Genomic DNA, 450171 nt, shown 5'->3' on the forward strand with positions numbered 1-450171 from the left:
CCGGCCTCTCGCTGAGTATGGGCGCGCCCCTGCGCTTGTGCGCGGATGGAGATGTGTCGCCTTGTGACGTGTGCGCGCGGCTGCGGATGCTCTTGCGCGCCGGCCGGATGTAGCAGTTGCTAACGGTTCGAGGCGGCGGTGCGGGCCGGTCGGTCGGCGGGATTCGCTACCATGCCAGTCGAGGCGGACCGGGTGGCAGGAGGATGACGTGGCGAAGGCCAGGATGGGGCGGATAGGAGCGGCATGGGCGCTGGCACTGGCCTGCGCAGGCATCGGCGCAGGCGTGGCGCGCGCCGAGTTGCCGGTCGAGGTGGTGGTCTTCAACTACAGCCCGGACCACGAAATCGGCGAGATCAGCGTGCAGGGCCGCTATGTCGGCGGCGTGCACTGGCGCTATGGCGAAGGCGACATGAGCAGCGGCAAGAGCATGTGCTGCATCGACGTGACGCCGGGCCGCGCCGATGTGGCCTGGGAAGTGGGCTGGCCGGTGAGCCAGCCGATTCCCGACGAGGGCCTGGGCCGTTCGGCGGTGGCCGTCGTGCCCGCGGATCCGGGGCAGTCCCGTTACCTGGGTGTGCACGTGTATGCCGACGAACACGTGGAGCTCACACTGAGCCCCGACTGGCCCGCCGCGCGGCCCGATCCGGCCGCGGCCCCCGCCGATCCCGACGCGCCGTCCGAAGACGCGCCGGTACGCTGAGGCCGGGCCTGGCGCCGGCCGGTCAGGCCGTGCCGGCCGCCGCGCTCGCGGCCCGGCGCGACCGCAGTTGCGACAGCACCAGCAGCAGGCCCGCCGCGGCGATCGCGGCGCCCACCAGCGGCACCGCCGCATAACCCAGCCCCGCAGAAATTGCCGCGCCGCCGGCCGCCGCGCCCAGCGCGTTGCCGAGGTTGAAGGCGCCCACGTTCACCGACGAAGCCAGTCCGGGCGCGTGGGCCGCGGCGCGCATCACGCGCATCTGCAGCGGCGGCACCACCGCGAAGGTCGCGATCCCGAAGATCAACAACGCCACCGCGGCGCCGGCGGGCGAGCCCGCCACCCACGGGAACACCAGCATCACCAGGATCACCAGCGCCAGGAAGCCGATCAGGCTGCCGTCGAGCGAACGATCCGCCAGACGGCCGCCCGCCGTGTTGCCCAGCGTGAAGCCCACGCCGATCAGCACGAGCATGGCGGTCACGAATGCGGGCGACGCGCCGGTGATGGCGGCCAGCGTGGGCGCGATGTACGTGTAGAGCGTGAACATGGCGCCCGAACCCAGCACGGTGGTGAGCAGGGCGACCAGCACGGCGGGTTGCAACAGCACGCGCAGTTCGCGTTTGACGTCGGGGCGGCTGCCGGCCTCGCCGCGCGGCAGGGCGAACAGCAACGCGGCCATCGCCAGCAGGCCCAGGCCGGCCGTGGCCGCGAACGACATGCGCCAGCCGATGGTCTGGCCCAGCCAGGTGGCGGCAGGGACGCCGCCCACGTTGGCGATGGTCAGGCCGAGGAACATGGTCGCGACCGCGCTCGCCTGTTTGTGGCGCGGCACCACGCTGGCGGCCACCAGCGAGCCCAATCCGAAGAACGCGCCGTGGTTCAGGCTGGTGACGAGCCGGGCCAGCAGGAGGGTGGTGTAGTTGGGCGCGAAGGCCGACAGCAGGTTGCCCACCGTGAAGATCGCCATCAGCGCGATCAATGCCCTGCGCCGCGACCAGCGCGACAGCGCCAGCGTCATGAGGGGGGCGCCCAGCATCACGCCGATGGCGTAGGCGCTGATCAGCATGCCGGCGGTCGGGATGCTGACGTTCACGCCGTCGGCGATCACCGGCAGCAGGCCCATGGGGGCGAATTCGGTCGTGCCGATGCCGAAGGCGCCCACGGCCAGGGCGAGCAGCGGCAAACCGGCCTTCACCGGCGCGGCGGCGCCCGACGCGGCGGCGCCGGAGGGTTGAGTTGTGGTCATGATGGTTGCGTTCCTGTTGAGCGGCCGGGGCGAGGTGCCGCCGGGCGCGCCGTCCTCGGGACGGCATTGAGCATGGAACGCAGTGTGCGCGTTATTGCAGTGCGGAAAAAGCAGCGCCGGACGAAAAGACCTTTGCCTTGGCGTCAAGAATCAGGCGCGCCATGACCCTGATCGTCAGAGGGGGATTATTGCGGGTCAGGCAAGGACGGGGCGGTGTCGGCGGGGCCCGGGCCGAACACCACGCGCTGGAAAAAGCCCGCCAGCACGGCCTGGGTCAGGTCGGCCGACACGGCCTGCGGATCGAAGGCGTAGCTGAACTGCATCCCTTCGGACAGGGCCAGCAGGCCCAGGGCCAGCTGCTCGGGGGGCATGGTGAGCGGCGTGCCCACGCGGGCCGAAAAATGCCGCGCGAAATCGGCGATGGTGCCGCGCTGCTCGCGCTGGAACGAGAGAAACCCCAGACGGAAGGCCGGGTCGCGCGCGGCCTGCAGCTTGGCCTCCATCCACAGCAGAAAGCATTTGTTTTCGCGGTGGATCTGGCTGTAGTACGCGACCACCCGGGCTTCCATTTCGGCGCGCGAGGCCTGATCCTCGAACAGCGCGCTCATCTCGTTCATGTGCGATTCGTGATCGCGCCGCAACAACTCCAGGAACATCTCCGACTTGGAGCCGAAGTTCGAGTAGAACGCGCCCCGCGTATAGCCCGCAGCCTCGGCGATGTCCTCGACGCTGGTCGCCATATAGCCTTTGGCCAGGAACAGACCTTGTGCCGCGTCGAGCAGACGCTGGCGCGTCTGCTCCCGACTTTGCTCGCGTGTTAACCGGACTTGTGCCATCGGCCGAGTGTAGCATCGACGCCCATTTCAGATTCAGGGTTGTATTTGAATACAGGACCGAATTAGAATCCGTCCTAGATTTCGTCCGACCCCAGGCAGGTCCGTCTGGCCGCCGCCCGAAACGCGTCGAGGTACTCCGTGTTCCGATCATCTGCCCGCGCCGCCCCGCGCCGACCCCTTTCCGGAGCCGGCGCGCGCCGCGTCGGCCTGTTGCTCGTGCCGTTCTGCCTGCTGGTGCTGGCAGGGTGTGGTGCCAAGGAAGAGCCGGCCGCCGCGCCGCGGCCCGTCGTGGCCATGCCGGCCCAGCCCGACCAGGCGGCCGCCGGCCTCAGCGTGCCGGGCCGCATCGACGCGCGCGACACCACGCCCTTGTCGTTCCGCGTGGGCGGCAAGATCATCGAGCGCAAGGTGCGCCTGGGCGACACGGTCAGCGCCGGTCAGGTCGTGGCGCGGCTCGATCCGGCCGATGCCGCGAAGAACGCGGCGAGCGCGAAGTCCCAGCTCGCCGCGGCCCAGCATCAGTTCGATTTCGCGCGCCAGCAGCTCAACCGCGACCGGGCCCAGGCCCGCGAGCAGCTCATCGCCGCGAGCCAGCTCGAGCAATCGCAGAATGCCTACGCAGCGGCCTTGGCGCAGCGCGACAGCGCCGCGCAGCAGGCGGCGCTCGCGGCCGACCAGCTCGCGTACACCACGCTGAAGGCCGACCACGCGGGTGTGATCACCGCCGAACAGGCCGACACCGGGCAGAACGTCGCCGCGGGTCAGGCCGTCTACAGCCTGGCCTGGGCCGGCGAGATCGACGCCGTGGCCGACGTGCCGGAAAACGTGCTGGCCGGACTGAAGGTCGGCCAGAAGGCGCGCATCACGCTGCCTGCCGCGCCCGACGCCCGCTACGAGGCCACCGTGCGCGAACTCGCGCCGGCCGCCGACCCCCAGCGCCGCACGTTCCGGGTCAAGCTCACGGTCCATGGCGCGGAGCAGGTCCGGCTCGGCATGACCGCCAACATCGCGTTCGACGGCGCCACGGCGCAAGGCACCACCTACACCGTGCCCGCCACCGCGCTCTTTCATGATGGCCCGGCGCCCGCGGTCTGGGTGGTCAAGGCCGGCGAAGATATCCTGGAGCTGCGCCGCGTGACGGTGTTGCGCTACACCGAGCGCCACGTGGTGCTGGCCGATGGCATTGCCGAAGGCGAGCGCGTCGTGTGGCAGGGCGTGCATGCGGTGGCGGCGGGGCAGAAGGTCCGGCCGGTGCCGCCGCTGCATCCCGAGGATTTCGCCTCGTGAGCGCGCCGGCACCCGGCGCGCACGACGCGCAGCGCCACGAAGAGGGGCGCTTCAACCTATCGGCCTGGGCGTTGCGCCATCAGGCCCTCGTCGTCTTCCTGATTGCGCTCGCAACGATCTTCGGCGTGCTGTCGTACTCGCGGCTCGCGCAATCGGAGGATCCGCCGTTCACGTTCCGCGTGATGGTGATCCGCACCTTCTGGCCCGGGGCCACCGCGGAGCAGGTGCGCGAACAGGTCACCGATCGCATCGCCAAGAAGCTCCAGGAAACGCCTTACACCGACTTCATGCGCAGCTATTCGCGGCCGGGCGAGTCGCTGGTGTTCTTCACCATGAAGGATTCCGCGCCCGCCAAAGAAGTGCAGCAGGAGTGGTACCAGGTGCGCAAGAAGGTGGGCGACATCCAGGCCACGCTGCCGCGCGGCGTGCAGGGGCCCTTCTTCAACGACGAGTTCGGCGACGTCTACACCAACATCTACACGCTCGAAGGCGACGGCTTCTCGCCGGCCACGCTGCGCGACTACGCCGATGCGATGCGCACGGTGCTGCTGCGCGTGCCGGGGGTGGCCAAGGTGGACTACTTCGGCGAGCAGGAAGAACGCATCTACGTCGAGATTCCGAACGCGCAACTCACGCGGCTGGGCGTGTCGCCCGAGGTGATCGGCCGCGCCATCGATGCACAGAACGGCGTCAACTCGACCGGCACGCTCACCACCGCCGACGACCGCATCTTCGTGCGGCCGTCGGGTCAGATCCGGGACGTGCGTGCGCTGGAAGAAACCTTGATCCGCCTGAACGACACGACGGTGCGGCTGGGCGATATCGCGACCATCCGGCGCGGCTATCTCGAGCCGCCCGCCACCGAGATGCGGGCGGGCGGCAAGCCGGTGCTCGGCATCGGCATCACCATGCAGCCCAATGGCGACGTGATCAAGCTGGGTCAGGCGCTCGACGCGCAGACCCAGCAGCTGCGCGACTTCCTGCCGGCCGGGCTCACGCTCACGCAGGTATCGAGCATGCCGCACGCCGTGTCGCATTCGGTCGACGAGTTTCTGCGCTCGGTGGCCGAGGCCGTGGTGATCGTGCTGTTGGTCAGCCTGGTCTCGCTGGGCCTGCGCACCGGCATGGTGGTGGTGATCTCCATCCCCGTCGTGCTCGCCGTCACGGCGCTCTTCATGTATCTGTTCGACATCGGGCTGCACAAGGTCTCGCTCGGCACCCTGGTGCTGGCGCTGGGCCTGTTGGTCGACGACGCCATCATCGCGGTCGAGATGATGGCGGTGAAGCTCGAACAGGGCTGGAACCGCGCCCGCGCGGCCGCCTTCGCCTACACCAGCACGGCGTTCCCGATGCTGACCGGCACGCTCGTGACCGTGGCGGGCTTTCTGCCGATCGCGCTGGCCAAGTCGGGCACGGGCGAGTACACGCGGTCGATCTTTCAGGTCTCGGCCATCGCGCTCATCGCCTCGTGGTTCGCCGCCGTGGTGTTGATCCCGCTGCTGGGATATCGCCTGCTGCCCGAGCGCAAGAAAGAAGAGGGCCAGCCCGACGACCACGAGCACGACATCTACGACACGCGCTTCTACCGCCGCCTGCGCGGCTGGGTGGCGCGCTGCGTCGAGCGCCGCTACTGGGTGCTGGGTGGCACGACGCTCTTGTTCGTGGTCGCCATGGCCGCCTTCTCGCTGGTGCCGCAGCAGTTCTTCCCGAGCTCCGATCGCGCCGAGCTGCTGGTGGATGTCAGCCTGGGCGAGGGCGCGTCGTTCGATGCGACCAAGCGCCAGGTGCTGCGCCTCGAAGAGACGCTGAAAGACCGGCCCGAGATCGCGCATCTGGTGAGCTTCGTCGGCACGGGCGCGCCGCGGTTCTATCTGCCGCTCGACCAAAAGCTGCCCCAGCCGAACTTCGCGCAGTTCATCGTCACGACCCATTCCGTCGAGGACCGCGAGCAACTGGCACAGTGGCTCGCGCCGATTCTGCGCGAGCAGTATCCCGCCGTCCGGACCCGCATTTCGCGCCTGGAGAACGGCCCGCCGGTGGGCTTCCCGGTGCAGTTCCGTGTGTCGGGGGGCGATATCCCCACGGTGCGCGCGCTGGCCGAGAAGCTCGCCGACGTGGTGCGCGCCGATAGCCGCACGGCCAATGTGCAGTTCGACTGGGACGAGCCATCGGAACGCTCCGTGCGCTTCGAGGTGGACCAGAGCAAGGCGCGCGAGTTGGGTGTCACCTCGTCCGACGTGTCGGCCTTCCTGGCCATGACGCTGTCGGGCACCACGGTCACGCAATACCGCGAACGCGACAAGCTCATCAACGTCGACCTGCGCGCGCCGGCCAACGAGCGCATCGATCCCTCGCGCCTCGAAACCTTGTCGATGCCCACGCCGAATGGTCCCGTGCCGCTGGGCAGCCTGGGCCGCGCGCATTACGAGCTCGAGTACGGCGTGATCTGGGAGCGCGATCGTCAGCCCACCATCACCGTGCAGGCCGACGTGGTCGGCGGTGCGCAGGGCATCGACGTGACCCACGAACTCGACGCGCGACTCGCGGAGCTGCGCGCCGAGCTGCCGGTGGGCTATCGCATCCAGATCGGCGGTTCGGTCGAAGAAAGCGAGAAGGGCCAGCGCTCCATCATCGAGCAGATGCCGCTCATGGCGGTGGTCGTACTCACGCTGCTGATGATCCAGCTGCAGAGCTTCTCGCGCGTCATGATGGTGGTGCTCACGGCGCCGCTGGGCCTGATCGGCGTGGTCGGGGCGCTGCTGCTGTTCGGCATGCCCTTCGGCTTTGTCGCGATGCTGGGCGTGATCGCGATGTTCGGCATCATCATGCGCAATTCGGTGATTCTGGTGGATCAGATCGAGCAGGACATCTCGGCCGGACATCCCCGCGTGGACGCCATCGTGAGCGCCACGGTGCGGCGCTTCCGGCCCATCACGCTGACGGCCGCGGCCGCGGTGCTGGCCCTGATCCCGCTGTTGCGCAGCAACTTCTTCGGTCCGATGGCGACCGCGCTGATGGGCGGCATTACGAGCGCCACCGTGCTCACCGTGTTCTTTCTGCCGGCCCTTTATGCGGCCTGGTTCCGCGTGCGCAACGACGAGCGCGACGAGCCTCCGGGCGTGCCGCCGGGCGCCGACGCAGGCCACCAGCATTCCCACCAGACGCCTGCCGGCCAGACCTCGGGCGCGACGGGCAACGCATCATGATGAGCCTCACACTTTCCCACGCACGTCTGGCGCTCGCGAGTGCCGTGGCGCTGGCCCTTGCGGGCTGCGCGCTCGGTCCCGATGGCCGGGCGCCCGCCACTCCGGAGCCCGCGCACTATGGCGTCGCGCCGACGCCTGCGCAAAGCGCCAGCGCGCAGGGCGTGGCTCAGCAGTTCGAGCAGGGGGCCGTGCCGGTCGCCGACTGGTGGACGCTGTACGGCTCGCCCGAGCTCGATGCCATGGTGCGCGAAGGGCTGGCCAACAGTCCCGACCTCGCGTCCGCCGACAGGCGCCTCGCGGCCGCGCGCGAGCAGTTGCGCGCGCAGATAGGCGAGTCGATGCTGCCCACGATCGATATGGGCGGGCAGGTCGATCGGCAACGCGCGCTAACCATGCCCATGGTCGAACCGCCGACCATGCTCTACAACACCTTCGTCGGACAGATACGGGCGCAATACACGTTCGACCTGTTCGGCGCCGCGCGCTATGCCAACACGGCGCTCGCGGCGAGCGTCGATCAGCAGGCACATCGTCTCGAGGCTTCGCGCCGCGCGCTCGCCGCGAATATCGTGAGCGGTGCGATCCGGTCGGCCGCGCTGGCACGGCAGGTGGCGCTGAGCACCGAGCAGGTCGGGCTGGCGCGGCAGGTCGCGCAGGATGCCCGGCGGCGCTTCGAACTGGGCTCGGCGTCGCAGCAGGAAGCGCTCGATGCCGAGCAGAATGCAAGCGATCTGGCGGCCGCGCTGCCGGGCTTGCGCAGCCAGTGGCAGTCCACCCGTCATGCCCTCGCCGTTCTGCTCGGCCGCACGCCCGATCAGGCGCCGCCCGATCTGGATTTCACGCGGATCGTGGTGCCGGCGCGGGTGCCGGTGAGCGTGCCGTCGCAGTTGCTCGCCAACCGGCCCGACGTCCAGGCCGCGGCCGTGGCGCTCGAGGGCGCGGCTGCCGAGGTGGGCGCAGCCACCGCGCAGATGTTGCCGCGCCTGTCGCTGTCGGCCTCGATGGGCCGTGGCGGTTTCGACTGGCCCACCGCGCTGTCGGGTCCGGGCGGGGCGATCTGGAGCATCGGCGCGGGGCTGACGCAGCCGCTGTTCCATGGCGGCGCGTTGCGCGCGCAGCGCCGCGCGGCCATTGAGACCTTCGAAGGCGCGGCCGACCAGTATCGCCAGACGGTGCTGGCGGCGTTCCGCAACGTGGCCGACAGCCTCGCCGCGCTCGAGGCCGACAATGAGGCGCTCGCCGCGGCCGAAGCGGCCCGGCAGGCGTCCGAAGGCTCCTACCGCAACACCGCGCGGCGGGTCGAGCTGGGCGCCTTGCCCGGCTTTCAGGGGCGTGCCGCGCAGCAGGCTTATCTGCAGGCGCAACTGCGCGAGCTCAACTACGCGGCCGCCCGGCTGGCCGACACCGCGGCGCTGTTCCATGCCATGGGCGCGGCGCCGGCCGCGCCTGCCTCGCCCACGGGGCGCGCCGCGAGCGGGTCCTGATCGCAGGATGAAAAAGGGCGGCGCCACGGCGCCGCCCGGATGCGGGGCGCGGCCCGGAGTCGCTCCCGAGGCCGCGTCGGGGTCCAGGTTCAGTCGGACAGTTCGCGCATGACCTTGTACAGGTCGCTCTTGCCTTCGAAGCCGATGCCGGGCAGGTCGGGCATGGTGATGTGGCCGTTTTCGACGCGCACGCCGTCCGGGAATCCGCCGAAGGGCTGGAACAGATCCGGGTAGCTTTCGTTGCCGCCCAGGCCCAGGCCGGCCGCGATATTCAGCGACATCTGGTGACCGCCGTGCGGAATGCAGCGCTTGGGCGACCAGCCGTGCTGGTGCAGCATGTCCAGCGTGCGCAGATATTCCACCAGGCCGTAGCTCAGCGCGCAGTCGAACTGCAGATAGTCGCGGTCGGCGCGCATGCCGCCATATCGGATCAGATTGCGCGCGTCCTGCATCGAGAACAGATTCTCGCCGGTCGCCATCGGCTTGTCGTAGTAGTTGCGCAGCGTGGCCTGCAGCTCGTAGTCGAGCGGATCGCCGGCCTCTTCATACCAGAACAGATCGTAGGCCGAGAGCGCCTTCGCGTACTGCACCGCCGTATCGAGATCGAAGCGGCCATTGGCGTCCACCGCCAGCTTCTGGCCGTCCTGCAGCACGCTCAGGATCGAATCGATGCGGCGCAGATCCTCGTCTAGCGAGGCGCCGCCGATCTTCTTCTTCACCACCGTGTAGCCGCGGTCGATGTAGCTGCGCATCTCGTCCTTGAGCTTGCCGTGGTCTTGGCCGGGATAGTAGTAGCCGCCGGCGGCATAGACGAAGACCTTGCGATCGGGCTGGCCATTGCCGTAGCGCTCGGCCAGCAGCTGGAACAGCGGCTTGCCTTCGATCTTGGCGACCGCGTCCCAGACCGCCATGTCGATCGTGCCGATGGCCACCGAGCGTTCGCCGTGGCCGCCCGGCTTTTCGTTCGTGAACATCGCGTTCCAGACCTTGTGCGGATCCAGGTTGTTGCCGCTGGCGTCCTGCAGATCTTCGGGGCGGGCTTCCAGGATGCGCGGGATGAAGCGTTCGCGCATCAACGTGCCCTGGCCGTAGCGGCCGTTCGAGTTGAAGCCATAACCCACCACGGGTTTGCCGTCGCGGATCACATCGGTGATCACCGCCACCAGGCTCAGCGTCATTTTGCTGAAGTCGATGTAGGCGTTGCGGATGGGCGAGCTGATCGGCAAGGTGCGCTCGCGAATTTCCACGATCTTCATGGCAGGTCTCCTGGTGAGTTCGAATCGTGGCACTAGCTTAGACCTGCCCGACCTGCCTAAAATTGAACGAAATTCACTAGATTATTTACTTTGGGTGAAAAGTGCGGTGAAAACCGACCTCGCTTCCGAGCTGGACTTTTTCGTGCGCGTGGCGCGCCTGGGCAGCCTGTCGGGCGCGGCGCGCGAGCTCGACCTGAGCCCGGCCGCCGCCACCAAGCGGCTGGCGGGCATGGAAGACCGGCTGGGCGTGCGGCTGCTCAATCGCAGCACACGCAGCATCAGCCTCACCAACGAAGGCGAGACCTACCTGCGGCACGCCACCCGCATCCTGGCCGACCTGCGCGACATGGAAGAGGCGGTGACCAGCGCCGGCACCGAGCCGCGCGGCCTGCTGCGGGTGAACGCCACGCTGGGCTTCGGCCGCACCGTGATCGCGCCGCTGGTGTCCGCCTTCGGCAAACGCCATCCCAATGTGGATGTGCAGCTCGACGTGACCGACCGGCCCGTGGATCTGGTGGAGGGCGGCATCGATCTCGCGATCCGCTTCGGCAGCCTGCCCGATCGCCGGCTGCGCGCCCGCCGCATTCTGAGCAACCGCCGTCTGCTGTGCGCCTCGCCCGCCTATCTCAAGCGCCACGGCGAGCCCGCCAGCCTCGCCGATCTGGCTGCGCACCGTTGCATCATCCATCGGCAGAACGACGAAGCGCACGGCGTCTGGCGCTTCGAGCACGCGGGCACGACCGAGGCGATCAAGGTCAGTGGGGCGCTCTCGAGCAATGACGGCGACATCGTGCTGGGCTGGGCGCTCGACGGGCACGGCATCCTGATCCGATCCGAGTGGGATCTGGCCAAGTATCTGGAGAGCGGCCGTCTGCGCGTGCTGTTGCCGGACTACACCTTGCCCTCCGCTGACCTGTACGTGTATTACCCGCAACGCCGCAGCCAGACGGCGCGCGCGCGCATGTTCATCGACTTTCTGGTGGAGCACCTCGAAGGGCCGCTCAAGGCCGGCTGAGCGCCGCGCGGGGCGGGGCGTCGAGCGCCGAGCCGGCGCCGCTGTCGATCACCATGCCATCGGGCAGCTTGAAGATTGACACGGCTTCGCGCAGCTTCTCGGCCTGGTTTTCCAGCGAGCCGGCGGCGGCGGCCGCTTCTTCGACCAGCGCCGCGTTCTGTTGCGTCACGCTGTCCATCTGCGACACGGCCAGGTTCACCTGGTCGATGCCGCTGGCCTGTTCCTGCGAGGCGGCCGAGATTTCGCCCATGATGTCGGTCACGCGGCGCACCGACTCGAGAATCTCGGTCATGGTGCCGCCGGCCGCCTTCACCTGCTGCGAACCCTGCTCGACCTTGGCGGTGGAGTCTTCGATCAGACCCTTGATCTCCTTGGCCGCGCCGGCGCTGCGTTGCGCCAGGCTGCGCACTTCGGTGGCGACCACGGCAAAGCCCTTGCCCTGCTCGCCGGCACGCGCGGCTTCCACGGCGGCGTTCAGCGCCAGGATGTTGGTCTGGAACGCGATGCTGTCGATCACGCCCACGATTTCCGTGATGCGGTTCGAGCTGTCCGCGATCGCGCCCATCGTCTGCACCACGCCGGCCACGGCGGCATGGCCGCGCTCGGCGACGTTCGACGCGGTGGCCGCCATCTGGTTGGCCTGACGCGCATTCTCGGCGTTCTGCTTCACGGTCGACGACAGCTCTTCCATGCTGGAGGCGGTTTCTTCGAGCGAGGCGGCCTGTTCTTCCGTACGCGCCGACAGATCGCTGTTGCCGGCGGCGATTTCGCGCGTGCCCACGTGAATCTCGTCCACGCCATGACGCACCTTGCGCACCGTGCCGACCAGCCCGTCCTGCATGGTCTTGAGCGCGGCGAGCAGCGCGCCCACTTCATTGCGGCCGGCGTCGGGCACGCGATTGGCGAGGTTGCCCGCCGCGATGCGCTTGGCGAGTTCGCCGGCCTGTTCCAGCGGGCCCACGATGATGCGCCGGACCATGAGCGTGGTCGCGATGGCCACGGCCAGGCCGATGGCCAGCACCACCGCCAGCAGCGTGGTGAAGATCGACGAGAAGTCGTTGATCGTCTCCATCGCCGACTCACCGTTGGTGCCGGTGGTCTCGATGAAACGGCCGCGCGCCTTCAGGTAGGTATCCTGCACGCCCTGCGTGCCCTGCTTCAGATAGCCTTCCATGTCGCCGGCCTGCAGCACGTCGCCGACCCGCTTCAGGTTGGCGCTGTAGGCGTGATACGACTGCACCAGCTCGGCCACGGCCGGGCGGTCGGCTTCGGTCAGCGCGCGCTCGAAAATGGCGAAGCTCTTGTCGGCGCTGGCCACGAAGTCACGTGCCGACAGCAACGACGCGTTTTCCGAAGCCTTGCCCTGCGCCACGCGGGTGGCGTAGCGGCTGAGGTCGGTGCGGGCGGCGACGAGCGACAGCGACGCCGCATTGACCGCATTGCTCTGGACCACCGAGGTGCGATAGAGGTCGCGCACGTCGGTGCCGACGCGCGACAGCGCGAAGTAGCCCGAGCCCCCTAGCAGCAGTTGAAATCCGAAGAACACGATCACCACACCCAACAGCGTGGTCGCGATCTTCATGTCACGAAACATTCCCATGGCTTATCCCTGGCGTAAAAAAGCGCGGCCGGACAGCGAGGCGCGCACGAGTGAACAGAATCGATGCGCCCCTCGGCACGGCCCTCGCGGGGCATGGGCCTGGATCCCTGGGTGCTGACGGACGATACCTCCGGATAACGGCAGTCCGTCCGGGATCTTTAGTGCTAACCCTGATTGACAGTTTTAAGACAACGTAGGGAAAGCTGTGGCCGCGTGCGGCACGGGCGCGCGGGCGCCGGCCGCCGTCGACACGTGGGAAAGGATGATGACGGGACGCGTGCCGGACACGCGTCCCTGCAGCGCGACGATCAGGTGGCGCGCAATACCCGCACCGGCGCCGACTTGTACGCGGGCGTGCCGCTCTGCGGATCGCGATTGCCCAGGCCCACGAGCACGTTGGCCTCGGGGTAGTAGGCCGCCACGCAGCCGCGCGGGATGTCATAGGTCACGGCGGTGTAATGCGTCAGGCGCGCGGGCTCGCCGTGCATCGAGCCGTCGGCCGCCTCCAGCGTGATCAGATCGCCCTCGGCCAGGCCGCGTTCGGCCAGGTCGTCCGCGTTCATGAAGACCACGTCGCGGCGGCCGAACACGCCGCGATAGCGATCGTCGAAACCGTACAGCGTGGTGTTGTACTGGTCGTGGCTGCGCAGCGTGGTGAGCGTGAGCACGTCGGGCGCGCGCGGCGCATCTTCGCGCACGCCGCGGAACACGCGGAACTGCGCCTTTCCGCTAGGGGTGTGCCAGACCCGCTCGGTGGGGCCGAGGGGCAGGCGGAACCCGCCGGGCTCGCGCACCCGCTCGTTGTAGCGCGCGAAGGCCGGCAACACTCCTTCGATCGCATCGCGGATGCGGTCATAGTCGGCCACCATGTCTTCCCAGGCGATGCCGTGGCGCTCGCCCAGCACCGCGCGCGCCAGGCCGGCCACGATGGCGGGCTCGGAGCGCACGTGCGGCGACGGTGGGGGCAGGGCGCCGCGCGAGGCGTGCACCATCGACATCGAGTCCTCTACCGTGACCGACTGCGGGCCCGTGGCCTGCATGTCGAGTTCGGTGCGGCCCAGGCAGGGCAGCAGCAGGTTCTCGCGCGCCAGCAGCAGATGCGAGCGATTCAGCTTGGTGGCGATGTGTACGGCGCAATCGAGCTTGCGCACCGCGGCGTGCGTACGCTGCGTGTCGGGCATGGCCACCGCGAGGTTGCCGCCCAGGGCCACCAGCACGCGCGAACGGCCCTCGTACATCGCCTCGATCGACTCCACGGCATCGTGGCCCTTCTCGGCGGGCGGCACGAAGCCGAACACGCGCTCGATGCCCGCGCGCAGCGCCGCCGGCGCTTTCTCGTCGATGCCCACCGTCCGGTCGCCCTGCACGTTCGAGTGCCCCCGCAGCGGACAGATGCCGGCGCCGGGCCGGCCGAAGTTGCCGCGCAGCAGCAGCAGATTGGCGATCTGCTGCACGTTTTCGGTGCCGCGCGCATGCTGCGTCACGCCCATGCCGTAGCAGACCAGCGCCGACGGCGCGCGGCAGTACAGCGTGGCAACGTGTTCCAGGTCGGCGCGTGCGAGGCCGCTGATGGCCTCGATCGTGTCCCAGGAGGTGTCGCGCAGGTCTTCGATCAGCGCGTCCATGCCTTCGGTGTGGGTGGCCAGGAAGTCGCGGTCGAGCGTGCCGGCGCCGCCGGCGGCGCGATCCGCCTCGTCCAGGGCCAGCACGGCTTTCATCACGCCCTTGAGCGCGGCGGCGTCGCCGCCCACGTTCACCTGCAGGTAGGTGGTGGCGATGGGCGTGGCCCCCATCGTGGCCATCTCCACCGGCGACTGCGGCGAGGCGAAACGCTCGAGCGCGCGTTCCTTGAGCGGGTTGAACACGACGATGGGCACGCCGCGGCGGGCCGCTTCGCGCAGGGTCGCCATCATGCGCGGGTGATTGGTGCCCGGGTTGTGCCCCATCGAAATGATGAGGTCGGTGTGATCGAAGTCCTCGAGCGAAACCGTGCCCTTGCCGATGCCGATCGCCTGCGGCAGGCCCACGCTGGTGGCCTCGTGGCACATGTTCGAGCAGTCGGGAAAGTTGTTGGTGCCGTAGGCCCGCACGAACAATTGGTAGAGGAACGCCGCTTCGTTGGATGCGCGGCCCGAGGTGTAGAACTCGGCCATGTTCGGGTCGGGCAGGGCATTGAGCGCCGCCGCGGCGCGCGCGAAGGCCTCGTCCCATTCGATCGGCAGATAGCGATCCGACGCCGCGTCGTAGGCCATCGGATGCGTGAGGCGGCCCAGGTCTTCGAGCGCGTGATCGTTCCAGCCGAGCAGCTCCGTCACGGTGTGGCGGGCGAACACCTCGGGCGAGGCCCGCTTCTTGGTCGCTTCCCAGGTGACGGCCTTGGCGCCGTTCTCGCAGAACTCGAAGGTGGAGGTGTGCTTGGGATCGGGCCAGGCGCAGCCGGGGCAATCAAAGCCATCGGGCTGGTTGTTGCGCAACAGGATGCGCGGCCCCGACACGACGGTCATTTGCGTGCGGATGGTCTGGGCCACGGCGCGCAGGGCGTCCCAGCCGCCGGCGGGGTGGTGATAAGGGCGAATGCCCTCGGGGGTATCGTTCGACATGGCTGCGTGGCCCGGCGTGGGCCGATGGGGTGACAGTGCCGTCATTTTTACACTTGCCGCAAGCGGCTTGCGTCAAGCGCACGTTAATGGCGTGGGTATCTTTGGTATGGCGTGCCGATGCGCACGTATGGCGCGATGCCTGGTTCGGGGCGCTTGCGGGCGCCCGGCCACGCGAGTCGCTCAGCCCCGTGTCAGGACTTGCAGTCTCGGCGACGACTGCAGCGCGCTCGGCAGCAGGTACTCGCCCTGCAGCAGCGGGATCGCCAGTCTCGTGAAGGGCACGTGCAGATCGACGCCGGCCGTGCGCCAGGCCTGCCAGACCAGGGCCGTGCAGTAGGTGCCGCCCGCGTGCGCGAGCTCGAAGCCCTGGCCGCGCGCGGCGAGCGCGGCAGCCACGGCGAGCGCATGCCGCGACGCGTCGGCCTGCACCCGGTACACGGCGTGGCGTTCGGCGCGCGCCGGATCCAGATAGAAGGCCAGGTCGTCGAGCACCACGCCGTCGCCGCGGCCCGGGACTTCGCTCGGGGTGGCGTGCACCACCTGCCACGCGCCGCGCTGGCCGACCAGCATGCCCACATGGCTGAATTCGCCCGCATCGACCGCCAGCACCGCGTCGCTGATGGCGGCGGTGCCGCGGCGAAAGATGAGATCGCCCGCCTGCGCGCCGTCCGGCACGGCGGGCTCGGCGGCGCCGGCCGCCCGCGCCACCGGCGTCAGCAGGGCGCCGAGCGTCAGCGCGCCGAGCAGGCGCCGGCGGGTTGTGGACGCAACGACCGGAGGCCGGCCTACTTCAGGCGCAGCTTCCACGCGCCGTCTTCCTGCACCAGGCGGTGCGTTTCGGTCACGTCCTTGCCGTTCTTGAAGGCCAGACGGGTGCGCAGCACGGCCGTCTTGGTGGCGTCGTCGATCGTGGAGTTCAGCGTCTCGATCTTGGCGATGCCGCCGTTCTGCGTGATGCGGCGCTGCATCTCGCCCACGATCATCTGCACTTTGCCCTTGGCCTGGACCTGCTGGTCGGCCGGCACCTGCGAGAACGAAATCTGCGCGATGGCCTTTTCGACGTCGCCCTTCTCGGCGGCGCGGTACAGCGCTTCGACGGTGGCGTCGGGCTTGCCGCCGCCCGAGCATCCCGTCAGGGCCACGGCGAAGAGCGCCAGCCAAAATCCATAGAACGCACGCGACACGACTTGCATTACCTCAGCTCCCGAAGATTCACGCGATGGAAAACGCGCGCATCTTAGCAACCGCGATTTATCACCCATACGCGGCCACAGCAGCGGGAAAACACAATGGATACAGGGGTTTGCGTGGCGCGGCGTCGGGGCGGCAGACGGGTGCCGGCAGTTCTGACGCGATCATGCAAAATGTGACGACTTGATTCGCCGGCGCGGCAATGCTGTGCGGAGCGGTCGTGCGGCGCGGCCGCGCGGAGCGGTTGCGCGCGCAACCTTTGCTCAGGCCTGGAGATCGGCGCCGCTGGGGCCGTCACGCGAAATCTGGATCTCCACGCCCACGGCGGCGCAGTCGGCAAAGGCCATGGGCTTGCTGATGCGCAGACGCAGCGCCCGCACCTCGCTGAACTCGGCCAGCAGGCGCGCGGCCAGCTGCTCGATCAGCGTTTCGATCAGATTGACGTGCGCCTGCGTGCATTCCTCGACGATCGCTTCGCGCAGTTGCCGGTAATCCAGCACGCTGTGGATATCGTGGTCGTCGACGTTGCGGCTGATGTCGATGTCGAACTCGGCGTCGACGTGCAGGGGCTGGCTGGCCCGGCGCTCGTGTTCGAGGATGCCGATACGGGCATCGAGCGCGAGCCCGGAAATGAAGATACGGCGAGTCGGCATGGTGCGGTCTGGAATGGAACGATCGGGGAATTGTACGGCGGCGATGGCCGCCGCGGCACCAGCCGCCGCGGCACCAGCCGCCGCGGCATCGGCCGCCGCGGCTTCGGTCACCACGACGGCCACCAAAGCACAGGCCGCCGCGGCGGTGGCCGCCACGGCATCGGCCGCCACGGCATCGGCCGCCGCTGCCACTGACTACAATCAACCGTGGATCACACCGGCTGCGCTCGTCGCGGCCGACCTCGGACAGAGCAAATGCAGCAAGTATTCGACGCGATCATTGTCGGCGCGGGGCCGGCAGGCGCCTCGTGCGCGGTATGGCTGGCCCGTCTGGGCCTCGCACCCCTGCTGGTCGAGGCGGGCGCGCAGGTCGGCGGACTGACGCACGACAACCCGTTCGCCGACGACTGGATCGTGGCCGTTCCGGGCAAGACCGGGCAGGAAGTGGCCGCCAATATCGCCGCCAGCGTAAGCGCGGCCGACGTGCCGCTGCACCTGGCTACGCGCGCCGTCTCGGTGCGCCCGTGCAAGGCAGGCGTCGACGTCGGCCTCGAGGGCCCGGCGGGCGCGCTCAGCGTGACCGGCCGCTCGCTCGTGATTGCCTCGGGCGTGCGCGCCCGTGGCCTGCCGGGCCATGCGCCTGGCGCGCGCTGGCCGGGCGTGCTGGTCGGACCCGGCTCGCCCATCGTGGCTCAGGACTACACCGGCCTGCGGGTCGCGGTGCTGGGCGGTGGCGACAACGCCTTCGAGAATTTTGTCTACGTGCGCAACCGGGGCGCCAGCGAAGTGCGGCTCTATGCGCGCAGTGTGCGTGCGCAGCAGCAGTGGGTCACGCGCGCGGGCACCGAATGCGTGCGTATCGGCCCCTATCAGGTCGATCCCGAGGCGCGCACCGTGGATGGCCACCCGTTCGATCTCATCCTGGTGTTCTACGGCTGGGAGCCCCAGGCGGCCTTTGCCGACAGCCTGGATCTGGCACGCGACGAGCGCGGCTACATCCGCACCGATTTCGCCTCGGCCCAGACCAGCCTGCCCGATGTCTATGCCATCGGCGAGGTCTCGCACCGCATGCACCCGTGCGTGGTCACGGCCATGGCGGACGGCGTGGTGGCGGCCAAGGCGATCCAGCGCCGCTGGGAGCGGCCGGCGCGCTAGGGCGTTTGCACACGACGGCGCGCCGAAGGCATCGGACTGAAATCGTCGCTGCCGAGCCGCGGCAGCCTTCCGAGCGACAGGATCGCGTCCATCCGCCGCCTGGCGCGCTGCGGCGTCCAGCCGGCCGACTCCATCAGGAGCCGGGCGAGGTCCAGTACCTGGCCGGTCGTCATTGGGCGTTCCGGATCGCCCAGCGCGTCATGGACTTCATGCCGCAGTTCCCGACCGTCCGTGAGGATGACCGTGACCGTCGCGCCGAAATGCCGGGGATACCGCGCCGAGTATTCCGCACAGGGCACCGTGCGGACCAGGGCGCGCATGCGCGCATGCGCGGCATCGGCTATCGCGCCTTCGGCAAAGTCCCCCGCCTCGGGCGAACCCTTGTTCAAGGCGACCGCCACAGCGTGCTGCACGCTGAAGCGCGCCTCATGGGGCGTGGCGGGGCGGGCACGGTCGCAGAACGCGATCGCGTCGCCGTAGGTGTCCACGCGGATCGCGGCGATGTCGGCATCGGGCAGTGCCCGCCAGCCGTCCCGTTCTTGCCAGGCGTCGCGCAGAGCCAGCGCGGCGTCGATGGCCGGATGAGCATGGCGGCAAGCTGCCCATGGCTTGAACGTGGTTTGGTGGATTTTCCATGGACCGGCCGGGTCGGCGCCGATCCGCGCGGGGAGCGGGTCGGGGCAGGTCGCGGCGTAAAAGCCTTTTTCCCCTTCCAGGGCGTGGGCCGGTCCTCGTATGCCCGCCTGGGCCAGCAGGGCCGCCTGCACGCCGGTCTGCGAGGCGCGCGCCATGCTCCAGGGCTTGGCGTCGCTGGGATCCAGGCGGATCTGCCATAGGCCGGACGATTGCGTGACGGCCAGCGCCAGCGCGTCCGCGGTGCGGGCGGCGTCCAGGCCCAGCAGGCTGGACGCCGCTACGGCCGCGCCCGCGGCGCCGCAGGATGACGTGTTGTGCCACTGCTCGTAGTGGCGCGTGCCCACCGATTCGCCCATTCGTATCATGGCCTCGTATCCGCGCAGGATGGCCAGCAGCGTTGCCGCGCCGCTGGTGGCGGTGCGCCGGGCGACATGCAGGGCGGCGGGGATCACGACCGGGCCCGGGTGCACCAGCGCTTCACGATGGAAGTCGTCCAGCTCGTGCATGCAGCCCAGCGAGGCTTCCAGTAGCAAGCCGCTCCAGCCGTCGCCGGCACGGGGGGCAATGCGGCCCGGCGGGGCATAGCCGCGGCGCAGCGCGGCGGCCAGCGGGGTGGTCGCGCCCAGTGCCGCCGCGCCGGTCCATGCGGCCACGTGCAACGCGGCGCGTTCGCGGTCGGCGGGCGAAGCCGGCCTCAGGCAGATCCGGGCGAGTTCGCCGACCAGGCTCATGAGAGTTTCATGACTTCGCCGCTGGCGCGGGGATCGCGCGACGTCCAGCGTCCGGCCTCGACGGCGGCGATGAAGTCCAGCACGGCCCGGTTGAATGCCTCGGGTTCTTCCAGGTTCAGCGTATGGCCGGTCTTGGGCAGGATCAGCAGGCCGCTGGCGGGCAGGGTCCGCTTGAGGAACAGGGCGGGCTCCAGGGCGTGGTCGTCCTCGTCGCCGGCGATGATGAGGACAGGAGCGGCCAGCCCGGCGAGCGGGCCGGCGAGCGTATCCAGGGCGGGGCGCGCCGCCTGGACGCCGCGCAAGGTCAGCGCGGCGCCGGTGGCATCGTGGCCACACAGGGCGTCGGCGAAGGCCTGCCAGCCGCGCGGGTCCTTGTTCTGATACTGGACTCGCGCGGCGCCCGCGGCATAGGTGGGGCCATACCCTGCGCTGCCCAGCGCTTCGAAGCGTTCTGCGGCCTGCAGCGAAGCGTCGCGGAACGCGGTGTGGCCGCAGGCGAGCGCGCCGTAGCCCACGCCGGCGATGGTCAGCGAGCGGACGAGCCTGGGGTGGGCCAGGCCGAAATGCAGCGCCGCGAAGCCGCCCATGGACAGGCCGACGATATGGGCGCGGTCGATGCCGCAGGCCTCCAGCACCGACGCGAGATCCCGGACGGCGTTCTCCTGCGAGTAGGCGGCCGGATCGGCCGGCACGTCGGACGGGGGGTAGCCGCGCGCGGCATAGGCGACGCAGCGATGGCGGCGCGCGAAAGCCCGCAGCTGAGGTTCCCAGCTCCGGTGGTCGCCGGCGAACTCATGAACAAAAACGATGGGTGATCCTTGCCCGGTTTCTTCTACGTGCAGGCGACAGCCGTCATGGGCGATAGCGGTAGGCATGGTGATCAGGCGGCGGGAGAGGGGTGGGGGCGGCGCTGCTTGAACCAGTCGGCAATCTGACTGCCGGTCATGAAGTCGACCTTGGAATGGCCGGCCAGCAGGTCCAGCATTTCCTCGAAATAGCCGTAGCGATGCGGAACGCCCATCAGATGTGGATGCAGGCCCAGGGCAAGCACCTTGGGCTGCGCTTCGCATTCGCGTTCGAACAGCGCCAGCGTGCGCGTCAGCCGCAGCAGAAATTCGGGCGAGGAGTGCTTTTCGACGGCGTAAATCACCGAGTCGTTCAGCTCCAGGTTGTACGGCATCTGTATCAGCGAACCGCGCTTGACGTGCATCCAGTTGGGCAGGTCGTCCAGCACCCAGTCGCACACGTATTCGACGCCGGCGTCGGCAAGCAGGTCGGGCGTGTTCGGCGTTTCGCGCAGGCCGGGGCTGAGCCAGCCGCGGGGGCGGCGGCCGGTGAAGGCGCGCAGTTTTTCCAGGCACGCGCCGATGAGCTCGGCCTCGGCGTCCGCCTGGTTCAGAGTTTTCTGGTGCATGCCGTGCCCGATGAATTCCCATCCCGCCGCGAGCATGGCTTCGGCCGCGCGCGGGTAGGCGTCGATGACGCTGGCGTTGCAGCTGGTCGAGGCGGGCAGGCCGCGGGACTGGATTGCGGCGAGCATGCGCGGCAGCCCGGCGCGCATGCCGTATTCGGCCCAACTGAAGTTGGGCACGTCCGGCACGGTCTCGCGGCCGTGTGGCGGGGTGATGATCGTGCGCGGCATCGGCTGGTCGAACGGCCAGTGCTCGACGTTGATGACCAGGTGCACCATGATCCGGCCTTGCCCCGGCTCCGCCAGGGCGGGCGTATCGGCGGAGAATGCGTAGGGGATGCGGGGAGTCGCCATGAAGGCTCCAGAAGTCAGTGACGCATTTGCTTGAGGATTTCGCGCTTGAGCCCGTTGAACGTCTCGCCGGTGATCAGATCCAGCGAGCGCGGGCGTTCGATGGGGACCGTGATGCGGGTGGCGATTCTTCCCGGGCGGGCCGACATGACGTAGATCGTGTCGGCCAGCAAAATGGCTTCGTCGATATCGTGGGTGACGAAAACCACCGTGGTCCGCAGCTTCTGCCACACCGACAGCAGCAGCTCCTGCATGGTGAGCCGCGTTTGTGCATCCAGCGCGCCGAACGGCTCGTCCATCAGCAGCACCTTGGAGCCCAGTGTGAGCACGCGCGCGATGCCTACCCGCTGGCGCATGCCGCCAGAGAGCTGGATGGGTAGGTGGCGGGTGAACGCCGACAGGCCGGTGATGTGCAGCATCTCTTCGGCGCGCTCGGCGTATTCGGCCTTGGACAGCCCTGCGATCTTCGGGCCGAAGACGACGTTCTCCCAAACGTTCAGCCACGGAAACAGCGCGGCTTCCTGGAACACGACGCCGCGGTCCGGTCCGGGCCGCGTCACGGGTTCGTTGTCGACGGTCAGGGCGCCGGAGGTGGGCGATTCGAAGCCCGCGAACAGGTTCAGCAAGGTGGACTTGCCGCACCCGGATGGCCCCAGCAGGGCCACGAACTCGCCGGCGGGAACGTGCAGGTCGATGCCGTCCAGCGCGTGTACCGGAGTCGTGCCCGGGTAGGTCTTGCTCAGATTCGTGACGGAAATATCAGACATGGCACCCTCAATGATTCTGCAGCAGGCGCCAGACCAGAACCCGGCGTTCGATGATGACGATCAGGCGATCGCTGAGAAAACCCATCAGGCCGATGGAGACCATGTCCGCCAGCACGATGTCCATGCGGCCGACGTAGTAAGCGTCCCACAGCACATAGCCCAGGCCGGATTTCACGGCCACCATTTCAGACACGATCACCGCCGTCCACGAGATGCCCAGGCCGATGCGCAGGCCAGTGAAAATGGCCGGCATCGCCGCTGGCAGAACCACCCGGCGCAGCAACTGAGCGGGAGAGGCGCCCATCATGCGCGCCGCGCGCACCAGGTTGCGGTCGACGTCACGTGCGCCCTGCGTGGTGTTCACCACGATGGCGTAAAAGCCGCCCAGGAAAATCAGGAAGATGGAACCCATGTCGCGGATGCCGAACAGGGCAATCGAGAAAGGTAGCCACGCCGTGATCGGAATTGGCCGCAGTCCTTGTATCAGCGGGTCGAGCGTCTGGGACGCCAAGCGGCTCCAGCCGATGGCCAGACCCAGCGGAATGCCGAGCAGCATCGCCAGCGCGAAACCCTGGATCACGCGCATGGCCGAATACTGCACATTGCCCGCCCAGGTGCCCTGGTAGGGGTTGAGTCCCATCCCCGGCGGGCCGAAGATCCAGGCATACCACGCGCGGGCGACCTGGACCGGCGTCGGCACCACGCCGGCCATGTCGGGCGACTGCCCCACCAGTTGCCAAACGATCAGGATGAGGACGGGCACGGCCAGTCCGAGTCCCGCCTGGCCGATCGCGCGGCGCGAGCGGCGGATCGGCGTTGCGCATTTCAGTGTTGAAGCGTTCACCAGTATCTCCTTGGCTTGCGGGCCGGCGTGCGGCCCGCAAGCCGCGCGATCACATGACTTCCTTGAGCAGCTCGGCATCCCATACCGTGTCGATCTGCCCGCTCACGTCCTTCGGAATGACGCCCAGTTCATTGAAGGTCTTGGCCTGGCGGCGCATCTGGTCCAGGTCCAGCACGCCGCCCAGCTTGATCAGCTTGGCCGATTCCCGCGTAACGTTTAAGGGCAGTCCGGTGTATTTGGAATAGGCTTCGGCGAACGCCTCGGGATCCTTGGAGAGCTTCTCCTCGGCGTTCTTGTAGGCCCACAGGAAGCATTTCACGGCCTCGCGCTTGTCGCGCAGCGCGTCGCGCGTGGCGGCGAGCAGGCCCAGTTCGGCGCCGACTGCCTTGCTCTGGCTGTATTCCAGGTTCTTCGCGAAGAAGGCGGTGCCATCGGCGACCACCTGGGATTCGAACGGCTCCCACAACGCGACCGCGTCGACGTCGCCGCGCTGCAGCGACTGGACGAACGCGGTGCCGCCGCCCTGGATGTTGACGGCGGTGAACGTGTTGTACGGCACGCCCTTTTCGGACAGCATGGCCGCCCATTGGAACCAGACAGCCGATCCCGGCGCGATCCCGATGCGCTTGCCAGCCAGGTCTTTCCAGTCGTCCATCTTCACGCCCTTGCGTGTCACCAGGTACTTGGGCGAGGACGCGACCCCGGACAGGCCGACCAGCTTCTGGCTGCCCTGGGCGAGCGCGATCGCCAAGTCGGCGGGGCCGATGCCGGATACGTCCAACGAGCCGGACAGCAGAGCGGTGCGCGCGTCGGCATAGCGGACGAATTCGACGGGCTTGATCTCGACGTTGCAGGCCTTCAGTTCATCGGCGACGAAGATGATGGGCGAGAGATGGCCGACCTTGACGTAGCCCACCGTCAACACCTGCTTCTGCGGCGCGGGCGCGGGCCGAGGACCGACGGCGTGACTGCCCGCGGCGTAGGCGCAGAGCGCGCCGGCGAGGGTCATCCTGTAGAGCGTTTTCATGCATTTTCCCCTTGCTTGCTTGATAAACACTGCGAACGGCGCGGCGGCTCCGCGCCAGGAAGAAGCCGAGCCGGACCGCGCTCAGCTTCCGGTAAATGCAGGCGGCCGTTTCTCGAGGAAGGCTTGCTGCCCTTCCTGGTAGTCCCGGCTGATGAAGCACGCACGGACCGCCTCGTCCACGGCTTCGGCGGTCGGGGCGGACGGCTCGCCGGCCAGATGCCGCAAGGCCATTTTTGCGGCGCGCAGCGTGAGCGGTGCATTGCCCGCGACTTCGCCGATGCGCCGGGCCACGGCCTCGTCGAACGCGTCGTCCGCATACGCTTCCTGCACCAGGCCGATGCGCGCGGCCTCCTGGCCGTCGAGCGTCCTGGCCGTCATGAACAGGTCGGCAGTGCGGGCCGCGCCCAGTGTGTCGCGCATGCGCTTGAAGCCTTCCATCGCGTAGCCCAGGCCCAGCCGCCCGGCCGGCATTCGGAAGCGCGAGCCCAGCGTGCAATAGCGCAGGTCGCAGGCCAGCGCCAACGCCATGCCGCCGCCCATGCAGATGCCGCGTATCGCGGCGATCACCGGTAGCGGGCAGGCGCTCAGGGCGCGCATGGCGCCCGCCACCGCGGCGTCGTAGCGGGCGACTTGCCCGGGATCCTTTCGTTGGGAGGCGAATTCGGAAATGTCGGCCCCGGACATGAAGGCGCGGTCGCCGTCGCCCGTCAGCACGACGGCGCGCGCCCCTTCCCGGTTGCCGGCTTCCTGCAGGGCGCGCGCCAGGTCTTCCCACATCGACAGGGACATGGCGTTGTGGCGCGCGGGGTTGACGATGCGGACGCGCACGACGTTGCCGTCGAGGGCCATGTCGAGGCGGCCGGGCGCGGGGGATGTGGAGGTCAGGGTCATGGAGAAACTCCGCGTGGGCAGTCGCATCAGATTGCGCGGGCGTCGCGCAGCCGTTCGATATCCTCATCGGCGTAGCCGGCCTCGAGCAGGATTTCCTCGGTATGTTCGCCCCAGCCGGGAGCGGTGCGCGCGATGTCGGCAGGCGTGCGGGCCAGGGTGACCGGCTGGGTGATCAGCGTGCGCTCGCCGCCTTGCGCGGCGGGGCAGGTCCGGGCGGCCCCCAGGTGCCGCACCTGCGGGTCCTCGAACATTTGCGGCACGGAATAGACCGGACCGGCGGGCACGCCCGCGTCATTGAGCAGCGTCACCCAATGGTCCACGTCAGCGTTCAGGAACATGGCCTGGATTTCCCGGGTCAGCCGTTGGCGGTTGGCCACGCGCAGCTTTTCGGTCGCGAACTCTGGGTCCGACTCCCAGTCGCGCCGCTCGAGCGCGGCGCAGAAGCGCTTCCAGTTGCCTTCGCCCGCGGCGCCCAGGTTGAACATGCCGTCTTTGGCGTGGAACAGGCCCATGGGGCTGCTGGTCGGGTGATCGTTGCCTTCCTGGCAGGGGACGTCGCCGTCGTTCAGATACCGCGCCGCCTGGAAGTCCATCATGGCGATCTGCGAATGCAGCAGCGAAGCGTGGACCCACTGGCCCTGGCCGGATTGTTCGCGTTCCAGTAGCGCGGTCAGAATGCCCAGCGCCGCATACAGGCCGGTGCTGGAATCGGCAACCGCCAGGCCGGCACGCATCGGCCCCTGGCCGGGCATGCCGGTGACCGACATCAGTCCGCCCATGCCCTGGATGATCTGGTCGAAGCCCGGCCGGCCCGAGTAGGGGCCGGTCTGGCCGTATCCGGAGATGCTGGCGAGGATCAGCCGGGGGTTGAGCCGGCGCAGCGATTCATAGTCGACGCCCAGCCGGTGTTTGACGTCCGGACGCCAGTTCTCGACCACCACGTCGGCCTCCGTAGCAAGGCGCCTGAATACTTCAAGACCTTCCGGCGTTTTCAGGTTGAGGGTCAGCGAGCGTTTGTTGCGGTTCAGGTTCTGGAAGTCACCGCTCCAGCGGTCGGCCGCGAACATGGCCTCGTTGGGATCGACGCCTGGTGGAGGCTCTATCCGGATCACGTCAGCGCCGAAGTCGGCGAGCATGCGCACGCAGGTGGGGCCGGCCCGCACGCGGGAGAGGTCTAGCACGCGGAAGCGTCGCAAGGCTGGCGAGGCGGAGAGTGGTGGCATGGTCTCGGCTTCAAAGAGAAGAGGGAAGGAAAGAAGCGGCGTGCGGACGCGCCTGCTCCACGTGGCGGGCGAATGCGAGCAGGCGGGCTTCCTGTCCAGGACGGGCGATCGCCTGGATGCTGATGGGGCGCTTGCGGCCATCCAGGCCGATGGGCAGAACGATGGCGGGCAGGCCCAGGTAATTGACGAAGGACATCCAGCAGAACATGTCCAGCAGCCGGCGCGGATCGAAAGCCTCGCCGCCCGTCAGAACTTGGGACCAGTCCGGCACGCCGCGTGGCAGCGCCGGCGTCAGGAGCAGGTCGGCGCCGCGCAGCGCCTGCGCGAGGAACTGGCGGACATGGGCGCCGCGCTGGCGCTGCGCATCGAGATACCAGACGGCCGGCAGCGCCGCGCCCGCCAGCGCCACCGTGCGCGTGAGGGGAGTCAGCGGGGGCGCCTCTTCGCGCAAGGCGGCCTGGTGGGTGGCGGCGGCCTCGGCGTGCAGCAGGGTGTCCGCGAGTCGGCTCCAGGTCGGCAGGCCGGCCAGCGCGACGGTCGCTTGCGCTGTGCCGGGCGGCAATGCGTCCACCAAACGTTGAAGGGCATCGCCGACCTCGGCGTCCAGCTGCACGGCGGGATTCGGATGCTCCCAGCAGGCGGTGACGCGCCAATCGATTTTCCCGGGTGGGCTTGCCAGAGCGCCGGCGCCTTGCGGAAACAGCCGCCGCGCCTGGGCCGGGGCGACCAGGTTTTCGAGAATCAGAGCGGCATCGGCCGCATCGCGGGCGAGAATGCCCGCGGTGTCCAGACTGGGCGCCAGCGGCGCGATGCCGTGCGCGGGCAGCAAGCCTTTCGTGGGCTTGAGTCCCAGGATGCCGCAGGTGGCGGCGGGAATGCGCACCGATCCGGCGGTGTCGGTGCCCAGCGACCCATAGCACAGGCCGGCGGCCACCGCGACCGCCGAACCGCTGGATGAGCCGCCCACGGCCGCCCGCGTATCCACCGGGTTCAGGGGCAAGGGGTAGTGCGGATTCTCTCCGGTCGCGCCGCAAGCATGTTCCGCCATGGCCAGCGCGGCCAGCGGCTGGCTGCCCGCGGCGTCCAGGCGGCGGATCAGCGTCGCCGCCGTCGCGGACGGCGGGCCGGCATTCAGAGCGGGATCCGTGCCGCGGCCGGGAGCGCGGCCGCGCAGCATGAAGATGTCTTTGTGGGCCAGGCCCACGCCAGCCAGAGGCAGCGCGAGCCCGGGCAGGGACGCGGGCGGGTCGAACACCGCCGTCGCACTGTGCAGAGGATTCGCGGCGAATGCCGCGTGCTGCCGCGCCAGCGCGTCCTTCAGGCCGACATCGCCGCGCAGCAGGGCGCCGCGCAGGGCCGCGATTCCATCGGGCAGTCCAGCCGGGGTCATCGCCACGCCTCCTGTCGGCGGAGTGGGGGCGCGAGCCGCGCGAGGGTCTTGGCCGCGCCGCGCACCTGGGGCTCGGTTGCGGAGATGCCTTGCCGCGCGAGCAGCTCGCGCACGCTTAGCACCCAGGGCAGCACATCGGCTCGTGGATCCGGCGTTGGCTCGGCTTTGTCGTGGATGCCCATGCCACCCTCAGTTGGTATTATTTAAACCTTCATAAATATATTTATAGAACAAGGGATAATTTGCAGCAACACAATTTTTATACGTGGAAACCATGAAAGTCAGTGAGCGCATCCGCCTGGCCGTCGAGGACGACATCCGCGCCGGTGTCTTGAAACCCGGCGACCCGATAGACGAGCAGGCACTTGTCGCGCGCTTCGGCGTATCACGCACCCCGGTGCGCGAAGCGTTAATCCAGTTGAAAGTGCAGGGCATGCTTGAAAGCCAGCCGCGCAATGGCATGGCGGTGGCGCGGATGGACGTGCAGGAGCTGCTGGCGATCTGGGAGCTGATGGCCGAGATGGAAGGCGTATGCACGCGGATGGCCTGTCAGCGCATGTCGGACGAAGAGCGCCAGGAACTGGCGCGCATTCATCGCGATGCGGCGGGGCTGGTGGATGCCGACGACGCGGAAGGGTGGCGCGAGGCCAATCATGCGTTCCACGAAGTGCTCTATCGCGGATGCCGCAACCGTTATCTGAGGCAGGAGCTCTTGAGCCTGCGCACGCGCACGGGCGCCTACCTGCGGCACGCGTTCAGCGCGGTGGGGCGGGTGCGCGCCTCATACGAGCAACACGGCGAACTGCTCGAGGCGATCCTGGCCCACGACCCGGAACGCGCCCATCGGATGATGATGCGTCACATCAGCCTGGCCCAGGGCGCCAAGGGCCTGGCCGACTTCCTGATCAATCTGCCGCGCTCGATGGTCAAAAGCTGAGGGGCGGGCGTCTGTCGGCTCATCGCTGTCCGATCGCCCGCGCCGGCACGGCCCGCCGCCTTATCCGATCTGCGGCACGAGCGTGGCGTCCAGCGGCGCCGGCGCCGCCAGGCGCACCCGATAGGCGCGCAGCTCGTCGCGCCGGAACACATGCACCATGACGCGGTCGCCGGCTCGGTATTGCGCCAGCAGCGTGTCCAGACCCGCGGGCGCTTCTACCTTGAGGCCGTCGATGGCCACCAGCACGTCGCCCGCCGACAGGCCGCCCTTGTGCGCGGCGCCGCCCTCGAACACCGTGGCCAGCGCGAGCGCATCGCCCTGTTTGCGCGTGCGCACGTCGAGCGACGGAATGTTCAGGCCGGCCTTGAACTGCAGGGCGTAACCCTGCGCGGACAGCAGCTCGGTCAGCGGCACGTCGGCCGTGCCATAGGCGTAACGCTGGATGAAGCGGCGGGTGTCGACGCCCGTGGCTTCCTGGATCAGGGCAGGCAGGCCATCCTCGGCCAGCCCGTGCGCGCGTCCTTGGTAGAAATCGCGGCCGAATCGCTGCCACAGCAGGCGCATCGCGTCGTCGAGCGAGCGCGTGCCGCCGGACTCCTGGCGGATCAGCAGATCCAGGCCCAGCGCGACCAGCGAGCCCTTCGTGTAGTAGCTCACCAGGGCGTTCGGCGAATTCTCGTCCTGCTTGTAGTAGCGGGTCCAGGCATCGAACGAGCTCTCGGCCACCGATTGCTTGTGCCGGCCGGGGCTGCGCAGCACGCCCGAAATGGTCTTGGCCACCAGGCGCAAATAATCGGTCTGCGTGATGGCCTGGGCGCGCAGCAACAGCAGATCGTCGTAATAGGACGTGAAGCCCTCGAACACCCACAGGAGGCGGGTGAGATCGGGCGACTGCAGGTTGTACGGCACGAACGCCGCGGGCTTGATGCGCTTGACGTTCCAGGTGTGAAAGTACTCGTGGCTCACCAGTCCGAGAAACTGCCGATAGCCTTCGCCCTGGCCGGTCTGGCCCTGCACCGGCAGATCCTTGCGGGAGGTCATGAGCGCGGTGCTGGCGCGATGCTCGAGGCCACCGTATCCGTCGCCGGTCACCATGGTCATGAACACGTAGCGGTCGCTGCTGTCCAGGAACGGCGCGCGGCGCGTGCGCGGCTCGAAAAACTCGATCTGGGTCGCGCAGATTTTCTGCACGTCGTCGGCGATGCGGGCGAGGTCCAGGCGCGGTGCCACGCCGGTGAACACCAGCTCGTGTTCGGCGCCATGCGCCGTGAAGCTCACCACCTGCGGCGTACCCATCTCCACGGGATGGTCGATCAACGCGTCGTAATCGGGGGCGCGATAGCGGCCGAAGCCGTGGCGCCGGGCCGCGCCGGCCATGCCGCGCGCTTCGGGCAGGCTGGTGTAGACCTTCCAGTCCAGGCCGGCCGGCGGCACCAGGTCGAGCACGCAGGGCTGGTCGTCCTGGCCATGCACCCGCAGGAATACGCTCGTGCCATTGAAGAAGCCGTGGGTTTCGTCCAGATGCGCGCCGCGCACGGATAGGTCCCAGGCATACACCGTGTAGCTCAGCTCCAGCGCGCCGGCGGCGGGCGCCGCCTGCCAGGTGTGGTTGTCGAGCTTTTGCAGCGCCACGGGGCGGCCGCCCGCGCGGGCCGTGATCGTCTCGATCTGGCGCGAGAAATCGCGCACGAGATAGCTGCCCGGGATCCAGGCAGGCAAGGAGAAAATCTGACCATCGCCCGCGGGCGCGGCGACCGTCAGGGTAATCCGGTAGCGATGACCTGCCAGGTCATGGGGCTCGAGGCGGTAAATTACGGGTGCGTCGTTCATCCGCATATCTTATTTCATACCTTTCACCGGAGACATTCTTATGAGCGAGTCGTTTGTGCTGGTCGAGACCCGGGGGCGTGTCGGCCTGCTGACACTGAACCGGCCCAAGGCACTCAACGCCCTGAACGATCAGCTCATGGATGAGCTGGGCGCCGCGCTGCTGGCCTTCGAAAACGACGCCGACATCGGCGCCATCGTGATCACCGGCAGCGAGAAGGCCTTCGCCGCGGGCGCCGACATCGGTGCCATGAAAAGCTGGACGTACATGGACGTCTACGGCAGCGAATACATCACGCGCAACTGGGAAACCCTCAAGCGCGTGCGCAAGCCGGTCATCGCAGCGGTGGCGGGCTACGCCCTGGGCGGTGGCTGCGAGCTCGCGATGATGTGCGACATCATCATCGCCGCCGACAGTGCCCGCTTCGGCCAGCCCGAGATCAAGCTGGGCGTGATTCCCGGCGCGGGCGGCACGCAGCGCCTGCCGCGCGCGGTGGGCAAGGCCAAGGCCATGGACCTCGTGCTCACGGCCCGCATGATGAATGCCGACGAAGCCGAGCGCGCCGGCCTGGTCTCGCGCGTGGTCGCGGCCGACAAGCTGCTCGACGAAGCGCTGGACGCCGCCACCGTGATCGCGTCGATGTCGCTGCCCTCGGTCATGCTGGCCAAGGAGTGCGTCAATCGCGCCTACGAGGTGCCGCTCAACGAAGGCCTGCTGTTCGAGCGCCGCGTGTTCCATTCGCTGTTCGCCACCGAAGACCAAAAAGAGGGCATGGCCGCGTTCACCGAGAAGCGCAAGCCGGAGTTCAAGCACCGCTGAGCGCCGTGCGGCGCGCGGCTCTCAGGCGTCGCCAACGGTAGGTTTCTGTTGATTCTGGTCATGCTTGTCATGGCTGGTAGCAGTGCATTGCCCCGTTTTTCTTACCGCCGTACCGGCTCGCCGGACGGCGGTTTTTCATTCTGGCCCGCTGCCGGGAACGCGGGTTGCTAACGACTCGCCGCTTGTCCCTCCCGGGTTGCCCGTTGAAACCTTTGCATTGCACTCTGTTGCACGCGGCGCGCCTATGCTGAGTGGGCAATCTGGCAGTCGCCACCTCGTGACGCGCGTAGAAGCCTGAATGCTGCATCGCGCCCGCGCCGGCGGCTCGAACGTACCGACAACACCAACAAGGAGCTTCACATGCGTACCCGAGCAACCCCCGCCCGCCTGCGCTGGCAAGTCGTCCTGATGGCGGGAGCGTTGTCCGCCGGTCTGGCTTGCACCGCAACGGCACAAACGCCGTCGCCCCAGCCCACCCTGCGGCTGGTGTCCGAAACCCCGTATCCGGCGCAACCCGGCACTACCGCGGTCGCGAGCCCGCTGTCGGCCGAAGAGCTGCGCGATCTCGCCATCGACGCCTACGTCTATGCCTATCCGATGGTGCTCATGGAAATGACGCGCCGTCACGCCACCAATGTGCAGAGCCCGATCGCCGGCCGCGCGCCGATGAACCAGTTCGGTCACCGCACGGCGTTCCCCGATGCGAAGAGCACCGACGTGGTCTGGCCCAGCACCGACACGCTGCACTCCAGCCTCTGGTACGACGTGTCGCGCGAGCCGCTGATCGTGCGCGTGCCGGACGCCGGCAACCGCTACGTGCTGCTCAACCTGATCGACATGTGGACCGATTCGTTCGCGTCGCGCGGCACGCGCACCAACGGCAAGGGTGCGCAGACCTTCGCGATCGTCGGTCCCAATTGGCAGGGCACGCTGCCCGCCGGCGTCGACATGATCCGCAGCCCGACCTCGTGGGGCTGGGTGCTCGGCCGCGTGCAGGCCGGTGGCACCGCCGACTATCAGGCGGTCAACGAATTCCAGGCGGGCCTCGCGGCCGTGCCGCTGTCGCAGTGGGGCAAGAGCTACGGCTTCGTGTCGGGCGGTCCCGTCAATCCGGCCTGGAACGGTCAGGGCACGCCGGCCGAACAGGTCGCCGCGCTCGACGCCGCCTCGTACTTCACGCTGTTCGCCGACCTGGTTCGCTCGAACCCGCCGCATGCCAACGACTACCCGATCCTCGACCGCCTGCGTCGCGCCGGCATCGGTGGCTCGCAGCCGTTCATGTTCAATCGCCTCGACCCCGCCGTGCAGCAGGCCCTGGCCGAAGCCAAGCCGGTGGCCGGTCGCCGCATCGCCGACGCAGTCCATACGCTGGCCGATCAATCGGACAATGGCTGGGTGACCGTGCGTAGCGGCATCGGCACGTACGGCACCGACTATGTCCGTCGCGCCGCCGTGGCGTATGCCGGTCTGGGCGCCGCCACGCCGGAAGACGTGCTCTACCCCGTGACCTGGGTCGACAACAAGGGCCGCGTGCTCGAAAGCGGCAAGGACTACAAGCTGCACTTCGAGAAGGACCAGCTGCCGCCGGTCGACGCTTTCTGGTCGCTCACGCTGTACGACGCGCGCCAGGGCTTCGCCGACAACACGGCCAACCGCTACTCGCTGCGCAGCACCGACCCGCTCAAGTACAACTCCGATGGTTCGCTTGATATCTATATCCAGCGCGACTATCCGGGTGACAGCAAGGCCAGCAACTGGCTTCCGGCGCCGCGCGAAGGCAACCAGATGCTGAACCTGCGCCTGTACGCTCCGCGTGACATCGCCCTCGACGGCAAGTGGGTTCCGCCCGCCGTGGTGCGTGACTGATCAGCAGTCCAGCGCATGCCAAGACATGCGTTCTTCCAGCCCCGCCTTCATGGCGGGGTTTTTTTTGTCGTAGCGGGCGGGTTGCCGGCTTGCCGCCGAGTTGAGTTCCGTACGCCGGAAATCGACGCAAAATGGGGTCGGAAACGTTGTTGCTTGCACTCGCCACGGCCTGCTTTCCGATTTGTCGACGCTATCGTTTTCGGGATATACTCTGCGGGTTTGACGCATGCGGGATAACACGTGGCTGAATGCCGCGCCGCGGCGACCATCGCGATTTTTCGCGGTTTGGCAGACCTGAATCAACCCAGCGACCTGACTCCTGAGAGGCGGTGCAGAAAAGCGGCGCAGAAAAGCGTCGCAGAAGCACCGGCTTCCGATTTCCAGAGTTGCCGTTTTCATCGAAGTTCCCTGCGCGAGTGTCCGGCAATCAGATTGCCTGTCTTGCGTGGCCGACCCGGCGAAAACGGCCCTTCGGAAGGGGAGGAGCGCGCCGGAATTTGGGAAGCAAGCCCGGTGGATGCCGGTGTCCGGTATCTAGATAGGGGCAGGAAAGCCGAATGCAAGAGGGTTTGGTACTTACCGACGCGGACCGCGCAGCGATCAATGCGCGGGCGTGCCGGGAACTCTTGATGGCCGTCGCAGCGCAAGGTGCCATGGGTCTTGCAGCGGCAGCAATCGCGGGGATTGTTGCGGGGACGACGGCTGGCGTGTCGGCGTTGCTGGGAGCGGGGGCGTATTTCTTGCCCAATGCATTGTTTGCATTGCGCTTGCTGGTGAATGTCGTCAGGTCGGTCCGGCCGAATCCTGTTGCTTTCTTCCTGGGTGAAATGATCAAGCTCGTCATGACGGCACTGCTGTTGTGGCTGATCTGGTACCTCACGCACGAATGGCTCGTCTGGCCCGCCGTGCTGCTGGGGTTGATCCTGACACTCAAGGGATATCTCCTGCTGTTGATGTTCCGCAAGCTGTCATAGCGCAATTAACAATCGTGCATCAGCCGGGCCGCAAGGGCCGGTGCACAAGCAAACAGGGTAGGATTTCACATGGCTGCAGCCAGTGGCGCGTCGCCTCAGTCCGAGTACATTCAGCACCATTTGGTGCACCTGAATAACCTGGGCGAGAAGCAAAGCATCATCGCCCAGTTCGACGTCATCAACTATGACTCGTTGTTCTGGTCGATCCTGATGGGTCTGATCGTCATCACGTTCCTGTGGATGGCCGCGCGCCGTGCCACGGCCGGCGTGCCGGGCCGCTTCCAGGCGTTCGTCGAGATGATCGTCGACATGGTCGATGACCAGGCCAAGGGCATCGTGCACAACGCCAAGAGCCGCCTGTTCGTGGCGCCGCTCGCCCTGACCGTCTTCCTCTGGATCGTTCTGATGAACGCGCTCGACCTGCTGCCGGTCGATCTGATGCCCTCGATCTGGCGTCTGACCGGCCTGGGCGCCGAGCACGGCGATCCGATGTACTACCACCGCATTCTCCCCACCGCCGACCTGAACGTGCCCATGGGCATGGCGCTGGGCGTGCTGCTCCTGATGTTCTATTACGGCATCAAGATCAAGCACCCGGGTGGCTTCATCAAAGAATTGTTCACGGCCCCGTTCCACGCTCACGGCATTGGCGCCGTGGCACTGGCTCCGTTCAACCTGCTCCTGAACCTCATCGAGTACGCCGCCAAGTCGGTTTCGCTGGGCATGCGGTTGTTCGGCAACATGTTCGCCGGTGAACTGGTTTTCATGCTGATCGCGCTGCTGGGCGGCGCCTGGACAGGCTTCAACGCGAGCAGCATCGGTTTGGGCATTGGGCACGTGTTGGCCGGTTCGGTGTGGGCGATCTTCCACATCATGATCGTGCTGCTGCAGGCTTTCATCTTCATGATGCTGACGCTGGTGTACATCGGCCAGGCACACGAAGGGCATTGATCCCAATTTTCGGCGCGGGCCGGTGTGGCGCGTGCCGAGTCGCAAGGTTTTCTTGCATTCAAGCAGTACCTGTTTTTAACAATCCTGATTTCAGATTCTTAACCAAGGAGTTGTCATGACCAACGTCGCTTTCGTTGCTCTCGCTTGCGGTCTCATCATCGGTCTGGGCGCTATCGGCGCTTGCATCGGTATCGCACTGATGGGTGGCAAATACCTGGAAGCTTCGGCTCGTCAGCCCGAACTGATGAACGCCCTGCAGACCAAGATGTTCCTGCTGGCCGGCCTGATCGACGCGGCGTTCCTGATCGGCGTGGGTATCGCCATGCTGTTCGCCTTCGCCAACCCGTTCGTCGGTTAATGGCATTGCCCGCCGGCGAAACAGGCGGGCCGTACGCTGGCAGTGGTGCGACCGATGCGCCACTTGCCGGCCAAGTATCGAGTGCTCCGGATTGCCCGTTGTGGGTGGCCGGGGCCGTAAGGTGTTAAAGGAACGACCGTGAATCTGAACGCGACGATCTTCTTCCAGATGCTCGTGTTCTTCGTTCTGGCGTGGTTCACGATGAAATTCGTGTGGCCGCCCCTGACGAAGGCGATCGATGAGCGCCGCCAAAAAATCGCCGACGGCCTTGCCGCCGCCGAGAAAGGGAAGGCCGATCTGGCCCAGGCCCAGGCGCGTGTCAGTCTGATCGAGGCTTCTGCCAAATCCGAAACCCACGCCCGCATCGTCGACGCTGAGAAGCAAGGCGCCGCGCTGATCGAACAGGCGCGTCGCGAAGCCGAGGCTGAGCGTGCCCGTATCGTGGCCCAGGCTGCCCAGGATGCCGCCCAGGAAGTTCAGCGTGCTCGTGATGCCCTGCGCGACGAAGTCGCTGCGCTGGCCGTCAAGGGTGCCGAACAGATCCTCAAGCGCGAGGTGGATGCCCGCGCCCATGCCGAGCTGCTCACCCAGCTCAAGGCACAGCTTTAATCCAGGAACGCCATGGCTGAACTTTCCACTGTTGCCCGTCCCTACGCCGAAGCGCTCTTCGGCGCAGCGCGCGACGACAAGGCTGGTCTGGCAGTGTGGGCTGGCCTGGTCGATGAACTGGCCCAGGTCGCCGCCAATGCCGACGTGCGCGAAGCGATGACCGACCCGCGTCTGGACGACACGCGACGTGCTCAGATCTTCACCGGTCTGATCAAGTCCGATCTGCCGCAGGCCGCGCGCAACTTCATCGACCTGCTCGTCCAGAACGACCGGTTGCTGCTTTTGCCCATCATCGCCACCCAGTTCGCTGAACTGAAAAACCGTCACGAGGGCACGGCGCAGGCGGAAATCACCAGCGCATTCGAACTCAGCGACGCTCAGGTCAAAGAGCTCATCAGCGCACTCGAAGTCAAATTCGGTCTCAAGCTCAAGCCGCACGTCGCCGTCGATCAGTCGTTGATCGGCGGGGTGCGCGTGGCTGTCGGAGACCAGGTGCTCGATACTTCCGTTAAAGCCCAACTGGCCCGCTTGCGCGATACGCTAGCCGCTTAAGGCAGGCGAGACTAATAGGATTCCAGGAGTCAATATGCAACTCAATCCCTCCGAGATCAGCGAACTGCTCAAGAGCCGCATCGAGGGCCTGGGCGCTTCGACTGATGTTCGTACCCAGGGTACCGTGGTCTCCGTGACCGACGGTATCACCCGCATCCACGGCCTGTCCGACGTGATGCAGGGCGAAATGCTCGAATTTCCCAACAACGTGTTCGGTCTGGCACTGAACCTCGAACGCGACTCGGTCGGCGCCGTTATTCTGGGCGACTACACCGGCGTGTCCGAAGGCGATCAGGTCAAGACGACCGGCCGCATTCTCGAAGTGCCGGTTGGCCCCGAGCTGCGTGGCCGCGTGGTCAACACGCTGGGTGCCCCGATCGATGGCAAGGGCCCGATCAACACCAAAGAAACCGACATCATCGAAAAAGTGGCGCCTGGCGTTATCGCCCGCCGCTCGGTGTCGCAGCCGCTGCAAACCGGCGTCAAGGCTATCGACTCGATGGTGCCGATCGGCCGTGGCCAGCGCGAGCTGATCATTGGCGACCGCCAGACCGGCAAGACCGCCGTTGCCGTCGACACGATCATCAGCCAGAAGGGCAAGGGCGTCACCTGCGTGTACGTCGCTATCGGCCAGAAGGCATCGACGATCAACAACGTGGTGCGCAAGCTCGAAGAGCACGGCGCCATGGAATACACCATCGTCGTGGCCGCTTCGGCCTCCGACTCGGCCGCCATGCAATACCTGGCTGCCTACTCGGGCTGCACGATGGGCGAATACTTCCGCGATCGTGGCGAAGACGCCCTGATCGTCTATGACGACCTGACCAAGCAAGCCTGGGCCTATCGCCAGGTCTCGCTGCTGCTGCGCCGTCCGCCGGGCCGCGAAGCCTACCCGGGCGACGTGTTCTACCTGCACTCGCGTCTGCTCGAGCGTGCCGCTCGCGTCAACGAAGAGTACGTCGAGAAGTTCACCAACGGTGCCGTCAAGGGCAAGACCGGCTCGCTCACCGCGCTGCCGATCATCGAAACCCAGGCAGGCGACGTGTCGGCCTTCGTTCCGACCAACGTGATCTCGATCACCGACGGCCAGATCTTCCTCGAAACCGACCTGTTCAACGCCGGTGTCCGTCCCGCCATCAACGCCGGTATCTCGGTGTCGCGCGTGGGTGGTGCTGCTCAGACCAAGGTCGTCAAGAAGCTGTCCGGCGGTATCCGTACCGACCTGGCGCAGTACCGTGAACTCGCCGCTTTCGCCCAGTTCGCCTCCGACCTCGACGACGCCACCCGCCGTCAGCTCGAGCGCGGCAAGCGCGTGGTCGAACTGCTCAAGCAGCCGCAATACCAGCCGCTGCAAGTGTGGGAACTGGCCGTCTCGCTGTACACGGTCAACAACGGCTACCTGGATGAAGTCGACGTGGCTCAGGTCCTGTCGTTCGAGAAGTCGTTCAAGGATCACCTGAAGGCCAAGCATGCGGCCATGATCCAGCGCATCGAAGACACCAAGGAACTGTCCAAGGATGACGAGGCCGAACTGGCTGCCGCCCTCCAGGATTTCAAGAAGCACGGTGCTTTTTAAGGCAACTGTCTGACGTAGCGATGGGCGGCGACGCCCATCCTACGGTAGGGCGGGGTTAGCCCCGGCTGCACCGCCCAAGCCGACTCAACAGGAAAGCGCAATGCCCGGAATCAAGGAAATCCGAACCAAGATCAAGAGCGTGCAAAACACGCGCAAGATCACCAAGGCGATGGAAATGGTCGCCGCATCCAAGATGCGCAAAGCGCAGGAACGGATGCGCGCGGGCCGTCCGTACGCCACGAAGGTGCGCGAGATCGCTGCGCACCTGATGCAGGCCAATCCGGAATACAACCACCCTTACCTCCAAGAGCGCGAGGTCAAGTCGGTGGGCGTGGTTCTGGTGACGACCGACAAGGGTCTGTGCGGTGGCCTGAACACCAACATCAGCCGCATCACGCTGGGCCGCCTGAAGGAATTCGAACAGCGCGGCATCGCCGTGCAGACGACCGCCTTCGGCAACAAGGGTCTGTCGCTGCTCACGCGCATCGGCGCCAAGCTGGTTTCCCAGGAAGTGCATCTGGGCGACAAGCCTGACCTTCACCGTCTGCTGGGCGCGATCAAGGTGCAGCTCGACGACTACCTCGAAGGTCGCATCGATGCGCTGTACGTGGCGACCACCCGCTTCGTCAATACGATGAAGCAGGAGCCGGTGTTCCTGCGTCTGCTGCCGCTGGCCTCCGGTTTGGATGATCCGTACCAGACGGGCGTCGAGACCCTGGCCAAGACCGCCGAGGTCAAGTCGGACTACAGCTGGGACTACATCTACGAACCCGACGCCAAGAGCGTGATCGACGATCTGCTTCAGCGCTACGTCGAAGGCCTTCTGTATCAGGCCGTGGCCGAGAACATGGCTTCGGAACAGTCCGCGCGGATGGTGGCCATGAAGGCCGCCTCGGACAACGCCAAGAAGGTCATCGGTGAGCTGCAACTGGTCTACAACAAGACCCGTCAAGCCGCGATCACCAAGGAAATTTCGGAAATCGTAGGGGGCGCTGCCGCGGTGTAACCCGGCAGTATCCCGTCAAAATATCAAGGAATCGACATGAGCAACGGAACCATCGTTCAGTGCATCGGCGCCGTGGTGGACATTCAGTTCCCCCGCGATCAAATGCCCAAGATCTACGAAGCGCTCACCCTGGCTGACGAGGGTTCCTCGTTCGCCGAGAAGGGTCTGACGCTGGAAGTGCAACAGCAGCTCGGCGACGGCGTGGTGCGTACCATCGCCCTGGGTTCGAGCGACGGCCTGCGCCGTGGCATGAAGGTTACCGGCACCGGCGCCCCGATCTCGGTGCCCGTGGGTCACGGTACCCTGGGCCGCATCATGGACGTGCTGGGTCGTCCGATCGACGAAGCCGGCCCGATCGCCTGCGAAGAGCGTCGTGGCATTCACCAGGCCGCCCCGAAGTTCGACGAGCTGTCGCCCTCCGTGGAACTGCTCGAAACCGGCATCAAGGTTATCGACCTGGTCTGCCCGTTCGCCAAGGGCGGTAAGGTCGGTCTGTTCGGTGGCGCCGGCGTCGGCAAGACCGTCAACATGATGGAACTGATCAACAACATCGCCAAGCAGCACAGCGGCTTGTCGGTGTTTGCCGGCGTGGGCGAGCGTACCCGTGAAGGCAACGACTTCTACCACGAAATGGAAGAGTCGAACGTTCTGGACAAGGTCGCGATGGTGTTCGGTCAGATGAACGAACCCCCGGGCAACCGTCTGCGCGTGGCGCTGACCGGCCTGACCATGGCCGAGAAGTTCCGCGACGAAGGCCGTGACATCCTGTTCTTCGTCGACAACATCTACCGCTACACCCTGGCCGGTACCGAAGTGTCGGCACTGCTGGGCCGTATGCCGTCGGCCGTGGGCTACCAGCCCACGCTGGCCGAGGAAATGGGCGTTCTGCAAGAGCGCATCACCTCGACCAAGACCGGCTCGATCACCTCGATCCAGGCCGTGTACGTGCCCGCGGATGACTTGACCGACCCGTCGCCCGCCACGACCTTCCAGCATTTGGACTCGACCGTCGTGCTGTCGCGTGACATCGCCGCGCTGGGTATCTACCCCGCCGTGGATCCGCTCGATTCCTCGAGCCGCCAGCTCGACCCGCAAGTCGTGGGCGAAGAGCACTACGCGGTGGCCCGTGGCGTGCAGCAAACGCTGCAGCGCTACAAGGAACTGCGCGACATCATCGCGATTCTGGGCATGGACGAACTGTCGCCGGAAGACAAGCAAAGCGTGGCTCGCGCCCGTAAGATCCAGCGCTTCCTGTCGCAGCCGTTCCACGTGGCCGAAGTGTTTACCGGCTCGCCCGGCAAGTACGTGCCGCTGGCCGAAACCATCCGTGGTTTCAAGATGATCGTCGAAGGCGAGTGCGATTCGCTGCCCGAACAGGCGTTCTACATGGTCGGCACGATCGACGAGGCCTTCGAGAAGGCCAAGAAACTGCAATAAGGACCTGATATGGCTACCCTGCATGTGGATGTGGTCAGCGCAGAGGAAGCGATCTTCACCGGTGAGGCGAAGTTCGTGGTGCTGCCTGGCGAGTCGGGCGAGCTGGGCATTCTGCCCGGTCACACCCCGCTCATTTCGCGCATACGCCCCGGGACGGTCAAGATCGTCCGTGCCGACGAAGGCGAGGAAACCATCTTCGTCGCCGGGGGCATTCTGGAAGTGCAGCCGGGCAGCGTGACCGTGTTGGCCGATACGGCCATCCGTGCCGCTGACCTGGACGAAGCCCGTGCCGTGGCTGCGCGCGAAAAGGCGGAAGACGCCCTGCGCAACGCCAAGAACAAGGAAGACATCGCCGTCGTCGAAGCGGAGCTGGCCATGCTGGCAGCTCAGGCCGCCGCGGCCCGTCGCCTGCGTACCGGTCGTTCTTCGCACTGATCCTGGGCAGTACGCCGGGCACGTCCCGGCACACGACAAAGGCGGCTTCGGCCGCCTTTGTCGTTTTCGCTTCCGTTGCGCCCGCAACGATTTTGCTGCCCTGCGCCGCTACGGCGTATGTCCGAGATCGATCAGACCCCGGGCCTGCCAACCTGCGAGCGCGCGACATGCCGGGCGTCGATGCGCCAGTGGCGCCGTGTCCGGCTCGCCGCGCATGCGTAGCGCGCCTACTGCGGCAAGCGCGCATAGTCACTCCGCGCGTCACTGGCTAGGCTGGTCTCCTGCTCAATCTCATCGGAGGTGCAGCATGCGGGATCTGCGAGAGTATGCCGTCGTGATGGTGCCGGGCCACGGGAGTTGGCTCGATCAGTGGATGAGCGCCCAGGAGGGCGTGGCTACGCCCGGCGTAGCCACGCCCGACGGTTCGACGCACGGCCAGATGACGCCTCTGTCCCGCACCCGGGGCGCCGTGGCGGATCCCGGCGTGCGGTTCTTCGCCGTCACGCCCGGCGAGGCCCCTGGCGGGTCCGCGCGCTGGCTGGGCCAGGCCGCGCTCATGTTGCGCCGCTTCGATGCCTGCCTGCTACCCGTCGAGCCTGCCACGCTCTCCTGGGCGCGCACGGCCCTGGCCGGCGCCCGCGGGCAGGTCACCACCCCGATGCTCGCCCTGGTGCGCAAGCTGCGGCCCGCGGGGCTGCTCGACCTCACCGGTCTGGGCATCGCCGATTTCCTCGAGGCGCCGCTCGATCCCGACGAGCTGCGGGTCCGTACCGAAATGGTGCTGTCCCGGACGCGCCAACGCCTGCCTCTGGCGCCCGTGCAGGAGCAGGCGGCGCTGGGCGAGGGCAAGGTGGCGTGGCGCTACGACATCGCGCGCGACGCCTTCCACGACCCCTGCCCCGACGACGCCGCGGCCGCGCGCATCGCCGAGCCCTATCCCTTCGACGCGGCCGCCGTGCGCCTGCTGCGTGAGCACGCGGCGCTGCTGCGCGAGCCTCCGCCGCGCCTGCACGACCCCGCGCCCGCGCGATGGCCGCACGCACACGCCGCCGCTGCCACAGCCTCGGCCGTGTCCGCCTGGGACGAGACCGACCGCCTGATCGACACGCCGTTCGGGCGAGCCAAGGCCGAGATGGTGGGGCGGTTCGAGCGTGCCTATCTGCACCGGTGCCTGGTTCGCCACGGGGGTAACGTCACGCAGGCGGCACGCGCGTCGGCCAAGCACCGGCGGGCGTTCTGGGCGCTCATGCGCAAGCACCACATCCGCGCCGCGCCCTATCGTCTGCCCCCGGACGCCGGCGCGGACGACGACGGAATACCCGCCCCTCCGGCCTGAGGCTCGCACGGCGTGCAACCTCCATTTGCCGGCGCTGACGTGCCCAGGATGCGTGCTTTGGCGAAGCGCAAGGGACGCATCCTCCATGGGCGGTAAAATCCCTGCTTCCCTTTGCCGAGGTCAGTCGTGTCCGCTCCCCTGAAGAACGATGTGTTCCTGCGCGCCTTGATGCGCGAACCCGTGCCGTATACGCCGATCTGGCTCATGCGCCAGGCCGGCCGCTACCTGCCGGAATACAACGCCACGCGGGCGCGCGCCGGTTCGTTCATGGGCCTGGCCCAGCATCCCGATTACGCGGCCGAAGTCACGCTGCAGCCGCTCGAGCGCTATCCGCTCGATGCCGCGATCCTGTTTTCCGACATCCTGACGGTGCCGGATGCGATGGGTCTGGGCCTGTCGTTCGCGCCGGGCGAGGGCCCGCGCTTCGCCACGCCCGTGCGCACCGAAGAAGACGTCGCGCGTCTGGCCGTGCCCGATCTCGAACGCCTGCGTTATGTGTTCGACGCCGTCAGCACCATCCGGCGCGAGCTCGACAATCGCGTGCCGCTGATCGGCTTCGCCGGCAGCCCCTGGACCATCGCGTGCTACATGGTCGAGGGCAAGGGCAGCGACGACTATCGCCAGATCAAGTCCATGCTCTACGCGCGTCCCGACCTGCTGCACCGCATGCTCGAGATCAACGCGCAGGCGACCGCCAATTACCTCAACGCCCAGATCGATGCGGGCGCGCAGGCGGTGATGCTGTTTGACAGCTGGGGCGGCGTGCTGGCCGACGGGCTGTTCCAGCAGTTCTCGCTGGCCTACACGCGCAAGGTCGTCGACGCCCTCAAGCGCGAGGCCGATGGCCGCCGCGTGCCGGTGATCGTCTTCACCAAGGGCGGCGGCATGTGGCTCGAAGAAATCGCCGCATGCGGCTGCGATGCGGTCGGCGTCGACTGGACGGTCAACCTGGGCCGTGCGCGCGAGCGCGTGGCCGATCGGGTGGCGCTGCAGGGCAACCTCGACCCCATGACCTTGTTCGGCGGCGCGCAGGCCATCCGCCAGGAAGCCCGCCGCACGCTCGACGCCTTCGGCCCGGTGGGCAAGGGCGGGCACGTCTTCAACCTGGGCCATGGCATTTCCCAATTCACCCCGCCCGAGGCCGTGTCCGAGCTGGTTGACGAGGTGCATACGTACAGCCGGTCATTCCACGGTAAGTGAGTGTCCGCTAACCCCGGCATGGGCGTAAATTGAGCATGGCCCCGTATAGTTGTGCACAGCGGCGACGCCATCGGTGTTTACCCCAGAAATCTTGCTCCGGGTTTGTGTGTTTGGCGTAAGTTCATGAATTAAAAAGATAAAGCCATGGGTTCCGCTGTGCGAACGGCTTGCGTTTGCGGCAGCGCGCCATGGCGGGGATGAATTATCCGACCGTTTTCCCCAAAGTTATCCACAGGCCGCCAGGTTTTGAGCGAGTTCCCCTCGGGGTCCTCGCACCTTAGCGACCACATCCAGAATTCACTTTAAGTTTGAACGCCTCCCTGTCCCTGCTCGAACCCGATTCCGACCCGTCCGGCGACGGCGATGACGCCGCCGGCGCGACGCCGCCGGTCTGGCATCGCGTGGCGCTGGACGTGCCGCTCGACGGCCCGTTCGACTACCGCGCGGCCGAACGGATCGAGGCGGGCTCGCGGGTCATCGTGCCGTTCGGCCGGCGTACGCTGGTCGGTGTGGTCGTGGGACACCCCGAGGCGCCGGCGATCGCGCCGGCGCAGGTCAAGGCCATCGAGCAGGTGCTGCAGGATCTGCCGCCATTTCCCGAAGACTGGCTGCGCCTGGCCACCTTTGCGGCCGACTACTATCAGCGCCCGCTGGGCGAGGTCATGCTGCCGGTGCTGCCCGGGCCGCTGCGCAAGCCCACGGCCTATCAGGGCAAGCGCTCCGGGCTGGGCCCGGTGGCCCGGCTCGACGCGCGCAAAACCCGCAAGGCGCGCGACGTCTCCGAGCCCGACCAGGCACCCGCGCTCAACGACGCGCAGCGTCACGCCACCGATGCCATCACCGCGATCGAGGGATTCAAGGCCGTCCTGCTGCACGGCGTGACCGGCAGCGGCAAGACCGAGGTCTATCTGCACGCCGCGGCGCATGCGTTGGCACGCGGCCGTCAGGTCCTGCTGATGGTGCCCGAGATCAACCTCACGCCGCAGCTCGAAAACGCATTGCGCGCGCGGCTGGAATCGGTGGTGGGCCCGGATGGCGTCGCGGTGATGCACAGCGGCCTGTCCGATGGCCAGCGCGTCGAGGCCTGGGCGCGGGCGCAGCGCGGCGAGGCCCGTATGGTGCTGGGCACGCGCATGTCGATTTTCGTGCCGCTGCCCGAGCTGGGCCTCATCGTGGTCGACGAGGAACACGACACCTCCTACAAGCAACAGGAAGGCCTGCGCTATTCGGCGCGCGACCTGGCCGTGTGGCGCGCGCGTGACCGCAATGTGCCCGTGGTGCTCGGCTCGGCCACGCCCTCGCTCGAGACCTGGAATCACGCGCAGCGCGGCCGCTATCTGTTGCTGCCGCTCGCGCATCGCGCGCGTGCCGCCGAGCTGCCCAAGATGCGGCTCGTGGACACCCGCCGGCTGCAGCTCAAGCATGGTCTCTCGCCCCAGCTGATCGACGCCATCACCGAGCGCCTCGAGCGCAAGGAGCAGGCGCTCATCTTCCTGAACCGGCGCGGCTATGCCCCGGTGCTGCATTGCGCCTCGTGCGGCTGGATCACGCATTGCCCGCGCTGCTCCACCTACACGGTGCTGCACCGAGGCCAGGGGGCCGGCTATCGCCTGCATTGCCATCACTGCGGCTTTCAGGCGCCCGTGCCGCGTGCCTGTCCCGAGTGCGGCGACCAGGATCTTCAGCCGATGGGCCGCGGCACGCAGCGTATCGAAGAGCATCTCGCCGAGCTCTTTCCCGAAGCCCGCATCGCGCGGATCGACGCCGACAGCACGCGCAAGAAGGGCAGCGCGCAGGCGCTCTTTGCGTCGGTGCATGCGGGCGAGGTCGATCTGCTGGTCGGCACGCAGATGGTGGCCAAGGGGCACGATTTCGCGCGGCTGGGGCTGGTCGGGGTGCTCAATGCCGACTCGATGCTGTTCGCCCAGGACTTCCGTGCTCCCGAGCGCCTGTTCGCACAACTGATGCAGGTGGCCGGGCGCGCGGGCCGGCACACGGGAGGCGGCGAGGTGCTGATCCAGACCGGCTATCCCGAGCAGCCGGTGTATCAGGCGCTGTTGCGGCATGACTTCTCCGGCTTTGCGCGTCACGCGCTCGAGGAACGCGAAGCCACCGGCATGCCGCCGTTCGCCTACCAGGCGCTCCTGACCGCCGAAGCGCGCGAGCTCGCCCAGGCGCTGGCATTTCTGCAACAGGCGCGCGATCTGGCCGAGGGCGGCTCACTGCCCGGTGCCGACGCGATTACACTCTACGATCCGGTGCCGTTGCGGATCGTGCGCGTGGCCAACGTCGAGCGTGCGCAGTTGCTCGTCGAGAGCGCCAGCCGCCCGGCGCTGCAGGGCTTCCTGCATGCGTGGCTCTACGAGCTGCCGCCGCTGGCCTCGCAGGCGCGCGTGCGCTGGCAGCTCGAAGTCGATCCCATGGAAATCTAGCGGCGCCGTGCCGCGCCCGCTCGACCCCCCCGTTTCTTCCGCCCTGCAATGTCCCAAGATACCCCGATCGGCCATGGCCTGAACCCCGCCCAGAAAGAGGCGGTGCTGTATCTGGACGGCCCGTGTCTGGTGCTCGCGGGCGCGGGCAGCGGCAAGACGCGCGTGATCACGCAGAAGATCGCCTACCTGCTGCGCGAGTGCGGCTACATGGGCCGCAACGTGGTCGCGCTCACCTTCACCAACAAGGCCGCGCGCGAGATGGCCGAGCGCGTGAAGGATCTGGTCGACCGCAAGCTCGCCAAGGGCCTGACCATCAGCACCTTTCATGCGCTGGGCGTGCGTCTGCTGCGCGAAGAGGCCGTGCACGCCGGGCTGAAACCGCAGTTCTCCATCCTCGACGCCGACGACGCGCTGGCCATCATCCAGGAGCTGCTGGTCACGACCGACCGCAACCGGCTGCGCGAAGTGCAGGGCATCATCTCGCTCTGGAAAAACGCGCTGCTCGAGCCGGATCAGGCGGCGAACGTCGCGATCACGCCGACCGAAGTCGAAGCGGTGCAGATCTACCGCAGCTATGCGGCCACGCTGGCCGCCTATCAGGCGGTGGACTTCGACGACCTGATCCGCATTCCGGCGCTGCTGCTCGAGAACAACGAAGAGGTGCGCACGCGCTGGCAGAACCGCGTGCGCTATCTGCTGGTCGACGAATACCAGGACACCAACGTCTGTCAGTACCGGCTGGTGCAGTTGTTGACCGGCACGCGCGCGATGTTCACGGCGGTGGGCGACGACGATCAGGCCATCTATGCCTGGCGCGGCGCCACCATCGAGAACCTCGCCAAGCTCACCACCGACTACAGCAATCTCAAGCTCATCAAGCTCGAACAGAACTATCGTTCGGTGCAGCGCATCCTGCACGCGGCCAACAGCGTGATCGAGCGCAACCCCAAGCTGTTCGAGAAAAAGCTGTGGTCCGACCTCGGCTACGGCGAGCCCATCCAGGTGACCGCCATGGAGGGCGACGAGCACGAGGCCGAGTCGATCGGCATGAAGCTGTCGGCGGCGCGTTTCGAGCGCCAGTGCGAGTGGCGCGACTTCGCGATTCTGTATCGCAGTAATCATCAGTCGCGCATCCTCGAGCAGGCGCTGCGCAACCTCAAGATCCCGTACACGATCTCGGGCGGTCAGAGCTTTTTCGACAAGGCCGAGGTGCGCGACATCCTGGCCTACCTGCGCCTGGTGGCCAACGACGAAGACGATCCCGCTTTCATCCGGGCCGCCACCACGCCCAAGCGCGGCATCGGCCAGGCCACGCTGCAAGTGCTTGGCACCTATGCCGCCGGCCGGCAGATTTCGCTGCTCGCCGCCGTGGCCGAGACCGGCATCGAGTCGCTGCTCGCGCCGCGCCAGCTCGATCCCCTGCGCACCTTCGCCGAGTTCATCCGGCGCATCCAGTGGCGTGCCGGACGCGGCACCGACGGCAGCAGCACGCGCGCGGCCGAGCCCGCCGGGCCGCTGCTCGACGATCTGCTCGAGGCCATCCAGTACGAGCGCTACCTCTACGAGATGTTCGACGAGAAGCCCGCCCAGACGCGCTGGCACAACGTGCTCGAACTCACGGGCTGGCTCAAGCGCAAGGCCGACGAAGACGGCATGACGCTGTTCGAGCTGGTGCAGCATGTGGCGCTCGTGACCATGCTCGAGCGCGGCGAAGACGAAGAAGAGCCCGACGCGGTCAAGCTCTCGACGCTGCATGCTTCCAAGGGCCTGGAGTACCCGCACGTGTACCTGGCCGGCGTCGAAGAGGGGCTGCTGCCACACCTGGGCCGCGACGAAGAAGACACCGATCCCGACAGCGCCGCCAACACCCTGGCGGTGCGCATCCAGGAAGAGCGCCGCCTCATGTATGTGGGCATCACGCGCGCCCAGCGCAGCCTGCATCTGTCGTGGTGCAAGCGCCGCCGCCGTGCGCGCGAAGACCGCGTCTGCGAGCCGTCGCGCTTCATCGAAGAGATGGGCCTGGATCAGCCCGGCATCGTCGAGGACGAGCCGACCGCGGCACTCACGCCCAAGGCGCGTCTCGATATGCTCAAGGCGCTGCTCAAGAAATAACGCGGCTCAGTCGTCGTCCAGACTCAGGCTGCTGGTGGCGCGGAACATGCGTTCGAGGCGGCGGGCCTCGTTGGCCAGCGCCGCTCGCGCCTCGGGCTCGGCATCACGCCAGGCGTCGTAGGCGGCCATCAGCTCGCGCTTGATCTTCTGCTGGGCCGGCGCGTTGCCCCGGCTATGCCCCTCGCGATACATCACCAGATGCCGGGCGAAATTGGCCCGGGCCTCGCGCAACGAATAATCGGAATTGGGACCGCCCCGCACCTCGTCGGCGTCGCGGTCGCCCTGGCCGTCGTCTTCCCAGTCGCAGAGCAGGCAGATCTCGAAATCGGCGCCTTGATCCAGGGTGGGGTAGCCGCAGCAGGGGCAGTCGCAACGCAGGAACGGGTTCAACGGCATGAGCGGGGCGCGGCGGTCAGAGGTGGGTGAGGAAGAAAGCCCGCACCGCGGCGTTGAGCTGTTGGTGAAAGGCCGGCCGGTCGAAGCCGCTGGCATCGCGGCACAGGGCCGGCAGGGCGGCGAGCTGCTGCGGCGTGCAGGGCGTCAGAAAGGCATAGTGCCCTGCCTGCGTGGCCAGGTGGTAGTCGGGATTACGCGGCAAATTGCGCCGCAGCGCGGTGATGTCCGAAGGCGTCACGCCGTCGCCACCGTATTGGGAGGCCCAGATCTGCACCGGCACGTCCACCCGCGCCAGCCCGGGGCGCGAGAACAGATTCAGCGGATCCGCGAGCACGATGGCTTTGACGCGCGGATCGGCCCCCGGCAGGATCGGCCAGGCGCGCTGCGCGATCTCGCCGCAATACGGAATCCGCGCGTTGCCCTGGCAGAACGGCGCCAGCAGCGTCAGATCGGGGCGCCCGCCCGCGAGCACCAGCGCGTCGTAGCCGCCGCGCGAGTAGCCGTAGATGCCCACGTTGTAGGGGATCAGATGCCTGGCGTAGCGCCATTGCTCCGTCATGTAGTCGATCAGGCGGGTCAGGTCGCCCGGACGGCTCGCGAAGATATCCAGGTGGCCGCGGCGCGCCGTGTCGCGGGCGTTGTCGCCGCGGTGGTCGATCGCCGCGACGACGAAGCCGGCCGCGGCCAGCATCTCGGCGGTGGCGCGGTGACCCTGAAAGGTGCCGCCGCTGCCATGCGACAGAATCACCAGCGGCCACTGCTGACCGGCGGGAGGATCGCAGGCCAGCAGTCCCTGCAGCGTGCTGGCGCCCAGCGGCGTGGCGCCGGGCGTGCCTGCGCAGGGATACCAGACCGCGCCGGCGAGGGGCGGACGGGCGGCCTCCGCCGGCACCTCGATCAGACCGAAGCCGGCGGCCTGTGCGCGCGGCAGCGAGGCCAGCGCTATCAGAAGCAGCAGGAGCAGGAAAAAAGAGACGTAGGCGGCGGGCGCGCTGCGCGCCGCGGGATGAGCAGAATGAGACCCGGGCATGAGGTAACGGACTGGCAAGCCAGCCCAGAGCGTAACGGACACCCGCCCCTGCGCAATCGCCCGATTAAGCCCGCATCCGGCCCCGTCCCCGTTGTATCGGGCCGCAACCGGCCCGTTTACGTTGTAATCCCGGTTTACAGCGTGCGCGGCACGCCAGTAGCATGGGCCAGCGCGACGGCGCGAACACGCCGGCAGTGGATTTTCCGAGGAGGTTCAGCGGTGGATACGGAGCAATTGAGTCATCCGCATGCGCGGGTGCATGTGACGTCCGAAGGCGTGGCCACGATATGCATCACGGGGGCGGGCAGCCTGAATGTGCTCGGTTCGGCCGTGATCGCAGACCTGACCCGGGCCTTCAACGGCCTGGCCGCGGCCGAGGCCGTGCGCGTGGTCGTGCTGCGCGGCGACGGAGAACGCGCCTTCGTCGCGGGCGCCGATATCGCCGAGATGGCCGAGCTCGATAACACCCGTGCCCAGCATTTCATTGCCGGGCTGGCCGAGCTCTGCGATACGGTGCGGTTCTTTCCGGTGCCGGTCATCGCGCGCCTCGGCGGCCACTGCCTCGGCGCGGGCCTCGAACTGGCCGCGTCCTGCGATCTGCGCATCGCGGCGGACTCGGCGCGTTTCGCCATGCCCGAAGTGGCGGTGGGCATTCCGTCGGTGGTGCACGCCGCGCTCCTGCCCGCCCTGATCGGCGGCTCGCGTGCACAGTGGCTGCTGCTCACGGGCGAGGCCATCGATGCCGACACCGCACGCGAGTGGGGCCTGGTCCATCAGGTGGTATCGGCCGACAACCTCGACCTCGCCGTGCAGGCGCTCGCCGCCCGTCTGGCGGGCTTCGGACCGCAGGCCCTGCAGCAGCAGAAGCGGCTGCTGCGCCGCTGGGAGCGGATGAGCGTCGAAGAGGCCATCGCCGACAGCGTGCCCGAATTCGGCGCGGCCTTCGACACGGGCGAACCGCAGCAACACATGCGCGCGTTTCTGGCGCGCAAGCGCCAGGGCTGAGGTCCCCGCAGGGCAGGGCGGCTGTGCGGATCGCCACCGCGAGCCCGCCGCCATGGCGAGCGGCCTGCCTTCCGTCAGGATCGCGAGGCCACACTCACCGGCGCCGCCAGCGTCAATATCTCCTTCAGATGCCGCAGCTCTTCGGTGGGGCTGCGGCCGAACATGCGCTTGAATTCGCGGCTGAATTGCGAAGGGCTTTCGTAGCCGACCTGCACCGAGGCGCTGGCGGCCGTGACGCCGTTGCGGATCATCAGCAGGCGCGCGTTGTGCAGGCGGATCGCCTTGATGTACTGCAGCGGCGAGCTCTGCGTGACGGCCTTGAAGTGCACGTGAAACGCCGCGACGCTGAGGCTGGCCTCGCGCGCGAGCGTGGCCACGTCGAGCGCCTGACCGTAGTGCGTGTGGATCTTGCGCAGCACCTTGGCGATGCGGCCGAAGTTGCCGCCTTGTTGCAGGGCCGCCCGCAGCGCGCCGCCCTGTTCGCCGGTTAGCACCCTGAACACGATCTCGCGGATGATGGCGGGCCCGAGCAGGCGTGCCTCGATCGGAGAATTCAGCGCTTCGAGCAGCCGCAGCGTGGCGTCGCTCAGTTTGTCGTCGATGGGCGTGGCGTACAGACTCAGCGGCCGCGCATCGAGCTGGGAGTAGAGCGTGTCCACCTCCATCGCGACTTCGGCGGTGGTGGTGGGATCGATGCGCAGCGCCACGCCCAGCATGGGCTCGGCTTCGCTCGCCTCGGTCTGGGTGGTGAAAGGCAGCGGCACCGCCATCACGAGGTAGTGGTCCGCGTCGTACACGTACAGATTGCCGCCATGCACGCCGCGTTTGCGTCCTTGCAGCACGATGACGATGCTGGGCTCGTAGAGCGCCTGGGTGGTGTCGAGCGGACGGTTGGACCGCATCAGGGTCACGCCGTCGAGCCAGGTTTGCGTGTAACCCTCGGCGGGGGCGAGTTGCTTCACCAACTCGATCATGCGGGCGGATCGCGCGGACATCGTGGCTCCTGCGAGAGAGGTGCCGCCTGCTGCGCGGCAATAGAAACAGTCTAGCAGCGAGCCGGTTTTATGCGCATCCCGCCACGTTCCAAATAGAAATGGGCAAGGATGGCAGACGTTCCGGTCTTAGCCTGCGCCCCGCCTCTCCCTACCATGGAAGCCATGCCGTACCCGTGTGGACACGCACCCGGCGCCGGCCCCTTCCATCACTGAGAGGACTCTGCAATGAACGCACTCCAAAACGCTTCTCCCAAGGTCATCCTCATCACCGGCGCCAGCAGTGGCATCGGCGAAACCACGGCCCGCGTGCTGGCGGCACAGGGCCACAAGCTGGTGCTCGGCGCGCGCCGCACCGACCGCCTCGAAGCCCTGGCGCAAACGCTGCGCGCCGAAGGCGGACAGGTGGACTTCCAGGCGCTGGACGTGACGTCGCGCCAGAGCTTCGACGACTTCGCGCAGTACGCGCTCGGCCTGCACGGCCGCATCGACGTCATCGTGAACAACGCCGGCGTGATGCCGCTCTCGCGCGTGGCCGCGCTCAAGGTCGATGAGTGGGACCGCATGATCGACGTGAACATCCGCGGCGTACTGTACGGCGTCGCGGCCGTGCTGCCCACGCTGCAGGCGCAGGGCGGCGGTCAGATCATCAACATTTCGTCGATCGGCGGACTGGAGGTCGTGCCGACCGCGGCGGTGTACTGCGCCACCAAGTACGCGGTGCGCGCGATTTCCGACGGGCTGCGCAAAGAAAACGACAAGATCCGGGTGACCTGCGTCTACCCCGGCGTGGTCGAGTCGGAGCTGGCGCACACCATCACCGACGCCGAAGCCGCGCGCGCGATGGAAACCTACCGCGAGATCGCGCTCAAGCCGGAGGCCATCGCCGCCGCCATCGCGCACGTGATCAACCAGCCCGAAGACGTCGACACGAGCGAGATCGTCGTGCGCCCCACGGTCAGCGTCTGATCGTTGCGCGCGCAACATCCCGGACCCACCTTTTCAGGAGCACCCATCATGAAACCATCGATTCAATCGCTGTTGCTCGCGATGACCCTGGCCGCGCCGGCGGGCGCGGGCGCGTCCACCACCGAGCACGCCCGCGCCACGAAGAACGCGGCGCTGGTGGAGCAGGCCTTCGACAACTGGCAGCAAGGCAAGGGCAGCGTCTTCGACCTGTTGGCGGAAGATGTGCAATGGACCGTCGCCGGCAACAGCCCCGTGTCCGGTGTGTATCGGTCGCGCGAGCGCTTCCTCGCCGACGCCGTGCAGCCGATCACCGACCGCCTGGCGACGCCCATCACGCCGGACGTGAAGCAGATCGTCGCGCAGGGCGATCAGGTCGTGGTGATCTGGGATGGCGTGGCCACCGCCAAGAGCGGCGCGCGCTACGAAAACAGCTATGCCTGGCACATGACGCTGTCCGACGGGCGGATCACCAACGTCGACGCGTTTCTGGATACCTGGCGGCTGGTGCAGTTGATGGAGTAGCGCGGGGCGCCGCCGTCGGGCGCGGGCACCGGAGCCGCGTGCCCCGCCGCGCGCGGCGGCTTGGGACAGCGCCGGACCGTCGGCCGCGTCGATGCGCGGCGGTCGACGGCCCTGAGCGCGTCAGTGTTCCGTGTTCGGGAACAGCTCCGACAGGCCGGCCCAGTCCGGATCCTGGAACACGCGGATCTCGAGCGGGTATTCGGGATGGCCGGCGAGGCCGAGGTTGAAGCGCGACATGAAGGCGTCGACATCGCGCGCGTAGTAGCGCCATTCCTTCTTGCCGTTGCCGGTGATGCAGCCGGTCAGGTAGCCGACGTCCTGATCCTGAAGCGACTCGTCGATCGCGTCCTCGAACTGGATCGTCTGCTGGTTGTCCTCGTCCTGCGGCATGCCGACGTCGTTGGCGGTGTACGACCACGAGACGATGATGAGCTTGTCGAAGACGTGGCGGTCGGCCTCGTCGGGCAGCGCGGAGCGGCTGCGCACGATGAGCGGTTGACCGTCGAGCTGGCCTTCGGCCATGGACCAGTCGTCTTCCTTGAAAATATCGGGCATGAGGTAAAAATTCTCCAGAGGGGACAGCGTGGGGTCCATTCTACGAGACGCGCGCGACACGCCGCGCCACGTCCCTGCTCGGGCCGGACGCGATTGCGCCGTCAGTGCATGCCCCGCGCCGCGAGCGCCGCCCCGCTCAATGCCCCGCGTGCAGATCCGGATTGAGCGTGCCCCAGGCGGCAGTGCGCACGATGGCCTCCACCACGCCGGTCTGGGAGTTGCGCCGGAACAGCAGGCCGTGCTGGCCCGACAGCGACACGGCCTTCACCACCATGCCTTCCGGCATGAGCACGCGGGTGCCGGCGGTGATGTAGGTGCCGGCCTCGACCACGCAGTCGTCGCCGAGCGCGATGCCGACGCCGGAGTTCGCACCCAGCAGGCAGCGTTTGCCGATCGAGACGATCTGCTTGCCGCCGCCCGACATGGTGCCCATGATCGAGGCGCCGCCGCCGATGTCGCTGCCGTCGTCGACCACCACGCCCGCGCTGATGCGGCCTTCGACCATCGAGGCGCCCAGCGTGCCGGCATTGAAGTTGCAGAAGCCTTCGTGCAGCACGGTGGTGCCGGGCGAGAGATAGGCGCCCAGCCGCACACGGCCCGCGTCGGCGATGCGCACGCCCGGCGGGACCACGTAATCGGTGAGGCGCGGGATCTTGTCGATGCCGTAGATGTCGAGCATCTGGCGCGCGCCGCGCAGATGCCAGCGCAGCGCGTCGACCTGTTCCACCTTGCAGGGGCCGGCCGATGTCCAGGCCGCGTTGTTCAGCACCGCGAAGAGCCCATCGAGGTTGAGCTCATGCGGACGCAACAGACGATGGCTCAGCAGATGCAGACGCAGATACACATCATGCGGGTCGCGCGGCGGCTCGGCGCAATTCGCGATGTGGGTGCGGACGGCCACCACGTCGACATCGCGGCGCGCGTCCGGGCCCAGCGCGGCCAGGGCCGCCTCGCCGAGTTCGGCGCGCGCTTCGTTGTCGTGCAGGCGGGTGGTGGCGGACAGGCCCGCCGCCTCGTCGAGCAGGCGCGGGGCGGGATACCAGGTGTCGAGCACCGTGCCGTCGCGTGCGATCGTGGCGATGCCGCAGGCGACGGCGCCGACGGCGCGCGGTTCGGGGCGGGGATGGGCGGGGGCGCTCATGGCGGGCTCCGGCAAGAAAAAAGGGCATGGCCTGCGCCATGCCCCGGGTGGCGTTTACGCCAGGTCGCGCAACAGCAGGTGCCAGAAGCGCGCGCGCATTTCCAGCGTCGACACGAGGATGTATTCGTTGAGCGTGTGGGCGCCGTCGCCGTCCGCACCCAGGCCGTCCAGCGTGGGCACGCCGAGCGCCGAGGTGAAGTTGGCGTCGCTGCCGCCGCCCGTCATGGGTGCGTCTTCGAGCGGGAAGCCGGCTTCGGCCGCGTAGCCCTGCACCAGCGCCAGCAACGCGGCCGACTCGGGCGTCTTTTCCATGGGCGGGCGGTTCAGTTCGACATCGATGTCGAGTTCCACGTCCGGGCCCACGGCGCACAGCTCGCGCATGCGGCGCAGCACGTCCTGCGCGGCGCCCATGTCGGGCACGCGGAAGTCGACCACGCAGCGGCACAGCGCCGGCACGGTGTTGGTGGTGGTGCCACCGGCGATCGTGCCCACGCTGACCGTGACGCCGCGGTCGTAGTCGGTCATGGCTTCCAGCGCCAGCACCTGATGCGCCATTTCGCGAATCGCGCTGCGGCCCTTCTCGTGCTGCATGCCGGCGTGCGCCGGGCGGCCCTTCACGCCCAGGCGCAGCATGCCGGTGCCCTTGCGGGCGGTCACGCACTTGCCGCCGTTGGGGCGCGCGGGCTCGCACACCAGCCCGTACTTGGCCTGCTTGGCGTAGTGCTCGATGTACTCGCGCGACGCATGGCTGCCGGTTTCTTCGTCGGGCACCATCAGGAAATCGATCGGCAGGCGGGTGCCGTCCTTGCCGGCCAGGCCCGTCATGCCGGCGAGCGCGAGCACGATGCCCGACTTCATGTCGTAGGTGCCCGGGCCGTACAGGCGGTCGCCGTCGATGCGCACCGGATTGTCGTTGAGCGTGCCCACCGGATGCACGGTGTCCAGGTGACCCAGGATCAGGATGCCGGGACGCGTGTCGCCCGGCTCGCGGGTCGTGGCGATCACCATCGGGCCGGCCTGTTCACCGAGCGGCTTGACCTCCACCCGCATGCCCACGGCACGCGCCTTCTCGGCGGCCAGGTGGGCCATGGCGGCGACGCGTTCGGGCATGTGCGAAGGCGATTCGCACTGGACCCAGGTGATGATGTCGGAGACGAGCTGATCGGTGTTCGGAAGCGAGGACATGGTGTGCGATGCTCAGGGTAAGTAAAGGGATGCGTGAATCAGGCGACCTTCTGGCCGGCCAGCTGGGCCAGCGTGGCGGCGTCGGGCAAAGACCCGTCGAACCACAGGCTGGCGGCCACGGCCGACATGGCGCGACCATCGTGGCCGATACCGGGCACGGTCACGAGCTGCCAGTTGAACGGCACGCCGCGGCGCTCGGCTTCGCGCTTGCCGGCCTCGAAGTAGTTCTGGGCGCGGGCGTAGCGGTGCGGGCCCTGGCGCAGGGCTTCCGGTTCGCTCGGCAGGTGCGGGTCGGTGGTGTCGATGTCCTGGTCGCCCGCCAGAATGGTCATGGGATAGGCCAGCAGGCGCTCCACATGGGCGTCGGTCAGGCCGACCTTGCCCATGCCTTCGGGATAGGGCAGGTCGAGCGTGGGCAGCGTGTACCAGCCGGGGTTGCCGGCGGTCACGGCGGCGAAGGGCTCGTGCGACTGGCTGCTCATCAGACGGTGCACGAATTGCCCGCCGGCCGAATGGCCGAACAGATACACGGGCTTGGCCAGCGACACTTCAGAGGCGCGCAGATCGTTCAGCACGCGTCCCACCAGGGCATAGGTCCAGCCGTCGATGTGGCGCGGGTTGCCCGAGGGCGTGAAGACGCGGCCGTTGTTGTAGCTTTCGACGCCGGGCCAGATCTCGTCGGAGAAGGTCAGGGCGATGATCAGCAGACGGTGCTTGTCGGCGGCGGGAATCCAGAAATCGCGGTATTCGTCGCCGTTGCGCAGCACGCCGTGCTGCACGATCACCACCGGATCCTCGGGCTGGTAGCCGTAGGGCATGTAGGTGTTGAGCGTGAACGGACGATCGGCGTTGCGGTCTTCGTCGATGTACGGAAAGCTGTTGCGACCCGCATGGCCCAGTTCGATGGCGATGCGTTCGGCGTTGGTGAGTTCGACAGGCTTCATGATCAGGCGGGGGCGTCGTTGAGGTGACAGGCCGAAATATGGCCAGAAGCAATGGTCTTGAGTTCGGGTACTTCTTCGCGGCAGCGCGGCATCGCATGCGGGCAGCGCGGATGGAAGGTGCAGCCCGAGGGCGGGTTCAGCGGCGACGGGATTTCGCCCTTGATCGGCGTGAACTGCCGGCCGCGTCGCTCCACATCGGGCACTTCGGCCATCAGGGCCTGGGTGTACGGATGATTGGGCCGCGCGAAGATCTCGGTGGCGCTGGCCTGTTCGACGATGCGGCCGAGATACATGATGGCCACGCGATCCGAGATGTGGCGCACCACGCCCAGATCGTGGCTGATGAACAGATAGGTGAAGCCGTGCTGCTCGCGCAGGTCCATGAACAGGTTGATGACCTGCGCCTGGATCGACACGTCGAGCGCGGCGACGGGCTCGTCGCACACCAGGAACTTCGGCGCGACCATCAGCGCGCGGGCGATGCCGATGCGCTGGCGCTGGCCGCCCGAGATCTGATGCGGGAAGCGATCGCGGTATTCGCGGTCCAGGCCCACTTCGGCAAGCGCGCGATCGACGCGCGCCCCGATCTCGGCCTTGGGCGCGAGCTTGTGCACCTTGAGCGACTCGCCCAGGATCTGACGCAGGCGCTGCCGCGGATTGAGCGAGGCCTGCGGATCCTGGAAGATCATCTGCACGCCCAGCGTGTAGGCGAGCTTGTCGGCGCCGCGCAGGCTGTCGACCGGGCGGCCCTGGTACAGCAGCTCGCCCTCGGTCTGGTGATGCAGGCCGGCCACGACGCGGCCCAGCGTCGATTTGCCGCAGCCGGATTCACCGACCAGGCCCACGACTTCGCCGCGCGCGAGCGAGAGCGACACGCCGTTGACCGCGTGCACGGTGCGCTTGTCGATCGGCTTGCCGGCCAGCGCCAGAATGCGCTGCGCCACGTCGGGACGATTCTCGAAGCGCTTGTGGACGTTGCGCAGTTCGATGACGGGAGTTTCAGCTTGGGTCATGCGGATACGGTCTCGCTGGCGATGGGCACGTAGCAGCGATAGCTGCGCGCGCCTTCGGTGGTCACGGCCGGCGCCTTCTCGGTACAGCGCGGGATCACATTGGGGCAGCGCGGCCGGAACGCACAGCCCGAGGGGCGCGCGGACAGGCTGGGCGCCATGCCGTTGATCTGATGCAGGCGCTCACCGGGCAGGGAGCGGGCGGGCATCGAATCGAGCAGGCCGCGCGTGTAGGGATGGCGCGGGCTGGTGAGGATCTGTTCGACCGGGCCCACCTCGACGATGCGCCCGGCATACATCACGGCCACGCGGTCGGCGAGCTCGGCCACCACGCCCAGATCATGGGTGATCCAGATCAGCGCGGTGTTGTGCTCGCGACAGATGTTCTGCATGCGATACAGAATCTGCCCCTGGATCGTCACGTCGAGCGCGGTGGTGGGCTCGTCGCAGATGATGAGGTCGGGGCGGTTGAGCATCGCGATCGCGATGGCCACGCGCTGGCGCATGCCGCCCGAAAACTCATGCGGAAAACTGTGCAGGCGCTTTTCGGGCGAGGGGATGCCGACCATCTCCAGCGCCTCGCGGCAGCGCTCGAGTGCGTCCGCCTTCGAGACCTTGGCATGGGTCTGGATCGCCTCGATCATCTGCTCGCTGATCCGCAGCACGGGGTTCAGCGTCATCAGCGGATCCTGGAAGATCATCGAGATGCGATCGCCGCGCAGCTGGCGCATGCGCTCTTCGCTCGCGCCGCGCAGGTCTTCACCCTTGAATCGAATCTCGCCTTCGACCACTTCGCCCGGCGGGTCGATCAGGCCCAGCAACGAAAAGCCGGTGACCGACTTGCCCGAGCCGGATTCGCCGACCAGGCCCACGATCTCGCCGCGGCGCACGGTCAGGTCCACGCCATCGACGGCCGGCCAGGCGCCGGCTTCGGTATGAAATGCGGTGCGCAGGCCGCGCACGTCCAGAAGAATGTCGCTCATGCTCGTCGCGGATCCAGGGCTTCGCGCAGGCGGTCGCCCACGATGTTGATGGTGAGGATGAGGAGCAGCAGCGCCAGACCCGGGAACATGCTGATCCAGTAATCGCCCGAGAGCAGGTACTGGAAGCCGTTGGCGATCAACAGGCCGAGCGACGGCTCGGTGATGGGCACGCCCACGCCCAGGAACGACAGCGTGGCTTCGAGCGCGATGGCGGTGGCGATCTGGATGGTGGCGAACACCATGACCGGGCCCATGCAGTTGGGCAGCAGATGCACCAGCATCACGCGCCAGGCCGGGTAACCGAGGTTGGCGGCGGCCTCCACATATTCCTTGCGGCGTTCCTGCAGCGCGCGGCCGCGCATGATGCGCGCGTAATGCGCCCATTGCACGACCACCAGCGCCAGAATCACCTTGTCGACGCCGCGGCCCATCATGGCCAGCAGCACCAGCGCCACCAGGATGGTCGGGAAGCCGAGGATGAAGTCGACCAGACGCATCAGGATGGCATCGACCACGCCGCCGACGTAGGCGGCCAGCAGGCCCACCAGGCTGCCGATGGCGGTGGCGAGCACCACGGCCGACAGACCCACCATGAGGCTGATGCGCAGGCCATACAGAATCGCGCTCAGCATGTCGCGGCCCTGGTCATCGGTGCCGAGCCAGTAGAAGCCGCCGTCCATCATGGGCGAGCGGGGCGGCAGGCGGCCGTCGAGCAGGTTGAGGTTGGCGAGGTCGTACGGATTCTGCGGCGCGAAGTACGGCGCCACCATCACGAAGACGATGAGAACCAGCAGGGCCAGCACCGAGCCGCGCACCGTCGGGCGCGCGTGCAGCTTCTTGAGGATCTGGGCGCGCCGCGGCGTCTGCTCCAGCGGCGGCATGGTCCGGGTGCGACCGGGATTGGAATTGGACATGTCGATGGCCTTAATGAGCGGGGGCGACGAGTTGCACGCGCGGATCGAGCGCCGCGTACAGGATGTCGACGATCAGGTTGATCACCACGAAGATCAGCGTGACCAGCATCACGTAGGCCACCACCACCGGGCGGTCGAGCTGGTAGACGCTGTCGATGAGCAGCTTGCCCATGCCGGGCCAGGCGAACACGGTTTCGGTGATGGTCGAGTAGGCGATGAGCGTGCCGAACTCCATGCCGATCACGGTGACCACGGGGATCAGGATGTTGCGCAGGATGTGGCGGCGCACGATGCGGCCCGGCTTGATGCCCTTGGCCCGCGCGAACTTCACGTAGTCCTGCGACTGCGCCTCGGCCACGCCGGTGGCCGTCATGCGCAGCACCAGCGCGATGTTGGCGAGCGCCAGGTTCACCGCGGGCATCATCACATGCGACCAGCCGTCGAGCGTGAAGATCGACAGCGGCACGCCCAGCACGGTCACGGTGTCGCCGCGGCCCGACGAGGGCAGCCAGCCGAGCCACACCGAGAACATCAGGATGAGCATCATGCCCTGCCAGAAGTTCGGCAGCGAGAAGCCCAGGATCGAGGTGCCCATGATGCCGCGCCCGAGCGGACGGTCGCGGTGCAGGCCGGCCACCAGACCCAGCGGGATGCCGATCACACAGGTGAGCGTGATCGCCACCACCACCAGCTCGAACGTCGCGGGGATGCGTTGCACGATCAGCTGGATGGCGGGGATGCCGTGGACGAACGACGTGCCCAGATCGCCATGCAGCGCGCGCCACAGGAAGCCGGTGTACTGCTGCCACACCGGCAGGTCCAGGCCGAGGCGCGCGATCATGGCCTGGCGCGCTTCTTCGCTGGCTTCGGGGCTGACGAGCAGCTCGATCGGATCGCCCACGGCATACACCGCGAGAAAGACCACCAGCGATACCGCCAGCAGCACGAACAGGCTTTGAATCAGCCTGCGCAAGATAAACAAGGCCACGTTATGGATTCCTAGGTGGTCTCAAAAAGGCGCCGGCTCGCGAGCCGGACACCACGAATGCAGTGCGTGCGCATGACGGGCTCAGGCGATTTCCTGGGCCAGGCGCACCACGGTCACGCCGGGGCGCAGATTGGTGAGCGACGGCATGATCAGCACGCAGCGGTCATAGGGAGTGACGACCGGCTCGCCCTCGGACCAGCCGATCACGGTGCCGGCCTGCTCCAGGCATTCCAGGCCCTTCCAGGGCTGGGCGAAGCGGAAGTCGGGGCTGCGCGCCGCGATGGCGTGCGTCACGCGCAGCGCCTGCTGGCGCGGGGCGTCGGGTTGCAGCCAGCCGGCCGGGATATCGGCGGCATCGACGCAACCCGAGGCGGGCAGGAAGCGCGCGAGTTGATCCAGCGCCACGCCGTGCGCGGCCGGGTCGCCATGAAAACCGCATTCGATCAGCAGCGACCGCGTTTGCGGATCGCCGTCGACCGCGAAGCGGCCATGGTCGCGCAGCCGCACGCCCGCGGCGTGGCCGGCATCCGCCACGATGTACGCGGGGTTGCCCAGGGCCAGGGCGAGCTCGATGTTGCGCGGCGCCAGACCCGTGAGCTGCAGCGGCACGTCGGCATTGCTCATCGAATGAAAGTCGAGCAGCCAGTCGGCCTGGGCCACCCAGGGCGCGAGCGCGCGGGCGCGCTGCACATCGGGGGTGGCGGAGTCGTCCGCCAGGCGGGCCTCGCTCCACACGCGGTTCATGTCTTCTTCGACGAAGCGCGAGCCCGCGTATTTTTCCGGGTCGAAACGATCGAAGGCGGCGAGATTACAGAAAGCCAGGGTGAGCTTGCCGCGGCGCGGACGCAGTCCGGCGGCGAGCAAATCTTTCAGGGCCCAGGCGCCGCACAGTTCGTTGCCGTGCACCAGGGCGGTGAGCAGGACGTGGCGGCCGGGCACGCCCGAATCGAAGTGCCACACGCCTTCGGTCCCGGTGTTGCCGGCGCGTTCGAGACGCAAATCCGGACAGGGAAGCAGGAAGGGGCGAGGCGTGGGGGACTGAGCGGCAGACATGAAAACTCCGGCAAGGCCCGGCGATTGTATCGGGGATACAGAATCGACGTTCCAAAAGGCAAGGGCGCCGCCTCGGCGGCGGCGCCCTTCGCGCGGGTAGCGCGAGGCCACCCGGTGATGCTGATTACTTCTTGTCGGCCGGCTTGACCGACATGGCCAGCGTGTACTGATCGCGGCGGCCTTCGTACACCAGACCCTTCTTGAAGGCCCAGATGGTGCTCTCGAAGTGCAGCGGGATCAGCGGCACGTTGTCCAGCGCGATCTGCGTGGCCTGCTGCAGCAGCTTCTCACGCTTCGCGGGGTCCACGGTCACGATGGCCTGCTGGTAGACCTTGTCGAAGTCGGCGTTGCTGAAGCCGCCGTAGTTGCTGGTGCCCAGGCCCTTGGGCGAGTCGAGCGAGGCGACCCACAGCTGGAACAGACCCGAGGCTTCGCCCACTTCCGACGGCCAGCCACCCATGGAGAAGCTGAACTCGCGCTTGGCGCGCTTGGGGAAGTAGATCGAGGCCGTCATGGCGTCGACGTTGGCCTTGATGCCCACGCGCGACAGGTACTGTGCCACGGCCTGCGCCACCTGGCCGTCGTTGATGTAACGGTCGTTGGTGGTGGAGATCGTCAGCTCGAAGCCGTTGGGATAGCCGGCTTCGGCCAGCAGCTTCTTCGCGCCTTCCGGATCGAACTTGAGCTCGGGGGCGTTGGGCAGGCCGCCGAACATGCCGTCAGGCATATATTGGTTGGCCTGGGTGGCGACGCCGTCCATGATGCGGGCCACGATGGTCTTGCGATCGATGGCCATCGAGATGGCCTTGCGCACGCGCAGATCCTGCAGCGGATTCTTGCCGTCGGCCGCCTTCACGAAGGGGCTCGGCACGCGCGCCACGTCGGGCTGGAAGAAAACCAGACGGGTGGAGGGCGTGGCGACATAGGCGAACTGCGCGTTGCCCTTGATGCGGGGCAGGTCGCGCGCGGCCGGGTTTTCGACCACGTCGAAGTCACCCGAGAGCAGGCCGGTCAGGCGCGGGCCGGCGTTGGGCACGGGCACGAAGCGCACGTCCTTCCAGGCCGGCTTTTCGCCCCAGTAGTTGTCGTTGCGGGTCAGCTCGATGCCGGTGCCCTTGACGTACGACTTCAGCAGGTACGGGCCGGTGCCGATGGCGTCCTTGCCGTTGTTGAAGTCGGCCACGGTGGGCCACTTGCCGGTCACGCCGCAACCTTGTTTCGGGTCGAAGTGCAGCTTGCCGTGTTCGACGATGCCGTTCCAGATGATGGGCAGGCTGCGGGCGAACTCGGCCGGCAGCAGCGGCAGCGGCTCGGCCGTCTTGATGATCACGGTGTGGGCATCCGGCGTTTGCACGTCGACGATGCGCTTGGTCGTGTCCATGTACGACTGCGAGATGTTGGTCTCGTTGTTCAGCGTGCGGCAGATCGTGAACAGCACGTCTTCGGACGTGAACGGCTTGCCGTTCGAGAACTTCACGTCGTCGCGCAGCTTGAATTCCCAGGTCAGGTCGTCCAGCGTCTTCCACGACGTGGCCAGCGAGGGCTTGAGCTTCATGTCGGGATCGCGGCCCACCAGCGAATCGTAGACGTGCGCCGCGAAGGCGTCGTTCTGCGTCATCTTGTGATAGTGGGGATCGGCCGAGGTCGGCTCGGACGAGAGGGCGATCTTGATCGACTGAGCCAGCGCCGGGCCGGCGGGCACGGTGGCGATGCCGACGCCCGCGGCCAGCAGGGCCAGGGTGGTGCGCAACTTCATGGGGACACTCCGGGTATACGAGCCCGGGATTATCAATACCCCGTTTACGCATTGTCAACGGAGGACACGTCACTCATACATTTCCCTGTGGCCGCTCTCATAGGAGAGAATCGGGGCCATATCAGGGGAATCCCCGAGAGCCGGAGGTGAAATCGGTGACATAAGGGGAGGGCGGCATGAGGCCGCGGGGGAGGGAGGGGCGTCGCACCCGGCGTGAGCCGGGCGCGTCGCAGGCGGCGCCGAAAAGAGAGGAGAGGGCGGCGCCGCTACCAGCCGGGTGAGGTGTGTTGCGGCAGACCTGGCTGCGGCTGGGTACCACCCCCGAGGCGTCGCGCGAACGTGCGGCGCGGGCGGCCTCGGGGTCTTGCTTCTACTGCGACGGCGGCGCGTTGCGCGCGGCCTCTACGACAGACGACGTCTTGCTGCTCAACAACCGCGGGTACGGCTACGTCAACTTGCTCGGACTGCAGACTACAACTGCGGGAACTGCGGACTACAACTGCGGTGCTGCCACTTCAACTGCGGTGCTGCCACTTCAACTGCTGGGACTGCCAACTACAACTGCGGTACTGCCACTTCAACTGCGGGAACTGCCAACTGCAACTGCTGAGCCGCCACTCAAACGGCTCGGGCACTGCCACTCAACGTCTTTCACGCGCCGCCGGAGAGGTGCGACGCGTGAGGCGGCCCGCGGATGCTGCTTGCGGTGGCCGCCGTACTGCTCCCGCCGGGGCGGGTACTGCCTGGAAATCAGATCCAGCGAATTACCACTGCGAACCGCTGTAGTGGGCGCTTTGGGCGCGAGCACGATTCATCGAATCGTTGACTTCGGCCACGAAATCGGAGAACTGAGCGATAACGCGCGAAATCTTGCTGCCGGCGGTCTTCAGAGCGGCAACAGGGTGGGCATTGGGCTGCGATTCCATGGCGCCGCGAAGCAGGTCGCGCTCGAGGGAATCGGTCAGGCGGGCATTTTGGTTCAGGCTAAGGTCGGTCATGGTGTGCTCCAGTGATGTGTCGTCTCGGTAGAAACCATTATAGGGATTACCCTAGGACCATAGCAACAAGATTCTAGGGTTTTCCCTAGGAATGTTGTAAATACCCATTTCTCCCTATGAGCGGGGGCGAAAAAAAGCCCGGATGACCGGGCTTTGGGGGGCTTCAGTGGCCGTTTCTGATGGCTCGCGCGGCGTCGGCGAGTTCGCCGGCCGTCAGGCCGATCGGCCCGATGCCTGCCGCGGCCAGCGCGTCGGCCGCCGCCCCGTGCAGCCAGACCGCCGCAGGGACCGCGATCTCGGGCGGCATGCGCTGGGCCAGCAGCGCGCCCAGCATCCCGGCCAGCACATCGCCGGTGCCGGCCGTGGCCAGGCCGGGGTTGCCGGTGGGATTGATCCGGCACGTGGTGCCACCGGGGGCGCAGATGAGGGTGCCGGCACCCTTGAGCACGATCCAGGCCGGGTAACGGGCGGCGAGGGCGATGGCGGCGGCGGGCCGGTCGGCCTGCACCTCGTGCGTCTCGCAGCCCAGCAGGCGGGCCGCCTCGGCGGGATGCGGCGTCAGCACCACCGGCCCCGCGCCCCAGTCCGGCGCCAGCCCGCCACGGGCCAGCCCACGATGGGCCAGCAAATTCAACGCATCGGCGTCCAGGACGAGCGGGGCGTCGCCGCGCTGGGCGAACAGGCGCGCGAGGATCTGTTCGGCGGCGGGGCTCTGGCCGATGCCGCAGCCGGCCGTCCAGGCGGAGATCGGCACGGCCCCCGTCAGCAGATCCTCGGCCGTGCGCAGCATCAGCTCGGGCTGCAGCGGATCGCAGGGCCAGGGCAGCGCTTCGTCGAGCAGACCGATCAAGACCTTGCCCGCGCCCAGGCGCAGGGCGGCGCGTCCCGCCAGCAACGCTGCCCCGGCCATGCCGGGCGCGCCGCCGACGATGGCGAGCGTGCCATACGTGCCCTTGTGGCCCGCCGGATCGCGCGCCGCGAACAGTTCGGGGAAATCGGCGCGGCCGAGCGGCCGGGGCGGTTCGGGGGGCGTGGACGTCGGTGTCTGCGGCATGGGCGGTAAGCGGGGCGGGTCGGGTGCTATCCACTATAGTGCCCAAAAAACACCGCGGCCCGCCGGCCGCTTCATCGTGCGGGACGACTGCCGTCCCGCTGGAGAGACGCGATGTCAGAGAATCACCCCGCTTCGTCCGCCGCCGAGGGCGACCTCAGCCCCGAGGGCGACCTCAGCCATTACGCCCGCTATCAGGCGCTCAAGTTCCGCCGTCACCCGCACGGGGTGCTCGAGCTCATCATGGGCGCCAAGGATGCGTCGGGCAAGCTGTCCACGGCCGATCACCGCATGCATCGCGAGCTGGCCGATGTCTGGCGCGATATCGACACCGATGCGCAGACGCGCGCCGTGGTCATCCGGGGCGAGGGCAAGGGCTTCTCGGGCGGGGGCGACCTCGGCCTGGTGCAGGAGATGGCCGACGACTTCGACGTGCGGGCACGGGTGTGGCGCGAGGCGCGCGACCTGGTCTACAACGTGATCAACTGCGGCAAGCCGGTGGTCTCGGCCATGCACGGCGCGGCCGTGGGCGCCGGCCTCGTGGCGGGTCTGCTCGCCGACATCTCGATCGCCACGCCCGACGCGCGCATCATCGATGGCCATACCCGCCTGGGCGTGGCCGCCGGCGATCATGCCGCCATCGTGTGGCCGCTGCTGTGCGGCATGGCCAAGGCCAAGTACTACCTGCTTTTGTGCGAGACGGTCAGCGGCGCCGAGGCCGAACGCATCGGCCTGGTCTCGCTGTGCGTCGAAGAAGAGCAGCTGCTGCCGCGCGCGTTCGAGATCGCGACCCGTCTTGCGACCGGGTCGCAGACGGCGATCCGCTGGACCAAATACGCGTTGAACAATTGGCTGCGTCAGGCGGGCCCCACGTTCGACACCTCGCTCGCCCTCGAATTCATGGGCTTCGCCGGTCCGGACGTGCGCGAGGGCGTGAAGTCGCTGCGGGAGAAGCGTCCGCCCGCCTTCGATACCGACGCGCCTTTTTGAGCGATCAGCCTTTGCGCGCCGCGAAGAAGCGCGCGAAGGCGGCCTGCGCCTCGTCGCTGCGCAGGCGGGCGCGAAACTGCTTCGCCTCTTCGTCGAGCGTGGCGTGCAGCTGGGGGCGCAGCGCGCGCTTGAGCAGCGCCTTCGACACACGCAGCGCCTCGTGCGGCTGCGCGGCCAGCAGTTGCGCGGTTTCGCGGGCGCGAGCCAGCGCGCCGCCCGCCGGCACCACGGCGTTGGCCAGCCCGTGTTCGTGCGCCGCCTGCGCGCCGAACTTCTCGCCCAGCAGCAGCCACTCGGTGGCCTGGCGCACGCCCGCGATCTGCGGCAGCAGCAGGCTGGAGCCGCCCTCGGGGCACAGGCCCAGCGCGGCGAACGGCAGCCGCAACACGGCGCCCTCGGCCACATAGACGAAATCGCAGTGCTGCAGCAGCGTGACCCCCACGCCGACCGCGTTGCCCTCGACCGCCGCGATGACCGGCGTGTCGAGGTCGATCAGCGCGCGCAGGAATCGCAGCGCCGGGCTGTCGCCCTCGGGCCGGTCGGCCTGGAAGTCGCGCAGATCGTTGCCGGCCGTGAAGTGGCCTCCCGCGCCGGTCAGGATCACGGCTGCGACGCCGGGGTCGGCCGCCGCATCCGTCAGACCCTGCGTGAGGGCATCGTAAGCGGCGCGATCGAGCGCATTGCGGGCCTCGGGCCGGTTGATGGTGAGGGTCAGGATGGCGCCGTCGCGCGCCTGCAGGACCGGCGCGCTCATGCGAACGTGCGCGCGGCGAGGGTCGCGCGGGCGGCGTCGAATTCGCGGCGCAGGTTCGCCACGATATCGGCCGCGGGCTCGACGCTGCCGATGCCGCCCACGCCCTGGCCGGCGCCCCAGATGTCCTTCCAGGGTTTGGCGCGGCCGCTGCCGAAATTCGATGCGCCGGGCTCGGGCTGCGGCAGATTGGCCGGATCGAGGCCGGCATTGACGATGCTGGCCTTCAGGTAGTTGCCCGGAATGCCCGTGAAAAACGGGGTGTAGAGAATGTCGGAGGCGCTGGCCTGCACGATGGCATTCTTGTAGTCGTCGGAGGCATTGGCCTCGGCGCTCGCGATGAAGCGCGTGCCCATGTAGGCGAAGTCGGCGCCCAGCGCGAGCGCGCCCAGCACGTCCGCGCCCGAGGTGATGGCGCCGGAGAGGATCAGCGGGCCGTCGTAGAAGCGCCGCACTTCGGACACCAGCGCAAAGGGGCTGAGCGTGCCCGCGTGCCCACCGGCGCCCGCGCACACGAGGATGAGCCCGTCGACGCCCGCTTCGAGCGCCTTCTCGGCGTGGCGCAGCGTGGTCACGTCGTGGAAGACCTTGCCCCCCCAGGCGTGGATGCCCGCAACCAGATCACCCGGCGCGCGCAGGCTGGTGATGATGAACGGCACCTTGTGGCGTGCGCATTCGGCCAGGTCGTGCTCGAGCCGGTCGTTGGACTGGTGGATGATCTGGTTGACCGCATACGGCGCCACCGTGGCGCCGGGATGGGCGGCGCGGTGCCCGGCCAGGCCTTCTTCGACTTCCGCCAGCCAATCGGCCAGCAGCGTCTGGGGGCGGGCGTTGAGCGCCGGGAACGAGCCCATGATGCCGCTCGTGCTCTGCGCGATCACGAGTTTGGGATTGGACACGATGAACATCGGTGACGCGATCACCGGCAGGCTCATGCGGCCATAGAGGTCGCTGACCAGGGCGTGAGGAACAGTCTCGGCGCGGGCATTCATGACGTTGCGGTACCTGTGCGTGATTGAGGGCTGCGGGGACATGCGCGGTCGCGGCGTGCGCGAGGCGCGCCTGCGTTCATCCAGAAAGCGTCGAAGAAAAATACCGTGCCTTCGACCGCTTGTCTGCGGAAAACAAGTCTGCCTATAATTACCTACCGGTCGTCCGGTAATTAACTCGATTATTTAACGGCAAGCCATCGCGGCCTGTCAATGCGGGCCTGCCATGGTGGGCCGGCGCCGCCCCATCCGCCCATGACCGCTGCTCCTCCCGCCGAAGCTCCCAAGCGCGCCCGCGCCGGCCGGCCGCCCACCCTGCCTGCCGCGCGCGAGCGCATCCTGGCCGAGGCCGCGCGTCTGTTCGCGCAGAGCGGCTACGAGAACAGCTCGATCGCGGATCTGGCGAGCGCCCTGGGCGTGTCCAAGGCCGCGATCTATCACTACTACCCGACCAAGCAGGACATCTACGACGCGATCATCCTCGAGGTGCTGGCGGGCCTGGGGGCCGCGGTCGACGCGGCGGTGGCCGAGGCGGGTGACGCCGATCCCGCCGGACAGCTGCGCGCCTTCATGCTGGCGCACGCCGGTTACTTCGAAAGCCACCACCCCGAGTTCGTGACGATGCTGGTGGGCTATTCCGGCATGGCCTTGCCCGAGCAGGCCGACGCGGCGCGCATGCGCGACACCTACGAGCAGCGCCTGCGCGCCATTCTCGAGGCCGGCGTGGCGCGCGGCGTGTTCCGTGCGCAGGAAGTGGCCGCCACCGGGCGCGCGGTGCTCTCGATGCTCAATTGGATGGTGCGCTGGTACAAGCCCGGCCAGCGCGACAGCGCGCGCACCATCGCACAAGGTTATTTCGATCTGTTGACCCGGGGTCTGATGGCCGCGTGACGCGCGCCTCGCCCGTACCCTCTGCAAAGGCAAGCTCATGGCTCTGGACCAAGAAACCCTCACCCTGCTGATCGACGCCGTGCGCCGCTTCGTGACCGAGCGCCTGGTGCCGGCCGAAGACGAACTCGCGAACTCGGGCGCCGTGCCCGAGGACATCGTGCGCGAGATGCGCGACCTGGGGCTGTTCGGCCTGTCGATCTCGCCCGACTACGGCGGTCTCGGCCTCACCATGGAAGAAGAAGTCCGCGTGGTGTTCGAGCTCGGCCAGACCTCGCCGGCGTTCCGCTCGCTCGCGGGCACCAACATCGGCATCGGCTCGCAATCGATCGTGCTGGCCGGCACCGATGCCCAGCGCGCGGAGTACCTGCCGCGGCTGGCGAGCGGCGAGCTGATCGGTTCGTTCGCGCTCACCGAGCCCGACGCCGGCTCCGACGCGATGTCGTTGCGCACCACGGCCCAGCGCGACGGCGACGACTACATCATCAACGGCACCAAGCGCTACATCACCAACGCACCCATCGCGGGCCTGTTCTCGGTGATGGCGCGCACGGCGCCCGAGCGTCGCGCCGATTCGATCTCTTGCTTCCTGGTGCCGGTGGGCACGCCCGGCATCACGCTGGGCAAGCCAGACAAGAAAATGGGGCAGGCCGGCGCGCTCACCTGCGACGTCGTGTTCGACAATTGCCGCGTGCCGGCCAGCGCGCTGCTCGGCGGGCAGGAAGGCACGGGTTTCCGCACGTCGATGCGGGTGCTCGACAAGGGGCGGCTGCACATCGCCGCGCTGTGCGTGGGCATCGCCGAACGCCTGCTGCGGGACGCCGTGCGCTACGCGCTCGAGCGCAAGCAGTTCGGCCAGCCGATCGCCGAGTTCCAGCTGGTGCAGGCCATGATCGCCGATAGCCAGGCCGAGCTGTACGCGGCGCGCTGCATGGTGCTGGACGCCGCGCGCCTGCGCGACCGCGGCGAGAACACCACCATGCAGGCCGCGTGCTGCAAGATGTACGCCACCGAGATGGTCGGCCGGGTGGCCGACCGCGCGGTGCAGATCCATGGGGGCGCCGGCTACATCTCCGAATACGCGGTCGAACGGTTCTATCGCGACGTGCGCCTGTTCCGCCTGTTCGAGGGCACGACGCAGATCCAGCAACTCGTGATCGCCCGCGAGGCGCTCAAAGCCTACGCCTGACCCGGCCGCCATGATGTGCGTTGGCTGCACATTCTCGTGCACAAAACGGAACACATCCCGGCGCCTCCGGGGCTAAGATGCCTGATTCTCGATGTCTACCGCACACCCGACCATGTCGCAACGTCCCGCTCCCCTGACTGGCATTCGCGTGCTCGACCTGACCCGCGTTCTCGCGGGGCCCTGGTGCACGCAAAACCTCGCCGACCTTGGCGCCGAGGTGATCAAGATCGAACGCCCGGGCGCGGGCGACGATACCCGGGCCTGGGGCCCGCCCTATCTCAAGAACGAGTCGGGCGAGAACACCTCCGAGGCCGCCTATTACCTCTCGGCCAACCGCAACAAGCTCTCGGTCGCGCTCGACATCGCATCCGAGCGCGGCGCGGCCCTGGTGCGCGAGCTCGCCTTGAAGTCCGACATCCTGGTCGAGAACTTCAAGGTCGGCGGGCTGCGCAAGTACGGCCTCGACTACGACAGCCTCAAGGAAGTGAACCCGCGCCTGATCTACTGCTCGATCACAGGGTTTGGCCAGACGGGGCCCTACGCCAGCCGTCCGGGCTATGACTTCATGATTCAGGGCATGGGCGGGCTGATGAGCATCACCGGCGAACGCGACGATCTGCCGGGCGGCGGTCCGCAGAAGGCCGGCGTGGCCGTGGCCGATCTCATGACCGGCATGTATTCCACGGTGGGCATCCTGGCCGCGCTGCACGAGCGCAACCGCAGCGGCCTGGGTCAGCATATCGACATGGCCCTGCTCGATTGCCAGGTCGCCATGCTGGCCAACCAGAACCTCAATTTCATGACCTCCGGCGTCGCGCCCAAGCGCGCCGGCAACGCCCACCAGAACCTCGTGCCCTATCAGGTCTTCGCGGCCGCCGATGGTCACCTGATCGTGGCGGTGGGCAACGACAGCCAGTTCCGCAACTATTGCCGCGTGATCGGCCTGCCCGAGCTGGCCGACGATCCGCGCTTCGCCATCAATCCGCAGCGCGTGCGCAATCGCGCCGAGCTGGTGCCGATTCTGGTCGAACGCATGGCCACCGGCGCGCGCGACACCTGGCTCATCGAGCTCGAGAAAGCCGGCGTGCCGGCCGGCCCGATCAATACGCTCGACCAGGTGTATGAAGATCCTCACGTGCTGGCGCGCCAGATGAAGCGCGAGCTGCCGCATCCGCTGGGCGGCACGGTGCCGGTGGCGGCCAGCCCGCTCAAGCTTTCCGGCAGCCCGGTGCAGTATCACCGTGCGCCGCCCGTGCTGGGCGAGCACACCCGCGAGGTGTTGAGCGGCATGCTGGGCCTGTCCGACGACGAGATCGACGCCCTGGCGCGCAACGCCGGCTGACCGCGACGGCATACCCATAAAACAGGAGTAGAGACGATGGCAGAGATTCAAACCGTGGGCGTGGTGGGCGCCGGCGCCATGGGCCGGGGCATCGCGCAGATCGCGGCGCAGGCCGGCATTACCGTGCGCCTGTACGACACCAGCGCGCAGGCCGTGGAGGCCGCGCGCACGGCGCTCGCAGATACCTGGGCCAAGCTTGCCGCCAAGGGCAAGCTCACGGCCGAGCAGGTCGAGGCCGCCCAGGCTCATGTCGTCGCGGCGGCCGACCTGAACGCGCTGGCCGATTGCCAGCTCGTGATCGAAGCCATCGTCGAGCGCCTCGATGTGAAGCGCGAGCTCTTCGGTCAGCTCGAAGGCATCGTCGCGCCCGATTGCATCCTGGCGTCCAACACCTCCTCGCTGTCGATCACCGCCATCGCGGCCGGCTGCAAGACGCCGCAACGCGTGGCGGGCTACCACTTCTTCAATCCGGTGGCGCTCATGAAGGTGGTCGAGGTGATCGACGGCCTGCGCACCGACCCCGCCGTCGGCGACGCGCTGATGGTGCTCGCGCGCCGTATGGGTCACACGCCGGTGCGCGCCAAGGATATGCCCGGCTTCATCGTGAATCACGCGGGCCGCGGCATGAACACCGAAGGCCTGCGCGTGGCGCAGGAGGGCGTGGCCTCGTTCGCTCAGGTGGATGCCATCATGCGCGAGCAGGCGGGCTTCCGGATGGGGCCCTTCGAGCTGCTCGATCTCACCGCGCTCGACGTCTCGCATCCGGTGATGGAATCGATCTATCGCCAGTTCTTCGACGAGCCGCGCTTCAAGCCCTCGCCCATCACCACCGTGCGGTTTGCCGGTGGCCTGATCGGCAAGAAGGCCGGCGAAGGCTTCTACGTCTATCGCGACGGCCAGAAGCAGGTGCCCGACGAGCCGCACGTGCCGGCCCTGCCGGCGGATCTGATCGTGTGGGTGAGCCCGGCGCATGCCGAGGGCCATGCCCGCGCCCGCGCGCAGCTGCAGGCCATGGGCGTGCGTCTGCAAGAGGGCGCCAAGCCCGGTGACGCCGCGCTGATCGTCGTCACGCCTTACGGTGAAGACGTCTCCACCTGCGTGGCGGAGCAGGGGCTCGATGGTGCGCGCACGGTCGGCATCGACACGCTGCACACCTTCGATCCGAACCGCCGCCGTACCGTGATGGTGTCGCCCGCGACGCTGCCGGCCTGGCGCGATGCCGCGCATGCCGTGTTCGCGCAGGACGGCGCGCCCGTGAGCGTGATCGACGACTCGCCGGGCTTCGTGGCCCAGCGTATCGTGGCCTGCATCGTGAACATCGCCGCCGACATCGCGCAGCAACGCATCGCCACCGCCGACGACATCGACCGTGCCGTCACGCTGGGTCTGGGCTATCCCAAGGGTCCGCTGGCCATGGGCGACGCCCTCGGCGCCGCGCGCATTCTGGAGATCCTGCGCAATGTGCAGCGCGTGACCGGCGATCCGCGCTATCGCCCCAGCCTGTGGCTGCAACGCCGCGTACAGCTTGGTCTTTCGTTGCTGACCGAACACGCGGCCTGAAGCCGGGTGAGCCCGGCTGGCCGATGCCGGCCGGACTGATAAACAAAACGCCAGGCGATGCCTGGCGTTTTGCATGGTGCGTCAGGGTCCGGGGCGATGCCGGCGGCCGACGCGCGTGCCCGCGGTGGGCGGGCGCGCAGCGAGCGAGTGATCCGCTACTTGGCGGCGCTCACCATGTATTCGACCGCGGCGCGCAGGTCTTCGTCGGAGGCGTTCATCGCGCCACCCTTGGGCGGCATCGCGCCCTTGCCGGTTTTCACGACCTTGAGCATTTCGTCCATGCCGGTGGCGATGTACGGTGCCCAGGCTGCCTTGTCGCCGAAACGGGGCGCATTGGCCACGCCGGTGCCGTGACAGGCGAAACAGGTGCTCTTGTAGAGCTTTTCGCCCGCGGCGTTGGCCGTGGCGGTGTTGGCGGGTGCTGCGGCGGCCGGTGCTGCGGCGGCCGGAGCAGCCGGTGCCTGGGCCGGGGCTTCGGCTTGAGCCGGTGCGGGGGCGGCGGCGGACGGGGTGGCCTGGGCCGCAGCAGCGGGGGCCGCGGCTGGGGCCGCCGCAGCCGGGGCTGCCCCAGCGGGTGCCGCCGGCGCAGCCGCCGTCGCGCCGTCCTGGCCTTCCTGCTTGGGTTCGGACGGCTCGGGCAGCTTGCCGCCGGACTGGTTGGCCATGTAGACCACGGCGCGGGCGACTTCGTAGTCGGACAGGGCGGGGTTGCCGCCCTTGGCCGGCATCGCGCCCTTGCCGTGTATGGCCACGTTCAGCATCGCTTCGAAGCCGGTCTTGATGAAGGGCGCCCAGGCGTTGGCATCGCCCATCTTCGGCGCGTTTGCCACGCCGGCGGCGTGGCAGGCCATACAGACGGATTGATAGACCTGCTCGCCGGTCTTGAACACGCGCGGCGCATTCGCATCGACCAGCTCGAACCCGGCGACGGGCGCGATACGGCGGGCAATGGCTTCTTCGGTGAGGGTGCCCGATCCAGCGCCGACCTTGGTGCCGGACGTCACCATGCTGACCAGCAGAAAGATGATGACGATGGGGATGATGAACGCCAGAACGACGGTGACAGCCAGTTGTTTGGGCGTTTTGATGGGCGAGTTGTGTTCTTCGGTATGTTCCTGCTCGTTGCTCATGACCAAATCCTGCTAATCGGGTACAGGGGCGCCTTGCGGCGGCAACAGACGTGCGACAACCAGATTCGACAACAACACTACGAGTGAGAGGCTCCGACGCTCTGCGTGGCGTCTCGATCCACAACGCAGGCGGCCGATGAACTGGCCCGCCTGAAAGTAAACGCTGGATTATATAACGTCATATCGGGGGCATAACATGCATGCCCGGGCATTCCCCGAGTCGTCCGCCGGCATGCCGCAGGCACGGCGGGCAAAAGCAGGTACAATACCGCCTCTCCGTGCCCGTAGTTCAATGGATAGAATGAGAGTTTCCGAAGCTCTTGATACAGGTTCGATTCCTGTCGGGCGCGCCAGATTGCAGGATCGAGGCGCCGCGTGATGATCACGCATCAGGTGGCCTCGGCCATGCGGCAGTCAGCGCCACCGCGCTGCCGCAAATAAAAAGACGCCCAGGGCGTCTTTTTTTTCGTCTGCGCTACGATGCCGCAATCGCAACGCGGGGAGTCGTGGCATGACGCAGCAGGGCCGTCGACGCGGGGTCGCCCCTCGCAGGACCATTCATTCGGGCGTGGCGGCCATGGCGCTCGCCCTGGCCTGCATCGCCGGTGCGAGTGCGGCCCAGCCGGCGCAACCGGGCGCGCGCACGTCGCAGGGCTCGGGCCCGAACCGGACAGATCCCGCACCCGCCGCCCAGACTCCCACGCTGCTCGCACGCGCCCAGCGGCTCCTGGACGCAGCCGATCGCAGCAGTCCGCTGATGGATCGCTGGAGCGAAGCGCGCATCGGCGCGGCCGTGGAGCCGGCGTTGCGCGCGACACTCGCGGCGCGCGGGTGTGCGCTGGCGGGGGATCCCGAGCGTTATTTCGCGCCGGCGTACCGCGCTTACTACGACACGCTGCACGCAGGGTTCGTGAAGCAGGCGCGCGCGGACCGGGCGTCGCCGCATCAGCGCGCCGCGATGGCGCCGCTGGCCTGGGCCGTGGACCGGCTCGATGCCGCGCAATATCAGGAAACGCTGGATTGGTTCGTCTCCGCCCGGACGCGCAGCGCCCGTCAGTACTACGACCTCTTCACCGCCATCGGCGACATGCAGCGCGGCGCGCTGGACCCGGCGACGGGCGAGCCTGCGTATGCGCTGTTGTTCGACTTCAAGGAGGCAGTGGACGCGGGCGGCCTGACGCGCGTCGTGGCCGAAGCGATCGGCAGGCTCGATGCGGCGCAGGCTGAGGTCTTTCTGTCGGTGGATCGCGGCGCGGCGGCGTCGGATCGGCGGCGCGCGCAATGGGCGGAGCTGCTGCGCGGCTTTGCCCGCAATGGCGCGAAGCTCTCGGGCGAGCTGTTCAACCACACCCTGACGCCGGCCGAACGCGAGGCCATGCTGGCGTTCAACCACGGGCGCTACACCGAGGCCCTGGCCGTGGGCGCCACCGCGCTGCACGCCTGGCGGCTGCGCGCCGGGGCGGGACAGGCGCCCGCGGACGACAAGGAGCGGCTGGGCCGGGAGATCGACCGCTATTTCGGTAAGCCGATCGGTCAGTACGCGGCCGATCCGGCGACCGACCCCGAGGCCTGGCTGCGCTCGCAGTCCGTGCAGTATCTCGACGCGCACCGGGCCGCCCTGTGTCCGCGCTGAGCGTGCCGCACGCGTCGCCGGCCCGCCAGACAGCGCGTAGCGACCACGCGCCTCGATGAAAAACGGGCCGCTTGTCGCGGCCCGTATGCTTTATTTCTGCGGCGTGTAGCGCAGCTCTTCGAAGGTGTATCCCTGGTCGCTCGCGGCCTTGAGCGCGAGGTCGAGCTGGTCCTTCGGCAATTGCGGCGAGCGCGACAGGATCCACAGGTATTTGCGGTTGGGCGCGCCGACCACGGCCCAACGATATTCCGGGTCGAGACCGATCACCCAGTAGTCGCCCTTGAACGGCTTGAAGAACGACACTTCGAGCTTGGTGTTGTTGCTGCCGGGCACGACCGTCGCAATGCCGTTGGCCGAATCGATGCTGCCGTCCTTGGTGCGGCAGCGGTTCGTGACGGACACGGTCTGATCCGGGTTGAGCGCGTACTCCGCGGTCGTGTCGCCCACGCATTTGCGCTGGAAGAACATCGGGAAGTTGGCGATTTCGTACCACTTGCCCACATACCGCGAGATGTCCAGCGACGGCACGGTCTGGACGGGCGGTTGGGCGGCGACGGCGGCCGCGCCCAGCGTGGCGCCCAGCACGACCACACAGGCACGCGCACACAGGCGCGCGGATCGAACAACATTGCTCAGCATAAGGTCGTCTCCTAAAGGGGGCGGCGCCCGGTCGACCGGAGCGGACGGGGCAGGCCGCGGCTGCTGGCGCGCGGACTGATGTGCGGCGTCGCAGCATCGTTCAAGGATACCGCGAAGCCGTGACGCAGGGCGGGGAGGGCGCGGCCGGCGAGGCGCGGCCGGCGAGGTGCGGCCGGCCAGGCGCGGCCGGCGAGGTGCGGCCGGCTAGGCGCGGCCGGCTAGGCGCGGCCGGCTAGGCGCGGCTGGCGAGGCGCGGCCGGCTAGGCGCGGCCGGCCAGGCGCGGCCGGCCAGGCATGGCCGACGAGGCGCGGGCGCGGCGACGCGCCCGCCCTCCCGGCATCCTCAGCCCGCGTCGCGCGCCGGCAGCGGGTTCTTCAGCGCGGCGTGATACTGCGCCACGTACTCGTCGAAATCGACCGTGTCCGAGGCCTCGAGGCGCTGCTGTTCCGCGATCGACTCGCTGGCCGTGCGGGCATAGACGGCGGCCTGCTCGGGGGCGAGCGGTTGCGCGCGCAACGCGTCGGCGTGCGCGCGGCTCTGCGCCAGCGTGTAGTCGTGGAACGACTGCTTGCTCGCGCGCAGCGCGGCCAGCAGGCGTGCCGACGGCGTGAGGTCGGGATTCGCCAGCTTGGCGCGCTGGGCCTCGAGGGCGCGCGCGTAGGCATCGCCGCCGAGTGCCTGGTCATACAGCGCGGCGTAGGGCGCGATGGCGTCGAGCAGCTCCGCGCCCCATTGTTGCAGCGAGATCGACTGGCAGTCCCGGTCGAGCATGAGGCCGGGTTTGCGGCCCTCTTTCACGACCACCGAGAAGTTGTCGGCGCTGCGCTGACAGAAGCCGTTTTCGGTGAAGTACGGGCTGTCGGAAACGGTGCAATAGAGCAGGAAGGCGTCGACGAAGCGCGCCGTGTCGGCGGCCAGTCCCGCGGGCTCGTACGGGTCGATGTCGAGGCAGCGCACTTCGACGTACTGCACGCCGCGCTCGGCCAGCGCCGTGATCGGGCGTTCGCAGCGGCCCGTCGCGCGTTTGGGACGAATGCTCGAGTAGTACTCGTTTTCGATCTGCAGGACGTTGGTGTTGAGCTGAATCCACTCGCCCTCGCGCTTCGTGCCGAGAGCCTCGTACGCGGGCCACGGCTGCGTCACGGCGCCATAGATGCGGGCGAGGAACGTGTTCAGGTCGTTGTAGCAGGGCTTGAGCTGCGACTGCGCCTTGTTCTGGTAGCCGAGATCGCTCATGCGCAGGCTGGTGGCGTAGGGCAGATACAGCGTGTCGGCGTCGAGCGACTCGAGCCCGTGCGCGTCGCCACGCAGAAATGCGCGCGACAGCGCCGGCGCCGCGCCGAACAGATACATCAGCAGCCACGAATACCGCGTGAAGTTGCGGATCAGGCCGATGTAGCCGCTGGAGCGGCTCTGCTGCACCGAGCTCGCCTGCGGATCGAGCAGGGACCAGATGGCGTCGGGCAGCGAGAAGTTGTAGTGCACGCCCGCGATGCATTGCATGGTCTTGCCGTAGCGCTCGGCCAGGCCGCGGCGATAGACGTGCTTGAGCATGCCGGTGTTGGACGTGCCGTACCAGGCGATCGGGATGTCGGCCTCGGGCGGCAGATGCGCCGGCATGGACTGATTCCAGATCACTTCGTCTTTGAGCTCGCCATAGACGAAGCGGTGGGTGTCGGTCAGCTCGGTCAGCAGGGTGTCGACGTTGGCATGGGTGCCGGTGATCAGCTCGAGCAGGGCTTCCGAGTAGTCGGTCGTGACGTGCTCGTTGGTCAGGGCCGAGCCCAGGGCCGCCGGATGGGGCGTTCGGGCCAGGTCGCCCTGGAGGTCCACACGCAGGCCTTCCTTCTCGACGCCGCGCAGTGTCTGCGCGAGGAGGGCGGTATTGGCCTGCAGGCGGGCCAGTCGGGTTGCGGCGGTATCAGTCACGGATTGTTCTTGTGTGCGTAAGGTCGAGGCGGGATTTTACGGGGAGCCGACGAGCTCCGTCAGGCTTGCCCCGGGGGCCGGCAGGGGATTTGGATCCAGTGTGCCCCCAAAATGCCCGTCGAGCCAGCGATGCAGGTCGGCGTAGACCGGGCCGGCGATGGCGGGCGTCTCATTGAAGAGTTCGTGCCAGGCAGTGTCGTACCAGCGCAACCGCAGCAGTCCGGCGGGCGCGCGCTGGGCGAACAGGCGGCTGCCCTCGGGCGCCACGATGCGGTCGTCGCCCGCCACCAGCAGCAGCGTGGGATGGCAGAGCATGGCCGCTTCGGCGAGCACTTCGCCACCGGCCTGGTCGATGAAACGCGCCAGCCGGCCGGTAATGCACCGGTGCACCAGCGGATCGGCCTTGAAGGCCGCCACGACCTGCCTGTCGTGCGAGACCCGCGCAGGGGTCAGCCCGTAAGGGACCCGCCGGTCGGGATGGCGCTCGGCCAGCCATTGCAGGGCGCGCCGGGTCCAGCCGGGCACCCGCACCATGAAGGGCGGGCTGGCCAGCACCAGACCCCCGACGCGGGCGCGGTGCCGCAGCGCGAGCCGCAAAGCCACCAGCGCGCCCAGGCTATGGCCCAGCACCACGGGCGGGCGGCCCAGTTCTTCGGTCCAGGCGCTGATACAGGTGGCGGCGTCCTCCACCAGGTCTTCCTGTTGCCGCAGGCTGGCCGGCGGCCCCCCGGACTGGCCGTGACCGCGATGGTCGTGGGCCGCCACGCGCCAGCCCCGCCGTGTCAGATCCCGGGCCAGGTGCTCATAGCGGCCCATATGCTCGGAGAGCCCGTGCAGCAGGTAGATCCCGCCCTCGCGCGGCGCGGGGCCGGCGGCGGGCCAGCGATAACAGGCGAGGCGGGTGCCGTCGGCTGCGAGGGTGTAGGAATTCGGCGACACTGTGCGGACCTGTCTGTCGAAACGGCACGAGGCCGGACAACGATGATTTCACTGCGGTTTCGTTTCATGCTCAAGAATGCCGGCGGCGCGCTGGCCGGCATCGCATTGCTGCTGGCGCTCGCGGGCTGCAGCCCGAGTTACAACTGGCGCGAGCTGCTGCTGGCCGATGGCCGCATTCAGGCGGCGTTTCCGGCCAAGGTGCAGGCCGAGACGCGCGACCTCGATGCGCAAGGCACGAGCCTGCGTTTCACCCTCACGTCGGCGCGCGTCGGCGATGGCGTGTTCGCGGTGGGCCATGCGCCGCTGCCCCCCGGCCTGCCGGCGCGCACGCGCGAACAGCTGGCCGAGGGCGTCCAGCGTTCGTTGTATGCCCGCATCGGCGCGGCCCCGCCCGCGGCCTGGCCCGCGCCGGGCACCGTGCTGCACGCACGCTCGGCCGAAGGCGAGCCGGCACGCTGGATGTACGCCCGGGTCTGGGTGGACGATGGCCTGCTGGTGCAGGCGGTGGCGGTGGGCACCGTGGCCGGCTTGCCCGAAGCCGAGGCGCGAACGTTCCTGGCGTCGATCAAGCGGCTGCCGTTATGATGCCGGCTTCTGGGCAGGCAGCGGTACCGGCGGGGTCAGCAGACCCAGTTGCTGGGCCCGCGCCACGGCGGCGCAGCGATTGCGGCTGCCGAGCTTTTCGCGCGCGTTGGTCAGGTGAAACTCGACCGTACGTGGCCGGATGCCCAGACGCACGCCGATGGCGTTGCTCGGATAACCGGCAGCAGCCCAACGCAGACATTCGATCTCGCGCGGCGTAAGGAGGAGGGTCATGAACCGGTGCCTTGCCCGACGAGGCGGAGCGGTCGGAGCGCGCATTTGAACAGGTGCCCCGGCGCCCGCCGCGCGCCCATTCGCCGTGGCAAAAGCACGTTGATTACCTCATTCCTTTTTACGTAGAGCGCTGTTCCATGTTTGCCATCGCGCAGTTTTATCTGTCCGCCATCGTCATGCTGGCGCCGCTGCTGACGTGCGTGGGCATCGGGGTGTTCTGGGGCAAGCGCGACTACCCGTTCGGCGGCGCCTTCGTGACCATGCTGGTCACGTCCGTCACGACGCCGGCGCTCGTTTTCCACACCTTCGTCACCACCGAGCTCGATGACCGCGCGCTGGCCGACATCGCGATGGCGTCGCTGCTGGCGCTGTTCCTGTGCGCGGCCATCTGCGCGATCTTGCTGAAGGTGCTGAAACTGCCCGTGCGTAAGCTGCTGCCCACGGCCTTCATGCCCAATGCCGGCAACCTCGGCCTGCCCGTGTCCCAGCTCGCCTTCGGTGACGTGGGCCTGTCGGCCGCGGTCGCCTTCTTTGCCGTCAACTCGTTCGTCATGCATACGCTGGGCGTGCGCCTGCTGCCCGGCGCGAGCACCAGCGGCGGCTGGCGCAGCCCCGTGCTGATCGCGGCCGTGGCCGCGGTCGCGCTGCGCGTCGCCGGCATCCCGGTGCCCGGCTGGGTGATCGAGACGGCCAGCATGCTGGGCGCCGTCACGGTGCCGCTGATGCTGCTGAGCCTGGGGCACGCGCTGGCCTTGATTCCGTCGAGCGGCCTGCGCACCGGCGCGGTGGTCGGCATGATGCGCCTGCTGGTCGGGATCGGCGCCGGCTGGGCGGCCGTCTGGATGTTGGGCCTGACGGCGCCGCTGGCGGGCGCGCTCGCCCTGCAGATGGCCATGCCCTGCGCGGTCGTGAGCTATATGTACGCGCGGCGCTACACCGACATGGGCGACACCGCCGCCGGCGCGGTGCTGATCTCCACCGTGGTGTTTCTCGTGCTCGCGCCCGCGCTGCTCTGGTTCACCCGCCATTGACCCGCCTGCGCACACCTCGCCACACTCATGTGCCGCGAGAGTGCTAGAATTCCTCCTCATTGTCGGCGCCGATTTGCCTGATCCGCTTGCGGGCGCCTTTTATAAATCCAGCTAAAGAGGTCTGTGATGACCAGCCCAGCTTCCCCCGTGGCGACCGTCGCGCACCCCGCGTCGGCCTCGCTGCCCGTCACCCCGCCGCATGCCACCGCCCCGCAAGGCGCCGTAGGCTCCGCCGGCGTGGTATCTCCCGTCTTCCTGCGTTTCGACGAGCCTCTGGCCCTGGCCAGCGGGCAGTCCCTGGCCGGCTACGAAGTCGCCGTCGAGACCTACGGCACGCTCAACGCCGAGCGCACCAATGCCGTGCTCGTGTGCCATGCGCTCAACGCCTCGCACCACGTGGCGGGCATCGCCGCCGATGATCCCAAGGACATCGGCTGGTGGGACAACATGGTGGGCCCCGGCAAGCCGGTCGACACCAATGTGTTCTTCGTCATCGGCGTGAACAACATCGGCTCGTGCTTCGGCTCGACCGGCCCCGCCAGCATCAATCCCGCCACGGGTCAGCCGTGGGGCGCCGCCTTTCCGGTGCTCACGGTCGAAGACTGGGTGCTGGCGCAGGCCCGGGTCGCCGATCATTTCGGCATCGAGCGCTTCGCCGCGGTAATGGGCGGTTCGCTGGGCGGCATGCAGGCGCTCTCGTGGGCCGTGACCTGCCCCGAGCGCGTGGCGCATTGCGTGGTGGTGGCCAGCACCCCGCGCCTGTCGGCCCAGAACATCGGCTTCAACGAAGTGGCGCGACGCGCCATCATCACCGATCCGGATTTCCACGGCGGCGACTACTACGCGCACAACACCGTGCCGCGGCGCGGTCTGTCGGTGGCCCGCATGATCGGCCACATCACGTACCTGTCCGACGACGACATGGCCGAGAAATTCGGCCGCACGCAACGTTCGCCGGCCGAGAACGGCGCCTACCGTTACGGCTACGACGTGGAGTTCGAGGTCGAGTCGTACCTGCGCTACCAGGGCGAGAAATTCTCGCGCTACTTCGATGCCAACACCTACCTGCTGATCACGCGCGCGCTCGACTACTTCGATCCCGCGCGCGAGACCGGCGGCGATCTGGCCCGGGCGCTCGCGCCGGCCACGGCCGACTTCCTGCTGGTGTCGTTTTCCACCGACTGGCGGTTTCCGCCGGAGCGCTCGCGCGAGATCGTGCGGGCGCTGCTCAAGAACAACAGCCCGGTCACCTACGCCGAGATCGACGCGCCTCACGGCCACGATGCGTTCCTGCTCGAAGACGCGCGCTATCACGCGGTGGTGCGCGGCTACTACGAACGCATCGCGCTCGCGCTCGGCCTGACCGGCGCGGCCCAGACCCAAGGATTGCCCGCATGACGACCCAGCCTCGAACGGGCGTGACGCCGAGCCTTCGTCCCGATCTGGCGCGCATCGCCAGCTGGATCGAGCCCAAGAGCCGCGCGCTCGACCTGGGCTGCGGCGACGGCGCGCTGCTCGCGTACTTGCGCGACGTGCGCCAGGTGCAGGGCGCCGGCGTCGAGATCGATGATCATCACGTGATCGAATGCGTGCGCCGCGGCGTGCAGGTCATTCAGCAGAACCTCGAAGACGGCCTGGCGCTGTTCGACGACAAGCAGTTCGAGACCGTGGTGCTGTCGCAGACGCTGCAATCGATGCACCGAACCGAGCACATCCTGCGCGAGATGGCGCGGGTGTCGCGCTATGGCATCGTGTCGTTTCCCAATTTCGGCTACTGGCCGCACGGCTGGTCCATCCTGCGCGGCCGCATGCCGGTGACCGGGCAGATGCCCTACGCCTGGTACAACACGCCCAACATCCATCTGTGCACGTTGCGCGACTTCGAGGATCTGGCGCGTTCGCTGAACCTGCGCATCCTGGAACGCGCCACGTTCAACGAAGACCGCGAGGTCCGGGTGCTGCCGAGCTGGCGCAGCACGCTGGCGGTGTATCGCTTCGCCGCGCCCTGACGGCAAAGCCGCCCGGGTTGGTAATATGCCGGTAGTTGTTGCAGGCCGGCGCGCGAGGCGAGCCGGCGCCATCGAAGGAGCGCGCCATCGCCGATCTTATTGAGGCCACCCGGGTCTATCGCAATCGCCGTGTGGCGCCGCTGCTGGCGCTCGGGTTCGCCAGCGGCCTGCCGCTCGCGCTGACCAGCGGCACCCTCCAGGCCTGGGCCACGGTCGACGGCGTCTCGCTGCAACAGATCGGCATGCTGACCCTGGTCAACACGGCCTATACCCTCAAGTTTCTGTGGGCGCCGCTGGTCGACCGCTACGTGCCGCCGCTGCTCGGCCGCCGCCGGGGCTGGATGCTGGTCACGCAGTTGCTGCTGGCCATCTGCATCATGATCATGGGCCTGATGTCGCCCTCGCAGGCGCTGCTGCCGCTGGCGCTGCTGTCGGTGCTCGTGGCGTTTCTGTCGGCCACCCAAGACATCGCCTTCGACGCGTACTGTACCGACGTCCTGCATAAATCGGAGCGAGGGGCGGGCGCCGCGGTCAAGGTGCTGGGGTATCGCGTCGCCATGCTGGTCTCGGGCGGCCTGGCCCTGATCCTGGCGGACCATCTGCTGGGCTGGGGCAATACCTACATCCTGATGGGCCTGCTGATGCTGCTGTGCGTGCTGGCCACGCTGAGCGCGCCCGAGCCCGAGAAGCCCGCCGCCACGCCGCGCAGCCTGCGCCTCGCCGTGGTCGAGCCCTTTCGTGAGTTCTTCACCCGCCGCGGCGCGTACACGCTGCTGCTGCTCATCGTGCTGTACAAGCTCGGCGACGCCTTCGCGGGGGCGCTGTCCACCACCTTTCTGATACGCGGCGCGGGCTTCAGCGCGACCGAGGTCGGCACAGTGAACAAGGTGCTGGGCCTGATCGCCACCATCGTGGGCGCGCTGGCGGGCGGCGCCATCATGACGCGCTGGGGGCTGTATCGCTCCCTCATGGCCTTCGGGCTGCTGCAGGCCGTGTCCAATCTCGGCTACTGGCTGATCGCCATCAGCCCGAAAAGCCTGGTGATCATGAGCGCCGCGGTGGGCATCGAAAACCTCTGCGGCGGGCTCGGCACGGCGGCGTTCGTGGCCTTGCTGATGGCCCTGTGCCGACAGGAGTTTTCGGCCACGCAGTTCGCGCTGCTCTCCGCCTTGTCGGCGGTGGGTCGCACCTATCTGGCCGGCCCGCTCACGCCTGTACTGGTGGGCTTTCTGGGCTGGCCGGGCTTCTTCATGGTCACGGTGCTGATCGCCGTGCCCGGCTTGATTCTGCTGTGGTTGCGCAGGCGCGATATCGACGCGCTCGAGAGCGAAGCGGCCAACGCTTCCTGACCTTGCGCTGACTGTCGCACCGATGCAACTTTCGTGGTTTTCCTGACGTGTTCGGTCCGACCCCCGGTGATATGGTAGCGCCCTGCGTTACCCGCGCATCCGGTCTCGGAGAGGGATCGGTATAACGACACAGCGGCCGCCACCCATGCGTCCGCACGGAGGAGAAGACCCACATGAAGCGAATCGCATCCGCGCTCGCGCTTGCCGGCCTGTGCGCCACGGCCGCCCACGCCGCCGAAACCAGCGTCACGCTCTACGGTATCGCCGACGTCAGCCTGCGCTATCTCAGCACCGGCAGCGGCACCAACACCGACAACAGCCGCGTCAGCCTGGCCAACGGCGCCATCTCCAACAGCCGCTTCGGTCTGCGCGGCGTCGAGGACATCGGCAACGGCAATTCCGTGTTCTTCCGCCTCGAAGGCGGCTTCAACATCCAGGACGGCCAACGGTCCGATCCCAACTCGTTCTTCAATCGCCACGCCTATGTCGGCGTCGATGGCAACGAGTGGGGTGCGATCTCGCTGGGCCGCCAGGACACCCCGATCTTCACGATCCTGGCCGATCAATACGATCCGCTGACCGTGGGCAACTACGACCAGAATTCCTGGCTGCCGGTGGCGATGTCGCGTGCACGCAGCTCGAACTCGGTGCGCTACCGCAACAACAAGCTGGCCGGTTTCGACGTCATCCTGTCGTACGCGTTCTCGGACAGCTTCGAAGACCACAAGCTGGGCCGCCAGTACGGTGGCACGCTGTCGTACACCACCGGCCCGCTGTCGGTGGGCGGCGGCTATCAGCTCACCAACTCCGCCGGCAACTCCGATTACGAACAGCGCGTCTGGAACCTCAACGCCAGCTACAACTTCGAGCCGGTCAAGGTGTTCGCGGGCTACTTCAATGGCCGCGACGAAACGGGCTGGGTCAATGCCGTGATGGGCAGCCCGGTTCCGAACGCCGGTGTCCAGCGCAAGGACCAGGGCTACTTCGCGGGCGCGACGTGGCAGGCCACGCCGCGCTGGGCGATCACCGGCGCGGGCTACTACGACCGCAGCGAAAACGTCCAGGTCGACGGCGACAAGGGCAAGCGCTACGCCTTCGTGGCCGTGGCCGAATACGCGCTGTCCAAGCGCACGCAGGTCTACGGCACCGTCGACTACAACAAGGTCAAGGACGCCGCCAGCCTCGAGATCGCGCGCAGCAGCCAGGTGGGTGCGGGCGTGGGCATTCGCCACATCTTCTGAGCACAGGTCGTCCCGGCGCCAGCCGCGCCGGGACGGCTCGGAACAACGGCCGCGCTGCCTGGCAGCGCGGCCGTTTTCGTTGGGTCGTGACTGTGTGCGCCGCTGCCGCGGGCCGCGGGCTCGGGCCGTGGGCTCGGTCGTGGGCTCGGGCCCAGGGGCCGTGCCGCAGGCCCGGTGCCGGTGCGTTCAGCCGCGGGCCGGACCGCTCTGGCGCACCACCAGCACGTCGCAGGTCAGCGCCTCGATCAGCTTCTCGGCGACGCTGCCCAGGGCGGTGCGCAGAATGCCGCTCAGGCCATGCGTGCCGGTCACCACGAGGTCGCAGCGGCGCTGGAAGACGAACGGCGAGAGCTGCGCTTCGGGTTGGCCGGCTTCCAGCACCACGTCGGGCCGGGGCAGGCCGGCCAGCTCGGGCGTGTCGCGCAGAAAGGCCTCGGCCTTGAGCTCGGCTTCCTTGTGGCAATGCACGGCGATGTCGTCCTGACTCATCGTGTCGGCCTTGCCGGGCACCGCGAAGGCATGGAACAGCGTCAGGCGCGCGCCCGGCGCCACGGCCAGCGCGGCGCGCAGGGCCTGACGCGAGCCTTCGGAAAAGTCGGTGGCGATCACCACGTCCTGATACGGCCGGCGCGGCCGCGCCTTGACCACCAGCACGGGCTGGCGGGCCACCCGCGCGAGGCGCTCGACGGTGTTGCCCAGCAGCAGACGGCCCAGCGTGGTTTCGCGGGCGATGCCCGTCACGATGAGCTGGCAGCCGAAGTGAGCGGCGGTATCGAGGATCACGTCGACCGAATGGCCGCGCGCCACCACGGCCTCGGTGGGCACGGCGGCGTCGGCCAGGTCTTCGGCGAGGCGCTGCTCGGCCAGCATTTTGTGGTCGGGGGCCAGGCGGCGCCAGGCCGGGGCCGCCAGCGCCGTGGCGGGCGGCGGCTCCATCACGTGCAGCGCCACGAGGCGGCTGTCGTGCTGGCGCGCCAGCATCAAGGAACGGTCGAGAGCGCGATCGCTGCGCGCGCTGAGGTCGGTGGCAAGCAAGAGGGGCCCGAGAGTGCTCATGGTGTGTTCTCCTTGTGGCGCGCCTCGCTCCGGGTAGAAGGGGCGCGATCGTCCCATTCTCGGACCAACGGGCGTGCGCCGCCTTGACACGCATCAAGACCACCGACTCACCTAGAATACGGACTTTCGTCGCCAGCCCCTGCTGACTCCCATGCCCGCCGAAGCCTCGACCCTGCTGCTGCACTCGCTCTACCTGGTGGCCATCGTGGCCGAAGCCATGACGGCCGCGTTGGCGGCCGGCCGGCGCGACATGGACTGGTTCGGCGTGTGCGTGATCGCCTGCGTGACGGCGCTCGGCGGCGGATCGCTGCGCGACGTGCTGCTGGGGCACTACCCGCTCACCTGGGTGGCGCATCCCGAGTATCTGGGCATGACCGCGGGCGCGGCCATGCTGACTGCGCTGTGCGCGCGCGTGCTGCGGCATCTGCGCAGCCTCTTTCTGCTGCTGGACGCGCTGGGCCTGGTGGCATTCACCGTGATCGGCTGCAAGGTGGCGCAGCAGATGGGGCTCTCGCTGCCCATCATTCTGGTGAGCGGCATGATCACCGGCTGCGCGGGCGGGGTGCTGCGCGACGTGCTGTGCAACGATATTCCGCTGCTGTTCCGGCGCGAGCTGTACGCCAGCGTGTCGCTGCTCACCGGGCTGGTGTATATCGGCCTGGACTTCATGCTGGGCCTCACAAGTCTGGCCGTGCCGGTGGCGCTCACGGTGGGACTGGCGCTGCGTCTGCTGGCCCTGCGCTTCAACTGGCAGATGCCGAAGTTCGTCTACCGCGACGACTGGCATTGAGGGGGTAGTGCAACGGGCGCCGTGCAACCGCGGAGTGCAAAGGCGGAGTGCGACGGCGGAGTGCAACGGCCGAGTGCGACGGGCGCCTCGCCATGCAAAACGCCAGCGCGATGCGCTGGCGTTTTTGTTTGAAGCCTGACGGGGCGACGCGTCTACGCGCTGCCCGTGCCGATCAGTACAGACCCTGCAGGCGCATGGCGTCGGCGACCTTCACGAAGCCGGCGATGTTGGCGCCGTCGAGGTAATTCACGTAGCCCTCGGAAGCATGGCCGTGGCGCACGCAGTTCTCGTGGATGTCGCGCATGATGGCGTGCAGGCGGGTATCGACTTCGTCGCGCGTCCAGCCCAGGCGGGCCGAGTTTTGCGCCATTTCGAGACCCGAGACCGCCACGCCGCCGGCGTTGCTGGCCTTGCCCGGTGCGTACAGCACGCGCGCGTCGATGAAGGCATGCGCGGCCGCCAGCGTCGCCGGCATGTTGGCGCCTTCGGCGACGCACTTCACGCCGTTCTTGATCAGCGTGGCGGCGTCGTCGCGGTCGAGTTCGTTCTGCGTGGCGCAGGGCAGGGCCACGTCCACCGGCACATGCCACGGGTTCTTGCCGGGCACGAAGGTCAGGCCGAACTTCTTGGCGTAGTCTTCGATGCGGCCGCGCAGCTCGTTCTTCACGTGCATCAGCGCGCTCAGCTTTTCCTGCGTGAAGCCGGCCTCGTCCACCACGGTGCCGCTCGAGTCCGAGGCGGTGACGACGCGCGCACCCAGCGCCATGGCCTTCTCGATGGCGTACTGCGCCACGTTGCCCGAGCCGGAGACCGACACCCGCAGCCCGTCGAACGACGAGTTCACCCGGCGCAGCATTTCTTCGGCGAAGTACACCGTGCCGTAGCCGGTGGCCTCGGGGCGGATCAGGCTGCCGCCGAAGCTCAGGCCCTTGCCCGTGAACACGGCGGCCGAGGAGTTCGACAGCTTCTTCATCATGCCGGCCATGAAGCCCACTTCACGCGCGCCCACGCCCATGTCGCCGGCCGGCACGTCGGTGTCGGGACCGAGGTGGCGGTACAGCTCGATCATCAGGGCCTGGCAGAAGCGCATCACTTCGGCGTCGGACTTGCCCTTGGGGTCGAAGTCCGAACCGCCCTTGCCGCCGCCCATGGGCAGCGTCGTCAGCGCGTTCTTGAACGTCTGTTCGAAGCCCAGGAACTTCAGCACCGAGAGGTTCACGGTGGGGTGAAAGCGCATGCCGCCCTTGAAGGGGCCGATGGCGGAGCTGTGCTGGACGCGGAAGGCGCGGTTGACGCGGGCGCGGCCCTGGTCGTCGGTCCAGCACACGCGGAACTGGATCACGCGCTCGGGTTCGACCAGACGCTCGAGGATCGCCTGCTCGGCATACTGCGGATTCTTCTCGAGGAACGGCCAGAGGCTTTGCATGACCTCTTCCACCGCCTGCATGAATTCGGGTTGGTGCGGATCGCGGGCGGCCACGCCCTTCAAGAAGTCATCCATGCCCTGCAGTTTCACGTCGTCCTCCAGATGCCGCGGCGAGGGCGGCAATGTTCCTGATTGGTGCACAAAAGAACCAAAATGGTGCGAATGAGATGCATCGCACTGATTTGGTGCGCGGGGATTGTGTAGGAAAAGACAGGCGATCGCAAAGGTTCGTTCCTGGGCGCGAGCGCGGGCCCGAGGCGGGCAATAAATAGGGACGTATATGGCGGCGGGCGGAGCGACGCGGCGCCGGAATCGCGGCCGGGACCGGGCCGTTTCATAGGTGGATTAGATGCGTCACCTATTTTCTGTGATGCTTCGGCGGGGCCGGTATGGATGCCTGGTGCCGCACGCCCGCCGTTAGTCCACGGAAACAGGGACGGGCGAAAAAATATTTTCCGCCATATGCGTCCCCGTTATTTTTTACAGCTTCACGTCGTAGTCGATCGTGAGCGGTGCGTGGTCCGAAAAGCGCTCGTCCTTGTAGATCGCCGCCGTCTTGGCGCGGGCTGCGATGCCCGGCGTGGCGATCTGATAGTCGATACGCCAGCCTACGTTCTTGGCCCAGGCCTGGCCGCGATTACTCCACCAGGTGTACTGGTCCGGGCGCTCGTCGATCTGACGGAACACGTCCACGAAACCGCGCCTGTCGAACACCTCGCTGAGCCAGGCGCGCTCTTCAGGCAGGAAGCCCGAGTTCTTGAGATTGCCCTTCCAGTTCTTCAGGTCGATCTCTTTGTGGGCGATGTTCCAGTCGCCGCACACCACGAACTCGCGCCCGGTCTTGCGGTGTTCGTCCATCAGGCCTTCGAGCCAGGGCGCGAAGGTGTCGAGGAAGCGGTATTTCGCCTGCTGGCGCTCGTCACCGCTGGAGCCGGAGGGCAGGTAGGCGCTGATGACACTGAGATCCTTCCAGTCGGCGCGGATGATGCGGCCTTCGAGGTCGAACTCTTCACACTCGAAGCCGTTGACCACGCGCTCGGCGGGATTGCGCAGGTAGATGCCCACACCGCTGTAGCCCTTCTTCTGCGCATGATGGAAGTGGCCGGTGTAGCCGGGCGGGTGGCGCAGCTCGTCGGTCAGGTCGGCGTCGGCGACCTTGATTTCCTGCAGGCACAGGATGTCGGCGGCGTGGCTTTCCATCCACGGTTGCAGGCCCTTGCGGAAGGCCGAGCGGATGCCGTTGAGGTTGAGCGAGGTGATACGCAGCAAAGCAGGACTCCTGAAATTTCCGGGGGGCTGAACGTGTACCGGCCGGCCCTTCGGGGGACGCCGGCACGCGCACGGTCGCGTCAGGCCAGCACTGTAACCGACGCGGCGGCCCGGGGGCGCGTGCCCGGGGCGAGGCCATTGCCGACCACGGTGTCCCGACGCGTGGCGGCCATGCGCCGCGATGCGGCCTGTCTGCGGCGGCCAGGCGAAAAGTGCGCGGATCGCGGATAATGGCGGGGTTTCGTCACCCCTCTGCCAGGAATCCCCCGCATGTCCGCCGCCGCCTCCACCGCCCTTCAATTCGTTCGATTCGCGCTCGACGAGAGCGTGCTGCGATTCGGCAGCTTCAAGGTCAAGTCGGGGCGCACCAGCCCGTACTTCTTCAATGCCGGCCTGTTCAACACCGGCCGCTCGGTGGGCCAGCTGGCGCAGTTCTATGCGCAGGCACTGCTCGAGTCGGGCGTCGAGTTCGACATGCTGTTCGGGCCGGCCTACAAGGGCATCCCGCTGGCCACCGCGACCTCGGTGGCGCTGGCCGCGCATCCGCAGGCTCAGGGCCGCGATTTTCCGTTTGCCTATAACCGCAAAGAAGCCAAGGATCACGGCGAAGGCGGCACGCTGGTCGGCGCGCCGCTCGCGGGTCGTGTCGTCATCATCGACGACGTGATCACCGCCGGCACCTCGGTACGCGAGTCGGTCGAGATCATCCGCGCCGCGGGGGCGCAGCCGGCCGCCGTGCTGATCGCCATGGACCGCATGGAGCGCGCCGGCGCCGACGACGCGCTCTCGCCGCACTCCGCCGTGCAGGACGTCGCGCGCACCTACGGCATCCCCGTGGTGAGCATCGCCTCGCTGGCCGACATCATGGCGCTGCTCCAGGACGACGCGCAATTCGCGCAGCATCGCGACGCGGTGCAGGCCTATCGCGACAAATACGGCGTCTGATCGACGCCGGCGTCCGTGGCTGCGGCCACTGACCCACGAAAAAAAAAGGCCGCCGGCCCGGCAACGGGCGGCGGCCTCTTCACGTCGGCGCGGCGCGAGGCGCCGGCCGTCGTCGTCAGGCGTCGAGCTTTTGCTTGAGCAGATCGTTGACCTGCTGCGGGTTGGCCTTGCCGCGGGCTGCCTTCATGATCTGGCCCACGAGCGAGTTGAACGCCTTCTGCTTGCCCGCTCGGTACTCGGCCACGATGGCCGGATTGGCCGCCAGGACCTCGTCGATCATGCCGCCGATCGCGCCCGTGTCGCTGATCTGCTTCCAGCCGTTGGCCTCGATGATCGCGTCGGGATCGCCGCCGTTTTCGCCGGCCCACATCTTGGCGAAAACATCACGGGCGATCTTGTTCGAGATCGTGCCGTCGACGATGCGGTTGATCAGCAGCGCCAGCGCGGGCGCCTGCACCGGCGCGTCGGCGAGGTCTTTTTCTTCGCGGTTGAGCGTGGCCGACACCTCGCCCATGATCCAGTTGGCCGCGAGCTTGGCCTGACCGGCCGGCAGCGCGCGGGCCACCGCTTCGAAGTACGCGGCGAGATCGCGGCTCGTGCTGAGCTGCGCCGCATCGTAGGCGGGCAGACCGAAGTCGGCCTCGAAGCGCGCGCGCAGCGCGGCGGGCAGCTCGGGCATGGTGGCGCGCACCTGCTCGATCCAGTCGGCGCCGATCACGAGCGGGGGCAGGTCGGGATCCGGGAAGTAGCGGTAGTCGTGCGCGTCTTCCTTGCTGCGCATGCTGCGGGTTTCGTCGGCATCCGCGTCGTACAGACGGGTTTCCTGGACGACGGTGCCGCCGTCTTCGATCAGATCGATCTGGCGGCGCGCCTCGAACAGAATGGCGCGCTCCAGGAAGCGGAACGAGTTGACGTTCTTGATCTCGGTGCGGGTGCCGAACTCGGCCTGGCCGACCGGGCGCACGGACACGTTGGCGTCGCAGCGGAACGAGCCTTCCTGCATGTTGCCGTCGCAGATGCCGAGCCAGACGACCAGGCTGTGCAGCGCGCGGGCATAGGCCACGGCTTCGGCGGCCGAACGCATGACCGGCTCGGTCACGATCTCGAGCAGCGGCGTGCCGGCGCGGTTCAGGTCCACGCCGCTGGCCGGGCGGCCATCGGGCAGGGACAGCTCATCGTGCAGCGACTTGCCGGCGTCTTCTTCGAGGTGAGCGCGGGTCAGCTCGACCGTGTGCTCCTGTTCGCCCACGAAGAACGAGATCGAGCCGCCCTGGACCACCGGCAGCTCGTACTGGCTGATCTGGTAGCCCTTGGGCAGGTCGGGGTAGAAGTAATTCTTGCGGGCGAAGACCGAGCGCGGTGCGATGGTCGCGCCCACGGCCAGGCCGAAGCGGATCGCGCGCTCGGCGGCGCCGCGGTTCATCACGGGCAGGCTGCCGGGCAGGGCCAGGTCGACGACGTTGGCCTGCGTGTTGGGCGCCGCGCCGAAGCGGGTGCTGCTGCCGGAGAAGATCTTGGAGTCGGTGGAAAGCTGGGCGTGGGTTTCCAGGCCGATGACGATTTCCCAGTTCATGTCAGGCGTCCTGCGTTGCCGGCGTGCGTTGATGCCAGTCGGTCACTTGTTGATAGCGGTCGGCGAGGGCGAGCAAACGGCCTTCGTCGAAGTAGTTGCCGATGATCTGCAGACCCACCGGACGGCGGCCGTCGGCGCCGAAGCCGCAGGGCACGGACATCGCGGGCAGGCCCGCGAGGCTCACGCCCAGCGTGTAGATGTCGGCCAGCCAGTCGGCGGTCGGATCGTCGCGGTTGTCGCCGATGTTCTTGGCCACGGTCGGGGTGACCGGGCCCATGATCACGTCGCACTGGCCGGCGAAGGCGCGCTGGAAATCCTGCGCGATCATGCGGCGCAGGCGCTGTGCCTGCAGGTAGTAGGCGTCGTAATAGCCGTGCGACAGCACGTAGGCGCCGATCAGGATGCGGCGCTTGACCTCGGCGCCGAAACCCTCGGCGCGCGAGCGGCTGATCATGACCTCGAGCTTGTTGTCGATGGTCTTGCCGCCGCCATAGCTCACGCTGTCGAGATTGGTGGTGCGATGGCCGTAGCGCACGCCGTCGTAGCGGGCCAGGTTGCTCGAGGCTTCGGCCGGCGCGATCACGTAGTAGGCGGGGATGGCGAGCTCGGTGCGCGGCAGCGAGATCGACACGCGCTCGGCGCCGAGCTGTTCGAACTGTGCCAGCGCGGCGTCGACCGCGGCGGCGACGTCGGGCGCCAGGCCGGCGCCGAAATATTCGGCGGGCACGCCGATGCGCAGGCCCTTCAGCGGCTGGCTGCCGGCGGCGTCATAGCCTTGGGCCGCACGGTCGAACGCGGCGCGCACGCGGCCGGGGGCGTTGGTCTCGCCGTCGCAGGTTTCGAGGCTGGTGGCGTCGCGCGGATCGAAGCCGCTCATGGGATCGAGCAACTCGACCAGATCGCGGGCGCTGGGGGCCAGCGGACCCGCCTGGTCCAGGCTGGAGCCGAACGCCACCATGCCGAAGCGCGACACGGTGCCGTAGGTGGGCTTGATGCCGCTCACGCCGCACAGGGCGGCGGGCTGGCGCACCGAACCGCCGGTGTCGGTGCCGGTGGTGGCGGCGACGAGACGTGCGGCCACGGCCGCGGCGGAGCCGCCCGACGAACCGCCCGGCACGGCCTGCGTATCCCACGGATTGCGGACCACGCCGTAGGCGGAGTTTTCGTTGCCCGAACCCATGGCGAACTCGTCGCAATTGAGCTTGCCCAGCGAGACGGCACCGGCCGCCTCCAGGCGCTCGACCACCGTGGCGTCGAACGGGCTGACGTAGCCCTCGAGCATGCGGCTGCCGGCGGTGGTACGCCACTGGCGCGTGACGAACGCGTCTTTGTGGGCGATGGGGATGCCGGCGAGCGGGCCGGCCGTGCCCTGAGCCAGGGCGGCATCGGCCGCGCGGGCCTGGGCCAGCGTGAGCTCGGTGTCGATGTGCAGGAACGCGTTGAGCGGCGCGGCCGCTTCGGCGGCCGCCAGCGCGCTCTGGGCCAGTTCGACGGCGCTCACCTTGCGCGCGGCCAGCGCGGCGCGCTGGGCGGCGATGTCGCCGATCTCGGTATGCAATGCGGGTTTAGCCATGACTTACTCGATAACCTTGGGTACCAGGAACAGCCCGTCGGCCTCGGCCGGGGCGTTGGCCAGCAGTTCGGCGCGGCGCTCGGCCGTGGCCGGTTCGGTGGGGGCGTCGTCGCGCAGGCGCAGGACGATGTCTTCGTGCGCCGACAGCGGGTGGGCGAGCGGCTCCACGCCGGTGGTGTCGACGGCCTGCAGCTTCTCGATCAGGTCCAGGATGCCATTGAGCTCGGCCTGAGCCGTGTCCTGCTGTTCGGGGGTCAATTCGATGCGGGCCAGCCGGGCAATGCGGGCCACGTCTTGTGCGGTGAGCGCCATGGAAAGAAGACCAAAATGAAGGGGGGTGTGACGGAATGGCGGAGCTGGCAGTATGCACAGGGCCAACCCGTTACAAAGCTTGAATAGCCTGCATTTAAGCGCTATTTCCGGTGAAATTATAAGTTATGATTCACGGTTTAATCGCTGCAGTCAGGCGGACCCAATACCGAACCGAGGCCAGAACTCGCGTTTGTGCCCCCGGGTTGCCGCGCCGCGTGGCGTCACCTCTAATACCTGAATCTAGCTGAGCTCCCATGTTCGGATTCCTCCGTAGTTATTTTTCCAGCGATATGGCGATCGACCTCGGTACCGCCAACACGCTGATTTACGTCCGGGGCAAGGGCATCGTGCTGGACGAACCTTCGGTGGTCGCCATTCGTCACGAAGGCGGCCCCAACGGCAAGAAAATCATCCAGGCCGTGGGCCAGGAAGCCAAGCAGATGCTGGGCCGCGTGCCGGGCAACATCGAAGCCATCCGCCCCATGAAAGACGGCGTCATCGCCGACTTCACGGTCACCGAGCAGATGCTCAAGCAGTTCATCCGCATGGTGCACCCCCGCAACATGCTCGCGCCCAGCCCGCGCATCATCGTGTGCGTGCCCTGCGGTTCGACCCAGGTCGAGCGCCGCGCGATTCGTGAGTCGGCGCTCGGCGCCGGCGCGTCGCACGTCTACCTCATCGAAGAGCCCATGGCCGCCGCGATCGGCGCCGGCCTGGCGGTGTCCGATGCCAGCGGCTCGATGGTCGTCGACATCGGCGGCGGCACCACCGAAGTGGCCGTGATTTCGCTGGGCGGCATGGTTTACAAGGGCTCCGTGCGCGTCGGCGGTGACAAGTTCGACGAAGCCATCGTCAACTACATCCGCCGCAACTATGGCATGCTGATCGGCGAACCCACCGCCGAACTCATCAAGAAGGAAATCGGCTCGGCCTTCCCGGGCTCCGAAGTCCGCGAGATCGAGGTCAAGGGCCGCAATCTGGCCGAAGGCGTGCCGCGCAGCTTCACGGTGTCGTCCAACGAGATCCTCGAGTCCCTGACCGATCCGCTCAACCAGATCGTCTCGGCCGTCAAGATCGCGCTCGAACAGACCCCGCCCGAACTCGGCGCCGACATCACCGACAAGGGCATCGCCCTGACCGGCGGTGGCGCACTGTTGCGCGATCTGGATCGCCTGCTCCAGGAAGAAACCGGTCTGCCCGTCGTGGTGGCCGACGATCCCCTGACCTGCGTGGTGCGTGGTTGCGGCGAAGCGCTCGAGCACCTTGAAAAGCTCGGCGCCATTTTCATCAACGACTAAGCCCGTGCGGCTGACCGGATGCCGCCTTTGCGGCGGCACCGGACAGCATGGCAGCACCGGGCCGCACTGCCCGGGCTGAGTATTTCATGCAACGACAAGGGACGACCCCACCGCTATTTCGCCGCGGCCCGCCGGCCGAGGTGAGGCTGGCCGTCCTGGTCCTGATGGCGCTCGTCCTGATGGGCGTGGATTCGCAACTGCGCATCCTCGAACCGGTACGCCGCGCCGTCTCCGTGGCCCTCTATCCGTTCCAGCGTGCCGTCATGGCGCCGCGCGACCTCGTCCAGCAGGTCGACGAATGGGTCAATGCGGCCAACATGATCCGCAGCGAAAACGAAGCGTTGCAGCGCCAGCGCATCGAGCTGGCCCAGGTCGCCACGCATGCCGTGCAGCTGGCCGCCGAGAATTCCCAATTGCGCCGCCTGCTCGGTGTCACCGACAACATCACCCAGTCGGCGGTGGTCGTCGAGGTGCTCTACGAGCCGCCCAATGCATTTCATCAGCGTCTGGTGTTCAATAAGGGCAGCAACGCCGGTCTGCAGCCTGGCATGCCCGTGATCGACGAAGGCGGCGTGGTCGGGCAGATCGTGCGCACCACGCCCATGACGGCCGAGGCCGCGCTGGTCACCGACGAGCGCGTCTCGATCCCGGTGCAGGTGCTGCGCAACGGGCTGCGTCTGATTGCCTTCGGCAGTAACACCCCCGGCGTCATCGAGGTTCGCTATCTTGCGGCCAACGCCGACATCAAGGCCGGCGATACCATCGTCACCAGCGGCGTGGGCGGGCTGTTCCCGGCCGGCCTGCCGGTGGCCAAGGTCGCGTCGGTCGAGCGCGATACCGCGTCCGGCTTTGCCCGCGCGTTGTCCGAGCCGCTGGCTCATCCCGAGCGCTATCGCCACTTCCTGGTTCTGCAGGTCGACGTGGCGCGCGCTGAACTGAATCGACAGGAGGCCGACGGTGGCGGAAAGTAAGCACGACGCCAGCCGGGGCCGCCGCGCCCTGGGCATGCCCAGCAACGTCGAGCCCGAGCGCCTCGCGCATGCCGCGCATGGCGCCTTCGTGTGGGGCACGCTGTTGCTGGTCTGGCTGGCCTCGCTCCTGCCCTGGCGCCAGTGGGCGGGTGCGCCCGACGTGCTGGCCCTCGTCATCGCCTTCTGGTGCGCCCACGAGCCGCGCCGCGTGGGCATGGTGGCGGCGTTCATCTTCGGGCTGCTGCTCGACGTGCACGATGCCGGTCTGCTCGGCGGCCATGCCCTCTCGTACACCCTCGTGGCGTACGGCGCCTTCGCGCTGCACCGCCGGCTCCAGCGTTTCGATCTCTGGAGCCAGGCCATGCACATGCTGCCCGTGTTCTTCGTGGCCCAACTGGTCAGCCAGCTCATCATGGCCTGGCTGGCCGGCGCCTGGCCGGGCTGGCAATGGGCCCTCGGCGCTCTCCTGACCGCGGCCATCTGGCCGCTCGGTGGCTGGGTGCTGCACCTGCCCCAACGACGTTACGACGACGTCGAGTCTTCCGCCGTCTGAGGCGTCTCGCATGTTCGAGTTCAAGAAGACCGGCCAGCAGCAGAAGCAACGCTTCAAGCTGCGCGCCTGGGTGGGCGGGCTCTTTGCCCTGGTCTGCTTCGGCCTTCTGATCTCGCGCTTCTGGTTCCTGCAGGTCGAGCGCTTCGAAGGCTATTCCGAACGCGCCGACCGCAACCGCATCGCCGTCCAGCCGATTCCGCCGCGCCGTGGCGAAATCCTCGACCGCAACGGCGTGGTGCTCGCGCGCAACTACCGCACCTACACCATCGAGGTCGTGCCGGCCAACATCGGCAGTTCGATCGACGACCTGTTCTCGCGCCTGACGCCGGTGCTGTACGTGTCGCCGGCCGATCAGCGCCGCTTCAAGCGGCGCGTGCAGGAGTCCAGCCGCTACGCGAGCCTCGTGCTGCGCAACAACCTCAACGAGACCGAGGCCGCCTGGTTCTCGGCGCACGCGTTCGAGTTTCCGGGCGTTGAGCTGCGCGCGCGCTGGGTGCGCGAGTATCCGCAGGGCGAGGCCGCCGCGCACGTCGTGGGCTTCATCGGCCGCATCGCCGACGGCGACCAGGAAGAGCTCGAGCGCACCGGCCGCGCGGGCAACTATCGCGGTACCGATGTCATCGGCAAGAAGGGCATCGAAAAAACCTGGGAAGAAACGCTGCACGGGCGCACCGGTCTGGAAGAGGTCGAGGTGACGGCCACCGGGCGGCCCGTGCGCACCTTGCGCCGCATCGATCCGGTGCCGGGTTCCGACATCATGCTGTCGATCGACCTGAACCTGCAGCGCATCGCCGAGAAAGCCTTCGAAGGCCGGCGTGGCGCGCTGGTCGCCATCGATCCCGACACGGGCGAAGTGCTGGCCTTCGTGTCGCAGCCCTCGTTCGACCCCAACCTGTTCGTCGACGGTATCGATGTCGAAAACTGGCGCCGGCTCAACGAATCGCCCGACCATCCGCTGATCAACCGGCCGCTGTACGGCACCTATCCGATCGGCTCGACCTACAAGCCCTTCGTGGCGCTCGCCGCGCTCGAGCTCAACAAGCGCCGCGCCACCGATCGCTTCCCGGATCCCGGCTACTACGAGTTCGGCGGCCAGCGCTTCCGCAATGCCGCCGGTGCGGTGTTCGGCATGACCGACATGCACAAGGCCATCGTGGTTTCTTCCGATACCTACTTCTATTCGCTGGGCCCCGAGATCGGGGTCAACGCGCTGCACGATTTCTCCAAGCAATTCGGATTCGGCCAGATCACCGGCATCGATCTCGAAGGCGAGAAGGCGGGTGTGCTGCCCTCCACCGACTGGAAGCGCCGTGCCTACAAGGATCGCGAGCGCCAGCGCTGGTATGCCGGCGAAACCATCTCGGTGGCGGTGGGCCAGGGCTATAACTCGTTCACGCTGCTGCAGCTGGCGCAGGCGACCTCCACGCTGGCCAACAACGGCCTGTACCGCAGGCCGCATCTGGTGCACGCGGTGCGTGACGCCCGCTCGCTGATGATCACGGCCACGCCGTCGGCGCCGGACTACCGCATTCCGCTCAAGCAGGCCAACGTCGATGTCATCAAGCACGCCATGGCCGACGTGATCCGGTCGGGCACCGCGCGCCGCGCCTTCGCCAACGCGCCCTATCAGGCCGCCGGCAAGACCGGCACGGCGCAGGTGTTCAGCCTGCGCGGGGGCCAGTACCGGGCCAACGCGATCGACGAACGCCTGCGCGATCACGCGCTGTTCATGGGATTCGCGCCCGCGGAGCATCCCCGCATCGCGGTGTCGCTGATCGTCGAGAACGCCGGCTGGGGTGCGAGCGCGGCCGCGCCGGTGGCGCGCACGGTGATGGACTACTGGCTCAGCACCGAGCGTGAAGACAAGATCGAGCGTGGCGCCAAGGCCGCGGCGGTCGCGGAGAACGCGCAATGAAGCGCATCGGGCTCATCCTGCTGCGCGTGTTCACCGCGTTCGACTGGCCGCTGCTGTTCGTGCTGGTGCTGTTCGCCGCGCTCGGTCTCACGGTGATGCATTCCGCCGTGGGCGGCACCGATTGGCGCTTCGCCGAGCAGTCGCGCAATTTCACGATCGCCTTCGTGGCCATGTGGGCCATGGCCCTGGTGCCACCCCAGACCCTCATGAAGCTGGCCTTGCCGTTCTATGCGGTCGGGGTGGTGCTGCTGCTCGGCGTCGAGTTCGCCGGCGAAACCAGCAAGGGCGCGACGCGCTGGCTCAACCTGGGCGTGACGCGCATCCAGCCTTCCGAGATGATGAAGATCGCCGTGCCCATGATGCTGGCCTGGTACTTCCAGCGGCACGAAGGGCAGGTGCGCATCCGCGACTTCTTCGTGGCGGCCGCGATGCTCATCGTGCCGTTCGGCCTGATCGTGCTGCAGCCCGATCTGGGCACGGCGCTGCTGGTGTTTGGCGCCGGTTTCTTCGTGATCTACTTCGCCGGCCTGTCCTTCAAGCTGCTGGTGCCGGTGATGGTGGCCGGCATCGTCGGATTGGGCACGCTGGTCTACTACGAAGACCAGCTCTGCGAGCCGGACGTCGACTGGGTCGTGCTGCACGAATACCAGAAGCACCGGGTCTGCACGCTGCTCAACCCCAGCTCCGATCCCTTGGGCAAGGGCTTTCACACGATCCAGTCGATGATCGCGGTGGGCTCGGGCGGGCTGTACGGCAAGGGCTACATGCAGGGCACGCAGACCCACCTCGACTTCATTCCGGAGCGCACCACCGACTTCATCTTCGCGGTCTACGCCGAAGAGTTCGGCCTGTACGGCGGGGTGGCGCTGCTCGTGCTCTACGGCCTGCTGATGGCGCGCGGCCTGGCCATCGCCTCGCGCAGCGCGACCCAGTTCGGGCGCTTATTGGCGGGGTCGGTCACGATGATGATGTTCATCTATGTGTTCGTGAACGTCGGGATGGTGACCGGCATTCTGCCGGTGGTGGGCGTGCCCTTGCCCTTCATGAGTTATGGCGGCACGGCCCTGCTCACCATGGGGATCGCCTGCGGCATTCTCATGAGTATCAGCCGGCACCGCGCGCGCAAGACCTGACGTCCCGGGTCCCCGCAAAAGCAACGGCGCCCGAGGGCGCCGTTGTGCTTTCTTCACGTGCGTGACGCGGACTACTCGGCGTAGACGCTGGGCGGTGCCACGCCCAGGGTGTCGCCCAGCTTCAGCATCGTGTCCCAGATGGCGGGTGCGAAGGTCAGCGCATCGCGGTTCAGCTCGCGATTGTGGGCCTCGTACTCGCCCGGGTACTGCACCCGGTCGACGCCCGGCTGGGGCGGGCAGGCCTGCAGGTAGTCGATGAACGCGCCGACCTCCTGCGTGCGCCAGTCGGCGTCGAAATCGACCTGCGGATCGAGCAGGATGGCGAACATGTTGTTGGTCGCCACGCCATTGCGCGGATGCTCCGGCTGGATCGTGCCGCCACCCGACAGCACGCCGGCCAGCAGCTCGGCCACGAGGCCGAGCGCATAACCCTTGTGACCGCCGAAGGGCAGCAGCGCGCCGGGGGGATCGGTGAACAGCGCGCCCGGATCCGTGGTGGGATTGCCCTGCGCATCGATCAGCGCGCCGGCGGGCGCCGGCTGGCCGTTGGTCGCCAGCACGCGGGCCTTGTTGACCGCGATGGAGCTGGTGGCCATGTCGACCAGGATCGGCGGCCGGCCGCCCGGCAGCGGGCCGGCGAAGCACAGCGGATTGGTCGTGAGGCAGGCGCGCGCGCCGCCGAACGGCGCCACGGTGGGCGACCGATTGATCACGTTGGTGAAGGCCAGCAGGATCTGGCCGGCCGCGGCGACCATCTCGCCGTAGTAGCCCATGCGCCCCAGGTGGTGCGTGTTGCGCAGGGTCAGGATGCACTGGCCATGCTCGGCCGTGCGCGCGATGGCCTGCTGGATGGCGGTCTTGCCCACGTGCTGGCCGAAGCCGCTGTTGCCCTCGAAGGCGAGCAGCGTGCCGCGGTCGTTGACGAGCTCGGCCCGGCCGTCGGCGCGCACGAAGCCTTCGCGCAGCACCCGTTCGTAGTTCGGCAGGATCGACAGGCCGTGGCTGGTGTAGCCCACCCGGTCGGACTCGACGAGGTGTTCGGCGACGTCGCGGGCGATGTCGGCGGGCACCCCCTGGGCGGCCAGCAGACGCTCGCCGTAGGCGATGGCTTCGTTGATGGCGATTTTCATGATGACTCCTTACATCCAGCCCAGCCAGCGCCAGTAGGTGGCACCGAACACCAGCATCAGCAGATAGCCGACGATGGTGATGATGATGCCGACGCGGGCGAACTGTTTGGCGGTGAAGGTTTCGGTACCCAGGCAGACCATGTTCTGCGGTGCGTTGATGGGCAGGATGAAACCGTAGCTCACCACGAAGCCCAGCAGCATGGTCATGCCCAGCCGGTTGAATTCACCCGGCAGCGTGGCCAGCACCGAGATCAGGATCGGCAGCATGGCCGAGGTGAGCGCGGTGGCGCTGGCGAAGCCCAGATGGATCACGATCAGGAAGGCCGACAGGATGGCGAAGATCGCGAGCGGGCCGAGGTGATCCAGGCCGGTGTGCGTCACGACCTGATTGCCCATCCATTGACCGGCCTGGGTGGTGAGCAGGGCGGTGCCCAGGCTGATACCCACGCCGAACACGATCACGGTGCCCCACGGAATGCGGCTTTGCACGTCCTTCCATGTCATCACGCCGAAGCGCGGCAGCAGCAGCAGCACGAGGCCGAAGTAGGTGGTCGAGGTGGTGTCGAAGTTGTGCAGCGACTTCTCGGTGGCCCACAGCATCAGCAGCATGAGCGACACGCCGAGCAGGCGCTTCTGCGGACCGGTCATGGGACCGAGCGCGTCGAGTTCGGCCTGCACCGCTTCCTTGCCGCCGGCGATGTTGTCGGCTTCGGGGGGCAGCAGCTTGAGCACGATGAAGACGAGCACGACCGACATGATGACCGACCACGGCGCGCCGGCGATCAGCCATTCGGCCCACGACACGCGGTCACCGAGCATCTTCTCCATGAAGCCCTTGGTCAGCAGGTTCTGGGCGGCGGCGGTCTGGATGCCGACGTTCCAGATGCTGGTGGCCTGGGCCACGATGATCATGATGCCGGCGGCGATGTTGGAACGCTTGTCGACGCCGAACGCGGCGATCACGCCCATCATGATGGGCACGACGGCGGCGCTGCGCGCGGTGGCGCTCGGCACGACCAGGCTCAGCACGATGGTGACGGCGATCGCGCCGATCATGATCCGCGTGGTGCTGGTGCCGATGCGCGAGAGCGTGACCAGCGCGATGCGTCGGTCCAGCCCCGTGAAGGTCATGGCGGCCGCGATGAACAGCGCGCCGGTGACCAGCGCGAGCGCCGAGTTCGAGAACCCGGTCAGCGCCATGCTGATGGCCGCCGAGGTGCCGTAAAGCACCTCGGGATTCTTGATGGTGGGCGCGGTGCCCAGCAGGAAGGCCATCAAGGTGGTGATCATGATGGCACTGGCTTCGTACGACACCGCCTCGGTGATCCACACGACCACCGCGAACGCCAGGATGGCGATCATGCGATGACCCGCGGGCGGCAGGTCGGCGGGCATGGGCAGCATCAATACGATGATGAGCGCCAGCAGGCCGGCCACAAGGCCTATCGGTATCTTCTTCTTGGGGACTTGTGGGGCAGGGACAGCGGCTTGCGCAGTCATATCCATCTCCGATCTAGGTCAATCGACGTCAGAAGACGGTGCCAGCCACGTAAGAAATGCTGTACTAGCAACGTCAGAACACGGGACTAGCTTGGCAGTACTAAGGAAAACCCGCATTGATGCAGGTCAAGGGCGAGCGGAACCGGCTATTGAAGGGCCGGATCAGGTGCGATTATGCTGGCCGGTTCGCCCGGACCGCAAGCCCAATGACACGCGGCCGGTCCGGCTTATCGGGCCGTCACCGCGCCGCGACGCCTTCAACATGCGTGCAGGATCGGCCGGGATGATGGCAGGAAAGCGTGACGCGGTGACGACGCCATCGCGCTCATCCCAGCGCCAGCCGCAACTGGTCGTCGAGCATGGCGGTGGGCGTGACGCGCCAGCCGCTCTGCGCATAACGCAGCCAGCGGCCCAGCACGAGATGCGTGAGCAGGCTGGCGTGCGCCGCCACATTGGCGTCTTCGGGCAGGCCGCCGTCGGTCACCGCATTGCGCAGGCACTGCTTGAAGGTGGCCTCGATGCGGTCGTTGATGTGGTTGATGCGGTCCTGCAGCCGGTTGTCTTCGGTGACGAGGGCGTCGCCGGTGAGCACGCGCGTCATGCCGCGGTTGCGTTCCGAGAAGGCCAGCAGCATCGATACCGTCTTGCGCGCCTGGCCCAGCCCCTGCGGCTCGGCCGCGCTGATCTGATTCACCAGGGTGAACAGCGTGGTCTCGATGAACTCGATCAAGCCCTCGAACATCTGCGCCTTGCTGGCGAAATGACGGTAGAGCGCGGCCTCCGACACCTGCATGCGCGCGGCGAGCGCGGCCGTGGTGATGCGGGCGGCATGCGGCTGCTCCAGCATTTCGGCCAGCGTTTGCAGGATCTGGGTTTTTCTCTCGCCGGGTTTCGCCATGGGACGGGCTGGGTATGCGGGACGGACGGGGTAGGGGACGCGGGGTCAGCCGCGCAGCGGCCGGCGGCGCAGCAGCAGGTCTGTAACCGAGTTTACCCGCAAGTCGACGTACGAAGGTCGTGACCTGTGCCCGCGGGCGAACGGCGTGCCGGGATGGTACACATGCACCGTGCGCAGACCGATCCGGCGCGCGCTGCGCAGATTGTCGAGCGTGTCTTCGACCAGCACCGTCTGGCGCGGCGTGGCGCCTTCGCGCGCCAGCACGTAGCGCAGCAGCGCCGCCGAGGGCTTGGGACGAAACTCGCCGTGCAGGCGCATCTCTTCGATGCCCCAGAGGCTGTCGAAGTAGCGCAGGATGCCCATGTGGCGCAGCACCGCGCGGGCGTAATCGAGCGGCGCGTTGGTGAGCAGCACCTTGCGTCCGGGCAGGGCGCGCAGCATGGCGGGCAGCCCTTTCTCGGCGCGCACCAGCGTGGTTACGTCGAAATCATGGCTGTCGCGCAGAAACGCGTGCGGGTCGACACCATGGTGGCGCACCAGGCCGATCATGGTCGCGCCGTAGCGCTGCCAATAGAGCTTGCGCAGCCGGTTGGCTTCGTCGGCCTCGACGCCCAGCGCCGTCATGACCGCGCGGGTCATGCCCGCGTCGATCTGCGGGAAGATGGCGTGCGAGGTGTCGTGCAGCGTGTTGTCGAGATCGAACAGCCAGAGCCGGCCACCGTGCCCGGGGCCGGCGCCGCCGGCCTCGGACACGCGGCGGCCGCGGCGTATGCGCGCCGCGGGCCGCAGCAGAAGGCGCCGTAACGCCATCAGTGCGAGCTGATCATCGTGCCGACGCCCTGGTCGGTCAGGATCTCCAACAGCAGGCAGTGCGGCACGCGGCCGTCGACGATGTGGACCGAGTTGACGCCGTTTTTCGCGGCATCCAGCGCCGAGGAGATCTTGGGCAGCATGCCGCCCGAGATCGTGCCGTCGGCGAACAGCTCGTCGATGGTCTGGGCCGACAGGCTGCGCAGCAGCTTGCCGCTCTTGTCGAGTACGCCCGGGGTGTTGGTCATCATGAGCAGCTTTTCGGCGCCCAGCACCTCGGCCATCTTGCCGGCGACCACGTCGGCGTTGATGTTGTAGGCGGTGCCGTCTTCGCCGTAGCCGATCGGGGAGATCACGGGAATGAACTGGTCATCCTGCAGGGCCTTGACCACGGCGGGCTCGACCTGGGTGATGTCGCCCACGAAGCCGATGTCGATCGGCTCGTTGGGGTTGTCCTTGTTGTCCATCAGCTTCTTGCGGGCCTGGATGAGCATGCCGTCCTTGCCGGTCAGGCCCACGGCCTTGCCGCCGACTTCGTTGATCATCATCACGATGTCTTGCTGGACCTGGCCGCCCAGCACCCACTCGACCACTTCCATGGTCTCGGCATCGGTGACCCGCATGCCCTGGATGAAGGTGCCTTGCTTGCCGATACGGCGCAGGGCGTCATCGATCTGCGGACCGCCGCCGTGCACCACGACCGGATTCAGACCCACCAGCTTCAGCAGCACGACGTCGTGCGCGAAGCTGCGCTGCAATCGTTCTTCCGTCATGGCATTGCCACCGTATTTCACCAGGATCGTCTTGCCGTGAAATCGTCGGATATACGGCAGGGCTTCCGAAAGGACGGCGGCTTTGACAGCAGGAGACATTACGGCGGCAGGGTCGGGGGTGTCGGTCATGGCAGTGATATATACGAGCCGAAAAAAAGGTGGAAAAAATGCCTGCGCCCATGTCTGGACAGGCATGGTGGCAAGCATACGGCAGATTGTAATCGCCTCGGCTGTCATATGCCGTAAACCCATGTCCTTATGCCCGACAAAAGGCGGGCATTCAGGTAAATTGGGGTCGTTTTTGCAACGGCCGGCCATGGGGCGGACACTTCCGGACCCCGTCGGCGCGGGCCGCGACCCCCGTATTTCACGACACATCAACGAGGCAAATCATGCGTTTCTCCTTCATCCGGTCGGCCCTGGTGGCATCGGCCCTGGTCCTGGCCACGGGCGCGGCGCACGCCGAAAAGCTCACGATCGGCGCCACCCAGGTGCCCCATGCGGAGATCCTCGAAGTGGTCAAGCCCGTGCTGGCCAAAGAAGGCGTGGAGCTCGACATCAAGGTGTTCACCGACTACGTGCAGCCCAACCTGCAACTGGCCGACAAGCAGCTCGACGCCAATTTCTTCCAGCATCAGCCCTACCTCGACACCTTCAACAAGGATCGCAAGACCAACCTGGTCTCGGCCGGCCTGGTCCACGTCGAGCCGTTCGGCGCCTATTCCAAGAAGATCAAGCGCATCGCCGATCTGAAGGACGGCGCCACGATCGCGATCCCCAACGACCCGTCCAACAGCGGCCGCGCGCTGGTGCTGCTGCAAAAGCAGGGCCTGCTCAAGCTGAAGGATCCGGCCAACATCGTCGCCACGCCGATCGACATCGTCGAAAACCCCAAGAAGCTCAAGTTCCGCGAACTCGAGGCCGCCATGCTGCCGCGCTCGCTCGATGACGTGGACGTCGCGCTGATCAACACCAACTACGCGCTGGAAGCCGGTCTGGTGCCCACCCGCGACGCGCTCTTCATCGAAGGCGCGGACTCGCCCTACGCCAACCTGGTCGCCGTGCGCCAGGAAGACAAGGACGCGCCCAAGATCAAGAAGCTCGTGAACGCGCTGCACAGCGAGACCGTGAAGAAGTTCATCCAGGAAAAGTACAAGGGCGCCGTGGTTCCGGCGTTCTGAGCGGCGGCGGCCGGATCGGCCGCTCCACGAAAAAGCCCTCGGCGCCGTGTGGCACCGAGGGCTTTTTTTACGACCCGGCGAGCGGGCAGTGGCAGAGCGGTCAGCCCGCCGCCAGCGCCTTTTCGACCGTGGCGTGGAACTCGGCCACGTCGTATTCGCCGAGGTAGCGCTTGATGATGCGGCCTTCCTTGTCGATCAGGAACGCGGTGGGCGTGAGGCGGATGTCGCCGAAGGCCTTGGCGATCTCGCCCTGCGCGTCGATCACGACCGGGAACGGCAGCTTGCGCTGCTGCACGAAGTTGGCGACATAGTTGGGCGGGTCGTACTGCATGGCCACGCCGATTGCTTCGTAGCCCTTGGGCGCGTATTCGTTGTAGGCCGAGATCGCCTCCGGCATCTGCTTGACGCAGGTGACGCAACTGGTGGCCCAGAACTTGACCAGCACCACCTTGCCGCGCAGGTCCTGCGTGGTGAAGCGCTTGCCTTCGAGCGTGGTGAAGGTCACGTCGGGCGCGGGCGCGGCGGGGCGCCAGACGAACCAGGCGCCGATGCCGGCCGCCACCAGGACGACGAGCGAGAGGATGACTTTTTTCATTTGATGGGCATTGCCTGTACGCCGGAATCGCCGGCCGGAGCCGCGTTTTCCGTGGGAGCCGGGGTGCCGCCCGTGGTCGACTCGATCGGGGCCTTGCCGTCTTTGGACGACCCGGAGCCCGACAGGCGAATGGCTTCATCGCGGCTGATGATCTCGAACAGTTTTACCACTTTCGTCACACCGCCGACGTCGGCGGCCGCGTTGGCGGCGTACTCGCTCTCGGCCTGGGTGACCTTGCCCATCAGGTAAACGACGCCCTTGTCGGTCGTGACCGCGATCGTGCCGGACGGGACGAACTTGGTATTGATCAGGGCGGTTTTGACCTTGGACGTGATCCAGGTGTCGTTGGAGCGGGTGGTGAACGATGCCGCCGGGCCGACCGTGAGCTGGTTGCTCACGCTGCGCACCTTTTGCACACCCTGGGCGATCGTGCCTGCCTCGGCGCGGGCAGCATCGGTCGGGACGTCGCCGGTGAGCAGCATCTGGCCGTTGTAGACCATGGCGTTGACGCGGGCACCCTCGCCGAGCTTCTGGCTGATCTGGGTTTCGGCGCGGAACGTGGCGTTCTGGTCGTCGAGCTGGGTGCCCGAGGAGCGGCGGTCGGTGGCGACGACGGCCGTGGTGGCGGCGGCGCCGCCCACGACCAGCGGGGCGCAGGCCGACAGACCCGCCACGGCGGCGGCGAGCACGGCGGCCGCGAGCAGGGGGCGTACGGCGGTTCGGGAGGAAGGCATCATCATTCGGTGTCTCCGAGGAGTAGGGCGTCGATACCGTCGCACAGGGCGTGCAGCAACAGGATGTGGACCTCCTGGATGCGCATCGTTCGGTCGTGCGGGACACATAGATGGACGTCGTGCGGCGTAATGAGTTCCCCCATGACGCCGCCGCCCTTGCCGGTCAGGGCGATCACGTGCATTTCGCGATCGCGGGCGGCTTCCATGGCGCGCACGACGTTGGGCGAGTTGCCGCTGGTGGAAATGGCCACCAGGACGTCGCCCGGCTGGCCCAGCGCACTGACCTGGCGTTCGTAGATTTCGTCGAAGCCGTAGTCGTTGCCGACCGCGGTCAGGATCGAGGTGTCGGTATTGAGGGCGATGCCGGCCAGCGGCAGGCGGTCGCGCTCGAAACGGCCGACCAGCTCGGCGATGAAATGCTGCGCATCGGCGGCCGAGCCGCCATTGCCGCAGGCCAGGATCCGGCCGTTGTTGGCCAGAGCGGCGAAAAGCAGGTCCACCGCCGTGGCCAGCGTGGGGGCCAGGGTGTGCATGCTCTGTTCGTGCAGAGCGATTGCATCGCGGAAATGCGACGTCATGCGCAAGGTCATATCCATGGCGCGGATTATCTCACGCGGTAAGCCTCTGTTTCTGTCCACGCGTAACCGGAGTCGCGGCGGGCGTAAAGTCTGTGAGCGGCCGTGCGCGGCCGTTTCAGGGGCGCGTCAGTCCAATTCGGCGGGCAGCCGCACATCGCGCAGCCACTCCGCCTGCCCCTCCTGCACCAGCACGGCATCGAGCCGCACCGGCGGGTCCTGGCCGGGCCAGTGGCGGGCGCGCCAGATCGGCAGCCAGTGCCGGGCGGTGCGAACGATGCTGGCCAGCTTGGCGGGCGTGAGGCTGCCGGCCGCGACGCCGGGCGGACCCCGGCGCGAGCGCACCTCGACCAGCACCACCGTGGCGCCGTCGCGCATGACGAGGTCGATCTCGCCCCGGCGGCCACGGACGTTGCGGGCCACCAGCTGGAGACCGTGCGCCTGCAGCCAGGCCAGCGCGCGATCCTCCATGGCGCGTCCGGTCAGATGGGCGGTCCGTGCCACCGGCCGTGCCCGGCGCGCACGCTTGCGCGGGCCGCGTTCGCGGATCTCGCGGGCGAGCGCAAAGGGAGCGTTATCGGACGGATCCGGGGATGGGGCCGCCGCCGAGGGCGGATCGTGGGGAGCGCGCATGGCGGCTACACTGGCATGGTTTTTCATCGCAGTCGAAGCCCCCATGAATCCGGATGTCACACCCGCAGGCGATGCCTGGAACCGCGTAGCCGAACGCGTCGCGGCCCAGCATTGGCCGCCCGGCACGCTTTACGTGGTCGCCACCCCGATCGGCAACCTCGGCGACCTCGGGCTGCGCGCCTGGCAGGCGCTGGCCCGCGCCGATGTGATCGCGGCCGAGGACACGCGCGCCACCCGCACCTTGCTCGATGCCTGGGGCGTGGGCACGCCGCTCATGGCCGCGCATCGTCACAACGAGGCACAGGCGGCCCAGGCCATCTGCGAGCGTCTCGCGCAAGGCCAGCGCGTGGCCCTGGTGTCCGATGCCGGCGCGCCCGCCGTCAGCGACCCCGGCGCCCGCGTGGTCCGCACCGTGCGCGCGGCGGGCCACCCCGTCGTCCCGGTGCCCGGCCCGAGCGCCGTCATCACCGCGCTGATGGGCAGTGGTGTCACGTCCGACGAAAATCCCGCATTCGCGTTCGCCGGTTTCGCGCCGCCCAAGGCGGTGGCGCGGCAGCGCTGGCTGCGCCAGTGGTGCGCCTTGCCCGCGCCGGTGCTGATGTTCGAATCGCCGCATCGGTTGGCCGCCACGCTGGCGGACCTGCTCGAGGTCTGCGGGCCGGCGCGCGAGGTCACCGTGGCGCGCGAGCTGACCAAGCGCTTCGAAGAGATCGCCACCTTGCCGCTCGGCGAGGCCGCCGCGTGGCTGGCCGCCGATTCGCATCGTGGGCAGGGTGAGTTCGTGCTCATCGTGCATGCCGAAGCGCGCACGGAGGCCGACGATGCGCTGGCCGATCCCGCCACCGACACATTGCTCGACGCCTTGCTCGAAACCGTCTCGGTGCGCGATGCCGCGCGCGTGGCCGCGCGCGTCACCGGACTGCCGCGCGATGCCCTGTATCAGCGCGCCCTGGCGCGCAAGGAAGACGCAGAATGACCGCACCGCTGCCCTTGTTGCGGGTGGAAGATCCCGCTGCCCAACCCGCCACCCTCGACATCGACAGCCCGCTCGGACCGATGCGCCTCGCCGCCAGCGACGCGGGTCTGTGTGGGGTGTGGTTCGTCGACCAAAGCGATGCCGCCGCCATCGGCCGGGCCGAGCACAGCGCCGCCGAGGCGAGTGTGCTGGCGCGCACCCGCGAGCAACTGGCCGAGTGGTACGCCGGCGAGCGCCAGGCTTTCGACCTGCCGCTGGCCCCGGTCGGCACGCCGTTTCAACGTCTGGTCTGGGAAGGGCTGCTGAGCCTGCCCTTCGGCACGACCACCACCTACGGCGATCTGGCGCACCGCATCGGGCGTCCGCGTTCGGTGCGTCCGCTGGCGCTGGCGTTGGGTCGCAACCCCATCTCCATCATCGTGCCCTGCCATCGCGTGATCGGCTGGAATACCGCGCTCACCGGCTTCGGCGGTGGCCTCAAGCGCAAGCGCGCGCTCCTGATCCACGAGGGCAACCGCTATCCGGGCCATGCTGCCCGCACGCGCCGCATCTGCGATGGCCAGCAGGAGCTGGCGCTGGTCGAGTCGGCCGCCAGTCTGGCGTGGGCGACCTATCTGCAGGCCGAAAACGAACCGGCTCCGCGCGCCGCGGGCTCGGATACGCCACGGCGCTGAAGCTGGCGCCTGCGAGGCGCCGCGGGTGATTCACGCGATGATGAATCGCCGCCCCGTTCAGGGCGCGGCGAGGCTGGGCATGATGCCCGTGCGGTCGGAGACGCGCTGCACGGCCGACAGGGCCGCGTCGCGGTCGCTGTAGGGGCCCATGCGCACGCGATACATGTTGTTGGCCTGCTCGACGATGGCCGGGGGCGCGCCCTCGGCCGCGAGCAGTCCATTGACGCGCGCCACCAGCGTGTGCGCGTTGGCGGGCTGCGAGAAGGCGCCGAGCTGCAGGTAGATGCCGCCCGCCTGCGCCGCGGGCGGAGCGCTGCTCACCGGTTGTGCCGACAGCGGCGTGGCGGCCAGCGCGCTGCCGCCGCCCAGATCGACCGGCGAGGACACGATGGTGCCGGTCGCGCTGTCCGGGCGCGGTGCCGGCGCGGGGGCGCCGCCCTGGGCCATCAGGGTGCGGATCTCGTCGGGCAGAATGCGTTCGACCGTCACCGCGCCGCTGCCCGGCCCGATGATGCCGAGCTTGTACGCCGCCACATACGACAGATCCATGATGCGGTTGTCGTGGAACGGGCCCCGGTCGTTCACGCGCACGATCACCGTGCGGCCGTTGAGTTTGCTGGTCACGCGCGCATAGCTCGGCAGTGGCATCGTGGGATGCGCGGCCGTCATGGCGTACATGTCGTAGCTCTCGCCGATCGAGGTGGAGTTGCCGTGAAACTTCTTGCCGTACCAGGAGGCCACGCCCTGCTGGCGGAAGGGCTTCTCGGTGGTGTCGGGCACATAGCGCTTGCCGAAGACCACATAAGGCCGGTTCGCACCACTGGCGAGCGGCTCGATGCGCGGCTGCGCGTCGGGAATCGCTTCGATGTCGGCGGGCGGACTCGAGCCCGGGCCGTCATCCTTGTAGTAGCCGCCGCCGCGTTTCTTGCCGGGCGAGGAACAGCCGGCCACGGCGATGGCCAGCATGAGGATCGTCAGCAGGGTGAGCGGGCGGGGCAGCGTCATGCGGAAACGGAGAGGGTCAGGCGGATTCGTCGGGCAGCTGGGTGCGGTGGCGCACCAGCAGCGGTTCGTGATCGGAGAAGCGCTGCGCCAGTTGTTCGACCACATACACGGAGCGATGCTGGCCGCCCGTGCAGCCGATCGCGATCGTGAGGTAGTTGCGCGTGTCGGCCGTGTACTGCGGCAACCAGCGGCGCAGAAACGCGGCGATGTCGTCGATCATCGCGCCCACGATATCGAAACTCGCGAGCCAGTCGGCCACCGGCTGATCGCGGCCGGTGAGCGGGCGCAGGTTGCGATCGTAGTAGGGGTTGGGCAGGCAGCGCACGTCGAACATCAGGTCGGCGTCGCTCGGCACGCCGCGCTTGAACGCGAACGACTCGAACGTGAGCACGAGCGGCGGGCGGTCGGCCTGGATCAGGTCGCGAATCCAGCTGCGCAACTGCCCCGGCGTGAGGTCCGAGGTGTCGATCACGTGTTCCTGGTCGCGCAGCGGTGCCAGCAGCTCGCGCTCGGTGGCGATACTCTCGACCAGCGAGGGCGTCTTGCCGTTGCGCGTGAGGCGATCGGTGAGCGGATGGCGCCGGCGCGACTCGGAATAGCGTTGTGTGAGGGTGTCGGTGCTGGCGTCGAGAAAGACCACCGAGAGGTCGGTGCCCATCGAGCGCAGCGCGGTGATCACGTCGGGCAGCTCGGCCAGCTCGCCGGGCGACCGTACGTCGATGGCGACGGCGACGCGTTCGAGACCGTCGTCGCGGGCGTTGGCGACGAACTCGGTGAGAAAGCGCACGGGCAGGTTATCGACGCAGGTAAAGCCGCCGTCTTCGAGCATGCGTAGCGCGACGGACTTGCCGGACCCAGAAATGCCGGTAATAAGGACGACTCTCAACATGGCAGTGATTGTGGCATGGAATGGTGCATCCCGCCCGGGGGACGGATAAAGGCTTACACTGCTGCATCTGTCCGTCTGTCCGATAAGGACACGCCGCCGCAGTGCACCGACGTCTACCCACCCGCCCGCGCGCCCCGCGCCGTCGAGATCAGACCCGATGTCAGCCTTTACGATGTTAGCCGTCAAATCCCTCCGCCATATTGCAGTTGCCCTGACGTTGTACGTCTGTGGCGCCGGTGCCGCGCATGCACAGAACCCGGGCAGCACGCTCGAGCCCAATACGATGGGCGCCCGGCTCGCGGCCTGTACCGCCTGCCATGGCGCGCAGGGCCGTGCGGGCCCCGACGGCTACTACCCTCGCATCGCCGGCAAGCCCGCCGAGTACCTGTTTCATCAGCTCCTGAGCTTTCGCGATGGCCAGCGCCAGTACCGGCCCATGACCCATCTGCTCACCGGTCTGCCCGACGCATATTTGCGTGAAATGGCCGAATACTTCGCATCGCGCCACGTGCCCTATCCGCCGCCCGCCCAGCCGCGCGCCGACGCGGCCGCGCTGGAGCGCGGTCGTGCCCTGGTGTTCGACGGCGACCGCAGCCGGCGCCTGCCGGCCTGTGCCGCCTGTCACGGCGCCGATCTGTCCGGCGTGGCGCCCGCCATCCCCGGTCTGCTGGGCCTGCCGCGCGACTATCTGGTCGCGCAGATCGGTGGCTGGCAGCAGGGCCTGCGGCAGGCCTCGGCGCCGGATTGCATGGCCGACGTGGCGCGTCAGCTGAGTCCGGAGGACGTGGCCGCGGTGTCGGCCTGGCTCGCGGCGCAGCCGGTGCCGCCGTTCTACGTGGCGCAGCCCTCCGGCACGCTCAAGCTGCCAACGGCCTGCGGCAGCCAGACGCGCAGTGCCGTCGGAGGCACGCGATGAGGCTCGTGTTGAAGTGGCTGGGCCGGTTCATCGTGGGGCTGGGGGCGCTGTGCATCCTGCTTGCCCTCACGCTGTATTTCTTCGGCACGCGTGAGGACGCGGGCCCCGCGCCGGTGGCCGTGAGCGACCCGCAGGCGCAGATCCTGCGGGGCCGCGACATCGCGCGGCTGGCCAACTGCGCGGCCTGCCATACCGTCTCGGGCGGCCAGGCCTATGCGGGCGGCACGCCGATTCCCACGAAATTCGGCACGCTGTACGGTCCCAACATCACCCCTGACCGCGAGACGGGCATCGGCGCCTGGAGCGCCGACGATTTCTGGCGCGCGCTGCACAACGGCAAGGGGCGCGACGGCGAGCTGCTGTATCCGGCGTTCCCGTATCCGCAGTACACGCGCATGACGCGCGCGGACGCCGACGCGCTGTATGCCTATCTGCGCAGCCTGCCCGCCGTGCGGCAGCAGAACCGCGCGCACGCGCTCGAGTGGCCGTACAACCGCCGCGCCTTGCTCGAATTCTGGCGCGTGCTCTATTTCAGCCCCGGCGTGCACGAAGACGACGCCGGCCAGACGGCGCAATGGAATCGCGGCCGTTATCTGGTGGAGGGGCCGGGCCACTGCGCGGCCTGCCATGCGCCGCGCAACAGCCTGGGCGCCACGGTGGACGCCGCGCGTCTGCCGGGCGGCATGATCGACGGGCTGGGCTGGTATGCGCCGCCGCTCAATGCCAATCAGGATGCGGGCCTGGGCCGCTGGAGCGCGGCGGACGTGGCCGTGCTGCTGAAGTCGGGCCGCACGCCGCACTCGGTGGCCAACGGCCCGATGGCGGAAGTGATCACGGGCAGCACGCAATACCTCTCGGATGCCGACGCGCTCGCGATCGGCACCTATCTCAAGACCCTGCCGGCGACCGACACGCCGCGCGCTGGCGCCGCCGCCAGCGCCGGCATCATGACCCAAGGCTCGAAGCTGTACACGCAGCACTGCGCGCAATGTCATCAGGCCGACGGCCGCGGGCGCGACTCGGCGTGGCCCGCGCTGGCGGGCAATCCGTCGGTCACGGCGCCCAACGCGATCAATGCGATCCGCGTGGTGCTGGACGGCGGCTTCGGACCCGCCACGCAGATGGAGCCGCGGCCGCACGGCATGCCGCCGTTCGGTCAGATGCTGAGCGATAACGACGTCGCCGCGGTGGTGTCGTATGTGCGAGGCAGCTGGGGCAACGCGGCCAGCGCGGTGACGGCGCCCGAAGTGCGGCGCGCGCGCGACGCCGCGTCGCGCTGACGCTCGGCGTTGAGGCGTCGCGCCGACGCGTGATGCGGACGCGCGGAGAACAGAAAGGGCGCAGAGACGGGGCGGCGCCGGCAGCGCCGTGCCCCCCGTAGGGCTGGGCTTTACTTGCTGCTTTGCAGGATCGCCATCGCCTGGCGTTCCATGAATTCGCCTAGCGTGTCGATGCCGCGCAGCTTGAGGATGGTGTTGCGCACGGCGGCTTCGACCAGCACGGCGAGGTTGCGGCCGGCCGCGACCTGCAGCATCACCTTGCGCACCGGCAGGCCCAGCATGTCCTGCGTGATGTCCTGCAGCGGCAGGCGTTCGAACTTGTCCTGCGCGCTGGCGCGCACGAGATGCACGATGAGCTTGAGCCGCATCTTGCGGCGTACCGAGGTCTCGCCGAAGATCGTGCGGATGTCGAGCAGGCCCAGGCCGCGTACCTCGAGGAGGTTTTGCAGCAGCTGCGGGCAGTGACCCTCGATCATGTTGGGCGCGGTGCGCGAAAACTCGACCGCGTCGTCGGCCACCAGGCCGTGGCCGCGCGAAATCAGTTCGAGCGCGAGCTCGCTCTTGCCCAGGCCGGATTCGCCGGTGATGAGCACACCCAGTCCCAGCACGTCGAGAAACACGCCATGCACGGTGGTGGTGGGCGCGAGCTTCTTGCCGAGATAGATGCGCAGCAGGTCGATCAGCTGCGCCGCGGCCACCGGCGTGGAGAGCAGCGGCACCTGATGCTGGTCGCATTGATCGATCAGATCCTGCGGCGCGTTCAGGCCGTCGGCGAGCAGGATCGCCGGCACGCCGCCGATCAGCAGCTCGTCCATGTGGTGCATGCGGCGGCGCAGGTCGAAGCGCGTGTAATACGCGAGCTCTTCCTGGCCGAACACCTGGATGCGAGAGGGGTGGATCAGGTTGAGGTGGCCGACCAGATCGGCGGCCGCCATCCCGTCATCGGGAATCGAGCGGTCGGCCGCGCCGTGTCCCGCGACCCAGTTGAAAGGGATTTTGTCGGCGTTGTCGTCGACCAGTTCCTGCACGGTAAGCATGGCAGCGCTCCGCGTTGCTCAGAGTTGGCCGGTCGTGAGCATGCGGTGCACGACCGCCGGATCGGTTTCGGTGGCCAGGGCTTCACGCAACGCCTTGTTCGACATCAGCTGCGCCAGTTCGGCGAGGATGTCCAAGTGCTGTTGGGTGGCGGCCTCGGGCACCAGCAGACAGAGCAACATCGATACGGGCTGACCATCGGGGGCGTCGAAGGGAATGGGCTGCGCCAGACGGACAAAAGCCGCCAACGCCTGCTCCAGGCCCTTGACCCGGCCGTGCGGTACAGCGACACCCTGGCCCAGCGCGGTCGACCCGAGCCGTTCGCGTGCGAACAGACTGTCGAACACGACCGAGCGAGCGAGACCGTGATGGTTTTCGAAGAGCAGACCGGCCTGTTCGAACGCCCGTTTTTTGCTGGTGGCCAGCATATCGAGCACGACGTTGCCGGCGGGCAAAATGCGCGACAAGTGATTCATGCGGATCATTATAGGGGTTTATGACGCAGTGCAAAAAAACAAAAGTTGCGCCGGTTCGCCATCAAGGAGGCAAAGCATAGACCGAGCGGGCGGTTTGGGAAAGCCAAGGCCGCGCGCCACAAGGGCAGCAGTGCGATTGGATGGGGTGGGGACAGATGGGGCGGAGGGCCGATGCCCGGCAAGACGGATCCTGGGGCATCGGTGTCCGGGGAGCTTCAAGAGCTCATGGTGACGAGGGTGTGACGCTCGCGAGTGTTGATAAAGCGCGGGACTGCGGGATTACTGCGCGCTGAGCGCAGCGACTTGTCGCTTTACCGACTCGGTGGCGTGGCTTTGCACCTTGTCTTTGTGCTTGAGGACCTGGCGGTCGATCTTATCGGAGAGAAGGTCGATTGCCGCGTAGAGGTTTTCGTCGACTGCCTCGCAGTGGATGTCTTTACCGCGCAGGCGCATCGTGATTTCGGCTTTGTGCCGCAGGGGCTCCACCGAGAGCATGACCTGGGTATCGATGACGTGATCGAAATGCCGCAGCACTCGCGCCAGTTTGTTCATGACATATTCCCGGATGGCCGGGGTGACGTCGAGATGACGACCGCAGATGCTCAGGTTCATAGTGTGCTCTCCTTCGAAAAGAGAAGTAGGAAAGGTTGCGCAACGGGTGCGCGATGTGGGCGTTAGGGGTTCTCCTTCTGTTGGTTGATAGGCTTGCCGTTAGTACTAGTGTATAGACTCCAACCGCGAAAACAAGTTGATCCAGCGCATAAAAATGTCCGTTTCGTGAATGAAAGCCTAGGGCTTTCCCTGAGGTGTTTTCGCATGACGGGAAGCCCTGCCATGCACGCACGAAACCCCATAAAAATAGGAGTCGGAGCGCCTTCGCGGGGTTCCCGCGCAGTGCGCAACAGTCGGTGTCAGAGCTTTGCCGTAACAGGAAGACGCAGGACGATCGTCGCGTGTGGCACTGCCGCATGGCGCGCCGCCCGCCCAAGAAAAAACCGCGCCTCGGCGCGGTTTTTTTCGATGCGGCATTGCGCCATCACGAGCGGCACATCACATGCGGAAATGCTCGCCCAGATAGACACGGCGCACGGCGGGATCGCCCACGATTTCGTCGGGGTGGCCATCGGTCAGCACCTTGCCTTCGCTGATGATGTAGGCGCGATCGCAGATGCCGAGCGTCTCGCGCACGTTGTGGTCGGTGATGAGCACGCCGATGCCGCGGCTCTTGAGGAAGCGCACGATGCGCTGGATCTCGATCACGGCGATCGGGTCCACGCCGGCGAAGGGCTCGTCGAGCAGAATGAAGCGCGGGCTCGTGGCCAGCGCACGCGCGATTTCGACGCGGCGGCGCTCGCCGCCCGAAAGCGAGATCGCGGTGTTGCTGCGGATGTGGCCGATCTGCAGCTCGTCGAGCAGGGACTCCATGCCCTCTTTGATGGCCGACTGCGTGAGGGCCTTGCCGTTGGCATCCACCTGCAATTCGAGCACGGCGCGGATGTTCTGCTCGACCGTGAGGCGGCGGAACACGGAGGCGTCCTGGGGCAGATAAGACAGACCCATGCGCGCGCGCTTGTGAATCGGCATCGCGGTGATCGTGTTGCCGTCGATCTCGATGCGGCCGGCGTCGGCGGGCACCAGGCCCACGATCATGTAGAAGCTCGTGGTCTTGCCCGCGCCGTTGGGGCCCAGCAGGCCGACCACCTCGCCGCTCTTGACCGACAACGAGACGTCCTGCACGACGGTACGGCCGTTGTAGGTCTTGCGCAGGCCCGTGGCCGTGAGGTTGCCGGAGGGCGGAGTGGTGGACTTGCCCGAGGCAGCAGTCGGCTTGAGGGGGGAGTTCATCGTGGCGTCAAGGGGATCGCGGGTGTTCAGCGGGTGGTTTTGGCGGCGGCCGGCTTGCCCTTCTGGGCGCGGCACTCGGCGATGGCCGCATCGCTCTTGGCGCGCGGCGGCGCGAACGAGCGCACGCGTCCACCCGGGGCCGAGGAGTTCGGGCCGCCCATGGCCTGGTAGGTGCCGGACTTCTCGTTATAGCGCACGCGTTCGCCACGGATGGTGTCGAAGGGTTTGCCACAGATGAAGCGCGTGACCACGGCCTGGCCGATCAGATCGAACTCGCTGGTGCTGCTGTTGTATTCGGCGCGCAGGCCTTCGCCCTCGAGCACCTCGAAGGTCTCGGGGCGTTCCTGGCGAATGCGCACGAGTTTGCCCTTGTTGGCCGTGGCCACGCCGAACTGCGTGCCCTTGGCGTCTTCGCGGACTTCGAGTTTGTCGCTGTGCAGCGTCATGAGGCCGCGGGTGAGCGCGACGTTGCCGGTGAAGGTGCTCTCGCGCTTGATGTCGTCGTAATGCAGCGTGTCGGACAGGATGAGCGTGTCCGGCTCCTCCGCCGCGCCACCGCCTTGCTGCGCGTTTTGCGCGGCGGCGGGCGCACACGTCGCGACGGCCAGCAGCAGTCCGGCGAGCAGGCGCGAGGGCGAAAAGGAGCGGATCCGAAGTTCGGTCATGGTGTTCACGGTTTTGAGTTGGCGGGCGTGTCGCCGGGCGGGGGCTTACGGCCTTCCGAGCCAGCGATCTCGACATCGGTGGACGCCGAGACCCGCAATTGCCGGGTGGTGTTGTTGTAATGCATGCCAGTGCCGTTCATGCGCGAGGCGCCCTTGTGCACTTGTGCCGGCAGATCCGTGTATACCACGTCGTCGTCCGGCACGATGATGAGTTGTTGGCTGCGTACGTCGAGCGCGTCGTTCTTGGCGTCGGGCAGGCGTTTCACGTGCGCGTCGCCGTTCATGATGATGCGCTTGCCGCCCGCTTCCATGACGGCGGTCTTGGCCACGCCGATGGTCACGGGGTTGCCGATCTGCTGTCCGACCGCGCGCGGCTCGGTCACGTGATACGAGTCGTCGTCGGGAAAATGCTCGACGTAGGTGCCCTCGAGCCGGTTGATCGGGTTGCCGCCGGGATCGGTGCGCAGCATGACGAAGTCGCGCGCCCACGAGTCTTTTTCGTGGGTGATGCGGCGCGGCGGGTCGATCGGAATGGCCCGCTGGGCGTAGTCGGCCGCCCACCAGGTGCCGGCGACGAGCAGCAGCAGCAGGGACAGCGCGATCAGGGACGGGAAGCGTTCTTTCATGGCTGGCGGGCGCGGCGCGGGCCGCGCGGTGTCATTGGATGGCGCCCGGACCGAGCAGGGCAGGCCCGGCCAGGAAATGGCCGAGTCGGCCCTGCGCGGCCAGCAGCAGGTCGCAGCACTCACGCACGGCGCCGCTGCCGCCGGGTTGGGTGGCGACCCAATGCGCGGCCTGGGCAATGTAGCCGGGCGCGCTCGGCACGCTGGCCGCGAAGCCGGCGCGATGCATGGCGGCCAGGTCGATGATGTCATCGCCCATGTAGCCGACCTGATTCAGTTGGACGCCATGGCGCTGCGCAAGTTCAGTCAGGGCGGTGGCCTTGTCACGCACGCCCTGCTGCACATCGGCGATGCCCAGCTCGGCGGCGCGGCGGTCGACGATCGGTCCGGAGCGGCCCGTGATCAGCGCCACCTTGAGGCCGCCTTCCATCAGCAGACGCAGGCCGTGGCCATCCAGCGCATGGAAGCGCTTGAACATCTCGCCGTTCTCGCCGTAGTAGAGACTCCCGTCGGTCAGCACGCCATCGACGTCGAACACCATCAGGCGAACGGCGGCGGCGCGCTCGCGCACGGCCGCGGTCACGCGGGCAAGGACCAGAGCTTCGGCGGGGTGGGGAATGCTGGAAGGAGGCGTCATGTTCATACCACTTTTGCGGCCATCAGATCATGCATGTGCAAGGCTCCGACCAGGCGGCCATCGGCGTCGATGACCAACATCTGGTTGAGCCGGCGGTCGTCCATCAGCTTGGCCGCCTGAACGGCCAGGGCGTCGGGGGAAATGGTGCGGGGTTGGCGGGTCATGCCCTGGGCCACGGTCAGGCCCCGGATGTCGCCCTCGCGCTCGATCAAGCGGCGCAGGTCGCCGTCGGTGAAGATGCCGACGGGATGGCCGGTGGCGTCGAGCACGGCGGTCATGCCCATGCCCTTGGCCGAGATTTCTTCGAGCGCGCGGAACAGCGGCGCGTCGGACGCGACGGTGGGCAGGGCGGCGCCGCTGCGCATCACGTCACGCACGTGCGTGAGCAGGCGGCGGCCGAGCGCGCCGCCCGGATGCGAACGGGCGAAGTCTTCGGGCCCGAAACCGCGGGCTTCGAGGCAGGCCACGGCCAGCGCGTCGCCCAGCGCCAGCGCGGTGGTGGTGCTGGCGCTGGGGGCGAGGTTGAGCGGACAGGCTTCCTGGGCCACGCTGGCGTCGAGGTGCACGTCGGCCAGGCGGGCGAGCTCCGAGCTCGGGTTGCCCGTGATGGCGATCAGCCCGGCGCCCATGCGGCGCACGACGGGCAGGATGGTGAGCAGCTCTTCGCCCGAGCCGGAATACGAGATCGCGATCAGCAGATCGTCCTGCGTGATCATGCCCAGGTCGCCATGGACGGCCTCGGCCGCGTGCATGAAGAACGCCGGCGTCCCGGTGGAGGCCAGCGTGGCGGCGATCTTGCGGCCGATGTGGCCGGTCTTGCCGATGCCGCTGACGACCACGCGGCCCCGGCAGGCGAGCAGCATGTCGACGACTTGCGTGAAGCTGGCGTCCAGGCGCGCGGACAGATCCTGGATGGCGCGGGCCTCGGTCTGCAGGGTCCGGCGCGCGGAGTCGAGCGCGCCGGCGGAAGTGGGGACATGATCAGTCATGGCGCGATTTTAGCCGCAGTGTCCGCCCGGGCGCCGCCCCGTCTTGCCGGAGGTTGCCGGTGGCGGGTCGCTATGGCATTCTGGCGGCGATTTTGCGGCCAGCATATGGCCATTTTCGTCCTTTTTCCTTCCGCGCCCCGGCTCACGCGCTGAGTCCACGGCGCACCCCTCCAGGCTTTCCTCATGTCTACCTTTCCCGCGCCGGTGCTCGGCACCCCCCTGTCTCCTTCCGCCACCCGCGTCATGCTGCTGGGCTCGGGCGAACTGGGCAAGGAAGTGATCATTGCCCTGCAACGTCTGGGCGTCGAAGTGATCGCGGTGGACCGCTACGCCGATGCGCCGGGCCATCAGGTGGCGCACCGTGCGCACGTCGTGTCCATGACGGACGCGCAGGCGCTGCGCAAGGTGATCGAGCAGGAGCAGCCGCACGTGATCGTGCCCGAGATCGAGGCCATCGCGACCGACCTGCTCGTGGAGCTGGAGGCGGCCGGTCAGGTCCGCGTGACGCCCACCGCGCGCGCCGCGCAGCTCACCATGAACCGCGAAGGCATCCGCCGGCTCGCCGCCGAGACGCTCGGCCTGGCCACGTCGCCGTACAAGTTCGTCGACACCGAGGCCGAGCTGCGCGCCGCGATCGATGGCGGCATCGGCTATCCCTGCGTGATCAAGCCCGTCATGTCCTCGTCGGGCAAGGGCCAGTCGGTGATCCGCGACGAGGCGGGCGTGGCCCAGGCCTGGCGCTACGCCCAGGAAGGCGGGCGCGTCGGCGGTGGCCGCGCCATCGTCGAGGGCTTCATCAAGTTCGACTACGAAATCACGCTGCTGACCGTGCGCGCGCGGGGCGCCGACGGCACGATCGAAACGCGCTTCTGCGAGCCGATCGGGCACAAGCAGGTCGACGGCGATTACGTCGAGAGCTGGCAGCCGCATCCGATGTCGCCGACCGCGCTCGAGCGTTCGCGCGAGATCGCGCTGGCGGTCACGAGCGAGCTGGGTGGCCTGGGCATTTTCGGCGTGGAGCTGTTCGTGGCCGGCGACGAGGTGTGGTTCTCCGAGGTCAGTCCGCGTCCGCACGATACCGGCATGGTCACCATGATCACGCAGGCGCAGAACGAATTCGAGCTGCACGCCCGCGCCCTGCTCGGCCTGCCCGTGGACACCTCGCTGCGCCAGCCGGGCGCCAGCAGCGTCATCTACGGCGGCCTGGACGACCGTGGCGTGAGCTTCCATGGCGTGGCGCAGGCCCTGGCCGAACCGGGCACCGACGTGCGCCTGTTCGGCAAGCCCGAGGCCTTCACCAAGCGCCGCATGGGCGTGGGCCTGGCCACGGCCGGGACGGTGGACGAGGCGCGCGCCAAGGCGTTGCGCGTGTCGGGCGCGGTCAGCGTGCAGGCTTCCAAGAAATAAGTGACGTAGAAACAACACTCAATGTGTTGCAGACCGGCCGGTAGGGCGGTGCTGTAACAAACCAGCGGTCGTTTAACGGGCCGGCTTGTTCCAGATCAAAGGAGCAAGCCGGCCCGTCGTCATTCTGACGCACCGAGCGGCGACAATTTCTTTGCGCGGGCACCAGGAAAGCCCACAGGAATGTGGGGGTTTGTTGCGTTTTCTTCCAGTACCTTCGATAATTTCAGGAATCTCTGAATTCAACGTAACAAGACGCTGCCGTGCCGCTTTCTCCGCAAATTGAACGTTTTGTCCTGCACTTCGGCGAAATGGGTAGCCGCTGGGGCGTGAACCGCACCGTCGGCCAGATCTACGCCCTGCTGTTTCTGTCGCCCGATCCCCTGCACGCCGACCACATCGCCGAGTCCCTCAGCTTTTCGCGCTCGAACGTCAGCCTGGGCCTGAAAGAGTTGCAGTCGTGGCGGCTCGTGAAGCTGGTGCACCAGGTCGGGGATCGCCGCGACTACTTCGAAACGCCGAAAGACGTCTGGGAGATCTTCCGGATCCTGATGGAAGAGAAGCGCAAGCGCGAGATCGATCCCACGATGACGCTGCTGCGCGACACGCTGCTGGCCCCGCCCGCCGATAACAACGAAGCCTATGCGCAGGAGCGCATGGGCGAAATGCTCGAACTTATCGAACTGTCGACCGGCTGGTTCGATGAGGTGCACCACCTGCCCCCTCAAACCCTGCAGAACCTGATGAAGCTCGGGTCAAGGGTGCAGCGCGTGCTTGATTTTGCCGGGAAGCTGCGCGGCAAGGACTGACATGCCGTTCGTATTCGGGAAGATTGCTATGAAGTTGTATCCAAGAACCGTAACATGGCCGCCGAGCGCGCCGGAGGGCCATGTCGGCTCCTTCGCGGTCGTCTCGTCCGTCTGGGAGCGTATTCATGATTGACCTCGATGTCGTCAATCTGTCGCGGTTTCAGTTCGCCGCCACAGCGCTTTACCACTTCCTGTTCGTTCCGCTCACGCTCGGCCTGTCGTTCATGCTGGCCATCATGGAGAGCGTGTATGTCATGACCGGACGCGCCATCTGGAAAAAGATGACGATGTTCTGGGGCACGCTGTTCGGCATCAACTTCGCCCTCGGCGTCGCGACCGGCGTGGTCATGGAATTCCAGTTCGGCATGAACTGGTCGTACTACAGCCACTACGTGGGCGACATCTTCGGCGCGCCGCTCGCGCTCGAAGGCCTGATGGCGTTCTTCCTCGAAGCCACGTTCGTGGGCCTGTTCTTCTTCGGCTGGAACCGCATGTCGAAGATCAGCCATCTGGTCGTGACCTGGCTGGTGGCACTCGGCACCAACCTGTCGGCCCTGTGGATCCTGATCGCCAACGGCTGGATGCAGAACCCGGTCGGCGCGATTTTCAATCCCGACACCATGCGCATGGAAATGACCGACTTCACGGCGGTCATCCTGAACCCCGTGGCGCAGGCGAAGTTCGTGCACACGGTCAGCGCCGGCTACACCACGGGCGCCATGTTCGTGATGGCCATCAGCGCCTGGTATCTGCTGCGCGGCCGCCACATCGATCTCGCCAAGCGTTCGATGGCCGTGGCGGCGAGCTTCGGCCTGGCCGGCGCGCTGTCGGTCGTGGTGCTGGGTGACGAAAGCGGTTACCTCACGACCGAACACCAGAAGATGAAGATCGCGGCCATGGAAGCCATGTGGCACACCGAGCCCGCGCCCGCCAGCTTCAATCTGTTCGCCATTCCGAACCAGGCCGAGCGCAAGAACGACTTCGCCATCGAGATCCCGTACGTGATGGGTCTCATCGGCACGCGTTCGCTGACCACGCCGATGCTGGGCATCGACGACCTGGTGCGGCGCGCCGAGCAGCGCATCCGCGAAGGCATCACGGCCGACGCCGCGCTGCAGCGCATCCGCGCCAATCCGAAGGATGTCGAAGCGCGTCTGCTGTTCGACAAGACCTGGCAGGACCTGGGCTACGCGCTGCTGGTCAAGCGCTATCAGCCGGATCTGTCGAAGGCCACCGAGGAAGACATCAAGCGCGCGGCGATCGACACGATCCCGACCGTGGCGCCGCTGTTCTGGACCTTCCGCATCATGGTGGCCATCGGTATCTACCTGATCGCGTTCTTCGCCATCGCGTTCTACCTGTCGTCGCGCGGCCGTCTCGCTTCGTGTCCGCGTTTCCTGAAGGTGGCGGTGTGGAGTCTGCCGCTGCCCTGGATCGCAATCGAATGCGGCTGGTTCGTGGCCGAGTATGGCCGTCAGCCGTGGGTGATCGAGGGCGTGCTGCCCACGTACTACGCAGCTTCCGGTCTGACCCTCGTGGATCTGGCCGTGAGCCTGAGCATCTTCCTGGTGCTCTACACGATCCTGCTGATCGTGGGCGTGAAGGTGATGCTGCATGCCATCAAGGCAGGCCCGAAGTCCGACAGCCCGCTGCCCTCCACCCATCCTAGTGCGGACGCGGTGCACGCCGCCGATGCCGCCTGAGCCAGGAGCATAAAGATGGATAGCTTGATTCCGCTCGATCTGGAAACGCTGCGCGTGATCTGGTGGGTGCTGCTCGGCGCTCTCCTGATCGGCTTCGCCGTCATGGACGGCTTCGACCTGGGCGTGGCCGCGCTGCTGCCCGTGGTCGCCAAGACCGACGCCGAGCGTCGTGTCGTCATCAACGTCGTCGGCCCGGTCTGGGAAGGCAACCAGGTGTGGCTCATCACGGCGGGTGGCGCGATCTTCGCCGCCTGGCCGCTGCTGTATGCCGCGTCGTTCTCCGGGTTCTACCTGGCGATGATGCTGGTGCTGGTCGCACTCATCCTGCGTCCGGTGGCGTTCAAGTACCGCAGCAAGATGGAAGCCACGCGCTGGCGCAACAGCTGGGACTACGTGCTGTGCTTCTGCGGCGTCGTCGCCTCGCTCGTGTTCGGCGTCGCGATGGGCAACATCATTCTCGGCGTGCCGCACGGCTTCGATCCGGCCTCGCTGCGCCCGATGTATGCGGGGCATTTCTTCCAGCTCTTCATGCCCTTCGCGCTGCTGGCCGGCGTGCTGAGCGTGGTGATGTTGGGCATGCATGGCGCTGTGCTGCTCGCGTGGCGCACGGGCGACCCCGTGTCGGGCCGCGCGCGCAAGTGGGGCCAGCTGCTGGCGCTGCTGACGGCGCTGCTGTTCGCGGCCGGTGGCTTCTGGGTGGCCCAGTTGAACGGCCACGTCATCACCAGCACCATCGACCCCAATGCCCTGGTGAGCCCGCTCGCCAAGACGGTCGAGTTGCGTGAAGGCGGCTGGCTCAGCAACTTCGCCCGCTGGCCGCTGATGTGGATCGCGCCGGTGCTGGGCGTGGGCGGCGCGCTGCTGACCCTCGTGCTGCTGACGCTGCGTGCCAACGTGCTGTCGTTCCTCGCCTCGTCGTTGTCGATCACCGGTGTGATCCTGACCGTGGGCTTCGCGCTGTTTCCCTTCATCATGCCGTCGTCGAGCAACCCCTCGGCCGGCCTGACGATCTGGGACGCGTCCTCGAGTCAGCTGACCCTGTGGATCATGGTGATCGCAACCGCGATCTTCCTGCCGATCATCACGGTGTACACCGCCTGGGTGTATCGCGTGATGCGCGGGAAGGTGACGATCGAAAGCGTCACCGGCACCCCCAACTCGTACTGATAAGGAGCCCGGTCATGTGGTATTTCTCGTGGATTCTCGGCCTGGGCCTGGCCTGCGCCTTCGCCATCCTCAACGCGATGTGGTTCGAGCTGCGTGAAGGGCACGAGCACGATCCGTTCAAGAAGCCGGTCGAAGAGTGAACAGTCCTTCCGGCATCGAGCACGACCCCGGCGCCACGCTGCTGAAGCTACCGCGCGAGCAATCGCGCTGGATGATGACGCGCACGCGGCTGGCCCGGGTACCGCTGGCGCTTGCCGCCGGCGCGCCGCTGGTCTCCGGCGTCCTGCTGGTCTGGCAGGCGTGGCTGCTGGCGGGTGTGCTCGATCGCGCCATCGTGGGCGGCGCGTCGCGCGCCGAGCTCGCGCCGGCGATCGCCGGCATCGTGCTGCTCGTGTTGGCGCGCGCCTGCCTGGCCTGGCTGGGCGAGCGCGCCGGCGCGCATGCGGCCGAACGCATCAAACACCGTCTGCGCCTCGCGCTGTTCGGTCACCTGCTGGCGCAGGGCCCGCAATGGTCGCGCACGCGGCCGTCGGGCGAGCTGGCCAGCGCCGTGGTCGATCAGGTCGAGGCGTTCGACGGTTTCTTCTCCAAGTATCTTCCCGCCATGGGCGCGGCCGCCGTGCTGCCCGTGGCGTTCGCCGTGGTCGTGCTGCCGATGGACATCGTGTCCGGGCTGCTGCTGCTCGTGACCGCGCCGCTCATTCCGGTGTTCATGGCCCTGGTGGGTTGGGGCGCCGAAGCCGCGAGCCGGCGTCACATGCAGGCGCTCGCGCGGCTCTCGGGCTTCTTTGCCGACCGGTTGCGCGGTCTGGCCACGCTCAAGCTGTTCGGGCGCGCGCAGGCCGAGGCCGACAGCGTGGTGGCGGCGAGCGAAGGCGTGCGACGCCGCACGCTCGCGGTGCTGCGCATCGCATTTCTGTCGTCCGCCGTGCTGGAGTTCTTCGCCGCGTTGGGCGTGGCGGGCGTGGCCGTGTATATCGGCCTGACCTATCTCGGCTATCTCGATGTGCGCAGCGTTCCACTCACGCTGTCCGCGGGCTTCTTCTGCCTGCTGATGGCGCCCGAGGTCTACGCGCCGCTGCGCCAGTTCGCGGCCCACTATCACGACCGCGGCGCCGCGCGCGCGGCGGTCACGCAACTGGCTCAGGTGTTTGACGGCCTGCCCGAAGACGGCGCGGCGCCGGTGCGCGCCGGCCGCGAGGCGGGCACGGGGGCGCTGAGCGTGCGCACGCGCGGCCTCGAAGTCTTGGCCGAGGGGCGGCCCGCACCGGTGCTGGCCGGCCTCGAACTCGATCTGCCCGCCGGTGCGCACGTCGCGCTGATGGGCGCGAGCGGCGCGGGCAAGACCACCTTGCTGGACGCGCTCGCGGGGCTGCGCACGGCGGGCGGACACATCGTGCTGGGCGACGTGCCGCTGGTGGACTGGAACGAACACCGCCTGCACGAACGCGTGGCCGTGATCGGTCAGCGTCCGTACCTGATGGCCGGCACGCTGGCCGACAACATTCGTCTGGCCCGCCCGGACGCGAGCGATGCGCAGGTGACCGATGCGGCGCGACGCGCGGGCGTGATGGCGTTCGCCGAGACCCTGCCGCAGGGTCTCGACACGGCGCTGGCGAGCCGTGGTCATGGCCTGTCGGGCGGCCAGGCGCAGCGCGTCGCGCTGGCGCGGCTGTTTCTGCGCGAACCCGATCTGATCCTGCTCGATGAGCCCACCGCGCATCTCGATGCCGAGACGCAGGCGCAGGTGCTGGATGCGGTGCTCGATTTCGCGCGCGGCCGCACCCTGATCCTGTCGACCCATTCCGAGGCCGTCGCACGCCGTCTGCCGCGCGTCTGGCGCCTGCGTGACGGGCGCGTGGAGGTGTCGGCATGAAGCGCCGTTCGCTGCTCTGGCAGGTGTATGGGCGCCGCAAGCGCGGCTTGGCCCTGACGCTCTTCCTGTCTCTGCTCACGCTGGCCGCCGGGGTGGCGCTGCTGGGCGTGTCGGGCTGGTTCCTGACCGCCGCGGCCATGGCCGGGGCCGGTGCCATGTTCAATCTGTTCGTGCCCTCGTCGCTGGTGCGCGGGCTGTCGTTCGTGCGGATCTGCTCGCGCTATGCCGAACGCCTGGCCGGCCACGCCACCACCTTGCGGCTGCTGGCCGATCTGCGCGGCACCGTGTTCGGTGCGCTGGTGCGCCTCACGCCGAGGCAGCTCGCGCGTTACCGCGCGGGCGATCTGGTCGCGCGGCTCACCGGCGACGTCGACGCGCTCGATACGGTGTTCCTGTTCGTGCTCGCGCCGGTTGCCACCGCGGTGGTGGGCGGCGCGATCGTGTGCGCCGTGCTGGGCTACTGGATTCCGTCGGCCGGCCTGCTGCTGGCCGCCGCGTTGTTGATCGCCTGCGTGCTGGTGCCGTGGTGGCTCGCGCGCGCCGCGCGCCAGGCCGGCAGCCAGGCCCAGGCCGAGGCGGCGGCGCTGCGCAGCGCGGTGATCGACGCGGTCGAAGGGCACGGCGACATCGCCGCGCACAACGCGCAGGCACGGGTCTGCGCGCAGTTCGACGCGGCGTGCTCGGGCCTCGCGCAGGCACGTGGCGTGCAGGCGCGCGTGGCCGCCCGCGGCCTCTGGCTGGTGCAGGCCTGCGCCGGTCTGTCGATGGTGGGCGTGCTGTGGTTCGGCATTCCGGCCGTGGCCGCCGGTACGCTGTCCGGTCCGTTGATGGCTGGTCTGGTGCTGGCGACGCTCGGGGTGTTCGAGGTGGCCGGTCCCATCATGCGCGGCGTGGCGCGGCTGGGCGGCGCGCGCGCCGCGGCCGGACGCATCGCCGCCATCGTGGAGGCCGATCCCGATATGCGCGATCCGCTCGAGCCCAGGCGCCTGCCGGAACAGGGTGTGCTCGCGATGCGCGATGTGTCGTTCGCCTATCCGGCCCGCGAAGGTCAGGGCGAGCCCGCGTCGTTGCTGCATGACGTGTCATTGACGGTCGAACCGGGCGCGCGCGTGGCCATCGTCGGGCCGAGCGGCGCCGGCAAATCCACGCTGCTCGCCCTGCTGCTGCGCGTGGAGGATCCGCGCGCGGGCGCGGTGACGTACGGCGGCGTGCCCTTGCGCGATGTCGAACAGGCGCAGGTGCATCGCCGCATCGCGCTGCTCTCGCAGGACGCGCCGGTGTTCATCGGCACGCTGCGCACCAATCTGCTGATCGGCGATCCCGCGGCCTCCGACGAGCGCCTGTTCGATGCGCTCGACCGCGCGCGTCTCGGTGACTTCGTACGCGGACTGCCGCAAGGCCTGGGCACCTGGGTCGGCGAGGGCGGGGCGGGCCTGTCGGCCGGGCAGGCGCGGCGCCTGTGCCTGGCGCGTGCGCTGCTGTCGCCCGCGACCGTGCTGCTGCTCGACGAGCCGACCGCGGGGCTCGACGCGCCCACCGAGGCCGCGTTCCTGGCGGATCTGGCCCGCGCCACCGAAGGCCGGGCCGTCGTGCTCGCCACGCACGCCACGCTGCCCGCCGGCGCGGTGGATCGTGTCTATGCGATGCGCGAGGGCGGGCTGACGCTCGAGGCGGACAAGTTGCTGGCTTAAGCGGGTGGCCCCGGTTATAGTGCGCCTTGCTCGATATCTTGCGGGACGTACAGTATGCAGACCGAATCCGCCGAATTCATCCGGCGCACCATCCGCAGCGTCCCCGACTGGCCCGCCGCCGGCGTGACGTTTCGCGACATCACGCCCGTGCTCCAGGATCCGCGCACCTTCCGTGTGCTGATCGACCTCTTCGTCTATCGCTACATGCGTCAGCGCCTCGACCTCGTCGCGGGCGTGGATGCGCGCGGCTTCATTCTGGGCAGCGTGCTGGCCTACGAGCTCAATCTGGGCTTCGTGCCCGTGCGCAAAAAGGGCAAGCTGCCGTTTCGCACGGTGGCCGAAGAGTATTCGCTCGAGTACGGCAACGCCAGCGTCGAAATGCACACCGATGCGGTGCGCACCGGTCAGCGCGTGCTGCTGATCGACGATCTGGTGGCCACGGGCGGCACCATGGTGGCGGCGATCAAGCTGCTGCAGCGCCTGGGCGCCAACGTGGTCGAAGCGGCCGCGGTGATCGACCTGCCGCACCTGGGCGGTTCCGGCCAGATCAAGGCCACCGGCACGCCGCTCTTCACGGTGTGCGCGTTCAACGAAAACGAGTAATTGGGTCGGGTCGGGCCGCGCAGGCCGGGCCGCGCTAGGCCGCTTCGGCTTCGTTCAGCCTGGGCTGGATGAAATCGAGGAACGCCCGCGTCTTGGCCGGAATGCGGCGCGACGGCAGGAGCGCGAACAGCGGCATCGGCGTGAGGCTCCATTCGGGCAGCACGCGCACCAGCCCGCTTTGCGCGATCGCGCGCTCCATCGCATCGAACACCAGCAGCGGCGTGATGCCCATGCCGTGGCTGGCCAGGCGGCCCAGCATCCCGACGTTGTTGGCCGCGAGGCGGCCCGTCACCTGCACGCGCTCGACCTTCTCGCCCGAGTGCAGCACCCAATACGAAAACGCTTCGCTCATGGCCGGACGCAGGCACTCATGGTGGCCTAGGTCCGCCGGCGTGCGCGGCGCGCCGTGCAGCTCCAGGTATTGCGGCGAGGCGTAGAGCTGCTGCGTCATCAACACGATCTGTTTGGCCACCAGGCTCGAGTCCGGCTGCTGGCCGAAGCGCAGCACCAGATCGAACGGATTGCTGATCGGATCGATCGGGCGCAGGCTCAGGTCGAAATCGCACTCGATGTCGGGATACTGCTGGCGGAACTCGCGGATCACGATGGGCAGGAACAGCTGCGCCAGGCTGGTCGGCATCGAGATGCGCAGCCGGCCCTTGGGCTGCGCCGCCATGTCCTGCAACTGCTCGTGCGCAACCCGCGCTTCTTCGACGATGTGGCGGCAGCGCTCGAAATACACCGCGCCCGCTTCGGTCAGATCGATGCGACGCGTGCTGCGGTTGAGCAGCTTCATGCCGATATTGCGCTCCAGCTCGCTCACGCGGCGCGACAGGGTGGAAGTGGGGATGTTCAGCGCTTCGGCGGCATGGCTGAAGTTCTTGCGCTTGGCCACTTCGACGAAAAGCGCAATGTCGTTGAGCTGGATATCCATATGTCTGTCTCTGGTCGTGCGTGGGCTACCCTGCCGGGCCGCCCCGGCGCGGGCCGCCCCTGCGCGGGCCGCCGGCATGGGCCGCCCATGATACGGGGAATGCGCCGCACGGCGGGGCGATGAGGACGGGCGCGCCCAGATGGCCGCGCGCGACGATGCCCTGGGCTACATCATATTTGGTTGGTACTGACAATTTTCTGATTTATTTTCCCATCAGTGGAATGATGTTAACCAAAATCAGGGTTTTTACCAGGGTGCTGCAGCGGGATACTGCCTCGCACGTCGTGACCCGGTGCGCCGAGGGGCGCAGGGCACGAGGAACAAGATGGAGAAGACCTATGAAGAACAAGCTCGCCGCCGCCACGCTGGCCGTCATGGCACTCGCCGGCCTATCCGCCGCCCACGCCGAGGGCAAGTCCCGCGAGCAGGTGCAGACCGAACTGCGCGACGCCAAGGCGGCCGGTCAGGTCACGTCCGGTGAACTCGACTACCCGCCTGCTGCAGCAAGTGTCACGCAGGATGCGCGTGCGGCCGGCACGACCGGCGTGAGCACCGGTGATCGCACCGCGCCCGCGGGGGCCCCGGCGACGCGCGGCGGCAAGACGCGCGACGAGGTTCGTGCGGAATTACAACAGGCCAAGGCCGCCGGCAAGGTCACCTTCGGCGAGCTCGACTACCCGCCCGCCGACGACTGAGCGGGGATTGAAAAGGCGCCTTTCGGGGCGCCTTTTCTCTATGGCGGGGCGCCCGGCTGCGCGGTTCCATGAGTGGTGCCGGTTTCTTGGTTTGCAGCTTATCTTTCCAATTATGGAAAGGTGTTCTCAGATTTCGGCGTTACTCCTCGTCATATCCGCGCCCACACTGCGGTCTGTGCGTGCTGGTGCCGATGCGGCGGCCCCGGCGCCTTCCACGGCGCGGCACGCGAGCCTGTCAAGTTATCCGCATTGGGAAACGAATCATGAAAAAGACGCTATTGGGCGTGGCGCTGCTGGCTGGCTTCGCCGGCGCGGCCCAGGCCGCCGACTCGGTCACGCTGTATGGCCTGATCGACGCCGGTATGGGTTACGAGCAAGTGAAGTTCCGGGGCGACAAGCAAAGTCGCGTGGGCGCGGTGCAGGGCGTGAGCAGCGGCTCGCGTTTCGGCATGCGTGGCACGGAAGATCTGGGCGACGGCCTGCGCGCCGTGTTCACCCTGGAAGCCGGCTTCGGCCCGCTGAACGGTAGTTCGCTGCAGGGTGGCCGTCTGTTCGGCCGCCAGGCCACCGTCGGTCTGGACAGCGACACCTGGGGCCGCCTCGAATTCGGTCGTCAGACCAACATGGCCAGCAAGCTGATGGGCCAGATCGATCCGTTCTCGATCAGCTACAACAACGCCAACATCGGCACCACGTTCAGCGCCGCGAACACCATGCGCCTGGACAACATGGTCCTGTATCAAACCCCGAACCTGAGCGGCTTCAAGTTCGGCGTGGGCTATTCGTTCAGTGCCGACGACACGCTGCAGGATGGCAGCACCGGTTTCCAGACCAACGACAACAACCGTGAAATCACCGCCGGCCTGCAATACGCCAACGGCCCGGTGAACCTCGCGCTGATGTATGACCGCCTGAACCCGAGCAATACGCGCGTCGGCGCCGACGGTTCGAGCATCCAGTCGTACGCGCTGGGTGGCACGTACGACTTCGAAGTGGTCAAGCTCGCGGCCGCGGTCGGCCAGACCCGTGATGGCTGGTTTATCGGCCAGAACATGGGCACCACGCCGGACGGCATGCAGCGTCTGGGCACCTTCAAGCTGGCTGACGGCTTCCGCGCCAACTCGTACATGATCGGCGCGACCGTGCCGCTGGGCCGCCACGCCGTGTTCGGTTCGTGGCAGCGTGCCGAGCCCAACAGCGACAAGCTCACGGGTGATGACGCCACGTTCAACGTGTACAGCCTCGGCTACACCTACGACCTGTCCAAGCGCACCAACCTGTACGCGTACGCCTCCTACGGCGACAACTACGCGTTCCAGCACGATGCGCGCGACACGGCGGTTGCGGTCGGTATGCGTCACCGGTTCTAAGCGCCAGCCGCGCCCGGCCCACACCGCTGGATTCGCGGGTTATCTCCGTAACCCGCTTGAGTGACATCGAACCCCCCCCCAGTCTTGTCCCGGGCGCGACCGACGTGCAGAAAGAGCAGGGCCTCCGCAAGGAGGCCCTCTCGTTTTTCTGGGTGGCGCCGGCCGCCCGATCGCGGCCGTCCGACCGCGGCCCGTCCGTTCAGAGGAACAGGCGGTAGGCCGGATTGTCGGTTTCGTTCCAGTGCGGATAACCGAGTTCGGAAATGAACTGCTTGAACTGCTTCTTATCGGACGAAGGCACCTGGATGCCGATCAGGATGCGGCCGTAGTCGGCGCCCTGATTGCGGTAATGGAACAGGCTGATGTTCCATTCGGGATTCATGGCATTCAGGAAGCGCATCAGTGCGCCGGGGCGTTCCGGAAACTCGAAGCGGTACAGCAGCTCGGCGCCCGCCAGCGACGAACGTCCGCCCACCATGTGCCGCAGGTGGGTTTTGGCCATTTCGTCGTGCGTCAGGTCCAGCGTATCGAAGCCCGCGCGGCGAAAGTGCGCCGCGATGCGCGCCGGTTCGGCCGGCGAGGCGACCTGCAGGCCGACGAACACGTGCGCCTTGTCGGCATCCGAAATGCGATAGTTGAACTCGGTCACGCTGCGATCGCCCACCAGTTCGCAGAACTTGCGGAAGCTGCCGCGCTGCTCGGGCATCGTCACGGCGAACACCGCCTCGCGCATTTCGCCGACCTCGGCGCGTTCGGACACGAAGCGCAGACGGTCGAAGTTCATGTTGGCGCCGCAGGCCACGGCGATCAGATTCTTGCCCTTGAGCTTGTTTTCGGCGGCGTATTGCTTGGCGCCGGCCACCGCGAGCGCGCCCGCGGGTTCGAGCACGCTGCGGGTTTCCTGGAACACGTCCTTGATCGCGGCGCAGATGGCATCGGTGTTGACGATGACGAAGTCGTCGACGTACTGGCGAGCCAGACGGAAGGTCTCGGCCCCGACCAGCTTGACGGCGGTGCCGTCGGAAAACAGGCCCACGTCGTTGAGCTGCACGCGGCGGCCGGCGCGCACGCTGCGCGCCATGGCATCCGAGTCTTCGGTCTGCACGCCGATGATCTTGATCTCGGGGCGCAGCTGCTTCACATAGGCAGCCACGCCGGCGATGAGACCGCCGCCGCCCACCGCCACGAAGATCGCGTCGATCGGGCCGGGGTGCTGGCGCAGGATTTCCATCCCGATCGTGCCCTGGCCGGCGATCACGTCGGGATCGTCGAAGGGATGCACGAAGGTGAGCTTTTCTTTTTTCTCGAGCGTCTGGGCGTGCTGGAAGGCGTCGGTGAAGCTCTCGCCCGCGAGCACGACCTCGCCGCCCAGACGGCGCACGGCGTCGATCTTGACCTGGGGGCTGGTGGTGGGCATCACGATCACGGCGCGGCAGCCCAGCCGCGTGGCCGACAGCGCCACGCCCTGGGCGTGATTGCCGGCCGAGGCCGCGATCACGCCGCGGTCGCGTGCGGCGGGGGCGAGGTTCGCCATCTTGTTATAGGCGCCGCGCAGTTTGAAGCTGAACACCGCCTGCGTATCTTCGCGCTTGAGCCAGACCTGGTTGCCGATGCGTTGCGACAGCAGCGGCGCTGCCTCCAGCGGCGATTCAACCGCGACGTCATAGACTTTGGAGGTAAGAATGCGCTTGAGATAGTCGGTAGACATGGAACGGCAGGCTGCGTAAAAAATGAGCGTCGGGCAGGTTAACACAGCGGGTACACTGCCTCGCATCATGGAAGAAACCCTGTTGTCGGCCGTGCACGGCATGCTCGGATGGCTCGCGCTGCCCACGGTCGGGCTGGGCGCCGTGTTCCTTATCTGCCTGGTGTCGGCGACCCTGCTCCCGCTCGGCTCCGAGGCGGTGGTGTTCGGCTATCTGAAGCTGCAGCCCGATATGTTCTGGGCCACCGTGCTGGTGGCGACGCTGGGCAACACGCTGGGCGGGGTGATCAGCTACGGCATGGGGTGGTGGGCCCATCGGGCGCTGGAGCGCTGGCGCGAGAAACATCCTCACCCGCATCCCGGCCCCGCCGACCGCGACGCGGCCGCGCGCTCGGGCGTCACGCTCGACAGCCCCGACAGCCCGGCCTCGCCCGGATCGGCGCATCCGTCCGCGCCCACCTCCCGCTTCGGCGCCACCGCCAACCGCTGGAATGTGCGGGCGCACGCGTGGCTGCATCGCCTCGGTCCGCCCGCGCTGCTGTTGTCATGGCTGCCCGCGGTGGGCGACCCGCTCTGTGCCGTGGCGGGCTGGCTGCGATTGGCTTTCTGGCCGTCGGTGCTCTATATCGCCCTCGGCAAGTTCTTGCGCTATGTGATTTTGACCGCGGGGCTGCTCTGGGTGTTGTGACCGGCGCGGCCCCGTGTTTTATTATGCTGCGTTGTCATGCTGCGACGCAGCAATTCTCCCATCATGATCGCCTCTGACAGTGGCCTTAAAACCCTGTCCGGGCAGCGTCCTTTGTCAGGTGCCTGGCCCGCGCCTGCTGCGATGCCGTAAAATGGTTTTTTAAGGGCCCTCTCCGCTGCTCTCATGAATGCCCCCCTCGCCAGCCAAATTCTGACCGCGGCGATTCCGCCCGCACCCGGCGCGCGCCTGCGCGAAATCCCGTACAACTACACGTCGTTTTCTGATCGCGAGATCGTGGCGCGGCTGCTGGGCGACGACGCCTGGCAACTGCTGGCCGATCTGCGCGGCGAGCGCCGCACGGGCCGATCCGCGCGCATGCTCTACGAGGTGCTGGGTGACATCTGGGTGGTGCGGCGCAATCCGTATCTGCAGGATGACCTGCTCGACAATCCCAAGCGCCGCAAGCTGCTGATCGAAGCGCTGCATCACCGCCTGGGTGAGATCGACAAGCGGCGCGAGCCCGGCGCGGCCGCCGACGACGGCCACGATCCGCTGCGCGACACCAAGGTGGTCGAACTGCTGGCGCGCGCGCGCCGTGCGATCGCCGCGTTCGAGGGCGAGTTCGACCAGACCGCGACGCTGCGCAAGCAGGCGCAGCGCGTGCTGGGCCGCATCACCGCCAAGGACAACATCAAGTTCGATGGCCTGTCGCGCGTCTCGCACGTGACCGACGCCACCGACTGGCGCGTCGAGTATCCCTTCGTGGTGCTCACCCCCGATTCCGAAGACGAGATCGCCGCGCTGGTGCGCGCCTGTATCGAATTGGGCCTGACGATCGTTCCGCGTGGCGGCGGCACCGGCTACACCGGCGGCGCGATTCCGCTCACCTGGAAGTCGGCCGTCATCAACACCGAGAAATTCGAAGCGCTCGGCGAGGTCGAATCCTGTCTGCTGCCCGGGCTCACGGAGCCCGTGGCGGTGATCCGCGCCGGCGCCGGCGTGGTCACCAAGCGCGTGTCCGAAGCTGCCGAACGCGCGGGCTATGTGTTCGCCGTGGATCCCACCTCGGCCGAGGCCTCCTGTGTGGGCGGCAACATCGCCATGAACGCCGGCGGCAAGAAGGCCGTGCTGTGGGGCACCGCGCTCGACAACCTGGCCTGGTGGCGCATGGTCGACCCCGATGGCAACTGGCTCGAGGTCACCCGCCTGGCCCACAACATGGGCAAGATCCACGACGTCGACGTGGCCCGCTTCGAGCTGAAATGGTTCGACGGCAATGGCAAGCCGGGCGAGCGCCTGCTCAAGACCGAGACGCTCGAGATCGCCGGCCGCGTGTTCCGCAAAGAGGGCCTGGGCAAAGACGTCACCGACAAATTCCTCGCGGGTCTGCCGGGCATCCAGAAAGAAGGCTGCGATGGCCTGATCACCGCGGCGCGCTGGGTGCTGCACCGCATGCCCAAGCACACCCGTACGGTCTGTATGGAGTTCTTCGGCCAGGCGCGCGACGCGATTCCGTCGATCGTCGAGGTCAAGGACTACCTCGACGGCGAAGGCCGCAAGCTGGGCGCGATCCTGGCCGGCCTGGAGCATCTCGACGAACGCTATCTGCGCGCGGTGGGCTATGCCACCAAGAGCAAGCGCGGCGTGTTGCCCAAGATGGTGCTGATCGGCGACATCGTCGGTGACGACGACAACGCGGTGGCCGTGGCCGCCAGCGAAGTGGTCCGTCTGGCCAACACCCGCCATGGCGAAGGCTTCGTGGCCGTCAGCGCCGAGGCGCGCAAGAAGTTCTGGCTCGACCGTTCGCGCACCGCCGCGATCGCGCGCCACACCAACGCCTTCAAGATCAACGAAGACGTGGTGATCCCGCTCAACCGCATGGGCGAGTACACCGACCACATCGAACGCATCAATATCGAGCTGTCCACGCGCAACAAGCTGCGTCTGGTCGACGCCCTCGATCAGTATCTGTCGGGTCCGTTGCCGGTGGGCAAGGCCGAAGACGCCGAAGACGCCGAGATCACGCGCGCCGAAGTGCTCGCCGACCGCACGCGCCAGGCGCTCGAGCTGCTCGCCTCCACGCGCAAGCGCTGGCAGTGGCTGCTCGACAACCTCGATCTGCCGCTCTCGGCCGTGTTGCCCGAGCTGCAGTCTCTGGGTCTGTCGCAGCACGACGTGGTGCTGGCCGAGCGGCTGCAGCGCCAGCCCGCCGCGCGCCTGTTCGACGTGGTGCAGGACCGCACCGTGCGCGTGTCCTGGAAGGTCGAGCTGCTGCCCGGTCTGGCCGGTCTGTTCTCGGGCGCGGCCGGTCAGGAAATCATGGACGAGGTGCGCGAGACGCACGCCCGTGTCCTGAAGAGCCGTGTGTTTGTCGCGTTGCACATGCACGCGGGCGACGGCAACGTCCACACCAACATCCCGGTCAATTCCGACGACTACGGCATGCTGCAAGAGGCCCATCAGGCGGTCGAGCGCATCATGCAGATCGCGCGCGACCTCGATGGCGTGATCTCCGGCGAGCACGGGATCGGCCTCACCAAGTACGAGTTCCTCACCGAGGCCGAGCTGGCGCCGTTCCAGGCCTACAAGCGCCGCGTCGATCCCAACAACCACTTCAACGCGGGCAAGCTGATGCCCGGCGCCGACCTGCGTCACGCCTGGACGCCCAGCTTCAACCTGATGGGCCACGAGTCGCTCATCATGCAGCAGAGCGACATCGGTGCGATCTCCGAGTCGGTGAAGAACTGTCTGCGCTGCGGCAAGTGCAAGCCGGTCTGCTCGACCCACGTGCCGCGCGCCAACCTGCTGTACTCGCCGCGCAACAAGATTCTCGCCACCTCGCTGCTGGTGGAGGCCTTCCTTTATGAAGAGCAGACGCGCCGCGGCGTGAGCCTCAAGCACTGGGAAGAATTCGAGGACGTGGCCGACCACTGCACGGTCTGCCACAAGTGCTACACGCCCTGTCCGGTCGATATCGATTTCGGCGACGTGTCGATGAACATGCGCGCGCTGCTGCGCCGCATGGGCCGCAAGTCGTTCAACCCCGGCACCGCGGCCGCGATGTTCTTCCTGAACGCCAAGGATCCGGCCACCATCAACGCCACGCGCAAGGCGATGGTCGGCGTGGGCTACAAGGTGCAGCGCGCCGCGCACGACCTGCTGTCGGGTCTGGCGCGCAAGCAGACGGCCCATCCGCCCGCCACGGTGGGCAAGGCGCCGCTGCGCGAGCAGGTGGTTCACTTCGTCAACAAGAAGATGCCCGGCGGGCTGCCCAAGCAGACGGCGCGCAAGCTGCTCGACATCGAAGACGCCAACTACGTACCGATCATCCGCGATCCCAAGAGCACCTCGGCCGATACCGAAGCGGTGTTCTACTTCCCGGGTTGCGGATCGGAGCGGCTGTTCTCGCAGGTGGGCCTGGCGACGCAGGCGATGCTCTGGCATGCCGGCGTCCAGACCGTGCTGCCGCCGGGCTACCTCTGTTGCGGCTATCCGCAGCGCGGCAACGGCATGACCGACAAGGCCGAGCAGATCATCACCGACAACCGCGTGCTGTTCCATCGGGTGGCCAACACGCTCAACTACCTCGACATCAAGACCGTCGTGGTGAGCTGCGGCACCTGCTACGACCAGCTCTCGGGCTATGAATTCGAGAAGATCTTCCCGGGCTGCCGCCTGATCGACATTCACGAATATCTGCTCGAGAAGGGCATCAAGCTCGACGGCGTGAAGGGTACGCGCTACGTCTATCACGACCCGTGCCACACCCCGATGAAGCTGCAGGATCCCATGAAGACCGTGAAGTCGCTGGTGGGCGATAGCGCGATCAAGAGCGATCGCTGCTGCGGCGAATCGGGCACGCTGGCGGTCACGCGCCCCGACGTCTCGACGCAGGTGCGCTTCCGCAAGCAGGAAGAGCTGCTGAAGGGGCAGACGGCGCAGCGCGCCGACGGCTTCGATGGCGACATCAAGGTGCTGACCTCCTGCCCGTCGTGCCTGCAGGGCCTGTCGCGCTACGAGGGCGACACCGCCATGGACGCCGACTACATCGTGGTCGAGATGGCCAAGCACATCCTCGGCGATGGCTGGATGGAGGAGTACGTGCGCCGCGCCAACGCGGGCGGCATCGAGCGCGTGCTGGTCTGACGCGTCGACGTACCCCACAAACAGGACGGCCACGGCCGTCCTGTTTGTTTTTGGGGCGGCCACGAGGCCGTGCCCGCCGCGCCGCCGCGACGGCGCCGCGAACCCCGCGCGCGGATTTCTTGTTGCACTTCAGTGCGGTCGTGATCGGCCCGCGTGAGTGTCGGGCGCTCATCTCGCGGCGCCGATGTTGGTAACTTGCCGCGAATCTTTACTGTTGCAATTGACCCGGCTCTCTGGGGCCGAGAAGAATTCGTACTGTTTCACATTAAGTCAGCTCTGTCCCTTTGTGTTTCAATGTTTATCTAGTATCTTCTTAATATTTAGAAGATCCGCCGCGGTCTGCAAAGGGATTTACTTTGGACGTGAAAGCGCCGGCCACGATTCCGTACTTTCTCAAGGAACAGATTCGTGAGCTGATAGTCGACGGTACGTTTCGGCCTGGACAGCCCCTGCGCGAGCAGGAGCTGGAGCAGCGTTTCGGCACGAGCCGCAGCCCGATCCGCGAGGCGCTCCGGCTGCTCGAGCTGAGCGGGCTGGTGGTGCATCTGCAGCGCAAGGGCTTTCGCATCCGCCGCTATACCGAAGACGAGATCCGCGACATCTTCCTGCTGCGTGCCGAGCTCGCTTCCTACAGCATCGCCCAGCTCGCGGGTCAGCCCGACCTGGTGCGCCTGCTGCGCGCCCTCAAAGACCACGACGCCGTGCTCGCGCGCACGCATGCCGCCCGTGACGTAGTCGGCTACATCAACGCGCTGCGCGCCTTCTATCTCGCGTGCGCCCGCTACACCGACAACGTGCCGCTGGCCGACACGCTCGATCGTCTCACCGAGCAGGTCGAACCGCTGCGCTTCAACCTTCTGCGGCATCAACTGGCGGATATCGCTTACGACACCTATCACTCGGGGATCGCCGAGGCGCTCGGTCAGGGCGAGCTGAACCGCGCGGCACAGGTCGCGCGCGACCGCGTGCAGGAGATGCTGGGGCAGGTGTTGCACGCCTACGCCCAGGTCGTGGTCGACGTGGCCGACGACGAGGCCGAGGAACGCCTGCGCGCGTATTGAGCGCCCGGCGCGCGATCCGCTGCAACGAAAAAACGGCCGCTCCAGCGGCCGTTTTTTATCGGGGGCTCGGCGTGGCGTTCAGCGGCGTTTGCCCGGCGCGCGCACGGTGATGCCCGCCTGCTCGAGCGCGGCCCGGATGGCCGTGGCGAAGGCCAGCGCATCGGGCTGGTCGCCATGCAGGCACAGCGTGTCGGGCTCGAGCGGCACACGCTTGCCGTTGAGCGAGGTGACGGCGCGCTGCTGCACCATGTGCAGCACCTGGGCCACGGCCTGATCCACATCGGTGATCATGGCGCCCGCCTGAGTACGCGGCGTGAGCGAACCGTCGTCCTGGTACGAGCGGTCGGCGAACACTTCCTGGGCCAGTTGCAGCCCCGCGCCCTGTGCCGCGTCGACCCACTGGCTGCCCGCCAGACCATACAGCACCAGCTCGGCATCCACATCGCGCACGGCGGTGCAGATCGCCCGGGCCAGCGCGCCGTCTTTGGCGGCCATGTTGTAGAGGGCGCCGTGCGCCTTTACGTGATGCAGACGCGCGCCTTGCGACGCGGCAACGCCGGCCAGCGCGCCGACCTGCACCACCACCATGTCGTAGGCCTCCTGCGGCGAGATCTGCATGGGACGGCGGCCGAAGCCGACCAGATCGGGCAGCGAAGGATGCGCGCCGAGCGCGACGCCGTGCTCGAGCGCCGCCGCCACCGTGCGGCGCATCGTGGCGGGGTCGCCACCGTGATACCCACAGGCAATATTGGCCGACGACACGAAGGGCAGAATCGCCGCGTCGTTGCCCATGGTCCAGGCGCCGTAGCTTTCGCCCATGTCGCAATTGAGGTCGAGAGTGATGCTCATGCGGACTCCCCGGTGTGCTGTGTGTGGTGGGCCAGCTGCGCGCGCATCGGGGCGAGCGACTCGGCCAAGGTATGGAATGCCCGCGCGCGCGCCGCGTCGAGCGACTGGGCCTGCGCGAGCTCGATCGGACTGAACTGCAGCGATTGGCCGGGCGCGCACTGCGCCAGCACGGGCAGGTCGACCGCCGCGATCTGCGCGAGCTTGGGATAGCCGCCGGTGGTCTGGCGGTCGGCCATCAGCACGATGGCCTGTCCGCCCGCGGGCACCTGCACCGTGCCGAAGCTGGTGGCCTCGGAGAGGATCTGGCGCGGCGTCGTCATGACCAGCGTGGGGCCGTCGAGCCGGTAGCCCATGCGGTCGGACTGCGGGCTGATGCGATAGCTGCCGGTGCTGAAGGCGTGGCGCGACGCTTCGTTGAATTCGTCCCAGTGCAAGCCGGGCAGGAACCGCACGCTGGGCCGCTGCAGCGCGCGCAGCGTGGCCGGCAGGTAGATGCGCAGGTCCCAGAGCTCGCGCGCGAGCGCGTCGATGCGCGGCGTGTCGTCGATGAGCGTGCGCTTGAAGGCGATCTGATCGCCGCGCCGCAGCGCGCGACCCTCGAGGCCACCAAAGCCGCTGCGCAAATAGGTGCTGTAGCTGCCCATCACCGGCGTGAGCGCGAATCCGCCATGCACGGCGAGGTAGGCGCGGGCGCCGACCTGCGGTGCGCCGAAGGCCAGCGTGGCGCCCGCGCGCACCACCAGCGGGCGCGAGAGCGGCAGCGGCTCGCCATCGAGCGTGGCGCTCAGGTCAGCGCCGCTCAGGGCGATACAGGCCGGTGCGTCGAAGCGCAGGGTCGGGCCCATCAGCGTGATCTCGAGCGTGGCTTCGTCGGCTTCGTTGCCGGCCAGCGTGTTGGCCAGGCGGTGCGACCGCGCATCCATGGCGCCGGCCGCCGGAATGCCCTGATGCTGATAGCCCGCGCGCCCTTCATCCTGGAAGGTGGAGAGCAGGCCGGGCTTTTGAACGGTGATGCTCATGGCGTTTCCTGGGCGCGCAGGCGATCGAACTCGGCCTCGTCGATGGCCACGAAGCGGATGCGGTCGCCGGGCTGCAGCAGGGCGGCCGGATCGCGCGCCGGATCGAACATCGTGAGCGGGGTGGCGCCGATGATGTTCCAGCCACCCGGGAGGCGATTGGGATAAATGACGGACTGACGATTCGCGATGGCGACCGAGCCGATCGGCACCACCGCGCGCGGCGTGTCCCGGCGGCCGATGCCCAGGCGCTCGTCGTGCACGCCGATGTAGGCATGGCCGGGCGCGAAGCCGAGCATGTAGACCATGGCGCCCGGCTGGGTATGCAGATCGATGACGGCCTGCGGCGAAATGCCTGCGGCCCGCGCGACGTCGTCGAGGTCGGGGCCGTGCTCGCCGCCGTAGCAGACGGGAATGCTCACCTCGCGGCTGGCCCGTTCGGCCACCACGATGCCGTCCTGAAGACGGGCCTCGATGAGGGTGCGCAGTGACGCGAAGGTGGGGCCACTGCCGTCGGGCAGCGGGCGGTAATGCACGGCCACCTTGGTGAACGACGGCACGACGTCGGTGACGCCGGGCCAGGCGGCGTCGCGCAATGCCTGAGCGAGGCCCAGGCATTGCTGGCCGACGGCCTCGCTGATCGTATCGCCCAGCTGGATCACCAGGCAGCGATCACCCTGCGGCAGGATCTGCCACGCGGTTTCGGCCGGGGAGGAGGGGTTTGAAGACTCTGGCAACGGCGAAACCTGCGTGGCAATGAGGCGTTATTTGGCAAACAGCGATTCTATGTTCTTGAAGGCCTTGAATTCCAGTGCGTTACCGGATTGATCCAGGAAGAACATCGTGGCCTGTTCGCCGACTTCGCCCTTGAAGCGGACATAGGGCTCGATGACGAACTCGGTGCCGGCGTCGGTCAGCTTCTTGGCCATGGCTTCCCATTGTTCCATCGACAGGACCACGCCGAAGTGGCGCACGGGCACGTTGTGCGAGTCTACGGCATTGGTGGCGTTGGCGCCGCATTCGGAGGGAGCCAGGTGAGCCACGATCTGGTGGCCGTAGAAGTTGAAGTCGATCCACTCGGGGGAGCTGCGCCCCTCGCTACAGCCCAGCAGGTCGCCGTAGAACTGACGGGCTTCGGCCAGATCGCGGACCGGGAAGGCAAGGTGGAACGGGGGTATGGCGGTTTGGGCGGTCATGGCGGCTCCAAAAGCGGGTTGAGCAGCGAATTGCTGCGATGTCGTTAGTTTACTGATTGGTTTTTTGATAGAAAAACGATTAATTTCTGGCCTGAGCATCGAAATTATTGAGACTCGGGCGACATGATCCGCGAACTCCGCACTTTCCTGGCCGTTGCGCGCGACGGCACCTTCACCGGCGCCGGGCGGCAGCTGGGCCTGACCCAGTCGGCGGTGAGCGCGCAGATGCGCAGGCTCGAAGATCAGCTGGGCGTGACGCTCTTCGAACGCACCGGCAAGTCGGCCGTGCTCAATGCCCATGGGCGCGAGATGGTGCCGCAGGCCGAAGAGATGCTGGCCCTGGCCGAGCGCATGGCCAGCGATGTGGGCGCGGCCCGCGTGAGCGGGTTGCTGCGCATCGGCGCGATCGCCTCGGTGCAGCAGGATCTGCTGGTGCGCGCGCTGGCCTCGTTTCGCGCCGCCTATCCCGAGGTGCGGGTGCGGCTGGTGCCCGGCGTCTCGCTCAATCTGCTCGGTCAGGTGGACTCGGGCGAGGTGGACCTCGCCGTGCTGATCCGCCCGCCGTTTTCCCTGCCGCCGGAACTGGGCTGGCGCAGCCTGGTGCGCGAGCCGGTGCTGCTGGCCGTGCCGCAGGCCTGTCCCGAGGCGCCGTGGCGCGAGCTGATCACGCAGCAGCCCTTCCTGCGCTACGACCGTTCATCGTTCGGCGGGCGGGTGGTGGATCTGTTTCTCAAGCGTCATCGCCTGGCCGTGCGCGACGCGATCGAGCTCGACGAGATCGACGCGCTCGCCAATCTGGTGCGAGCGGGGCTGGGGGTCGCGCTGCTGCCGCACGCGCGTCATCTGAACCTGCGCGGCATGCGGCTGCTGCCGCTGGGCGATGCGACGCTGGAGCGCGAGATCGGGGTGATCGGCCGCTTGCCGATGGAGCGTTCGCCGCTGGCGGCGAAGATGGTGGCTTGCCTGGAAGAGGCCGCGCGGCCATAGGTACGCGCGGCGCCTCGACCGCCAGGGCGCGAGGCGCCCTGGCCGCCGGCCTCAGATGCGGTCGCAGCGGACCGTGATGGGATGGCTGCGCAGGGCGCTCAGCACGGTGTCGCTGACCTGGCCGTCGACGTCGGTGATGACGTAGCCGATCTGGCCGCGCGTCTGCAGGGTCTGGCTCAGGATGTTGAGCCCCTGCTCGGCCAGCAGGTTGTCGAGCGTGCCGAGCGCGCCCGGCGCGTTGCGGTGCACGTGCAGGATGCGCGTGGAGCCGGCCGGTTCGAGGTAGGGCAGCTCGGGGAAGTTGACCGCCGTCTTGGTCGTGCCGGCCTGGATGTAGCGCACCAGCTTCTCGGCCACTTCGCGGCCGATGTTTTCCTGGGACTCCTGCGTGCTGCCGCCGATGTGCGGCGTGAGGATCACGTTGGGCAGGCCGATGAGCGGGCTTGCCAGCGGTTCGCCCGCGCCCTTGGGCTCGGTGGGGAACACGTCGAGCGCGGCGCCTGCCAGATGCCCGCTGGTGAGCGCGCCGTGCAGCGCGTCGATGTCGACCACCGTGCCGCGCGAGGCGTTGATCAGGATCGCGCCACGCTTCATGAGCGTGAGCGTCTCGGCGTTGATGATGTTCTCGGTGCTCTTGCCGCCGGGCACGTGCAACGTGACCACGTCGGACTGCTCCAGCAACTCGGCCAGCGACGCGGCCGCGCGGGCGTTGCCCAGCGGCAGCTTGGCTTCGACGTCGTGATAGACGACGCGCATGCCGATCGCTTCGGCCAGCGTGCTGATCTGCGAGCCGATGTTGCCGTAGCCCACGATGCCGAGGGTCTTGCCGCGCGCCTCGAAGGCGCCGGCGGCGGTCTTGTCCCAGTAGCCCTCATGCACGCGGGCGTTCTTTTCGGGGATGCGGCGCAGCAGCAGGATCGCCTCGCCCAGCACCAGCTCGGCCACCGAACGGGTATTGGAGAACGGTGCGTTGAACACGGGCACGCCGCGCTTCATGGCGCTGTCGACGTCGACCTGGTTGGTCCCGATGCAGAAGCAGCCCACCACGCGCACGTCGGGATTGGCGGCAAACAGCTCGGCATCCAGGTGAGTGCGAGAACGGATCCCCACCACTTCGGCACCGGCGAGGGCGGCACGCAGCTCCGAGGGAGGCAGGGCGGCGCCGTAGGTGGCGATGTCGGTGTAGCCGGCGGCCTCGAAGACGGCGCGGGCGCTGGGATGGATGTTCTCGAACAGGACGATACGGGCCATGGAGTTACTCGTGTCGGCGGGGCGAACCCCGGGTTGGGGAAAAACCGAATGGCGGATCGATGAAGATCCGCCCCGGCCTTTCATTGTGACGCAGAGCCGACCGTCCGGGGCCTATGCCCATTTGGGCCTTGTGGAGAATCGTTCTCGATTGGGCACCGGCCAGCGGTGCTGGCCAGCCCTCACGGGGCATGCCGGGGCCGCTCGGGCCGCGCCAGGCAGGCCGGGCCGCGCAGGCCTGGCCGCGCAAGCGTCAGGTCATGACCCGCAGCACGCGCCATACCCGGGAAGCGTCAGCGCGCGGGCCTCACCGCGCCCATGCTCAGCGAAAGCTTCAGCTCGCGGCCCGCACCGCGCGCCACACGCGGGCGCTGCCGTCGCGCTGCACCAGCAGCACGTCGTAATCGTCGCGCCGGTCGCCATACACCTCGCCGTCCATCCCGGGCGAGCCGACGGGCATGCCCGGCACCGCGAGGCCGGAACCGGCCGGGCGCTGCGCGAGCAGGGTGGCGATGTCCTCGGCGGGCACGTGACCTTCGAGGCCGTAGCCGTCGATCAGCGCGGTGTGGCAGGAGCCATACCGGGGGTCGATGCCGACGCGTGCGCGCACCCGCGCCGTGTCGTTCACCTCGTGAACCTTCACGTGATAGCCGGCCTGTTCCAGGTGGGTGACCCAGTCGCCGCAGCAGCCGCAGGACGGCGTTTTCCAGACATCGACATGGCGGGGGGCGGCTTGCGCGCGCAATGCCAGCGGCGTGAGCGCGAGGGCGCCCACGGCGCCGAGGAGCAGACGGCGGCGCGCGCCGTGCGAAGAAAGCGGGAGAGACATGGTGTCGTCCTGTGAAGGGCGCGCGGGGCGCGGGCGTGCGGCGCTGCGCAGGGTCGGTATCAGCGTACCCTGACTTCGCCGCGCATGCCGGCCGGATAGTGGCCGGGCTCGAGGCAGGCAAAGCTCACGGTGCCGGCGTCGGTAAAGCGCCAGAGCAGCTCGCCCGTTTCGCCGCCGTCCAGCGACAGGGCGTTCGCGGTGTGTTCGTGCGTCATGCCGGGACGCGCCAGCATGGCGTCGTAGTGGGCGGCCAGGGTCTGGGCATTACCCAGCACGAGCTCGTGACGCAGCATGCCGCGGTTGCGCAGCGCGATGCGCACGGTCTCGCCGGCGCGCACGTCGAACGCCGCCGGCGTGAAGCGCATGTCGTCGCCCATATCGACCTCGATCGTGCGCGTGACCGCGCCCGCCTGTCCCGGCACACCCGTTCCGTCTTCGGCGGGGGCGGGATGCACGGGGTCGTGCGCACGGTCGTGCGCGGCGCCGTGCGTGTGCGGCGCGCCGGGCGCGGCGTGCAGCGGCAGGGCGGTCGTGGCCAGCAGCAGCGCGGCCAGCGGCAAACGGAGTGAATGCAAAAGAGAGGGCATGAGCGCGTCGGCGAGGAGGGGGATCCCTGCACTGTAGGGCCCGCCCGGTGACCCCTGCCTGACGCCCACATTACTTTTCGGTAATGTGCGCCGCGGGCAGCGCCAGGCCGATTTCGGTGGCGCCGTCGCCGCTGCGGGCGTGCACGGTGCCGCCATGCATGCGTGCGATCGCCCGCACGATCGCCAGCCCGAGCCCGTGGCCCGGCACGCGTTCCGGCCCGGCCGCGGGCGGCGGTCCGCCTCGGAAAAAGCGGTCGAACAGCCGCGGCAGCTCGGCCGCCGGGATGGGCATGCCGGGGTTGCGCACCGTGATGTCGATCGCGCCGCCTGCTGCGTCCGGTGCCGGCGTGCAGACGATCACGATCTCGCCGCCGGCCGGTGTGGCGCGGACCGCGTTGGCCACCAGATTGGCCAGCGCGCGGCGCAGCAGGCGGGCGTTGGCCTGTGCCGTGGCACGGCCCTCGATACGCAGACGCAGGCCACGGTCTTCCAGATCGGCTTCGTAGAATTCCGCGACGCGCCGCGCCTCCTGTTCGATCGGCACGAGGCCGAGCTCCGCGGCGCGTTCACCGCCGTCGGCCCGCGCCAGAAAAAGCATGTCGTTGACGAGCGAGCTGAGGTTCTCGAGCTCTTCGAGATGCGAGGCCAGCGTGTCGCGCAGTTCGTGCGGCGAGCGCTCGGAGGCCAGCGTCACCTGGGTGCCGTTGATCAGCGTGGCGAGCGGCGTGCGCAACTCGTGCGCGACGTCGGCATTGAAGCCTTCCATCTGCTGATAGGCGGACTGCAGGCGTTCGAGGGTGTGATTGAACGCGGCCACCAGATCGGCCAGCTCGCGATCGATGCCCGCGACGGGCAGCCGCTCGTGCGGCTGATCGGCGCGGATCGCCGCAGCCAGGCGCGACAGCCGGCCCACCGGTGCGAGCGTGCGCCGCACCGCCCAGGCCGCCAGCGCCACGGTGGCACCGACCCACAGGGCGCAGATGAGCGCGACCACGGAGCCATACGCGACCAGGAATTGCCCGCCCGCGCGGGTGCTGACGGCCACCGTCAGGCGCGCGCCGGGGCGCTCGTGGGCGTCGAGCGGCACCTGCACGCCGCGCAGCACCTGGCCGTCGGGGGCTTCGATCTCGATTTCGTCGCCCCGCAGCGCGCGCAGCCGCGGCGCGGCCGGACCATAGAGCACCTGATCGCCGTCGGTCAGCCAGATCGCGAGGTTGCCGTGGCCGGTGCGCATGTTGTCCAGCGTCGCGTCCAGGCTATGTCGATCGTGCGAGCCGGGCGTCATGCCGACCAGATGCGCGATCAGCTCGGCCTTGCCGCGCGCCTCGGTCACTTCCTGCTGCCGCATTTCGCGCTCGAGCGCCCACAGCAGCGTCATGCCGGCCACGGCCGACAGGGCGAGGGAGATGGCGCCCAGCCAGAGGATCAGGCGCGTCTGCATGGACGGCGCGCGGTGCGCGCGCACGGGCCCGGCACTCATGCGCGCGATTCCAGGACATAGCCCATGCCCCGCACCGTGTGCAGCAGGCGCTGTGCGTAGGGATCATCGAGCTTGCCCCGCAGCCGCCGCACCGCGACCTCGATCACGTTCGTGTCGCTGTCGAAGTTCATGTCCCAGACCTGCTCTGCCAGCGTGGCGCGCGACAGCACCTGGCCCTGCCGGCGCAGCAGTAGGCTGAGCAGGGAGAATTCTTTGGCCGTGAGGTCGAGGCGCTGGCCGCCGCGCTGCGCCTTGCGGCTGACGAGGTCGAGTTCGAGGTCGGCCAGGCGCAACACCGTGGGCTCCTGGCTGCGGCCGCGCCGGCCCAGCGCATGCACGCGGGCGAGCAACTCGGAAAACGCGAAAGGCTTGACCAGATAATCGTCGGCGCCGCCCTCGAGGCCGCGCACGCGGTCTTCGATCTTGTCGCGCGCGGTGAGCATCAGGACCGGCGTGTCGGCGCGCCGGGCCCGCATCTCCGCCAGCACACCGAACCCATCGATGCCAGGCAGATTCACATCCAGCACGACAAGGTCGTAATCGCCCTCGATCGCCAGATGACGGCCATCGACGCCGTCACGGGCCAGGTCGACCACGTGGCTTTGTTCGGACAGGCCTTTATGCAGGTAGTCGGCGAGCTTGAGCTCGTCTTCGATCACGAGGATGCGCATGATGCCGGTGAGAGCAGGAAAGACACAGGCCGCATTATGCCGCCGGGGCAGCGTGGCCTGTGTCCTGCCATCACGCGAATCAGTCGGACAGCTCCGCGCCCGCGATGCGCTCGGGAGGGAACTGCAGCGAGAAGAGGCTGCCCTTGCCGGGCTCGCTCTCGATCAGCAGCTCGGCGTCGTGCCGCATGGCGATGTGCTTGGTGATGGCCAGGCCCAGGCCGGTGCCGCCCACGGCCCGCGAGCGGCCGCGGTCGACGCGGTAGAAGCGCTCGGTCAGGCGCGGGATGTGGCGCGCCGGGATGCCGATGCCGGTGTCCTGCACGCTGTAGCGCGCGCCGCCGTCGGGGGTGCCGGCCCAGTGGACCGTGATCGTGCCCTCGTCGGGCGTATAGCGCACGGCGTTGGTCAGCAGATTCGAGAAGGCCGAGGCCAGCTCCGAGGCATTGCCGAGCACGTCGAGCGTCTCGTCGATGTGCCACTGGAACACATGCCGTCCGCCGGACAGCGCCTCGACCTGCTGACGCGCGGTCTGCAGCAGCGAGGCGGTGTTCACGGCCACCGGATCCGAGCCGGGCGAGGATTCGAGCGTGGAGAGCGTCAGCAGGTCTTCGACGATGGCCTGCATGCGCTGCGCCTGCTCGAGCATCATGCCGAGATACTGTTCGCGCTGCTCGGGGCCGATGGCCTCGGACGGCATGTCGCGCAGGGTTTCGAGAAAGCCCGCCAGCACGGTGAGCGGCGTGCGCAGCTCGTGCGAGACGTTCGCCACGAAGTCGCGCCGGGTGGTTTCGAGCCGTTCGATCTGCGTGACGTCGCGCGAGATCAGCAGGCGCTGATTGCGTGCATACGCGGCCAGCTGCATCATCATGACGCGCTCCTGGCCGTTGAGCGTGAGCCGCACCAGCAGGGGCTCGGGCCAGTCACCGCGATGGGCGTAGGCCACGAACTCGGGCGCGCGCAGCAGATTGAACAGGTTGTGGCCCCGATCGGCCGGCAGCCGCAGCCCGAGATGGCGGCGCGCCATCCGGTTGGCCCAGTCGATCTGGAAGTCTTCGTTCAGTGTCACCACGCCGTCGGGCAGGGCCTGCGCGGCCGCCAGCATGCTTTGCATGGTGTCGCGCATTTCCTGGATCTCGCGCGAGCGGCGGCGCGTGTAGCGGTAGAGCGGCGCGAGGATGTCGTCCCAGGGGCCGACCGACGCGGGCGGCGCCGTGTCGGGATTGTGCGCCCAGTGCGACACCAGCTGCAGGCGCCAGCTGCGCCAGACCAGCATCACCAGCAGGGCCGCCGAAAACACCATCCAGCCCGCGGGGGAGCCGATGGCCCAGTTCGCGAACAGGGCCACGACCGCCCAGAACGCGGCCAGTATGAGAGTGCGTAGCCAGATCATCGTGAGCGGATTTTTACCGCGCCGGGACCTGTGCCGTAAACCGGTACCCGCTGCCGCGCACCGTCTCGACGTGCGCATCGTGGCCGCTGGGTTCCAGGGCCTTGCGCAGGCGGCGGATGTGGACGTCCACCGTGCGCTCTTCGACGAACACGTGGTCGCCCCAGACCTGATCGAGCAGTTGCGAACGCGAGAACACGCGTTCCGGGTGCGTCATGAAGAAGTGCAGCAGGCGGAACTCGGTGGGGCCGATCTGCAGCGACTGGCTGTTGCCGGCCAGGCGGTGCGTGACCGGATCCAGGCGCAGGCCCGCGACGTCGATGATGTCGTCGGTCAGCTGCGGCGCGCGGCGGCGCAGCACGGCCTTGATGCGGGCCATCAGCTCCTTGGGGGAGAACGGCTTGGTGATGTAATCGTCGGCCCCGGCTTCGAGGCCGTCGACCTTGTCCTGCTCCGCGCCCTTGGCGGTCAGCATGATGACCGGCACGCTGCGGGTGCGCTCTTCGTCGCGCAGCTTGCGGGCCAGCGACAGGCCCGACATGCCGGGCAGCATCCAGTCGAGCAGGATCAGATCGGGCAGTTCGGCGCGGATGAGCGTCTGGGCCTGCTCTGCGTCAAAGGCCCGGAGAACCTTGTGACCGGCAAACGAAAGATTGACGGCGATAAGTTCCTGGATGGCGGGTTCGTCTTCGACGACAAGTATGGTGCTGGACATGGTGTTACACATCAGTCGGGCGCAGGCGCTGCGCGAACATTGCGATAGTATGGCCGCAATATTTCAGGTATGTGACGGATCCTTCAGGCCGCGCCTCTGCCATTCGCGTAAGGATGCCGGTCCGATCGGCTACCATTGGGTGATACCCGAGATCCGACTATGCAAAACCCCCATTCCTCTTCCGATACCGGCGACGCCGGCCAGTCCACCCACTTCGGCTTCCAGTCCGTGCCGGAGGCCGACAAGGCCCGCAAGGTCGCCGAAGTGTTCCACTCGGTCGCCGCCAAATACGACGTCATGAACGACCTGATGTCGGGTGGCCTGCATCGCATCTGGAAAGCGTTCACGATCAGCCGCGCGGCCATCCGCCCCGGCATGAAGGTGCTGGACATCGCCGGCGGTACCGGCGATCTGGCCCGTGCGTTCGCCAAGCGCGCCGGCGCCACCGGCGAAGTGTGGCTGACCGATATCAACGACTCCATGCTGCGCGTGGGCCGCGACCGTCTCACGGATGGCGGCATGATCCTGCCCACCGCCGTCTGCGACGCCGAGAAGCTGCCGTTCCCGGATGGCTATTTCGACCGCGTGAGCGTGGCCTTCGGCCTGCGCAACATGACCCACAAGGACCGTGCGCTGGCCGAGATGACGCGGGTGCTCAAGCCCGGCGGCAAGCTGCTGGTACTGGAGTTCTCGCGGGTGGCCAAGCCGCTCGCGCCGGCCTACGACTGGTATTCCTTCAACATCCTGCCCTGGCTCGGCAAGAAGGTCGCCAACGACGAGGCCAGCTACCGCTATCTGGCCGAATCGATCCGCATGCATCCCGACCAGGACACCCTGGCCGACATGATGCGCACCGCTGGCCTGGATCGGGTCCAGTACTTCAACCTGACGGCCGGCGTCGCCGCCCTCCACGAAGGGGTCCGTCTGGGCTGAGCGCTCCCCCCGGGGAACTTGTGGCGGACTGCCTTGTCCGTTATGCTTAGACCATTCAGATTTCTGTAAGAAAAGGTCAGGTTACCTTCACGCCGGCAGGGCACCCCGCCCGGCGCGCGCAGTCCCCGACCCTTACACCACAGAATCACTAATGTGTGCCCCGGCCACAGGCCGGGCGCGCTGCGCTCCTGCGGGGGAGCGCTCATGCTTGTATACGAGGAGCATATTGCGATGTCCCGAATCGGTTTTTCCCGGGGTCTCTCCCGAACTCTCGCCGCGGCGCTGATCGCCGTGTCGGGCGCCGTGCTGATCACGGCTTCCTTCGACGCTGAAGCCCGCCGTGCAGGCGGTGGCAGCAGCGCCGGCCGTCAATCGAGCAACGTGACCACGCAACGCCAGGCCACCACGCCTCCGGCCACGCCGGGCGCGGGCACCACCGCGGGCGGCACCGCCGCCACCGCCGGTACCGCCGCCGCGGGCACCGCTGCCGCCGGCGCCGCCGCGCGCAGCGGCGCGTCGCGCTGGCTGGGTCCCATCGCCGGCATCGCCGCCGGTCTGGGTATCGCCGCGCTGCTGTCGCACATGGGCCTGTCGGGCGCCTTCCTCGAGTTCCTGAGCAGCGCGCTGCTGATCGCACTCGTCGTGTTCGCCGTGATCTTCCTGGTTCGCCGTCTGCGTGGCGGTGGCCAGCGTCCGGCCATGCAAGGCGCCTACGGCAACAACAACGCCAACGGCAACAACAACGGCCAGGGCAACCAGCCGATGTGGCGTGAGGCGCTCAAGCCCACGCAGCCGGCTCCGGCCGCCCAGCCGGCCGCCGCGCCGGTGGCTGCCGCCGCCGCTGCACCGGCCGCTGCCGCGCTGCCCAAGGCAGGCGAGGATGGCAACTGGTTCATCCCGGGCGACTTCGATACGCCGCGCTTCCTGCAACAGGCCAAAGAACAGTTCGTTCGCATCCAGGGCATCTGGGACAGCGGCAACGTCGAAAGCCTGCGCGACCTGCTGACCGATGACCTGATCATCGAACTCAAGCCGCAGCTCGAGGCCCGTGCCGGCGACGCCAACAAGACCGAAGTCGTGCTGCTCAACGCCGAGCTGCTGGGCATCGAGACCGTCTCCGACGGCCACCTGGCCAGCGTGCGCTTCTCGGGCATGCTGCGCGAAGAGGCCGGCGCCGAAGCCTTCCGCTTCGAAGAGGTCTGGAACCTGTTCAAGCCCGCGAACGGCGGCTGGCTCCTGGCCGGCATCCAGCAGATCCCGGTGGAATACGCGAGCTGATCGCGCCTTCCGGCGCCGGCCCCGGCCGGCGCCCGGTCCACCTCGATGCTTTACCCCTGAACCGGTCTTGTGGCGCATGCCCTGGGCCGGTTCGCTCGTTAGGGAGAGGGCCGCGATTAGCGCGGCGTATTAAACCGGTAAACTGCCTAAGTTCATACCGGACCTCCCTGGCCGCTTGCGCGGCCGCATGATTCCCGATGCTGCCTTTGCCCGCGCCCTTTTCCGTCCTGCCCCCGCCATCGCGATTCGTCGTGCGCCTGCTCAACGCGCTGCTTGCGCGCGAGCCGTGGGCGAGCGCGCGTCTCGTGCGTCACGCCGGCAAGACCGTGCGTTTCGCGCTGGGCAATTTCTCGCTGTCGCTCACCATCACGAGCGATGGGCAGGTGGACGTGGCCGATCCTGCGGTCGTGGCCGACGTCACGCTGTCGGGCGTGCCCGAGCGCCTGAGCCTGGCGAGCCTGCTGCCCGGCGTGCGCCCGGCTGGCACGCGGCCCGACGTGGCCGAGCTCACGCACATTTCCGGTGACGCCGCGCTGGCGCAGGTCGTGGCCGACCTGGCGCGCGATCTGCGTTGGGACGTCGAAGACGAGCTCGCGCAGCGCATCGGCGACGTGCCCGCGGCGCGCCTGCTGGGCGGTGCCCGCGCGCTTAACGACTTCGTGCGTGGCGCCGCGCTGCGCCTGGCACAGAACATCTCCGAATACCTGGCCGAAGAGCGCGCCGTGCTGACCAGCCGGCCCGCCCTGGCGCAGTGGCGCCTCGACCTCGATCAGCTCGGCACCGACACCGATGCGCTGGCCCGCCGGCTGAGCGCGCTCGATGCCCGCCTGGGCCGTCAGGCCGCGGTGAGGGGCGCGCGATGATGACTCTCCTGCGTCTGCTGCGCATCATCGTCGTCTCGCTGCGCTATGGGCTCGACGAGCTGGTGCTGTCGAGCATCAACCATCCCGTGGCCACGCTGCTGTTGCGCGTGATGCGCTTCGGCACGCGGCCGCGTACGCCGCGCGGCGTGCGCCTGCGCCGCGCGCTCGAGTCGCTGGGCCCGATCTTCGTCAAGTTCGGTCAGGTGCTCTCGACCCGGCGCGATCTGATTCCGGCCGACATCGCCAACGAGCTTGCGCTGCTGCAGGACCGCGTGCCGCCGTTTCCGTCGGCGCAGGCCGCCGCCATGATCGAGGCGGCGCTCGGCGCGCCGCCCGCGCAGCTGTTCGCCCAGTTCGACGTCGATCCGGTGGCCTCGGCCTCGATCGCGCAGGTGCACTTCGCCGTGCTGCACGATGGCCGCGAAGTGGCCGTCAAAGTGCTGCGGCCCGGCATGCTGGCCGTGATCGAACAGGACATGTCGCTGTTGCGCATCGTGGCGCGCGTGATCGAGCGCCTGGGCGACGACGGCCGCCGGCTCAAGCCGCGCGAAGTGGTTGCCGAGTTCGACAAGTACCTGCACGACGAGCTGGATCTGGTGCGCGAGGCCTCGAATTGCAGCCAGTTGCGCCGCAACTTCGGTCCCGAATCGGGCCGCGGCGACATGCTGATCGTGCCCGAGGTGATCTGGGAGTTCACGGCGAGCACCGTCTTCACGATGGAGCGCATGTACGGCATTCCGGTGGGGCAGGTGGATCGCCTGCGCGCCGCCGGCATCGACATCGCCACGCTGGCCCGCAGTGGCGTCGAGATTTTCTTCACCCAGGTGTTCACCGACGGCTTTTTCCATGCCGACATGCACCCGGGCAACATCTATGTGTCCGATAAGCCCGAGACGCTGGGGCGCTACATCGCGCTCGATTTCGGCATCGTGGGCTCGCTGTCGGAGTTCGACAAAAATTATCTGGCGCAGAACTTCCTCGCTTTCTTCCATCGCGACTATCGCCGTGTGGCGCAGTTGCACATCGAGTCGGGCTGGGTGCCGCCCGACACGCGCGAAGAAGAGCTCGAGGGCGCCGTGCGCGCGGTGTGCGAGCCGTACTTCGATCGGCCGCTTTCCGAGATTTCGCTGGGGCAGGTGCTGCTGCGCCTGTTCCAGACTTCGCGCCGCTTCAACGTCGAGATCCAGCCGCAGCTGGTGCTGCTGCAAAAAACCCTGCTCAACGTCGAAGGCCTGGGGCGGCAGCTCGATCCCAACCTCGATCTCTGGAAGACCGCCAAACCCTATCTCGAGCGCTGGATGCGCCAGCGCATGGGGTTCGATGGTCTGAAGAAGGCGATGTCCAAGGAAGCGGTGCAGTGGGCGCAGATGCTGCCCGCGATGCCGCGCCTGGTTCATGATTACCTCAGCCGTCCCGTCGTTGCGCCGCAACTGCTCGACGAGCTGAACAAACTGCGGCGCGCCCAGGAACACAGCAACCGTGTCCTGATCGCGCTCACGGCGGTGGTGGCGCTGGGCATAGTGGTTGCTTTCTGGGCACTGACGCGATGAGCGCGGCCTGTCACGGAAACGTCACCGAATTGTCATCACAGCTTCGCCTGCACCGGCGATAACTCACTCCTATGAGGTGTACCGGCATCATGCTCACAAGGCATGACGTCCGCAGCACCCATTTTTTGACCCACAAGCCCCTCAAGCGGGAAATTTCAAGGGCTAAATCATGCTTTATCCTGAACTCTTCAAGACCATGGAAGCCGTGCGCTGGAATATGGCGACCGACATTCCCTGGGACGACTTCGACCGCAGCAAGCTGACGGAGGAGCAGGCCCAGACCATCAAGATGAACGCCATTACCGAATGGGCGGCGTTGCCAGCGACCGAGATGTTCCTGCGCGACAATCGGGCCGACAGCGACTTCTGCGCGTTCATGTCAGTGTGGTTCTTCGAAGAGCAGAAGCATTCGCTGGTATTGATGGAGTATCTGCGTCGCTTCCGTCCCGACCTCATGCCGACCGAAGAAGAGCTGCACAAGGTGCGCTTCGAGTTCGATCCGGCGCCCGAGCTCGAGACGCTGATGCTGCACTTCTGCGGCGAGGTGCGCCTGAACCACTGGTACCGTTGCGCCGCCGACTGGCACACCGAGCCGGTGATCAAGGCGATCTACAAGACCGTGGCCCAGGACGAGGCCCGCCATGCCGGCGCCTATCTGCAGTACATGCGCCGCGCGCTGCACGACCGCGGCGAAACGGTGAGCGGCGATGCCCGTCACGCGTTCGCCAAGATCGGCGTGCTGATGGCGTCGGCCAGCCGCAGCGCCCAGGCGATGCACCCGACCAATCTGCACGTCAACAAAGACCTGTTCCCCAACGACACCGTTCAGTCGCGTCTGCCCGAACCGGGCTGGCTGGAGCATTGGCTGGACACGCAGATCCGCTTCGACGGTCTGTGGGAGCAGAAGGTCGCCACGCGCATCCTGCACATCCTGTCCAAGCTGCTCGACAGCAACTTCGCCTCGGTCAAGGATCTGAACCGCTACCGCAAGGAAGTCGCCGCGCGCCTGCGCCCGGCCACGCCCGGCGGTTCGGTGCTGGTCGGCGTCTGAGTGCGTTGATCGCGGGATAGCCGCGGGCCGCGTCCCGCGGCTATTCGAAGCGGCGGACAGGCCGCGTACAATCGCCGCATGACGACGACCGCCCGCTTCGAATCCAAGATCCTCAGCCGCGAAGACCTCGTGGCCGCCGTGGCCTCGGGCCGCCTGCCGCGGCCGCTGGTGTTCACCAACGGGGTGTTCGACATCCTGCATCGTGGCCACGTCACCTATCTCGACGCGGCCGCGCAGCTGGGCGCCACGCTGGTGGTGGCCGTCAATACCGACGCGTCGGTGCGCCGGCTGGGCAAGGGCGCCGAGCGCCCGCTCAACGCCGAGGGCGACCGCGCGGCCCTGCTGGCCGCGCTGGCCTGCGTCGACGCCGTCACCACCTTCGCCGAAGACACGCCCACCGAGCTGATCGGCGAGCTGCGGCCCGATATCATCGTCAAGGGCGGCGACTACGACATGGAAACCCTGCCCGAAACCGCCCTGGTCAAGACCTGGGGTGGCCGGGCGGTGGCGATTCCGTTCGAGTTTCAGCGCTCCACGACGACGCTGGTGCGCAAAATCCAGGCGGGCTGAGGCAGGGCCCGGGTCAGCCAGGCCGCCGCGCGCTGGCGGGGTCTGAGGGCCTCAGCGCGGCAGCCGCAGCAGACGGTTGACGGCGTCGAGGTCGGACTCGGCCAGGATGCCGCTCACGGCCTTCAGGCGCAGCCCGTCGAGCAGGGTGTTGTAACGCACCACCGCGAGGTCGCGTTGCGTGGCGTAGAGCTGCTGCTGGGCGTTGAGCACGTCCAGGTTGATGCGCACGCCCAGCTCGTAGCCCGTCTGGTTGGCATCGAGCGATGCGCGGCTGGAGCGCTCGCCGGCCTCGAGCGCACGCACGCGCGCCAGACCGGTCATCACCCCATTGAAGTACAGCCGCGACGCGGTCACAGCCTGGCGCCGTGCCGTCTCGAAATCGTGGCGCGCTTTTTGTTCGAGCTGGACGCGTTCTGTTACCTGAGAGGAGATACCGCCGCCGGCGTAAAGCGGGATCGACAGGGTCACGCCGACGCTGCTGTCGATGGGGCGGCCGGACCCCGAGCGCTGCAGCGAGCCATCGGTAGCGCTGCCGCTGCTGGCGTACATGTTGAGCGTGGGGTAATGGCCGCTCTTGGCGATCTCGGTATTGCGCGCCGCGATGCGGGTGGACAGTTGCGCGCGCAACACCTCGAGGCCGGCCGCTTCGGCCTGGGTCGACCAGTCGGCCAGCCGCGCCGGCTGCGGCGCGGGCAGCGCGACCCCATGCGGCAGTTCGGCCAGCGCGCCCGGCGCGCTGCCCATGATCTTGGCCAGCTCGTCGCGCAGCGTCATCACCTCGTTCTGCAGACGCAGCTCTTCGGCCGACAGCAGGTCGTGGCGCGCCTGGGCTTCGTAGGTATCGATGATGGTGGCGTTGCCGAGCTCGAAGCCGCGTTGGGCCGCGGCGAGCTGTTCGGCCACGGCGGCCTTCTCGGCTTCGGTGGCGGTGAGGGTTTCCTGGGCCGCCAGGATGCCGAAATAGGCGCCCGCGACGCGCAGGATCAGGTCCTGGAAAGCCTGCTGCAGCTGCACCTCGGCGTCGGCCACCACCAGCTTGGATTGCTCGAAGCGCTGCCAGCGGTTCCAGTCGAACAGGGGCTGCGTGAGCACCAGGTCCCAGGTGCCTCGGCCACGCCCCTGGTCATAGGCCAGGCCGCGCGTGCTGCGGCTTTCGTTGTAGGCGCCGGAGGTTTCGCCGGTGATGTACGGCAGCAGCTCGGCGCGTGCCTGCGGCAGCTTTTCGGAATTGGCCCGGTACTCGGCGCGCGCGGCCGCATAGAGCGGGTCGCGCGCCAGCGCCTCGCGCCAGACCTGCATCAGATCCTGCGCGCAGGCCGACACGCCGGCCGTTGCGGCGCAGAACCCGATCAGTACTGCTGCAACGTGCCGGGCGCGCATCGCGTCAGAATTTGAAGTGCGATACGGTCGCGCCGCGCAGCGGCTTGATCACGGTCTCGAAGAGCTGGACGGTTTCGAAGCTTGCCGCCGTGGTGCGGGTGATGCGACAGGCGGTCTGGATCGGGGCATCGCCCACGATCACGACCAGACGGCCGCCCACGCGCAGCTGATACTTGAGCGCATCGGGCACGGTGGGCACGGAGCCGGTGACCAGGATGGCGTCGTATTCGGTGGAGCCCCAGCCGTTGCGGCCGTCGCCCGTCTCGACCTTGACGTCGGTGACGTTGTTCATCTGCAGATTGGTCTGCGCGAACGCGACCAGACGCGGATCGATCTCGACGGTCGTGACTTGCTGGGCCAGATGGGCCAGCAGGGCCGCCTGATAGCCCGATCCGGTACCGATTTCGAGCACGCAGTCGGTGGGCTGCAGCTGCAGCTCCTGGGCCAGACGTGCCTCGAGCTTCGGCGTCAGCATGGTCTGGCGCGTATTGACGGCGTTGATCTCGAGCGGAATCTCGAGGTCGGAGAAGGCGATCGAGCGCAGGGCCGGCGGCACGAACAGCTCACGGCGCACGGCGAACAGGGCGTCGAGGACGCGCGTATCGAGTACGTCCCAGGGGCGGATCTGCTGTTCCACCATGTTGAAGCGGGCTTGTTCTACGTCGGGCAGGGTCGAAGCGTTCATGACGGCAAAAGAGAATCGGACAAAGGGATTAGCGTCCCATTGTAGCGGCTACTACCCTTCATGGGCATGAAGCCGGGCCGCGGCGCGGCCGGGGCCGCGCGCGGAGCGTGTACCGGCCCGCGCGCCGGGGCGCACGGGCCGGGGGGAATCACCACCAACCGTGGAAATGATGGACCGGGCCGTGGCCCTCGCCCACCTGCAGGCGCTCCGCGTGGCGGATGGCCTCGGTGAGATAGGCCTTGGCGCGGCGGGCGGCCTCGGGCACCTCGTCGACCTGCGGCAGCAGGGCGGCCAGCGCCGCCGACAGCGTGCAGCCGGTACCGTGGGTATTGACGGTGTCGATGCGGTGGCCCGGCAGCTCGATCATGCGGTCGCCGTCGTGCAGCAGGTCGATGGTCTCGGAGCCGGGCAGATGCCCGCCCTTGACCAGCACCCAGCGATGGCCCGAATGCGCCATGCGGTTGCGCAGGCGCTCGGCCACCCGTCGCATTTCCTTGACGGTTTCGACGGGCCGCTCTTCGAGCAGCACGCCGGCCTCGGGCAGGTTGGGCGTGAGCAGCGTGGCCTGCGGCAGCAGCGACTCGCGCATCGCGCCCACGGCGCTGCGTTCGAGCAGGTGGTCGCCGCTCTTGGCCACCATGACGGGGTCGACCACGACGTGCGGCGGCGTCCAGCGCGCGAGCTTTTCGGCGACCACCCGGATCACGGGCTCCTGGCCCACCATGCCGATCTTCACGGCATCGATGCGCACATCGGCGAACAGGGTATCGATCTGCTCGCCCACGAAGGCGGGCGGGACCGGCGCGATGCCGCTCACGCCGCGCGTGTTCTGGGCGGTGAGGGCGGCAATCACGGCGCAGCCGTAGGCGCCAAGGGCGCTCATGGCCTTGACGTCGGCCAGCACGCCGGCGCCGCCGGAAGGATCGACGCCCGCGATGCTCAGGGCGTTGGGAATGCGACGCGGGGCGTTCATTGCTTGGCGGCGATCAGGCCTTCAGTGGGCGAGCTGGGCGCGCCGCTATACAGCTTGCGCGGCACGCGGCCGGCGCGGAAGGCCTCGCGGCCCGCCTCGACGCCCTTTTTCATGGCGCTGGCCATCAGCACCGGATCCTGGGCGCCGGCGATCGCGGTGTTCATGAGAACGGCGTCGCAGCCGAGCTCCATCGCGATGGCGGCATCCGAGGCGGTGCCCACGCCCGCGTCGACCACCACCGGCACCTTGGTCTGGTCGATGATGAGGCGCAGGTTCCAGGGGTTGAGAATGCCCATTCCCGAGCCGATCAGCGAGGCGAGCGGCATGATGGCGACCACGCCCATGTCTTCGAGCATGCGGGCCTGGATGGGATCGTCGGTGCAATACACCATGACCTTGAAGCCGTCGTCGATCAGGGTCTTGGCGGCCTTGAGGGTCTCGGGCATGTTGGGGAACAGCGTGTGCGGATCGCCCAGGACCTCGAGCTTGACCAGGTCGTGGCCGTCGAGCAGTTCGCGCGCCAGGCGCAGCGTGCGCACGGCGTCGTCGGCCGTGTAGCAGCCGGCGGTGTTGGGCAGCAGCGTGAAGCGCGAGGGCGGCACGTAGTCGAGCAGGCTGGGCTCGCCGGGGTTCTGGCCGATGTTGGTGCGGCGGATGGCGACCGTGACGATATCGCAGCCGGAGGCGTCGAGCGCGGCGCGCGTCTGTTCGAAATCCTTGTACTTGCCGGTGCCGACCAACAGGCGCGACGCGTATTCGCGGCCGGCGATGGTGAGGGTATCTTGAGTGCTCATGGCGATGCTAGGCAGATGCGGCGGGACGGCCCCGGAGGACAGCGCCGCGCGTGAATGAAGCGATGCAGGTATCCATCATAAAGCACCGGGCCTGCGGCGGCCCGGAAGAGCCGGCTCGCGGCGCGGGTATCCGGTGGGGGCCGCGGGCTACGGACGCACGCGGTCGAGCATCTCGCACAGGGCGGCGCTCAGGTCGACCAGACGCGGACCGGGGCGGTACAGCGCGTCGGCGTCGAGCGCGTACACATGGCCGGCCAGCGCGGCCGGCAGGCGGGTGTCGTGCCAGCGGCGGCGCAGGGTCTCGGCCTCGGCGGCCGACTGCACGCCCGCGATCACCGCATCCGGACGGGCCGCCAGCACGCTTTCGAGCGATACCTGCGGTGCGACCACCGGCGCCTGACCGAACACATTGACCCCGCCGCAAAGCGTGAGCGCATCGCTCACGATGCTGCTGTCGTTCAGGGTGTAGAGCGGGTCGGTGCCAGCCTGCACGAACACGCGCACCTTCGGCTTGCCGGCATAGGCCGCGCGCAGGCCCGCCAGCCTGGCACGCAGGCGCGCGGCTTCGGCGTCGGCCGTGGCCGTGGTGCCGAACAGCCGGCCATAGCGTTCGATCGAGCTCGGGATGTCGTCGAGCCGCTGCGGATCGGAATAGAAGATCGGCGTGCCCAGCTTGCCGGCGATGCCGGTCAGGCCGGCCGCGGTGGCGGGCTGCCAGCCGAGGATCAGGTCGGGGTTAAGGCGGACCACGCGTTCCGGATCGGGCTGCATGGCATCGCCGATGCCCGGCAGCGCGCGCGCGGCGGGCGGGTAGTCGCTGGCGCGTACCGTGCCGGCCAGATAGGCGCCCGCGCCGGCGGCATAGACCAGCTCGGTCGCGTGCGGTGTCAGGGTGATGGCGCGGCGCGCGGGCGCGGCCAGCGTGACCTGGCGCCCGAGATCGTCTCGAACCTGGATCGGTGGCGTCGCTGCCGGCGCGTGGGCCGGCGCCGTTGCGACCTGCACCTGGAACTGCGGCGTCGTCGCCGATGCCTGAGCCCACACGGGGATGAGGCCCGGCATCAGCGCCGCGGCCAGCGCGCCGGCCCGCAGTGCGGCCCTGGCCGGCGCCCTGTCCGGCGCCCGTGCCCACGCCATGCGCGGTACGGGCCGGGGATGGCCGGGAGCGTGGACGGGGGCGGTGCGCCAGGGCGCGCGGGGGGCATTCATCGTGGAGCTCACGTCCTGCCGATACAGCCGGCGTCGAAACGCCGACTATATCGGATCAGGCGCCTCAGTAACGCAGGGTGAGCGAGGCGTAGAAGTTGCGGCCCGGGGCGGGGTAGAGGTTGTAGCGTGCCTCGGAACCGAGCATGGCGAAGTCAGCGTTGCCGCCGCGGATGCCGTACGTGGCGTACTGACGATCGAAGATGTTGTTCACGCCCACGGCGGCTTCGACGTTGCGGGTGAACTTGTACGCGAGCTTGGTGTTGAACAACACGTACGCATCGAGCTGCTTGCCGAACTGATTGGCCTGGTCGTTGTCCATGCGCGACTTGCCCACGTATTGCGCCGAGACGTTCCACAGGAACGCGTCGGTGGGGCGCCAGGTGACGCCGGCGTTGGCCAGCCACTTGGGTGCCAGGGGCACGTCCTTGCCGGCCAGATCCACGCCCGCGTAGTTGCCGGAGCGGAACTCGGCTTCCATCCAGGTGACGTTGGCATCGAGCGTCAGGCTGCTCGACAGCGCGTGATGACCTTCGAGCTCGATGCCCTGGCGGCGGGTCGGGTCGAGGTTGGTGTTGGCGCCCGTGCCCGGGCCCCACATGCCGTCGGCCAGCGGGTTGTACTGGATCTCGTTGGTCAGGTCATAGCGGAACCACGACAGGCGCGCGCTGCTGCGCTCGGACTGCCAGGTCACGCCGAGTTCCTTGTCCGTCGAGGTCTGCGGCGAGAGCGGCGATTGCACCGACAGCAGTTCGTCGGCGTTGGGCAGGCGGAAGCTGCGGCCGATCTTGCCGTAGACGCCGAAGCCGCGGCTGAGGTCCTGGCGCACGCCCAGTTGCCAGGCGGTCAGGTGGTTGCCCCGGTCGGAGGGCGTGCCGGCGTCGCCCGACAGCGCCGACAGATCGTCGGAGGCGTATTGACGGCGCACGCCGGCGGTCACGTAGGTGCTGTCGGTGGCGCGGACCTGGCCTTCGGCGAACAGGCCGTACTGATGCTGGCGCGATTGCCACTTGGCCTGCTCGAACGCGTAGTAGGCGTCCTGGGTCGAGGTGGTCTTGGCTTCCAGCGCATCGGCGCCCACGATCAGGCTGTGGCCGCCGTCGAACGGCAGGCGGTAGCGCAGGCTCAGGTTGTTTTCTTCGAGCTTCTGGTCGCGCAGCGTGTCGCCGAAGCCGTCGAACGAACGGCCGTTCAGCTTCTTCTCGCGGCTGGAGGCGTCGGCGTACAGGGTGCCGGGGCCGATGTCCTGCACGATCTGGGTGCCGAAGATCGTGGAGGTGCTCTTGACGTAATCGATGTCGTTCTTCGAGCCGCGCGGATCGTCCTGGTATTCGTTCAGGCCGGTGAACGGATCGATCGCGCGCGCGCCGGGCAGGTCCAGGCGCTGCGTGGTGGTGCGGGCGTAGAGGCGGATCGAGCCGTTGTCGTGGCGGAAGGTCAGGCCGCCGCCGCCGCCTTCGCGGCGTTCGCCGCTGTGGTCGCGGTAGCCATCGGTGTGCAGCGATTGCACGAACGCGTCGACGCCGACCTTTTCATTGTTGAGCGCGGCCGAGGCGTCGTATTGGCGCAGGCCGTAGCTGCCGAACGTGGCCGTGGCGCTGGCCGTGACGGGTTCTTTGTTGAACGGGCCGCGCGTGATGATGTTGATCACGCCGCCCGTGGTGCCGCCACCGTACTGCACGGAACCGCTGCCGCGCACGATTTCCACGCGTTCGACCTGGCCGAGCGGGATCACGCCGAGATTCGGCGCGGAGAGGTCGTTGGTGTTTTGCTTGACGCCATCGATCAGGATCAGCGTGTTGCTGAAGCCGGTGATGCCGAAGCCGCGCAGGTCGACGATGGCGTTGTCGTTCGAGCTGGTCGTGTTGACCAGATGAATGCCGGCCTGGGTCGACAGCAGATCCTGCATCGTGCGGGCGCTGCTGGCGGCGATGTCCTGGGCCGTGATCACCGAAATGGAGACGGGCAGGGTGCGGCCATCGGTGGGCACGCGCTGCGCGGTCACGGTGACGGTGTCGAGTTCGGAGGGGGCGGGGTTGCCGGCCTGCTGGGCGCTGGCCAGCGCGGGAGCGGTGCACAGCAGGGCGCCGGCGTAACGCCGGATAGAGCGGGATTTCATCAACTAGACCTCGATGCGACCCGCGACCCCGCAGGTCATACCAATGGGAGAACGCTGATGGCGCGGCGGGCGCGCACGGGCAGGCGTTCTGACGAGCGAACAGGCCGGTATCGGGCTGCCACGCGTGAGACGCGTGGGGACCGTTGCGGGGGCAGCACAGGCTGGGCGTGGCGGGGCGCGAGCTGTCGTGACGACAGGCGCGTCCGGCCCGGAGGCCTTCCTGTTTCCCGTTTATCTTTCGCACGCGGCGGGCAAGTGTTGTGCGCTTGCCCGTTCAGTGCGCCGAAAGCACCCGTTCGGGGCCGAAACTGTATCACCGGCGGGCGCGAGATGACCGGTTTTGTTACGATCCAGGACTGATTTCAAGGGGTTTTCCCCTTTTCGCCACACACCAGGATCTCTTCGTGCCTTATCCCAGCCTGCCCTACCCGCCCGAGGCCTTCACTCACGGTGCCGAGTTCGCTCGTCTGCTGGAGCGGCGCATCCTGATCCTGGACGGCGCGATGGGCACGATGATCCAGCGCTACAAGCTGACCGAGTCCGATTTCCGTGGCGAGCGCTTTGCCGAGCACCACAAGGATCTCAAGGGCGACAACGAGCTGCTCTCGCTGGTGCGGCCCGACGTGATCAGCGAGATCCACCGTCAGTATCTGGCGGCCGGCGCCGACGTGATCGAGACCAATACCTTCGGTGCGACCTCGATCGCCCAGGGCGACTACGATCTTCCGGAGCTGGCCTACGAACTGAACCTGGCGTCGGCCAGGCTGGCGCGCGAGGCCTGTGACGCCTACAGCACGCCCGAGCGGCCGCGTTTCGTGGCCGGGGCGCTGGGCCCGCAGCCCAAGACCGCCTCGATCTCGCCCGACGTCAACGACCCGGGCGCGCGCAACGTCACCTTCGAAGAGCTGCGCGTCGCGTATGTCGAGCAGCTCAATGGTCTGCTCGATGGCGGCATCGACGTCGTCCTGATCGAAACCATCTTCGACACGCTCAACGCCAAGGCGGCCATCTTCGCGGTCGAAGAGGTGTTCGAGGCGCGCGGCGTGCGCCTGCCGGTGATGATCTCCGGGACCGTCACCGATGCCTCGGGCCGCATTCTGTCGGGCCAGACCGTCGAGGCATTCTGGAACTCGGTGCGGCACGCACGTCCGGTCACGATCGGCCTGAACTGCGCGCTGGGCGCGGCGCTCATGCGCCCGTATGTGGCCGAGCTCGCCAAGATCTGCGACACCTATCTGTGCGTGTACCCCAACGCCGGCCTGCCCAATCCCATGGCCGAGACCGGCTTCGACGAGACGCCCGCCGACACCTCGGCGCTGCTCGAAGAGTTCGCGCGCTCGGGCCTGGTCAACATGGCGGGCGGTTGCTGTGGCACCACCCCCGATCACATCAAGGCCATCGCCGACAAGGTGCTGAGCCTGACGCCCCGCGTGGTGCCCGAGGTGCCGGTCAAGACCCGCCTGTCGGGCCTGGAACCGCTCAACTTCGACGAAGACTCCCTCTATGTGAACGTGGGCGAGCGCACCAACGTCACCGGCAGCAAGATGTTCGCGCGGCTGATCCGCGAAGAGAAGTACGACGAGGCGCTCGCCGTCGCGCGCCAGCAGGTCGAAAACGGCGCGCAGATCATCGACATCAACATGGACGAGGCCATGCTGGATTCGGTGGCCTGCATGCACCGCTTCCTCAACCTCATCGCCTCCGAACCGGACATCGCACGCGTGCCGGTGATGATCGACAGCTCGAAGTGGGAAGTGATCGAGACCGGCCTGCGCTGCGTGCAGGGCAAGCCCGTGGTGAACTCGATCTCCATGAAGGAAGGCGAGGCGCCGTTCCGCGAACACGCCCGCCTGTGCCGCCGCTACGGCGCCGCCGTGGTCGTGATGGCCTTCGACGAGCAGGGTCAGGCCGACACGCTCGAGCGTCGCAAGGAAATCTGCGCCCGCGCCTATCGCATCCTGGTCGAGGAAGAGGGCTTCCCGCCCGAAGACATCATCTTCGATCCCAACGTGTTCGCGGTGGCCACCGGGATCGACGAGCACAACCACTACGCGGTCGACTTCATCGAAGGCACGCGCTGGATCCGCGACAACCTGCCCCATGCCCGCATTTCGGGCGGCGTGTCGAACGTGAGCTTCTCGTTCCGCGGCAACGAGCCGATGCGCGAAGCCATCCACACGGTGTTCCTCTACTACGCCATCAAGGAAGGCATGACGATGGGCATCGTCAATGCCGGCCAGCTCGGCGTGTACTCCGACCTGGCGCCGACGCTGCGCGATCTGGTCGAAGACGTGGTGCTCGACCGCGCCGAGCCGGTCGGCAAGACCGACCCGGCCGATGAGCGCACGCCCACCGAGCGTCTGGTGCAATTCGCCGACACGGTGAAGGGCTCGGGCGCGAAGAAAGAAGAAGACCTGGCCTGGCGCAACCAGCCGGTCCAGCAGCGCCTCTCGCATGCCCTGGTGCACGGCATCACGACCTTCATCGTCGAAGACACCGAAGAGGTGCGGCAGGAAATCGCCGCGCGTGGCGGACGTCCGATCGAGGTGATCGAAGGCCCGCTGATGGACGGCATGAACGTCGTGGGGGATCTGTTCGGCGAGGGCAAGATGTTCCTGCCGCAGGTGGTGAAGTCGGCGCGCGTCATGAAGCAGGCCGTGGCCCACCTGATCCCGTTCATCGAAGAAGAGAAGCGCCAGATCGCGGCGGCGGGCGGCGACGTCCGCGCCAAGGGCAAGATCGTCATCGCCACCGTCAAGGGCGATGTGCACGACATCGGCAAGAACATCGTGTCGGTGGTGCTTCAGTGCAATAACTTCGAGGTGGTCAACATGGGCGTGATGGTGCCCTGCGCGCAGATCCTCGAGACCGCCAAGAAAGAAAATTGCGACATCATCGGCCTGTCGGGCCTGATCACGCCCAGTCTCGAAGAGATGGCCTACGTGGCCTCCGAGATGCAGCGCGACGAGTATTTCCGTTCGCGCCGCATGCCGCTCATGATCGGCGGGGCCACCACCAGCCGCGTGCACACCGCGGTCAAGATCGCGCCCAACTACGAAGGCCCGGTGATCTACGTGCCCGACGCCAGCCGTTCGGTGGGCGTGGCTACCAACCTGATGTCGGATCAGGCGCAAACCTATCTCGACGAGCTGGCACAGGAGTACGAAGACGTGCGCCGCCGCCACGCCAACCGCAAGGCCACGCCGCTCGTGTCGATCCAGGAAGCGCGCGCCGCCCGTCCGCAGATCGATTGGGACGCCTACACGCCGCCGCGCCCGAAGTTCATCGGCCGCCGCACCTTCAAGAGCTACGACCTCGCCGAGATCGCGCGTTACGTCGATTGGGGTCCGTTCTTCCAGACCTGGAGCCTGTTCGGGCCGTTCCCGGCCATCCTCGACGACAAGGTCGTGGGCGAGCAGGCGCGCAAGGTCTACGCCGACGGCCAGGCCATGATGAAGCGCATCATCGAAGGCCGCTGGCTGACGGCCAACGGCGTGGTGGGCTTCTATCCCGCCAACCGGGTCAACGACGAAGACATCGAAATCTATCGCGACGAGACGCGCAGCGAGGTGCTGTTCACCTATCGCAATCTGCGCCAGCAGGGCGTCAAGCGCGAGGGCGTCACCAACAAATGCCTGGCCGATTACATCGCGCCGAAGGAGAGCGGCAAGCTCGACTATGTGGGCATGTTCGCAGTGACCGCGGGTCTGGGCATCGAGAAGAAAGAGGCCGAGTTCGAAGCCGCGCTCGATGACTACTCGAGCATCATGCTGAAGTCCCTGGCCGACCGTCTGGCCGAGGCCTTCGCCGAATGCCTGCACGCCCGCGTGCGGCGCGACCTGTGGGGCTACGTGCCCGACGAGGAACTCGACAACGAGGCCATGATCGCCGAGAAGTACGTCGGCATCCGGCCCGCGCCCGGCTATCCGGCCTGCCCCGAACACGTGGTCAAGAGCGACATGTTCGAGGTGCTCGACGGCAACGAAATCGGCATGCAGCTCACCGACAGCTACGCGATGTACCCCGCGTCCAGCGTCTCGGGCTTCTATTTCAGTCATCCCGATTCGCAGTACTTCAACGTGGGCACGATCGGCGAAGATCAGCTCAAGGACTACGCCGAGCGTAGCGGCCGGTCGCTCGAAGATCTGCGCCGCACGCTGGCGCCCAACCTCGGCTGAGCCTGCGGGTCGTGAAAGAAACAGGGAGGCGCGAGCCTCCCTTTTTTCATGCCGGCTTCACGGCCACCAGGGTGAGCGAGTCGCTCGCGAACGAGCCGTCGGGCTGAATGTCGAAATGCTGCCGTACCGGCGCGGGCGCGATCGCGAGCATGTCGCGCAGCGCCTGCACGAGCGGCGCGGGCGTGCGCATGCGCGTCACCCACGATTCGAACTCGAGCGCCAGGCGCCGCGGCGTGAAGCTCTGCACGACGAAGCCGGCGTCGGCCAGCAGCGTGAGCCACTCGGCCTGCGAATAGTCGCGCACGTGCGAGGTGTCGCGCAGCACTTCGATCGTCTGCAGCCAGGTGTCGAGCAGCGCCTGTCCCGGCGAGGCGATGTCGGCGAACACGGCCGTGCCGCCCGGCTTGAGCACGCGCCAGGCCTCGCGCAGGCCCAGGCCCGGATCCTCCCAGTGATGCGCCGAATAGCGGCTCATCACGAGATCGAACGCGCCGTCGGCGAAGGGCAGATGCTCCGCCTTGCCGCGACAGGTCTCCAGCTGCGTCAGGCCGCGCTTGGCGGCCTCGGCGGCCACCACGTCGAGCATGGACTGCGACAGATCGTAGGCGGTCACGTGCGCGACGTGCGGCGCGACATGGAAGCTCACGTGGCCGCCGCCACAGCCCAGGTCCAGCACGCGGGCGTCGGGGTGCGCGCGCGCGATGTCCGCCATCTGCAGCAGGTCCGCGCCCTGCGCATGCACGGCACTGGTGAGGTAGGCGTGGGCCTGAGGACTGAACTGCCGCTCGACGGCGGCGTCGTGGGTGGGGCGCGTCATGGTGATCCTTCGGTAAGTGACAGCGCGTAAGATAGGGGGATCACAGTACCCGTACAAGCCCATTGCCCATCCTGGTATGAACAGTGCCACCCACCTTGCTACCGACGGCTCGACGCTGCGGCGCCAAAACCTCGGCGAATTCGTGCGCAGTGCGCGCTCCCGCATCACCCCGCAGATGGCCGGCCTGCCCGCCGGCAGCCGGCGCCGCACGCCCGGGCTGCGCCGCGAGGAGGTCGCGCAGCTCTCCGGCATCAGCGTGACCTGGTACACCTGGATCGAGCAAGGCCGCGAGGTGTCGGTCTCGCCCGCGGTCTGGTCGCGCATCGGCAATGTGCTGCAGCTCGGCCGCGCCGAGCGGGCCTATCTGTTCGAGTTGGCCGAATCGGCCGATCCCCAGCATCCGCGCGACGAGGCGGGCGGCCCGGCCGGCCTGCCGCTGCAGGTCTGCGTGGATGCCATCGAGGCGCCGGCCTACGTGCTCGATCGTGCCTGGAATGTCCTGGCCTGCAACGCGGCCCTATCCGAGTTGTTCGATCACTGGCCGCGCCGCGATGGCGCGCCCAACCTGCTGCGCTACATCTTTCTGGATCCGGCGGCGCGCACCCTGGTGGTCGACTGGGAGCAGCGCGCGCGCCGCGTGGTGGCCGAGTTCCGTGCCGACGCGGGGGCGCACCTCGACGAGCCGGACGTGCTGGCCCTGCTCGACGCGCTCAATCGCGCCAGCCCCGTGTTTCATCATTGGTGGACCCGTCACGCCGTGGTCGAACGCGAAGGCGGCGTGCGCGAATTCGAACACCCGCGCCGCGGCCGCCTGCAGTTCCAGCAGATCACCTTCCGCCTCGCCACGCATCCCGAGCTCAAGCTGGTGATGTTGCTCGACGAGCCGCGCGACCCGGCGTCTACCTGAGCACGAACGCGCTGTCGGGCTCCATCAGCCCGGCGGCCACCAGGCCATCGAGCAGCTTGCGCACCGGCGCGGGCAGGGCCTGATCCGCCAGGTCGGCGGCGGCCACCCACTGCTGCGGTTGCGCGCTCTCGCGCAGTGACGCGCCCTCGACCTCGATCAGCCACGGCCGCACGTGCAGCTTGAAATGAGTGAAGGTGTGCGAGAAGGCCGCCAGGGCGGTCCGGCTTTTCACGCGCAGGCCCAACGCCTGCGCGGCCGCGCCCGGGTCGGCATCGGCCTCGCATTCGGGCAGCGTCCAGAGTCCGCCCCAGATGCCCGGCGACGGCCGCTGCGCCAGCAGGACCCGGCCGGCGTCCAGCAGCACCAGCATGGCCGTCTCGCGCTCCGGCACGGCCTTGCGGGTCTTGGGGGTGGGCAGTTCGAGCTGGCGGCCCTGGGCGCGCGCCGTACAGGTCTCGGCCACCGGACAGCGCCCGCAGTCGGGCTTGCCGCGCGTACAGAGCGTGGCGCCGAGATCCATCAGGCCCTGCGTATAGGCCGTCATGTCGAGCGCGGGCGCGGCCTCCACCTGCGCACGCGCCAGCGCCCACAGCCGCTGCTCGACCTCGCGCCGCGTCGGATCGCCTTCCACACCGAAATGCCGCGCGAATACGCGTTTGACGTTGCCGTCCATGATGGGCGAGCGCTCGCCGTAAGCGAAGGCGGCGATGGCCGCGGCGGTGGACGGGCCGATGCCCGGCAGCGTGGCGATGCGTTCGGCGTCGGGCGGGAATTGCCCGCCCCATTGCGCCACGATCTCCTGCGCGCAGCGATGCAGATTGCGCGCGCGGGCGTAGTAGCCCAGCCCGGCCCAGAACGGCATGACCTCTTCCTGGCTGGCGGCGGCCAGGGCCCGCACATCGGGAAAGCGTGCCAGAAAGCGCTCGTAGTACGGAATCACGGTGGCGACCTGAGTCTGCTGCAGCATGATTTCGGAGAGCCAGATCCGATAGGGATCGCGCGTGTTCTGCCACGGCAGGGCGTGGCGTCCGTGCGCGGCTTGCCAGGAGGTGATGCGTAGGGCGAATGGCATGGGCGAATTATCGCACTGCCCTATTGCGGGGACGGATTGGCGGCATGTAAAAGAGAGACATAACAACAAGGCGGTTAAGTCCGACCTCGGCGCCGGCGCCCCAAAAGGGCGACTCCGTGACACCTGGGCTGGATAGTCTCTTACAACGGAGTAGACGATGAATGCCCCTCTTTCGCCCGCGCAACGCGCGGCGCTCGAATCCGTCCACCTGGACGACAAGTTCACCCTCGAACAAGGCCGCGCCTGGATGAGCGGCATCCACGCTCTGGTGCGCCTGCCCATGATGCAGCGCGTGCGCGATGCGCGGGCCGGGCTCAACACCGCCGGCTTCATTTCGGGCTATCGCGGGTCGCCGCTCGGCGGGGTGGACCAGAACATGTGGAAGGCTGCGAAGTACCTCAAGCAGCATCACATCGAATTCCAGCCCGGCATCAACGAAGACCTCGCCGCCACCGCCGTCTGGGGCTCGCAGCAGGTGAACCTGTTCCCCGGAGCCAAGTACGACGGCGTGTTCGGCATGTGGTACGGCAAGGGGCCGGGCGTGGACCGCTGCGGCGATGTGTTCAAGCACGCCAATGCCGCGGGCACCTCGCGCCATGGCGGCGTGCTGGTGGTGGCGGGCGACGATCACCCGGCCAAGTCGTCCACGCTGCCGCACCAGAGCGACCACATCCTCAAGGCCTGCATGATCCCGGCGCTGTTCCCGTCGAGCGTGCAGGAGGTGCTCGATTACGGCATTCATGGCTGGGCCATGAGCCGCTACGCGGGCGTGTGGGTCGGCCTGAAGACGATCACGGATATCGTCGAGGTGTCGGCCTCGGTCGAGGTCGATGCGGAGCGCGTCTCCATCGTGCTGCCCGAGGATTTCCAGCTGCCGCCGGATGGGCTGAACATCCGCCTGCCCGACACGCCGCTCGCCCAGGAGGCGCGGCTGCTCGATTACAAGCTCTATGCCGCGCTCGCATATGCGCGGGCCAATGGCCTGAACCGCGAGCTGTGGCAGGTGCCCCAGGACCGCGCCCGCTTCGGCATCATGACCTCCGGCAAGGCCTATCTCGACACGCGCCAGGCGCTGCTCGACCTCGGGCTGACCGAATCGGTCTGTCAGCGCATCGGCCTGCGCCTGTTCAAGGTCGGCATGGTCTGGCCGCTCGAGGCCACCGGCATGACCCGCTTCGCCGAGGGGCTGGACGAGATCCTGGTGGTCGAAGAGAAGCGCCAGGTGCTCGAGTATCAGCTCAAGGAAGAGCTCTTCAGCTGGATCGGATCGGGCAAGAAGATCCCGCGCGTGGTCGGCAAGTTCGACGACAAGGACGGCGGCGAGTGGTCGGTGCCGCAGGGCAACTGGCTGCTGCCCGCGCATTATGAGTTCTCGCCCGCCATGGTCGCCAAGGCCGTCGGCGCGCGGCTGCTGCGCTTCGAGTTGCCCGCCGACGTGCGGGCCGGGATCGAGGCCCGCCTCGCCTTCATCGAAGGCCGCGAGCAGGCGCTCGCCAAGCCGCGCGTGGTGGTCGACCGCAAGCCCTGGTTCTGTTCGGGCTGCCCTCACAACACCTCGACGCGTCTGCCCGAGGGCTCGCGTGGCATGGCCGGCATCGGCTGTCACTACATGGTGACCTGGATGGGCCGCAACACCCAGGTGTTCACCCAGATGGGCGGCGAGGGCGTGCCCTGGATCGGCCAGGCGCCGTTCACCGAAGAAAAGCATGTGTTCGCCAACCTCGGCGACGGCACCTACTACCACTCGGGCCTGCTCGCGATCCGCGCCGCGGTGGCGGCCAAGGCGCCCATCACCTACAAGATCCTGTTCAACGATGCCGTCGCCATGACCGGCGGGCAGCCGGTGGACGGCCCGATCAGCGTGCCGATGATCACGCAGCAGGTCGCCGCCGAAGGCATCGACAAGATCATCATCGTCACCGACGAGCCCGAGAAGTACGACAAGGTGCAGGGCCTGGCGCCCGGCGTCCCCGTGCACCATCGCGACAAGCTCGACGAGGTCATGCGCGAGCTGCGCGCCTATGCGGGTGTCTCGGTGCTCATCTACGACCAGACCTGCGCCACCGAGAAGCGCCGCCGGCGCAAGCGCAACGCCTATCCCGACCCGGCGCGCCGGGTGGTCATCAACGAGCGCGTCTGCGAGGGCTGTGGCGATTGCTCCGAGAAGTCGCACTGCCTGTCGGTGGAGCCGCTCGAGACCGAGTTCGGGCGCAAGCGCGCCATCAATCAGTCCAGCTGCAATAAAGATTTTTCCTGCCTGAAGGGTTTCTGCCCGAGCTTCGTGACGGTGGAGGGCGGCAAGCTGCGCAAGCCCAAGGCCCTCGCGCAGCAGGACGGCATCGCGGCCGGCCTGCCCGAGCCCACGCCTGCGCCCATCGCGGGCCACTACGGGGTGTTCATCGCCGGCGTGGGTGGCACCGGCGTGGTCACGATCGGGCAGTTGCTCGGCATGGCCGCGCACCTGGAAGGCAAGGGCTGTTCGGTGCTCGATATGGCCGGCCTCGCGCAGAAGGGTGGGGCGGTGTATTCGCACGTGGTGCTGGCGCCCACGCCGGGCGAGCTGCTCAACACCCGCGTGGCGATGGGCGAGGCGGATCTGGTGCTTGCCGGCGACCTCGTGGTGGGCACGAGCGCGGACGCGGTCGCGCGGATGCGCGCCGGACGCACGCGCATGCTGCTCAACAGCGACGTGGCGCCGACGGCCGCCTTCGTCCACAACCCCGACTGGACGCTGCCGGGCTCCGACCTGCAGCGCGATCTGGCGCAGGCCTGTGGTCCCGAGAACGTCGCCAGCATCGACGCCGCGGCGCTCGCCGTGGGCCTGCTCGGCGACGCCATTTATGCCAACCCGCTCATGATGGGCTATGCCTACCAGAAGGGCTGGCTGCCGCTCGGTGAAGCCGCGCTGCTGCGGGCGATCGAGCTCAACGGTCAGCAGGTGCCCAACAACCTCACGGCATTCGCGTGGGGCCGTCGGGCCGCGCAGGACCTGGCAAGCGTGCAAAGCCTGCTCGGCGTGGCGGCGCAACCCGCCGCGCACGAGCCGCAAATCGTCGAGGTCAAGCGCGGCGAGCGCCCGGCGGTGGTCGACTTCAAGCGGCCCGCCACCGAGCTCGATCAGCTCGTGGCGCGCCGGCGCGAGGTCCTGGTGGCCTACCAGAACGAAGCCTACGCCAGGCAATACACCGATCTGGTGGAGCGCGTGCGCGTGGCCGAGCATCAGGCCACCGGCACCACCCGCCTGGCCGAAGCCGTGGCGCGCTACTACTTCAAGCTCATGGCCTACAAGGACGAGTACGAGGTGGCGCGGCTCTACAGCGACGGCGAGTTTCTCAAGCGCATCGCGGCGCAGTTCGAGGGCGACTGGAAGCTCAATTTCCATCTCGCTCCGCCGCTGACCGCCGGCCGCGACGGCGACGGTCATCTCAAGAAGCGAGCCTATGGCCCGGCGATGCTCAAGGTATTCGGCGTGCTGGCCCGGCTGCGCGGCTTGCGCGGTACCGCGTTCGACGTGTTCGGCTACACGGCCGAACGCCGCGCCGAGCGCGCGCTCATCGCGCAATACCGCGAGCAGATCGGCGCGATCCTGGGCAAGCTCAACCGCGGCAACCTCGAACAGGCGGTGGCGCTCGCCAGCCTGCCCGAAGAGATCCGCGGCTATGGCCACATCAAGGAGGCGGCGATGGCGCGTGCCGCGGTCAAGCGCGAGGCGCTGATGCAGCAGTTCAGCGCCTCGGTCGTCGGCATCGGCGGCGCACGCGCTGCGTGAGGCGGCGGCCGGCGAGGTGCGGCCGGCGAGGTGCGGCCGGCCAGGTGCGGCCGGCTAGGTGCGACCGGCATGGGCGTGGCCTGAGCAGGGCACGCCCGGTGCCGGTCCGGTCGTGACAGGCTCGGTCGTTGCAAAAAGGCCACCCGCGAGGGTGGCCTTTCTGTTGCTCAGGCGCTCTCGGTCGGGCGCCGGCGCACCGGGCGGTTGAACATCTCGACCTTCATCTTGCCGGGCTGCGTGAAACGCTCCACGCGCGGGGCCGAGCGGCTCTCGGCCTGGATTTCCTTGGCGGCCTCCTGCTCGCGGCGGGCGATGACTTCTTCCGCCTTTGCATGGTGGGGCGCCATCTTGCGCACCATTACGCGGCCGTCGCGCGGGAAGTAATGGATGCGGCGGGCGTGGATGTCGCCCAGATCCTGGGCGCGTACCGGAATGCCTTCGGTCTTGAGATAGCTCAGCACGAATTGCGCATTGCGTTCGCCGATGTTCATCTGCTGCATCGCGCTCAGCACGGCGCCGCCGCCGAACACCTTGGCCTCGAGCCGTTCGCGCACCGCGCCGGCCTTGAGCAGCTCGTTGATCAGAACTTCCATCGCGAACGCGCCGTAGCGCATGGTGGCGGAAGCGGGCGACGAAGCATCACCTTCGGGCAGCATGAAGTGGTTCATGCCGCCGATGCCGTTGTGGGGGTCGCGTACACAGGCGGCCACGCAAGAGCCCAGCACCGTCGAGATCATGATGTCCTCGCCGGACGTGACGTAATACTCGTTCGGCAGCACTTTGACGGCTGGAGAACTGAACGCACTATCGAAATAGTGGCGCGTGGCGCGCGCGTCGGTTCGGGAGGACATACTTTCCTGGGGGCGCTCGCACACCTCGCGGTGTGGAGTCAAAATTTCTTAAAAGATTTCAAATTGTGATTATTCAACGCAAGATTCGGTAATACAAGTGAATCTTGCGCGAGAGTTCACGGAATCGACGGCAACGCAGGCGGAATCAATCGCGATCTAATGTGTCCCCAGATATAATCGTGCCCCGGCATTGTGCCTTGTCGACACTCTACCCGGGGCCCTTGGCGGGCGTTCTGTGGATTAACGCACTTAAAAGCGCGTACTGCGGGTCACTGACCACCGGGCCGATAGGGCGCCGAGCGCGCCGGCGCCCAGAACGGCGGCCAGCAGAATGCCCGCGCTGGGCAGGTGCAGCGCGAATTCGGCGCCGTAGCTGCGCGCCAGACCGAGCACCGCGTGGTTGAGCGGCACCAGGGCGCCCGCCGCCGCGCCGACGGCGATCAGTGCCGCCAGGGCGCCCGTGAGCGCGCCCTGATACAGGAAGGGGCGGCGCACGAACGACTCGGTCGCGCCCACCAGGCGCGCCACCGCGATCTCCTCGCGCTGCGTGAGCGCCTGCATTCGCACCGTGTTGAACACGGTGGCCAGCACGACCACGGCCACGCACACCGCCAGGAATCCCAGGCCGATGCGGGCGAAGCGCAGGATGGCCTCGAGACGCTGCACCCAGGCACTGTCGAGCTGCACCTGATCCACGTTGTCCCATTGCCGCCATTGCGTGGCGAGACGGTCGGCCCGCGCGGCGAGGTCATCGCCGGGCGCCAGCGTGATCACGACCGCGTCAGGCAGCGGATTGCCGGGCAGCACGGCCAGCGCCTGTTCCCAGGCGGGGTTCTGGCGCAGATTGGCGAGCGCCTGATCGCGCGGAACCACGCGCACCGCGCCCGCCTCGTTGCCGAAGTCGGTGCGCACGCGGTTGGCCACCGTGTCGGCACTGCCCGCGGGGGCGTTCTGTTTCAGGTAGATGGTGAGCTCTGGCGTGACCGAGATCTGCCGTGCCACGGGTTGCACCGACACCAGGATGGCGCTGCCCAGCAGGGGCAGTGCCAGCGCCAGGGCCATCACGAGCAGGTTGGCGAGCGACGAGAACGGCTGCTTGGCCAGACGGCGCAGCGTGATCGACAGGGCGTAGCGATGTTGACGCAGCCAGGACTTCATTCGGCCGCTCCGGTGGGGTTGTGCGAGTCGCTGAACTTGCCGTGGTCGATACGCAACATGCGATTGGCGAACCGGCTCATCAATTGTTGGTCGTGCGACGCGATCAGTGTGGTGACGCCGACACGGTTGAAGTCGCGGAAGACGTTCATGATGCGCTGGGCGTTGTCGTCATCGAGGTTGGCCGTCGGCTCGTCGGCGATCAGGATGGCCGGCCGATTCACGATGGCGCGCGCGATGGCGAGCCGCTGTTGCTCGCCGCCCGACAGCTCGACCGGGTTGAGTTCTTCCTTGCCCGCCAGCCCGACCTTGTCGAGCGCGGCGCGGGCCCGCGCGGCGGCGGCAGTGGGCGCCTGTCCTAAGACAGCGAGCGGCAGCATCACATTGGCCAGGGCCGTGCGGTCGTAAAGCAGGTGGGTGTCCTGCAGAATCACGCCCACCGCCCGCCGCAGATACGGGCGCGCCCGGGCGGGCAGGCGGTCGAGACGCTGGCCGTTGACCTGGATCGAGCCGCGCGACGGCGGCTCGAGGCCGCCGATCAGCTTGAGCAGCGTGGATTTACCCGCGCCCGACGGACCGGAGACGAAAATGAATTCGCCGGGCTGCACCTGGAAGTTGATATCGGCCAGGATGTTGCGGCCGCGTCCGTAGGATTTGAAGACGTGCTGGAATTCAATCATGGCGACGTGGGAGTTGAAGCTGCAATAGTAACGCCCGCCGTTGCTTTTCCGCACTGCGACATTCAAGCAGGCATGTCAAGACGGTACGAATGCGAGTTTCCGCCAATTGTGGGACGTTAGGGGGCGATACGCGACTGTTCGGTGCACTTTGTCCCTTTATTAGGGATGGGTATAGGAAGGGATTGCCCCAATGTCCCCTAATTTCCACAGCCGCTACGATCCGCCCAAGCATCTCAACCCATACCTGGGGTCGAGCAGCGCTGTGGTCCTAAACAGGAGATCAACAATGAAAGTTCTGAAGCTCGCGGCTGTCGGTGCCGCGCTGTTCGCCGCGTCGACGGCTGCACATGCCGGTGCCACCTTCGACAACGTCAAGAAGAAGGGCTTCGTCCAGTGTGGCGTGTCGACCGGTATCGCCGGCTTCTCGATCGCCGACAGCAAAGGCGAATGGCAAGGTATCGACGTCGAAATGTGCCGCGCGGTCGCGGCGACGATGTTCGGTGATGCCAAGAAGATCAAGGTCACGCCGCTGAATACGCAGCAGCGTTTCACCGCCCTGCAATCGGGCGAAGTGGACGTGCTGACCCGCAACACCACCGTCACCCTGACGCGTGACACCACCCTGGGCCTGATCGGCGCCGGCGTCAACTACTACGACAGCCAGGGCGTGATGGTCAAAAAGGACCTGGGCGTGAAGAGCGCCAAGGAACTCGGCGGCGCCACCGTCTGCGTGCAGCCGGGCACCACCACCGAACTGAACCTGGCCGACTGGTTCCGTGCCAACAAGATCGATTTCAAGCCGGTCGTGATCGACAAGTTCGACGAAATCGTGCGTGCGTTCTCCGCCGGTCGTTGCGACGCGTTCACCACCGACAAGTCGCAGCTCGCCTCCGTGCGTACCACGCTCGAGAACCCCGACAACTACGTGATCCTGCCGGAAGACTTCTCCAAGGAACCGCTGGGCCCGATGGTTCGCCAGGGCGACGAGCAATGGTTCAACGTCGTGCGCTGGAGCCTGAACGCGATGCTCGAGGCCGAGGAATACGGCATCACCTCGAAGAACGTCGACGAAATGACCAAGAGCTCCAACCCCAACATTCAGCGCATCCTCGGCGTGACGCCGGGCATGGGCAAGAACCTGGGTGTGGACGACAAGTGGGCGTACAACATCATCAAGCAGATCGGCAACTACGGCGAAAGCTTCGAACGCACGCTCGGCAAGGGCGGCCCGATGAAGCTGGAGCGCGGTCTGAACGCCTCCTACAAGCAGGGCGGCATCATGTACGGCTGGCCGGTGCGCTAAGTTCGGCTTCTTCCGCTGGCGCCTGATGGCGCCGGCCCCGCCGCGGTCCTGTCAGACCGCGGCGTGGGAAGCAGCAGTGACGGCGGGCCTGGCCCGCCGTTTGTAGTCTGACATCGGTAGATTTATTCATGACGACACAACAGAAAAACGCCCCGCTTCCGGCACCGCGACGTCGTCTCTCCTGGAATGATCCTGGCGTGCGCGCCGTGGTCTATCAGGTCGTCGCGCTGGTGGCTGTGGCGCTGGTCGCGTGGTTCCTGGTATCGAACACCCTGCATAACCTGTCTGTGCGAAACATCGCCACCGGGTTCGGGTTCCTGGACCGCGAGGCTGGCTTTGCGATCGGCGAAACTGCCGTCGCCTACCAACCCTCCGACACGTATGGGCGCGCCATCTGGGTGGGTCTGCTCAACACGCTGCGCGTGGCGGTGATCGGCATCGTGCTCGCCACGATTCTCGGCACCCTCATCGGTATCGGCCGTCTCTCGAAGAACTTCCTGGTTTCGCGCCTGACCTCGATGTACGTCGAAGTCATGCGCAACGTGCCGCTGCTGCTGCAGCTGTTCTTCTGGTACGCCCTGATCACGGAAAACATGCCCGGCCCGCGCCAGGCGCACAATCCGTTGCCCGGCGTGTTCATCTCCAACCGCGGCCTCAAGGTGCCGGGCATCGAGGGCAATTCGCTCGACTGGATGCTCGGCGGTCTTGCGCTCGCCATCGTCGGCATCATCGTGCTGGGTCACTGGGCTCGCAAGAACCAGGAACGCACCGGCCGCATGTTCCCGCTCGGCCGTGCCGCGCTGGGCCTGTTGATCGGCCTGCCGATCCTGGGCTGGCTCGTGAGCGGCGCGTCGCTGTCGCTCGACATGCCGGCGCTCAAGGGCTTCAACTTCCAGGGCGGCCTGACGCTCTCGCCTGAATTCGCCGCGCTGCTGGCGGGTCTGGTGATCTACACCTCGGCCTTCGTGGCCGAAGTGGTGCGCTCGGGCATCCAGGCGGTGAATCAGGGCCAGTGGGAGGCGTCCGAGTCGCTCGGTCTGCGCCGCTCGCAGGTGCTGCGCCTGGTGGTGCTGCCGCAGGCGCTGCGCGTGATCATCCCCCCGATGACCAGCCAGTATCTCAACCTCACCAAGAACAGCTCGCTCGCGGTGGCGATCGGCTATCCGGACATCGTGTCTGTGGTCAACACGACACTGAACCAGACCGGCCAGGCGATCGAGGGCATCCTGATCATCATGGGCGCGTACCTCACGGTCAGCCTGTCGATCTCGATCTTCATGAACTGGTACAACAAGCGCATCGCGCTGGTGGAGCGTTGATATGAGCAGCACTACGCAAACCACGCCGAGCCAGGGCCTGCCGCCGCCGTCCAATCAGGTCGGGGCCTGGCCGTGGATCAAGACGCGCCTGTTCTCCTCGCCGCTGTCGATCCTCGCGACGGTGCTGCTGGCCTGGCTGCTCCTGATGGCCGTGCCGGCCGTCATCGAGTGGGCCTTCATCCAGGCCAACTTCACGGCCACGACGGCCCAGGAATGCCGCGCGAGCGCGGGCGCCTGCTGGGCGTTCATCCGTGAAAAGCACCGCCTGATCCTGTTCGGCACGTATCCGTACGACGAGCAATGGCGTCCGCTGATCGCGACCATCATCCTGATCGCCGTGATCATCATGAGCGGCATGCGCCGCTTCTGGAACCTGGCCCTGCCCGTGATCTGGGTGGTCGGCCTGACGGCGGTCGCGGTCCTGATGTGGGGCGGCGTCTTCGGCCTGACCTACGTCGAGAACGCACGCTGGGGCGGTCTGCCCCTGACCCTGATCCTGGCCACGTTCGGCATCGCGTTCGCGTTCCCGATCGGCGTGCTGCTGGCCCTGGGCCGGCGCTCGCGCATGCCCGCGATCAAGGCCCTGTGCGTCGTGTACATCGAGCTGATCCGTGGCGTGCCGCTGATCAGCCTGCTGTTCATGTCCTCGGTGATGCTGCCGTTGTTCCTGCCCGAAGGCTTCTCGATCGACAAGCTGTTGCGGGCACAGATCGCCATCATCATGTTCGCGGCGGCTTATATCGCCGAGACCGTGCGTGGCGGCCTGCAGGCCATTCCCAAGGGCCAGTACGAAGGCGCCGACTCGCTCGGTCTCTCGTATTGGCAATCCATGCGCAAGGTCGTCCTGCCGCAGGCGCTGAAGGTGGTGATTCCGCCGCTGGTGAGCATCTTCATCGCCCTGTTCAAGGACACTTCGCTCGTTGTCATCATCGGCATCTTCGACCTGACGCTCGCGGCCAAGGCCGCACTGTCGGACGCCGCGTGGCGCGGATTCGGAATCGAGGCGTATGTCTTCATCGCGCTCATCTATTTCGTGTTCTGCTACTCGATGTCCAAATACAGCCAGCGCCTCGAAAAGCGCCTGGCGACAGGTCATAAACGATAGAACCCAGTCCGCGACTCACATTGCATCGGGTCGCGGGCATTTTTCGGGAGTAAAGGCGTGACGGATGCCATTATTCGCTTGCAGGACGTGAACAAGTGGTACGGCCAGTTCCACGTGCTGCGCAACATCAATCTGGACGTGGCGCAGGGTGAACGGATCGTGATTTGCGGACCTTCGGGTTCCGGCAAATCCACCATGATCCGCTGCATCAACCGGCTCGAAGAGCACCAGCAAGGGCAGATCATTGTCGACGGCACCGAGCTCACCAACGATCTGAAGCAGATCGAGACGATCCGCAAGGACGTGGGCATGGTGTTCCAGCACTTCAATCTGTTCCCGCACCTGACCGTGCTGGAAAACCTGACGCTGGGCCCGACCTGGGTGCTCAAGAAGCCCAAGGCCGAAGCCGAAGCCACGGCCATGAAGTATCTGGAGCGCGTGCGCATTCCGGATCAGGCCAACAAGTATCCGGGCCAGCTCTCGGGCGGCCAGCAGCAGCGCGTGGCGATCGCCCGCTCGCTGTGCATGCACCCCAAGATCATGCTGTTCGATGAGCCGACCTCGGCCCTCGATCCGGAAATGGTCAAGGAAGTGCTGGACGTGATGGTGACCCTGGCCCAGGAAAGCGGCATGACCATGCTGTGCGTGACCCACGAAATGGGCTTCGCGCGCAAGGTGGCCAACCGCGTGATCTTCATGGACCGCGGCGAGATCATCGAGCAGAACACGCCCGACGAGTTCTTCGATAATCCGCAGAACGAGCGCACCAAGCTGTTCCTGAGCCAGATCCTGCACTGAGCAGACTGGCCCGCTCCCGGCCTTTGGCCGGGCAGGGCGGCGCGGTTCCCGGCAACGCCGCGGACCCGCGCCGCTTTTTATTTGCGGCGCTCGCGCTTGTGGGGCAAAGGGCAGAGGACGGGGCAGCCCGGCCGGGTTTTCACCGATTGGGTAACAGAGCGGTGGGGTATGCTACGTGCCGCACAGAAGTACAGACCTCCGGAGACTCACAAAAATGAAGCCCATTTCCGTCGTATCCACCACGCGCCGCGCGCTCGTGGGTGGCGCGCTGGCCCTGGCCGCGCTCGTATCCGTATCCGCCCCGGCCTACGCGGCCGACGACTACCCGAACAAGCCGCTGCGCTTCGTCGTGCCCTATCCCCCCGGTGGTCCGCTGGACACCATGGCCCGTCTGCTGGCCGAAAAGGTGCGCGCTTCGCTGGGCCAGCCCGTCATCGTGGAAAACCGCGGCGGCGCGGGTGGCAACATCGGCGCCGATCTGGCGGCCAAGGCGCAGCCCGACGGCTACACGCTGGTGATGGGCGCGGTCGCCACGCACGCGATCAACCCGTTCCTGTTCGCCAACCTGCCCTACGACCCGGTCAAGGACTTCGCGCCCGTCACCATCGTGGCCTCGGTGCCGAACGTGCTCGTGATGAACAACGACTTCGCCACGAAGAACAACATCAAGAGCGTGGCCGACCTGATCGAATACGCCAAGGCCAACCCGGGCCGCCTGAACTACGGCTCCGGTGGCAACGGCAGCGCGGGCCATCTGGCCGGCGAGCTGCTCAAGGCCCGTGCCGGCATCTCGGTCGAGCACATTCCCTACCAGGGCGCCGCCCCGGCCCAGCTCGCGCTGCTGTCGGGTCAATCCGACTTCATGTTCGACAACCTCGCGTCGTCCGCGCCTCTCATCAAGGACGGCAAGGTCAAGGCGCTGGCGGTCACGACCGCGAAGCGCTCGTCGCTGCTGTCGGACGTGCCCACGATCGAAGAAGCCGGCGTGAAGGGCTTCGACCTCGGCACCTGGTTCGGCGTGTTCACGACCGGCGGCACGCCCGCGCCGGTGGTGGAGAAGCTGAACAAGGCCTACGTCGACGCGCTGCGCCAGCCCGACGTGCGCCAGCGCCTGCTCACCATGGGTTCGGAAGCCGAGCCGATGACCTCGGCCGAGTTCAGCAACTTCGTGAAGACCGAGAAGGACAAGTACCAGGAAATCGTGAAGATCTCGGGCGCCAGCCTGAACTGATCGGGTTCTTTTCGGGGGGCGTCGTGCCAGACCTGCGGGTCCGGGGCGGCGCCCCTTGTCCATCATGACCTACATGTTCATCAAGATGGCGCACGGCGCCGCGCTGGCCGTCTGGCTCGGCGGACTGTTGCTGCTTTCCACGGTGCTGTCGTTTCCGGCCGCGCGAGCCGAGGGCGAGGCCCCCGGGCGCTTCCTGGAAGGGCTGGCGCGCTGGAATCTGCGCGTCACGGTGCCCGCCATGGTGCTGACCTGGATGCTCGGCATCACGCTCGCGCTGATGGTCGGCTGGTTCGGCCACCGCTGGCTGGACGTCAAGCTCGCCATCGTGGCGATGCTGACCCTGCTGCAGGCGCTGCAGACGCTGTGGCTGGCGCGGCTGCTGCGACCGGCGCCGATCATGCCGCCCGCCTGGGCGGCGCTGGGCGCCGTGCTGGTGTTTCTGGGCGCCAGCGGCGCCATCCTGCTGGCGCTCGCCAAGCCGTTCTATTGATGTGACGGGGGCGGGCCGGGCCGCGTAGGCCGCGTAGGCCGGGCCGGGCCGCGTAGGCCGCGTAGGCCGGGTCGGGCCGCGCAGGCCGGGCCGCGCAGGCCGCGCGCCGGCCAGGTGCCTGGCGCCGTCAGCCGCGCGGCGCGTCCGACGCCCACCCCTTGGAGAGCGCCACCGCCTGGCGCCAGCGCGCCATGCGGGCTTCGCGCAGCTCGGCGGGCCAGCTCGGCTCGAAGGTGCGTTCGGCTTCCCACTGCCCGGCGAACTCGTCGAGCGATTTCCAGAACCCCACGGCCAGACCCGCGAGCCCGGCCGCGCCGCGCGCGGTGGACTCGGCCACGCGCGGGCGCACCACCGGTACGCCGAGCAGGTCGGCCTGCATCTGCATCAACAGGTCGTTGCGCGAGGCGCCACCGTCCACGCGCAACTCCGACAGCGCGATGCCGCTGTCGGCGTTCATGCAGGTGAGCAGCTCCGCGCTTTGCAGCGCGATCGATTCGAGCGTGGCGCGCGCGATATGGGCGCGCGTGGTGCCGCGCGTCAGGCCGATCAGCGTGCCGCGCGCGTAAGGGTCCCAGTAGGGGGCGCCGAGACCGGCGAAAGCCGGCACCATGAACACGTCATCGGTGTCGGCCACGCTCGCGGCCAGCGGCTCGACGTCTTCGGAGTGCTGGATGATGCCCAGGCCGTCGCGCAGCCACTGCACCGCCGCACCCGCCTGAAATACACCGCCCTCGAGCATGTAGGTGGAGCGCCAGTCGGCGCCGCCGTCGGTCAGGCCCCAGCCCACCGTGGACAGCAGGTTGTTGGCCGAACGGACCGGTTCGCCGCCCACATTCATCAGCATGAAGCAGCCGGTGCCGTAGGTGTTCTTGGCCATGCCCGGCTTGAAGCACGCCTGGCCGAAGGTGGCGGCCTGCTGATCGCCCGCCACGCCGGCGATGGGAATGGCGCCGCCGAGCAGCTCGGGCAGCGACCGTCCCACCTCGCCGCTGCTCGGCGCGATGGTGGGCAGGATGCCGCGCGGGATGTTCAGCAGCTCGAGGATCTCGTCGCTCCAGTCCTGGCGGCGGATGTCGTAGAGCATGGTGCGCGAGGCGTTGCTCGGGTCGGTGCTATGCACCGCGCCGCCGGTCAGTTGCCAGATCAGCCAGGTGTCGATCGTGCCGAAGGCGAGTTCGCCGCGCTCGGCCATCTGGCGTGCCTTGGGCACGTGATCGAGCAGCCAGGCAAGCTTGGTGCCCGAAAAATACGCGTCGACCACCAGGCCGGTGCGCTCCTGCAGAAACTCGCCGTGACCATCGGCCTGCAATTGCTCGCACAGCGGCGCGGTGCGGCGGTCCTGCCAGACGATCGCGCGGGCGAGCGGGCGGCCGGTGGCGCGCTCCCAGATGAGGGTGGTTTCGCGCTGGTTGGTGATGCCGATCGCGGCGATGTCGGCCGCGCTCGCGCCGGCGTTGCGCAGCGCCTCGCGGGCGACGTCGAGCTGGCTGTGCCAGATTTCGGTGGCGTCGTGTTCGACCCAGCCCGGACGTGGATAATGCTGGCGAAACTCGCGCTGGCCCAGGCCGCGCACGGTGCCGGCGCGGTCGAACACGATGGCGCGGGAGCTGGTGGTGCCCTGGTCGAGGGCGAGCACGAATTCAGTCGTCATTGCGTGAAGCCTTGGCGGAGTTGAGTTGGTCGCCCGCGCCCGGCGCAAGCCGGCGGAACGAGAGCATCGAAGCCGTGCACAGCAGGCCGATCACCACGAACGCCACGACCACGTCGCCGATGGCCAGGGTGCTGGCGCCGCGCACGGTCATGCTGACGTTGATCGCGACGGCCGCCACGCCCACCCCGAGGCTGATGCCCAGTTGCTGGGCCATGGCCGCGAAGCTGCTCGCGCTGCTCATTTTTTCGGGCGGAATGTCGGCATAGGTTAGCGTATTTACCGCGGTGAACTGCAGCGAGCGGAAGAAGCCGCCGACCAGCAGCACGGCGATCATCAGCCACACCGGCGTGTTGGGCGTGAAGGCGCCGTTGAACACGATGAAGACGCCGGTCAGCACGGCGTTGACCGTGAGCACGCGGCGAAAGCCGTAGTAGGTGACGATGCGCGCGGCCACGAATTTCATGAGCAGCGCGCCGGCGGCGCTGGCGAAGGTGATCATCCCCGCTTCGAACGGCGACAGGCCGAATCCCACCTGCAACAGCATGGCCAGCAGGAAGGGCACGGCGCCGACCGCGAAGCGGCACAGATTGCCGCCCAGCGCCGAGATCGCGAAGGTGGGAATGCGCAGCAGCGACAGGTCGATGATCGGATGCGCCACCCGGCGCGAGTGCCATACGTAAAGCACGCCGCACAGCAGCCCGCCGCCCAGCAGCGCGCCCAGGGTGAGCGGCGAGACCAGGCCGTGACCGAGCGCCTCGAAGCCGCTCACCAGCGCGGCCAGCGCGATGCCGCTGAGAAGAAAGCCGATGAAGTCGAGCCGGTGCGTGTCTTTCTCGCGCACGTCCTGCACGTAGCGCAACACCAGCGCGATGCCCAGGATGCCGATCGGAATGTTGATCAGGAAGATCCAGTGCCACGACATGTAGGTCACCATGAAGCCGCCCAGGGGCGGTCCGATGACCGGGCCGAGCAGCGCCGGGATCGAGAGAAACGACATGGCCCGCAGCAGGTCTTCCTTGGGCACCGTGCGCAGCAGGATGATGCGTCCCACCGGGACCATCATCGCGCCCGCCATGCCCTGCACGATGCGGGCCGCCACCAGTTCGGTCAGGTCGCGCGACAGGGCACAGGCGATGGAGCTGAACGTGAACAGCGCGATCGCCGCGATGAACACCCGCCGCGCGCCGAAGCGGTCGGCCGCCCAGCCGCTGATCGGCACGAACACCGCCACGGCCAGCAGGTACGAAGTGATCGCCACGTTCAGGCGCACCGGCGTCGAATTGAGCGCCGCCGCCATCGCCGGCAGGGCGGTCGCCACGACGGTGGAGTCCAGCATCTGCATGAACAGCGCACAGCCGACGATGAATGGAATCATCCTGGCCGCCCGGGCGGCCTCCGGGTCTCGGGGACGGGAGGGCAGGGCGGCGGAAGATGGGTCGGCGGGCATGTGGCGGGGTGCTAGCGGGTTTGCCGTGTGGCGGCATGCAGGCGGGGCGGCGGGCCCCGGGGCAGAGCTGACGATTGTAACGCCGGGCAGCTGACGCCGAGGCGTCGTCCGAACCCTGCGGGGCGGGGGGCGGCGGCCTGGTCCCGCCGGCTACAGTAAACTATGATGCATTCCCCCACTAACCCTCTGGTCATAGCGGTTGCACCATGGCGAAGAATTACGAATCCGAAATCACCCAATTCCTCAAAGAGTACAAGGCCGCTCATCCTGACGTCGAACAGCGTCAGCGCGAGGGCCGTGGCCGTCTCTGGGACAAGCCCCAGGACACCGAGCTGCTCGAGGGTTTCCGTGCCGGCCGCGTGCCGCAACGGCCCTACGTCTACGCGGCCGACTGAGTCACGGCGCCGGTAACGCGAGCACGGCTACATGTCTCATCCGAACGGCTCCATTTCCGGCGACGATCTGGCCGCGCTGGTGCAACCGCAGGTCGACACCACGCCCGATACCATCGATAGCGTGGCGTTCGCGCGCCTGTACGGCGAGCCGTTGTTCCAGCTGCCCAACGATCTCTACATCCCGCCGGATGCGCTCGAGATCTTTCTCGAGGCGTTCGAAGGGCCGCTCGACCTGCTGCTCTACCTGATCCGCAAACAGAACTTCAACGTGCTGGACATCCCGATGGCGGATGTCACGCGTCAGTACCTGTCGTACGTGGATCAGATCCGGGTGCACAACCTCGAGCTCGCCGCCGAGTATCTGCTCATGGCGGCCATGCTGATCGAAATCAAGTCGCGCATGTTGCTGCCGGTGCGCAAGTCGGATACCGGCGAAGAGCCCGAGGATCCGCGTGCCGAGCTGGTGCGCCGCCTGCTCGAATACGAGCAGATGAAGCTCGCGGCCCAGCGCCTCGACAAAATCCCGCAGATCGGCCGCGACTTTCATGGTTCCCAGGCCGTGGCCGAGATCAGCGTCGAGCGGGCGTTGCCCGACGTGAGCGTCGATGATCTGCGGGCCGCCTGGGCCGACATCATGAAGCGGGCCAAGCTCAACCAGCACCACCACATCACGCGTGAGCAGTTGTCGGTGCGTGACCACATGACCCATATCCTGAGGCGCCTGAACGACGTGCGCTTCATGGAGTTCGGCGAGCTCTTCCTGGAGCGCATCCGCGAAGGCGCGCCGACGGCCGTGGTGGTCGTGCATTTCATCGCCATGCTCGAACTGGCCCGCGAATCTCTGCTCGAGATCACGCAGGCCGAACCCTACGCGCCGATCTACGTGCGCCTGGCCTACACCAGCGTGGCCGCCGCCGCCTGACGGCAGCCCCGGCCGGCCCGCCGCACCGGGTCAGCCACGGCGGCTGCCGCATCCGGCCCGTGTCCCGCTGCTGACGCCCGTTGTCAGAAACCGGAGAGTTTCCTTGAAAGTCGTACACACCATTCAAGACCTGCGCGACCACCTGCGCGGGCAAAACCGCGTGGCCTTCGTGCCGACCATGGGCAACCTCCACGAGGGGCACCTGGCACTCATGAAACTGGCGCGGCAGCACGGCGATCCGGTCGTCACCAGCATCTTCGTCAACCGCCTGCAGTTCGGTCCCAACGAGGATTTCGATCGCTACCCGCGCACGCTGCAGGCCGACGTCGAGAAAATGGACCGCGACCGCGACGTGTACATGGTCTTCGCGCCCGACGAGCGCGAGATGTACCCCGAGCCGCAAAGCTACCGCGTGCAGCCGCCCGACGATCTGGGCGACATTCTCGAAGGCGAGTTCCGTCCGGGCTTTTTTGCCGGCGTGTGCACGGTCGTGCTCAAGCTGTTTTCGTGCGTGCAGCCGCGCGTCGCCGTCTTTGGCAAAAAGGATTATCAGCAGCTCATGATCGTGCGCAGCATGGTGCGCCAGTTCCAGCTGCCGCTGGAGATCATCGCCCACGAAACGGTGCGCGCGCCCGATGGCCTCGCGCTGTCGTCGCGCAATCGTTACCTGACGGCGCAGGAGCGCAGCGAAGCGCCCGAGCTTTACGCCACCCTTTCGCACGTGCGCCAGCAGGTGCTGGATGGCGGCCGCGACGTGCCCGCGCTCGAGGCGGCCGCGCGCGAACGCCTCGCGGCGCGTGGCTGGCAGGTCGATTACGTGGCGGTGCGCCGCCAGCGCGACCTGAAGGCGCCCGAGCGGGCCGAGATGGAAGCCGGCGAGCCGCTGGTGGTGCTCGCCGCCGCCAAGCTGGGCGCCACCCGCCTGATCGACAACCTCGAAGTCTGAGCGCTGCCGGGCCGGCCTCGGCCGCCCGGATCATCGCGTCACACCTGTCAGTTGCCGCAGTTCCGCGGGCGCGTGCTCATTGCGCACACTCTCTGCAATCGCTCATTGCAGAGAGACGCCATGTGGAACATCCCGCCCGCAGCCCCGACGCTCTCGCCGGCCCCGGCCCCGGCCGCCGCCGCCGCCCCGCCTCGTCATATCGCGCTTGCCCTGCCCACGCCGCGGCCCCTGCGCGATGGCGCCGGCATGTCGCCGCAGGCTCCGCCGGGCCCATTGCGGGAGCCCCCCGCCTGCTACGCGCCGCTCACCCCGCGCGAACGCCAGGTGCTGGTTTATCTCAGTGCGGGCCAGTCCAACAAAGTGATCGCCATCGATCTGGGGATCTCCATGCGCACGGCCGAGGCGCACCGCGCGCGCATCCTGCGCAAGATGGGGGTGCGCACCGCGCAGCAGCTCGGCTGCCTCACGTGTCCCTATCGTTTGGGCGTACTGCCCGGATCGGCTGATGCCGCTCCCATGAAAACGGGCCCCGCTCAGGGGGCCCGTTGATCGGCGTGTGCGCGCCGCGGAGGGGTGAACCCGCCGGCGCGGGGCTCAGCGCCGCATTAACCCGGGCACTGGGTCTCGGCCTGCTTGAGCTCGGCGATCGGGTCGAGGTCGGGCTGGCGCGTGAGGGTGTACGCGAGATTGGGGGTGTGGCCGTTGACCGAGCGCACGCGCAGCGTGTTGTAGAGCGGCATGCTCAGGTCGGCGCGCATATTGCCGGCGCCGTCGAGCAGCAGCACGCGCGGCGGGCGTTCCTGGGTGGCATCCCAGCAGCCTTGCTCGTACGACGGCGCGGTCTTGCCGGGCGTGTTTTCGAGGTAGGTGAGGCGTGCGCGCCAGCGGCCGTTGGGCGCCAGCGTGAGCGTGACGCGCTGGGCTTCGCAATTGAGCGCGGTCGCGAAGCAGGGCAGGGTGCCCTGGAAGGTCTGTGCCTGCGGGATCAGCTCGGCATTGGCCGAACGCGGCGTGCCGGCTGCCACGGCGGCGCCACCGCCGCCCGAGCCCTCGCCCTGCGGGATGGCCTGGCCGTCTTCGGCGACCGGGCCGTTGGCCGGGTTCTGCTGTTGTTGTTGCGGATTGGGCTGGCGCGGCTTGAGCTCGATCTGCAGCTGCGACGGCGCGTGCACGACCGTGCGGTAGCCGGCGGCCTGGCCCTGGTACTGGGCGTCGGTGATGGTGCTTTCACCGGGCGGGTTGTAATAGCCTTCGGTGCGCTGTTGGGCGCAGCCCGCCAGAACGGCGATGGCGGCGAGGGCGGCATACGGGGCCAGCGTGCGGCCGGTAGAGCGATGGGCGGGAGGCTGGGCAGGCATGGCGCACGTCCGGAAGGTTCTTGGTCTGTCGCTAATTCTACGCATATCTGCGCATATCCGATACGCTGGCCCGGCCGGCGCCGCGCCGCCGGCCGGGCCCCGCGTTTGATGATTTTTGCGCCTGACGGAATAATGCCGCGTGGGGTCTGCGCCGGGTGGCGCAACAACCCACCCACTGGACGATCCGATGATCTGGCATGAGCTGCAATGGAATCCGGTCTGGGCTGCCGCGCTGGCTGCATTGCTGGGCCTGGCCGTCGGCGGGATCCTGACCCTGGTGGTGTACCGCCTGCCGGTGGCGCTGCGGCGCGCATGGCGCGGCGGGCTGGCGACGCCGCGCCCGCTGCGCGGCGAGCGGCTGCGTGCCTGGCCGCTGGCCGGGTGGTGGCTCGCGCGCGCCGGGCATATCGGCCGGCGCGCCCGGGCCGGGCGCCAGGGCTTCGGCCCGGGCTGGGCGCTGCCCCTCATGGAGTGTGCGTGCGCGGCGCTATTTGTCGCCTGCCTGTGGCGCTTCGGCGTGAGCCTGGCCGCCCTGGCCGCGATGGCCCTGTGTGCGGCGCTGCTCACGCTGGCCTGGATCGACCTGCGCGTGGGCCTGCTGCCAGACGTGCTCACGCTGCCGCTGGCCTGGGCCGGGCTGCTCGTGAATCTGCACCACGGCTTCGTGCCGCTGCCACAGGCCGTGCTCGGCGCCGTCGCGGGGTACCTGTTCCTCTGGCTGGTGTTTCACGTGTTTCGCCTGTGCACCGGTCGCGACGGCATGGGTTATGGTGATTTCAAATTGAGTGCGGCGCTGGGGGCCTGGCTCGGCCTGGGCGCGTTGCCCGGCGTGCTGCTGGTGGCGTCGCTTTCTGGGGTGCTGGTGGGCTGGATGCTGCGCCGGGCCGGCCGGGTCGAACCCGGTCAGCCGCTGCCTTTCGCGCCTTTTCTTGCCGGCGCGGGCCTGCTGGAGCTGTTCATGCACGACCGCGGCCTGCCGCTGATAGGCTGAGTTTTTTCTTTTGGATGCACTTGATATGTACAGCATCGGTTTGACGGGGGGGATCGGCTCGGGCAAGACCCGCGTGGCGGACCTGCTCGCCGAATGGGGCGCCGCCGTCATCGACACCGACGACATCTCGCGCGGCCTCACCGCGGCGGGCGGCGGCGCGATGGCCGCGATCGTGGCCGGCTTTGGCCCGGTGGCCGCCGACCCGTCCGGCGCACTGGACCGCGCCTGGATGCGCGAGCTGGTGTTCCGCGACCCCGAGGCCCGCGGCCGTCTCGAGGCCATCCTGCATCCGCTCATTACCGCGGCCACCGTGCGCGCCTCGGAAGCCGCCGCCGGCGCGCCCTACCAGGTCTTCGTGGTGCCGCTGCTGGTCGAGTCCGGGCGCTGGCGCGAGCGGGTCGACCGCATCTGCGTGGTCGACTGCGATCCCGATACCCAGGTCGAGCGGGTGGGGCGGCGCAGCGGGCTGACGCCGGAGGCCATCCGTCGTATCATGGCGGTGCAAGTGCCGCGCGCCACCCGGCTCGCCGCCGCCGATGATGTCATCGTCAACGACGGCGCGACCACCCCGCTTCAGCTGATGGAACGGGCGCGCGCGCTGCATGACCGCTGGCTCGAGCTGGCGGGCGCCAAGGACCGGGCCGTGCACGTCGGGCAACAGGCACCGCGACCCTGAGCATCTGGCTTGCGGGCCCCGTGTCCGCACGCCGCCCTACAAGACTCATCGTTAGCGTCAATAGGCTCAGATCAGCGTGATTCTTTTTGAATATCCCTTCAACGAGCGTATTCGCGCTTATCTGCGGCTGGAGTATCTGTTCGACAGATTGGCGTTCTTCGCTGGCGAGGGAGACGCGCGGATGCACCAGATCGCCGTCGCCACGTTGTTCGACATTCTCGAGGCCGGCGAACGCACCGACATGAAGAGCGCCGTGCTCCAGGATCTGGAGCGCCAGCGCACCAGCCTGGTCGCGCTGCGCGACCACCCCGGCGTGGCCCAGGATGCGCTCGAGATCATGCTCTCCGACATGGAGCGCGTGGTCGGGGCACTGCAGGCCCAGGGCAAGACCGGCCAATCCCTGCGCGAAAACGAATGGCTCGTGAGCCTGCGCGGCCGTCTGGCCGTGCCGGGCGGCGCCACGCAGGTCGACATGCCGTCGTATCACGCTTGGCAGCACAAACCGGAGGCCGCGCGCCGTGCCGACCTCCAGGCCTGGATCGCACCGCTGATGCCGCTGGCCGAGGGCCTCGCCATGGCCTTGCGGCTGCTGCGCGAATCGGGACGCCGCGCCGACATCGCCGCCGAACAGGGCGCCTACCAGCAGATGCTGGCCGGCAAGACCTTCCAGCTGCTGCGCGTCTGGGTGGATCCGGAGCAAGGCGTGTTTCCGGAAATCAGCGCCAACAAGTACATGGTCTGGATCCGCTTTTCCGTCCAGGATGGCGGCGTCAAGCCGCAACAGGTGGGTCGCGACGTGCCGTTCCAGATGTCGCTGTGCACCGCCTGAGCGCCTTCCTCTTCCTTCCCCTTTTGCACAATCCCGTCCGGCGGCGCGCGTCGCGCCTCGCCACCCGCGCCTGTACGCGCTAGGCCCGGACCGGGCGCGCGGCTTGCCTCGGGGGGCGCACGCTCGGCCTTCCGGGTCGGCTGCGCGCGCCCGTTTCTGGCCGGCCGCACCCCGGCTCGTACGGCCGCACTCAGGTCAGGCCGCGCGTGTCCTTCTCCGGCGCGGCGGCGCCCGGCGCGGCGCCTCGTCCAGCCCGCTCATCGTGAGGGCGCGACGCGGCCACACCCCGGGAATGCCGCCTGCTAAGGCCCGCCGGATCGCCCAGGGCGGCCCGATCGGCTGACAACCTGTTGCGGGCGATTTCATTTCACCGCGATCGCCCGCTATTTTTCATCTCTCTGGGGGACAATAGGCGATTCTTATTGTGCCCTCGCGTCCGGAAGCCTCATGTCTGAACTCTCGCCCGCCCCGTCGTCGTCCCGCAGGAAGCGCATCATCGGGATCGTCGTCGTGCTGCTGCTGGTCGCGCTGGCCGCCTGGCTGATCTGGCGACCGGCCGCCGACGAGACCCAGCGAGGCCGCCGCGGCGCCATGTCGGGTGGGCCGGCGGGCATGATGAACATGGCCGTGCCGGTCAAGGTGAGCGCGGCGCGTTCGCAGGATTTCGACATCGTGCTGCGGGCGCTGGGCACCGTAACGGCCTACAACACCGTCACCGTGCGCAGCCGCGTCGAGGGCGAGCTGGTCAAAGTGAATTTCCAGGAAGGCCAGTTCGTGAACGAAGGCGAGGTGCTGGCCCAGGTCGACCCGCGGCCCTACGAAGTGGCGCTCGCCCAGGCGCAGGGCACCCAGATGCAGAACCGCGCGCAGCTCGAAAACGCCCGGCGCGATCTCACGCGCTACCAGACGCTCTTCAAGCAGGATTCGATCGCGCGCCAGCAGCTCGACACGCAGGCCGCGCTGGTGCGCCAATACGAGGGCACGGTCAAGAGCGATCAGGCCGCGGTGGACAACGCCAAGCTGCAGTTGGCCTACTCCCGCATCACCGCGCCGATCTCCGGTCGCCTGGGCCTGCGTCAGGTCGATCAGGGCAACCTGATCTCCAGTGGCGACACGAATGGTCTGGTGGTCATCACCCAGACCGATCCCATCGCCGTGATCTTCACCCTGCCCGAGACCCAGCTGCCGGATGTGCTGGCGCAGCTGCGCGAGGGGCGCAAGCTGCAGGTCCAGGCCTACGATCGCGCCGACACCCGCATGATCGCCACGGGCGAACTCGAGACGGTGGACAACCAGATCGACGTCGCGACCGGCACCGTCAAGCTGAAAGCGCGCTTCGCCAATGCCGGGCAGACGCTGTTCCCCAATCAATTCGTCAACATCCGTCTGCTGGTCGAACGCCGCGCCAACGTGACCGCGATCCCGACGGTCGCCGTGCAGCAGGGGTCGGTCGGCTCGTTCGTCTTCCTGGTGCAGGCCGACAAGACCGCGGCCGTGCGGCCGGTCAAGCTGGGCACCATCGACCAGGGCTGGGTCGCCGTCAACGAAGGCCTGGCGCCGGGCGATCAGGTCGTGATCGAAGGCACCGACCGCCTGCGCACCGGCAGCAAGGTCGATGTGGTGGCGGGCGCCGACGCCAACGTCCCGGCCCTGCCGGGCGCATCGCTCGGCGCGGGCGCGCCGGCCGGCACCAATCCGTCCACGATCAAGCGGCCCGCCGGCGCGGGCAGGTAGACCGTCGTGAACCCATCGCGCCTGTTTATCCTGCGGCCGGTGGCCACCACCCTGGCGATGGTGGCCATTCTGATCGCCGGTCTGATCGCCTACCGCCTGTTGCCCGTCTCGGCCCTGCCCGAGGTCGACTATCCCACCATCCAGGTCGTCACGCTCTATCCCGGCGCGAGCCCGGACGTGATGACCTCCCTGGTGACCTCGCCGCTCGAACGGCAGTTCGGGCAGATGCCCGGGCTCAACCAGATGTCGTCGTCCAGCTCGGGCGGCGCTTCGGTCATCACCATGCAGTTCAGCCTGGACCTCTCGCTCGACGTGGCCGAGCAGCAGGTCCAGGCGGCGATCAACGCCGCATCCAATCTGCTGCCCAGCGATCTGCCGGTGCCGCCGACCTATAACAAGGTGAACCCGGCCGACGCGGCCGTGCTGACGCTCGCCATCACCTCGCCCACGATGCCCCTGCCGCAGGTGCGCGATCTGGTCGACACCCGGATGGCGCAGAAGCTCTCGCAGATCCCGGGCGTGGGCCTGGTCAGCGTGGCGGGCGGGCAGCGGCCCGCCGTGCGGGTGCAGGTCAATCCGAAGGCGCTGGCCTCGGCCGGCCTGGCGCTGTCCGATCTGCGCACGGCCGTGGTCGGCGCCAACGTCAATCAGCCCAAGGGCAACCTCGACGGGCCGTTGCGCTCGACCACGATCGACGCCAACAGCCAGCTCAAGACGCCCACCGATTACAACGACCTCATCATCGCCTATCGCAACAACGCACCGCTGCGGCTGTCGGACGTGGCGCGGGCGGTCGAGGGCGCCGAGGACACGCGGCAGGCGGCCTGGGCCGGCGACAAGCCCGCCATCCTGCTCAACATCCAGCGTCAGCCCGGTGCCAACGTGATCGACGTGGTCGATCGCATCTACACGCTGATCCCGCAGCTGCGCTCGGCGATGCCGGCCACGCTGGACCTGACGGTGGTATCCGACCGCACCCAGACCATCCGTGACTCGATCAAGAGCGTGCAGCACGAGATGCTGCTTGCGGTCGGCCTCGTGGTGCTGGTGACCTTCGTGTTTCTGCGCAGCGCCACGGCCACGTTCATCCCGAGCGTGGTGGTGCCGCTGTCGCTGATCGGCACCTTCGGGATCATGTATCTCGCGGGGTTTTCGCTCAACAACCTCACCTTGATGGCCCTGACCATCGCCACCGGCTTCGTGGTCGACGACGCCATCGTGATGATCGAGAACATCGCGCGGCATATCGAGGAGGGCGAGAGCCCGTTGCACGCGGCGCTCAAGGGCGCCGCGCAGATCGGCTTCACGCTGATCTCGCTCACGCTGTCGCTGATCGCGGTGCTGATACCGCTGCTCTTCATGACCGAGGTCGTGGGTCGGCTGTTCCGCGAGTTTGCCGTCACGCTCGCGGTGGCGATCATGATCTCGCTGCTGATCTCGCTCACGCTCACGCCGATGATGTGCGCCCGTCTGCTCAAGCCCGAATCGCAGATGCAGTATGGCCGCTTCCATCGGACCACCGGCGCCTTCATCGACCGCGTGATCGCCCGCTACGACGCGATGCTGAAGGTGGTGCTCAACCACCAGGTGGCGACGCTGCTGGTGGCCGTGGCCACCTTCGCGATCACGGTGCTGCTGTACATCATGATCCCCAAGGGCTTCTTCCCGCAGCAGGACACCGGGCTGCTGCAGGCCATCACGCAGGGGCCGCAATCCACCTCGTTCGCGGCAATGTCGCAACGCCAGCAGCAGGCCGCCGCCCGCATCATGCAGGATCCCGCCGTGGCGGCGGTGTCGTCGTTCATCGGGGTCGACGGCAGCAATGCCACGCTGAACGCCGGCCGCATGCAGATCGCGCTCAAGCCGCAAGGCGAGCGGGACGGGCTGGCCGTGGTCACGCGGCGGCTGCAGGACGCCGTGCATGGCCTGAACAACGGCATCACCTTGTACGTGCAGCCGGTGCAGGATCTCACCATCGAAGATCGCGTGGCGCGCACGCAGTATCAGATGACGCTCTCCAACCCCGATCTCTCGGTGTTGAGCGAATGGGCGCCCAAGCTGGTCGAGAAGCTGCGCACCGTGCCCTTGCTGGCCGATGTGACGCACGACCTCCAGGACGAGGGCCTGCAGACCTGGGTGCAGATCGATCGCGACGCGGCCTCGCGGCTGGGCATCACGGCGGCCACCATCGACGAGGCGCTCTACGACGCCTTCGGCCAGCGGTTGATCACGACCATCTTCACGCAGTCGAATCAATACCGCGTGGTGCTCGAGGTGGAGCCGCAGTTCCGCGCGTCGGCCGCCGCGCTGGATCAGATCCGCGTGCCGACCTCTTCGGGCGGGCAGGTGCCGCTGTCGTCGGTCGCGCACGTGACCGAAGGCCGGACGGTGCTGGCGGTCAACCGGCTCAATCAATTTCCGATGACCACGCTGTCGTTCAATCTGGCGCCCGGCGCGTCGCTGTCCGATGCCGTGCAGGCCATCGTGGCCGCCGAGCACGAGATCGGCATGCCGGACGGCGTGGAGACGCGCTTTCAGGGCGCGGCGCTGGCGTTCCAGAGTTCGCTGTCGAGCACGCTATGGCTGATCCTGGCGGCCATCGTCACGATGTACATCGTGCTGGGCGTGCTCTACGAGAGCTATATCCATCCGATCACGATTCTGTCGACTTTGCCGTCCGCCGGCGTGGGGGCCTTGCTCGCCCTCATGCTCAGCGGCACCGACCTCGACATGATCGGCATCATCGGCATCATCCTGCTGATCGGCATCGTGAAGAAAAACGCGATCATGATGATCGACTTCGCCCTCGATGCCGAGCGCAAGCGCGGGCTGGCGCCGCGTGAGGCGATCCACGAGGCGGCGCTGCTGCGCTTCCGCCCCATCCTCATGACCACGCTCGCGGCGCTGTTCGGTGCGTTGCCGCTGATGCTGTCGACGGGCACCGGCGCCGAGCTGCGCCAGCCGCTGGGTCTGGTCATGGTCGGCGGCCTGCTGGTGAGTCAGGTGCTCACGCTCTTCACCACGCCGGTGATCTATCTGATGTTCGATCGCATGGCGCAACGCTGGCGCGGCGGCCAACCCGAGCGCGCGACGCGCGAACCGGCGCGGCCATGAACCTCTCGGCGCCCTTCATCGTCCGGCCGGTCGCCACCACGCTGCTGTGCCTGGGGCTGGTGCTGGCGGGCATCCTGGCGTTTCGCCTGCTGCCGGTGGCGCCGCTGCCGCAGGTGGATATCCCGACGATTTCGGTGAGCGCGAGCCTGCCGGGGGCGAGCCCGGAGACGATGGCCTCGAGCGTGGCCACGCCGCTCGAGCGTTCGCTGGGCAGCATCGCGGGCGTGACCGAAATGACGTCGCGCAGTTCGCAGGGCTCGACCCGCATCACGCTGCAGTTCGATCTGTCGCGCGATATCGACGGCGCCGCCCGCGACGTACAGGCCGCGATCAACGCGGCGCGTTCGCTGCTGCCGACCAGCCTGCGCAGCAACCCGACCTATCACAAGGCGAACCCCTCGGCCGCGCCCATCATGACTCTGGCGATGACCTCCGAGACGCTCACCCAGGGGCAGCTCTACGATCTGGCCTCGACCATCGTGGCGCAGAAGCTCGCGCAGATCAAAGGCGTGGGCGAGGTGACGGTGGGCGGCAGCTCGCTGCCGGCGGTGCGCGTGAGCCTGATTCCTGGCGCGCTCGCCAACCGCGGGGTGGCGCTCGACGAGGTCCGGCAGGCCCTGTCCAGCGCCAATGCCAACCGGCCCAAGGGCTTTCTGGAAAACGACGAGTATCACTGGCAGATCATGGCCAGCGACCAGCTCAACAAGGCCGAAGACTACCGCCCGCTGATCGTCGCGTGGCGTGATGGCGCGGCCGTGCGGCTGTCGGACGTGGCCACGGTCGAAGATTCGGTCGAGGATCTCTTCCAGACCGGCTTCTACAACGATCGCAACGCCATCATTCTGATCGTGCGGCGCCAGGCCGATGCCAACATCATCGAGACGGTCGACGAGGTGTATGCCCAGTTGCCGCAGCTCAGCGCGTTTCTGCCCGGCGACGTGAACATGGTGGTGGCGCAGGATCGCACGCCCAGCATCCGCGCCTCGCTGCACGAGGCCGAGCTGACCCTCGCGATCGCCGTCGGGCTGGTGGTGCTGGTCGTGCTGCTGTTCCTGCGGCGCTGGCGCGCGGCCATCATCCCGTCGGTGGCCGTGCCGGTGTCGCTGGTCGGCACCTTCTGCATCATGCATCTGTGCGGCTACACCCTGAACACGATTTCGCTGATGGCGCTGATCGTGGCCACCGGTTTCGTGGTCGACGACGCCATCGTGGTCCTCGAGAACATCATGCGCCACATCGAGCGGGGCATGAGCCCGATGCGGGCCGCGCTGCGGGGCTCGCGCGAGGTGGGCTTCACGGTGCTCTCCATGAGCCTGTCGCTGGTCGCGGTGTTCATCCCCATCCTGCTGATGGGCGGCATCATCGGGCGGCTGTTCCGCGAATTCGCCGTGACGCTGTCGGCGGCCATCCTGGTGTCGCTGGTGGTGTCGCTGACGCTCACGCCGATGATGTGCGCGCGGCTGCTGCGCGCCGAGCCCAAGCCGGGCCCCGAGCCAGACGCCGCGGCCGACGCGCCGCCGCGCCGATCGCGCTGGCGCGCCACGCGTGACGCCATCGGGCGCGGCTTCACCCGATTCTTCGACGGCATGGGCGCCGGTTATGCCCGCTCGCTGTCGTGGGCGCTCGCGCACGGCCGGCTGATGTTGCTGATCCTGGCCGGCACGATCGCGCTGAACGTCTACCTCTACGGCGCCGTGCCCAAGGGCTTCCTGCCGCAGCAGGACACCGGGCAGCTGCTGGGATTCTTCCGCGTCGACCAGGGCACCTCGTTTTCGGCCACCGTGCCGAAGCTCGAGTATTTCCGCAAAGTGATCCAGGCCGATCCGGCGGTGCAGAGCATCACGGCCTATGCCGGCGGGCGCGGCGGCAGCAACACCAGCTTTCTGCAGATCCAGCTCAAACCCCTGGCCGAGCGCGGCGTGAGCGCCGACACGGTGATCAATCGCCTGCGCGGCCGGCTGATGCGCGAGCCCGGCGCGCAGCTGTTCCTGGTGGCGCAGCAGGACATCCGCATCGGCGGCCGCCAAAGCACGGGCTCGTACGACTACACGCTGATGTCGGGCGACCTGCAGTTGCTGCGGACCTGGATGCCACGCGTGCAGCGCGCCATGAGCGAGCTGCCCGAGCTCGTCGACGTGGACGCCGATGTCGAGGACAAGGGCCGGCAGATCAACCTCGTGATCGATCGCGAGGCCGCGACGCGGCTGGGCATCGACATGTCGGCGATCGCGGCAGTGCTGAACAACTCGTACAGCCAGCGCCAGGTGTCGGTGATGTACGGCCCGCTGAATCAGTATCACGTGGTGATGGGCGTCGATCAGCGCTTCGCCGAAGACGCCGACTCGCTCAAGCAGCTCAATGTGGTGACGGCCGACGGCAGCCGCGTGCCGCTGTCGTCGTTCGCGCGCCTCGAGGTCGGCAATGCGCCGCTGTCGGTGAGCCATCAGGGGCTGTTCGTGGCCGATACGATTTCGTTCGGCACGGCGCCGGGCGTGTCGCTCGAGCAGGCCACGGCCGCGATCGACGCCGCGGTGGCCCGCATCGGCCTGCCGTCCGACCAGATCCAGGCGGGCTTCCAGGGCACGGCGGCCGAGCTTCAAAAAACGCTCGCGCGCCAACCCTGGCTGATTCTGGCGGCGCTGGTGGCGATGTATATCGTGCTGGGCATGCTGTACGAGAGCTTCGTGCACCCGCTCACGATTCTGTCGACGCTGCCCTCGGCCGGCATCGGCGCGCTGCTGGCGCTGATGCTGCTCAATACCGAGTTCACCCTGATCGCCCTGATCGGCGTGTTTCTTCTGATCGGCATCGTGAAGAAGAACGCCATCATCATGGTGGACTTCGCGCTCGACGCCGAGCGGCGCGAGGCCATGGCGCCGCGCGACGCGATCTACCAGGCCTGCCTCACGCGGTTTCGCCCGATCATGATGACCACGCTGGCGGCCATCTTCGGTGCGTTGCCGCTGATGCTCGCCACCGGCGCGGGCGTGGAAATGCGCCGGCCGCTGGGCATCACCATCGTGGGCGGTCTGGTACTGTCCCAGATCCTTACGCTCTACACCACGCCGGTGGTGTATCTCTATCTCGATCGTCTTCGTCTCTGGGCCGCCCGCCGCCGCGCCGGCACGGCCACTGTCCCGACCCCGCATCCATGACCCGACTTCACGCTTTCGCTTCCGTCCTCACGCCGCGCCTCGCGCCGCTGGCTTTGTGCGCGCTTCTGGCCGGTTGTGCGGTGGGCCCGGATTACCAGCGCCCGGCGATCGACGTGGGCACGGGTTTCAAAGAAGGCGAGGGCGTGGTGCCGGGCTGGAAGCCGGCGCAACCCGCCGATCAGGCCGATCGCGGACAGTGGTGGCGCGTGTATGGCGATGCCACGCTCGACGGCCTGATGGCCGACCTCGCGGCGTCCAACCAGAGCATCGTGCAGGCCGAGGCCAACTTCCGCCAGGCGCAGGCGCTGGTCGGCACGGCCCGCGCCAACTTCTTTCCCATCGTGGGCGCCAATGCCGGCGCCACGCGCTCGGGCAGCGGCGCGGGTTCGCAGTCGACCAGTGTCGGCTCCAATGTGGCGAACCAGTATTCGCTGAGCGGCAGCGTCAGCTGGGAACTCGACGTGTGGGGCCGCATCCGGCGCGAGGTCGAGGCGAGCCGCGCAACCGCGGCCGCCAGCGGCGCCGACCTTGCCGCCACGCGGCTGAGCGCGCAATCGGCATTGGTACAGAACTATCTCCAGCTGCGCATCCTGGACGAACAGAAGCGCCTGCTCGACGCGACCGTCGCGGCCTATGAGCGCTCGCTGCAGCTCACGCGCAACCGTTATGAGGCGGGTGTGGTGGGCAAGGCCGACGTGGCCGTCGCCGAGACGCAGCTCGAAAATACGCGCGCCCAGTCGATCGATCTGGACTGGCAGCGCGGGCAGTTCGAACACGCCATCGCCGTGCTCGTGGGCCTGGCGCCGTCGCGCTTTGCGTTGCCGCCCGCCCCGTTCACGCAGCAGTTGCCCGAAATTCCGGTGGCGCTGCCCGCCACGCTGCTCGAACGCCGTCCCGACGTGGCAGCCGCCGAGCGCCGCGCGGCCGCCGCCAACGCGCAGATCGGCGTGGCCGTGTCGGCGTGGTTTCCGGAGCTGACGCTGTCGGCCTCGGGCGGTTTCCGCAGCGGCCAGTTCGCCGACCTGCTGACGGCGCCCGCGCGCTTCTGGTCGCTCGGCCCCGCACTGGCCATGACGATCTTCGACGGCGGCGCGCGCGAATCGCAGATCGCGGCCGCCCGCGCCGGCTACGATGCCCAGGCGGCCGCCTATCGGCAGAGCGTGCTGGTGGCGCTGCGCGAGGTCGAAGACTATCTGGTGCAGTTGCGTGTGATGGCGCAGGAGCAGGAGGTGCAGCGTCGCGCGCTCACGTCGGCGCGCGAATCCCTGCGGCTCACGCGCAATCAATACGAGGCCGGGCTGGTCGACTATCTGAGCGTGGCCGTGGTCGAGGCCACCGCGCTCAATGCCGAGCGCAATGCTCTGTCGCTGCTGGGCAACCGGCTCAACGCCAGCGTGCAGCTGATCGCCGCGCTGGGCGGCGGTTGGGAAGGTCTGCCGGAGGCCGACCGCTCGCCGCTGCCCACGCAGCCGGCGCCGCCGGTCGGCGCCGGGGCGCCGACACCGCCGACACCGACACCCGCCGCCGCGCCGCGTTAAGGCGTTGCGGCGGCCGATGCCGCGGCGGCCGATGCCGCGGCGGCCGACGCCGCGGCGGCCGTCGCGCGGCTGCTCCGTGCGGCTGCCTGGCGCGGCACCGGCACCGACGTCATTGCGCCGGCGCCAAGCGTCAGATCAGCCCGCGGATCCCCGCGATGCCATGTGCGCCATGCTGCTGCGCGTCGCGCAGCGTGGCGGCGCCTTGGCCGCCCAGCGCATAGACCGGCAGCCCCGCGTCGCGATTGTGCTGCACGAATCCGTCCCAGCCGATCGCCGGCTGACCGGGATGGCTAGCGGTGGGCAGTACGGGGCCCAGCACGGCGAAATCCGCGCCGAGGGTGCGCGCATGCACCACCTCGGCATTGTCGTGCGCGGAGACGCCGACGAGCGCGCCGTCGCCGAGCGCCGGGCGTTCGGGCAGTGCCGCCGCATCGGCGGCGCGCAGATGCACGCCGTCGGCCTCGATCCACCAGGCCCGCGGATGCACGCTATTGACCAGGACGCGCGCGCCGGCCGCGCGGCAACGCTTGAGCGTGAGCTGAAGCGCCGCGTGCAGCGACGCCGCGTCGGCGCCTTCGGGCCAGCCGGGCTCGCGCCACTGCACGAGCTTGAGGCCGTCCGCGAGCGCGCGGTCCAGGCGTTCGAGCCAGGCCGGCAGCGCCTCGGGCGTGCCGATGGCGCTGATGCCGTAACGGGTGGGTAGCTGGAGCCAGCGCAGCGGCGGCAGCGTGGCCGGAAGCAGGTCGCCGACCTCGCCCGCGTGGGCCGGATCGACCCAGCGCAGGCTTTGGTTCTCGAGACCCGTCGGCTCGCCCTCCCAGCCCGTGACGTGGCAGAAGGCCAGGCGCACGGTGGTGTGGGGATAGGCGTGCACGTAGGTCACCCACGGCCGCGCCTCGGTCACGCGGATGCCCAGCTCTTCCTGCAACTCACGCGCGAGCGCCTGCAGCACGGTTTCGCCGGGCTCGAGCTTGCCGCCGGGGAGTTCCCACCAGCCCGACCACGGTTTGCCCTCGGGCCGCTGGCCGAGCAGCAACTGGCCGTCGGGCCGCAGGATCAGGCCCGCGGCGACATCGATGATCTTGTCAGACATGGCGGGCCGCCCAGTCACGCGCGAACTGATAGGCTACGCGGCCCGAACGCGAGCCGCGCTCGAGCGCCCACTGCAGGGCCTCGGTGCGGCTGGCTTCGATCTGCTCCGACGGGCAGCCGAGCTCGCGCAGCCAGTGATAGACGATGTCGAGGTAGTCGTCCTGGCGGAACGGATGGAACGACAGCCACAGCCCGAAGCGCTCGGACAGCGAGATCTTTTCTTCGACGGTCTCGCCGGGATGGATCTCGCCATCGGCCTGGTGGCGGGCCTGGAGGTTTTCGCTCATGTACTCCGGCATGAGATGACGCCGGTTGGAGGTGGCGTAGATCAGCACGTTGTCGCCGGAGGCCGACACCGAGCCGTCGAGCACCGACTTCAGGGCCTTGTAGCCGGCTTCTCCTTCCTCGAACGACAGGTCGTCGCAGAACACGATGTAGCGTTCGGCGCGCGGCGCGACCAGCTCGACGATATCGGGCAGGTCGCCGAGGTCGGCCTTGTCGACCTCGATCAGGCGCAGGCCGGCGTCGCCGTGCTCGGCCAGCATGGCCTTGACCAGCGAGCTCTTGCCGGTGCCGCGCGCGCCGGTCATCAGCACGTTGTTGGCGGGCTTGCCGGCGAGGAACTGGCGCGTGTTGCGTTCGATGATCTCTTTCTGGCGCTCGATGTGTTGCAGATCGCCGGTCTGGATGCGCGAGACATGGCGCACGGCATCGAGCCAGCCGCGCGCGCCGCGCTTGCGCCAGCGGTACGCATGGGCGGACCAGTCGATCTCGGGCGGGGCGGCGGGAAGCCAGGCCTCGAGCTGGGCGAGCACGCGCTCGGCGCGGGCCAGCAATTGGGTGAAGTCGGATGTGCTCACTGCGGAATTCCTGGTGGGGCGGCTCGAAGGGCACGCCGGCGGTTACGGACGGTCGTCCGCGCGGCCACGCAGGGGATGGGGTGGCAGGCGGACGGAACGCGCCGGCGGGGTACTGCGACGCGCTGCAAGCAGGGCCGGCGGGGGAGCCACGGATGGCTGGCTCTCCCGCCGGGGCGCGCCCTCACGACGGGCGCGGCATTCAGGGCCCCGGAGGGCGGCGATCAGGAACGGTAGTCGGCGTTGATGCTGACGTACTCGTGCGAGAAGTCGCAGGTGTAGACGGTCTCGGTGTGCTTGCCGCGGCCCAGCGAGATGCGCACCGCGATCTCGGCCTGCTTCATGACACGTTGGCCGTCGGCCTCCTGGTAGTCGGGATTGCGGCCACCGTCGAGCGCCACCAGCACGTCGTCGAGCCACAGGCGGATCTTGCTGACGTCGAGGTCGTCGATGCCGGCGTAGCCGATGGCGGCGAGGATGCGGCCCAGGTTGGGGTCGGAGGCGAAGAAGGCGGTCTTGACGAGCGGCGAGTGGGCCACGGCGTAAGCGACCTTGAGGGCCTCTTCGGCGTTGCCGGCGTCTTCGACGCGGATCGTCATGAACTTGGTGGCGCCTTCGGCGTCACGCACGATCTTCTGGGCCAGGTCGGTGGCGGCTTCGGCCAGCGCGGCGCGCAGCGCCGGGTAGTTGGCGTCGGATTCGCTCTCGACGGTCAGGCCGCTGGCCCCAGTGGCCATCACGATGAACGAGTCGTTGGTGGAGGTGTCGCCGTCGACCGTGATGCGGTTGAACGAGACATCGGCGATCTCGAGCGCCAGCTTGGACAGCAGCGGCTGGGCGATGCCGGCGTCGGTGGCCAGGTAGCTCAGCATGGTGGCCATGTTGGGGCGGATCATGCCGGCGCCCTTGCTGATGCCGGTGAGCGTGATGGTCTTGCCGCCGATCTCGACGCGGCGCGAGTAGATCTTGGGCAGCGTGTCGGTGGTCATGATGCCGTGCGCGGCATTGAACCATTCATTGGTGCCGAGCTTGGCGATCGCGCCCGGCAGGCCGGCCACCAGGCGGTCGAGCGGCAGCGGCTCGAGAATCACGCCGGTGGAGAAGGGCAGCACTTCGGCGGCCGACACGCCCAGCAGCTTGGCCAGCTCGGCGCAGGTGGCGCGGGCGTTGGCCAGGCCGGGCTCGCCCGTGCCGGCGTTGGCATTGCCGGTGTTGATGACCAGCGCGCGGATCGGGCCGCCGGCCGCGAGGTGGGCCTGGCAGACCTGCACCGGCGCGGCGCAGAAGCGGTTGCGGGTGAAGACGCCGGCCACGGTGGTGCCGGGCGCGAGGCGGAAAACGGTGAGGTCGCGGCGGTTGGCCTTGCGGATACCGGCCTCGGTGACGCCGATTTCAACGCCGGCAACGGGGTGGATGTCGGACTCGGAAGGAATCTGAAGATTAACGGCCATGTATCGTCTCGATGGGCTGGGCGATGAAAAAGCCGCGCCAGGGGCTGCGGCGGAGAATCTGTCTATTATCCCACCGCTGGCGCGACGGGCGTATGGCAGGGCAGGGTCAGGGGCCCAGGCGCACCGACGCGACGTCGAGAACGCCCGCCTCGCGGTTGGACAGGACGGCGCGCACCTCGCCGCCGGCGGCCTGCAGGACCGATTTGCCGGACGGAATGTCGGTGCCACCGGCGCGGCGCGCGCTGCGGCCGCGCGAGGGCGAGAAGAGCAGGTCGCCGGGCTGGGCGCCGGGCACCTTGGGGCCGGCGCTGGCCACCCGCGTGCCGGCGGGATAGGTGACCTCGCCCAGCGTGGCCTCGCCCGCCAGCAGCCCTTCGAACGACAGGCGGCGGCGCTCCGGCGAGAGCCGCAGCTCGACCTTCAGGAGGGGCAATTGATCCACGCCGACCGCCTCGCTGCCATCCGTGCGCACCAGCCAGCCGGGCTCGTTGGCGCGGCTGGCGAGCCAGGCGCCGGCCGGCAGCGGTTTGGCCTCGACCTGGTTGCCGGCCGCGAGGTGGCAGCTCGCAAAGCGCGGCTGGCCATCCTGGATGCGGAACTCGAGCGGGTGGGTGTCCATGCAGGTCCAGCCTTCGATGCGCTGGTCGGTTGCGGTGGTGAGCGACCAGGTGTGGGCCGCGCCGGGCGCGGCGCCCTGATAGCGAGTCAGCGTGATGGCATCGACGCCCGCGACGCGCGTGGGCGCGGGAAAGCGCGCCGAAATGAAGGTGTCGGGCTGCCCCGCGGTGCCGAGCCGCAGCTCGGTGCCGGCCGGCATGCGCACGCCGGCCAGCTCGGTGGCGGCGTCGAGCGTGAGGCGGCGCGCCGCCTCGGCGCGCGATTCGCGCTGCGCCTGCATCCACGCGCTGATGTGCTGGACCGGAAATACGCCGCCCGCCAGCGCCAGCAGCGCCATGAGCGTGGGGCCGAGGCGGCGGTGCTCGGCCAGCCAGAGGCGGCTGTCGGGATTGCGGACGAGCGACACGCACCACGTCAGCAGGGTGCTCAGGCAGATCAGCGAGATCGCCATGGCGACGTAGTGATTACCGCCAGGAATCGAGATGGGAACCATGGCGGATATTATGCGCCAATCGCGGCCCGGCACGCCGGCCCGCGAGGCGCGGCGTCACTCCGATTCGGCGCGGTGCGCCACCACCTGCAGCTTGAGCTCGCCCAGCGCCTTGAAGAGCGCATTGCGGCTCGCCTCGGGCAGGTCGCCGAACATGCCCTTGACCCACGACTCGTGGGCGCGCGCCATCTTGGAGAAGGCCTTCTTGCCCTGCGGGGTGAGCTTGAGCAGCGAGCTGCGGCGGTCGGACTCCACCTTGGTGCGCACCACCAGCCCTTCTTTTTCGAGCTGGTCGGTGATGCCGGTGATGTTGCCGTTCGTGACCATCATGTGGCGCGAGAGCTCGCCCATCTTCATGCCCTTGGGCGCGCGCTGCAGCTGCGCCATGAGGTCGAAGCGGGGCAGCGTGGTGTCGAATTCGGTGCGCAGGCGGCTGCGAATCTCGGATTCGATCAGGTTGCAGCAGGTGAGCATGCGCAACCACAGGCGCAGCGCGTGATGATCGTCGGGCGCGGCCCGCGTTTCCAGGTCGGGAGTATCGATCATGAAGATTGGTCTCGTTGCTGCGTGGAGGATGAGTCGGGAGGCGTGAGCCCCATCTGGGACAGCAGCGCGCGCGTGTAAGGCGCCGCGGGATCGTTGAGGCTCAACACGATATCGAAATGATTGGTGCCCGGCATGGGCACGTAGCTGCCCGCGAATCCGGCCGCCTGCCACGCCTCGAGGTAGGCGTGACTCTGGCGCTTGAACTCGTCGGTCTCGCTCTCGCCGTAGGTGACCAGCAGGGGGCAGCCGCCGGCGCGCGGCAGATGCAGCAGCGGGCTGTTGCGCTCGGCGTCGGCCGGGCTCAGATGCATCCATTCGTTGATATGGGTGTGCACGAGCGGACGCAGATCGAACAGGCCCGACATGGGCGCGGCGCCGCGCAGCACGGTCGGGGGCACGCCGTAGGCCGCGTGCCAGCCCTCGGCCAGCAGGGCGCCCACCAGATGGCCGCCCGCCGAGCTGCCGCAGGCATGCAGGCGAGCGGGGTCGCCGCCCAGGCGGCCGATATGGCGGTGCACCCACGCCAGCGCGCGGCGGTTCTGGTCGACGATGCGATCGAGGGTGACGGCGGGCGCGAGCGAATAATTCACGGCCACCACGATGGCGCCGGCCTGCGTGAAGAGCGGCGCCATGCTGCTCGAATCGCTCTTGGAAAGCAGGCGCCAGTAGCCGCCATGGATGAACAGCAGCACGGGCGCGCGGGCCGTCATCGTGGCGGGCAGGAAGATGTCGAGTGTCTCGTCGGGATGCTCGCCGTAGGCCACGTCGAGCTCGCAGCGCAGGGTCTCGCGCGCGATGCGGCTGTCGTCGGCGTAGCGCTTGAGTATCGGGTGGATGTCGGGTACTGTCGCGCGAGCGTTGTACTGCACATCCAGTGCCGCGCGGTCGTATTCGCGATACAGGGGGCGGGCGGAATCGGCCATGGCTTTCCGTGTAAACCGGTTTATTGGGATAAACCCTTTGGGGCAAACCCTAGACTTGTTTTGCTGAATACTTTAAACCTAAACTATGGCGCACGCCAGTTTCTTTTGTCCCGCGCGCATTGCCGGCGCGGTGGACAAGGTCAGGCCGGATCGCGGGGTTCCTCGAGGGCTCGCCGGCCGTTCTCCTTCGATGCTGGCGCGGGAAGCATCCATCTCCAAAAAAGGCCGTAATAAAAACCTGCCGCGCCCTGCGCAAGGAGCTCCACCATGCGTTTGATTCCTTCCCTCCTGGTTGCCGCGGCGTTGCTGCCCGGCGTGGCCAGCGCCGATGCCATCAAAGTGGGCATTGCCAACGACATCTCCGGTCCGTTCGCCGCGCTGGGCGCCGAAGCCCGCGACGGGTTCAACCTCGCCATCAAACAACTGGGCGGCAAGCTCGGCGGCCAGGAAGCCGAGTTCATCCAGACCGACATGGGCGGCAACCCCGACCAGGCCCGTCAGCTGGTCACGCGTTATATCCAGCGCGAAAAGATCGATTTCTTCACCGGCCCCATCGGCTCGAACGTGGCGCTGGCCGTCGGCCCGGCCCTGTTCGCGGCCAAGGTGCCGTTCCTGTCCAATAACCCCGGCCCCAGCCAGTATGCGGGCGCCCAGTGCAATAAGTTCTGGTTCGGCCTGTCTTATCAGAACGACGCCTTCCACGAAGCGGCCGGCAAGGTCGCGGCCGATCGCGGCTTCAAGAAGGTCTTCATCCTGGCCCCCGACTATCCGGCCGGCAAGGACGCACTCACCGGCTTCAAGCGCGGCTACAAAACGCCCGTCACCGAAGAGCTCTACACCAAGCTGGGCCAGATCGACTACGCCGCCGAGCTGGCGCAGATCCGCGCCGCCAAGCCCGACGCCGTCTACATCTTCCTGCCGGGCGGCATGGGCATCAACTTCGTCAAGCAGTTCGTCGCGGCCGGCCTGAACAAAGGCACCGCGCTCGTGGGCCCCGGTTTTTCGGCCGACGAAGACGTGATCCAGGCCGTGGGCGAGCCCATGATCGGCATGTACAACACCGCGCAGTGGGCGCACGACCTCGACGTGCCGCAGAACAAGCAGTTCGTCGAAGCGTTCCGCAAGGAATACAACAACCGCTACCCCTCGGTGTATGCCGCCCAGGCCTACGACGTGATCATGGCGATCGACGCCGCGGTCAAGCAGAGCGGCGGCAAGGCCAGCGATCGCGACGCTATCGTCGCCGCGCTTGCCAAGGCCGACTTCTCCTCGGTGCGCGGTCCGTTCACCTACGGCAAGAACCACTACCCGATCCAGCCCTACTACGTGCGCGTGGTCGACAAGGACGCCAACGGCAAGATCACCAACAAGCTGGTCGGCAAGGTGTTCGACAAGTACCAGGACGTGTACGTAGGCGAGTGCAAGCTGTGATGTCCGGCGCGCGCCGCTAGGGCGCGCACGGACGATCGCGCCGCCCGCCACGCGGGACGGGCGGCGCATCGACACGACACGCGGGCGCATCGACCGCCCGTGGCTTCGGGGGAAGTTTCATGACGTTCACGCTGGTCATCGAGCAACTGCTCAATGGACTGCAATTCGGCCTGATGTTGTTCCTGATCGCCGCCGGGCTCACGCTCGTCTTCGGCATCATGGACATCATGAATCTGGCCCACGGATCGCTCTACATGGCGGGCGCGTATGTCGCGGCCGAGACCATGCAGCGCACCGGATCCTTCGTGGCGGCCGTGCTGGTCGCCGCCATCGCCACCGGCCTGGTGGGCGCGATACTCGAATTGGTGCTGATCCGCCGCCTGGCGCTGCGGGATCACCTGGCGCAGGTGCTGGGCAGCTACGCCATCATCCTGATCGCCAACGACGTGATCAAGATGATCTGGGGCCCCGCCCCGATGATGCTGAACATGCCGTCCGAGCTGGCCGGCCCGGTGCGGCTGTTGCCCGACCTGCTTTATCCGGCCTATCGCCTGATGATCATCGTGTTCGGCCTGATGGCGGCCGCGGGCCTCTACTGGTTCGTCACGCGGACCCGCGCCGGCGTGCTGGTGCGCGCGGGCGCCTCCAATCGCCAGATGGCCACGCTCATGGGCGTGCGCGTGCCGATTCTGTTCCTCGGCGTGTTCGTGCTGGGTGCCATGCTGGCGGCCGTGGCGGGCGCCTTGCTCGGGCCGGTCACCGCGGTGCAGATCGGCATGGGCGAAGAAATCCTGATCCTGGTGCTGGTCTGCATCGTGATCGGCGGGATCGGCTCGATACGCGGCGCCTTCGTGGGCGCCTTGCTGGTCGGGATGGTCGACACCGCCGGCCGCGCGTTTCTGCCGATGCTGCTGCGTCAGGTGTTCTCGCCGGCGGTGGCGTCCAGCGTGGGCCCCACGCTGGCGGCCATCCTGATTTATGTGTTGATGGCCGGGATCCTCGTATTCCGTCCGTCGGGTCTGTTTCCGGCGCGCGGGTGAAGCATGCGTAGATCTCTGTACTGGACTCTCGCCCTGCTGGTGGCGCTCGCGGTGTTTCCGCTGGTGGCGCCGGCGCTGGGCCTCGATTTCTATATCTCGTTCGTGCGGCGCGTGCTCATCTACGCGCTGGCGGCGACCAGCCTGAACCTGATCCTGGGCTATGGCGGCATGGTGGCGCTGGGGCATGCGGCGTTCTTCGGCGCCGGCGCCTATGCCGTGGGCATCCTGCAGTCGATGGGCGTCAACAGCGCGCTGATCGTCTGGCCCGCGGCCATGCTGCTGGCCGGCGTGCTGGCCTGGATCACCGGCGCCATCTCGCTGCGCACGCGGGGCGTCTACTTCATCATGATCACGCTGGCCTTCGCCCAGATGGTCTATTACATCTTCATCTCGTTGCGCCAGTACGGCGGCGAAGACGGCCTGAACCTGTCCGGCTACTCGCAACTGCCGCTGCTCGATCTCTCCAGCGACGTCACGTTCTACTACGTGGTGCTGGTGCTGTTCGCGCTGCTGCTGTTCGTGTTCAACCGGCTGGTCGACGCGCGCTACGGCGCCGCGCTGCAGGGCATCCGCGAAAACGAATCGCGCATGGAGTCGCTGGGCTATCCGGTCTACCGCATGAAGCTCACGGCCTTCGTGATCAGCGGCGCGGTCGCGGGCCTGGCGGGTGCGCTGCTGGCCAATCACAACCTCTTCATCTCGCCCAGCCTCATGCACTGGACCCAATCGGCCAATCTGCTGATCATGGTGCTGGTGGGTGGCATCGGCCTGCGCTATGGCGGCGTGGCCGGCGCGGCCGTGATGCTGACGCTCGAAGAGGTGCTGCGGCTCTGGACCGAATACTGGCACCTGCCCCTGGGCCTGCTGTTGCTCGGCGTGGTGCTGGGTGCGCCGCGCGGCCTGGCCGGCCTGGTCGGCCCCTGGTTCGCCGGCCGTGCGCCGGTGGCCGGCGCCTCTCAACCCGCTAGGAGAGCGTGATGACGACTTCCCCCGCCACGCCTGCCCTGCGGGCCACCGGGCTGGTGCGCCGCTTCGGCGCGCTGCTGGCCACGGATCAGGTGTCGCTGGAGCTCGCGCCCGGTGAGATCCATGCGCTGATCGGCCCCAATGGCGCCGGCAAATCCACGCTGATTCACTTGTTGTCCGGCACGCTCGAAGCCGATGCCGGCACGCTGCATCTGGGCTCGACCGACGTGTCCGCCATGACCGCGCACGAGCGCGTCGAGGCCGGACTGTCGCGCTCGTATCAGATCACGAACATCTTCCGCACCTTCAGCGTGCTCGATAACCTCCTGCTCGCGGTGCAGGCGCATGCCGGCAGCAGCTTCCGCTTCTGGCGGCCGCGCGCCTCCGAGACGGCGCTGCACGACGCGGCACACGAGCTCGCGCGTGAATGCTGCATCGATGCCGCGCTGTTCGACCGTCCGGCCGGCACGCTGCCGCACGGCGAGCAGCGCAAGCTCGAGTTCGCGCTGGCGCTCGCCGCGCGGCCGAGCGTGCTGTTGCTCGACGAGCCGATGGCCGGCATGGGCCCCGACGAAACGCTGCGGCTCACCGAGCTCATCGAAAGCATGCGCGGCCGCGCCGCCATGCTGCTGGTCGAGCACGACATGCAGGCGGTGTTCCGCCTGGCCGACCGCATTTCCGTGCTGGTCTATGGCCGCGTGATCGCCACCGGCACCCCGGACGAGATCCGGACCAATCCCGACGTGCGCCAGGCCTACCTCGGCGATGATGAAACGGAGGCCGTATGCTGAAGATCCAGGCCGCCGAGAGCGGCTACGGCGCCAGCCAGGTGTTGTTCGGCGTCGACCTCGAGATCGGCGCGGGCCAGGTCGTGACGCTGCTCGGGCGCAACGGCATGGGCAAGACCACGCTGCTGCGCACCCTGTTCGGCCAGCTGCCGCTGCGAGCCGGCGACATTCATTTTGGCGGGCAGAAGCTCAACGGCTGGCAGCCCGACCGCATCGCGCGGGCCGGCATCGCGCTGGTGCCCGAAGGGCGGCAGTGCTTCCCCAATCTGAGCGTGCGCGAGCACCTCACCGCGTTCGTCGCCGCCCGCAATCCCGATATCCGCGAGCCCTGGACACCCGAACGCGTGTTCGAGCTGTTTCCGCGCCTGGGCGAACGGGCGCGCAACATGGGCAACCAGCTGTCGGGCGGCGAGCAGCAGATGCTTGCCATCGGACGCGCGCTGGTGACCAATCCGCGCCTGCTCATTCTCGACGAGGCCACCGAGGGCCTGGCGCCGCGCATCCGCGAGGAAATCTGGGCCTGCCTGGGCCGGCTGCGCGCTGCGGGCCAGACCATTCTGGTGATCGACAAGTATGTGGAGCGGCTGCTCAAGCTGGCCGACCGGCACGTGATTCTCGAACGCGGCAAGGTGGTCTGGACCGGCGACTCGGCCGCGCTCGACGCGGACCGCTCGCTGTGGGAGCGTTATCTCGGGGTGTGAGTCCTGACCCGGGCGCGATCGCCCACAAGCTGTCCCTGTTTGTCCCGCCGGCCCGGCGCGGCAGTCCGAGCGCCCCGGTGCCTCGGGCGGCCGCGCCGGGCCGGTGTCATTCGGGCCCGCGCTGCACGCGCCGCGGGCCGGGCGAGACCCCGATTCAGAGGCGCGCGGCGGGGCGGGGCGACGCTGCGCGGCCACCGGGTGGATACCCGTCTTGCGCCCCGTTCGCACCGGGTATATATTTCAAGCCTAAAATATCAAAGGTTCAAAATCAACGGCGGTCGATCGAGGCGTGCCGCCGCTGCCACGGAGCTGTACACATGAAGATAGTCTGCCAAGGCGGTGGCCCCGCCGGCCTGTACTTCGGCCTGTTGATGAAGCTGCAGAATCCGGCCAACGAGGTCACGGTGGTCGAACGCAATCGGCCCTACGACACGTTCGGCTGGGGTGTGGTGTTCTCCGATGCCACGATGGAAAACCTGCGCGAAGCCGACCCCGTGTCGGCGCGCACCATCGGCGATGCGTTCAATCACTGGGACGACATCGACATTCATTTCAAGGGCCGCACGATACGCACCGGCGGCCACGGCTTCATCGGCATCGGGCGCAAGCACCTGCTGAACATCCTTCAGGCGCGCTGCGAGGAAGTCGGCGTGAAGCTGGTGTTCGAAACCTTCGTGCAGGACGATCAGGCCCTGGCGCGCGAATACGACGCCGACCTGGTGATCGCCGCCGACGGCCTGAACAGCGTGGTCCGCACGCGCTACGCCGACACCTTCAAGCCCGATATCGACACGCGTCGCTGCCGCTTCGTGTGGCTGGGCACGACCAAGGTGTTCGACGCGTTCACCTTCGCCTTCGTGCAGACCGAGCACGGCTGGTTCCAGGCCCACGCCTATCGCTTCGAAGACGGCCTGTCGACGTTCATCGTCGAGACGCCCGAAGAAACCTGGCAGGCGGCCGGCATCGAGCAGATGAGCCAGGAAGACGCCATCGCCTACTGCGAGAAGCTCTTCGCGCCCTGGCTCGACGGCCATCGCCTCATGAGCAACGCATCTCACCTGCGCGGCTCGGCCATCTGGATCCGCTTCCCGCGCGTGATCTGCAACGGCTGGGTCCACTGGAATCATCTCGACACCCCGCGTGGCGAACGCGACGTGCCGGTGGTGCTGATGGGCGATGCGGCGCATACCGCGCACTTCTCGATCGGCTCGGGCACCAAGCTCGCGCTCGAAGACAGCATCGAGCTGGCCCGCTGCCTGCAGGCCCAGCCCGATCTGCGCGCCGCGCTCAAGCATTACGAAGAGGTGCGCAGCGTCGAGGTGCTCAAGATTCAGAACGCCGCGCGCAATTCCACCGAGTGGTTCGAGAATGTCGAGCGCTACGCCGACCTCGAGCCGGAGCAATTCGCCTACTCGCTGCTCACGCGCTCGCAGCGCATCTCGCACGAGAACCTGCGCCTGCGTGATCCGGCCTGGGTCGAGAGCTACGAACGCTGGATCGCGGCGCATGCCGGCGAGCCCGCGCCGGCCAAGCCCGGCCGCGCACCGCTGCCCATGTTCACGCCCTATCAGGCGCGCGGTGTGCGCCTGCCCAACCGTGTCGTGGTCTCGCCGATGGCGATGTACTCGTGCGTGGACGGCGTGCCGGGCGACTTTCATCTGGTGCACCTGGGCGCGCGTGCGCTCGGCGGCGCGGGTCTGGTGATGGTCGAAATGACCTGCCCCTCGCCCGACGCCCGCATCACCCCGGGCTGCCCCGGCCTCTGGACGGACGAGCAGGGCGCCGCGTTCAAGCGCATCGTCGACTTCGTGCATGCCAACAGCCCCGCGAAGATCGGCATGCAGCTGGGTCACGCCGGCCGCAAGGGCTCGACCCAGGTCGGCTGGCAGCGCATGGACTATCCCTTGCCCGAGGGCAACTGGCCGCTGGTGTCGGCCTCGCCCCTGCCGTATCTGCCGGGCGTGTCCCAGACCCCCGCGGCGCTCGACCGTGCCGGCATGGATCGGATCCGCGACGAGTTCGTGGCCGCGGCCCGCCGCGCCGCCGATGCCGGCTTCGACTGGCTCGAGCTGCATTGCGCCCACGGCTATCTGCTGTCGAGCTTCATCTCGCCGATCGCCAACCAGCGTACCGACGAATATGGCGGCAGCCTCGAGAACCGCCTGCGCTATCCGCTCGAGGTGTTCCGCGCGGTGCGCGCGGTCTGGCCCGAGGACAAGCCCATGTCGGTGCGGATCTCCGCCCACGACTGGGTCGAGGGCGGGATCGACGCCGACGCGGCGGTCGAGATCGCGCGTGCCTTCAAGGCGGCCGGCGCCGACATGATCGACTGCTCGTCGGGTCAGGTGAGCCCGGACCAGCGCCCGGTGTATGGCCGCATGTACCAGACCCCGTTCGCCGACCGCGTGCGCAACGAAGCAGGCATTCCCACGATCGCCGTGGGCGCCATCTTCGAGGCCGACCACGCCAACGGCATCATCGCCTCCGGCCGCGCCGACCTGTGCGCGCTGGCCCGGCCGCATCTTGCCGATGCTTCGTGGACGCTGCGCGAGGCCGCGCGCGTGGGCTACCCCGACACGCAGTGGCCGCAGCAATACGTGGCTGGCAAGCGCCAGCTCGAGACCAACTTCGAACGTGCCGCCTCGCTGGCGCAACAGGAGTCCAAATGAGCGCGGCCCTTCCTCTCGACGGCCTTCATGCGCTGGTAACCGGCGGCGCGCGTGGCATCGGTCTGGCCTGCGCCCGTGCGCTGCTGGCACAGGGCGCCCGGGTCACGCTGCTCGGCCGCGACGAGCAGTCGCTCGTTAAAGCGGTGCAGACGCTGGGCGGCGAGGGCGTGGGTGGCGTGAGCGCCGACATCACCTCGGCCGAATCGGTCAAGGCGGCGTTCGCCGCGGCCGAGCAGGCGCGGGGCCCCGTCGACATCCTGGTGAACAACGCCGGCCAGGCCGAGAGCGAGCGCTTCGACCGCACCGATACCGCGCTGTGGCAGCGCATGCTCGACGTCAATCTCACCGGCACCTTTCATTGCACGCAAGCGGCGCTGCCCGCGATGCTGAAGCGCAACCAAGGCCGCATCATCAACGTGGCCAGCACCGCCGGGCTGATCGGCTACGCCTATGTCGCCGCCTACTGCGCCGCCAAGCACGGCGTGATCGGTCTCACGCGTGCGCTGGCGCTCGAAGTGGCACGCAAGGGCGTCACCGTGAATGCCGTGTGCCCGGGCTACACCGAGACCGACATCGTTCGCGACGCCGTGGCCAATATCGTCGGCAAGACAGGGCTGGACGAGGAGGGCGCGCGTGCCAAGCTGGCCGAGCGCAATCCGCAGGGCCGCCTCGTCACGCCCGAGCAGGTCGCGGCCACCGTGGCATGGCTCGCGCTGCCCGGCAGCGGCGCCGTCAATGGCCAGGCCATCTCGGTGGACGGCGGCGAGGTCATGCCGGGTTGAATTTCGTGGCGCGCCATGCGCGCGCCGCAACCAGACAGGAGACATCATGAGCGCTAACGAAGAACACACGATGAAGCATCACAAGCGGCCTTTCGCCACTTATGCGCCGCGCACGTTCCTGTGGGACGTGAGCGCCGACGGCAAGGTCGCCACCATCACGCTCAACCGCCCCGAACGCAAGAACCCGCTCACGTTCGATTCGTACGCCGAGCTGCGCGACCTGTTCCGCGGCCTGGTCTACGCCACCGACATCAAGGTGATCGTGGTGACCGGCTCGGGCGGCAACTTCTGCTCGGGCGGCGATGTGCACGAGATCATCGGGCCGCTCACGCGCATGACCATGCCGGAGCTGCTCGACTTCACCCGCATGACGGGCGACCTCGTCAAGGCCATGCGCGCCTGCCCGCAACCCATCATCGCGGCGGTCGATGGCGTGTGCGCCGGCGCGGGCGCGATGGTGGCCCTGGCCTCGGATCTGCGCGTTGGCACGCCCGCCGCGCGCACGGCGTTCCTCTTCACGCGCGTGGGCCTGGCCGGCGCCGATATGGGCGCGTGCACGCTGCTGCCGCGCATGATCGGCCAGGGGCGGGCGAGCGAGCTGCTGTACACCGGCCGCGCCATGCGCGCCGACGAAGGGCTGGCCTGGGGCTTTTTCAACAGCCTGCACGAGCCCGAGGCGCTGGCCGGCGCCGCGGCCGAGCTCGCGGCCCAGCTCGCCGCCGGACCGACCTTCGCCCACGGCGTGACCAAGAAATTGCTGCACCAGGAATGGAACATGGGCGTGGACGAGGCCATCGAGGCCGAGGCCGAGGCACAGGCCATCTGCATGCAGACGCGCGACTTCCGCCGCGCCTACGACGCGTTCGTGGCGAAGCAGAAGCCCGTGTTCGAAGGAGACTGAACCATGATGCGCGATAGCAGCTGGCTGGATTGGCCGTTCTTCGAAGACCATCACCGCACGCTCGCCCACTCGCTGGATGCCTGGTGCGACGAAAACCTCGGCCACGTCGACCATCACGACGCCGATGCCGCCTGCCGCAAGCTGGTGGCGGCGCTCGGCAAGGCGGGCTGGCTGCGCTATTGCGTGCCGGCCGGGCCGGACGGCGCCTGGGGCGGCAGCCTGCCGCAGGTGGATTCGCGCGCCGTGTGCATCCTGCGCGAAACGCTCGCGCGGCACGAAGGTCTGGCCGACTTCGCGCTGGCCATGCAGGGCCTGGGCAGCGGCGCGATCTCGTTGATGGGCTCCGACGCGCTGCGCGCCCGCTACCTGCCGCGCGTGGCGCGCGGCGAGGCCATCGCGGCCTTCGCGTTGTCCGAGCCGGATGCCGGTTCGGACGTGGCCGCCATGAGCTGCGCCGCCCGGCTCGACGGCGACAGCTACGTGCTCCATGGCGCCAAGACCTGGATCTCCAACGCCGGCATCGCCGACTTCTACGTGGTGTTCGCCCGCACCGGCGAGGCGCCGGGCGCACGCGGGATCAGCGCCTTCGTGGTCGATGCCGATACGCCGGGCTTCAGCGTGAGCGAGCGCATCGACCTGATCGCCCCGCATCCGCTGGGCACCCTGACGTTCGACGAATGCCGCGTACCGGTAGCGAACCGTCTGGGCGATGCCGGGCAAGGTTTCAAGCTGGCCATGATGACGCTGGATATCTTCCGCGCGTCCGTGGCCGCCGCCGCGCTGGGCTTTGCCCGGCGCGCGCTCGACGAGGGCCTGGCGCGCGCCAAGAGCCGCAAGATGTTCGGCCAGACCCTGGCCGACCTGCAGCTCACGCAGGCCGCGCTGGGTGACATGGCCACGGCGATCGATTCGTCGGCGCTGCTGACGTATCGCGCCGCCTGGATGCGTGACGTGCGCGGCGAGCGCACGACGCGCGAGGCGGCCATGGCCAAGATGACGGCGACCGAGTCGGCCCAGCAAGTCATTGATCGCGCGCTGCAGATGTTCGGCGGCGCGGGCGTGGTGAGTGGCATGGCGGTGGAGAAGATGTACCGAGAAATCAGAGCGCTGCGTATCTACGAAGGCGCCACCGAAGTGCAGAAACTGATCATTGCCCGGGAGCTGTTGAAGTCCTGAATCCAGGACGTGCGTCCCACGGGCAAGACACCATACCGATAGCGACAAGGGGAAATCCATGGAAGTATCCGCGCACACCGACACCTTCGCCCGCGACAACCTGCCGCCGGAAGACCTCTGGCCCGAGTTGTTGCTCGACGGGCCGGACGTGGCCTATCCGGCCCGGCTCAATTGCGCCGTCGAACTCGTCGATCGTCATGTGGCCGAGGGCCGCGGCGAACGTATCGCGCTGCGCTGGCGCGAGGGCGAAGGCCAGCGCACCATGAGCTACGCCGAGCTGCAGGCGCTGACCAATCAGGTCGCGCAGGTGCTGATCCAGGACATGGGGCTGGTGCCGGGCAACCGCCTGCTGCTGCGTGGCCCCAACAACGCGATGATGGCGGCCGCCTGGCTGGGCGCCATCAAGGCCGGGCTGGTCACGGTGCCCACCATGCCGCTTCTGCGCGCCAAAGAGCTCAAGCAGGTGATCGACAAGGCGCAGGTCCAGGCGATGCTGTGCGACGTGCGGCTGGCCGACGAGGCGCTCGCCTGCATGCGCCAGGGTGGCGACTACTACTGCCCCGACCTCAAGCAGATCAAGATGTTCAACGACGCGGGCAGCGACTCGCTCGATACACTTGCCGCGAGCAAGCCGGCCCAGTTTCAGGCTTGCGACACCGCGGCCGACGACGTCTGCCTGATCGCGTTCACGAGCGGCACCACCGGTGCGCCCAAAGGCTGCATGCATTTTCATCGCGACGTGCTCGCGATGTGCGATCTCTTTCCGCGCCACGTCATCCGGCCCGCGGCCGACGACATCTTCTGCGGCACGCCGCCCCTGGCCTTCACGTTCGGCCTGGGCGGCCTGCTGTGCTTCCCGCTGCGGGTGGGCGCCAGCACGGTGCTGGCCGAGAAGCTCAGCCCCGAATCGCTGCTGCAGCTGATCCAGGATTTCCGCGCGACCATCTGCTTCACGGCGCCCACGTTCTATCGTCAGATGGCGCCGCTGGTGCCGCGCTTCGATATCGGCTCGCTGCAAAAGACCGTGTCGGCCGGCGAAGCGCTGCCGGATGCCACGCGCCAGCTCTGGAAAGAGGCCTCGGGCATCGAGATGATCGACGGCATCGGCGGTACCGAGATGATTCACGTGTTCGTGTCCAGCCCGCCCGAGGCCGTGCGCCGTGGCGCGATCGGCAAGGTGGTGCCGGGCTACGTGGCCATGGTGGTCGACGAAGACATGCAACCGGTGCCGGCCGGCACCACGGGGCGTCTGGCGATCAAGGGTCCCACCGGCTGCCGCTACCTGGCCGACGAGCGCCAGCGCCGCTTCGTGCAGAACGGCTGGAACCTCCCCGGCGACACCTTCATGCAGGACGCCGACGGTTATCTGTACTATCAGGCCCGCAACGACGACATGATCATTTCGGCCGGCTACAACATCGCCGGCCCCGAGGTCGAGGACGCGCTGCTGCGCCACGAGGCCGTGGCCGAATGCGGGGTGGTGGGCATGCCCGACGACGAGCGTGGCCAGCTGGTGGCCGCCTACGTGGTGCTCAAGCCGGGCTTCGACGGCACGCCCGAGCTCTCCACGGCCTTGCAGACCTACGTGAAGAACAACATCGCGCCCTACAAGTATCCGCGCGTGATCAATTTCGTGACCGCGCTGCCGCGCACCGAAACCGGCAAGCTGCAGCGTTTCGCGCTGCGCAAGCAGGCCGCCGGAGACAAGTGATGGGTACGCCGTTCGAAGCGGAGATCGAGGTCCGGTTCCGGCATTGCGACCCGGCCGGCATCGTGTTCTACCCGCGCTATTTCGAGATGATCAACGACTTCGTCGAGCACTGGTTCGACCGGGGCATGGATCTGCCGTTCCATACGCTGCACGTCGAGCGCCATATCGGCACGCCGCTGGCGTCGGTGCAATGCGACTTCTCGGCGCCCAGCCGCTGGCACGAGCGCCTGCGCCAGGTGCTCACGGTGCGCCGCATCGGTGGCGCCTCGTTTCGCGCCGATGTGCGCTTCGAGGGCCAGGACGGTCAGCTGCGGCTGGCGGCCAGCCTGACGATCGTGACGGTCGATCTGCGCACCATGAAAGCCACGCCGCTGCCCGACGACCTGCGTGCCCGCATGCAGGCGTTCGTGGTCGACGATACCCCGGCGTCCGCGCCCTGAGATTCGATTCGCAATACCCAATAGACCGATAAGAGGATGAGGCTATGAAAATTCTGCAACCGCCCGATTGGCTCGCGCCGCGCGGCTATTCCAACGGCATGATGACCGAGATGCAGGTGGGTTCGCGCCTGCTGTTCGTGGGCGGCCAGATCGGCTGGAACGGTCAGCAGCAGTTCGAGACCGATGATTTCGCGCTGCAGGTGCGCCAGACGCTGGCGAACATCGTGGCCATCCTGGCCGAGGGTGGCGCCACGCCGGCCCACATCGTGCGCATGACCTGGTACGTGAAGAACAAGCAGGAGTATGTGGCGGCCTATCCCGAGATCGGCAAGCACTATCGCGAGCTGATCGGCCGGCACTTCCCGGCCATGACCGCGGTCGAGGTCGCCGACCTCGTCGAAGACCGCGCCAAGGTCGAGATCGAGGTGACGGCGGTGGTGACGCCGGCCTGACGCCGCGCGGTATCAGTTTGCCCGTGCCCGGCGCCGCAGGGTGGCGCTGGGCAGTTCGCCGTGGCGCTCGCGGTAATACTCCGAGAAGCGCCCCAGATGGCCGAAGCCGACCGCCAACGCGGCGTCGGTCACGCCGTGCGCGCCACTCAGAAGATGGTCGCGCGCGCTGTCCAGGCGCAACGTGCGCAGCGCCGACATCGGCGTCGTGCCGCGATGCGCGTGAAACAGCCGTGCCAGCTGGCTGGCGCTGACGCCCGCGTGGCGGGCGATGTCGGCCGCACAGATCGGCGCGGCCAGATGCGCGTGCATGTAAGCCTCGGCCTGGGCCAGGTGACGTGGCACCGCGTGCGCGCCATCGCGCCAGGTATTGGGCTGGTGCCAGAGCAGGTGCAGTACCAGCATCTCCTGCATTCGTAGTGTCCAGATGTCGGCGGGCACCGCGCCCACCGGCGCGGCCTGTGCCAGCAGCGGCAGGGTATGCAGCAGTCCCGCCACCAGCGCCCGCCAAGTGGACCCCGTCGGCGTGTCGAGCGCCAGCGACGGCGCGAAGTCGAGCGGCCGCCGCGCCGCGGCGCCGAAAGCCTGCTGGCCGACCTGGTCGAGCAGGCCGCGCGGAATCTTGAGCATCAGCTGTTCGCAGCCGCTTTCCCAGTGCAGGGCCAGCGGGCGGTCGGGTGCGATCACCGCCGCCCGCCGCGTACAGGTCTCGACGATGTCGGCGCCGCACTGGACGCGGGCCCGTCCGACGAGCGGCACCTGCACCAGCATGAAATCGCGCAGGCGGCCGGGATCGATCCGGACCTCCGGGCCATAACGCAGGGTACAGATCGTGAGCGCACCCACCTGCGCGCGCGACAGCCGCGCGTCCACCGGCCCGGCCTGCCAGCTCAGGTGGTGATCCTTGAGCGCCTCGGAGACGCGGTTGCGGGTCTCGTCGCGCTCGCGCGAGCGGAACACCCGCCGGGCCACCAGCGGGGCCAGTTCACTGCGCGACCATCCTTGCATGCTGTTCTCCCCGGCTGTCCGGACGCGGCAAAGTCGATCGACTGTAGAGCAGGCTCCGGACGAACGGAATTAGGTGAATCGCGGATAAGGCTGGCGTAAAACGGATAGAGCGTTGTCCCGGCCCGGCGTATCGTGGGTGTCGAGCCTGTGCCGTGAGAGCCGGGCCGCCATTGCGAACTCAAGGGGAACACGCATGAACCTCGGCAATACATCCGTTGGTGTCGCCGCTGCGCGCCTGCGCGCTCGGGTCTGGTTGGCGGCGGCCTCCGCCGCCGTGTGCTGTACCGTCGCGGCCGCGCCGGCCAAGGAGGTGAAGGTCGGGCTGGTCACGACGCTGTCCGGTCCGGGCGCCGCGCTCGGCAACGAAATCCGCGACGGCTTCAATCTGGCGTTGCAGCACACCGGCGGCCAGCTGGGCGGCCTGCCGGCGCAGGTGCTCGTGGCCGACGACCAGCAAAAGGCCGATGCCGGCCGCCAGGCCGTCGAACGCCTGCTCAAGCGCGACAAGGTCGACATCATGACCGGCATGGTGTTCTCCAACGTGCTGCTGCCCGTCATGCCCGCCATTCTGCAGGCCGACACCATCTATCTCAGCACCAATACCGGCCCCGAGAACTACGCGGGTGCGGGCTGCCATCCCAACTTCTTCGCCGTGGCCTGGCAAAACGAAGACATTCCCGCGGCCATGGGCAAGTACGCCACCGACAAGGGCTACAAGCGGGTGGCGCTGATCGCGCCCGACTATCCCGGCGGCCGCGAGTCGCTCAAGGGCTTCAAGCGGCTCTACAAGGGCGGCGTGGCCGACGAGGTCTATACCCAGATGGGCCAGCTCGACTATGGCGTCGAGATCTCGCAGCTGCGTGCCAGTCAGCCCGACGCCGTGTTCTTCTTCCTGCCCGGCGGCATGGGGGTGAACTTCATCAAGCAGTTCCACAGCGCCGGGCTGACCGGCCGGATCGCGTTGCTGGCCCCGGGCTTTTCGGGCGACCAGGACACCATCGCCGCGGTGGGCGCGCCGATCGAGGGATTGTTCAACACCGCGCAGTGGGCAGCCGATCTCGACAACGCGGCGAATCAGCGCTTCGTGACCGATTTCAAGGCGAAGTACGGCCGCACGCCTTCGCTCTACGCCTCGCAAGGCTACGACGCCGCCATGCTGCTCGACAGCGCGGTGCGCCACACCAAGGGCGATCTTTCCACGCCCGCGCTGCGTGCGGCGCTCAAGCGGGCCGACTTCACGTCGGTGCGCGGCAGCTTCGCCTTCAACCAGAACCAATACCCCATCCAGGATTACTACCTGCGGCAGGTGGTCAAGCAGCCCGACGGCACGCTGACCAACCGGCGCGTCGCGACCGTGCTCACGCAGTACCAGGACCCGTTCGCCGCCGCCTGCAAGATGCAATGACCCCGGCCGCGTCCTCCGGACGCGTGCCGCACAAGGAGACCCCATGACTTCCACCGTACAGACCCGCAACGTGCGCATCGAGGCGCAGGACGGCGGCACTTTCGACGCCTACCTCGCCGTCCCGGCGTCGGGTTCGGGCCCCGGCCTGGTGCTCTGCCAGGAGATCTTCGGCGTCAACGACTTCATGCGCCGCACCGCGCAGCTGCTGGCCGAAGAGGGCTACGTGGTGCTGGTGCCCGACCTGTTCTGGCGCCAGCAGCCCGGCATCCAGCTCACCGACGGCCCCTCCGACATGCCCAAGGCGTTCGCGCTGTATCAGGGCTTCGACGAAAACCTGGGCGTGGCCGACATCGGCGCCACGGTCGCCAGGCTGCGCACGCTGCCCGAATGCGAGGGCGGCGTGGGCGCCCTGGGCTATTGCCTGGGCGGCAAGCTCGCCTATCTGGCGGCCTGCCGCACCGATGTCGACGTGGCCGTGGGTTACTACGGCGTGGGCATCGAAAACAGCCTCGACGAAATCCAGAACCTGCGCGGCAGCCTGGTGCTGCATATCGCCGAGCAGGACGGCTTCTGTCCGCCGCCCGCGCGCGCGCAGATCCTCGAAGCGCTGTCGGGGCGCAAGGGCGTCGAGCTCTACGTCTATCCGGGCGTGGACCACGCCTTCGCGCGTACCGGCGGCGATCACTACGACAAGCCGTCGGCGCTGATGGCGCACCAGCGCAGCATCGCCGCGCTCAAGCGCGCCATCGGCCCGCATTACGACTTCTCCTATCTGTGGGACAAGCACTGCGAATACGAATTCGGCACGCGCGATGTCGCGGCCACGATGGCCACGATGGTGGCCGAACCCTACGTCAATCACATTCCCACCATGACGGGCGGCGTGGGCCACAAGGAGCTGTCGCGCTTCTACCAGCACCACTTCGTCAACAACAATCCGCCCGACACCCGGCTGATTCCGTTGTCGCGCACCGTGGGCGCCACGCAGATCGTCGACGAGATGCTGTTCTGCTTCACGCACACCACCGAGATCGACTGGATGCTGCCCGGCGTGGCGCCCACCGGTAAAGCCGTGGAAGTGCCGCTCATCGCGATCGTGAAATTCCGCGGCGACAAGCTCTATCACGAGCACATCTACTGGGACCAGGCCAGCGTGCTGGTGCAGATCGGCCTGCTCGATCCGGAGGGCCTGCCGGTGGCGGGCGTCGAGACCGCGCGCAAGCTGCTCGACGAAACACTGCCCTCCAACACGCTGATGGCGCGCTGGCAGGACAGCGCCCGTCACGGCTGAACCCGATGGGGCGCCGGTGCGCGCCGCATCGCTGCAGACTCGCGGGGCGCCGGCCGGCGCCCCTTGCTGGAGATAGACCATGGCTTATACCGAAGCGCAGTTGGCCGCGCTGGTGCGCGGCGACAGCGTCCACAAAACCGTCTACACCGATCCCGAGATCTATGCCCTGGAGATGCGCCGCATCTACGGCCGCGCCTGGATCTACGTGGGCCACGAAAGCCAGGTGCCCGGCACCGGCGATTACCATACGACGCGGCTGGGCGACCAGGACGTGATGATGGTGCGCGCCGCCGATGGCCGCGTGCATGTGCTGTACAACCGCTGTCCGCACAAGGGCGCCAAGGTGGTGGCCGATGGCGATGGTTGCGCCGGCAAGTTCTTTCGCTGCCCGTATCACGCCTGGACCTTCAAGCTCGATGGTTCGCATCTGGGCGTGCCGCTCAAGCAGGGCCTCGAAGACACCAACTACGATCCCAAGAGCCCCGAGTTTTCGATGCGGCGCGTGGCGCGGGTTCAGAGTTATCGCGGCTTCGTGTTCGCCAGCCAGAGCGCCGACGGTCCCGAGCTCGAGGCGTTCCTGGGCGGCGTGCGCTCGTCGATCGACAACCTCTGCGATCGCTCGCCCACGGGCGAGGTCGAAGTGGCCGGCGGCATCTTCCGCGTGATGCAGCGCTCCAACTGGAAGGTGTTCTACGAAAACCTGCACGACACCATGCATGCCCGCGTCACGCACGAGTCGTCGTTTCAGGCGGCGCGCGACGAGGCCCAGGAGCTCGGCGAAATGCCGTTCGAGCTGCACATCATGGACGGCAATGGCGAGCCCTACGAGTTCTGGGAAAAGCTGGAGCTGCGCGCCTACCCCAACGGCCACGGCTACATGGAAGGCATTTTCAATCCGGGCGCGGCCGAACGCGATCCGGTGTCGCGCGCGCATTTCGAGGTGCTCACGCAGGCCTACGGTGAAGATCGCGCCCGCGAGATCCTGGGCATGAATCGCCACAACACCGTGATCTATGGCAGCGGATCGCCGCACACGGTGTTCCAGCAGTTTCGCGTGATCCGCCCGGTGGCCGTCGATCGCACGCTGATCGAGATCCAGACCTTCCGCTGCAAGGGCGCGCCCGACAGCGTGTTCCGCCGCGCGATGCTGTATGCGAACGTGATCAATTCTCCCTCGTCGAACGTCATGCCCGACGACATCGAACTCTACAGCCGCTGCCAGGAAGGCAACGCCACGCAGGGGGGAGAGTGGGTCAGCATGCATCGCTATCACGGCACCGATCGCAGCGATGAACAAGGCCTGGTGTCCACCAACGGCACCAGCGAACTGCCGATGCGCAATCAATTCCAGGCCTGGCGCGACTACATGACGCAGCCCGTGGCGGTGCCCGTCGCGATGCCGCAGAAGGAGCAAGCATGCTGCTAGAAATCGACTTCGACGTCGGCACCGCCGACCTGGCGCCGGCGCAGGTGCCGGCCGACACTTATCACGCGCTGTGCCAGTTCCTGTACCGCGAGGCGCGGCTGCTGGACATGCGGCAATACGACGCGTGGCAGTCGCTCTGGACCGACGACGGCATGTACTGGATGCCGCATCACGCCGACCAGGCCAGCCCCTACGATCACGTCTCGCTGTTCTGGGAAGACAAGATGCTGCGCGACGTGCGTATCCGCCGTCTGCAGCACCCGCGCAACTGGTCGCAGCAGCCGCCGACGCGCTGCGCCCGCATCGTCGGCAACATCACCGTCGACGGCGTCGATCAGGGCGGCAACCTGGTCGTGCGTTCGGCGTTCCAGCTGACCGAGTGGCGCAAACGCCAGCCGCGCCAGCTCGCGGGCCACTACACCCACAAGCTCGCGGCAGAGGGCGATGGCTGGCGCATCCGCATGAAGCGCGTGGATCTCGTCACCTGCGACGACGTGCACGACGCCTTCGAGGTCTACGTGTGAACGCGCGGCCCGACACGGCGGTGCTGGCGCTGCACTACCAGAACGACGTGCTGCATCCGGACGGTCGCATCCGCCTCGGCGTGGCGGGCGACGACGTGCTGCGCGGCCGGCTGGTGCGCGCGGCCTGGGATCTGCTCGGCGGGGCGCGGGCGCTCGACCTGACCGTCGTGCACGTGCGCGTGGCGTTCCAGCCGGGCTACGCCGATCTGATCCAGAATTGCACGATCTTTCGCAACGTGGCGGCCAGCGGCGCCGTGATCGATGGCGAGTGGGGCAGCGACTTCTATGCCGGCCTCGCGCCCGATCCGGGCCGTCCGCAGGAGCACGCGCTGCGCCACACGCGCATCAGTGCGTTCTACGGCACGGACCTCGACGAGCTGCTGCGCGCGCATGACGTGCGGCGCCTGATCGTGGGCGGCGTGGCCACCCACTCCGTGGTCGAGGGCACGGTGCGCCATGCCTCGGACATGGGCTATGAAGTCATGGTGGCCGAAGACGCCTGCGCGGCCGCCGATCCGGCCGCGCACGCGGCCGCGCTCGCCAGCATGAAGCTGATCGCCCGCATCGGCACCGTCGCCAGTGCGCTGCAATGGGCCACGCACGCTCTCAAGGAACCCGCATGAACGCTAACAGGATGGGGCCCGACCTCTCGGGCAAGACCGCGATCGTGACCGGCAGTACGCAGGGCCTGGGCGCCGATATCGCGCGTGGGCTGGTCGCGGCGGGCGCCAGCGTGATGCTGGTCGGACGCAGCCGCGAGGCGGGGGAAGCGCTGGCGCGCGAGCTGGGCGAACGCGCCCGCTTCAGCGCTACGGATATCGGCCATGACGATCAGATCCAGGACTGCATCGCGCGCACGCGCGAGGCGTTCGGCGGGCTCGATATCCTCGTCAACAACGCGTGCCAGTATGCGGACCAGGGCCTGGCGTCGAGCCGGGAGCAATGGCATGCCACGCTCGATACCAATCTGATTTCGGCGGCGATGTTCACGCAGTTCGCCGCGCCCGTGTTGCCGCGCGGCGGCGTCGTGATCAACATGGGCAGCACCGGCGGCAAGTTCGGCGCCGCGGGCCGCGCGATCTATCCGGCGTCCAAGGCGGCGCTGCTGCAGATCACGCGCAACTTCGCGGTCGAGCTGGCGCCGGCGGGCATCCGTGTGCTGGCGGTCTCGCCGGCCTGGACCTGGTCGCCCTCGGTCGAGGGTCTGGCGCAGGGTGATCGCGCCGTCGCCGACGCCGTGGGCGCGCATTTCCACCCGCTCGGCCGGGTGGGCGGCGGCGAAGAAATCGCGGCGGTGGTGTGTTTTGCGTGTTCGCCGGCGGCCTCCTGGATGACCGGCGTGGACCTGCCGGTCGACGGCGGTTTTTCCGTTCTGGGCCCGGACCAGGGGATCTCGCCGCGCGCCTGGTTCGCGCGGCTGGCACAAGACAGCCGTTGAACCGTTGAACTGTTGCGCCGTGCAACGGGCGCCGTGCAACCAGCGCCGTGCAACGGCCACCCCGATGCGCCGCGCGGCGCGGGCCCTGGTGCGGCAGGGCCCACGCCGCTCAGCGCGTGCCGGCGGCCTTGATGACGAGCTGGCCTTCTTCGAGCATGGCCTTGCCGCCTACCGTGTCTTCGAACACTTCCTGCACCTTGTTACCGATCTGCAGGTGCACGCCGCCGTGATAGCGGCGCGACGCCACGATGAACGCCGTCAGGAGCGGCTGCAGGTCCTTCTGCAGACGCTGTTCGTCCAGGTCGACCTGCGCCAGTTCGCCGGTGATGCGATTGTGCGTGGCGCGGGCCCGATCGCTCATGCCGTTCACGTTCTTGGCCGGGTTGTTGTGCAAGAAGACGATGAGCTTCTCGAGCTTGGCCTTTTCTTCGGTCAGGCCGGCGCGGCGGGCTTCGAGCGCGGCGCGGCGTGCCTCGGCGTGCGGGTGCAGGCCGACGCAGATCTGCGTCGGAACGGACGCCATCGAGCCCAGGCTGCCCGCGCTCACCGACTTGGTGGCATGGGCTTCGCCGCCCACGATCACGCCCATCTGCGAGCCCGGCGCGCCCACCGTGACGCTCTCGCCGGCATACACCCGGCTCGCGCGGATCTCGCGCTCGGCGGCGATGTTCTTGTCGGCGTTGACGTGGGCGTTCTCGATGAAGCGCGCCTTGACCGAGCCGCCGGCCGTGATCTGCGCCGTGCGGATGCTGGCGCCGGGCGTGGCGGCCGCGCCGCGCGCGTCCTTCACGATCTCGGCCAGGCCGATGATGCCGCCGTTCACGCTGACGTTGCCGCCCGCATGCACGAGGGCGGCTTCGATGGTGCCGTTGACCACCACATCGCCGGACACGCGGACTTCCATGCCGGAGGTGATGTCGCCGCGCACGCGCAGCGTGCCGTCGAAATTGATGTTGCCGGTGTTGAGATCGACCGCGTCGACCTCGACCAGCGAGTTGACCAGCACGCCCTGCGGCACCACCATCGGCGAGCCGGCATTGGCGGCGCGCAGCAGGTTGGGGTCTTCTTCGTCGAGCGCGACGCCGGTGAGGTTCGGCGCGAACGGTGTGTCGGCCATCTGCGGCGGCTCGACCGCTTCGCCCATGACGTTCAGGCCGGGCTTGCCCTGGACCGGCGGAATGCGGCGCATCAGCGGCGTGCCCGGCGCGACCAGCGTCAGGTTGCCGAGCTCGCGGTAATCGATCGGCGCGTTCTCGTCGTCTTCCTGTTCGCGGGTCTTGAGCGCGTCGAGCAGGCTTTCGAACCGCACCGGGGTGCCGGGCGTGAAGGGCGTGCCCTGCGCGACGACCGCGGTGGCGCGGGTGCCCAGCGCGAGGGCCTGGCGGATCGAGGCCTCGTGCACGCCGTAGACGATGCCGTGCTCGAGCAGCGCGGCCAGCACGTCCGCCTCGGCGATGACGTGGCCGCCCTTCGCGGGTGTCACCACCATCAGCACCGACATGTGATCGGGGGAGATTTCGAGCTCGAAGCGGCCGTGCTGAACCTCGCCGATCTTGCCCTGCACGGGTTCGGTCGCGGTGCGGCAGGATTCGATGAAGCTGATGGCGCTGAGCTGGTCCAGCACGTCGGCGTTCCAGCCCTGGTCCTGGACCGCCTGGGTCAAGGTCTCGAGCGTGGGAATGGACACCACGTCGCGGTCACCCGGTTCAAACACGGCCGACAGCACATGCGTCGTTTCGTCCAACTCAAGCCGGAATGCAGTATCGACAGGCATTTCTTCCCTCCGGGCACCGCCATCCTTGCTCCGGGACGGGGCGCCTACATATCGTTTTGTATCGGTCGCGCTAGGCAGCCGGGACTAGCACAGTGCGCACTCAGTTGCTAGAGTAATAACTCGAAATATCGAGACATATTAAGCGATATTCAAGCGTGTAGGCGAACGGAGTTGTAAGGGCCGGAGGGGCTATCTCACTGATTTTTGAGATAAAACAGGTCACACGCGTGTCGTGCGCCGGGCTCACCCCGGCGAGTGCGGGGATCTGCCCTGCAATCCCCTGCTTCTGCGAGGATTGCGTCGTGAACATCGCGGCCTTCGTGCGAGGGCCGCGATGTTCACGTTCGTGCGGGGATCAGCCCTTCATGCGGGTAAACACCGACTCCGCGCGATCGAGGGTGGCGTCGATCACGCTGTCATCGTGGGTGGCCGACACGAAGCCGGCTTCGAAGGCCGACGGCGCGAAGTGCACGCCCGCGTCGAGCATGGCATGGAAGAAGGTCTTGAAGGCCTGGGTGTCGCAGGCCGAGACCTGCGCGAAGGTGCCGGGCACCTCGTTGCTGAAATACAGACCGAACATGCCGCCGATCGCGTCGGCCGAGAAGGCCAGTCCGGCGGCGCGGGCGCGCTCCTGCAGGCCGTTGGCCAGGCGCTGCGTCTGGGTGGCCAGGCGTTCGTAGAAGCCCGGCTGGCCGATCAGGCGCATCGTGGCCAGGCCCGCGGCCACGGCCACGGGATTGCCGGACAGCGTGCCGGCCTGGTAGACGCCACCCAGCGGCGCGATGTGCGCCATCAGGTCGGCGCGGCCGCCGAAGGCGCCGACCGGCATGCCGCCGCCGATCACCTTGGCCAGCGTCGTCAGATCGGGCGTGATGCCGGTCAGGCCTTGCACGCCTTGCGGGCCGACGCGGAAGCCGGTCATGACCTCATCGAAAATCAGCACGGCGCCGTGGCGCGTGCACAGTTCGCGCAGGCCTTCCAGGAAGCCCGGGGCCGGCTTGATCAGATTCATGTTGCCCGCCACCGGCTCGACGATCACGCAGGCGATGTCGGTGCCGTGTTCGGCGAAGGCGGTCTGCACCGCCGGCAGGTTGTTGTAGTCGAGCGTGAGCGTGTGCGAGACGAACTCGGGCGGCACGCCGGCCGAGCTGGGGTTGCCGAAGGTCAGCAGACCCGAGCCGGCCTTCACCAGCAGGCTGTCGGAGTGGCCGTGGTAGCAGCCCTCGAACTTCACGATTTTGTTGCGGCCGGTGGCGCCACGCGCCAGCCGGATCGCGGTCATGGTGGCCTCGGTGCCCGAGCTCACCAGACGCACCTGTTCGAGCGAGGGCAGGCGCTGGATCAGCAGCTCGGCGAGTTCGATCTCGGCCTCGGTGGGCGCGCCGAACGACAGGCCGTGCACGGCGGCGTCTTGGACCGCGCGCACCACTTCCGGGTGGGCATGGCCCAGGATGGCGGGGCCCCACGAGCCGACGTAGTCGATGTATTGCGTGCCCTCGGCGTCCCAGATGTAGGGGCCCTGCGCGCGCGCGATGAAACGCGGCGTGCCACCCACGGAACGGAAGGCGCGCACGGGCGAGTTGACGCCACCAGGAATGCTGCGGCTGGCGCGTTCGAACAATTCGGCGTTACGGGACATGGTATGCGGTCTTAAAGTCAGGGTTGGGGGCGGGCCGGCGCGCCGCGCTGGACGCTGGCGCAGGCCGCGGCGCAGGCGCGCGCGGCGGCCCGGATATCGGGCATCTCGAACAGGCCGGTGATCACGGCGATGGCGTCGGCGCCGGCCTGGGCCACGAGCGGCGCGTTCTGGGCGGTGATGCCGCCAATGGCGACCACGGCGGGGCGCGGCGCGGGGCAGGTGTCGGCCAGCGCCGCCGCTTCGGTGAGCAGCGAGAGCGGGGCCTGAACGGCCTGCGGCTTGGTGGACGAGGCGAACACCGCTCCGAAGGCGATGTAATCCGCGCCCTGGGCGAGCAGGTCGCGCGCCCGGTCGAGGTCGTTGTAGCAGGAGACGCCCAGCAGCAGGTCGGGCCCGACTTCGCGGCGCACCCCGGCGAGCGCGTCGTCGTCGCGGCCCAGATGCGCGCCGTCGGCGCCGACCTCGAGCGCGAGGCGCCAGTCGTCGTTGATCATCAGCACGACGCCGAGCTCACGGCACAGCGGCACGAGGGCGCGCGCCTGGGCGGCGCGCTCGTCGGCGGTGGCGTTTTTGCGGCGCAGCTGCAGGGAGCGCATGCCCCCTTCGGCGGCGTGGCGTACGGCGGTCAGCAGGCGGGCGGTATCGGCCCAGTCGGGCGTGACCCCATACAGGCCGGCTGGAAAGCGCAGGGGTTTCATTGCAGGGTGGCTCCGGCGTCGACGTGGCGGCGCGGCACGCGCCGGCCCATGCCGGGCAGGAAACTTGCGGCGAGCACCTGGTCGGCGTGCTGCAGCGCCTGTTCGACGGCCTGAGGCATCTCGAGCCCCTGCGCCAGCAGCGCGGCCGCGGCGGCGGCCGTCACGCCGCCGGTGTCGGCATTGCGGTCGGGCGCGGCCTGCCAGGGCAGGTTGCTGGTCTGGCCGCCGGGGCCCACGAGCAGGTTGGTGTAGTGGCCCGGCCGGGTCGGATGGCCGAGCACCAGCGCCCATTGGGCGCCGCCGGCCAGCAGGGCATGGCCCGGCGTGGGCGAACCCGAAGTGTCGATGCTGCCATCGGACTGCCATTGCGCCAGGCGCATGTGCTCGACCACGACCAGGTCGGTCTGGGGCAGCACGAGCTCGAACGTGGCGGCGAGCAGGTCGTCGGCGTCATCCTGTTCGACGGCGTCTTCGGGCAGCAGCGCGCGCGGGCCGAGGTGCAGGACCAGCGGTACCTGGCTGTAGTCGGCCGCGATCTGGGCCGCCACGCTGGCGCCTTCGGCGGTGTAGAGCCCGCCGACCTTGATCGCCTGCACCTGCATGTCTTCGAGCAGGCAGCGCGCCTGGTCGTCGAGCAGCTCGGGCGAGACGGGATGGATTTCTTCGATGCCGGCGGTATCCTGGACGGTCAGGGCCGTCGCGGCGGCCAGGGCATGACAGCCCAGCCGGGCGCAGGTGACGGCGTCGGCCGGCAGCCCGTCGGTGCCAGTGGGATCGAACGGGCCGAACACGAGTACGAGAGGGGGGGCAAGAGGGGCCAATTGAACCTGAACAGCGCGCATCGTGATGGCGAACTTCCCGATTTGCGTTGCATCAGGAAAGAACCCCATCGGGTTTCGGTAAGATATGCCCATTCTAATGGATGCTTTCCGCGAATTGCCCGCTCCGGGGCAGCGCGGCGCAAGGCAAGAGAGAACTATGCGTACTTGGATGTGTCTTATCTGTGGCTGGGTTTACGACGAGGAGGCAGGCTTGCCCGACGAGGGAATCGCTCCCGGCACCCGTTGGGAAGACGTACCGCCGAACTGGGTCTGTCCCGAGTGCGGCGCACGCAAGGAAGATTTCGAACTGATGGAAATCTGAGCCCGTAGCGGCTCAAGGCAGGCCGCCCTCGGGGCGGCCTCGTGCCCCCGGCGGGTGCCCGCTCAGATTGCCCTTGCAAGGGGTTTGCCATGACCGAACACACTCGCACCGACGACGCCGACGACGCACCTGCGTTGGCGGCCGATTTCTCCAATCAGTTCCTGCTCGCCATGCCCGGCATGGTCGAGGGCGCCCTGGCGGGCACCGTGATTTTCGTCTGCGAGCACACGCCTCGCGGCGCGCTCGGGCTCGTCATCAACCGGCCCACCGATCTCACGCTGGCGCTGCTCTTCGAACGCATCGATCTCAAGCTCGAGATCGGACCAGTCGACGATCCCGTCTTCTTCGGCGGACCCGTCCAGACCGACCGCGGCTTCGTGCTGCATGCGCCGGCGGGCGAATACACGTCCAGCATCCGGCTGGGCGAGCTCGCGCTCACCACCTCGCGCGACGTGCTGCAGGCCGTGGCCGACGGCAACGGGCCGAGCCGCATGCTGGTCACGCTCGGCTATGCCGGGTGGGGCGCGGGCCAGCTCGAGAGCGAGATGGCACAAAACGCCTGGCTCAACGTCGATGCCGAAGCCCACATCATCTTCGATACGCCTGCCGAAGAACGCTATCCCGCCGCGCTCAAGCTGCTGGGCATCGATCCGGTGATGCTGGCCGGTGAAGCCGGACATGCGTGAGGAAACCCTGCTCGCGTTCGATTTCGGCGAAAAGAAAATCGGCATCGCGATCGGCAACACGCTCACCCGGCACGCTCGCCCGCTCGAGATCATCATGTCCGAGCGGCGCGATGCGCGCTTCGGCCGCATCGAACAGTTGCTCCAGGAGTGGCAGCCGCAGCGCGTCATCGTGGGCCTCGCGCTCGATACCGATGGCGGCGATCAGCCGGCCACGCTGCGCTGCCGGCGATTCGCCAACCAGTTGCACGGCCGCTTCGGCCTCGACGTGACGCTGGTCGACGAGCGCGGCTCGAGCATGGAGGCCCAGCGCCTGCTGGGCAGCCACGCGGCCGACGATGCGATGGCCGCTGCCGTGATCCTGCAGCGCTACCTCGACGCGCTGCCGCAGGTCTGATGTTCAATCCCCAGCTCGACCGGCAGGGCGCGCTCGTGCATCTGCTCACGACCGAAGGCCTGCCGCGGCGCCTGCTCGAGCCGCTGCTCGATGGCGCGGCAAGTCATGCGCGCGATGCCGCCGTGGCGCCCCGCGCGCCGGCGGGGGCGGTCTCGATGCTGTTCGATGCGCCGGATCCCTTCTGGGAGCAGGCGTGTGCGGCCGCCGCCGAGCTGACGGGCCGTGCCTGCGTGGCGCCCGGCGTGCCGTGCCTGCCGCGCGGGGCCGCACTGCCGCGCTGGCTCGGCGAGCTGCGCGCGCGTGGCGTGACCACGTTGGTGCTGCGGCACGGCAGCAGCGGCGCCGCGCACCTGGCCGCGCGTCATGCGCCGGCGGGCCTGCGCGTCATCAATGCCGGCGATGGTCTGCATGCCCAGCCGCTTGCCGCGTTGGCCGACCTGATGGCCATCCGCGACGCGCTGGGCGGCTTTACCGAACTCACCGTGACGCTGCTCGGCGATCTGGCCCATGCGCCCGCCGCGCGCTCGCTCATTCATGCCCTCACCACGCTGGGTGCGCCGCAATTGCGCGCCGTGGCGCCTGCCGCCCTGTTGCCGGACGGTCTGGCCGAGCTGGGCGTGCACGGCTGGCCCGACCTCGATTCCGGGCTGGCCGGCGCCGATGTCGTGGTCGTGCTGCCGCTCGCGCCCGAAAGCGTGGCGCAGGGCCGCGTCGGCAGCGCGGCCGCGTATGCGGCCGATTGGCGCCTGGACGGTGCGCGTCTGGCGGCGACGCGTCCGGATGTCGTGGTCCTGCATGCCGGCGTCGATGCCGCAGCGGTTGCCGCAGCCGCGCTCGAGCTCGACGCGGCCGCCGTGCAGCGGGCCCGTCCGGCCATGGCCAGTCGCGCGGTTCACGCGCGGGCGGTCGTGGCGGCAGTGTTCGATCAGATCGCGGAGCTCCGATGACAGCCCCGGCCAGTCTGCGTATCGACAACGCCCGCCTGCTCGACCCCGCCAGCGGCCGCGATGCCATCGGCTCGCTGCGCGTGGTCGATGGCCGCATCGCGGCGCTCGGCGAGCTGACGCCCGGCCCGAACGCCGAGCGCGTGGTCGATGCGCGGGGCAGGGCGCTGCTGCCCGGTTTGATCGATCTCTCGGTGCGCCTGCCCGACGACAGTGCCGCCTCTCGCGCGGTGCTGCAGGCGGCCCTGCGCGCCGGCGTGACCTCGCTGGTCCTGCCGGCGTGGCACGGCGCCACCGCGCTGACCGATGCGGCCACGCTGCCTGCCGCGCGCGCGTTCGGCGCGCCCGGCCTGCCGCGCGTGTTTGCCTGTGGCCTGCTTCACGACGGCGAGTCGCGCCGGGCCGATCCCGCCGCGCTGGCCCGCGCCGGTGCGCTGTCGGGGGCGCTCGACCCCGCGCTGCCGCGCGATGCGCGCGTGCTGCGCTGGCTCATGCAGGACGCGGCGCAGGCCGGCCTGCCGCTGTGGGTACGTCCGCACGACCCGCGCTTCGGCGCGGGTGTAGTGGCCGCCGGCGCCTATGCCACGCGGCTCGGCCTGCCCGGCGTGCCGCTGGCCGCCGAAACCCAGGCGGTGCAACTGCTGCTCGCGCTGCAACGCGAAACCGGCGCGAGGCTGCATCTGACGCGTCTGTCGAGCGAGGCCGCCGTGACGCTGGTGCGGCAGGCGCGCGCTGACGGCCTGTCCGTCACGTGCGACGTGTCGATCCAGCATCTGCACCTCACCGAGCTCGATATCGGTTTCTACGACGCCCATTGTCATCTGCGGCCGCCGCTGCGCGGTCAGCGCGACCGGGCGGCACTGGCTCAGGGCCTGGCCGACGGCACCATCGCCGCGCTCTGCTCGGATCATGCCGTGCTCGGTCCGGACGACAAGATCGCGCCCTTTGCCGAGACCGCCCCGGGGGCGGCGGGCGTGGGGCTGTTGTTTTCGCTGGCCTGCAAATGGGCGCTGGACAGCCGCTTGCCGCTCTCGCGGGCGCTCGCCTGCGTCACCAGCGGTCCGGCCGCGGTGGCCGGTCTGGCGGCCGGGCGCCTGCAGGTCGGCGCGCCCGCGGATCTGTGCCTGGCCGACCTCGACGCGGAGTGGTTCGCCAGTCCGGACGCGCTGGGCGCCGTGAACGCCGCGACACCGTTCGCGGGTATGATGCTGCCCGGTCGAGTCTGCGCTGCCTGGGTGGGCGGTGATCCGGCCTGGGAGAGTTCGTTTTGAAGCTTTTGCGTTTCGTGTTCCGGGTGGCCCTGGTGCTGCCGTGGATCCTGTTCGGCCTGTTCTGCGTGAGTGTGGTCTACCGCGTCCTGAACGGCCGGCAGCGCGCCGCGCTCAACCGTTTCTGGTCGCGCGTGCTGTTGCGCATGTGCGGCGTGCACGTCACCACCACCGGCGAGCCGCGCCTGACGGGTTCGGTGCTGTGGGTCGCCAACCACGTCTCCTGGATCGACATCTTCGTCGTCAACGCCGTGCGCGCCACGTCGTTCGTCGCCAAGGCCGAAATCCGCGGCTGGCCCGTCATCGGCTGGCTCGCCGCCGGCGCCGGCACCCTGTTCATCGAACGCACCCAGCGTCACGCCGTGCATGCCATGGGCGAATCGATTCAGTCCTGTTTCGACCGGGGCGAGGCCGTCGGCCTGTTTCCGGAAGGCACCACGACCGAGGGCCTGGATCTGCGGCCCTTCCATGCCAGCCTGTTCGAACCGGCGCGCGCCGCCGACGTGGCCGTGCAGCCCGTGGTGCTGCGCTTCATGCACCACGGTCAGCGCAGCGGGTTCGCCGCGTTCGTGGGCGAAGAAAGCCTGGTCGCGAACCTCTGGCGCGTGCTGGGCGCGACGGGTGTGGCGGTCGAGGTAGCCTTTCTGCCCGTGCTCGCCACGCATCATGCCGACGGCACGCCCTTCACGCGGCTGGAGCTGTCCCGCGCCGCGCGCGAGGCCATCCTCGCCCGGCTCTGAACACGACGCCCGGCACCATGAAAAACGCGGCCCGAATGAACTGACCCCCGAAAGTTGGATATTGATCCAACCTTCGGGGGTTTTTACATGGCGAAGTACAACGAGCAGTTCAAGTTAAAGGTGGTTCGGGAGTGTTTGAAGGGCACTGAGAGTGGTCGTTCGGTGGCGGCGCGCCACGAACTGCAACATTCGCTGGTCCGAGGATGGGTCGAGAGCTATCGCGTACATGGCTTAGCAGGTCTACGCCGGCAGTCAGGGGCTTATAGCGCAGCCTTCAAGCAGTCGGTGTTGCGCAAGATCCGCGACCAAGGACTATCGGACATCCAGGCCGCGACACTGCTGGGGATCCGCAGTTCAGGTCATATTGCGAAGTGGCGTACCCAGTATGATGCTGGGGGTATAGAGGCGTTGGCGCGCAAGCGTCCAGGAGCAAGCATGCCCCACAAATACCCCCCAGAGCCCGTGTCCAAGGACATGACCAAGGAAGAGCTTCTCGAAGAAGTTGCGAACCTGCGAGCGGAGTTGGACTACCTAAAAAAGCTCGATGCCTTGATCGAAGCGGAAAAGACCAAAGCGCTCGTTGGAAAGCGCAAGTGGTCCAAGGATTGAGGCATAAGCATCCGCTGGAACGACTGCTGCGTGTGGCCGAGCTGTCACGCAGCACGTTCTATTACCACCTGAAGGTGCTGGACGCCGCAGATCCGTACGCTGAGCTAAAGCAACGTATCGGCGCGATCTTCGCGCGTCATAAAGGCCGCTATGGCTACCGCCGTATCACGGCGGTTTTGCGTCAGGCGGGTGATCTGGTGAACCACAAAACGGTGCAGAAACTAATGCAGGCATTGGGCTTAAAGTCGCTTGTGCGCGCCAAGAAGTACCGGTCATACCGAGGCCAGTCACATCACGTGGCGACCAATGTGTTGGCGCGTGACTTCGAGGCCGCGCGTCCTCACGAGAAATGGGTCACCGACGTGACCGAATTTAACGTGCGCGGAGAGAAGTTGTACCTGTCGCCGGTGATGGACCTGTACAACGGCGAGATCGTGGCTTACGAGACCAGCCGACGACCGGTGTTCACGCTCGTGAGCAACATGCTGAAAAAGGCGCTGGCTCGGCTACGCCCGACGGACCGTCCTGTCCTGCACTCCGACCAAGGTTGGCAGTACCAGCAACCCACCTACCGGCACATGCTCGCAGCCCGGTCAGTAACGCAAAGCATGTCGCGTAAAGGAAACTGCCTGGACAATGCGGCCATGGAGAGCTTCTTCGGTACGTTGAAGGCTGAGTTCTTCCACCTCAACCGCTTCGAAGGTATCGAGCAGTTGCAGGCCGGCATCAGGCAGTACATCCGTTACTACAATCACGACCGCATCAAGCTCAAGCTAAAAGGCCTGAGCCCGGTGCAATACCGAGCTCAGGCCTTCGGGCTTTAGCTTCTGACCATCCAACTTCTGGGGGTCAGTTCAGAAGCCGCGTTTTTTTTCGTGCCGGCGTGCGCCGTGTCATTCGGATCCGGGCGCCTGCGATTGGGCACAGCGGATCTGCACCAGCTTGCGATCGTGCAGGCGCATGCCGGTAAGCGAGCCACCCCAGACGCAGCCGGTGTCGAGGCAGAGCAGGTGCGGACGCACCAGCAGGCCCAGCGTCGACCAGTGGCCGAATACGATCGTCACGTCGCGCGTGGCACGGTTGGGCACGTCGAACCAGGGCACCAGGCCGGCAGGCCAGGCGCCGGGCGCCACCTTGGTCGCGAACTCCATGTGCCCGTTGGGCGTGCACAGACGAATCCGGGTCAGTGCATTGATGATGACCCGCAGCCGCTTGCCGCCCTTGTGATCTTCTTTCCAGTTGGCCGGCTCGTTGCCATACATCTTCTGCAGGGCCTTCTGCCAGTTGGGGCCGCGCAGCGCGCGCTGGACCTCGTCGGCCAGCTCCAGCACCTTTTCCACGTCCCATTTGGCCAGCACGCCGGCGTGCACCATCAGGTGGCCATGTTCGAAGTGGGCGAGCGGACGGTGGCGCAGCCAGTCGATCAGGTCGCCGGCGTCGGGCGCGCGCAGGATGTCGTCGAGCGTGTCGGATTTGGACGGCTTGCGCACACCGGCGGCCGCCGCGAGCAGATGCAGGTCGTGGTTGCCCAGCACCGACACGGCGCGGTCGCCCAAGCCGATGATGCGGCGCAGGGTCGCGAGCGATTGCGGGCCGCGGTTGACCAGGTCACCCGCGAACCAGAAACGCGCGTCGGGGTCGGCCGCCACCTCGGGGTGAGCCAGCAATTGATCCAGCGAGGCGCAGCAGCCCTGCACATCGCCGATCATCCAGATGCTGCCAGTCATACCGGAACTTTTCTCCAGGGCCAGCGGCGCTCGGCGAGGCGAGAGATCGCATGGCGGTATTCCATCATGGTGAGGGCGCCCAGCGCGAGCGCGAGCGCGGCCAGATTGGGGCCGAGCGCCGTGAGCCAGGGCGGCCAACGGTTGAGCATGCCCACGTTGAGGGCGAGCTGATTGACCATGAAGAAGGCCACGCCCAGCAGGATGCCGATGAAGACCTTGGCGCCGACCCCGCCGCGGCGGGTCTGCATGAAGCCGATGGGCGCGGCGATCGTGATCATCACCAGCAGCGTGAAGGGGTAGACGAACTTGCGCCACAGCGCCACGACCTGGCGGTCGGCCTGTAGCTGGTTGTTGTGCAGATAGTCGATGTAATCGATCAGGGTCACGAGCGACATGCGCTCGGGCGTGAGCACCCGCGCCAACAGGCGCTCGCCGCTCAGCGTGGTGTCGAGTCGCAGCTCGGGCACCTTGACCACCTGGGCGGGCTTGCGCTCGGGCGGCTTGCCGTTGGCCAGCGCCTGCGCCGCCTCGTCGTCGATGCGCGTCTCGGTCACGTCAGTGAGGATCAGGTCGCCGTCCTGGAAGCGGCCGCTGGCGGCCTGCGCCAGCCCCTGCAGTTCGAGGTTGGGCTTGAGCTCGAACAGCATGACGTCCCGGACCTGGCCGTCGCCCAGCAGGGTCTTGATGTTGATGACGCGCGTGCCGCCGGTGCCGGTGGGCTCCTTGAACCAATAACCGCTGTTCAGGCGTCCGCCGCCGGTCTTGCCGCGCAGGGTGAGGTCCGCCTCGCCGCTCTTGATCTCGGCGATCGGCGTGACGAACTCGGAGAGCAGGGTGGCGCCGACCATGAGCGGGATCGTGATGAGCCACAGCATGCGCATGAGCCGCATGCCGCTCACGCCGGAGACGCGCAGGATCACGAGCTCGTTGCGCTGCGCCAGGCCGGCCAGGGCCAGGATGGCGCCGATCAGCAGGCCGATGGGCAGGAGGTCGTAGAGGCGCGTCGGCAAGGCGAGACCCTGCATGTAGAACAGCGCCCACATGCTGAATTTTTCACCGACGTTGTCGAGGTCGTCGACCAGCGCGAAGAACGTGAAAAGGCCCAGCAGGGCCAGAAGGACCACTGCGCAGGAGCGATAGATCTCGCGGGCCAGGTAACGGCGGGCAGTACGCATGAATCGAGGAACCGGTGGGACGCGCTTTCTTGGTGACGCGTAAAACGAGACAGCTTAACAAATATGGGACCTGAGCGGCCGTTTGCGGCGTCAGGGAATCTCGACCATGCGCATGCGCCGTTGCAGGGTGGCGGTGCGCGAATTGAGATAGCCGGTGCTGCGGTGCCGGTCGTAGTAACGCGGGTTGGGCAGCATGGCCGCCAGCCGCGCCGACTGGGCCGAGCCCAGCCGGGCCGCGCTGGTGCCGTAATAGTGCTGGGCGGCCGCCTCGGCGCCGAACACCCCGACGCCCCATTCGGCCACGTTGAGGTAGAGCTCGAGGATCCGCTCCTTGGGCATCACGCGTTCGATCATGAAGGTGAGAATCAGCTCCTGGCCCTTGCGCACATAGCTGCGCGAGCTCGACAGAAACAGATTCTTGGCCAGCTGCTGGGTGATGGTCGAGCCGCCGCGCATGCGCTGACCGCCGCGCTCTTCCTGGCGCTGGTTGTACTCCCAGGCCTTGCGGATGGCCTCCCACTCCACGCCTTCGTGCTCGGTGAAGTTGGCATCCTCGGAGGCGATCACGGCCTGCTTGAGCGAGCGGTTGATCTTGTCGTAGGGCACCCAGGTGTACTTGAGCTCGGCCTTGGGATCGGTCTCGCGCAGGCGCGAGAGCTCCTGGCGCATCATGGCCGAGCTGCCGGGTTCGCGATGCGCGTACCAGACCACCATGCAGAAGAGCCAGAGCTGATACAGGATGAAGAGGCAGGCCAGCGCCATGATGAGCGCGCCCGACACCTTCAACCAGTTCAGTTTGCCGCGGCTGCGCGACGACGAGCGGGCGGCCGCCATCCTGCTCAGGCCTCCTGAGCCAGCAGCTCGGCGCGCAGCCGTGTAAGCACCGGCGCCGGATCGGGCCGCACGCCGTGCCACAGGAAGAAGCTCTCGGCGGCCTGGCCCACCAGCATGCCCAGGCCATCGGCCGTGCGCGCTGCGCCTTCGGCCGTGGCCTGGCGCATGAAGGCGGTGGGCAGCGCGGCATACATCATGTCGTAGGCGATGGCATCCGCGGCGTAAAGCCCGGGCGGCAGGTCGGGCGTGGTGCCCGCCAGCCCGCTGGCCGTGGCGTTGATGACCACGTTCCAGCCGCCTTCGATGCCGGCCTCGGCCAGGGTGCCCGCTCCCAGCTGCGCGGCGGACGGTGTGCCGCTGGCGTTCCAGTCGGCGATCAGATCGTGCGCGCGTTCGACCGTGCGGTTGACCACGCGGATGCGCTCGCAGCCAGCCTGCACCAGCGGATGGAGCACGCCGCGCGCCGCGCCGCCCGCGCCGACCAGCAGCACCCGCGCGCCGGCCAGGCGCACGCCCAGGCGCAGCAGGTCGCTCACCAGGCCCACGCCGTCGGTGTTGCAGCCATGTACCTGTCCGTCGCGCCACCACAGCGTGTTGACCGCGCCGGCCAGCCGCGCGCGCTCGCTCAGGCGTCCGGCGGCCAGCGCGTAGGCCTCCTGCTTGAACGGCACGGTGACGTTCAGGCCCGCGCCGCCTTGCGCCACGAAGGCCTCGACGGTGGCCGCGAAGCCGTCCACGGGGGCCAGCAGGCGGTCGTAGCGCATGGCCACGCCGGTTTGTTCGGCGAACAGCGCATGGATCTGCGGCGAGCGGCTGTGGCTGATGGGATTGCCCACCACGGCGTAGAGCGGAATCGCGGTCTCCTGGGTCATGGGGCGGAGGTTTCCAGTGTGTCGTTGACGAAATGCCAGGTGCGCGTGATCACGAGTTCATCGGTTTCACGCGCGAGATCGGGCGGCAGCGGGGCGAACGGCGCGGCCATCTGCACGATGCGTCGCGCGGCCTGGTTGAGCACGGCGTGTTCCGAGGGCTGATCGATCTCGAAGCCGGCCAGCGTGCCGTCGGCGCGCACCGTCACCGTGATGCGTAGCGTGCCGTAGATTTTGCCGCGCGCCTGTTCCGGGTATTGCTGCGTGCCCACGGTCTCGATGCGTGTGCGCCAGGCGTCGAGGTAGGCGGCATAGGGCGAGGCCTGTGCCGACGGCGCCACGAAGCTGCGGCGCGGCTGCGCGTTGTAGGCCTGCACGCGGGCGGCGAGCGCGGCCACCTGGGCGTTCTGCACCAGGCCGGGCTGGTCATGCGAGGCGTCGCCCGCGACCGACGAATCGGTCCAGGGATGCACGGCCGTGCGCTCGGCGGCGCCCCGTTCGCGCGCCTGCAGCTGCGTGAGCAGGCGCAGTTGTTCGGCTTCGAGCTGCGCCTGGCGCTGCCGCATGGCTTCGAGCACGATGGTGTCGGGCGACTCGCCGGTCCGGGGCAGGGGCGTGGTGGCGACGCCGCTGGCGGCATTGCCGCCGCCGTCGATGTTGGTCTGGGCGATCACCTGGGCACGCACCGGCGCGCTGTCGGTGTTGGCGTTGACCAGCGTCACCTCGAGGCTCGCGGGCACGGACGGCCGCGACGCGGCGGCGCCGAAGCGCCACGCGAGCAGTCCCGCGTGCACCAGCAGCGAGATGGCGATGCCGACGAGCAGGTAGTGCTGGGCGGGAGCACCCAGCCAATGCCAGAAACGCGCCGGCGGCGAGGATGGGGAGTGTGGGGAGTGCACGCGACCGATTTTAGCCCGGTCGCGTGCGTCTGGTGAGGGCAGCGTCAGGCCTCGACGGTGCCGACATAGCGGCAGTCGAGTTCGAGCGAGAGCTCGTCCATGCCCAGAATGTCGATCTGCACCGCGGTGCCGCGTTCGAGTTCGGGCAGGCCCCCCACGCGCGTCACGAGCGGGGCGTCCGCCAGGCGTACGAGGTCTTCGCGCAGCACGTGGGCGACGCTGCGCGTCACGTTGTGCTGCTTGAGCCAGCGCAGCACCCAGTAGCGCTCCATCGCGCTCTGGAACTCGGCCCAGGCCGTGTATTGCGCATCGAACGCGCCGATGATGGCGAACAGATCCGCATCCTTGGGCTTGAACGGGGCCACCAGCCGCGCGGACACGCCGTGCTCCACGGCCGCGATCAGTTGCCACTGATTCACGAGGTCGACGTAGCGGCGCAGCGGCGAGGTGCTCCAGGCGTACTGCGGCACGCCGATGGCTTCGTGCGGCAGGGCCTGAGTGCTCATGCGCACGCGGCCGGCCTGCTGCGAGCGATAGATGCCCGGCACGCCATGCTGGTGCAGCAGGCCGCCCCAGGTGTTGTTGGCCAGGATCATGTATTCGGCCACCATGCGGTCCAGCGGCGCATTGCGCTGGCGCGGCACGAGGCGCACGACCGTGTCGGGATCGTCCGGGTTGCCGTCGAGGTAGAAGCTGTACTCGACGCGCGAGTTGTTCTCGGGCTTGCCGCGCACGGCCTCGCGCTGGGCGGTGAGGTGCTGCGCCAGGCGCCACAGCGGACGCAGCCAATGGCCGTAAGGCAGCACCGCGTCCGGGTCGTTGAGCGCGGCCTCGGTGACCTCGGCGTCCAGCATGTTGTGGCGCAGGTTCTCGCGCACCACGATGCGTTCCAGACGCGTGTCGGTCTCGAGGATTTCGCCGGTCGCGAGATCCGCCGTCACGTAGAGCGACAGGGCCGGCACCTCCCGGCCCGCATCCAGCGAGAAGTGCTGGATCACGCTGTCGGGCTGCATCGGGATCTTGTCGCCCGGCATGTAGACGGTGGACAGGCGCGCGCGGGCGAGCTTGTCGAGTTCGCTGTCACGCGTCACCGACAGGCCGGGAGCGGCCACGTGGATGCCGATGCGCACCCGGTCGCCCTCGAGCGGGGTCACGGACAGGGCATCGTCGATTTCGGTGGTCGTGATGTCGTCGACCGAATAGATCTCGGCATCGGCGAGCGGCAGGTCGCGCCCGATCGGCGGAATTTCCACGTCCGGGAAACCCACGCCGCGCGGGAAATTGACGGCCAGGAAGCGGCGCTTGTGCAGCGCCAGCGGATGCGGCCAGGCGCCCAGCTCGAGCAGCAGGCGGTCGGGGCTCTTCTGCAGACGTGCGCAGGCGGCCTCGAGCGCCTTCCATTGCATGGTGTTCTTGTCGGGGCGCACCACGAGGCTCTCGGCGACCTGCGCGATCTCCTCGGGCAGGCGGCCCGCGGCCATGTCGTCGACCCAGGCCTGCTGCTGCTCGGCCTGGCGCTGCTTCTTGTCGAGCGCGGCCAGCGCGGCGGCCAGGATGTCGGGCGGGGCCGGACGGTACTGGCCGCGGCCGCGGCGATGGAAGTAGGCGGGGGCGCCGTGCAGGCGCATCAGGATGGCGGCCTGTTCGACGGGGCTGGGCGCGTGGCCGAAGTAATCGGCCGCCAGGGCGGGCGAGTCGAACTCCTCCTGCGGCGCGCATTCCCAGAGGAACTGCAGGTCGATCTCTTCGGCCATGGCCTGGGCCTGGCTCATCAGCGCGGCCGGCTCCGGCTTGGCGAACGTGAACAGGGTGTTGTTGCGCTTGATCTTGCTGCGCTTGCCCGATTCGGACTCAACCTGCAGGCTGGCGTCGGTCTCCGACAGGATGTTGCCGGCCTTGAAACTGCCGTCGTCTTCGTAAAACACGTACATATTGAGGGGTCCATCGGGCGGGAGCACCGCACGCTGTCTTTGGGGTCGGATCGTTATCTGTGGGGGTTGGCCAGCGCGAAATCAAGCACTTCGTCGATGTGCTCGGCAAAGTCCGAGAGGCCATGGTCGCTGCCCGGGATGATGCGTTGGCGGCAGCCCTGGAAACGGTCGCGCATCTCGCGCCAGTCCAGCACTTCATCGCCGGTCGCGGCGACCAGGAAATAGCGTTCGGGGCGGGTGATCGCCGCGACGTCCAGCGCCTTCAGCTCGTCCACGTACTCGGGGAGAAACACGAACGGCGCGTCCGAATGATACATGCGGTGCTCGCCCACCTGCGTCGCCAGGTCGCGCGCGGCGTGGACGGCGGGGTTCAGCAGCACCGCCTTGCACCCGAGGCGCTCGGCGGCCCAGGTGGCGTAATAACCGCCCAATGACGAGCCGATCACCGTCAGGTCGGAAGCCTCGCACCCGGCGTCCAGCCATTGCCGGGCAAGGTGGTCGATCAGGCGGGCCGCCTGTGCCGGACTGGCCGGCAGTTGCGGGCTCGCCCACGCCGCCTCGAGGCCGCGGGCCTGCAGGGCCTCTGCCATCAGCCGCGACTTGAACGAGTCGGGCGATGAGCGGAAACCATGCAGGTACAGGATGCGGTCGCGGGCCATGGTGTCGTGGGGTGGCTATATAGAGAGTAGGGGCTCAGGCGGCGGCGCGTGCGCGCAGCGCGTCGAGCAGCTTGCCATGCACCCCGCCGAATCCGCCGTTGCTCATGACCAGGATATTGTCGCCGGGGCGTGCCGCGGCGGTCACCGCGCGCACCAGCGCGTCGAGGTCGTCATGGCTGGTGGCGCGCTCGCCCAGCGGCGCGAGCACCTCGGCCGGATTCCAGCCCAATGCATGCTTGCCTTCGTGCGCGCCGAAGCAGAAGACCAGATCGGCCTGTTTGAGCGCATCGGGCAGGCGCGCCGCCATCGTGCCGAGCCTCATGGTGTTGGAGCGCGGCTCGAGCACGGCCAGGATCCGGGCCTCGCCCACCTGCCTGCGCAGGCCGGCGATGGTGGTGTCGATGGCGGTGGGGTGGTGCGCGAAATCGTCGTACACGCGCACGCCATCGACCGTGCCGCGCAGTTCCATGCGGCGCTTCACGCCGCCGAAGCGCGACAGCGCCTCGATGCCCGCGGCCGCTTCCACGCCCACATGCTCGGCCGCGGCCAGCGCGGCCAGCGCGTTCATGCGGTTGTGCTCGCCGCTCAAGGTCCAGCGCACCGTCCCGGCCGGCACGCCGGCCCGTCGCACCTCGAAAGCGCCGTCGGCATCCGCCGGACCCGCGCTCCAGCCTGCATCCGCGCCGAAGTACACGGTTTCGGACCAGCAACCGCGCGCAATCACGCGTTCCAGCGCCGGCGAGCCGGCGGGCAGCACGATCCGGCCCGCGCCAGGAATGGTGCGCACGAGGTGATGGAACTGCGTTTCGATCGCGGCGAGATCCGGGAAGATATCGGCATGATCGAATTCGAGGTTGTTGAGTACGGCGGTTCGCGGGCGGTAGTGCACGAACTTGGAGCGCTTGTCGAAGAACGCCGTATCGTATTCATCGGCCTCGATCACGAACGGGCGCACCGAGGGATCGAAACGCGCCGACACCTTGAGATCGTTGGCGACGCCGCCGATCAGGAAATTGGGATTCAATCCGGCGTGCTCGAGAATCCAGGCCAGCATCGAGCTCGTGGTGGTCTTGCCGTGCGTACCCGCCACGGCCAGCACATGCCCGCCGGGCAGGACGTTCTCGCCCAGCCACTGCGGTCCGGACACGTAGCGCGCACCCGAATTCAGGATGGCTTCCATCAGGGGGTTGCCCCGGCTCACGACATTGCCGATCACGAACAGGTCGGGCTGCAGCGCCAGCTGGTCGGCGCCGAAGCCCTCGATCAGCTCGATGCCCTGTTCGGCCAGCTGAGTGCTCATCGGCGGGTAGACGCCCGCGTCGCAGCCGGTGACCTTGTGCCCGGCCGCGCGTGCGATCAGCGCCAGGCCACCCATGAACGTGCCGCAAATACCAAGAATGTGCAGATGCATACTGAATCTCCTGGCTGCATTGTAGAGGCATGTCGCGGGCAAGCCGGGGCTCGGCACGGGCGCCATCAGCGGCTATGATCGCAGCATGAACCGCCGACTCTTTCTGTCTACCGCCGCCGTCGCCATCGTGGGTGCGGGCGTGGCCACCTATTTCATTGGCCGCAAGGCCGACACGCCGTCATCGGGCGCTGGCGCGAGCGCGGGTGCCCAATCGGGTCAGGCCGCCGGCGCGCAGCCCACCGCCGCCGATCTGCTCGCCATGTCGCTGCCCGACGTGGCCGGCCAGACGCAGGCGCTGTCGCAGTGGCGCGGCAAGCCGATGGTGATCAATTTCTGGGCAACGTGGTGCGCCCCGTGCGTGCGCGAGATGCCCGAGCTCGAAGCCTTGAGCAAAAAGTACCCAGGGGTGCAGCTGGTCGGGATCGGCGTCGATAATGTCGACAACATCCGCAAATTCCAGGAGAAAGTGGTGGTCAGCTATCCGCTGCTCGTCATGGGCATGAGCGCCATCGACACACTGCGTCAGCTGGGCAATCCGTCCGGTGGGCTGCCATTTACGCTGGTTTTGAACGCAGATGGCAGCATTAGCGAGAAAATCCTGGGCGAAATCGATCCGGCCAAGCTCGACGCTTCGATAGCGCGCGTAGTGGCTTGATTCAATTGGACAAATAACCGGAATTGGCGTAAAAAGTCGCCTTATCGATTGTTTTGCCAGCATATGGCAAGCTCATGGCACAACGCATACTGGTATTGCATGGCCCCAATCTGAATCTGCTCGGGACTCGCGAACCTCATATCTACGGCAGCCTCACGCTGGTGCAGATCAACGAGGGGCTCGAAGCCCTGGCGGCGCAATTGGGCGTGACCCTGGCGGCGTGGCAAAGCAATCACGAAGGGGCGCTGGTGGACCGCATTCAGGCGGCCGCCCAGGACGGCACCGACTTCATCATCATCAACGCGGCGGCTTACACGCATACCAGTGTGGCGGTGCGCGACGCGTTGGCCGGGGTGGCGATCCCATTTATTGAAGTACATTTGTCCAACCTGTACAAGCGCGAGCCGTTCCGGCATCACTCGTACCTGTCCGACCTGGCCATCGGCCTGATCTCCGGACTTGGCGCGGATGGCTATGAGGCAGCCCTGCGCTACGCGGCGCGGCACTGACTCTCACCCGGATCAAGATTCACATCCTAAATATACGGCGCGACCCGCGATAGACACGGGCGCCGTCAAACTCAATCGGGAAGCAGCTTCTATGGACCTCCGAAAACTCAAGACCCTGATCGACCTGGTGGCTGAATCGGGCATTGCCGAGCTCGAAATCACCGAAGGCGAAGGCAAGGTTCGCATCGTCAAGTTCTCCCAGGCCCTTCAGCCGGTCGCCTACCAGGCTCCCGAAGCGCCCGCCGTCGTCGCCACGCCGGCCGCCGCGCCTGCCGCCGCCGAGCCCGCCGCTCCGGTGATCCAGGGCCACGTGGTCAAGGCCCCGATGGTCGGCACGTTCTACCGCTCGCCCAATCCGGGCGCCGCACCGTTCATCGAAGTCGGCCAATCCGTCAAGGAAGGCGATCCGCTGTGCATCATCGAAGCGATGAAGCTGCTCAACGAGATCGAAGCCGACAAGTCCGGTGTGATCAAAGAAATCCTGGTCGAAAACGGCGAGCCCGTCGAGTACGGTCAACCGCTGTTCGTCATTGGCTGATAGCGCAAAATGTTTGAAAAAATCCTGATCGCCAATCGCGGCGAGATCGCTCTGCGCATCCAGCGCGCCTGCCGCGAGCTGGGTATCAAGACCGTGGTGGTGCACTCCGAAGCCGATCGCGACGCCAAGTACGTCCGTCTGGCCGACGAGTCCGTCTGCATCGGACCGGCGCCGTCGCGCGAGAGCTACCTGAACATGCCGGCCATCATCTCGGCCGCCGAAGTGACGGACTCCGAGGCGATCCACCCGGGTTACGGTTTTCTTTCCGAAAACGCCGACTTCGCCGACCGCGTCGAGAAGAGCGGCTTCGTGTTCATCGGCCCGCGCCCCGACACCATTCGCCTGATGGGCGACAAGGTCAGCGCCAAGCACGCCATGATCGAAGCCGGTGTGCCGGTGGTGCCCGGTTCTGAAGGCGCGCTGCCCGATGATCCCCAGGAAATCGTGCGCATCGCGCGCGAGGTGGGCTACCCGGTCATCATCAAGGCCGCCGGTGGCGGTGGTGGCCGCGGCATGCGCGTGGTCTACACCGAAGCCGCGCTGCTGAACGCCGTCACGATGACGCGTTCCGAGGCGGGCGCCGCGTTCAACAACCCTGAAGTCTATATGGAGAAGTTCCTCGAGAACCCCCGCCATGTGGAGATTCAGGTGCTGGCCGATGGCGGCCGCAACGCCGTCTGGCTGGGCGAGCGCGACTGCTCGATGCAGCGCCGCCACCAGAAGGTCATCGAAGAAGCGCCGGCGCCGGGCATCGCCCGTCGTCTGATCGAGCGCATCGGTGATCGTTGCGCCGACGCCTGCCGCAAGATGGGCTACCGCGGTGCCGGCACGTTCGAGTTCCTGTACGAAAACGGAGAGTTCTATTTCATCGAAATGAACACCCGTATTCAGGTCGAGCACCCGGTCACCGAACTGATCACGGGCATCGATCTGGTTCAGCAGCAGATCCTGATCGCCGCCGGCGAAAAGTTCACGCTGCGCCAGCGCGACATCCAGTTCAAGGGTCACGCGATCGAGTGCCGCATCAACGCCGAAGATCCGTTCCGTTTCGTGCCCAGCCCCGGCCGCATCACCAACTGGCACGTCGCCGGTGGTCCGGGCGTGCGTATCGATTCGCACGTGTTCAATGGCTATTTCGTGCCGCCCAACTACGATTCGATGATCGCCAAGGTCATCACGTATGGCGACACGCGTGACCAGGCCCTGGCGCGCATGCGCACGGCCCTGTCCGAAATGGTCGTCGAGGGAATTCAGACCAACATCCCGCTGCATCGCGAGCTGTTGACGGATGCCCGCTTCATCGAAGGCGGCACCAGCATCCACTACCTCGAACACAAGTTGGCTCAGCGTCCCTGACCAGCCTGAATCGGGGGGCCTCTGGCCCCCCGTTTTTTGCTTCGCTATATTAGGTGGGTCGCCCCGCAAGGGCGCTCCACCCATGGAACTCATCACATGCGTGAACTCGTCCTTCATTGCCGCGAGGCGCAGGCCGAAGCGCTGTCCGATGCGCTGCTCGAGGCCGGCGTGCTCTCCGTCTCCGTCGAAGACGCCGATTTCGGTACCGAAGAAGAGCGCCCCTTGTTCGGCGAGCCGGGCACCGAGCCGGAAGTCCAGGCCTGGGACCACAACCGCGTCGTGGCGCTGCTGCCCGATGGCGCCGACCCCGCTCAGTTGCTGGCGCAAGCCGCCGTCGAGGCCGGGCTGGATCCCGCGCTCTTCGAGGGCTGGACGCTGCGCGACGTGCCCGACGCCGACTGGGTGCGCCTGACGCAATCCCAGTTCGGCCCCATCCAGATTTCCGAGCGGCTGTGGATCGTGCCCAGCTGGCATCGCGACGATCCGGGCGTGGCCGAGGCCATCGCCGCCACGCCCGAGGCCTCGATCCATATCGAGCTCGACCCCGGTCTCGCCTTCGGCACCGGCAGCCATCCCACGACCCATCTCTGCCTGGCCTGGCTCGAAGCCGAGCTGCCCCAGGGCGCGAACGTGCTCGACTACGGTTGCGGTTCGGGCATCCTGGCCATCGCCGCGCGCAAGCTCGGCGCCGGCGAGACGCTGGCGGTCGACATCGATCCGCAGGCCGTGCAGGCTTCCGAAGACAACGCCCGCACCAATCAGGTCGAACTCACCGCGATGCTGCCCGAGGGCTTGTCCGACGGCACCTTTGACGTGGTGGTCGCCAATATTCTTTCCAACCCGCTCAAGGTGCTCGCGCCGATGCTGGCCGGACGCGTGGCGCCCGGCGGGGCACTGGTGTTGTCGGGCGTGCTCGAGCGTCAGGCCGAAGAAGTGGCCGCCGCGTATGCGCCCTGGATCGCCCTGTCGGTCTGGCGCGCGCGCGACGGCTGGGTCTGCCTGAGCGGCCGCAAGGCCTGACGACGAGGCGGGGCAGCACATGGCCTTGGTGACACGTTGTCCGCATTGCGGCGCCTCCTTCAAGGTCGTGGCTGACCAACTGCGGATCCGCAATGGGCTGGTGCGCTGCGGCGCCTGCCAGACCGTTTTCGACGGCCGCGCCTGCCTGGTGCAACCGGCCGAGCCGGTGGTGCCCACGCTGACGCAGCCCGCCGATGCGGCGCCGCCCACGCCCGCGGCGCCGTCGTTCGCCCCGGCCGCGAGTCCGCGCGCCACCGAGCCGGCGCCGGCCGCCGTATCGCCCGCCGAACCCGTTTATTCCCATGCCGCGGCGCCCACGCCGGTGGCGCCGCAGCCGCTGCCCCCGGTGCCGCCGGCCGTCCTGCGCGGTCGCGCGGACATGCGCCGCGACACGGTCGAGCCGCAAGCGGACGACGCGTTCGAAGACGACGAGGCCGACGCGCCCGCGGCGTCGCCCGCGCCGTATGTGTCGATGCCCCTGGCGGCCGACGCCCTGATGCGGGCCGAACGCGACGAGCGCGAGCCTCGCCTCGGCGCCGCCGCCGTGCCACCCTGGGACGACGAGCCCTCGCTGAGCGACGACGCGCCGGCCGTGATCCGCGGCCCGCGCCGGGCTGGCGCCGGGCGCGATGAACCGCGTCTGGGCGATGCGCCGCGCGAACCGGGTCTGTCGGCCGATGGCGGCCGCGCGCGGCTGACGCCCGTTTATTCCGACTCGGCTGCGCTCGGCCGGGCTGCCACCAGCCGCGCCGCTGCGCGTGCCGAGCCCGTTGCCGCCACCGCCGAGGCCGAGCTCGACGACGACGATCTCGATGCGCATGCCGCCGAGCCCGTGCTCGGCGAGGCCCGCACGCGTTATTCGAGCAGCACCGACAGTGGCCGTACGCCGCCCGAATTCCTCGACGACGATCGCGTGGAATCGCGCCGCGCGGGCCGGCGCATCTGGGGGCTGTTGTGCCTGCTCGGCGTCATCGCCTTGCTGCTGCAATTGCTCTACGTCTATCGCACGCCCATCGCGACCGGCGTACCGGCGCTGCGTCCGGTGCTCGAGCTCGCCTGCAAGCCGCTCGATTGCACGGTGGGCTACGCGCGGCGCATCGAGCGCATCGCGATCTCCGCGTCGTCGCTGCAGCCGCCCAGCGGCGCGGCCGGCGCGTCCGAAGACGGCCGCAGCCGCCTGGTGCTCAACGTGACGCTGCGCAACCGCTTCGACAAACCGCAGCCCTGGCCCGCGCTCGTGCTGCAGCTCACGGACATGTCGGATACGGTGGTGGCGCGCAAGGTGTTGTTGCCGCGCGATTACCTCGCGCCGCAACAGGCGGGCGGGCCTTTCGCGGCCGCCGGCGAAGCGCAGATCTCGGTGCCCGTGGAGGTCACGGGGCTGCAGGTCAACGGCTATCAGCTCGACAAATTCTTCCCCTGATTCACACTTAAGGATCCAGCATGACGGCCCCTGTTTTGATTTGCGGTTCGATGGCGTTCGACATGATCGCCGTGTTCGAAGGCCACTTCAAAGAACACATCCTGCCCAACCGCATTCAGTCGCTGAGCGTGTCGTTCCTGGTGCCGACCATGCGCAAGGAGTACGGCGGATGCGCGGGCAACATCGCCTACAACCTCAAGCTGCTGGGCGGCCAGCCGCTGCCCGTGGCCACCGTGGGGGAAGATGCCGGCGAATACTTCGAACGGCTGGCCGCGCAACAGATCGACAGCACCTACGTGCGCACCGTGCCGGGCACGCTGACCGCGCAGTGCTTCATCACCACCGACCTCGACGACAACCAGATCGCCGCCTTCCACCCCGGCGCGATGTCGTTCTCGTCGCAAAACGACCTGTCGCAGGCGCAGGCCGAATGGGCCATCGTCGCGCCCGACTCGAAAGAAGGCATGTTCGCGCACGCCGAGGCACTGAACGCGCGCGGCATCCCGTTCATCTTCGATCTGGGCCAGGCCATGCCCCTCTTCAACAGCGAAGACATCGAGCGCATGCTCGGCCTCGCGCAGGCCATGACGGTCAACGATTACGAAGCCGGCGTGGTCGAAGAGCGCACCGGCCGCAGCATGCAGGACATCGCCAAGACGCTAAAGGCCGTGGTCATCACGCGCGGCGCGCAGGGCGCCACGCTGATCACCGAAGGCCAGAGCATCGAGATCGAGCCGGTCACGGCCGACGAAGTGGTCGACCCGACGGGTTGCGGCGATGCCCACCGTGGCGGCCTGCTTTACGGTCTGACCTCGGGCTGGAGCTGGGCCGACAGCTGCCGTCTGGGCAACCTGATGGGCGCGATCAAGATCGCCTCGCGCGGTCCGCAGAATCACGCGCCCAGCCGCGCCGACATCGACGCGCGTCTGCACGCGGTCTACGGTCTGCGTCTCGGCTGATCGCATGCCGCGCGCGCGAGGCGAGCGCCGGGCACGCGGGCTGCGAGGCGTGTCGAACCTCACGGTGCGACGCGGCGCATGCGAGCGGGAACCTCCCGCCTGCATGTCGCCTCTAATGATGAGATAGCCCCGACAGGGCCGCTACGCAGGGCGCCGTACCGTGTGGTTACACACTGGCCCACCTTGGTTTCACCCTGTTTCCCGGCAGGAAGTTTCCGGCGTTGGGCCGGGAGTATCATCCAATTAGTGTCGTAGTGTTCCGATCGAGGAGTCTTCATGAACAATACCCTTACCCCCTCTGCTTCGGTTCCGCGCGCCGGCCGCTGGCTGGCAGTCGCTGCCGTCGTCACCTCGGTGGCGGTGCTTTCGGGCTGCGCGAATCCCAGTGCCTCCGCCAATACCTATTCGTATGGCCAGGCGCAGCGTGAGCAGATCGTGCGTACCGGTACCGTCACGGGCGTGCGCCCGATCACCATCCAGAACGACAAGTCCAGCGGCGGCGGCATGCTCGCCGGTGGCGCGCTGGGTGGCGTCGCGGGCAATGCAATCGGTGGCGGCACCGGCCGTACCATTGCCACCGTCGGTGGTGTGATCCTGGGTGCGCTCGCCGGCAATGCCGTCGAAAACCAGGTCGGCCGCAGCTCGGGCTATGAAATCACCGTGCGCCTCGACAACGGCGAAACCCGTGTCGTGGCTCAGGAAGCCGACGTGCCGGTCAGTGTGGGCCAGCGCGTGCAGGTCGTCAGCGGCGCGGGCCCCACGCGCGTCACGCCGCTCTGATGGCAGGCTGAATTACCGTTTTTTCGGGCATCGCGCGCAGTCGGATGGGCCCCACTGCGGAGTTGGTTTAGCGCCAGCTCCATGCGAGCAAACCCGCGTCCTTCTGGACGCGGGTTTTTTCATGGCCGCGAAGCCGAGATCAGAACGGGCCGATCGCCATGGCGCGATAGCTGAGATTGGTGACGACCATCATCAGCACCTGCGCGAGGATGAGCACGACCAGCGGCGAGAAGTCGATGGCGGTGCGGGGCAGGACGCGGCGTACCGGGTCCAGCAGCGGCGCGGTCAGCATCTGCAGCAGGCCCATCAACGGCGAGGCGGGGTTCACCCACGACAGCACGGCCTGGATCAGCGTGAGCCACACGATCAGGTTGAGCGCCCACTTGAGCACCTGAAGCACGGCCACCAGCAGCAGCGTGGGAAACAGCGCGCCGATCAGTTGCAGCGGCAGCGTGATCAGAAGGCTGAGAACGAGAAACAGGATGGCGGCAAGCCAGGCCGCGAAGAGGCTCGCCCATTCGATGCTGTTGCCGGAAGGAATCACGCGGCGCAGCGGCAGCACGAGCCAGTTGGTGCCCTGATAGACAGCCCGCGCCAACGGATTGAAGGGCGGCATGCGCACGGCATGGATCCAGGCCCGCAGCACCAGACCGGCGCCGAACAGGGTGAACAGGATGTCGATCAGGAAATTCAGGATTTGCGCGAGCATGGACTCTCTACCGGACTGGGCAAGCGAACATTTTCGCATGCATCAATGTAAAAAGCCGCCTGGCGAGGCCAGGCGGCTGAAGTACTGCTAGCGCGTAGACGCGTCCGTATTACGGACGGCCACCCGTGGGGAAGGGCCACGACGCGGCGGGGTTCAGCGCGGTCTTGGCACCCGGGGCAGCAGCCGTGGAGGGCGGCGTTGCGGGCTTCTTCGGGGCAGCCTTCTTGGCAGCAGGCTTCTTTGCAGCAGCCTTCTTGGCAGCCGGCTTCTTCGCAGCGACAGCCTTCTTGGCAGCAGCAGGCGCCTTCTTGGCAGCAGCAGCCTTCTTGGCCGGAGCCTTCTTGGCGACCGCCTTCTTGGCTACGGCCTTTTTGGCAGGCGCCTTTTTGGCGACGGCTTTCTTGGCAACGGCCTTCTTGGCGACAGCCTTCTTGGCTACGGCCTTCTTGGCGGGCGCCTTCTTGGCGACGGCCTTCTTGGCGACAGCCTTCTTGGCAACAGCCTTCTTGGCTACGGCTTTCTTGGCTGCCGGCTTCTTGGCGGCGACCTTCTTGGCGGCCGGTTTCTTGGCGGCTACCTTCTTGGCTGCCGGCTTCTTGGCGGCGACCTTCTTCACTGCCGGCTTCTTGGCAGCGACCTTCTTCACAGCGACTTTCTTGGCTGCGGCTTTCTTGGCCGGAGCGGCCTTCTTCACCACCGCCTTCTTGGCTGCGGGTTTCTTAACCGCCTTCTTGGCGGCTTTCTTGGCAGTTGCCATGGTCATGCTCCTTAGGTTCAGGGGTCCCAGAACTTAAACCCGCGTCATCACCCGCCAACAAGGCGGACAACACCCGGGCTATTCATCGGCGCATGCCACTGTCCCTGACAGGCGACAGCACTTCAGCTTGCGCTAATGAATTCAGCACAGCCATTTGATATGGCCCTCGCCTCGTGCGCGAGCCATCTCAAATGGCGACGGTAGGCACATGCCTACCGCTACGTCCTACGTGTCCGAACACTGACCGGGGCATCCCATGCTCGCCGTTCGACTGGCCAACAGCCAGCGAGCGGCGAGTACAGAGAGGTCTTATTCCCAGCTCAGCGTACCGCCGGTCTGGTATTCGATCACGCGAGTCTCGAAAAAGTTGCGTTCCTTCTTCAGGTCGATCATTTCCGCCATCCACGGGAAGGGATTTTCTTCCTGGGGGAACAGCGGTTCGATGCCGATCTGCTGGCAACGACGATTGGCGATGAAGCGCAGGTAAGACTTGAACATCGGTGCGTTCAGGCCCAACACGCCGCGCGGCATCGTGTCTTCGGCGTAAGCGTATTCGAGTTCGACCGCTTTTTGGAAGAGTTCACGAATTTCTTCGCGGAACTCCGGCGTCCAAAGGTGCGGGTTCTCGAGCTTCACGGTGTTGATCAGGTCGATGCCGAAGTTGCAGTGCATGGACTCATCACGAAGGATGTACATGTATTGCTCGGCGGCGCCGGTCATCTTGTTCTGGCGGCCCAGCGCGAGGATCTGCGTGAAGCCCACATAGAAGAACAGGCCTTCCATCAGGCACGCGAACACGATGAGCGACTTGAGGAGCGTCTGGTCCGCTTCGGGCGTGCCCGTGCGGAAATCCGGATCGGCAATCGCCTCGATGAACGGGATCAGGAACTCGTCCTTGGCGCGGATCGAGGGGACCTCGTTGTAGGCGTTGAAGATCTCGGCTTCGTCCAGGTCGAGACTTTCGACGATGTATTGATAAGCGTGGGTGTGGATCGCTTCCTCGAATGCCTGGCGCAGCAGGAACTGGCGGCATTCGGGCGCCGTGATGTGGCGATAGGTGCCCAGCACGATGTTGTTGGCCGCGAGCGAGTCGGCGGTCACGAAGAAACCCAGGTTGCGCTTGACGATGCGGCGCTCGTCCTCGGTGAGCCCGTTGGGGTTCTTCCAGAGGGCGATGTCGCGCGACATGTTGATTTCTTGCGGCATCCAGTGGTTCGCGCACGTGGCCAGGTATTTTTCCCAGGCCCACTTGTACTTGAACGGAACCAGCTGGTTGACGTCGGTTTCGCCGTTGATGATGCGCTTGTCGGCGACCCGCACGCGACCGGCGGTGGCGCCGCTGGTCGAGAGCGAAGCGGCGTGCGACGGCGCGGACGGGGTCGGCAGCGCCGAATCACCGAACACCCCCGTCGCGGCGCGCACGGAGTCGTCTCCGGACGCGCCCTTACCCGCGCCGGAAGACTCCGGCGATTTCGCGGGTTGCGTGGCGAGGTTGTCGTTGTCCCAATTAAGCATGATCGAATTCTCCGGTGGCGGTTACTGGCAGGCCTCGCACTCTTCGAAGCCGGGATCACCCGGTCGCATAGTGCACGCCGCCCCGACGATTTCGGGTTCAGGCAAAACAGGTGCTGCTGCTGCGGATGCCGCGGCGCTGTGGCCGCTGGCGCTGACGGCGTTGAGTTCGCCGCCGCGGCCCGTGGACTTCTCGGCGCTGGTGGCACCCATCGTGCGGAGGTAGTAGGTGGTCTTGAGACCACGCTGCCACGCCAGCTTGTAGGTGTCATCGAGCTTCTTGCCCGACGCGCCTGCCATATAGATGTTCAGCGACTGCGCTTGATCGATCCACTTCTGGCGACGCGACGCGCACTCGACCAGCCAGCTCGGTTCGACTTCGAACGCGGTGGCGTAGAGTTCGCGGAGTTCGGAAGGTACGCGATCGATACGGGACAGGCTGCCGTCGAAGTACTTGAGGTCGGCGACCATGACTTCGTCCCAGAGACCGAGTTTCTTCAGGTCACGCACGAGGTAATCGTTAACGACCGTGAACTCGCCGGAGAGATTCGATTTGACGTACAAGTTCTGGAAGGTGGGTTCGATGCACGCAGATACACCAATGATATTGGAAATCGTCGCGGTTGGGGCAATAGCGACACTGTTCGAGTTGCGCATGCCGTGTTCTTTGATGCGCGCACGCAACGCATCCCAATCAAGCGTGCTCGACTCATCGACTTCAACGAAGCCACCGCGTGCATCACGCAGCATCTTCAACGTGTCTTGCGGCAGGATGCCACGCGACCACAGCGAACCATCGTAGGACTTGTAGCGGCCGCGTTCTTGCGCGAGTTCGCTCGATGCCCAGTACGCGTGATAGCACACGGCTTCCATCGAACGATCCGCGAATTCGATCGCGTCTTGCGATGCGTACGGCACGCGCATCATGTGCAGGCAATCCTGGAAGCCCATGATGCCCATGCCGACCGGACGATGCAGATCGTTGGAGTTGCGCGCCTTCTCGACAGCGTAGTAGTTGATGTCGATGACGTTGTCGAGCATGCGCATCGCGATGCTCACGGTGCGCTTGATCTTGTCGTGATCGAGTTCGAAACCGCCATTGGCCGAAGGCTTCATGTGCGCGACCAGGTTCACGGAACCCAGGTTGCACACCGCGATTTCCTTCTCGTTGGTGTTCAGCGTGATCTCGGTGCAGAGGTTCGAGCTGTGCACCACGCCCACGTGCTGTTGCGGCGAGCGGATGTTGCAAGGATCCTTGAACGTGATCCACGGGTGGCCGGTTTCGAACAGCATCGACAGCATCTTGCGCCACAGCGACAGCGCCGGCATCTTCTTGAAGAGCTTGAGTTCGCCGCTGGCGACGCGGGCTTCGTAGCCCACGTAGGCCGCTTCGAATTCGGCACCGTACTTGTCGTGCAGGTCGGGGCAGTCGGACGGCGAGAACAGCGTCCACTCACCGCCTTCCATGACGCGCTTCATGAACAGGTCGGGAATCCAGTTCGCCGTGTTCATGTCGTGCGTGCGGCGGCGTTCGTCGCCGGTGTTCTTGCGCAGCTCCAGGAATTCTTCGATGTCCAGGTGCCACGTCTCGAGGTACGTGCAGACCGCGCCCTTGCGCTTGCCGCCCTGGTTCACCGCCACGGCGGTGTCGTTGACGACCTTCAGGAACGGCACGACGCCTTGGCTTTCGCCGTTGGTGCCCTTGATGTGGCTGCGCAGTGCGCGCACCGGGGTCCAGTCGTTGCCCAGGCCGCCGGCGTACTTGGCCAGCAGCGCGTTTTCCTTGATGGCGTCGTAGATGCCTTCGAGGTCGTCGGAGACGGTGGTCAGGTAGCACGACGACAGTTGCGAATGCAGCGTGCCGGAGTTGAACAGCGTCGGGGTCGAGCTCATGAAGTCGAACGACGACAGGATTTCGTAGAACTCGATGGCGCGGGCTTCGCGGTCGGCTTCACGCAGCGCCAGGCCCATGGCCACGCGCATGAAGAACACCTGCGGCAGCTCGATGCGCGTGCCGCGGATGTGCAGGAAGTAGCGGTCGTACAGCGTCTGCAGGCCGAGGTAGCCGAATTGCAGATCGCGCTCGGCCTTCAGGGCGCCGGCGATGCGGACCAGATCGAACTTGGCCAGCTCGGGCGACAGCAGGCCGCCTTCGATGCCGCGGGTGATGAAGGTCGGGAAGTACTCGGCGTAGCGGGAGGCCATGTCGGCCTGCGACACTTCTTCGCCCAGCACTTCGGTACGGACCGTGTGCAGCAGCAGACGGGCGGTGACCTGGCTGTAGGCCGGGTCTTTTTCGACCAGCGCGCGCGCCGACAGAATGGCCGACTTGAACACTTCGTCGATCGGCACGCCGTCGTACAGGTTCTTGACCGTTTCCTTCAGGATGGTCTCGGTGTCGATGAATTCGGTCAGGCCGACGCCGGCGGCTTCGATGGTGGCGCGCAGGGCGGACAGATCGAGCGGGCGGCGGGCACCGTTGTCGGTGACGTACAGCACGTGTTCCTGGGCGGCCGGTGCGGACTTGTCGAGCACTTCGGCGGCGGCGGCGCGCTCTTGCGAACGCTTTTCGCGGTAGAGCACGTAGGCGCGCGCGACGTCGTGTTCGCCCGAGCGCATCAGGGCCAGTTCGACCTGATCCTGCACGTCTTCAATATGGAAGGTGCCGCCACCGGGGCGGTTGCGCACCAGGGCGTTGACGGCCTGGCTGGTTAGTTGCTCGACGAGCTCGCGCACGCGAGCCGAGGCAGCGCCCTGGCCGCCGTTGACGGCCAGAAAGGCCTTGGTCATGGCGATGGCGATCTTGCCGGGTTCGAAGCCCACCACCGAGCCGTTGCGGCGGATGATGTTGTAGCTGGCGAACTGGCCGGTCGGGGTGCCCGGTTGGGCGTCGTTGGATTCGGGCGGCACGGCGGAGGGCCGAGTCACAGAGGCGATCGTAGTCTGCATGGAAGCTCCTGTGGGAATGCGAAAAGAATGGATAAGACATGGCCAGTGCCATGCCAGGGTGCTGATGAATTCGGTATGCGGGGACGCAATGCTGGACGGAAAAAGTTCGACGCGGGGTCGTGGGTCCAGCTAGGAATGACCACTATATGTAGTGTACCACCCCGCGCGCCGCACTAATTCTAGTGAGGGAGGGGGTTCGCTACAAGACACTCGCGTGACGGGGACCCGATATAGTTGTTACGAAATGCACAGGGCGCGCCCTCACTGGCGCGCCCCGGTTAGTGACCGCTCAGAATGGCTATTTATGCGCTTCTGCGCACCGGGATGGCGACAAACCCAGGCGTTTCAAAGCTCGTCAGGAGGCGCGCACATTCTTCACGATATCGGACGATGGCGGCTTCCTTGACGTGTCCGTATCCACGGACCGATTCAGCAAGGGCAGCGATTGTAGCCGCTTCGCCGATCTTGTCCGCGGTCAGGCCGTCGACCAGGCGCTGGACCAGCGCGCGGTACTCGTCGATCAGCTGGCGTTCGGTGCGGCGCTCGGCGGTGCGGCCGAACGGATCGGCCCAGGTGCCCCGCAGCCGCTTGCCGTGCGCCAGCCAGCGCAGGACCGTGCGGGTGCGCGGACCCAGGGCCATCTTGCGCGGCACGCCGGTGTGCGGATCCTTGCGCGCCAGCAGCGGCGGTGCCATATGGAAGCGCAGCGTGTAGTCGCCCTCGAACTGGGCATCGAGCTGCGCCTGGAAGGCGGGGTCGGAGTACAGCCGGGCGACCTCGTATTCGTCTTTGTAGGCCATGAACTTATAGAGTCCGCGGGCGACCGCCAGCGCCAGACGCGGGCTGCGCGCCTCGGGCGCGAGTTCGCGCTCGCGTGCCGCGACGGCGTCGACCACCTCGCGGTAGGCGCGGGCGTAGGCGGCATTCTGGTAGGCGGTCAGGTCGCGTTCGCGGCGCGCCACCACCTGGGCCAGGGTCTCGGGCACCTGCAGCTTGATGACCTGGGCCTTGGGCGCGAGCATGCCGGCCAGCGCCTCGGGCTCGTGCGCGGCCAGGCGGCCGGCATTGAAGGCCGCGCGGTTCGACGCCACGGCCACGCCATTGAGCTCGATCGCGCGGTCGAGCGCGGCGTGCGAAAGCGGGACATCGCCGCGCTGCCAGGCGTAACCCAGCATGAAGATATTGGAGAGGATGCTGTCGCCGAACAGCGCCAGCGCCGCGGCGTGCGCGTCGATGGCGGCCGTCTGCTCGCGGCCGGCGGCGTGCTCGATCTTGGCCAGCAGCGCCGGGGCGTTGAGCGGTGCATCCGGGTTGCGCGTGAAATCGGACACCGGCGCGACATAGGTATTGACCGTGACGCGGGTGCGGCCGTGCGCCAGCGCGCCGAGCGAGTCGGGGGCGGTGGCGGCGAGCGGGTCGCACAGGATGGCGGCGTCGGCCTGCTGCCAGTCCAGCCGCACCGGGCCGGGCGCGGCGTGCGCCGGCGCGAGCCGCAGGTGGCTCACGACCGTGCCGCCCTTCTGGGCCAGGCCGGTCAGGTCGAGCACGCTGGCCGACAGCCCCTGCAGATGCGCGGCCATCGACACCAGCGCACCGATCGTGATGACGCCGGTGCCGCCCATGCCCGCCACCAGCAGGCGATAAGGAGCGTCGAGTTCGGGCACCAGCGGCAACGGCAGCGCCGCGATCCGCGCGGCCAGGCGATCCATGTCGGGTTTGGGGGCGGCGCTCTTCTTGAGCGACCCGCCCATCACCGACACGAAGCTCGGGCAGAAACCCTCGGCGCAGGAGAAGTCTTTATTGCAACTGGATTGGTCGATCGCGCGTTTGCGGCCGTAGGGCGTTTCGAGCGGCACCACCGACAGGCAGTTGGATTGCACGCCGCAGTCGCCGCAGCCTTCGCAGACCGCGGCATTGATCAGCATGCGGCGCGCCGGGTCGGGGAACTGGCCCTTCTTGCGGCGACGACGCTTCTCGGCCGCGCAGGTCTGGTCGTGAATCAGCACGGTCACGCCGGGCGTGGCGCGCAATTCGCGCTGCAGGGCGTCGAGTTCGCGGCGATGGTGCACGGGCACGCCGGCGAGGTCCACGCCGCGATACTTCTCGGGTTCGTCGCTGGTGACGACGATGCGGGCGACGTTCTCGCCGCGCAGTTGCTGGCAGATCTGCGGCACCGAAATCGGACCGTCGACCGGTTGGCCGCCGGTCATCGCGACCGCATCGTTGAAGAGGATCTTGTAGGTGATATTGGTGCCCGCCGCCACCGCCTGGCGGATCGCCAGGTATCCGGAGTGGTAGTAGGTGCCTTCGCCCATGTTCTGGAACACATGCGGCGTGTCGATGTAGCGCGACAGGCCGATCCAGTCCACGCCTTCACCGCCCATCTGGGTCAGGCCGCCGGTGTCGCGCTCCATCCAGGCGGCCATGTAATGGCAGCCAACGCCCGAGAGCGCCTGACTGCCCTTGGGCACCTTGGTGGACGTGCTGTGCGGACAGCCCGAGCAGAAGTAGGGGCGGCGGCGCATGCCGTCGGCTTCGTTGGCCAGCGGCTGCGGACAGGCGAAGGCCTCGCCGTCGACGTTGGCATGCAGGCCGAGCGTGCGGCCGAGCCACGACGCCAGCGGCGCGGCCAGCTGCGACGGGCGCAACTGGCCGGCGGTGGTGATCAGGGTTTCGCCATCGAGGCCGGTCTTGCCGCACACCGTGGGCCGGTCCGGCAGGTTGAACAGCATGTCCTTGATCTGCGGCTCCATGACGCCGGCTTTTTCTTCGATGACCAGGATATGGGTCAGGCCCTGGGCGAAGGCGAGCAGACGCTCGCGATCCATGGGCCAGACCAGGCCGGGTTTGTAGACGCGCACCGGCGACTGCGCCGCGTGCACGTCGATGCCCAGGCGCGCCAGCGCCTCGAGCGTGTCGAGCGTGACCTTGCCCGCGGTGACGATGCCCACGCGCGCCTGCGGCGCGGGCGCGATCAGGCGGTCCAGGCTGTGGGAGCGGGCGAATGCGCGCACGGCGGCGAGGCGGCGGTGCATGCGGGTTTCGATGGCGAGCGACAGGAAGTCGCGCGCGTTGTACTCGCGCTCGGCGGCTTCGCCATCGTCGGGCATGTCGAAGCGCGCCGGGGGCGCGCTCACATACGACTGCCCGGTTTCGACGGATTCGGAGGTGGCCTTGAGCGCGACCCAGCTGCCGCTGTAGCGCGACAGGGCCCAGCCCCACAAGGCAAAGGTCTCGTACTCGTCGATCGAGGCCGGGTGAACGATCGGGATCTGCCAGCCGATCAGCGAGGTCTCGCTGGCATGCGGAATCGAGGACGAGACCGCGGTGTGATCGTCGCCCACGACCAGCAGCACGCCGCCGTGGCGCGAGGCGCCGGCCGCGTTGCCGTGATGCAGGGCATCTCCGGCGCGGTCCACGCCCGGGCCCTTGCCGTACCAGAGCGCGAAGACGCCATCGACCTTGCGGTCTTCGCGCATGCCGGCCTGCTGCGTGCCCATCACCGCCGTGGCGGCGAGGTCTTCGTTGATGCCGGGCATGAAGGTGACGTCATGGGCGTCGAGCGCCTTCTGTGCCTTCCACATGGCCATGTCGACGCCACCCAGCGGCGAGCCGCGATAGCCGGAAACGAAGCCCGCGGTGTTGAGCCCGCGCGCGCGGTCGGCGCGGCGCTGCGCCAGCACCATGCGCACGATCGCCTGGGTGCCGGTGAGAAAGATGCGGCCGCGCTCGCGTACGAGGTTGTCCGAAAGTTGATAGTCGCTGTCGAGAGAGGGTTCGACTGCCGGGGTGCCGTCCATGCTGCGCGCTCCTTGGGCTTTTAGTCATGATAGGTGCGCAAGCCTCGGCGTTTATTGCGTTATCGGATCGTGGATTCCCTATAATTTGAAATGAACGTTTCGTTCCGGGCGCGTATCTGGCTGAACGCCGTCTGCATATATATAAGAGGAGACATCATGGACAAGACCGACCTGGGCATTCTGCGGGCCCTGCAGGACGACGGGCGCGCCTCGGCGCAGCAGCTGTCGGAATCGGTGGGCCTGTCGGCCGCACCGGTGTGGCGCAGGGTTAAGGCCCTCGAGGCCAACGGGGTGATCCAGGGCTACGGCGCGCAGATCGATCGCAGCAAGGTGGGGCTGGGCGCCTGCATGTTCGTGCAGATCAGCCTGGAGCGGCACGCCGCCACCAACGTCGAGAACTTTGAACGGACAGTGCGCGACGCGCCCGAGGTCGTCGACTGCTACGCGGTCACGGGCGACTCGGATTACCTGCTGCGCATCCTGGTCGAGAACACCGATGCGTACGACCGATTCATGCATCGCTTTCTGTTCAACCTGCCGGGCATCCGCCAGACGCGCACGATCGTCGCGCTGCGCGAGATCAAACACGAGGTGAAGCTGCCGCTCTGAGCTCGCGAACGCCTGCCACGATCGGCACGCGCAGCTCGAAAAATGCTGTCACCAAACTGACGGGGGCGGTTCGAAAACCGTGTAACCATGCGGGTTCCGAGCCGATTTACAACACTCTGCGCCGCGCCGATGCACCGCCTGCAGAAGCGCATTGATTTGTCTCACGCCGCTATTTAGAGTGCGTGCATGCCGCGCATGTGCATTCGAAAAATGCGTGCGGCAGATCGTGCAGGGGTGGTCCCGAGGAAGTCATGATTCGTTCGTATCTGTCGTGGACCCGCGCCGTGGGCGTGGGGCTGGTCATTGGTGTGGCGCTGGCAGGCTGCGTCACCAAAAAACAATCCGGGGCCGCCGCGGTCCCCGCCGAGCCGGCGCCTCCCCGGAAGGTCGCGTGCACACCCGCCGCCGCCAACAGTCCGTTGGTCGGCACGTGGTATTCGGTGTCGCGCCCGCGCGGCTTCGCCGGCGACTTTCAATCGCTTACCGTCCTGTCTGCCGATGGGACGATGAGTTACGAAACGCAGCTCAAGGTGGGCAAGCGCACGCGCCCGGCGCTGCGCGAAACGGGCTGCTGGACGCACGACAACGGCGTCTACACGCTGCAGACCACGCAATCGAACGGCGAGCCGGTCGATGCCGATGATCCGATCTATCGCAACGCCTACCGCGTCGAGTCCGTCGACCGTTCCAAGCTGGCGCTGCGCGAGATGAAGTCCAACGGCCAGTCGATCACGGCCAAGCGGATGCAGCCCGGCTATCGCATGCCTTATTGAGGCAGTCGTCAAACGCAGGCGCCGGGTGTAAGGTGGCGGGCTTGTCGTCCGTCCCCTTCCTTACGCCTTCGCCATGACCACCGCGTATTCAGAGTCGCGCGCCATCGCGCTGCTCGCCCTGGCCGCCTTCGTCAGCGCCAGCGCCTTCCGCATTTGTGATCCCATGCTGCCCCAGCTGGCGGCCGACTTCGGCACGTCCACGGGCCAGGCGGCGCATGCCGTGACCGCCTTCGCGGTGGCGTATGGCGTGCTGCAGATGTTCTTCGGTCCGGTGGGCGACCGGTTCGGCAAGTACCGGGTGATCTCGATCGCGACCTACGCGTGCGCGCTGGGCAGCCTGGGCGCCGTGTTCGCGCAAAGCCTCGACTGGCTGGTGCTGTGCCGCGCGCTCTCCGGCGCCGCCGGGGCCGGCATCGTGCCGCTCTCGATGGCCTGGATCGGCGACAACGTGCCGTACGAACGGCGTCAGGCGACGCTGGCGCGCTTCCTGACGGGCACCATCCTCGGCATGGCGGCGGGCCAGCTCGCGGGCGGGCTGTTCGCCGACACCATCGGCTGGCGCGCGGCGTTCGCCACGCTGGTGCTGGGCTATCTGGTGGTGGGGCTGCTGCTCACGCGTGAGGTCGGGCGTCAGCGCGCCGCGGGCATCGCCATCGTGCAGGCGCCCGCCGTGCAGGGCTTCGTCGCGCAGGCGCGCACGGTGCTGCAGGTGCGATGGGCGCGGGTGGTGCTCTTCACGGTGTTTTGCGAGGGCTTGCTGGTGTTCGGCGCGCTGGCCTTCGCACCCGCCTATCTGCATGATCGCTTCGGCATCTCGCTGACCGCGGCGGGCGCGCTCGTTGCTGTGTACGCCTTCGGCGGGCTGGCCTACACCGTGGTGGCGGGCCGTCTGGTCAAGCGCCTGGGCGAACGCGGCATGGTCGTGGCGGGTGGGCTGGTGCTGTGCATCGCGTTCCTCGCATACTGGCTCGGGCCCGTCTGGGCCTTCGGCCTCGTGGCGAGCGTGCTGGCCGGCTTCGGCTATTACCTGTTGCACGCCACGCTGCAGACCAACGCCACGCAAATGGTGCCGAGCGCTCGCGGCACGGCCGTGGCATGGTTCGCGTCGTGCCTGTTCATGGGACAGGCGGCCGGCGTGGCGGTGGGCGGGCTTGTGATCGATGCGGCGGGCGCGGGCGTGCTGTTCGCCGCCGCGGCCGTGCTGCTGCCGCTGTTGAGCGCGGGATTCGCCCGCGCGCTGTTCCAGCGGCATCGCGCGGCGGTGCAGGCGGCCTGAACGCGGGGGCGGCGCGCCCCTCGCACCAAACAAAAAAGCCAGGGCATGCCCTGGCTTTTTCGTGGCCGCAACGCGCGCTCAGGCGGGCAGGTTGGCCAGGCGTTCGAGCACCTTGTCCTTGCCCAGCAACGCCAGCACGGCGTCGACGGCCGGCGTCTGCGGGCGGCCGAACACGGCCACGCGCAGCGGGATCGCCAGCTGCGGCATCTTGATGCCGCGTTCGGCCAGCACCTGCTTGATGAGGGCCGACACGCCCTCGCGGGTCCAGTCGGCGCTCGCGGCGGCCTGGGCGAATGCCGCCAGGGCCTCGCGCGCCGCGGGCGTGAGGTGCTGCGCGGCGAGCTCGGCATTGGCCGGCACGAATTCGCCGCAGAACAGCATGGCGTCGTCGGCCAGCTGCTCGAGCGTTTCGGCGCGGTCCTTGAGCAGGCCCATCACGGCGGCCAGGTCGGCGGCGGCCGGGTTGCCACCCCGACGCTCGACACGCGGCGCGACGCGGCGGGCGAGTTCGGCGCTGTCCATCTCTTTGATGTAGTGCGCATTGACCCAGTTGAGCTTCTTGGGATCCCACTGCGAGGCGGACTTGGTGAGGTGGTCGGTGTCGAACCACTCGACCAGCTGCTCGCGCGAGAACAGTTCGTCGTCGCCATGGCTCCAGCCCAGGCGCGCCAGGTAATTGACCATGGCCTCGGGCAGATAGCCCTGGGCGTCGTAGTCCATCACGTTGACCGCGCCGTGGCGCTTGGACAGCTTCTGGCCATCCGGGCCCAGGATCATGGGCACGTGGCCGTACTGCGGCAGCTCGGCGCCCAGCGCCTTGAGGATGTTGATCTGACGCGGCGTGTTGTTGACGTGATCGTCGCCGCGCAGCACGTGGGTGATGCCCATGTCCCAGTCGTCGACGACCACGCAGAAGTTGTAGGTGGGCGTGCCGTCCGGGCGCGCGATGATCAGGTCGTCGAGCTCGGTGTTGTCGAAGCTGATCGTGCCCTTGACCATGTCATCCCAGCTGGTGGCGCCGGTCTGGGGGTTCTTGAAGCGGATCACGGGCTTGCGGTCGGCGGGCACCGGCGGCAGGGTCTTGCCGGGCTCGGGGCGCCAGGTGCCGTCGTAGCGCGGCTTGTCGCCACGGGCGCGCGCGGCTTCGCGCATGGCCTCGACTTCTTCGGGCGAGCTGTAGCAGTGGTACACGGTGCCCGCTTCCAGCATGCCGGCCAGGACTTCGCGGTAGCGATCCATGCGCTTCATCTGATAGAACGGGCCTTCGTCGGGCTGCATGCCGAGCCAGTCCATGCTGTCCAGGATGGCCTGCACGGCGGCGTCGGTGGAGCGCTCGACATCGGTGTCTTCGATGCGCAGCACGAACACGCCCTTGTGGTGGCGGGCGAAGGCCCACGAGAACAGGGCGGTCCGCGCGCCGCCCAGGTGCAGGAAGCCGGTGGGCGAGGGGGCGAAGCGGGTGCGTACGGGTTTCGAGGCTTGGGAAGTCATAGGCGGACCTTGGCGCGGCGGTGAACGGCGCGCTCCTTGGAAAATAGCGCGCCGTGGCCGGCTCGCCGTGTCGAGTTATTGTTACGATGAACGCCATTTTAGATGAGTGTCCAGACCGCGATGCTGCGCCATGCCCTCGCCCCGATGTTCGAGCCGCGATCCTTGTTGATCGTGGCCGACCGCAGCCTGCCGGCCGCCTCGGTGTTGCCGGCGGAGCTGCGCGCCCGCACGACCCTCGTCGACACCGACTGCGGCGAGGCGCCGCTGCTGCCCGAAGCCTGCGCCGGCCTGGCGCCGGGCGAACGGCCCGACCTGGCGCTGGTGTGCGTGTCGCCCGCCGTGCTGCCCGAAACGCTGCGCCGCCTGGGCGCGCTCGCGCCGCGCGCGCTGATCCTGTTGCCGCACGAGCTGCCCGACCCGTACCCGCGAGGCACGCAGGCGCTGTGCCGCAGCTGGGCCGAGGCGCATCAGTGCGAGCTGCTCGGACCGAGATCGTTCGGTGCGCAACGCCCGCACGCGGGGCTCAACCTGAGCCAGCACCCCACGCTCGCGCGGGCCGGCCGGGTCGCGCTGGTCGCGCAGTCGCGCTCGATCATGGCCGCCGTGATGGACTGGGCCGAAGATGTGCACATCGGATTTTCCACGGCCGTGTCGCTGGGCGACGAGGCCGTGGTGGGCCTGTCGCAGGTGCTCGATTTCCTGGCCAGTGATCCGCGCACCGACAGCATCGTGCTTTATCTCGAAGACGTGGGCCCGGCGCGCGAGTTCATGAGCGCGCTGCGCGCGGCCGCCAGCGTCAAGCCCGTGATCGTGCTCAAGGCCGGACGCGCCGACGACGATGGCGCCGACGCGGTGTTCGATGCCGCGCTGCGCCGTGCCGGCGCGGTGCGCGTGCGCTACTTCGTGCAGCTGTTCTCGGCGGTCAAGGTGCTCGGCTATGCGCGCCGGCCGCGCGGGCGGCGCGTGGCGCTGCTGTCCAACGGCAGCGGCCCGCCGCAACTGGCGCTCGATCTGATCGGGCCGGATGCCGCGGTGATGCGCGCCGAGCTCGCGCCGGCCACCCGCCGCGAACTGGCCGCGATGCTCGAGCCGGACGCCGCCACCGACAATCCGGTCATCACCTACACGCCGCTGAATCCCGAGCGCATGCAGTCGCTGCTCGACAGCCTGCTGGCCGACAACGCGGTCGACGGCGTGCTGGTGCTGCTCGCGCCCGATGCGCTGGCCGATATGCCGGCCGTGGCGCGCCAGCTCGCCCAGATCGCGCCCAAGGCGCGCAAGCCGGTGGTCACCTGTTTCATGGGCGATGCGGGCATGCGGCCGTTGCGCCGCATGCTGGACGATGCCGGCACGCCGGCCTTCCGCACGCCCGAGTCGGCCGCCGATGCCTTCGGCGTGCTGGCCACGCATTTCTACAACCAGCAATTGCTGTTGCAGACGCAGCCGCCCGAGCCGCCGAGCCTGGTGCCCGACGTGGCGGCGGCGCGCGACATCGTCGCGCAGGCGCGCGCGCAGGGTCTGCGCGAGCTGTCGCCGGCGGATTGCCGCACGCTGCTGGATCTGTTCTATGTACCGCTGCGCGCCGGTCCGCTCGACGTGCGGCCGGTCGAGACCGAATCGCGACCGATGGCGATCCGCGTGCGGCGCGATCCCAACTTCGGGCCGGTGATCCGGTTCGGCGCGGGTGGCCCCGACGCAATCCTGAGCGCCGACCGCGGCATGGACCTGCCGCCGCTCAACGGCTATCTGGCGCGTCAGATGATCGAGCGCAGCCGCCTCTGGCGTCGCGTGCTGGCGCCGCAGGTGAGCAACGCCGCGGCCGACGCCCTGCAGCATGCGCTGGTGCAGGTATCGGAGCTCGTGTCGGAGCTACCCGATATCGAGTCGCTCGATATCGATCCGCTGCACGCCGGCGAGAGCCAGCTGCGCGCGGGCGGACTGAAGATCACGCTCACCGCCGAGCCCGCCTGCGAATCGCCGCAGGTGAGCGGCTATCCGCATATGGCCATCCATCCGTATCCGGCCCGGCTGGTGCAGGTGCGCCGCTTCGACGACGGCACGCCGTGGGTGATCCGGCCGATCCGGCCCGAAGACGGCGAACCACTGCAGGAATTCATTCGCGGCCTGTCGGAACGCTCGCGCTACATGCGCTTCGTGTCGATGATGCGCGAGCTCACTCCCAGGATGGTGTCGCGCTATACGCAGGTCGACTACCACCGCGAGCTCGCGCTGGTGGCCGCCACGCAGGTGCCCAATCCGGCCAATCGCGGTCATCCGCGCGAGGTGATCATCGGTTTCGCGCATTACCTGCGCAATCCGGACGGCCGCGGCGCGGAGTACGCGCTCGTGATCGGCGACGACTGGCAACGCCGCAAGCTCGGCGGGCAATTGATGTCGGCGCTGATCGAGGCCGCGCGCGAGCAGGGGCTGGAATACATCGACGGCCTGGTGCTGTCGACCAACCGCCCCATGCTCACGCTGATGACGCGGCTGGGCTTCACGAACGACGCGGATCCGGAAGATCCCACGATGCGCCGCGTGTGGCTGGACCTCGACCCGCCCGCGGGCGAGCCGGGGCGGGCCACCGATCCCGTCTGACCGGGCGATACGACCCGCGTCAGACGGCCGACACCTCGCCGCCCGCGCCTCTGCGTGCGTTCAGCACCGGCGGCGTCGTCACGATGGACGTGAGCGCGGGGTCGGCGGGCTTGAGCGCGCCGATGTCGGGGCGCGGGCGTTGCAGCCCCTCGATGCCGGCGAAGGCCTGTTCCATGCCTTGCGCCGCCGCCAGCACCTCGCGATCGCCCCGAAACCGCCCGACCATCTGCAGCCCGAACGGCATGCCGTTCTGGTCGCGGCCGCAAGGCAGCGTCAGCGCGGGATGGGTGGTGAGGGTGATGACGTAGGTGAGGGCCAGCCAGCGATAGTAGTTTTCCTGGCGCTTGCCGTTGATGGTGTCGGCGTAGAGCTGCGTCCAGGGGAACGGCGAGACGGGCGTGGTCGGCGACAGGATCAGGTCGTAGTCGTCGTAGACGCGCTGAAAGCGCTTGATGAGCCGGGTCTGCTCGGCCTGCGCCCAGGCGCAGTCCATGAGGCTCATGGCCGCGCCCATTTCGAAGTTGGCGCGCGGATTCGGGCCGAGGCTGGCCGGATCCTTTTCGTAGGCGTCGCGCATGCCCGCCACGAAGGCCTCGGCGCGCAGGATGTCGAAGCAACGGTGCGCATCGCCGAAGTCGATATCGATCGGATCGCAGGCCGCGAAGAGATGGCGCATGCCCGCGATCTTGGCGCGGAACGTCGCGCGGATGCCGTCGTCGACGTCGCACAGGCCGAAGTCTTCGGTGTAGGCCACGCGCAGGCGGCCCAGGTCGGCCGTGCCGGGATTCAGAAACTGCAGCGGATCGAGCGGATAGCTGAGCGGATCGCCCGCATCGGGACCGGCGCTCGCGGCCATCTGCAGGCACGCGTCGGCAACGGTGCGGCCCATCGGGCCGACCACCGAGATCGGCGTCCAGCCCAGCGGCTTGCGCACGCTGGGCACTACGCCCGGCGACGGGCGGAATCCCACCACGCCGCACTTCGCCGCCGGAATGCGGAGCGAGCCGCCCGTGTCCGAACCCGTGCACACGGGCAGCAGATCGCTGGCCAGCGCGGCCGCGGACCCGCCGGAGGAGCCGCCGGCGTTGAGGTTGGGATTGAAGGGATTGCCGGTCGCGCCCCACACGGTATTGCGCGAGTTGGCGCCCGCGCCCATGTCGGGCACGTTGGTCTTGGCCGCCACGATGGCGCCCGCGCGGCGCAGGCGCGCCACCAGCGCCACGTCTTCGGTGGGCACGTGATCGCGATAGATCGCCGAGCCGAAGGTCGTGAGCAGGCCGGCCGTGGGCTCGAGGTCCTTCACGCCCATGGGCAAGCCGTGCAGCAGGCCGAGCGCCTCGCCGGCCATGACCGCGCGCTCGGCGGCGCGCGCCTCTTCGCGAGCCCGGTCGAACGCGGTGGCCGTGATGGCATTGATGAACGGATTGACGGCTTCGATGCGTGCGATGCACGCCTCGAGCAATTCCACCGGCGAAAGCTGCCGTGCGCCGATCAGGCGCCGCAGTTCCACGGCCGTCAGGGAAACCAGCGAATCGTCCAGGCTCATGTCCTGCTTCCTTCAATCGAGTTTGATATTGGCGCGCTGCGCGAGGTCACGCATGATCGGCAGCTCTTTCTGGATGAGCGCCTCGCCGTCGGCCGCGCTGGCGTAGGCCGCTTCGAAGCCCTGCGCCTCGAGGCTCTTGCGCACATCGGGCGATGCCAGGGTGGCCTTGAGCGCGCCTTCCAGGCGGGCCTTCACGTCGGCGGGCAGGCCGCGCGGGGCGGTCAGCATGAGCCAGGTGTCCATGTTCACCGTGGGATAGCCCTGCTCGGCGAACGTGGGCACGTCGGGCAGGAAGGCCGAACGCTGGGGCGCGGACACGGCGATCACGCGCACCTTGTCCTGTTTGCTCTGGGGCAGCGCGGCCGCCACGGTGTCGACCGAGAACGGAATCTGGCCGCCGATCAGGTCGGTCATGGCAGGCGAACTGCCCTTGTAGGGCACATGCGTCATTTTAATGCCGGCCGCCGCGAGGTAGGCCTCGCCCACGAAGTGCGCGGTGGTGCCCGCGCCGAACGAACCGTAGGCCGGTTGATCCGCGCCGCGTCCCTTCACGTAGGCTTCCAGTTCTTTCAGGTTCTTGACCGGGACCTTGGGGTTGGCCAGCAGGGCCAGGCCGGTGCGGCCCAGAATGCCGATGGGCTCGAAGCTCTTCACCGGGTCGTAGGGCAGCTTGCTCTGAATGGCGGGGTTGACCGTGAACGTGGTGCCCGAGCTGATGAGCAGCGTGTAGCCGTCGGGGGCCGCCTTGGCGACGAAGCCGGCGCCGATGGCCGTGCCCGCGCCCGCGCGGTTTTCCACCACGATGGTCTGACCGATTTCCTGACCGAGCTTCTGCGCGACCACGCGGCCGAGCACATCGGTGGCGCCGCCCGGCGGAAACGGCACGACGAGCGTGATGGGGCGCGTGGGGTAGGTGTTCTGGGCGCTCGCGGGTGCGGCGGCGGCCAGCGCGCCGGCGAGGGCGGCGCCGAGCGCGATCAAGGCAGTTTTCATTGTCATACTCATTGGGGGTGGTGGAGGGGGGGCGCGTCTGTCGGCGCCTGGTTGCCGGCCACGAGCGAATGCCCGCGGCTCAGGAATCGCTCATATTCTTCGGCGGGCACGAACAGGCCGCCGGTGGTCCAGGCCAGATGGGTGGCGCGGCTCAGGTGCGGCTGCAGCCCCCGCGCCTGCAGCCAGGCCTGACCGGCGGGGCTGCCCAGCAGCAGGCCCGGGCCGGAGAAACCCGCGGCGGCGGACGGCTCGATACGCAGGCCCGTGCTGTCGTGCAGGCGGGCGAGGTCGGCGTGCAACGCGTCGTCCGTCACGGTGTAGACGCCCGCGAGCGTCCCGCCGACGGCCGTGTAGGCCAGCTCCGACGCCCGCGGCACGGCGAGGCCGTCGGCGTCGGTGAGATTGTTCAAGCCGATGTCGTACACGGACGGCGGTACCGGCAGGCCGGGCAGCTGGCCTTCACCGGACATCATGCGCAGCAGGAAGCAGGGCGATTGCACGGGCTCGGCGAAGAAGCAGTGCACGTGTTCGCCATAAAGCAGCGACAGGCCGTACGCGATGCCGCCCGGCGCGCCGCCCACGCCGCAGGGCAGGTAGACAAAGAGCGGATGCTCCGCATCCACGCGGATATCGGCCTGCGCGATCTGGTCGCGCAGGTACAGCGCGGCCGCCGCGTAACCCAGAAACAGCGACGCCGAGCGTTCGTCGTCGACGAAGTAGCCGTGAGGATCGGCCTCCACCTGGCGGCGGCCCGCGGCCACCGCTTTTTCATAGTCGCCCTCGTGCTCGACGACTTCGACGCCACGCGCGCGCAGCCGCGCCTTTTTCCAGGCCTTGGCGTCGGCCGACATGTGCACCGCGGCGCGAAAGCCCAGCGCCGACGCGATCACGCCGATCGACAGTCCGAGGTTGCCGGTCGACCCGACCGCCACCTGATAGCGGCCGAAGCACGCACGGGCCTCGGGCGTCGCAAGCTTGCGGTAGTCGTCGCCGGGCTGGATCAAGCCCTGTTCGAGCGCGAGGCGTTCCGCGAACTCGAGCACCTCGTGAATACCGCCGCGTGCCTTGATCGAGCCCGCCACGGGCAGGACATGATCGGCCTTGATCCACAGGCGTCCCGCGGTGGGCGGCAGCTCGAGCGCCGCCTGCATCGCGCTCGCGTCGAGCAGCGGCGACTCGATGACGCCCTGCGTGGCCGTCAGCTCGGGAAACAGCTGAGCCAGCAAGGGGGCGTAGCGGGTGAAGCGTGCCTGGGCCGCCTGCACATCGGCCAGGCTGAACGCAGCGGCGTGAGCCGACGGCGTGTCGGAACGCGTCCACAGTACGGGCCGGGCCGCGCGCAGCGTCTGCAGCCATTCAGGAGAGAGCGAAGAAGAGGACACGTTCATAGGTATGACAAAGCGGTGACACCGGTGATGCGCACATGCTAGGCGTGACGCTCGCGTTGCAGCAATATGAATGCTTAGAATGGTGCTTTGCGTTTCCCGCAAACCTCGGGTGAACCCTATGGACCCGCAAATCCTGCAAGAAATGGCGATGCGCTACTTCCTCGAAGTGGTGCGCTGCGGCTCGGTCAGCGCGGCCGCCGAGCGCCTGGACGTGGCGCCGTCGGCGGTCAGCCGGCAGATCGCCCGGCTCGAGCGCGCGCTCGGCACCCTGTTGTTCGAGCGGCGCGCGCGCGGCATGGCGCTCAATGCGGCCGGCGAGCTGCTGGCCGCCCATGCCAAGCGGGCGCAACACGACATCGATCGGATCACCGGCGAGATCATGAGCCTGCGCGGCCTGCGTCAGGGCCTGGTGCGCATCGTCTGCACGGAAGGTTTCGCGCATGACTTCGTGCCCGTCGCGATCGCGACGTTTCGCCAGCGCTATGCCGGCATCCGGTTCACCCTGGATATCTGTTCGCAAGGCGAGGTGCCGCTGCGGGTGCGCGATGGCGCGGCCGACATCGGCATCACGCTGAGCCTGACCTCCCATCGCGACGTGAGGGTGGAGCTGCGCATGCCCGCGCCGGTGCGCGCGGTGGTGGCCGCGGATCACGTGCTGGCGCGCCAGCCGGAGCTGTCGCTCGCGCAGTTGATGGCCTATCCGCTGGCATTGCCCGACACGGAGTCGACGCTGCGCCAACTGATCGACATCAGCTGCAGCCGTCAGCAACTGCATTGCGAGCCGGTGTTTTCGAGCCGCAGTGTGGATGCGCTGGTCGCGTTCGCGGGGGCGGGCGGCGGCGTGGCTTTCTGTGGCGAGCTGGCGGCCCGGAACCGCCTGCGCGGCAAGGAAGTGGTGGCGGTGCCGCTGCGCGATCGCGAGATGAACGAGCGCCACTTCGAGGTTCAGACGCTGGCTGGACGCGTGTTGCCGGACGCGGCCAAGGCGTTCATCGCGAGTCTGCGCGAGGGCCTGAGCGACGCCGAGTTGGCGGCGTGGGACGCCGCCGGCTGACCTAGGCGCGCCGCGCGGGCGCGCCACGCTCGAAATACCACTGCGCGGCGTGATGCACGTGGCGCGATGCCAGCATGCTCGCGAGTTCTGGGTCGCCCGCCTTCACGGCACCGAGGATGCCCGCGTGCTCCTGCCAGATCTGGGTGGCGCGCGCGCTGTGATTGCGCGAGAACAGCAGCGCGGTGCGGTCACGCAGCGAGCGCATCAGGTCCTGCAGCACCGCATTGCTGCTCGCGCCGCCCAGCAGGTCGTGAAAGCGCCGGTTCTGCTCGAGCAGCGCCGGCATGTCGCCGCATTCGATGGCCGCCTGACCCGCGCGGATGGCGCTGTCGAGCGCCGCCATCTGCGGCGCGTCGCGGCGCTCGGCCGCGAGCCGGGCGTTGAGTGCTTCGAGCGTGGCGCGGACTTCGACGATGTCGTGCGCGTGCTCGCGCGACAGGCTCGTCACCGATGCGCCGCGACGCGGTTCGATGCGCACCAACCCTGCCGACGCGAGCGCCCGCAGGGCCTCACGCACCGGGATGCGCGAAACCCCCATCTCCAGCGCGATATCGCCTTCGACGAGCCGCTCGCCCTGCTGGTAGTGCCCGGTCAGGATGCGGCGGCGCAACGTGTCCTGCACGAGCGCGAACAAAGGGGCGTGCTGGCTGCCTGGAGTCATGGACGGGGAGCGGGGGTGGCGAGGAGTTTTCAACGTATATCGTATTCAATCTCTCGTCAATCGGGAAACTCCTGCTCCTGGGGTTTGTCTGCGTGTCTGCCAATAAACCTATAAAAAACAACGCGTTATACGAAATTCCACGGTTTTCTGGACAAACCATAGAACACGCGACTTTTTGTCTAGAACGAATATAGTATACGAATCGCCACGCACCTCGCCGTCCAGAGCGGGGGTGGCGTCCGATGCGACAAACAGCCGATCCATTCGGCGTACAAGGGGAAGTTCATGAATCAGGAAGTCGTCATTACCGCGGCGCACTGGATGTATTTGCTCGGTGTACTGGTCATCGTCGTCACGATGATCTTCCGGGCCAACGTCGTCGTGCCGTCGCTGGTCGCCACCATGCTCGTGGGCATGGCGTTCGCGGGGGGCAGCGTGGTGGCCGGCGTGACCGCCGTGTTCAACGCCAGCTTCACCGCGGCCAAGGAGCTGTTCAACATCTTTCTGGTCATCGCGTTCATGACCGCGCTGCTCAACTCGCTCAAGACGCTCGGGTCGGATGTGCGCATGGTGCAGCCGTTTCGAGCGGTGATGACCAACGGCCACATCGCGTTCGTGGTGCTGGCGCTGGCCACTTACCTGATCTCGTTGTTCTTCTGGCCCACGCCGGCGGTGCCCCTGGTGGCCGCGATCCTGCTGCCCGCCGCCATCGCGGCAGGCCTGCCGCCGTTGGGCGCCGCGTGTGCGATCGCGATCGCCGGGCAGGGCATGGCGCTGTCGTCCGACTACGTGATCGGCGTGGCGCCGGGGATCAGTGCCAAGGCCGCCAACGTGGCCGTCGCGCTGGTGGCGGAACGCACGCTGGTGCTGTCGCTGGTGACCGGCTTGCTGGCGCTGGCCCTCGCCTACCTGGCGATGCGGCGCGAGATCGTGGCGCCTTCCGAGCGCCTGCTGGCGGCCTGGCAGCGCAAGGCCGTGGCCGTGCCGGAGTCGGTCGAAGAGGCAGGCACGATGGATAAAGAGTCCCTGGCCGAAGCGGTCGAGTACGGGCCGGGGCCCGTCGCGGTGCCGGACACGGCGTGGTCACGCGTGTTCGCCATCGTGACGCCGCTCGCCTTCCTCGCCATCGTGCTGGTGATGGTGGCGCCGCGCCTCTTTCCCAATCTGCCGCCGCTGCGCGGCGGCGAGGCGGCCGCGCTCGTGGGCGGTACGGCGGCCTTGCTGATGGTGGCCGCGACGGCGGCCGGCGTCGCCGGGCGCGACTTCCTCAACACCGCGGCGGATCACGTGACCGACGGTTTCGTGTTCGCGTTCAAGGCCATGGGCTCGGTGCTGCCGATCGCCGGCTTCTTCTTTCTGGGTGCGCCGGATCAGGCCGCCAATATCCTGGGCGCGGCGCCGGGGCAGGCGCCCAATCTGCTGTTCGATCTGCTGCAGGCCTCGCAGGGCTTCATTCCGGACAACGCCTTCGTCGTCGGCTTCGGCGTGCTGCTGGTCGGCATCATCACCGGCATCGATGGCTCGGGCTTTTCGGGCCTGCCGCTCACCGGCGCGCTGTCCGGCGCGCTGGGCGCGACCTCGGGCGTGGACGCGGCCACGCTCGCCGCGATCGGACAGATGGGGGCAATCTGGACCGGCGGCGGCACGCTCGTGGCGTGGTCCTCGCTGATCGCGGTGGCCGGCTTTGCGCGCGTGTCCGTGCTCGATCTCGTGCGGCGCCTGTTCGTGCCGGTCGTCATCGGGCTGATCACATCCACGGTGGTCGCGATCAGTTTTCTGACCTGACCGCGATCCCGGGCGTCGACCTAGACGCCCAGGTAGCGCGCCAGCGCCTCGGGTCGGCGGGCGAACGCGGCACTCTCGCCGCCTTCGACCAGCCGGCCTTTTTCCATCACGACGCAGCGATCGGTGTGATCGAGCACGGCGCGAAAATTCCGGTCGACGATCAGGGTCGAGATGCCGGTGGCACGGATCTGCGCGATGATGCGCCAGATCTCGGCCACCACCAGCGGCGCGAGGCCTTCCGTCGCTTCGTCCAGCACCAGCAGCTCGGGATTGGTCATCAGGGCGCGGCCGATGGCCAGCATCTGCTGCTCGCCACCCGAGAGCTGCTGGCCACCGTGCTGCAGCCGCTCGGACAGGCGCGGAAACGTGGCGAGCACGCGTTCGTAGTCCCACCCCGCGCGCGCGCCCCGGCCGCGGCGCGCGGCCACCAGGAGGTTCTCGCGCACGCTCAGGTTCGGAAAGATGCCGCGGCCCTCGGGCACATAGGCGATGCCGAGCCGCGCGATCGCGTGGGGCTGGGCGCGCGTGCAATCGCGCCCGTCCACATGCACGCTGCCCTGGGTCGGACGCACCAGACCCAACAGCGTGCGGATCAGGGTGGTCTTGCCCATGCCGTTACGTCCGATGAGACCGATGGCCTCGCCGGGCGCGATCTCCAGATCGACGCCGCGCAGCACATGGCTCGCGCCGTAATGCGTATGGAGTTCCCGGGTCTGCACCAGCGCGGCGGTCATGCGTGTTCTCCCAGATAGGCGGTCTGCACGTCGGCGTTGGCGCGGACGGCGGCGGGCGTGCCGCTGGCGAGCGTGCTGCCATTGACCATCACGGTGATCGTGTCGGCCACGCGGAACACCGCGTCCATGTCGTGCTCGACCAGCAGGATCGCGTGATCGCGCCGCAGTTCGTCCAGCAGCGCCAGAATGCGCTCCGTTTCTTCGGGGCCCATGCCGGCGAGGGGTTCGTCGAGCAGCAGCACGGTCGGGCCGCCGGCCAGGCACATGGCGATCTCGAGCTGACGCTTGTGGCCGTGGGGCAGCGCGCCCGCCAGGCTGTTCGCCTGACCGGCCAGCCCCGTCCGGTCCAGCGCGACGTGCGCGCGTTCGGCGCTGGACGTGCAGGCCTGCGCGTCGGCCAGCCAATGCCAGAAGCGCTGGTGGCGGGCCTGCGCGGCAAGCCGGCAGTTCTCGTAGACCGACAGGGTGGGGAAGATCGTGGAGCGTTGATAGGTGCGGCCCAGACCGGCGCGGGCGCGGCGCGGTTGCGGCCAGGCGCTCACATCCACCTCGGACAGCGTGACGCGGCCGCTGGTGGGCGCCAGCTCGCCCGACAGAATATTGATCAGGGTGGACTTGCCCGCGCCGTTGGTGCCGATCACCGCGTGCACGGCGCCGCGCGCGAGCGTGAGTGACACGGCATCCACCGCGAGCAGTCCGCCGAAGCGGCGGGTGATGGCATGGGCCGAGAGCAGGGCGTCAGGCATGGGAGTCTCCGGAAACGGACAGCGGCTGCGCCTTGTCGTCCGCGCTGGTCCGCGCGGCGGCGGCCGGGGGCGGGGCGGCCGGTGGCGTCCGCCGCTGCACCAGGCCGATGAGACCATCGGGCAACCAGGCGACCAGCGCGATGATGGCCAGGCCCAGCGACAGGTGCCAGTGGCGCGCGTAGTCGCCGAAGATCTCCTGCGACTGGAACAGCTCCTGCAGCAGCACCAGGGCCGCGGCGCCCAGCACCGCGCCGCCCTGGCGTGACAACCCGCCGAGAATCACCATCAGGAGCACCAGCCCGGATTGTTCCCAGGCCAACAGCTCGGGCGTGACGAAGCCGTCCTTGAGCGCATACAGAAAGCCCGCGAGTCCGGCGAGGGTGCCGGCCAGCACGTAGGCCGCGAGCTTGTAGGGGTAGGTGGAATAGCCGGCGGCGCGCATGCGCTGCTCGTTGGTGCGGATGCCGGCGAGCGCCGCGCCGAACGGCGATCGGCGGATCAGGGCCAGCAGCACCCAGGTGATGCACAGACAGGCCAGCACGAAGAAGTAGAACGTGTTGCCGTCGGCGAGGTCGAACGGCAGCCACCCCGCGAGCCGGAGCTCGGGCCTGAAATAGAGATAGATGCCGTCGCTGCCGCCGCCCAGCTTGGTGTCGTGCATCACGTAATACGCCATCTGCGCGAAGGCGAGCGTGACCATGATGAAGTAGATGCCGCGGGTGCGCAGCACCAGGGCGCCGGTCACGAGGGCATACAGCCCGGCGATCATCAGTGCGGCCGGCAGCAGCAGCCAGAGCGAGCCCGCTTCGGACGACGGCGCCAGCAGCGCGGCGGCGTAGGCGCCCAGGCCGAAGAAGGCGGCGTGTCCGAGGCTGACCAGGCCCACGCCGCCCACCAGCAGCTGCAGGCTGAGCGCGAACAGGCCGTAGATCATGATCTTCATGGCCAGGCCGGTGTAGTAGTCGCTGCCGGTGAACGCAAAGGCGGCCAGCGCCAGCACGGTGGCGAGCGGCAACAGGTGGCGGGAGAGGGTGCTTATCGACATCATCGGCTCCAGCCGTCAACCGTGCTTGAACAGGCCCTCGGGCCGGTACAGCAGGATCGCCGCCATCAACACATAGACCAGCACGCCCGCGGCGGCCGGAAAGAAAACCTGGCCGTAGGTCTCGACCGCCGCGACCAGCATCGCGGCGAAGAACGTGCCGCGTACCGAGCCGATGCCGCCGATCACCACCACCACGAAACAGATGATCAGGACGCCGTGGCCCATGCCGGGATAGACCGACGACATCGGCGCGGCCAGCGCGCCCGCCAACGCGGCCAGCGCCACGCCGCCGGCGAACACCCAGCGATAGAGCCGGTTGATGTCGATGCCGAGCGAACCGATCATCTCGCGATTGCTGGCGCCGGCGCGCACCATCATGCCGACCCGCGTACGCGTGATGATCCAGTAGAGCAGGCCGCAGACGGCCAGCGCGGCCCCGGCCACGAAGAGGCGATAGACCGGATAAGTCATCACATCGCCCAGCGGCACGGTGCCGGCCAGCCAGGCCGGCATCGGCACGCCGTGCACGTCGTTGCCCACCAGCATGCTGCGCAGTTCCTCGAACACCAGGATCAGGCCGTAGGTCATCAACACCTGCTGCAGATGGTCCCGGCGATACAGGAACGAGAAGAACAGCGCCTCCAGCACGTAACCCAGCACCACCGCGGCCAGCACGCACACGAGCAGCGTGACGAAGAAGCCGCCGCCCAGCGTGCGCTCGACCAGCGGGCCGAGCGCGAACGCCATGTAGGCGCCGATCATGTAGAAGCTGCCATGGGCCAGGTTGATGATGCCCATGATGCCGAAGATCAGCGTCAGCCCGCTCGCGACCAGGAACAGCAACAGGCCGTATTGCAGGGCATTGAGCGTGTGGATCAGGAAGATGCCGGAGTCCATGGCGCTGCCCCGTGCCTTACAGCTTGCAGCCGCGCGCGGGATCCGCGAGCTTCTGCACCGCGACGCGCTGCACCTTGTTCTCCATGCCGTCGACCTTGCGCAGATAGATGTCCTGCACAGGATTGCCGGCCGGCGACAGCGTGAACGCGCCGCGGGGGCTGTCGATCGTGGCGGCGCGCATCGCATTGCGGAAATCGGCCTTCTTGCCGATATCGCCCTTCACCGCGCCCAGCCCCGCCTGCATCAGCTGCGCCGCGTCGTAGCCCTGCACGGCATAGACATCCGGCTGCAGCTTGTAGGCCTTGTCATAGGCCGCGCGGAAGGCGTTGTCGCGCGGCGTGTTCAGGCCGTCCGCATAGTGCAGCGTGGTCAGCAGGCCCTGCGCGGACGCACCCTGCGCCTGCAGCGTGCCATCGGTCAGGAAGCCCGACCCGTACAGCGGGATGGTCTTGCCCAGCCCGGCCGCGTGGTAATCCTGCACGAATTTCACCGCGCCGCCGCCCGCGAAGAAGGTGAACACCATGTCGGGCTTGGCCGCCGCGATCTCGGTCAGCACGGACTGGAACTCGACGTTGGGGAAGGGCACCGTCAGATCCTTGACGACCTTGCCGCCGGCCTTCTCGAAGCCTTCGCGAAAGCCCTTGACCGCCTCTTCGCCCGCCGCGTATTTCCAGGTCACCGTGATGGCCGTCTTGCGGCCTTCGGCGGCCGCAACCGGGCCCATGGCATAGGCGGGCTGCCAGTTGGTGAACGAGGTGCGGAAGATGCCGGGGCCGCACATCGGCCCGGTGATCGCGTCGGCGCCGGCATTCGCCACGATGAGCGTGGTGTCGCTGTCCTTGGCCGCCTTGGCCAGCGCCATCGCCACGCCCGAGTGCACCGTGCCGACCACCACATCGACCTGGTCGCGCTTGATCAGGCGGTTGGCGTTTTCCGAGGCCTTGGCCGGGTTCGATTCGTCGTCCACCTTGAAGTATTCGACTTCGCGGCCGCCGAGCTTGCCGCCCTGTTCCTGTACGTAGAGTTTGAAGCCGTTCTCGATGGCGGTGCCGAGCGCCGCATAGGTGCCGCTGTAAGGCAGCATGAAGCCCACTTTGATTTTGTCGGCCGCGTGGGCGGGAGAGGCGAGCAGCAACAGGGCGCCGGTGCCGGCAAGCAGCGCAGCGCGATTCAGGATCGGGGTCATGGCGGATGTCTCCTGTGGTTGTTATCGGCCGCGTGTGAGGGGTGGCCGGCGTGTCGGCGGACTGTCGACGAAAGACTTCGGGATCAACGAGGGGCGGCTACAGCGACGCTTCTTCGAGCTGCCGCAGGCGAAAGCGCTGGATCTTGCCGGTCGCGGTCTTGGGCAGCTCTTCGGTGAAATTGATTTGGCGCGGGTACTTGAAGGGCGCGAGATGCTGCTTCACGTACTGCTGCAGCGCCGCGCCGGTATCCTCGTCCGGCGCGTAGCCCGGCCGCAGCACCACGTAGGCCTTGGTCTTGACCAGCCCGTCGTGGTCCGGCACGCCGATCACGGCCGCCTCGAGCACCGCCTCGTGCTGGATCAGCACGTTCTCGACCTCGACGGGCGACACATACTGGCCGCTGACCTTGATCATGTCGTCGCTGCGGCCGGCATAGGTGTAGTAGCCGTCGGCGTCGCACACGTATTTGTCGCCGCTCTTGAGCCAGTCGCCCAGAAAGCACTGGCGCGTCTTGTCGCGGTTGTTCCAGTACATCAGTGCCGCGCTCGGCCCCTTGATGTAGAGATCGCCGATGGCGCCGATCGCCACGGGCTGGCCCGCGTCGTCGCGCAGCTGCACCTCGTAGCCGGGCACCGGCTTGCCGGTGGTGCCGTAGCGAAACTGGTCGGCCTGGTTCGACAGAAAGATGTGCAGCATTTCGGTGGAACCGATGCCGTCCAGGATCCGGCAGCCGAAATGACGCGTGAAGCGCTCGCCGATGTCGCGCGGCAGCGCCTCGCCGGCAGAGGTACAGACGCGCAGCGCGACCTGGCCCCGGTCCGGCAGATCGGTGGCCGCCAGCATGCTGGCGTACAGCGTCGGCACGCCATAGAAAATCGAGGGCCGATGCGTGACGAGGCGTTGGAATACCGCCTGCGGCGTGGGCCGCTCGGCCATTAGCACCGTGGTGGCGCCGACCGACAGCGGAAACGTCAGCCCGTTGCCCAGCCCGTAGGCGAAAAACAGCTTGGCGGCCGAGAACACCACGTCGTCCTCGCGGATGCCTAGCACGGGCTTGGCGTAGAGCTCGGCGGTATGCCACAGGTTGCCGTGCGTATGCACCACGCCCTTGGGCTTGCCGGTCGACCCGGACGAATAAAGCCAGAACGCGATCTCGTCGGCCAGCGTGCGGGTCGCGGGCGCGATCGGCGCGTCGGCCAGCAGGGTCTCGAACGCCAGATCGCCGGGCTGCCCCGTTGCCGTGGGCTGCGACACGATGGTGTGTTCGATGTCGCCCGGCCCCTGCGCGAGCGCCTGGCGCAGCGTCGGCAGCAGTGCGCCGGACACGACCAGCGCGCGTGCGCGGCAATGCGTGGCGATATAGGCGTAGTCGTCGGGCGTGAGCAGCGTGTTCACCGCGACCGGCACCACGCCGGCATGCAAGGCCCCGAGAAACGCGACCGGCCAGTCCACCGTGTCGTGCATGACGAGCAGCACGCGCTCTTCGCGGCGCAGGCCCAGCTGGCGCAGCGCACCGGCGAAGCGGGCCACGCGCTCGGCCAGTTCGCCGTAGCTGAGCTGACGATGGTCGTCTATATAGGCGGTCTTGGCCGCGCGCGGCGCGTTCAGCGCCGCCAGGTAGCTGGCGTAGTTCAGCTCGGTCGGGCAGTCATGCATGGTTGTCTCCTCGAGGGGCCGGGTCCGGGCCGTCGTGCGGCTCTGAAGGACTCCGGTTGGCGCGTGTCGATAGGCGGCCAAGATGCGGTGCGTTCAGGGCGGACGCGCGCGGGCGAATGAGGTCATGGCGGGTGTCATGCGGCGGCGCCGCCCCCCCGCGATGCCGCCCAGACAGGCCTCGAACAGACGGGCATACCACTCGCTTTGCGGGCCCAGGTCGCGATTCAGGCGGGCCTGGAGCTGCGCGTCCAGCGGGGCCGGGCCGATCTGGTCCGTGGCTTCCCGGACCAGGCTATGGAACTGTTCAGGCGTACTCATGGCAGCGTCCTTTACACTAACGACCCCGCGTCTTCCGGATGCAAAACAGTGCGTGTTTTTGCCGGGCGCCGCGGGCGTTTTCAGCCGAACTTCATGCAGGTGATGGAAAAATAGTGCTTTAAAAAGCGAGCGTCAAGCACTATAGTTCATGTCACCTTGCGTTTAAGGGTTATTGCGGAGCATCTATCCCATGGAGCAAGCGCTCGAATCTGCGCCGACCGAACCGCGGCGCGAGGCGTTCCTGATCGCCCTGGGCGAGCGGGTGCGGCGCCTGCGCGCCATCCGCGGCATGACGCGCAAAAGCCTGGCCCAGAGCACCGGGGTATCCGAGCGCCATCTGGCCAATCTCGAACACGGGGTGGGCAATGCCTCGATCCTCGTGCTGCTGCAAATCGCGCGCGCCTTCAATTGCGCGCTGGCCGAGCTGGTGGGCGACGTCACCACCGAGTCGCCCGAGTGGCTGTTGATCCGCGAACTGCTCAGCGGCCGCAGCGAATCCGACCTGCAGCGCGCGCGCGAGGTGCTGACCCAGCTCTTCGGCGTGGGCGCGGGCGCGCAGCGTCCCAATCGTTACCAGCGCATCGCGCTGATCGGCCTGCGTGGCGCCGGCAAGTCCACGCTGGGCCAGATGCTGGCCGACGATCTCGGCTATCCGTTCATCGAGCTCAACAAGGAGATCGAGCGGGTGGCGGGCTGCAGCATCCTCGAGATCCACAATCTGTACGGCCCCAATGCCTACCGCCGCTACGAGCGGCGCGCGCTCGAAGAGGCGGTGCAGATCTACCCCGAGATGGTGCTGGCCACGCCCGGCGGCCTGGTGTCGGAGCCGGCCACGCTCAACCTGCTGCTCACGCACTGCTATACGGTCTGGCTGCGCGCCACCCCTGAAGAGCACATGGGGCGGGTCATGGCGCAGGGCGACTTCCGGCCGATGTCCGGCAACAACGAAGCCATGGCCGACCTGAAGCGGATCCTGGCCGGGCGCGAGGCCTTCTATGCCAAGGCCGATCTCACCTGGGTGACCAGCGAGCTGAGCCTGCCCGAGAGCTTTGCCGGGCTGCGCACGCAGGTGCGCAAGGCCTGCGGCCTGCCTCTGTAAAAAACTGCATTTTTGTGCACGTCGTGCTTGACGTGCCTACTCTCGCGCACTATTCTGCATTTTAATTCATCACATGCAGTATTGTGCCTCTGTGATGAGACACAGGCACCGAGAGAGGCCGTAGGAGACAAGCATGAGTTCTGTTGCACCTGCAGTGGATTTCCGCACCGATCCGAGCCGCTACCGCCATTGGCGGCTCAGTTGCGAGGGCAGCGTCGCCACCCTGGCGATGGACGTGGCCGAGGACGCAGGCTTGCGCCCCGGCTACAAGCTCAAGCTCAATTCCTACGACCTCGGCGTCGACATCGAACTGCACGACGCCCTGCAGCGCATCCGCTTCGAGCATCCCGAAGTGCGCACGGTCGTGGTGACCAGCATGAAAGACCGCGTGTTCTGTTCGGGCGCCAACATCTTCATGCTGGGCCTGTCGTCGCATGCCTGGAAGGTGAACTTCTGCAAGTTCACCAACGAGACCCGCAATGGCATGGAGGACGCCAGCCAGTACAGCGGCCTGAAATTCATCGCCGCGCTCAATGGCGCGTGCGCGGGCGGCGGCTACGAGCTGGCGCTGGCCTGCGACGAAATTCTGCTGGTCGACGACCGGTCATCGGCCGTCGCGCTGCCCGAAGTGCCGCTGCTGGGCGTGCTGCCGGGCACCGGCGGACTCACCCGCGTGACCGACAAGCGCCGCGTGCGGCACGATCACGCCGACATCTTCTGCACCCTGGTGGAAGGCGTGCGCGGCCAGCGCGCCAAGGACTGGCGTCTGGTCGACGACGTGGTCAAACCCGCGCAGTTCCAGGAGGCCGTGCAGGCGCGTGCCCGGGCGCTGGCCGAGACCAGCGATCGCCCGGGCGGCCAGGGCGTGGCGCTCACGCCGCTTGCCCGCGAGGCCGACGCCCAAGGGCTGCGCTATCGCCATGTGGACGTGGCGATCGATCGCGAGGCGCGCCAGGCCACCTGGACGATATGCGCGCCGCAGGCGCCGGTGGCCGATGAGATCGGCGCCATCGTCGAGGCCGGCGCGGACTGGTGGCCGCTGGCGCTGGCGCGCGAGCTCGACGATGCGATTCTCTATATGCGCACCAATGAGCTCGACATCGGCACCTGGGTGCTCAAGACCGAAGGCGATCCCGCCCAGGTACTGGCCGCCGACGCGGTGCTCGAACGCCATGCCGGCCACTGGTTCGTGCGCGAGACCACCGGCATGTTGCGCCGGACCTTCGCACGCCTGGATGTCACCTCCCGCACGCTGTTCGCGTTCATCGAGCCGGGCTCGTGTTTCGTGGGCACGCTGCTCGAGCTGGCGCTGTCGGCCGATCGCATCTACATGCGCGACGACGAAGAGGCCGACGCGCCCGCGCGCATCACGCTCAACGAGCGCAATTTCGGCGCCTACCCGATGGTCACCGGCCAGAGCCGGCTGCAGCGCCGATTCTACGAAGAGGCCGCGGCACTCGAGCCGCTGCGCGGCGCGGCCGGCCGGGCGCTGGATGCGCGCGAGGCGCTGGCGCTGGGGCTCGTCACCTACGCACCCGACGAGCTGGATTGGGACGACGAGATCCGCCTCGCGCTCGAAGAGCGCCGGGCGCTGTCGCCCGACGCGCTCACGGGCATGGAGGCCAATCTGCGCTTCGGCGGCAAGGAGAACATGGCGACGCGCATCTTCGGGCGTCTGACCGCGTGGCAGAACTGGATTTTCAATCGTCCCAACGCGGTGGGCGAGAAGGGTGCGCTCAAGCTGTACGGCAAGGGCGAGCAGGCCAATTTCGACTGGAACCGGGTCTGAGCGCGACGCGTTCGGCGTCAGCGTTCCCCCATCGGAGAGAGACATGAGCGGCATCAACTACACCGACAAGATCCCCAACAACGTCAACCTGTCGAGCGACCGCACGCTGCAACGTGCCCTCGAGCATTGGCAGCCCAACTACCTGCAATGGTGGCGCGACATGGGGCCCGACGGCTCGCACCAGCACGACGTGTATCTGCGCACCGCGGTGAGCGTCGAGCCCGATGGCTGGGCGCATTTCGACCACGTGAAGATGCCCGACTATCGGTGGGGCATCTTCCTGGCCCCGCTGGACGGGCAGCGCAAGATTCACTTCGGCGAGAACATCGGCCGCGACGTCTGGCAGGACGTGCCGGGCGAGCACCGCGCCAACCTGCGCCGCATCATCGTCACGCAGGGCGACACCGAACCGGCCTCGATCGAGCAGCAGCGTCACCTCGGTCTGACCGCGCCGTCGCAATACGACCTGCGCAACCTGTTCCAGATCAATGTGGAGGAGGGGCGCCATCTCTGGGCCATGGTGTATCTGCTGCATCGCTACTTCGGCCGGGACGGCCGCGAAGAGGCGGACGCGCTCCTGCAGCGCTCCTCGGGCGATGCCGACAATCCGCGCATTCTCGGCGCCTTCAACGAGAAGACGCCGGATTGGCTGGCCTTCTACATGTTCACGTACTTCACGGATCGCGACGGCAAGTTCCAGCTGTGCGCGCTGGCCGAGTCGAGCTTCGATCCGCTGGCCCGCACGACCAAGTTCATGCTGACCGAGGAGGCCCACCATATGTTCGTGGGCGAGTCGGGCGTGTCGCGCGTGATCCAGCGCACCTGCGAGGTAATGAACCAGCTCAAGACCGACGACCCGGCCGCCATCCGTGCCGCCGGTGTGATCGATCTGGACACCATCCAGCGCTATCTCAACTTCCACTACAGCGTCACGATCGATCTGTTCGGCGCCGATCAGTCTTCCAACGCCGCGATCTTCTACAGCTCGGGCCTGAAGGGCCGTTACGAAGAAGGCAAGCGCGGCGACGACCATCAGCTCAAGAACGACACCTATCGCGTGCTGACGGTGACCGACGGCCGGCTGCGCGAGATCGAGGTGCCGATGCTCAATACGCTCAATGAGGTGCTGCGCGACGACTTCATCCGCGACTCGATGGCGGGCGTGGGACGCTGGAACAAGGTGATCGAGAAAAACGGCATCGGCTTCCGTCTGAGCGTGCCGCACAAGGCGTTCAACCGCCAGATCGGCACGCTGGCCGGTATTCGCGTGTCGCCCGAGGGCGAGGTGCTGACCGAAGCGCAGTGGCAGGCCAACCGCGATAAGTGGCTCGCCTCGCCCGAAGACAAGGCCTTCGTGGCCTCGTTGATGGGCCGCGTGGTCGATACCGGCAAGTTCGCCAACTGGATCGCGCCGCCCGTCATGGGCGTGAATCGCCAGCCGGTGAACTTCGAGTACGTGCGCTTCAACTGATTCCGGATGCCATCATGAATGCGCCCTTGTCGAGCGAGCTCCTGAAGCAGCATCTCATCGACCCCGAGATCTGCATCCGTTGCAATACCTGCGAAGAGACCTGTCCGATCGACGCGATCACGCACGACGGCCGCAACTACGTGGTCAATGCCGAGGTGTGCAACGGCTGCATGGCGTGCGTGCCGCCGTGTCCGACCGGCTCGATCGACAACTGGCGGCTGGTGGCGCGGGGCGAGGCATACACGCTGGACGAGCAATTCTCCTGGGATGAGCTGCCCGCCGAGAAGCCGCTGGCGGAAGGCGCGGCGGCCGTCGCCGCGGCGGCCGATGCCGCGGCGGTCGATACCGCGGCGGCCGACGCCGCGGCGCCCGGCGAGGTAGGCACGCCGGCCTTGCCCGCGTCGGGCGCGCACGTACCGCCCTGGTCCGCCGCGCACCCCTACGTCAATCTCTACACGCACAAGAAGCCCGTGACGGCCACGGTGGTGGGCAACTATCGCGTCACCGATGCCGACACCGACAGCGACATCCATCACATCGTGCTCGATTTCGGCGCCTTGCCCTTTCCGGTGCTCGAAGGGCAGTCGATCGGTGTGTTGCCGCCCGGCACCGACGCGCAGGGGCGCGCGCACCATGCGCGCCAGTACTCGCTCGCCAGTCCGCGCAACGGCGAGCGTCCGGGCTACAACAATCTCTCGATCACCGTGAAGCGCGTGACCGAGACCCACGACGGCGCCGCCGTGCAGGGTGTCTGTTCCAACTATCTTTGTGATCTGGCCAAGGGCGACAGCGTCAGCGTGATCGGGCCATTCGGCAACACCTTCCTGATGCCGAACCATCCGCGCGCCAATCTGATGATGATCTGCACCGGCACCGGCGCGGCGCCCATGCGCGCCATGACCGAAAACAGCCGCCGCCGTATCGCAGAGGGCCAGCTGGGCGAATTGATGCTGTTCTTCGGTGCGCGCACCGAACGCGAACTGCCGTATTTCGGGCCGCTCATGAAGCTGCCGCGCGACTTCATCGATATCAATCTGGCGCTCTCGCGCGAGCCGGGCCAGCCGCGCCGCTATGTGCAGGACGTGATGCGGGAGCGCGCCGCCGACGTGCTGCGGCTGCTCGTGCAGGGCGATACCTTCGTGTACGTGTGCGGCCTCAAGGGAATGGAGGCGGGCGTGCTGGCGGCGCTGGCCGACATCGCGAGCGAGGCCGGCCACGACTGGGCCGGCCTGTCCGATCGGCTGCGCCGCGAAGGGCGCCTGCACCTCGAGACCTACTGACGCGGCTCAGGCCGTCTTGCGCTGCTGCGCCGCCGGTCGCAGCCGCGCGGCCGCTTCGTCCACGGTGAGCACGTCGCCGAAAAACAGGATCCAGCCCTGGAGGGCGTGCTCGTGCTCCTCTGGCGTGACCGCGGCGAGCCCGTCGTCGATCATGACCGTGCGGAAGTCCCGCATCATCGCATCGCGCGCGGTCGACTCGCAGCACACGTTGGTGACCGTGCCGGTGATGAACAGCGTGTCGATGCCACGGCCGCGCAGGAGCGGTTCGAGCTCGGACGATCCGGGTGCGAGCGCACTGTAAAAGCGCTTGGTCACGCGCAGGTCGCCAGGCCGGGCGTCCATCTCGGGGTGGAGTGCGTAGCCCGGCGCGTCGCGCTTGAGCGTGTCGAGACGCCGGCGGCTGCGCTCGGGCGTCAGCATCACGCCGTGGTGATGCGCCCAGAAGGTGTCCGCGTTATCCGATGCCGTCTGCACCCACACGACCGTGCCGCCGGCGTCGCGCAGGCTCGCGCACAGGCGGTTGATCGGCGCGATGATGTCGCGCGCCGGCGCGCACTCGCCCTGGAAGCCGGGCTCGGTGAAGTAGCGCTGCATATCGATCACCACCACCGCCGTGCGGGCGGCGTCGAAGTGATCGTACGGATGCAGACGGCCCTGGCGGGCGATGACGCGGTCCTGGACCCACTGAGGAAATTCCATCTTCGTCTCCTTGTCAGGCGTAGCGCCGCATCACGGCGGCTTCGACGCGATAGATCACCAGATACATCAGGCTCGAGATCACCGCGAGCAGCGTGATCGCCGTCATCACGATGTTGAGCTTGAAGATCTGGCTGCCGTTCATGATGAGAAAGCCCAGGCCAGAGTCGGCCGACTGGAATTCACCGACGATCACGCCGACCAGGGCCAGGCCGATGTTCATCTTCACGGCGGCGATCAGGGTGGGCACGCTGCCCGGCAGGACGACCTTGGTCAGGATCTGCCAGCGCGACGCCCCGAAGGTGTGGGCGAGCTTGATCTTGTTGGCGTCGATCCCGCGAAAGCCCGCATAGACCACCATGATGGTCACGAACACCGCAATCGCCACGGCCATGCCGTACACGGCGTAATCCGAACCCAGCCAGAGATAGAAGATGGGCACGAACGCGATCTTGGGCATGGCGTTGGCCACGACCAGGAACGGGTCCAGCACCTTGTAGGCGAAGTCCGACCACCACAGCAGGGCCGCGCAGGCGATCCCCAGCGCCATCGACAGGCCGAAGCCGACCAGCGTGGCCGACAGCGTGGTCAGGATGTGGTGGAACAGATTGCCGTTGCGCCACAGCTCGATGAAGGTCGGCCAGAGCGCGCTGGGATAGCTCGTCAGCAGCGGGTTGAGCACATGCATGCGCGGCAGGATCTCCCAGAGCGCGAAGAACAGCACCAGCAGCGCCAGCTGGGCGAGCCGGATGTGATGCTTGCGGCGCTGGCTGCTGCGCAGATAGGCCTGGTATTGCGGGCTGGGCGCGGCGACCGGGCGCAGCGCGACGGCGGGAGCATTCATGGTTCAGCCCTCCACGTGAACGTCCAGCTCCTTCCAGAGCTGATCGAAGTAGGCGTTGAATTCCGGCCGCGTGCGCGCCTGGAACGGCGTGGGACGCGGTTGCGCGTAATTGATGCGGTGCTGGCTCTTGATGCGCCCGGGCCGGCGCGACAGCACGATCACCCGATCCGTCATCGCGATGGCTTCGCCGATGTCGTGCGTGACCAGCACCACCGTCTTGCCCTCGCGTCGCAGAATGTCCACCACCTCGTCGGAGATCGCGATGCGGGTCTGCGAATCCAGCGCGGAAAACGGCTCGTCGAGCAGGATCACGTCCGGCTCGGTCACCAGGGTGCGCGCGAGCGCGGCCCGTTGACGCATGCCGCCCGACAGCTGGCGCGGCGTGTGCGTAAGAAACGCGCCGAGCCCGCATTTCTCGAGCAGATGCACCGCCCGCGCCTCGCTGCGGGCATCGCGCCGGCCCTGGATCTCCGCGCCGAGCATCACGTTGTCGAGGATGCTGCGCCACTCGAAGAGATAGTCCTGCTGCAGCATGTAGCCGATGCGCGGCGACGGTTTGGTGACCGGCACCCCGTCCACCAGCACGCTGCCGGACGTGGGCGAGATCAGGCCCGCCATGAGCGAGAGCAGTGTGCTCTTGCCGCATCCGCTCTGACCGATCAGGCTGACGAACTCGCCCGCGGCCAGCTCGAACGAGACGTTGTCCAGCGCCTGCGTCTCGCCCTCGGGGGTGAAGTAGCTCAGGCACACGTCGCGGATCTCGATCTTCGCCGTGGCGGCCGCCGCAGACGGCGCGAGGGTATGCACGACCGCGCTCATGGCTGCGCCTTTTTCGCGAAGTCGGCCACCACCACGTCTTCGTACTTCACGCGGGCGTTTTCCTTCATCACGGCGCTCGCGACCAGCATGTCCTGCAGCTGGTTCATGGCCTGCGCCGTGACGAGCGGCGTGGTCTTCCAGATCTGGTATTTCTTGTAGCGCTCGATCGCGTCGATGATCCCTGCCTGGTCCATGCCCGGAAAGAAACTCGATATCTGCGGTGCCAGCGTGGCGGCCGGCGTGGCCTGTACGTATTTTTCGGCGCGCGCCACCACGTCGGTCCAGGCCTGGATCACCTTGGGGTTGTCGCGGATGTATTTGTCGGTGGCGGTGAAGACCGTGTAGTCGACCTGACCGACTTCATGCCCGATCGAGGCCACGATGTGGCCTTTGCCGTTGCGCACCAGCTCGCCGGCTTCGGGTTCCAGGAAGATGCCGTACTCGCCCTGGCCGGCCATCCAGGCGCCGGCGCGCGCCGGAATGCCAATGTTGTTGAGCAGCTTCACGTCTTTCTGTGGATCGATGCCATGCTTGCGCAAGGCTGTTTCGAGAAACACGATGGGGTTGGAGCCCGGACGAAAGCCGATGATCTCTTTGCCTTTGAGCATGCTCCAGTCGAATTTGTCGACCGGTTTGCGCGCCAGCAGAAAGAAGCCGTCGGTGGCCGTGAGGCCGGCGAAGATCCGCGGTTTGACCGGCGATTCGCTGTTCTGCACATAGATGGATGCCTCGGGCCCGATGAGCACGATGTCGGCGCTGCCCGACAGCAGGGCGGTCATGCCCTTGTCGGTGCCCTGCGAGGTCTTCATGGACACGTCCAGCCCCGCCTCCTTGAAATAGCCCTGCGACAGCGCGACGTACTTCGGCACATACAGGATCGAGCGCACCACTTCTTCGTAGCGCACCTTGACCGGAGGATTCAGCGCCTCGGCGGCCATCACGGCGGACGCGGAACAGAGCAGGGCGGCGGCGCTCAGCCAGCGGCCAATCGAAGCGGATGGGAAAGTCTTCACGGCGAACTCCGGGCATGCGCGGGCCGGCCGCCTGCCCGGCTGCGCCGGCGGTGAGCGGACCGCGGAATCGAGGGAAAGGAGTGAGGCGTCGTACAGCGGTGCAGCGACAGCAGGACCAGCGGTAAAGCGCAAAGACATGGGCGGCGGCGTGAGCCGGGATGGCCTTGGGGGGCCCCGCCTGCCCGAACGCGTCCGGAGGCGGGCGCGGGGCATGGATTGAATACTATATTCAGCGATCGCGCCGAACAAGACGGGCAGACCTAGCGTTTTCCTGTAGAAAGCGCGTTTTTACGGCCTTGTGGGATACCCGCTTGTATACAAGCGGACGGATGAGCGGTTGATGCCGGGATGCGGCGCTTCGTTGCCGGAGCGGGCGAGGTCGGGCCGCGCCAGACCGGGCCGCGCCAGACCGGGCAGCGTTTGGCCTGACCGCACCAGGCCCCGGCCGCGCTGCGGGACCACGTAGCGCGGGCCGCGGTGTCGCGCGCCCTCAGCGGGTCTGTTCGCGCAGGAACTCGCCGATGGCGGTGATCTCTTCGAGGCAGACCGAATGCGGCATCGGGTAGGTGTGCCAGCGCACGTCGTAGCCCAGAGCTTCGAGCCGGGCGCGCGAGGCCTCGGCGCGGGCGATGTTGACGACCGGATCGTGCAGGCCATGGGCCATGAAGATCGGCGTGTCACGATTGGCCTCGTGGCGTTCCGCCTCGGCCAGGTCGATCAGGGGCAGATATCCCGACAGGGCGATCATGCCGCCCAGCTTTTCGCCCAGGCGCAGCCCCGTGTGCAGCGTCATGGCGCAGCCTTGCGAAAAGCCTGCCAGGAAGATGCGCGAGGTCGGAATGCCACGGGCGTTCTCGCGTGCGATGAGCGCCCGCACCGCCGCTTCGGAGGCGCGGATGCCATTCGCGTCTTCCTGGCGCACCAGATCGAGCACCAGGATGTCGTACCACGAACGCATCGCCATGCCGCCGTTGATGGTCACGGGCTGCACCGGTGCGTTGGGAAACACGAAGCGCACGGGCGGCGTGGCGCCCAACCGCAGTTCCGGCACGACCGGCACGAAGTCGTTGGCGTCCGCGCCCAGCCCATGCAGCCAGATCACGGCATGGGTGGGGTTGGGCCCGGTTTCGAGTTCGATGCAGTCCAGCAGGTCGGCGGTATCGGTCATGTCGGTGCGGCTTGGATTCAAGGAAGAAGGGTCAGGCGAGCAGGGCCTTGAGCGCCTGGAACAGCGCGCGATACTGCTTGCGCTGGGGTTCCTGGCCCGGATTGAGCGCGGCGTTCTGCTGCGATTCTTTGCGCGCGGCACGGATCACGGCGCGCAACTGCTGCACGTCGGCGCTCGGGTGCGTCTGCAGCAAGGTGGTGAGCGCTTCGTCGTCGGCCAGCAGGCGGTCGCGCAGGCCTTCGAGCCGGTGCATCGCGGCGGTTTCTTCGCGCGAGCCGTTTTCCCAGACGTCGAGCTGGTGGCGTATTTCGTCGACCGGCGCGATGCGCAGCAGCTTGCCCACGAAGTGGGTCTGGCGGCGCAAGCCTTCGCGGCTGGTGGTGCGCTGGGCCTCGCGAATGGCCTCGTAGAGGCGCTCTTCGAGCGGCAACTGGCGCAGCTGACCCGGCGACAGGTCGATGAGCTGCTTGCCCAGGTCGACCAGGGCGAGCAGGTCACGTTTGACCTGGGATTTACTGGGGCGGTCGTAGCCGTTGTCGTCGAACTCGGCGTCGTCGCCGGAATCCTGGTGTGGAAAACTCATTGGAACACTGCAAAAAGACGGACTTGGCTATGATAACCGTCTCTGCAAATTGGACAGCAATGGTCACTTCCTCTTCTTCCCTGCCCATCGCCGCGAATCACGCGCGATTTTCCGAACTGGTCGAGAGCGCGCTGGCGCACGCGCGCAAGGCGGGCGCAAGCGATGCCGTGGCCGAAGTGTCCGAGAGCCTGGGTCTGTCCGTGTCGGTGCGCAAAAACGACATCGAAACCGTCGAACAGACGCGTGATCGTTCGCTGGACATCACCGTCTACGCCGGCCAGAGCCGCGGTTCGGCCTCAACCTCCGACTTCTCCGACGAGGCCGTGCGTCAGACCGTCGAGGCCGCCTGGCACATCGCGCGCCATACCGCGGCCGACAGCGCCGCCGGTCTGCCCGACGCCGACATGCTGGCCACCGAATTCCCCGACCTGCGTCTGCATCATGGCTGGTCCGTGACCACCGCCGAGGCCGCCGAGCTGGCGCTGCGCGCCGAGCGCGCCGCCCGCGACGTGGATCCGCGCATCACCAACACCGATGGCGCCAGCGTGGGCACCTACGAAGGCCAGTTCGTGATGGGCAACACCCGTGGCTTCATGGGCGGCTATCCCTATTCGCGCCACAGCCTGTCGGTGGCGCCGATCGCGGGCCGCACCAACAACATGCAGCGCGACTACTGGTACACGTCCGAGCGCGATGCGGCCCGCATGGCCTCGCCCGAGGCCGTCGGCCGCTACGCCGCCGAGCGCACGCTGGCCCGTCTGTCGGCGCGCCGCATTCCCACCGGCAAGGTGCCGGTGCTGTTCGAGGCGCCGCTGGCGCTCGGCCTGCTCGGTGCCTTCACCCAGGCGACCAGTGGCGGCGCGCTCTATCGCAAGGCCAGCTTCCTGCTCGACTCGCTCGGCAAGCCGATCTTTCCCGACCACATCGATGTGCTCGAAGATCCGCACGTGGCGGGCGCCATGGGCAGCTCGCCGTTCGACGACGAAGGCGTGCGCACCCAGGCGCGCCGCGTGGTCGATGGCGGCACGCTCGAAGGCTACTTCCTGTCCAGCTACACCGCGCGCAAGCTCGGCATGGCCACCACCGGCAACGCCGGCGGCTCGCACAACCTGAGCCTGGTATCGCGCAAGACCCGCCGCGGCGACAACTTCGAAGCCATGCTCAAGAAGATGGGCACCGGGCTGCTCGTCACCGAGCTCATCGGTCAGGGCGTCAATTACGTCACCGGCGGCTACTCGCGCGGCGCGTTCGGCTATTGGGTCGAAAACGGCAAGATCCAGCATGCCGTCGAAGAAGTCACGATCGCGGGCAATCTGGCCGAGATGTTCAGCCAGATCGTCGCCGTGGGCGCCGATACCATTTCGCGCGGCACCAAGACGTCCGGCTCGATCCTCATCGAGCAGATGTCGGTCGCGGGCGCCTGAGCGCGACTGTCGCGAGGCCTGGCGCAGGCGTCCGGTTTCTCGGGCTGAGCCCTGCGCCTGGCAACGGCGATGGCCGGCGGCCCCAGCCGCCGCAACCCTCTCCAGGGCATGTGGCCCGCCGGGCCGCATGGCAGCTCGATTTTCCGCAGCGCAACACGCCCCGGTGCGGCTCGCCAGCCGGGGCGCTCGCGCGACAGCGTGTAATATCGCCCAGTAATTAAAAGTAAACCCCATACGTAAACCCCTCGAGTTCCACAGGAGGAGCCGTCACATGCAACGTCGTTCGTTCTTGAAGAAGGCCGGTCTCGGCGCAGTCGCCGGGAGCGCGGCCGTCGCCGCACCCGTTTTCGCCCAGGAAATGCCCGCCCTCAACTGGCGCCTGGCTTCCAGTTTCTCGCGCAGCCTGGACACGCTCTATGGCACCGGAGAAATCTTCTGCAAGTACGTCAATGAAGCGACGGGCGGCAAGTTCAACATCCGTCAGTTCCCGGGCGGCGAAATCGTCCCCGCGCTGCAGGTGTTCGACGCCGTGTCGAACAACACCATCGAGTGCGGCCACACGGTCTCGTACTACTACTACGGCAAGGATCCGGCGCTTTGCTTCGACTCCGCCGTGCCGTTCGGTCTGAACGCGCGCCAGATGAACGCCTGGATGTTCGATGGCGATGGCATGAAGCTCACGCGTGAGATGTTCAAGCCGCACAAGATCGTCAACCTGCCGATGGGCAACACCGGCGTGCAGATGGGCGGCTGGTATCGCAAGGAAATCAAAACCGTCGAAGACCTGAAGGGTCTGAAGATGCGCACCGCGGGCTTTGCCGGCGAAGTGCTGTCGCGCATGGGCGTGATTCCCCAGCAGATCGCCGGTGGCGATATCTACCCCTCGCTCGAGAAGGGCACGCTGGACGCCGTCGAGTTCGTGGGTCCGTACGACGACGAGAAGCTCGGCTTCAACAAGGTCGCCAAGTACTACTACTACCCGGGCTGGTGGGAAGGCGGTCCGCAGGTCTCGCTGTACCTGAACGAAGGCGCCTGGGGCTCGCTGCCCAAGAATTACCAGGCGATCGTCGAGGCCGCCAGCCGCGTGGCCCACGTGGCCATGACCTCGCGCTACGACGCCCTGAACGCCGCCGCGCTGCGCCGCCTGATCGCCGGCGGCGCCGAGCTGCGTGCGTTCCCGCGCGCCGTGATGGATGCGTCGTTCGCGGCCGCCGAGACCGTCTACGGCGAGTTTTCGGCCAAGGATCCCAAGTTCAAGGCCCTCTACGACAACTACATGGGCTTCCGCGACGAGCTGCTGCCCTGGTTCCGTCTGGCCGAAGGCTCCTACGACCAGTATCTGGGCGTGGCGCTGGCCGCCCGCCGCAAGTAAGGCGGCGTCTCCCGGCGCAGGCGCGCGTTCCCGGCGGGATTCCTCGGGGCACGCGCCGCCCGCCGGCGCGGCGGTCGGGGTTTTGTGGCCCGCCCGCAACGCCGTGCCCGGTGGATCCTCCCGACGCACTATGCAACCCCGGCCTCGCGCCGGGGTTTGCACATTTTTTGAGCAATCATGCTATGATCGTCGGCTTCCCTTAGTTTGACTTCCTACACGGGCGGGTAATAACGCTTAGGCGGGGGGCAAAAGTACCGCGCAAGACACACCCTTCTTCAGATGGGGCCTTGCCGGATTTGGGAAGACATCCCAGGCAAATCGTTGCCGGGAAAACTTTTAAGGAACCATCATGAAGACCTTTGTGGCCAAGCCGCATGAAGTCAAGCGTGACTGGTTTGTGATCGACGCCAAGGGCAAGGTCCTCGGTCGTGTGGCCAGCGAAGTCGCACACCGTCTGCGTGGCAAGCACAAACCTGAATTCACGCCGCACGTTGATACCGGCGATTACATCGTCATCATCAACGCATCCGATATCGTCGTGACCGGTACGAAGGCGAAGGACAAGAAGTACTTCCGCCACACCACGTACCCGGGCGGTATCCGCGAAACGAACTTCGAGAAAATGCAAGAGCGTTTTCCCGGTCGTGCGATCCAGAAGGCCGTCAAGGGCATGCTGCCCAAGGGTCCGCTGGGCTACGCCATGATCAAGAAACTCAAGGTGTACGCCGGTGCCGAGCATCCGCACACCGCCCAGCAGCCGAAGCCGCTGGATTTCTAAGGAAACGCCATGATCGGTAACTGGAACTACGGAACCGGCCGTCGCAAGACCTCGGTGGCTCGTGTTTTCGTCAAGAAGGGCACTGGCAAGATCATCGTCAACGGCAAGCCCGTCGACGAGTTCTTCGCTCGTGAAACCGGCCGCATGGTCGTGCGTCAACCGCTGGAACTCACCGGCCTGACCGAGTCGTTCGACATCAAAGTCAACGTCCACGGCGGCGGCGAAACCGGCCAGGCTGGCGCGATTCGTCACGGCATCACCCGTGCGCTGATCGACTACGACGCGACGCTCAAGCCCGCGCTGTCGCAAGCCGGCTTCGTGACCCGTGATGCGCGTGAAGTCGAACGTAAGAAGGTCGGCTTCCGCAAGGCACGTCGGCGCAAGCAGTTCAGCAAGCGCTAATGTCCCCCAAAAAGGCCGCGAAAGCGGCCTTTTTGTTTATGGCCCGCGCGCAGCAAACCAATGCCCGGCGCGGAGAAACCCGCCCGCCGCCGGGCCGCCCCAAGGCGGGCGAGTGTATGGACCGGACAGATAGGTAACAGGTGTACGAGGACATGGGTGACACTTTTCCGGACTAGATGCCCGGGAGAGTTCCATGCCTTGGAGTGCTGTTACCGTGAGCGATCAGAAGACGGAGTTTGTGGCGTTAGCCACACAGCTCGGCGCCAACGTGAGCGAGTTATGCCGACGTTTCGGCATCAGTCTCAAGACCGGATATAAGTGGCTGGGCCGCTACGAAGAGCGGGGGTCAGCCGGACTGGAGCCCTTATCGAGGCGCCCTAGGCGTACGCCTGGGCGCACATCTGAGGCGCTTGAGGCGCTGGTGCTCGAGGTCCGGCAGCGTCATCCCGCCTGGGGCGGCCGCAAGATCGCTCACGTATTGCTGCGCGATCAAGGGGTGATGCTGGCACCCAGCACTGTCACGGAGGTACTTCGCCGTCATGGCCGCTTGGCAGATACGTCTTCTGGTGCAGGACGACCCTGGCAGCGGTTCGAGCATGAGGCGCCCAACGACCTATGGCAGATGGACTTCAAGGGTCACTTTGCCACTGATCGGCAGCGATGCCATCCGCTCACGGTCATCGACGATCACTCCCGCTACAACATCGTTTTGCAGGCCATGGCTGCCGAGCGCTTCGAGCCCGTTCAGGCTGCGCTGGTGCAAGCGTTCTCCCGCTACGGTCTGCCCAGGCGCATCAACACCGACAACGGCACGCCCTGGGCGGCCTCAGGCATGGACACGCTGACGCGGCTGGCCGTCTGGTTCATCAGGCTCGGCATTGATCTCTCACACAACAGACCGGCGCATCCGCAGAGCAATGGCAAGGACGAACGGTTCCATCGCACCTTCAAGGCGGAAGTGCTAGGCACCCGGCGCTTCCGTGACCTTGACGATGCCCAGCGTCAGTTCGATCCCTGGCGCTGGATCTACAACCACGAACGCCCGCACCAGGCACTGGATATGCAAACGCCTGCGCAACGATACCGACCCAGCCCGCGCACGATGCCGCGCGTTCTGCCGCCCGTCGTTTATGCCCCGGACACCCTGGTACGCAAGGTGCAATATGGTGGCTGGGTCGATCTGCAGGGCAGGCAGCTGCGCCTATCGGTCGGCCTGCGCGGCCAGTACGTCGCCTTCAGGCCAAGGGCGCAAGCAGACGGCACGTTCGATATCTTCTTCTGCCATCACTGCCTCGGGCAGATCGATTTAAGGACCGTAAAGTAACCTGGTCAACCTGTTACCCATGTCCCCGCACACCTGTCACCCATGTCCCCGGTCCATACAGCGAGCCCCCTTGGGGGGCAGCAAGCCGAAGGCGCGGCGTGGGGGCATCCGCCCGCCGCCGGGCCGCCCCAAGGCGGGCGAGCCCCCTTTTGGGGCAGCAAGCCGAAGGCGCGGCGTGGGGGCATCCGCCCGCCGCCGGGCCGCCCGAAGGCGGGCGAGCCCCCTTGGGGGCAGCAAGCCGAAGGCGCGGCGTGGGGGCATCCGCCCGCCGCCGGGCCGCCCCAAGGCGGGCGAGCCCCCTTGGGGGGCAGCAAGCCGAAGGCGCGGCGTGGGGGCATCTGCCTCTCGGGAACCTCGCGCTACACGCACGGTCGGATACGGATCGACGACATAAAGGTGGTCACCGCCGCCAGCGTCCGTTTCCTGAGCGATACAATCGTTCTACGTTTTACGGAACCTCACCATGGCCCAAGCTTCGAACTCCCGCATCAAGGTCGGCATCGTCGGCGGCACCGGTTACACCGGCGTCGAGCTGCTGCGCCTCCTGTCGCAACACCCCAACGTGGAATTGACCGCCATCACGTCCCGCAAGGAAGACGGGTTGCCGGTGGCCGACATGTATCCGAACCTGCGCGGCCGCGTGAATCTGGCCTTCTCGGCGCCCGAGAAAGCCACGCTGACCGACTGTGACGTGGTCTTCTTCGCCACGCCGCACGGCGTCGCGATGGCCCAGGCCCAGGAACTCACCGCGGCTGGCACGCGCGTGATCGATCTGGCCGCCGATTTCCGCCTGCAGGACACCGCGGTGTTCGAGCGTTGGTACAAGATGCCGCACAGCTGCCCCGATATCCTGGCGCAGCAGTCCGCCTACGGCCTGGTCGAGCTCAACCGCGAGGCCATCTCGCGCGCCAAGGTCATCGGCAATCCCGGTTGCTACCCCACCACCGTGCTGCTGGGCCTCGCCCCGCTGGTCGAGGGCGGCAAGAAGCTGGTCGACACCCAGACGCTGATCGCCGACTGCAAGTCGGGCGTGTCGGGCGCCGGCCGCAAGGCCGAAGTCGGCTCGCTCTTCTCCGAAGCCAGCGACAACTTCAAGGCCTACGGCGTGGCCGGTCACCGCCATCACCCCGAGATCGTCGAGCAGCTCGAGAAGCTGGCCGGCGGCAAGGTGGGTCTGACCTTCGTGCCTCACCTCGTGCCGATGATCCGTGGCATGTTCTCCACGATCTACGCGCGCATCCTGCCGGAAGCCCGCGACACCGATTTCCAGGCCCTGTTCGAGGCGCGTTACGCCGACGAGCGTTTTGTCGACGTCATGCCCGCGGGCAGCCAGCCCGAGACGCGTTCCGTGCGTGCCTCCAATAACCTGCGCATCGCGGTGCAGCGTCCGGGCAACGGCGACCAGCTGATCGTGCTCGTGGTCCAGGACAACCTGGTCAAGGGCGCCGCCGGCCAGGCCGTCCAGAACATGAACCTGATGTTCGGCCTGTCCGAATCGCTGGGGCTGGACCAGGTTGCCATTCTTCCCTGACCCAGGCCGTCGGGCGGGCCTCAGGGCCCGTCCTGCGCCCGTGCAGCACCATGTCTGATCCCGCAGCTCCCGTGCCTCCCGCGCCCGCCTCTGGTGGGCGCCTGGGGCGCTGGCTGGCGGCCGGCCTGGTCGTTGCCTCGGCGCTCGCGATCGGCGCCATGGTCGGCTATCGCTACGGTGCCGCGCAACCGCTGCCCGAGGGCACGGTCGTGCTCACCCAGACCCAGCTGGCGGCGCACGAGCAGGCACTCACCCAGCGCGAGACCGAGCTGCGCTTTTTGCGGGCGCAGCTCGACACCGCCGATGGCGAAATCGCCGTCGAACGTGCTGCGCGCCTGGAGCTCGAGACCCAGCTGCGGCAGGCCCAGGCCGACGTCGGTCGTGGTCGTGACCAGCTGGCCTTTTATGAACAATTGCTGCCGCCCGGGCCGGCCGGCTCGCTCGATATCCGTGGCGCCGAGTTCGTGCGCGAGGGGGCGGGCCTGCGCTACCGGGTGCTGATGATGCGCAGTGGCCGCAGCGAGACCCCGTTCCAGGGCGAGCTGCGCTTCGAGGCCGCCGGTCTGCTCGACGGCGCGACGGTCAGCGTGTCGCTGGCGCCGCTGCAGGTCGCGGCCAGCGAAAACACCACGGTGCCCTCCGTGCCGGTCAATGGCGGCGCGGCCATCGTATCGCCCGCCGCCACGGCGGCCTCCGGATCGGAAGGGGCGCCCGCGAAGCCGCCCGCCGACAAGGCGGCTGCCGCTGCCGCCGCGGACGCATCCGCGCCGCTGGCGTCCGCCGCGACGGGTGCCGCACCGTCGGCCACCGTGCCGGCGCTGACCGGCAATGGTCTGTCCCCCGAAGCGGCCGCTGCCGTCGCCAAGGCCTCGGACGGCCCGTTCGATCTGCATTTCGACCAGTATCAACGCAGTCAGGGCGTGTTGGCGGTGCCGCCCGGATTTGTCCCCGAAGCCATTACCGTCAGCGTGCTGGAAAACGGCACCGTACGCGCCACCCGCACCGTCAAGCTCGAATTTTGAATCCGCTTGACGGCTGCGCTATAGTGAATCATCTGCGCGGGGATTCCCGCCTTCCGTATATGGCCCCGTTGCGGCCAGGAGTGTAATCATGAACGCTGTCACCGAAACCGTCGACCTGCAAGAAGCACCGCCGACGCCGCTGGTCTTTACCGACTCTGCAGCCGCCAAGGTCAAAGACCTGCTGCTCGAAGAAGGCAACCCCGATCTCAAACTGCGCGTGTTCGTGCAGGGCGGCGGCTGTTCGGGCTTCCAGTACGGCTTCACGTTCGACGAAGTCGTCAACGAAGACGACACCGTCCTCGACAAGGAAGGCGTGCAGCTGCTGGTCGATCCGATGAGCTTCCAATATCTGGTGGGCGCCGAGATCGACTACAAAGAAGACATCGAAGGCGCGCAGTTCGTGATTCGCAACCCGAACGCCACCACCACCTGCGGCTGCGGTTCGTCGTTCTCGGTCTGAGCACGCATCGCCCCAGCAAAAAGGCCTCCCTCGGGAGGCCTTTTTCATGCCTGCATGGAAATTCTGCAGTGTGATCGGAGGAGGGCGCGCCGGTTCGTCCTGCGTGCCTGAGTGCCGGCGATTTGGTTGCGTGCGCAACGATTGCGCGTACGTTTACGGCTGCGTATGCGGCTGCGTGTGCGTATGCGTGTGCTTGTGCTTGTGCGTGTGCGAGTCGTGAGAAGTGCGAGAGCAGGTGCGTGGCCGCGTGCCTTGCGTGGCCGTGCGCGCGGCTCAGCGCGGATAGAGCGCGCCCAGCACGCGCGCGGCGCGAGCGCCGGTCACTTCGGGCACGGCGGCGGGCAGCCGGTCCACGTGCATGCGCGCCAGCCAGGCAAACGCCATGGCCTCGACCCACTGTGCCGGCACGCCCGCCGTGTCGGTGGCCGCCACGGGCAGGCGCAGTACCGAGGCCAGCTCCTGCATCAGGCCGCCATTGCGCGCGCCGCCACCACACACGAGCACGTCCTGCACCGCCACGCCCTGCACGGCGATGGCGTCGGCGACCGTGCGCGCCGTCAGTCGCTGCAGCGTGGCCTGAACGTCTTCGGGGCGCAGCGGCGTGCCGCGATAACTGGCGAGCCGGGTTTCGATCCAGCGCAGGCCGAACAGATCGCGGCCGGTGGATTTGGGGGCGGGCAACGCGAACCAGGGTTCGCTGTCGATGAAGTGCGCGAGCAGCGGTTCGGACACCCGGCCGAGCGCGGCCCAGCGGCCGTCGGCGTCGTAGGGCAGGCCGGTGTGCTGCAGACACCAGGCGTCGAGCAGCACGTTGGCGGGGCCCGTGTCGAAGCCGCGCGGGGCGCGCCCCGGTTCGAGCAACGTGACGTTGGCGATGCCGCCGAGATTGAGCACCGCGCGCGGCTGCGCGCCACCGAACATTGCCGCATGAAACGGCGGCACCAGCGGCGCGCCCTGGCCGCCCGCGGCCACGTCGCGGCTGCGGAAATCGGCCACCACGTCGATACCGCTGAGCTCCGCGAGCAGGGCGGGGGCGTTGAGCTGGATGGTGTAGCCCAGCTCGGGCCGGTGCCGCACGGTCTGGCCATGCGCGCCGATCGCCGTCACGTCGGCCGGTGCCAGCGCGGCCGACAGCAGCAGATCGTGGCAGACCTGCGCATAGACGCGCGCCAGTTCGTTGGCGGCCAGGCTGGCCTGAGCCAGCTCGTCGGGTCCGCTGGTGTTGAGCGCCATCAGGGCGCTGCGCAATGCATCGCCCAGCGGCGCGCTCGCGGTCGCCAGCATCACCGGCGTACAGAGGCCCGGCGTGGCGACGCCCGGCGTGGCGACGCCCGGCGCCGCACCCGCGCCCGGCGGATCGAGCCGCAGCAGCACGCCGTCGACACCATCCATGCTGGTGCCGGACATCAGGCCGATGAAAAAACGGCCCGGCAGTTTGCTGCGCGGGCCGTTGGTATGTTTGCTCATGAGCGTACGGCTCAGCGGGCGGCCACGCTGGTGGTCGCTTCGGGAAGCGTGGTCTGGATCTGGGTCAGCAGCTGGATCTGCTGCTTGTAGGGCTCTACGGCCTTGGCGAAGGCGCGGGCCTCGGAAGGCTCCAGCGTGCGCGCCACCGGCAGATCGACCGACAGCGGATCGATCGGCTGGTTGTCGACGCGGAATTCGTAGTGCAGGTGCGGACCGGTGGCCCAGCCCGTCGAGCCCACGTAGCCGAGCAGTTCGCCCTGGGCGATCTTGTCGCCCTTCTTCAGGCCCGGCGCGATGCGGCTCTGGTGCGCGTAGAGCGTGGAGAACTTGCCGTGGTGCTTCACGATCACGACGTTGCCGTAGCCGTTCTGCCAGCCGGCGAAATCGACGGTGCCATCGGCCGTGCTGTGGATCGGCGTGCCGGTCGGGGCGGCGTAGTCGACGCCCTTGTGGCCGGTCCAGGTGCGATGGATCGGATGCATGCGCATGCCGAAGGTCGAGCTGATCCGGGTGAACTTGAGGGCGGTGCGCAGGAACGCGCCGCGCAGGCTCGTGCCGTCGAAGTCGTAGTAGGAGCCCGACTTGTTGTCGGCGCTGAACCAGACGGCGCTGTAGGTCTTGCCGCCGTTGATGAACTCGACCGCCAGCAGGCGGCCCGCGCCGGCGTAGCGGCCATCATGCGAACGCGTTTCGTAGACCACGCGGAACTGGTCGCCCTGGCGCAGATCGCGCAGGAAGTCGATCTTGGCGCTCAGGATGTCGGCCATCTGTAGCGTGATCGAATCCGGGATGCCGGCGGCGTCGGTGGCGCCAAACAGCGACGAACGGATCGTGCCCACGGCCACGCGGGTCTGGAGTTCGGTGTTTTCGGTGAGCTCTTCGGCCTTGAAGCCCGTGCCGGCCGGCTCGACCTGCAGCATCTTGGTGTAGACCTGGCCGCCGGTTTCGTTGCCGGGGGTGTGGATGTAGCGCAGCCACACCAGCTTGCCGTCGGTATCGGTGGCGGCCTGCACGGCACGGCCCGGGTACAGCTTGTAGATGCTGCGCGCGCTGGCGTCGTGCGTGAGGAAGGCCTGCAGACCGTTTTCGCTGATCTCGAGACGCTGCAGCACGGCGGCGAGGGTGTCGCCGGAGCGGATGCGGGTTTCGCTGATGTAGGGGGCGTCGACGGCCGGGGTTTCGCTGATCTGGACCTGGCTCGATTCGAGCGGCAGTTCGCTGTTGATCAGGCGCATCGGCGGCAGGCTGGCGTGATCGGGCTGCTGCACCATGCCGAGCGCGGCGGCGCCAGCAAACAGGCCCAATGCAGAGACGACGAGGGTGCGTCGCACAAGGGCGGCGCCGCGGGAGGAAGGTTCAGCGCGAGAGGCGAACAGGGTGGCAACTTTACGTCGGAAGCTGCTCACCAGGCTGTTGGGGCCACGATTCATCGTGATTCAGACCTTGAGGTGGCGTCGAGTGCAAGTTACGGTTGCACGCGGCCTCCCCCTGACGGCCTGCGGGCCGGAGGCAGGAATACGCCGCGCGGCGCATCTTGGTACAAACGGCAATAGGTGACAGATGATCGACGGGATGGGGGCCACCCTGCCGATCCAGGCGACAACGGCCACGAACATGACAGTTGCGTATGATTAGGGCAGTATCCTAGCCGATTCAGCTAGAATTTTCGACTAATTTCCTCACTTTTTACACCTTTTGTGCCGCGCGCCGACCCGGCACAACCGGCTGGAACCATCATGTCGCACCCCGAAGCCCCCATCACTCCCGAAGTCGAAGCCGATCTGCGCATTGCGCGCCGTGGTTGCGACGAGCTCCTGGTCGAATCCGAGTTTGCCAAGAAGCTCGCCCGCAGCCGCGCGACCGGGGTGCCGCTGCGCATCAAGCTGGGCCTGGACCCGACGGCGCCCGACATCCATCTCGGCCACACCGTCGTGCTCAACAAGATGCGCCAGCTCCAGGATCTCGGTCACGAGGTGATCTTCCTGATCGGCGATTTCACCTCGACCATCGGCGATCCGAGCGGCCGCAACACCACCCGTCCGCCGCTCACGCGCGAGCAGATCGAGCACAACGCCAAGACCTACTACGCGCAGGCCAGCATGGTGCTGGATCCGGCCCGCACCGAGATCCGCTACAACTCCGAATGGTGCGACCCGCTCGGTGCGCGCGGCATGATCCAGCTGGCCTCGCGCTACACCGTGGCGCGCATGATGGAGCGTGAAGACTTCACCAAGCGCTTCAAGGGTGGCGTGTCGATCGCGGTGCACGAGTTCCTGTACCCGCTGCTGCAGGGCTACGATTCGGTGGCGCTCAAGTCCGACCTGGAGCTCGGCGGCACCGACCAGAAGTTCAACCTGCTGGTCGGACGCGAGCTGCAAAAGGAATACGGCCAGGAGCCGCAGTGCATCCTGACCATGCCGCTGCTGGTGGGCACCGACGGCGTCGAGAAGATGTCCAAGTCCAAGGGCAACTACATCGGCATCTCCGAGTCGCCCGATTCGATGTTCGGCAAGCTGATGTCGATTTCCGACACGCTGATGTGGCGCTACTTCGAGTTGCTGTCGTTCCGCTCGCTCGAAGACATCGCCGCGCTCAAGGCCGAGATCGACGGCGGCCGCAATCCGCGCGACGCCAAGGTGGCACTGGCCCAGGAAATCATCACCCGCTTCCATTCCGCCGCGGCGGCCGAGGGCGCGCTGGCGTCGTTCGAAGCGCGCTTCCGTGACGGCGCGATCCCCGACGACATTCCCGAGGTCAACGTGGCCGGCGCGCCGATGGGCATTCTGCGCGTGCTGCGCGAGGCCGGTCTGGTGGCGTCGAGCTCCGAAGCCCAGCGCAATGTCGAGCAGGGCGGCGTGCGCGTGAACGGCGATCGCGTCGAAGACAAATCGTTGCAATTGGCCGCCGGCACCTATGTCGTGCAGGTGGGCAAACGCAAGTTCGCGCGTGTTACCTTGGCAGGGTAGGAATTCTTCGCATTTCTCCAGGAGTACGCCATGAAACTTGCGAGCTTGTCTTTCTCCGATAACGAGTCGATTCCCGAGCGCTACGCCTTCGGCAAGATCGATGCGCAATCGCACGTCGCTCTGGCCGACAACTACAACCCGCAGTTTTCCTGGGACGATGTGCCGCAGGGCACGCAGTCGTTCGCGCTGATCTGCCACGATCCCGATGTGCCGACCAAGCCGGACGACGTGAACCAGGAAGGCCGCACCGTGCCGGCCACCCTGCCGCGCGCCGACTTCTTCCATTGGGTGCTGATCGATCTGTCGCCGGAGATGCGCGAGATCGATGAGGGCGCGTTCTCGAGCGGCATTTCGCCGCGCGGCAAGGGCGGCCCGCTGGCGCCGCTCGACGCCCGCCAGGGCCTGAACGACTACACCGGCTGGTTCGCGGCCGACCACGACATGAGCGGCGAGTATTTCGGCTACGACGGCCCGTGCCCGCCCTGGAACGACGAGATCGTCCATTGCTACGTGTTCACGCTGTACGCGCTGGATGTCCCGTCGCTCAAGCTGCAGGGTTCGTTCACGGGCGCCGACGCGCTCAAGGCGATTCAGGGCCATGTGCTGGCGCAGGCGCATCTCACCGGCACCTACACGCTGAACCCCGAGCTGGCCCCGCGCCAGATCGGCGCCACCACGGCGTCGTGATCGTTTCGGCGGGGCGCCGCGCGCGCCCCGCGCCTCCCGGCCGCCGCACGGCGCGGCTTTTCGGGGCTCTGCATGAGGCGCTCTCATGCTGTCATGAAAAAACTTCTCTTAGCGCGCAGATGACGGCGCGTTGGTTACATATACCGCGATCTTGTCCACACACGGGTGGCGCGGCACGGGTATACCCGGTCGGCGCGGGGTACACTAACGCTCATTGCTTAACCCCCGCATTCTTCACCGTTCCAGGAACCTCCCATGTTTGACCGCAAGCTCACCCTCGACAAGGTGGATCCCGACCTCTGGGCCGCGATTCAGAAAGAAGACGTCCGCCAGGAGCAGCACATCGAGCTGATCGCCTCGGAAAACTACGCCAGCCCGGCCGTGATGCAGGCCCAGGGTACGCAGCTCACCAACAAGTACGCCGAAGGTTATCCGGGCAAGCGCTACTACGGTGGTTGCGAGTACGTGGACGTCGTCGAGCAGCTCGCGATCGATCGCCTGAAGGAACTCTTCGGTGCCGAGGCCGCCAACGTGCAGCCCAACTCCGGCTCGCAGGCCAACCAGGGCGTGTACATGGCCGTCCTGAAGCCGGGCGACACCGTGCTGGGCATGAGCCTGGCCGAGGGGGGCCACCTCACGCACGGCGCATCGGTCAATGCCTCGGGCAAGCTCTACAACTTCCTGCCCTACGGCCTCGACGAAAACGAAGTGCTGAACTACGCGCAGGTCGAGCAGCTGGCCAAGGAACACAAGCCCAAGCTGATCGTGGCGGGTGCCTCGGCCTACGCCCTGCACATCGACTTCGAACGCATGGGCCGCATCGCCCGTGAAAACGGCGCGCTGTTCATGGTCGACATCGCGCACTACGCCGGTCTGGTCGCCGGTGGCCAATATCCCAACCCGGTCCCGCACGCCGACTTCGTCACCTCGACCACGCACAAGTCGCTGCGCGGCCCGCGTGGCGGCGTCATCATGATGAAGGCCGAGTTCGAGAAGGCCGTCAATTCGGCCATCTTCCCGGGTATCCAGGGCGGTCCGCTGATGCACGTCATCGCCGGCAAGGCCGTGGCCTTCAAGGAAGCGCTGTCGCCCGAGTTCAAGGACTACGCCGCTCAGGTCGTGAAGAACGCCAAGGTGCTGGCCGACACGCTGGTCAAGCGGGGTCTGCGCATCGTGTCGGGCAAGACCGAAAGCCACGTGATGCTGGTCGACCTGCGTCCCAAGGGCATCACCGGCAAGGAAGCCGAAGCGGTGCTGGGCGAAGCCCACATCACGGTCAACAAGAACGCCATCCCGAACGATCCGGAAAAGCCTTTCGTGACCAGCGGCATCCGCCTGGGCACGCCGGCCATGACCACCCGTGGCTTCAAGGAAGCCGAGGCGGAAGCCACGGCCAACCTGATCGCCGACGTGCTGGACAATCCGCGCGACGAGGCCAACATCGCCGCCGTGCGCGCGCGCGTCAACGAGCTGACCGCGCGTCTGCCCGTCTACAGCAAGTAAGCACCGGCATGGGCGGGCCTGGCTCCCCATGACAGACAGGCCCCGGCATGCCGGGGCCTGTTCATTTGCCTCATCCATTTTTTTCCGGGTGGCCGGGGCGCTGCTTTATTACAATATGCGGAACACAGGTACGGGGGAGAGCTGATGAAGTGTCCTTTCTGCGGCAACGCCGATACGCAGGTGGTCGACAGCCGCGTATCGGAAGAGGGCGACACCATACGTCGCCGGCGCCGCTGCCTGTCCTGTGACAAGCGCTTCACCACCTACGAACGCGTCGAACTGGCCATGCCTTCCGTGGTCAAGCGCGACGGCAACCGCACCGAATACGATGCGCGCAAGCTGCGCGGCAGCCTCTCGCTGGCGCTGCGCAAGCGTCCGGTCAGCACCGAAGAGCTCGACGGCGCCGTCACCCGCATCGAAGAAACCCTGCTCGCCAGCGGGGTCCGCGAGATCCCGAGCGAGAAGATCGGCGAGCTGGTCATGAACGAGCTCAAGCGGCTCGACAAGGTCGCCTACGTGCGATTCGCGTCGGTCTACAAGAGCTTTGAAGACATCGGCGAGTTCGTCGAGGCCATTCGCGAGATGCAGGGCCCGCGGCCGCCGAACAAGCTCCGCAAGGACTGAGCGCGCAGCGCCGCAACAACTGAGCGCTCAGTGCCGCAAGGGCGGCATCGCCGGGTCCGCCGCGTCGGCCAGGGCCTCGGTGCGCAGCGCGCCCGGCGGCGCCGACTCGTAGCGGCGCCACACGCGGCGCAGGTGGTGGGCCGAACTGAATCCCGCCTGTTGCGCCACCCGCTCCATGCCGTGCCGCGTCTGGCTCAGCAGCGTGCGCGCCAGCGCCAGCCTGACCCGATAAAGATAGTCCATGGGCGTGCAGCCCGCGTGCTCGGCGAAGAGCCGCGCCAGGTGGCGCGCGCTGGTATGAGCCTGCCGCGCCAGCGTCGTCGCGGTCCAGTCGGCGGCCGGATTGCGCAGCACGGCATCCTGCACGCGATGTACGCCGGGATGCAGGTGATTGCGGTGATCCAGCCACGGCGAGATCGCGGGGTCGTCGCCCGCGCGTCGCAGATAAACCACCATGTCGCGCGCCACAGCGCTCGCCACGCGCGGATCCGTCACGCGCGCGACCAGATGCAGCGCGAGGTCGATGCCGGCGGTGATGCCGGCGCTGGTCCAGATCGGGCCGTCCTGTACGAAGATGCGGTTTTCGAGCACGCGGGCGCTGGGTTCCATCGCGCTCAGGCTCGCCACGCAGCTGTGATGCGTGGTGCAGGCGCGATCGCGCAGCAGTCCGGCGGCCGCGGCGACCAGCGCGCCCGCGCATACGGTGACGAGTTCGAATCCATCCGCCGGCATGCGCACGCGCAGCCAGTCGAGCACGGCCCGCGTGGCCGGCGCCTCCAGATCGTAGGCGCGGTCGACCACGCCGCTCAGGACCACCAGGGCATTGGCGGGCAGGCTTTGCGGCAAGGGCTGCAGCCCCGACAGGTTGAGCCCCGGCAGGCCGGTGCCGAGCTCGGGCGTGGGGGCGCAGTAGTGCACCTCGAAGCTGCCGGGCACGAGCTTGTTGGCGACGCGCAGCGCCTCCGCCGGCCCGGCGAGGTCGAGCAGAACGATGCCCTCGAGCACGATGAAGATCACCGGCACGGGGCTCGGCATCAACGGCTCCCGGCCTCGGCGGCCGACACGACGGCGGCGAAGCGCCCTTCGAGCACGAGCGCCGTGTGGTCGCGCAGCGCCGCGGCCGAATAGACCCGGCCGTCGCGCGCGGTCATGGGAAACGTCAGCGTCGCGTCGAGGGCGTAGCGCACCTTGAGGCCCGAGTCGCTCGCATGGCGCGCCGTGGTCTCGCAGCATTGCTCGGTGCGGATGCCCGTGATGATGACTTCCTGGATGCCGGCTTCGGTCAGCCATTGCGACAGCGGCGTGCCCTGCGCGTCGAGGGCGTACAGCGCCGAGTGCACCGTTTTGTGAAATACCGGGGCGTCGGGCACCCGCAGGCCGTCGAGCGTGCGCACGTGGCCGCTGGCGGGGTCGAACGGGCCCGGCGTGCCGCCGCCTTTCTGCACATGGAAGATTTGCACGATGGCGTGGCCGTGGCGCTCGGCGGCGTCGATGAGCGACTGCGTGGCGGCCAGGAACGCCGGCACTTCGGTGTCGTCCCAATACGGACGCGTGCGGAACGATTCCTGGATGTCGATGAGCAACAGAGCGGTGGTGGGCATGAGTGGTCCGGAGAGAGAGGGTTTGCGGGCAAACCGGGGTGATGTGGACGCCATTATGAGCCGCGGGCGGCCGTCTGGGCAGGCGCCGGGCGGACCGGGGGCGGACCAAAACAGACATGCGGGAAGGCCAGGATCCGGCACCGTCAGCGCGCCGTCAGGGCGGTGTCAGCTTGACGCCGCTTCCGGCTGCGCACCGGCATACAATCCGGGGGACATGATCATCGCAACGAACCCCGACGTGGACGTCTCCCGGCCGCAAGATTCGACCTATATGCGCCACGCGCTCGCGCTGGCGCGCGCCGTGCTCTACACCACGTCGCCCAACCCCCGGGTGGGCTGCGTGATCGTGCGAGACGGGCGGGTGATCGGCGAAGGCGCCACCCAGCCCCCGGGCGGTCCGCATGCCGAGGTGATGGCCTTGCGTGCGGCGGCGGCCGCCGGCGAGACCGTCGCGGGCGCCACCGTCTACGTCACCCTCGAACCCTGCTCGCACCATGGCCGCACGCCGCCCTGCGTCGACGCGCTGGTGGCCGCGGCGCCGGCTCGCGTGGTGGTCGCCATGGGCGATCCGAATCCGCGCGTCAACGGCGCAGGCTACGCGCGGCTGCGCGCCGCCGGCATCGAGGTCTGCACGGGGGTGGGCGAGGCCGAGGCGCTCGAGCTCAACGCCGGCTTCGTTGCGCGCATGAGCCGCGGCACGCCGTGGGCCTGGATGAAGATGGCCGCCTCGCTGGACGGCCGCAGCGCGCTGCACAACGGCATTTCGCAATGGATCACGGGCGACGCGGCCCGGGCCGACGGACATCACTGGCGGGCCCGCGCCGATCTGGTTCTGACCGGCATGGGCACCGTCACGAAAGACGATCCGCTGCTCAACGTGCGCGCGGTCGAGACCGCCCGCCCGCCGCGCAAGGCCGTGGTCGACGCCACCCTGTCGATCTCGCCGCAGGCCAGGCTCTTCGACGGCACCGAGGTGCTGATTTTCACGGCGGCCCCCGCGCCCGGCCGCGCGGCGGCGCTCGCCGACCGCAATGCACGCGTGATCGCGCTGCCCGACGCGCGCGGCGAGCGGGTCGACCTGGCCGCGATGATGCGTTGGCTGGGGCAGAACGAATTCAACGAGGTGCACGTCGAGGCGGGCGCGGGCCTGTCGGGCGCGCTGCTGACGGCAGGCTGCATCGACGAGCTGCTGGTGTATCTGGCGCCGGTGCTGCTCGGCGACGCGGCCGGCATGGTCCGCCTGCCGCTGCTCGAGCATCTCGAGGCCGCGCGCCGCTATGTATTTACCGACATGACTCGCGTGGGCGCCGACGTGCGCCTGCGCGCCACGAGCGATGCGCACTGGCAGCAACTGCTGGCCAGCGTGCGCGGCGTCGGCCAGGCCGGCGCCCAACCCTGATACGAAGACGAAAGAGCGCGCTTGCGCTCGATGCGACATGGCGCTTCGGCGCCGAAGGAGTAGAGATATGTTTACCGGTCTGGTGGCGGCAGTGGGCCGCATCGTCAAGGTGGAGCCGCTCGCGCAGGGCGATGACGCGGCCGGCGTGCGCCTCGATATCGAGTCGGAGAGCCTGGGCCTGCAGGACGTGAGCATCGGCGATTCGATCGCCGTGGAGGGCGCCTGCATGACCGTGGTCGCGCTGCAGGGCACGCAGTTCCAGGTGGACGTGTCGCGCGAGAGCCTGAACCGCACGGTGGGCCTGGCGACGGTGGGCGAGGTCAATCTCGAAAAGTCGCTGCGCATCGGCGACCAGATCGGCGGCCATCTGGTGTCGGGCCACGTCGACGGCCTGGGCGAGGTGCTGCGGTTTTCGGATGTGGGCGAGTCGCGTGAACTCGTGATCCGTGTGCCCAAGACGCTGGCCCGCTTCCTTGCCTACAAAGGCTCGATCGTGGTCAACGGCATCAGCCTCACCGTCAACAGCGTGCTCGACGATAGCGATGGCTGCGACATCAGCATCAACATCATTCCGCATACCCAGGAAGTGACCACGCTGCGCAACGTGAAGGCCGGCGACAAGGTCAATCTCGAGGTGGACATGATCGCCCGTTACGTGGAGCGCATGCTGTCGGTCAGCGGCGTGGCCTCGGGCGGCGCCGTGGCCGCCTGGCTCTGAAGATTTCGCTCGACCCCGCGACGGAGTAAGAGTCATGAGAGGCGAAGCCCTGATCTTCGTGGCCGCGAGCCTGGTGCTGCTGACCCTCAGCCGCCTGGCATTGGCGGCATGGCAATGGGCGCGTGTGCGCGATGCCGGCGGGCTCTGGCCCCTGCTGCGAGGTGGCGTGCGCATCGACGCGCACATGATCGGCGTGCTGGCCGCATGGCCGCTCGTGTTGGGCCCCTGGCTCGGTGAGTATCAGTGGGCGGCCGACATTACCGCCGGGTGGTTCATCCTCTGCTGGATCCTGCTGGCCCTGCTGGAGGTCTCGACGCCGCCGTTCATCCAGGAATACGACACGCGTCCCAACCGGCTGTTCGTCGAATACCTCAAGCATCCGCGCGAAGTGTCCAACATGGTGTGGCGCGGCTACAAGACGGCGCTGCTCGGGGGCACGGCCGTGCTCGTGCTGGCCAGCGTCGCGGGCTGCGTGCTGTTCGTCAACCCGACCGCCGACCCCGCGCTGCTGTGGTGGCAACAGATTCTTTACAGCGTGGTGATGCTGGCGCTGGTGATCCTGGCGATCCGCGGCACGCTGGGCCACCGGCCCATCAATCCTTCGTCGGTGGCCTATTGCTCCGACGGCATGGTCAACACGCTGGCGCTCAACTCGCTCTACAACGTGGTGTATGCGATCTACAGCATGAAGAACGAGCGCGGCGGCTCGAGCATGTACGGCAAGATGCCGAGCGCGGCGTTCAACGAGCTGGTGATGCAACAGGCGGGCCTGCCCTGGCCGCCCGCCGACGCCGAACTGCCCAGCCTGCATCGCCAGGCCCCCGTGCAGCGTGCCAGCCGTCCCAAGAAGCTGGTGATCATTCTCGAAGAGAGCCTGGGCGCGCAATACAGCGCGGCGCTCGGCGGCATGGGGCTCACGCCGGAGCTCGACGCGCTGATGGCGCAGGGCTGGGCCTTCACCCGGGCCTACGCCACCGGCACGCGCTCCGTGCGCGGCCTGGAGGCCGTGACGACCGGCTTCCCGCCCACGCCGATGCAGGCGGTGCTGAAGCTGCCGCGCGCGCAACGCGGCTTTTTCACGATCGCCGAGATGCTGGGTCGGCAGGGCTATCACTCGCGCTTCATCTACGGCGGTGAGTCGCACTTCGACAATATGAAGGCCTTCTTCCTCGGCAACGGTTTCGACCGGATCGTGGATCGGTCCGATTTCACCGATCCCGCGTTCTGCGGCACCTGGGGTGCGAGCGACGAAGACATGTTCGCGCAGCTCGATCGTCTGCTGCGCGAGGATGCCGACGAGCCGACGTTCACGCTGGCCTTTTCGGTGTCCAACCACACCCCCTGGGAATACCCTGCCGGCCGCATCGAGGTCGACGGGAATCCGGCCACCGAACACAACAGCGTGCGATACGCCGACTGGGCGCTCGGCCGCTTTTTCGAGCAGGCGCGCGAGGCGCCTTATTGGAACGACACCGTATTCCTGGTGGTGGCCGATCACGATTCGCGCGTGTTCGGCGCCACGCTCGTGCCGGTGCGGCATTTCCATATTCCCGCGCTCATCCTCGGTGGCGGCATCGCGCCGCGCCGCGATGACCGCATCATCAGCCAGATCGATCTGCCGCCCACGCTGCTCTCGCTCATCGGTGTGGAGGGCGAGCATCCCATGATTGGTCACGATCTTGCGAGCAGTTCGCCCGATCGCGCGATCATGCAGTACGACAACACCTATGGGTATCTGCGCGGCGACGATCTGCTGGTCATGACACCCAATCGCCCGCCGGTTCAATTCCGCTATGCGGCGCCGGAGCAATACACGCCGGTGGATCTCGACGCGGCGCTCGCGCGTGTGGCGCTGGCGCATGCGCTGTGGCCGGACTGGTGCTATCGCGAAGGCCGCTATCGGCTCGCGAGCACAGCCCCCTCCGTTTGAGCGAGGGCATTCTCATCAACCTGTACGACATCGAACGCGCCGCCAGGCGCGTTTTGCATGACGGCGCGAGGCAACGCGCGCGGCTGGCGGGCAGGCTTGTGTACAAGGCGGTGCACCGGGAACGCCGCATGCTAGTTGAGAAGCAGCGAGAGTGCCGCTCATGTTTCATGTATCCGCAACACCGTTTGCGCGCATGCACGGTGCTGAGAAAGGAGGCTCGCGCGAGTGAAGGACTTATGAATAAAGGGTATGTACTCATGGCTGTCAGCACTCGTGGTGTTGCGCTGCCAACCCCTTTATTCAGGGGTTCCGCCGGTAAATTCGCCGCAGCCCGGAACTTGTGGCGCATGAACGGGGCCTAATCTCTGAAGGGGTCTTTCATCTCTGTCTATTGTGTGTGGCGAAAGTGCTACGACTACATAATGTGGTGGAGGCTCATTCGCAAGAATGACTAGCTTGGCTGGTATAGGAAGCACACAATGGACTCAACCGTATCCGATTATTTTGGATACGGCACCCGTAGGAGGGTCGGCCGTGCAAAGCATCCTCGAAGGCTTCAAGTCCCAGTACGCGCGGGAGCAGGAATCAGAACTTTCCCTTGAGGAATATCTGGACCTGGCCAAGCGTGATCCCATGGTCTATGCCAGTCCTGCCGAGCGCATGCTCGCGGCCATAGGCGAACCCGAACTCATCGACACGCGTAACGATCCGAGACTCTCGCGATTGTTCTCGAACCGCGTGATACGCCGCTACCCGGCGTTCAAAGAGTTCTACGGCATGGAAGAGGTGATCGATCAGATCGTCGCCTTCTTCAAGCATGCCGCTCAGGGGCTCGAAGAACGCAAGCAGATTCTTTATCTGTTGGGGCCCGTGGGGGGCGGCAAGTCCTCCATCGCCGAACGTCTCAAGGTCTTGATGGAGCGTTATCCCATCTATGCCCTCAAGGGATCGCCGGTCAACGAATCGCCGCTCGGCCTGTTCCATCCCGAGCGCTTCGGCGACGAACTCGAACGTGACTACGGCATTCCCAAACGCTATCTGAGCGGCATCATGTCGCCGTGGGCGGTCAAGCGGCTCAAGGAATTCGACGGCGATCTTTCGAAGTTCCGTGTCGTGCGGCTCAACCCCTCGGTGCTGCGTCAGATCGCGATCGCCAAGACCGAGCCGGGCGACGAAAACAACCAGGACATCTCGTCTCTGGTCGGCAAGGTCGACATCCGCAAGCTCGATCGCTATTCCCAGGACGATCCCGACGCCTACAGCTACTCGGGCGGCCTGTGCCTGGCCAATCAGGGGCTGCTCGAGTTCGTCGAGATGTTCAAGGCGCCGATCAAGATGCTGCATCCGCTGCTGACGGCGACCCAGGAAGGCAACTTCAAGGGCACCGAAGGCTTCTCGGCGATCCCGTTCAACGGCGCGATTCTCGCGCACTCGAACGAGTCGGAATGGCAGACCTTCCGCAACAACAAGCACAACGAGGCCTTCCTCGATCGGATCTATATCGTCAAGGTGCCGTACTGCCTCCAGACCTCCGAGGAAGTGAAGATCTACGAGAAGCTGCTGCGCCACAGCTCGCTCTCGGCCTCGCCCTGCGCACCGGGCACGCTCGACATGATGTCGCAGTTCTCGGTGCTCACCCGGCTCAAGGATCCCGAGAACTCCAGCGTCTATTCCAAGATGCGGGTCTACGACGGCGAAAGCCTGAAAGACGTCGATCCGAAGGCGAAGGCGCTGCAGGAGTACAAGGATTACGCCGGCACCGATGAAGGCATGAACGGGGTGTCGACGCGCTTCGCGTACAAGATCCTGTCCAGCGTGTTCAACCACGACCAGACCGAAGTCGCGGCCAACCCGGTGCACCTGATGTATGTGCTCGAGCAGCGCATCGCCCGCGAAGACTTCCCCGAAGAAACGCGCCGGCGCTATCTCGACTTCATCAAGGGCTATCTGGCGCCGCGCTACGCGGAGTTCATCGGCAAGGAGATTCAGACGGCGTATCTCGAGTCGTATTCCGAGTACGGCCAGAACATCTTCGACCGCTATGTGACCTTCGCCGACTGCTGGATCCAGGACGAGGAATTCCGAGATCCCGAAACCGGGGAGAGCTTCGACCGCGGCGCGCTCAACGACGAACTCGAGAAGATCGAGAAGCCGGCGGGCATCGCCAATCCGAAGGACTTCCGCAACGAGATCGTGAATTTCGTGCTGCGCGCCCGCGCCAACAACGGCGGCCGCAATCCTAACTGGACCAGCTACGAAAAGCTGCGCGAAGTCATCGAGAAGAAGATGTTCTCGAATACCGAGGACCTGTTGCCGGTGATCTCGTTCAACGCCAAGGCATCGGCGGAGGACAAGAGCAAGCATCAGAGCTTTGTCGATCGCATGGTCGACAAGGGCTACACCGAGAAGCAGGTTCGCCTGTTGTGCGAGTGGTACCTTAGGGTGAGGAAGTCATCCTGAGCGAGGTGAACCATGAATTCGCTCATCGATCGTCGTCTCAATGGCCGCAACAAGAGCGCCGTCAACCGCGAGCGCTTCTTGCGGCGCTACAAGGAACAGATCCGCAAAGCCGTACAGGATCTGGTCCGTGAGCGTTCCATCGCCGACATGGACCAGGGCGGGGAGATCAACCTTCCCGCCCGGGACATCTCGGAACCGCATTTCCGCCACGGGCAGGGCGGTGACCGCGAAATGGTGCACCCGGGCAACCGGGAGTTCGCCAAGGGCGACACCATCGACCGGCCCCAGGGCGGCGAGGGCGGTGGCGGCTCGGAGCCGGGCGAGGGGGAGTCGGTGGATCAGTTCACCTTCAGCCTCTCGCGCGCCGAGTTTCTGCATCTCTTTTTCGAAGACCTCGAACTGCCGCACCTGGTGCGCACGCAGCTGGGCGATGTGTCCCAGAAGCGCTGGCAACGGGCCGGCTACACCACCACGGGCTCGCCCAGCACGCTGAGCGTCAACCGCACCCTGCGCGCCTCGCTGTCACGGCGTGTCGCACTCGGGCTGCACGCGCGCAGCGAGCTGGAGCAGGCCGAGGCCGAGTTGGCCGAGGCGTTGGAGGAGGGCGCCGACGAGGTGCGTCTGCAAGCCCTGCAGCTGCGCGTGGACGAAGCGCGGGGGCGTTCGGCCCGCGTGCCGTTCCTCGACGAGATCGACCTGCGCTACCGCAACCGCGTGCCGGTGGCGGTGCCGGTGGCACGCGCGGTCATGTTCTGCCTGATGGACGTGTCCGGCTCCATGGACGAAGGCAAGAAAGACCTCGCCAAGCGTTTCTTCACGCTGCTGTACCTCTTTCTCTCGCGCAAGTACGAGCGTGTCGAGGTGGTCTTCATCCGCCACACCGACAACGCCGAAGAGGTCGACGAGCACACGTTCTTCTACGATCCCAAGAGCGGTGGCACGATCGTGTTGTCGGCGCTCGAGCTGATGCATGAGATCGTGCAGGAGCGCTACTCGCCATCTGCCTGGAACGTCTACGCGGCGCAGGCCAGCGACGGCGATTCGTTCGGCGCCGACGCGGGCAAGAGCGCACGCTTTCTGGCCGAAAAGCTGCTGCCCGCCACGCGCTACTTCGCTTACATCGAAGTGCCCGACTCGCAGGAGGCGCGCAAGAGCAGCCTGTGGGCCGAGTACGAGCAGGAGACCGCGCCGCACTTCGCGATGCGCCGCATCTGCGAACGCGGGGAGATCTTCCCGGTGTTTCATGACCTGTTCAAGAAGGAGGTCGCATGAACGCCATCGCGGGTTCGCGCGCCGAGCTGGAGGCGGTCCGGCGTGCCCGGCCCATCTCCGAGGGATCCGAATGGACCTTCGAGCTGATCCAGCAATACGACGAGGTCATCGCCGCCACGGCGCGCGAGTACGGTCTCGACACCTACCCCAACCAGATCGAGGTGATCACTTCCGAGCAGATGCTCGACGCCTACGCCTCGGCGGGCCTGCCCATCGGCTATCCGCACTGGTCGTACGGCAAGGAGTTCATCCGCAACGAGCAGTACTACCGCAAGGGCATGCAGGGGCTGGCCTACGAGATCGTGATCAATTCGAACCCGTGCATCTCGTATCTCATGGAAGAAAACTCCATGGCGATGCAGGCGCTGGTGATCGCGCATGCCTGCTACGGGCACAATTCCTTCTTCAAAAACAACTACCTCTTCCGGCAGTGGACCGACGCCGACGGCGTGCTGGACTATCTCGTGTTCGCGCGCCGCTTCGTGATGGAGTGCGAAGAGCGCCACGGCATCGAGGCGGTCGAGGCCATCCTGGACTCCTGCCACGCCTTGCAGATGCATGGGGTCGACCGCTACAAGCGTCCCGCGCCGATCTCGTACCGTGAAGAGGCGCAGCGTCAGGCCGAGCGCGAAGAACATGCACGTCGCCAGTTCAACGACCTGTGGCGCACCGTGCCCAAAATGCCCGCCGCGCCCGAGGCCGAGAAGCGCAGCGTGTTCCCGCCAGAGCCCGAAGAAAACATCCTGTACTTCATCGAGAAGTACTCGCCCACGCTCGAGCCCTGGCAAAAGGAGCTGGTGCGCATCGTGCGCAAGGTGGGGCAGTATTTTTACCCGCAGACGCAGACCAAGGTGATGAACGAGGGCTGGGCCACGTTCTGGCACTACACCCTGCTCAACCGCCTGCATCAGCGCGGCCAGGTCAACGATGGCTTCATGATGGAGGTGCTGGCCAGCCACACCAATGTCGTGAGCCAGCGCGGCTTCGACGAACGCGGCTACGGCGGCATCAACCCGTACGCGCTCGGCTACGCCATGATGACCGACATCCGCCGCATGTGCGAAAACCCCACCGACGAAGACCGCCGCTGGTTCCCCGACATCGTCGGCACCGACTGGGTCAAGACGCTGGACTTCGCCATGCGCAACTTCAAGGACGAGTCCTTCATCTCGCAGTACCTCTCGCCCAAGCTGATCCGCGAGTTCCGCTTCTTCGCCGTGGCCGACCACCAGTCCAATCCCAAGCTCGAGATCGCGGCGATCCACGACGACGAAGGCTACCGCCACGTGCGCCGCCTGCTGGCCGCGCAACACAACCGCGACAACCAGGTGCCCGACATCCAGGTGGTGCGCTACTTCCGCGAGTCCGACCGCTCGCTGGTCCTGCGCCACACCCAGAGCCGCGGCCGTCCGCTCGACAGCGGCGAGGCCGACCAGGTGATGAAGCACCTGGGCCGGCTGTGGGGCTTCCGCGTGCGGCTCGAAGAGGCTGCGACCGACGGCACCGTGCTTTCGTATCGGCAGATCGAGCCCTAGCGCAGCTGCCCGCTGGCACGGCGCAGAGCAGGACGGGGCGCAGCCACCGGACTCCCGGGTGGTGCGTCCCTTTTTCATGCGCGGCGTGGCGGTCGCGCCATCGGCCCTCCCCACAGTCGCGGCGATTCTGCTAGAATCGCGGATTCGCGTTTTCGGTAGTTCCTTTGCGCCCGTGGTTTGACCCGGCGCAAGAGCCACGAAAGCCGATTCCAAATCAGGACAGGTGGCCGAGCGGTTGAAGGCGCACGCCTGGAAAGCGTGTATACGTCAAAAGCGTATCGGGGGTTCGAATCCCCCTCTGTCCGCCAGAACAATCAGGGCGCAAGCCCTGAACAAAAACCCCGCGGGAGCGATGCTCCTCGCGGGGTTTTTGTTTTCCGTCTGCGCTTAGCGAACGTGCGAGCGGCTCTCGTGCGCCCGCCGTACGACGCGATCTCCCCCTCGAGGTCCGGCAGCGCGGCGCCCGGCGAGTGCGGCCGCACACCCGCCACTCGCCGCCCGTTGGGGCGGTCACGCTCTCCCCGGAACGCGGCTGTGTCGTCCCCGCTACCGCTGCGCACCCAATACTCGGACGAGAGATGCGTCCCCGAAGCGGCAACTGCCTTGACGCTCGTATGGCCAGCCTTCTATAACTGCATCGTAACTAAATAATCAACCGGTTGATTATTTATCAACAATGAAGCAGGAGACAGAAGTGAAAGCCATCGACCTCAACCATTTCACTTTGCGCACCCCGAAGCTGGAAGAAACCCGCCGTTTTTTCGAGGAGGTGGTAGGCCTGCGGGTCGGCAACCGCCCCGATTTCAAGTTTCCCGGCTACTGGATGTATTCGGCGGCCGGTTTGCCGGTGCTCCATATGATGGCGCGCGATACCGGCGACGCCGAACTGGTGCGCTACCTTGGCGACCGCGGCCAGACTTCCGGCAGCGGCGTGGTCGATCACATTTCGTTCAACTGCGAGGGCCTGCCCGGATTCGAGGAGCGTCTGAAGAAGGCCGGCTACCCGTACCAGCCGCGCACGGTACCGGGCGAGGGGCTGCACCAGGTGTTCGTCGTCGATCCGAACGGCATCACGTTCGAATTCATGTTCAAGCAAAGCGAACAGGCCAGCTGGATCGCCGACGACGCGGGCGTCGCCATCGGGAGTGCCCGGTGAGTCTTTTCTTGACGGTGACCCTGAACGGGCTGACCGTGGCGGCCCTGTATTTTCTGGTGGCAGTCGGCTTCACGCTGATCTTCGGCCTGATGCGCTCGGTCAACCTGGCGCACGGTTCGCTCTACCTGCTGGGGGGCTACCTCGGCTACCAGGTCGGCGAGTGGAGCGGCAGCTGGTACCTGGCGGTGTTGGCCGGGGCCTTGATCGTCGCCGTGCTCGGCATGGCGATGCATCTCTTCTTTCTGGACTGGATGCAGGGCGAGGACCTGCGCCAGGCACTGGTCAGCATCGGCCTGTCGGTCGTCATCGCCGACCTGCTGCTCGCCAGGTTCGGCAGCCTGACCTTGCAGTTCCAGCCGCCCGAGTTCCTGCAGCACAGCGTCGAACTGCCGCTGATCGGCGCTTATCCGCTGCTGCGTCTGAATCTGCTGCTGGTGGCGCTAGCCATCGGCATCTTGCTCTGGCTGGGCCTGCACCGGACGCGCTTCGGGGTGGCCATCCGGGCCGGCGTCGACGACCGCGAGATGCTCTCTGCGCTCGGCATCAACACCTCGCGCCTGTTCGTGCTCGTGTTCGCCGTCGGGGCCGCGCTGGCCGGCCTGTCGGGCGTGCTCGGCGGCACGGTGCTCTCGGTATCGCCCGGCGAGGATGCGCGCTACCTGCTCTCGTCGCTGGTCGTCACCATCGTCGGCGGCATGGGCAGCATCGTCGGTGCGGCGGTCGGTGCGGTGCTGGTCGGGCTGGTCGAGCAGTGGGGTCTGGCCTACCTGCCGACTTACGCCTACATGCTGATCTATGTCTTGATGACCGGGGTGCTCGCCTTGCGGCCGGCCGGCCTGTTCGGAAGGAAAGCCTGATGTCCACGCCGCTCGAAACCCGCCTGATCCGCTACGACCTGGCGCTGCTCTGCTGGGCCGTGCTCTATCCGTTTCTCATGCCGGATTTCTGGGTGCTCAACATCGGTGCGCCCAGCCTCTTCTTCGGCCTGGTCGCCCTGTCGCTGAGCTTTCTTGCCGGTTACGGCGGCATGGTCTCGCTCGCCCAGATGACGGTGGCCGGCGTCGCCGGCTACGCGCTCGCGCTGACCAGCGTCAATGCCGAGGCGATGGGAGTGCCGCTGCCCTGGCCCCTGGCCGTCGCCTTCGCCGTACTCGTCGCGGTGCTGTTCTCGATCTTCGTCGGCTTTCTCGCGGCGCGCACCGAAGGCATCTATCTGTTGATGATCACGCTCGCCATCGGCATGGGCTTTTTCTTCCTTGTCCAGCAGAACGACACCGTGTTCAACGCCTTCAATGGCCTGCAAGGGGTGGCGGTGCCGCAGTTGTTCGAGCGGCCGATCCGCAGCGAGGCGCAATTGTTTTACTTCATCTGCCTCGGTGTCGCAGCGACGTTCTATGCCGGTATCCGCTACCTCGTCGCGACACCGGCCGGGCTGGCCTTGCAAGCGGTGCGCGACGATCCGCGCAAGGCGGCGGCGCTCGGCTATTCGGTGCTGGCGATCAAGGTGGCCGCGTTTGCCGCGGCCGGCGTGCCGGCGGCGCTCGGGGGTGTGTTGATGGTTTGGTACAACCAGCGCATTTCGCCGGGCTCGGTCGATCTCGGCGGCATCACCGCCATCCTCATCATGGCCGTGGTCGGCGGCCTGCGCCACCCGGCCGGTGCCTTCATCGGGGCCGTGCTCTACGTCCTGCTTCAGAACTTCGCCGGAACGATCGTTGGCGCCGATCGTTTCAACCTGCTGATCGGCTCGATATTCCTCGCGATCGTCCTGTTTTCTCCGGACGGTCTGCTCGGCATCGCGCGCCGTCTGCAGGCGGCGATGCAACGCCGTCGCGCCGCTTGACCCGGCTGCGTCGGCCGACCGAGCCACGCAGCCGCTACGGTACCTACAAAAATCATGGAGACCTTGAAATGAAAAAACTGCAACCTACCCGGCTGGCCGGCGCCATTGCCGCCGTTGGCCTGGTGCTGGCAGGCGGTGTCGCACAGGCCCAGCAGACGCTGAAAATCGGCACCCTGCTCGTTCTCGAGGGGCCGCTCGCCGCGCTCGGTCAGGATGGGAGTCGCGGCATCGACCTGGCGCTCGAAGAATTCAAGAACGGCATTGCCGGCAAGAAGATCGAGGTCATCCGCGAATCGACCAACGCCAAGGGCGATGTCGCCGTGACCAAGGCGCGCAAGCTGCTCGACCAGGACAAGGTCGACCTGATCGTCGGGCCCTTGTCGGGCGGCGAAGGGTTGGCCATCAAAGAGCTGGCCAAGACCATCCCGGCCAAGACGTTCGTGAACGGCACCGCAGCGGCGCAGGAAACGACGTTGCGCGACCCCGCCCCGAACTTCTTCAGCTTCAGCACGGACGGGGCGCAGCGCGTTGCCGGCCTGGGCAACTACGTCTACGACGAGAAAAAGTATCGCAATGTCGCCGTCGTGGCCGAGGACTACGGCTTCCCTTATGCCCAGGTCGCCGGTTTTGTCACCGAGTTCTGCCGCAAGGGCGGCAAGGTGCCGAGCCGCTTCTGGGTTCCGCTAGGCACGAAGGATTACAGCACGGTGATCGCCCGCATTCCCAAGGATGTCGACGCCGTGTTCGTCGTGCTCGGCGGGGCCGACGCGGTCAATTTCCTCAGCCAGTACTACCAGGCCGGCGGCAAGGCGCCGCTGATCGGCGGCTCGATCACCGTCGACTCGATCGTCCTGAACAGCCGCGGGCCGTTCCAGCAGCGCGTCGTCGGCATTCCGTCGGCCAGTTCCAGCGCCGACGAGAACGAGGATCCAAAGTGGAAGGAATTCGTACGCCGCTATCGCGCCAAGTTTCCCGATGCGCTGTCGGCGCCGTCGAGCATGGCGCACGGCTACTACATCAGCATGAAGGCGGCGCTGCTCGCTCTGGAACAGGCAGGCGGCGACGTCTCCGGCAACCAGGACAAGCTGAAGGCGGCGCTGCGCCAACTCAAGTTCGAAACGCCGACCGGCATCTACAGCCTCGACCAGAACCGTCAGGTGATCGCCGATGCCTTCGTCACCGAAGTCGCCCGGCGTCCTGATGGCAGCCTCTACAACAAGGTGGTCAAGGTCAGTCCGCAGGTGAACCAGACGCTGGGCGTGCCGCGCGAGGAATTCCTCGCCGCCGGTCCGGCTTCGCGCGACAACCCGGTCTGCAAGTGAGCGGCGCGGCATGAGCGTGCTGGCACTGCATGTCGACGCGGTCGAACGCCGCTTTGGCGCCTTGCGCGCCATCGCCGGCGTCGACCTGCGGATCGCCCCAGGGGAGCGTCGCGTTTTGCTCGGTACCAACGGTGCCGGCAAGACCACGCTGTTCAATATCATCGCGGGCGATTTTCCGCCCAGCGCCGGGCGCATCGTGTTCCACGGCAAAGATGTCACCGCGCTGCCCGCGCATCGCCGGGCGCGCCTGGGCATTGCCCGCACCTACCAGACCTCGTCGCTGTTCAAGGGCATCAGCATCGAACAGAACCTGAGCGTCGCCTGGCGCGGCAGCCGGCCCGGCCGTTTCGGCGTGCTGCGGCCAGGTCGTCTCGACGAGGGCGCGCGCAAGGTGCGCGAGGTGCTGGCGGCGGTCGGTCTGGAACACAGTGAGCACCGTCCTGTGGCCGAGCTGTCGCACGGCGAGCAGCGTCAGCTGGAGTTGGGCATGGCGCTGATGCAAACGCCTCGCCTGCTGCTGCTCGACGAGCCGGCGGCCGGGCTGAGTCCGGCCGAACGGCCGCTGCTGCTGGAACTGATCCGCAACCTGTCGCGTGACATCACGCTGATCATGATCGAGCACGACATGAACGTTGCCTTGCAGATCGCCGACGAAGTGACGGTGATGAAGGACGGCGAAATCGTCGCTTCCGGCAAGCCGGACGAAATCCGCGTCAATCCTCTGGTGCGCAAGATTTATCTGGGAGAGGGCTGATGGAAACTCTGCTCAAGCTCCATAACGTCACTGCGTGGCTGGGCGGCATGCCGATTCTGCACGGCATCGATTTCAGCATCGGCAACGAGGCGCTTGCCATCGTCGGGCGCAACGGCGTCGGCAAGACCACGCTGTGCAAATCGCTGATGGGCATGGTCGACCGTATCGAAGGGTCGATCCATTTCGAAGGCAGCGAGGTGGCCGGGGTGCAGCCTTTCGAGATGGCGCGCCTGGGCGTGGCGTTGGTGCCCCAGGGGCGGCGGGTTTTTCCGTCGCTCTCGGTGCACGAGCATTTCACGCTGACCGCCGGCATCCGGCCCGGCGCGTGGACGGTGGAGCGGGTGTACGACACCTTTCCCCGCCTCGCCGAGCGCCGGCGCAATCGCGGCAACCAGTTGTCGGGCGGCGAACAGCAGATGCTGGCGATTGGCCGCGCACTGCTGCTCAACCCCAGCCTGCTGGTTCTCGACGAACCGTCGGAAGGCCTGTCGCCGCTGGTCGTGGAGCACTTGCAGGGGGTGTTGCGCCGGCTGGTGGACGAAGAGGGGATGTCGCTGCTCGTCGTCGAACAGAATTTCCGGCTTGCCGTCGCACTGTCGGAACGCATGCTGGTGATGGAGTCGGGCGAGATCGTGCTTGATCTGCCGTCGTGCCAATTCGCAGCCGATGCCGAGTTGCAGGAACGCTACCTCGGGGTCGGTCACTGAGCTCGCCCATGTTGGAAAGAAAGACGATGTCGATGAAACGCATCCGGGCCCATCCGGCCTTGCTGCGCGAACTGTACAAGGCGCTGGCCTGAGGCCGGTGGTCATTTCATTAAGGAACTCACCATGAATCCGAATCGCCGATACTTTCTCGCCGCGTCCGCCGGCATCCTGGCCGCCGGTGCCTCAGGTATCGCTCGCGCGGCAATGGCCGGCCGCAAGCTGGTCGTCGGCCAGATCGCGCTGTCCTTCCATGCCGCCAGCGGCTCCATCGCCCGCCAGTTGCTGGCGTTGCAGGGCATCGAGACCGAGGTCAAGGAAGCGCCGCACGAAAAGATGTTCGAAATGCTCGGCAAGGGCGAGGTCGACATGCTCGCCTCGGCCTGGCTGCCCGGCAGCCACGGCGGCTATCTGGCGCCGATGGTCTCGGAAGTCGAGAAGCTGACCGTGCTGTACGAGCCGTACACGCTGTGGGGGGTGCCGGATTATGTGCCGGCCGGTGAAGTGTCCGCCGTTGCCGATCTGAAAAAGCCGGAAGTCGTGGCCCGGATGACCAAGGTGATCCAAGGCATCGGGCCAGGCGCGGGGATCAGCCGCTTCTCGCGCGAGATCGTCAAGGAGTACGGCCTCGACACCCTCGGCTATGAGTTCCGCAACGGCACGCAGGCCGGTATGGAGCGGGCCTTCGAGAGCGCTGTCGCCGAAAAACGCTGGGTGGTCGTGCCGCTCTGGCAGCCCCAGCATTTGCACCATACCTACAAGATCCGCGAACTGGCCGAGCCGAAAGGTCTGTTGCGCGGCAAGGATCAGGCGACGCTGCTCATCCGCAACGATGCCCGCCACCTGCTGCCGGCCGACGCACTGGCCAGCCTGCGCCGGGTGACGCTGGGTAACGCCGCGATGACCGAGCTCGACTACCTGATCAACGTCCGCAAGCTCAGTCCGATGGCTGCGGCAGCCGATTGGATGAAGCGCAATCCAGCCATCGTCGCTCGCTGGAGAGCCTGAAAAAACAACGAGAACAAGGAGGCAGACGATGTACCCCGAGAATCATCCCGAAACCCGCCTCGCGGCGATGGGCCACCGCTTGCAGCCCGCCCGCGCCGGGGTCGGTGCGTACGTGCCCTGGGTTCGCACCGGCAATCTGGTCCACACCTCGTTCCAGTTTCCCTGGCGCGAGGGCAAGCTGGCCTACACCGGCCGCGTCGGCGCCGAAGTGAGCACGGAGCAGGCGGTCGATGCAGCGCGCCTGGCGGCGCTGGCCGGGCTGGCGCAGCTGAAGGAAGCCGCGGGCGGAGACCTGGCCCGGGTGCGGCTGGTCCGTCTCGACGGCCATGTCGGTTGCACCATGGAGTTCAAGGACATCCCGCATGTCCTCAATGGCGCCTCCGAACTGCTCACTCAGGTGCTGGGCGTGGCGCATTGCCGCACCGCGCTCGGCCATATGGTGATGCCGCTCGATTCGCCGGTAATGCTCGGGTTCCTCGCCGAAATCGACGACGCCCCGACGTAATGACGGTGCCCTGCCTACCCGCATTCGCGGGGGGCAGGACGCCGTGGCATGGCAATGTTGTCAGTTAGAATCAAGTTCTCCGAACGCTCTGACACCGTCGCAACCGATGGTTGATTTGCCCATGTCCGCCCTCATGCCTCACGTCGAGCCCCGTGCCGGCGAAACCGCGCCAGAGAAACCCGGCCCCAATGCCATCATCGGCTCCTTCGACAAGGGGCTGAATATTTTCGAGTTCCTGATCGATTCCGATGAACCGATCCGCATTGTCGACGTGGCGCGTGAGTTCGGTATCGACAAGAGTTCGGCCCTGCGTTTTCTCAATACGCTGGAACGCCATGGCCTCGCGCAGAAGAACCCGCTGGACAAGACCTACACGGTCGGCGCGCGCATTGAGTACTGGGCCAAGAGTCTGCGCCAGCCGAAGGCCCTGGTCGACATCGCCCGGCCCTACCTGCGCAGACTTTCGGAATTGACGGGCCAGACCTCGCACCTGGCGATCATCGAGGGCGACCGGGCCATTCTGCTCGAAGTCATGCCCAGTGACAGCATCGTTTCCGTGCGTCAGGCCGCCGGCGACTGGGAGCCGCTCTACTGCACCGCGGTCGGCAAGGCCATCCTGGCGCATATGTCGCCCGCCGACCAGGAAAGGCTCATCGCCCAGATGCATTTTCGCCGCCTGACGGAGACGACGATCACCTCGGCAAAGCAGTTGCGCCGCGAACTCGATCGAGTGCTCGATGAGGGGGTTGCGTTCGACGACGGGGAAAGTAACCCGCACGTCTCCTGCATTGCGGCGCCCTTGCTCGATCGCCATGGGGTCCCGCTGGCCTCGGTCGGGATTTCCATGGTCACCTCGCTGCATGAAGGCGGACCGCGCCAGCAGGTGCCGATGCTAGCCGCGGTGCGGCGCATCGCCGACGAAATCACCGCTTCCTTGCTCTAGGAATAGACGCCGCTTCAGTCGAGACTGGGTAATCGCCCGGCCGCGCGTGGCATCGGCATAGATCCACGACGGGAAAGATGCCCCCGGTCGCGCCACCGCGTGGCGACATGGACAGATGCATCCGTCGCGTCACCGCGCGGCGACAGCGAAAGATGCATTCGTCGCGTCACCGCACGGCGACAGCGAAAGATGCCTCCGACGCGTCACCGCACGGCGACAGGGCGCGGCGAACTCGCGGGCAGAGACCGATAAGCGGTTTCGGGTGATAAAGTCGTCGGTCGTCCCACCGCCGGGCTGCGTCCCGGTCGTCCCACCGCCGGGCTGCGCCCGCGTGCCACAGGAGTTTGCCAATGCGCCGTCTTCTCGTTCGCTCCCTGCTTGTTGCCAGCCTCGCTGCCGCATCCCTCGGCACCGCCCAGGCGGTGCAACTGAGCGCCGAATGCAAGAGCCCGCAGGGCACGTTTTTCCACGTGCCCGCGGGCAAGTCAGAGCCTGTGCAGAAGAAGGCGGGCTACAAGAACAGCACCTGGACGCTGGTGTGGGACAGCGCGCGGCCCGAGCAGGGCATCATCCGCCACACGTCCACCGACGCCGGCGAGCCGCCCGGCGAACAGCTCGCGGATGTCATCGATGGCCGTCCTGCCCTGATCACGTTCCTGGTGCCCGATGGGCCCGAGATCATGGTGTATTCGCTCTATCCCACCAAGGGTCTTCTACTGGCCTCGCTGCACGGGCCGTCCAACGCGACGGCCGACGCGACCGGGGGTACGTTCACCGCGCGCTGCAAGGTGAGCAATAGCCGGTGAGACCATCTGCCGTGTGAGGGGCTTCAGAACGACTCTGCTACGCGAGTGACAACTCAATGAATCTGTGTAGCCAGGAGGCTGCTGAAGTCCGCTGCGCTAAAACTCACGGTCTTCCCGGTGTAGTAGTTTGCTCGCTCGAACTGCTTGGCGCCGACGGACCGCTGGCTTTCCACCGTGGCCAGAACGAAGCCGGGTAAGCCTTCTTGCTGGTAGCGCATGTGAACAATCTCGGCTTCCAGCAAGCGCTGAATTCCGGTGGCAGCTATGACGATAAGGGGAGGCGAGCTTGATATCACGTGGTCCGCTTTGAAGTCTCCTGCAATCGGCAAGATGACGTCATTCTCGTAAGAGAAGCCGAGCGTGGCTGCGGCCGCTTCGACGGCCTCAGCCACTCTTTTTTTGAAGTCACTCTCCTTGCGTGGCTGGCGGGCTGTCGCGAGGGCGTATAGGCTTTGTGCAGCTTCCGCTACTCGGAAGATATAGGCGGGGATCAGGCGCTCGTCGGAAGCGTGCGCGCGAAGGACTTCGTCCTCGTCTATTGAGACCGGGGAGTACGTTGGCAGATCTGCCAGCCAGCGTTGCACCGCTTCGAGTTCGACGTCACCATCCGCCATGGATGCATAGAGAGAGGACTCGCCGTTCTCGTCGACGGTGAAGCCATGCTCATTCGCACGTACTCGAACCACGATGTGATCTCCGCTGCCGGAGTACTGAAGCGGCGTGACGACGCGCTGCACGCCACCTTCATCGGCGTGCACTTCAAATAAGGCGCAAATGGCCTGCTTGATAGTTCGGGTCAATTCCATAGCCGAGCAGACTGTCCGTCGTGCGGGTTATCAATTGTAATGCCGCAGATGCGGCAGAAGATTTCAATCAATGCCAGCCTGTCTGCCGCCTTCGCGGAATCCAGGCGGCGCGTCTTGACCTTGAGCTCTGTGCAGCCATGCAGCATACGGTTGGTGTAGTCGGCGTCGGATCCGCAGGGCGTCACGCAGTGAAAACCCTTGTGGCTGGGATGCCAGTGGAACTCAAGCAGCGTTCGAAAATTGCCGCCAGAAAGGAGCTCGATCAGGTAGGCATAGAACGATCGATCCGTCAGAATCGCGCCATCGCGCCAGATAAAAAGCACGCGATGCGATTCGGACACCGTGATCATGTTGGTGCCCTGCGCTCGAGGGCGGCCCAGCCGACGATACTGGCCGGGTAATGTGTGCTTTCTTAGCGGCGAGAACGAGGGAAGGTCGGAAAGGACTTTCGGCGTCTTTTTGTGCTGCTGAAGTGTTCTTCGATCCATATGGAGCTTTGCCTTGATGAATGTTGAAGCTTCGCTGCACTCAGTGGACGTGCGTGGCTAAAGGCCAAGCCTTTTCACCTGATTGCTTGGGGCAGTAAGGGCGGCGCGCGGAACGCCTCGCACATAAGTATCATGCGATTTTTAGAGGGGCAAGGGCGTGGCGAGCGAGCTGGCGTCCGGTTTCTTCACTTCAGCGATTCCGGCCGCTCGTTCCCGGTTTTCACATCAGATCTCAACGAACGCGTCACGCCAGCTACCCGCGTTGCTTGAGGTTCGCTCCAGTACTTATTGCCGCGGGCCGATGGCCCGCAGCAAGCTCACTTCAAACTTAGAAACTGCCGAACATCGTTCCGAGCGTGATCACCAGCGCCAGTGCCGGCAGCGGGATCATGATGGTGACGGCCGCGATGTCGAGGTACGACTGGCGATGATTCAGTTTGCAGATCGCCAGCAGCGTGATGATGGCGCCGCAGTGGGGCAGGGTGTCCATGCCGCCCGCCGCCATGACGGCCACGCGGTGCAGCAGCTCGGGGCTGATGCCGGCGGCTTCGGCCATGCGGAGGTAGTCGGCGCCGAGTGTCTGCAGCGCGATGCTCAGGCCGCCGGAGGACGAGCCCGTGATGCCGGCCAGCACGTTCATCGCGACCGCCTCGGAAATCAGCGGGTTGGTCGGCGAGATGTTCAGCACGGCGTCGCGGATGATGGCGAAGCCCGCGAGGCTGGCGATGACGGCGCCGTAGCCGACCTCGGAGGCGGTGTTGAAGAGCGGCAGCATGAAGCCGAACACGCCCTTGTTCACGGTGCCCTTGAGGTCTTCCCATTTGCCCAGGCGCATCAGCACGAGCGTGAGGCAGGCGACGGCCAGCGCGATGATCAGCGACCAGAGGCCGGTGGTCTTTTGCGGATCGACATTCTGGAAGCGCTCGCCCAGGAAAGCGAAGTCCATGCCGGGGAAAATCACGTAGGTGAAGAGTGCGTTCACGCCGACCACGAGCAGCAGCGGCAGCAGCGCCAGCGGCACCGGCATGACCGACCAGCGGCCCTGTTCGGCGGGCTGATCGGGATTGGTCTGCTCGTCGGCCTCGCCGTGTTCGCCGAAGCCTTCGCCCGCCGCGTGGGCTTTGACCGCGCGGCTTTGCAGCCACCACAGGCCGCCGCCGAACATGACGAGTGCGCCGATCAGGCCCAGGCCCGGGGCCGCGAAGACGTTGGTGTTGAAGTAGGGGATGGGGATGGCGTTCTGGATCGACGGCGTGCCGGGCAGCGCGGTCATGGTGAACGTGAAGGCGCCCAGCGCGATGGTGCCGGGAATCAGGCGCTTGGGCAGGTCGGCGGCCTTGAACAGGCTGACGGCCACCGGATAGAGCGCGAAGGCCACGACGAACAGCGACACGCCGCCGTAGGTGAGCAGGCCGCAGGCCACCACCACCGAGAGGATCGCGCGGCGCGGGCCGAGGCTGTTGACGATCCACCTTGCGAGCGTGTTGGCCGCGCCGGAGTCCGCCATCAGCTGGCCGAACAGCGCGCCGAGCAGGAAGATCGGCAGGAACTGCAGCACATAACCGCTCAGCGCGGTCATGAAGGTGGAGGTGTAGATGGGAAGCAGGAAACTGCTATCGCCCGAGAGCACCACCGCTATCGCGCCCATGATCGGTGCGAGCAGCAGCACCGTGACACCGCGATAAGCGAAATACATCAATAGCGCCAATGAAATGACGATGGCCAACATACCCATCCCGCGATCCTCCGGTTGACGTTAAAACGGACATCATCGCAGGAAGAGGCGGCTGTGCGCTACCTTGTTGGCGCCGGGTTGAGACGGATCAGTGAATTCGCGCGGCGGCCAGGGCGGCGAACTGCGTTATCGTGATGGGCTCTCTCCCTCAACGCGAGCCGCTCATGTCCGCACAACCGTTGCCTCCGCCTCTCGAAGTCCTGCCCCGCGACATCTCCGCCTATCGCCAGGGCAACACCGGGATCGATTACGTGCATCGTTTCGAGTCCGGCAAGCCGGGCCCGCACGTGCTGATCAATGCCCTCACGCATGGCAACGAGATCTGCGGCATGGTGGCGGCGACGCATCTGCTCGATACCGGGGTGCGCCCGAAGATCGGGACACTGACCGTGAGCTTTGCGCATGTGGAAGCGTACGAGGCGTTCGACGCCGAGCGCCCCTACGAGAATCGGCAGCTGGTGCACAACCTGAACCGCATCTGGACCACCGAGATGCTCGACGGGTCGGAAGACAGCCCCGAGCTGCGCCGTGCGCGCGAGCTGCGTCCGGTGATCGATGCGGCCGACTGTGTGCTCGATATTCATTCCACGAGCGCGCCGGTGCGGCCGTTCTGGGTGTATTACGACTCGCCGCGCAATGCCGCGCTGGCGGCCGCGGTGGGCGCGCCCGACGTGCATCTGCTGATGCCGAATGGCAAGGGCCCGGGCTCGCCCCTGATCGGCTACGGCCGTCATGGCGGCGATGCGGTGAACAGCCTGGGGTCGTTGGTGGTGGAGTGCGGTCAGCACTTCGCGCGCTCGGCGGCCGAGTTGGCCACCGACACGACGCTGCGCTTCCTGGCGCATTTCGGCCTGATCGATGCGCAACAGGCCGCGCCCATCACGCCGAAGCGATTCCAGCTGCTGCAGGTGCATGTGGTGAAGTCGGATGACTTCCACTTCGCGCGACCGGTGATCGGCTTCGAGACGTTCGCCAAGGACGAGCTCATCGCCGTGAACGGCGACGAAGAGATCCGGGCGCTGTGCGACGACTGCACGATCTTCATGCCGGCGCGCGTACCGATCGTTGGACGCGAAGCGGTCTACTTGACCGTGCCGGTGTGAGGCGGCCGGCGAGGTGTGGCCGGCCAGGTGCGGCCGGCGAGGTGTGGCCGGCGAGGCGCGACCAATCAGGTGCGGCCGGCCAGGCGCGGCCGGCTAGGCGCGGCCGGCGAAATGCGGCCGGCCTGACCTGCCACCCTTGCCCGGCCACTACCGCTTTCAGTCGACCCGCACGCCCGGCGGCAGATTGGCGCGCACCAGCCTGCCCGCGATGGATTCGCGCATCGGGATGTCGGGAAACGGCTCACCGGGCCCGAACCACTGCGCGTCCGCGATCTCGTCTTCCTGGACTCGGATGTCGCCGCCCGCATACTCGGCCGTGAACGCAATCATGAGCGAGTGCGGGAAAGGCCAGGACTGGCTGCCGAAGTAGCGCAGGTCGCGCACCTTCAGGCCGACTTCTTCCTCGACCTCGCGGTGCACGGCGTCTTCGATGCTCTCGCCGGGCTCGACGAAGCCGGCGAGCGCGGTGTAGCGCGCCTGCGCATAGCGGGCGTGGCGGGCCAGCAGCAGCGCATCGCCGCGCTTGATCAGCACCATCATCGCCGGCGAAATGCGCGGGTATGCATGCAGGCCGCAAGACGGGCACGTCAGGCACAGCTCGTGGCCCGCCTGTTGCATGGGCGTGGCGCAGACGCCGCAGAATCGATGCGTGCGCACCCACTCTGCGATCTGAAAGGCGCGGCCGGCGAGCGGACCGTGCTCGCCCAGCTCGGAGAGCAGCGCGCGCAGCTTGCGAAACGCGTAGCCGGCGGGCGCTTCGGCGTCACGGGCGATGTGGGTGGTGCGCTGGTGCGGGTCGCGGCCGAACCAGATCGTTTGCATGCTCTCGACGCGCACGCCGAGCCCTTCACAGACGGTGGCGTCGGGCAGTTCGATGCCGTCCTCGCGCACCAGCAGCTCGTCGCCGCGGAAAATGAAATTCACGACAGGATCCTCGTGGTTGCGCCCGCCTTGAACGCGGGCGCTCAGCTTGTGCGAGCTAGTGTATTCCTCGATGCTGACTCCTGCTCGAACGCGGCGGCTCGCCACAACGCAAAACGGCCCGCTTCCGCGGGCCGCAGCACTTCCCGGCACGAGGCCGCGACGTGTTTACTGGATCTTGATGTTGCGCTCTTTCACCAGCACCGCCCACTGCGCGGTTTCCTTGGCGAGGTGATCACGCAGCTCGACGGGGCTGCCGCCGATGGGCTCCGCGCCGATCGAGGCCATCGCGTCCTTCACCTTGGGGTCGGACAGCGCCTTGCGCATCGAGCTGTTCAGGCGCTCCACGATCTCCGGCGGGGTGCCGGCGGGCGCGAAGGCGGCGAACCAGGGCATCAGCTCGTAGCCGGGCACGCCGGCTTCGGCCATGGTGGGCACGTCGGGCAGGGCGGACGAGCGCTTGGCGGTGGTCACGGCCAGCGCGCGCAGCTTGCCGGCCTGGATGTGCGGCTTGGCCGAGGTGATGCTGTCGAACATGTAGTCGACCTGACCGCCGAGCAGGTCGGCGACGGCGGGACCGCTGCCCTTGTACGGCACATGCAGCAGGTCGACCTGGGCCAGCGAGACGAAGAGTTCGCCCGCCAGGTGGATCGAGGTGCCCACGCCGGCCGAGGCGTAGGTGTAGTGGCCCGGCTTGGCCTTGGCTTGCGCGATAACGTCCTGCACGCTCTTGGCGGTGCTGCGCTCGGCGTTGGCGACCAGTACGTTGGGCACGACGGCCAGCAGCGAGATCGGCGCGAAGTCCTTCTGCGGGTCGTAATTCATGTCGCGATAGAGCGCGGGGTTCACGGCCATGCCGTTGGCCGCGATCATGATCGTGTAGCCATCGGGGGCCGAGCGCGCGACCGTGGCCGCGCCGATGTTGCCGCCCGCGCCCGCGCGGTTTTCCACGACGAACGAGGTGCCGAGTTCACGGCCCATGGCTTCGCCCAGCGTGCGGGCAATGCTGTCCATGGCGCCGCCCGGCGGGAACGGCACGACCCATTTGATGGGACGATCCGGGTAGCCGGCGGCCTGCGCGGCCAGCGGCGCGGCGAGCGCGGCGCCGCACAGCGCGAGGCCGGTGGCCAGGCGCGCGAGGGATTGTTTGATCTGCATGGTTTGTCTCCTGTGTTTATTGTGGCCCGCGCCGCGGCGTGCGCGCTGCCACCGTGACCGCTGCGTGGGCGTTCAGTCTTTGCGGCGATAGAACGCCAGTTTGTCTTCGTCCAGCACGATGCCCAGACCCGGGCCCGGCGGCAGGTGCATTTCGAAATCGGTGAAGGTCGGCGGCGTCGCGACGATGTCGTCTTTCAGCAGCAGCGGACCGAACAATTCGGTGCCCCAGGCCATCGTCGGCAGGGCGCAAAAGGCGTGAGCCGAGGCGATGGATCCCACCGACCCCTCGAGCATGGTGCCGCCGTAGAGCGCCATGCCGGCGGCATCGCCCACCGCGGCCACGCGCATGACGCCGGTCAGGCCGCCGGACTTGGCGATCTTCAGCGCCAGCACGTCGGCCGCGCCCAGACGGGCGAGCTCGAGCGCGTCTTCGGGCGTGCACACGGCTTCGTCGGCCATGATGGGCACCACGAAGCGGGCCGCCAGGCGCGCCATGCCGGCGCGGTTGTCGCGGGCGATGGGTTGTTCGATCAGGTCGACGCCGGCCTCTTCAAGCTTTGCGATCGCGCCGGCGGCGTCGGCCTCGTTCCAGGCCTGATTCACGTCCACGGTCACGCGGGCCCGATCGCCCAGCGCGCGCTTGATTTCGGCCACGTGCCGCACATCGTCGGCGACCGCGCGGCGGCCGACCTTGAGTTTGAAGGTGTTGTGCCGGCGCGCCTCGAGCAGGGCGTGCGCCTCGTCGATGTCGCGCGCGGTGTCGCCGCTGGCGAGCGTCCACAGCACCGGCAGCGAACGGCGTACGGCGCCACCCAGCAGCGTGCTCACCGGCACGCCGAGACGCTTGCCCTGCGCGTCGAGCAGGGCTGTTTCGAGGGCGGACTTGGCGCAGCGATTGCCGCGCGCGATCTTGTCGAGCCGGCGCATCGCGCCGTTCACGTTGGTGGCATCCTCGCCGATCAGCGCCGGCGCCAGATACGTGTCGATCGCCAGCTTCATGCCTTCGGGGCTTTCTTCGCCGTAGGCCAGGCCGCCGATGGTGGTGGCTTCGCCGATGCCTTCGATGCCGTCGCTGGTGCGCACCCGCACGATCACCATCGTCTGGCGCTGCATCACGGCCATGGCGAGCTGGTGCGCGCGGATGGTGGGCAGGTCGACCAGCAGGGTCTCGACGGAATCTAGGGTGATGGCAGTCATACCTGAAACGATGAAAAGTGGACGAAAACCAGTATCCCCATGCCCAGCGTGGCCGTCCAAGACTATATTGGTCTCCATCCATACCTTTAAGGTATCCATCCATGGAACTTCGTCATCTGCGTTATTTCCAGGCCGTGGCGCGCGAGGGCAGCTTCACGCGCGCGGCCGCCACGCTGCACATCGCGCAGCCGCCCCTGTCGCGCCAGATCCGCCAGCTCGAAGAAGAACTCGGCGTCGTGCTCTTCGAGCGCGCGCCTCGCGCGCTGCGCCTCACGGAGGCGGGCCGCTATTTCTATGAACAATCGCTGCAGCTGACCGCGCGCCTGGACGACGTGGTGGCCGGCACGCGCCGGCTGGGGGCGCAGGCCACGCGCTGGTTCGGGATCGGTTTTGTGCCGTCGTCGCTGTACGGCTTCGTGCCCGAGCTGATCCGGCAGGTGCGTCAGGCCGATTCGCGGGTCGAGGTCGGCCTCACCGAAATGACCTCGTTGCCGCAGATCGAAGCCCTCAAGCGCGGGCACATCGACCTCGGCATCGGCCGCATTGCGTTCGACGACCCCGCCATCGAGCGGCGGGTGCTGATGAACGAGCCGCTGGTGGCGGCGCTGCCGATGTCGCACCGGCTGGCAAGCCGCCAGCGCGTGACGGTGGCTGCCTTGGCGGCCGAGCCCTTCGTGCTCTATCCGGCCCGGCCGCGGCCCAACTATGCCGATCATGTGCTGGGCCTGTTCCGCGAGGCGGGGCACGCGCCGCAGGTGGTGCAGGAGGCCAACGAATTGCAGACCGCGTTGGGGCTGGTGGCGGCGGCGATCGGCGTGACCGTCGTGCCGGCCTCGGTGCAGCGCGCTCATCGCGCCGACGTGCGCTATGTGCCCATCGCGGCGGCGGATTTCACCTCGCCGGTGATCGTGAGCTACCGCAAGGACGACAGCTCGGCCTTCCTGATGCGCGTGGTGGCCACGGCCGAGCGGCTGGCGCGAGGCGAATGACGCTCTGCTAGCATACGTGGCACCCGGCAGGGCGGGCCGATCGGCCCACCGCTGTCGCTTCACACAGACGCGCCGGGCATCCAGAGGTGGCAAAACCGTACGCGGCCAGCGCAGCCGCGCGGGACAACGAAGCGCCGGAACGCCGGAACGCCGGCCAGGCCTTGGGGAGTGTGGCATGTCTGCGGTCGACGATGAGTCGGGTAGAAATGTAGTGGCAGTGGGGCTGTGCGTTGTGCTCGCAACGAGCGGCGTGCTGCTGGGCCTGGGAGGCCTCAAGCTGCTCATGCAGGGCGGCTCCGTCTATTTCCTCTGTACCGGCGTGGCCTGTGTGGCCGCGGCCCTGATGCTCTGGTTCGGTCATGCGGGATGCCTCGGCGTCTATGCCTCGATGCTGGCCTGGACGCTCGGCTGGTCGCTCTGGCAGGTCGGTCTGGATTTCTGGGCGCTCGCCGGCCGCCTGGGCCTGCTGTTCGCGCTCGGCATGGCGTTCTGGCTGCCTCCCGTCATGCGCTGGCTGGCGCCCGCGCCCCGCGTCGATCGCGCGGCGCGGCTGGTCACGATGGGGTTTGCCGTGTCGCTCGCGGGCATCGTGGTGGCCGGGGTGCTGCGCGGCAAGCCGGCCTACGAGTCGGGCCCGCAAGCCGTGCCGGCCCTGCGCGCCGACCTGCGCGACGAAGCGGGCGCGCCGCCGACCTCGCCCGACTGGCCGTACTACGGCAACGACGCCGGCGGCACGCACTACAGCTCGTTGGCGCAGATCCGCCCCGACAACGTGGCCGGGCTGCGCGTTGCCTGGACCTACCGCACCGGCGAATGGCCCGCCGCCGACAACGAGCCGCGCCGGCTCGAGGTCACGCCGCTCAAGGTCGGCGACTCCCTCTATCTCTGTTCGGCGCGCGGTGCGCTGATCGCGCTCGATATCCGGACCGGACGCGAACGCTGGCGTCATGATCCGCACGCTGACGTGGCCGCGGCGAACGCCGCGCCGGTCGCTGATGTGTCGGGCGCCGTGGCCTGTCGTGGCGTGGCGCATCACGTCTTGCCCCGGATGGCGCCCGACGCGGTGTGCGCCGCGCGCATCTATGGCGTCACGCCCGATGCCCGTCTGCTGGCTGTCGATGCGCGCACCGGCGCACCCTGTCCGGACTTCGGCCGCGCGGGCCAGGTGGACATGCGCGACGGCGCGTCTTCGCATCGCAGCTATCACGCGACCTCGGTGCCGCAGGTGGTGCGCGGCCGCGTCGTGCTGGGCGGCTGGCTGAGCGACGGCCAGTCGGTGGGCGAGCCGGGCGGGCGCATGCGGGCCTACGACGCGCGCACGGGCGCGCTGGTCTGGTCGGTGGATCCGGACGAGGCCGGTCCGGGCCCGCGGCCTTCCGAGCCGAACGCCTGGGCTCCCATTAGCGCCGACGAAGCGCTCGGCATGATTTATGTGCCCACCGGCAACGTGCCCGCCGATGCGGGGCTGCCGCAGGGCGCGCAGCCCCGGCGCTACGGCACGGTGCTGGCGCTCGACGCCGACACCGGGCAGCCGCGCTGGACCTTCCAGGCCCGGCGTCATGCGCTGTGGGATTACGACGTCGCCTCGCAACCCGTGCTCACCGACTGGCCCGGCGCGCCGGGGCAGGGCCGTATTCCGGCGCTGGTGCAGGTCAGCAAGCGCGGCCAGGTGTTCGTGCTCGACCGACGCACGGGCGAGCCGTTGCCCGTGCCGGCGCTGGACATGGGCGCACAGACGGAGGGGCCGCTGCGAGAATCCGACATGTGGGGGCTCACGCCGTTCGACCACCTCTGGTGCCGGCTGCGCCTGCGTCAGGCCGCCGCCCTGCAGACCGCGCGCGTCAGCGACGCGCCGCATCTGGATCTGCCGGCCGCGATCGGCGGCGTCAACTGGGGTGGCGTCGCGCTCGATCCGCATCGCGGCGTGCTGGTGCTGAACTGGGCCCGCCTGCCGCTCTACGATCCGCCCGCCGAAGCGAGTTCGGCGTCCAGCGCCACCACGCAGGCGGCGGGTCCGTTTTTGTCGCCGCTCGGGGCGCCCTGTGCCGCCCCGCCGTATGGGCATCTGACGGCGGTGGACCTCAGGCAGGGCCGGGTGCTGTGGCAGGCCCGGCTCGGATCGGCATACGACAGCGTTCCGCTGGGTCTGCGTTCGTTTCTGCCGATACCGCTTGCCACCCGCACCGCCGGGGGCGCGTTGATCACCGGCACCGGACTGGTGTTCACCGTGGCCGCGCAGGAGCAGGCGTTGCGGGCGGTGGATGTGCGCACGGGCGATGTGCTGTGGCAGGACCGTCTTCCGGCGGGCGGACAGGCCGCGCCGATGGCCTACCAGGACGCCGATGGCCGCGCCTACGTCGTCATCGCCGCGGGCGGCCATCCGGCTGCCAGGACGCGGCCGGGCGACTATCTCATCGCGTACGCGCTGCCCTGACTCACCCAGCGGACGCCGATACATTGATTTCCACCCCTGGCCGGCGTTCTGAAATATTATTTAACTTATCTGTTTCAGTATTTAACACTGACGCTGGCGGCGGGGGCTCGCCTCGACTCGCCGGTGAGATGCGCGCAACACAGCGCGCGGTATGACCCAGGGGAGGGCATCATGCAGAACGAACATCCCGGCGCCCAGGAGCAATCGGATCGGAGTGCGCAACAGCCGCAAGAGACGGCAGGGCGGGGCGAAGCCGGCGCGGATCGGCTAGTGCAGGCACTGCAGGCGTCTCGATCCGTCGCGATCGGCTTGCGCAGCCTGCTGAGCATTCTTCAAGAGGATCTGTCGCGGAGCTTTTATGCGCCGGAGCCCGGCAGGCCGCTCGATGTGGCGAGAGCCGACGCGCTGTTCGAGCTGGCCGGCGTCTCGCTCGACCTGCTCAACGACAAACTCGAACACGTGGCCGATTCGCTGGCCGCCAGCGCGCGACGACTGTCCGCCGACCCTCAGCAACCACAGGAATCGATATAAGCCGCCAGCAGAATTTCGATCTGACGCTTTTGCTGGGGTTTTAGGCGCGAATATCGAGCGAAATCAATATTGCGGAAGGGCCAGCGCGAATCGGCGGCGGTCGATTGCGGGTATTGCGGCACGGGGGCGGGATGGGGCGCGGACGCGTCTCCCTCGCCCAGCCAGACGGGCGACACGTTCAGCACCTGCGCCAGTTTGAGCAAAGCCGTGCCCGACGGATGCATCCGCTGGCCGCTTTCGTAATTGCCGATGGCGCTGGGCGTGAGGCCACTGATTTCGGCCAGTTCTTTTTGAGTCCAGCCGCGATGTGCCCTGGCGTCGCGGAGACGATCGCTAAACGTACTCACCCTGATTATTAAACTGTCCGGCCATGTTCGGTTAGTGATTAAAACATATGAAATCTGCGCGATCCATATCGGAAAAGGTGCGAGCGAAAAGGGTTTACCCGCAGCCTGTGATCGCGGGTTTTACTTGATGCTTGAATTAAGTCGGGAAAATCCTAGGCCGTCTGCATACACGACTGTGTTTAACTCATGAAACACGATCGTGTTCAGGGCGGTATGTCGTTCGACCGCCTGTTGGGCCGCGAATGTTCTGCAGGCGGAGTCGCCATGAGTACGCTTACGCCGTCCGTTTTGTTGTGCGCCGAAGGGGCGGGCCCGCACCGCCTCGGTATCTGGCTGTCCCGCTCGGGCTTCGAGGTGCGGGAGTGCAATGACGTCGCCGCGCTGTTTGCGGTGCATGCGGCCCATCGCTGCGCCTTCGTCGTGCTCGCCGCGCCTCATGCCGACGTGCTGATCGCTGCTGCCCGCCTGCGCACCTTGCATCCCGGCCTGGGCATCGTCGCCATGACGCGCGCCGTGCCGCCCGAGATGCGGGTGCAGTTGCTGCTGTGCGGGGTGGACGCCTGCGTCGATCGGGAGACCAGCGAACGCGAAGTCGCGGCGGTCCTGCACGCGCTGGCGCGGCGCTGGACCAGCCCGCTGGCCGACGCCTTCGGCCGGGCGGTGGGCAATGTCGTCGACGAGCAGAGCACGACGCCGAGGCCCGGCGTCCCGCCCGTGGGCAACACCTGGCGCTTGCAGGACGACGGTTGGGTGCTGGTGAGTCCGAGCAACTGCCGTCTCGCCCTGAGCGGAAGCGAACGCGCGCTGGTCGGCGCCTTGATGCAGGCGCCCACGCAGCGCCTGAGCCGCCACGAGCTGATGGATGCCGTCGACGTGCGGCCGGGCCGCAGCGGTGCCACGCGGCTGCGCTACGTCGACGTGCTGGTGTGCCGCCTGCGGCGCAAGGCGGCGGGGCACGATCTGCGTCTGCCCATCCGCGCCGTGCACGGCTGGGGCTATATGTTCAGTGCGGCGGCCTAGGCGCCGCCGCTCCGCGAGCCTCCTAGAACCTTAAGGCCGATGCTTCGCCGGGCCGCTGTCCGGCTCGAAATCCTCGCCGGGCTCGGGGGCGCGCGAGGTGTCCAGCATGTCGTCTTCGCCCGCCGGTACGCCCGGGTCGCCGGGCTCGTTCATCACCCGGCCTTCGCGCGGCATGCCGGCCACCGTGGGCGGCGACTCCGGCATCGGCATCTTGCCGGTCCCTTTCACCGGATCGGCGGCGCGGGGCGCGGCGGGGGCCGCGGCGTCGGGCGGCACAGAGGCGTGAATCGTTTTCGTCATGATGCGGCTCCTGGAATTGCGGCGTGGCGCAGGGGCGCCAAGCCCGTCACCTTCATCCTAGGAGTCCGCGCGGCCCGTCGCAGTGACCAGGTGTGAAAAGCTGCAAGCCCACGCGTACAGGCCCTGCCCCCCACCTATAATGGGGACGCCGCCCGGACCCCATTCATCGTGACCGACACCTTCGAACGCAACGTTACCGCCGAGCTCGTCGCCGTGCTGATCGCCGTGACGGCGGGCGAGCCGCGCGTGCTCACGACCGATGGCGGACAGGCGCTGCCGGCGGGGCCCTTCGAGTTGAGCCACCGTTCGTTGCAGGCCGGCATGCGCGATTGGGTCGAGACGCAGACCCATCATCCGCTCGGCTATGTCGAGCAGCTCTACACGTTCGCCGACCGCGACCGTTCCGATGCGGTGGGTGCGCGCGTCATCTCGGTCAGCTATCTCGGCCTCACGCGCGAAGCGGGCGAAACCGGCGTCGCGCAGGTGGGCTGGCAGGACTGGTACCGCTACTTTCCCTGGGAAGATCATCGGGCCGGCGCGCCCGCGATGCTCGCGGAGCATATCGAGCCCGCGCTCAACGCCTGGATCGCGCAGGCCGGCGACGCCACCGTGGCCGCGCAGCGGCGTCAGCGCGTGAACCTGACCTTCGGACTGGACGGTGCGTCCTGGAACGAAGACATGCTGCTGCAGCGCTACGAACTGCTGTTCGAGGCCGGGCTCGTGCCCGAGGCGCAGCGCCGCGGCCAAACCGCGCCCACGCTGCCGGGGCAGGCCATGCATCACGACCACCGGCGCATCCTCGCCACCGGCATGGCCCGGCTGCGTGCCAAGATCAAGTATCGGCCGGTGGTGTTCGAACTCATGCCGCCCGAGTTCACGCTGCTGCAGCTCCAGCTCGCCGTCGAGGCGCTGGCGGGGCGGGGCCTGCACAAGCAGAATTTCCGCCGGCTCATCGAACAGCAGGATCTGGTCGAAGAGACCGGCGGCATGGCCACCGGCACGGCCGGGCGGCCGGCCAAGCTGTTCCGCTTTCGCCGGGATGTGCTGGCCGAGCGCGCGATCGCCGGCAGCAAGCTGCCGCTCGCCCGGCAGGTCTAGCCCGGGGGCGGGTCCGTCGGGGCTATGCCCGACATGCTGCGCCGCGGCTTGACAACGCTTTATGCTCAGGAATAGCATAATTTATCGATCCGGCCAGACGCCTTTTTTTTACGCCCACAAATACTCAAAATGAGCATAAAAACCGAAGTGCCCGCCTTCTCCTCCCGCATCACGCAGGTGCCGCCCTTGCCGAGCGTAATGCTCGAGCCCCTGGTCCGTGCCACCCTGCTCGAAGACCTCGGACGCGCGGGAGACATCACCACCGATGCCATCGTGCCGGCCGAGTCGCGCGGCCGGACCCGTCTGGTGGCGCGGCAGGCCGGAGTGCTCGCCGGGCTCGACCTGGCGCGCCTGGCGTTCCGCCTGGTCGATCCCGAGATCGGCTTTCGGGCGCTGCTGGCGGACGGGGCGCGTCTCGAGGCGGGCAGCGAGATTGCCGTGATCGAAGGGCCCGCCCGCGGCATGCTCACGGCCGAGCGCACCGCGCTCAACTTCCTCGGGCATCTGAGCGGCGTGGCGACCGCGACCGCGTCGATCGCCGACGCGATTGCGCAGTACCGGTGCAAAGTCACCTGCACGCGCAAGACGCTGCCGGGTCTGCGCGCGGTGCAGAAGTACGCCGTGCGCGTGGGCGGCGGCAGCAATCACCGCTATGGGCTCGACGACGCGGTGCTGATCAAGGACAACCACGTGGCCCTGGCCGGCGGCGTACGCGAGGCCGTCGAACGTGCCCGCGCCGCGGTCGGCCACATGGTCAAGATCGAGCTCGAGGTCGACACGCTGGCGCAGCTCGAAGAGGCGCTGGCGCTGGGCGTCGACGTCGTCTTGCTCGACAACATGGATCCGCCGACCCTGCGTGATGCCGTCGCCATGGTCGACGGCCGCGCCATCACCGAGGCCTCCGGGCGCATCACGCCCGAGACGGCGCCGGCCATCGCGGCCACGGGCGTCGATCTGATGGCCGTGGGCTGGCTCACGCACAGCGCGCGCGTGCTGGACATCGGTCTGGACAGCTGAGGCGCCGCACCTACGCGGACAGCTCGTAGCCAGCAAGCCTGCCGGCCCGCGAGCGTCCGCCCTGAACGATCATGAAAACGAAATCGATCCTCGCCATGGCCATGCTGGGCCTCGCGCTGGGCGTGGCGGTCTGGAGCGCGCGTGGCGCGGCGACCTCCGCGGCGCGCGCCGCGGTCTATCCCGACCATCCGATCACCATCGTCGTCACCTTTCCGCCGGGCGGGGGCACGGATCTGCTTGCCCGCAAGATCGGCGCCGCGCTGGCCGAAGACATCGGCCAGCCCGTGGTCGTGGAAAACCGGCCGGGCGCCAGCGGCAATATCGGCGCGCGCGCCGTGGCCCAGGCCGCGCCGGATGGCTACACGCTATTGATGGTGAACAGCTCGTTCGCCATCACGCCGGGCGTGTTCAGCAAGCTGGATTTTTCGCCCGAGCAGGATTTCGCCGCCGTGATCAACGTGGCCTTCGTGCCCTCGGTAATCGTGACGCGTGCGGACGCCGGTTTTACCGACCTGCCCGCCGTGCTGGCGCGCGATCCGGCCGGCAAGACCGTGCCTTACGCATCGTGCGGCAATGGCACGCCCCAGCATCTGGCGGGCGAAATGCTGCGTCTGCGCAGCGGCGCGCCGTTGCAACAGGTGCCGTACAAGGGCTGCGGCCCCGCGCTGACCGATGTGCTGTCGGGCCATGTGCCGCTGGGTATCGTCACGGCGTCGAGCGCGGTGCCTTTCATCGAGAGCGGCCGCCTGCGCGCACTGGCGGTGAGCTCCGCCGAGCGCTCGCTGCTGCTGCCCGAGGTCCCGGCGGTGGCCGAGTTCGACATGGCGGGCTACGAGCTCAACCAGTGGCACGGCCTGCTCGCGCCGGCCGGCACACCGCCCGAGGTGATCGACAGACTGAACGCCGCGGTGGCCGCGATCATGGCCCGGCCGGGCCTGCGCAACCACCTGCTGGATCTGGGCTTTGCGCCCACCGCGTCGAGCGCGGCCGAGTTCGATCGGCTGGTGCGCGCCGACATCGCGCGCTTCACCGCGCTCACGCAATCGCTCGGCCTGCGAGTCGACTGACAACGCAACGGGCCGCCCGAAGGCGGCCCGCGCGGATGCGATGTAGCCCGGCTCGGCGGTACGTCGAATCGGTCGGCAGCGCCTCAGACGGCCGCGGCCTGCGCCTCGAGCGTGGCCTTCAGCTCCGGCGCCAGCTTGAGTTGGCGCGCCAGCTCGTCGAGGTAGGCGCGTTCCATGAAGCTCTCTTCGTCGACCACGAGCACGCTGGCGAGATACATCTCGGCCGCCATCTCCGGGGTCTGCGCGGCACGCGCGACGACGGACGGGTCGACCGGGCGGGCCAGCTCGGCCTCGAGCCAACCGCGGTCGGCGTCGTTGCCCGACAGCCGGGTGAGCTCCTGTTCGAGCAACTGGCGCTCGTCGGGGCCGATGTGGCCGTCGGCCTTGGCCGCGCCGATCATGGCGGTGAGGATGGCGCTGGCATGCTGTTCGACCTGCGCCGGCGGAAGGCGATCGATCGTTTGCGGCTGCGGCAGGGCGGCCGGCGCGGCGGCCGTGCCTTGCGGCGGCGTGCCGCCGGCCTGATTGCGCTGCCATTGGTCGTAAGCGCGATAGGCGAGCACACCGACGGCGGCCACGCCGCCGTACATCGCGAGCTTGCCGCCGACCTTGCGGGCCTTTTTGCTGCCCATCAACAGGCCGAGCGCACCGGCGCCCAACGCGCCGCCGCCCAGTCCCTTGAGGAAAGACGACGAGTCGCCGCCCTTTGTGGCGGCATTGGCGCGGCCAGCGGCGCCTTGCACCAGGCTCTGGCCGGACTGCAGTAGTTGATCGAGCAATTGACGAGCGCTCAAGATGCGACTCCAGTAACAGTGACAAGCTATGAGACCCGGCGGTGGCGCGGAAGTTCAGTGTGGCGTCAGCTTCGGCAAATGGGGGACGCCGTGATACAAGACGGTATTCCGGCGCGGCCGGCCCACAGCATAGGAGCTTTTCATGACGATCACCCTGCACGCCAATGCCCCGGGCACGCTGCGCTACACGGCGACGGCCGAAGGTCATGCGCTGCCGGTGGGCATGCCCGCCCCGCAGGGCGAGGGTCCGGACCCGCACGATTACTTCGACACGGCGCTGGGCGGCTGCAAGGCGCTCACGCTGATGGTCTACGCGCAGCGCAAGCAGATTCCGCTGGAATCCGTGGACGTGGAAGTGGTGCGGGATGCCAGCGACGAACGGCGTGGCATCTATCGCCTAACGACGCAGCTGCGCCTGAACGGGAATCTGACCGAGGCGCAGCGCGACGAGTTGCTGGCGGTGTCGGAGAAGTGCCCGATCCACAAGCTCATGACGGCCGTGGACGTGCAACTGTCGACGATTCTGAAACCCTGATCAGATCCGGGCGGCCGCGCCGGGACGGGGCGGCGGCGCGAGGCGATGAACGGCGTCGAGCACGTCGTTGAGTTCGGCGGGCTTGCGCAGATGCGCGGCATGGCCGCGGCAGGCGGCCTCGACCTCGTGTTCGGGGCGGCCGCTGAGCACCAGCACCGGCGTCTCGTTGAGATAGGCGTTGTCGCGCATGGCGGTGATCAGCGCGCCACCGTCCATCCCCGGCATGTTGAAGTCGGTGATCACCAGGTCGGGCCGCAATTCCAGCATCTGCTGCAGGGCGGTCAGGCCATCGGTATGGGTATGAACGTCGTAGCCCTCTTCGGCCAGGAATTCGCTCAACATGTCGACGATCACGTGCTGGTCGTCGACGACAAGGATTTTCGTCATGATTCGGTCTGCCACGCGCCGCGCGGCATCAGGAGGTTCGAGTCGTCGCGCAGGATGCGCCGGCGGAATCGGGCCGGGAAGGTGCGGTAGCAAGCGCAATGCCTGATGGACGAGGTGCGGTCGGGGTCGCCGCAGCGGTTTGCGCGGCTCACGGACCAACACGGCAGCGGCATGCTAGGCGATGCCGGCAACCTGAGTATGAAGGAATTGTATCGCTTTGATACTCCGGTCGCTTTGCATCCACGCCCTTTCCGGTGACGTAAGGGTATGAACGCTGCGGGCCGCGTAAGTTCGATGGGATGAAAAAATGGGCCCGCGAGGGCCCATCGGACGAGCAGTGCAGGGCAGGCGTCGGGGCACCGACCCTGCCGAGGCGGGCGATCAGCCGCGGGTGCCCGTGCCCGGCACGCGCAGTTGCGAGCCCAGCTTCAGGTTGTTGCCTTTGAGGTTGTTCAGCGCGCGCAGCGCGTCGACCGTCGTGCCGTAACGCTTGGCCAGCGCGAACAGCGTGTCGCCGCTGCCGACCTTGTGCGTGCGCACATTCGCGCGGGCGTTGTTCGGACGCGCGGGCGGCGCGGCTTTGGCGCGGCTGGCCGGCGTGCGCGAGGCGGGCGCGGTATCTTTGGTGCCCACGCCGTCGAGCGAACCCACCGGCGTGCCCAGCGAAGCCAGCTGCACGCCGCCGCCGGTGTTGCCCGCGGCGCCCGCCGGCACCAGCAGCGTCTGGCCGCTGGCGACCTTCTGGCGCGACGGCACGTCGTTGATGTCGCGCAGGCGCGCCTCGGACACGTTGTAGCGCTTGGCGATCGCGGCGTAGCTTTCGCCGCGGCGCGAGGCGTAGGTGGTCCAGGTGCTCAGATCGCCTTTGTAGTTGCGCAGATTGGCGTTGAAGGTTTCGACCCGGTTGGCCGGCAGCAGCAGGGTGGGTTGGTGCTCGCCGCGGATCAGGGGGCGGTTGAACGAGGGATTGAGCGCCTTGAATTCGTCGAGCGGCATCTCGGCCAGCTTGGCCGCGACCTCCACGTCGATGTCGCTCTTCTTTTGCACCGTGACGAAGTACGGCGCGTTGTCGACCTTCGGCAGCACGACGGCGTAGCGCTTGGGGTCGGCGATGATGTTCTTGATGGCCTGCAGCTTGGGCACGTAGTTGCGGGTCTCGTCGGGCATCGACAGGCTGAGATAGTCGGTCGGGATGCCGGCGGCCTCGTTCTTGGCCATCGCGCGTTGCACCGAGCCTTCGCCCCAGTTGTACGAGGCCAGTGCCAGGTACCAGTCGCCCTGCATTTCGAACAGCTTCTCGAGGTAGTCGAGCGCCGCATAGGTGGAGGCGATCGGATCGCGGCGTTCGTCGCGCCACCAGTCCTGCTTCAGGTTGAAGTAGGTGCCGGTGGTCGGCACGAACTGCCACAGGCCCGAGGCTTGCGAGCGCGACAGCGCGGTGGGGTTGTAGGCGCTCTCGACGAACGGCAGCAGCGCCAGCTCGGTCGGCAGGCCGCGACGATTGACCTCGTCGACGATGAAATACAGATACTTGCCCGAGCGCTCGGCCATGCGCTGCACGGCTTCAGGGTGCGACGCGTAGTAGTCGGTCCATTGCTGCGACAGCTCGGTATTCAGATTGGGCACCGCGAAGCCGCGGCGGATGCGGTCCCAGGCGTCGCTGGGCGGACTGGTCAGGTCGACGGTGCGGGAAGTGTCTTTGGCGATATACCGACTCGAGGATCCTTGGGCCTGGGGCTTGCTCTGGGGAGTACCGGCACAACCGGCCAGGGCCACGACGAGGATGGGAAGCAGGAATCGGATAAAGCTCATTGTCGGATCACTTGAAGTTGTTTTTCCATTCACGCAGCGAGGCGAAAACGTCCACGGGGCTGGACAAAGCACGTCCGGCCCAGGCGGCAGCGGCCTTGGCGACATCCACTTCTTGGATGCGCAGAAACGGATTGGTGGCCCGCTCCTGGCCTATCCAGGAAGGCAGGGTAGGGACACCTTCTGCGCGTAATTGCTGGGCCCGCTCATACCACTGTTGCAGGGTGCGGTTGGCCGGTTCAACGGCGAGCGCCCAGCGCAAGTTGGCTAGAGTGTACTCGTGTGCACAGAAAACCGATGTATCTTCCGGTAAAGTCCCCAATTTTCGCAGAGAATCGGTCATCTGTGCCGGCGTGCCCTCGAAGAGCCGCCCGCAGCCGCCCGCGAACAGCGTGTCGCCACAGAAAAGCACCGGCCGCCCCGCGGCCTTGCCGGCGTAGGCGATGTGGCCGGCGGTGTGACCCGGCACGTCGAGCACGCTGAGCGACAGCCCGACGTCGGGCAGCTCGACCGAGTCGCCTTCGCCTAGCGGCACATCGCAGTGCGGCAGCACCTCGAGCGCGGGCCCGCACACGCGCGCGCCCGTGGCCGCGACCAGTTCGGTCACGCCGCCCACATGGTCGGCATGGTGATGCGTGAGTAGAATGGCGCGCAAAGTCAGGCCTTGCTCGTGCAGAAGACGTTGCACCGGTTCGGCCTGGCCCGGATCGACGACCACCACGGACGTGTCGCGCACGACAGCCCATATATAGTTGTCATTGAAGGCCGGCAAGGGCAGGATGCGGACACCGCCGTCGGCGGCGCCCGTGAAGTCGGGCTGAGCGTTCATAGCGTGAGGATGTGGAATGTGGCTGAGGTAACGTCGCCGATTGTAGAACTCGCTGAATGGTTCGATACCGCCCCGGGGCAATATGCCCTTGCCTGGGAGCGCGAGCGATACGACGAACTGGTGGCGGACGTGTTCGGCTACCACGCCTGGCAGGTCGGCCTGCCGGGGCTGGATCTGCTGCGCGCCAACCGGATGCCCTTCAAAGGCTGGGTCGGTACCGAAACGGTCGAAGGCGAATGGCAGCAGGCCAGCGTCATTGCCGCGCCGGATGCGCTGCCGTTCGAGTCGCAGAGCGTCGATCTGCTGCTGCTGCCGCACACCTTCGAATGCACCGACGCGCCGCATCTGGTGCTGCGCGAAGTCGAGCGCGTGCTGGTGCCCGAAGGCCGGGTCATCGTGTCGGGCTTCAATCCCTGGAGCCTGTGGGGTGCCCGCAATGCCATCCCCGGCATGGAAGACTGGCTGCCGTCCTCGCGCCAGGACCAGATGTCCGTGCCGCGTCTCAAGGATTGGCTCAAGCTGCTTTCGTTCGACATCGACAGCAGCCATTACGGCTGCTTCGTGCCCGCCTGCCGCACCGACCAGTGGCTCAAGCGCTGGCATTTCCTGGAGCGCCAGGGGGCGCGCTGGTGGAAGATGGGCGGCGCCGTCTACGTCGTGTCGGCGGTCAAGCGCGTGGCCGGCATGCGCGTCATCGGCCCGGCCTGGAAGAAAAAAGGCAAGGCCGCAGCCGCGGCCACGGTGGCCGTGAACCGCAGCGCCCACGCCGACGAATAACCCGTGCCGCCCGCGGGCGGCACTTTTCTAGAAGTGACATGCAAGAACAAACGACCTCTCTCGACACCGTGGAAATGTGGACCGATGGCGCCTGCAAGGGCAATCCGGGTCCGGGCGGATGGGGAGTGCTGATGAAAGCGGGCGGCCACCAGAAGACCATGCATGGCGGGATGGCCAACACCACCAACAACCGCATGGAGCTGCTGGCTGTGATCGAGGGCCTGCGCGCGCTCAAGCGCGCCTGCACCGTGGTGATCCACACCGATTCGCAGTACGTCATGAAGGGCATGACCGAGTGGCTGCCCAACTGGAAGCGGCGCGGCTGGATCACGGCCGACAAAAAGCCCGTGAAGAACGCCGAACTCTGGCAGCAGCTCGACGAGCAGGTGGCCCGCCACCGGGTGTCCTGGCGCTGGGTGCGCGGCCATAACGGCGACCCCGGCAACGAGGCCGCCGATGCGCTGGCCAACCAGGGCGTGGCGAGCGTGGGGCGCGTGTAGCACGCACTGCCCGCGCGGGCGCCCTGCGGGATATCCCCAGGCGGCCCTGCGAGCGGGATTGTTCCTGGATGTAAATTCAGGTGCTAAAGTCCAAGGTTCCCTGATCATTCAGCTCGCCTTTTCGGACGCGGGCGCTCGTCGTTCGCGCATGAAAAAAGCTGCATTGTTCGCCGTGCTGGCCGTTGGCGTGGCCGTTGGCGCGGGACTCGGTTGGGCCGTGCCGCGCTGGCTGGCGCCGGGCGCCACGCCGGCCGCCGGAGCGCCGGCCGCCGGAACGCCGGCCGCCACCTCGGCGCCTGCCGACCCCGCCGTGGTCAAGATCGCCCCGGTCCGGGTGCAGACCACCCAGGTCCAGGAAGTGCCGTTCGCGCGGGGCATCGCCGCCGTGGGCAGCCTGCGCTCCGACGAATCCGTGATCCTGCGGCCCGAGGTCGCCGGCCGCATCCAGCACATCGATTTCGGCGAAGGCCAGTCCGTGAAGGCGGGGCAGGTGCTGATCCGCCTCGACGACTCGATACCGCGCGCCGAACTGCAGCAGGCTCAGGCCAATCTCGCGCTGGCGCAAAGCCAATACAAACGTTCGGTCGACCTGCAGGGGCGCGGCTTCGTGAGCCAGCAGGCGCGCGATGAGGCGAGCAGCACGCTCAAGGTGCAGCAGGCGGCCACCGTGCTGGCACAGGCCCGGCTCGACAAGATGACCATCCGGGCCCCGTTCGCGGGCATGGTCGGCCTGCGCGACGTGTCGGTCGGCGATTACGTGAACCAGGGGCAGGACCTCGCGCCGCTCGAGGCGATCGATCCGCTCAAGGTGGATTTCCGGGTGCCCGAGATGTACCTGAGCAAGGTCGGCACAGGCCAGACCCTGGCCGTGCGGCTCGACGCGATGCCGGGCCAGGAGCGCGAAGGCAAAGTCTATGCGGTGAGCCCGCTGGTCGACGCGGGCGGGCGCTCGATCCTGCTGCGGGCCACCGTCGCCAATCCCGATCACACGCTGCGCCCCGGCATGTTTGCCCGCGTGCAGCTGCAGTTCGCGCAGGATCGCGCCCTGGTGGTGCCCGAGGCCGCGCTGTCGCCCTCGGGTCAGACGCAGTATGTGTTTCGCGTGCGCGAGGGCAAGGCGCAACGCGTGCAGGTCACGGTGGGCGAGCGGCGCGAGGGCCGCGCCGAGCTGCTCACCGGCGTGGCGCCCGGCGATGAAGTCGTGGTGGCGGGCTTTCAGCGCCTGACCGACGGCGCGCCCGTCACCATCGTGGCCGACGCCCGCTGAGCGCCCGATCATGAGGATCTCCGAAATCTGCATCCGCCGGCCGGTGTTCGCGTCGGTCCTCTCGCTGATCATCGTGCTCATCGGCCTGATCTCGTATTCCCGCCTGACGGTGCGCGAGTATCCGCGGATCGACGAGCCCATCGTGTCGGTCGATACGACCTACAAGGGGGCGTCACCGGAGGTGATCGAGTCGCAGGTCACCAAGCCCCTCGAAGACCAGCTCGCCGGCATCGAGGGCGTGGACGTGATGACCTCGCGCAGCCGCTCCGAGCGCAGTCTCATCAATATCAAGTTCAACCTGTCGCGCGATCCCGACGCCGCGGCCGCCGAGGTGCGCGACAAGGTGTCGCGCGCGCGGCGGTTTTTGCCGGACGAGATCGACGAGCCCATCATCGGCAAGGTGGAGGCGGATTCTCAGCCCATCATCTTCATCGCGGTGGAGTCGGGCAATTACTCGGCGATCCAGACCTCCGATTACATCAATCGCTACATCAAGACCCGGCTATCGGTGTTGCCGGGCGCGGCGGAGGTGCGCGTGTTCGGCGAACGCCTGCCGTCGATGCGGATCTACGTCGACCGCGACAAGCTGGCCGCCTACAACCTGACGGTGCAGGACGTCGAGGCGGCCGTGCGCAGTCAGAACGTCGAGATTCCGGCGGGGCGGATCGAGTCGCGCGCACGCGAATTCTCCGTGGTCTCGTCCACCGACCTGCAGACGCCGCGCCAGTTCGAAAACGTGATCGTGTCCAATGTAAAGGGCTACCCGGTGCGCATCAGCGACGTGGCCACGGTGCAGATCGACGCCGCCACCGACCGGGTGCTGTCGCGCTTTAACGGCAAGCCCGCGATCAACATCGGCATCACGCGCCAGGCCACGGCCAACCCGCTCGAGCTGTCCGCGGCGGCGCGGGTCGAGGTCGAGCATCTGAACGAAAGCCTGCCCGCCGGCATGAGGCTGTCGATCGCCTACGACTCGTCGGTGTTCATCGAGCGCTCGATCGACTCGGTGTTCAAGACGATTCTCGAAGCCATCGTGCTCGTGGTGCTGGTGATTTTCTTTTTCCTGCGCAGCGTGCGCGCCAGCCTGATTCCGATCGTGACCATCCCGGTGTCGCTGATCGGGGCCTGCGGCCTGATGTATCTGTTCGGCTTCTCGATCAACACGCTCACGCTGCTCGCGATGGTGCTGGCCATCGGCCTGGTGGTCGACGATGCGATCGTGGTACTCGAGAATATTTTCCGCCACATCGAAGACGGCATGCCGCGCATGCAGGCGGCGATCCAGGGCACCCGCGAAATCGGCTTCGCCGTGGTGGCGATGACGCTGACGCTGGTCACCGTCTATGCGCCGCTCGCCTTCGCCACCGGCCGCACCGGACGCCTCTTCATCGAATTCGCGCTGGCGCTCGCCGGCGCCGTGCTGGTGTCCGGCTTCGTGGCCCTCACGCTCACGCCCATGATGTGCGCGGTGCTGCTCAAACACGAAACCCGTCATGGCCGGCTCTACAACCTGATCGAATCGTGGCTCGAGGGCCTGGGCCGGGCCTACCGCCGCGGCCTGGGCGCCGCGCTGCGCCACCGGATCGTGGTGATCGTGCTGGGCCTGATCGTGGCGGGCGCGAGCGGCGTGCTGTTCAAGGTCGTGAAAAGCGAACTCGCGCCGATCGAGGATCGCGGCGTGATCTTCGGCATCGTGAGCGCGCCCGAGGGCGCCACGCTCAATTACACGCTCGAGAGCATGCTCGGCATCGAAGGCTTCTACGCGGATATCCCCGAAGCCCTGGCGCGGCAGACGACCGTGGGCTTTCCCACCGTGACGGATGGCACCGCCATTCTGCGCCTCAAGCCCTGGGAGGAGCGCGAGCGCCGCCAGCAGGACATCGCGCGCGAGCTGCAACCCAAGTTCAACTCGCTGCCGGGCGTGCGGGCCTTCCCGACCAACCCGCCTTCGCTGGGCCAGTCGGCGCGCTCCAAGCCGGTGGAATTCATCATCATGAGCCAGGCCTCGTATCCCGAGCTGGCCAAGCTGGTCGCCACCTTCACGGATGCCCTGCGCAACTATCCCGGCCTGCAGAATATCGACACCGACCTGCGCCTGAACACGCCCGAGCTGCGCGTGCAGGTGGATCGGGACAAGATGGCGGACGTGGGCGCCAACGTCGACGTGGTGGGCCGCACGCTCGAGACCATGCTGGGCGGCCGGCAGGTCACCCGCTACAAGGATCAGGGCGAGCAGTACGACGTGATCGTGCAGGTGCTGCCGCGCGACCGGGCCACGCCCACCGATATTTCGGGCATCTATGTCCGGGCCCGCGACGGCAGCATGGTGCAGTTGGACAACCTGCTGCAGGTCAAGGAAAGCGTGTCGCCGCAGTCGCTCAACCACTTCAACCGCCTGCGTGCGGTGAAGGTGGACGCCGCGGTGGCGCCCGGCTATGCGCTGGGCGAGGTCCTCGAGCACATGAATCAGGTCGCGCGCGAGGTGCTGCCGCGCACGATCGTGACCGACCTCGACGGCCAGTCGCGCGAGTTCCGGGACTCGTCGGGCAGCATTTACCTGATCTTCGCCATGGCGCTGGCCTTCATTTATCTGGTGCTGGCCGCGCAGTTCGAGAGCTGGCGCAACCCGTTCATCATCATGCTGTCGGTGCCGCTCTCCATGACCGGCGCGCTGCTGGCGTTGTGGGGTACCGGGGGCACGCTGTCGATTTACAGCCAGATCGGGCTCATCACGCTCGTCGGCCTGATCACCAAGCACGGCATCCTGATCGTCGAATTCGCCAACCAGCTGCGCGAGCAGGGCATGGGCATCGTCGAGGCGGTGACCGAGGCCAGCGTGCTGCGCCTGCGGCCCATCCTGATGACGACCGGCGCCATGGTGCTGGGGACCGTGCCGCTGGCGCTGGCCACCGGCGCGGGCGCCGAATCGCGCCAGCAGATCGGCTGGGTTCTGGTGGGCGGGCTGAGCCTGGGTACACTACTCACTTTGTTCGTGGTGCCGGTCGCCTATTCGATGATCGCCACCCGCTCGCCGCACAGGCAGGGCGCGCCGGCGTCCGGCACGGGTGCCGAGGCCGATCCGGCCCGGCCCGCGCACGGAGACGACTGAGCGGCGCCGGCCCCTTCACCGAGTTAGTCATCGTCATGCGCCAGATCATTTTCGACACTGAAACCACCGGACTGGACCCCGCCCAGGGTCACCGCATCATCGAGATCGGTTGCGTCGAGATCGTCAATCGCACGACGACCGGCAACACGCTGCATCTCTACCTTAATCCGGATCGCGACAGCGACCCCGAGGCGCTCGCGGTGCACGGCCTGACTACCGAGTTCCTGGCCGACAAGCCGCGCTTCGCCGAAGTGGTCGATCAGTTCCTGGCCTTCATCGACGGCGCCGAGCTGATCGCGCATAACGCCTCGTTCGACGTGAAGTTCTTCAATGCCGAGCTCGATCGGGTCGGCCGCGGACCGCTGAGCGCCCATTGCGGCACGATCACCGATTCGCTGCTGCACGCCCGCTCGCTGTTCCCGGGCAAGCGCAACTCGCTCGATGCCCTGTGCGACCGCTTCGGCATTTCGAACGCCCACCGCACGCTGCACGGCGCCTTGCTCGACTCGCAGCTGCTGGGCGAGGTGTGGCTCGCCATGACACGCGGCCAGGATGCGCTGCTGATCGATGTCGAAGAAGACGCCGGCGGCCTGTCCACCGGCCAGGCGCTGGGCCGCTTCGACGCGTCCGGGCTGCCGGTGATCGTCGCCACCGCCGAAGAGCTGGCCGAACACGAAAGCTATCTGTTGGCCCTCGACAAATCGGTGGGCGGGGCGTGCAACTGGCGCAAGCTCGAGCCGCTGCCCGAGGCGCAGCAGAGCCAGGCGGCCTGAGATAGGCCGGGGATCGCGGGCCGGGTGGCAAGCCGTCCCGATCCTGAGCTGGCGCGACTGGCGAGGTGCGGCCGGCTAGGTGCGGCCGGCGAGGTGCGGCCGGCGAGGTGCGGCCGGCGAGGTGCGGCCGGCGAGCTGCGGCCATCTCCGATAGAAATTTCAGACCGTCGCACCGCTTGCCCTTGCACACCGCCAAAAATTCGTGCTATAGTCTTGCTTCTTTACCGGGTGGTTAGCTCAGTGGTAGAGCACTGCCTTCACACGGCAGGGGTCACAAGTTCGAAACTTGTACCACCCACCAGATTCCGTTTGTGCTCCCGGTAGCGCAAACCGTAAAAAGCCCCAAGCCTGCGCTTGGGGCTTTTTGCTTTCCGGCTTCCGCTTTCCGGCCGCCACTTTTCGCCTTCCACCTTTCGCCTTCCACCTTTCGCCTTCCACCTTTCGCCTTCCACCTTTCGCCTTCCACCTTTCGCCTTCCACTTTCCGGCTGCCATTTTCCGGCTGCCATTTTCCGGCTGTCACTCAGGCGCCACCCGGACCGGCGCGCCGCACATCGCCGCGACCCGTCATAGGCCTCGCGCCAGCCGCCGCCAGCACCCCGCGCCCGTCCACCTGTTGCATGGTGCTTCCGCGCCGCCCGGCCCGCGCCCGAGTGCCGGCCCGGGGACGCGGGCGCCGGCGCTTGGCAAAACCACGTCACATCCTGCCAGCAAGTCGTAGCCCTTGGTTGCGGGCTTCTCGTGTATGGTCGTTCTGGCCCCGGATTCGGCCGGCTTTTGCCCCGAGATGGGCGCCCGGTTTCCGTCTCGTTCGCCGTCACCTCGGCGTGCCCGGGTCGCGCACCGCAAGACCTTGACCCTGCGCAACGCGCTGGCTGCCCCACGGGCGGCGGGATGTGCTCGCGCAGATAAGATGAATCAACCGGCCCCTGGCGCCCCGCGCCGGACGCGGCCTGCCCGGGAGCGGAATCGCGCGAGGCGCCAGGGGAAGGCGCCCGTCGCGTACGGGGTCGTGCTCTCGCACGTGGAGATCGAAGTGAAGAAGTCGCTGGTAGGGGGAGGGGCCGTCATCCTGGTGGCGGCGGCCGTGGCACTGGCGTTCTGGGTCAATCGGGATCGGGGTGACGACCTTCCTTCGTGGATCGCCGGGGCCAATGGACGCCTCGAGGCGACCCGCATCGACATCGCCACGAAGTACGCCGGCCGGCTCGAGGCCCTGGATGCGCGCGAAGGCGACGTCGTCGCCGCCGGCGACGTGATCGGCCGCATGGACAGCACCGAAGTGCGCACGCAGCTGGCCGCGGCCCAGGCCGCGCGGGCCCGTGCCGAGTCGGCGGTGGCCCGGGCCGCCGCGGAAACGGAAGCACGCGGTGTACGCGCCAGCCTCGCCCAGATCGAACTCAAACATACCCAGGGCCTGCGCGGCGACGATCTCGTGTCGCCCGTCGAGCTCTCGCGCCGGCGCCTGCAGGCGCAAGGCGAGGCGGCGGCGGTGAGCGCCGCCGAGGCCGCCACCGGCGAGGCGCGCGCCGCGCAGGCAGAGGCCCAGGCCCAGATCGCGCGTGTCGAATCCGTGCTGGCCGACATGGCGCTGCGCGCGCCGGTCGCGGGTCGGGTCGAATATCGCATCGTCGAGACCGGCGCCGTGCTGCCCGCGGGCGGCCGCGTGCTCACCCTGCTCGATACCTCCGATGTATCGATGACCGTCTTCCTGCCTTCCCGGGTCTCGGGCCGGCTGAAGCTGGGGCAGGAAGCCCGCATCGTGATGGATGGCATGGACGATGTGGTGTTCCCGGCCACCGTCACCTTCGTCGCCGGCGAGGCGCAGTTCACGCCCAAATACGTCGAGACGCGCAGCGAGCGCGACAAGCTGATGTATCGCGTGAAGCTGCGGATTCCCGAGGACGTGGCGCGCAGACACGCGCCGCTGCTCAAGGCGGGCATGACCGGCAACGGCTACGTCAATGTGGATCACGAAGGCGACTGGCCGCGCCGGCTCGAAGCGCGCCTGCCGCGGGAGTAAGGGATGCGCGCCGACGGCACGGCCGCCATCGAGATCGCGGGGGTATCGCACCGCTACGGCAAGACCGTCGCGCTCGACGACGTCTCGCTGACGCTGCCCGCCGGACGCACGATCGGCCTGATCGGCCCCGATGGCGTGGGCAAGTCCACGCTCCTGTCGCTCATCGCGGGCGTGAAGCGTCTGCAGACCGGCCGCGTCGAGGTGCTCGGCGGCGATGTGGCGCGGCGCACGTTCCGGCGCGACCTGTCCGCGCGGCTGGCCTTCATGCCGCAGGGCTTGGGCCGCAATCTCTATCCCACGCTCTCCGTACAGGAAAACGTCGACTTCTTTGCCCGGCTCTATGGCCTGTCGCAGCAGCAGCGCGACGCGCGCATCGAGCGGCTGTTCCGCGCCACGGGCCTCGCGCCGTTCACGGACCGTCCCGCCGGAAAGCTCTCGGGCGGCATGAAGCAAAAGCTCAGCCTCTGCTGCGCGCTGGTGCACAACCCCGAGCTGCTGGTGCTGGACGAACCCACCACCGGCGTGGATCCGCTATCGCGCCGGCAGTTCTGGGCACTGGTCGACGCGCTGCGCGCCGAAATGCCCGGCATGACCGTCGTCGTGGCAACGGCCTACATGGAAGAAGCGCAGCGCTTCGATCACCTCGTTGCGCTCGACGCGGGCCGCGTGCTGGTGAGCGATGCCACCCACGAGGTGATGACACGGGCCGGCACCGGCACGCTGGAAGAGGCCTATATCGCGCTGCTGCCGTCCGGTCGTCGGGGGGAGGGGGGCGAACTCGTGATTCCGCCCCGGCCGGCGGCGGACGGACCGCCCGCCATCGAGGCGCACGACCTCACCCGGCGCTTCGGCGATTTCGTGGCGGTGGACAGCGTGAGCTTTCGCATCGAGCGCGGCGAGATCTTCGGCTTCCTCGGCTCGAACGGTTGCGGCAAGACCACGACCATGAAGATGCTCACGGGGCTGCTTGACGCATCGTCGGGCACGGCCGAACTGCTGGGGCATCCGATCGACGCGAGCGACATGGCGACCCGCATGCGGGTGGGCTATATGTCCCAATCGTTTTCGCTCTATGAAGAGCTCACCGTTCGCAAGAACCTAGATCTGCACGCGCGGCTCTATCGCATGGAGGGCAGGCGCGCGCGCGAGGCCGTGGCCGATGCGCTCACGCGCTTCGAGCTGGCCGACGTGGCCGATGCGCGGCCCGCGAGCCTCTCGCTGGGCATGCGCCAACGCCTGCAGCTCGCGGCGGCCTGCCTGCACGCGCCCGAAGTGCTGATTCTCGACGAGCCCACCTCGGGCGTGGACCCCGCGGCGCGCGATATGTTCTGGCGCCACCTGGTCCGGCTCTCGCGTGAGCAGCGCGTGACCATCTTCGTGTCCACGCACTTCATGAACGAAGCGCAGCGCTGCGACCGGATCTCGTTCATGCATCGCGGCCGCGTGCTCGCGGTCGGGACGCCGGACGAGCTGCGGCAGCATCAACGCAGCGATACGCTCGAGGATGCCTTCATCAGCTACCTCGAGCAGGAAGATCCCGAACAAAAGACCAATACCGCCACGCCGCGCGACGCCGGCGAACTGGCGCAGCAGGACGTCGACATCGCGGCGCGCGGCGCGCGCGCCTGGTTGCGTCGCACCTGGGCCTTCGCGCTGCGCGAGGCCATCGAGCTGCTGCGCGATCGCATGCGGCTCGCTTTCGCCATCTTCGGCCCGGTGGTCTTGCTGTGCATCGCGGCGTGGAGCGTGTCGTTCGATGTCGAGAACATCCGCTATGCCGCGCTCGACCGCGACCAGACACGCGAAAGCCGGGATCTGCTGGCGCATTTTTCAGGCTCGCGCTATTTCCACGAGCAGCCCCCCGTGCACAGCACGGCCGACATGGAACAGCGCCTGCGCGGGGCCGAGGCCAAGCTGGTGATCGATATCCCGCCCGGCTACGGCCGCGATCTGCTGGCCGGCAGGCAGCCCGAGGTCGGGTTCTATATCGACGGGGCGCAGCCCTTCACCGCGGAGAACATTCGCGGCTACGTCACCGGCATCATGCTGGCCTATGCGCGCGACCGCGTGGCCGAAGACCCGCGCGCGAACGCGGGGCTGCAGATACCGGCACAGGTGGCGCAGCGCTTCACCTTCAATCAGGAGTTCCGCAGCATCTACGCCGTCACGCCGGGCATGCTGATGCTGGCGATGATCCTGATCCCCACGATGCTGACGGCATTGGGCGTCGTGCGCGAGAAGGAGATGGGCTCGATCACCAACCTGTACGCGTCGCCGGCCAGCGTGGGACAGTATCTGCTCGGCAAGCAGCTGCCCTATGTGGCGCTGGCGATGCTGAGCTACCTGACGCTGGTGTTCCTGAGCATCGTATTGCTCGGCGTGCCGTTGCGCGGCTCCTTTCTCAGCCTGTCGTTCGGCGCCTTGCTGTTCGTGCTGGCGGCCACCGCGCTGGGCCTGCTGATGTCCACGTTCGTGCGCTCGCAGGTCGCGGCCATTTTCGGCACGGCCATTCTGTGCCTGATTCCTTCGGTGAACTTCTCGGGCCTGCTGTACCCGGTGTCCACCTTGGCCGGCAGCAGCTACTGGGTGGGCGTGGGGTTTCCGTCGTCGTGGTTCCAGCTGATCAGTCTGGGCGCATTCACCAAGGGGCTGGACTGGCGCAGCTTCGGCCCGATGTATGCCGCGCTCGCCGCCTTCGCCCTGGTGTACCTCGGCATCGCGCGCCTGCTGCTGCGCAAGCAGGAGGCCTGAGATGGGGCGCTGGCTGCTCAATGTGATCCGGCTTTGCGGCAAGGAGCTCTACAGCCTGGGCCGCGACGTGACGCTGCTGGTGCTGATCGCCTACGCCTTCTCGGCCGCCATCTACTCGGTGGCCGAAGGGGTCAAGGCCGAGGTCTCCAACGCCTCGGTCGCGATTCTCGACAGCGATCATTCCGAGCTGTCGCTGCGGCTGCGCGATGCGATCCAGCCGCCCTATTTCAAGACGCCGGAGGACATCGAGCGCGCGGACATCGACGCCGCGCTCGAACGCGGCCGCTATATCTTCGTGATCGAGTTTCCGCCCAATTTCGAGCGGGATGTGCTGGCCGGCCGCGCGCCGACCGTTCAGGTCCTGATCGACGCCACCGCGATGACGCAGGCGGGCCTGGGTGCGGTCTACCTCGACGAAATCTTCGCGCGCGAGGTGCTGGACTTCCTGCGGGTGCGGGGCCTGTCGGCGCAGCTGCCGGTGGTACCGGTGAGCCGCACGCTGTTCAATCCCAACGGCCAATCGGCCTGGTTCACGTCGGTCATGCAGATCGTGACCAACGTGACGGTGCTGGCCATCATTCTGGTGGGGGCGGCCGTGATCCGCGAGCGCGAGCATGGCACGATCGAGCATCTGCTCGTGATGCCGGTGCGCGCCAGCGAGATCGCCATGGCCAAGATCCTGGCCAACGGCGCGGTGATCCTGCTGGCCGGCATGCTGTCGCTGCGCTGGGTGGTGCATCTGGGCCTCGACATCCCGCTGGCCGGGTCGCCCTGGCTGTTCATGGCCGGCCTGGCCCTGTATCTGTTTGCCGTGACGGCGCTGGGCATGTTGCTCGCGACGATGGCGCCCACCATGCCGCAGTTCGGCCTGCTGTCGGTGCCGGTCTATGTCGTGGCCTACCTGCTGTCCGGCGCGGCCACGCCCGTTGAAAGCATGCCGGCCCTGATGCAGCAGATCGTGCCCATCCTGCCCACCACGCAGTTCGTCCAGATGGCCCAGGCCATTCTTTATCGCGGCGCCGGCTTCGACGTCGTCTGGCCGCAGTTTGCCGCCATTGCCGTGTGTGGCGCGCTGTTCCTCGCGCTGGCGCTGGGGCGCTTTCGCTCCATGCTGGCCCGCCAAGGTTGACGCTGATGACTGACTTTCCGCTTGCCGATTCCCGTTCCCGCTGCTGGCGCCGCCTGCCCTCGATACTGGCCCTCGCCGGGGCACTGTCGGCCTGCTCCACCATCGAGGTCGACGTGCCCGCGGCGCGCACGGCGCCTGCCGCCTTCGATCAAATGCCCGCCGGGCAGACGGACGCGGCGCAACTGGACCAATGGTGGCTGACGTGGCGCGATCCCGTGCTGACGCAGCTGATCGAGGAAGGTCTGGCCGAGAACGCCGACATCCGCATCGCGCAGGCCCGGGTGCGGGAGGCGCGCGGCATGGCCGGGGTGGTCGACTCGGCGCTGTATCCGACCCTGGCGGCGAGCGGCATGGCACAACGCGGCAAGGTCGAGGTTCGTGATCCCGCGCCGCTGCCGCAGGACACCAGCATGGTCAAATCCTATCTGGGCGGCTTCACGGCCAGCTGGGAGGTCGATGTGTTCGGCGGGCGCCGCAGCGATTCCGCGGCCGCCCAGGCGGCGGCCCAGGCGCGGCAGCAGGCCCTGTACGGGGCGCGCATGACCGTGGCCGGCGACATCGCCCGCAACTATCACGAGGCCCGCGGTCTGGCGCGGCGGCTGGCCGTGCTCGACCGCAGCATCTCGGCCACCGAGCGCCTGCAGCGCTACGCGCGGGGCCGCTACGACGCCGGCCAGGCCACGCGCTACGAGCTCGACCGCGCCGTGGCGCAGGCCGACGCGTTGCGCGCGCAACGACCCCTGCTCACGAGCGAATACGACATCCGGTTGCGCCGCCTCGCGGTGCTGACGGGTCAGCCGCCGCAGGCGCGCGCGCCGTTGCCGCCGGAGCCGGCGGGCGCCGCACTGCCCACGCCGCCCGCCGGCATGGTGCCCTCCGACGTGCTGGCGCGCCGCCCGGATGTGCGGGGGCAGGCCGATATGGTCAATGTGTACGCCGCGCGGCTGGGCAGCGCCAAGGCCGATCTGTTGCCGCGCTTCTTCCTCAATTTCATGCTGCAGGACGGTCGGGTCGATTTCAGCAGCACCGGCGCCCTGCAGGGCACCGCCGGCCTGCTCGGCGTGGGCGTGAGCCTGCCGATCTTTACGGCCGGGCGGATCCGGTCCAATATCGCAGCATCCGACGCGCGCCTGCAGGAAGCGCTGGCGCGCTACGATCGCAGCATTCTCGACGCGCTCGAAGACGTCGATAATGCCTACGGCATGCGTCATGGACTGGACCAGCGCGAGCAGCTGCTCCTCACCGCCAGCGAGTCGGCCGCGCACAATGCCCGTCAGGCGGGGCGTCTGTACGATGCCGGCCGCCAGACGCTGCAGGATGTGCTCGATGCGCAGCTCGATGCGCTCAGGCGCGAAGACGAACTGGCCCAGGTGCGCATGGCGCGGGCCAATGTGACGGTACGGTTGTTCCAGGCGTTGGGAGGCGGCTGGACGGCCGATGCCGCTGATGCGGCGCCGGCTCGGGCACGGGACGCGGCGGCGCCGGTTACTACGGGAGAATAACGAGATGCATCCGAACACCAATACCATGCTGATCATCGTGTGCGTTGCCGTCGCCATGATGCTGGCGGGCTTCGGCCTGCGCGACCGCAACCTCGGTCTGCTGCTCATGGGAATCGGCCTGATCGTCGCCGTGGGCACGGTGGCCTACAAGGCGTACATCACCTTCAGCTCGTTCTACTGAATCCCCGGCTCGCGTCCGCGAGCCCGCGCAGCGCCTCAGTCGAGCGCGCGCGACATATACACCGCGCCATCGCCATACTGCGCCAGCTTCGCGCGCAGCGCGCTCGACTGCGCTTCGGGCGCGTACCCCCGGCGCTGCCAGTACGTCACGGCGGGGGCCAGCGAGACCAGCGCCGCGCGGCGCAGTCCCGCCCGGCGCGCGCCGTGCGCGCTGTCATCCAGCAGGGCGGCCGCCACGCCCAGGCCCTGGGCGGCGGGGGCGACGGCGCAATCATGGACGAACCACGTGGTGGCGGGCGAGGGCAGGGCGTCGAGCGGCTGATTGAGCGCCGCCGGCAGACCCGCATCCCAGGGATACGCGATCAGATAGCCGAGCAGCGCGCCGCCCCGTTCGGCCACGCGGCATGTGTGCGGGGCGAGCGCCAGCCGGTTGGCGAAGAAGCTCGCCTCTTCGAGCAGGTCGGCCGGGTAGACGGCGGCCTGAACGTCCAGGATGGCGTGGATATCGCCGGCCTGCATGGCACGGACAAGGTAGGGGGCGGGCATTCGAGGTAAGGCTTGCGGCGGACCCCCGATTTTAGCTGGCCGTCAGCTGGCGGGCGTGAAAGGCGGGATTGCGGGTGGCGGGCGCGGTTTGATGAAAATTCAACGGGGCGCCTTTCATACTTCGCCACACGTCCTCACCTGGCATGCCCATCATGCAGCACGACCCGCAAATTGCCCCCCCGCTTTCCCTGGCCCGCGCCCCGCGCCTGGCCGCCGTCGAACGCACGCATCCCGCCGGCCCGCGTCTGGACGCCCGGCTCAGCGTGGTCGTGCCGTGCCTGAATGAATGCGCCAACCTGCGCGTGCTGCTGCCGGCCTTGCGCGCGCGCCTCGATGGTCTGTCGCAGGAGTGGGAAGTCATCGTGGTCGATGACGGCAGCACCGACGACACGCCGTTGCTCATGCAGGAATGGGTTCAGGTCGACGGCTATCGTTATCTGCAACTCTCGCGCAACTTCGGCAAAGAAGCCGCGCTGAGCGCCGGCCTCGAGGCCGCGGATGGAGACGCCGTGATCTGCCTCGACGCCGACATGCAGCATCCCGTCGCGCTGGTGGACGAGATGTTGCGGCGCTGGCGCGCGGGCGCCGATATGGTCTACGCGGTGCGCAAGAATCGCGAAGACGAGGGCTGGTTCAAGCGGGTCGGGACGCGGCTGTTCTACCGCATGCTCAGTGGCGCCGGGCATCCCGAGGTGCCCGCGGGCGCGGGGGATTTCCGCCTGATGGATCGCCGGGTGGTCGAGGCGCTGGTTGCCCTGCCGGAGCGCACCCGCTTCATGAAGGGCCTGTACGCCTGGGTCGGTTTCCGATCCGAAGCCTTGCCCTACACGCCCGCGCCGCGCGCGCACGGCACGAGCCATTACCGTCCGCTGCGCCTGATCGGTCTCGCGTTCGACGGGCTCACGGCATTCACCACTTGGCCGTTGCGGGCGGTGAGCATGGTGGGCCTCGCCTTCGCCGCGCTGGCGCTCGCCTACGCCGCCTGGCTGGTTCTGGACTATGTGCACAGCGGCAACGCCGTCTCGGGCTGGACCACCATCGTCACCGCCCTGTTCTTCTTTGCCGGGGTCAACCTGATCTCGCTGGGCGTGGTCGGTGAGTACGTGTCCCGCATCTTCGACGAGGTGAAGGGGCGGCCCCTGTATGTCACGCGGCAGCGCCGCGGCCGCGCCAAGCGCGCCAGCCGGATGTCCGCGCGATGAGCACGCTCGCCTTGCATGCCGCGCGCGCCCGGCCACGCGAACTGCCGGGCTGGGCGGTGCTGGGCCTGGCCTGGCTCTGGCTGGTCCTGCTGAGCGGTGCGCGCCTGCTCACGCTGCCGGACGAAGGGCGTTATGTCGGCGTGGCGTGGGAAATGCTGCGCAGCCATTCGTGGCTGGTGCCGCGCCTGGACGGCATGCCGTACTTCCACAAGCCGCCGCTGTTCTACTGGCTCACGCAGGGCAGCCTGGCCATGTTCGGGCTGCACGAATGGGCCGCGCGGCTGCCGTCCCTCATCGCCGCGTGGGGTTTGAGCGCGGGCGTATATGGTTTCGTGCGCAACTATCGGGGCGGGCGCGACGCGGCCACCGCCGTGCTCGTGCTGGTGAGCCTGCCGCTGTTCTACGGCGGCGCTCAGTTCGCCAACCTGGACATGCTGGTGGCGAGCCTGATCGGCCTGACGGTGCTGGCCGGCGCGCATGCCGTGCTGCGCGCGGCGCAGGGCGCGGATTCGCGGCGGGGCGCGTTGGCGGCGGCAGGATTCGCCGCGCTTGCGGTATTGGCCAAGGGCCTGATCGGCCTGGTGCTGCCGGGCATGATCCTGGCGCTGTGGCTGCTGCTGCGGCGCGATGTGCGCGGCCTGCGCGCACTGCTCTGGTGGCCCGCGGTCGGGCTGTTCCTGGCAGTGGCGTTGCCGTGGTTCGTGGTCATGCAGCTGCGCTACCCCGACTTCTTTCACTACTTTTTCATCTATCAGCAGTTCGAGCGCTTTGCCGCAGCGGGTTTCAACAACGTTCAACCGGTGTGGTTCTACCTGCCGGTGCTGGCCGGCCTGGCGCTGCCGTGGTCGCTGTGGGCGGGCGGCATGTTGCGCCGTGCCTTCTGGCGCGAGACCGACGGCCTGCGCCTGCGCGCGCTCTACCTCGCGTGGCTGGGCGTGGTGCTGGTGTTCTTCTCCATTCCGCAGTCCAAGCTGGTGGGCTATGTGCTGCCCGCGCTGGCGCCCCTCGCGCTGCTGCTGACGGAGGTGATCCAGGCCGCGGGCGGATCGGCCGTGCCGCGGGTGCGGCGCCTCGTTCTGGCGTCGGCGCTGGGCGCCGCCGCGATCTGCGCGATCGCGGTGGGCGTGGCCGCGTCCAATCCGCGGGACAGTCTCGCCGACATGGCGCGCGAGGTGCGCGCCCAGGCCAGCCCGGGCGACACGCATGTGGTGTTGCACAGCTTCCCGTTCGATCTGGGCTTTTACACCGGCGCGACGCAGCCGCCCTGGGTCGTCGAAGACTGGACGAGCCCCGAGATCGTGCGGCGCGACAACTGGCGCAAGGAGCTGTACGACGCGGCGCGCTTCGAGCCCGAGGCCGGCGAGCGCACGCTGATCGATGCCGCGGCGCTCACGCGCCGCCTGTGCGCCGCGCCGGCGGGCCAGCGATTCTGGCTCTGGGGCCGCGATACCGACCAGACCGCCTATCCGGTGCTGCAAGGCCTGGCACCGGCCGCGGTGCAGGAGCGGCGCCAGGTCTGGCGCATCGATACGGGGCCCGCGTTCAGCGCGGCGGTGTGTGGGCAAACGCCCACAGGCGGCTCGCCACGAACGTGAGGAAAGCCAGCACGATCAGGATCAGGGCCAGCAGCAGGTCGTAGCGCAACGGGGTGGCATGCAGCAGCCAGGCATATGACAGTTCGTTGACGACGAAGCCCGTGGCTGAAATGAGAAAGAAACGACGCGCTGCTATGGTCCAGCCGCGGGCCTGGTGGCGGAAAGTGAGACGGTAATGCCCGGTGAACGACACCACGAAGGCGATCAGCCAGCCGATGAAATTGGCGAGCAGGGGTGGGGCGCCCGCGCCTTCGACGCAAGCCACGGCGATGAGCCAGTGGGTGGCGGCGGCGGCACAGCCCACGAACACGAACCAACCAATCTGGCGCAGCAAGACACGCATGGTGATGTGATGGATATCCAGTCGGACACGGAATTCTACGGACGGCGCGTCGCCGTCTGCGGCGATGATTTTGGCATGGATGCCGCGATCGATGACGCATTGTTTGCGCTGATCGATCAGCGCCGCGTGAGCGCCGTCAGTTGCCTGACGCAGGGCCGCTCGTTCGCCGCCAGCGCGGGCGCGCTGGCGCATCGCGATGCCGACATCGGCCTGCATCTGAACCTGACCGAATCGTTGAACGGTGAGCCCATGCCCGCCTTGTCCGCGCTGATCGTGCAGGCCTGGCGCGGCCATCTCGACGCACGCTGGATCGAAGACCAGATCACGCGCCAGCTCGACGCTTTCGAGGATCGCTTCGGGCGCGGGCCGGATCATGTCGATGGCCATCAGCACGTGCACCAGTTGCCGGGCGTGCTGCAACCGCTGCTCGTGCAGCTGCGTCAGCGCTACGGCGCGCGCCGGCCCTGGCTGCGCAATACCGCGCCCGGCCTGCTCGCGGGACTGCCGTTCGCGGCGGGCCTGAAGGCGCGCTTCATCGCTCGCCTGGGCGCACGCGAGCTGCGTGCCGCCGCGCAGGCCGAGGGCTGGCGCACCAACCGGCATTTTCTGGGCGTGTACGACTTCGGCGCCGGCGCGCGCGGCTACGCGGCGCTGGTGCACCAGTGGCTCTTCAATGCGACCGACGGCGACCTGCTGATGTGTCATCCCGCGCTGCCCGGTCTGCGGCACACGGCGCATGCGGCCCAGCGTGCGGCGGAATTCCAGGTGCTGGGCGACGCCGCGCTCGGCGAATGGATGGCGGCCAACGGGATCTCGATCGAGCGCTATTCCAGGATGGGTGCGCTGCGGCCGGTGGCGGAATCGGTTACCGTTGCGGCTGTCGCGCCCGCCGGTCGGTTCCGGCACCTCGTCAGCCGTACATGATTCACCCCTCCGAACCGTCTATCCCTTCCGCCAGCCAGCCTGTCCGCAAATCCCTCAAAGAGCGCTTTCTGCACGCGTTTTTCTTCGAGGTGATCGCCATCGGCCTGAGTGCGCCCGTGGCCGCGTGGGCCATGGACAAGCCGGTCTTCGACATGGGCGTGCTCACCGCCGTGATCGCGCTGATCGCGCTCTTCTGGAACATGCTTTACAACGCCGGCTTCGAGCGGATCGAACGCCGCTTCGGCCTCGCGCGCACGCTCGCCGTGCGGGTGCTGCACGCGTGCGGCTTCGAAGTGGGGCTGGTGCTGATCGTGGTGCCGCTCGCGGCGTGGTGGCTCGCCATCGGCTGGTGGGCCGCCTTCATGCTGGACCTGGGCTTTCTGATGTTCTATCTGCCCTACGCCTTCTTCTACAACCTCGCGTACGACAAGCTGCGTGCGCGCTGGTGGGGCCGCGCCCCGGCCTTGCAGCAGGCCTGAGTCCGCTCAGCCCCGGCCCGCGGCGCTGGCCGCCGGGGCCGCGCGCCACGCGCGGCTGGCGTCTTCCACGAAACCCCGCACCGCATCCTCATACTGCGCGCCGCTGCGCACCGCGCCCGAATGCGACACGCCGTCGATCTTCACCAGCCTGCGCAGGCCCGGTTCGACCATGACGGCGGCGGCATAGAGCTCGTCGCTCATGGTGTGCGGGACGACGCGGTCGGCCGTGCCATGCACCAGGAGCAGCGGCGTGGTCAGCGTGGCGAGTTTGCCGAGCGAATCGAACGGCTGCGTGACCAGCAGGCTCGCGCCCGGGATGCCGCCATACTTCATGGTGGCCATCATGGCGGCCACGCTGGTAAAGCTCGATTCCACGATCAGACCCGCGAAATCGGGCAGATCGGGGCGGTGCGCCAGATCGATGGCGATGGCGCCGCCCAGGCTGTGGCCGTAGACGAACCGCCGTGCGGGATCGGGCTGGCGCCGCGCCAGCTCGCGCAGGGCCACGGCCGAATCCTGAAACGCCGATTCTTCGGAAGGCAGACGGGGGCTCGAATCGCCGAAGCCGCGATAGTCGATGGCCAGCACCGAGTAGCCCATGCGCGTCCAGCCTTCCATGCGGAAGGCGCTGCCGTTCAGATTCCAGCGTGCGCCGTGCAGGTACAGCACCGTGGGCGCGTCGGGCAGCGGACTCTGCCAGTACCAGGCGCGAATCGCTTCGCCGTCGGCCACGGGCAGGTCGAAGACCTCCGTGCCGCTCGGTGGCTCGCGCCACCAGCGTTGCTGGTCATGCTCGGGGGCGAAGATCGCGCTGCGCTGCCAGGCGTCGAGCTCGGAGCAGCCCACCACGCCGGCGGCGATCATCAGGCCGGCGCCGGCGAGGCGACGGGTGGTTCGGTTAAAAAATGCCATGCTGCGTCAGACCGGATCGGGGTGTGTCGGGTTCCCCAAGGCTAACCCAGTCATCCGGCCGGTCGGAATGCCGCTTTTGGGGGGCAGAACGCCGCGGATGACACCGCTCGGGCGCCGGCGCGGCGCCTGGCCGCCGCCCGGACCGGCGCGCTCACGCGCCGAGCAGTTCGTGCGCCACGGGATACAGCGACGCGACCAGCAGCAGCGCCATCACCCAGTTGAAGGCGCGCACGGCGCCGGGCCGGTGCAGCAGGCGGCGCAGCGCCACGCCGAAGACGACCCACACCCCGATGCTCGGCAGGTTGACGATCCCGCACACCACGGCCGCGATCATCAGGTTCGCGAAGAAGCCCTGTTGCGGCGTGTAGGTCGCGATCACGCCGATCGCCATCACCCAGGCCTTGGGGTTGATCCATTGAAACAGCGCCGCCTGCATGAACGTGAACGGCTTGCCGCGCTGCGCCCCGTCTTCCATCGGGCCCGAGCGCGCGATCCGCCAGGCCAGATACAGCAGGTAGGCCGCGCCGCCGTACTTGAGCGCGGTGTAGAGCCATGGCGCGCGCGTGAACAAGGCACCCAGGCCCAGCCCCACCACCACCATCAGCAGGACGAAGCCCAGCGACACGCCGAGCATGTGCGGAATGCTGCGGCGAAAGCCGAAGGTCAGGCCGGACGAGGCCAGCATGACGTTGTTGGGCCCCGGGGTGATCGAGGCCACCAGCGCGAAGGCGGCAAGCGGGCCCAGCAGCGGGAGCGAAAGCATCGGGATCGAATCGAACATGATGACCTCAGCGACGCGCCACCAGAGCCCGGCGGCCACCCGCGATCACGGCGATGACCGCCACCGCGAACACGAAGGTCTCCGCGGGCACGGCCTCGCCGAAAAACAGCGCGGCGGCGAGCACGGTCAGGAACGGCTGCAGCAGCTGCACCTGGCCGACGCGGGCGATGCCGCCGATGGCCAGGCCGCGATACCAGGCGAAAAAGCCCAGGAACATCGAGCCCAGCGCCAGGTAGGCGAAGGCGCCCAGCGTGGCCGCGCCGGGAACAGGCGTGTGCGCGGCCATCCACAAGACCGGGCCGGCGAGCACCGGCGCGCTGACCGCCAGCGCCCAGCAGATCGTGCGCCAGCCGCCGAGCGTGCGCGCGGCGCGGGCGCCTTCGGCGTAGCCCATGCCGCCCAGCACCACGGCCAGCAACAGCCAGCCGTCACCCAGCTGGAACGCACCGCCGCCCTGGCGCAGGGCGTACACCACCACCAGCGCCGCGCCGAGCAGTGCCCACACCCAAAATCCGCGCGACGGCCGCTCGCCGCTGCGCCAGGCGGCGAACGCCGCGGTCGACAGCGGCAGCAGTCCGTTGAACACCGCGCCGTGCGAGGACGAGACGCTGGTCATGGCCAGCGTCGATGCCAGCGGCCAGCCGACCACGATGCCGGCCGCGGCCAATATCACGCCCGACCACTCGGCGCCGCGTGGCGCGCGGCTGCGGGTGAGCACCAGCAGCAAGACGGCGGGGAGGGCGGCGGCCAGCGCCCGGCCCAGTCCGACCAGCAGCGGCGACATCTCCGCGACGGCCACGCGCGTCATGGGCAGGGTGAGCGAAAAGACGAGCACCCCGAGGAGGCCATAGGCATAGCCTTCCCAACGGGGCGGGTCGGCGGGGGAGATCGTGGACGAGGCGTAGGTAGCGGATCGCATGAAAGCACCGGAGAAAGTCGGGCGGCCCTTGCCAGCCTCGACACTGCCTGTCACTCTACGCACAGTTGGCGGTACAGTACCGATACACTTCATCGGTTCACTTTAAGACTGGCCCGGTCCGTTTACCAATACAGTTGTCATGCTCAGCCCATCCGAAACCCTGTCCCCGCAAGCCTGGCAGCCCGTGCGCGAGGCCGACCAGACCCTCGTCGCGCAACTCGCCGACGATCTGGCGCGCCGCATCGACGAGCAGGGGCTGCGCCCCGGCACGCGGCTCCCGTCGATCCGCCGCATGGCGGAGCAGGCGCAGGTCAGCCGCTTCACCGTGGTCGAGGCCTACGACCGGCTCGTGGCGCGCGGTCTGGTGCAGTCCCGTCGCGGCGCGGGCTTTTTCGTCAGGGCGCGGGGCGGCCAGCTGACGGCCGCCCCTGCGCCTGCCGCCGCCGACATGGCGCCGCCGGCCCGGGTCGACGTCATCTGGCTGTTGCGCAACATGTTCCGCGACAGCGCGCCGGGGGCGCCGGGCGGCGCGGGCCTTCTGCCTTCCGAATGGCTGGATCCGGAGCTGGTGGCGGGCGCCATCCGCGCGGTCGGGCGTTCGGCACGCGGCAATCTGCTGTCGTACGGCCGGCCGCAGGGCTACGCGCCGCTGCGCCAGCAGTTGGCCGCAATGTTGCAGGGCGAGGGGGTGCCGGCGCATCCCGAACACAATCTTCTGACCGTCAACGGCGTGACGCACGGCCTCGATCTGATCGCGCGCCATCTGGTGCGCCCGGGCGACACCGTGCTGGTCGAAGACCCGGCCTGGTTCGTGATCTTCGGCCGGCTGTCGGCGTTCGGCGCGCGCGTGATCGGCGTGCCGCGCGGCCCCGATGGCCCCGATCTGGCGCTGCTCGACCGCATGGCTGCCGAACACAAGCCGCGGCTCTTCATCATCAACGCCGCCGTCCACAACCCCACCGGCCATACGTTGTCGGCCGGTGCCGCCTACGACATTCTGAGGCTGGCCGAGCGGCACGATTTCATGGTCGTCGAAGACGACACCTATGCCGAGCTGCATCCGGGCGGCGCCATGAAGCTCGCGGCACTGGACCGGCTGCGCCGCGTGATCCTGGTGGGCGGATTTTCCAAGACGCTGGCGGCGAGCCTGCGCGTGGGCTATGTGGCCGCGCACGCCGACATCCTCGAGCAACTCACGCATCTCAAGATGCTGGCCGGGCTCACCTCGCCGGAGCTGGGCGAACGCGTGGTGCATCGCGTCTTGGTCGAAGGCCAGTACCGGCGTCATGTCGAGCGGGTGCGGGCGCGGGTGGACGATGCGCGGCGGCGCTGCAGCCGGGCGCTGGCCGATCTCGGCATGACCGTGCCGTTCGAGGCGCAGGCCGGCATGTTCGTGTGGGCCGATTGCGGCCGGGACTCGGAGGCGGTCGCGCGTGCGGCGGCCGATCGCGGCATGCTGCTCGCGCCGGGCACGCTGTTTTCGCCGAGTCAGGCGCCCTCGACCATGCTGCGGTTCTCGGTCCCGATGATCGAGAATCCCAAGTCGTTCGAGATGCTGGCCGAGCTGATGCGCGGCGATGGCGGGACGGGGGTGTCGGCACGCGGCACGAACTGAATATACTTCGAGGGTTGCGCGCCACTCCGGCGCCCGCTCGAAGGAAAAGCCATGTCCGCTCCCATCCGACCCCTCACCGAAAATTTCGCCGTCGCGCCGCAGCTCGGTCCTGACGATATGGCCGATGTGGCCGCGGCCGGCTACAAGAGCGTCATCATCAACCGTCCGGATTTCGAAGGCGGTCCCGATCAGCCCACCGCCGCCGACGTCACGCGCGCCGCGCAGGCCGCCGGCCTGCAGATCGAGTATCAGCCCGTGATCGGCAGCGCCATGACCGCCGCCGACGTGGCCCGCTTCGCCGAGTTGCTCAAGACGCTGCCGGGTCCCGTCCTGGCGTACTGCCGCACCGGCACGCGTTGCACCAACCTGTTCGTCGCCGCGCAACAGCAGGGTTGATACCCATCAACACACCTACCTTGGTACAGGTTGCCGGGCCCGCTTTTTCCGGTAGCATGTAACTTCCAACAAGACAGGAGCTGGCAGCATCATGTTCAAGAAGATCCTGATTCCGACCGACGGTTCCCCGCTCTCCGCGCAGGCCGCCAATGCAGGCATCACGTTCGCGCGCTCCGTAGGCGCCGAGGTGGTGGCGCTGTATGTCACCCAACCCTTCGCCGCCACGATCGGCTTCGACGGCATGGCCGCCGCCTACGCCATCACCGACGAAGACTACGAGAAGGCCTCTTCCGAGCAGGCCGACAAGTATCTCAAGCAGATCGTCGATCGCGCCGCCACCGCGGGCGTGAATTGCGAATCGCGCGCCGTCTCCAATTTCAACGTCGCCGATGGCATCGTCCAGGCCGCCTCCGAGGCAGGCTGCGACCTCGTCTTCATCGGCAGCCACGGTCGCAGCGGCCTGTCGCGTCTGCTGCTCGGCAGCGTCACGGCCAAGGTGCTGTCGCTGGCCACCACGGCCGTGCTGGTCTACCGCGTCAAGGAAGACAAGAAGTAAGTCCCGGTCCTGCCGGAACCGCGCCGGGTCATGCCGCGCGCAGGTCGCCTTGCAGCCCCCGCCGCGCTCACGCGCCGCGGGGGTTTGTTTTTTCGTGGCCATCCCCATCTGGAGAGTCTGCGCTGCAAGACCACCGTCTAAACCAAGGTTTTATGGCGCCCGTCAGGGCTCCGTACTATGCTTGATCAGCAGGCGCAACGGCGGTAGCGGCGGCCAAAAGCCGACGTCACCTCCCTCAATGCCACGACAACCCAGAGGCCACCATGACTCGCAGGACGCCCATCGAGCTCTATCGCAACATCGGTATCAGTGCCCACATCGATGCGGGCAAGACGACCACCACCGAACGCATCCTCTTCTACACCGGCATCACCCACAAGCTGGGTGAGGTGCACGAAGGCGCGGCCACGATGGACTGGATGGAGCAGGAGCAGGAACGCGGCATCACCATCACGTCGGCCGCGACCACGGCGTTCTGGCGCGGCATGGCCGGCAACTATCCCGAACACCGCATCAATATCATCGACACCCCGGGCCACGTCGACTTCACGATCGAAGTCGAACGCTCGATGCGCGTGCTCGACGGCGCCGTCATGGTCTACGACTCGGTCGGCGGCGTGCAGCCGCAATCCGAAACCGTCTGGCGCCAGGCCAACAAATACGGCGTGCCGCGCATCGCGTTCGTCAACAAGATGGACCGCATCGGCGCCGACTTCCTGCGCGTGCAGCGCCAGATCGTCGAGCGCCTCAAGGGCGACGCCGTGCCGGTGCAACTGCCCGTGGGCGCCGAAGACCACTTCGAAGGTGTGATCGACCTCATCAAGATGAAAGCCATCATCTGGGACGAGGCCAGCCAGGGCACGCGCTTCGAGTACCGCGACATTCCGGCCGAGCTGCTGCCGCAGGCGGAGCAATGGCGCGAAAAAATGGTCGAGAAGGCCGCCGAGGCCAACGAAACGCTGCTCGAAAAATACCTGTCGGGCGAGGCACTCACCGAAGACGAGATCAAGGCCGGCCTGCGCGCGCGCACGGTCGCCAACGAGATCGTTCCGATGCTGTGCGGCAGTGCCTTCAAGAACAAGGGCGTGCAGGCCATGCTCGATGCCGTGATCGATTTTCTGCCGTCGCCGATCGACGTGCCCGCCATCAAGGGGCACGACGACCACGACAAGGAGATCGAGCGTCACCCGGCCGACAACGAGCCGTTCTCCGCGCTCGCCTTCAAGATCATGACCGACCCGTTCGTGGGTCAGCTCGTCTTCTTCCGCGTGTATTCGGGCGTGGTGAAGTCCGGCGACTCCGTGCTCAATCCGCTCAAGGGCAAGAAAGAGCGGCTGGGCCGCATCCTGCAGATGCACGCCAATGAGCGGCGCGAGATCAGCGAGGTCTACGCGGGCGATATCGCCGCGGCCGTGGGCCTCAAGGACATCACGACCGGCGATACGCTCTCCGATCCGCAAAAGCTCATCATCCTCGAACGCATGACCTTCCCCGAGCCCGTGATCTCGCAGGCCGTCGAGCCCAAGACCAAGGTCGACCAGGAGAAGATGAGCACCGCGCTCAATCGTCTCGCGCAAGAGGATCCGTCGTTCCGCGTCCGCACCGACGAAGAATCCGGCCAGACCATCATCTCGGGCATGGGCGAGCTCCACCTCGAGATTCTGGTCGACCGCATGAAGCGCGAGTTCGGCGTCGAGGCCACGGTCGGCAAACCGCAAGTGGCTTACCGCGAGACCATCCGCAAGAAGGTCGACGACGTCGAAGGCAAGTTCGTCAAGCAGTCGGGGGGCCGGGGCCAGTACGGTCACGTCGTGCTCACGCTCGAGCCCAACGAAGCGGGCGCCGGCTATCAGTTCGTCGACTCGATCAAGGGCGGCGTGGTGCCGCGCGAGTTCATTCCGGCCGTCGACAAAGGCATCCAGGAAACGCTCAACTCCGGCGTGCTGGCGGGCTATCCGGTGGTCGACGTGAAGGCCACGCTCACCTTCGGCTCGTATCACGACGTCGACTCCAACGAAAACGCCTTCCGCATGGCGGGCTCGATGGCGTTCAAGGAGGGGATGCGTCGCGCCAGCCCGGTGCTGCTCGAGCCCATGATGAAGGTCGAGGTCGAAACGCCCGAAGACTTCACCGGCAACGTGATGGGCGATCTGTCGTCGCGCCGGGGCATCGTGCAGGGCATGGACGACATCGCGGGGGGCGGCGGCAAGCTCGTGCGCGCCGAGGTGCCGTTGGCCGAAATGTTCGGCTACTCCACCTCGTTGCGCTCGCTCACGCAGGGCCGGGCGACCTACTCGATGGAGTTCAAGCACTACGCCGAGGCACCGCGTCAGGTGGCCGAGCAGGTGATGGCGGCGCGCGGCACCAAGAGCTGAGCTGACGCCTCTCAGGCAGCCGCGGCTGCCTCGACCTGGCCGCGTGGGCGCTTGCGCCCCGCGGCCAGTTTCACGCCGGCCAGGATCAAACCGAAGCCGAGCGCGTGATAGCCCTGCAATTGCTCGCCCAGCACGGGCCAGGCCAGCATGGCCGCGTAGGCCGGCACCAGAAACATCGACAGACCGGCGGTGGCCGGGCCGGCGCGTCGCACCAGTTTGCCGTACACCACATACGCGCCCAGGCTGGGCACCAGGGCCAGGAACAGCAGCGTGCCATACAGGCGGGGATCGCCGAAAGGCACCCCCGCGCCCGTGCCCACGACCGCCTCCACCAATGCAAACGGCGCGAGCGCCACGACGCCGCCGGCCATCATCGCGGCCAGCCGCAGGCTGTCGGGCATGGCGGGCACGCGCGCGCGCTTGAGCAGCACCGTGTAGCAGGCCCAGCCCGTGGCGGCGAACAGCACCCAGAGGTCGCCGGCGCCGAAGGCCAGCGCTTGCAGCACGGCGGCGTCGCCGCGCGTCAGGACGGCCAGCACGCCGCCCAGGGCCAGCAACAGGCCCGCCGCCCGCGAGGGCGCGAGCGGCTGGCGCCACAGCAGCGTTTCGAGCAGCACCACCAGCAGCGGGCTGCACGAGAAGATCAGGGCGATGTTGGTGGCGCTGGTCGACTGCGCGCCGATGTATTGCGGCGCGACCGCCACGCCCATGCCCAGCAGGGCCAGCGGCAGCAGCGCGGGCCAGGCCTCGCGCAACAGATGGCCATGACGCCGCAGTGCCGGCCAGACGAACGGCGCCAGCAACAGCAACGCGGTGAGCCAGCGCCCGCAGGCCAGAAACACCGGCGGCAGGCCGATATCGTGGGCCCAGCGTGCGGCCACCATGTTCGAGGCGAACAGGGCCGGGGCGGAGACGAGCATCAGCAGGGTGACCAGCGGCGCGCCGGCGCGACTGCCGGGCGAAGAAGACGGATGGGATGCAGCGTGGGACATGAAACAGCCGCGCGGATCACGCGCGTCGAATGCCGGAAACGCCGGCGCGACGGGCTCGCGGGGTGGTGCGGGCAGGGGGCCGGGCAGTGCGGACCGGATACGGGCCGCATCAGGACAGTTTACGGACCGTGCCCCGAAATGTGCTTCCGATTTGTCCGGGGATTCCCCGGAAGCGGAGAATTTTCCGCTGTATATTCCCGGTTAAGGAAAAGATATTTTTCGGGTGATCCATGGGTGCTCGTCTCGACGATACCGACCGCAAGATTCTGCGCGCCCTGCGCGCCGACGGCCGGCTGACCAACATCAAATTGGCGGAACAGGTGGGCCTGTCGCCCACGCCGTGCTGGAACCGGGTGCGCGCCCTGGAAGAGGCGGGGGTGATCGAGGGCTACACGGCCCTGCTCAATCAGAAAGCCCTGGGCCTGCCCGACACGGTGATGATCGAAGTCACGCTCGAGCACCACGACGACGACACGCTGGAACGCTTCGGCGCGCAGATCGCCGAGCTGCCCGAAGTGGTGGAGGCCTTTCTGGTGACCGGCGACTACGACTACCTGATCAAGGTGGCGGTGGCCGGCACCGAGGGCTATGAGCAATTTCTGCGCAAGCGGCTCTACAAGCTGCCCGGGGTGCGGCACAGCCGTTCGACCTTCGTATTGCGGCGCCTGAAGCAGACGGCGTCGGTCGCGCCCTGATCACTGGCGCGGCGGCCGCGCCTCGGCGATCACGCTCTTTTCGTTGTTGGCCGCGATGTGTTTTTCCCAGCGATGGATCACCGCCAGCACGAACAGCGCGATGAGCGTGCTCACCACCGCAGTGGCCTCGCGGCCCATGCCGGCCGCCACACCGACCGCGGCCGTGAGCCAGATGCTGGCCGAGGTGGTCAGCCCGTGAATCTCGCGTTCGCCCGAGAGCTTGATGATGGCGCCCGCGCCCAGGAAGCCGATGCCGGCGATCACGCCCTGCAGCACCCGGCTCAAGTCGGCCACTTCCATGCCATTCTGGACCGGCACCAGCACGAACAGCGCGGCGCCGAGCGCCACCAGCATGTGGGTCCGCAGGCCGGCCGGCTTGCCGCTGCGTTCGCGTTCATAACCGATCATGCCGCCCAGAATCGTGGCCACCAGTAAGCGCAGAATCACGCGTGTCGCCTCGCCCACGTCGGGGATATCCGCAAACTCGCCACGCACGGTAAACCAGATTTCCTGCCACACGGATTCCATCGAGTACTCCAGCCGATCCGCGCCTTGCGCGGACACTTCGTTTCAGGTTGATTCGAGCATAACCGTAGTCATGCGGCGCGGCTATCATAGGCCGACAGCGCAGACCGCCCATGCGGGCATCGTACGGACCCACGGAGTTCCAAGAGATGATGGATTACCTGCTTTCGCTCGCTCAATCCCCCGCCGCCTGGGCCGCTCTGGCCACCCTGATCGCCATGGAAGTCGTGCTCGGCATCGACAACCTGATCTTCATTTCCATCCTCACCAACAAGCTTCCGCCCGAGCAGCGCAGCCGTGGCCGCCGCATCGGCATTGGCGCGGCACTGATCCTGCGCCTCGCACTGCTGGGCACCGTGGCGTTCATCGTGCGCCTGAACACGCCGGTGTTCGAGCTGTTCGGCCAGGGCTTTTCGTGGCGCGACATCATTCTGATCGCGGGCGGCCTGTTCCTGGTCTGGAAGGCTACCCGCGAAATTCATCATCACGTCGACCCCACGCCCAGTGGCGACGTGTACGACAGCTCGCGCCAGACCATCGGCTTCGGCGCCGCGATCGGGCAGATTCTGATGCTGGACCTGGTGTTCTCCGTCGACAGCATCATCACGGCGGTCGGCATGACGCCGCACATTCCGATCATGGTGATCGCCGTGGTCGTGGCCGTGGCGGTGATGCTGCTGGCGGCCGATCCGCTCGCGAAGTTCATCGAGCGCAACCCCACCATCGTGATGTTGGCGCTCGCCTTCCTGCTGATGATCGGCATGGTGCTGGTGGCCGAGGGCTGCGGCGCGCACGTGCCCAAGGGCTACATCTACGCGGCGATGGCGTTCTCGGCGCTGGTCGAGGGCCTCAACATGCTGGCGCGCCGCGCGCGCCAGCGCCGCGGCGGTGCCGCGCACTGAGTCCAGCCGCGGGTCAGGCGCCCAGAAAATCCAGGATCGCCTGATTGAAGGCGCGGGGGTTGCCCAGGTTCATGCCATGCGATGAACCGGTGATCGCCACGCGCTGCGCCTGCGGCATCAGCGCCTGCAGGCGTTCGATGAAGGCGGGATAGGGCGGCGGGCTCAGCGCGCCGCCGATCAGCAGCGTGGGCAGCCCGAGCGCCGCGAGCGCGTCGAGGTCCAGCGGGGCGGGCGGTTCCACCGCCTGGCCCAGCAGCGTCGCTGCGTTGTCGCGCACCATGTCCTTGAACCACGGCACCATGCGGCGCCAGGTGTCGGGCCCCGTCACGGTATCGATGAAGAGCGCCAGCCCGGTGTCCGCGTCGCCGGCGCGTATGTGCTCGAGCGCGCGCTGACGGAAATCGCCCCGCTCATCTTCGCCGGGCAGCGACAGCCCGGGGTCGGCAAGGATCAGGCTGCGCACCAGGTCCGGGCGGGCAAGCGCCACATCGATTGCGATGCGGCCGCCACGGGAATGCCCCACGAGATGGGCGGGCTCGCCGGCCACCGTTTCGATCAGGGCGATCACGTCGGCCGTGTGCTGGGCGATCGAGAAGTCCGCGCCCTCGCCATCCCACGCTTCCGGCCAATAGTGCCGCAGCGAGGGCGCCAACACGCGGAACTGCCGCCCGAGCGGCCCCAGCTGCGGCTTCCAGTAGCGGCAGTCGCACAAGGATCCGTGGATCAGCACCATCGGCGCGCCCAGGGCGGTGCCCGTGGACTCGGTGTAGGTGAGCGGATAACCGTCGAGCGCGACGGTCTGGAGGTCGAGTTGAGGTTCGGAACGCATGGGTCGGTCTTGCCAGCAAGCCTGGGATTCTAGCGCCGCGATACACTTTGCGCAGTCAACAGGTCCCGAGGAGACGATTGCGATGGATGTGCCCGATCTGGAATCCCTGCCCGAGTCGGCCCGCCGTGTGGCGCGCTTGCTGCAAGAGCTTGGACACGACCGGCCCGTGGTGATGCTGCCCCAGACGGGCAAAACCTCCGCGGAGGCCGCCGCCGGCCTGGGCTGCGAAGTGGCGCAGATCGCCAAATCGATCATCTTCCGCCGCCTCTCCGACAACGCGCCGGTGCTTGTCGTGGCCAGCGGCATCAACCGGGTCGACGAGGCCAAGGTCGCCGCGCTGGTGGGCGCGCTGGGCAAGGCCGATGCGCGCTTCGTGCGCGAGGCCACCGGCTATGCCATCGGCGGCGTATGCCCGATCGGCCATGCCACCAAGCCCGTGATGTTGCTCGACACCGATCTGTTCCGTTACGACAGCCTGTGGGCCGCGGCCGGCCATCCGAACGCGGTGTTCAACCTCACGCCGGATCAGCTGGCCCGCATGACCGGCGCGTCTCGAGCCGACGTGGCGCAACGCGCCTGAGCTGCCGCATCGCCAGCTCGCCTCGCACCCGCCGCGCGTCGGCAGAGCCCCCGCTCAGTGCAGCCCGGTGCTCAGCCCATCGACCAGCACGTGCGGCCGTCCCGACGAGCAGTGCTCCACGCGCGCGGCGATGCCGTACACGTCGGCCAGCCCCGGCGCGGTGATCACCGCCTCGGGCGCGCCGCTCGCATGCAGGGCGCCCGCCCGGATCATCCACGCATGATCCGCGTGCTGCAGGGCCGCGTTCAGGTCATGCAGCGCCGCCACGGTGATGAGGCCGTGTTCGCGCGTTTCCTGGCGCAGCAGCGTCATCACGTGAAACTGGTAGTTCGGGTCGAGCGCCGAGAGCGGCTCGTCGAGCAGCAGCACGCGCGGCCGGCGGATCAACGCCTGTGCCAGACCCACCAGCTGCTTCTGTCCGCCCGACAGTTCATCGAGAAAGCGCAGGGCGAGATGCGCGATGCCCAGCCGTTCCAGCAAGGCCGTGATGGCCGTCAGGGCGGGCGGGCCCTCGGCCGGCGGATGCGCGCGGGCGGCGGCCAGCACCGACTCGATCACGCGCAGGTGCACGTCGGCCGGCAGGCCCTGCGGCAGATACACCAACCGTTGTGAGCGCGCGCCCGCGTCCAGCACGGTCAGATCCTGATCTCCCAGCAGCACCGCGCCGCCGCGCGGCGGCACCAGTCCCGCCATGGCCTTCAGCAGCGTGGATTTGCCGCTGCCGTTCGGGCCGAGCAGCGCGGTCAGCGAACCCGGCGCGAGCGGGCCGGCATCCAGGCCCGCGATGATGTCGGGCGCGCGGCCGTAGCCGGCCCGAAGCGCGCGCAACTGCAGCGTGGCGTTCATAGCGAGGCCTGCCGGCGCAGCAACACCGCCATGAAAAACGGCACGCCGACCAGCGCGGTCAGGATGCCGACGGGCACGATCACGCCGTCGAGCAGGTTCTTCGACAACAGGGATGCGGCGGACAGGATCAGCGCGCCGGTCAGCGCGCTGCCCGGCAGGAAATATCGGTGGTCTTCGCCGAACAGGCGTCGCGCGATGTGCGGCGCGACCAGCCCGATGAAGCCGATGGTGCCGACAAACGCCACGGCCAGGCCGGACAGCACGCTCACCCGCGCGATGGCGCCGAGCCGCACGCGGCGCACGTCCACGCCGAAGCTGGCGGCGCGCTCTTCACCGAGGCGCAAGGCCGTCAGTCGCCAGGCTTGCGACAGGGCGAACGGCAGGGCCGCCGCCAGCGCCACGGCCATCAGCGCCACGGTGCCCCAGTTGGCGCGCGTCATGCTGCCCAGCGTCCAGAACACCAGATTCTGCAAGGCCTGCGCGCTCGCCACGAACTGGATCAGCGAGGTCAGGGCATTGAAGCTGAAGACGAGCGCGACACCGAACAGCACGATGGCGGCGGTACCAATGCCGCGCCGCCGGGCCACGGCGTCGAGCAGCAGGCCGCAGAGCGCGGCGAACAGGAAAGCATTGACCGGCACCAGCCAGTCCAGCGGCAGCCCCGGCACGCCGGTCTGCAGCACGATGGCGAGCGAGGCGCCCAGCGCGGCCGCCGACGACACGCCGAGCGTGTAGGGGCTGGCGAGCGGATTGTTCAGGATGGTCTGCATCTCGGCGCCGGCCAGGCCGAGCGCCGCACCGACCAGCGCGGCCATGGCGGCTTGCGGCAGGCGGATGTCCCAGACGATCACCCGCGTGCTGGCATCGGCCGCATCGGGGGATAGCAGGGCGGTGAACAGATCGGAGAGGGTGAGGCCGGACGGCCCGAGAAGAATGTCGGCGGCCAGACAGGCCAGCGCGACGGCCAGCAGCACGAGGGCGTGCAGCCGGCGCCGGCCGGCGAGGCCGCGATAGGCGGCGGCCGTTGGATCGGCCGCCGTCGACTCGTCGGCGCGCGCCGGCGGAACTGGCATTACTGCAGCAGTTGCAGGCGGCTCTTGGCCGTGTTGGCGGCCGGCGCGGTGGGGTAGTCACGCACGATGCGTTGCAACGTGGTCTTGGCGCCCGCGCGGTTGTTCATCTCGATCTGGCTGCCGGCGATCACGAGCAGCGCATCGGGCGCGCGCGGATTGTCGGGCGAGTTCTGGATCAGGGTGTTGAGCTGCTCGATCGCGCCCTTGAAGTCTTTCATGGCGTAGCGGCTGCTACCCAGATAGAACTGCGCGGTCGGGGCGAGCGGGCTCTTGGGATAGAGCGCGACGAACGCGGCGAGCGATTCGGCGGCGTCCTTGTATTGCGCCTTGCGGAACAGGTCGATGGCGCCGTCGTAGGCGGCCTGTTCCTGCGGGTCGGCGGCATTCACGCCGGGCGGATTGCCCGCGTGTTGCTGCTGGCCTTGCGCGCCGCCCGAGTTGGGCTGCTGACGCGAGACGAGTTCGAGTTGGTCGCGCAGTTGCGCGATTTCCTGCTGCAGCGATTGGATCTGGTCGGCCAGTTGCAGGCGCGCACGCTGGTTTTGTTCGTTCTGTTGCTGCACCTGTTGGCGCAGTTCGAGGATGGCCCGGCGGGCTTCATCGTCGGCGAAGGCATGGGCGGGGGCCGCCAGGCCGGCACAAGCGAGGCTTGCGCTCAGGACCAGGGATCGCATGGACAGGACTCGATCTCGCATAAAAATTCCAGGTCTTGAAAAGCAGAACGTCGGGACGGCCGGTTGACCGTCCCGACGCAGGGTGGGGCACTTACAGTCGCGAGGACTTAGCGCTGATACGAGATATCAGCGCGGCGGTTTTCCGCGAAGTCAGCTTCAGACGAGCCGCTCGCCTTGGGCTTTTCTTTGCCGAAGGAGATCGTTTCGATCTGATTGTCGGTTACGCCGAGCAGCGTCATCATGCGACGGACAGCATCGGCACGACGCTGGCCCAGGGCCAGGTTGTATTCCGCGCCACCGCGTTCGTCGGTGTTGCCTTCGATCTTGATGCGCTGTTGCGGATGCGAAGCCAGGTAACGGGCGTGGGTTTCGACCAGGCCGCGGTATTGGTCCGACACCGTGTAGCTGTCGAAGTCAAAGTACACCGAGCGCTGTTGCGCCAGGATGCTTTGGGGGTTGAAGGGATCCAGGATCTGGCCGGAGGCCGACGAGCCCTGGCCGGAGCCGCTGCCCTGACCAGCTTTGTCGTCGAGAGGGACGGAGCTGCAAGCGGCCAGCGTGGCAGCAAGAGCAGCGATGGTCAGGCTTTTGGCAATGCGCGACTTCATGATAGTTCCTTTCTAAAGAGAGTCACACGTGTTATCGGGTAAATGGGCCCCACGTTGGTTCACGTATTTCCCCATTCAGGACTGACAGAGTCTGCCGCACGCGGCCATCGCTCGAGACTCCTGCAAGAACGCTACGTCCATTTTGGATGGTGGCGTAGAGGACCTGCATTCCATTCGGGGCGAAACTCGGCGACTGATCGTCACGACCATCGGTCAGCAGGTTTTCGGTCCCGGAGGACAGGTTCAGCGAGGCGATCCGAAACGCGCCGTCTCGTCTTGCAACGTACAGCAGCGTCGATCCATCGGGGGAAATTCGGGGTGAAATGTTGTAACCACCGTTAAATGTGAGGCGGCGTGCGTCGCCACCATCCAGGCCGGTTTGATAGATTTGCGGCCCGCCACTGCGGTCACTGGTAAAGATAATGGAACGGCCGTCAGGCGTAAAGTTCGGCTCGGTGTCAATCCCGGGAGAACGTGTAATACGGCGCATATTTGAGCCACCTGCCGCATTGACGATGTAAATTTGCGACAGCCCGTCACGCGTCAGGGCCACGGCGAGCTGGCTGCCGTCGGGCGACCACGCGGGTGCGCTGTTGTTGCCCTTGAAGTTGGCGACCGGCACGCGCGCGCTGGTGGCGAGCGTGTGCGAGTACACCACCGGCTTGCCCGACTCGAAGCTCACGTAGGCGAGCTTGCTGCCATCGGGCGACCAGGACGGCGAAATGATGGGTTCGCGCGAGCGCAGCGCGACTTGCGGATTCTGACCGTCGGCGTCGGCAACCTGCAGCTCGTACGTGCTGCCTTGCTTGAGCACGTAAGCGATGCGGGTCGAGAACACGCCGCGCACACCGGTGATCTTTTCGTAGATGCGGTCGGCGATCTGGTGCGCCACGCGGCGCAGCTCTTGTTCGGTGCCGGAGAACGCGACGCCGTCGAGCTGGCCCTTCTTGACCGTATCGCCGAGGCGATAGCGGACGTCGTAACGGCCGTCGGCCGTGCGGGTGATCGTGCCATAGGCGATGAAGTCAGCGCCACGGCCACGCCAGTCGTCGTAGGCGAGCTGCGAATCGACATTCAGGTTGGCGCCGGCGGCGTTGATCAGGCGGAACTGGCCCGTGCGGGTCAGGTCGGCGCGAATCACTTCGGCCAGCGCGCGGCCTCGGGTGTCATCGCCGGCGAAGTCGGCGATGGCTACGGGGTACTGAGTGGCTCCGGTGCCGGAAATGTCCACGCGCAATTGTGCGTGGGCCGGATGCCAGGCCAGCATGGCGGCGACAAGCAGCACCAATGCGAGGCCATACGATCGCAAGATCCCCGGCAGGGTGCGTCGGGATGCGGGTGTCATGGTCGGCGATCTCCTGTCAATCATACATACGGTATACAACGTCGATGATGGGCTCGTAGCGGCCCGTCGAAGGCTTGGGGAACGGATTGCATCGGCGGATGCCGGTCTCGACCGCGCGGTCGAAGCCGGTATTGCCCGATGAGGACGTGAGCGTCACGCCCTTGACCGATCCATCATTACTCAACTGTACCCGGTATTGGGCGGTCGGATTGGACGATCCGGCACGCGGCGGGGTCGGATATGCCACGCCCGGCTGCACGCAGGCACGCACCTTGGCGCCGTAGCCGTCGTCGCGACCACCACCCGCCTGGTTGCGATCCGCCGTGCCACCCGGGATGCCGGCGGCGCCCAGGGCATCGTTGCGGAACGCGTCGCGCAGTGCCTTGTCGGCGGCAGCCTTCTTGGCGGCTTCTTCCTTGGCCTTTTTCTCGGCGGCGGTCTTTTCGGCGGCCGCCTTCTCAGCGGCGGCCTTCTTGGCAGCCTCTTCCTTGACCTTCTTCTCGGCAGCCGCCTTCTCGGCAGCGGCCTTTTCGGCGGCTTCCTTCTTCTCGGCGGCTTCCTTCTTGGCGGCCTCTTCCTTCGCCTTCTGTTCGGCGGCGGCCTTTTCGGCAGCGTCCTTCTTGGCCTGCTCTTCCTTGGCCTTCTTCTCGGCGGCCGCTTTCTCGGCGGCAGCCTTCTCGGCCGCGGCCTTTTCGGCAGCCTTGCGCTCCTGCTCGATGCGCTGCTTTTCCTTCAGCTCGGCGGCCTTGCGCTCTTCTTCGAGACGCTGCTTTTCCTTGGCGGCCTCGGCGGCTTCACGCGCCTTTTCCTCTTCCTCGCGCTTCTTGCGTTGGGCTTCGAGCGCGATTTCGGGATCCGGCGTCTCCTTGGGCTGCTGCGTCTGTTGCGGCGGCGGAGGAGGCGGAGGGGGCGGAGGCGGCGGCGCGGGATCCGGTTCGGGCGGAGGCGTGGGCGTCGGGTCCGGCTTGGGCTCGGGCGTGGGGTCTTCCTTGGGCGGCGGGGGCGACACCGGCGAATTGCCGTCCGCCCACAGCTCGACCTGCACCGGGCCCGGATTCTCCGAACGCCAGTTCACGCCGAAAATCAGCGCGATCAGGAGCAGGACGTGCACCCCCACCGCGAGGCCGAGGGCCTTGCGGTTGTCCTGCTTTTCGGGCGTGGCAGGGGCGGTGTCGTCGTGCTTGAAAAGAGGTGGCGTCATGAGCGTCGCAAAGGCTGGCGCGGCGGCCGATTAACGTTTCTGGGCGGGTTTCGCCTGGCTTTGAGCTGCGCCGCCCTGGTCGACCAGCAGGCCCAGCTTGGTGATGCCGCTGGAACGCAGTTCGTCCATGACCTTGACCACCTGTTCGTAGGGCACCTTGCCGTCGGCGGCGATCACCACCGGCGTATCGGCCGTGATGCGCGACTGCACTTCGGAGACCAGCGCCGTGGACGCGATCTCGGTCGGCGTGGCGCCCGGCTCGCGCATGCGCACCGAGATCTTGCCGGCCTCGTCGATCTGCACCTCGAGCGGCGTGGCGGGCACGTCGGACGCCTGCCCCACCGAAGGCAGCTGAATCAGACCGGGGGTGATCAGCGGCGCGGTCACCATGAAGATCACGAGCAGAACCAGCATCACGTCGATATAGGGAACGACGTTGATGTCGGCCTTCATGCGGCGGCTCGAACGGCCGCCCGAGCGTACCGAGGGCATCAGCGCACCTGCCGTTGCAGAATATTCAGGAATTCGTCGACGAAGCTATCGAAGCGGATCGACAGACGGTCGATGTCGTTGGTGAAGCGGTTGTAGGCCACCACCGCGGGGATGGCGGCGAACAGGCCGATGGCGGTCGCGATCAGCGCTTCGGCAATACCGGGCGCGACGGAAGCCAGCGTGGCCTGCTGCATGTTCGACAGGCCGATGAAGGCGTGCATGATGCCCCAGACCGTGCCGAGCAGACCGATGTACGGGCTGACCGAGCCGGCCGAGGCCAGGAAGTTCAGGTGCGATTCCAGGGAATCCATCTCGCGCTGGTAGGCGGCGCGCATGGCACGGCGCGGGCCGTCCAGCATGTCGCCAGCGCCACCGCCGCGGCGGGCCTTCAGGAATTCGGTCATGCCGGCATCGAAGATGCGGGCGAGGGCGCCCTGTTCGTCGCGGCGCGAGGCGACCGCCTGTTGCAGCATGGCCAGATCGCCACCCGACCAGAAATCGTCTTCGAAGCGGCGGGTCTGCTGATGCGCACGCTTGATGGCCATGCGCTTCGCAAAGATGTAGGTCCAGGACAGGATGGAAATGCCCAGAAGCATCAACATGATGAGCTGTACCGGCACGCTAGCGTGCGAGATCAGCGAAAGCAACGACATGTCGTTGGTGACTTGCATGGTTATCCCTGAAGAAATTCCAGTTTTGCACGTAGCGCGGGCGGCAACTCGGCCGGGCGCATGCGAGCCGAGTCGACGCAACACACTTGGATTTGCCCTTCGGCCAGCAGTTCCCCGTCTCGCGAGGCGCGCTGCGCGAAGTTTATCGAAGCTCCGCCCAAACGTGTAACACGACTGGTGATTGTCAGTAAGTCATCAAGACGGGCGGGCTTGCGGTACGCCATGTCCAGGTTGGTCACGACGAACAGCCGCCCCTCGTCGCGCGCCAGGTTGGATTGCTCCACGCCGAGCTCGCGCAGCCATTCGGTGCGCGCGCGTTCGAAGAACTTCAGGTAGTTGGCGTAGAAAACCACCCCGCCGGCGTCGGTGTCTTCGTAGTAGACACGGATGCGCAGGGTGGATTCGGCGGGCGTCGAAGAACTCACGATGGATGAAGACGGCGTAGTAACCCGGGCCAGAGTGGCCCGGGGGCGCAGTCTACAGCGTTTCGAGCTTGTCCAGTACAGTTTGCAGCGCGCTTTCTGCAGGAATCTTCGCGGCCTCGCTTTCGCGGCGTGCCTGCACCTCGATCACGCCGTCGTTCAGGCCGCGTTCGCCCACGGTGATCCGCAGCGGCACGCCGATCAATTCCCATTCGGCGAACATCACGCCCGGGCGCGCATCGCGGTCATCGAGAATGACGTCCACGCCCCGTGCCTTGAGCGACCCGTAGAGCTCGGTGGCCTTGTTACGAACAGTTTCGCTTTTGCCCCAGCCCACCGGGCAGATCACGACCTCGAAGGGGGCGATCGCGCGCGGCCAGATGATGCCGCGGGCGTCGTGGTTCTGCTCGATGGCGGCACCCACGATGCGGGTCACGCCGATGCCGTAGCAGCCCATCTGCATGATCGCCGGCTTGCCGGTCTCATCCAGGAAGGTGGCCTTGAGCGCCTGGGAGTACTTGGTGCCCAGGAAGAACACATGACCCACTTCGATGCCGCGCTGGATGGCGAGGTGGCCCTTGCCGTCGGGCGAGGGGTCGCCTTCCACGACGTTGCGCAGATCCGTCACCAATTCGGCCTCGGGCAGGTCACGGCCCCAGTTGACGCCACGGATGTGGAAGTCTTCGCGGTTGGCGCCGCAGACGAAGTCAGCCATGTTGGCAACGGTGCGGTCGACCACCAGGCGCACCGGGCGCACGGTGTTCAGCGGGCCGAGATAGCCCGGCTTGCAACCGAAATGCTCGACGATCTCGGCTTCGGTGGCGAAGCGGTAACCCGCCAGACCGGGCACCTTGGACGCCTTGATCTCGTTGAGTTCGTGGTCGCCGCGCAGCAGCAGCAGCCACACCTGGACCGGCTTGCCTTCCTCTTCGGTGGCCAGCACGATCGATTTGACCGTCTGGGCCAGCGGCATGCCCAGCAGCTTGGCCACGTCTTCGCACTTGGCCGCGCCCGGGGTGGGCACGTCGGCCAGCGGCTCGCCGGGGGCGGCGCGTTGCGGCAGCCGGTTGGGCGCTTCGGCCAGCTCGATGTTGGCGGCGTAATCGGACTCGGGGTTGTAGACGATCAGGTCTTCGCCGGTGTCGGCGATCACCTGGAATTCATGGCTGCGCGTGCCGCCGATCGAACCGGTATCCGCCGCCACGGCGCGGAATTCCAGGCCCAGGCGGTTGAAGATACGCATGTACGCGTCGTACATGATGTCGTAGCTGCGCTGGGCGCCGGCCTCGTCGCGATCGAACGAGTAGGCGTCTTTCATGGTGAATTCACGGCCGCGCATCAGGCCGAAGCGCGGACGGCGCTCGTCGCGGAATTTGGTCTGGATGTGATAGAAGTTGATCGGGAGCTGGCGGTAGCTCTGGATCTCGTTGCGCGCGATGTCGGTGATCACCTCTTCGGAGGTCGGCTGCAGCACGAAGTCGCGCTGGTGGCGATCCTTGATGCGCAGCAGCTCGGCGCCGTACTGCTCCCAGCGGCCCGACTCCATCCAGAGCTCGGCCGGCTGCACCACCGGCATCAGCAATTCGATGGCGCCGGCGTCGTTCATCTCGGAACGGACGATGTGCTCGATCTTGCGGATCACCTTCAGGCCCAGGGGCATGTAGGAGTAGATCCCGCCCGCGAGTTTGCGGATCATGCCCGCCCGGGTCATCAGCTGATGACTGGCGACTTCCGCCTCGGCGGGGGCTTCTCTGAGGGTGTTGAGATGGTAGTTGGATGCGCGCATGTTTAAAGGTGGCAGCAGATACGTATAATCAACTGTAATTGTATTGAATTCGGTGGGGGTGGCCCATGCTTGACCGCGAAGGCTACCGCCCCAATGTCGGCATCATTCTCGTCAATGGCAAAAACGAGGTCTTTTGGGGGAAGCGAATCCGGGAACATGCCTGGCAATTCCCGCAGGGCGGCATCAAGTACGGCGAAAGCCCGGTGCAAGCCATGTATCGCGAACTCCATGAAGAGGTGGGCCTGAAGCCCGAGCATGTCCGCATTTTGGGGCGTACACGTGATTGGCTACGTTACAACGTGCCGGATCACTTCGTCCGGCGTGAGTGGCGCGGCCACTATAAAGGACAAAAACAGATTTGGTTCCTGTTGCGGCTCGTGGGCCGTGACAGCGATGTGTGCCTGCGCTCGACGCAGCATCCGGAGTTCGATGCCTGGCGCTGGAGCCAGTATTGGGTGCCGCTCGATGCCGTGATCGAGTTCAAGCGCGAGGTTTATACCCAGGCTTTGAACGAGTTGGCGGCCATTCTTTTCCGCCGCCATCACGAGACCCGGTACCTGCGCCAGCGTGTGCATGGTCCGCGGACCTCGACGGACAATCAGCCAGCTGAAACAGACGGTCATGCGCATATTGCTGGTTGAAGACGAACGCGACATGGCGTCGTGGTTGATGCGTGCGCTCGCGCAAAGCGGGTTCCTGCCCGACCACGCGCCCGACGCGCGCACGGCCGAAGGCCTGATGGCGGGCAACGAATACGACGCGATCGTCATGGATCTGCGCCTGCCCGACAAACACGGGCTGGTGTTGCTGCGCGAGATGCGCAACCGCGACGACCGCACCCCGGTGCTGCTCCTGACGGCGCAGGGCGCCTTGCAGGATCGCGTTCGCGGGCTCAATCTGGGCGCCGACGATTTCCTGACCAAGCCCTTCGCGCTCGAAGAACTCGAGGCACGCCTGACCGCCCTGGTGCGGCGCAGCCGGGGCCGTCAGCATCCCCGCTTGCAGTGCGGATCGCTGTCCTACGACGGCGAGAGCCGCGCGTTCACGCTCGACGGCTCGCTGCTGTTCCTGACGCCGCGTGAACACGCGGCGCTGGCCGCATTGCTCACGCGCAGCGGCTACCCGGTCGACAAGACCCAGCTCTTCGGCAAGGTCTTTACGCACGATAGCGAAGCCAATCCCGATGCGATCGAGGTCGTTCTGCACCGCCTGCGCAAGAAGCTCGCGGGCAGCGACGTGCGGATCGTGACGGTGCGCGGGCTCGGCTACATGCTGGAAAGCGCGGTCAGTGAGCCCGCCAAGGAAGAGTAGCCCCGACACCGGGGACGACGCCGCCGACGCTGGCCCGGGCACCCTCCGGACGGCGTTCGCGCAGCGCTGGCGCATGCCGCTGGTGGGGATTCGCGCGCTGCTGATTTCGCTGCTGTTGCCGGGCGTCGTCATGCTGCTCGTCATCGACAGCTGGAACGACTACCGCACGCTCTCCACCATCACCAACGAAGCGTACGACTCCGCATTGCTCGAGCCCGCCCGCGTGCTCGAAAGCAGCCTGGAGTTCCTGCCCGATGGCGAGCTGCAGGTTGCCACGCCGCTCTACGCCCAGGTGATGCTCGAGTCGCGTGCCGGGCTGCGCAAGTACTACCGCATCGAAGAAATCGATCCGCCCTGGCCTGAAGGCAGCAAGACCGGGCCGGCCGCGGAGGGCCGCTCGCTGGCCGGCATGCCCGAGATGCCGCGGCCGCCGGTCTGGCCGGTCGGCAACGGCAACCCGATCTTCTACGACGCCGTCTATCGCAATGATCCCGTGCGGGCCGTCGCCGTGTTGCGCGATCTCTATTACCGCGGCACGCATCGTCAGGTGCTGGTGGTGGTGGCCGAAAGCATCGGCAAGCGGGTGGCCGCCGAAGCCAGCGCACAGCGCCAGGAAGTGCTGCGCGACGCCCGCATGCTCGCCCTCGTGGCGTTGCTGGTCTGGTGGGGCGTGAACTGGGCATTGCGTCCGCTGGTGCGACTGCGCAACGACATCCGCTCGCGCTCGCCCGACGATCTCACGCCTCTCGATGCCGCGCGCGTACCGAGCGAGGTCGCGCCCCTCGTCGAAGCGGTCAACCACCACATCGCCCGCCATCGCCGCGTGATCGACGAGCAATCGCAGTTTCTCGCCGATGCCTCGCATCAGTTGCGCACGCCGCTGGCCATCATGCTGACCCAGGCGCAATATGCGCTGCGCGAACGCGATCCCACGCGCGCCCAGGAGGGGCTGCGCGCCATCGTCGATCAGCTCGGCCGCACGCGCCGGCTCACCGAACAGTTGCTCTCGCTCGCGCACGCCAGCCAGGCCGACCCCACGCCACGCCAACAGCTCGATTTCAATGAGCTCGCACGCAACGTGGTGCTGCAGTATCTGCCGCTGGCCCACGAAAAGCGGCAGGATCTCGGCTGGGTCGATGTGCGCGGTGACGATGCCGGTCCCGACACCGATGGCGATGCCATCGTGCCGGTCCTGGGCAGCGAGGCGGAGCTGCACGAGGTGATGTCCAACCTCGTGCACAACGCCATCAATTACGCGCCCGTGGGCGCGCGCATCACCGTGTCGGTGGTGCGCGTCGAAGGCCGCGCCGAGTTCGTCGTGTCCGATGACGGCCCCGGCATCGCGCCGGTATTGCGCAGCCGCGCCTTTGCGCGCTTCGACCGCATCGACGCCGAGCGCGGCAGCAGCACGTCGGGTTCGGGACTGGGCCTCGCCATCGCCCGCGCCTTCGCGCGCCGCAACGATGGCGACATCGAATTGCGTGACGGCGAACCCAACAATCAGGGCGGCACCGGCCTCGCCGCCGTCTTCTGGATCCCCTTGCTCAGTGATAACCCTGGGATTCAGGAGGCCGACAGCGCAAAGAAAGCTGTTTAGCAGCTTCGCTTCGTATTCTCCTCGCGTGTCCCCGCAACGGGACGACGGCATCCGCATTCCAGGGTGCCGTGTTACGAGCCGCGCATCCGCGCGCGAGGAGCAAGTGTGGAGCTTTCAAACTACAAGAAGGACTACTACGGGGGCGCGCTGATGGTGTTGATCGGCGCATCGGCCGTATACGCCGGTACCGACTATCACCTGGGCACGTTGTCGCACATGGGGCCGGGATTCTTTCCCGCGGCCATCGGCACGCTGCTGGCACTGGTCGGCCTGATGATCGCCGCGTCGGCGCGTTCGCGCGGCAATGCCGATGCCGTCAGCGAAAAGGGTCTGCCTGTCGAGGGCGGCCACGGTCATGCGTTTCCCGATCTGCGCGGCGGCGCCTGCATTCTGCTGGGCATCCTGGCGTTTCTGCTGCTGGGCGAGTGGGGCGGTCTGCTGCCCGCGACCTTCGCCATCGTCTTCATCTCCGCCCTGGGCGACCGCACCAACACGATCAAGCAGGCCCTGCTGCTGGCCTCGTCCATGTGCGTGATCGCGATCGTCGTGTTCTGGTGGGCGCTGCAACTGCAGCTGCCGCTCTTTCGTTGGGGTTGATGCACCATGATCGCTCAATCATTGCAAGACCTCTGGTACGGCTTCGGTGTTGCCTTTCAATGGCACAACCTGATGTGGTCGTTCTTCGGCGTGCTGGTGGGTAACCTCATCGGCGTGCTGCCCGGCATGGGGGCGCTGTCCGCCATCTCGATCCTGCTGCCGCTCACCTACGTGATGCAGCCGGTGCCGGCGATCCTGATGCTGGCCGGCATCTTCTACGGTTCGCAATACGGCGGCGCCATCGGCGCGATTCTGCTGAATCTGCCGTCGCATCCGCCGCATGCCGTGACCTGCCTGGATGGTTATCCACTCACTAAACAGGGCAGGGGAGGAACGGCGCTCGGCATCACGATGATCTGCTCGTTCTTCGCCGCATCGGTGGGCATCATCGTCATGATCTTCGCTTCGCCCCTGCTGGTGGAGATCGCCTTCAAGTTCGGCCCCACCGAAATCTTCTCGATCATGCTGCTCGGTCTGCTGGCCGGCGCGACCATGTCGCGCGGCTCGCCGCTCAAGGGCGTCGCCATGACGCTGTTCGGCCTGATGTGCGGCGTGGTGGGTACCGACGTGAACACGGGCACGATCCGCTTCTCGTTCGGCTTGATCGACTTGTCCGATGGACTCGAACTCGTTGCGATCTCGATGGGCCTGTTCGGCGTCGCCGACTTCCTGATGAGCGTCAATCGCATGGCCACCATCAGCACGGGCGCCAAGCTGCGCGTGCGCGACATGCGTCCGAGCCGTCAGGAGATGAAGGAGGCCTTCATGCCTATGGTGCGTGGCACCCTGGTCGGCACGGTCTTCGGCGCCATGCCGGGCACGGGCCCGACCATCACCACGTTCATCGCCTACGCGCTCGAACGCAAGGTGTCGCGGACGCCCGAGAAGTTCGGTACCGGCATGATCGCGGGCGTCGCCTCGCCTGAAGCGTCGTCGCACTCCAAGACGCAGGTCGACTTCATCCCGACGATGAGCCTGGGCATCCCGGGCGATGCGGTGATGGCGCTGATCCTCGGCGCGCTGCTGATTCAGGGCATCCAGCCGGGTCCGCAGCTCATCACCGAGCATCCGGACATCTTCTGGGGTTTGATCGCGAGCTTCTGGGTCGGCAACGTGCTGCTCATGGTGCTCAACGTGCCGCTCATCGGCGTGTGGGTCAAGCTGCTGCAGGTGCCTTACCGCTTCCTGTTCCCGTCCGCGCTGTTCTTCATCGCGGTGGGCGTGTTCAGTACGCAAAACAGCCTGTTCCAGATCTGGGAAGTGCTCGCGTTCGGCGTGATCGGCGCACTGCTCATGTTCCTCGACTTCTCGGTCGCCCCGATCCTGCTCGGCTTCGTGCTCGGACCGATGGTCGAAGAAAACTTCCGCCGGGCCTTGCTGCTGTCGCGCGGCAACCTGAGCGTGTTCGTCGAGCGTCCCATCAGCGCCTGGTTCATCGCGGCGAGTGCGCTGCTGATCCTCGCGCAGATCTGGGCGTTCATGCGGCGTAATCGCGATAAGGCGCCGGTGGCCGCGAACGCGGGCACCTGAGCCGCAAGCGCATCTCACGCTGCGGCACCACAAGGCCAGCTCGATCGAGCTGGCCTTTTTTTCATCAACGCGAGATGGGTTTCATGCCCAGCTGCTGATAGCGCGGCGGCAGGCGCTCGAACAGGAAGTCCACGAAGGTGCGCACCGCCGGGATCATGCCGCGCCGCGACGGATAGATGCAGTGCACGATGCCTTCCGGCGACTGCCAATCGGGCAGCACCGTGACGAGTTCGCCGCGGCGAATCTCGGCCTGCGTTGCGATCGACGGCAGCAGCGCGATGCCGCGCCCGCGCACCGCGGCTTCGGTAAGCACGATGAAGTCGTTGCAGCAGAGTTGCGGCTGCAGCGCCACGTCGATCGATTCGCCCCGGCCGTTGCGCAGTGCCCAGTGCACTTCGCTCTGCGGATCATCGAAGCTGAGCGTGGCATGTGAGCTCAGATCCTGCGGCGTGTCGGGCGTGCCGTGGCGCTGCAGATACGCAGGGCTCGCCACCAGGGTGCCACTCGCGATGCCGAGCTGACGCACGACCAGTTCGGCGTCGGTGTCCAGCCGCGTGCGCACGCGCAGCGCGAGATCCACCCCTTCGTTGATGAGATCGACGCGCCGGTTCGTGACCATCAGCTGCACCGACACCGCGGGCCAGGCATCCATGAACTCGGGCAGCAGCGGCGCGAGCAGTTGCTGCGCAATCGACACCGGGCAGCTCACCAGCACCGGCCCGGCGGGTTCGGTCTGCAACTGGCGCATCGCCTCTTCGGCCGCACGCGCGGACACCGCCATCTCGCGGCAATAGTGCAGGTAGCGTTCGCCCGCGGTCGTGAGGCGCAGGCGTCGGGTCGTGCGTTGCAGCAGCCGCACGCCCAGTCGCTCTTCCAGTTGCGAGATGCGGCGCGAGAGGCGCGACTTCGGAATGTCGAGCGCGCGCGCGGCGGCGCTGAAACCACCCTGGTCCACCACCTGGGCGAAGTAGAAGAGATCGTTGAGATCGTGCATCTCTATTGTTCTACCTATAGAACTTTTAGTTCATCTTAACCGGGTTTATGGATCTAATGAAGCGATCTACAGTGTGGCCATGGTTAGCGCGGCAAGAGGCCGCCACTACGGAGATTCCACATGAAAACCCTTGTCGTCCTGTCCTCGATCCTTGGTGATCGTTCCAATTCCCGCCACTTGGCCGATCATCTGATCGCGCGCACCAAGGCGAATGACCCCACCGGTACGATCACCGTCCGGGATCTGGCCACCCACCCGGTGCCGTACTTCGATGGCGATACCGTCGGTGCCCTGTTCTCGCCGGCCGAATCGCGCACGCCCGCCCAGCAGGACATCGTGGCGCTGAGCGATGCGCTGATCGCCGAGCTGCAGGCCGCCGATCGCGTCGTGTTCGCCCTGCCGGTCTACAACTTCAATATGCCGGCCCAGTTCAAGAGCTATCTCGACCACTTGGCGCGGGCTGGCGTCACGTTCCGTTATACGCCGGAAGGAGTGCCCGAGGGGCTGGTCAAGGGTAAGCAGGTCGTCGTGCTGATCGCCCGGGGCGGCAAGGCCGAGGGCACGCCCGGCGACACGATGACGCCGTATCTCACGCAGATGTTCGCCTTCCTCGGAATGACGGACGTGACCTACGTGGCCGCCGAAGGCCTGGCGATGGGCGAACTCGCGGCGGCGGAAGGCATGGCGCTCGCGCGTGGCCGCATCGACGAGCTGGTTGCGCCGGTCGAGGCCGCGCTCGCGGCTTGATTTCGCCCCGCCCGCAGAAGTGAAAAGCCCGGTCGGGATGGCTCCCGGCCGGGCTTTGCGCTCTGGCAGACCCGCGCTCAGTCGCGCAGGCGCTTGATCAGGCTGGACGTGTCCCAGCGGCCGCCGCCCAGCTTCTGCACGTCGCCATAGAACTGATCGACGAGCGCGGTCAACGGCACGCGGGCGCCATTGTTGCGGGCCTCGGCCAGCACCAGGCCCAGGTCCTTGCGCATCCAGTCGACGGCAAAACCGAAGTCGAATTTGTCGTCGACCATCGTGCCGCCGCGGTTTTCCATCTGCCAGCTCTGTGCCGCGCCCTTGCTGATGACGTCGAGCACGAGTTTCATGTCGAGGCCGGCCTGCTGGCCGAAGGCCACGGCTTCCGAGAGGCCCTGGACGATGCCGGCGATGCAGATCTGATTGACCATCTTGGCCAGCTGGCCCGCGCCCGGGGCGCCCACGAGCGTCACGGCACGGCCGAATGCCTGTGCCACGGGCTTGATGGTGTCGAAGACCTCGGCCTCGCCACCGCACATCACGGTGAGCACGCCGTTCACGGCGCCTGCCTGGCCGCCGGAGACGGGGGCGTCGATGAATTGCAGACCGAGTTCGCGGGCCTTTGCGTAAAGCTCGCGGGCCACGTCGGCGGAGGCGGTCGTGTGATCGACGAAGATGGCGCCTTGCTTCATGCCGGCGAAAGCGCCGTCCTCGCCCAGCACCACGCTGCGCAGGTCATCGTCGTTGCCCACGCAGGCGAACACGATATCGGCATCGGCCGCGGCTTCGCGCGGCGTGGCGGCGCTGTGGCCGCCGAACTCGGCAACCCAGGCCTGGGCCTTGGCCGCCGAACGGTTGTAGACCGTCACGGTGTGGCCGGCGCGTGCCAGATGGCCCGCCATGGGCAGACCCATGACGCCCATGCCCAGGAAAGCGACGCGGCGGGGCGTCACGTTGTCGTAGCTCTTGGTACCGATGCTTGCCATGCGGAGGACTCCGGTAAGGGGTGCGAAACAGGCGACTACCTTACCGCAATCGATAGCGCGCCGCGAGTCCGTTGCGCCGGTTTTTGCGGGCTCATGAGGTGCGCTTTTTCCATGTCGTGCGTCGCGGCGGCGCAATAAAAAACCGGCCCCGCGTAGGGGGCCGGTTTTCGAGGGGCGCGAGGCCGGCGCGAGCCGGCTTCAGGCTTACTCTTCTTCGACGAAGGTTTCCTGGCGCTTCTTGCGGATCGCGGGGAGAGCGACCAGCACGATCAGGAACAGGGCCACGGCCAGCAGCGATGCCGACAGCGGACGCGTCACGAAGGTACCGAAGTCGCCACGCGACAGCAGCAGGGCGCGACGGAAGTTTTCTTCCATCATGGGACCCAGAACCAGACCCAGCAGCAGCGGTGCGCCTTCGCACTTCAGCTTCGACCACACATAACCCACCACACCGAAGGCGGCAGTCATGAATACGTCGAAGGTGTTGTAGTTCAGCGAATACACACCGATCGTGCAGAACACCAGAATGGCCGGGAACAGGATGCGGTAGGGCACCTTGAGCAGCTTGACCCACAGGCCGATCAGCGGCAGGTTCAGCACCACCAGCATCAGGTTACCGATCCACATGGAGGCGATCAGACCCCAGAACAGCTCCGGGTGGCTGGTCATGACCTGCGGGCCGGGCTGAATGTTGTGGATGGTCATTGCACCCACCATCAGCGCCATCACGGCGTTGCCCGGGATACCCAGGGTCAGCAGCGGGATGAACGAGGTCTGGGCTGCGGCGTTGTTCGCCGATTCCGGACCCGCCAGGCCGGCCGGGTGGCCCTTGCCGAAGCGCTCGGGGTTCTTCGAGATCTTCTTCTCGAGGGTGTACGAGGCGAACGACGACAGCACGGCGCCACCGCCCGGCAGGATGCCCAGGGCCGAACCCAGGGCCGTACCACGCAGCACGGCGGGGGCGGCTTCCTTGAATTCCTGCTTGTTGGGATACAGCGAGCCGATCTTGTCGGTGATGTCGACGCGGTTTTCCTTCTGCTCGAGGTTGGTCATGATTTCGGCGAAGCCGAACACGCCCATGGCCACGATGGCGAAGTCGATGCCGTCCTGCAGTTCGGGGATGCCGAAGTCGAAGCGGGCGACGCCCGAGTTCACGTCGGTACCGACCATGCCGAGCAGCAGACCCAGGATGATCATGGCGATTGCCTTGGGCAGCGAGCCCGAGGCCAGCACCACGGCACCCACCAGACCCAGCACCATCAGCGAGAAGTATTCGGCGGGGCCGAACTTGAACGCCAATTGAGCCAGTTCCGGGGCCACCCAGGCCAGCAGCAGCGTGGCCACGCAACCTGCGAAGAACGAACCCAGAGCCGCGATGGCCAGGGCCGCGCCGGCGCGGCCGTTGCGGGCCATCTGGTGACCATCGAGCACGGTCACCACCGCGGATGTCTCACCGGGTAGCGCCACCAGAATGGCCGTGGTGGAACCGCCGTATTGCGCGCCGTAGTAAATACCGGCAAGCATGATCAGGCCGGCCACCGGAGGCAGCACGTACGTGATCGGCAGCAGCATGGCGATGGTCGGCACGGGGCCGATGCCAGGCAGCACGCCGATCAGGGTGCCCAGGATGCAGCCCAGCAGGGCGTATGCGAGGTTCTCCGGCGTGAACGCGACGCCGAAGCCCATCATGAGGTTGTCAAACAATTCCATGTGGCTCTCCTTAATTGCCCAAGAACGACGGCCACAGCGGGAAGATCAGGCCCAGACCCTTGATGAAGGCCAGGTACGAGAACACCACCAGGAAAATGCCGTTGGCAACGGCCACTTTGAGGCTGAACTCATGGCTGGCCAGGCTGCTGGTCACCACGAGCACGAACACCGAGATGTAGATGCCGAGGGGTTTGAGGATCAGGGCGTACAGGACGACCGAACCCACCACGAGAAAGACGATGCGCCAGTCGAAACGATCCACATGCGTTTCAGTGGCTTTCTTGGCCAGGGAGCCGATCAGAACGATCGCGCCCAGCAATGCCAGGACGAGTCCCAGCCAGAAGGGAAAGTATCCCGGGCCCATGCGGGCGGCAGTACCCATTTGGTAGCTGCTTGCCTGCCAGGCGAATCCCAGTCCAAGGGCGATGAACATCACCCCCGACCAGAAGTCCTGCCGATTGCGTAGCTGCATGATTGGTTGGCTCCTGTTTTACAGCATGTAGATAAGGCTCAAGCCCGGCGAGTGTGTTGGTCTCTGGCGACGGGCGCAAAAAAGGCACTTAAGGGTGCCATTTGTTGTTTTTGAAAGCTCTGAACGCCTCTTTTGAAAGCGGAAAAGGCTTTTTTGAAGGCCGAATACTAATTGAGGGCAAGCGCAAAACAAACCCTGGAGCCAGCGCCTGAGCTCGGGGTTTTCCCTAGAAATTCGCCTGTATAGGGGATCATCCTGCCCTCAGATGTAACGCCGGGCGCGGAATGAAGGTGTTTTGAAAGCAGAATGAAAGCTTTAAGAAAGGATGGTGAAAGTGGGCCGTTGCAGCCCGGGGGCATCCTGCTTTCACCGTGGGGGTGAAAGCCATCTGGCAATTCGCTTTCAGGTTCTACCGAATATTGCCGTGTTTCTCAGCTTGCGTGAAGAGGCCCGGACACGTTCCGGATGGTTTACGATAGCGCCCATGTTGCATGACCTCGACCAACTCGCCGCCCGTATCGGGCAAATGGTGCAGCGCACCCGGCAGCTTCATGCCGAACGCGATGCGTTGCGTATCCGCTTGAATGAGAGCGAAGCCGAGCATCGCGCGCTACAAGCCCGCTATGCCGAACGCGAAGCCGAACTTCTCGCTTTGTCGTCGCGTGCGCGCGAACACGACTCCGCCGCCGATCTGCTGCGTGCCGAAGCGCAGCGCGCCGAAGCGGCGCTGCGTGAAGAGCTGGCGCGCGAATCCGCCGACCGGCATGCGCTCGAAGCGCGCGCTTCGGCGCGCGAAGCCGAGCTGCAGGGCAACCTGTTCGCGCGTGACAACGATCTTCAGCGCCTGCGTCTGGCCGCTTCGTCGGCGCGTGAGCGCATCGACGCAGTGCTCGCCCGCCTGCCGGGCGCCGCCGCCGAGGAGCAGCACTGATGGAACGTCTCGATATCAGCCTGCTGGGCCGTGATTATTCGCTCGCCTGCTCCGCCGAAGAAAAGCCCGTGCTGCTGGCCGCCGTGCGTCACGTCGACCAACTCATGCAGCGCATCCAGGGCACCGGCAAGGTTTCCAGCAACGAACGCATCGCCGTGATGACTGCGCTGCAGATCGCCGGTGAGTTGCTTGCCATGAAGGCGCCGGATGGTCCGCTGGGCGGTTTGGCGGTCGGCGACTTCAAGCGTAGAATCGAGGAAATGAACACGATGCTCGACGATGCGTTGTCGGGACAGGAAAAGCTGATCTGACCGATCGTTTTTCCTTCGGGTTCAGGGCGCGGTGCGCAGTCTGGCTTGCAGGCCAGGCGGCAAGCGGCGCCCAGGTTGCCTGAGGCTGGTTTTCAGGCACCACCCGCAGACTTCCTGGCAGGGAAGCTCTCTGGCGCTACCGCTACGGCGGCCCAGGCTTTCCTGCCTTCCCGGTTGTCCCTGCGGTGCTCGTGACTTGGCCATACATTCTCTGAACCTATGTCTTATGGCATATTGGTTGCGGGAGTGTAGAGCTGGCGTGATTGTCTCTCGCAGACGAACCCAAGGCTCTACGGAACGCGACCACCTTGAACCTCAGGGTTCGAGATGCCGGCCTAGACGGCACCCGCGGGGCATCTTCTCCCGCAGGCCTGCTTCCACGCAGGTCTGCGGTCCCCACGCAGCACGCACGCCGCTTCATCCCTCCTGCGGCCGTGCCCGCGCCCGCCCACATCCCTTTCAGTCCCTTTCTGAATCCGGCGTTTTCGTCGCCTGGGTCGTGCGTACACACGCGTGCTTACACCTCATTTCACTGTTGCGCGCGCGTGCGCGCGAGACCTGATAGCGTTCTGCTTGCGTGTGGGTGCCGGTTGCCCGCCGCCGCGTTCCGGGCCAGGCCCACGCGCATCGTCCGGCGGTTTATCAGAAAAGGTTGTTGCGATGACCCATTACTCGCGTTCCGCTCATTCCTCCGCTCCCGTGCTGAAGCGCCTTGCAGCCGCTTGCGGCGCCGCGCTCGCCCTGGCTTGCGTGTCCGCCGTTCAGGCCCAGACCGCCGCGCCGGCCCCGGCCGAGGCGCAGACGTCCACGTCGACCAGCCGTTCGCCCGAGCTCAATCTGCAGGCCGGCGCCTCCACCGAGGTGGCGCAGGATACGGTGCGCATCACCCTCGCGGTCGAACTCGAGGCGGCCGACCAGTCCACCGCCGGCAAGCGCCTGTCCGCCGCGCTCGACGAAGTCGTCAAGCGCGCCAAGGACACCAAGGGTGTCGAAGTCCGTTCGGGTGGCTACAACGTCTGGCCCAACTCGAGCAGCAAGGGCAAGATCACCAACTGGCGTGGCCAGGGTCAGGTGATTCTCGAGTCCAAGGATTTCGATGCGGCATCGGATCTGGCAGCCAAACTCGGCGACAAGACCGCGATCGCGAATATTCAGTTCCTGTTGTCGCGCGAAGCGCGTGAAGCCGAGGAGCGCAAGCTTCTTACCCAGGCTGCCAATGCGTTCCGCGAACGCGCGCTGGCCGCGGCCAATGCCTTTGGTTTTTCGGGCTATCGCATTGCCAAGCTCGATCTGAGCGGCGGCGGCGAAGTGTCGATGCCGCGCCAGATGGGTGCGCAGATGATGATGAAAGACAGCGCAGCTGCCGCCGGCGTTCCGCTGGAAGCCGGCGAGGTCACGGTCAGTGTGACGGTGAGCGGGACGATCGCTTTGCAGTAATCGCAAAAAGCACGGCGCCGGCGATGAACATGGGCAGGGACAGCCACTGTCCCATGCTCATGCCGCCGGCGAGCAGGCCCAGGAAGTTATCCGGCTCGCGCGTGAATTCCACCAGGAAGCGGAAGCCGCCATATCCCATCAGGAACAGCGCGCTCACCTGGCCGGTGGGGCGGGGCTTGCTCGAGAACCACCACAGGATCGCGAACAGCACCAGGCCTTCGAGGCCGAGCTCGTACAGCTGCGAAGGATGGCGCGGGAGCCCGTCGCCCGATCCCGGGAACACCATGGCCCAAGGCACGTCGGTGGGGCGTCCCCACAGTTCACCGTTGATGAAATTGCCCAGCCGGCCCGCGCCCAGGCCCAGCGGGATCAGCGGCGCAATGAAGTCGGCCACCGTGAAAAACGAGGTTTTGTGCTTGCGCGCGAACAGCAGCATCACGACGATCACGCCGATCAGGCCGCCATGAAACGCCATGCCGCCCTGCCAGAGATAGAAAATCTCGATCGGGTTGCTCAGGTAGTAACCCGGCTTGTAGAACAGCACGTAGCCCAGACGGCCGCCCACCACCACGCCCAGCACGCTATAGAAGATCAGGTCTTCGAGGCCGCGCGCGGTCATCATGCCGCCCTTGCCCTGCGCGATGCGATAGCGGCCCAGGCCATACACCAACGCGAACGCCAGCAGATACATCAGGCCATACCAGTGGATCGCAAGCGGTCCGATCTGTATGGCGACGGGGTCGAATTGGGGGTACTGAAGCATGTTGCGCCCGGCAGAGGAAGATGGTCGATAATAACCGGCGAATGATTCGATTGCGCGCGGGCTCGCCGTGCGCAGCGCCGGTCCAGGAGACAAGACCATGCCGAACAACGAACGTTCCCGCCACATCACGGAAGGCGTCGCCCGTGCGCCCAATCGCGCCATGTATTACGGCCTGGGCTACCGGGAGGCCGATTTCGCCAATCCGATGATCGGCGTGGCCAACGGCCATTCCACCATCACGCCCTGTAATAGCGGTTTGCAGCGTCTCGCCGACGCCGCGATCGACGCGGTGCGCGCCGCGCGGGCCAATCCCCAGGTTTTCGGCACACCCACCATCTCGGACGGCATGTCGATGGGCACCGAGGGCATGAAGTATTCGCTCGTGTCGCGCGAGGTCATCGCCGACTGCATCGAAACCGCGGTGCAGGGGCAGTGGATGGATGGCGTGGTCGTCATCGGCGGATGCGACAAGAACATGCCCGGTGGCATGATCGCGCTCGCCCGCAGCAACGTGCCAGGAATCTACGTCTACGGCGGCACGATCAAACCCGGCCGGCACAAAGGGCAGGACCTGACCATCGTGTCCGTGTTCGAGGCCGTGGGCGAGTACACCATGGGCCGCATGGACGAAGCCGAGTTCAAGCAGATCGAGCAGTGCGCGATCCCCGGGTCGGGTTCCTGCGGGGGCATGTACACGGCCAACACCATGAGTTCGGCGTTCGAGGCGATGGGCATGAGCCTGCCGTACTCGAGCACCATGGCCAACGTGGACGACGAAAAAGTCGTGTCGGCAGCCGAGTCGGCCCGCGTCCTGGTCGATGCGGTACGCGCGGGCCGCAAGCCACGCGACATCATCACCCGCGAATCCATCGAAAACGCCGTCGCCGTGATCATGGCCACCGGGGGCTCCACCAATGCGGTGCTGCACTTCCTGGCGATCGCGCATGCGGCCGAGGTGCCCTGGACCATCGACGATTTCGAGCGCATGCGCCGCAGGGTCCCGGTGATCTGCGACCTCAAGCCTTCCGGCCGCTATGTCGCCACGGATCTGCATCGCGCCGGCGGCATCCCGCAAGTCATGAAGCTCCTGCTGAATGCAGGCCTGCTGCACGGTGAGTGCATGACGATCTCCGGCCAGACCATCGCCGAGGTGCTCGCCGACGTCCCCGACCAGCCCGACGCCGCGCAGGACGTGATTCACCCCATCGACAAGGCGCTGTACCCGCAAGGGCATCTGGCCATTCTCAAGGGCAATCTGTCGCCCGAAGGCTGCGTTGCCAAGATCACGGGCCTGAAGAATCCGGTCATCACCGGCCCGGCGCGTGTCTTCGATTCCGAAGATGCGGCGATGGCCGCCATCATGGCCCGCGAGATCCGGCGCGGCGACGTGGTGGTGATCCGCTACGAAGGTCCCAAGGGCGGGCCCGGTATGCGCGAGATGCTGGCGCCCACCTCGGCGCTGATCGGTCAGGGGCTCGGCGAGACGGTCGGGCTCATCACCGACGGCAGGTTCTCCGGCGGCACGTGGGGCATGGTGGTCGGGCACGTCGCGCCCGAGGCCTATGTGGGCGGTCCGATCGCCCTGATACGCGAAGGCGATTCGGTTACCATCGATGCCCATCAGCTGCTGCTGCAGCTGAACATCAGCGACGAGGAAATGGCGGCTCGTCGCCGCGACTGGACGCAACCCAGTCCGCGATATACCCGAGGTGTGCTGGCCAAGTTCGGTCATCTCGCCAGCTCCGCCAGTCGTGGGGCAGTTACCGATGCATTTGAATCGTAGTTTGTGGGTGCTGGGCGCGAGCGTCGTGTTCGCGGTCAGCGCTCAGGCGCAGACCACCGGCCTCGATCTGGCCAAGAGCAAGGCCTGTATGGCCTGTCACCAGGTCGAGAGCAAGCGGGTGGGCCCGCCGCTCAAGAGCGTGGCCGAGCGCTATGCCGGTCAGGCCGAATCCGTGGAATATCTGGCCAACAAAATTCGTCATGGCGGGCGCGGTGCCTGGGGTGCCGTGCCGATGCCGGCGCAATCGCAAGTCAGCGCCGATGAGGCGCATCAACTGGCGGAGTGGATTCTCACGCTGTCGCCCGCCAAGCCTTGATCTAGAGAGGAATCATCATGTCGCAATCGACGGAAGTCGCAGTACTGGGCGGTGGCTGCTTCTGGTGTGTGGAAGCTGTATTCAAGGATCTGCGTGGCGTCGTCAGCGTGCTGCCCGGTTATGCCGGTGGTCATGTCGACAATCCCACCTACGAGCAGGTCTGCAACAAAGACACCGGTCATATCGAAGTCGCGCGTGTCGAGTTCGATCCGGCCGAGCTGAGTTTCAGCGACCTGCTGCGCGTGTTCTTCGCCACGCACGATCCCACCACGCCGGGCCGCCAGGGCAACGACGTCGGTCCGCAATACGAATCGGCCATTTTCTGGCAGGACGAAACGCAACGCGATCAGGCGCAGGCCATCATCGACGAGGTCAACGCGGCCCGGATCTACGATGCGCCGATCGTCACCAAGTTGCTGCCGCCGGCGCATTTCTGGCAGGCCGAGGATTACCACCGCGATTACTTCGCGCTGCATCCCGACCAGGGCTATTGCCAATTCGTCATCGCGCCCAAGGTCGCCAAGTTCCGCAAGCAGTTCCACGATCGGCTGTCGCGCTGAGGGGCACGCCGCGCATCGGGCGCGGTGCAGGCCGCGCGCGCTCGGCATCGCCGGTCCAAAAAAATAGCCCGTGGCGTGAGCCGCGGGCTATTTTCATTTCGGGCCGGTAGCGATCACTCGACCGTTTTCACGACGCCGCGGCGCATCTGATCGAGTTCGATCGACTCGAACAGCGCCTTGAAGTTGCCTTCGCCGAAGCCGTCGTTACCCTTGCGCTGGATGATCTCGAAAAAGATCGGGCCGATCTGATTCTCGGTGAAGATCTGCAGCAGCAGTCCGCCGCCGGGGGCGCCGTCGAGCAGAATGCGATTCTTCTGCAGGCGGGCGACGTCCTCGCCGTGTTGCGGCAGACGGCGATCGAGCAGCTCGTAGTACGTTTCGGGCGTGTCCAGGAAGACCACGCCGGTCTTGCGCAGCGCTTCGATCGTGGCGTAGATGTCGTCCGTGGCCATGGCGATGTGCTGAATGCCTTCGCCGCGGTACAGGTCCAGATACTCCTGAATCTGACCCTTCTCTTCGGTGCCTTCCTCGTTGATCGGAATGCGGATGTTGCCGCAAGGCGAGGTCATGGCCTTGGATTTGACGCCCGTCACCTTGCCTTCGATGTCGAAGTAACGCACTTCGCGGAAGTTGAACAGGCGCTCGTAGAATTCCGCCCACTCGGCCATGCGGCCCTTGTGAACGTTATGGGTCAGGTGATCCACCAGCGTGAGGCCGGCGCCCACGTGGTTCAGGTCTTCCTGCGCGTGTTCGTGATCCAGCGGTTCGAAGTCCACGTCATAGATGCTGATATCACCGATGCCACCGTGGCCGGTCTTGCCGCGCCAGCGGTCCACCAGATAGATCAACGAATCGCCGATGCCCTTGATGGCCGGGATGTTCAGCTCCATCGGACCGCTGTGCGAGTCGAAGCCCCAGGCGCCCAGTTCGAGCGCGCGCTTGTAGGCGGCAGCGGCGTCGTCGACGCGAAAGCCGATTGCACAGATCGACGGGCCATGCAGACGCGCAAAGCGTTGCGCGAACGAGTCCGGCTCGGCATTGATCAGAAAGTTGACGCCGCCCTGGCGGTACAGCGTCACATCCTTGTGGCGATGCTTGGCGATCGCCTTGAATCCCAGCAGCTCGAAAACCTTGCGCAGCGCGGCGGGATCGGGGGCGGTGTATTCGATGAATTCGAAACCCGAGGTGCCCATGGGATTGTCCCAGGGCTGGAATTGGCTGCTCATGCTGCCTCCCTTGTTGTGTTGTGTGGTGCTCGAAATGTCTGAGCGAACGCAAATTGTAGGCAGTCACCCCGGGCAGATGATTGCAAAGATGCCCCTGTGCGGCGGGTTGTCGGCAATATAATTGCCGGAATAATCGAAAGTGGAGACACTAATGCTCGAAATCGACCTCGACCGGACAGATCGGCGCATTCTGGCCGAATTGCAGCGCGACGGCAGGCTCAGCAATCAGGAGCTCGCCGAGCGCGTATCGCTGTCGCCCAGCCCCTGCCTGCGGCGGGTGCGACGTCTGGAAGAGCAGGGCTTCATCAAGCGCTATGTGGCGTTGGTGGATGCGGAGCGCGTCGGTCTGGGGCTGCTGGCTTACGTCACCATCAAGCTGAACAAGCACGTGGGCGGCAGCCACGCGCCCATGAGCGATTTCGCCCGCGACGTGCAGCTGTGGCCGGAAGTCGTGGAGTGCTACGCCATGTCCGGCGACATGGACTACCTGCTGCGCATCCAGGTGCGCGACCTGGCGCATTTCTCGCGCTTCGCCATGGACACGCTCATGCAGCACCCCGCCGTCGTGGACATGAAATCCTTCTTCGCCCTGCAACAGATCAAAGAGACGACCGAGCTCCGGGTCTGAGCGGCCTCGCCGCGGCCGGGCGGGGCGAGCCGCCGGCTGCTTTACTGGGGGCGCACGACAAGCGGCGGGATCAGGGCGGCACCGGGCTCCGCTCCGGCGCTCTCCGTCTACAGGTTGCGCAGTTCTTCTCTGCACGGGCCTGCCTATATATAGGGTGCACGGTGTGGTGCGCGGTGCCGCTTTTGCGTCCTCCCTATATATAGATGCTGCACTTTCGATGTGGCACGCGCTGACCCGCTGCCGTACTCGGACCCGCGGCCACACTTGAGCCTGCGGCCGCACTGACCTGCTGCTGCGCCCTGACCTGCTGCTCCACCCGAACCCGCTGCTCACTCGGACCTGCTGCTCACCCAAACCTGCTGCTCGCCCGAACCTGCTGCTCACCCAAACCTGCTGCTCGCCCGAACCTGCTGTTGCACCCGGACCCCTCGGCTCGCTGATCTTCAGCTTCCGTCCGCGCAGCCCTTCGGCTTTCTCTGTAAACCCTTAGCTTCCTCTATATAGAGTAGAGACAGCTACCGCCATTGCTCCAGGCGGCCCCGAGGGAACGGGTGGGGGTGCCGAAAATATTTTTGCGAAGCTAAATCGGCTTGTCCGGACGAGGATCACGGCAAATTTGCCGGGCGGATGGCCCGCTTTCTCAGGCCAAGTCCTTGATCGCAAAAGGTATTGTCCCCAATTGCCGGTCCGAGGGCAGCGGGGGCGGGCAGGGCGAAGCGCCTGGCGGGGGCGAAAACTTTACGGGTTTCCCATGACTTCGTTTTGACAAGCCAAAAAACCGTGCTATAGTTCGCCCCCTTCGCTGCTCACACAACAGTGTGAACAACGAAGCCGAAGCGGCAAGTGCTGTTTCGCCGGCCTCAAAGCGGTTGCCACCTGAGTGGGACGCGAGGCGCGAAACAGGGCTTTCAGCGCAGGAACGGAAGCTTGCTTCCGAGGTTGTCCGAAAGGGCTTACCGAATTCCAGCGTTGCACGGTGAGCTGCAAATTGTGCGATGTAAGTTGCACGATCTGCAAAAACTGTGTTATAGTTTCGGACTTGGCAGTTGTCAAAACGTTAGGGTTAACCCTGATGTTCTGAGAAAGGCCAAAGCAGAAGGCAAGCGATGTCGGCAACGACGCAGCGAGCCGGAAGCGAGTGAGGTGGTTGGTAAGTGAGTCAGCGACGTGATGAATAAATAAATTCAAAACTGAGTTGACAAACGAAAAAAACTTCTTCATAATCTCGTTTCTCTGCTGCTGACACAGCAAACGACGCGAAGCGAAAGCGGCGCAGCGAGGCGAGTCAGTAAGTGGGCAAGAATTTAGCAGTACCGCTCTTTAACAACTAAACAGCCGATAAGTGTGGGCACTTGATGCGAGTGCGCAGTCGGTCAGATTTCGGTCTGGCAGACAAAGCAAAAGTATCAAAGTGCTCACAATATGAAGTAAGGTTTTTTAAACCTCACTTCCTTTGAGAGCAAGCGAAGTCGCTGTCTTCGGATAGCGGCGCAAAACAGAGATTAAACTGAAGAGTTTGATCCTGGCTCAGATTGAACGCTGGCGGGATGCTTTACACATGCAAGTCGAACGGCAGCACGGACTTCGGTCTGGTGGCGAGTGGCGAACGGGTGAGTAATGTATCGGAACGTGCCTAGTAGCGGGGGATAACTACGCGAAAGCGTAGCTAATACCGCATACGCCCTTCGGGGGAAAGCGGGGGACCTTCGGGCCTCGCACTATTAGAGCGGCCGATATCGGATTAGCTAGTTGGTGGGGTAATGGCTCACCAAGGCGACGATCCGTAGCTGGTTTGAGAGGACGACCAGCCACACTGGGACTGAGACACGGCCCAGACTCCTACGGGAGGCAGCAGTGGGGAATTTTGGACAATGGGGGAAACCCTGATCCAGCCATCCCGCGTGTGCGATGAAGGCCTTCGGGTTGTAAAGCACTTTTGGCAGGAAAGAAACGGCACGGGATAATACCCCGTGCAACTGACGGTACCTGCAGAATAAGCACCGGCTAACTACGTGCCAGCAGCCGCGGTAATACGTAGGGTGCAAGCGTTAATCGGAATTACTGGGCGTAAAGCGTGCGCAGGCGGTTCGGAAAGAAAGATGTGAAATCCCAGAGCTTAACTTTGGAACTGCATTTTTAACTACCGAGCTAGAGTGTGTCAGAGGGAGGTGGAATTCCGCGTGTAGCAGTGAAATGCGTAGATATGCGGAGGAACACCGATGGCGAAGGCAGCCTCCTGGGATAACACTGACGCTCATGCACGAAAGCGTGGGGAGCAAACAGGATTAGATACCCTGGTAGTCCACGCCCTAAACGATGTCAACTAGCTGTTGGGGCCTTCGGGCCTTGGTAGCGCAGCTAACGCGTGAAGTTGACCGCCTGGGGAGTACGGTCGCAAGATTAAAACTCAAAGGAATTGACGGGGACCCGCACAAGCGGTGGATGATGTGGATTAATTCGATGCAACGCGAAAAACCTTACCTACCCTTGACATGTCTGGAATCCCGAAGAGATTTGGGAGTGCTCGCAAGAGAACCGGAACACAGGTGCTGCATGGCTGTCGTCAGCTCGTGTCGTGAGATGTTGGGTTAAGTCCCGCAACGAGCGCAACCCTTGTCATTAGTTGCTACGAAAGGGCACTCTAATGAGACTGCCGGTGACAAACCGGAGGAAGGTGGGGATGACGTCAAGTCCTCATGGCCCTTATGGGTAGGGCTTCACACGTCATACAATGGTCGGGACAGAGGGTCGCCAACCCGCGAGGGGGAGCCAATCCCAGAAACCCGATCGTAGTCCGGATCGCAGTCTGCAACTCGACTGCGTGAAGTCGGAATCGCTAGTAATCGCGGATCAGCATGTCGCGGTGAATACGTTCCCGGGTCTTGTACACACCGCCCGTCACACCATGGGAGTGGGTTTTACCAGAAGTAGTTAGCCTAACCGTAAGGAGGGCGATTACCACGGTAGGATTCATGACTGGGGTGAAGTCGTAACAAGGTAGCCGTATCGGAAGGTGCGGCTGGATCACCTCCTTTAAGAGCTTAGCGCTCGTAGCAAGTGTCCACGCTTATCGGTTGTTGAAATATAGCTGCTGTGGATCGTACAGATCCGAGAGAAAGAGTCTGGGGTCTGTAGCTCAGTCGGTTAGAGCACCGTCTTGATAAGGCGGGGGTCGTTGGTTCGAATCCAACCAGACCCACCAAGTTATTCCGAGTGATCGGGGTATGGGGGTGTAGCTCAGCTGGGAGAGCGCCTGCTTTGCAAGCAGGATGTCATCGGTTCGATCCCGTTCACCTCCACCACTGCCTGGCTTAGCCGGGTGTTGGTAGAAATCTAGACAGCAAGAGTTCAACGATTAGCGCTGCGAGTCAGTGTTAATCGTTGGGTTTAGGCCTGACAGCTATATTTGTTCTTTAACAATTTGGAAGAAGCACAACGTAAAGTGTTCATCAAGTAATCGGCGCAAGCCTGATGAAGATGGATACGGGTTGTGATTGCATGATTTTGTTCCAAAGTCTCAAGCTCGATGCGCACGCAAGTGTGTGTTGAGAAAAGCTTTGATAGAACGGCACAAACGCGAAATGTCAACAAGCGTCCTATAAGACTTCAGTGTTATAGGATCAAGCGACTAAGTGCACATGGTGGATGCCTTGGCGATCACAGGCGATGAAGGACGTGGTAGCCTGCGAAAAGCTACGGGGAGCTGGCAAACAAGCTTTGATCCGTAGATATCCGAATGGGGAAACCCACCGCGCAAGCGGTATCCCTGACTGAATACATAGGTCAGTGGAAGCGAACCGGGTGAACTGAAACATCTCAGTAGCTCGAGGAAAAGAAATCAACCGAGATTCCGAAAGTAGTGGCGAGCGAAATCGGAAGAGCCTTCACGTTTTAGCTAACAGCATAGTCGAACAGTCTGGAAAGTCTGGCCGTAGCAGGTGATAGCCCTGTAGACGAAATGTTGATAGTGGAACTAAGCGTGAGATAAGTAGGGCGGGACACGTGAAATCCTGTTTGAAGATGGGGGGACCATCCTCCAAGGCTAAATACTCGTGATCGACCGATAGTGAACCAGTACCGTGAGGGAAAGGCGAAAAGAACCCCGGAAGGGGAGTGAAATAGATCCTGAAACCGTGTGCATACAAACAGTCGGAGCCTCCTTGTGGGGTGACGGCGTACCTTTTGTATAATGGGTCAGCGACTTACATTCAGTGGCAAGCTTAACCGGATAGGGAAGGCGTAGCGAAAGCGAGTCCGAATAGGGCGTTCAGTCGCTGGGTGTAGACCCGAAACCAGATGATCTACCCATGGCCAGGTTGAAGGCACGGTAACACGTGCTGGAGGACCGAACCCACTAGTGTTGAAAAACTAGGGGATGAGCTGTGGATAGGGGTGAAAGGCTAAACAAATCTGGAAATAGCTGGTTCTCTCCGAAAACTATTTAGGTAGTGCCTCAAGTATTACTGCAGGGGGTAGAGCACTGTTATGGCTAGGGGGTCATGGCGACTTACCAAACCATGGCAAACTCCGAATACCTGCAAGTACAGCTTGGGAGACAGAGCACCGGGTGCTAACGTCCGGACTCAAGAGGGAAACAACCCAGACCGCCAGCTAAGGTCCCAAATTATCGCTAAGTGGGAAACGAAGTGGGAAGGCATAGACAGTCAGGAGGTTGGCTTAGAAGCAGCCACCCTTTAAAGAAAGCGTAATAGCTCACTGATCGAGTCGTCCTGCGCGGAAGATGTAACGGGGCTAAGCGATAAACCGAAGCTGCGGGTGTATATCTTTAGATATACGCGGTAGGAGAGCGTTCTGTAAGCCTGCGAAGGTGGCTTGTGAAGGCTGCTGGAGGTATCAGAAGTGCGAATGCTGACATGAGTAGCGATAAAGGGGGTGAAAAGCCCCCTCGCCGTAAGTCCAAGGTTTCCTGCGCAACGTTCATCGGCGCAGGGTGAGTCGGCCCCTAAGGCGAGGCAGAGATGCGTAGCTGATGGGAAGCTGGTTAATATTCCAGCACCGTCGTATAGTGCGATGGGGGGACGGATCGCGGAAGATCATCAGGGTGTTGGATGTCCCTGTTGCTGCATTGAAGATGGCGCTTAGGCAAATCCGGGCGCGTAAATCAAGGGTGTGGCTCGAGCGAGCATGTCTCGCGAAGTGATTAGAAGTGGTTCCAAGAAAAGCCTCTAAGCTTCAGCTATACGAGACCGTACCGCAAACCGACACAGGTGGACGGGATGAATATTCCAAGGCGCTTGAGAGAACTCGGGAGAAGGAACTCGGCAAATTGATACCGTAACTTCGGGAGAAGGTATACCCCGGTAGTGTGATGCGCCTGCGCGCTGAGCATGATGGGGTCGCAGAGAATCGGTGGCTGCGACTGTTTATTAAAAACACAGCACTCTGCAAAGACGAAAGTCGACGTATAGGGTGTGACGCCTGCCCGGTGCCGGAAGGTTAAGTGATGGGGTGCAAGCTCTTGATCGAAGCCCCGGTAAACGGCGGCCGTAACTATAACGGTCCTAAGGTAGCGAAATTCCTTGTCGGGTAAGTTCCGACCTGCACGAATGGCGTAACGATGGCCACACTGTCTCCTCCCGAGACTCAGCGAAGTTGAAGTGTTTGTGATGATGCAATCTACCCGCGGCTAGACGGAAAGACCCCATGAACCTTTACTGTAGCTTTGCATTGGACTGTGAACCGGTCTGTGTAGGATAGGTGGGAGGCTTTGAAGCGAGGTCGCTAGATCTCGTGGAGCCAACCTTGAAATACCACCCTGGTTTGTTTGCGGTTCTAACCTTGGTCCGTTATCCGGATCGGGGACAGTGCATGGTGGGCAGTTTGACTGGGGCGGTCTCCTCCCAAAGCGTAACGGAGGAGTTCGAAGGTACGCTAGGTACGGTCGGAAATCGTGCTGATAGTGCAATGGCATAAGCGTGCTTGACTGTGAGACTGACAAGTCGAACAGGTGCGAAAGCAGGACATAGTGATCCGGTGGTTCTGAATGGAAGGGCCATCGCTCAACGGATAAAAGGTACTCTGGGGATAACAGGCTGATACCGCCCAAGAGTTCATATCGACGGCGGTGTTTGGCACCTCGATGTCGGCTCATCTCATCCTGGGGCTGTAGCCGGTCCCAAGGGTATGGCTGTTCGCCATTTAAAGAGGTACGTGAGCTGGGTTTAAAACGTCGTGAGACAGTTTGGTCCCTATCTGCCGTGGGCGTTGGATACTTGACGGAGCCTGCTCCTAGTACGAGAGGACCGGAGTGGACGTACCTCTGGTGTACCGGTTGTCATGCCAATGGCATTGCCGGGTAGCTAAGTACGGAAGAGATAACCGCTGAAGGCATCTAAGCGGGAAACTCGTCTGAAGATAAGGTATCCCTGGGGGCTTGACCCCCCTGAAGAGTCGTTCAAGACCAGGACGTTGATAGGTCGGGTGTGGAAGCGCAGTAATGCGTTAAGCTAACCGATACTAATTGCTCGTGAGGCTTGATCCTATAACTCTCAAGTCTTAATTAACCGTGTAGAGCGCAACTAACCCTTGCCCCTCGCACGTGACGCTGGCCGACATCGTGCCAGTGCCGTTCAAACACAATCAACGCAACCCATACACACAATACGTGCTCTCGATGACCAGTCCCCGCCCGGCGCATACCGCCCGGCCCGACTGCGACACGAGCGCGGTGCTTCTTCCAGATTCAAGTGCTTGACCCTCGCGTCAACCGCTTACCGGTTACGCCTGACGACCATAGCAAGGTGGCCCCACTCCTTCCCATCCCGAACAGGACCGTGAAACGCCTTCGCGCCGATGATAGTGAACATTCGTTTGTGAAAGTAGGTCATCGTCAGGCTTTTATTGCTCAAAACCCCACTGGCTCACGCCAGTGGGGTTTTGTCTTTGGGGCGACGCTTTACGTCATGCGCTGCGCGACCAGCTCTTGAGATCGGCCGGACGACGGCCCTCGCTCATGTCGGCTCGCTGAGCTGCAAGGACCAGGCTCAGGCTCGTTTCAAGGGCACGGTGGGCCTCATCGTGCGGTGGTGACAGTGAGGACGTGTGAAGCGCCTGGCCGCGCGGTTGCGTCGGCATCGGCGCGGGTCCCGCCGGTGGGATCGGGGCCCCTTCGGGACCGCCGTTTCGTGCCCCTGGCAAGTGCGCGTTCCCTATTAACAACGGGCCTGATCCGACATGCCCGGCGCCCCGGTTGTGCTCTTATTGTGCGGTAAGATTGACTGAACTTATTCGATGGAGCAGTTATCGTGAGCGATTCCCAGATCCCCCCGCCGATTAGCACCGGCTCGACCGGCCCGGACCTGCGTACGCTGACCCACATTGCCTACGGCCTGTTCGCCGTCGGCTATCTGACGAGCGGATTTCTGTGGGTGGCCACCATCGCCGCCGTGGTGTTGATGTACGTGAAGCGCTCGGATACCGCGGGTACCCTGTACGCGCAGCACTTCGACTGGCTGCTGCGCACCTTCTGGTGGTCGCTGCTGTGGCTCGCCATTTCCGCCATCCTCACCTTGATCGCGATCGGCTGGATCGGCGTCGTGATCACCGTGGCCTGGGTCGCCTATCGCGTCATTCGCGGATGGCTGGCGCTCCATTCAGGCACCGTGCCGTCGACCTGGCACTGATGTCACGGCCTCGGACGAGGCAACGACAGACGCAAAACCGGCCTCAGGGCCGGTTTTGTCTTTTGGGCGGTGTGACGCACATGAGGGCCCTGGCAAGCCACGCACGGGGATGCCATGCTCAGCGTCGTCCGGAGCAAACCACGCAGGACATGCAGCGCGCAAGCCGGACTGCGGTGGTGCCTCGAACTCGTCGTGGGCGCGTCGGTCCGTAGCGGTTCGGAAAGAAAGTTTGTTGCGCGCGCAGCGAAGTCCGATGCGACGATCATGACGTGGCATCGCGGATGTGTATGTACCGCGGGAACGAAAGTTGCCCATGCACTACCGCGCGCGGCCACGTCCGAGCACACGCGTCTGGACAGGTCGGGATCCGGTCTGGAGGCGTGCTGATGGGGAATGCGGGGGATGTGGCTGCGCGCGCTCTGGGCGGCTGCGGAGTGGTCCGCAGCGAAACGTACGGATGAGGCGTACGTTTCGCGCTACGCCGCCAGGACTGGAGCGGCGAGCGTGTCGGGGTAGGGACGTACGAGGTACGCCCTAACCTGGATCACTTGAGGTGGGCGTTGACCAGCTTGGTCAGTTCGAACATCGTGACCTGATCCTTGCCGAAAATCGGGCGCAGCTTGGCATCAGCGTTGATGTTGCGCTTGTTGCTTGCGTCTTGCAGGTTGTGAGCCTTGATGTAGTCCCAGATCTTTTTGGTGACCTCGGTGCGCGGCACGGCTTCCGAACCGATGACGGCAGCGAGCTCGGCGCTGGGGGTCAGGGGCTTCATGAACGCGGCGTTCGGTTTGCGCGGAGTCGCGGTTTTGGAGGGTGTGGCCATAATGCGGCGCTCCTTCTCTGAGATTGTTGGAAAAATGTGTCCTGCGGGCCGCAGCATAACGTGTCTCTACAGTAAAGACAAAGGCATTTATCCTCTGTAGCAACTAAAATCAGGCCTCGAACTCCGCCTATCGCACCCAGTGTAACCTGCCCATGTACGCACGCTCAGCACTTGAATCCATACGGCTTTTTCATGACGAACTGACGGCATTGCGCCGTGACCTCCATGCCCATCCGGAGCTGGGCTTCGAAGAGGTACGTACCTCCGGCATCGTGGCCGGGCAGCTCGAGGCGCTGGGCATCGAGGTGCACCGTGGGATCGGCAAGACCGGCGTGGTGGGCGTGATTCGTGGCCGTGGCACCAGCAGCGGCCGCATGATCGGACTACGCGCCGACATGGACGCGCTGCCGATGGCAGAAGACAACGACTTCAGCCATAAGTCGACCAAGCCCGGACTGATGCACGGTTGCGGTCATGACGGCCACACCGCGATTCTGGTGGGCGCGGCGCGCTATCTGGCCAAGACGCGCAACTTCGATGGCACGGCCGTGTTGATCTTCCAGCCCGCCGAAGAAGGACGCGGCGGCGCCAAGGCCATGATCGACGACGGCCTGTTCGACACCTATCCCTGCGACGCGATCTATGCCCTGCACAACTGGCCCGGTCTGCGTCCCGGGACCGTGGGCGTGAATCCCGGACCGATGATGGCCGCGGCCGACCGGTTCGAAATCACGATCCAGGGGCGCGGCGGCCATGGCGCGCATCCCTACCAGACCATCGATCCCGTCACGGTCGCGGGCCATCTGATCACGGCACTGCAGACGATCGTGTCGCGCAATGTGAATCCGCTCGACTCCGCCGTGCTGTCGATCGGTTCGTTGCAGGCCGGCCATCCGGGCGCGATGAGCGTGATCCCGCGAGAGGCCAGGATGGTGGGCACCGTGCGCACCTTCCGCAAGTCCGTGCAGGAGATGGTCGAGACTCGCATGCGCGAGTTGGCGACCGCGATTTCGCAGGCCTTCGGCGCGACGGCCGAGGTCAATTACGAACGCATCTACCCGGCGACGCTCAACACGCCGCAGCACGCGGTGCTGGTGGCGGACATCGCCACGGAGATGGTCGGCAAGGAAAACGTGGTGCGCGATCTCACCCCGTCGATGGGCTCCGAGGATTTTTCCTTTATGCTGCAACAACGGCCGGGCGCCTATTTCCGCCTGGGCCAGGGCGGTGCGGAGTCCGGCTGCGTGCTGCACAACTCGCATTTCGATTTCAATGACGCGGTGATTCCGCTGGGCAGCGCGATGTTCGCCGCGCTGGCCGAGCGCGGCATGCCGCTGGCCGAGTAACGGCCCCTTTACTCATGTCCATTCAGCAAATGACTCAACTCACGATCACCCGTCCCGACGACTGGCACCTGCATCTGCGCGACGGTGCCGCCCTGGAGGCCGTGGTCGGCGATACGGCGCGTCAGTTTTCGCGCGCCATCATCATGCCCAACCTGAAGCCGCCGGTCACGACGACCGAGCAGGCGCTGGCCTATCGTGCGCGCATCGATGCCGCGCTGCTCAAGGCGGGCGGCGATCCCAAGGCGTTCACGCCGCTGATGACGCTCTATCTCACCGACAACACGCCTGCCGCCGAGATCGAGCGCGCGCATGCGTCGGGTCAGGTTTATGCCGTCAAGCTGTATCCCGCGGGCGCCACCACCAATTCCGACGCGGGCGTCACCGATCTGCTCGGCAAGTGCGCGCCGGCGCTGGCCGCGCTCGAGAAGTGCGGCATGCCGCTGCTGGTGCATGGCGAAGTGACCGATCCCGGCATCGACGTGTTCGATCGCGAGGCGGTGTTCATCGACCGCGTGATGATCCCGCTGCGTCGCGCGTTCCCGGCCCTGAAGGTGGTGTTCGAACACATCACCACCAAGGATGGCGCCGAGTACGTGCGCGATGCCGAGGGCCCCATCGCCGCCACGATCACGCCGCAGCACATGCTCTATAACCGCAACGCGATTTTCCAGGGCGGCGTGCGTCCGCACTGGTACTGTCTGCCGATCCTGAAGCGCGAAACGCACCGGGTGGCGCTGGTCGAAGCCGCCACGGGCGGCAGCCCGCGTTTCTTCCTGGGTACCGACAGCGCACCGCATGCGCGTGGCCTCAAAGAACACGCGTGCGGCTGTGCCGGCTGCTACACCGCGCTGCACGCGATGGAGCTCTACGCGACGGCGTTCGATCAGGTGGGTCGCATCGATCGCCTCGAGGGCTTCGCCAGCTTCCATGGCCCGGACTTCTACGGCCTGCCGCGCAACACCGGCACGCTGACGCTGGTGCGCGACAGCTTCGCGATTCCGGAGGCGCTGCCGTTCGGCGACACGTCGCTCGTGCCGCTGGCCGCCGGCGAGACCTTGCCCTGGCGCGTCGCGGTCTGACGCTTGCCCCGCAATGAAAAACGGCCTGCGCGTTTGCGCAGGCCGTTTTTTTTGCATGGCGCTTGCGCGCGGGCTCAGGCGCCCGCGGCGTTCTTCGCTTCCAAGGCTTCCCAACGAGCGAACTTTTCTTCGAGCTCGCTCTCGATCCGCTTCAATGCCGCGTTGACCTCATCGACCTCCTGCGGCGCCTCGCGATACAGGCTGCCATCGGCGAGCTTGCCGGCCAGCGTGGCCTGTTCCGCTTCGAGGGCGGCGATGGCGTCGGGCAGGGCCTCGAGCTCACGGAGCTCCCAGCTGTTGATCTTGGCCGTGCGCGCGGGCTTGGGCTTTGCCGGGGCGGGCGCTTTGGGGGCCGCGGGCGCGGCCTTCGGCGCCTCGACAGGCTCGGGGCGCTGGGCCACCCACTCGTCGTAGCCGCCGACGTAGTCGCGCCAGCGGCCATCGCCTTCGGCCGCGATGGTTTGCGTGACGACGTTGTTGAGGAAGGCCCGATCGTGGCTCACGAGCAGGACGGTGCCGCTGTATTCCTGCAGCAGTTCTTCGAGCAGCTCGAGCGTCTCGATGTCGAGGTCGTTGGTGGGTTCGTCGAGCACCAGCACGTTGGCCGGGCGCGCAAACAGCCTGGCCAGCAGCAGGCGGGCGCGTTCGCCGCCCGACAGGCTCTTGACCGGCGAGCCGGCGCGGGCGGGCGAGAACAGGAAGTCGCCGAGATAGGTCATCACGTGCTTGCGCGTGCCGCCGATCTCGATCCATTCGCTGCCCGGATTGATGATGTCGACCAGGGAGGCTTCTTCGTCGAGCTGGGCCCGCATCTGGTCGAAATAGGCGACTTCGACGTTGGTGCCCATGCGCACGCTGCCGCTGTCGGGCTCGAGCTGGCCCAGGATCAGCTTGAGCAGGGTGGTCTTGCCGGCGCCGTTGGCACCGATGATGCCGATGCGGTCGCCGCGCAGAATGGTGGTCGAGTAGTCGCGCACCACCGTGCGGTCGCCGAACGTCTTGCTCACGTCGTTGAGCTCGGCGACCATCTTGCCGGAGCGTTGGCCTTCGGCCAGCGCCAGATTGACGTCGCCGACGCGCTCCCGGCGTTCGGCGCGCTCGACGCGCAGTCGCTCGAGGCGGCGCACCCGGCCTTCGTTGCGGGTGCGGCGGGCTTCCACGCCCTTGCGGATCCAGACCTCTTCCTGCGCCAGCAGCTTGTCGAAGCGGGCCTGCTCGAGGCGCTCGGACTCCAGCCACTGCGCCTTGCGCTCCTGCCACTGACTGAAATTGCCGGGGAAGCTGAGCAGGCGCCCGCGATCGAGTTCGACGATGCGGGTGGCGATGGCGTCGAGAAAGCGACGATCGTGGGTGATGATGATGGCCGCGCCTTTCCAGTTGCGCAGCAGGCTCTCGAGCCAGGCGATGCCCTCGAAGTCGAGGTGGTTGGTGGGCTCATCGAGCAGCAGCAGGTCGGGTTCGTCGACGAGGGCGCGCGCCAGCGCGACGCGCTTGCGGGTGCCGCCCGACAGGCCGGCGATCAAGGCGTCGGCCGGAAGCCCCAGCTTTTCGAGGGCGGCGCGCACGCGCGAGGGGCGCTGCCAGTCTTCGGGGTGCAGATCCGGGGCACAGACGGCGTCGTAGACGGTGAGCGTGTCGTCGAGCTGGGGTTCTTGTTCGACCGTGACCACGCGCAGGCCCGACATGCGGGCGATGTCGCCGTCGTCGGGCTGGTTGCGGCCATCGAGCAGGCGCAGGAGCGAAGACTTGCCGGCGCCGTTGCGGCCGATCAGGCCGATACGCTCGCCCTCCTGGATGGAGAAGTCGGCGTGGTCCAGCAGCGGGTGGTGACCGAAGGCCAGTTGGACGTCGGTAAGCGAGATCAGGGTGTTGAGAGCCATGTAGCGCAACGCTTGGAGAATGACCCGTATTGTCGCAGGAACCGGGGCCCGCACGGGCGCGTCCGCCATTTAGTCTAAAATGCGCCGGCGAGGTGGGTCGGGCAATCGCGGTGGCGCAAGCCATCGAGGAAGGTCTGGACTCCACAGGGCGGGATAGCGGCTAACGGCCGTCCGGCGAACTGGCGGCTTGTCCGTCAGCGAAGCCGAGGAACAGGGCCACAGAGACGAGTCTGCGGAGCGGGCGCGAAAGCGCACCGGCACGGCCATCTCCGTGCTGAGCCGTCCGGCAACGGGCGGCGGCGTCGCAGGGTGAAACGCGGCAACCTCTATCCGGAGCAACATCAAATAGGCATGCGTACGGTCTTCGGACCGGGAAGGGCGGCTCCGTCCGAGCATGCGGGTAGGTGGCATGAGCGCGTCAGCAATGGCGCGCCTAGAGGAATGATTGCCCGCCGGGGTCACCCGGCGTACAAAATCCGGCCTATAGACCCACCTCGCAACTCCCCCCAGATCCGGAAATTTCTTTGCACCGTCCTGGCGCAGTCGCCCCGACACGCGCGAATTTCCAGACATTGACGGCATTGCCCCCCGAGAGGGGCGCTTCAAATGCCGCAGATTCTTCACGCAGGACTTTGAGATGTAGCTGCAAGCTGCTGATTTCACAGCATCTTTTGATGCGGCCCATTTTTACAATTTGGCCTAAGTCCTTGTTGTGATTGAAAAAATTGCAACCTCCAGCTTGACCCGTCTATGCCGTTCCCGTAGAGTGGGAAATAGTAGGAAATTGTGCAATTAAGTGGGGCAAAACGGGTGTTTCAAGGAAGCAGTGCGCTCACAATGGATGCGAAGGGACGGATCTCGATTCCGACCCGGCATCGTGACGCCCTGGTTTCCCAGGCTGAAGGCCGCCTGACACTCACCCGCCACCCCGACGGCTGTCTGCTGGTGTATCCGCGCAATGAGTGGGAAAAGAAGCGCGAGCAGATTGCCGCCTTTCCCATGACGGCTCGGGGCCTGCAACGGCTGTTGCTGGGCAACGCCCAGGACGTGGAGATCGACGGTTCCGGCCGGGTTCTGATCGCGCCCGAACTGCGCAACGCTTCCGGTATGACGCGCGACGTGATGCTGCTCGGTATGGGCACGCACTTCGAGCTCTGGGATGCCGCTTCCCTGGCCCGCCGCGAGGCGGAGGACCTGGCACAGGGAATGCCGGACGTGTTGAACCAGTTTTCGTTCTGAAACCGCTATGGAATTCGAGCATCGGCCCGTCCTGCTGGAGCCGACGGTGGACGCCTTGTTGCAGCCAGATTTTGGCGGCAAGGGAGCGAGCCGCCAGCGTGCACCCGCCGACACCGCGACCGACGCGCGCGCCGAGCGCGGCGTCTTCGTGGATGGCACGTTCGGTCGGGGCGGTCACAGCCGCGAGCTCTTGAGCCGGCTGGGTGCGCAGGCCCGTCTGTTTGTTTTCGACAAGGATCCTCAGGCGATCGCGGTGGCGCAAGCGCTGGCCGCCGCGGATGCCCGGGTGACAGTGGTGCATGGGGGCTTTGCCACCATGACCGAGGAATTGACGGCGCGCGGCATCGACAAGGTCGATGGCGTGATGCTGGATCTGGGCGTGTCATCGCCCCAGATTGATGATGCCGAGCGTGGCTTTTCGTTTATGCGAGACGGCCCGCTCGACATGCGTATGGATACGAGCCGCGGCCCCACGGTCGCGGAGTGGCTGGCAGAAGCCAGTGTGGACGAGTTGCGGGAGGTCATCGCAGATTATGGCGAAGAACGGTTTGCTTTTCAGGTTGCAAAGGCGATTGCTGCTCGCCGCGCAACACGGCCGCTGCGCACCACGCTCGAGCTTGCCGAGTGCGTCGCCAGCGCCGTCCGCACGCGCGAAAAGGGGCAGCATCCGGCCACACGCACCTTTCAGGCTCTACGGATTTACATCAATCGGGAGCTCGAAGAGCTCGCGCGCGCCCTCGCGTCAGCTCTAGAGCTGCTCGCGCCTGGGGGGAGGTTGGCGGTGATCAGTTTCCACTCGCTGGAAGACCGCATGGTCAAGCAATGCATCGCGGCGGCCGCCCGGCCGGGCGCGGTGCATGCTCGTCTGCCCCTGCGCGAAAGCGAAATGCCCCAACCCGTGGTGCGCTCGCTGGGCAAGGTCGTGGCTTCCGATGAAGAGGTCGCTGGCAACGCGCGTTCGCGTTCCGCCATTCTCCGTGCCGCCGAACGCACCACCACGCCGCTGTCGGGCGACGGCGGCGCCGCCTTCGTGAACGCCATGAAGGTCCCCGGCGAGCCTGCCGCTGGCCGGGGGAGGCGCCGCTGATGGGCCGAGCCAGCCTGATCGTCGCCGCGCTGCTGATGCTGTCCGCCATTTCCCTGGTGACCAGCCGCTATCAGTCGCGCCAGCTCTTCATCGAGCTGGGACGGGGTCAGGCCGAGGCGCGTGATCTCGACACCAACTGGCGTCGGCTTCAACTCGAGCGCGCCGAGCTGGCACGCAATGCCCGCGTGGATCATGCCGCGCGCGAAGAACTCAAGATGATCCCGATCGTGCCCGATCGCACGATCTATATGAATCAACCCCAGTCGGCGGCCGGAGGCGCGCAATGAAGCGTGTGCCGTTCTTCGACAACCCCGTGCTGCGCGGGCAATTGCCCATGTGGCGCGCCCGGCTCGTGCTGATTCTGCTGTTCTGCGGATTCGTCGTGCTCGCGGGGCGCGCGCTGTTTCTGCAGGGCATCTCGACCGAGTTCCTGCAGCAGCAGGGCGAGCGGCGCTACGAGCGCACGCTGACGCTGTCGGCCACGCGCGGCAAGATCCTCGATCGCAACAACGTCGTGCTGGCATCGAGCGTGCCGGCGCGCGCCATCTGGGCGATTCCCGAAGACGCCCGCCAGGCCAGCCCCGAACAGCTGAACGTGCTGTCCAAGCTGCTCGACACGCCGATTTCCGAGCTGCGCCGCCGTCTGGCCGACGAAGACCGCAACTTCGTCTACCTGAAGCGTCAGGTGCCGATGGAAGTTGCGGAAAAGATCAAGCAGCTTGCGATGCCGGGCGTGCATCAGCAGCCCGAGTCGCGCCGCTATTACCCCGAGGGCGAGGTCACGGCGCACATCGTCGGCTTCAACAACGTGGAAGACAAGGGGCAGGAGGGCGTCGAGCTCACCTTCAATCAGCAGTTGGAAGGCCGCCCGGGCACCCGCCGCGTCATCAAGGATCGCCTCGGTCGCGTGATCGAAGACGTGCAGGCCGTGACGCTGCCGGTGGATGGCCGCGATCTGCGTCTGTCGATCGACACGCGCCTGCAGTATCTGGTTTTCAAGGAGCTGCAGGTCGCGCTCGACAAGCACCAGGCCCGCGCGGCCACGGCCGTCGTGCTGGACGTGCACACGGGCGAGATCCTGGCGCTGGCCAGCCTGCCTTCATTCGATCCGAACAATCGCGAAACTTTCCAGATGGCGTCGCTGCGCAATCAGGCCATCACGGACACGTTCGAGCCCGGTTCGATCATGAAGCCGTTCACGGCCGCGCTGGCGCTGGATCTGGGCCGCATCACCACCAACACGCAGTTCGAAACCGGCAATGGCCGATTCCAGTATCAGGGCTCGACGATCAGCGACGTGAGCCGTAACGGCACGCTCGACGTGGCCGGCGTGCTGCGCAAGTCGAGCAACATCGGCATGACCATGATCTCCGAGAAGCTGCAGGCCAAGGAGATGTGGGATCGCTTCACCGAGCTCGGCCTGGGCCAGGCGCCCCAGCTGGGTTTCCCGGGCGCGGCGCCGGGACGTCTGCGTCCCTGGGACCGCTGGCGCCTGATCGAGAAAGCCACGATGGCGTACGGCTACGGGCTGTCCGTCTCGCTGCTGCAGGTGGCGCGCGCCTATACCGTGTTTGCGCGCGACGGCGACATGGTGTCGCTCACCCTGGTGCGGCGCGATAGCGATCCCACCAGCGTCAAGATCTACAACCCCAAGACCGCCGCCATGGTGCGCGCGATGCTGGAAGCGGCCGCCGGCCCGGATGGGGCCAAGGCCGCTCAGGTCCAGGGCTACCGCGTCGCCGGCAAGAGCGGCACCGCGCGCAAGATCGTCGACGGCAAGTACAGCACCCAGCGTTATCGCAGTTCGTTCGTCGGCTTCGCGCCGGTTTCCAATCCCAAGATCATCGTGGCCGTGTCGATTGATGAGCCCAAGGTGGGCGGTTATTACGGTGGCGCGATCGCGGCACCGGTGTTCTCCAGCATTACCGGCGGCAGCCTGCGTCTGATGGGCGTGCAGCCCGACGCGCCGTTCGAGTCCACCATCGTGGCCGGCGTGCCGGAAGGGGGCGCGCGATGAGTCAGCCGTTCAACGCGCTGGTGCGCGTCCTGGCCGAGCCCGGCGCGGCCGAGCCGCACGTGACCTGGCTGCGCGAGCGTGCCGTCGGCACGGCGCACCTGCGTCTGGATTCGCGCGACGTTGCAGCAGGCGACGTGTTCGTCGCCTGCGCCGGACTCGCCAGCGATGGCCGTCTCTATATTGAACAGGCCCTGGCGGCAGGCGCCGCCGCGGTCCTGTGCGAAGCCGAAGGCGCGCCCGAGCGGGCCGCCGATGACCGGGTCCGTCCGGTGGCGAACCTGCGCGGAATGCTCGGCGAGCTGGGCGACCTCTGGTACGGCCAGCCCTCGGCCAAGCTGACCGTGGTGGCCGTGACCGGCACCAATGGCAAGACCTCGTGCGTGCATTGGCTCGCGCAGGCGCTGACCCGCATGGGCCGGCCCTGCGGCAGCATCGGCACGCTCGGCGCATTGCTCCCCGGCGGTGAATCGCTGGGCGGGCATCTGACCACGCCCGACGTGCTGAGCCTGCACCGCCTGCTGGCCGCGATGCTCGCGTCCGGGGCGCAGGCCGTGGCGATGGAGGCCTCCTCGATCGGTATCGAGCAGGGCCGCATGGACAACGTGCGTCTGTCCGCCGCCGGCTTCACCAATCTGACCCGCGACCATCTCGATTACCACGGGACGATGGAGCGCTACGAACAGGCCAAGGCCGCGTTGTTCCGCTGGCCGGGTCTGCGCGCCGCCGTCGTCAATGTCGACGATGCAGCGGGCCAGCGCATGCTGGCCAGTCTGCCCGCCACCCTGCGCGTGGGCTATTCCGTGCAGGATGTGCCGGCGGATCTGCTCGCGCGTGATCTGCAGGCCACGTCGCACGGACAAGTCTTTACGCTGGTCACGCCCGAGGGCGAGGCGCAGATCGTCACGCGTCTGCTGGGCAAGCACAACATCTCCAATCTGCTGCTGGTCGCCGGCATGCTGCTCAAGCTGGGCTGGCCGCTGTCGCAGGTCGCTCGCGAGCTGGCTGCCGCCACCCCGGTGGACGGTCGTCTGCAGGCCGTGCCCACTCCGGCGTTGCCGCAGATGTCGCCGGCCACGTCCGGCCCGCTGGTGGTCGTGGACTACGCGCACACCCCGGACGCGCTCGCCCGCGCGCTTGCCGCGCTGCGGCCGCTGGCCCAGGCGCGCGGCGGTTCGCTGACCTGCCTGTTCGGTTGCGGTGGCGATCGCGACGCCGGCAAACGCCCCGAGATGGGCCGCATCGCCGCCGACCTCGCCGACCGTCTCGTCGTCACCAGCGACAATCCCCGCAGCGAGGCGCCGCAGGCCATCATCGATCAGGTGCTGGCCGGCGTGCCGCGCGCGACGCGCGCGGTGGCGCAGGTGGACCGCGCGCGCGCCATCCTCCAGACCGTGTGGGCCGCCCATGCGGACGACGTGGTGCTGCTGGCCGGCAAAGGCCATGAAACCTATCAGGAAATCGCGGGCCGCAAGCTCACGTTCGACGATCGTGAATGGGCGCGCGCCGCGTTGCTGCTGCCGCATGTGGCGGGCGTGAGCACCGATACGCGCAGCGTCGGCGCCAACGAGTTGTTCGTGGCGCTGGTGGGCGAGAGTTTCGACGGCCACGATTACCTGGCGCAGGCTCAGGCCGGCGGCGCATGCGCCGCCATCGTCGCGCATCCTGTGGCGGGCAGCTCGCTCACGCAGCTGGTGCTCGGCGATACCAAGCTCGCACTCGGCCGCATCGGCGCCGCGTGGCGCGCGCGTTTCAAGTTGCCCGTGATCGCCGTGACCGGCAGCAACGGCAAGACGACGACCAAGGAAATGATCGCCGGCATGCTGGCCGACTGGCAGGGCGAAGACGCCCGCCTCGCGACCGCCGGCAATTTCAACAACGAAATCGGTGTGCCGCTCACGCTGCTACGTCTGCGCGCCCGCCATCGCGCCGCGGTGTTCGAGCTCGGCATGAACCATCCGGGCGAAATCGCTTATCTGTCGGAGATGGCGGCGGCCACGGTGGCGCTGGTCACCAACGCGCAGCGCGAGCACCAGGAATTCATGGTCACGGTCGAAGCCGTGGCCCGCGAAAACGGCGCGGTGATCAGCGCGCTGCCGCCGGACGGCATCGCGGTGTTTCCGGGCGACGAGCCCTACACCGGCATCTGGGAAGCGCTCGCCGGCTCGCGCCGCATGCTTCGCTTCGGCCTGCAGCCGGGGCTGGACGTGTACGCCGAGCAGATCGAGGCGGATCCCGATTTCACGCGCTGCCAGGTGATCACGCCGCTGGGCCAGGCCCAACTGGTGCTGCCGTTGCCCGGCCTGCACAACCTGCGCAATGCGCTGGCGGCCATCGCCTGCGCGCTCGCCGCGGGCGCGCCGCTCACGAGCGCGCTGCGGGCGCTCGAAGGTTTTGAAGCGGTCAAAGGCCGCATGCAGCGCAAGAAATTGAGTGACGGAACGCTGCTGATCGACGACACCTACAATGCGAACCCCGACTCGGTTCGCGCCGCCATCGACGTGCTGGCGCGCCTGCCCGGTCCCCGTGCCCTCGTGCTCGGCGACATGGGCGAAGTGGGGGACAACGGGCCTGCCATGCATAGCGAGGTGGGCGCATATGCGCGCGATCACGGGATCGACGCGTTGATCACGCTGGGTGACGCCAGCCGGACGGCCGCGGCCGAGTTCGGTACGGCGGCGCACGCCTGCGCATCGGTAGACGAAGTCATCGCCGCACTGCGCGGCGCACGCCCGTCCAGCGTATTGGTAAAAGGTTCGCGCTTTATGCGCATGGAGCGGGTTGTGAAGGTTTTGAGTACCGAAGGCGGCCAGGGGCCGCAGGGCCAGGGAGGCGAGCATGCTGCTTGAGATCGCCCGCTGGCTTTCCGATGATGTGCGCGCCATTGGCGTGTTCGAATACATCACCTTGCGCGCCGTGCTGGCGTGCGCGACAGCCTTGCTGATCGGTCTCGTGGCCGGTCCCAAGGTGATTCGCAAGCTCACCGAAATGAAGATCGGCCAGGCCGTGCGCGCCTATGGCCCGGAATCGCACCTGGTCAAGAACGGCACGCCCACGATGGGCGGTGCGCTGATCCTGATCTCGATCGCCATCAGCACGCTGCTGTGGGCGGATTGGACCAACCGCTTCGTCTGGGTGGTGCTGCTGGTCACGTTCGGCTTCGGCTGGATCGGCTGGATGGACGACTACCGCAAGGTGGTCCATCGCGATCCCGAGGGCATGCCGGCGCGTCAGAAATTTTTCTGGCAGGCCACGATCGGTCTGATCGCGGCGGTCTACCTGGCTTTCGCCGTGTCGGCGCCCGCCAACACCGAGCTGTGGCCGCTGTTCAAGGCCTGGGTGGCGAGCGGCTTCACGATGCCGTTGCCGACCCGCGCCGACTTGATCGTGCCGTTCTTCAAATCGGTCAGCTATCCGCTGGGCGTGCTGGGCTTCGTCGCGCTCACCTGGGCGGTGATCGTGGGCACCAGCAATGCCGTGAACCTGACCGACGGCCTCGACGGCCTCGCGATCATGCCGACCGTCATGGTGGGCAGCGCGCTGGGCATCTTCGCCTACGTGGTGGGCCGCGTCGATTACTCCAAATACCTGCTGTTCCCGTATATCCCGGGGGCGGCCGAACTCATGGTGCTATGTGCGGCGATCGGGGGCGCGGGACTCGCGTTCCTCTGGTTCAACGCCTATCCCGCGCAGGTGTTCATGGGCGATGTCGGCGCGCTGGCGCTGGGCGGCGCGCTCGGCACCATCGCCGTGATCGTGCGTCAGGAGATCGTGCTTTTCATCATGGGTGGCGTGTTCGTGGTCGAAACGCTCTCCGTGATGATGCAGGTGACATGGTTCAAGTACACGAAGCGCAGATACGGCCAGGGCAGGCGGATATTCCGCATGGCGCCGCTGCACCACCATTTCGAGGTGGGCGGCTGGAAGGAAACCCAGGTCGTGGTGCGTTTCTGGATCATCAGCATGATGCTCGTGCTGATCGGTCTGTCCACTCTGAAGTTGCGTTGATCAAAACATGAATATGGAAGTGATGCCGCCCGTCGCAGCACCGCTCGTCCTGATCCTCGGATTGGGAGAGACCGGTGCGGCCAGCGCGCGCTGGTGCGCCCGTCAGGGTGCACGGCTGCGCGTGGCCGACACGCGCGCCGAACCCGGCGGGCTGGCGGCACTGCGCGAGGCCCTCGCCGACGCGCAGGTCGAGTACCACCTGGGTTGCGCCGACGCGTTCCCGCCCGAGCTGCTCGATGGCGTGGATCAGCTCGTGCTGAGCCCGGGCCTGGCGCCGGGCGCGGAGCCCACCGCCGGCCTGCTGGCCCTTGCCGCCGAGCGTGGCATCGAGGTGGTGGGCGAGATCGAATTGTTCGCCCGTGCGCTGGCACAGCTTGCCGAGTCGCACGACTATCGGCCGCGCCTGCTGGCCGTCACGGGTACCAATGGCAAGACTACGGTCACGGCGCTCACGCGCCAGCTGATCGAGTCCGCCGGGCTGAGCGTGGTGGCCGCGGGCAATATCAGCCCGGCGGCACTGACCGCTCTGGCCGATGCGCTCGACGCCGACGCGTTGCCGCAGGTCTGGGTGCTCGAGCTGTCGAGCTTCCAGCTCGACACGACGCGCTCGCTGCGCGCCGACGCGGCGGTGGTGCTCAACGTGACGCAGGATCACCTGGACTGGCACGGCAGCATGCAGGCCTACGCGGATGCCAAGGCCCGTTTGCTGAAGATGACGCGCGTCGCCATCGTCAATCGCGACGACCCGCTGACCGTCGCCATGGTGTCCGGGCTGAACGCGCTCGACGTGCGCAGCTTCGGTCGCGGCTTGCCGGCGCTGGTCGGCGACATGGGCCTCGAGCCCGGCGATGGCATGGCCTGGCTGGTGGCGTGCGAGCCGACCGATTTCGACGAGCCCGCGCCGCCCGTGCGGCGCAAGAAAGATGCTCCCCCGCCGACGCGCCATGCCGGCCGTGTCAGCCGTCTGATGCCGGCCGATGCCCTGCGCATTCGCGGCGTGCACAACGCCCTGAACGCATTGGCCGCCATGCAGCTCGCGCGTGCGCTGGACCTCGGCTGGGGCCCGATGCTGCGCGCGCTGCGCGACTATGCCGGCGAGCCGGGCCGGGTGTCGTTCGTGCGCACCGTGGCGGGCGTCGACTACATCAATGACACCAAGGGCACCAACGTGGGCGCGACCGTCGCCGCGCTGGAAGGCCTCGGTCAGACCGTCGTGTTGATCGCCGGCGGCCAGGGCAAGGGCCAGGATTTTTCGCCGCTCGTGCCGATGGTCAAGCGCCATGCGCGCGGCGTCGTGCTGATCGGTACCGATGGCCCGGCCATCGGCGAGGTGCTGGCGTCCACCGGCGTGCCCTGCGTGGCCGCGGCCGACATGGCCGACGCGGTACGGCGCGCCGCCGAGCTGGCTCAGGAGGGCGATGCCGTGCTGCTGTCGCCGGCCTGCGCCAGCCTCGATATGTTCCGCAACTATCCGCACCGCGGGCAGGTCTTCGTCGAAGAGGTCGAAGAGCTCGCGCGCGACCGGGGCGAGGTGCTATGAGCCTGTTCGCCGAACTCACCGCCAGCGTCAATGCCGTGCGCCCCGGGCGCACCCGCATGCGCAATTTCGACCTGCCGCTCGTGGTGGCCGCGTCGACTTTGCTGCTGCTCGGCCTGCTGATGGTGTATTCGGCGTCGATCGCGCTGGCCGACGGCCCGCGCTACGCCTCGTACGGTCGCTATTACTTCGTGGTACGCCACGGGCTCTTCCTCACGACCGGCCTGGTCGCGGCCGCGATCGCGCTCGCTCTGCCGCTGCGCGTGTGGCAGCGCCTCGCCGTGCCGCTCTTCATGTTCGCGCTGTTCCTGCTGCTCGCCGTGCTCGTGCCGGGCATCGGCCGCGAGGTCAACGGCGCGCACCGCTGGATTCCGCTGGGCCCGGTCAATTTCCAGCCCTCCGAGCTGATGAAGCTGGCCGCCGTGCTCTACGCCGCCGACTACACCGTACGCAAGCAGGAGTACATGCAGGCCTTCGCGCGCGGCTTCCTGCCCATGGCCTGCGCGCTGGGGGCGGTCGGCATGTTGCTGCTGCTCGAGCCCGACCTCGGCGCCTTCATGGTGATCGTGGCGATTGCGATCGGGATCCTGTTCCTGGGCGGCATCAACGGCAAGTACTTCAGCAGCCTGCTGGCCGTGCTCATGGGCACCTTCCTCATGCTGATCTGGCTGTCGCCGTGGCGCCGCGCGCGTCTGTTCGCGTACCTGGATCCCTGGAACGAAGAGAACGCCTACGGCAGTGCCTATCAGTTATCGCATTCGCTCATCGCGCTGGGCCGCGGAGAGTGGTTCGGCGTGGGCCTGGGTGCCAGCGTCGAGAAGCTTCATTACCTGCCCGAGGCGCACACCGACTTCCTGATGGCGGTCGTGGGCGAGGAACTCGGATTCGCCGGCGTGATGCTCGTCATCGTGCTGTTCGCGGTCATCGTGCAGCGCGGCTTCGATATCGGCCGCCAGGCGATCGCCATGGAACGCACCTTCTCGGGCCTCGTCGCGCATGGCGTGGTGATGTGGTTCGGCGTGCAGGCGTTCATCAATATGGGCGTGTGCCTGGGCCTGCTGCCCACCAAGGGCCTCACGCTGCCGCTCATGAGCTATGGCGGCTCCGGCATCGTCATGAATCTGTGCGCGCTCGCGATCCTGATCCGCGTCGACATCGAAAACCGCGTCCTGATGCGGGGAGGGCGAGTATGACCGCGCCCACGATCCTCATCATGGCCGGTGGGACCGGCGGTCACATCATGCCGGGCCTCGCCGTGGCCGAAGTGCTGCGCGCGCGCGGCTGGCGCGTGCTGTGGCTGGGCAATCCCGACAAGATGGAAGGGCGTCTGGTGCCGCCGCGCGGCATCGACCTCGTTCCGCTGCATTTCCAGGGCGTGCGCGGCAAAGGGGCGGGCACGCTCATCAAGCTGCCGCTGACGCTGCTGCGCGCGCTGTCCGAAGCGTGGGGCCGGCTGTCCGCGGTGCGTCCCGACGTGGTGCTGGGCATGGGCGGCTATGTCGCCTTCCCGGGCGGCGCCGTTGCCGCGCTGCGCCGCATTCCGGTCGTGGTGCACGAACAGAACGCCGTCGCCGGCACGGCCAATCGCTGGCTCGCGCGCATGGCGCGTCGCGTGCTCTCCGGCTTCCCCGGCGTGCTGCCGGCGGCCGAGTGCGTGGGCAATCCGGTGCGCGCCGACCTGGCCGCGCTGCCGGCACCGGCCGAGCGCTATGCGGGCCGCACGGGTCCGCTGCGCCTGCTCGTGGTGGGCGGCAGCCTCGGCGCCCAGGCGCTGAACACGGTGCTGCCGCAAGCTCTGGCGCGTCTGCCCGCCGACGTGCGGCCGCAGGTCGTGCATCAGGCCGGCGAACAGCACTTCCAGGCCCTGCGTGCCGCCTATGACCAGGCGGGCGTGCAGGCCGAATGCGTTCCTTTCATCGAAGACATGGCCGGCGCCATGGGGGCGGCCGACCTGCTGGTCTGCCGCGCGGGCGCCATGACCGTGTCCGAGGTGGCGGCGGCGGGCGTCGCGGCGCTGTTCGTGCCGTTCCCGCACGCCATCGATGATCATCAAACCGCGAATGCGCGCTTCCTCAGCGACGATCAGGCGGCCTGGCTGCAACCGCAGCCGGACCTGACCGCGCAGTGGCTGGCCGACTGGCTGGCCGCGCGCACGCGCACCGAACTACAAACCGTGGCTGGCCGGGCCCGTGCGCATGCGCGAGTGCAGGCCGCCCAGGATATCGCCGACGCGTGCGTTGCCGCAGCGGGGCGTTCAACATGAAACACCGTATTCAACATATTCATTTCGTCGGCGTCGGCGGCTCGGGCATGAGCGGCATCGCCGAGGTGCTGCTCAATCTGGGTTACACCGTGAGCGGTTCCGACCTCAACGAGTCGACGGTCACGCGCCGTCTGGCCGGTCTCGGCCTGCGCGTGGCGATCGGCCATGCCGCCGAGAACGTCGCCGGCGCGGACGCGATCGTCACGTCCACCGCGGTCGCGGGCGACAACCCGGAAGTGATCGCGGCACGTGCCGCGCGCATTCCCGTGGTGCCGCGCGCCGTGATGCTGGCCGAACTGATGCGCCTGAAGCGCGGCATCGCCGTGGCCGGCACCCATGGCAAGACCACCACGACCAGCCTGGTCGCGAGCGTGCTCGCCGCCGGGGGGCTGGACCCCACCTTCGTGATCGGCGGCCGCCTGAATTCGGCCGGCGCCAACGCGCAGCTGGGTCAGGGCGAGTTCATCGTGGTCGAGGCCGACGAGTCGGACGCCTCCTTCCTGAATCTGCTGCCGGTGATGGCCGTCGTGACCAACATCGACGCCGATCACATGGACACCTACGGTCACGATGTCGCGCGCCTCAAGAGCGCGTTCATCGAGTTCACCCAGCGCCTGCCGTTCTACGGCAGCGCCGTGCTGTGCGTGGACGACGCCAACGTGCGCGAGATCATGCCCTTCGTGTCGCGTCCGATCACGACCTACGGCCTGTCGCCCGAAGCGCAGGTGCGCGGCGAAGACGTCGTGGCCGACGGCACCCGCATGCGCTTCAGCGTGCGCCGCCGTGACCGCGACATCGAACTGCCCACGCTGCAGGTCGAGTTGAACCTGCCCGGTCTGCACAATGTGCGCAACGCGCTGGCCGCGATCGCCGTGGCGTCCGAGCTGGGCGTGTCCGACGACGCGATCCAGCAGGCGCTCGCCGCCTTCAAGGGCGTCGGCCGCCGCTTTACCCAATACGGCGATCTGCCCGTGTCGCAGGCCCAGGGCGGCGGCACCTACACGCTCATCGACGACTACGGTCATCACCCGGTCGAGATGGCCGCGACGCTGGCCGCGGCCCGTGGCGCCTGGCCCGACCGTCGCATCGTGCTGGCCTTCCAGCCGCACCGCTATACCCGTACGCGCGACTGCTTCGAAGACTTCGTGCGCGTGCTCGGCACCGCCGACGCCGTGCTGCTCACCGAGGTCTACGCCGCGGGCGAAGCGCCGCTGGTGGCCGCCGATGGCCGCGCGCTGTCGCGTGCGCTGCGCGTGGCGGGCAAGGTCGAGCCCGTGTTCGTCGAAGACGTGGCCGAGCTGCCGCAAGCCGTGCGCGATTTCGTGCGCGACGGCGACGTGGTGGTGGTGATGGGAGCCGGTTCGATCAGCCGCATCCCGGCCCAATTGGGAGAACAGGCATGAGCGCACAGTTCGGCAAGGTAGGCGTTCTGTATGGCGGTCGTTCCGCCGAACGCGAAGTCTCGATCATGTCCGGCACCGGCGTGCACGAAGCGCTGCGCAGCCAGGGCGTCGACGCGCATCTGTTCGACACCGGCACGCGCACCCTGGCCGAACTGGCCGACGCGCGTTTCGATCGGGTCTTCATCGCGCTGCACGGTCGCTACGGCGAAGACGGCTCGCTGCAGGGCGCGCTCGAACTGCTGGGCATTCCGTACACCGGAAGCGGCCCGATGGCCTCGGCGCTCGCGATGGACAAGATCATGACCAAGCGGATCTGGCTGCAGCACGGCCTGCCCACGCCGCAGTTCGAGTCGCTCGATGCCGACAGCGAACTGCGCCTGGTGCCCGATCGCCTCGGCCTGCCCCTGATCCTGAAGCCGCCGCATGAGGGGTCGACGGTCGGCATCACGAAGGTGTCCGGCTATTCCGACATGAAAGAAGCCTACGCGGCAGCCGCGCGTTTCGACGAGACGGTGCTGGCCGAGCAGTTCATCACTGGCCGCGAGCTCACCGTGGCGCTCATGGGCAAGGGCCGCAATGCGCGGGCGCTGCCCATCATCGAAATCGTGGCGCCCCAGGGCAACTACGACTACGAGCACAAGTACTTCTCCGACGAGACCCAGTACTTCTGCCCGGCCGACCTGCCGAAATCGCTGGCCGACGAGATCGCCAACATCTCGGTGGCGGCCTACCGCGCGCTCGATTGCGAGGGCTGGGCCCGCGCCGACGTGCTGCTGGACCGCCAGAATCGACCCTGGCTGATCGAAATGAATACCTCGCCCGGCATGACCGGGCACTCGCTGGTGCCCATGGCGGCGCGCGCGGTGGGCATGTCCTACCCCGAGCTGTGCATGGCCATCCTGGCCGAGGCGTCCTGCAAATTGCAGGCCCCGGCGCGTAACGCCTGACCGGAACGACTTGTGTGGAACGACGCTCGCACCATCAACCTGATCGCCAACACGCTCGCCGTGCTGGCGGTAGCCGCCATGCTGGTGGCCGGGGTGGTGTGGGTCGCGCAGCGACCATATTTCAAACTCACGGCCATCGAGCTCGAGGCGATGCCCGAGTCCGAGCTGCACTACGTCTCGACGGGCGCGGTGCGGGCGGCCATTGCGGGCCGCTTCACGGGCAATTTCTTCACCGTGGACCTGGACGAGGCGCGCGAGGTGTTCGAGTCGGTGCCGTGGGTGCGGCATGCCACCGTGCGCCGCATCTGGCCCAATACCTTGCGCGTGCGCATCGAAGAGCAGCTGCCCCTGGCGCTGTGGAACGAGAACCAGATGATCAACACCTGGGGCGAAGCGTTCACGGCCAACACGGGCGAGCTGGACGACGACATGGTGCTGCCGCAGTTCGCGGGACCCGAGGGTGCCGAGGCGCTCGTGGTGCAGCGCTACGCGGAACTGGCGCGCTGGTTCGCGCCGCTCGATCTGCAGGTGCGCGAGCTGGAACTGAGCCCGCGCTACGCCTGGCGTGCGATCCTGTCGAACGGCATGGCGCTGGACCTGGGCCGCGATCCGGGCGCCGACGCGCCGGATCCGCACGGTCTGCCCGGCGCCTTGCCCTTCGCCGCCCGTATTCAACGCTTTGTGCAGAGCTGGCCCGCCGTGGCCAGCCGGCTGGAAGGCCGCACGGTCACCCAGGCCGATCTGCGATACCCCAATGGTTTTGCCCTGGCGCTGGCTCCGCTGCCGCCAGAGACCAAATCGAATTCCAAAACCAAACCTGTCAAGAAACCATAACGCCATGACCCGTGACATCAAGGACCTTATCGTCGCCCTCGATATCGGCACCAGCAAGGTGGTGGCTGTGGTGGCCGAAATTCTGCCCGAGGGACGCTTCGAAGTGCTCGGGTTGGGGCAGCACGAGTCGCGCGGCATGCGCAAGGGCGTGGTCGTCAATATCGAGACCACGGTCAACTCCATCCAGCGCGCGCTCGAAGAAGCCGAGCTGATGGCCGACTGCAAAATCCGCGACGTCTATACCGGCATCGCCGGCAGCCACATCCGCAGCTTCAATTCGAGCGGGATGGTGGCCGTCAAGGACAAGGAAGTCACCGCCACCGACGTCGCACGCGTGATCGAGACCGCCAAGGCCGTCAACATCCCGACCGATCAGCAGGTGCTGCATGTGCTGACGCAGGAGTTCATCGTCGACGGCCAGGAAGATATCCGCGAGCCCATCGGGATGAGCGGCCTGCGCCTCGAAGTGCGCGTACACATCGTGACCGGCGCCGTGAGCGCGGCCCAGAACATCGTGAAGTGCGTGCGTCGCTGCGGCCTCGAAGTGCAGGATCTGATCCTGCAGCCGCTCGCCTCCAGCCTCGCCTGCCTGACGGCCGACGAGAAAGAGCTGGGCGTGGTGCTGGTCGATATCGGCGGTGGCACCACCGACGTCGCCATCTTCACGGGCGGCGCGATCCGCCACACCGCGGTGATTCCGATCGCCGGCGACCAGATCACCAACGACATCGCGGCGATGCTGCGCACGCCGACGCCGGATGCCGAAGAAATCAAGCTGCGCTATGGCGTGGCCAAGCAGGTCATTGCGCGTCCCGACGAGGCCGTCGAGGTCCCGGGGCTGGGCGACCGCGGCCCGCGTCAGGTCAAGCGGCAAGCCCTGGGCGCCGTGATCGAACCGCGCGTCGAAGAATTGTTCACGCTGGTGCAGCAGGTGGTGCGCGACTCCGGCTACGAAGATCTGCTGGCGTCGGGCGTCGTGCTCACCGGCGGATCGGCGCAACTGCCGGGCATGGTCGAGCTGGCCGAAGACGTGTTCCTGAAACCGGTGCGCGTGGCCGTGCCCGAGTACGAGGGCAGCCTCGCCGACGTGATGCGCAATCCGCGTTTCTCGACCGTGATGGGCCTGCTTCAGGAAGCCCGCATGCAGCGCGTGCGTGGCCGCAAGGTCGCCGCGCAGACCGGCAATCTGAAGAGCCTGTTTGCCCGCATGAAGGAATGGTTCATGAATTGAATGAGGGGCAGGGAGCCGCGGGGGTTCCTGGTCCTCGGTGTTCACCGGCAGTTTGCGGTGAAGGCCGAAAGCGAGGGGAGGAGACGTTTCAAAACCGGTGCGGGCAACCGCCGGCCTCGTTTTTGAAGCGACTCACATAAAGATAGGTTGTAGGGGAATTTTGTTATTCGCAAATCCGGACTTGTGAGGGAGTCATCATGATGAACTTTGAGATGCTTGAGACCAACGCCAAAGGGACCATAATCAAGGTCGTTGGTGTGGGTGGTGCGGGCGGCAATGCCGTGGCGCACATGATTCGCAGTGGTGTGAGCGGCGTGGATTTCATCTGCGCCAATACCGACGCGCAGGCGCTTGCCGCCACCAACGCGCCGGTGCAGATCCGTCTGGGCCGTACCGGTCTGGGCGCGGGTGCCAAGCCCGAGCAGGGCCGCGCCGCGGCCGAAACCGCTCGTGAAGAAATCCGTGCCGCCCTTAACGGCGCGCACATGGTTTTCATCACGGCCGGCATGGGCGGTGGCACGGGTACGGGCGCGGGTCCGGTCGTGGCCGAAGTGGCCAAGGAACTGGGCATCCTGACCGTGGGTGTCGTGACCAAGCCCTTCACCTTCGAGGGCAACAAGCGCCTGAAGATGGCTGAAGACGGCATCAGCGAACTGGGCAAGCACGTCCATTCGCTCATCGTCGTGCTCAACGAAAATCTCTATGAGCTGATGGACGAGGATGCCACCCAGGAAGACTGCTTCAAGTCTGCCGACGACATCCTGCACAACGCTTGCGCCGGTATCGCCGAAATCATTAACGTCGAAGGCAACGTCAACGTCGACTTCGAAGACGTGAAGACGATCATGGGCGAGCAGGGTCAGGCCATGATGGGCACGGCGACCGCCAGTGGCGCCGACCGCGCTCGCGTGGCGGCCGAGAAGGCCATCGCATGCCCGCTGCTCGAAGGCGTGGACCTGAACGGCGCGCGTGGTGTGCTGGTCAACATCACGTCGGCCCGTACGCTGAAGATGCGCGAAACGCGCGAAATCATGGAAACGATCCGCAGCTACGCTTCGGAAGACGCGACCGTGATCTTCGGCACCGCCTACGACGAAACGATGGGTGAAAACCTGCGCGTGACCGTGGTGGCAACCGGCCTTGGCCGCGCCGTCGCTCGTCCGCAACTGGTGCAGACCCCGGCAGAAGAACTGCGCACCGGCACCGACAACCTGCCCCTGGGCGGGATGGTGGCTGCGCAGCAGGGCGACTACCGCAATCTGGACATGCCGTCGGTGATGCGCAACCCGCGCAGCCAGGCGTCGGCCCAGGTGCGTGCCCTGGAAAGCTCGGGCATGGATCACTTCGACATTCCGGCTTTCCTGCGCAAGCAAGCCGACTGACGTGGTCCGCGGGCCGGAAGGCTCCGTTACTCCCTCAGCGTCCATCCTTCGCTGCCCCGGCGAAGGATGGACGTGCGAGCGGTAAGTGCATGAAATGCAGTGCAACAAATATCGGGGATATCTATGGCGGCCATAGCGACAGCCGCATGGCGTCATTGTGCCGCGAAGGTTACAATGGCATGGTTCTGCCGGCTTGCGCACGCAAGTTGCCGGCTTCATGTTTAGAAAAAACAAGATCATGTTCCGACAGCGCAGCATTCAGAATCTCGTCCGCACGACAGGCGTCGGCGTCCACTCCGGACGGCGGGTCGAGCTCACGCTGCGTCCTGCGGAAGCCAACACGGGCATCGTGTTCCACCGTGTCGATCTGCCCGAGGTCGTCGACCTCCCGGCGCAGGCCACGGGCGTGGGCGATACCCGCATGGCATCGGTGCTTCAGCAGGGCAACGTGCGTGTGTCCACCGTCGAACATCTGATGTCGGCGCTTGCCGGCCTGGGTATCGACAATCTCCACGTCGACCTCACCGCCGAAGAAGTGCCCATCATGGACGGCAGCGCGGCGACCTTCGTGTACCTGCTGCGCTCGGCCGGTATCGTCGAGCAGAACGCGCCCAAGCATTTCATCCGCGTCCTCAAGCCCATCGAGGTGCGCGAGGGCGAAGGCCGCAACGAGAAGTGGGCCCGCCTGGAGCCGCACGAAGGTTTCGCGCTCGCCTTCTCGATCGACTTCCGCCACCCCGCCATCGATTCCACCGCCAATTTCGCGGAGATCGATTTCGCCACCCATTCGTACGTGCGCGAGATCGCGCGTGCCCGCACCTTCGGCTTCGTCAACGAAGTCGAGGCACTGCGTTCGATGGGCCTGGCGCGCGGCGGCAGCCTCGACAACGCGATCGTGATGGACGAGTACCGCGTGCTCAACAGCGACGGCCTGCGCTACGACGACGAATTCGTGAAGCACAAGATTCTCGACGCCATCGGCGATCTGTATCTGCTGGGCAAGCCGCTGGTCGCGCGCTACGTCGCGTGCAAGTCGGGCCATGCGCTCAACAATCACCTGGCGCGCGCGCTGCTCGAGCAGCAAGAGTCCTGGGAGCTCGTCACGTACGAGTCGCAGGCGGCCGCGCCGCAGGCCTTCCGTCACGAATGGAAGCTGGCCTGAGTCCGATCTATCGCGTCGCCTGATCTATCAACGGGGCCTTCGATCGAAGGCCCCGATGCTTTTGGCCGCGCCCGAATGGGCTGCCCGGGGCCGGGCATGGCCGGATGAAATCGGCTGAAATGCCTTCAGTCTTTGCCGTGATGGCGCAGCAGACGCGCGACCGCGTCGGCCAGCGGACCGGGGCGCAGCCCCTCGCGCAGGTCGCTGAAGGCCTTGAGCGCGGTGTCGCCCAGGGGCTGGGCTTCTTTCGGGGGACGGGGTGCTTTTTGCCCCGGGCGCGGCATACCGGCTTGAATCCGAACGCTAATTTCAGTAAGGTTCCAGCCTTGCGTGGATAAGGTCTGGGCAATTCGCGGCGCCATCTGGCGCAATTTCGCGGCGTAGACCGGGCCCGGCACAGCCAGCATCAATTTCTGGCTTTCGAATTTGGCCACCACGCACACTGCGCCCAGCGCGGGCGGCAGCACGGCTGCCACCGCCTGTTGAATCTGCAGATGCGCCCGCGCCGTGGCGAGCACGCCCGCGCCGCGCATGTCATGACCCAGCCAACCGAGGGCCGTCTGTTCTCTCGACTTGCGGGTCGAGGAACGAGTTCGGTGTGGAGCAGGTCTATTCATGCCGCTCAATAATAGGATGCAAACCTTGAAGATCGTGATTATGCATGCCCGCGCAGGGCAGGACCGGCATCTCACCGTCAGCGGTGCGCGCCTGGCCCTGTTCGCGGGTGTCGCCCTGATGGCGGCAGCCGCGATCGGCGCGATCATGCAGCGCGTGTTGATGCCGGCGTTTGCCGGCGCCACGCCGTATTCGGTCGACTGGCCCAGCTATGCACGCTCGATGAATCCGGACCGCGAGGCCGATTTCATGCGCGAAAACGTCAACATGCTCGCCTCGAAGGTCGGCGTGTTGCAGGCCAAGCTGACCAGTATCGACGGCCTCGGCCGCCGTGTCGCGCAGATCGCTGGTATCGACTATACCGATGTCGCACCGGGCAGTCACCCCGACATGATGCCCGCCGAGGCGACCCACGTGATGGACGATCTGTTTACGGATCGCCAGCCGCCGTCGCCCGAGTCCGCCGAAGCGCTGGGCCGTCAGCTCGACGAGATCCAGGTGCGCATGTCGCGCCAGGCCGACAACCTGAAGCTGCTCGACGCCGCGCTGACGCGACGCTCGGCCGATCAGGCGCGCGTGCCGACGGCCATGCCCATCACCGACTACCCCTATCTCAGCTCCAGCTACGGCTGGCGCCGCAACCCGGTGACGGGTCGCTATGCCATGCACGAAGGCCTGGACTTCGCCGCCCCGCCGGGCACGGCCATTCTGGCCGCCTCCGGGGGCGTGGTGCTGTCGGCCAAGCGCGAGACCGGCTACGGCAACATGGTCGAGATCGATCATGGCAATGGTCTGATCACGCGCTACGCGCACGCCTCGCGGCTGCTGGTGAAGGCCGGCGATCTGGTCGAACGCGGCCAGGAAGTGGCCCAGGTGGGATCGTCGGGCCGCTCTACCGGCCCGCACCTGCATTTCGAAGTGCGGCTGGCAGGTCAGCCTCTCGACCCGCGCCTCTTTCTGGGGCCCCAACAAACCGCGCCGTCCGTCGTGGCGCAAGCCCAGGCTGGCAAGCCCGTCTCCGAGCCTCGCGCTCCCTGATTTCTCCCTCTGGTGCGCATCGCCCGGCCTGGCCGGGTCCCGCCTCGCGCACGGTCTGTCCCCTCTGCCTCATTGTTGCGCTCCAGGTGCGTTAAACTGGATCGTTTCCCAGCGGAACCAACCGCTCAACCCGTCATAAGAAATGTACGGGGCGCTGCTGCCGCGTCGCGCGCCGCACCGTCTCGCCGCCCAAGACACGCATGGTTTCTCTGCTCAAAAAACTCATTGGCAGCCGTAACGACCGGCTGCTCAAGCAGTATCGCAAGCTGGTCAGCCAGATCAATGGGCTGGAGCCGCAGATCGCGGCGCTCTCCGACGAACAACTGTCGGCCAAGACCCAGGAATTCCGGGATCGTCATGCCAAGGGCCAGTCGCTCGACGACCTGCTGCCCGAAGCCTTCGCGGTCGTGCGCGAAGCGGGCAAGCGCGTGTTCGGCATGCGTCACTTCGACGTGCAGATGCTGGGCGGTATCGCGCTGCATAACGGCAAAATCGCCGAAATGCGCACGGGCGAAGGCAAGACGCTGATGGCGACGCTGCCGGTCTACCTGAACGCGGTCGCCGGCCGGGGCGTGCACGTCGTGACGGTCAACGATTACCTGGCCCGCCGCGACGCCGAATGGATGGGGCGCCTGTACCGCTTCCTCGGCATGAGCACCGGCGTGGTGGTGCCGCAGCAGCCTAACGACGAGAAGATCGCCGCCTACGCTGCCGACATCACCTACGGCACGAACAACGAATTCGGCTTCGACTACCTCCGCGACAACATGGAGTACCGGATCGAAGACCGCCGGCAGCGCGCGCTCGCCTACGCCATCGTCGACGAAGTGGACTCGATCCTGATCGACGAGGCCCGCACGCCGCTGATCATTTCCGGGCAGGCCGAAGACCATACCGAGCTGTACGTGCGCATGAACGCCGTGCCGCCGCTGCTCACGCGCATGGCCTCCGAGCCCAAGCCGCAGGAGCCCGAACCCGAAGGCGATTACTGGGTCGACGAAAAGAGCCAGCAGGTCTATCTGTCGGAAGCCGGTCACGAACACGCCGAGCAGATCCTGGCCCGCGTGGGCCTGCTGCCCGAAGGCGAGTCGCTGTACGACCCGCGTCACATTCAGCTGATGCACCACCTGATGGTGGCGCTGCGCGCCAACACCCTGTTCTTCCGCGACCAGCAATACGTGGTCCAGGATGGCGAGGTGGTGATCGTCGACGAATTCACCGGCCGACTGATGGTGGGTCGCCGCTGGTCCGATGGCCTGCATCAGGCGGTCGAGGCCAAGGAAGGCGTCAAGATCCAGCACGAAAACCAGACGCTGGCATCGATCACGTTCCAGAACTACTTCCGCATGTACGACAAGCTGTCGGGCATGACCGGCACGGCCGACACGGAAGCGTACGAATTCCAGGAAATCTATCAGCTTGAGACGGTCCTCATTCCGACCAACAAGCCGATGCAGCGCAAAGACCAGAACGATCAGGTCTTCAAGACGCACCAGGAAAAATTCAACGCGATCATCAACGACATCCGCGACTGCCACGAACGGGGTCAGCCGGTGCTCGTGGGCACGACCAGCATCGAGAACTCCGAGCTGCTGTCGAACATGCTGCGTCAAGCCAAGCTGCCGCACGAAGTGCTCAACGCCAAGCAGCATGCCCGCGAAGCCGAGATCGTGGCCGAGGCCGGCAAGCCCGGTCACATCACGATCGCGACCAACATGGCCGGCCGCGGTACCGACATCGTGCTCGGGGGCAGCGTCGACAAGCAGATCGATCTGATCCGCGCCGATGAGTCCGTGCCGCAGGCCGAGCGCGAAGCGCGCATCGAGCGCGTGCGCACCGAATGGAAGCCGCTGAACGAGCAGGTCAAGGCCGCGGGCGGTCTGCGCATCATCGGTACCGAACGCCACGAATCGCGCCGTATCGATAACCAGCTGCGTGGTCGTGCCGGCCGCCAGGGCGATCCGGGTTCGTCGCGCTTCTATCTGTCGCTCGAAGATTCGCTGATGCGCATCTTCGCTGGCGAACGGGTGCGCGCCATCATGGAGCGCCTGAAGCTGCCCGAAGGCGAGCCCATCGAAGCGGGTATGGTCACGCGTTCGATCGAGACCGCCCAGCGCAAGGTCGAAGGCCGCAACTTCGATATCCGCAAGCAGCTGCTCGAATACGACGACGTCGCAAACGACCAGCGCAAGGTGCTGTACTCGCAGCGCAACGAAGTGCTCGAGGCCGCCAACATCGGCGGCTCGGTCGAGAACCTGCTCGCTGCTGCCGTCACCGAACAGTTCCGCAATTTCGTGCCGGCCGAGTCGGTCGAAGAACAGTGGGACCTGGCCGGTCTGCAACAGGCCCTCGCCGGCGATTGGCAGCTTCAACTGCCGCTGGTCGAGATGGCCGAGAACGAGCCCAATCTCACCGACGACGAGCTCCTCGAGCGCGTGCTCACCGCGGCACGCGACGCCTATCACGCGAAGATCGCGCTGGTCGGCGCCGAGTCGTGGGCGCAGTTCGAGCGTTCGATCATGCTGCAGTCGATCGACACGCACTGGCGCGAACATCTGTCGGCGCTGGACTACCTGCGTCAGGGTATCCATCTGCGCGGCTACGCCCAGAAGAACCCCAAGCAGGAATACAAGCGCGAAGCCTTCGAGCTGTTCTCCGGCATGCTGGACCGCATCCGCGACGACGTCGTGCGCGTGCTGCTGACCGTGCGGGTGCAGTCGCCCGAGCAGGTCGAACAGGCCGAAGCCGAGGCCGCCCAGTCGCACGTCCAGAATGTGCAGTACCACCACTCGGACTACGACGAGGCATTGGCGCAGGACGAGTCCACGGCGGAAGGGCAACAGCCCGCGCGCAACGCGCTGCCCAAGGTCGGCCGCAACGATCCTTGCCCGTGCGGCAGCGGCAAGAAGTACAAGCAGTGCCACGGCAAGCTGAGCTGAACGGAGCATGACCATGCTGCACGCGGTGGGACGGACGGAATTCGATCATGCGGTCGTGATGGTGCGTGACCGGCTCGATGAGCTGGCGCCGCACTACGAGCGTCAGGGCTTCACCCTGACCGAGAAGGCGGTGCACAACCTCGGTTCGTGCAACCGGCTGATCGTGCTCGACAGCACCTATGTCGAATTGCTGGGCTGGCCCGCCGGTGCGCCGCCGGCGCGCAAGGAAATCGCCGACTCGCCCTTCGGACTCGAGGCGCTGGTGTTCCGCACCAACGACGCGCAGGCCACCTACGAACGCCTGCTCGCGGCCGGGTTCGCCGTCAATCCGGTCCAGGATCTGAGCCGTCCGGCACGGGTCCAGGGCCGCGAAATGGAAGCCCGTTTCCATACCGTGCGCTTCGCCGAGCAGCCAATTCCGGGCATCCGCATGTATTTCTGCCGTCACCTGACGCCGGAATGCGTGTGGGCGCCCGAAGTGATGGATCACGCCAACGGCGCCCGTCGCATCGTGCAGATCTCGGCACGCGCGGCCGACGCCCGCGCGGTGGCCGAGCGTCTGGCGCTGGTGACCGACGTGCCGGCCGAACAGGCTGCCGGAGGCTGGGATCTGGCGCTGGGCAACCTGCGTCTGCATGTGGCACAGGACGATGCCGCCACCTCGCCGCGGCTCGACACGCTCACGCTCGAGAATCGCGACGGTGCGCGTTACGTGCTCGACACCGGTCTCTGATCCGTTTACTGCTTCACCCAACAAAAACGCGGCCTCGGCCGCGTTTTTGTTGGGTGTCATCACCGCTCAGTTCTGGGCCTGATAGGGGCCCAGGTAATCCAGCTTGCCCAGCGGCACGCCCTGGTTGCGCAGGATGCCGTAGGCCGTGGTGACGTGGAAATAGAAATTCGGCAGCGCGAACGAAAGCACGTACGAGGCGGCGCTGAAGCTGGGTTTGAAGTCCTTGAAACCCAGCGTCACGGTGCGCGAATCGGCGTCGCGCAGCGCCTCGGTCGGCACGCTCTCCAGCCACGCGATGGTGTTGGCGATTCGCGCCTGCAGGGCGTCGAGCGTCGTCTCGTTGTCTTCGAATCGCGGCGCCTCGATGCCGCTCAGGCGTTGCGCGCCGAGCTTGGCGGTATCGCTGGCGCGCTGGATCTGGCCGGCGAGCGGGTACATGTCGGGCGCCAGGCGGGCCTGCACCAGCTCGTTGGGATCCTGGTGCTGGGCCCGGGCGTGGGCCGCCGCCTTGTCGAGCAGCGTGGAAAGCACGCTGAGGC

General features: G+C 67.1%; 403 protein-coding genes, 5 tRNA genes, 3 rRNA genes, 2 other RNA genes and 1 riboswitch (1 of these 414 running past the window's edge). Of the genes, 234 read left to right on the forward strand and 179 right to left on the reverse strand.

What is annotated here, in order from left to right; genetic code table 11:
* Window positions 1-208 precede the first annotated feature (208 nt).
* Complete coding sequence (locus CEK29_RS01125) at window positions 209-700, forward strand: hypothetical protein (protein WP_141218284.1); 492 nt, start codon at window positions 209-211, stop codon at window positions 698-700.
* Between the two features lie 22 nt (window positions 701-722).
* On the opposite strand, the gene CEK29_RS01130 is transcribed toward CEK29_RS01125, so the two are convergent.
* Complete coding sequence (locus CEK29_RS01130) at window positions 723-1946, reverse strand: MFS transporter (protein WP_094857123.1); 1224 nt, start codon at window positions 1944-1946, stop codon at window positions 723-725.
* Between the two features lie 185 nt (window positions 1947-2131).
* Window positions 2132-2782 (reverse strand): TetR/AcrR family transcriptional regulator, encoded by a 651-nt coding sequence (locus CEK29_RS01135; protein ID WP_094798382.1) that lies wholly within the window; start codon window positions 2780-2782, stop codon window positions 2132-2134.
* Between the two features lie 138 nt (window positions 2783-2920).
* Here CEK29_RS01135 and CEK29_RS01140 point away from each other — a divergent pair, with 138 nt between their 5' ends.
* The 3 genes from CEK29_RS01140 to CEK29_RS01150 are packed head-to-tail and all read left to right on the forward strand — an operon-like array spanning window position 2921 to window position 8759.
* Window positions 2921-4069 (forward strand): efflux RND transporter periplasmic adaptor subunit, encoded by a 1149-nt coding sequence (locus tag CEK29_RS01140; protein ID WP_432759217.1) that lies wholly within the window; start codon window positions 2921-2923, stop codon window positions 4067-4069.
* Complete coding sequence (locus CEK29_RS01145; RefSeq protein ID WP_094857124.1) at window positions 4066-7275, forward strand: efflux RND transporter permease subunit; 3210 nt, start codon at window positions 4066-4068, stop codon at window positions 7273-7275. Before CEK29_RS01140 ends, CEK29_RS01145 begins: the two co-directional genes overlap by 4 nt.
* On the forward strand, window positions 7272-8759 hold the full coding sequence (locus tag CEK29_RS01150) for an efflux transporter outer membrane subunit (protein ID WP_094857125.1): 1488 nt from the start codon (window positions 7272-7274) through the stop codon (window positions 8757-8759). The genes CEK29_RS01145 and CEK29_RS01150 overlap by 4 nt, the downstream gene beginning before the upstream one ends.
* A gap of 89 nt (window positions 8760-8848) precedes the next feature.
* On the opposite strand, the gene CEK29_RS01155 is transcribed toward CEK29_RS01150, so the two are convergent.
* Window positions 8849-10015, reverse strand: coding sequence for a mandelate racemase/muconate lactonizing enzyme family protein (locus tag CEK29_RS01155; protein WP_094798385.1), 1167 nt, complete (start codon window positions 10013-10015; stop codon window positions 8849-8851).
* A gap of 106 nt (window positions 10016-10121) precedes the next feature.
* Here CEK29_RS01155 and CEK29_RS01160 point away from each other — a divergent pair, with 106 nt between their 5' ends.
* Window positions 10122-11030, forward strand: coding sequence for a LysR substrate-binding domain-containing protein (locus CEK29_RS01160; protein WP_094857126.1), 909 nt, complete (start codon window positions 10122-10124; stop codon window positions 11028-11030).
* Here the strand turns inward: CEK29_RS01160 and CEK29_RS01165 are convergent.
* The 5 genes from CEK29_RS01165 to folB all read right to left on the reverse strand — a co-directional run bounded on the left by CEK29_RS01165 (window position 11017) and on the right by folB (window position 17074).
* A complete protein-coding gene (locus CEK29_RS01165; protein WP_094798387.1) occupies window positions 11017-12624 on the reverse strand; it encodes a methyl-accepting chemotaxis protein in 1608 nt (535 codons plus the stop codon). The two genes, CEK29_RS01160 and CEK29_RS01165, sit on opposite strands and share 14 nt — an antisense overlap.
* A gap of 314 nt (window positions 12625-12938) precedes the next feature.
* The gene (locus tag CEK29_RS01170) at window positions 12939-15230 is read right to left on the reverse strand and encodes an FdhF/YdeP family oxidoreductase (RefSeq protein ID WP_094857127.1); all 2292 of its coding nucleotides are present in this window, start codon (window positions 15228-15230) and stop codon (window positions 12939-12941) included.
* A 180-nt stretch (window positions 15231-15410) separates the two neighbouring features.
* Window positions 15411-16037: a YiiX/YebB-like N1pC/P60 family cysteine hydrolase gene (locus tag CEK29_RS01175; RefSeq protein ID WP_255176036.1), complete on the reverse strand. Its 627-nt coding sequence runs from the start codon at window positions 16035-16037 to the stop codon at window positions 15411-15413.
* Window positions 16016-16423: a DUF4878 domain-containing protein gene (locus CEK29_RS01180; RefSeq protein WP_176456814.1), complete on the reverse strand. Its 408-nt coding sequence runs from the start codon at window positions 16421-16423 to the stop codon at window positions 16016-16018. Before CEK29_RS01180 ends, CEK29_RS01175 begins: the two co-directional genes overlap by 22 nt.
* A gap of 261 nt (window positions 16424-16684) precedes the next feature.
* Window positions 16685-17074, reverse strand: coding sequence for a dihydroneopterin aldolase (gene folB / locus CEK29_RS01185; RefSeq protein ID WP_094857320.1), 390 nt, complete (start codon window positions 17072-17074; stop codon window positions 16685-16687).
* Between the two features lie 255 nt (window positions 17075-17329).
* Here folB and CEK29_RS01190 point away from each other — a divergent pair, with 255 nt between their 5' ends.
* Window positions 17330-18229, forward strand: a complete 900-nt coding sequence (locus CEK29_RS01190) for an NAD(P)/FAD-dependent oxidoreductase (protein WP_094857129.1) — start codon at window positions 17330-17332, stop codon at window positions 18227-18229.
* Here CEK29_RS01190 and CEK29_RS01195 read toward each other — a convergent pair.
* From CEK29_RS01195 to CEK29_RS01235, 9 genes are all read right to left on the reverse strand, one after another.
* Window positions 18226-19596, reverse strand: coding sequence for an MmgE/PrpD family protein (locus tag CEK29_RS01195; RefSeq protein ID WP_094857130.1), 1371 nt, complete (start codon window positions 19594-19596; stop codon window positions 18226-18228). The genes CEK29_RS01190 and CEK29_RS01195 overlap by 4 nt on opposite strands.
* Window positions 19593-20471, reverse strand: coding sequence for an alpha/beta fold hydrolase (locus CEK29_RS01200; RefSeq protein WP_094857131.1), 879 nt, complete (start codon window positions 20469-20471; stop codon window positions 19593-19595). Before CEK29_RS01200 ends, CEK29_RS01195 begins: the two co-directional genes overlap by 4 nt.
* A 5-nt stretch (window positions 20472-20476) precedes the next feature.
* A complete protein-coding gene (locus tag CEK29_RS01205; protein WP_094857132.1) occupies window positions 20477-21361 on the reverse strand; it encodes a polysaccharide deacetylase family protein in 885 nt (294 codons plus the stop codon).
* Window positions 21362-21375: 14 nt separating this feature from the next.
* Complete coding sequence (locus tag CEK29_RS01210) at window positions 21376-22125, reverse strand: ABC transporter ATP-binding protein (RefSeq protein ID WP_094857133.1); 750 nt, start codon at window positions 22123-22125, stop codon at window positions 21376-21378.
* Between the two features lie 7 nt (window positions 22126-22132).
* Window positions 22133-22969, reverse strand: a complete 837-nt coding sequence (locus CEK29_RS01215) for an ABC transporter permease (protein WP_255176037.1) — start codon at window positions 22967-22969, stop codon at window positions 22133-22135.
* Between the two features lie 49 nt (window positions 22970-23018).
* Window positions 23019-23996, reverse strand: coding sequence for an ABC transporter substrate-binding protein (locus CEK29_RS01220; RefSeq protein ID WP_094857135.1), 978 nt, complete (start codon window positions 23994-23996; stop codon window positions 23019-23021).
* A gap of 81 nt (window positions 23997-24077) precedes the next feature.
* Window positions 24078-24887 (reverse strand): enoyl-CoA hydratase, encoded by an 810-nt coding sequence (locus CEK29_RS01225; RefSeq protein WP_094857136.1) that lies wholly within the window; start codon window positions 24885-24887, stop codon window positions 24078-24080.
* Between the two features lie 26 nt (window positions 24888-24913).
* Complete coding sequence (locus CEK29_RS01230; protein WP_094857137.1) at window positions 24914-26110, reverse strand: CaiB/BaiF CoA transferase family protein; 1197 nt, start codon at window positions 26108-26110, stop codon at window positions 24914-24916.
* A 10-nt stretch (window positions 26111-26120) separates the two neighbouring features.
* On the reverse strand, window positions 26121-27500 hold the full coding sequence (locus CEK29_RS01235) for an amidase (RefSeq protein ID WP_094857138.1): 1380 nt from the start codon (window positions 27498-27500) through the stop codon (window positions 26121-26123).
* A 274-nt stretch (window positions 27501-27774) separates the two neighbouring features.
* On the opposite strand from CEK29_RS01235, the gene CEK29_RS01240 reads away from it, so the two are divergent.
* Entirely contained in the window at window positions 27775-28437 is a 663-nt protein-coding gene (locus tag CEK29_RS01240; protein ID WP_094857139.1) for a GntR family transcriptional regulator, read from the forward strand.
* Between the two features lie 60 nt (window positions 28438-28497).
* Here the strand turns inward: CEK29_RS01240 and CEK29_RS01245 are convergent, their stop codons facing one another.
* Complete coding sequence (locus CEK29_RS01245) at window positions 28498-30273, reverse strand: M61 family metallopeptidase (RefSeq protein WP_094857140.1); 1776 nt, start codon at window positions 30271-30273, stop codon at window positions 28498-28500.
* Window positions 30274-30307: 34 nt separating this feature from the next.
* Here CEK29_RS01245 and CEK29_RS01250 point away from each other — a divergent pair, with 34 nt between their 5' ends.
* The gene (locus CEK29_RS01250) at window positions 30308-31084 is read left to right on the forward strand and encodes an enoyl-CoA hydratase (protein WP_094798392.1); all 777 of its coding nucleotides are present in this window, start codon (window positions 30308-30310) and stop codon (window positions 31082-31084) included.
* A gap of 360 nt (window positions 31085-31444) precedes the next feature.
* The gene (locus CEK29_RS01255) at window positions 31445-32950 is read left to right on the forward strand and encodes a DUF1254 domain-containing protein (protein WP_094798393.1); all 1506 of its coding nucleotides are present in this window, start codon (window positions 31445-31447) and stop codon (window positions 32948-32950) included.
* Here the strand turns inward: CEK29_RS01255 and CEK29_RS23385 are convergent, their stop codons facing one another.
* On the reverse strand, window positions 32951-33349 hold the full coding sequence (locus CEK29_RS23385; protein WP_141218285.1) for a hypothetical protein: 399 nt from the start codon (window positions 33347-33349) through the stop codon (window positions 32951-32953).
* A 158-nt stretch (window positions 33350-33507) separates the two neighbouring features.
* On the opposite strand from CEK29_RS23385, the gene CEK29_RS01260 reads away from it, so the two are divergent.
* From CEK29_RS01260 to CEK29_RS01320, 13 genes are all read left to right on the forward strand, one after another.
* On the forward strand, window positions 33508-33924 hold the full coding sequence (locus CEK29_RS01260) for an ATP synthase subunit I (protein ID WP_094798394.1): 417 nt from the start codon (window positions 33508-33510) through the stop codon (window positions 33922-33924).
* 69 nt (window positions 33925-33993) lie between these two features.
* Window positions 33994-34875: a F0F1 ATP synthase subunit A gene (gene atpB, locus CEK29_RS01265; protein ID WP_094798395.1), complete on the forward strand. Its 882-nt coding sequence runs from the start codon at window positions 33994-33996 to the stop codon at window positions 34873-34875.
* Between the two features lie 115 nt (window positions 34876-34990).
* On the forward strand, window positions 34991-35233 hold the full coding sequence (gene atpE, locus CEK29_RS01270) for a F0F1 ATP synthase subunit C (RefSeq protein ID WP_003815363.1): 243 nt from the start codon (window positions 34991-34993) through the stop codon (window positions 35231-35233).
* Window positions 35234-35371: 138 nt separating this feature from the next.
* Complete coding sequence (locus CEK29_RS01275; protein ID WP_094798396.1) at window positions 35372-35842, forward strand: F0F1 ATP synthase subunit B; 471 nt, start codon at window positions 35372-35374, stop codon at window positions 35840-35842.
* Between the two features lie 12 nt (window positions 35843-35854).
* Window positions 35855-36394 (forward strand): F0F1 ATP synthase subunit delta, encoded by a 540-nt coding sequence (locus CEK29_RS01280; RefSeq protein ID WP_094798397.1) that lies wholly within the window; start codon window positions 35855-35857, stop codon window positions 36392-36394.
* 34 nt (window positions 36395-36428) lie between these two features.
* A complete protein-coding gene (gene atpA / locus CEK29_RS01285) occupies window positions 36429-37970 on the forward strand; it encodes a F0F1 ATP synthase subunit alpha (RefSeq protein ID WP_094798398.1) in 1542 nt (513 codons plus the stop codon).
* A gap of 100 nt (window positions 37971-38070) precedes the next feature.
* Window positions 38071-38976, forward strand: coding sequence for a F0F1 ATP synthase subunit gamma (gene atpG / locus CEK29_RS01290; RefSeq protein ID WP_094798399.1), 906 nt, complete (start codon window positions 38071-38073; stop codon window positions 38974-38976).
* A gap of 36 nt (window positions 38977-39012) precedes the next feature.
* A complete protein-coding gene (atpD, locus tag CEK29_RS01295; RefSeq protein ID WP_094798400.1) occupies window positions 39013-40413 on the forward strand; it encodes a F0F1 ATP synthase subunit beta in 1401 nt (466 codons plus the stop codon).
* Window positions 40414-40422: 9 nt separating this feature from the next.
* Complete coding sequence (locus CEK29_RS01300; RefSeq protein WP_094798401.1) at window positions 40423-40848, forward strand: F0F1 ATP synthase subunit epsilon; 426 nt, start codon at window positions 40423-40425, stop codon at window positions 40846-40848.
* 307 nt (window positions 40849-41155) lie between these two features.
* Entirely contained in the window at window positions 41156-42184 is a 1029-nt protein-coding gene (locus tag CEK29_RS23770; RefSeq protein ID WP_176456815.1) for a hypothetical protein, read from the forward strand.
* A 126-nt stretch (window positions 42185-42310) separates the two neighbouring features.
* Complete coding sequence (gene hemE / locus CEK29_RS01310; RefSeq protein WP_094798403.1) at window positions 42311-43384, forward strand: uroporphyrinogen decarboxylase; 1074 nt, start codon at window positions 42311-42313, stop codon at window positions 43382-43384.
* A gap of 401 nt (window positions 43385-43785) precedes the next feature.
* Window positions 43786-45816, forward strand: a complete 2031-nt coding sequence (locus CEK29_RS01315; RefSeq protein ID WP_255176063.1) for a primosomal protein N' — start codon at window positions 43786-43788, stop codon at window positions 45814-45816.
* Window positions 45817-45864: 48 nt separating this feature from the next.
* Complete coding sequence (locus CEK29_RS01320) at window positions 45865-47928, forward strand: UvrD-helicase domain-containing protein (protein ID WP_094857141.1); 2064 nt, start codon at window positions 45865-45867, stop codon at window positions 47926-47928.
* A 6-nt stretch (window positions 47929-47934) separates the two neighbouring features.
* On the opposite strand, the gene CEK29_RS01325 is transcribed toward CEK29_RS01320, so the two are convergent.
* A complete protein-coding gene (locus tag CEK29_RS01325; protein ID WP_094857142.1) occupies window positions 47935-48324 on the reverse strand; it encodes a CPCC family cysteine-rich protein in 390 nt (129 codons plus the stop codon).
* A gap of 16 nt (window positions 48325-48340) precedes the next feature.
* Entirely contained in the window at window positions 48341-49354 is a 1014-nt protein-coding gene (locus CEK29_RS01330; RefSeq protein WP_094857143.1) for an alpha/beta hydrolase family protein, read from the reverse strand.
* A gap of 234 nt (window positions 49355-49588) precedes the next feature.
* On the opposite strand from CEK29_RS01330, the gene CEK29_RS01335 reads away from it, so the two are divergent.
* Window positions 49589-50359, forward strand: a complete 771-nt coding sequence (locus CEK29_RS01335) for an enoyl-CoA hydratase (protein ID WP_255176038.1) — start codon at window positions 49589-49591, stop codon at window positions 50357-50359.
* Window positions 50360-50433: 74 nt separating this feature from the next.
* On the opposite strand, the gene CEK29_RS01340 is transcribed toward CEK29_RS01335, so the two are convergent.
* Window positions 50434-51354 carry an AraC family transcriptional regulator gene (locus CEK29_RS01340; RefSeq protein WP_217903853.1) on the reverse strand — a complete coding sequence of 307 codons (921 nt, stop codon included), beginning with the start codon at window positions 51352-51354 and terminating at the stop codon, window positions 50434-50436.
* A gap of 225 nt (window positions 51355-51579) precedes the next feature.
* Between CEK29_RS01340 and CEK29_RS01345 the strand changes: the two genes are divergently transcribed.
* Entirely contained in the window at window positions 51580-52320 is a 741-nt protein-coding gene (locus CEK29_RS01345; RefSeq protein ID WP_094857144.1) for an SDR family oxidoreductase, read from the forward strand.
* 48 nt (window positions 52321-52368) lie between these two features.
* Window positions 52369-52842 carry a nuclear transport factor 2 family protein gene (locus CEK29_RS01350; RefSeq protein WP_094798408.1) on the forward strand — a complete coding sequence of 158 codons (474 nt, stop codon included), beginning with the start codon at window positions 52369-52371 and terminating at the stop codon, window positions 52840-52842.
* Between the two features lie 120 nt (window positions 52843-52962).
* On the opposite strand, the gene CEK29_RS01355 is transcribed toward CEK29_RS01350, so the two are convergent.
* The 12 genes from CEK29_RS01355 to CEK29_RS01410 all read right to left on the reverse strand — a co-directional run bounded on the left by CEK29_RS01355 (window position 52963) and on the right by CEK29_RS01410 (window position 65423).
* The gene (locus CEK29_RS01355) at window positions 52963-53397 is read right to left on the reverse strand and encodes a DUF695 domain-containing protein (protein ID WP_094798731.1); all 435 of its coding nucleotides are present in this window, start codon (window positions 53395-53397) and stop codon (window positions 52963-52965) included.
* A gap of 136 nt (window positions 53398-53533) precedes the next feature.
* Window positions 53534-54538 (reverse strand): 2,3,4,5-tetrahydropyridine-2,6-dicarboxylate N-succinyltransferase, encoded by a 1005-nt coding sequence (gene dapD / locus CEK29_RS01360; protein WP_094798409.1) that lies wholly within the window; start codon window positions 54536-54538, stop codon window positions 53534-53536.
* A 54-nt stretch (window positions 54539-54592) separates the two neighbouring features.
* On the reverse strand, window positions 54593-55723 hold the full coding sequence (locus CEK29_RS01365; RefSeq protein ID WP_094798410.1) for a M20 family metallopeptidase: 1131 nt from the start codon (window positions 55721-55723) through the stop codon (window positions 54593-54595).
* Between the two features lie 38 nt (window positions 55724-55761).
* On the reverse strand, window positions 55762-56667 hold the full coding sequence (locus CEK29_RS01370; RefSeq protein WP_094798411.1) for an alpha/beta hydrolase: 906 nt from the start codon (window positions 56665-56667) through the stop codon (window positions 55762-55764).
* A 2-nt stretch (window positions 56668-56669) separates the two neighbouring features.
* The gene (locus tag CEK29_RS01375; protein ID WP_094798412.1) at window positions 56670-57680 is read right to left on the reverse strand and encodes an ABC transporter ATP-binding protein; all 1011 of its coding nucleotides are present in this window, start codon (window positions 57678-57680) and stop codon (window positions 56670-56672) included.
* A complete protein-coding gene (locus CEK29_RS01380) occupies window positions 57677-58660 on the reverse strand; it encodes an ABC transporter ATP-binding protein (protein ID WP_094798413.1) in 984 nt (327 codons plus the stop codon). The genes CEK29_RS01375 and CEK29_RS01380 overlap by 4 nt, the downstream gene beginning before the upstream one ends.
* Window positions 58657-59574 (reverse strand): ABC transporter permease, encoded by a 918-nt coding sequence (locus tag CEK29_RS01385; RefSeq protein ID WP_094798414.1) that lies wholly within the window; start codon window positions 59572-59574, stop codon window positions 58657-58659. The genes CEK29_RS01380 and CEK29_RS01385 overlap by 4 nt, the downstream gene beginning before the upstream one ends.
* Before the next feature lie 10 nt (window positions 59575-59584).
* Complete coding sequence (locus CEK29_RS01390) at window positions 59585-60562, reverse strand: ABC transporter permease (RefSeq protein WP_094798415.1); 978 nt, start codon at window positions 60560-60562, stop codon at window positions 59585-59587.
* Window positions 60563-60643: 81 nt separating this feature from the next.
* Window positions 60644-61615 (reverse strand): succinylglutamate desuccinylase/aspartoacylase domain-containing protein, encoded by a 972-nt coding sequence (locus CEK29_RS01395; protein WP_094857145.1) that lies wholly within the window; start codon window positions 61613-61615, stop codon window positions 60644-60646.
* A 124-nt stretch (window positions 61616-61739) separates the two neighbouring features.
* A complete protein-coding gene (locus CEK29_RS01400; RefSeq protein ID WP_094857146.1) occupies window positions 61740-63371 on the reverse strand; it encodes an ABC transporter substrate-binding protein in 1632 nt (543 codons plus the stop codon).
* A 764-nt stretch (window positions 63372-64135) separates the two neighbouring features.
* Window positions 64136-64369, reverse strand: coding sequence for a hypothetical protein (locus CEK29_RS01405; protein WP_094798418.1), 234 nt, complete (start codon window positions 64367-64369; stop codon window positions 64136-64138).
* Between the two features lie 163 nt (window positions 64370-64532).
* Window positions 64533-65423, reverse strand: coding sequence for an NAD(P)H-hydrate dehydratase (locus tag CEK29_RS01410; protein WP_094857147.1), 891 nt, complete (start codon window positions 65421-65423; stop codon window positions 64533-64535).
* A 111-nt stretch (window positions 65424-65534) separates the two neighbouring features.
* Between CEK29_RS01410 and CEK29_RS01415 the strand changes: the two genes are divergently transcribed.
* On the forward strand, window positions 65535-66410 hold the full coding sequence (locus CEK29_RS01415; protein WP_094798420.1) for an enoyl-CoA hydratase/isomerase family protein: 876 nt from the start codon (window positions 65535-65537) through the stop codon (window positions 66408-66410).
* A gap of 4 nt (window positions 66411-66414) precedes the next feature.
* On the opposite strand, the gene CEK29_RS01420 is transcribed toward CEK29_RS01415, so the two are convergent.
* Window positions 66415-67164: an enoyl-CoA hydratase-related protein gene (locus tag CEK29_RS01420; protein ID WP_094857148.1), complete on the reverse strand. Its 750-nt coding sequence runs from the start codon at window positions 67162-67164 to the stop codon at window positions 66415-66417.
* On the reverse strand, window positions 67161-68153 hold the full coding sequence (locus CEK29_RS01425) for an NAD(P)H-dependent flavin oxidoreductase (protein ID WP_094857149.1): 993 nt from the start codon (window positions 68151-68153) through the stop codon (window positions 67161-67163). The genes CEK29_RS01420 and CEK29_RS01425 overlap by 4 nt, the downstream gene beginning before the upstream one ends.
* 252 nt (window positions 68154-68405) lie before the next feature.
* On the opposite strand from CEK29_RS01425, the gene CEK29_RS01430 reads away from it, so the two are divergent.
* The 4 genes from CEK29_RS01430 to CEK29_RS01445 all read left to right on the forward strand — a co-directional run bounded on the left by CEK29_RS01430 (window position 68406) and on the right by CEK29_RS01445 (window position 73129).
* Window positions 68406-69041, forward strand: coding sequence for a TetR/AcrR family transcriptional regulator (locus tag CEK29_RS01430; RefSeq protein WP_094857150.1), 636 nt, complete (start codon window positions 68406-68408; stop codon window positions 69039-69041).
* A 37-nt stretch (window positions 69042-69078) separates the two neighbouring features.
* Entirely contained in the window at window positions 69079-70227 is a 1149-nt protein-coding gene (locus CEK29_RS01435; protein WP_094798424.1) for an acyl-CoA dehydrogenase family protein, read from the forward strand.
* Window positions 70228-70339: 112 nt separating this feature from the next.
* The gene (locus CEK29_RS01440) at window positions 70340-71569 is read left to right on the forward strand and encodes a CaiB/BaiF CoA transferase family protein (RefSeq protein ID WP_094798425.1); all 1230 of its coding nucleotides are present in this window, start codon (window positions 70340-70342) and stop codon (window positions 71567-71569) included.
* A gap of 36 nt (window positions 71570-71605) precedes the next feature.
* A complete protein-coding gene (locus tag CEK29_RS01445) occupies window positions 71606-73129 on the forward strand; it encodes a 3-hydroxyacyl-CoA dehydrogenase (protein ID WP_094857151.1) in 1524 nt (507 codons plus the stop codon).
* Window positions 73130-73284: 155 nt separating this feature from the next.
* On the opposite strand, the gene CEK29_RS01450 is transcribed toward CEK29_RS01445, so the two are convergent.
* Window positions 73285-74259 carry a c-type cytochrome gene (locus tag CEK29_RS01450; RefSeq protein WP_094857152.1) on the reverse strand — a complete coding sequence of 325 codons (975 nt, stop codon included), beginning with the start codon at window positions 74257-74259 and terminating at the stop codon, window positions 73285-73287.
* A gap of 278 nt (window positions 74260-74537) precedes the next feature.
* On the opposite strand from CEK29_RS01450, the gene CEK29_RS01455 reads away from it, so the two are divergent.
* Window positions 74538-74612 (forward strand) — tRNA-Arg (locus tag CEK29_RS01455).
* A 158-nt stretch (window positions 74613-74770) separates the two neighbouring features.
* A complete protein-coding gene (locus CEK29_RS01460; protein ID WP_141218286.1) occupies window positions 74771-75892 on the forward strand; it encodes a hypothetical protein in 1122 nt (373 codons plus the stop codon).
* A 90-nt stretch (window positions 75893-75982) separates the two neighbouring features.
* Here CEK29_RS01460 and CEK29_RS01465 read toward each other — a convergent pair whose 3' ends face one another.
* The 3 genes from CEK29_RS01465 to CEK29_RS01475 form a co-directional block, all read right to left on the reverse strand.
* Window positions 75983-76531, reverse strand: coding sequence for a lipocalin family protein (locus CEK29_RS01465; protein ID WP_094857154.1), 549 nt, complete (start codon window positions 76529-76531; stop codon window positions 75983-75985).
* Window positions 76532-76874: 343 nt separating this feature from the next.
* Window positions 76875-78461: a glutamate--cysteine ligase gene (gene gshA, locus CEK29_RS01470; RefSeq protein ID WP_094798430.1), complete on the reverse strand. Its 1587-nt coding sequence runs from the start codon at window positions 78459-78461 to the stop codon at window positions 76875-76877.
* A gap of 36 nt (window positions 78462-78497) precedes the next feature.
* The gene (locus CEK29_RS01475; protein WP_094857155.1) at window positions 78498-79400 is read right to left on the reverse strand and encodes an alpha/beta hydrolase; all 903 of its coding nucleotides are present in this window, start codon (window positions 79398-79400) and stop codon (window positions 78498-78500) included.
* 66 nt (window positions 79401-79466) lie between these two features.
* Here CEK29_RS01475 and CEK29_RS01480 point away from each other — a divergent pair, with 66 nt between their 5' ends.
* Window positions 79467-79985: a hypothetical protein gene (locus tag CEK29_RS01480; RefSeq protein ID WP_255176039.1), complete on the forward strand. Its 519-nt coding sequence runs from the start codon at window positions 79467-79469 to the stop codon at window positions 79983-79985.
* Here the strand turns inward: CEK29_RS01480 and CEK29_RS01485 are convergent.
* The gene (locus CEK29_RS01485) at window positions 79980-80216 is read right to left on the reverse strand and encodes a response regulator transcription factor (protein WP_094798433.1); all 237 of its coding nucleotides are present in this window, start codon (window positions 80214-80216) and stop codon (window positions 79980-79982) included. The genes CEK29_RS01480 and CEK29_RS01485 overlap by 6 nt on opposite strands.
* Window positions 80217-80353: 137 nt before the next feature.
* On the opposite strand from CEK29_RS01485, the gene CEK29_RS01490 reads away from it, so the two are divergent.
* The 5 genes from CEK29_RS01490 (at window position 80354) to CEK29_RS01510 (ending at window position 85846) form a co-directional block, all read left to right on the forward strand.
* The gene (locus CEK29_RS01490; protein WP_094798434.1) at window positions 80354-81247 is read left to right on the forward strand and encodes an AEC family transporter; all 894 of its coding nucleotides are present in this window, start codon (window positions 80354-80356) and stop codon (window positions 81245-81247) included.
* 55 nt (window positions 81248-81302) lie between these two features.
* Window positions 81303-81383: riboswitch (SAM riboswitch) on the forward strand.
* Complete coding sequence (gene metX / locus CEK29_RS01495; protein WP_094798435.1) at window positions 81374-82645, forward strand: homoserine O-succinyltransferase MetX; 1272 nt, start codon at window positions 81374-81376, stop codon at window positions 82643-82645. Its footprint overlaps the riboswitch before it by 10 nt.
* Window positions 82642-83256, forward strand: a complete 615-nt coding sequence (gene metW / locus CEK29_RS01500; RefSeq protein ID WP_094798436.1) for a methionine biosynthesis protein MetW — start codon at window positions 82642-82644, stop codon at window positions 83254-83256. The genes metX and metW overlap by 4 nt, the downstream gene beginning before the upstream one ends.
* Before the next feature lie 98 nt (window positions 83257-83354).
* Entirely contained in the window at window positions 83355-84605 is a 1251-nt protein-coding gene (locus CEK29_RS01505) for a muropeptide transporter (protein ID WP_094798732.1), read from the forward strand.
* A 173-nt stretch (window positions 84606-84778) separates the two neighbouring features.
* A complete protein-coding gene (locus tag CEK29_RS01510; protein WP_094857157.1) occupies window positions 84779-85846 on the forward strand; it encodes a porin in 1068 nt (355 codons plus the stop codon).
* 186 nt (window positions 85847-86032) lie between these two features.
* On the opposite strand, the gene CEK29_RS01515 is transcribed toward CEK29_RS01510, so the two are convergent.
* Window positions 86033-86902 (reverse strand): universal stress protein, encoded by an 870-nt coding sequence (locus tag CEK29_RS01515; RefSeq protein ID WP_094798438.1) that lies wholly within the window; start codon window positions 86900-86902, stop codon window positions 86033-86035.
* 151 nt (window positions 86903-87053) lie between these two features.
* Here CEK29_RS01515 and CEK29_RS01520 point away from each other — a divergent pair, with 151 nt between their 5' ends.
* Window positions 87054-87692: a trimeric intracellular cation channel family protein gene (locus CEK29_RS01520; protein WP_094798439.1), complete on the forward strand. Its 639-nt coding sequence runs from the start codon at window positions 87054-87056 to the stop codon at window positions 87690-87692.
* Window positions 87693-87864: 172 nt separating this feature from the next.
* Here the strand turns inward: CEK29_RS01520 and gdhA are convergent, their stop codons facing one another.
* Window positions 87865-89208 carry an NADP-specific glutamate dehydrogenase gene (gdhA, locus tag CEK29_RS01525; protein WP_249278927.1) on the reverse strand — a complete coding sequence of 448 codons (1344 nt, stop codon included), beginning with the start codon at window positions 89206-89208 and terminating at the stop codon, window positions 87865-87867.
* A gap of 390 nt (window positions 89209-89598) precedes the next feature.
* Entirely contained in the window at window positions 89599-90387 is a 789-nt protein-coding gene (locus tag CEK29_RS01530) for an exodeoxyribonuclease III (protein ID WP_094798440.1), read from the reverse strand.
* A 270-nt stretch (window positions 90388-90657) separates the two neighbouring features.
* Here CEK29_RS01530 and pyrE point away from each other — a divergent pair, with 270 nt between their 5' ends.
* A complete protein-coding gene (pyrE, locus tag CEK29_RS01535; RefSeq protein ID WP_094798441.1) occupies window positions 90658-91332 on the forward strand; it encodes an orotate phosphoribosyltransferase in 675 nt (224 codons plus the stop codon).
* A 115-nt stretch (window positions 91333-91447) separates the two neighbouring features.
* Here the strand turns inward: pyrE and gatB are convergent, their stop codons facing one another.
* From gatB to gatC, 3 genes are read right to left on the reverse strand one after another with little or no spacing between them, the layout of a single operon-like run.
* Window positions 91448-92905 (reverse strand): Asp-tRNA(Asn)/Glu-tRNA(Gln) amidotransferase subunit GatB, encoded by a 1458-nt coding sequence (gene gatB / locus CEK29_RS01540; protein WP_094798442.1) that lies wholly within the window; start codon window positions 92903-92905, stop codon window positions 91448-91450.
* Between the two features lies 1 nt (window position 92906).
* Window positions 92907-94478, reverse strand: a complete 1572-nt coding sequence (gene gatA, locus CEK29_RS01545) for an Asp-tRNA(Asn)/Glu-tRNA(Gln) amidotransferase subunit GatA (RefSeq protein ID WP_094798443.1) — start codon at window positions 94476-94478, stop codon at window positions 92907-92909.
* 3 nt (window positions 94479-94481) lie between these two features.
* The gene (gene gatC, locus CEK29_RS01550) at window positions 94482-94790 is read right to left on the reverse strand and encodes an Asp-tRNA(Asn)/Glu-tRNA(Gln) amidotransferase subunit GatC (RefSeq protein WP_094798444.1); all 309 of its coding nucleotides are present in this window, start codon (window positions 94788-94790) and stop codon (window positions 94482-94484) included.
* 254 nt (window positions 94791-95044) lie between these two features.
* Here gatC and CEK29_RS01555 point away from each other — a divergent pair, with 254 nt between their 5' ends.
* The 5 genes from CEK29_RS01555 to rodA all read left to right on the forward strand — a co-directional run bounded on the left by CEK29_RS01555 (window position 95045) and on the right by rodA (window position 100660).
* Window positions 95045-96088, forward strand: a complete 1044-nt coding sequence (locus CEK29_RS01555; RefSeq protein ID WP_094798445.1) for a rod shape-determining protein — start codon at window positions 95045-95047, stop codon at window positions 96086-96088.
* 86 nt (window positions 96089-96174) lie between these two features.
* Window positions 96175-97059, forward strand: coding sequence for a rod shape-determining protein MreC (mreC, locus tag CEK29_RS01560; protein WP_094798446.1), 885 nt, complete (start codon window positions 96175-96177; stop codon window positions 97057-97059).
* Between the two features lie 34 nt (window positions 97060-97093).
* Window positions 97094-97612, forward strand: coding sequence for a rod shape-determining protein MreD (gene mreD, locus CEK29_RS01565; RefSeq protein ID WP_094798734.1), 519 nt, complete (start codon window positions 97094-97096; stop codon window positions 97610-97612).
* Between the two features lie 10 nt (window positions 97613-97622).
* Window positions 97623-99527, forward strand: coding sequence for a penicillin-binding protein 2 (gene mrdA / locus CEK29_RS01570; RefSeq protein ID WP_094798447.1), 1905 nt, complete (start codon window positions 97623-97625; stop codon window positions 99525-99527).
* On the forward strand, window positions 99524-100660 hold the full coding sequence (rodA, locus tag CEK29_RS01575) for a rod shape-determining protein RodA (protein ID WP_094798448.1): 1137 nt from the start codon (window positions 99524-99526) through the stop codon (window positions 100658-100660). The genes mrdA and rodA overlap by 4 nt, the downstream gene beginning before the upstream one ends.
* 71 nt (window positions 100661-100731) lie before the next feature.
* On the opposite strand, the gene CEK29_RS01580 is transcribed toward rodA, so the two are convergent.
* From CEK29_RS01580 to argB, 5 genes are all read right to left on the reverse strand, one after another.
* Complete coding sequence (locus CEK29_RS01580) at window positions 100732-101790, reverse strand: Ldh family oxidoreductase (protein WP_094798449.1); 1059 nt, start codon at window positions 101788-101790, stop codon at window positions 100732-100734.
* A gap of 9 nt (window positions 101791-101799) precedes the next feature.
* Window positions 101800-103290 (reverse strand): DASS family sodium-coupled anion symporter, encoded by a 1491-nt coding sequence (locus tag CEK29_RS01585; RefSeq protein WP_094798450.1) that lies wholly within the window; start codon window positions 103288-103290, stop codon window positions 101800-101802.
* 325 nt (window positions 103291-103615) lie between these two features.
* Window positions 103616-104188, reverse strand: a complete 573-nt coding sequence (gene slmA / locus CEK29_RS01590) for a nucleoid occlusion factor SlmA (protein ID WP_094798451.1) — start codon at window positions 104186-104188, stop codon at window positions 103616-103618.
* 45 nt (window positions 104189-104233) lie between these two features.
* Window positions 104234-104998, reverse strand: coding sequence for a pyrimidine 5'-nucleotidase (locus CEK29_RS01595; protein WP_170948364.1), 765 nt, complete (start codon window positions 104996-104998; stop codon window positions 104234-104236).
* Entirely contained in the window at window positions 104998-105900 is a 903-nt protein-coding gene (argB, locus tag CEK29_RS01600; protein ID WP_094798453.1) for an acetylglutamate kinase, read from the reverse strand. The genes CEK29_RS01595 and argB overlap by 1 nt, the downstream gene beginning before the upstream one ends.
* Window positions 105901-106163: 263 nt before the next feature.
* Here argB and CEK29_RS01605 point away from each other — a divergent pair, with 263 nt between their 5' ends.
* Window positions 106164-106952: a MetQ/NlpA family ABC transporter substrate-binding protein gene (locus CEK29_RS01605; protein WP_094798454.1), complete on the forward strand. Its 789-nt coding sequence runs from the start codon at window positions 106164-106166 to the stop codon at window positions 106950-106952.
* A 100-nt stretch (window positions 106953-107052) separates the two neighbouring features.
* Here CEK29_RS01605 and CEK29_RS01610 read toward each other — a convergent pair whose 3' ends face one another.
* From CEK29_RS01610 to CEK29_RS01625, 4 genes are all read right to left on the reverse strand, one after another.
* A complete protein-coding gene (locus tag CEK29_RS01610) occupies window positions 107053-107547 on the reverse strand; it encodes a peroxiredoxin family protein (protein WP_094798455.1) in 495 nt (164 codons plus the stop codon).
* Window positions 107544-108284, reverse strand: coding sequence for a BON domain-containing protein (locus tag CEK29_RS01615; protein WP_094798735.1), 741 nt, complete (start codon window positions 108282-108284; stop codon window positions 107544-107546). The genes CEK29_RS01610 and CEK29_RS01615 overlap by 4 nt, the downstream gene beginning before the upstream one ends.
* Window positions 108284-108877, reverse strand: coding sequence for a phosphoheptose isomerase (locus CEK29_RS01620; RefSeq protein WP_170948365.1), 594 nt, complete (start codon window positions 108875-108877; stop codon window positions 108284-108286). The genes CEK29_RS01615 and CEK29_RS01620 overlap by 1 nt, the downstream gene beginning before the upstream one ends.
* A 108-nt stretch (window positions 108878-108985) precedes the next feature.
* Window positions 108986-109489 (reverse strand): YraN family protein, encoded by a 504-nt coding sequence (locus CEK29_RS01625; RefSeq protein ID WP_094857158.1) that lies wholly within the window; start codon window positions 109487-109489, stop codon window positions 108986-108988.
* Window positions 109490-109532: 43 nt separating this feature from the next.
* Here CEK29_RS01625 and rsmI point away from each other — a divergent pair, with 43 nt between their 5' ends.
* Window positions 109533-110465: a 16S rRNA (cytidine(1402)-2'-O)-methyltransferase gene (rsmI, locus tag CEK29_RS01630; RefSeq protein WP_094857159.1), complete on the forward strand. Its 933-nt coding sequence runs from the start codon at window positions 109533-109535 to the stop codon at window positions 110463-110465.
* Entirely contained in the window at window positions 110462-111139 is a 678-nt protein-coding gene (locus tag CEK29_RS01635) for a methylated-DNA--[protein]-cysteine S-methyltransferase (RefSeq protein WP_176456816.1), read from the forward strand. Before rsmI ends, CEK29_RS01635 begins: the two co-directional genes overlap by 4 nt.
* Before the next feature lie 57 nt (window positions 111140-111196).
* Here the strand turns inward: CEK29_RS01635 and CEK29_RS01640 are convergent, their stop codons facing one another.
* Together CEK29_RS01640 and rapZ are read right to left on the reverse strand one after the other, a co-directional pair.
* Window positions 111197-112144, reverse strand: coding sequence for a septal ring lytic transglycosylase RlpA family protein (locus tag CEK29_RS01640; protein ID WP_094798458.1), 948 nt, complete (start codon window positions 112142-112144; stop codon window positions 111197-111199).
* Window positions 112145-112160: 16 nt separating this feature from the next.
* Window positions 112161-113033 carry an RNase adapter RapZ gene (gene rapZ / locus CEK29_RS01645; protein ID WP_094798459.1) on the reverse strand — a complete coding sequence of 291 codons (873 nt, stop codon included), beginning with the start codon at window positions 113031-113033 and terminating at the stop codon, window positions 112161-112163.
* 172 nt (window positions 113034-113205) lie between these two features.
* On the opposite strand from rapZ, the gene CEK29_RS01650 reads away from it, so the two are divergent.
* Together CEK29_RS01650 and CEK29_RS01655 are read left to right on the forward strand one after the other, a co-directional pair.
* The gene (locus CEK29_RS01650; RefSeq protein ID WP_094798460.1) at window positions 113206-113949 is read left to right on the forward strand and encodes a c-type cytochrome; all 744 of its coding nucleotides are present in this window, start codon (window positions 113206-113208) and stop codon (window positions 113947-113949) included.
* A gap of 8 nt (window positions 113950-113957) precedes the next feature.
* On the forward strand, window positions 113958-115229 hold the full coding sequence (locus tag CEK29_RS01655) for a cytochrome c (protein ID WP_440588297.1): 1272 nt from the start codon (window positions 113958-113960) through the stop codon (window positions 115227-115229).
* 110 nt (window positions 115230-115339) lie between these two features.
* Here CEK29_RS01655 and hprK read toward each other — a convergent pair whose 3' ends face one another.
* The 8 genes from hprK to CEK29_RS01695 form a co-directional block, all read right to left on the reverse strand.
* Window positions 115340-116266 carry an HPr(Ser) kinase/phosphatase gene (hprK, locus tag CEK29_RS01660; RefSeq protein ID WP_094798462.1) on the reverse strand — a complete coding sequence of 309 codons (927 nt, stop codon included), beginning with the start codon at window positions 116264-116266 and terminating at the stop codon, window positions 115340-115342.
* A gap of 18 nt (window positions 116267-116284) precedes the next feature.
* Window positions 116285-116740, reverse strand: coding sequence for a PTS sugar transporter subunit IIA (locus CEK29_RS01665; protein WP_170948368.1), 456 nt, complete (start codon window positions 116738-116740; stop codon window positions 116285-116287).
* A 279-nt stretch (window positions 116741-117019) separates the two neighbouring features.
* On the reverse strand, window positions 117020-117352 hold the full coding sequence (gene hpf, locus CEK29_RS01670; protein ID WP_094798464.1) for a ribosome hibernation-promoting factor, HPF/YfiA family: 333 nt from the start codon (window positions 117350-117352) through the stop codon (window positions 117020-117022).
* A 438-nt stretch (window positions 117353-117790) separates the two neighbouring features.
* Window positions 117791-118585 (reverse strand): LPS export ABC transporter ATP-binding protein, encoded by a 795-nt coding sequence (gene lptB, locus CEK29_RS01675; protein ID WP_094798738.1) that lies wholly within the window; start codon window positions 118583-118585, stop codon window positions 117791-117793.
* 26 nt (window positions 118586-118611) lie between these two features.
* Window positions 118612-119250: a lipopolysaccharide transport periplasmic protein LptA gene (lptA, locus tag CEK29_RS01680; protein ID WP_094798739.1), complete on the reverse strand. Its 639-nt coding sequence runs from the start codon at window positions 119248-119250 to the stop codon at window positions 118612-118614.
* Window positions 119251-119255: 5 nt separating this feature from the next.
* The gene (lptC, locus tag CEK29_RS01685; RefSeq protein WP_094798465.1) at window positions 119256-119876 is read right to left on the reverse strand and encodes an LPS export ABC transporter periplasmic protein LptC; all 621 of its coding nucleotides are present in this window, start codon (window positions 119874-119876) and stop codon (window positions 119256-119258) included.
* Between the two features lie 31 nt (window positions 119877-119907).
* Window positions 119908-120516, reverse strand: a complete 609-nt coding sequence (locus tag CEK29_RS01690) for a KdsC family phosphatase (protein ID WP_432759218.1) — start codon at window positions 120514-120516, stop codon at window positions 119908-119910.
* Complete coding sequence (locus tag CEK29_RS01695; RefSeq protein WP_094857161.1) at window positions 120513-121499, reverse strand: KpsF/GutQ family sugar-phosphate isomerase; 987 nt, start codon at window positions 121497-121499, stop codon at window positions 120513-120515. Before CEK29_RS01695 ends, CEK29_RS01690 begins: the two co-directional genes overlap by 4 nt.
* Before the next feature lie 183 nt (window positions 121500-121682).
* Here CEK29_RS01695 and purT point away from each other — a divergent pair, with 183 nt between their 5' ends.
* The 8 genes from purT (at window position 121683) to CEK29_RS01735 (ending at window position 130752) form a co-directional block, all read left to right on the forward strand.
* On the forward strand, window positions 121683-122906 hold the full coding sequence (gene purT, locus CEK29_RS01700) for a formate-dependent phosphoribosylglycinamide formyltransferase (protein ID WP_094798467.1): 1224 nt from the start codon (window positions 121683-121685) through the stop codon (window positions 122904-122906).
* Window positions 122907-123166: 260 nt separating this feature from the next.
* Window positions 123167-123712, forward strand: a complete 546-nt coding sequence (locus CEK29_RS01705) for a GbsR/MarR family transcriptional regulator (RefSeq protein WP_094798468.1) — start codon at window positions 123167-123169, stop codon at window positions 123710-123712.
* 125 nt (window positions 123713-123837) lie between these two features.
* Entirely contained in the window at window positions 123838-125415 is a 1578-nt protein-coding gene (locus CEK29_RS01710) for a cytochrome ubiquinol oxidase subunit I (RefSeq protein WP_176456817.1), read from the forward strand.
* Between the two features lie 15 nt (window positions 125416-125430).
* Complete coding sequence (cydB, locus tag CEK29_RS01715; protein ID WP_094798470.1) at window positions 125431-126582, forward strand: cytochrome d ubiquinol oxidase subunit II; 1152 nt, start codon at window positions 125431-125433, stop codon at window positions 126580-126582.
* Window positions 126583-126596: 14 nt separating this feature from the next.
* Window positions 126597-126722 (forward strand): cytochrome bd-I oxidase subunit CydX, encoded by a 126-nt coding sequence (gene cydX, locus CEK29_RS01720; protein ID WP_094798471.1) that lies wholly within the window; start codon window positions 126597-126599, stop codon window positions 126720-126722.
* Window positions 126719-128458, forward strand: coding sequence for a thiol reductant ABC exporter subunit CydD (gene cydD / locus CEK29_RS01725; protein WP_094857163.1), 1740 nt, complete (start codon window positions 126719-126721; stop codon window positions 128456-128458). The genes cydX and cydD overlap by 4 nt, the downstream gene beginning before the upstream one ends.
* Window positions 128455-130149 carry a thiol reductant ABC exporter subunit CydC gene (gene cydC, locus CEK29_RS01730; protein WP_094857164.1) on the forward strand — a complete coding sequence of 565 codons (1695 nt, stop codon included), beginning with the start codon at window positions 128455-128457 and terminating at the stop codon, window positions 130147-130149. Before cydD ends, cydC begins: the two co-directional genes overlap by 4 nt.
* A gap of 54 nt (window positions 130150-130203) precedes the next feature.
* Window positions 130204-130752, forward strand: a complete 549-nt coding sequence (locus tag CEK29_RS01735) for an adenine phosphoribosyltransferase (protein ID WP_094798474.1) — start codon at window positions 130204-130206, stop codon at window positions 130750-130752.
* Window positions 130753-130786: 34 nt separating this feature from the next.
* Here the strand turns inward: CEK29_RS01735 and CEK29_RS01740 are convergent, their stop codons facing one another.
* Window positions 130787-131686, reverse strand: a complete 900-nt coding sequence (locus CEK29_RS01740; protein ID WP_094798475.1) for a LysR family transcriptional regulator — start codon at window positions 131684-131686, stop codon at window positions 130787-130789.
* 338 nt (window positions 131687-132024) lie between these two features.
* On the opposite strand from CEK29_RS01740, the gene CEK29_RS01745 reads away from it, so the two are divergent.
* The gene (locus tag CEK29_RS01745; protein ID WP_094857165.1) at window positions 132025-132381 is read left to right on the forward strand and encodes a DUF4148 domain-containing protein; all 357 of its coding nucleotides are present in this window, start codon (window positions 132025-132027) and stop codon (window positions 132379-132381) included.
* Between the two features lie 263 nt (window positions 132382-132644).
* Window positions 132645-133751, forward strand: coding sequence for a porin (locus tag CEK29_RS01750; RefSeq protein ID WP_094798477.1), 1107 nt, complete (start codon window positions 132645-132647; stop codon window positions 133749-133751).
* Window positions 133752-133950: 199 nt separating this feature from the next.
* On the opposite strand, the gene ilvA is transcribed toward CEK29_RS01750, so the two are convergent.
* Entirely contained in the window at window positions 133951-135459 is a 1509-nt protein-coding gene (ilvA, locus tag CEK29_RS01755; RefSeq protein ID WP_094857166.1) for a threonine ammonia-lyase, biosynthetic, read from the reverse strand.
* A gap of 67 nt (window positions 135460-135526) precedes the next feature.
* On the opposite strand from ilvA, the gene CEK29_RS01760 reads away from it, so the two are divergent.
* The 3 genes from CEK29_RS01760 (at window position 135527) to CEK29_RS01770 (ending at window position 141351) form a co-directional block, all read left to right on the forward strand.
* Window positions 135527-136144, forward strand: a complete 618-nt coding sequence (locus tag CEK29_RS01760; RefSeq protein WP_094857167.1) for a YqaA family protein — start codon at window positions 135527-135529, stop codon at window positions 136142-136144.
* Between the two features lie 183 nt (window positions 136145-136327).
* Window positions 136328-140290, forward strand: coding sequence for a DUF3683 domain-containing protein (locus CEK29_RS01765; RefSeq protein ID WP_094857168.1), 3963 nt, complete (start codon window positions 136328-136330; stop codon window positions 140288-140290).
* Between the two features lie 362 nt (window positions 140291-140652).
* The gene (locus tag CEK29_RS01770) at window positions 140653-141351 is read left to right on the forward strand and encodes a GntR family transcriptional regulator (protein WP_440588298.1); all 699 of its coding nucleotides are present in this window, start codon (window positions 140653-140655) and stop codon (window positions 141349-141351) included.
* A gap of 78 nt (window positions 141352-141429) precedes the next feature.
* On the opposite strand, the gene CEK29_RS01775 is transcribed toward CEK29_RS01770, so the two are convergent.
* From CEK29_RS01775 to CEK29_RS01790, 4 genes are read right to left on the reverse strand one after another with little or no spacing between them, the layout of a single operon-like run.
* On the reverse strand, window positions 141430-142200 hold the full coding sequence (locus CEK29_RS01775) for a LamB/YcsF family protein (protein ID WP_094798482.1): 771 nt from the start codon (window positions 142198-142200) through the stop codon (window positions 141430-141432).
* Window positions 142197-143219 (reverse strand): biotin-dependent carboxyltransferase family protein, encoded by a 1023-nt coding sequence (locus CEK29_RS01780; protein ID WP_094857170.1) that lies wholly within the window; start codon window positions 143217-143219, stop codon window positions 142197-142199. The genes CEK29_RS01775 and CEK29_RS01780 overlap by 4 nt, the downstream gene beginning before the upstream one ends.
* Window positions 143216-143953 carry a 5-oxoprolinase subunit PxpB gene (pxpB, locus tag CEK29_RS01785; RefSeq protein ID WP_094857171.1) on the reverse strand — a complete coding sequence of 246 codons (738 nt, stop codon included), beginning with the start codon at window positions 143951-143953 and terminating at the stop codon, window positions 143216-143218. The genes CEK29_RS01780 and pxpB overlap by 4 nt, the downstream gene beginning before the upstream one ends.
* A gap of 27 nt (window positions 143954-143980) precedes the next feature.
* Window positions 143981-144412, reverse strand: coding sequence for a VOC family protein (locus CEK29_RS01790; protein ID WP_094798485.1), 432 nt, complete (start codon window positions 144410-144412; stop codon window positions 143981-143983).
* Between the two features lie 123 nt (window positions 144413-144535).
* On the opposite strand from CEK29_RS01790, the gene CEK29_RS01795 reads away from it, so the two are divergent.
* Complete coding sequence (locus CEK29_RS01795; RefSeq protein ID WP_094857172.1) at window positions 144536-145399, forward strand: LysR family transcriptional regulator; 864 nt, start codon at window positions 144536-144538, stop codon at window positions 145397-145399.
* A 51-nt stretch (window positions 145400-145450) separates the two neighbouring features.
* On the opposite strand, the gene serA is transcribed toward CEK29_RS01795, so the two are convergent.
* The 7 genes from serA to phoB all read right to left on the reverse strand — a co-directional run bounded on the left by serA (window position 145451) and on the right by phoB (window position 152316).
* Window positions 145451-146650, reverse strand: coding sequence for a phosphoglycerate dehydrogenase (gene serA, locus CEK29_RS01800; RefSeq protein ID WP_094798487.1), 1200 nt, complete (start codon window positions 146648-146650; stop codon window positions 145451-145453).
* A 331-nt stretch (window positions 146651-146981) separates the two neighbouring features.
* Complete coding sequence (locus tag CEK29_RS01805; RefSeq protein WP_094857173.1) at window positions 146982-147476, reverse strand: DUF411 domain-containing protein; 495 nt, start codon at window positions 147474-147476, stop codon at window positions 146982-146984.
* 59 nt (window positions 147477-147535) lie between these two features.
* Entirely contained in the window at window positions 147536-148063 is a 528-nt protein-coding gene (locus CEK29_RS01810; protein ID WP_094857174.1) for a cupredoxin domain-containing protein, read from the reverse strand.
* A 70-nt stretch (window positions 148064-148133) separates the two neighbouring features.
* Window positions 148134-149543, reverse strand: coding sequence for a heavy metal sensor histidine kinase (locus CEK29_RS01815; protein WP_255176040.1), 1410 nt, complete (start codon window positions 149541-149543; stop codon window positions 148134-148136).
* Complete coding sequence (locus CEK29_RS01820) at window positions 149540-150214, reverse strand: heavy metal response regulator transcription factor (RefSeq protein WP_094798490.1); 675 nt, start codon at window positions 150212-150214, stop codon at window positions 149540-149542. The genes CEK29_RS01815 and CEK29_RS01820 overlap by 4 nt, the downstream gene beginning before the upstream one ends.
* Before the next feature lie 79 nt (window positions 150215-150293).
* The gene (phoR, locus tag CEK29_RS01825) at window positions 150294-151604 is read right to left on the reverse strand and encodes a phosphate regulon sensor histidine kinase PhoR (protein ID WP_094798491.1); all 1311 of its coding nucleotides are present in this window, start codon (window positions 151602-151604) and stop codon (window positions 150294-150296) included.
* 13 nt (window positions 151605-151617) lie between these two features.
* Window positions 151618-152316, reverse strand: a complete 699-nt coding sequence (gene phoB / locus CEK29_RS01830) for a phosphate regulon transcriptional regulator PhoB (protein WP_094798492.1) — start codon at window positions 152314-152316, stop codon at window positions 151618-151620.
* A 159-nt stretch (window positions 152317-152475) separates the two neighbouring features.
* Between phoB and ubiE the strand changes: the two genes are divergently transcribed.
* From ubiE to rfaE2, 6 genes are all read left to right on the forward strand, one after another.
* A complete protein-coding gene (ubiE, locus tag CEK29_RS01835; RefSeq protein ID WP_094857175.1) occupies window positions 152476-153249 on the forward strand; it encodes a bifunctional demethylmenaquinone methyltransferase/2-methoxy-6-polyprenyl-1,4-benzoquinol methylase UbiE in 774 nt (257 codons plus the stop codon).
* A gap of 231 nt (window positions 153250-153480) precedes the next feature.
* Window positions 153481-154527: a Tim44 domain-containing protein gene (locus CEK29_RS01840; RefSeq protein ID WP_094857176.1), complete on the forward strand. Its 1047-nt coding sequence runs from the start codon at window positions 153481-153483 to the stop codon at window positions 154525-154527.
* Window positions 154528-154724: 197 nt separating this feature from the next.
* Complete coding sequence (locus CEK29_RS01845; protein ID WP_094798495.1) at window positions 154725-155390, forward strand: ubiquinone biosynthesis accessory factor UbiJ; 666 nt, start codon at window positions 154725-154727, stop codon at window positions 155388-155390.
* Window positions 155387-156940 carry a ubiquinone biosynthesis regulatory protein kinase UbiB gene (gene ubiB, locus CEK29_RS01850; RefSeq protein WP_094798496.1) on the forward strand — a complete coding sequence of 518 codons (1554 nt, stop codon included), beginning with the start codon at window positions 155387-155389 and terminating at the stop codon, window positions 156938-156940. The genes CEK29_RS01845 and ubiB overlap by 4 nt, the downstream gene beginning before the upstream one ends.
* A gap of 169 nt (window positions 156941-157109) precedes the next feature.
* Entirely contained in the window at window positions 157110-157991 is an 882-nt protein-coding gene (locus CEK29_RS01855; RefSeq protein ID WP_094798497.1) for a ferritin, read from the forward strand.
* A gap of 78 nt (window positions 157992-158069) precedes the next feature.
* Window positions 158070-158561, forward strand: coding sequence for a D-glycero-beta-D-manno-heptose 1-phosphate adenylyltransferase (gene rfaE2, locus CEK29_RS01860; protein WP_094798498.1), 492 nt, complete (start codon window positions 158070-158072; stop codon window positions 158559-158561).
* 51 nt (window positions 158562-158612) lie between these two features.
* On the opposite strand, the gene CEK29_RS01865 is transcribed toward rfaE2, so the two are convergent.
* The 6 genes from CEK29_RS01865 to CEK29_RS01890 form a co-directional block, all read right to left on the reverse strand.
* Window positions 158613-159941 (reverse strand): TolC family outer membrane protein, encoded by a 1329-nt coding sequence (locus tag CEK29_RS01865; protein ID WP_094798499.1) that lies wholly within the window; start codon window positions 159939-159941, stop codon window positions 158613-158615.
* A 4-nt stretch (window positions 159942-159945) separates the two neighbouring features.
* Window positions 159946-160626, reverse strand: coding sequence for a protein-L-isoaspartate O-methyltransferase family protein (locus CEK29_RS01870; protein WP_094798500.1), 681 nt, complete (start codon window positions 160624-160626; stop codon window positions 159946-159948).
* A 148-nt stretch (window positions 160627-160774) separates the two neighbouring features.
* The gene (gene thiD, locus CEK29_RS01875; protein WP_094798501.1) at window positions 160775-161599 is read right to left on the reverse strand and encodes a bifunctional hydroxymethylpyrimidine kinase/phosphomethylpyrimidine kinase; all 825 of its coding nucleotides are present in this window, start codon (window positions 161597-161599) and stop codon (window positions 160775-160777) included.
* Window positions 161596-162393, reverse strand: coding sequence for a thiazole synthase (locus CEK29_RS01880; RefSeq protein ID WP_094798502.1), 798 nt, complete (start codon window positions 162391-162393; stop codon window positions 161596-161598). Before CEK29_RS01880 ends, thiD (CEK29_RS01875) begins: the two co-directional genes overlap by 4 nt.
* 147 nt (window positions 162394-162540) lie before the next feature.
* Complete coding sequence (locus CEK29_RS01885; protein WP_255176041.1) at window positions 162541-163602, reverse strand: cobalamin-binding protein; 1062 nt, start codon at window positions 163600-163602, stop codon at window positions 162541-162543.
* Between the two features lie 64 nt (window positions 163603-163666).
* Complete coding sequence (locus tag CEK29_RS01890) at window positions 163667-165718, reverse strand: TonB-dependent receptor (protein ID WP_094798504.1); 2052 nt, start codon at window positions 165716-165718, stop codon at window positions 163667-163669.
* 404 nt (window positions 165719-166122) lie between these two features.
* Here CEK29_RS01890 and metH point away from each other — a divergent pair, with 404 nt between their 5' ends.
* On the forward strand, window positions 166123-169896 hold the full coding sequence (gene metH, locus CEK29_RS01895) for a methionine synthase (protein WP_094857177.1): 3774 nt from the start codon (window positions 166123-166125) through the stop codon (window positions 169894-169896).
* A 46-nt stretch (window positions 169897-169942) separates the two neighbouring features.
* Here metH and CEK29_RS01900 read toward each other — a convergent pair whose 3' ends face one another.
* Window positions 169943-170713, reverse strand: coding sequence for a class I SAM-dependent methyltransferase (locus CEK29_RS01900; protein ID WP_094798506.1), 771 nt, complete (start codon window positions 170711-170713; stop codon window positions 169943-169945).
* A gap of 76 nt (window positions 170714-170789) precedes the next feature.
* On the opposite strand from CEK29_RS01900, the gene CEK29_RS01905 reads away from it, so the two are divergent.
* Complete coding sequence (locus CEK29_RS01905) at window positions 170790-171620, forward strand: helix-turn-helix transcriptional regulator (RefSeq protein ID WP_094798507.1); 831 nt, start codon at window positions 170790-170792, stop codon at window positions 171618-171620.
* Here the strand turns inward: CEK29_RS01905 and mutY are convergent.
* A complete protein-coding gene (gene mutY, locus CEK29_RS01910; protein WP_094857178.1) occupies window positions 171613-172692 on the reverse strand; it encodes an A/G-specific adenine glycosylase in 1080 nt (359 codons plus the stop codon). The genes CEK29_RS01905 and mutY overlap by 8 nt on opposite strands.
* A 157-nt stretch (window positions 172693-172849) precedes the next feature.
* Between mutY and CEK29_RS01915 the strand changes: the two genes are divergently transcribed.
* Window positions 172850-176461 (forward strand): indolepyruvate ferredoxin oxidoreductase family protein, encoded by a 3612-nt coding sequence (locus tag CEK29_RS01915; RefSeq protein ID WP_094857179.1) that lies wholly within the window; start codon window positions 172850-172852, stop codon window positions 176459-176461.
* 167 nt (window positions 176462-176628) lie between these two features.
* On the opposite strand, the gene cheD is transcribed toward CEK29_RS01915, so the two are convergent.
* The 3 genes from cheD to CEK29_RS01930 all read right to left on the reverse strand — a co-directional run bounded on the left by cheD (window position 176629) and on the right by CEK29_RS01930 (window position 179147).
* Window positions 176629-177312: a chemoreceptor glutamine deamidase CheD gene (gene cheD / locus CEK29_RS01920; RefSeq protein WP_094798510.1), complete on the reverse strand. Its 684-nt coding sequence runs from the start codon at window positions 177310-177312 to the stop codon at window positions 176629-176631.
* 249 nt (window positions 177313-177561) lie between these two features.
* Window positions 177562-178470 carry a cell division protein FtsX gene (locus CEK29_RS01925; protein ID WP_094798511.1) on the reverse strand — a complete coding sequence of 303 codons (909 nt, stop codon included), beginning with the start codon at window positions 178468-178470 and terminating at the stop codon, window positions 177562-177564.
* Window positions 178467-179147 carry a cell division ATP-binding protein FtsE gene (locus CEK29_RS01930; RefSeq protein WP_094798742.1) on the reverse strand — a complete coding sequence of 227 codons (681 nt, stop codon included), beginning with the start codon at window positions 179145-179147 and terminating at the stop codon, window positions 178467-178469. Before CEK29_RS01930 ends, CEK29_RS01925 begins: the two co-directional genes overlap by 4 nt.
* Before the next feature lie 286 nt (window positions 179148-179433).
* On the opposite strand from CEK29_RS01930, the gene CEK29_RS01935 reads away from it, so the two are divergent.
* From CEK29_RS01935 to CEK29_RS01960, 6 genes are all read left to right on the forward strand, one after another.
* A complete protein-coding gene (locus CEK29_RS01935) occupies window positions 179434-180450 on the forward strand; it encodes an amino acid ABC transporter substrate-binding protein (RefSeq protein WP_094798512.1) in 1017 nt (338 codons plus the stop codon).
* A 128-nt stretch (window positions 180451-180578) separates the two neighbouring features.
* Window positions 180579-181769, forward strand: coding sequence for an amino acid ABC transporter permease (locus CEK29_RS01940; protein ID WP_094798513.1), 1191 nt, complete (start codon window positions 180579-180581; stop codon window positions 181767-181769).
* 1 nt (window position 181770) lies between these two features.
* Window positions 181771-182874 (forward strand): amino acid ABC transporter permease, encoded by a 1104-nt coding sequence (locus tag CEK29_RS01945; RefSeq protein WP_094857180.1) that lies wholly within the window; start codon window positions 181771-181773, stop codon window positions 182872-182874.
* 57 nt (window positions 182875-182931) lie between these two features.
* Window positions 182932-183672, forward strand: coding sequence for an amino acid ABC transporter ATP-binding protein (locus CEK29_RS01950; protein ID WP_094798515.1), 741 nt, complete (start codon window positions 182932-182934; stop codon window positions 183670-183672).
* A 214-nt stretch (window positions 183673-183886) separates the two neighbouring features.
* Window positions 183887-184903 (forward strand): Bug family tripartite tricarboxylate transporter substrate binding protein, encoded by a 1017-nt coding sequence (locus tag CEK29_RS01955; protein WP_094798516.1) that lies wholly within the window; start codon window positions 183887-183889, stop codon window positions 184901-184903.
* Window positions 184904-184967: 64 nt separating this feature from the next.
* Window positions 184968-185393, forward strand: coding sequence for a CopD family protein (locus CEK29_RS01960; RefSeq protein WP_094857327.1), 426 nt, complete (start codon window positions 184968-184970; stop codon window positions 185391-185393).
* Window positions 185394-185520: 127 nt separating this feature from the next.
* Here the strand turns inward: CEK29_RS01960 and glpK are convergent, their stop codons facing one another.
* Both glpK and CEK29_RS01970 read right to left on the reverse strand, forming a co-directional pair.
* Window positions 185521-187044 carry a glycerol kinase GlpK gene (gene glpK, locus CEK29_RS01965; RefSeq protein WP_094798518.1) on the reverse strand — a complete coding sequence of 508 codons (1524 nt, stop codon included), beginning with the start codon at window positions 187042-187044 and terminating at the stop codon, window positions 185521-185523.
* Entirely contained in the window at window positions 187034-188491 is a 1458-nt protein-coding gene (locus CEK29_RS01970) for a DHA2 family efflux MFS transporter permease subunit (RefSeq protein ID WP_094798519.1), read from the reverse strand. Before CEK29_RS01970 ends, glpK begins: the two co-directional genes overlap by 11 nt.
* Window positions 188492-188697: 206 nt before the next feature.
* Between CEK29_RS01970 and CEK29_RS01975 the strand changes: the two genes are divergently transcribed.
* The 4 genes from CEK29_RS01975 to CEK29_RS01990 all read left to right on the forward strand — a co-directional run bounded on the left by CEK29_RS01975 (window position 188698) and on the right by CEK29_RS01990 (window position 191303).
* A complete protein-coding gene (locus CEK29_RS01975) occupies window positions 188698-188886 on the forward strand; it encodes a DUF3460 family protein (RefSeq protein ID WP_094798520.1) in 189 nt (62 codons plus the stop codon).
* 31 nt (window positions 188887-188917) lie between these two features.
* Window positions 188918-189808, forward strand: coding sequence for a segregation and condensation protein A (locus CEK29_RS01980; RefSeq protein ID WP_094798521.1), 891 nt, complete (start codon window positions 188918-188920; stop codon window positions 189806-189808).
* A gap of 103 nt (window positions 189809-189911) precedes the next feature.
* Complete coding sequence (gene panC, locus CEK29_RS01985; protein ID WP_094798522.1) at window positions 189912-190754, forward strand: pantoate--beta-alanine ligase; 843 nt, start codon at window positions 189912-189914, stop codon at window positions 190752-190754.
* 120 nt (window positions 190755-190874) lie between these two features.
* A complete protein-coding gene (locus CEK29_RS01990; RefSeq protein ID WP_255176042.1) occupies window positions 190875-191303 on the forward strand; it encodes a response regulator transcription factor in 429 nt (142 codons plus the stop codon).
* Window positions 191304-191359: 56 nt separating this feature from the next.
* Here CEK29_RS01990 and CEK29_RS01995 read toward each other — a convergent pair whose 3' ends face one another.
* Entirely contained in the window at window positions 191360-192112 is a 753-nt protein-coding gene (locus CEK29_RS01995) for a copper resistance protein NlpE N-terminal domain-containing protein (RefSeq protein WP_141218287.1), read from the reverse strand.
* A 187-nt stretch (window positions 192113-192299) separates the two neighbouring features.
* Here CEK29_RS01995 and CEK29_RS02000 point away from each other — a divergent pair, with 187 nt between their 5' ends.
* The 7 genes from CEK29_RS02000 (at window position 192300) to CEK29_RS02030 (ending at window position 204149) form a co-directional block, all read left to right on the forward strand.
* A complete protein-coding gene (locus CEK29_RS02000) occupies window positions 192300-193103 on the forward strand; it encodes a prepilin peptidase (RefSeq protein WP_094857181.1) in 804 nt (267 codons plus the stop codon).
* 25 nt (window positions 193104-193128) lie between these two features.
* A complete protein-coding gene (coaE, locus tag CEK29_RS02005) occupies window positions 193129-193779 on the forward strand; it encodes a dephospho-CoA kinase (RefSeq protein WP_094798524.1) in 651 nt (216 codons plus the stop codon).
* 76 nt (window positions 193780-193855) lie between these two features.
* Window positions 193856-194608 (forward strand): cell division protein ZapD, encoded by a 753-nt coding sequence (gene zapD / locus CEK29_RS02010; protein WP_094798525.1) that lies wholly within the window; start codon window positions 193856-193858, stop codon window positions 194606-194608.
* 447 nt (window positions 194609-195055) lie between these two features.
* Window positions 195056-196342: an MdtA/MuxA family multidrug efflux RND transporter periplasmic adaptor subunit gene (locus CEK29_RS02015; protein WP_094798526.1), complete on the forward strand. Its 1287-nt coding sequence runs from the start codon at window positions 195056-195058 to the stop codon at window positions 196340-196342.
* Between the two features lie 6 nt (window positions 196343-196348).
* Window positions 196349-199456 carry an MdtB/MuxB family multidrug efflux RND transporter permease subunit gene (locus tag CEK29_RS02020; protein WP_094798527.1) on the forward strand — a complete coding sequence of 1036 codons (3108 nt, stop codon included), beginning with the start codon at window positions 196349-196351 and terminating at the stop codon, window positions 199454-199456.
* The gene (locus CEK29_RS02025; RefSeq protein WP_094857182.1) at window positions 199453-202611 is read left to right on the forward strand and encodes a multidrug efflux RND transporter permease subunit; all 3159 of its coding nucleotides are present in this window, start codon (window positions 199453-199455) and stop codon (window positions 202609-202611) included. Before CEK29_RS02020 ends, CEK29_RS02025 begins: the two co-directional genes overlap by 4 nt.
* Window positions 202608-204149, forward strand: a complete 1542-nt coding sequence (locus CEK29_RS02030; protein WP_094857183.1) for an efflux transporter outer membrane subunit — start codon at window positions 202608-202610, stop codon at window positions 204147-204149. Before CEK29_RS02025 ends, CEK29_RS02030 begins: the two co-directional genes overlap by 4 nt.
* A 130-nt stretch (window positions 204150-204279) precedes the next feature.
* Here CEK29_RS02030 and CEK29_RS02035 read toward each other — a convergent pair whose 3' ends face one another.
* The 6 genes from CEK29_RS02035 to CEK29_RS02060 all read right to left on the reverse strand — a co-directional run bounded on the left by CEK29_RS02035 (window position 204280) and on the right by CEK29_RS02060 (window position 210126).
* Window positions 204280-205242 (reverse strand): Nudix family hydrolase, encoded by a 963-nt coding sequence (locus CEK29_RS02035; protein ID WP_094857184.1) that lies wholly within the window; start codon window positions 205240-205242, stop codon window positions 204280-204282.
* Entirely contained in the window at window positions 205235-206101 is an 867-nt protein-coding gene (locus tag CEK29_RS02040; RefSeq protein WP_094798531.1) for an ATP-binding protein, read from the reverse strand. The genes CEK29_RS02035 and CEK29_RS02040 overlap by 8 nt, the downstream gene beginning before the upstream one ends.
* Before the next feature lie 221 nt (window positions 206102-206322).
* Complete coding sequence (gene argJ, locus CEK29_RS02045; RefSeq protein WP_094857185.1) at window positions 206323-207549, reverse strand: bifunctional glutamate N-acetyltransferase/amino-acid acetyltransferase ArgJ; 1227 nt, start codon at window positions 207547-207549, stop codon at window positions 206323-206325.
* A 106-nt stretch (window positions 207550-207655) separates the two neighbouring features.
* Window positions 207656-208660: a hypothetical protein gene (locus CEK29_RS02050; protein WP_094798533.1), complete on the reverse strand. Its 1005-nt coding sequence runs from the start codon at window positions 208658-208660 to the stop codon at window positions 207656-207658.
* Between the two features lie 54 nt (window positions 208661-208714).
* Window positions 208715-209203 carry a MarR family winged helix-turn-helix transcriptional regulator gene (locus tag CEK29_RS02055; protein ID WP_094798534.1) on the reverse strand — a complete coding sequence of 163 codons (489 nt, stop codon included), beginning with the start codon at window positions 209201-209203 and terminating at the stop codon, window positions 208715-208717.
* On the reverse strand, window positions 209200-210126 hold the full coding sequence (locus CEK29_RS02060; RefSeq protein WP_094798535.1) for an alpha/beta hydrolase: 927 nt from the start codon (window positions 210124-210126) through the stop codon (window positions 209200-209202). Before CEK29_RS02060 ends, CEK29_RS02055 begins: the two co-directional genes overlap by 4 nt.
* Before the next feature lie 267 nt (window positions 210127-210393).
* Here CEK29_RS02060 and CEK29_RS02065 point away from each other — a divergent pair, with 267 nt between their 5' ends.
* The 12 genes from CEK29_RS02065 (at window position 210394) to CEK29_RS02120 (ending at window position 223183) form a co-directional block, all read left to right on the forward strand.
* Window positions 210394-211557, forward strand: coding sequence for an ABC transporter substrate-binding protein (locus tag CEK29_RS02065; protein WP_094798536.1), 1164 nt, complete (start codon window positions 210394-210396; stop codon window positions 211555-211557).
* Window positions 211558-211676: 119 nt separating this feature from the next.
* Window positions 211677-212597 carry a branched-chain amino acid ABC transporter permease gene (locus tag CEK29_RS02070; protein WP_094857186.1) on the forward strand — a complete coding sequence of 307 codons (921 nt, stop codon included), beginning with the start codon at window positions 211677-211679 and terminating at the stop codon, window positions 212595-212597.
* Window positions 212598-212600: 3 nt separating this feature from the next.
* On the forward strand, window positions 212601-213575 hold the full coding sequence (locus CEK29_RS02075) for a branched-chain amino acid ABC transporter permease (protein WP_094798538.1): 975 nt from the start codon (window positions 212601-212603) through the stop codon (window positions 213573-213575).
* Window positions 213575-214354 carry an ABC transporter ATP-binding protein gene (locus CEK29_RS02080; RefSeq protein ID WP_094798539.1) on the forward strand — a complete coding sequence of 260 codons (780 nt, stop codon included), beginning with the start codon at window positions 213575-213577 and terminating at the stop codon, window positions 214352-214354. Before CEK29_RS02075 ends, CEK29_RS02080 begins: the two co-directional genes overlap by 1 nt.
* Complete coding sequence (locus CEK29_RS02085) at window positions 214348-215052, forward strand: ABC transporter ATP-binding protein (RefSeq protein ID WP_094798540.1); 705 nt, start codon at window positions 214348-214350, stop codon at window positions 215050-215052. Before CEK29_RS02080 ends, CEK29_RS02085 begins: the two co-directional genes overlap by 7 nt.
* 317 nt (window positions 215053-215369) lie before the next feature.
* Complete coding sequence (locus CEK29_RS02090; RefSeq protein ID WP_094857187.1) at window positions 215370-217721, forward strand: bifunctional salicylyl-CoA 5-hydroxylase/oxidoreductase; 2352 nt, start codon at window positions 215370-215372, stop codon at window positions 217719-217721.
* Window positions 217718-218503 (forward strand): SDR family NAD(P)-dependent oxidoreductase, encoded by a 786-nt coding sequence (locus tag CEK29_RS02095; RefSeq protein WP_094857188.1) that lies wholly within the window; start codon window positions 217718-217720, stop codon window positions 218501-218503. Before CEK29_RS02090 ends, CEK29_RS02095 begins: the two co-directional genes overlap by 4 nt.
* Window positions 218504-218549: 46 nt before the next feature.
* Complete coding sequence (locus CEK29_RS02100) at window positions 218550-219404, forward strand: enoyl-CoA hydratase family protein (protein WP_094798543.1); 855 nt, start codon at window positions 218550-218552, stop codon at window positions 219402-219404.
* Window positions 219405-219410: 6 nt separating this feature from the next.
* Entirely contained in the window at window positions 219411-220580 is a 1170-nt protein-coding gene (locus CEK29_RS02105) for an acyl-CoA dehydrogenase family protein (RefSeq protein WP_094857329.1), read from the forward strand.
* 58 nt (window positions 220581-220638) lie between these two features.
* A complete protein-coding gene (locus CEK29_RS02110) occupies window positions 220639-222291 on the forward strand; it encodes an AMP-binding protein (RefSeq protein ID WP_094857189.1) in 1653 nt (550 codons plus the stop codon).
* Window positions 222291-222731, forward strand: coding sequence for an acyl-CoA thioesterase (locus CEK29_RS02115; RefSeq protein WP_094798545.1), 441 nt, complete (start codon window positions 222291-222293; stop codon window positions 222729-222731). Before CEK29_RS02110 ends, CEK29_RS02115 begins: the two co-directional genes overlap by 1 nt.
* 44 nt (window positions 222732-222775) lie before the next feature.
* Window positions 222776-223183: a RidA family protein gene (locus CEK29_RS02120; RefSeq protein WP_094798546.1), complete on the forward strand. Its 408-nt coding sequence runs from the start codon at window positions 222776-222778 to the stop codon at window positions 223181-223183.
* A gap of 12 nt (window positions 223184-223195) precedes the next feature.
* On the opposite strand, the gene CEK29_RS02125 is transcribed toward CEK29_RS02120, so the two are convergent.
* Window positions 223196-224188 (reverse strand): helix-turn-helix domain-containing protein, encoded by a 993-nt coding sequence (locus tag CEK29_RS02125; protein ID WP_094857190.1) that lies wholly within the window; start codon window positions 224186-224188, stop codon window positions 223196-223198.
* A 235-nt stretch (window positions 224189-224423) separates the two neighbouring features.
* Between CEK29_RS02125 and CEK29_RS02130 the strand changes: the two genes are divergently transcribed.
* From CEK29_RS02130 to CEK29_RS02155, 6 genes are all read left to right on the forward strand, one after another.
* Window positions 224424-225593, forward strand: a complete 1170-nt coding sequence (locus CEK29_RS02130; RefSeq protein ID WP_440588299.1) for an ABC transporter substrate-binding protein — start codon at window positions 224424-224426, stop codon at window positions 225591-225593.
* Window positions 225594-225636: 43 nt separating this feature from the next.
* A complete protein-coding gene (locus CEK29_RS02135; RefSeq protein WP_094857192.1) occupies window positions 225637-226884 on the forward strand; it encodes a dienelactone hydrolase family protein in 1248 nt (415 codons plus the stop codon).
* A gap of 79 nt (window positions 226885-226963) precedes the next feature.
* Entirely contained in the window at window positions 226964-228310 is a 1347-nt protein-coding gene (locus CEK29_RS02140) for an aromatic ring-hydroxylating dioxygenase subunit alpha (protein ID WP_094798550.1), read from the forward strand.
* Window positions 228301-228834, forward strand: a complete 534-nt coding sequence (locus tag CEK29_RS02145) for an aromatic-ring-hydroxylating dioxygenase subunit beta (protein WP_094798551.1) — start codon at window positions 228301-228303, stop codon at window positions 228832-228834. Before CEK29_RS02140 ends, CEK29_RS02145 begins: the two co-directional genes overlap by 10 nt.
* The gene (locus CEK29_RS02150) at window positions 228831-229457 is read left to right on the forward strand and encodes a cysteine hydrolase family protein (protein ID WP_094857193.1); all 627 of its coding nucleotides are present in this window, start codon (window positions 228831-228833) and stop codon (window positions 229455-229457) included. Before CEK29_RS02145 ends, CEK29_RS02150 begins: the two co-directional genes overlap by 4 nt.
* Window positions 229454-230272, forward strand: a complete 819-nt coding sequence (locus CEK29_RS02155) for an SDR family oxidoreductase (RefSeq protein WP_212590864.1) — start codon at window positions 229454-229456, stop codon at window positions 230270-230272. The genes CEK29_RS02150 and CEK29_RS02155 overlap by 4 nt, the downstream gene beginning before the upstream one ends.
* A 109-nt stretch (window positions 230273-230381) precedes the next feature.
* On the opposite strand, the gene CEK29_RS02160 is transcribed toward CEK29_RS02155, so the two are convergent.
* The 4 genes from CEK29_RS02160 to thiD (CEK29_RS02175) form a co-directional block, all read right to left on the reverse strand.
* Window positions 230382-232046 carry a DUF342 domain-containing protein gene (locus CEK29_RS02160; protein ID WP_094798554.1) on the reverse strand — a complete coding sequence of 555 codons (1665 nt, stop codon included), beginning with the start codon at window positions 232044-232046 and terminating at the stop codon, window positions 230382-230384.
* A gap of 355 nt (window positions 232047-232401) precedes the next feature.
* Entirely contained in the window at window positions 232402-233685 is a 1284-nt protein-coding gene (gene hemL / locus CEK29_RS02165) for a glutamate-1-semialdehyde 2,1-aminomutase (protein ID WP_094798555.1), read from the reverse strand.
* Window positions 233686-233702: 17 nt separating this feature from the next.
* Window positions 233703-234383, reverse strand: coding sequence for a thiamine phosphate synthase (gene thiE / locus CEK29_RS02170; RefSeq protein WP_094798556.1), 681 nt, complete (start codon window positions 234381-234383; stop codon window positions 233703-233705).
* Window positions 234380-235204, reverse strand: a complete 825-nt coding sequence (thiD, locus tag CEK29_RS02175; RefSeq protein WP_249278930.1) for a bifunctional hydroxymethylpyrimidine kinase/phosphomethylpyrimidine kinase — start codon at window positions 235202-235204, stop codon at window positions 234380-234382. Before thiD (CEK29_RS02175) ends, thiE begins: the two co-directional genes overlap by 4 nt.
* A gap of 157 nt (window positions 235205-235361) precedes the next feature.
* On the opposite strand from thiD (CEK29_RS02175), the gene CEK29_RS02180 reads away from it, so the two are divergent.
* From CEK29_RS02180 to CEK29_RS02210, 7 genes are all read left to right on the forward strand, one after another.
* Entirely contained in the window at window positions 235362-235526 is a 165-nt protein-coding gene (locus CEK29_RS02180) for a rubredoxin (RefSeq protein WP_003814980.1), read from the forward strand.
* An 89-nt stretch (window positions 235527-235615) separates the two neighbouring features.
* Window positions 235616-236212 carry a YqgE/AlgH family protein gene (locus tag CEK29_RS02185; RefSeq protein WP_094798557.1) on the forward strand — a complete coding sequence of 199 codons (597 nt, stop codon included), beginning with the start codon at window positions 235616-235618 and terminating at the stop codon, window positions 236210-236212.
* Window positions 236205-236606 (forward strand): Holliday junction resolvase RuvX, encoded by a 402-nt coding sequence (gene ruvX / locus CEK29_RS02190; RefSeq protein ID WP_094857194.1) that lies wholly within the window; start codon window positions 236205-236207, stop codon window positions 236604-236606. The genes CEK29_RS02185 and ruvX overlap by 8 nt, the downstream gene beginning before the upstream one ends.
* The gene (locus CEK29_RS02195; protein ID WP_094857195.1) at window positions 236606-237553 is read left to right on the forward strand and encodes a hypothetical protein; all 948 of its coding nucleotides are present in this window, start codon (window positions 236606-236608) and stop codon (window positions 237551-237553) included. Before ruvX ends, CEK29_RS02195 begins: the two co-directional genes overlap by 1 nt.
* The gene (locus tag CEK29_RS02200; RefSeq protein ID WP_094857196.1) at window positions 237550-238821 is read left to right on the forward strand and encodes an amidohydrolase family protein; all 1272 of its coding nucleotides are present in this window, start codon (window positions 237550-237552) and stop codon (window positions 238819-238821) included. The genes CEK29_RS02195 and CEK29_RS02200 overlap by 4 nt, the downstream gene beginning before the upstream one ends.
* Complete coding sequence (locus tag CEK29_RS02205; RefSeq protein ID WP_094857197.1) at window positions 238818-239558, forward strand: lysophospholipid acyltransferase family protein; 741 nt, start codon at window positions 238818-238820, stop codon at window positions 239556-239558. Before CEK29_RS02200 ends, CEK29_RS02205 begins: the two co-directional genes overlap by 4 nt.
* Window positions 239559-239645: 87 nt before the next feature.
* A protein-coding gene (locus CEK29_RS02210) for an IS3 family transposase (protein ID WP_255176043.1) occupies window positions 239646-240991 on the forward strand; the annotation gives its coding sequence in 2 pieces (ribosomal slippage) (window positions 239646-240090 and window positions 240090-240991; 1347 coding nt in all).
* A gap of 69 nt (window positions 240992-241060) precedes the next feature.
* On the opposite strand, the gene CEK29_RS02215 is transcribed toward CEK29_RS02210, so the two are convergent.
* From CEK29_RS02215 to mpl, 8 genes are all read right to left on the reverse strand, one after another.
* A complete protein-coding gene (locus CEK29_RS02215; protein WP_094798562.1) occupies window positions 241061-241894 on the reverse strand; it encodes a symmetrical bis(5'-nucleosyl)-tetraphosphatase in 834 nt (277 codons plus the stop codon).
* Entirely contained in the window at window positions 241891-243069 is a 1179-nt protein-coding gene (gene lptG / locus CEK29_RS02220) for an LPS export ABC transporter permease LptG (protein WP_094857198.1), read from the reverse strand. The genes CEK29_RS02215 and lptG overlap by 4 nt, the downstream gene beginning before the upstream one ends.
* A gap of 90 nt (window positions 243070-243159) precedes the next feature.
* Window positions 243160-243903, reverse strand: a complete 744-nt coding sequence (gene mtgA / locus CEK29_RS02225; RefSeq protein ID WP_141217884.1) for a monofunctional biosynthetic peptidoglycan transglycosylase — start codon at window positions 243901-243903, stop codon at window positions 243160-243162.
* Between the two features lie 5 nt (window positions 243904-243908).
* Window positions 243909-244775: a shikimate dehydrogenase gene (gene aroE, locus CEK29_RS02230; protein ID WP_094857199.1), complete on the reverse strand. Its 867-nt coding sequence runs from the start codon at window positions 244773-244775 to the stop codon at window positions 243909-243911.
* Window positions 244772-245671, reverse strand: coding sequence for a TonB family protein (locus CEK29_RS02235; RefSeq protein WP_094857200.1), 900 nt, complete (start codon window positions 245669-245671; stop codon window positions 244772-244774). Before CEK29_RS02235 ends, aroE begins: the two co-directional genes overlap by 4 nt.
* A 44-nt stretch (window positions 245672-245715) precedes the next feature.
* A complete protein-coding gene (locus tag CEK29_RS02240; protein ID WP_094798566.1) occupies window positions 245716-247602 on the reverse strand; it encodes a ribonuclease catalytic domain-containing protein in 1887 nt (628 codons plus the stop codon).
* 53 nt (window positions 247603-247655) lie between these two features.
* Complete coding sequence (locus CEK29_RS02245; RefSeq protein WP_094857201.1) at window positions 247656-248261, reverse strand: YqiA/YcfP family alpha/beta fold hydrolase; 606 nt, start codon at window positions 248259-248261, stop codon at window positions 247656-247658.
* A 34-nt stretch (window positions 248262-248295) separates the two neighbouring features.
* Window positions 248296-249672, reverse strand: coding sequence for a UDP-N-acetylmuramate:L-alanyl-gamma-D-glutamyl-meso-diaminopimelate ligase (gene mpl / locus CEK29_RS02250; protein ID WP_094857202.1), 1377 nt, complete (start codon window positions 249670-249672; stop codon window positions 248296-248298).
* 85 nt (window positions 249673-249757) lie between these two features.
* Between mpl and CEK29_RS02255 the strand changes: the two genes are divergently transcribed.
* The 8 genes from CEK29_RS02255 to CEK29_RS02290 all read left to right on the forward strand — a co-directional run bounded on the left by CEK29_RS02255 (window position 249758) and on the right by CEK29_RS02290 (window position 256912).
* Window positions 249758-250327: a TlpA family protein disulfide reductase gene (locus CEK29_RS02255; protein ID WP_094857203.1), complete on the forward strand. Its 570-nt coding sequence runs from the start codon at window positions 249758-249760 to the stop codon at window positions 250325-250327.
* 74 nt (window positions 250328-250401) lie between these two features.
* Window positions 250402-250836, forward strand: coding sequence for a type II 3-dehydroquinate dehydratase (gene aroQ, locus CEK29_RS02260; protein WP_094857204.1), 435 nt, complete (start codon window positions 250402-250404; stop codon window positions 250834-250836).
* Window positions 250837-250927: 91 nt separating this feature from the next.
* Entirely contained in the window at window positions 250928-251374 is a 447-nt protein-coding gene (accB, locus tag CEK29_RS02265; protein ID WP_094798571.1) for an acetyl-CoA carboxylase biotin carboxyl carrier protein, read from the forward strand.
* Between the two features lie 9 nt (window positions 251375-251383).
* Entirely contained in the window at window positions 251384-252730 is a 1347-nt protein-coding gene (gene accC / locus CEK29_RS02270; protein ID WP_094798572.1) for an acetyl-CoA carboxylase biotin carboxylase subunit, read from the forward strand.
* Window positions 252731-252826: 96 nt separating this feature from the next.
* Complete coding sequence (prmA, locus tag CEK29_RS02275) at window positions 252827-253750, forward strand: 50S ribosomal protein L11 methyltransferase (protein ID WP_094798573.1); 924 nt, start codon at window positions 252827-252829, stop codon at window positions 253748-253750.
* A gap of 19 nt (window positions 253751-253769) precedes the next feature.
* Complete coding sequence (locus CEK29_RS02280; protein WP_094857205.1) at window positions 253770-255173, forward strand: DUF3426 domain-containing protein; 1404 nt, start codon at window positions 253770-253772, stop codon at window positions 255171-255173.
* A gap of 20 nt (window positions 255174-255193) precedes the next feature.
* Window positions 255194-256132, forward strand: a complete 939-nt coding sequence (locus CEK29_RS02285; RefSeq protein WP_094798575.1) for a carbohydrate kinase family protein — start codon at window positions 255194-255196, stop codon at window positions 256130-256132.
* A 276-nt stretch (window positions 256133-256408) separates the two neighbouring features.
* Entirely contained in the window at window positions 256409-256912 is a 504-nt protein-coding gene (locus CEK29_RS02290) for a glycine zipper 2TM domain-containing protein (protein WP_094798576.1), read from the forward strand.
* Window positions 256913-257051: 139 nt separating this feature from the next.
* Here the strand turns inward: CEK29_RS02290 and CEK29_RS02295 are convergent, their stop codons facing one another.
* The 5 genes from CEK29_RS02295 to CEK29_RS02315 all read right to left on the reverse strand — a co-directional run bounded on the left by CEK29_RS02295 (window position 257052) and on the right by CEK29_RS02315 (window position 266639).
* Complete coding sequence (locus CEK29_RS02295) at window positions 257052-257621, reverse strand: YggT family protein (RefSeq protein ID WP_094798577.1); 570 nt, start codon at window positions 257619-257621, stop codon at window positions 257052-257054.
* 109 nt (window positions 257622-257730) lie between these two features.
* Complete coding sequence (locus tag CEK29_RS02300) at window positions 257731-258378, reverse strand: histone H1-like repetitive region-containing protein (protein ID WP_094798578.1); 648 nt, start codon at window positions 258376-258378, stop codon at window positions 257731-257733.
* 309 nt (window positions 258379-258687) lie between these two features.
* Window positions 258688-259893 carry a ribonucleotide-diphosphate reductase subunit beta gene (locus CEK29_RS02305; protein ID WP_094798579.1) on the reverse strand — a complete coding sequence of 402 codons (1206 nt, stop codon included), beginning with the start codon at window positions 259891-259893 and terminating at the stop codon, window positions 258688-258690.
* Between the two features lie 21 nt (window positions 259894-259914).
* Window positions 259915-262839 (reverse strand): ribonucleoside-diphosphate reductase subunit alpha, encoded by a 2925-nt coding sequence (locus CEK29_RS02310; RefSeq protein WP_094857206.1) that lies wholly within the window; start codon window positions 262837-262839, stop codon window positions 259915-259917.
* A gap of 302 nt (window positions 262840-263141) precedes the next feature.
* Window positions 263142-266639 (reverse strand): indolepyruvate ferredoxin oxidoreductase family protein, encoded by a 3498-nt coding sequence (locus CEK29_RS02315; protein ID WP_094857207.1) that lies wholly within the window; start codon window positions 266637-266639, stop codon window positions 263142-263144.
* Between the two features lie 156 nt (window positions 266640-266795).
* Between CEK29_RS02315 and CEK29_RS02320 the strand changes: the two genes are divergently transcribed.
* From CEK29_RS02320 to CEK29_RS02330, 3 genes are all read left to right on the forward strand, one after another.
* The gene (locus CEK29_RS02320; protein ID WP_094798582.1) at window positions 266796-267248 is read left to right on the forward strand and encodes an Lrp/AsnC family transcriptional regulator; all 453 of its coding nucleotides are present in this window, start codon (window positions 266796-266798) and stop codon (window positions 267246-267248) included.
* A 251-nt stretch (window positions 267249-267499) separates the two neighbouring features.
* Window positions 267500-268021: a hypothetical protein gene (locus CEK29_RS02325; protein WP_094798583.1), complete on the forward strand. Its 522-nt coding sequence runs from the start codon at window positions 267500-267502 to the stop codon at window positions 268019-268021.
* A gap of 73 nt (window positions 268022-268094) precedes the next feature.
* Window positions 268095-269297 (forward strand): MFS transporter, encoded by a 1203-nt coding sequence (locus tag CEK29_RS02330; protein ID WP_094857208.1) that lies wholly within the window; start codon window positions 268095-268097, stop codon window positions 269295-269297.
* 78 nt (window positions 269298-269375) lie between these two features.
* Here the strand turns inward: CEK29_RS02330 and gltX are convergent, their stop codons facing one another.
* Complete coding sequence (gene gltX, locus CEK29_RS02335; protein WP_094798585.1) at window positions 269376-270788, reverse strand: glutamate--tRNA ligase; 1413 nt, start codon at window positions 270786-270788, stop codon at window positions 269376-269378.
* A gap of 120 nt (window positions 270789-270908) precedes the next feature.
* On the opposite strand from gltX, the gene CEK29_RS02340 reads away from it, so the two are divergent.
* Window positions 270909-273386, forward strand: coding sequence for a bifunctional acetate--CoA ligase family protein/GNAT family N-acetyltransferase (locus tag CEK29_RS02340; protein WP_094857209.1), 2478 nt, complete (start codon window positions 270909-270911; stop codon window positions 273384-273386).
* A gap of 19 nt (window positions 273387-273405) precedes the next feature.
* Here CEK29_RS02340 and CEK29_RS02345 read toward each other — a convergent pair whose 3' ends face one another.
* Genes CEK29_RS02345 through CEK29_RS02355 form a run of 3 tightly spaced genes read right to left on the reverse strand, consistent with a single transcriptional unit; the run spans window position 273406 to window position 277313 of the window.
* A complete protein-coding gene (locus tag CEK29_RS02345; RefSeq protein WP_094857210.1) occupies window positions 273406-274932 on the reverse strand; it encodes an amidase in 1527 nt (508 codons plus the stop codon).
* Window positions 274933-274944: 12 nt separating this feature from the next.
* Window positions 274945-275931, reverse strand: a complete 987-nt coding sequence (locus tag CEK29_RS02350; protein WP_094798588.1) for a Bug family tripartite tricarboxylate transporter substrate binding protein — start codon at window positions 275929-275931, stop codon at window positions 274945-274947.
* A gap of 2 nt (window positions 275932-275933) precedes the next feature.
* On the reverse strand, window positions 275934-277313 hold the full coding sequence (locus CEK29_RS02355; RefSeq protein ID WP_094798589.1) for a D-serine ammonia-lyase: 1380 nt from the start codon (window positions 277311-277313) through the stop codon (window positions 275934-275936).
* Window positions 277314-277431: 118 nt separating this feature from the next.
* Between CEK29_RS02355 and CEK29_RS02360 the strand changes: the two genes are divergently transcribed.
* Window positions 277432-278367 (forward strand): LysR family transcriptional regulator, encoded by a 936-nt coding sequence (locus CEK29_RS02360; RefSeq protein WP_094798590.1) that lies wholly within the window; start codon window positions 277432-277434, stop codon window positions 278365-278367.
* A 1-nt stretch (window position 278368) separates the two neighbouring features.
* On the opposite strand, the gene CEK29_RS02365 is transcribed toward CEK29_RS02360, so the two are convergent.
* A complete protein-coding gene (locus CEK29_RS02365) occupies window positions 278369-279028 on the reverse strand; it encodes a GntR family transcriptional regulator (RefSeq protein ID WP_094798591.1) in 660 nt (219 codons plus the stop codon).
* A 285-nt stretch (window positions 279029-279313) separates the two neighbouring features.
* On the opposite strand from CEK29_RS02365, the gene CEK29_RS02370 reads away from it, so the two are divergent.
* Window positions 279314-280813, forward strand: a complete 1500-nt coding sequence (locus CEK29_RS02370) for a hypothetical protein (RefSeq protein WP_094857211.1) — start codon at window positions 279314-279316, stop codon at window positions 280811-280813.
* Between the two features lie 20 nt (window positions 280814-280833).
* Here CEK29_RS02370 and CEK29_RS02375 read toward each other — a convergent pair whose 3' ends face one another.
* From CEK29_RS02375 to CEK29_RS02405, 7 genes are all read right to left on the reverse strand, one after another.
* The gene (locus tag CEK29_RS02375; protein ID WP_094857212.1) at window positions 280834-281547 is read right to left on the reverse strand and encodes an ABC transporter ATP-binding protein; all 714 of its coding nucleotides are present in this window, start codon (window positions 281545-281547) and stop codon (window positions 280834-280836) included.
* Window positions 281544-282293, reverse strand: a complete 750-nt coding sequence (locus CEK29_RS02380; RefSeq protein WP_094857213.1) for an ABC transporter ATP-binding protein — start codon at window positions 282291-282293, stop codon at window positions 281544-281546. The genes CEK29_RS02375 and CEK29_RS02380 overlap by 4 nt, the downstream gene beginning before the upstream one ends.
* Window positions 282286-283338 carry a branched-chain amino acid ABC transporter permease gene (locus CEK29_RS02385; RefSeq protein ID WP_094857214.1) on the reverse strand — a complete coding sequence of 351 codons (1053 nt, stop codon included), beginning with the start codon at window positions 283336-283338 and terminating at the stop codon, window positions 282286-282288. Before CEK29_RS02385 ends, CEK29_RS02380 begins: the two co-directional genes overlap by 8 nt.
* 15 nt (window positions 283339-283353) lie before the next feature.
* The gene (locus CEK29_RS02390; protein ID WP_094857215.1) at window positions 283354-284235 is read right to left on the reverse strand and encodes a branched-chain amino acid ABC transporter permease; all 882 of its coding nucleotides are present in this window, start codon (window positions 284233-284235) and stop codon (window positions 283354-283356) included.
* Between the two features lie 16 nt (window positions 284236-284251).
* Window positions 284252-285421, reverse strand: coding sequence for an ABC transporter substrate-binding protein (locus CEK29_RS02395; RefSeq protein WP_094857216.1), 1170 nt, complete (start codon window positions 285419-285421; stop codon window positions 284252-284254).
* Window positions 285422-285518: 97 nt separating this feature from the next.
* Window positions 285519-287078 carry a benzoate-CoA ligase family protein gene (locus CEK29_RS02400; RefSeq protein WP_094857217.1) on the reverse strand — a complete coding sequence of 520 codons (1560 nt, stop codon included), beginning with the start codon at window positions 287076-287078 and terminating at the stop codon, window positions 285519-285521.
* A 93-nt stretch (window positions 287079-287171) separates the two neighbouring features.
* Window positions 287172-287396 (reverse strand): DUF4863 family protein, encoded by a 225-nt coding sequence (locus tag CEK29_RS02405; protein WP_094857218.1) that lies wholly within the window; start codon window positions 287394-287396, stop codon window positions 287172-287174.
* 190 nt (window positions 287397-287586) lie between these two features.
* On the opposite strand from CEK29_RS02405, the gene CEK29_RS02410 reads away from it, so the two are divergent.
* The 4 genes from CEK29_RS02410 to boxA all read left to right on the forward strand — a co-directional run bounded on the left by CEK29_RS02410 (window position 287587) and on the right by boxA (window position 293035).
* Window positions 287587-288495: a helix-turn-helix transcriptional regulator gene (locus tag CEK29_RS02410; protein ID WP_094857219.1), complete on the forward strand. Its 909-nt coding sequence runs from the start codon at window positions 287587-287589 to the stop codon at window positions 288493-288495.
* 133 nt (window positions 288496-288628) lie between these two features.
* Window positions 288629-290284, forward strand: a complete 1656-nt coding sequence (gene boxC / locus CEK29_RS02415) for a 2,3-epoxybenzoyl-CoA dihydrolase (protein ID WP_094857220.1) — start codon at window positions 288629-288631, stop codon at window positions 290282-290284.
* Window positions 290285-290327: 43 nt separating this feature from the next.
* Window positions 290328-291755, forward strand: a complete 1428-nt coding sequence (gene boxB / locus CEK29_RS02420) for a benzoyl-CoA 2,3-epoxidase subunit BoxB (RefSeq protein WP_094857221.1) — start codon at window positions 290328-290330, stop codon at window positions 291753-291755.
* A gap of 14 nt (window positions 291756-291769) precedes the next feature.
* The gene (gene boxA / locus CEK29_RS02425) at window positions 291770-293035 is read left to right on the forward strand and encodes a benzoyl-CoA 2,3-epoxidase subunit BoxA (protein WP_094857222.1); all 1266 of its coding nucleotides are present in this window, start codon (window positions 291770-291772) and stop codon (window positions 293033-293035) included.
* 6 nt (window positions 293036-293041) lie between these two features.
* Here the strand turns inward: boxA and CEK29_RS02430 are convergent, their stop codons facing one another.
* The 6 genes from CEK29_RS02430 to yjgA form a co-directional block, all read right to left on the reverse strand.
* Entirely contained in the window at window positions 293042-293734 is a 693-nt protein-coding gene (locus tag CEK29_RS02430; RefSeq protein ID WP_094857223.1) for an isochorismatase family protein, read from the reverse strand.
* Between the two features lie 13 nt (window positions 293735-293747).
* Window positions 293748-294575, reverse strand: coding sequence for an ABC transporter permease (locus CEK29_RS02435; protein ID WP_094798596.1), 828 nt, complete (start codon window positions 294573-294575; stop codon window positions 293748-293750).
* A gap of 3 nt (window positions 294576-294578) precedes the next feature.
* Window positions 294579-295394 (reverse strand): ABC transporter ATP-binding protein, encoded by an 816-nt coding sequence (locus CEK29_RS02440; protein WP_094857224.1) that lies wholly within the window; start codon window positions 295392-295394, stop codon window positions 294579-294581.
* Window positions 295391-296407: an ABC transporter substrate-binding protein gene (locus CEK29_RS02445; RefSeq protein ID WP_094798598.1), complete on the reverse strand. Its 1017-nt coding sequence runs from the start codon at window positions 296405-296407 to the stop codon at window positions 295391-295393. The genes CEK29_RS02440 and CEK29_RS02445 overlap by 4 nt, the downstream gene beginning before the upstream one ends.
* A 490-nt stretch (window positions 296408-296897) precedes the next feature.
* Entirely contained in the window at window positions 296898-297575 is a 678-nt protein-coding gene (locus CEK29_RS02450) for an alpha/beta hydrolase (RefSeq protein ID WP_094798599.1), read from the reverse strand.
* Between the two features lie 31 nt (window positions 297576-297606).
* Window positions 297607-298158, reverse strand: a complete 552-nt coding sequence (gene yjgA, locus CEK29_RS02455; RefSeq protein ID WP_094798600.1) for a ribosome biogenesis factor YjgA — start codon at window positions 298156-298158, stop codon at window positions 297607-297609.
* 59 nt (window positions 298159-298217) lie between these two features.
* Here yjgA and pmbA point away from each other — a divergent pair, with 59 nt between their 5' ends.
* The 8 genes from pmbA (at window position 298218) to erpA (ending at window position 306471) form a co-directional block, all read left to right on the forward strand.
* Window positions 298218-299582: a metalloprotease PmbA gene (pmbA, locus tag CEK29_RS02460; protein WP_094857225.1), complete on the forward strand. Its 1365-nt coding sequence runs from the start codon at window positions 298218-298220 to the stop codon at window positions 299580-299582.
* Window positions 299583-299853: 271 nt separating this feature from the next.
* The gene (locus CEK29_RS02465) at window positions 299854-300954 is read left to right on the forward strand and encodes a TRAP transporter substrate-binding protein (protein WP_094798602.1); all 1101 of its coding nucleotides are present in this window, start codon (window positions 299854-299856) and stop codon (window positions 300952-300954) included.
* Between the two features lie 349 nt (window positions 300955-301303).
* Entirely contained in the window at window positions 301304-301732 is a 429-nt protein-coding gene (gene rplM / locus CEK29_RS02470; RefSeq protein WP_094798603.1) for a 50S ribosomal protein L13, read from the forward strand.
* 9 nt (window positions 301733-301741) lie between these two features.
* Entirely contained in the window at window positions 301742-302134 is a 393-nt protein-coding gene (gene rpsI / locus CEK29_RS02475) for a 30S ribosomal protein S9 (protein WP_094798604.1), read from the forward strand.
* 193 nt (window positions 302135-302327) lie between these two features.
* Window positions 302328-303458, forward strand: coding sequence for an IS481 family transposase (locus CEK29_RS02480; protein ID WP_094857226.1), 1131 nt, complete (start codon window positions 302328-302330; stop codon window positions 303456-303458).
* A gap of 463 nt (window positions 303459-303921) precedes the next feature.
* Window positions 303922-304989 (forward strand): N-acetyl-gamma-glutamyl-phosphate reductase, encoded by a 1068-nt coding sequence (gene argC, locus CEK29_RS02485; RefSeq protein ID WP_094798605.1) that lies wholly within the window; start codon window positions 303922-303924, stop codon window positions 304987-304989.
* Between the two features lie 50 nt (window positions 304990-305039).
* A complete protein-coding gene (locus CEK29_RS23390) occupies window positions 305040-306011 on the forward strand; it encodes a DUF6776 family protein (RefSeq protein WP_141218288.1) in 972 nt (323 codons plus the stop codon).
* A gap of 88 nt (window positions 306012-306099) precedes the next feature.
* Complete coding sequence (gene erpA, locus CEK29_RS02495; RefSeq protein WP_094798606.1) at window positions 306100-306471, forward strand: iron-sulfur cluster insertion protein ErpA; 372 nt, start codon at window positions 306100-306102, stop codon at window positions 306469-306471.
* 273 nt (window positions 306472-306744) lie between these two features.
* Here erpA and CEK29_RS02500 read toward each other — a convergent pair whose 3' ends face one another.
* Together CEK29_RS02500 and CEK29_RS02505 are read right to left on the reverse strand one after the other, a co-directional pair.
* Window positions 306745-307938, reverse strand: coding sequence for an anhydro-N-acetylmuramic acid kinase (locus CEK29_RS02500; protein WP_094857227.1), 1194 nt, complete (start codon window positions 307936-307938; stop codon window positions 306745-306747).
* 11 nt (window positions 307939-307949) lie between these two features.
* Complete coding sequence (locus CEK29_RS02505) at window positions 307950-309368, reverse strand: M23 family metallopeptidase (protein WP_094857228.1); 1419 nt, start codon at window positions 309366-309368, stop codon at window positions 307950-307952.
* Between the two features lie 306 nt (window positions 309369-309674).
* Here CEK29_RS02505 and tyrS point away from each other — a divergent pair, with 306 nt between their 5' ends.
* From tyrS to nrdR, 4 genes are all read left to right on the forward strand, one after another.
* The gene (tyrS, locus tag CEK29_RS02510; RefSeq protein WP_094798609.1) at window positions 309675-310904 is read left to right on the forward strand and encodes a tyrosine--tRNA ligase; all 1230 of its coding nucleotides are present in this window, start codon (window positions 309675-309677) and stop codon (window positions 310902-310904) included.
* Window positions 310905-310934: 30 nt separating this feature from the next.
* Window positions 310935-311591, forward strand: a complete 657-nt coding sequence (locus CEK29_RS02515) for a YbhB/YbcL family Raf kinase inhibitor-like protein (protein WP_094857229.1) — start codon at window positions 310935-310937, stop codon at window positions 311589-311591.
* 255 nt (window positions 311592-311846) lie between these two features.
* Entirely contained in the window at window positions 311847-313094 is a 1248-nt protein-coding gene (gene glyA, locus CEK29_RS02520) for a serine hydroxymethyltransferase (RefSeq protein ID WP_094798611.1), read from the forward strand.
* A gap of 144 nt (window positions 313095-313238) precedes the next feature.
* Window positions 313239-313718, forward strand: coding sequence for a transcriptional regulator NrdR (gene nrdR / locus CEK29_RS02525; protein ID WP_094798612.1), 480 nt, complete (start codon window positions 313239-313241; stop codon window positions 313716-313718).
* Between the two features lie 27 nt (window positions 313719-313745).
* On the opposite strand, the gene CEK29_RS02530 is transcribed toward nrdR, so the two are convergent.
* The gene (locus CEK29_RS02530; RefSeq protein WP_094857230.1) at window positions 313746-314753 is read right to left on the reverse strand and encodes a GlxA family transcriptional regulator; all 1008 of its coding nucleotides are present in this window, start codon (window positions 314751-314753) and stop codon (window positions 313746-313748) included.
* On the reverse strand, window positions 314753-315319 hold the full coding sequence (locus tag CEK29_RS02535; protein WP_094857231.1) for an isochorismatase family protein: 567 nt from the start codon (window positions 315317-315319) through the stop codon (window positions 314753-314755). Before CEK29_RS02535 ends, CEK29_RS02530 begins: the two co-directional genes overlap by 1 nt.
* Before the next feature lie 214 nt (window positions 315320-315533).
* Here CEK29_RS02535 and ribD point away from each other — a divergent pair, with 214 nt between their 5' ends.
* From ribD to CEK29_RS02620, 17 genes are all read left to right on the forward strand, one after another.
* Entirely contained in the window at window positions 315534-316718 is a 1185-nt protein-coding gene (ribD, locus tag CEK29_RS02540) for a bifunctional diaminohydroxyphosphoribosylaminopyrimidine deaminase/5-amino-6-(5-phosphoribosylamino)uracil reductase RibD (RefSeq protein ID WP_255176044.1), read from the forward strand.
* A 67-nt stretch (window positions 316719-316785) separates the two neighbouring features.
* Entirely contained in the window at window positions 316786-317436 is a 651-nt protein-coding gene (locus tag CEK29_RS02545) for a riboflavin synthase (RefSeq protein WP_094857232.1), read from the forward strand.
* A gap of 34 nt (window positions 317437-317470) precedes the next feature.
* The gene (locus tag CEK29_RS02550) at window positions 317471-319366 is read left to right on the forward strand and encodes an LTA synthase family protein (RefSeq protein ID WP_094857233.1); all 1896 of its coding nucleotides are present in this window, start codon (window positions 317471-317473) and stop codon (window positions 319364-319366) included.
* Between the two features lie 534 nt (window positions 319367-319900).
* Window positions 319901-321826, forward strand: coding sequence for a PrkA family serine protein kinase (locus tag CEK29_RS02555; protein ID WP_176456818.1), 1926 nt, complete (start codon window positions 319901-319903; stop codon window positions 321824-321826).
* Between the two features lie 12 nt (window positions 321827-321838).
* Window positions 321839-323098: a YeaH/YhbH family protein gene (locus CEK29_RS02560; protein WP_094857234.1), complete on the forward strand. Its 1260-nt coding sequence runs from the start codon at window positions 321839-321841 to the stop codon at window positions 323096-323098.
* Window positions 323095-324633, forward strand: coding sequence for a SpoVR family protein (locus CEK29_RS02565; RefSeq protein ID WP_094798620.1), 1539 nt, complete (start codon window positions 323095-323097; stop codon window positions 324631-324633). The genes CEK29_RS02560 and CEK29_RS02565 overlap by 4 nt, the downstream gene beginning before the upstream one ends.
* A gap of 217 nt (window positions 324634-324850) precedes the next feature.
* Window positions 324851-324941: transfer RNA gene (locus CEK29_RS02570), tRNA-Ser, on the forward strand.
* Between the two features lie 386 nt (window positions 324942-325327).
* The gene (locus tag CEK29_RS02575) at window positions 325328-325789 is read left to right on the forward strand and encodes a VOC family protein (protein ID WP_094798621.1); all 462 of its coding nucleotides are present in this window, start codon (window positions 325328-325330) and stop codon (window positions 325787-325789) included.
* Window positions 325786-326646, forward strand: coding sequence for a branched-chain amino acid ABC transporter permease (locus CEK29_RS02580; RefSeq protein WP_094798622.1), 861 nt, complete (start codon window positions 325786-325788; stop codon window positions 326644-326646). The genes CEK29_RS02575 and CEK29_RS02580 overlap by 4 nt, the downstream gene beginning before the upstream one ends.
* Window positions 326646-327632, forward strand: coding sequence for a branched-chain amino acid ABC transporter permease (locus CEK29_RS02585; protein ID WP_094857236.1), 987 nt, complete (start codon window positions 326646-326648; stop codon window positions 327630-327632). Before CEK29_RS02580 ends, CEK29_RS02585 begins: the two co-directional genes overlap by 1 nt.
* Window positions 327633-327700: 68 nt before the next feature.
* Window positions 327701-328954, forward strand: coding sequence for an ABC transporter substrate-binding protein (locus tag CEK29_RS02590; protein WP_094857237.1), 1254 nt, complete (start codon window positions 327701-327703; stop codon window positions 328952-328954).
* 10 nt (window positions 328955-328964) lie between these two features.
* On the forward strand, window positions 328965-329708 hold the full coding sequence (locus CEK29_RS02595) for an ABC transporter ATP-binding protein (RefSeq protein WP_094857238.1): 744 nt from the start codon (window positions 328965-328967) through the stop codon (window positions 329706-329708).
* Window positions 329708-330415, forward strand: a complete 708-nt coding sequence (locus CEK29_RS02600) for an ABC transporter ATP-binding protein (protein ID WP_217903854.1) — start codon at window positions 329708-329710, stop codon at window positions 330413-330415. Before CEK29_RS02595 ends, CEK29_RS02600 begins: the two co-directional genes overlap by 1 nt.
* Before the next feature lie 123 nt (window positions 330416-330538).
* On the forward strand, window positions 330539-331420 hold the full coding sequence (locus CEK29_RS02605; protein ID WP_255176045.1) for a glycine betaine ABC transporter substrate-binding protein: 882 nt from the start codon (window positions 330539-330541) through the stop codon (window positions 331418-331420).
* Between the two features lie 28 nt (window positions 331421-331448).
* A complete protein-coding gene (locus tag CEK29_RS02610; protein WP_094798628.1) occupies window positions 331449-331925 on the forward strand; it encodes an Atu1372/SO_1960 family protein in 477 nt (158 codons plus the stop codon).
* 121 nt (window positions 331926-332046) lie between these two features.
* Window positions 332047-332868: an IclR family transcriptional regulator gene (locus CEK29_RS02615; protein WP_176456819.1), complete on the forward strand. Its 822-nt coding sequence runs from the start codon at window positions 332047-332049 to the stop codon at window positions 332866-332868.
* A gap of 350 nt (window positions 332869-333218) precedes the next feature.
* Window positions 333219-333674 carry a hypothetical protein gene (locus CEK29_RS02620; RefSeq protein ID WP_094857240.1) on the forward strand — a complete coding sequence of 152 codons (456 nt, stop codon included), beginning with the start codon at window positions 333219-333221 and terminating at the stop codon, window positions 333672-333674.
* Between the two features lie 53 nt (window positions 333675-333727).
* Here the strand turns inward: CEK29_RS02620 and CEK29_RS02625 are convergent, their stop codons facing one another.
* The 3 genes from CEK29_RS02625 to CEK29_RS02635 form a co-directional block, all read right to left on the reverse strand.
* A complete protein-coding gene (locus CEK29_RS02625; RefSeq protein WP_255176046.1) occupies window positions 333728-334480 on the reverse strand; it encodes a hypothetical protein in 753 nt (250 codons plus the stop codon).
* Complete coding sequence (locus CEK29_RS02630; protein WP_141218289.1) at window positions 334471-334968, reverse strand: hypothetical protein; 498 nt, start codon at window positions 334966-334968, stop codon at window positions 334471-334473. The genes CEK29_RS02625 and CEK29_RS02630 overlap by 10 nt, the downstream gene beginning before the upstream one ends.
* Before the next feature lie 328 nt (window positions 334969-335296).
* The gene (locus CEK29_RS02635; RefSeq protein ID WP_094857242.1) at window positions 335297-336703 is read right to left on the reverse strand and encodes a GntP family permease; all 1407 of its coding nucleotides are present in this window, start codon (window positions 336701-336703) and stop codon (window positions 335297-335299) included.
* A 164-nt stretch (window positions 336704-336867) separates the two neighbouring features.
* On the opposite strand from CEK29_RS02635, the gene CEK29_RS02640 reads away from it, so the two are divergent.
* Window positions 336868-337806 (forward strand): succinylglutamate desuccinylase/aspartoacylase domain-containing protein, encoded by a 939-nt coding sequence (locus CEK29_RS02640; protein WP_094857243.1) that lies wholly within the window; start codon window positions 336868-336870, stop codon window positions 337804-337806.
* A gap of 156 nt (window positions 337807-337962) precedes the next feature.
* Here the strand turns inward: CEK29_RS02640 and nudC are convergent, their stop codons facing one another.
* The 3 genes from nudC to CEK29_RS02655 all read right to left on the reverse strand — a co-directional run bounded on the left by nudC (window position 337963) and on the right by CEK29_RS02655 (window position 341082).
* Entirely contained in the window at window positions 337963-338730 is a 768-nt protein-coding gene (gene nudC / locus CEK29_RS02645) for an NAD(+) diphosphatase (RefSeq protein ID WP_170948371.1), read from the reverse strand.
* A 165-nt stretch (window positions 338731-338895) separates the two neighbouring features.
* Complete coding sequence (locus tag CEK29_RS02650) at window positions 338896-339885, reverse strand: tripartite tricarboxylate transporter substrate binding protein (RefSeq protein WP_094798634.1); 990 nt, start codon at window positions 339883-339885, stop codon at window positions 338896-338898.
* A 72-nt stretch (window positions 339886-339957) separates the two neighbouring features.
* A complete protein-coding gene (locus CEK29_RS02655; RefSeq protein ID WP_094857244.1) occupies window positions 339958-341082 on the reverse strand; it encodes a muconate/chloromuconate family cycloisomerase in 1125 nt (374 codons plus the stop codon).
* Between the two features lie 101 nt (window positions 341083-341183).
* Here CEK29_RS02655 and CEK29_RS02660 point away from each other — a divergent pair, with 101 nt between their 5' ends.
* From CEK29_RS02660 to CEK29_RS02670, 3 genes are all read left to right on the forward strand, one after another.
* Complete coding sequence (locus CEK29_RS02660; protein WP_094798636.1) at window positions 341184-342071, forward strand: LysR family transcriptional regulator; 888 nt, start codon at window positions 341184-341186, stop codon at window positions 342069-342071.
* 175 nt (window positions 342072-342246) lie between these two features.
* Entirely contained in the window at window positions 342247-344505 is a 2259-nt protein-coding gene (locus tag CEK29_RS02665; RefSeq protein WP_094857245.1) for an outer membrane protein assembly factor BamB family protein, read from the forward strand.
* A gap of 171 nt (window positions 344506-344676) precedes the next feature.
* The gene (locus CEK29_RS02670; RefSeq protein WP_141218290.1) at window positions 344677-345036 is read left to right on the forward strand and encodes a hypothetical protein; all 360 of its coding nucleotides are present in this window, start codon (window positions 344677-344679) and stop codon (window positions 345034-345036) included.
* Here CEK29_RS02670 and CEK29_RS02675 read toward each other — a convergent pair.
* Complete coding sequence (locus tag CEK29_RS02675; RefSeq protein ID WP_094798639.1) at window positions 345012-345383, reverse strand: helix-turn-helix domain-containing protein; 372 nt, start codon at window positions 345381-345383, stop codon at window positions 345012-345014. The genes CEK29_RS02670 and CEK29_RS02675 overlap by 25 nt on opposite strands.
* Window positions 345384-345647: 264 nt before the next feature.
* Here CEK29_RS02675 and CEK29_RS02680 point away from each other — a divergent pair, with 264 nt between their 5' ends.
* Window positions 345648-346403, forward strand: a complete 756-nt coding sequence (locus tag CEK29_RS02680; protein ID WP_249278932.1) for a response regulator transcription factor — start codon at window positions 345648-345650, stop codon at window positions 346401-346403.
* A gap of 30 nt (window positions 346404-346433) precedes the next feature.
* On the opposite strand, the gene CEK29_RS02685 is transcribed toward CEK29_RS02680, so the two are convergent.
* Window positions 346434-346703 carry a hypothetical protein gene (locus CEK29_RS02685; RefSeq protein WP_255176047.1) on the reverse strand — a complete coding sequence of 90 codons (270 nt, stop codon included), beginning with the start codon at window positions 346701-346703 and terminating at the stop codon, window positions 346434-346436.
* Window positions 346704-346871: 168 nt separating this feature from the next.
* Between CEK29_RS02685 and CEK29_RS02690 the strand changes: the two genes are divergently transcribed.
* The 3 genes from CEK29_RS02690 (at window position 346872) to CEK29_RS02700 (ending at window position 349885) form a co-directional block, all read left to right on the forward strand.
* A complete protein-coding gene (locus CEK29_RS02690) occupies window positions 346872-347801 on the forward strand; it encodes an NUDIX hydrolase (protein ID WP_176456820.1) in 930 nt (309 codons plus the stop codon).
* Between the two features lie 129 nt (window positions 347802-347930).
* Window positions 347931-348818 carry a carboxylating nicotinate-nucleotide diphosphorylase gene (nadC, locus tag CEK29_RS02695; RefSeq protein ID WP_094857248.1) on the forward strand — a complete coding sequence of 296 codons (888 nt, stop codon included), beginning with the start codon at window positions 347931-347933 and terminating at the stop codon, window positions 348816-348818.
* A gap of 101 nt (window positions 348819-348919) precedes the next feature.
* Complete coding sequence (locus CEK29_RS02700) at window positions 348920-349885, forward strand: tripartite tricarboxylate transporter substrate binding protein (protein ID WP_440588300.1); 966 nt, start codon at window positions 348920-348922, stop codon at window positions 349883-349885.
* A gap of 83 nt (window positions 349886-349968) precedes the next feature.
* On the opposite strand, the gene CEK29_RS02705 is transcribed toward CEK29_RS02700, so the two are convergent.
* Window positions 349969-350679 (reverse strand): tellurite resistance TerB family protein, encoded by a 711-nt coding sequence (locus CEK29_RS02705; RefSeq protein WP_094798644.1) that lies wholly within the window; start codon window positions 350677-350679, stop codon window positions 349969-349971.
* A 142-nt stretch (window positions 350680-350821) separates the two neighbouring features.
* Between CEK29_RS02705 and CEK29_RS02710 the strand changes: the two genes are divergently transcribed.
* Window positions 350822-351214 carry an OsmC family protein gene (locus tag CEK29_RS02710; protein ID WP_094798645.1) on the forward strand — a complete coding sequence of 131 codons (393 nt, stop codon included), beginning with the start codon at window positions 350822-350824 and terminating at the stop codon, window positions 351212-351214.
* On the opposite strand, the gene CEK29_RS02715 is transcribed toward CEK29_RS02710, so the two are convergent.
* The 3 genes from CEK29_RS02715 to gloB all read right to left on the reverse strand — a co-directional run bounded on the left by CEK29_RS02715 (window position 351215) and on the right by gloB (window position 354239).
* Complete coding sequence (locus tag CEK29_RS02715) at window positions 351215-351601, reverse strand: response regulator (RefSeq protein WP_094798646.1); 387 nt, start codon at window positions 351599-351601, stop codon at window positions 351215-351217.
* 381 nt (window positions 351602-351982) lie between these two features.
* Window positions 351983-353413 (reverse strand): transglycosylase SLT domain-containing protein, encoded by a 1431-nt coding sequence (locus CEK29_RS02720; protein WP_094857250.1) that lies wholly within the window; start codon window positions 353411-353413, stop codon window positions 351983-351985.
* Window positions 353414-353420: 7 nt separating this feature from the next.
* A complete protein-coding gene (gene gloB / locus CEK29_RS02725; RefSeq protein WP_094857251.1) occupies window positions 353421-354239 on the reverse strand; it encodes a hydroxyacylglutathione hydrolase in 819 nt (272 codons plus the stop codon).
* 18 nt (window positions 354240-354257) lie between these two features.
* Between gloB and CEK29_RS02730 the strand changes: the two genes are divergently transcribed.
* The 11 genes from CEK29_RS02730 to CEK29_RS02780 all read left to right on the forward strand — a co-directional run bounded on the left by CEK29_RS02730 (window position 354258) and on the right by CEK29_RS02780 (window position 368250).
* Complete coding sequence (locus CEK29_RS02730; protein WP_094857334.1) at window positions 354258-355016, forward strand: class I SAM-dependent methyltransferase; 759 nt, start codon at window positions 354258-354260, stop codon at window positions 355014-355016.
* 38 nt (window positions 355017-355054) lie between these two features.
* Window positions 355055-355516, forward strand: a complete 462-nt coding sequence (gene rnhA / locus CEK29_RS02735; protein ID WP_094798649.1) for a ribonuclease HI — start codon at window positions 355055-355057, stop codon at window positions 355514-355516.
* A gap of 148 nt (window positions 355517-355664) precedes the next feature.
* Window positions 355665-356783, forward strand: coding sequence for an efflux RND transporter periplasmic adaptor subunit (locus CEK29_RS02740; protein WP_094857252.1), 1119 nt, complete (start codon window positions 355665-355667; stop codon window positions 356781-356783).
* Window positions 356784-356793: 10 nt separating this feature from the next.
* Window positions 356794-359892 carry an efflux RND transporter permease subunit gene (locus CEK29_RS02745; RefSeq protein WP_094798651.1) on the forward strand — a complete coding sequence of 1033 codons (3099 nt, stop codon included), beginning with the start codon at window positions 356794-356796 and terminating at the stop codon, window positions 359890-359892.
* 35 nt (window positions 359893-359927) lie between these two features.
* The gene (gene dnaQ, locus CEK29_RS02750; RefSeq protein ID WP_094798652.1) at window positions 359928-360665 is read left to right on the forward strand and encodes a DNA polymerase III subunit epsilon; all 738 of its coding nucleotides are present in this window, start codon (window positions 359928-359930) and stop codon (window positions 360663-360665) included.
* Window positions 360666-360891: 226 nt separating this feature from the next.
* A tRNA-Val gene (locus CEK29_RS02755) sits at window positions 360892-360966 on the forward strand.
* Window positions 360967-361676: 710 nt separating this feature from the next.
* Complete coding sequence (locus CEK29_RS02760) at window positions 361677-362687, forward strand: HlyD family secretion protein (protein ID WP_255176048.1); 1011 nt, start codon at window positions 361677-361679, stop codon at window positions 362685-362687.
* 3 nt (window positions 362688-362690) lie between these two features.
* Entirely contained in the window at window positions 362691-365438 is a 2748-nt protein-coding gene (gene rbbA, locus CEK29_RS02765) for a ribosome-associated ATPase/putative transporter RbbA (RefSeq protein WP_094857253.1), read from the forward strand.
* A gap of 1 nt (window position 365439) precedes the next feature.
* Window positions 365440-366567 (forward strand): ABC transporter permease, encoded by a 1128-nt coding sequence (locus CEK29_RS02770; RefSeq protein ID WP_094798654.1) that lies wholly within the window; start codon window positions 365440-365442, stop codon window positions 366565-366567.
* Window positions 366568-366572: 5 nt separating this feature from the next.
* On the forward strand, window positions 366573-368069 hold the full coding sequence (locus tag CEK29_RS02775; protein ID WP_094857336.1) for a TolC family protein: 1497 nt from the start codon (window positions 366573-366575) through the stop codon (window positions 368067-368069).
* A gap of 4 nt (window positions 368070-368073) precedes the next feature.
* Window positions 368074-368250 carry a hypothetical protein gene (locus CEK29_RS02780; RefSeq protein ID WP_094798655.1) on the forward strand — a complete coding sequence of 59 codons (177 nt, stop codon included), beginning with the start codon at window positions 368074-368076 and terminating at the stop codon, window positions 368248-368250.
* Between the two features lie 35 nt (window positions 368251-368285).
* On the opposite strand, the gene CEK29_RS02785 is transcribed toward CEK29_RS02780, so the two are convergent.
* Window positions 368286-368795 carry a GNAT family N-acetyltransferase gene (locus CEK29_RS02785; protein WP_094857254.1) on the reverse strand — a complete coding sequence of 170 codons (510 nt, stop codon included), beginning with the start codon at window positions 368793-368795 and terminating at the stop codon, window positions 368286-368288.
* Between the two features lie 152 nt (window positions 368796-368947).
* On the opposite strand from CEK29_RS02785, the gene CEK29_RS02790 reads away from it, so the two are divergent.
* Window positions 368948-369997 (forward strand): glycosyltransferase family 2 protein, encoded by a 1050-nt coding sequence (locus tag CEK29_RS02790; protein ID WP_094857255.1) that lies wholly within the window; start codon window positions 368948-368950, stop codon window positions 369995-369997.
* On the forward strand, window positions 369994-371592 hold the full coding sequence (locus CEK29_RS02795; protein WP_094857256.1) for an ArnT family glycosyltransferase: 1599 nt from the start codon (window positions 369994-369996) through the stop codon (window positions 371590-371592). Before CEK29_RS02790 ends, CEK29_RS02795 begins: the two co-directional genes overlap by 4 nt.
* Here CEK29_RS02795 and CEK29_RS02800 read toward each other — a convergent pair.
* A complete protein-coding gene (locus CEK29_RS02800) occupies window positions 371540-371935 on the reverse strand; it encodes a GtrA family protein (RefSeq protein ID WP_170948373.1) in 396 nt (131 codons plus the stop codon). The two genes, CEK29_RS02795 and CEK29_RS02800, sit on opposite strands and share 53 nt — an antisense overlap.
* Window positions 371936-371944: 9 nt before the next feature.
* Here CEK29_RS02800 and CEK29_RS02805 point away from each other — a divergent pair, with 9 nt between their 5' ends.
* Together CEK29_RS02805 and CEK29_RS02810 are read left to right on the forward strand one after the other, a co-directional pair.
* Window positions 371945-372859 carry a ChbG/HpnK family deacetylase gene (locus CEK29_RS02805; protein ID WP_094857257.1) on the forward strand — a complete coding sequence of 305 codons (915 nt, stop codon included), beginning with the start codon at window positions 371945-371947 and terminating at the stop codon, window positions 372857-372859.
* Window positions 372856-373338: a multidrug/biocide efflux PACE transporter gene (locus CEK29_RS02810; RefSeq protein ID WP_440588296.1), complete on the forward strand. Its 483-nt coding sequence runs from the start codon at window positions 372856-372858 to the stop codon at window positions 373336-373338. Before CEK29_RS02805 ends, CEK29_RS02810 begins: the two co-directional genes overlap by 4 nt.
* A gap of 6 nt (window positions 373339-373344) precedes the next feature.
* Here CEK29_RS02810 and CEK29_RS02815 read toward each other — a convergent pair whose 3' ends face one another.
* The 3 genes from CEK29_RS02815 to CEK29_RS02825 all read right to left on the reverse strand — a co-directional run bounded on the left by CEK29_RS02815 (window position 373345) and on the right by CEK29_RS02825 (window position 375950).
* Window positions 373345-374250 (reverse strand): alpha/beta hydrolase, encoded by a 906-nt coding sequence (locus CEK29_RS02815; RefSeq protein WP_094798662.1) that lies wholly within the window; start codon window positions 374248-374250, stop codon window positions 373345-373347.
* Window positions 374251-374401: 151 nt separating this feature from the next.
* Complete coding sequence (locus CEK29_RS02820; RefSeq protein WP_176456821.1) at window positions 374402-375031, reverse strand: LysE family translocator; 630 nt, start codon at window positions 375029-375031, stop codon at window positions 374402-374404.
* A gap of 7 nt (window positions 375032-375038) precedes the next feature.
* Complete coding sequence (locus CEK29_RS02825; RefSeq protein ID WP_094857258.1) at window positions 375039-375950, reverse strand: DMT family transporter; 912 nt, start codon at window positions 375948-375950, stop codon at window positions 375039-375041.
* Window positions 375951-376134: 184 nt separating this feature from the next.
* Here CEK29_RS02825 and CEK29_RS02830 point away from each other — a divergent pair, with 184 nt between their 5' ends.
* The 4 genes from CEK29_RS02830 to fusA all read left to right on the forward strand — a co-directional run bounded on the left by CEK29_RS02830 (window position 376135) and on the right by fusA (window position 380892).
* Entirely contained in the window at window positions 376135-377565 is a 1431-nt protein-coding gene (locus tag CEK29_RS02830; protein WP_094798755.1) for an aminotransferase-like domain-containing protein, read from the forward strand.
* 51 nt (window positions 377566-377616) lie between these two features.
* A complete protein-coding gene (locus tag CEK29_RS02835; protein WP_094798664.1) occupies window positions 377617-377961 on the forward strand; it encodes a TIGR01244 family sulfur transferase in 345 nt (114 codons plus the stop codon).
* Window positions 377962-378052: 91 nt separating this feature from the next.
* Window positions 378053-378517, forward strand: a complete 465-nt coding sequence (locus CEK29_RS02840; RefSeq protein ID WP_094798665.1) for a universal stress protein — start codon at window positions 378053-378055, stop codon at window positions 378515-378517.
* A 263-nt stretch (window positions 378518-378780) separates the two neighbouring features.
* Window positions 378781-380892 (forward strand): elongation factor G, encoded by a 2112-nt coding sequence (gene fusA, locus CEK29_RS02845; protein WP_094798666.1) that lies wholly within the window; start codon window positions 378781-378783, stop codon window positions 380890-380892.
* Between the two features lie 11 nt (window positions 380893-380903).
* Here the strand turns inward: fusA and CEK29_RS02850 are convergent, their stop codons facing one another.
* Window positions 380904-381884: a DMT family transporter gene (locus CEK29_RS02850; RefSeq protein ID WP_249278935.1), complete on the reverse strand. Its 981-nt coding sequence runs from the start codon at window positions 381882-381884 to the stop codon at window positions 380904-380906.
* 230 nt (window positions 381885-382114) lie between these two features.
* Here CEK29_RS02850 and CEK29_RS02855 point away from each other — a divergent pair, with 230 nt between their 5' ends.
* The gene (locus tag CEK29_RS02855) at window positions 382115-382579 is read left to right on the forward strand and encodes an Lrp/AsnC family transcriptional regulator (RefSeq protein WP_094798667.1); all 465 of its coding nucleotides are present in this window, start codon (window positions 382115-382117) and stop codon (window positions 382577-382579) included.
* Here CEK29_RS02855 and CEK29_RS02860 read toward each other — a convergent pair whose 3' ends face one another.
* On the reverse strand, window positions 382580-383107 hold the full coding sequence (locus CEK29_RS02860; RefSeq protein ID WP_094798668.1) for an MgtC/SapB family protein: 528 nt from the start codon (window positions 383105-383107) through the stop codon (window positions 382580-382582). It lies immediately after the preceding gene.
* Window positions 383108-383256: 149 nt separating this feature from the next.
* Between CEK29_RS02860 and CEK29_RS02865 the strand changes: the two genes are divergently transcribed.
* The gene (locus CEK29_RS02865) at window positions 383257-384006 is read left to right on the forward strand and encodes a TerC family protein (protein WP_094798757.1); all 750 of its coding nucleotides are present in this window, start codon (window positions 383257-383259) and stop codon (window positions 384004-384006) included.
* 13 nt (window positions 384007-384019) lie between these two features.
* Here the strand turns inward: CEK29_RS02865 and CEK29_RS02870 are convergent, their stop codons facing one another.
* Window positions 384020-384835, reverse strand: coding sequence for an alpha/beta fold hydrolase (locus CEK29_RS02870; RefSeq protein WP_094857259.1), 816 nt, complete (start codon window positions 384833-384835; stop codon window positions 384020-384022).
* Between the two features lie 82 nt (window positions 384836-384917).
* Between CEK29_RS02870 and CEK29_RS02875 the strand changes: the two genes are divergently transcribed.
* Window positions 384918-385415, forward strand: coding sequence for a YbaK/EbsC family protein (locus tag CEK29_RS02875; RefSeq protein WP_176456822.1), 498 nt, complete (start codon window positions 384918-384920; stop codon window positions 385413-385415).
* Window positions 385416-385469: 54 nt separating this feature from the next.
* Here CEK29_RS02875 and CEK29_RS02880 read toward each other — a convergent pair whose 3' ends face one another.
* From CEK29_RS02880 to CEK29_RS02925, 10 genes are all read right to left on the reverse strand, one after another.
* Complete coding sequence (locus tag CEK29_RS02880; RefSeq protein WP_094857260.1) at window positions 385470-386261, reverse strand: ABC transporter ATP-binding protein; 792 nt, start codon at window positions 386259-386261, stop codon at window positions 385470-385472.
* A complete protein-coding gene (locus CEK29_RS02885; RefSeq protein ID WP_094857261.1) occupies window positions 386258-387334 on the reverse strand; it encodes a FecCD family ABC transporter permease in 1077 nt (358 codons plus the stop codon). The genes CEK29_RS02880 and CEK29_RS02885 overlap by 4 nt, the downstream gene beginning before the upstream one ends.
* Window positions 387334-388029, reverse strand: coding sequence for a tol-pal system protein YbgF (ybgF, locus tag CEK29_RS02890; protein ID WP_094798672.1), 696 nt, complete (start codon window positions 388027-388029; stop codon window positions 387334-387336). The genes CEK29_RS02885 and ybgF overlap by 1 nt, the downstream gene beginning before the upstream one ends.
* A gap of 86 nt (window positions 388030-388115) precedes the next feature.
* Window positions 388116-388616 carry a peptidoglycan-associated lipoprotein Pal gene (pal, locus tag CEK29_RS02895; RefSeq protein ID WP_094798673.1) on the reverse strand — a complete coding sequence of 167 codons (501 nt, stop codon included), beginning with the start codon at window positions 388614-388616 and terminating at the stop codon, window positions 388116-388118.
* 31 nt (window positions 388617-388647) lie between these two features.
* Window positions 388648-389961 (reverse strand): Tol-Pal system beta propeller repeat protein TolB, encoded by a 1314-nt coding sequence (gene tolB, locus CEK29_RS02900; RefSeq protein ID WP_094798674.1) that lies wholly within the window; start codon window positions 389959-389961, stop codon window positions 388648-388650.
* 16 nt (window positions 389962-389977) lie between these two features.
* Complete coding sequence (gene tolA / locus CEK29_RS02905; protein WP_094857262.1) at window positions 389978-391162, reverse strand: cell envelope integrity protein TolA; 1185 nt, start codon at window positions 391160-391162, stop codon at window positions 389978-389980.
* A gap of 30 nt (window positions 391163-391192) precedes the next feature.
* Window positions 391193-391654, reverse strand: a complete 462-nt coding sequence (tolR, locus tag CEK29_RS02910; protein ID WP_094798676.1) for a protein TolR — start codon at window positions 391652-391654, stop codon at window positions 391193-391195.
* Complete coding sequence (tolQ, locus tag CEK29_RS02915) at window positions 391654-392325, reverse strand: protein TolQ (protein WP_094798677.1); 672 nt, start codon at window positions 392323-392325, stop codon at window positions 391654-391656. Before tolQ ends, tolR begins: the two co-directional genes overlap by 1 nt.
* A 2-nt stretch (window positions 392326-392327) precedes the next feature.
* Window positions 392328-392750 carry a tol-pal system-associated acyl-CoA thioesterase gene (gene ybgC / locus CEK29_RS02920; RefSeq protein WP_094798678.1) on the reverse strand — a complete coding sequence of 141 codons (423 nt, stop codon included), beginning with the start codon at window positions 392748-392750 and terminating at the stop codon, window positions 392328-392330.
* A gap of 52 nt (window positions 392751-392802) precedes the next feature.
* Window positions 392803-394533 (reverse strand): proline--tRNA ligase, encoded by a 1731-nt coding sequence (locus tag CEK29_RS02925; protein ID WP_094857263.1) that lies wholly within the window; start codon window positions 394531-394533, stop codon window positions 392803-392805.
* Window positions 394534-394598: 65 nt separating this feature from the next.
* On the opposite strand from CEK29_RS02925, the gene CEK29_RS02930 reads away from it, so the two are divergent.
* The 5 genes from CEK29_RS02930 (at window position 394599) to CEK29_RS02950 (ending at window position 399568) form a co-directional block, all read left to right on the forward strand.
* Window positions 394599-395174, forward strand: a complete 576-nt coding sequence (locus CEK29_RS02930) for an RNA pyrophosphohydrolase (RefSeq protein ID WP_094798680.1) — start codon at window positions 394599-394601, stop codon at window positions 395172-395174.
* On the forward strand, window positions 395155-395844 hold the full coding sequence (locus CEK29_RS02935; RefSeq protein WP_094798681.1) for a response regulator: 690 nt from the start codon (window positions 395155-395157) through the stop codon (window positions 395842-395844). Before CEK29_RS02930 ends, CEK29_RS02935 begins: the two co-directional genes overlap by 20 nt.
* A 73-nt stretch (window positions 395845-395917) precedes the next feature.
* Window positions 395918-397441: a sensor histidine kinase gene (locus CEK29_RS02940; RefSeq protein WP_249278936.1), complete on the forward strand. Its 1524-nt coding sequence runs from the start codon at window positions 395918-395920 to the stop codon at window positions 397439-397441.
* A 150-nt stretch (window positions 397442-397591) separates the two neighbouring features.
* Window positions 397592-398038 carry a tripartite tricarboxylate transporter TctB family protein gene (locus tag CEK29_RS02945; protein WP_094798760.1) on the forward strand — a complete coding sequence of 149 codons (447 nt, stop codon included), beginning with the start codon at window positions 397592-397594 and terminating at the stop codon, window positions 398036-398038.
* A 6-nt stretch (window positions 398039-398044) separates the two neighbouring features.
* Complete coding sequence (locus CEK29_RS02950; protein WP_094798682.1) at window positions 398045-399568, forward strand: tripartite tricarboxylate transporter permease; 1524 nt, start codon at window positions 398045-398047, stop codon at window positions 399566-399568.
* A 64-nt stretch (window positions 399569-399632) separates the two neighbouring features.
* On the opposite strand, the gene CEK29_RS02955 is transcribed toward CEK29_RS02950, so the two are convergent.
* Complete coding sequence (locus CEK29_RS02955; protein ID WP_094857264.1) at window positions 399633-400562, reverse strand: LysR family transcriptional regulator; 930 nt, start codon at window positions 400560-400562, stop codon at window positions 399633-399635.
* Window positions 400563-400682: 120 nt separating this feature from the next.
* On the opposite strand from CEK29_RS02955, the gene CEK29_RS02960 reads away from it, so the two are divergent.
* Window positions 400683-401309: an FMN-dependent NADH-azoreductase gene (locus CEK29_RS02960; protein WP_094857265.1), complete on the forward strand. Its 627-nt coding sequence runs from the start codon at window positions 400683-400685 to the stop codon at window positions 401307-401309.
* A gap of 77 nt (window positions 401310-401386) precedes the next feature.
* On the opposite strand, the gene CEK29_RS02965 is transcribed toward CEK29_RS02960, so the two are convergent.
* The 3 genes from CEK29_RS02965 to CEK29_RS02975 form a co-directional block, all read right to left on the reverse strand.
* Window positions 401387-402292, reverse strand: a complete 906-nt coding sequence (locus tag CEK29_RS02965) for an NAD(P)-dependent oxidoreductase (protein ID WP_094798685.1) — start codon at window positions 402290-402292, stop codon at window positions 401387-401389.
* Between the two features lie 204 nt (window positions 402293-402496).
* Complete coding sequence (locus CEK29_RS02970) at window positions 402497-404002, reverse strand: tripartite tricarboxylate transporter permease (protein ID WP_094857266.1); 1506 nt, start codon at window positions 404000-404002, stop codon at window positions 402497-402499.
* A gap of 10 nt (window positions 404003-404012) precedes the next feature.
* Window positions 404013-404474 (reverse strand): tripartite tricarboxylate transporter TctB family protein, encoded by a 462-nt coding sequence (locus CEK29_RS02975; protein WP_094857267.1) that lies wholly within the window; start codon window positions 404472-404474, stop codon window positions 404013-404015.
* 484 nt (window positions 404475-404958) lie between these two features.
* Here CEK29_RS02975 and CEK29_RS02980 point away from each other — a divergent pair, with 484 nt between their 5' ends.
* The 4 genes from CEK29_RS02980 to CEK29_RS02995 all read left to right on the forward strand — a co-directional run bounded on the left by CEK29_RS02980 (window position 404959) and on the right by CEK29_RS02995 (window position 407153).
* A complete protein-coding gene (locus tag CEK29_RS02980; protein WP_249278937.1) occupies window positions 404959-405405 on the forward strand; it encodes a hypothetical protein in 447 nt (148 codons plus the stop codon).
* On the forward strand, window positions 405405-405716 hold the full coding sequence (locus tag CEK29_RS02985; RefSeq protein ID WP_094798688.1) for a cell division protein ZapA: 312 nt from the start codon (window positions 405405-405407) through the stop codon (window positions 405714-405716). The genes CEK29_RS02980 and CEK29_RS02985 overlap by 1 nt, the downstream gene beginning before the upstream one ends.
* 174 nt (window positions 405717-405890) lie before the next feature.
* Window positions 405891-406075, forward strand: a non-coding RNA gene (gene ssrS / locus CEK29_RS02990) — 6S RNA.
* A gap of 301 nt (window positions 406076-406376) precedes the next feature.
* Window positions 406377-407153, forward strand: a complete 777-nt coding sequence (locus tag CEK29_RS02995) for an SIMPL domain-containing protein (RefSeq protein WP_094798689.1) — start codon at window positions 406377-406379, stop codon at window positions 407151-407153.
* Here CEK29_RS02995 and lgt read toward each other — a convergent pair.
* A complete protein-coding gene (lgt, locus tag CEK29_RS03000) occupies window positions 407116-407916 on the reverse strand; it encodes a prolipoprotein diacylglyceryl transferase (RefSeq protein WP_094798690.1) in 801 nt (266 codons plus the stop codon). The genes CEK29_RS02995 and lgt overlap by 38 nt on opposite strands.
* A gap of 97 nt (window positions 407917-408013) precedes the next feature.
* Here lgt and ilvD point away from each other — a divergent pair, with 97 nt between their 5' ends.
* From ilvD to msrA, 3 genes are read left to right on the forward strand one after another with little or no spacing between them, the layout of a single operon-like run.
* On the forward strand, window positions 408014-409699 hold the full coding sequence (gene ilvD, locus CEK29_RS03005; RefSeq protein ID WP_094857268.1) for a dihydroxy-acid dehydratase: 1686 nt from the start codon (window positions 408014-408016) through the stop codon (window positions 409697-409699).
* Window positions 409683-410015: a c-type cytochrome gene (locus tag CEK29_RS03010; protein WP_176456823.1), complete on the forward strand. Its 333-nt coding sequence runs from the start codon at window positions 409683-409685 to the stop codon at window positions 410013-410015. The genes ilvD and CEK29_RS03010 overlap by 17 nt, the downstream gene beginning before the upstream one ends.
* A 17-nt stretch (window positions 410016-410032) precedes the next feature.
* Complete coding sequence (gene msrA / locus CEK29_RS03015) at window positions 410033-410575, forward strand: peptide-methionine (S)-S-oxide reductase MsrA (protein WP_094798692.1); 543 nt, start codon at window positions 410033-410035, stop codon at window positions 410573-410575.
* Window positions 410576-410688: 113 nt separating this feature from the next.
* Here msrA and hppD read toward each other — a convergent pair whose 3' ends face one another.
* A complete protein-coding gene (hppD, locus tag CEK29_RS03020) occupies window positions 410689-411801 on the reverse strand; it encodes a 4-hydroxyphenylpyruvate dioxygenase (RefSeq protein ID WP_094857269.1) in 1113 nt (370 codons plus the stop codon).
* A 151-nt stretch (window positions 411802-411952) separates the two neighbouring features.
* On the opposite strand from hppD, the gene CEK29_RS03025 reads away from it, so the two are divergent.
* The 7 genes from CEK29_RS03025 (at window position 411953) to CEK29_RS03055 (ending at window position 420072) form a co-directional block, all read left to right on the forward strand.
* The gene (locus tag CEK29_RS03025; RefSeq protein ID WP_094798694.1) at window positions 411953-412429 is read left to right on the forward strand and encodes an Lrp/AsnC family transcriptional regulator; all 477 of its coding nucleotides are present in this window, start codon (window positions 411953-411955) and stop codon (window positions 412427-412429) included.
* A gap of 1504 nt (window positions 412430-413933) precedes the next feature.
* Window positions 413934-415464, forward strand: a 16S ribosomal RNA gene (locus CEK29_RS03030).
* Between the two features lie 90 nt (window positions 415465-415554).
* Window positions 415555-415631 (forward strand) — tRNA-Ile (locus CEK29_RS03035).
* Window positions 415632-415655: 24 nt separating this feature from the next.
* Window positions 415656-415731, forward strand: a tRNA-Ala gene (locus tag CEK29_RS03040).
* 316 nt (window positions 415732-416047) lie between these two features.
* A 23S ribosomal RNA gene (locus tag CEK29_RS03045) occupies window positions 416048-418931 on the forward strand.
* A gap of 241 nt (window positions 418932-419172) precedes the next feature.
* Window positions 419173-419285: ribosomal RNA gene (gene rrf, locus CEK29_RS03050) — 5S ribosomal RNA — on the forward strand.
* Together the 16S, 23S and 5S rRNA genes with 2 tRNA genes alongside form the textbook arrangement of a ribosomal RNA operon.
* A gap of 382 nt (window positions 419286-419667) precedes the next feature.
* Window positions 419668-420072, forward strand: a complete 405-nt coding sequence (locus tag CEK29_RS03055; protein ID WP_094803223.1) for a DUF4870 family protein — start codon at window positions 419668-419670, stop codon at window positions 420070-420072.
* A 544-nt stretch (window positions 420073-420616) separates the two neighbouring features.
* Here the strand turns inward: CEK29_RS03055 and CEK29_RS03060 are convergent.
* Window positions 420617-420895 carry an SWIB/MDM2 domain-containing protein gene (locus tag CEK29_RS03060; RefSeq protein ID WP_094803221.1) on the reverse strand — a complete coding sequence of 93 codons (279 nt, stop codon included), beginning with the start codon at window positions 420893-420895 and terminating at the stop codon, window positions 420617-420619.
* A gap of 152 nt (window positions 420896-421047) precedes the next feature.
* Here CEK29_RS03060 and CEK29_RS03065 point away from each other — a divergent pair, with 152 nt between their 5' ends.
* Both CEK29_RS03065 and pyrC read left to right on the forward strand, forming a co-directional pair.
* Window positions 421048-422241 (forward strand): M20 aminoacylase family protein, encoded by a 1194-nt coding sequence (locus tag CEK29_RS03065; protein ID WP_094803219.1) that lies wholly within the window; start codon window positions 421048-421050, stop codon window positions 422239-422241.
* Window positions 422242-422255: 14 nt separating this feature from the next.
* Window positions 422256-423320, forward strand: coding sequence for a dihydroorotase (gene pyrC, locus CEK29_RS03070; protein ID WP_094803217.1), 1065 nt, complete (start codon window positions 422256-422258; stop codon window positions 423318-423320).
* Window positions 423321-423394: 74 nt separating this feature from the next.
* Here the strand turns inward: pyrC and CEK29_RS03075 are convergent, their stop codons facing one another.
* Entirely contained in the window at window positions 423395-425200 is a 1806-nt protein-coding gene (locus CEK29_RS03075; RefSeq protein ID WP_094857270.1) for an ATP-binding cassette domain-containing protein, read from the reverse strand.
* A gap of 89 nt (window positions 425201-425289) precedes the next feature.
* Between CEK29_RS03075 and rnpB the strand changes: the two genes are divergently transcribed.
* The 16 genes from rnpB to lpxC all read left to right on the forward strand — a co-directional run bounded on the left by rnpB (window position 425290) and on the right by lpxC (window position 444307).
* Window positions 425290-425700: RNase P RNA component class A (gene rnpB, locus CEK29_RS03080), an RNA gene on the forward strand.
* 310 nt (window positions 425701-426010) lie between these two features.
* On the forward strand, window positions 426011-426439 hold the full coding sequence (gene mraZ / locus CEK29_RS03085) for a division/cell wall cluster transcriptional repressor MraZ (RefSeq protein ID WP_094803215.1): 429 nt from the start codon (window positions 426011-426013) through the stop codon (window positions 426437-426439).
* Between the two features lie 7 nt (window positions 426440-426446).
* Window positions 426447-427526, forward strand: coding sequence for a 16S rRNA (cytosine(1402)-N(4))-methyltransferase RsmH (gene rsmH, locus CEK29_RS03090; RefSeq protein ID WP_094803213.1), 1080 nt, complete (start codon window positions 426447-426449; stop codon window positions 427524-427526).
* Complete coding sequence (gene ftsL / locus CEK29_RS03095) at window positions 427526-427813, forward strand: cell division protein FtsL (RefSeq protein ID WP_094803211.1); 288 nt, start codon at window positions 427526-427528, stop codon at window positions 427811-427813. The genes rsmH and ftsL overlap by 1 nt, the downstream gene beginning before the upstream one ends.
* A complete protein-coding gene (locus tag CEK29_RS03100) occupies window positions 427810-429543 on the forward strand; it encodes a peptidoglycan D,D-transpeptidase FtsI family protein (RefSeq protein WP_094803209.1) in 1734 nt (577 codons plus the stop codon). Before ftsL ends, CEK29_RS03100 begins: the two co-directional genes overlap by 4 nt.
* Window positions 429540-432389: a bifunctional UDP-N-acetylmuramoyl-L-alanyl-D-glutamate--2,6-diaminopimelate ligase MurE/UDP-N-acetylmuramoyl-tripeptide--D-alanyl-D-alanine ligase MurF gene (gene murF / locus CEK29_RS03105; RefSeq protein WP_094803207.1), complete on the forward strand. Its 2850-nt coding sequence runs from the start codon at window positions 429540-429542 to the stop codon at window positions 432387-432389. The genes CEK29_RS03100 and murF overlap by 4 nt, the downstream gene beginning before the upstream one ends.
* Window positions 432379-433548 (forward strand): phospho-N-acetylmuramoyl-pentapeptide-transferase, encoded by a 1170-nt coding sequence (mraY, locus tag CEK29_RS03110; RefSeq protein ID WP_094803205.1) that lies wholly within the window; start codon window positions 432379-432381, stop codon window positions 433546-433548. Before murF ends, mraY begins: the two co-directional genes overlap by 11 nt.
* A gap of 7 nt (window positions 433549-433555) precedes the next feature.
* Window positions 433556-435088 carry a UDP-N-acetylmuramoyl-L-alanine--D-glutamate ligase gene (murD, locus tag CEK29_RS03115; protein WP_094857271.1) on the forward strand — a complete coding sequence of 511 codons (1533 nt, stop codon included), beginning with the start codon at window positions 433556-433558 and terminating at the stop codon, window positions 435086-435088.
* Window positions 435085-436278, forward strand: a complete 1194-nt coding sequence (ftsW, locus tag CEK29_RS03120; protein WP_094803201.1) for a putative lipid II flippase FtsW — start codon at window positions 435085-435087, stop codon at window positions 436276-436278. Before murD ends, ftsW begins: the two co-directional genes overlap by 4 nt.
* The gene (murG, locus tag CEK29_RS03125; RefSeq protein ID WP_094803199.1) at window positions 436275-437348 is read left to right on the forward strand and encodes an undecaprenyldiphospho-muramoylpentapeptide beta-N-acetylglucosaminyltransferase; all 1074 of its coding nucleotides are present in this window, start codon (window positions 436275-436277) and stop codon (window positions 437346-437348) included. Before ftsW ends, murG begins: the two co-directional genes overlap by 4 nt.
* Window positions 437345-438751, forward strand: coding sequence for a UDP-N-acetylmuramate--L-alanine ligase (gene murC / locus CEK29_RS03130; RefSeq protein ID WP_094803197.1), 1407 nt, complete (start codon window positions 437345-437347; stop codon window positions 438749-438751). The genes murG and murC overlap by 4 nt, the downstream gene beginning before the upstream one ends.
* A complete protein-coding gene (locus tag CEK29_RS03135) occupies window positions 438748-439698 on the forward strand; it encodes a D-alanine--D-alanine ligase (protein ID WP_094803195.1) in 951 nt (316 codons plus the stop codon). The genes murC and CEK29_RS03135 overlap by 4 nt, the downstream gene beginning before the upstream one ends.
* Window positions 439699-439710: 12 nt before the next feature.
* Entirely contained in the window at window positions 439711-440532 is an 822-nt protein-coding gene (locus CEK29_RS03140) for a cell division protein FtsQ/DivIB (protein ID WP_094857272.1), read from the forward strand.
* 4 nt (window positions 440533-440536) lie between these two features.
* The gene (ftsA, locus tag CEK29_RS03145) at window positions 440537-441763 is read left to right on the forward strand and encodes a cell division protein FtsA (RefSeq protein ID WP_094803191.1); all 1227 of its coding nucleotides are present in this window, start codon (window positions 440537-440539) and stop codon (window positions 441761-441763) included.
* A gap of 197 nt (window positions 441764-441960) precedes the next feature.
* Complete coding sequence (gene ftsZ / locus CEK29_RS03150) at window positions 441961-443145, forward strand: cell division protein FtsZ (protein WP_094803189.1); 1185 nt, start codon at window positions 441961-441963, stop codon at window positions 443143-443145.
* A 238-nt stretch (window positions 443146-443383) separates the two neighbouring features.
* Window positions 443384-444307, forward strand: coding sequence for a UDP-3-O-acyl-N-acetylglucosamine deacetylase (lpxC, locus tag CEK29_RS03155; protein ID WP_094803338.1), 924 nt, complete (start codon window positions 443384-443386; stop codon window positions 444305-444307).
* 125 nt (window positions 444308-444432) lie between these two features.
* Here the strand turns inward: lpxC and CEK29_RS03160 are convergent, their stop codons facing one another.
* Window positions 444433-444840, reverse strand: a complete 408-nt coding sequence (locus tag CEK29_RS03160; RefSeq protein WP_094803187.1) for a DciA family protein — start codon at window positions 444838-444840, stop codon at window positions 444433-444435.
* Between the two features lie 124 nt (window positions 444841-444964).
* Here CEK29_RS03160 and CEK29_RS03165 point away from each other — a divergent pair, with 124 nt between their 5' ends.
* The 3 genes from CEK29_RS03165 (at window position 444965) to CEK29_RS03175 (ending at window position 449632) form a co-directional block, all read left to right on the forward strand.
* Window positions 444965-445960 (forward strand): M23 family metallopeptidase, encoded by a 996-nt coding sequence (locus CEK29_RS03165; protein ID WP_094803336.1) that lies wholly within the window; start codon window positions 444965-444967, stop codon window positions 445958-445960.
* A gap of 200 nt (window positions 445961-446160) precedes the next feature.
* Window positions 446161-448899 carry a preprotein translocase subunit SecA gene (secA, locus tag CEK29_RS03170; RefSeq protein WP_094803185.1) on the forward strand — a complete coding sequence of 913 codons (2739 nt, stop codon included), beginning with the start codon at window positions 446161-446163 and terminating at the stop codon, window positions 448897-448899.
* Window positions 448900-448912: 13 nt separating this feature from the next.
* Window positions 448913-449632, forward strand: coding sequence for a VOC family protein (locus tag CEK29_RS03175; protein ID WP_094803334.1), 720 nt, complete (start codon window positions 448913-448915; stop codon window positions 449630-449632).
* Window positions 449633-449698: 66 nt separating this feature from the next.
* On the opposite strand, the gene CEK29_RS03180 is transcribed toward CEK29_RS03175, so the two are convergent.
* Window positions 449699-450171: the 3' portion of a DUF1993 domain-containing protein gene (locus CEK29_RS03180; protein WP_094857273.1), read on the reverse strand. The gene runs 46 nt beyond the window's last position; 473 of the gene's 519 nt are visible here — the last part of the coding sequence; its start codon lies beyond the right edge, outside the window; it ends in the stop codon at window positions 449699-449701.

The sequence above is a fragment of the Bordetella genomosp. 5 genome (assembly GCF_002261475.1).
Lineage (GTDB): Bacteria > Pseudomonadota > Gammaproteobacteria > Burkholderiales > Burkholderiaceae_B > Bordetella.

What these genes read in the sequence shown, in the direction of transcription:
- CEK29_RS01400 (WP_094857146.1), bottom strand. Translation starts at nt 63,371, where the DNA reads ATGAAGTTGCGCACCACCCTGGCCCTGCTGGCCGCGGGCGTCGGCATC.
- ruvX (WP_094857194.1), top strand. Translation starts at nt 236,205, where the DNA reads ATGCGTGAGGAAACCCTGCTCGCGTTCGATTTCGGCGAAAAGAAAATC.
- rfaE2 (WP_094798498.1), top strand. Translation starts at nt 158,070, where the DNA reads ATGACGACGACCGCCCGCTTCGAATCCAAGATCCTCAGCCGCGAAGAC.
- CEK29_RS01220 (WP_094857135.1), bottom strand. Translation starts at nt 23,996, where the DNA reads ATGAAAACGCTCTACAGGATGACCCTCGCCGGCGCGCTCTGCGCCTAC.
- lptC (WP_094798465.1), bottom strand. Translation starts at nt 119,876, where the DNA reads ATGAAAGAACGCTTCCCGTCCCTGATCGCGCTGTCCCTGCTGCTGCTG.
- CEK29_RS01240 (WP_094857139.1), top strand. Translation starts at nt 27,775, where the DNA reads ATGAAAGTCAGTGAGCGCATCCGCCTGGCCGTCGAGGACGACATCCGC.
- CEK29_RS02635 (WP_094857242.1), bottom strand. Translation starts at nt 336,703, where the DNA reads ATGGGTATGTTGGCCATCGTCATTTCATTGGCGCTATTGATGTATTTC.
- CEK29_RS03025 (WP_094798694.1), top strand. Translation starts at nt 411,953, where the DNA reads ATGCTCGAAATCGACCTCGACCGGACAGATCGGCGCATTCTGGCCGAA.
- CEK29_RS01345 (WP_094857144.1), top strand. Translation starts at nt 51,580, where the DNA reads ATGAACGCACTCCAAAACGCTTCTCCCAAGGTCATCCTCATCACCGGC.
- CEK29_RS03160 (WP_094803187.1), bottom strand. Translation starts at nt 444,840, where the DNA reads ATGCGCGGCGCGGGCGTGCTCGCCACGGCGCGGGCGCATCTGCAGATT.
- purT (WP_094798467.1), top strand. Translation starts at nt 121,683, where the DNA reads ATGTCTACCTTTCCCGCGCCGGTGCTCGGCACCCCCCTGTCTCCTTCC.
- CEK29_RS02960 (WP_094857265.1), top strand. Translation starts at nt 400,683, where the DNA reads ATGAAAACCCTTGTCGTCCTGTCCTCGATCCTTGGTGATCGTTCCAAT.
- CEK29_RS02870 (WP_094857259.1), bottom strand. Translation starts at nt 384,835, where the DNA reads ATGCGTTCCGAACCTCAACTCGACCTCCAGACCGTCGCGCTCGACGGT.
- CEK29_RS02410 (WP_094857219.1), top strand. Translation starts at nt 287,587, where the DNA reads ATGGAGCAAGCGCTCGAATCTGCGCCGACCGAACCGCGGCGCGAGGCG.
- CEK29_RS01165 (WP_094798387.1), bottom strand. Translation starts at nt 12,624, where the DNA reads ATGTTTCGTGACATGAAGATCGCGACCACGCTGTTGGGTGTGGTGATC.
- CEK29_RS01810 (WP_094857174.1), bottom strand. Translation starts at nt 148,063, where the DNA reads ATGCCCTCTCTTTTGCATTCACTCCGTTTGCCGCTGGCCGCGCTGCTG.
- dnaQ (WP_094798652.1), top strand. Translation starts at nt 359,928, where the DNA reads ATGCGCCAGATCATTTTCGACACTGAAACCACCGGACTGGACCCCGCC.
- ybgF (WP_094798672.1), bottom strand. Translation starts at nt 388,029, where the DNA reads ATGCGAGATCGAGTCCTGTCCATGCGATCCCTGGTCCTGAGCGCAAGC.
- CEK29_RS02685 (WP_255176047.1), bottom strand. Translation starts at nt 346,703, where the DNA reads ATGACGAAAACGATTCACGCCTCTGTGCCGCCCGACGCCGCGGCCCCC.
- tolR (WP_094798676.1), bottom strand. Translation starts at nt 391,654, where the DNA reads ATGCCCTCGGTACGCTCGGGCGGCCGTTCGAGCCGCCGCATGAAGGCC.
- ftsL (WP_094803211.1), top strand. Translation starts at nt 427,526, where the DNA reads ATGGGCCGAGCCAGCCTGATCGTCGCCGCGCTGCTGATGCTGTCCGCC.
- CEK29_RS01260 (WP_094798394.1), top strand. Translation starts at nt 33,508, where the DNA reads ATGCAAGAGGGTTTGGTACTTACCGACGCGGACCGCGCAGCGATCAAT.
- CEK29_RS01990 (WP_255176042.1), top strand. Translation starts at nt 190,875, where the DNA reads ATGTGGAACATCCCGCCCGCAGCCCCGACGCTCTCGCCGGCCCCGGCC.
- argC (WP_094798605.1), top strand. Translation starts at nt 303,922, where the DNA reads ATGGCCCAAGCTTCGAACTCCCGCATCAAGGTCGGCATCGTCGGCGGC.
- CEK29_RS01250 (WP_094798392.1), top strand. Translation starts at nt 30,308, where the DNA reads ATGAGCGAGTCGTTTGTGCTGGTCGAGACCCGGGGGCGTGTCGGCCTG.
- lptG (WP_094857198.1), bottom strand. Translation starts at nt 243,069, where the DNA reads ATGCGTACTGCCCGCCGTTACCTGGCCCGCGAGATCTATCGCTCCTGC.
- CEK29_RS02095 (WP_094857188.1), top strand. Translation starts at nt 217,718, where the DNA reads ATGAGCGCGGCCCTTCCTCTCGACGGCCTTCATGCGCTGGTAACCGGC.
- atpB (WP_094798395.1), top strand. Translation starts at nt 33,994, where the DNA reads ATGGCTGCAGCCAGTGGCGCGTCGCCTCAGTCCGAGTACATTCAGCAC.
- CEK29_RS01320 (WP_094857141.1), top strand. Translation starts at nt 45,865, where the DNA reads ATGTCCCAAGATACCCCGATCGGCCATGGCCTGAACCCCGCCCAGAAA.
- CEK29_RS01745 (WP_094857165.1), top strand. Translation starts at nt 132,025, where the DNA reads ATGAAGAACAAGCTCGCCGCCGCCACGCTGGCCGTCATGGCACTCGCC.
- mraY (WP_094803205.1), top strand. Translation starts at nt 432,379, where the DNA reads ATGCTGCTTGAGATCGCCCGCTGGCTTTCCGATGATGTGCGCGCCATT.
- thiD (WP_094798501.1), bottom strand. Translation starts at nt 161,599, where the DNA reads ATGAACGCCCCGCGTCGCATTCCCAACGCCCTGAGCATCGCGGGCGTC.
- CEK29_RS01135 (WP_094798382.1), bottom strand. Translation starts at nt 2,782, where the DNA reads ATGGCACAAGTCCGGTTAACACGCGAGCAAAGTCGGGAGCAGACGCGC.
- CEK29_RS02665 (WP_094857245.1), top strand. Translation starts at nt 342,247, where the DNA reads ATGTCTGCGGTCGACGATGAGTCGGGTAGAAATGTAGTGGCAGTGGGG.
- CEK29_RS01775 (WP_094798482.1), bottom strand. Translation starts at nt 142,200, where the DNA reads ATGAGCATCACTCTCGACCTCAATTGCGACATGGGCGAAAGCTACGGC.
- CEK29_RS01750 (WP_094798477.1), top strand. Translation starts at nt 132,645, where the DNA reads ATGAAAAAGACGCTATTGGGCGTGGCGCTGCTGGCTGGCTTCGCCGGC.
- CEK29_RS01510 (WP_094857157.1), top strand. Translation starts at nt 84,779, where the DNA reads ATGAAGCGAATCGCATCCGCGCTCGCGCTTGCCGGCCTGTGCGCCACG.
- CEK29_RS01200 (WP_094857131.1), bottom strand. Translation starts at nt 20,471, where the DNA reads ATGCCTACCGCTATCGCCCATGACGGCTGTCGCCTGCACGTAGAAGAA.
- dapD (WP_094798409.1), bottom strand. Translation starts at nt 54,538, where the DNA reads ATGAGCGCCCCCGCCCATCCCCGCCCCGAACCGCGCGCCGTCGGCGCC.
- CEK29_RS01780 (WP_094857170.1), bottom strand. Translation starts at nt 143,219, where the DNA reads ATGAGCATCACCGTTCAAAAGCCCGGCCTGCTCTCCACCTTCCAGGAT.
- CEK29_RS02195 (WP_094857195.1), top strand. Translation starts at nt 236,606, where the DNA reads ATGTTCAATCCCCAGCTCGACCGGCAGGGCGCGCTCGTGCATCTGCTC.
- CEK29_RS01210 (WP_094857133.1), bottom strand. Translation starts at nt 22,125, where the DNA reads ATGTCTGATATTTCCGTCACGAATCTGAGCAAGACCTACCCGGGCACG.
- CEK29_RS02780 (WP_094798655.1), top strand. Translation starts at nt 368,074, where the DNA reads ATGCATCCGAACACCAATACCATGCTGATCATCGTGTGCGTTGCCGTC.
- CEK29_RS02875 (WP_176456822.1), top strand. Translation starts at nt 384,918, where the DNA reads ATGGATGTGCCCGATCTGGAATCCCTGCCCGAGTCGGCCCGCCGTGTG.
- CEK29_RS01195 (WP_094857130.1), bottom strand. Translation starts at nt 19,596, where the DNA reads ATGAGCCTGGTCGGCGAACTCGCCCGGATCTGCCTGAGGCCGGCTTCG.
- CEK29_RS02060 (WP_094798535.1), bottom strand. Translation starts at nt 210,126, where the DNA reads ATGGCCGATTCCGCCCGCCCCCTGTATCGCGAATACGACCGCGCGGCA.
- CEK29_RS03100 (WP_094803209.1), top strand. Translation starts at nt 427,810, where the DNA reads ATGAAGCGTGTGCCGTTCTTCGACAACCCCGTGCTGCGCGGGCAATTG.
- CEK29_RS01225 (WP_094857136.1), bottom strand. Translation starts at nt 24,887, where the DNA reads ATGACCCTGACCTCCACATCCCCCGCGCCCGGCCGCCTCGACATGGCC.
- fusA (WP_094798666.1), top strand. Translation starts at nt 378,781, where the DNA reads ATGACTCGCAGGACGCCCATCGAGCTCTATCGCAACATCGGTATCAGT.
- CEK29_RS01205 (WP_094857132.1), bottom strand. Translation starts at nt 21,361, where the DNA reads ATGGCGACTCCCCGCATCCCCTACGCATTCTCCGCCGATACGCCCGCC.
- CEK29_RS01610 (WP_094798455.1), bottom strand. Translation starts at nt 107,547, where the DNA reads ATGAAAAAAGTCATCCTCTCGCTCGTCGTCCTGGTGGCGGCCGGCATC.
- CEK29_RS01585 (WP_094798450.1), bottom strand. Translation starts at nt 103,290, where the DNA reads ATGACTGCGCAAGCCGCTGTCCCTGCCCCACAAGTCCCCAAGAAGAAG.
- CEK29_RS01845 (WP_094798495.1), top strand. Translation starts at nt 154,725, where the DNA reads ATGCTGCCTTTGCCCGCGCCCTTTTCCGTCCTGCCCCCGCCATCGCGA.
- CEK29_RS01395 (WP_094857145.1), bottom strand. Translation starts at nt 61,615, where the DNA reads ATGTCTGCCGCTCAGTCCCCCACGCCTCGCCCCTTCCTGCTTCCCTGT.
- CEK29_RS02290 (WP_094798576.1), top strand. Translation starts at nt 256,409, where the DNA reads ATGAACAATACCCTTACCCCCTCTGCTTCGGTTCCGCGCGCCGGCCGC.
- CEK29_RS01190 (WP_094857129.1), top strand. Translation starts at nt 17,330, where the DNA reads ATGCAGCAAGTATTCGACGCGATCATTGTCGGCGCGGGGCCGGCAGGC.
- CEK29_RS01880 (WP_094798502.1), bottom strand. Translation starts at nt 162,393, where the DNA reads ATGAGCACTCAAGATACCCTCACCATCGCCGGCCGCGAATACGCGTCG.
- CEK29_RS02715 (WP_094798646.1), bottom strand. Translation starts at nt 351,601, where the DNA reads ATGACGAAAATCCTTGTCGTCGACGACCAGCACGTGATCGTCGACATG.
- metX (WP_094798435.1), top strand. Translation starts at nt 81,374, where the DNA reads ATGACCAGCCCAGCTTCCCCCGTGGCGACCGTCGCGCACCCCGCGTCG.
- lpxC (WP_094803338.1), top strand. Translation starts at nt 443,384, where the DNA reads ATGTTCCGACAGCGCAGCATTCAGAATCTCGTCCGCACGACAGGCGTC.
- CEK29_RS02535 (WP_094857231.1), bottom strand. Translation starts at nt 315,319, where the DNA reads ATGCCCACCACCGCTCTGTTGCTCATCGACATCCAGGAATCGTTCCGC.
- CEK29_RS02450 (WP_094798599.1), bottom strand. Translation starts at nt 297,575, where the DNA reads ATGACCGATACCGCCGACCTGCTGGACTGCATCGAACTCGAAACCGGG.
- CEK29_RS01995 (WP_141218287.1), bottom strand. Translation starts at nt 192,112, where the DNA reads ATGCCTGCCCAGCCTCCCGCCCATCGCTCTACCGGCCGCACGCTGGCC.
- CEK29_RS01940 (WP_094798513.1), top strand. Translation starts at nt 180,579, where the DNA reads ATGACGACACAACAGAAAAACGCCCCGCTTCCGGCACCGCGACGTCGT.
- CEK29_RS01955 (WP_094798516.1), top strand. Translation starts at nt 183,887, where the DNA reads ATGAAGCCCATTTCCGTCGTATCCACCACGCGCCGCGCGCTCGTGGGT.
- tyrS (WP_094798609.1), top strand. Translation starts at nt 309,675, where the DNA reads ATGTCGCACCCCGAAGCCCCCATCACTCCCGAAGTCGAAGCCGATCTG.
- CEK29_RS02995 (WP_094798689.1), top strand. Translation starts at nt 406,377, where the DNA reads ATGACCCATTACTCGCGTTCCGCTCATTCCTCCGCTCCCGTGCTGAAG.
- rsmH (WP_094803213.1), top strand. Translation starts at nt 426,447, where the DNA reads ATGGAATTCGAGCATCGGCCCGTCCTGCTGGAGCCGACGGTGGACGCC.
- CEK29_RS01795 (WP_094857172.1), top strand. Translation starts at nt 144,536, where the DNA reads ATGATCCGCGAACTCCGCACTTTCCTGGCCGTTGCGCGCGACGGCACC.
- rnhA (WP_094798649.1), top strand. Translation starts at nt 355,055, where the DNA reads ATGCAAGAACAAACGACCTCTCTCGACACCGTGGAAATGTGGACCGAT.
- CEK29_RS02795 (WP_094857256.1), top strand. Translation starts at nt 369,994, where the DNA reads ATGAGCACGCTCGCCTTGCATGCCGCGCGCGCCCGGCCACGCGAACTG.
- rbbA (WP_094857253.1), top strand. Translation starts at nt 362,691, where the DNA reads ATGCGCGCCGACGGCACGGCCGCCATCGAGATCGCGGGGGTATCGCAC.
- CEK29_RS02770 (WP_094798654.1), top strand. Translation starts at nt 365,440, where the DNA reads ATGGGGCGCTGGCTGCTCAATGTGATCCGGCTTTGCGGCAAGGAGCTC.
- CEK29_RS01445 (WP_094857151.1), top strand. Translation starts at nt 71,606, where the DNA reads ATGGCAGAGATTCAAACCGTGGGCGTGGTGGGCGCCGGCGCCATGGGC.
- aroQ (WP_094857204.1), top strand. Translation starts at nt 250,402, where the DNA reads ATGGCACAACGCATACTGGTATTGCATGGCCCCAATCTGAATCTGCTC.
- CEK29_RS01420 (WP_094857148.1), bottom strand. Translation starts at nt 67,164, where the DNA reads ATGAGCGCGCCGGTCCTGCAGGCGCGCGACGGCGCCATCCTGACCCTC.
- CEK29_RS03135 (WP_094803195.1), top strand. Translation starts at nt 438,748, where the DNA reads ATGAGCGCACAGTTCGGCAAGGTAGGCGTTCTGTATGGCGGTCGTTCC.
- CEK29_RS02965 (WP_094798685.1), bottom strand. Translation starts at nt 402,292, where the DNA reads ATGGCAAGCATCGGTACCAAGAGCTACGACAACGTGACGCCCCGCCGC.
- mreD (WP_094798734.1), top strand. Translation starts at nt 97,094, where the DNA reads ATGCCCAGCAACGTCGAGCCCGAGCGCCTCGCGCATGCCGCGCATGGC.
- gatB (WP_094798442.1), bottom strand. Translation starts at nt 92,905, where the DNA reads ATGAACTGGGAAATCGTCATCGGCCTGGAAACCCACGCCCAGCTTTCC.
- CEK29_RS02055 (WP_094798534.1), bottom strand. Translation starts at nt 209,203, where the DNA reads ATGATCGATACTCCCGACCTGGAAACGCGGGCCGCGCCCGACGATCAT.
- CEK29_RS02405 (WP_094857218.1), bottom strand. Translation starts at nt 287,396, where the DNA reads ATGAGTACGCCTGAACAGTTCCATAGCCTGGTCCGGGAAGCCACGGAC.
- ftsW (WP_094803201.1), top strand. Translation starts at nt 435,085, where the DNA reads ATGAGCCTGTTCGCCGAACTCACCGCCAGCGTCAATGCCGTGCGCCCC.
- CEK29_RS02605 (WP_255176045.1), top strand. Translation starts at nt 330,539, where the DNA reads ATGAATCCGAATCGCCGATACTTTCTCGCCGCGTCCGCCGGCATCCTG.
- lptB (WP_094798738.1), bottom strand. Translation starts at nt 118,585, where the DNA reads ATGAACTCCCCCCTCAAGCCGACTGCTGCCTCGGGCAAGTCCACCACT.
- CEK29_RS01740 (WP_094798475.1), bottom strand. Translation starts at nt 131,686, where the DNA reads ATGGATATCCAGCTCAACGACATTGCGCTTTTCGTCGAAGTGGCCAAG.
- nrdR (WP_094798612.1), top strand. Translation starts at nt 313,239, where the DNA reads ATGAAGTGTCCTTTCTGCGGCAACGCCGATACGCAGGTGGTCGACAGC.
- CEK29_RS03060 (WP_094803221.1), bottom strand. Translation starts at nt 420,895, where the DNA reads ATGGCCACACCCTCCAAAACCGCGACTCCGCGCAAACCGAACGCCGCG.
- gloB (WP_094857251.1), bottom strand. Translation starts at nt 354,239, where the DNA reads ATGAACGCTCAGCCCGACTTCACGGGCGCCGCCGACGGCGGTGTCCGC.
- CEK29_RS02515 (WP_094857229.1), top strand. Translation starts at nt 310,935, where the DNA reads ATGAAACTTGCGAGCTTGTCTTTCTCCGATAACGAGTCGATTCCCGAG.
- CEK29_RS01870 (WP_094798500.1), bottom strand. Translation starts at nt 160,626, where the DNA reads ATGAACGCTTCGACCCTGCCCGACGTAGAACAAGCCCGCTTCAACATG.
- CEK29_RS01355 (WP_094798731.1), bottom strand. Translation starts at nt 53,397, where the DNA reads ATGCCCGATATTTTCAAGGAAGACGACTGGTCCATGGCCGAAGGCCAG.
- hprK (WP_094798462.1), bottom strand. Translation starts at nt 116,266, where the DNA reads ATGCTTACCGTGCAGGAACTGGTCGACGACAACGCCGACAAAATCCCT.
- CEK29_RS01555 (WP_094798445.1), top strand. Translation starts at nt 95,045, where the DNA reads ATGTTCGGATTCCTCCGTAGTTATTTTTCCAGCGATATGGCGATCGAC.
- CEK29_RS01340 (WP_217903853.1), bottom strand. Translation starts at nt 51,354, where the DNA reads ATGTCCGCGCGATCCGCCCGCATGATCGAGTTGGTGAAGCAACTCGCC.
- CEK29_RS02865 (WP_094798757.1), top strand. Translation starts at nt 383,257, where the DNA reads ATGGATTACCTGCTTTCGCTCGCTCAATCCCCCGCCGCCTGGGCCGCT.
- accC (WP_094798572.1), top strand. Translation starts at nt 251,384, where the DNA reads ATGTTTGAAAAAATCCTGATCGCCAATCGCGGCGAGATCGCTCTGCGC.
- CEK29_RS02160 (WP_094798554.1), bottom strand. Translation starts at nt 232,046, where the DNA reads ATGCCTGTCGATACTGCATTCCGGCTTGAGTTGGACGAAACGACGCAT.
- CEK29_RS02935 (WP_094798681.1), top strand. Translation starts at nt 395,155, where the DNA reads ATGCGCATATTGCTGGTTGAAGACGAACGCGACATGGCGTCGTGGTTG.
- CEK29_RS01640 (WP_094798458.1), bottom strand. Translation starts at nt 112,144, where the DNA reads ATGACGCTGCCCCGCCCGCTCACCCTGCTGACGATCCTCATGCTGGCC.
- CEK29_RS01975 (WP_094798520.1), top strand. Translation starts at nt 188,698, where the DNA reads ATGGCGAAGAATTACGAATCCGAAATCACCCAATTCCTCAAAGAGTAC.
- CEK29_RS01435 (WP_094798424.1), top strand. Translation starts at nt 69,079, where the DNA reads ATGGCTCTGGACCAAGAAACCCTCACCCTGCTGATCGACGCCGTGCGC.
- CEK29_RS01625 (WP_094857158.1), bottom strand. Translation starts at nt 109,489, where the DNA reads ATGCGCGCTCCCCACGATCCGCCCTCGGCGGCGGCCCCATCCCCGGAT.
- CEK29_RS02120 (WP_094798546.1), top strand. Translation starts at nt 222,776, where the DNA reads ATGAAAATTCTGCAACCGCCCGATTGGCTCGCGCCGCGCGGCTATTCC.
- tolB (WP_094798674.1), bottom strand. Translation starts at nt 389,961, where the DNA reads ATGACACCCGCATCCCGACGCACCCTGCCGGGGATCTTGCGATCGTAT.
- CEK29_RS01620 (WP_170948365.1), bottom strand. Translation starts at nt 108,877, where the DNA reads ATGGATATGACCTTGCGCATGACGTCGCATTTCCGCGATGCAATCGCT.
- CEK29_RS02355 (WP_094798589.1), bottom strand. Translation starts at nt 277,313, where the DNA reads ATGAACGTGTCCTCTTCTTCGCTCTCTCCTGAATGGCTGCAGACGCTG.
- CEK29_RS01150 (WP_094857125.1), top strand. Translation starts at nt 7,272, where the DNA reads ATGATGAGCCTCACACTTTCCCACGCACGTCTGGCGCTCGCGAGTGCC.
- CEK29_RS01615 (WP_094798735.1), bottom strand. Translation starts at nt 108,284, where the DNA reads ATGATGCCTTCCTCCCGAACCGCCGTACGCCCCCTGCTCGCGGCCGCC.
- CEK29_RS02280 (WP_094857205.1), top strand. Translation starts at nt 253,770, where the DNA reads ATGGCCTTGGTGACACGTTGTCCGCATTGCGGCGCCTCCTTCAAGGTC.
- atpA (WP_094798398.1), top strand. Translation starts at nt 36,429, where the DNA reads ATGCAACTCAATCCCTCCGAGATCAGCGAACTGCTCAAGAGCCGCATC.
- CEK29_RS02610 (WP_094798628.1), top strand. Translation starts at nt 331,449, where the DNA reads ATGTACCCCGAGAATCATCCCGAAACCCGCCTCGCGGCGATGGGCCAC.
- CEK29_RS02350 (WP_094798588.1), bottom strand. Translation starts at nt 275,931, where the DNA reads ATGACAATGAAAACTGCCTTGATCGCGCTCGGCGCCGCCCTCGCCGGC.
- metW (WP_094798436.1), top strand. Translation starts at nt 82,642, where the DNA reads ATGACGACCCAGCCTCGAACGGGCGTGACGCCGAGCCTTCGTCCCGAT.
- CEK29_RS01520 (WP_094798439.1), top strand. Translation starts at nt 87,054, where the DNA reads ATGCCCGCCGAAGCCTCGACCCTGCTGCTGCACTCGCTCTACCTGGTG.
- CEK29_RS01635 (WP_176456816.1), top strand. Translation starts at nt 110,462, where the DNA reads ATGACCGCACCGCTGCCCTTGTTGCGGGTGGAAGATCCCGCTGCCCAA.
- CEK29_RS01480 (WP_255176039.1), top strand. Translation starts at nt 79,467, where the DNA reads ATGCTCAAGAATGCCGGCGGCGCGCTGGCCGGCATCGCATTGCTGCTG.
- CEK29_RS02630 (WP_141218289.1), bottom strand. Translation starts at nt 334,968, where the DNA reads ATGGATCGAAGAACACTTCAGCAGCACAAAAAGACGCCGAAAGTCCTT.
- CEK29_RS02745 (WP_094798651.1), top strand. Translation starts at nt 356,794, where the DNA reads ATGAGGATCTCCGAAATCTGCATCCGCCGGCCGGTGTTCGCGTCGGTC.
- CEK29_RS02180 (WP_003814980.1), top strand. Translation starts at nt 235,362, where the DNA reads ATGCGTACTTGGATGTGTCTTATCTGTGGCTGGGTTTACGACGAGGAG.
- CEK29_RS01370 (WP_094798411.1), bottom strand. Translation starts at nt 56,667, where the DNA reads ATGAAGCCTGTCGAACTCACCAACGCCGAACGCATCGCCATCGAACTG.
- gltX (WP_094798585.1), bottom strand. Translation starts at nt 270,788, where the DNA reads ATGACTTCCCAAGCCTCGAAACCCGTACGCACCCGCTTCGCCCCCTCG.
- phoB (WP_094798492.1), bottom strand. Translation starts at nt 152,316, where the DNA reads ATGTCCAGCACCATACTTGTCGTCGAAGACGAACCCGCCATCCAGGAA.
- CEK29_RS02500 (WP_094857227.1), bottom strand. Translation starts at nt 307,938, where the DNA reads ATGAGCAAACATACCAACGGCCCGCGCAGCAAACTGCCGGGCCGTTTT.
- CEK29_RS02800 (WP_170948373.1), bottom strand. Translation starts at nt 371,935, where the DNA reads ATGCGTGTCTTGCTGCGCCAGATTGGTTGGTTCGTGTTCGTGGGCTGT.
- CEK29_RS01820 (WP_094798490.1), bottom strand. Translation starts at nt 150,214, where the DNA reads ATGCGCATCCTCGTGATCGAAGACGAGCTCAAGCTCGCCGACTACCTG.
- CEK29_RS01605 (WP_094798454.1), top strand. Translation starts at nt 106,164, where the DNA reads ATGCGTTTCTCCTTCATCCGGTCGGCCCTGGTGGCATCGGCCCTGGTC.
- hemL (WP_094798555.1), bottom strand. Translation starts at nt 233,685, where the DNA reads ATGTCCCGTAACGCCGAATTGTTCGAACGCGCCAGCCGCAGCATTCCT.
- CEK29_RS02825 (WP_094857258.1), bottom strand. Translation starts at nt 375,950, where the DNA reads ATGCGATCCGCTACCTACGCCTCGTCCACGATCTCCCCCGCCGACCCG.
- CEK29_RS02805 (WP_094857257.1), top strand. Translation starts at nt 371,945, where the DNA reads ATGGATATCCAGTCGGACACGGAATTCTACGGACGGCGCGTCGCCGTC.
- CEK29_RS02815 (WP_094798662.1), bottom strand. Translation starts at nt 374,250, where the DNA reads ATGGCATTTTTTAACCGAACCACCCGTCGCCTCGCCGGCGCCGGCCTG.
- msrA (WP_094798692.1), top strand. Translation starts at nt 410,033, where the DNA reads ATGTCGCAATCGACGGAAGTCGCAGTACTGGGCGGTGGCTGCTTCTGG.
- CEK29_RS02090 (WP_094857187.1), top strand. Translation starts at nt 215,370, where the DNA reads ATGAAGATAGTCTGCCAAGGCGGTGGCCCCGCCGGCCTGTACTTCGGC.
- coaE (WP_094798524.1), top strand. Translation starts at nt 193,129, where the DNA reads ATGTACAGCATCGGTTTGACGGGGGGGATCGGCTCGGGCAAGACCCGC.
- CEK29_RS01155 (WP_094798385.1), bottom strand. Translation starts at nt 10,015, where the DNA reads ATGAAGATCGTGGAAATTCGCGAGCGCACCTTGCCGATCAGCTCGCCC.
- CEK29_RS02375 (WP_094857212.1), bottom strand. Translation starts at nt 281,547, where the DNA reads ATGACCGCCGCGCTGGTGCAGACCCGGGAACTCCATACGCATTACGGC.
- mutY (WP_094857178.1), bottom strand. Translation starts at nt 172,692, where the DNA reads ATGCCATTCGCCCTACGCATCACCTCCTGGCAAGCCGCGCACGGACGC.
- CEK29_RS02980 (WP_249278937.1), top strand. Translation starts at nt 404,959, where the DNA reads ATGTTGCATGACCTCGACCAACTCGCCGCCCGTATCGGGCAAATGGTG.
- CEK29_RS02505 (WP_094857228.1), bottom strand. Translation starts at nt 309,368, where the DNA reads ATGAATCGTGGCCCCAACAGCCTGGTGAGCAGCTTCCGACGTAAAGTT.
- CEK29_RS01380 (WP_094798413.1), bottom strand. Translation starts at nt 58,660, where the DNA reads ATGAGCGACATTCTTCTGGACGTGCGCGGCCTGCGCACCGCATTTCAT.
- CEK29_RS02880 (WP_094857260.1), bottom strand. Translation starts at nt 386,261, where the DNA reads ATGAACGCCACGCTGCAGTTGCGCGCGCTTCGGGCCGGCTACGGCCGC.
- CEK29_RS02650 (WP_094798634.1), bottom strand. Translation starts at nt 339,885, where the DNA reads ATGCAGATCAAACAATCCCTCGCGCGCCTGGCCACCGGCCTCGCGCTG.
- CEK29_RS01970 (WP_094798519.1), bottom strand. Translation starts at nt 188,491, where the DNA reads ATGCCCGCCGACCCATCTTCCGCCGCCCTGCCCTCCCGTCCCCGAGAC.
- aroE (WP_094857199.1), bottom strand. Translation starts at nt 244,775, where the DNA reads ATGACCCAGGAGACCGCGATTCCGCTCTACGCCGTGGTGGGCAATCCC.
- CEK29_RS02720 (WP_094857250.1), bottom strand. Translation starts at nt 353,413, where the DNA reads ATGAGCTTTATCCGATTCCTGCTTCCCATCCTCGTCGTGGCCCTGGCC.
- CEK29_RS02145 (WP_094798551.1), top strand. Translation starts at nt 228,301, where the DNA reads ATGCTGCTAGAAATCGACTTCGACGTCGGCACCGCCGACCTGGCGCCG.
- CEK29_RS01690 (WP_432759218.1), bottom strand. Translation starts at nt 120,516, where the DNA reads ATGAACATGACGCCTCCTTCCAGCATTCCCCACCCCGCCGAAGCTCTG.
- cydX (WP_094798471.1), top strand. Translation starts at nt 126,597, where the DNA reads ATGTGGTATTTCTCGTGGATTCTCGGCCTGGGCCTGGCCTGCGCCTTC.
- erpA (WP_094798606.1), top strand. Translation starts at nt 306,100, where the DNA reads ATGAACGCTGTCACCGAAACCGTCGACCTGCAAGAAGCACCGCCGACG.
- cheD (WP_094798510.1), bottom strand. Translation starts at nt 177,312, where the DNA reads ATGTCCTCCCGAACCGACGCGCGCGCCACGCGCCACTATTTCGATAGT.
- CEK29_RS02885 (WP_094857261.1), bottom strand. Translation starts at nt 387,334, where the DNA reads ATGCCAGTTCCGCCGGCGCGCGCCGACGAGTCGACGGCGGCCGATCCA.
- CEK29_RS01465 (WP_094857154.1), bottom strand. Translation starts at nt 76,531, where the DNA reads ATGCTGAGCAATGTTGTTCGATCCGCGCGCCTGTGTGCGCGTGCCTGT.
- CEK29_RS02940 (WP_249278936.1), top strand. Translation starts at nt 395,918, where the DNA reads ATGCCGCTGGTGGGGATTCGCGCGCTGCTGATTTCGCTGCTGTTGCCG.
- CEK29_RS01595 (WP_170948364.1), bottom strand. Translation starts at nt 104,998, where the DNA reads ATGGCGTTACGGCGCCTTCTGCTGCGGCCCGCGGCGCGCATACGCCGC.
- CEK29_RS02710 (WP_094798645.1), top strand. Translation starts at nt 350,822, where the DNA reads ATGACGATCACCCTGCACGCCAATGCCCCGGGCACGCTGCGCTACACG.
- accB (WP_094798571.1), top strand. Translation starts at nt 250,928, where the DNA reads ATGGACCTCCGAAAACTCAAGACCCTGATCGACCTGGTGGCTGAATCG.
- CEK29_RS01915 (WP_094857179.1), top strand. Translation starts at nt 172,850, where the DNA reads ATGAATGCCCCTCTTTCGCCCGCGCAACGCGCGGCGCTCGAATCCGTC.
- CEK29_RS02285 (WP_094798575.1), top strand. Translation starts at nt 255,194, where the DNA reads ATGACGGCCCCTGTTTTGATTTGCGGTTCGATGGCGTTCGACATGATC.
- CEK29_RS02550 (WP_094857233.1), top strand. Translation starts at nt 317,471, where the DNA reads ATGAGAGGCGAAGCCCTGATCTTCGTGGCCGCGAGCCTGGTGCTGCTG.
- ilvA (WP_094857166.1), bottom strand. Translation starts at nt 135,459, where the DNA reads ATGTCTACCGACTATCTCAAGCGCATTCTTACCTCCAAAGTCTATGAC.
- CEK29_RS01170 (WP_094857127.1), bottom strand. Translation starts at nt 15,230, where the DNA reads ATGTCGAACGATACCCCCGAGGGCATTCGCCCTTATCACCACCCCGCC.
- CEK29_RS01330 (WP_094857143.1), bottom strand. Translation starts at nt 49,354, where the DNA reads ATGCCCGGGTCTCATTCTGCTCATCCCGCGGCGCGCAGCGCGCCCGCC.
- CEK29_RS02380 (WP_094857213.1), bottom strand. Translation starts at nt 282,293, where the DNA reads ATGCCTGACGCCCTGCTCTCGGCCCATGCCATCACCCGCCGCTTCGGC.
- CEK29_RS01855 (WP_094798497.1), top strand. Translation starts at nt 157,110, where the DNA reads ATGCTTTATCCTGAACTCTTCAAGACCATGGAAGCCGTGCGCTGGAAT.
- cydB (WP_094798470.1), top strand. Translation starts at nt 125,431, where the DNA reads ATGGATAGCTTGATTCCGCTCGATCTGGAAACGCTGCGCGTGATCTGG.
- pyrC (WP_094803217.1), top strand. Translation starts at nt 422,256, where the DNA reads ATGTCCATTCAGCAAATGACTCAACTCACGATCACCCGTCCCGACGAC.
- thiE (WP_094798556.1), bottom strand. Translation starts at nt 234,383, where the DNA reads ATGAAACCCCTGCGCTTTCCAGCCGGCCTGTATGGGGTCACGCCCGAC.
- CEK29_RS02790 (WP_094857255.1), top strand. Translation starts at nt 368,948, where the DNA reads ATGCAGCACGACCCGCAAATTGCCCCCCCGCTTTCCCTGGCCCGCGCC.
- CEK29_RS02430 (WP_094857223.1), bottom strand. Translation starts at nt 293,734, where the DNA reads ATGGAATTTCCTCAGTGGGTCCAGGACCGCGTCATCGCCCGCCAGGGC.
- CEK29_RS02315 (WP_094857207.1), bottom strand. Translation starts at nt 266,639, where the DNA reads ATGGACGGCACCCCGGCAGTCGAACCCTCTCTCGACAGCGACTATCAA.
- CEK29_RS01280 (WP_094798397.1), top strand. Translation starts at nt 35,855, where the DNA reads ATGGCTGAACTTTCCACTGTTGCCCGTCCCTACGCCGAAGCGCTCTTC.
- prmA (WP_094798573.1), top strand. Translation starts at nt 252,827, where the DNA reads ATGCGTGAACTCGTCCTTCATTGCCGCGAGGCGCAGGCCGAAGCGCTG.
- CEK29_RS01930 (WP_094798742.1), bottom strand. Translation starts at nt 179,147, where the DNA reads ATGATTGAATTCCAGCACGTCTTCAAATCCTACGGACGCGGCCGCAAC.
- CEK29_RS02590 (WP_094857237.1), top strand. Translation starts at nt 327,701, where the DNA reads ATGAAAAAACTGCAACCTACCCGGCTGGCCGGCGCCATTGCCGCCGTT.
- tolQ (WP_094798677.1), bottom strand. Translation starts at nt 392,325, where the DNA reads ATGCAAGTCACCAACGACATGTCGTTGCTTTCGCTGATCTCGCACGCT.
- CEK29_RS02975 (WP_094857267.1), bottom strand. Translation starts at nt 404,474, where the DNA reads ATGCAGCTACGCAATCGGCAGGACTTCTGGTCGGGGGTGATGTTCATC.
- CEK29_RS02955 (WP_094857264.1), bottom strand. Translation starts at nt 400,562, where the DNA reads ATGCACGATCTCAACGATCTCTTCTACTTCGCCCAGGTGGTGGACCAG.
- CEK29_RS02255 (WP_094857203.1), top strand. Translation starts at nt 249,758, where the DNA reads ATGAACCGCCGACTCTTTCTGTCTACCGCCGCCGTCGCCATCGTGGGT.
- CEK29_RS02390 (WP_094857215.1), bottom strand. Translation starts at nt 284,235, where the DNA reads ATGGACTCCGGCATCTTCCTGATCCACACGCTCAATGCCCTGCAATAC.
- CEK29_RS02595 (WP_094857238.1), top strand. Translation starts at nt 328,965, where the DNA reads ATGAGCGTGCTGGCACTGCATGTCGACGCGGTCGAACGCCGCTTTGGC.
- mreC (WP_094798446.1), top strand. Translation starts at nt 96,175, where the DNA reads ATGCAACGACAAGGGACGACCCCACCGCTATTTCGCCGCGGCCCGCCG.
- CEK29_RS01945 (WP_094857180.1), top strand. Translation starts at nt 181,771, where the DNA reads ATGAGCAGCACTACGCAAACCACGCCGAGCCAGGGCCTGCCGCCGCCG.
- secA (WP_094803185.1), top strand. Translation starts at nt 446,161, where the DNA reads ATGGTTTCTCTGCTCAAAAAACTCATTGGCAGCCGTAACGACCGGCTG.
- CEK29_RS01885 (WP_255176041.1), bottom strand. Translation starts at nt 163,602, where the DNA reads ATGAATGCCCCCCGCGCGCCCTGGCGCACCGCCCCCGTCCACGCTCCC.
- lptA (WP_094798739.1), bottom strand. Translation starts at nt 119,250, where the DNA reads ATGACCGAACTTCGGATCCGCTCCTTTTCGCCCTCGCGCCTGCTCGCC.
- CEK29_RS01980 (WP_094798521.1), top strand. Translation starts at nt 188,918, where the DNA reads ATGTCTCATCCGAACGGCTCCATTTCCGGCGACGATCTGGCCGCGCTG.
- ubiE (WP_094857175.1), top strand. Translation starts at nt 152,476, where the DNA reads ATGCAAAACCCCCATTCCTCTTCCGATACCGGCGACGCCGGCCAGTCC.
- glyA (WP_094798611.1), top strand. Translation starts at nt 311,847, where the DNA reads ATGTTTGACCGCAAGCTCACCCTCGACAAGGTGGATCCCGACCTCTGG.
- CEK29_RS02545 (WP_094857232.1), top strand. Translation starts at nt 316,786, where the DNA reads ATGTTTACCGGTCTGGTGGCGGCAGTGGGCCGCATCGTCAAGGTGGAG.
- CEK29_RS02115 (WP_094798545.1), top strand. Translation starts at nt 222,291, where the DNA reads ATGGGTACGCCGTTCGAAGCGGAGATCGAGGTCCGGTTCCGGCATTGC.
- CEK29_RS23385 (WP_141218285.1), bottom strand. Translation starts at nt 33,349, where the DNA reads ATGAAAACGGCAACTCTGGAAATCGGAAGCCGGTGCTTCTGCGACGCT.
- CEK29_RS02360 (WP_094798590.1), top strand. Translation starts at nt 277,432, where the DNA reads ATGGACCCGCAAATCCTGCAAGAAATGGCGATGCGCTACTTCCTCGAA.
- CEK29_RS02385 (WP_094857214.1), bottom strand. Translation starts at nt 283,338, where the DNA reads ATGTCGATAAGCACCCTCTCCCGCCACCTGTTGCCGCTCGCCACCGTG.
- CEK29_RS01790 (WP_094798485.1), bottom strand. Translation starts at nt 144,412, where the DNA reads ATGACCGCCCAAACCGCCATACCCCCGTTCCACCTTGCCTTCCCGGTC.
- pmbA (WP_094857225.1), top strand. Translation starts at nt 298,218, where the DNA reads ATGGTCACTTCCTCTTCTTCCCTGCCCATCGCCGCGAATCACGCGCGA.
- CEK29_RS02135 (WP_094857192.1), top strand. Translation starts at nt 225,637, where the DNA reads ATGACTTCCACCGTACAGACCCGCAACGTGCGCATCGAGGCGCAGGAC.
- mtgA (WP_141217884.1), bottom strand. Translation starts at nt 243,903, where the DNA reads ATGGCGGCCGCCCGCTCGTCGTCGCGCAGCCGCGGCAAACTGAACTGG.
- CEK29_RS02050 (WP_094798533.1), bottom strand. Translation starts at nt 208,660, where the DNA reads ATGGTTCCCATCTCGATTCCTGGCGGTAATCACTACGTCGCCATGGCG.
- CEK29_RS01350 (WP_094798408.1), top strand. Translation starts at nt 52,369, where the DNA reads ATGAAACCATCGATTCAATCGCTGTTGCTCGCGATGACCCTGGCCGCG.
- CEK29_RS02100 (WP_094798543.1), top strand. Translation starts at nt 218,550, where the DNA reads ATGAGCGCTAACGAAGAACACACGATGAAGCATCACAAGCGGCCTTTC.
- CEK29_RS02660 (WP_094798636.1), top strand. Translation starts at nt 341,184, where the DNA reads ATGGAACTTCGTCATCTGCGTTATTTCCAGGCCGTGGCGCGCGAGGGC.
- CEK29_RS01490 (WP_094798434.1), top strand. Translation starts at nt 80,354, where the DNA reads ATGTTTGCCATCGCGCAGTTTTATCTGTCCGCCATCGTCATGCTGGCG.
- CEK29_RS01890 (WP_094798504.1), bottom strand. Translation starts at nt 165,718, where the DNA reads ATGAAATCCCGCTCTATCCGGCGTTACGCCGGCGCCCTGCTGTGCACC.
- CEK29_RS01405 (WP_094798418.1), bottom strand. Translation starts at nt 64,369, where the DNA reads ATGACCGACCTTAGCCTGAACCAAAATGCCCGCCTGACCGATTCCCTC.
- CEK29_RS02030 (WP_094857183.1), top strand. Translation starts at nt 202,608, where the DNA reads ATGACCCGACTTCACGCTTTCGCTTCCGTCCTCACGCCGCGCCTCGCG.
- CEK29_RS02155 (WP_212590864.1), top strand. Translation starts at nt 229,454, where the DNA reads ATGAACGCTAACAGGATGGGGCCCGACCTCTCGGGCAAGACCGCGATC.
- CEK29_RS01840 (WP_094857176.1), top strand. Translation starts at nt 153,481, where the DNA reads ATGTCCCGAATCGGTTTTTCCCGGGGTCTCTCCCGAACTCTCGCCGCG.
- CEK29_RS01440 (WP_094798425.1), top strand. Translation starts at nt 70,340, where the DNA reads ATGTCGCAACGTCCCGCTCCCCTGACTGGCATTCGCGTGCTCGACCTG.
- CEK29_RS02300 (WP_094798578.1), bottom strand. Translation starts at nt 258,378, where the DNA reads ATGGCAACTGCCAAGAAAGCCGCCAAGAAGGCGGTTAAGAAACCCGCA.
- CEK29_RS01230 (WP_094857137.1), bottom strand. Translation starts at nt 26,110, where the DNA reads ATGCCACCACTCTCCGCCTCGCCAGCCTTGCGACGCTTCCGCGTGCTA.
- CEK29_RS01300 (WP_094798401.1), top strand. Translation starts at nt 40,423, where the DNA reads ATGGCTACCCTGCATGTGGATGTGGTCAGCGCAGAGGAAGCGATCTTC.
- CEK29_RS02340 (WP_094857209.1), top strand. Translation starts at nt 270,909, where the DNA reads ATGCTGCGCCATGCCCTCGCCCCGATGTTCGAGCCGCGATCCTTGTTG.
- ilvD (WP_094857268.1), top strand. Translation starts at nt 408,014, where the DNA reads ATGCCGAACAACGAACGTTCCCGCCACATCACGGAAGGCGTCGCCCGT.
- mrdA (WP_094798447.1), top strand. Translation starts at nt 97,623, where the DNA reads ATGTTCGAGTTCAAGAAGACCGGCCAGCAGCAGAAGCAACGCTTCAAG.
- ribD (WP_255176044.1), top strand. Translation starts at nt 315,534, where the DNA reads ATGATCATCGCAACGAACCCCGACGTGGACGTCTCCCGGCCGCAAGAT.
- CEK29_RS01385 (WP_094798414.1), bottom strand. Translation starts at nt 59,574, where the DNA reads ATGTCCAATTCCAATCCCGGTCGCACCCGGACCATGCCGCCGCTGGAG.
- CEK29_RS02245 (WP_094857201.1), bottom strand. Translation starts at nt 248,261, where the DNA reads ATGGCCCGCGACCGCATCCTGTACCTGCATGGTTTCCGCTCATCGCCC.
- yjgA (WP_094798600.1), bottom strand. Translation starts at nt 298,158, where the DNA reads ATGAGTTTTCCACACCAGGATTCCGGCGACGACGCCGAGTTCGACGAC.
- CEK29_RS02785 (WP_094857254.1), bottom strand. Translation starts at nt 368,795, where the DNA reads ATGCCCGCCCCCTACCTTGTCCGTGCCATGCAGGCCGGCGATATCCAC.
- CEK29_RS02855 (WP_094798667.1), top strand. Translation starts at nt 382,115, where the DNA reads ATGGGTGCTCGTCTCGACGATACCGACCGCAAGATTCTGCGCGCCCTG.
- glpK (WP_094798518.1), bottom strand. Translation starts at nt 187,044, where the DNA reads ATGACGACTGAATTCGTGCTCGCCCTCGACCAGGGCACCACCAGCTCC.
- CEK29_RS02625 (WP_255176046.1), bottom strand. Translation starts at nt 334,480, where the DNA reads ATGGAATTGACCCGAACTATCAAGCAGGCCATTTGCGCCTTATTTGAA.
- CEK29_RS02105 (WP_094857329.1), top strand. Translation starts at nt 219,411, where the DNA reads ATGCGCGATAGCAGCTGGCTGGATTGGCCGTTCTTCGAAGACCATCAC.
- CEK29_RS02680 (WP_249278932.1), top strand. Translation starts at nt 345,648, where the DNA reads ATGAGTACGCTTACGCCGTCCGTTTTGTTGTGCGCCGAAGGGGCGGGC.
- CEK29_RS02620 (WP_094857240.1), top strand. Translation starts at nt 333,219, where the DNA reads ATGCGCCGTCTTCTCGTTCGCTCCCTGCTTGTTGCCAGCCTCGCTGCC.
- pal (WP_094798673.1), bottom strand. Translation starts at nt 388,616, where the DNA reads ATGAAGTCGCGCATTGCCAAAAGCCTGACCATCGCTGCTCTTGCTGCC.
- CEK29_RS01430 (WP_094857150.1), top strand. Translation starts at nt 68,406, where the DNA reads ATGACCGCTGCTCCTCCCGCCGAAGCTCCCAAGCGCGCCCGCGCCGGC.
- CEK29_RS01180 (WP_176456814.1), bottom strand. Translation starts at nt 16,423, where the DNA reads ATGCAAGTCGTGTCGCGTGCGTTCTATGGATTTTGGCTGGCGCTCTTC.
- CEK29_RS01925 (WP_094798511.1), bottom strand. Translation starts at nt 178,470, where the DNA reads ATGAAGTCCTGGCTGCGTCAACATCGCTACGCCCTGTCGATCACGCTG.
- CEK29_RS02930 (WP_094798680.1), top strand. Translation starts at nt 394,599, where the DNA reads ATGCTTGACCGCGAAGGCTACCGCCCCAATGTCGGCATCATTCTCGTC.
- CEK29_RS01485 (WP_094798433.1), bottom strand. Translation starts at nt 80,216, where the DNA reads ATGACCCTCCTCCTTACGCCGCGCGAGATCGAATGTCTGCGTTGGGCT.
- argJ (WP_094857185.1), bottom strand. Translation starts at nt 207,549, where the DNA reads ATGGCCGTTAATCTTCAGATTCCTTCCGAGTCCGACATCCACCCCGTT.
- CEK29_RS01905 (WP_094798507.1), top strand. Translation starts at nt 170,790, where the DNA reads ATGAACAGTGCCACCCACCTTGCTACCGACGGCTCGACGCTGCGGCGC.
- atpE (WP_003815363.1), top strand. Translation starts at nt 34,991, where the DNA reads ATGACCAACGTCGCTTTCGTTGCTCTCGCTTGCGGTCTCATCATCGGT.
- CEK29_RS02305 (WP_094798579.1), bottom strand. Translation starts at nt 259,893, where the DNA reads ATGCTTAATTGGGACAACGACAACCTCGCCACGCAACCCGCGAAATCG.
- CEK29_RS02985 (WP_094798688.1), top strand. Translation starts at nt 405,405, where the DNA reads ATGGAACGTCTCGATATCAGCCTGCTGGGCCGTGATTATTCGCTCGCC.
- CEK29_RS02480 (WP_094857226.1), top strand. Translation starts at nt 302,328, where the DNA reads ATGCCTTGGAGTGCTGTTACCGTGAGCGATCAGAAGACGGAGTTTGTG.
- CEK29_RS02600 (WP_217903854.1), top strand. Translation starts at nt 329,708, where the DNA reads ATGGAAACTCTGCTCAAGCTCCATAACGTCACTGCGTGGCTGGGCGGC.
- nadC (WP_094857248.1), top strand. Translation starts at nt 347,931, where the DNA reads ATGAGCATAAAAACCGAAGTGCCCGCCTTCTCCTCCCGCATCACGCAG.
- CEK29_RS02200 (WP_094857196.1), top strand. Translation starts at nt 237,550, where the DNA reads ATGACAGCCCCGGCCAGTCTGCGTATCGACAACGCCCGCCTGCTCGAC.
- CEK29_RS02820 (WP_176456821.1), bottom strand. Translation starts at nt 375,031, where the DNA reads ATGTTCGATTCGATCCCGATGCTTTCGCTCCCGCTGCTGGGCCCGCTT.
- CEK29_RS02950 (WP_094798682.1), top strand. Translation starts at nt 398,045, where the DNA reads ATGATCGCTCAATCATTGCAAGACCTCTGGTACGGCTTCGGTGTTGCC.
- CEK29_RS01425 (WP_094857149.1), bottom strand. Translation starts at nt 68,153, where the DNA reads ATGAATGCCCGCGCCGAGACTGTTCCTCACGCCCTGGTCAGCGACCTC.
- CEK29_RS01375 (WP_094798412.1), bottom strand. Translation starts at nt 57,680, where the DNA reads ATGACCCAAGCTGAAACTCCCGTCATCGAACTGCGCAACGTCCACAAG.
- CEK29_RS01450 (WP_094857152.1), bottom strand. Translation starts at nt 74,259, where the DNA reads ATGAGCAACGAGCAGGAACATACCGAAGAACACAACTCGCCCATCAAA.
- CEK29_RS02615 (WP_176456819.1), top strand. Translation starts at nt 332,047, where the DNA reads ATGTCCGCCCTCATGCCTCACGTCGAGCCCCGTGCCGGCGAAACCGCG.
- murC (WP_094803197.1), top strand. Translation starts at nt 437,345, where the DNA reads ATGAAACACCGTATTCAACATATTCATTTCGTCGGCGTCGGCGGCTCG.
- CEK29_RS02400 (WP_094857217.1), bottom strand. Translation starts at nt 287,078, where the DNA reads ATGCATGACTGCCCGACCGAGCTGAACTACGCCAGCTACCTGGCGGCG.
- murD (WP_094857271.1), top strand. Translation starts at nt 433,556, where the DNA reads ATGAATATGGAAGTGATGCCGCCCGTCGCAGCACCGCTCGTCCTGATC.
- rplM (WP_094798603.1), top strand. Translation starts at nt 301,304, where the DNA reads ATGAAGACCTTTGTGGCCAAGCCGCATGAAGTCAAGCGTGACTGGTTT.
- CEK29_RS02945 (WP_094798760.1), top strand. Translation starts at nt 397,592, where the DNA reads ATGGTGTTGATCGGCGCATCGGCCGTATACGCCGGTACCGACTATCAC.
- CEK29_RS02775 (WP_094857336.1), top strand. Translation starts at nt 366,573, where the DNA reads ATGACTGACTTTCCGCTTGCCGATTCCCGTTCCCGCTGCTGGCGCCGC.
- CEK29_RS02585 (WP_094857236.1), top strand. Translation starts at nt 326,646, where the DNA reads ATGTCCACGCCGCTCGAAACCCGCCTGATCCGCTACGACCTGGCGCTG.
- rodA (WP_094798448.1), top strand. Translation starts at nt 99,524, where the DNA reads ATGAAGCGCATCGGGCTCATCCTGCTGCGCGTGTTCACCGCGTTCGAC.
- CEK29_RS01865 (WP_094798499.1), bottom strand. Translation starts at nt 159,941, where the DNA reads ATGCGCGCCCGGCACGTTGCAGCAGTACTGATCGGGTTCTGCGCCGCA.
- CEK29_RS02110 (WP_094857189.1), top strand. Translation starts at nt 220,639, where the DNA reads ATGGAAGTATCCGCGCACACCGACACCTTCGCCCGCGACAACCTGCCG.
- CEK29_RS01415 (WP_094798420.1), top strand. Translation starts at nt 65,535, where the DNA reads ATGTCAGAGAATCACCCCGCTTCGTCCGCCGCCGAGGGCGACCTCAGC.
- hppD (WP_094857269.1), bottom strand. Translation starts at nt 411,801, where the DNA reads ATGAGCAGCCAATTCCAGCCCTGGGACAATCCCATGGGCACCTCGGGT.
- phoR (WP_094798491.1), bottom strand. Translation starts at nt 151,604, where the DNA reads ATGATCTGGCTACGCACTCTCATACTGGCCGCGTTCTGGGCGGTCGTG.
- CEK29_RS01710 (WP_176456817.1), top strand. Translation starts at nt 123,838, where the DNA reads ATGATTGACCTCGATGTCGTCAATCTGTCGCGGTTTCAGTTCGCCGCC.
- CEK29_RS02070 (WP_094857186.1), top strand. Translation starts at nt 211,677, where the DNA reads ATGACGTTCACGCTGGTCATCGAGCAACTGCTCAATGGACTGCAATTC.
- rpsI (WP_094798604.1), top strand. Translation starts at nt 301,742, where the DNA reads ATGATCGGTAACTGGAACTACGGAACCGGCCGTCGCAAGACCTCGGTG.
- CEK29_RS01650 (WP_094798460.1), top strand. Translation starts at nt 113,206, where the DNA reads ATGTTAGCCGTCAAATCCCTCCGCCATATTGCAGTTGCCCTGACGTTG.
- CEK29_RS02345 (WP_094857210.1), bottom strand. Translation starts at nt 274,932, where the DNA reads ATGAGCCTGGACGATTCGCTGGTTTCCCTGACGGCCGTGGAACTGCGG.
- CEK29_RS02860 (WP_094798668.1), bottom strand. Translation starts at nt 383,107, where the DNA reads ATGGAATCCGTGTGGCAGGAAATCTGGTTTACCGTGCGTGGCGAGTTT.
- CEK29_RS02835 (WP_094798664.1), top strand. Translation starts at nt 377,617, where the DNA reads ATGTCCGCTCCCATCCGACCCCTCACCGAAAATTTCGCCGTCGCGCCG.
- lgt (WP_094798690.1), bottom strand. Translation starts at nt 407,916, where the DNA reads ATGCTTCAGTACCCCCAATTCGACCCCGTCGCCATACAGATCGGACCG.
- CEK29_RS01900 (WP_094798506.1), bottom strand. Translation starts at nt 170,713, where the DNA reads ATGACGCGCCCCACCCACGACGCCGCCGTCGAGCGGCAGTTCAGTCCT.
- CEK29_RS02085 (WP_094798540.1), top strand. Translation starts at nt 214,348, where the DNA reads ATGCTGAAGATCCAGGCCGCCGAGAGCGGCTACGGCGCCAGCCAGGTG.
- CEK29_RS01935 (WP_094798512.1), top strand. Translation starts at nt 179,434, where the DNA reads ATGAAAGTTCTGAAGCTCGCGGCTGTCGGTGCCGCGCTGTTCGCCGCG.
- folB (WP_094857320.1), bottom strand. Translation starts at nt 17,074, where the DNA reads ATGCCGACTCGCCGTATCTTCATTTCCGGGCTCGCGCTCGATGCCCGT.
- CEK29_RS01255 (WP_094798393.1), top strand. Translation starts at nt 31,445, where the DNA reads ATGCGTACCCGAGCAACCCCCGCCCGCCTGCGCTGGCAAGTCGTCCTG.
- rapZ (WP_094798459.1), bottom strand. Translation starts at nt 113,033, where the DNA reads ATGTTGAGAGTCGTCCTTATTACCGGCATTTCTGGGTCCGGCAAGTCC.
- CEK29_RS02655 (WP_094857244.1), bottom strand. Translation starts at nt 341,082, where the DNA reads ATGACTGCCATCACCCTAGATTCCGTCGAGACCCTGCTGGTCGACCTG.
- CEK29_RS02700 (WP_440588300.1), top strand. Translation starts at nt 348,920, where the DNA reads ATGCTGGGCCTCGCGCTGGGCGTGGCGGTCTGGAGCGCGCGTGGCGCG.
- serA (WP_094798487.1), bottom strand. Translation starts at nt 146,650, where the DNA reads ATGGCCCGTATCGTCCTGTTCGAGAACATCCATCCCAGCGCCCGCGCC.
- gatA (WP_094798443.1), bottom strand. Translation starts at nt 94,478, where the DNA reads ATGGCTAAACCCGCATTGCATACCGAGATCGGCGACATCGCCGCCCAG.
- gatC (WP_094798444.1), bottom strand. Translation starts at nt 94,790, where the DNA reads ATGGCGCTCACCGCACAAGACGTGGCCCGCATTGCCCGGCTGGCCCGC.
- CEK29_RS02025 (WP_094857182.1), top strand. Translation starts at nt 199,453, where the DNA reads ATGAACCTCTCGGCGCCCTTCATCGTCCGGCCGGTCGCCACCACGCTG.
- CEK29_RS02435 (WP_094798596.1), bottom strand. Translation starts at nt 294,575, where the DNA reads ATGAATGCTCCCGCCGTCGCGCTGCGCCCGGTCGCCGCGCCCAGCCCG.
- CEK29_RS01695 (WP_094857161.1), bottom strand. Translation starts at nt 121,499, where the DNA reads ATGACTGATCATGTCCCCACTTCCGCCGGCGCGCTCGACTCCGCGCGC.
- CEK29_RS02810 (WP_440588296.1), top strand. Translation starts at nt 372,856, where the DNA reads ATGATTCACCCCTCCGAACCGTCTATCCCTTCCGCCAGCCAGCCTGTC.
- CEK29_RS01515 (WP_094798438.1), bottom strand. Translation starts at nt 86,902, where the DNA reads ATGAGCACTCTCGGGCCCCTCTTGCTTGCCACCGACCTCAGCGCGCGC.
- CEK29_RS01245 (WP_094857140.1), bottom strand. Translation starts at nt 30,273, where the DNA reads ATGCGGATGAACGACGCACCCGTAATTTACCGCCTCGAGCCCCATGAC.
- CEK29_RS02310 (WP_094857206.1), bottom strand. Translation starts at nt 262,839, where the DNA reads ATGCAGACTACGATCGCCTCTGTGACTCGGCCCTCCGCCGTGCCGCCC.
- CEK29_RS01765 (WP_094857168.1), top strand. Translation starts at nt 136,328, where the DNA reads ATGAATGCCCCCCTCGCCAGCCAAATTCTGACCGCGGCGATTCCGCCC.
- CEK29_RS03165 (WP_094803336.1), top strand. Translation starts at nt 444,965, where the DNA reads ATGCATGCCCGCGCAGGGCAGGACCGGCATCTCACCGTCAGCGGTGCG.
- CEK29_RS02080 (WP_094798539.1), top strand. Translation starts at nt 213,575, where the DNA reads ATGACGACTTCCCCCGCCACGCCTGCCCTGCGGGCCACCGGGCTGGTG.
- CEK29_RS02185 (WP_094798557.1), top strand. Translation starts at nt 235,616, where the DNA reads ATGACCGAACACACTCGCACCGACGACGCCGACGACGCACCTGCGTTG.
- CEK29_RS01665 (WP_170948368.1), bottom strand. Translation starts at nt 116,740, where the DNA reads ATGAATCACTTGTCGCGCATTTTGCCCGCCGGCAACGTCGTGCTCGAT.
- CEK29_RS01735 (WP_094798474.1), top strand. Translation starts at nt 130,204, where the DNA reads ATGCAGACCGAATCCGCCGAATTCATCCGGCGCACCATCCGCAGCGTC.
- CEK29_RS02530 (WP_094857230.1), bottom strand. Translation starts at nt 314,753, where the DNA reads ATGCCGAGCCCCGTGCCGGTGATCTTCATCGTGCTCGAGGGCATCGTT.
- CEK29_RS03010 (WP_176456823.1), top strand. Translation starts at nt 409,683, where the DNA reads ATGCATTTGAATCGTAGTTTGTGGGTGCTGGGCGCGAGCGTCGTGTTC.
- CEK29_RS01410 (WP_094857147.1), bottom strand. Translation starts at nt 65,423, where the DNA reads ATGCCGCAGACACCGACGTCCACGCCCCCCGAACCGCCCCGGCCGCTC.
- CEK29_RS02850 (WP_249278935.1), bottom strand. Translation starts at nt 381,884, where the DNA reads ATGTCCCACGCTGCATCCCATCCGTCTTCTTCGCCCGGCAGTCGCGCC.
- CEK29_RS02125 (WP_094857190.1), bottom strand. Translation starts at nt 224,188, where the DNA reads ATGCAAGGATGGTCGCGCAGTGAACTGGCCCCGCTGGTGGCCCGGCGG.
- CEK29_RS02325 (WP_094798583.1), top strand. Translation starts at nt 267,500, where the DNA reads ATGATTCGTTCGTATCTGTCGTGGACCCGCGCCGTGGGCGTGGGGCTG.
- CEK29_RS01235 (WP_094857138.1), bottom strand. Translation starts at nt 27,500, where the DNA reads ATGACCCCGGCTGGACTGCCCGATGGAATCGCGGCCCTGCGCGGCGCC.
- CEK29_RS02215 (WP_094798562.1), bottom strand. Translation starts at nt 241,894, where the DNA reads ATGACTGGCAGCATCTGGATGATCGGCGATGTGCAGGGCTGCTGCGCC.
- atpD (WP_094798400.1), top strand. Translation starts at nt 39,013, where the DNA reads ATGAGCAACGGAACCATCGTTCAGTGCATCGGCGCCGTGGTGGACATT.
- CEK29_RS02365 (WP_094798591.1), bottom strand. Translation starts at nt 279,028, where the DNA reads ATGACTCCAGGCAGCCAGCACGCCCCTTTGTTCGCGCTCGTGCAGGAC.
- CEK29_RS02740 (WP_094857252.1), top strand. Translation starts at nt 355,665, where the DNA reads ATGAAAAAAGCTGCATTGTTCGCCGTGCTGGCCGTTGGCGTGGCCGTT.
- CEK29_RS02465 (WP_094798602.1), top strand. Translation starts at nt 299,854, where the DNA reads ATGCAACGTCGTTCGTTCTTGAAGAAGGCCGGTCTCGGCGCAGTCGCC.
- boxB (WP_094857221.1), top strand. Translation starts at nt 290,328, where the DNA reads ATGAGCGGCATCAACTACACCGACAAGATCCCCAACAACGTCAACCTG.
- CEK29_RS01815 (WP_255176040.1), bottom strand. Translation starts at nt 149,543, where the DNA reads ATGAGTGCCGGGCCCGTGCGCGCGCACCGCGCGCCGTCCATGCAGACG.
- CEK29_RS02240 (WP_094798566.1), bottom strand. Translation starts at nt 247,602, where the DNA reads ATGTACGTGTTTTACGAAGACGACGGCAGTTTCAAGGCCGGCAACATC.
- CEK29_RS02370 (WP_094857211.1), top strand. Translation starts at nt 279,314, where the DNA reads ATGAATCAGGAAGTCGTCATTACCGCGGCGCACTGGATGTATTTGCTC.
- atpG (WP_094798399.1), top strand. Translation starts at nt 38,071, where the DNA reads ATGCCCGGAATCAAGGAAATCCGAACCAAGATCAAGAGCGTGCAAAAC.
- CEK29_RS01960 (WP_094857327.1), top strand. Translation starts at nt 184,968, where the DNA reads ATGACCTACATGTTCATCAAGATGGCGCACGGCGCCGCGCTGGCCGTC.
- CEK29_RS03065 (WP_094803219.1), top strand. Translation starts at nt 421,048, where the DNA reads ATGTACGCACGCTCAGCACTTGAATCCATACGGCTTTTTCATGACGAA.
- murG (WP_094803199.1), top strand. Translation starts at nt 436,275, where the DNA reads ATGACCGCGCCCACGATCCTCATCATGGCCGGTGGGACCGGCGGTCAC.
- slmA (WP_094798451.1), bottom strand. Translation starts at nt 104,188, where the DNA reads ATGGCGAAACCCGGCGAGAGAAAAACCCAGATCCTGCAAACGCTGGCC.
- murF (WP_094803207.1), top strand. Translation starts at nt 429,540, where the DNA reads ATGAGTCAGCCGTTCAACGCGCTGGTGCGCGTCCTGGCCGAGCCCGGC.
- tolA (WP_094857262.1), bottom strand. Translation starts at nt 391,162, where the DNA reads ATGACGCCACCTCTTTTCAAGCACGACGACACCGCCCCTGCCACGCCC.
- boxA (WP_094857222.1), top strand. Translation starts at nt 291,770, where the DNA reads ATGAATGCGCCCTTGTCGAGCGAGCTCCTGAAGCAGCATCTCATCGAC.
- CEK29_RS02440 (WP_094857224.1), bottom strand. Translation starts at nt 295,394, where the DNA reads ATGAGCGCGGTCGTGCATACCCTCGCGCCGTCTGCGGCGGCCGCCACG.
- CEK29_RS01130 (WP_094857123.1), bottom strand. Translation starts at nt 1,946, where the DNA reads ATGACCACAACTCAACCCTCCGGCGCCGCCGCGTCGGGCGCCGCCGCG.
- CEK29_RS02320 (WP_094798582.1), top strand. Translation starts at nt 266,796, where the DNA reads ATGGACAAGACCGACCTGGGCATTCTGCGGGCCCTGCAGGACGACGGG.
- CEK29_RS02000 (WP_094857181.1), top strand. Translation starts at nt 192,300, where the DNA reads ATGATCTGGCATGAGCTGCAATGGAATCCGGTCTGGGCTGCCGCGCTG.
- CEK29_RS02670 (WP_141218290.1), top strand. Translation starts at nt 344,677, where the DNA reads ATGCAGAACGAACATCCCGGCGCCCAGGAGCAATCGGATCGGAGTGCG.
- CEK29_RS02565 (WP_094798620.1), top strand. Translation starts at nt 323,095, where the DNA reads ATGAACGCCATCGCGGGTTCGCGCGCCGAGCTGGAGGCGGTCCGGCGT.
- CEK29_RS01365 (WP_094798410.1), bottom strand. Translation starts at nt 55,723, where the DNA reads ATGTCCTCGCTTCCGAACACCGATCAGCTCGTCTCCGACATCATCACC.
- boxC (WP_094857220.1), top strand. Translation starts at nt 288,629, where the DNA reads ATGAGTTCTGTTGCACCTGCAGTGGATTTCCGCACCGATCCGAGCCGC.
- cydC (WP_094857164.1), top strand. Translation starts at nt 128,455, where the DNA reads ATGAAGCGCCGTTCGCTGCTCTGGCAGGTGTATGGGCGCCGCAAGCGC.
- CEK29_RS02395 (WP_094857216.1), bottom strand. Translation starts at nt 285,421, where the DNA reads ATGACCCCGATCCTGAATCGCGCTGCGCTGCTTGCCGGCACCGGCGCC.
- CEK29_RS02065 (WP_094798536.1), top strand. Translation starts at nt 210,394, where the DNA reads ATGCGTTTGATTCCTTCCCTCCTGGTTGCCGCGGCGTTGCTGCCCGGC.
- CEK29_RS01580 (WP_094798449.1), bottom strand. Translation starts at nt 101,790, where the DNA reads ATGAAAATCGCCATCAACGAAGCCATCGCCTACGGCGAGCGTCTGCTG.
- CEK29_RS02840 (WP_094798665.1), top strand. Translation starts at nt 378,053, where the DNA reads ATGTTCAAGAAGATCCTGATTCCGACCGACGGTTCCCCGCTCTCCGCG.
- CEK29_RS23390 (WP_141218288.1), top strand. Translation starts at nt 305,040, where the DNA reads ATGTCTGATCCCGCAGCTCCCGTGCCTCCCGCGCCCGCCTCTGGTGGG.
- CEK29_RS01325 (WP_094857142.1), bottom strand. Translation starts at nt 48,324, where the DNA reads ATGCCGTTGAACCCGTTCCTGCGTTGCGACTGCCCCTGCTGCGGCTAC.
- mpl (WP_094857202.1), bottom strand. Translation starts at nt 249,672, where the DNA reads ATGCATCTGCACATTCTTGGTATTTGCGGCACGTTCATGGGTGGCCTG.
- ftsA (WP_094803191.1), top strand. Translation starts at nt 440,537, where the DNA reads ATGACCCGTGACATCAAGGACCTTATCGTCGCCCTCGATATCGGCACC.
- CEK29_RS02560 (WP_094857234.1), top strand. Translation starts at nt 321,839, where the DNA reads ATGAATTCGCTCATCGATCGTCGTCTCAATGGCCGCAACAAGAGCGCC.
- ubiB (WP_094798496.1), top strand. Translation starts at nt 155,387, where the DNA reads ATGATGACTCTCCTGCGTCTGCTGCGCATCATCGTCGTCTCGCTGCGC.
- CEK29_RS01760 (WP_094857167.1), top strand. Translation starts at nt 135,527, where the DNA reads ATGGAAGAAACCCTGTTGTCGGCCGTGCACGGCATGCTCGGATGGCTC.
- ftsZ (WP_094803189.1), top strand. Translation starts at nt 441,961, where the DNA reads ATGATGAACTTTGAGATGCTTGAGACCAACGCCAAAGGGACCATAATC.
- rsmI (WP_094857159.1), top strand. Translation starts at nt 109,533, where the DNA reads ATGAATCCGGATGTCACACCCGCAGGCGATGCCTGGAACCGCGTAGCC.
- argB (WP_094798453.1), bottom strand. Translation starts at nt 105,900, where the DNA reads ATGACCGACACCCCCGACCCTGCCGCCGTAATGTCTCCTGCTGTCAAA.
- CEK29_RS02295 (WP_094798577.1), bottom strand. Translation starts at nt 257,621, where the DNA reads ATGCTCGCGCAAATCCTGAATTTCCTGATCGACATCCTGTTCACCCTG.
- CEK29_RS03175 (WP_094803334.1), top strand. Translation starts at nt 448,913, where the DNA reads ATGCTGCACGCGGTGGGACGGACGGAATTCGATCATGCGGTCGTGATG.
- pyrE (WP_094798441.1), top strand. Translation starts at nt 90,658, where the DNA reads ATGTCCGCCGCCGCCTCCACCGCCCTTCAATTCGTTCGATTCGCGCTC.
- CEK29_RS02330 (WP_094857208.1), top strand. Translation starts at nt 268,095, where the DNA reads ATGACCACCGCGTATTCAGAGTCGCGCGCCATCGCGCTGCTCGCCCTG.
- CEK29_RS01805 (WP_094857173.1), bottom strand. Translation starts at nt 147,476, where the DNA reads ATGTCTCTCCCGCTTTCTTCGCACGGCGCGCGCCGCCGTCTGCTCCTC.
- hpf (WP_094798464.1), bottom strand. Translation starts at nt 117,352, where the DNA reads ATGAACCTGAGCATCTGCGGTCGTCATCTCGACGTCACCCCGGCCATC.
- CEK29_RS02015 (WP_094798526.1), top strand. Translation starts at nt 195,056, where the DNA reads ATGTCTGAACTCTCGCCCGCCCCGTCGTCGTCCCGCAGGAAGCGCATC.
- CEK29_RS01460 (WP_141218286.1), top strand. Translation starts at nt 74,771, where the DNA reads ATGACGCAGCAGGGCCGTCGACGCGGGGTCGCCCCTCGCAGGACCATT.
- CEK29_RS03075 (WP_094857270.1), bottom strand. Translation starts at nt 425,200, where the DNA reads ATGGCTCTCAACACCCTGATCTCGCTTACCGACGTCCAACTGGCCTTC.
- CEK29_RS02035 (WP_094857184.1), bottom strand. Translation starts at nt 205,242, where the DNA reads ATGTCTGACAAGATCATCGATGTCGCCGCGGGCCTGATCCTGCGGCCC.
- CEK29_RS23770 (WP_176456815.1), top strand. Translation starts at nt 41,156, where the DNA reads ATGCGGGATCTGCGAGAGTATGCCGTCGTGATGGTGCCGGGCCACGGG.
- CEK29_RS02075 (WP_094798538.1), top strand. Translation starts at nt 212,601, where the DNA reads ATGCGTAGATCTCTGTACTGGACTCTCGCCCTGCTGGTGGCGCTCGCG.
- CEK29_RS02970 (WP_094857266.1), bottom strand. Translation starts at nt 404,002, where the DNA reads ATGGAATTGTTTGACAACCTCATGATGGGCTTCGGCGTCGCGTTCACG.
- CEK29_RS02925 (WP_094857263.1), bottom strand. Translation starts at nt 394,533, where the DNA reads ATGCGCGCATCCAACTACCATCTCAACACCCTCAGAGAAGCCCCCGCC.
- CEK29_RS02640 (WP_094857243.1), top strand. Translation starts at nt 336,868, where the DNA reads ATGTCCGCACAACCGTTGCCTCCGCCTCTCGAAGTCCTGCCCCGCGAC.
- CEK29_RS02140 (WP_094798550.1), top strand. Translation starts at nt 226,964, where the DNA reads ATGGCTTATACCGAAGCGCAGTTGGCCGCGCTGGTGCGCGGCGACAGC.